This is a genomic window from Brevibacillus sp. HD3.3A, assembly GCF_013284375.2.
Classification (GTDB): domain Bacteria; phylum Bacillota; class Bacilli; order Brevibacillales; family Brevibacillaceae; genus Brevibacillus; species Brevibacillus parabrevis.
In genome coordinates this window covers 5,500,001-5,961,373 of the sequence record NZ_CP085874.1, presented here as the reverse complement: position 1 = coordinate 5,961,373, position 461,373 = coordinate 5,500,001, and the positions used below count along the sequence as shown (strand labels likewise).

Sequence of the window (461,373 nt, the reverse complement as noted above, 5' to 3'; positions counted from 1 at the left end):
TTGAGCTTTTTTCAACTGCCGCATCAGGAAATTCCGGAGATTGCCGTTAATCGCGCATCTGTCACGACCGCGCTGCCAGGCGCTTCGGCAGAGCGAATCGAGCAGACGGTGACGAAGGAAATCGAAGCCAAAATCAAGGAAATGCAGGGGCTAAAGGCTATCACCTCGCAATCGCAGCCGGGCCTTTCCATCATTACGGTCGAGGTGAACAACGGAGTAGACCAAAAAGAAACGTGGGAGGAGCTGCGCAAAAAGGTCAAGGACGCAGAAGCCTTTTTGCCGGCAGAGGCGAGACAGCCTGTCGTGAACGACGACATGGGGAGAATGTTCGCCCAGACGTTCATGATTTCGGTGGACACGGCTTCCCGGCTCGATGAGTTGCGAGAGCCGCTGACCATGTGGGAAAAGCAACTGAGCAAAATTCCGGGCATCTCCAGCGTGACGATTGAAGGGCTGCCGGAGCAGGAAATCCAGATTAGACTCGACCCGCAAAAGCTTGCATTCATGCATTTGACCTGGGCACAAGTGCAAGCTGCGATCAAAGCGGCGAACGAGACGGCTCCGCTCGGCAGCTATCAAATCGATCAGCGGACGTACGAGCTGAGAATGACGGAATGGAAAGACATCAAGCAGCTGGAGCAGGTAGTGGTCGGCTACGGAAAAACCGGGAGCGCGATCTATCTCGGACAGGTGGCCGATGTGCAATTTACAGCCAAAGCCCCTGCCTATCTCGCCTATCACAACAACAAGCCAGCCGTCTCGATCAGTTTGATGACCGAGTCAAAAGCAAACATCACCCGATTGCAACAGCAAATCGATGCAAAGGTAGACATGCTTCGCAGCACCTTGCCTGCCGGGGCGCAAGCAGAGTCTCTCTACACGCAAAATGAGCGGATTGACGAGATTTTCTCAGACTTGTGGCGCGAGCTGTTGATTGCGGTTGTCGCCGTTCTCCTTGTTTGTACGCTCGGCTTGAATTTTACGACTTCATTAATGGTCGCCCTGGCGATCCCGATTTCGCTTGCGACCGGAATGATTTTTTTGCCGTTTTTTGAAGTGACCTTGAACCAGATTACGATTGTCGGCTTGATTATCGTTTTGGGGATTCTCGTCGATGATGCGGTGGTCGTGAACGACAATATCGAGCGAAGACTCGTCAAGCATGGCGAGCAGCCGCAGCGGGCGGCAGTGATGGGGGCGAAGGAAGTAGCGGTCTCCATTTTGACGGCTACCTTGGCAACGGTTGCTTCGTTCGGTCCGTTGCTGTTTCTCAGCGGCGGCTCGGGTGCTTTTGTCCGCCCGATTCCGGTCGTGATCATTGTCTCGATGCTGGCTTCCATGGTCATGTCACTGACGATCGTTCCGATTTTTCGCAGATGGAGTGAAGAGCGCAGACGCAAGAAGCTGGACATGAGAAAACCTGCGGGGCTGTTGGGCAAACAATTGCTTCATCTGTCCAACTGGTACGCCAGAACGGTCTTGCCGCGCTTGTTGAAAAGGCCGCTGGCGACAGGCGTTGCTGCCGTTTTGATCAGTACAATGGCTTATCTTTTGATCCCGTTGACGCCGATTCAGCTGTTTCCGGTGTCTGATCGCGACGTCTTTCTGGTCAATGTCAAGTTGCCAAACGGAAGCAGCCTGGCAGAAACCGATCGGGTCGTCAAGCAGGTGTCGCAGGACTTTTCCGCTACGGATGGGGTTTGGATGGTCAGTTCCTTTGCCGGAGGAAGCGCACCGAAGATTTTTGGCAGCACTACGGGGGCGGGCAGCGGCGCAAATGTCGGGCAGTTGATTGTGCGCCTGGACAAACAGGCAACGTCTTTGCAAAAGCTGCAAAACGAGACGCTGGCTGAGATTCGCCAAAAGTTTCCGGAAGCTGTGATCGTCCCGCGCGATTTGCAAACAGGCCCGCCTGTGGGCAAGCCGGTGGTCATCCGGGTGTACGGCGAGAACATTACGACACTGCGTCAGTTGTCTTTGCAAATACAGGAGCAAGTCGCCAAGGTGAATGGCATAACCGAGGTGCAGGACGATTTGGGAGTGGACAGCTACGCCATCGCTTTTGAAACCAATCAAGCGATGATGGAGCAAAATCGCGTCACGGCGGCAGAACTGTCGCGGACGCTGCGGCTGGTGAGCGAAGGCATCAAAGTAAGCGAGTTTGACGACGGCAAGCAACTGACGGACATTACTTTATATGTGAAGCAGGATGGGGAAGCGGGCGTCAATGCTTTCCAGCGGCTGTTTGTCGCCAATGCAAAAGGCGAGCAAGTCCCGCTCGCTTCACTGGTGAGCGTTCAACCGTCTTTTAGCGTGCAAAACATCCCGCATCGCAACCTCGACCGGACGGTGACGATTACAGGCGAGGTAAAGGGACGGACAGCTACAGAGGTGATGAAGGAAATCAAGCCTGAACTCGCCAAAATGGCTTTGCCTGACGGCTATTTTTTGGAGTATGACGGAGAGACATCAGCGCAAGTCGAAGTCTTCCTCGATATGGGCAAGCTGTCGGTGATCGTCATCTTTTTGATTGTCATTTTGATCGCCATGCAGTTCTACTCGCTGCGGATTCCCGTTCTTGTCATGAGCACCGTCTACCTGGCGATTTCCGGCAGTCTCATCGGTTTGTTTGTCACGCGGACTCCGCTGGGCTTCATGTCCATGATGGGGATTGTGTCTTTGTCCGGCATTGTCGTTCGCAACGGGATTGTGCTGGTCGAGTTCATCGAGCAGGCTCGCAACAGGGGGCTGGCCTTGCAAAAGGCGGTGATTGAAGCGGGAGAGGCGAGATTCAGGCCGATCTTGCTGACGTCGATGACAGCGATTGCAGGTCTGCTTCCGCTGGCGATTTCCGGCGATGTGCTGTTCAAGCCGTTGGCTGTGACGATCATTTCGGGCCTGTTCTTTTCCACGGTACTCACGCTCGTGGTCGTCCCGGCGTTTTATACCGCGATGGAACTGAGGAGAAAGAAGAAGCAAGAAGCACGCAATCGCAAAAGAATGGAAAAGCTGGACATGTGACTGGTCTCTGATTTTCACACAATCGCAAACGAAGCTCAACAATTCCTTAACACTCGCTTGTTATACTCGTTACAGTATCAATAGAATAACGTCTGTAGTTGGGCCGAGACGTGGAGAAAGCCCTCATACAGCAACAGCTTAGGCAATACAGGCCGATTGGATCGGTTTGTTCATGCATGCTGTTGCCCGTATGAGGGCTTTTTGTGTTTCCCAAGGAAAGGAGCGGCAAGAGGCTTTGCTAGATACAGCTTTTTATGACGCGTATTTTTTTGATTTGGACGGGACGATCTTCATTGGAGATCAACTGTTGCCTGGCGTGGAAGAAATCCTCGCCACTTTGCGGCAAAAAGGGAAGAAGATCATGTTTTTGACCAACACGACGGTGCAGACGCGAGAGGGCTGTCGGCAGCGGCTGGAAAAGCTGGGGCTTGCCGTAGAACGCCATGAGATCATGACGGCAGCTTACGTGGCGGGCCTGTATTTCAAGCAGCTGGCAGACCATGAACAAGCGTGCGTGCTGGTGGTCGGCGAGCCTGCGCTTGAGCAGGAGCTGGCCGAGTTTCACATTCCGCAGACAGCCGATGCGATGAGCGCCACACATGTGCTGGTGGGAATGGACCGGGCTTTTACGTACGAAAAGTTGCAGCGGGCAGCCGATGCGGTGCGAAACGGGGCCAAGCTGATCGTGGCAAATCCCGATTCGGTATGTCCGGTGCCTGGCGGAGCGATCCCCGATACAGGGGCGCTGGCGCGAGCGATTGAAACGGCAGGCGGTGCGAGCACGTGGGCGATGACGGGGAAACCGTCCCGCTTTTACGCTGACCAAGTCTTTTTGCAGCTGGATGTCCTGCCTGAGCGCTGTTTGATGGTCGGCGATCGTCTGGAGACGGACATTTTGCTCGGGATCAACAGCGGGATGAAGACAGCGCTGGTGCTGACCGGAGTGACGACAAGCGCGGAACTCGGTCACGCCAAAATTCAGCCTGATTTGGTCTTGCCGACGATGGACGGCGGGCAAATGTAGATCAAAGCTTTACAGTTTCCAAATATTTGCTTATCACGCGGTTGGTATCATCGGATGATGAAGGGCAAACGCCATAGGTTTTAGGAGGGATGGTCGTGGCGGAAGTGGAATTGCGACGCATTTCCAAAATGTACGAGCGGCAACAGGTTGTCAACGAAGTGAGCGCGATCATTGCGCCCGGGGAGTTTTTCGTACTGGTCGGGCCTTCGGGATGCGGCAAGTCGACGACGTTGAGAATGATTGCCGGGCTGGAAGAGATCAGCGCCGGAGAGCTGTTGATCGGAGGCAAACGGGTAAACGAGGTTCCGCCGAGTGGCCGGAATATTTCCATGGTGTTTCAAAATTACGCCTTGTATCCGCATTTGACGGTCAAAGATAACATTTTGTTCGGCTTGCAGGTGCGAAAAGTGAGCAAACAGGATCAGGTCAAGCGGTTGGAGCACGCAGCCGAGATGCTGGGCATTGCAGCGCTTTTGAACCGAAAGCCAAAAGAGCTGTCGGGCGGACAACGGCAAAGGGTCGCGCTCGGGCGGGCGATCGTCAGCCAGCATCCGATCTGTCTGATGGACGAGCCGCTGTCCAATCTCGATGCCAAGCTGCGCGGGCACATGCGGACAGAGATTCGCCAGTTGCAGCAGGAGCTGGGAATTACGATGATATACGTCACCCACGATCAGGTAGAAGCGATGACGATGGGCGATCGAATGATGGTGCTGCGCGATGGCGAGGTGCAGCAAGTGGGCAGACCGCTTGACGTCTACAACCACCCTGCAAACTTGTTTGTCGCTGAATTTACGGGCGCGCCGCCGATGAATACGACGCAGGCGGTGTGGCGAAGCAATGGCGCGCAATCAGGCGTGGAGCTGAGCGATGATCCGAGCAGACGTTTTTTGCCGCTTGCGCTTGGTTTTGGCCCACAGGCAGGCATCAAGGACGGCACTCCTGTTGTCCTCGGCTTGCGTCCCGAAGCTTTGCAGCCGCTGGAACCGGGCGCGGTCGCGGATGAGAGCCGCTCGTTGCTCGTCAGTGTGCAAGGCGTGGAAATTCTCGGTTCCGAGACAATCGTGGAATTTAAGCTGGGAGACAAGCTGTGGAAGGCAAAATGGAACGGGCAGTGGCCATGCCGCCGGGGAGATCTTGTTCGCGTAGGCTTTGCCCTGGAGCATGTCAGTCTGTTTGATTCGCAATCCGGAAAAAATTTGGCCATCACGGCCGGAAGAGAAAAAGGAGAGATACTGCGATGCGTACAGTAGTCAAAAGTCTGTTTTCAGTCGCGATGAGTCTGGCTCTACTTACAGGATGCTCCAGCGGGACTTCCACCACAGGCAGCAGCCAACCAGGGCAACCAGCACAGCCGGGCACATCTGAAACGAAGCCTGCGGGCAATACAGAGCTGTCTTTCTTCTATCCGGTAGCTGTCGGCGGCCCCCTGACCAAAATCGTCGACGGGATGGCGGAAGAGTTCAACAAGGAAAATCCGGGCATTACAGTCAAGCCCGTCTATACAGGCAGCTATCAGGACACGACCACGAAAATCCAGGCTGCCGTGCAAGGAAAAACGCCGCCTGACGTAGCGGTCATGCTTTCCACCGAGCTGCACACGATGATGGACATGAATGCGATTTTGCCGCTGGACGAGTTTATTGCCAAAGACGGCGGCAACGAATACGTCAAAGATTTCTTCCCGGGCTTCCTGGCCAACTCCCAGGTAGACGGCAAAACGTACAGCATCCCGTTCCAGCGCAGCACGATCGTGCTTTACTACAATAAGGCAGCGTTCAAGGAAGTCGGCCTCGACCCGGAAAAACCGCCTACGACGTGGGATGAGATGGCTGAGTATGCCGCCAAGCTGACAAAAGACGGGCGTTGGGGCATTGAAATTCCTTCCTCGGGCTTTACGTACTGGATGTACCAGGCTTTGGCCCTGCAAAACGGCAAAAACTTGATGACAGAAGACGGCAAAAAAGTATTTTTCGATACGCCTGAAAATGTTGAGGCGCTGCAATATTGGGTCGACCTGGCGAAAAAGCATAAGGCGATGCCAGAAGGCGTAATTGAATGGGCGACGGTGCCATCCGATTTCCTCGAAGGCAAGACGGCGATGATGTTCCACACGACCGGAAACCTGACCAACGTGAAAAACAATGCGAAGTTTGACTTTGGCGTAGCGTTTTTGCCTGCGAAAAAGAACTACGGCAGCCCGACTGGCGGCGGCAACTTCTACATGTTCAAAGGCACGGATGAGAAGAAGCAGGAAGCGGCGTGGAAATTCATCCGGTTCATGACCGAGCCTAAGCGCGCGGCACAGTGGAGCATCGATACGGGCTATGTCGCGACGCGCAAGTCTGCTTACGAAGAAGAGATCATGAAGCAGTACGTCAAAGATTTTCCAGCGGCAGCAGTAGCGCGCGATCAGTTGGAGTACGGCCATGCCGAGTTTTCCACGCACAACAACGGCAAAGTGACAAAAGCGCTGAACGACAACCTGCAAGCTGTTCTTACCGGAAAGGCAGACGCTGCCGCAGCGCTGAAAAAAGCACAGGAAGAGGCAGACAAAGTGCTGGCGTCTTTCAACAAATAATCGAACGAGGCAAATGGAGGAGCGACGATGGGGGAACTACGAGCAAAATGGAAAGTGAACGTGTACGCCTGGCTGCTGCTCCTTCCCTCCCTCATCTTCCTGCTGCTGTTTACTTTCTATCCTGTTTGGCAAACGGTTATTCTCAGTTTTCATCAAGCGGATCTGGGTTCCCCAGAGCCGTTTTTTAACGGGATAGACAATTACAAACAAATGCTGGAAGATGACGTGTTTTGGAAGGTGCTGACCAACAACCTCTGGTTCGCGTTAGGAACCGTTCCGACAAGCGTGGCGTTGGCGCTCGGGATGGCGCTGTTTGCCAACAAAGCGTTGCGGGGCAAAGGCTTTATCCGTACCGCCTACTTTTACCCGACGGTTGTCCCGATGATTGCCGTCGCCAACATCTGGCTGTTCATTTACACGCCGGAGTACGGAGCGCTTAGCCATGTGATGGACTGGTTTGGAAAAGGAGATATGAACTGGCTCGGGGATCAATCGAACGTGATGTGGGCGATGATTTTCATGGTCATCTGGAAGGAAGCGGGCTACTTCATGATCTTTTACCTGGCTGGCCTGCAAAATATTTCGCAGGAGCTGTACGAATCTGCTGCCATGGAGGGCGCGTCGGCCTGGACGGTTTTTCGGCGGGTGACGTTCCCGCTGCTCATGCCGACGACCATGTTTGTCAGCATTATCGCTTTTACCAATTCGTTCAAGCTCGTGGATCACTTGGTCATCATGACGAAGGGCGGCCCGGACAACGCCAGCAATCTCTTGCTGTACTACATTTACGAAACGGCCTTTTCTTTCTGGGATCAAGGAATGGCATCCGCTTTGACGATTGTGATGGTCGTGCTGCTTCTGGCAGTGGCTGCTGTGCAGTTTTTTGGTCTGGATAAAAAAATTCACTACAACTAAGGGGGATGGCAGATGGTCCGGAAATTGACAAGCGCTGGCATGTACGGATTGGCTGTAGTCTGGCTGTTCCCTCTGCTTTGGGTGGTCTGGACATCCGTTCGGCCCAGGGAACTGGCGACATCATGGACGTTCAGCGCAGACTTTACGCTGGCAAACTTCGCGAAGGTGTGGGACGCAGCTCCTTTCGCCCAGTATTACTTCAATACTTTCTTGATTGTCACAGGAGTATTGGTTGCACAGATCGTTACGGCTACGCTGGCCGCGTACGCTTTTGCCAAGCTGCGTTTCTGGGGCAGGGACGTGCTGTTTGTCCTGTTTCTCGTGCAGCTCATGGTGCCTGCCGACATTTTGATTTTCCCGAACTACAACGTGCTTCGCGACCTGTCCTTGCTCGACACGAAGATCGGGATCATGCTGCCGTACTTTGCTTCCGCCTTTGGCGTGTTTCTTTTGCGGCAAACGTTCAAGACGATCCCCCACGAGCTGGAGGAAGCTGCGCGCATGGAGGGCTGCTCCTGGCTGCAAATTTTATGGCGGGTGTACGTTCCTTTGGCGAAGCCGACATACATCGCGTTCGGTCTGGTGTCAGTCAGCTACCATTGGAACAATTTCATGTGGCCGCTGATTATTACGAACTCGGTGGAGAATCGTCCGCTCACGGTAGGGCTGGCTATTTTTGCCCAGTCGTTTGAGACAGGAGCGCAGTGGGCAGAGGTCAGCGCGGCTACGGTGATGGTCATTTTTCCGTTGGTGCTTGCGTTCTTGCTGTTTCAACGGCAATTTATCAACAGCTTCATCCATTCCGGGGTGAAGTAGGCAAAAGGGGAACGAGAGATGAGGGACAAAAGCGGTTTTGCCGTATCCAGCTATGCCTTGTTCGAGCTGCCGTTGTCAGAAGCGATCGACAGGCTGATTGCCGATGGCTGGACAGCAATCGAAATCATGTGCGAGGACGGTCACGCCGAGCTGTTGGGCTGGTCGAAAGAGCGACTGACGCAGCTGCAACAAAAAGGCGTCGAGTATGGCATTAGCTGGTCTATTCACGCGCCGATTTCCGGCTGCAACCTGGCGGCGGAAGCGGGTGCAGTCCGGGAGCAAACGCTTGATACGATGAAGCGGTGTCTGGAGATCGCGAGCTTTTTGCACAGTACGCATGTGGTGATGCACGCGGGAGAAATCGCGGATCGGCTCGATCACACAGAACGGGCGAGAGGCGGGGAAAATGTCACCCGGGCGGTACAGTTGCTGCTGCCCGAGGTGAGTCATGGAAGCACCGTGCTGACTTTGGAAAATGTGCCGCCTTATTCAAAGCTGTTCGGCTGGGATGTTGGCGATTTGCTTGAGGTGTGCAAGGCAGTGGACTCCAGGCAGCATGGTCTTACTTATGATGTGGGACACGCCCATCTGATTCGCCACGGGTATGCGCTCGAAGCGTTGGAGCAGGCACTGCCGTACTTGTCTGCGCTGCATATTAGCGACAACCGGGGCGAGGCAGACGAGCACTTGGCGGTGGGCGAAGGAACGATTCCTTTTGCGGAGATATGGCCTTTGCTTGTCCGAAACGGGTTTGCCGGGAGCTGGGTAATCGAGACGCGGCAGTTGCCAAGTGCCGGAGTGAGCGTAGAGCGAATTGGATCGCAACGATGAGAACAGGAGGCGCTGACTATGGATCTGGGTACGATGTTGAAAACGAATCGGATTATCGCTGCGACTGAACAAGACCGTTTGGGAGAGGCGCTCGATTCCGCAGCTTGCGCCATTTTGCTCATGTACGGAAAGCTGACTCGCTTGATGGAGGAAGCAGAAGCCATCAGCCAGTCGGAAAAACCGATTTTTTTGCATACTGATCTGATGAACGGCTTGTCCAACGACAAAGAGTCATTTCGGTTCCTGTCTTCTTACATCAAGCCGACCGGAATTGTCACCACAAAAGGGCCGATGATTCGCGCAGCCAAAAAAGAAGGGATGCTGACGATCCAGCGCGTCTTCCTGATCGACACGACTTCGCTGACGACTACGATCAAAAACGTGCAGGAAAACCAGCCGGATGCGATCGAAATCATGCCGGGCATCGCGCCGTCGATCATCTCGTACATAAAAGATCATTTGTCGCAGCCGATTATTCTCGGCGGGCTGATCTGGAATTTGCAGCAGGTGGAAGAAGCGTTGGCGAGCGGTGCGGACGCGGTTTCGTTGAGCAGGCCGGAGATGTGGAATCATCTGACAGGCTGACGTTAGAAGAAAGCGGCTGTTGTTTCGTCTTATGCGGACGGGACGGCAGCCGCTTTTGCATGGTCATGCACGATATGCACATTTGAGCATGGACACTTTTCAGCAGATCAAGTAAACTTTTAATTGATAACAATTATCATTTTCAACAAATGACCAGTTATGGTTACTGTGCGTCATTCGCGGGGTGCTGCCTATGAATACACTGGAAAAAATGGAAACTTTCATCGTGCTTGCCGAATGCGGTTCTTTTACCGAGTCGGCGAAGCGGCTGTTTTGCTCTCAACCAACGATCAGTCACCATATTCAGCAGTTGGAAGAGCTGTTCGAATCGCCGCTTGTTCAACGCTCGGGGAAACAGGTGCAGTTGACGCAACAGGGGGAAATTTTGCTCAGCTATGCCAAGCGGATTTCCCATCTGGTCGAAGAGGCTGCGGTGGAGTTGAAGCGGGTGAGCGAGCAGGAGCGGGTATTGTCTGTCTACGTCAGCAATTATATTGCGGGCTACTTTTTCTCCGATGTTCTCAATGAACTGCATACGATTTTGCCGCAGAAGCCGCTGGAGATCAATACGTATTGCTACAGCGATCTCATTCGCTGCTTTCAGGAGGGCAGGACGCACTACGCCTTGATGCCAATCTACCCCGAAGATGACTATATACGCAAAAATTTCGAGACTTCTGTTTTGTTCGAGGAAGAGCTGTTGCTTGTGCTGCCTGTGGATCACCCTCTGGCCAAAAGAAGGCTGCTGTACGCACGCGACTTGCACAATGAATCGATCTTGCTGCCCAAAAGCGAGTATTTGCAACAATATGTCATCAATCATTTGAATAGTCGCCAGGTGAAGACGCGCTTTTTGCAGATGAGCAACTTCGAGACGATCAAACAGGCGATCAAGTCGCGCCATGGCATCGCTTTTCTCCCTTCCGGAGCGGTCAGGGAAGAGCTGAACAGAGGCGAGCTGGCGACTGTGCCTGTGTCGTCCATGCAAATCAGACGGCAAAACGGGTTTGTCTTCCGCAAAAACGCCGAGCTGAGCCAGGCGGATCGCGCCTTTTGCAAAAATGTGGAGCACTATTTGCGGACTGTTTGACTGTTTCCTTGTTGAATAGATACGTCCATAAAGCAAGCGGGCCAGTTCCCTGCACGGGTCAGTGTGGGGGCGGGCCTTTTTTCATGCCGGTTGTTTGCAGGTAAAGGGCTGGAAACATTTATGCTATCAAGAAAATGAATAGGTAGATTCAAAAATATTATGTGAGAATGGGCGCTGTTGAGGAGAGCGGGTTTTCGAAAAAGCGGGCGTTCAAGTGGGATTGATATTCATTATCAATCGGATTAAGATGTACCTAGTTTTCAGATACACACACATACAAGTCAACGATGGAGGGGTTTTTTCATGTCTGTGATCCGTGTTCGAGATCGCAACCAAGTATTGGAACTTAGCTTTCACGATGTGACCAAATACCATGGAAGTCTCGCCTTGATGGCCGTAGCGGTTGGGTTTCGGACGCTTCAGGCGGCTTTTGCCGAGCTGTTTGGCGAAGAGGCGCCAGAGAGAAAAGAATTGTCGATTCTTTCCGGTCACGCCGGGCCAGGATTTCGCGACGTCTTTGAATACGTGACTCGTGCAGTGACGCGGGGAGCCTATCAAGTCGATGTGGACTACCCTGTCGCTCAATTCGATCCTCATCGGCCGCAGTCGTATGCATATGTCATTACGGCCGCAGATGGACGGGCGGTTGAGGTCGCGCTGCTGGACAGCTTTTTGCCCGCTGAATTTTACGATTACTTGAAAAAAGGTCGGGAGCAAACCATGACCGAGCAGGATGTGCACGACTTCGAGAAGCTGAAGCTTGCGCTGTCGGAGCGAGCGTTGGCATTGCCGCAGCATGAGCTTTTGACGATCAAGCGAATCGCCTAAGAAAGCAACTGATAAATTGGAAAGCAGGAGGTTGTACACGTGTATACACGCAAGTCTTTCGGACTTTTTCTCAGTTATTTGTTAGTCCTGTCTGTCTTCGTGCTGGGCTGCCAGTCGAATCAAAATGCGGCACCTGGTCAAGCTGACGCACCCAAAAACGGCGAAGCTGCGGGTGCGGCTAATCAAACAGTGCCCGAGCTGAAAATCGGCTTGCCGTCGGACGCAGGCCCGCTGAACATCTACACCGGAAACATCGATTATTTGACAGAGCTTGTCTTCGATAAATTGTTCTCGCCTTCCCCCTATGTAGAAAAGCCGCAGCCTTGGCTGGCGGAATCCGCGCAGCAGCTCGATGACGTGACATGGGTGGTCAAAATCCGCTCCGGCATCAAGTGGCACGATGGCAAGCCGTTTACAGCTGAAGACGTCAAATTCACCTACGAATACTATCGCGACGGCCCAGCTAACCGCCACACCCACCACGTAAGCGAAGTGCCGCACATCTCCAAAATCGAGCTGGACGACCCTTCGACCGTACGCTTCACATGCGCTTATGCGTGCCCGACTTTGGAACGAATCACCTTTGCCGACCTGCCGATTTTGCCGAAACACATCTGGGAAAATGTGCAAAATCCGCGCAAATATACCGACCTGCCAATCGGAACCGGCCCTTACAAGCTGGTCGAATACAAGGCAGATCAATACTACAAGTTCGAAGCAAACAAAGACTATTTCATGGGCAGCCCGATTGTCGACAACCTGGTGATGCCTGTGATCAAAGACCCGACAGCGATCTTCAATGCGCTGCGTGCGGGTGAAATCGATATTTCTGCACGTCCGGTTCCCGCTGAGCTGGAGGCTTCTTTCCAAAATCAGGCCAACATGAAAGTCGTTCAGACCGCTCCGTTGTCGCTGATCGAGTTGAAGCTGAATTACGAAAAAGCGCCATTCAATCAGGAAGCGTTTCGCAATGCGATGTCGCTCGCCGTGGATCGCCAAGCGATTACAGATACCGTGCTGCTCGGAAAAGGACGACCTGGCTTGAAAGGCTATCCTCACCCGGATTCGCCGTGGACCAATCCAAACCTGAGCACGCCGTACGATGTGGAAAAAGCAAAAGCAGTGATGGATGAATTGAAGCTCACCGACCAAAACAATGACGGTGTCCGCGAGACAGCAGATGGAAAAGCACTCGCGTTTTCGCTGAAAGTACCGTCTACAGAGCCGGCGTGGATTCGCGCTGCCGAAATGCTGAAGGAGCAGTACGCCAAAGTCGGCATCAAAATCAACGTAGAAGTGCTCGATTCCGGAACGATGGCGACCGTTTCCCAGACGCGTGATTTTGACCTCGTCATCGGTACGATCGGCGCTCACGGCGTTGCCGACCCGGATCAATTTGTGATGTCCCACCGTTCGTCTTACTTGTGGAACAAAAAAATCCCGTATCCGGCCATGGACGAGCTGACCAAGCAATGGATGGCGGAAACGAGCGTAGACAAGCGCAAAGAGATCGCGTTCAAAATGCAGGAGCTGTTCAACAAGCAGCCGACCAGCATCGTCTTGTACTACCCGGAAGAGAAATTCGCGTACAATGCGCAAAAATTTGACCAATGGGTAGAGTCGCCAGGGTTTGGCGTCATCAACAAATTTTCCTTGCTGCCAGATGGCGTGAAAAAGGCAGTAGCGAAAGAGTAAGACGGGGGGAGCTGTCATGGGTGGGAGCTGGTTCTCCTCTGCATTCGGCAAAAAATGCATTCAATATGTGCTGGTGCTGGCCGTCGCGCTGACGATCAATTTTGCTCTGCCGCGGCTGGCGCCTGGCGACCCGCTGGAATTTTTCTTTGGCGAGTCGACCATCAACGAGCTGACTCCGCAGCAACGCCAGCAAGTCGAGCATGAACTTGGCTTGGATCGCTCGCTTTGGCAGCAATACGCTGATTTCATGACAGGTGTGTTCCGGTTCGATCTCGGCAGCTCCATCAAGTACGGAAAGCCAGTAACAGAAGTATTGGCAGACAGACTGCCGTGGACGTTTCTGCTGGTAGCTCCCTCTCTCATCGTGAGCGCAGTCATAGGCATCGCCATCGGTGCCTATGCTGCGTGGAACCGGGGGAAGCGCCGCGACCTGCTTTTTCTGACGGGGATGCTCACGATCGAATCGATTCCCGGCTTTTGGATCGGCATGCTGCTCATTGCGGTTTTCTCGGTCAGCCTGGGCTGGTTCCCTTCCTTTGGAGCCGTGCCAATCGCTTTTACCGGGGGCGGCATGGAGTATGTGCTCGCCGTTCTCAAACATATGACGCTTCCCGTCATCACGATTACGCTTGCGACTATCGGGGGTAATTTTTTGCTCACCCGTTCGTCGATGCTCGATACGCTGGGGCAAGATTACGTGCTGATGGCGGAGGCTAAAGGGGCGGTCAAGCGCAGCCTGATTTTCAATCATGCGCTGCGCAACGCTCTGTTGCCCGTGTACACGCACATCACGATGAGCCTGGGGATTTTGGTGAGTGGCGCTGTCGTCGTCGAGACGGTCTTTTCCTATCCGGGGGTTGGCAGGCTGCTCTACGAGAGCGTGATTGCGCGGGATTACCCGATGATGCAAGGCGTCTTTTTAATCATCACGCTAGGGGTCATCGCGGCGAATTTGCTGGCGGATTTGACATATCCGCTGTTTGACCCGCGTGCCCGTCAAAGAAAACAGGTGGAGGAGTCTCCATGAGTCGTATTGGTTCCAAAATGATTGGTTGGCTCGGCGCGTTTTTGCTGGCGATCGTTCTGCTGCTTGCCTTCGTGGGACCTTACCTGGTACCGTACGATGCCAGCGAGCAGTCTGGTGCCCCGTTCCAACCGCCTGGAAAAGAGCATTGGCTTGGAACGAATGACATGGGGCAGGACATTTTGGCCGAGCTGGTAGTGGGCGCGCGCACCTCGCTTACGGTAGGGATTGTCGCAGCTTTGCTCGCTACCTTGATCGGCACGGTTGTCGGCCTGGTTTCGGGATATTCAGGGGGCTTTTTGGACGCCTTCTTCATGCGAATAGTAGACATTTGCCTGACGTTGCCGTTTTTGCCGCTCATGATCGTGATCGGAGTGTACATCGGGCCGAGTCTGTTGACGCAGGTGCTCGTCATCACGCTCGTCATGTGGGCAGGAAAAGCGCGGAAAATTCGCGCCCAGACGCTGTCGTTTCGCACGCGAGGAGCGGTCTTGGCTGCGCGATCGATGGGCGCGGGTCACTTCTATATTTTGCGGAAGCACATTTTTCCCAGCATCCTGCCGCTGGTCATCCCGCAGTTCGTGCAGGCTGTCAATGTCTCGATCTTGATGGAATCTTCGCTCAGCTTTTTGGGGATGGGAGATCCGCTGTCCAAAAGCTGGGGAAGCATTTTGTTTTACGCCAACTCGCGCAGCGCCTTTTTGACTGAGGCGTGGATGTGGTGGGTGATTCCGCCTGGCTTGTGCATCGTGATGACCGTGCTCGCCTTTTCCTTGATCGGCTATTACCTGGAGGAGCGGGTAAATCCGCGCCTTCGCGCTTATCAGGCGCCTGCTGCGAAGAGAGATCGGCGACTGGCGCAAGAGAAGCTGTCCGCTGTGAAGTCTGCGGCGGCAGACGCTTTGCTGGACGTGCAAAATTTGACCGTACAGTATCCGAAAGACGGCGGTACGGTTCGCGCAGTGGATGCTGTCAGCTTTGCTTTGCGCAAAGGGGAAATGTTGGGGCTGGTTGGCGAATCGGGCAGCGGCAAAAGCACGATTGCGTCGGCTGTCATGCAGTTGTTGAAGCCGCCAGCGCTCGTTTCGCAGGGAGCGATCTATTTTGCAGGCCGCGACTTGACGCAGCTCTCGTCCGAAGAGGTGAGACGGCTGCGGGGAAATCGGATTGCCTGGATTCCGCAGGCGGCGATGAACGCGCTCAATCCTGTGATGAACGTGCGAGAGCAGTTGGCAGAAGCGCTTCGTTCCCATCAGTCCATGTCCAAAGACGAGATCGCGGAACGAATTGCCGAAGTGCTTGCACAAGTCGGACTTGCTTCCCGGTGGGCCGCTGCTTTTCCGCATGAGCTGAGCGGAGGCATGCGCCAGCGTGTCGTGATCGCCATGGCGCTTGTGAACAAGCCCGATTTGATCATAGCTGACGAGCCGACGACTGGTTTGGACGTCATGGTTCAGGTGGAGATTATCAAGCTGTTGAAAAACTTGCAGCGCACGCTCGGGCTGTCGATGGTGTTTATTTCGCACGATCTCCCTGTCGTACTCAGCCTGGCTGACCGCACCCTCATCATGAATCAGGGCAAAATCGTCGATCAGGGGAACACGCTCGCTTTGGCGAAGACGTCGACACATCCGTATACGCGCCGCTTGATCGATTCGATTCCAAGGCTGACGCCAGCCCTTGAGCAGCGTTCCTTGCAGGGGCAGGGACAACGATAATTTCACGGAGGCAAGAAGGATGGGAGTGCACAAACAAGAGCGGGATACGAGGCAGCAAAAGGTGTTGTTGCAAGTATCCGGGCTGTACAAAACTTACGGGAGCAAGGGCGCATCGAGGCAGGCTGCTCCGGTTATTGACGGCGCCAGCTTTTCCATTCGGCAAACGGAAACGGTCGGCCTGGTCGGTGCGAGCGGAGCGGGAAAAAGCACGATTGGGAGAATCATCGCCGGGATCGAGCAGGCGGACAAGGGGAAGCTGATCTACCAGGGCCAAGACTTGCTGGCGATGAAAGCCAAAGAGCGCAGAGCAGCCACGAGGTCGATTCAGATGGTTTTCCAGGACCCGTACGAGTCGCTTTCTTCGCGGATGACGATTGAACAGCTGGTCGCAGAGCCGCTGGTGATCGCCAGGCTGCACAAGAACGATCCGGCCAAAAGGACGGAGCTGGTCCGGGAAGCTTTGCGGGAAGTTGCGCTGTCACCGGAGCGTTACATGCACCGTTACGCTCATGAACTGTCAGGCGGGGAGCGCCAGCGGGTGGGCTTGGCTCGCGCGTTCATCACCCGGCCGCAGCTCATCGTGGCTGACGAGCCGACTTCCATGCTGGACACTTCCTTGCGTCTCGATTTGCTGGGGCTTATGCGAGAACTGAGCCAGCGGCATGAAATCGCTTATTTGTTCATTACGCATGATCTGGCGTTGACGCGAGGTTTTTGTGATCGGCTGCTCGTGCTCAATCAGGGGCAGATCGTGGAGACAGGCACGCCAGAAGAAGTGATGGAAAACCCGCAGCATCCTTTTACGTTGCGGCTGATCGAGGCGTTGCGGGAGCTTGACCAGTTTTGAGCGGGGATTACTCGATTGCTTGATGGAAAAAAGGAACGAGGAGGCATACATGGATCAACGAACCGATTTTTTGATGCTCGATTCGGGCTGCTGCTTTGGAGAGCCGCGTCTGAAAGACCCGAATTATCAAGATTTTTTTTCCTTCATCGATGTGTACGATTTGCCGGGGCACGATTTGTCGCCATACAAGTGCCTGGTGATTACCGGGCTGATCGACCAGGAGCTTTTGTACAAGCAAAAAGAGCAGATTCGTGATTTTCTCGACGGAGGGAAAGTGCTGGTGTTCAGCGGCAATCTGTTTTTGCCGTGGCTGCCGGGCGCGTCTGCTTTTGTGCCAAAAGAAATTCGCAATCATTCCGACTATGATGTGACGATCGCCAAGGAGCATCCGATTTTTGCCGGAGTGCAGACGTACGACATGACGTACAACAAAGGTGTTGCAGGCTTTTTCGCCAGAGGCCATCACCCGCTGCCGGACGGGGCTGAGGTGTTGTTGACCTTGCCGGGGGGAGAACCGATTACGTATATCGACCGGAACAGTACGAAGGGCACGATTCTCGTCCATTCGGGAAATGACTTGTTCGGCTACAATCACCCGGGAAAATCGACCGGACGAATTGCGCTGCAACTCACCGAGTGGGCGCGGAACGAATATCGGCAGCTTCAGGAGCCTCAGGAAAGGGGAGCGTACGCATGAGAAAGATCGCAGCTTTGTACGGCGGCAGCTCGCAGCATTTTCGCAGTTTGAACGAGCCGAAGTACCGCAAGTATTACGACAGGCTCATCTACTTGCCTGATCTTGAGAACACGTCGCTGGATGAGTTCGATGCGCTGGTGGTTCCCTCGCAGCTGCACATGGGACTGGTGATGAAATCGCGCGAGAAAATCAAACAGTTCGCGGAAAAGGGCGGGATTGTCGTCGCTTTCGGTCCGCAGCCGCGCGAATGGATTCCGGGGCAAAACTGGGAGCTTCGCCCGACGAACTTCTGGTGGTGGCTGGACAAAAACGCGAAGAGCGGGCTGGTGCTGCAAAAGCCGGACTACGATCTGTTTTCCTACATTACGCTGGCAGATGCGACCTGGCATCAGCATGGGGTGTACTGGCCGCCGGAGGGTGCCGAGGTGCTGATTTCGACCGAAGACGGGGGAGCCGTCCTGTATGTCGACAAGGTGAGCACAGCGGGTACGTGGATCGTCACTACGCTTGATCCGGACTTTCATTTTGGCTCGTACTTCATGCCTGCGACAGAACGCTTTCTCGACGGCTTCCTGCCGTGGCTGGCAGAGGGGAACGTCTGATGATCCGGCTGCAAAAGCTTTGCAAGAGCTACGGGGAGAGAGTCATTCTGCAAGACCTCGACCTGCATCTGGAAGCAGGGGAGTTCGCCTTTTTGCAGGGGCGGTCGGGTTCGGGAAAAAGCACGCTGCTCAAGCTTTTGTACCGGGAGCAAACCGAGTTTGCGGGACGCATCGATATTGATGCCGTCCCGATCGAACAAATCCGCAAATTCGAGTTAAGGCGAATGATGGGCGTCATTTTTCAATCGTTCGAGCTGCTTCCGCGAAAGACGGTCATGGAAAACGTGGCGCTCGCTGGCGAAGTCGTCGGAAAACGGTGGGGCGAAATCGAGCCGGAAGCGCAGCGGCTGCTTGCAAGAGTCGGGCTGCTGGATCGGAAGGATGTCTTTCCTGACCAGCTGTCAGGGGGCGAGCAGCAGCGCGTTGCGATCGTGCGTGCCCTGCTGAATCGCCCGCGCATTCTTTTGGCAGATGAGCCTACCGGGAATTTGGATAGCGAGACAGCGTTTGAAGTGATGCAATTGCTGAAAGAACTGCATGTGGAGGAAAACATGGCGATGTTGATTGTCACCCATTCGGAACGGCTGGTTGAACAATTTCCGGCAAAGACGTGGATGATGGAGCAGGGGCGGGTACGCGTCGTATGAACAGACAATCGTGCATGTACATGCTCAGGGATGCGCGCGAAGGCATTCAGCGAAACATAGGGGCTGCGGCGGCTGCGGCAGTCTTGATTTTTGTCGCAGTGCTCATCGCGGGCATCCTGTTGCTCGGAAGGTTCGGTGTCGGGGATTTGATGGGCTATCTGGAGTCACAGGTAGCCATGAAGCTGTATGTAGACCCTGCTGCGGATACGAAGGCTATCGCGGCCATTTTGCAGGAAAAAAGCTTCGTTCAATCCGTCGAAATCGAGACAAAGGCGCAAATGCTGGAGCGATTGGCCGGATTTTTTGCCGGGCGGGAGCACCTGCTTGTCTCTTTTCAGGAGAGTCAAATTCCGGACGCAATCCGCCTGGAGCTGCGCGACAAGACGCAGATCAAGCTCGTGGCGGAACAATTGCAGACGATGAACGGCATCACAAAAGTCGTCTATCCGCAGGAATTTGCCGAAACGATCTTGCGTTGGTCGGCCCAACTGAACAAGTACGGCTTGGGCTTGCTGGTCGGTCTGGGCGCGCTCGCTTTCGGGATGGTGTTTATCGCGATGAATCTGGCCTTGTATCAAAGGCAGCAGGAGATTCGCGTCCGGCTGTTGCTTGGTGCGAACCCGTGGCATGTCAGGGGGCAATTTTTGTTTGAAGGCTGGCTGATTGGCTTCGTTGGCAGCTTGCTTGCGGCCGTAGCGATTTATTGGCTCTTTTCGGGCATGCTGTTGCCTTTGCAAAAACAGTTCCCGCTGGTGTTTCACTTCTCGCAGCAGCTGGTGTACGAGATGATGGGAGGCATGGCGCTCGCAGGCTCTTTGCTAGGGCTGTCAGCCAGCTATGCTTCGACAAGGAAGCTGATCAATCATGCGTAAAAAGCTGATGCTGCTCGTGGCGGCAGGGCTGTTTTTGGGGGCGACAGGGGCGTATGCGCATTTGACAGGCGCATTTGCGAATTTTCTCGTGACCGTCAACGACGAGAGCACCACCGAACGGCTGAAAGCAGAAGTGGCTCAGACCAAAAAAGAGATCGCCAGGCTTGCGCCGCAGATTGCCAAGCTTGAGAAAAGCTATGTTGCGGATCAAAAGGTAGCAGTCGACAAGCTGCAATTTTACAGTGAGATGGGATTGGATACGTGGGTTAGCTTGTTGCAGCAGCAACAGGAGCCTGTCGATATTCTCGGAAGTCAATGGCTGATCGAGCGGAATCTGGACGCATACATGGAGGAGCTGGACAAGCTGTATCTGGCTTACAAGCAACTGGTCGCCACGAAAGAAACGCTGGAAGGACACGAGAAGCTGCTTGGCATGATTGAGCAAAATCTTCAAGCCAGAGGCGCATTTCTCGCCGACAACCCGGAACTGCCGATCGAGCAGCTCGCCAATTATTTGGATATCGACTGGATGGCCGAGGTGGAGCCGGCTTTGCTCGCCATTTTGGCAAAAGACCGCGCTTTGACGGAGCAGCAGGCAGCCACCTGGGCTTCCACTCAGACGGGCACCGCTTCTCAGCCATATCGTCTGGACGAAAGCTGGATCAACGAACGCAGCGAGCTGCGCTACTTTTTCCGTTCGGATCACGTGTACGTGGTGTTTCAAAAGCCTGACTTGCACGTGATTTTGATTGGACAAGTGTTGAAAGATGCTTCGGATGCGGCTGCCCTGGTTTTCGAGGCGGGATTTTTCAACGGCTTTTTGATGCCGGAAACATTGATTGAGGAATTGCAGGGCTTCCGCATTCCTTATGCACAGCTTTTGCAATTGCCTCGTGTACAGGCGCCCTTTTATCTCCAGCAAACAAGCGGAGGGCTGATCGTACGAACCGGAGATAGCCAAAACTAGCAGATCATCTGGATGGGAGAGAAAGACATGAGAAGGAGCTTGTGTTTGTTGGCGATGCTGGTATGGCTGTTGCCGAGCCTGGTATCGGCGCACATCGTCAACGAGCAAAACTTGTACGACGACCTGCAATATTCCAAGGCGACGTCGCAGATCGTGTATTTGAGCGGCCTGGGAGTGATTCCTTACGACCATCACGGCTCGACGCTGTTTTCCCCGCAGGAGAAGCTGACGCGTGAAGAGCTGGCGTATTGGGCGGGAACGTTCGGGAAGCTGCAAGAGAGCGGAGCGGCCCGTACAGAAGTGACAGCGGCAGCTTTGGCAAAAGGACTCGTGCCCTCTTTGGACGGCAATGCCACGTATGCGGACGTCAATCAGGCTTACTTTGCAGGCAAGTTGGCTGTGCAGGATGCCGGACGTGAGCTGACTCGCGAGCAATTTGCGTTGTTTGTGTTCGAGCACAGAAAAGATGAGGCCGAAGGGAAAAGCTTGTACGACCGGGGCGGCTTTCTCGCGGGGCCAACAGGCAAAGTGGACAAAGTGAGCGTTCGCGAGGAAAAAGATGCAGAGGGCAAGGCTGCAAAAGTGTATTCGCTTACTGTATCTGGCGCCGTGTATGACGTGTCGGCGCATCCGCGCGTGCTGCAAGCCGCCGTTGACCCGGCAGAGTGGGAAGGAAGGGCGATTCAGGAAGCGTGGCTGATGAATGTCGCAGGCAAACCGCAGCCGCAGCTCCAGCTGATTCAGTTTGAACAAAGCGCCAATGCTTCCGCACAACCGAAAAAAGCGACGAGTGCAGACCACGAGCATGAACACGCTGGTCATGAAGCGGCAGCCAGCAGTGACGAGTCGGGGTCATCGCTTGCTCCGCTGGTGATCGTAATCGTTCTGCTCGTGCTTGTCGGCGGCTTTTTGTTCACGCGAAAACGGAAATAAAGCCGCAGCCGCTATGGCGCTATGGATAGCTATAGGGAAAGCGAACGAAACAGGGCTTTGTCAAGGGCGGTCTGGCGAAGCCCCTGCTTTTTCTTGCGAACCGGACCGAACAGATCAAGCCAATCTAATCCATAAGTCGAAAATGGATTGACAGTGGTGCAGGCCGCGTCTTAGGATAGACAGTAACTCAGCATGTTTGGATGGAGGTTCTGTTATGTGGTATGTACGCATGCGCTAATCAGGCACGGACGACTCGCCCGTTTTTCGATGGGTTATTTGTCATGCCTGCATAGTCAGCTTGCGTATTCCTCCAAAGCTCCCTGCCTGATTCGTTGTTAGGCAGCTCTTTCAAGTGCTTTGATGCAGCAAGCTTTCGCACGGATGACACCCCCTCGGACGGGACGTTCTCCGTGCTTTTTTGCGTCCAAAAACGGATGCCGCACTTGAATGTCCACATGAGGAGGATGTATATGAATACGAAAAAAGACAGTTGGAAGAGAACTTTTTATACGATTTTTGCCGGGCAGGCTTTCTCGCTTCTGGGCAGTGCCGTTGTTCAATTCAGTATCATCTGGTGGCTGACAGAGGCGACAGGTTCAGCGGTGGTGTTGACCATCGCTTCGATGGCCGGCTTTTTGCCCCAGGCTTTGATCGGGCCTTTTGCCGGAACGATTGTGGATCGGCTGGATCGCAAAAAAATCATGATAGCCGCAGACATGTTCATTGCCTTTGTCAGTCTTGTCCTGGCTATGTTGTTTTTCGCCGGGATGGAGCCGCCTGTTTGGGCCTTTTACGTGATTCTTGGCTTGCGTTCGATCGGAAGCGCGTTTCACATGCCGTCCATGCAAGCTTCCATCCCGCTGATCGCGCCCGAAGATCAGCTGATGAAGGTGCAAGGCTGGATGCAGACGCTGACCTCTGCCGTACACATGGCGGGTCCGATGCTCGGTGCCTTTTTACTGGCCTATTTTTCGATGGAAGCAGTGCTCTTGCTCGATGTTTTGGGGGCGCTGCTGGCAAGTGCCGCTTTGCTGATGGTGCATATTCCGAATCCTGAGCGCAGCGCGCCGGAGGAAGGCGCGAGCGGCATGCGCAGCGAGATCAAGGCAGGGCTGCGCGAACTGATGAAGTCAAAAGGCTTGCTGGTGATCACAGCGGCAATCGGGTTCACGACGTTTGTGTATGTGCCTGTTGGGGCATTGTTTACTCTTATGGTACTGAATCATTTTGGCAAAGGGGCGTGGCATGCCGGAGTGGTCGAGTTTTCTTTTGCAGCAGGTATGCTCGTCGGCTCGCTGCTTTTGGGCAGCTGGGGTGCCAAGCGAAATCGCGTGTACTTGTTGACAGGCGGGATTGCGTTGCTGGGAGCGGGACTGTTCTTCGCGGGGCTGTTGCCTGTGTCCGGATTTGTCGGGTTTGTGCTGCTGTCGGGCTTGATGGGGGTATCGGGACCATTGTTTGGCGGGCCGTTTGCGGTGCTGTTGCAAACGACGATCGACCCGGCTGTTCAGGGACGAGTGATGTCTCTTGTGAACAGCCTGATGCTGATCGCAACGCCGATTGGTTTGTTGGTGGCAGGCCCGGTAGCTGAGGCAATCGGGGTGGACAGCTGGTTCTCGCTGTCCGGTATTGCCATTGTGCTCATCGGCTTGTGCCCCTTGCTCTTTCCGGCAGTGAGAGAGCTGAAGGCATCCGCAGCGAGCCAGTAATCACGTGCATACAAGCAGCCAAGGTCACGCATGGTGGCTTTGGCTGTGTTTGTGTCAACGGAGTGGATGGAGGTTTTACAGTTATGTGTCGAAATGCCTGTGAGATTGGTAATGCAAGCCTTGTAAATTTATAATGAAGGTGTACATGAACAGCGAGGAAGCGCCTTTCAGCGGGAAAGAGGGTACTATGGAACCAGATCAACGGATTGAAGCAGCTCAACACTTTATCCGCACCTGCTACAGCGAATTGAATAAAACGGAGGCCGAGACGGAGCGACGTTTGCAGCAAGTCCGGCAGCAGATGGAGTCACAAGGCTACTATGAGCATACAGAGGAGGAGTTGCGTCACGGGGCGAAAATGGCCTGGCGCAACAGCAATCGGTGCATTGGCCGCTTTTTCTGGGAGTCGCTGATTGTGTTGGACGAGCGCCATGTCCAGACAGAGGAAGAGATGGCGCAGGCGTTGCTGCGACACATCGAGTTCGCGACGAACGGCGGAAAAATCCGGCCGACGATCACCGTCTTTGCGGCGGAGACACCAGAGCGCCCAGCCATGCGCATCTGGAACCATCAGCTCATTCGCTATGCCGGATATGAAACCGAGTACGGCGTACTGGGCGATCCGATTTCGATTGAATTGACGAAGCTCTGTTTGAGCTTGGGCTGGCAGGGCGCTGGCACTCACTACGACATTTTGCCGCTCGTCGTACAGATCGGGGATCGCAAGCCGCAGTTTTTCGAGATTCCACCTGAACTGGTCATTGAAGTGCCGATTACTCATCCGGAAATAGCAGGCTTCGCGGACCTTGGCTTGCAATGGTACGGCGTGCCGATCGTGGCTGATATGCGAATGGAGATCGGCGGCATGAATTACTTGGCGGCGCCATTCAACGGCTGGTACATGGGAACGGAAATCGGCGCGCGCAATCTGGCAGACGAATATCGCTACAACATGCTGCCGAAAGTCGCAGAGGTCATGGGGCTGGACACGAGCCGGGAAGCGACGCTTTGGAGGGACAAGGCGTTGGTCGAACTGAATGTGGCCGTCCTGCATTCTTATAAGGAAAAAGGCGTGTCGATTGTCGACCACCATACAGCCAGTCAACAATTCAAACGTTTTGAGGAAAGAGAAGAAAAAAATGGCCGGGCCATTACAGGAGACTGGACATGGCTGATTCCGCCGATTTCTCCTGCGGCTACGCACATTTTTCACAGCGCGTACGACAACAAGCTGGAATCGCCGAATTTTCATTACCAGACCAAACCGGAATGGCCCCAAAATAAGTGATGGAAGATGTCGCGGACGACGGTTCGCGGCATTTTTTTGTAAAGAGGAAGCCTCCGCCAACAGATTGCCGAACCCAAAATCCAAAGGTTTTTACTGGATGTAAAGGCGCGATGCGGGCAGAAAAGCGCCGCCATGAAGCTTGCACAGCGTTAGAGCTGTAATGGATTTACAGTGATTTTCTTCGACAGAACAGTGGCGAAATCAGTAAGATGTGATAAAATCATAACGATAATGATTATCATTATTACAGAAGGTGAGGGAGATTCACTTTGCGCAAAACCGGGTTTTACAAATCAAGCTTGCTGGCGATCATGCTGGTTCTCGTAGGGATTTTGTCGGCTTGCGGACAAGCTCCAGCCAATAACGCCGCTCAACCAGCGCAGGAACAAAAGGCTGCTCCGGCGGCGACCGAAAGTAACAGTGAATTTATCACGTACCAGGCTCCGAATGGAGAGGTGAAAATTCCGAAGGACGTGAAACGATTAGTTGTGCTTGCCGATATTTACGCCGGAGATTTCCTGGCTTTGGGAATCAAGCCGATTGCCGTTACCGATCACGTCTTGCAAAACCCGTACATGAAAGGCAAACTGGACGGCGTGGAAAGCGTTGGCGACGGTACTTCCGTTGAGAAAGTGCTGAGCATGAGTCCAGATTTGATCATCGTGTTTGAAGGCGATGCCAATACGGCAGAGTTGTCCAAAATTGCTCCGACCGTTGCTGTTCCTTACGGCAAGAAAACGTTCCGCGAGCAGCTTCAAGAGTTCGGCAAAATGACAGGCAAAGAAGACAAAGCCAATGAATGGATTGCGGCTTGGGACAAGAAAATTGCTGATCTGAAACCGAAAGTACAGGCGGCGGTAGGAGACAAAACCGTTGCCATCCTTCAGCCTTACGCCAAAGGGATTTACGCCTTCGGACACAACTTCAGCAGGGGCGGCGAAATCATTTACGGCGAATTTCAGTTGAAGGCTCCGGCTGCTACGCAAAAAGTTGCCATCGACACTGGCACGGGCTGGGCAGATGTTTCGCTGGAAACACTTCCCGACTTTGCGGGTGATGTCATTTTCACCAGCGGATGGTCTGGAGATGATACCAATCCGGATGGCGTGTATGAGAACAACGTATGGAAAAACCTTCCTGCTGTGAAAAACAATAAAGTATTCCAGCTCGACCGCGTCGGCTCGTATTTTAACGACCCGATTTCGCTGGACGCGCAGCTCGATTTCTTTGTAGAAAAACTGACGCAAAACTAGGCCAATCCAATAGAAAACCCCCGAACCGGACAGCGGCAGAACGCTGATCCCGGCTCGGGGGTTTGTCTGTTTTTAACGGTTGTAGTAACTGCTGAGAGCTTGCAGCAGACCGAGCGGATTTTTGCGCAAATCTTTGGCGCTAAAGAAGATGCTGCCTTGCACTTCCGGAACGGATGCGTTGAAGTTCAACTGGTTAATAATTTCCTGCGAGCTTTGCCAGCCTGCCTCGGCTGTTCCCAGCTTGTAAGGAGAGTGGCCGATGAAAAGCTTGACGTTGGTTCCGCGCACCTCGTCTGCCCACCAAGTAACGAGCTTGTCGTACTGGGCTGGTGCAAAGGAAAGGCTCCAGTAAACTTGCGGCGTTACATAATCCATCCATCCTTGCTTGATCCATGTGCGCACGTCGGCATACATGTTGTCGTAGGCGGTGACCCCTGCTTTCGTGTCCGAGCCTGTCTGATCGACGGCGATGTTTCGCCATACGCCGAATGGGCTGATCCCGAACTGAACGCGTGGCTTGGCACTTTTGATCGACTGGTTCAGCTGTTGGACGAACTGATTGATGTTGTCGCGGCGCCAGTCGGCTTTGGTCGCGATTTTTTTGCTGTTATAGGCTTTGAAGGCCGCGTCGTCATTGAAAGTGCCGTTGGACGGATAGAAGTAGTCGTCCAGGTGGACACCATCGACGTCGTAACGCTGCACGACCTCCATGATTTCGGCAATGATTTGCTGACGGGCTTGCGGAATGCCCGGATTGATGTACAGCTTGTTGCTGGAATTGACAATCCATTCAGGATGCTTTTTTGCTACATGCGTAGCGGCCAGCTGGTCGGTTTTGGCATCTACATTGGCGCGGAACGGATTGAACCAGGCGTGGAACTGCATGCCGCGTCTGTGCGTTTCCTCGACCATAAAAGCAAGCGGGTCATAGCCCGGATTTTTCCCCTGGGTGCCAGTCAAGTATTTGGACCAAGGCACCAGTGAAGACGGGTACAAGGCGTCTGCGGAAGGACGCACCTGCACGAATACGGCATTCATGCCCATCGCTTGCAGCTCGTCCAAAAGCTGTATGTATTCCTGCTGCTGCTTGCTCTGGTTGCCGTAGGAGCCAGTCGACGGCCAGTCCAGATTGTAGACAGTAGATACCCACACACCGCGCAAAGAACCGTTCTGGACAGGCGGGGTTGTCGGTACAGGTACAGAACCAGAACCGTTATTGCCGCCGGAAATATCTGCGGGCGGCGGTGTAACGACAGCTGTGCTGCCCGTCAGCAGCGTAATCGTTCTTGTTTCCTGCGCCCAGTTCACTTGCAAGCCAAGCTGTTCGGAGACAAAACGGAGAGGAACCATAACCCGGCCCTGTCTGTTTTGAACCGAAGCATCCAGCGGGATCGTGCTGTCGTTTACGAGCGCGTAAGTCTGATTAATGGTCATGGACAGCACCGTGCTGTCTTTTAAAATCGTGGCTGTCTGGGAGTTTTGATCCCAGTATACTTCTGCGCCAAGACTTTCGCTGATGACCCGCAAAGGAACCATCGTGACGTTTACTTTCGGGATGATGTACGGAGCGACGTCGCTTCTGATTTGCTGCCCGTCCAAAAAGATGCTGATGCCAGGAGCTGCCTGCGCTGTATGCACAGATGTCCCCATCGCTGGAATACACAACACGAACATAAGCAAAAGCATGAACCACTTGCGTAACTTCATTTTGTGAATCCTCCGACACGTAATATTTGCGGCAAAACTCTCACTAAACGTTTGACGTCTTATTATATCGCTTTGTTACGGCGGAATGGGAGGAGAATTGAGTCGATTCGGTTCATTTCGACAAAAATAAGGTCGTTGGAACCATCCAAGCTGATGAGGAATAGGCAAAGACATAGCCATTTTTTAGGGAGAGGAATAACTGCATGAGTTTGTTTCTTTCACAAAAGGTGCCGATTGTGTTTGTTCCGGGGCTGTTTGGGTCGATGAACGATCAGATTATTCCGGGAACCGGAGACTGGAGCTTTGGACTTGCGCGAACTGCATATGAACCGTTTGTTCGTATGCTGGAAAATATGGGATACCGTTTAAACGAGCAGCTGTTTGTTGCCTTTTATGATTGGCGTCAACCTGTTGGCCTCTCCGCCGAGCAATTTCTTGTGCCTGTTATTCAATGGGCGAAGCAAAAGACAGGCTCGCCGTATGTCAATCTGGTTTGCCACAGCATGGGCGGGCTGGTAGCCAGGTCGTATGTACAAGGGGATGCGTATCAAAACGATGTGGATCAGCTGCTTGTTTTTGCCACGCCAAACGCAGGTTCTCCGATCAGTTATTGCTATTGGGCTGGCGGAAAGCTCCCGCGTTCGGTCCATGCCAAAAGAAATGTAGTCGAGATTTACATGAATGTATATCTGGCTTATTTGGAGCACGGAAGACCGTTCAAGCGGGTGCAGGCGATCCAGAAACATTTTCCGAGCCTGCTTGATTTGGTGCCTGCGGCTGACTATGGGGATTACTTGCTGGAGAAGAAAAACGGGGTCGAATCGTTCGTCCCGTACAGCAGCATGGTGGTCAGAAATGAGTATGTCGACCTGCTCAACCGTACGATGGGGATTATTTACGACCGCAACATTCGCGTCACGGTTGTAGCAGGGGTCGGGCACGAAACGATTCATTACTTGCGCACTGTCCCATCGCTGTCCCCGACAAAATGGGTCGATGGCAGAGTAGTAGGCTCGATCAACAGCAAAGCCGGGGATGGCAGCGTCATGGCAAAAAGCGTTTTTGCCTTGGAAGGTGACAAATATTACGTGGAAGCATCGCATCTGGATGTTTTGTATAAAAGCGAACCGCTTCTGTGGCAGCTTCTGGGATAGCAGCATGTACGGGGACGGGGGCAAGCAAGAAAAAGAGGACTGAGCCAGGAGAAGCTGGCCCAAGTCCTCTTTTTGAATTATACGGCGCTCTTTCTGCGATACAGCAGGATGGAAAGACCGATCAGCAGGGAGGAGATTCCGGCGAGCAAATAGCCCGTTGGTGCTTCCTCGCCAGTCTGTGGCAGCACATTTCCGCTTGGGAACGTTTCGTCCGCGTTGTTTTGTACGTTGGCGTTTTTCGAGCCTGCGGATTCGATTGGCTGGGCAGGAGTGCCGGGGCTTGCTGTCTGCCCGGCGTTGTTTGTCTGCTCAGGGTTGCCGGATTGTTCGGGTGTGGCAGGTTGCCCAGGGGTGCCCGGCTGTCCCGGAGTGCCTGGCTGTCCCGGAGTGCCCGGTTGTCCCGGAGTGCCCGGTTGCTCAGGAGTACCTGGCTGCTCAGGAGTATCTGGTTTGTCTGGTTTATCCGGTTTGTCCGGCTTATCCGGTTTGTCTGGTTTATCCGGCTTTTCGGGTTTTTCAGGTTTGGTCGGCTCTTCCGGATCTGGATCGGTACCGCCGCCTGTTTTTACCTTGTTCTCCACAACGACTTCCACGTGTTTGCCTTTGGTTTGCCCTTTTTGGACAACAAAGGCGATCGGCGTGCTGTCTTTCTCATAGCCAGCTGGCGCTTTTGTCTCGATGAACTCGTATTTGCCAGGGTTGAGGTTCTCGACGATCAGTTCGCCGTTCTCGTCAGTTGTGAGATTGTCCTGCACGGTCCGGCCATTCTCGTCCTCCAAGGTGAAGACCGCTCCTGCCAGCTTGCGATTCGCATTTCCAGCCTTGACCTTGATCAGTTTGACTGAACCTGGAATCAGCTTGTTGGTCAGAGTGAGGGAGAGCGGATCGCCAGCGGTCAAGTCGAAACGCAGAGGGTCTGCCAGCTGATAGTCGGCAAGCGCCTTGGTTTCAACGAATTTGTACGTTCCAGGCTGAAGGTTCTCAACGTGGATTTTGCCATTCGCATCCGTAATCAATCCGCTTTGTACCACTTTGCCGTCTGCATCAACCAGATCGAAGGTGACACCAGCGAGTGGTTCCTTCGTAAAGTGATCGATTTTCAGCAATTCCACGGAGCCTGCCTGCGGGATTCCTGTAATGACTTGGTTTTCCGCGATGACTTCCACGTGTTTGCCTTGGACCTGGTTTCTTTTGATCTCGAAGGCGATTGGCTTGCTTGTTCTCATGTAGCCAGCCGGAGCTTTCGTTTCGACAAACTGATACTTTCCGGGATTGAGGTTCTCCACAATCAGTTCGCCGTTGTCATCGGTCGTCAATTCTTTCAGTTCCAGCCCGTCTTTATCTTTGACGGTTTGCCCATTTTCGTCCTCCAGGGTGAAAACGGCTCCCTTCAGCTTGTGGTTGGGATAGCCTGCTCTTACTTTGGTCAGTTTGATCGAGCCTGGAATCAGTTTGTTGGTCAAAGTAAGCGTCAATGTGCCTTCGTCGACCAGATCGAATTTCAGCGGAGCCGCCAGCTGATAGTCCGGGAGTGTTGTCTTCTCCACGAACTGGTAGCTTCCGGCTTTGAGATTCGGAACGGTAATTTTGCCTTCCGCATTCGTTGCCAATCCGCTTTGCACCAGTTTGTCGTCTGCGTCAAGCAGGTCGAAGGTGACGCCAGCGAGAGGTTCCTGCGTGAAGTGGTCGATTTTTAGCAGTTCAACCGAACCGACGTTTTTCTCGTTTTTCATGGTGAGCTTCACGATTTCCGTCTGGTTGGCAACGATGGTGAATGTTTGCGGAGTGGTATCCAGTTTGTACCCTTTCGGCGCTGTTTTTTCTACCAGACGATAGTCGCCTGTTGGCAGATCACCTTTGAACAGCTTGCCGTCCGGTCCTGTCGTCAGTTCAGCGACGTCTTCGAATGTGCCGTTTTTATCGAACTGGAGCAGGAAAACGGCCCCGTCCAGTTGCTTCGCTGCATTTTCCGAGTCCACCTTGGTCAGCTCGAAACCTTGCCGCAGCAGTTTGTTTTCCACGGTGATTTCCAGCGTGTAAGGGACTGCGGGATCGGGCGTGCCGGAAGCTTTCAAGATAAGCTCTTTGCCGCTGCGGTACTCATCCGGGATGACGTAGACAGCTGGCGCGGAAATTTCTTTCAGCTTGTAAGTTTTGTATTTGTAATTTTTGAAAAGGGCAAGACCATCGGCATCTGTCACGATTTTTTCCAGCAGAGTCGCTCCCGATTTGTCGTACAGCCCGAACTCTGCCCCGGCCAGAGGCTCTTTCGTGTCAGCGTCTTTTTTAATGACTTGGATGTGGCCTTTGCCCGGTGTGTTTGCCCCGCCGCCTGCACCGGACAATTTCACCTTGATGCCTTCATTCCCTTTATCGTCGACCCCGACAACGGTTTTGCCTGCAAAAGAAGCTTCATTGTCGATCTTTTCGCCGTCGTCAGCGTTGATAAACGACTGGTATTCGAGGATGTAGGCTGTGTGCAGTTCATTTTTGAACGTGATGGAAAACGAATTGCCTTCTGTGTGCAGCGTGTATTCAGCCGCATCCAGTTCAGTCGACTTGAACAGCGCTCCGTTGGCAGAGACATCCGTTGTGTACAGCTTGAAGGAATCTTGCAGCAAAATTTGATTGGCAGACAAAGTATCCTTCAACTGGGCACCTGCCGCGATTTGCGACTGGCTCGGGTTGATCATGATGCTCCAGAATGCGTACTCAGATTCTGCTCCCGTACCTTGACGGCCTGTTTTCAGCAGGTAATCTCCGCCGTATTTCGGCTTCACAGTCGTTGATCCTGTGAAGAGCGGAGGGGTAGAGGTGTCACTGTCGTGCAACGTCGCTTTGTTTGTGTATTCGCTCTGGACGGGGAGATTTTCCAGGTTGGTTTTGTAGGTAATACGGACAGCGGATTTGATTTCGCCGAGGTGTATTTCAAAACCGTCGTTGCCGTTTTCCTTCAGCTTCTGGAAGTTGGAGAACGGGATTTCCTCGTCCACGACTTCTACACCGTTTGCTCCACCCGTCAGCTTCAGCTTGTAAACCTTCAGCGAGTTGTCCACGAAAGTTTGCTCGCCGCTGTAAAAGTCGCGCACAATCGCATTGGAAATCTGGTGAAGGTTGTAGTTCACATCGATTGTCCATGTAATTTCTTTCGTCTTGGCGTTGTATGTGCCCGTCTTGTTTCCGTTGTTCGTGGTGTAGCGGTCTGGAGTGACCGTAGCCGATTTGGTGATCGGTGTCTGTGGCGTACCGTTTTCGGTCCAGTTCAACGTAGCTTCGTTTTTGTAAGCGGTCGGACGGTCTTTGGACGTTGGATCGAATCTGGTTTCGTACGTGATCACATGGCTTTTGGTCAGTTTGTTCATGAACGTGATTTTAAAGCCTTTTGCGTAGTCGGGATTCGGTTCCAGCGTGTAGTCTGTGTCTTTTTGCAGCTCGTTCGTCCAGTCGCTGACTTTCACACTTTCCGGGATGAGTGTCAGCCCCTGGCCTGCGTAGTTGTCCGTGATGAACAGGCCCGCGTCCATTTCCCAGTTGTCGCCGTTGAGGTAGAGGGTCCATTCAATCGTTTTCTTGTCGTAATTGCCCCGTTCTTTTTTGGCCGATTTCCAGAAAATTTCCTGGTTGATGTCCCTTGGAGCTTCCGCTGTATCGCCTGCGCTGTTTTCCACTTTGTTGATCACCGTGTATTTGTCTTCATGGACCCGCTTTTTCGCTTTGGTTTGGTAGACGATCTCGTAAGCTGTTGTCACGTCTTCGGCAAACTGGAGCTTGAAGCCAGTCGGAGTGTCCGTTACGGTGTAGTTTGTAACAGCTGCTCCCGCCTTGGTTGCCTTTCCGTTATCGTCGATGCTCATTTGATAAACGGTGAAAGAGCCAGGCAAAAGCTCCTGATGATTCGTATCGAATGTGTCCGCGATCCAAGCGTTGGCCTGCGGGATCGTTTTCTCATTGTAGTTGTACTGGATCGACCATGTAATGGTTTGGGTTTCCGATTTGTAGTCAGGCGTACCTTTGGTCAAGGGCTTGCTGTACTTGACCGAGACGCTTGCCGAGTCTTTCAGGGCATCAGGAAGATTGCTTCCTGTGACAGTGGCCTGGTTGGTAAACGTTTGATCTTTGCTTTCCGTGATCTTGGTTTTGTACGTGACTCGATAAGCGCTGTTGATATCGCCGAAATTAATTGTAAATCCGTTGGCTGTCGTCAATTTTTCAGGGGTAAAGGAAGTGATTTCGCCCTTTTGATTGACGAGGCCGTTCAGATTTACTTCCAGCGCGTACACTTTGATGGACGTCATGTCGATTTCCAGACCGTTTGGAAGTTCATCTGTAAATACGGCGTCTTTTATCGGGTGCTCCCCTTGGTTAAAATCAACCGTCCAGTCGATTTCGCTGGCGTTCATCCCTTTGTTTGCTTTGGCTGCCTTTTTGATTTGAGTGTCGTTTTTGTTTTTGAAGTGAACCTGAATCAGGGCGACTCCGTCCAGTTTGAAGTCAATTTCCTGTCTGGTGCCCCCTTCAAACTTTAGTTCATCAAACTCGCGCCAAACAAAGAAGTAGCCGTTATCTACCTCTTGCCCATCGTTGATGGAATCGTTGAAGGTAAAAGTGACCTGTCCGTCTGTTGTCACCTCGTACGTTCCGTAGCCTCCGTCGAGGTCTCCGGTCAAGACGCGGTCTGTTTTGAATTTGTCCGGTAATGGAAAGGAGAAAGTAGAGCCTTCGGAATAAGCATGGCCTGCTTCCAGCTTCCATGTGAAGTCGATTTGAACGCGCGATCCCTGGTCCGGTCGGATTTCCTCGATGTTGTTCCCGTTTTTGTCCTTCATAACCACGCTGGTGATGATGTTCTCGGTTATGACGTCGCCTTGTGGGACAGGCACTTCAAGGACAGGCGGGGGAGCGCTTGGCGATGGCGGGACAGAGCCGTCGCCCGGGACGGGGCCCGTGCCTGTGCCGGGGTTGGTGCCGGAGCCGTCGCCGGGATTCGTGCCAGAACCGTCACCGGGGTTGGTGCCAGAGCCGTCGCCGGGGTTGGTGCCAGAACCATCGCCGGGATTCGTGCCAGAACCGTCACCGGGGTTGGTGCCAGAGCCGTCGCCCGGGTTCGTGCCGGAGCCATCACCTGGGGTTGGTGCCAGAGCCGTTGCCCGGATTCGTGCCAGAGCTGTCGCCGGGGTTGGTGCCGGAGCCATCACCTGGGTTGGTGCCAGAGCCGTCCCCCGGATTCGTGCCGGAGCCGTCGCCGGGATTCGTGCCGGAGCCATCACCTGGGTTGGTGCCAGAGCCGTCACCCGGATTCGTGCCAGAGCCGTCGCCTGGGTTGGTACCAGAGCCATCGCCTGGGTTGGTGCCAGAACCGTCACCGGGATTCGTACCGGAGCCATCCCCCGGATTCGTGCCCGTTCCATCATCTGCTGTGGTTGCAACTTGCCCATTTGATGCCGCATGAGCTGTTGTTGCCATGCCAAAAAGGCTTTGCACAATGAGCAAGAAGGCCACAACAACTATCCAAGATTTCCTTCGCATAAGCTCCTCCTGTCATTTAAAAAAGCACTGCCAGAAGAGAAAACCAATGCTGCCCGGCATGGATGGTTGGTTGCATCATCGTCAACTTTTCGCGGAAAGCTTCGCTTGCACGATCAATCGCTCCCGCGGGTTTTTCGCTCCGACAGGCGTGCAGGTGACCAAGGTGAGCAATGGCTCTGCCTGATCGTCCAGCACCTCTACTTGAGTGCGATCGACGACAAACGTTTTGACGATGACAAAACGGTAGTTGGCTGTTTTCGTTTGAATGTCGATTTCATCATTCGGCGCCAGCTCATCCAGCCGATTGAACTGCTTGCCGCGTGTTGCTCCGCGATGCCCTGCCAGCCCGACGTTGTTTTTTCCAAATTCCTTATCCGGCTCGATCATCCCGGCCCCTTTATTCAGAACCAGGGAATCTGCGCCTGCAAAAATCATCATTTCCAAGTCAATTTTAGGAATCCGGATCACGCCTTTGGCCCCTGCAAGCAAGGCAGCGGGCGCAGAAGTCTGAGCAGTTGGCGCAGTGGTTTTTTCTGCTGGTACATGCTCGCTTACGCTACCCATCTGCTCGAAAGCGTAGATGAGTTGTTTTTGTTTTTGATCGTGCCGTTCCAACTCCCATTGCGGGTAGAAAAGAAAAGCCAAGCCTGCGAGGATAAATCCAATGCCAACGAGTACCCGCACTTGTCTATCCCCCTTCGTTAGCCATGCCTGTGTGCATACTCACTCCTTTCCTGTCTCGTTTGCGAGCCCGTTCCAGCAATGGCATCTTTTCGTACAAAGTTGTCGGGTTCAAAAAAGCTGCCCGGTTTGCGCCATGCAAGGAAGTAGAAAAAAATGCCTGAACCCATAGTAAATTTCCGCCCTATACAAATTCTCTACAGCACAAAAAAGCCGGGCGGAGAAAGGCTCCAGCCCGACTTGGCAGTTGGTTTTGTTAGCAAAAAACATTCACTTTTACGGAGTAGCTTTAGCACGCAGCAAGTTCAGTCCCATCCCGATGAAGACAACTCCTGTGAGCTTGTTCAATACCACAGAAATCTTCGGATTGCTGCGCAATTTCGCGGTGGCAAATGACGCGAAAAGCGCGATGATGCTGCACCAGATTCCGCCTGTTACGGTAAAAGTCAGGCCAAGCAGGAGAAAAGGCAGCGCCCCGGCGTCTGACGTACTGACAAACTGCGGAAGGAAGGCAATGAAAAACAAAGCAACCTTCGGATTGGTCAGACTGGTGAGAACACCTTGCCAATACACTTTCTCGGTGTTGGCGTGCTGCGTGGCGGCACGATCCATCGACAGAGGCTCTTTGGTCAGGAACATGCGAACGCCGAGATAGACAAGATAGGCGACGCCGAGAATTTTAACGATGGTAAAAAGCAAAAGCGACTGCGCCAAAAGCATGGACAAACCAAAGGCTGCGAGCAGCGTGTGGATCAGCGAGCCCGTCAATATCCCGAACACAGACTGGATTCCCGCCCGTCGTCCCTGGGCAATGCTGCGCGAAATAATGTACATCGTGTCAGTGCCGGGGATCAGATTTAACATGATTGCTGTGAGCAAGAACGCTTCATAATGAACGATGCCAAACATGGTGGGTCTCCTCGCTGTTTCCAAAAGTGAACAAAGAACTAAGGAGCAATTATAGAATAATCTGATTGTGGATTCAACGGAAAAAATAGAAAGCTCCCACCGCATTACAGAGCGTGCGATGGAAGCTGTTTCTTTTTCGATAGGCGAGGCACTGGCACTTCCTTACGGAGAGGGAGCGGAGTCAGGCTTTCCGGCGGGAATCCACCCGTCTTTTCCGTCAAACTCAATCCGATACCAGCCGTTCATCTCCTCGACAGGCTGAGGCGGCGCGTCTTTTGCCACTTGACCGATGACCGGATACTCTTGGCCTGGCCCTGCATGCACCTGGATGATCTGGGACGAAGAGCTGTTATCCGTTTGTTCACCCTCACTCGCGCCCTGATCGACCGACGAAGCATCATCAGGCTCGCTAGTCCCGGAGTCCGGGCTGTCCGGGAGCATGTCTGCCAGCTTGGAAATATATTCGAGGCCATCCCTGGTCAATTTGAACAAGGCGTATTCTTTCTCGCCTTTGCCGACCGCATTTTTCAAAACGACATGCTCGCGATCTTCCACGCCGAAATCATCTGCCTCTGCGAAAAACACCCGTGTCAACTTTTCCGCGGACAACTCCGGCAGCAGTCCGACATAGGCAAATGGGCGTTCTTTTCCGGCCGATTGCACGAAAATCAACGGAGCTTTCTCCGCTCCAAGCTCACTCGCCAGCTTGGCGGTAGCCGATTTCATGTCGACTTCGAGCGGCTGCTCCAAATAGAGCAGGGAGTCATTTGGCATTTTCGCTGCCAGATAGAGACGCTGGTCTGCTTCCACGAGTCCGAAAGCGTAGAGCTTGGCTCCCCACAGCTCAGTGCCGGAGATGATTTTGGTAAAAAGCTTGTCCGGATATTTCGCTTCCAGCATGTGGCCGGGCTCGTAATCGAGCCAGCGATTCTCTACTTCGCTCACCAGCGTGCTGATATCCTGCAACGGATTCAGTTGCTGATACAGCTCAATCGCTTTTTGAAACTTGTGCGCTTTGACCAATTGCTCGGCCTGCTTGAAGTAGGCTTCCACTTGCTTGCTGATCGCTTCGAGCGTCGGCGAATCGGTGGGGAGGACATCCCCGATTTTGCGGTACGCCTCAGCCATGTCGACGAAGGCGGCAAGGTCTTGCTTGCGAATCGCTTCTCTCAATTCGTCCTTCGCGTATTTTTCCAACCGGGTAAGCAGCCAGCTTGCATCGACACCTTGCTGCGTGTAGTGGCGCAAGCTCGACGCTGTTCGCGTGATTACTTCGTCAAAAGAGGCATTGGCAATCAAAGCACGCAGCTTCGCTTTTTCATAGTCGGCAAAAAGCGCGAGCAGCTCGTCCTGTTTCGCCTGTTTTCCACCGTAATACTCGTCAGGAATGGCGATCAGCGTGTCGATAAAGGACTCGTCCCGATAGCTTTGCTTCTCCAGATTTTCCTTGGACTGCGCCTTCGCCTGTTGCAGCGCCTGCTGATAGTAGTCGGCCAACTTTTTCTCCAGGTTGATCTGCGCAGTGAACTGCTGAAAAAAGGCAGAGGCTGTGCCAGCCGTGCCGTTGTACTTTTCCCGCATCGTCTGGTAAATCCGATAGGCAGCAAGCACGTTCTCGTCCTGCTTACCCATTATGGCCGTCTGCAATTTTTGCTGAAGCTCCTCCAGCTCACGGCGCATGGCGCTCAACCGGGTCATGACAACAGTCCACTCTTCGTCTCCGTATGATAGCGTCGCCATGTCGCTGGCACGGGCAAAGCTTTCCTCGGCTTGAAGCAATTGATTGGCGTCATAAAACGACTTCGCCTGATCGTACAGCGCAATCTGCCTGTAGCCGAGCGCCAATTTGACGCAGACAGCGACAAGTGCGAGCGAAAACAGGACGAGCGCTGCATTTCGGACAAAGAGCGATTTTTGATAGGAGGATATTTTCATCAAAGGCTGCTCCCTCACAATACTCCTTTAAAGTCAGGGTCAAATGCAAAATGAGTATCCACCCTGTTTTTAGCAAAATGGTATAATTGTTCCCAGTTCTCGTTGCGATGGTCCCTGATCATTTTGACGAGTCGCAGCAGTCGCTCACGCGGCAAATAATCGATAAACTCGATGATCAAATCTTGATACTCTTCCACATACGCTCTCATCCGCAGCGCCGCACCAGCCACTTGTCCAATCAGTTGCTCGCCGTTTTCGAGCAGCAAAATTTGCGCTTTGTAGCGCCTGACATAATCGAGCACCGCTTTTTTGACGAGCGATGGCTGTACTTTGACTACTTCACGCAAATATTCCATAAAGTCTTTGTCATAAGTCGATGGGATGAGAGTTTCCAGCTCAAGCTCCATGTCTTTTCGCAGCACAAAATGGTTCAGAAACATGATTTTGCGAATTTTAATCGTATCAGAGTCAACGAAGTAGCCGATTTCCCGTGTTTTTTCGTAGGCTTCCTTGATCTGTCCTGCTTTGACGTCAGCGCCTACTTGTTCCAGGTGGTAGAGAAACGATTTTTTCAGAGCTTCTTCCTCCTGGCTGAAAAAGGTTTGCAGTTGAGCGTCCTTTTCATAAGAGCCGTACTTTTTTTGGATAACGAAAAACAGGCAGACAAAAAGCAGACCAACGCCTATGGCAATGGCGATCTCCGTCAGAGTCGTGGCACAGAGAATCGCGAGGCAGACGAACAAGCCCAGAAGCAAAAAGCGTGTCTGAACATACCGGCGAGTCACGGCAGCAGATACTTCCCGCACAGGAGTGTACGCTCGTCCGCATGTCTCGCAGTGCGTATCCCAAAGCACGTGGTAAGTATGGCATCGCTTGCAGGCCTGGATTCGTTCAAAAGCGTGCTTTGTTTTGCGGGTTTTCCGGAATTGGACACCGATTCGTTTTTTCATGGCTGATTCCTCTTCTCGTTTAACAAGCGATGCAGATGCTGGTCGATTTCGGCTGCCGAGAGATTGCGCCGTTTCAGTCGCAGCAGCTTGAAAAAGCGCACTGCCAGCAGCAAAAAAGCGGCAAAGAGAAGAAAGTAAGTTAACATAAAAATTCTCCCTCATGAAAGTGTCGAAATCTGTAACAAAGAATCACGTCGTATCGTATTACGAGTAGGAGGACAAGCAATTATCTACTACTTTTTCACTACTCTTCAATCTAGTGGTAATAGTGTCACAGTCTTTCTTCGTTTGCAATAGTGCTTAAATTCTGTATGCAAGAGGGGTTCCCATGAAAAAGTTACGTTTTGGCATGTGGTATCGATACGCGCTGTGTCTCATGTTTCTGTTTGTCACAGTCATCTGGAGCGCTCATCCCGGCTACGCGCAAACCGTCGGAAACAACATGGACGCTGTACTGGTCGTCGATGTCAGCAATTCGATGACACAAAGCGACAAAAACAAGGTAAGCAATGAAGCAATGAAAATGTTCGTCGACATGACGTCCATTCAGGCGAACAAAATCGGTGTCGTTTCGTATACCGACAAAATCGAGCGTGAAAAAGCGCTGATTCAAGTTAATTCCGAGGAAGACAAGAAGGACATCAAAGCGTTCATCGACAGTCTGCAAAAAGGAGCGTACACCGATATTTCCGTAGGAGTGACGGAGGCGGTGAAAATTCTCGATGCAGGGCATGATCCGGCAAATGCGCCGATCATTGTCTTGCTGGCGGACGGCAACAACTTTTTGAACAAGGCTTCTGGCAGGACGCAGTCCCAATCGGATCAGGAGCTGCAAGAGGCAGTGAAAGCGGCAAAAGCGAAGGGCTATCCGATTTACACCATCGGGCTGAATGCGGATGGACAGCTCAACCGGACGACCTTGCAGCAAATTGCTACAGAGACGAATGGTAAATTTTTCGAAACAAGCACAGCGGACAAGCTCCCGCAAATATTGAGTGAAATTTTTGCCAATCATTTGAAGCTGAAAGTCGTTCCGGTGAAAAGTTTCACGGCGAACGGCCAAACCCAGGAAGTCCCGATTTCCATTCCAAACGCAAGCGTCATGGAAGCAAACATTTCCATCATGTCTGGAAAAGCAGTAGAAGTGAAGCTGTTCGATCCAAGCGGCAAACAAGTGCCGATCCCGTCTAATGAAGTGCGTTTGTCCAAGTCGAACGCGTACACCATGCTCAAGCTGGTGAAGCCGCAGCAGGGAGACTGGAAGCTGCAAGTAAAAGGCGTGCCAAAGGAAAAAATCGACATCAACCTGATCTTCAACTACGACTTGCAGCTTGCGGCGGAGCCAATCAAGGCAACCAGCTTCAAGGCAGGGGATGTTGTTCCGATCAAGGCAGCACTGGAGTCCAACGGCCAAAAGCTTGCCAGCCCGGATTTGTACAAGCCGATGAAGGCTACGTTGATCGTGACGGACAAGACAGATAACAAGACGAGCGAGCAGGCTTTGCAGAACACGGGAAGCGGGTTTGAAGGAAGCTTCACCATTCCGGCCGACCATTCGTACGAACTGAAAATCAAGGCGGAAGACAGCAGTTTTTATCGCGAGACGAAGCCGATTGCGATTGATGCAGCAAAGACAGGCACGGGAGCAACGACACAGCAGCCGACTACGACCAGCCCAGCCGCAGAGTCGAAACCATTTCCGTGGCTGACCGTACTAGGAGGTGCAGGGGTTCTTCTCCTGCTGGTTGGCGGCGGCTTGTACGCCTGGGCAATCTGGCGCAAGGCCAACAAAGGCTTCGCGGGACAGATCGCGATCGAGATCGTGGACGAGGATACCGGAGAGAAATCCAGTCCGCAGTACAAAAAACTGAGCGCGTTCAAGGGAAAAGTGAAGCTGCACCAACTGCTGCAACTCGCACCGGAGTTTGCGGAGACTGACAAAGTCATCTTTTTGCCCGGAAAAAATGACACGCTGATCATCGAAAATCGCTCCACCTGCCGGATCGAAAAGGCAGGGCGCGTGCTCGACGTCAGCCGGGGCAAGGAACTGAAGAAGAACGACCGCATCAAAATTTCATTAACGAATGTCAACAAGTCCGTTTTTGTAGACTACATCGTCTAGGAGTGGATCAAACATGAAAGCAGTAGTGAGAGAGCATATCCAACAATTGGACGTATCGCTTGGCGGCGGTATCGTCAGTGACAAAATACGTGTAGACACCATCGACAACCCGATGCTCGTCATCGGTCTGGGTGGTACAGGCATCGATGCGCTGCTGCGCTTGAAGTACCAGGTGAACAGACGCTTCAAGCTGCCGGTAGACGCGCTTTCGAAAAAGCGCAAGGAGAAGCCGGACAATATCGAATTTATCGCGTTTGAGACGAACGAGCACGACCGCAACAAAAAGTACAAAGGCATCGGGCTCGATCCGGTGACCGAGTTTGTGCTTTTGTCCAACCCGGAAATCGGCGGCGTGCTGCAAAACCGCAGCATTTTGGAGCCGTACATCACGGACTGGCTCTCGCCGGAGCTGACGATTACGGACGGGATCAGCGGTGCGTCCGGTGTGCGCCAGGCAGGACGACTGCTGCTGTTCACGAAAATCACGCAAGTCGTGCAAACGATCGAGAAAAAAATCAAAATGCTTTGCGAGGGCACGAACAAAAAGCTGACGGTCTTCCTGTTGAGCGGTCTGTCCGGCGGAACGGGCAGCGGCTGTTTCCTCGATATCGCCTACATCGTGCGCGGGATTTTGGAGCGGGATTTCGGCAGTGCGGGAGTGGACAAGGTCAACACGCTCGGCTATCTGTTTACGCCGGACGTCAACCTGTCGAACAAAAGCCTTAGCTCGCACACGCGCGACTACATCATGAAAAACGGCTACGCGGCTCTGAAAGAGCTTGATTACTGGATGAATGCGGACGAGCGCCAGGAGCGTTTCCGTCAGCAATACGGCAGTGTCCTGACCGTCCAGTCGCCGATGCCGCCGTTCAACCTGTGCCACTTGATTTCGGCGACCAACCTTGAGGGCAAAGCGCTGGAAAACGCCTACGATTACTGCATGAACGTCACCGCCGAGAACATTACGAACTTCATGGCGAGCGAAGAAAAGCGCTCAGGCGAAGAATTTGCGATTCACGACTACATCAGCAACATCCGTACGAACATCAACCAGATGCCAAAATCGTACGCGGCCAACTACCAATACAACGTCATCGGCGCTTCCTCCGCTGTTTTGCCGATTGAGGAAATGACGACGTATCTCGCATACCGCCTGTTCAAAAAGATGGAGAAAATGTTCCAGGTCGCTCCGACGCAAGAGGATGCGGAGAAATTCGCCCGCAAGCTCGGCATTGATATCGATTCGATTTCCCGCAAATTCGAAGAGCGGGTGCCGGAGCCGTTGCCAGGCTATGAGAACAGCGAACGGCTGAACTACAGCAACGTCATTTCGCAGCAAGTCGTGAGCATCGATCATGAGCTGGAACAAGGCTACCTGGCAAAAGCGCGGGAAGCGTACATCAAATGCAAAAAGCAGACGCCTGGCGAAATGATCGGCGTGTTCGGAGAAATGATTACCCGTGTTTTCCTGCATCCGCAGCAAGGGCCGTTTTACGCGTCCCGCCTGATTCATTCGGACAAAGGCTTTTGCCTGATGAAAATGATCCTCTCTTACGTGGAGAGCCTGAAAGCGACGCTGGAAAGCTACCCGCGGGAGATTGAGGGGGCGCGCGAGAACGCCAACGAAAAGCTCGGCGATGCGAGAAGCGCCTTTATCTCCAAGGAGAAAAAGAAAAACAGCTACATCGAAGCGAAAATTAACGAGTACCAGCTTTTGGCCGATCAGGAGAAGCTGGAGCAAATGATCGAGTTTTACGAAGAGCTGCACCGTTTGCTGAATGCGGAAAACAATCGCATTTACAACGTGTTCACAGAGATTTTGAACGCGCTCAACCTGATTTTTGAGCAAAACGGAGACATTTTGATCAACGGCGGGGAAGAGAGTGACCGCACAGGCAACAAAACGTACTACTGGAACATCGTCAGTGTGCCGGACATTGCCAAAGTAGTCGGGAACATTTTGGAGCAAAAGGATGCGGAGGACCTGATCCGCGACTTCACGAGCGAGCTGCTCCGCCATTCCGACAAGTGGGTCAAAGAGCAGGAGCTGGATATCGTCAGCTCGATCTCGGAGTTCCTCTCGGAGAAATTCGGCGAGCTGATTACGAAGTCGATGGAAGAGTTCCTCGTGATCAAATACGGGCAGGACGAGACGCTTGACCGCATCGTGGAGCGCAAAATCGCCAGCAAGCTGGACGAAGAAGCGATTCCGGTCTTCCACCTGAGCAACAATCTCGGCAACATGCACTTCCCTTCCTGGGGCTTCGTCTCTGTTCCGTTAAAAGCGCCGTCGATCTTGAAAGGAATCCGCAACTACCAGGACACAGCCATCAGCGGTTCGCGGTTCACGGTAAAAGAAAGCGAAGTCAAAAACCGGATTTTCTGGCTGAATACGAAAAACGGAGTTCCGCTGTTTGCCTACACGCCGCTGAAAGTGTACGAAGAAAGCTATGAGCGCACGATTCTCGACCGGGAAGGCATTGGCCGCCACCTCGTGCAGACCGAAAAGAACAACTGGGCGTACCTCCCGTCGCCAATCCCGGAAAAATCGTGGGGAGACACTTATCAAAACGACCGGATCAGAGCCTACAACGCAAAAGTGCGGGAACTGTTTGACCGCGGACTGCGCTACGGCAGCATCCGGGAAAAAGGCGACGACAGCAAGACGAGCAACCGCTATGAGTGCGTCGTGACCAAACCGTTCTCCGTCGCCGCTTTTCTGGACAAGCATCAGGGAGGCAACGCCAAGCTGAGTCCCGGCGAGATCAAGCGAGCATTGGCTGAGCTGAAAGGCTTCATGAGAGACGGCCTTCCGGCAGAAACGGTGCGGGATATTTTCGGCAGCATCAACGAAGAGCTGGCGAAGGAAAACTTGATTCGCTCGCCGCAACTGATTCGCCTGTTGGAAGAAGAAGACCGCAAATACGCGGAAATCGAAGCGAAAATCCAGGAGCTGGAGCAAATCGTCAACGCCATCCAGGGCGAGGAAGAGATTTTGACCCGCTATATCGAGGCGCTCTACACAGGCACGATTTGCAAGCGCGGAGCCTTGTACGTCTACGACAAGGACGAAGAAGAGGAAGCGTGGGACCCGTTCGTCAACTTGATGAAGGTGAACAAGCACGTGGAATTTGCCATCTATGAAAAATTCCGCGCGCTCGACCACAAAAGCATGGCGACCCTCCAGCGCAAAGCGACAAAGCGCAGCGACGCGTTTGTGACGGCAGAAAATACCGAGCAGCTGCTGAATAAGCTGGACGAGATTGCAACGGCGTTCCAGGCTGTGAAAAACGATCTGGAGTACGACCGCGACGAGTATGTGAATGGCGAAGAGATGTACCAGTTCTACAAAAAAGTTTGGGCAAAAGTAAACGACATGCGCAAAACGCTGCAATAAGCAAGGAGGAAGCATGAGGGATTTGATTAACGAGTTCGCGACCCAATACGTGGAAGATTTGCAAAGACAGCTGGATAGCGGGTACGGACAGCGGAGCATTCAAAACCCCGTGCTGTTCCTCTTCGTCGGGGACAAGTGCGTGGAGGCGCTGCGAGCTGTCTGTGCGAGCAATGAGCGTGACTGGCAGAACAGCCGCGGCGTTCTCTACGTCCATGCTTATCAGGAGCAGACGTGGGAGCACCCGCAAGTGCTTGGTTGTCGTTTGCCCAAAGCCGATGTCGACAAAAAGACGATGCGTTCCTCCGTTCACGAACGCTTTTTGCAAGACGAAGCAGGGAAGGTAGAGCTGAACAAGCTCATGAAGCTGGCGAGCGTGCGCGTTGCCGAGATGGGCAAGCTGTTTTCGGCCTTTCAGCAAGTAAATATCGCTGTCGTGACCCGGGCCGATGATCCCGCTGCCATTCTTTTGCCCGAGCTGACATTGCTTCTGAAAAGCTACTTGAATGAGCTGTTCAAAAACGTGTCTGCTGATCTGTATGTTTTGTTGCAAGAGCGAAACAACGGGGAGGCATTCGGCTTTTCCTCGGCGCTCTCGGTCAGCTTTTTGGAAGAGCTGAACCATTATCAAAGCAGCGATTTCCGCTATCGGTCGCGTCTGCTTGTGACGGAAGATCTCGTCAAGCTGCCCGTCGAGCACGAGCGGGCGCCGTTGTTCTCGATTGCCTATCTGCTCAGTGACAAGACGGAGCAAGGCTTGTTTATCGAGGGCGGCATGCAGGAAAATTACGAGCTGGTCAGCAAGCTGGTGCTTTTGAACAACAAAAAGGCAGAACATGAGTTCAGCGAAGGCAACGAGGGCTACAGCAAGCTGCAATTCATTCGCAATATGGCAGGAGACGGCTCTGCGACCAGGTTTGCCACAGCAGGCTTGTCCAAAGTGAAGCGGCCGACGCATGCGATCGCGCTGACCGTGCTTGCGGCTGTGTTTGACCGCTATTGGGAGCAGTTGAGAGAGGGCGAGCTTGTTCCGAAAACAAAGGCGCGGGAAAAGCTGGGGCTGTCAGCGCATGAGCTGGAGCGCAAAATGGCGGCGATTTTGCCTGATCCACACGTGCTGGAGGAAATGTCGGGGCTGATGACGTCGGGGATCAGCTATGGGGAGCTGGCAGGCATGACGATGCGCGAAGCGGAGCTGGCGCTGTTCGACGGCAGCAGCCAAGCCTTTTTTGAAGCGAATATCGCTTCCGGCGCGAAGGCCAGGCTGGAGCGGATGCTTGCGCAAGAGCCTTTGGCGGATGTAATTCAGGATCAGGTCGTGGCAGATGAGCGCTTCGGCTTGTATGCCGCCTACCAGCTGACAGCGGAACTGGCCAACGGAGCGAATTTGCAGGACGAGCTGCGAACGGGAATCAGGGAAGCTGCCCGTCAGGTAGAGTTGATCCGTGCCGAGCTGAACGAGATTTATCAGCAGCGGGTCGATCGCCAGGACATTCGGTTAGGCGGTTTTTTCACCCGGGACAAGGAGCGCGTCCGTACGTTTACGCGCCATCTGCTGCAAGTCGTCTATGACAAGAAGCTGGAACTGCTGGAATGGGAGCTTTTGCTTGCCATGCTGGTTGACTACGAGCGACAGGCAGAGGCGATTCACAGGCAGATCGGGGAACAGGTCGAGCAACTGGAAGGGTTGCAAAGGCAACTGCGGGAGATCGCCCAGGCAAGCGTTCGGGAAGCGACCGATTACTTGGGGAAAAACGTGGACGAGTATTACGAGTCCGTCGTCCGCGACACGATGCGCTCGCTGGAAGCAGCAAAAGGCAGCGGATTTTACATGGAGCAGCGCTACATCGGCAGTGGCGCTCTTTTGTTCCAAAACCGGATAGCCGGTCTGGTGGAGCGTTTGTGCCAGTTTTGCCGCAACGAGATTTTGACCCGCTCGCCGTTTGCCCTGTCTTTTGAAGCAGAGCTGCTTGCGCGGGCCAATGTGGGAGCTGCTTACGATAACCGGACAGTCCTGACCCGTGACGATTTGTTTTTGGACTTGTCGCAAGTGCTGGAACAGCGGGCAGCGGTTCATATCGAAGTGTTTCATTTCTTGCAAAAGCACCGTTACGAGGAAAAGTATTTGTTCGCGGATATTCACAACGACTTCGTCCAGTACGTGCTGCGTCAGGATGAAGGCAACAGAACCTACAAGCAAGGTTGCATCCACGAAGAGCAAAAAAGCGGGATAGAAAAAATGAACCTGATGGGTGGATTCGGCGTGGAGGATTTGATGTTTTACCGCAACAACAAGAAGTACCACTCCTCCTATGAGGAGAGCGGCTTTGTATTTGGCCGCGTGGGAGAGGAGGGAACGTCATGAGTCAGAGGAAGCTGAGCCTGCTCATGGTTGTTTGCAGTCTGGTGGGCGGCGTCATCGGTTTTTTTGTAGGAGAAGTAATTCTGGAGCGTCTGGCTGGCGAGATGGCGCACTGGCTGTTAATTGGACTTTATTTTGGTCAATATGCTTTTTTCGTAGGGTTGATGTGCCTGCTCGCAGAAATGATCTCGCCGCGTTTGAACGGATTGGGCTGGAAGCAGCGCTATCTGGGCTTTTCCTGGAAAATGCTCGTGCCGAGCACCTTTGTCATGGTAGGTGTCGTGGCGATGCTGCTCCAATTGCTGTACGGCTCGTCTTTTCAAGTATCGAGCGGAGCGAACAACATCGTCATGCTGCTGGACACCTCTGGCAGCATGCAGCAGTCTGACCCGGACAACCAGCTGTTCAAGGCTGCTGCGGACATGGTGCAAAAAATGGACAGCGACATGAAGATTGCTGTCGTCACGTTTAACGATCAGACACAAGTGTTGCAGCCGCTCGTAGCACTGAGCAGCCAGGCAACCAAGGACGATGTCGTGCAAAAGCTGTTGAATTTTCCCCGCACAGATGGGGGAACGAGCATCGATCTGGCGTTGAAGGCGGGCCTTGACCAGCTTCTCGCGGCCCAGCAAGTCGAGAACAGCACGGTTGTGCTGATGTCGGACGGATACACCAGCCTGGATATTCCTGCTGCACTGGCGCCTTTCAAGCAGCATCAGGTGATCGTCCATACGGTCGGAATGAGCCAGATGGACGCGGACGGTACGCGTCTTTTGGAGCAAATTGCCGCTGAAACCGGGGGCCGTTATTTCAACGTCGAGCACGCTGACGAAATGACGGGCATCTTCGGCCAGATTTACGATATGAGCAGACAAGATCGCAATCTCGTTCTCGAACGGACGGGAGCAACCGCACAAAGCACGGTGTACGCGATTTTGCGCGTGGTCAGCTTGCTGATCATCGGCGGTTTGCTCGGCTTGGCTTTGGGACTGATTTTTGACAATCGTCATTTGGCGAAAAGCTTTATTATTGGCGGCGCGGTGTCCGGCCTGCTGGCGGGGCTTGTACTGGAAATGGGGCTGTCCTCGATTTACTTGCTGGATGTCGTGGTGCGCCTGATCGCCTGCGCCGTACTTGCCGTCATTTTGACGCTGTTTACGCTGTTCATACCGGCTGCGGCCAGTGGCGGCTCGTCTTTTCAACGGCGGAGAATGGCGACACAGCAAAGCCCGCGCGCTTTGGGAGCAAGAGGCGAGAGCAAGCGGTTTGATCTGTAAAGGGAGCATGATGAACGATGATCAATCGGGAGGAAACAACGGAAGCCTTGATCAAAAACGTCACGTGCCAGCAGCAGGGGAGTGACTTCGTGCTGAACTGGCATTGGGGGCAAGACGTCCCTTGCGTCTATGTGCACAAGTCTTTGTTCGGCGCGCCGTTTGATGTCAGCTTGATCGAAGCGCACGAATGGAAGCTGTACACGCGCGAGGAGTACAAGGTGCACAAAGGGCTGTGTGAAAAGGCGGATGGCATCGGCAGGTACACGTATCGCATCTTTCCTTGCCGCCTGGAAAACGGCAAGCCGATCCTGCTTGTTCCGCAAGGTGACGCTCATGTGATTCATGTCAGTACGGGGAAGGCAAAAATCTACTACTCATTCAAGCGCAGCGGTAGCTGGTTTCGCAAGCAGCAAGCCTTGCAAATCCGGATTTTTTCGGAGATACCGATTGCCAAAGACGTTTTGTGCTATGTGAAAAAGGAAGGCTCTCCACCTGCTCACAAGGATGACGGAATGCAGTACCCGTTTATTCGGGATTTGGCTCCAGGGGTTAATCTGCTGCCAGAAATCGAGGTCAGGAAAACGGACGTCATCCGCCTCTTTTTTACGGACGGGAAAAAATACGGGGAAATGTACGAACTGATTCCTGAATAGGAGGATGAAGCCATGCTGTCGTTTTTGAAAAACATGTTTGAGAAAAAGCCGCAAGTGAACGAGCGGTTGCCTTTTTACGATATCGTCTGCCCGTACTGCTTTGCCAAATACGGCCCTGAAGAGGTGGTGTTCCGGGCAACCCACTACCGTCAGGACGACGAGGACTACGCCCTGCAAGAGGACGAGATTCTCAATGCGTACCGGGACAAATTCGGGCTGGATGCCATCGACGAGCTGGAAGCGGTCATCGATCCGGAGTCGATTCCGCCGGAAAATCATCAGTATGTCGATCAGGTGCTTGTCGGTGTAACCGATCGGTACGGGATGGTTTCCAAGCGCAGACTGTGCCCCAAGTGCCACAATGAGCTGCCGATTACAGCGGGTAAAGCACCGAGCAACATCATCTCGATTGTCGGAGCTTCCCAGGTGGGCAAATCGGTTTATATGACGTCTCTGATCCATACGCTGCAAAACTCGACAGCGAACCGCTTCCAGGCTGCCTGCATGCCGCTCAATGCCCAAATCAGCCGGAAGTTCCGCGAAAACTACGAGGCACCGCTGTTCGAGCGCGGCCAGCTTCTCGATTCCACGCAAAAAGAGAAGCGGCAGGAGCCGTTCATTTTTCAGTTCATTTTCAAGGACAGCCAGAAGGCGCCGTTGATTCTCGTCTTTTTCGACGTTGCCGGTGAAGGAATGGTCGATCGCGAGTATTTGGAGCTGTATGCCGCCCACGTGAAAAATTCGTCCGGCATCCTGTTTCTCGTCGATCCGTTGCAAATCAGGACGATTCGTGACCGCGTCATGCTCAGAGCCGGGGATGAACCGGGCGAGTTCACCGCGCGATACGACGAGCCGCGCGAGGTTGTCATCACCTTGTTTGAGAACTTCATTGGCTACCAGGAGCAAAGCAAGACGGATATTCCGACAGCTGTGGTGCTGACGAAAAGCGATATGCTGCATCTGATCAAGGAAGAGGACGGCGAGTATATCAAGTCCAACAGCAACGTGTTCCGCAATTTCGTGCATGAGGAATATTTGAACACGGCTGAGTTTGAGAACATCAACGGGGAAATCAGCCGTTTTATCGAGAAAGTGGATCGGCCGTTCAAAGACGCGCTGGAGGTCTACTTTACCAATACGGCCTACTTCGCTGTATCAGCGCTGGGCAGCAATCCGGTCAATCAAAAGGTGAGCGGTGTCGTGACACCAATCCGTGTGGACGAGCCGTTTATCTGGTTGATGCATCAGCTTGATTACATCGAGGGGAGGGAGCGGTAGTGAACCGTCAGCCCATTTTGCAGCAATACTACACACGCGGGCGACAGGGTGTTTTCCGTTCAAACGAAGGCTACGATACCGTGGCCAGGACGCCGGGGCTGGACAACCAATTTATCAAGAAGACACTGCACCCTTTTTGCGTATACGATGCGCCCAGACAGCTTCAGGAGCGGGGGGAGGGCGAGCTGTCTTCCTACCCGGAAGCACTCGTTTGCTTTCACGCAGAGTCGGGAGAGATGGTTCTGGGCAGAAGCGTGTTTGTCGGAGCTGATTTTACCGGCCAGCGAAATACGTTTTTCAGCCACAACTACGTCATTCCTGCCGCGCGACGGGACGAGTTTATTGCGAAGCCGGAGAAAGTTTTCGGGGTGCGCTCGTTCGCGAGCAGCCACGATGACGCGCACGGCAAAGACTTGCCTGCTGTAGACGATCTTCCAGGGCAGCCAGACTTGACGGTTGACCGGAAGCGGCTGCTTGGGCAGCTCGGGATTGACGAGCGGCTTTTCAAACAGTTGCTCTATGCCGTCATGACCTCGCTCACAGCGAAGAAAAAGGTGTTCATCAGTCTCGATGTCGACATCAGCGAAGCCGCAACCAGGGCAAGCCAACTGCTGGAAGTATTGTACAACTGCTTGCCTTACGAGCTGCGCAGACATTTTGGCTTTCTCACATACAGCAGCGAGCCGCAAAGCAAGAAGCATATTCACGTCATGTTCGTGGAAAAAGGCAGCATTCGCCCGGGCGGCGGACATAGCGACAAGGACTTTTTGTTTGATTTGGCGCTTGGACGGGTGCAAAACGTCGACTTGCAGGATGGCGGACACGAATATCTCGATTTTGCCTGGGAAAATGTGAATGAGCCGCAGGCGCTTGCCCAATTCCATGCGTTTTGCGAGGAAGTGCTTGCGGGGGCTGATCAGTCGCTGGCTTTGCAGTTGCGCACGTATTACGAGCTGTGTGCGCTCTACTTGATCGAAAAAGGACGGACGGCTGTCTATGAAAAAAATCGGGCAGGGGTATGGCAGGCGCTGGTGAGTTATTTGCGCCACCCTGGTCTTATGAAAAACAAGCGGCTGCATGATTTGCAACTGTTGCTGTTTCGCATCGAGGTAGAAGCGCTTGCCGAGAAGAAGCTGCCCGACGGCGAGACGATCCGGCAGATGATCGAATCAAGTGATGCGAGCAAGCAGGATCGTCTGCGCGTGGACATGGTTCGCTACTTGCTGAATGTGCTGATGCGAGCGCAAGCAGCGGGACAGCGCGGGCTTTTGTCGGACGTGTTCAAGCATCTGGCTGCCAGCCCTGAGCTGTTTGGCATGACGATGAAGACGATTTTCCAATCCGAGCCATTGATCAAGTCGCTGTTCGAACGGTATTTCAGCGAGCGGCTTGCGGCTGTGACGACGATGGACAGCATGCTGGGAGAAATCCGCTTTTGGGCGCAGATGGCCCCGGAAGCGATGCGCCATGCCTTTTTCGCGGCAGAGACGACCGAGAAGTTGCTTCGCTTGTTCGCGCGTGAAAAAAACAAGCTGGATACCGCAATAGCCATTCACCAGTTTTTCGATAACCTGGACGGCGCGCGAAACCTTGCTGATTCGTTGCTGGACGAGCTGGACAAGTCGCTTTTGAAGCTGATTGACCTGGAGAAGCTGTCGAGAGACGACTTTCAGAAGATGATCGCGCTCCTGGAGGAAAAGCCGCAAAGCTTCTTCGGCACGCTGGACGTAGCGAGCAGGCAAAAGCAGGAGATGCTCATGAATGTAGCCCAACTGCGGGAAACGAAGGGGGTTCTGCACCCGACCGAGTTTTTCCGCAAGTGGGAGCGAGAAGAGGTGAGAATCCAGCAGCGAATCATTCAAAACATGCTGGCTTCGCCACTCGATACGGAAGACTTCGCGCACGTGCCGCTCGTCTTTTACCATGAAGACCGCTTTGGCCAGGACGGCTTTCAGTTCACCGAGATGCTCGACTTTGTCCAAAAACACGGCGGGGAAGAAACGCTGTTCTCGTTTGTGCAATGGACGTTGGCACAGCGCCTGTTTTTCGAAGGCAAGCAGCTGTTGCCAGCCTATCGTCTTGCTCTCAGGCAGCTTTTTCTGGAAAACAAGGCAGAAAGGCTGCGCAACAAAGAATGGCGCAAGCGCTGGTCCGCGTTACGTCATGCCGATTTTCGCAAACTGCTTGAAGAGGTGCGCAGCGAGACAGCCAATCCGTTAGCCAAGCTGTTTCGGCACAAAAAGCTGATGCTTTCCGCTGTCGTCGTCCTGATGGGGGCAGGCGCCGTGGCAGGGTACATGCTCTCGCAGCAGAAGCCGCTGACGGAGCCGGAGCTTCCGCAGGAAAAGCCGGTGACTGAGCAGCCCGTCCCGGATGTAGTCCAGGCCGAATACGTTCCCGCCTACCGACTCATGCTGGAGGAGCCGCATATTCAGCCCGTTCGACAAAAAACAGCAGAAAACGGAACGCAAGACCTAGAGAGTACGGATAAGCCGACGGCGCCATAGAGACATGCTGCCTGGCTGAACGTGCTTTCATTGGGAAACAGGACTGATTTCCCGGTTTGTTTAGCGAGAGCAAACTGGTAAATCAGTCCTAGAAAAAATTTGAAGCATTGGAAATAGGTACAGTGTTTTGCTATCATGGAGGTATCAAGGCAAATTCAATCACTGAACCGGTAGTGCTCGATGAGCTAGGAATGTGTGAAAAGAATCAACATTTGCAGACACCCTACTGGAATGAACAGTCAGGGTGTTTTTTGCAGCGGTTGCTCGGGCAGGGCGTCTTCGACAGTGCCAATGTAGTATTTTTCCAGCGACTTGTCGGCGCCTGTCCAATGCGCCAGCTTTGCCAGTAAACCGAACAGCGCTTTTTGCAGGAAAAGAGGCAGGTAGGGAACATAAAATTCCCCCATTTTGAACAGAGTGCCCAAGAGCAAAATGTTTTTAGGCAGGTACTGCTTCAAAAATGGCATGTAGAAGCTGCGACCGTCCGTATCCAGGCCGTATCCGCAACGGACAAACGACTCGAAAGTGCCGGCAGGACGGATTTCCGCGGTGAAGCTGATGAACTCTTTTGAAGGATTGTAAAAGCCGTGAATATGGTCGCGAGGGATGTCCAAAGTCTCTCCCGGCTTCAAAATGATTTTTTTTCCGTCAATTGTTACCTCTAAATTTCCGCTTATCCCTTCAAAGGTTTCCGTAAGTTCGGTATGATAATGTAGAAAAATTCCATTGTCAGGCGGCAGGTCTGTTCGGAAAAGCAAATATTCCCCCTTGGTTTCTTCTGTTGTTTTCAGAAAAGTGACTGTCTCATTGGTGTAAGGGTTACTTACGCTACGACTCAACTTTGCCATAGAGATACCTCCATAAGTATTAGTAGAAAAATAGCAGTTTATGACAGAATATATATTCAATATAGATTATTTGACCTGAAGCAACAACATAAATGATAGGATGTTCTACCTAGATGGAGTGGATAGTATGAGCGGCATGATCGTGATTCCAGGATACAGAGTGACAGAGTTTCTCTCGACGCATTCAAATATGGGATTTTATCGTGGGTTCAGAAACAGCGATAACCTGCCCGTCATCATTAAAAAGCCACGTGAGGGTCCCACGCACAAGGAGTCGCTTTGGAGACTGAAACACGAGTACCGCATCTTGCAATCTCTCGAATCATACGCGGTGGAGAATGCTGTCGAATTGATTGATCACAATCGGGAGACTGCGCTGATCACGGAAGACTTCGGGGGAGTGCCGCTCTCCTTGCTGAGCAAAATGAAAGAGCTGTCGCTAAAAGACATCCTGACCATTTCGATCCGCATCGCTACATGCATCGAGGAAATTCATCAGCAGCGAATTATCCACAAAGACATCAATCCCGCTCATATACTGATCCACCCGGATACGTACGAGGTCAAGCTGATCAACTTTGGCTTGGCGACGAGGCGATATCAGGAATATCAAGGCGTGATGAACCCGAAAGAATGGCGGGGAAATTTGCGCTACGTATCGCCTGAGCAAACCGGCAGGATGAATCGGACGGTGGACTACCGGACAGATATTTACTCGTTTGGCGTGACGATTTACGAGCTTTTGACCGGGAAGCCGCCTTTTCTTACGTCGGACATGCTTGAGCTGGTTCATGCCCACATGGCCCGAAAGCCGATGGCGCCTTCGCAAGTAAAGCCGTCCATTCCGCAAATTTTGTCGGATATCGTGATGAAGTGTTTGTCCAAAAATACGGAAGACCGTTATTTCAGTATGGCTGGACTGGTGGCTGACTTGCAGCAATGTCTCGACCAGCTTGCCAAAAACGAAACGATCGGTCACTTTCCACTGGCGCAGCATGACCGCGCTGACCGTTTGCACATACCGGAAAAGCTCTACGGCCGGGAACAGGAAATCCAGATGCTGATCGATACGTTTGAGGAAGTGTCGAACGGAGCATCGCGCATGGTCATGTTGAGCGGCAGCGCGGGCGTGGGGAAATCTGCTCTCGTGTTTGAGGCGCAAAAAGTTTTCCTCAAAGGCAGAGGACGGTTTATTTCCGGCAAGTTTGACCAGTATCGTCAAGGCGTGCCTTATTCCGCGATCATTCAAATCTTTCAGGACTTGATCAAGCAGCTTTTGGCAGGCAATGAGAGAGAGCTTGCGACGTGGCGGGCGACGATTCTCGAAGCGATGCAAGGGCTTGGTCAGGTCATCGTGGATGTCATTCCTCAACTGGTGGCTGTGATCGGCAAGCAGCCGCCTGTGCCGGAGCTGCCTGCGGCGGAGGCCAAAAACCGTTTTCAACTGGTCATGCAAAGATTTATTCGCATCTGGGCCAGACCGGAGCACCCGTTAGTGTTGTTTCTCGACGACCTGCAATGGGCCGATTCTTCTTCGCTGTTTTTGATCCGCGAGCTTGTCGCCGACTTGCCGCTCAGCTATTTTCTGCTCGTTTGCTCCTATCGCGAGCAGGATGGGGGAGCGATCAATCCTCTGGTCGCGATTTTGACAGAAGCTGGGGTCAAGAGCAGGATGTTGCGGCAAATTACACTGTTGCCGCTGCGGCTCACGCAAATTAATGCCATGCTGGCCGATGCACTGCATACAGAACTTGAAGTTACGAAGCCGCTTGCGATGATTTTGATGCGAAAAACGGCAGGCAACCCGTTTTACTCCAGACAATTTATCAAGTCTTTGTACGATCAAAAGCTGTTGCAGTATTCCCCGGAGGAGCGGAGCTGGAAGTGGGAGCTGGCGGAGATCGAGAAGCTCAACACAACGGAGAACGTAGCAGATTTTCTCGTGGAAAAAGTACGGCGTTTGCCTGCGGTGACACAGAAGCTGTTGGCTTATGCGGCGTGCCTGGGCAACTCTTTTTACTTGAGCATGCTGGCAAAAGCACAGGGCTTGAACGAGCCAGAAGCGATTCGGGACATTTTGCCCGCCATGGAAGAAGGGTTGATCTATCCGCTGGAAGGCGCGGAGTATTTGAGCTATGCGGCGATAGAGGAAGAGGAGAACCTGTCGCAAGTGACGATCCAGTTCAACTTTGTGCACGACCGCATCCAGCAGGCTGCCTACTCCTCGCTTTCGGAAGAGGAGCAGAAACAGGCACACGTCAAGCTCGGGAGAATGATATGGGACATGTCCGGTTCCTACGAGGCGGTGCTGCTGTTTGAAATATGCGAGCACATGTACCGGGGCGCGGACATGATCGAGGATGCGGCGGAAAGGATACAGGTCGCTCATTGCCACCTGCTTGCCGGTCAAAAAGCGATGGCTTCTACTGCCTTTGACGCCGCCCTCCAGTATTTTCAGCGCGGGACGATGTTCCTCGGGGAGTCTGCCTGGGACCAGCATCACAACCTGTCGATGGAGCTGTACACGCTCTACGCCGAGACAGCGTACTTGTGCAACCATATGGAAGATGCGAATCGGCTGTTTTCCCTTGCGCTATCGCACGCCAAGACCAACCGCGAGCGAGTGCGCGTCCTGGAGCTGCAAATTAACATGTACACCCGTCTGGCCGACTTTTCGCGTGTGGTGGATATCGCCAGTGAAGCGCTCGGACTGCTCAAGGTTCCCATTCCTTTCAAGCCCGGGAAGTTAGATATTATCAAGGAAATGTGGCAGATCAAGCGCAAGCTCAAAGGCCACAAAATCGATGAGCTGCTGTACTTGCCAGATGTGCCGGAAGAGAATTACCAGATGGCGATGAGCATCATCAGCAATGCAGGACCATCCTCGTATTTCGTCAATCCGAACTGGTTTGCCCTGACGATTTTACGGGTGCTCCATTTGTCGCTCGTGCACGGGAACGCGGTTGCATCTGCCAACGGATACACGGGCTACGGGATTGTGCTCGGTACGCAATTTGGCAATTACCGTGAGGCGTATGAGTTCGGACAACTGGCTTGCCGGGTAGCCGATGGCTTTGCCGACCCGATTGCCATGACCAAGGCGTACGGCGCGTTTGCCCTGTTGATCAACCATTGGTGCGATCACGCCCGAACGAACATCCCGCTGCTGAAAAAAGCCATTCAGCTCGGAATGGACGGCGGAGGAAACATCTATGCGGCGTATAACGCGCACGGTTTGCTGGAAGCCATGCTCTATTGCGGGCTGCCTTTGGAGGAATTGGAGCAGCAGATTGAAGAGTATGCCAATCTGATTTGTCAGATGAAAGTAGTCGATCATGACGATCGTCTTCTGTTGTTGCGCCAGGCGTTGAATACGTTTACGCACTGGACGGGAGCAGAGCAGACGGTATTTTGCCGGGACAGCTTCGATGAGACTCAATACGTAGACAGCTTGCAGGCGGAAGGCACCAGCTACAAGCGGTACATGTACCACTTTTACAAATCAATGGTCCACCTCATGTACGGCAACTACGAGGAGGCATCGAAGCTGCTGAGCGAAGCGGAGCAATGGATGGAGTCCGTCAGCGGCCAGGTGCTGGTCAGCCAGCATGTATTCATGCATGCCCTGGCATTGACGAAGCTGTACAAGCGCGTCAACCGCCGGGAGCAAATCCGCTATGCGAAAAAGATCAAGACTCATTTGAAAAAAATGAAGAGCTGGGCTGCCCATTGTCCGGAAAACTTCCAGCACAAATACTTGCTGATGAGCGCCGAATGGAAGCGAGTGAACGGCGAGCGCCAGGTGGCGGGCGAGCTTTACGACGAAGCGCTGCAACTCGCGAAAAAGGACGGCTTTTTGCAAAATGAGGCACTTGCCGGAGAGCTTGCCGCCCATCATTATTTGGATCTGGGGATGGAAACGATCGCCAGGGTGTACATGACCGAAGCTTACGAGGCGTACATGCAGTGGGGCGCTCTGGCGAAGTCGAGGGAGATTGAGGAGCGCTACCCGCACCTGTTGCAGCGCGGCAGAGGGCTGGAAGCATCGGCAGAGCTTGCTGCGACAGAGCAGTCGGCCGATCTCGTCGACCTGATGAGCGTAATCAAGGCATCGCAGACGATGGCGAGCGAGATCAGGTTGGAACTGCTTTTGGCTACGATGCTGCGGACGGTTATGAGCAACGCCGGAGCGGAGAAAGGGATTCTCATCCTGAAAAACGAGAGCGAATGGGTGATCGAAGCGGCGGGGTCAGTCGATCTCGATGTGGAAATCATGCAATCGGTGCCGTATGAACATAGCGGGATGTTGTCTGTCGCCGTAGTGAACTACACGATCCGCACCGAAGAAATGCTCGTTTTGCACAATGCTTCCGTAGAGGGCGTCTTTTTCCGGGACACGTACATCACGAAAAACAAGCCCAAGTCGATCTTGTGTTCGCCGCTGTGGCAGCAGGGCAAGATGATCGGCGTCATCTATCTGGAAAACAACGAGACGACGCACGTTTTCAACGAAAAGCGCTCAGAACCGCTGCGGCTGATCTTCTCGCAAATGGCGATCTTTATTGAAAATGCCCGCCTGTATCACCAGCTGGAACAATGGAACCAGTCGTTGGAGATGATCGTCGCTGAACGGACGACCGAGATTCAATCGCTGTTGCAGGCGAACAAAAACTTGCTGAACAATGCAGGCCAGGGCTTCCTGTCGTTTTCCAAAAACATGCTTGTCCATTCCGAGTACAGCCGGGAATGTTTGCGGATGTTCGGGAGAGAGCTGGCAGGGGAATCGGTAGCCAGTCTGCTGTATCCGAATCGACCGGAGGAGCAGGCGTTTGTCGAATCTCTTTTGGAAAAGTATTTCGATACAAAAGATCAGGGGCAAAAAGAGCTTTATTTAAGCCTCTTCCCTACGGAAATTTGCATCAACCAACTGCCGCTCAAGCTGGAGTGCAAACCGATTCACGAAGATCGGCGTGACTCGCCAGAAGGTTTGATGCTGATTTTGACTGACTTGAGCGAGCAAAGAGCGCTGGAAAGCAAGATGGAGCAGGAATGGCAAAAGCTGAACATGATTTTGACTGTGGCGACAAGCTTGCCGCTTTTCCAAAAAGCGTATCGCGCCTTCACGACTTTTTTTGCGGAAGGGTGGAAAATGCACTTCGCAGAAGGAATGGAGGAGTCGGAAAGCCTGATCAAGCTTGTGGAACAAATTCATCAGTTCAAAGGCGATTTCAGCCAGTTCCATCTGATTGAGACTCCGCAAAAGCTGCATGATTTGGAGACGTGGCTGTTAGAGCAAGGAAAGCATCAAGGGCTGCGAATGGACGACGCTTTCCACAATCAGTTGCCTGTTGAGCAAGTCAAGGCAGCCATGCAGCAAGACGTGGAAATCATTCGCAACAAGCTGGGCGATCACTTTTTGGATAGTGTCGAGGAAGGCATGACGATCGAAAGAGACAGATGGGAGCAGTTCATCAGCAAAGTCACAGACTTGTTGCCGGATGACTTGTCTGCCCGGGTGGATCAGCTTGTTCGTGAGCTGCGTCAGCAACCAGTCAAAGACATGTTCGAGCGCTATCACGATTATGTCGTCGAACTGGGCCAGCGTCTGAACAAAGCAGTTGCTCCGCTTCGACTGGAGGCGGAGGAGATCATGGTGGATCACGATCGCTTCGAGGCGTTTGCGAGCAGCCTGGTTCATGTTTTTACAAACGCGATCGATCACGGTTTGGAAACAGAAAGTGAGCGGCTTGCGGTCGGCAAGGCGAGTAAAGGCACGATCAGCTGCCGGATTTGGCAGGAGGATGCTTCGCTGTTGATCACCATAGCTGATGACGGCAAAGGCGTAGACCTTGAAAAGCTCAAACAGCATGGGCTGGAACAAGGCTTTGGAGCAGGATGGACAGAGGAAGAATGGCTACGCTCCTTGTTTGAAGAACAGATCAGTGTAAAAGAAGAAGCAGACATCTATTCGGGCAGAGGCTTGGGATTGCCGATTGTCAAACGAGAGGTAGAGCGATTGGGCGGAGAAGTGCAGGTCATTTCCGAACGGGGAAAAGGAACGTGCTTTTGCTTCCGGATTCCGCTCGACGCCGAGACTTTGCGAGGATAGAAAACATAAAAAAACTGAGGCGCCCGAGCAGCCCCTCAGTTTTTTTGTGTATCGGCCGCATGTTTAGAGGGTGTTCTGGATAGAATCCAAAAGGCGCTCTTCATCAATCGGCTTCGTAATATAGTGACGTGCTCCTGCGTTGATGGCTTCAAAAACCAAATGCTTTAAACCGTAGGTGCTGATCATGATGATGTTGGCATCGGGAAATGTGCTGATAATTTTTTTGACAGTCTCGATACCATTCATGCCTGGCATGTTGATATCCATCATGACTACGTCAGGTTGATGCGTTTTGTACTGCTGATAGGCGTCTAGTCCATTCGCCGCTTCTGCGATAACTTGATGTCCAGCCCGTTGTAGGATGAGTCTGATGTATTCCCGGACAACTATCGAGTCATCGGCAATTAGTATACGAGCCATAAAACCTCCTGTGTCGAAGCGGTATGATGTGTGTTTTCCTGTTTTACTTTGCCCCTACCTTTAACCATAACATTGGTAGGAAAATAGTCGCAATCCTATTATTAGAAAATTTCAGCGATCTTTGTGCAAAATTGTACAATTCACGAAAAAAAGCCCCCCTTTGTTATGGTCTTATCCCCGTCAAGTGGACAGTTCAAAACAAGCCCTTGCTTTACGCAGCCTCAGCTCGGTATTGAACTGGGCTGAGACTGCGTAAACGAGCTTGAATCCGTTCGTGATTGTAAAAATGAATGTAACGTTCGATTGCTTTATTCACCTCTTCTTCGGTTCCGAAGGAATCCAAATATATACATTCTGTTTTGAGGTGGCTGAAAAAGCTTTCGATACAAGCGTTGTCCAGGCAGTTTCCTTTTCTCGACATACTTGGAGTTATGTTATACGCTTGTAATAGATTCTGATATGCTCTGGACGTGTACTGGCTTCCCTGATCGCTATGTAGCAGGACGCCATTCACGTCTCTTTTTTGTGTCGCTGCCTTCACAGTATCTAAGACGAGGGATAAATCATTCTGTTTGCTGACTTTATAGGCAATTACCTCATTATTGAAAAGGTCGTAAATGACAGACAGATACAGCCGTCTCCCGTTAAAAATGATATAGGTAATATCTGTAGCCCATTTTTCAGTAGGTCGTGACGCAGCAAACTCACGGTTCAACTTGTTTTCTGTTATCACGATTGGCTCTTTGCGTCCATAATACTTTCGTTTCCTGCGAATACGTGATTGGATCCCCAACTCTTTCATCAGTCGGTACACACGCTTATGATTAATTCGAATGCCATGGACCCGGTATAGCCACATCTTAATTCGAGGATATCCGTATATTCCATTGACCCCTTGATGACAATGCAAAATCAGCTTTTTTAACTCTTGGTCTTCCGCGTATTTTCTCGTCGGGTTCTTCTGTAAGTGCAGCCACTTATAATAACCACTTTTTGATACTTGAGCAATTTTGCATAGTAACAGAACTGGATAACGATCCGCCATCTCAGCAATAATCCGAAAAATTACTGTTTTTCCCTGATCCTTCTTCTTTCCCCCTTTCTGGCTTCTAAGAGCTTTTTTAAGAATTCTACCTCCGCTTCAAGACGCCTAATTCTTTCATCTGAAGCCATGGGGTTTTTACGAGGCCTTCCCATGCTCATCCCTCCGGCTTTGCCTCTTTGGTCTACCAATCCTTGTACACCGTGATCTCTGTATTTTCTAACCCATCTACGGAACATCCGTAAATCCAAACCGTAGGTTTCTTGAATTTGTTTATACGTAGCTCCTTGTTCAAACCATTCCACTACTTGTGTCTTAAATTCAAGCGAGTATGTCATTTTCCCCATAAAGAATATCCCCTCCAAATAAACAGTAATGGTCTTTCTTTTTACTGTCTACTTAAAGGGGATAATATCATTAAAAGGGAGGTCAGTTGCCTTTTCATTCAGCAAAAGCATTGGGGAGAAGCAGGATCATCACGATAGGCGGCAAGCGCATTGACACCGTGGCTGAGAATGGCGCCGGCACGGGTTGTGGCGGCTACGAGCAACGCCTCCATGATTTCTTCCATGGTTCCGCCCAGTGCTTTGTACTTTGTTACGTGGACGTCGATGCAATACGGGCAGCCCGTAACATGAGCGACCGCAATCGCGATCAGCTCCTTTGTTTTCCGCTCGAGATGCTGAGAGTCCTGATAAACCAGCTTCTCGAACGCCAGATAGGAGGCGGCTGCTTCCGGGGCAAGCTTCATCAAGTCGGGAATGCGGGACAAGTTTGCTTTTTCGTAATACGACGGCGTGTTGGACACCTTCATCATCCTCTCGTAACGGGTAACTTCACGTTCATGTCCATTGTAGAGGAGAGAGGGCGTTGGCTTCTGTGACTTGCGCACATAACGGCTACAAATGTTTCAGGTGGTTTGCCAGGCTGGTCCGATCGATGTTGGTGATTCGCCCGCGGCCCAACTTGATCCAGCCTGCCGATTCGAACTCTTTGAGGGAACGGCTGACTACTTCTCTGGCTGTTCCCAGCTCAATCGCGATCGCCTCATGGGTAATGAGCAACTGATTGTCAGACTCAGTAGTGCAGCTGAGCAAAAATTCGGCCAGACGGTAATCAATCGGTTTGAAAGCGATATTTTCCATCAAAGTTGTCACGGAAGCCATTCGCTTGATCATCGTGCTGTAAATAAACTGGCGCACGTCCTTGTACTCGTCCAGCCACTGCTTGAACACTTTGACGGGCAGCAGCAACAGCTCGGTTTCTTCCTCCAGCTCGGCAGATGCCGCATATTCAAGCTCTCCGAGAATGCTTGCCATCATCAGGACGCATACGCCGCCACGGGTGACGCGATACAGCGTAATTTCACGCCCGGATTCACTGATCTTGTGGATGCGCACTTTGCCTTCCAGGACGAAGGCAGCATGGGCAAACAGATGGCCCTCGCCCATCACGAGCCGGGGAGAAAAGCGCTCCACGTAGATCTCGTTGTTCGACCAGGCGGGCAAAGGCACATGAGCGAAGCAAGGAAATGCCTGTATCACTTGTGGCAGGCGGGCTTTTTCCATCGTATGACCCCCTTTTCATAAAGATCTTGTAAAAAGTGTCGAGTTTTCTCCGCGCATTGCGGGTTACGGTGTAAAATGTCGCTATGCATAGAGAGAGGACCAGATGGGATAGGTGAAAGTATGGATATGACAGTAGCCGAGCGGCAAACAGGTCAACAAGATGGCAATGCGTACAATCTGTTCAAGCTGACTTGGCCGATCTTCTTAGAGCTGTTTCTGTTCATGCTGATCGGCATCACGGATACGTTCATGCTGAGCGGCGTTTCTGACGCGGCTGTATCGGCGGTTGGGGCAGCCAACCAATTTATTTTTATCGCCATTTTGATTTTGGAAGTAGCAGGACATGGCGCCTCGATTGTGGTCGCACAGTATATCGGCTCCAAAAAAATGGTCGATGCAGCGAGAGTCGGAGCGGTTGCGGTCACGTTGAATCTGCTGATCGGCATCGCAATCAGCGTAAGCTTCGTTTTGTTTGGGAATGCACTGCTCGAACGCATCAATCTGCAAGGGCAGATTTTGCAGATGGCCCAGTCGTATATGATCATCGTCGGGGGAAGCTTGTTTATTCAGGCGATTATCAATACATTGGCAAGTGTCATTCGTACGTATAGCTTTACAAAAGAGAGCATGTATATCTCGCTCGGCATCAATGTGCTGCACGTCATCGGGAACTACTTGCTGATCTTCGGGCACTTTGGTTTTCCGGCATTGGGGGTAGAGGGTGCTGCCATCTCTACGGTATTGAGCAGGGCGCTTGGGCTGCTCGTCTATTTTTGGGCGTTTTACCGTCTGATTGAAGTCAAAGTAGCATTCAAAGACTATGTTACCATCAAATGGACGTACGTCAGCAAAATTTGCAAGGTAGGCATTCCTTCCGCGGTTGAGCAAATCATGTATCATGGCTGTCAGGCCGTCTTTTTATACTATGTGACGTATTTGGGCGCGTCGTCGCTCGCTTCCCGGCAATACGTGCTCAATCTTTCCATGTTTATTTATTTGTTCAGCTTGGCAATCGGCATGGGCACGGCGATTATAACAGGCAGGCTTGTAGGTGCGGGCAGACGCGAAGAAGCGTATAGCCGCGTGTGGAAAAGCTTGCGCTGGGGCTTGCTTTACACCGTTGTAGTCAACACGGTTATCATCATTTTCCGCGAGCCGATCATGGGCTTGTTCACGACTGATCCGGAAATTTTGCGGATCAGCTCGCAAATTATTTTGCTCAGTATTTTGCTGGAAACCGGGCGGGTCTTCAACATTGTGTTGATCAACTCTTTGCGTGCGGCAGGAGACACGCAGTTTCCGGTGTATATGGGCCTGATTTCGATGGTCGGAATCAGTCTGCCGCTAGGTTATGTGCTAGTGTTTCACACCGAATTGGGCTTGGCGGGGGTATGGCTGGCCGTTGCGATCGATGAATGGATACGCGGAGTCATGATGTTTTTCCGCTGGAGGAGCAGGGTATGGGAGCAAAAAGCTCTAGTCGAACCGCTGGAAGGCAACGGCAGCAGGGTAAACGACAGCGCATCCGTCTAGGGACCGATGGAAAACAACTCCAGCGACTGATGCTATCTTGAGGCCGCTCTAGTACAATGATTTCAAGAACAAGCAAGCTTGGATGCATAGAGGGAGATAGAGATGAAACGTTGGATAGGAGTTGGATTTTTGGTTTTGGCTCTCGGGCTTGCGGGATGCAGCAGCAGTCTGGAGACGGTGGAGGAAAAGCGTCATCTGGATCTGCCAATCGAGTCGATAGAGGCGTTGGAGATCGTCAATCAATCCGGTAATTTGGTTGTAAAAGGAGACGACAAGGCAACTTCGATCCAGGTAGATGCCATCATCGCCAGGTCAGCCAATATCAAGCCGGAAGACATCATCGTGACGCTGACCAAAGACGGGAATGTCGCTCATTTGTCCTCCGATGTAGTTGGTCATTTCGGCGTAATGCGTCTGGAGCTGAACGTCGAGGTGACGGTTCCTTCCGCATTGAAGGTAGCGATCACGGACGACTCAGGGGATATTGATGTCTCCAAACTGGCGGGAGCGCTCACGATCAAGGATGATTCGGGTGATATCATCTTGAAAGATGTCACGGGCGAAGTGCAGATCAATGACCAGTCCGGCGATATCAAAATCAACAACGCGACTGCCCTCAAGCTGATCGAGGATGACTCCGGCGATATTTTGCTGGAAGATACCGGGGGCGACGTGGAGATCAAAGATCAGTCGGGTGACATGAAAATTGTGCGTCACAAAGGAAACGTGACGATATCCGATGACAGCGGCGACATCGACATTTACACAGTCAACGGAGACGTGAACATTGTCGAAGACGGCTCTGGCAAGCGCTCGGTGAAAAACGTAAGCGGATCGTATACGTCCAATTAAAAAAAGTGCTGTTGCTACCAGTGGCAACGGCGCTTTTTTGCGTTAGTGATGGACGGCGGAATATTCTCACTTTTTTCAATCCAGAGAAATTTAGTCGACTAATGAAAAAATGCTTTAAACCCGGATAAAGAAGTGCTAATATAACAAAGGAGATGCCAAGTGAGAATGAATCTCTTTATTATTGAGAATGAATCTCCTTCTTACTAAGCATGCTAAAAGCAACGCAGCACTCACGTGAACAAAGAGAAGAGTAGGGAAGCGATGAAAAAAAGATATTTGGTTGTAGCCCTGATTCTGCTTTCGATAGTATCCCTGTTTATTGGCGTAAAGGACATTTCGCCCCTGGAGTTGTTCAATCTCAGCGATGACAAAGTGCAAGTGATGTGGATTAGCCGGATTCCCCGATTGATCAGTATCATTATCGCGGGTATCAGCATGAGCGTGGTTGGTCTGATCATGCAGCAACTGACCCGGAACAAATTCGTGTCGCCGACAACGGCGGGCACCGAAGACTCTGTCCGGTTCGGGATTCTCGTTTCCTTGCTGGTGTTCGTAGATGCTTCGATTTGGGTGAAGCTGCTCGTCGCGTTTGTTTTTGCCTTGCTGGGGACGTTTATCTTCATGAAGATTCTCGACAGGGTGAAATACAAGGATTCGATTTTCATTCCACTGGTCGGATTGATGTTCGGGAATATCGTCGGTTCGATTACGATGTTTTTCGCTTACAAGCACGATCTCATCCAGAACATGTCGTCCTGGCTGCACGGCGACTTTTCCTCGATCATGAAGGGAAACTACGAATTGCTATACATAAGCATTCCGCTGGTCATTATCGCGTACTTGTTTGCCAACAAGTTTACGATTGCAGGAATGGGCGAAGAGTTCGCGATCAATCTCGGACTGAATTACAAGCAAGTGGTCAATATCGGTTTGGCGATTGTCGCCATGGTTTCATCTGTCGTCATCCTCACGGTAGGGACCATCCCGTTTTTGGGGCTTATTATTCCTAATATTGTGACGCTTTACCTCGGCGACAATCTGAAGAAAAGCCTGTCTCATACCGCTTTGCTGGGAGCAGTGTTTGTCTTGTGCTGTGACATTCTTGGACGCCTGATCATCTTCCCGTATGAAATCTCAATCGGCTTGATGGTCGGAGTAGTGGGCAGCGGTATATTCGTATACTTACTCATGAGAAGAAAGGCATATGAACGATGAAAGCTAAGATTGGTGTCATGGCGATAGTCGCCGTTGCTCTGATAGCCGTATTCATGCTGATTGATGCGGGCGGCAACTGGGATTACGTGCTTCCCCGAAGGGCCAAGAAAATTATTGCGATCCTGCTAACCGGGTGCATCATTGCGTTCTCGACGATGGTCTTCCAGACGATTACCAACAACCGCATTTTGACGCCCAGCATCATCGGTCTTGATTCCTTGTACATGTTCATTCAGACTCTCGTCATTTTCGTGTTTGGTTCCACGCACATGACGATCATGAATAAAAACGTGAACTTCCTGATCTCGACTGGCTTGATGGTTCTGTTCGCAGGCGTGCTGTACAAATTCCTGTTCAGGCGGGAAGGACAAAACATCTACTTCCTGCTGTTGATTGGCTTGATTTTCGGCACTTTGTTCGGCAGTTTGTCGACGTTCATGCAGGTGCTGATCGATCCGAACGAGTTTCAGGTGGTACAAGACAAAATGTTCGCGAGCTTCAACAACGTGAACACAGACCTGTTGATTCTCAGCTTTGTTCTGGTAATCGCAGTCGGCCTTTACTTTTGGCGCTACGTCAAGTATTTGGATGTGCTGGCACTGGGCCGGGATCAGGCAATCAATCTGGGGATTCCTTACGATTTTGTCGTCAAACGGTTTTTGGTCGTCATCGCGATTCTCGTGTCGATTGCGACAGCGTTGGTTGGGCCTATCACCTTCCTGGGGCTGTTGGTAGCGAATTTGGCTCATCAATATATGAAAACGTACCAGCACAAGTTTTTGCTGGCTGGCTCAGCATTGATCAGCGTAGTGGCTCTGGTAGGCGGTTTGTTGATTGTCGAACGCGTCTTTACGTTCTCGACAACGCTCAGTGTCATCGTCAACTTTATCGGCGGGGTTTACTTCATCTATCTTCTGCTAAAGGAGAATAAAGCGTGATAGAAGTCCGTAACGTCTCAAAACAGTATGGGAACAAAAATGTCGTGGAAAACGTCTCGGTGAAAATTGCCAAAGGGAAAATTACGTCCTTTATCGGTCCGAACGGGGCTGGCAAAAGCACATTGCTGTCCATGATCAGCCGTCTGCTGACGAAGGATCAAGGCGAGGTGCTGATTGAGGGGCAGGAGATTGGACAGTACAAAAGCAACGAGCTGGCCAAAAAAATCTCGATTCTCAAGCAGTCCAACCACATTACGGTGCGCCTGACGATTCGCGAGCTGGTCAGCTTCGGACGCTTTCCGTATTCACAAGGCAATTTGACAAAAGAAGACTGGAAGTACGTAGACGAAGCGATCCGTTATCTGGAGCTTGCGGACATACAGCACAAGTATCTCGACCAGCTGAGTGGCGGGCAGCGCCAGCGGGCGTACATCGCCATGGTTGTCGCGCAGAACACGGAGTATGTTCTCCTCGATGAGCCGTTGAACAACCTGGATATGAAGCATTCTGTCCAGATCATGAAGGTGCTGCGGCGTCTGGTCGATGAGATGGGCAAAACCGTCGTCATCGTCATTCACGATATCAATTTTGCGTCTGTTTACTCCGATTACATCGTCGCGCTCAAGGACGGAACAGTCGTGAAGGAAGGCAGCACAGACGAGATCATCCAGCCGCAAACCTTGAAAGATGTTTACGATATGGACATCCACATTGAAGACATCGACGAAAACAAAATCTGCGTGTACTACGCATAGCGCCGCTTTACTTCCTTTCGATAAAATTATTTTGATGGCATGCAGGGGGTCTTCAAAAACAAGCAAGCTATCAATAATTTTATATATATTAAAATACTTATAGAGGTGAGAAAAATGAACAAAAAAATCCTGATGCTGTTCATGGCCGTACTGTTGGCAGTATTTACAGCGGCATGCGGTTCCGGCTCCAATAGTGCAGCTCCTTCCCAAACGCCAGAGGCTTCTAACGGCGCTGCGAAGGAATCCGAAGAAATCACAATCAAACATAAATTGGGCGAGGCCAAACTGAAGAAAAACCCGCAAAACGTTGTCGTCTTTGACTATGGCGTGCTCGATTCCTTGGACAAACTGGGCATCGAAGTAAAAGGTGTGGCACAATCCAGCATTCCGCCTTATCTGGAGAAATTCAAAGACGCGAAATACACAAACATCGGCAGCCTGAAAGAGCCGGACTTTGAAAAGATCAACGCAATGAAGCCGGATGTCATCTTCATCTCCGGTCGTCAGCAAGACGCTTATGAAGAACTGAACAAAATTGCTCCAACGATCTTCCTCGGTGTAGACACTTCCAAGTACATGGACTCTTTCACAGAGAACATGAAAACGCTCGGAACCATTTTTGGCAAAGAAGCACAAGTAGATGAAGAACTGGCGAAAATCAACGAATCGATCAAGCAACTGAACGAAAAAGCAACAGCAAGCGGCAAAAACGCGCTGATCGTTCTCGTGAACGAAGGCAAGCTGAGCGCTTACGGTCCTGGCTCCCGCTTCGGTATTTTGCATGACGTGTTCGGGTTCGCTGCGGTAGACAAAAACATCGAAGTATCCACCCACGGACAAAGCGTATCCGCTGAGTACGTAGCAGAGAAAAACCCTGACTACCTGTTTGTTGTAGACCGCGGTGTGATTTCTGCGAATGAAGGTGTTTCCGCAGCTGCGAAAGAAGCGGTTGAAAACGACCTCACGAAAAACACCAAAGCATTCAAAAACGGCAACATCATTTACCTCGATGCGAACTACTGGTACTTGTCCGGTGGCGGATTGGTTTCGACTGCAAACATGGCAGACGAAATCTTGAAAGACATCAAGTGGTAACGAAAACAAGCTGATAACAGCAAAGGCAGCCTGGGGAGAAGATCCTTGGGCTGCCTTTTGCCTATATAAAAAAGCCATTCTCATTTACCGTCCATGAGAATGGCTTGATCGTTCGATGCAAGTGATGAGTTACTAGCGAGTGCCGACCAGCTTGCGTTCGTCTTCTTGCACAGCCTGTTGGCTGGATGCAGGCGCGGTACTGGAAGCGGCCTTGTTTTCTGCCGCGTGGCTCAGCTCGTAAGGGAGGCAGAGCGGCACTCCTGTGCGCGGGTCAGTCAAAATGTCAGCCTCGATGTTGAACACTTTGCGCAGCATGTCAGGTGTCATGACTTCGGCAGGAGAGCCCTCGGCGATGACCGTGCCGCGAGAGATGGCTACCATGTGCTGTGCGTAGCGAGTTGCATGGTTCAAATCGTGGACAACCATGACGATCGTACGTTTTTCTTCTTCGTTCAGCTTTTGCAGCAGCTTGAGAACTTCCAGCTGGTGCGCCATATCGAGGAAGGTTGTCGGCTCATCGAGGAACAGGATGTCGGTTCCTTGCGCCAGAGCCATGGCGATCCAGGCGCGTTGGCGTTGACCACCGGAGAGCTGGTCGACGGGACGGTCGTAAAAATCGATCATGCCCGTCATGGCAATCGCCCATTGCACGATTTCTTTGTCTTCCTTGGTCAGGGAGCCAAATCCTTTTTGATGAGGAAAGCGGCCATAGGTAACAAGCTCAGACACGGTCAGGCCATCGGGAGCGGTAGGGTTCTGCGGCAAAATTGCCAGCTGCTTGGCGACTTCCTTTGTTGACTGCTGATGAATAGACTTCCCATCGAGAAATACCTGTCCACCTGTCGGTTTCATAATTCGGGCCAACGTTTTGAGGATGGTCGATTTACCCGAACCGTTTGCGCCGACCAGTGCGGTAATTTTGCCAGAAGGGATGCTGATGTTCAGGTCTTTGACAATGGAAAGCTCGCCGTAACCGATGTCCAGTTTTTGCGTGTATAAGCGTTCCACAATGGGCCAACTCCTTTATAGAAAAGTATGTACATGTATAAGCAAAAAAGACAATGATAATCATTTTCATTAAAGTATATAACGTAACGAAGGCAATTTCAATACTTGATCAAGGGAAATGCACGCATGTAAAAAGCCAATCTGCCCACTGTGGTGAGCAAACTGGCTTGGGAAGTTCGAGCGGGTAAAGCAAGGGCGACTAGCTTTGGTACGTGACGTAGGCGATGATGCCTTCCTCGTCGTCCAATACCAGCTCAATGCCGGCGGAGTAAGGGTTGCGCTGCATTTGCGTTTCCAGATAAAAGCGAATGGCTTCGATCAGGTTGATCTCGATGAACACTTGTTTGCGTTCGTTCGCGTATACTTCAGCGGAGAAGCCGTATTCTTCGTCCCACATCAGTTCGACTTCTACGTTTTGCGGCTGAATCTGTTTTTTGCTCGCCACATGCAGGCAGATGGCGTTAATCAATACTTGTTCGGACAGTGTTATCTTTTCCATGTGTTCAGTTCCTGTTTTTTCGCGCGTTGCGTTTTAAAGTAGACGAAGATTTTGCGAATCAATACGATCACAGCGACAATCGCCAGCATGTTGATCAAGAAGCCAAAGATCGCTCCCAGTGCCCCCATGTCGCCAAACAGGCTGCCGAACAAAAGTCCAGCCAATCCCCCGACGAGAAGACCTTTCATGAATCCGCCGCTCTTGCTTGGAGCAGCAGTAGCTGGTGTATTGGTTGTCGTATTTTTATTGGTAGATGCATTTACATTGGAATCGGCTTTGTTTGGCGTCTGCGTGTTGGTTGGAGCCGTGTTGGAGTTGAACGATTTTTTGCCGGACTTATAACCTTTTGCGTCGGCATGATCTGTGAATCCTGCGGGAGCGAGTACGAGCATGACGGCGACTAGCATCATGATGAGTTTTTTCATGGTTATGGAGTAGCCCCTCTCTATTCGTGAAGTTACATATAAGTGTACATGAATATATGAGGCTTTTCCACCAAACATTCGGTGAACATTGCTGGATGGAAGAAGCTGTGAAGCGGCAAGACAGCAGCAAAGACCGAACGAATATATGACTGAAAAATGTAAAAATGATCTAAATACGAATGTTAGCTTGCTCTAGCCTGAAATCATATGTATAATGGGAAACAACAAATCAGATAACAGCTCTCGCGGGTGATGTCATGAGTTTAGTAGACACGAATGAAACGAGAAAGCAGCTGTCTGCCATTTATAATGAGATAGCAAAAGAGTTGTTCGGATTTGGAACGACTTTGCTGAGAGTGACGATTGAGAATCAGTTGATTACTTTCCACGCCAAGCATCGCCGCTCTCCGCGCTCAGATGCGCTGGAAGGCGAAGCCCCGACTCTGAAGCTGGAAGTCGATTTTCGCATGTCTCTTCTTTATAAGAGGAAGCTGAGAGAACGGCTGGAGGAAGAGATGGGCCTGAAGCTGGAAGCTGTGCTTAGAGACTACGACGCGCCTACGCAGTGGGCGATCACGAATGTAATTGTAAGTGACTCGGAAAATTAAATACCTGAGCCATTCGTTCGGATTTTCTCTTTTGATCTATCTCAAGGGAAGACCGTGAAAATGGTGTGAAACGGGTGTCGCTTCTCTTTGTTTACGAAGAAAAGTGCTCTTGTTTAGAATGTATCGTTCTATTCAAGGGTGCTTTTCTTTTTGTTTTTTGCGCTTCTTATTCGCCTTTTAAGGATGTGGTTGATGAATAATATCGCTTGTTAACGCCTCATTCTATCTATGAACTGCAATGCAATCATTCATTATTTGCAAGTTACAAGCTGAACTGGAGGAATCATACAATGAAAAAAATGCTGACAGGAATCCTTTCTGCTTCCATGCTGTCTTTGGTACTCGCAGGCTGTGGCGCAAGCGACAAACCGCAGGAGGGAGCAACTGGCGAAGCGCCAAAAGGCGAGCCGCAAAAACTGGTTATTTCCACGTGGGGCTTCTCGGAAGACTTTTTCCGCAAAGAAATTTACGAGCCGTTTGAAAAAGAACACAACGTCAAAATCGTGCTGGAAATCGGCAACAACGCCGAGCGTCTGAACAAAGTGCGTCAAGGAAGCTCTGACGTAGACTTGATTTACTTGTCCGATTACTACGCGCAACAAGGGATCGACAGCGGCGCCTTCGAAAAAATCGATCGCAGCCGTATTCCGAACCTGAACGAGATTTACGATATCGCCAAAGCGCCGCTCGGCGAGGAGTATGGCCCGGCGTACACGATCGGACAATTCGGGATTGCTTACAATCCTAAGCTGGTCAAAACCGAGGTCAAGGACTGGAAAGACCTGTGGAATCCAGATTTGGCGGGCAAGCTGACGCTGCCAAACATCACATCGACGACAGGCCCGATGATCCTCGACAGTGCCTCTGTAGTCGCAGGCAGCAAGGAGTTCAACGAAGATCAGGCGTTTGCGAAAATGAAAGAAGCTAACAAAGGCGTTGTGAAGTATTACGACAAAACTTCCGAGTATGTGAACATGTTTAGCCAGGAAGAAATTGCAGTTGGGCCGATCATGGAAATGTACTTCAAAGATATCCAGGCAGCTGTGCCAGAAGCGGTATTCGTCGCTCCTGAAAGCGGAGGATACGCTGTCATGAACACCGTCAACATCGTAAAAGGCAGCAAAAACAAGCAGCTGGCAGAAGACTTCATCAACTACCAGTTGAGCAAAGAAGTGCAGGAAAAATCAGCGAAAGCAAAAGTGGATTCTCCTGTTAACACCTCCGTGAAGCTGACAGATGAGGAAGCAAAAGGCGTTACTTATGGGGAAGCAACCGTCAACAAACTGCGCAAGCTGGACATGAAATTCGTCAATGAGCATTCCAAAGCGTGGATCGATCGCTGGAATCGCGAAATTACACAATAACGAGCAACCAAACAGGACAAGGGTATAGACGTCGGCGCGGATATACCCTTGTTTTTTTCAAACAGAGGAGGACCACTCGTGGAGCAAAAAATCATTCTTGATGTCGATACCGGAATTGATGACGCGCTGGGAATTATTTTGGCTATCAAGAGCGGTCAATGTGAATTGATCGGCATTACTACCGTGAACGGCAATGTATCTCTTGGCAAAGCTACAGAAAATACATGCAAAATCCTCGATTTGCTGCAAGCAGGCGACAAAATCCCGGTCGTCCGCGGAGCTTCCCAGCCGCTATTGCGTCCGCAGTTTTTCGAGCATCGCATCCATGGCGAGGATGGACTTGGCGGAGCGTTGCGGGATGTACAGGTGCATACGCAGCCAGCAGTTGGCTTTGCACCCGACTTCATTTGCGAGCAGGTGCTGGCTCAGTCCGGCCAGGTGACTCTCGTGATGACCGGGCCGCTGACCAATCTGGCTCTCGCTGTGAAAAAGTGCCCTGAGCTTGTGCAGCACGTCAAGGAAGTCATTTTCATGGGCGGAGTGGTGACTGAATACGGAAATGTGACCCCGGTGGCGGAGTACAACATGTACGTCGATCCGGAAGCAGCGAAAGTCGTCTTTCATGCCGGGTTTCCGCAATTGACATTGGTTGGGCTGGATGTAACACGCAGAGTCCTGCTGAACGAAGAGCATATCGCAGCGTTGGGAGATACGCCCATCGGCCGATATGTGAAGCAAAGCACGTCCGATTATTTGGATCGCTACTTTGAACGAAACGGCATTCGCGCATGCGCCATGCATGATCCGTTGGCGGTCGCGGTCGCGCTCGACCGTTCGCTGGTGCAGACGAAAAAGCTGTACGTCGACATCGAAACGAAAAGCGAGCTTTGCGACGGGCAGACGGTTTGCGACTTTCAAAACCGCCTGAAAAAAGAACCCAACATGAACGTCTGTCTGGACGTAGATGCAGATGCGTTCTTTGCGCGTTTTATCGGCGCATTGAAAGCCTGACGATACCGTGAACAGGAGTTAATTTGATGAGAAAAAAGGGTCTTTATTTATTGCTACTGCCTGGTGTGCTGTTTTTGACGCTGTTCATGGTCATTCCGATTGCAATGACGATTGCGTCGACGTTTTTCCATGAAGGAAGCTTTACGCTGCAAGGCTACATGCAGTTTTTGACGGACAAGTATTTCGTGAAAATTTTGCTGACCACGCTGCAAGTCAGTCTGGTGACGACGATTGCCTGCATTGTGCTCGGATTCCCTGCCGCGTACTACATTTCCAAGCTGGGACCGCGCAAAAAAGGGATTTTGCTGGCGCTGGCCATCTTCCCGCTGCTGACCAGCTCGGTTGTACGCTCGTTCTCCTGGATGATCATTCTCGGCAAAAAAGGCTTGCTGAACAGCTCGCTTCTGTCGATCGGGCTGATCGATAAGCCGCTGGAAATCTTGTATACCCCGACCGCCATGATGATTGGTCTGATTCATTTGTTCTTGCCGCTGATCATCATTACGCTTGTCGGCGTGATGGAAAACATCGATCCCGATTTGATCAAAGCGGCTGAAAGCCTGGGTGCTTCCAAATTTACGGCATTCCGTCAAGTAATTGTCCCACTCAGTGTGCCGGGTCTGATTATCGGAAGCATTCTCGTATTTGTCGGCAGCTTGACTGCTTACACGACTCCTGCGCTGCTCGGCGGGAAGCAACGCGTCATCTCGACGTTCCTTTACCAGAACGCGATTACTTTGAACGACTGGTACATGGCTTCGGTCATTGCCACGATCATGATCGTCATCACGTTTGTCGTCATTTTCTTCATGAACAAGCTGGCGACGAAACTAAATCCTAAGGGGTAGAAGCTATGCAGGAGAAAAATCGCGGGTTGGCCCTGTTTACCCTTCTTGTGTTTCTGTTTTTGCTGGGGCCGCTCATCATCATATCCTTTACATCGTTTGAACCGGGAAGCGTCCTGAAATTTCCGCCGGAAGGCTTCTCCCTTCGCTGGTATGAAAACATCTTCAACGTAGAGATGTTCATGACGACGTTCCAGACGTCGATGATCGTGTCCTTGCTGGGCAATCTGCTGGCGCTTTTGCTGGGGATTCCGGCGGCCTATGCGCTGAGCCGCTTCCAGTTTCGCGGCAAAGGGCTGTTGAACGGCATCTTCATTTCGCCTGTGTTGATTCCGGGCATTGTCATGGGTTTTGCCATGCTGAAGTACGTCATCGTCGTCTACCATCTGCCGATTTACGCCGGACTCCTTGTCGGCCACACGGTGCTGATGCTTCCTTTCATTATTCGCGTCATCGCGTCCAGCCTGTCCAATTTCGATTTTGCCATTGAAGAAGCGGCGCTCAGTCTTGGCGCGGGGCGGCTGGAGACATTTTTCAAAGTCGTTTTGCCTAACATTCGCTCCGGGATTATTGCGGCGATTTTGATTGCTTTTCTGGAGTCGTTCAACAACGTGGACATTTCCGTGTTCATGACCGGGCCGGGAGTAAGCACTTTGCCGATCCAGATGCTGACTTACGTCGAGAACAACTTCGACCCGACGATCGCGGCGATCTCGGTTGTGCTCATGATGATTACGGCTATTCTCATGTTCGTCATTGAACGATTGATGGGGCTTTCCTACTTTACAAAACGATAACGGAGGCATCAAACATATGGCATTGCTCGCATTGGAAAACGTATCGGTTGCCTATGACAATCAGTACATTTTGCAAAACTTCAACCTGAACATCGAAAAGGGGCAGCTTATCTCCCTGCTGGGGCCGAGCGGCTGCGGGAAAACAACGACGCTTCGCCTGATCGCGGGCTTTCTCGAAGCGAAGGACGGCCGCTTCTTGTTCGATGGCAAAGATTACACGCGCGTGCCGGTCAACAAGCGCAACTTCGGCTTTGTGTTCCAAAGCTACGCGTTGTTTCCGCACTTGTCTGTGTTCGATAACGTGGCGTTTGGACTCAGGCTGCGCAAGGTGAATGAAGCCGAGGTCAAGCAGCGCGTCTTGCGGATTTTGGAGGTAGTCAGCCTTGGCGGCTTTGAAAAGCGTTTCCCCAAGGAGCTGTCCGGCGGGCAAAGACAGCGTGTGGCGATTGCCCGTGCGCTGGTCATTTCGCCTGACCTGCTTTTGTTCGACGAACCGCTTAGCAACCTCGATGCGAATTTGCGGATCAACATGCGGGTAGAAATCCGCCGCATTCAACAAGAACTGGGCATCACGACGGTATACGTCTCGCATGACCAGGAAGAATGCTTTTCCATCTCGGATCAGGTAGCGATCATGAACAAAGGCATTATCGAGCAACTGGACGATCCGGCTACGATTTTCAAATATCCAAAAACCGAGTTTATTGCTCGCTTCATCGGCTTTACCAACTTTATCGACTTCGCCGAGCGCTCCGAAACAAACGGAGAGATCGGACTGCGTGTGGGCGGACACGAGTTTGTTGCGGCCAAAAACCCAGGAACAGCCAGCCCAATGAGCAAAAAATGCGCCATGCGTCCGGACGATCTGCTGGTGACAACCGAAGAGGCTGATCAGGCGGGGATGAATCGTCTGCATGGCAGTGTCAAAGTCAGCACGTTTTTGGGGCGCAGTTATCAGTATGTCGTGGAAACAGAGCTGGGCGATTTTACCGTCAACCAGGAGATGGAGACCCCTTATCGGAGCGGCCAAAAGGTCAATCTGCTGTTCCCGAAAGACAAAATGGTGCTCGTGGACTAAAGACAGGAGGGCTTTTCGTGAAGGTTGATTTATTGATCCAAAATGTTCAAGTGTTTAACAGCTACTTCAAAACGTTTCGCAAAGGCAATGTCGCTGTGTTGGACGGGCGTTTTCTCTACGTGGGCGAGCGCAACAGCGAAACGTTTGAAGCGGGCGAGACGATAGATGGTCAAGGCCGCTACATGATCCCCGGCCTGATTGACATTCATTTGCACATCGAGAGCACAATGGTGACGCCCGAGACATTTTCCTACGGCTTGATCCAAAACGGCGTGACGACGATTGTGCCGGAGCCGCACGAGATGGCGAATGTGTTCGGGATCGAAGGAATCAAAGAGATGATTCGCGTAAGCAAAGATTGCGTAGTCGACATGAAATACGCGATCCCCAGCTCCGTGCCGGCAACTTCGATGGAAACAACGGGAGGTTCCGTGGAAATTGCCGATATGGATGAGCTGCTTGCTTCCTGCGAGATCATTTGCATGGGCGAGATCATGAACTATGTCGATATCATCCGCGATGAGAACTGCAAGACCAACCAAATTTTGCAGCACATTCGCAAAATGTACCCGACTCTGGTGATTGAGGGACATGTGCCCAAGCTGCTCGATCTGGACCTGCATCGCGTCATTTACGCAGGGGTGGACTCCGACCATACGCATCAGACGCCGGAAGGCATGGAAGCGCGCATAGCAGCGGGCATGTTTTTGGAGATCCAGGAAAAATCGATGACAGAAGAAGTCATGGACTATTTGATCAAGGAAGATGTTTCCGAGCATTTTTGTTTTGTGACGGACGACGTCATGACCGACTCGTTGTTCAAGCGCGGCCACCTGAACCATCTTGTGAAAAAGGCGATCAGCATGGGGATGCAGCCTGAGCGAGCTATCTACGCCAGCACGTTCACCCCGGCAAGACGCATGAATATGACGGATCGCGGAGCCATTGCTCCGGGCAAGATCGCCGATTTTGTGCTCGTATCCGATTTGCGCGAACTGAACATCGAGCAGGTCTACAAAAACGGCAAGAAAGCGTACGACGTTCGCGAAGAGTACCGCCAGGTCGTGCATACGAAGCAGTTCCCAGCGCATTTTTACGAAAGCATCAAGCTTGCCCCGCTTTCGGAAAGCGACTTCCAGGTAGCTTCTACTGCACCAGACAATCGCTATCCGTGCCGGGTGATGCTCGTACAAAACGGCTCCACTTTTACAGAGGATCATCGCGGGATCGTCGAGGTGCGGGAAGGGCAAGTATGCTGGGAGGAAAGCCCGTACGGACTGATTGCGGTGTTTGAACGCTACGGCAAAAACGGCAACCGCGGCTACGGATTGATCAGCGGCGACACGATCAAGCGCGGGGCGATCGCAACCAGCTACTCGCACGATAACCACAATTTGCTCGTCGTTGGTCACAATCCGCACGACATGATGGTGGCTGCGAATGAAGTCATCCGCAATCAGGGCGGCTTCTGTGTGGTGGAGGACGGCAAGGTGCTGGCGAACCTGAACTTGCCGGTCGGCGGCATTTTGACCGAGGAACCGCTGGAAAAGACAGCAAAAGAAGTCGAGCAGCTTCGCCGCGCGATGGAATCGCTTGGCTACGACCATTACAACCCGATCATGTCGATCAGCACGCATTCGTTGCCAGTGAGTCCGGCTTTGAAGCTGACCGATCTGGGGTTGATTGATGTAAACGCCGGGAAGGTAGTGCCGTTGCTGTTGATGTAAAAGTAAATAACACTGCTCAAGTGCCGAACAAGCTACTTGCTGAGGAGATTAAACTTCAGCGAGTAGCTTGTTTTTAATAGCAATTAGCACGCTCAGTCTCCATCACCACCAGGAGTTCCGACATACACCGGAGAAGCCAACGAACTTGCCAATAACAAAGAGATAACGCGCTAGGTAGTAATGTTTTTCGGAAAATTCCTCCTGCTTTCGATTCCTTTTGTAAATTAATGTATACTATTGAAAAAATGGTTAATTGGGAGGGGGCTCGAAATGGAGGTCTTATTATTAACAGGAATCATGATAATTGGACTTGTTTTGGTATTTGCAAGTTTTTTCACAAAGGTTTTTAACAAAAACAACAATTCTAGTAATGATTTGCAGTCACAAATCAATCAACTAAAAAAGGAAATAGCCTATTTGAAGAAAGAAGAGAAATAATTTTTAAGAATCATCAACAAAGTATCCCCTAACGTTTTCCTTGAGAATGATCAAATATTCCTAACATGTAGATAAACAAAAGGAAGTACATAGGAACACACTCCTGAATCATCTCCATATTTTCTTGCTGGAATTAGTTTGGATTGGGTATTCAGAACCTGTGTTACTGGAAAAATTTTCTGTAACATGGTATTCGATCCTAATCCAGAAAAGAGGAGATAATACATGGATAACGTAGGGTTGAGAAACAATCTGTGCAGGAAAGGGCTGGCGCTTCTGTTCATGCTGGCAATGATGCTGGTGGCGGGCGCAGCTACTCTCGTGTTTGCTGAAAAAGCTTCGGCTCACGGGTACATCGAATCGCCAGCGAGTCGCTCTTACTTGTGCAAGACAGGGCAAAACAAAGGCTGCGGTCAAATCCAGTACGAACCGCAAAGCGTGGAGGGCATCGGCTCGTTCCCGCAGTCCGGTCCTGCCGATGGTGAATTTACTGGTGCAGGCCGCTATCCTGAGCTTTACGCACAAACAGCAGATCGTTGGAGCAAGGTTACCTTGCAGGGTGGACAAAATACATTTACTTGGAAGCTGACAGCCCCGCATAGCACGGCGGAGTGGAAATATTACATCACGAAAAAAGACTGGAATCCTGACAAGCCGCTTGCCAGAGCGGATCTGGAGCTGTTCTGCTCGTTCCAGGACGGAGGGAAAAGGCCGCCATTCACGGTAACGCATTCGTGCAATGTACCGACAGATCGCAGCGGCTACCACATTATTTTGGGTGTTTGGGAGATTGCCGATACGGGCATGGCGTTTTATCAGGCGATTGACGTGAATCTGATTAACGATGGAACGGGTGGCGAGCAACAGCCAACTGTTCCGGGCAATGTGACTTCCGTATCGCAGACAGCTACAAGCATTGAGCTTAGCTGGAGCAATTCTGTAGCCTCTAATGGAATCAAGCAGTACGATGTGTATCGCGATGGACAAAAAATCGCATCCACCAAGGAAACGGCATATACGGACAAAGGCTTGACGCCTGCTACCGCTTACACCTACACCGTCGTGGCAGTGGATACCAGAGGAAAAGAGTCCAAGCCAAGCAAGGCACTGACTGTTCGCACAAAAGCGGAAGATATCGTGGATAAGGAAGCACCGACCGCACCAACAGGTATCATGTCTCATCACCAGACAGAGACGGTGATTGATCTGATGTGGAGCCCTTCCCGAGACAATGTTGGAGTCGTGAAATATAAGGTTTACCGTGATGGCACACAAGTAGGGACAGTTGACCAGCCCTCCTTTGTCGATAAACAATTAACCCCGGGAACGTCGTATACGTATACGATCAAAGCCGTGGACGCGGCAGGAAATGTTTCCGAAGCGAGCGCACCATTTGCCGTCAGTACGAAGAAGAAGAGTCCGGAAGTACCGGGTGAAATTCCTGCGTGGGATTCCTCTGCTGTCTATGTACAGGGTGATCGTGTCATCTACAACGGATTGGAATACGTAGCGAAATGGTGGGTAACAGGCGAGCGGCCGGATCGTTCCGATGCATGGAAGCTGGTAAGCGATGCCGTACTGTCATGGGATGCAGGCAAAGCCTATGAGGGCGGGACAAAAGTGAGCTACGAAGACCAGGTTTACAAGGCAAAATGGTGGACAAAAGGCGAAGAGCCAGGAAAATCCGCTGTATGGGATCTCGCTGAATAATGTTGCAAAGCCCGGGTGAACAGCCTGGGCTTTGTTTTTTATGTACTGCCATTATTTTGCCGATTCCTGCTTGTTTTGTTATACTTATAATTTAAGAGATAAACAGTTCTCTGTTACATCGGTGCATGATTGTTTTCCCATCTTATAAGGTTAGAAGGAAACGAAAAAATGAATGAAACCTATTCGCTAAAAGAAAAATGGCGACAGTTTTTGACTGTATTGCTTCCTATCTTGATATCGCAACTGGCGCTGTTTTCCATGACGTTCGCCGATACGATTATGTCAGGGCATGCGAGTCCGACAGATTTGGCGGGTGTAGCGATTGGGGCGAGTCTGTGGACACCTGTTCAAGCAGGCTTGACCGGGATTTTGATGGCAGTCATGCCAATGGTTGCACAGATGGTTGGGGCAGGGAAACGAGATCAGGTGCCTTATACCGTGATGCAAGCCTTGTATTTGAGTGTGGCGATTGCTATTGGCGTCATGATCGTCGGCGGTTTGCTGCTTGATCCGATCCTGAACTGGATGCAACTGGAGCCGGAGGTAAGCACGATTGCGCGTGGCTTCCTGCATGCAATTGGCCTCGGAATTATTCCGATGTTCCTCTATACTGTACTCCGTTGCTTTATCGACGCATTGGGACAGACACGGGTAACGATGTTCATTACCTTGCTATCTTTACCCATTAACGTGTTATTGAACTACGCATTTATTTTTGGTCATTTTGGCTTGCCTCGACTGGGGGGAATCGGTGCCGGGTACGCTTCTGCCATTACGTATTGGTGTATCCTGCTCATTAGTCTGGTCGTCGTGAATCGCGTCCACCCTTTTGTCGAATTTGGCATGTTCTCTACATTTTATCGCATCTCCATGAAGGCATGGAAAGAGCTGCTGAAGCTCGGGCTGCCCATCGGATTTTCCATCTTCTGCGAGGTCAGCATTTTTGCTGCCGTCACGTTGTTCATGAGTGAATACAGCACGATTACGATTGCGGCGCATCAGGCAGCGATGAACTTCGCGTCATTCCTGTACATGGTGCCACTGAGCATATCCATGGCGTTGACGATCGTCGTCGGCTTTGAGGTCGGAGCCAAAAGGTTTCAGGACGCGAAGCAGTACAGTTATTTGGGCATAGGGATTGCGCTTGGCATCGCCCTGATGTTTGGGGTCAGCTTGCTGATGTTTAGCAAGCAAGTAGCCGGTTTCTACACGACGGACATAGAGGTGTTGGAGCTTGCCCAGCATTTCTTGATGTACTCGATCCTTTTCCTGATCTCTGATGCTGTCGCTGCCCCGATCCAAGGGGTACTGCGCGGGTACAAGGATGTGACCGTTCCCTTTATCGTAGCGCTGGTATCCTACTGGGTGATTGGCTTGCCTTTGGGATATATCCTGGCGAAGTTCACTTCGCTTGCCGCATTTGGCTACTGGATTGGTCTGATCACGGGATTGGCTGCCGGAGCCATCTTCCTTTTTGGACGTCTGCTGTCGTTACAAAAACGCATGATTCGCAGTCATTCATAAAGCAAAAGCGAAGCGGAAAATCCCTGGCGAGGGGGTTTTCCGCTTTTTGCATGAAGACAGAGGGGCCGGATTACAATAGGAGCAGCAGATGAAAAATTTCTCTCCTATTTTTCAGGGAGAGCGTATATACTTTCTAATAGAGTGATGGAAGAAAAGCTGACATTAAACGAGAGGGGAGGAGAAACGAATGGCTTATGATTTTTTGATGAAGCTGGGGATTGCGATGTTTCTGGGCTTGCTGATCGGGATGGACAGACAGTTGAAGCACAAGCCGCTTGGCGTGAAGACAAGCATGGTCATATCGGTGGCGAGCTGCTTGATTACGATTGTTTCGATTGAGTCTGTCCATCGGTTCTCCTTGCCTGGGCACACCAATATGGACCCGTTGCGACTTGCTGCACAAATTGTCAGCGGGGTCGGTTTTCTCGGCGCCGGCGTCATTTTGCGCAGAAGCAACGATGTGATTTCCGGGCTGACGACAGCTTCCATGGTCTGGGCGGCTTCCGGGCTGGGTATTGCGGTGGGAGCAGGTTTTTACTTTGAGGCTGTGACCGCGACAGTCCTGATCATTTTGGCGATCAACCTGTTTCCGCTCATCCTCAAATGGGTCGGACCCGAATCTTTGCGGCAACGAGATTTGTCGATCAAGATCGTGGTCGAGAGCGGCGGCGATCTGGATGGCATTTTCAAGCAGATTAAGCACATCGACCTGCAGGTGAAGCGGGTCAAGGTCAAGGACCTGGAGAACGGACTGCAAAAGCTGGAGATGATGATTACCGCTTCGGAGAATACATATACGACTGATATTTACAGCTTGCTGAAAGCTGTGGATCACGTGATGTCCGTCGAGGTAGAAAGCAGATAAGCACTTGGACAAGAACCGCAGTTTGCCACACAAGAGGCGCTGCGGTTTTTTATATACACTTCTCCTCTTGATAACAAGAATGAAAATCATTATCATTTTAATTGAATACGTCTGCCTTTATTCCAAAAGGGAAGAAGTGGACATGATAAAAGAGGCAATCATTCATAGAGGAGGATGCGAGATGGAATTTCGTATTGAAAAAGACACGTTGGGTGAAATGAAAGTGCCTGCCGACAAGCTGTGGGGGGCGCAAACGCAGCGCAGCTTCCAGAACTTCGAGATCGGTGAAGAAAAAATGCCGCTGGAAGTTGTCCGCATGTTTGCCATTCTGAAAAGAAGCGCAGCTTTGGCTAACCAAAAGCTGGGCAAGCTGGATGCGGAAAAGGCCGAAGCGATCGTGGCAGCAGCAGACGAAGTCATCGCAGGAAAATGGAACGAGCATTTCCCGTTGGTTGTCTGGCAAACGGGAAGCGGCACCCAGTCCAACATGAACGTCAACGAAGTCATCGCGCACCGCGCCAACCAACTGCTGGAGGCAAAAGGCAGCAGCGCGCGCATTCACGCCAACGACGATGTGAACAAATCGCAAAGCTCCAACGATACGTTCCCGACTGCCATGCACATGGCTGGACTGGTCGCAGTCGAGGATCAAGTTTTGCCTGCACTCGCCCTGCTGAAACAGACGCTGAAAGAAAAGAGCGAAGCATACATAGACATCATCAAAATCGGCCGGACTCACTTGCAGGATGCTACCCCGCTGACACTCGGTCAGGAAATCAGCGGCTGGGTGCGCATGCTGGAAAAAACGGAGAAAATGATCAAGGAAAGCAACGAGTATTTGCGCGAACTGGCGATTGGCGGTACCGCGGTTGGAACAGGCATCAACGCACATCCGCGCTTCGGTGAGATGGTCGCTGCGGAAATCAGTGAAGCGACCAGCAAAAAGTTTGTCACGGCGGAAAATAAATTCCACGCGCTGACCAGCCACGATGAGCTGGTGCACGTACATGGCGCGTTGAAGGCACTGGCAGCCGACTTGATGAAGATCGCCAATGACGTCAGATGGCTGGCGAGCGGCCCGCGCTGCGGCATCGGTGAAATCGTGATCCCTGCCAATGAGCCAGGCAGCTCCATCATGCCAGGAAAAGTGAATCCGACGCAAAGCGAAGCGATCACGATGGTAGCTTGCCAAGTCATGGGCAACGATGCCGCTATCGGTTTTGCCGCTAGTCAAGGCAACTTCGAGCTGAACGTGTTCAAGCCGGTTATCATCTACAATTTCCTGCAATCCGCACGTCTGCTTGCAGACTCGATCAAGTCGTTCAACGACCATTGCGCGGTAGGCATTGAGCCGAACCTTGCTGTTATCAAGGAGAACCTGAACAACTCGTTGATGCTGGTAACGGCGCTCAACCCGCATATCGGCTATGAAAATGCGGCAGCGGTAGCGAAACTGGCGCACAAGGAAGGCATTACGCTCAAGGAAGCAGCGATCAAGAGCAACCTTTTGACAGAGGAGCAATTCGACGCGGTAGTGCGTCCTGAGCAAATGATTCATCCAAAAGAATAAAAAGCAGTCGGAAGCTTTCGCACGCCAGTGTGTGAGTCGACTGATCCAGCCGATGGCGTGAGTGCCGTCGGCTTTTTTGTTTGGGAAGGCGTGTAGAAGCGGGCGAACTCGCTCCAGGACTTGCGATTTTCGCCGAGCATTTGGGCTGCCTGACGCAGCTTTAGCTTTTCTTTAAACATTTTTGCTATAGTGGTCAGTAACGACTCGGATTCGTGCGGAGGTGCGGACAATGAGAATTTTGATCGTAGATGACGACAAGGAAATTGTGGACTTGCTGGCGATTTATTTGGGCAACGAAGGCTACGAAATCGAAAAAGCCTACGACGGCTTGCAGGCGCTGGAAAAGCTGGCGCAAAAAAGCATGGATCTCGTCATTTTGGACGTGATGATGCCCAATATCGATGGGCTGGAAGTGACAAAACGCATACGCAAAAATTCCACCATCCCGATCTTGATGGCCAGCGCCAAGACGAACGACATGGATAAAATCATGGGACTGATGACGGGAGCCGACGACTATGTCGTCAAGCCGTTCAATCCGCTGGAGGTCATTGCGCGGGTGAAGTCGCTCCTGCGGCGGGCGAACTACGTGCAGCAGCAAAAACAAGACCATGTGATCGAGGCGGGGCCGCTCATTATCGACAAGCAAAGCCATGTCGTCCAGACGAAGGACGGCATCCCGATCAAGCTGACGGCGCTCGAATTTTCCGTGCTGTTTTTGCTGGCGAGCCACCCCAACCGGGTATTTTCTTCCGAAGAAATTTTCGACCGCTGCTGGAAAATGGAGAACTACGTGTCCTACAAAACCGTCATGGTACACATCAGCAACTTGCGGGAGAAGCTGGAGAAAGCGACGAAGGGCGAGAAGGTGATCCAAACGGTCTGGGGGGTGGGCTATAAAATTGAAGCTTAGTACCAAGTATTTTTTTCGCATTCTCGTCGATCTGTTGCTCAGCTTGCTGATTTTTTACGCCCTGTTCCAGACAGCCGCTTATTTCGCCAACAAATATTTGTACAGCATTCCCCAGATCAAAGAGTACGTCTGGATGCTGAGACGCACATTCGGGACAGATTCTTTCAAAATCCCGATCATTCTCTTGGCGACAGGCTTGTTTGCCGCCTGGACGATCGTCCGTATTCGCAAATACGTCGAGCAAAAGCAGATGGAGCAAATTATTTCCGAGCTGCACTACATTGCCAAAGGAAACTATGAGCACGTTATTTCCATACGCCCCGAAGGCAATTTGGGGAATGTCGTGGACAGCATTCATGCGCTGGTGAAAAGCACGCGCGATGCGATGGAGGAGGAGCGGCGGCTGGAGCAGTCCAAAGATGATCTGGTGACCAACGTTTCCCACGACCTGCGCACTCCGTTGACTTCGATTATTGGATATTTGGGGCTGATCGAGCAGAACAAGTACACGGACGAACAGCAGATCAAGCAGTACGCCCATATCGCTTATGAAAAGGCCAAACAGATGAACGTGCTGGTCAACGATCTGTTTGAATATACCAAGGTGCGAAACAGAGGAGCGCATGTGAGCCACACGCAATTTGATCTGGTCGAGCTGGTCGAGCAAGTATCGGTCGGTTTTCGCATCGACGCGCAGGAAGCGGGGCTGTCTCTGCACGTCGATACGCCGGATCAAAAAATCGAAATGACCGGAGACACCGACAAGCTCGTGCGCGTGTTGGAAAATCTCATTTCCAACGCGGTAAAATACGGGCGTGACGGTACGGACATTCTCGTGCGCGTATTTGTTGAGGGGCGGGGAGTGGCTATTACCGTTGCCAACAACGGGGCGCCCATCCCGGCTGAGTATTTGCCGAGCTTGTTTGAACGGTTTTTTCGCGTGGAAGGCTCGCGCTCCAAAGAAACAGGCGGATCAGGTCTTGGACTCGCCATCGCCAAAAGCATTATCGACTTGCACCAGGGCACGATTTCTGTGGAGAGCACGCCGGAGTGGACGACGTTCACCGTATGGCTTCCCCGCACTATAAGCGGAACGTTATAAATCCTTTACTCTTTCTTTACCATTGGTTGCGATTTTTTTTAATCTGAAAGCCTATCCTTATCAGCATGGATGTAGAACGTGTCATGTGGGCAAGGAGGGCTTTTTTTATGAGGAGAGGCAATTTGCTGCTGTTGTTGGTGGCTCTGGTGGTCGGAATTGCGTTTTTTCGCGATACGATTTCCGCAGAGGCTGACCTGCGGCTTAATCAAGTCTTGGGGAATTTGCGGGTGCTGGACGCCAATGTAGATGCGCGGGCAGCCATCCTGATCGATAGTCAGACAGGCGAAGTCCTGTATGCGCAAGACGCCGATACAGCATATCCGGTGGCGAGTATGTCCAAAATGATGACCGAGTACCTGCTGCTCGCAGCGATCCGGGAACAGCGGGTAACGTGGGAAGACGAGGTGCCTGTTTCCGTCAATGCTGCCAGCGCCGAGGGAGCGAGAGTCAGTCTTGAGCCGGGGCGCAGCTATCCGTTGAAAGACTTGTACGAAGCCATGGCAGTCGGCTCAGCGAACAATGCGGCAGTGGCGATTGGCGAATATTTGGCAGGCAGCACCCCGGCCTTTGCCGAGCAGATGAATTTGAAAGCGGCGGAGCTTGGTTTGACAGCCTCGTCATTTGTGAATGCGACCGGACTGGATTATGATTATGGACAAAACGAAATGACAGCGAGAGACGTGGGAATGCTCGCTTACTATTTGATCCGGGATTTTCCCGAGATTGTGGATTTGACCGCGCAGCCGTCTGTGCGGCTTACAACAGGAGAAAGAGTGAAAAACACCAATCTGATGGTGCAAGCAGACGACCATTCGATGAGCGTGCTCGGACTGGACGGGCTGAAAACGGGCTTCACCGATCAGGCAGGCTACTGTTTCACCGGAACCGCCAAACAAGGCGATAAACGCTTGATCTCCGTGGTGATGGGCGCAGAAAATGAGGCGATTCGTTTTACGGAGACGAAGAAGTTGTTGGAGAGGGGATTCGACCTTGAGTCAGACCGAAAAAAAGGGTAACCCGCTGGGACTGGTGACCATCGTTGGCTATATCGTGTTCGCCCTGTATTTGTTTTTGGTGGTCAAAATATTGCTGTTTAAATTCGGCAGCTTGGACAGAGAGCTGCTGGCAGCGCAATGGGAGATTGTGCGTAGCGACCCCGGAGCCATTTTGGAGCGTTTTCACACGCGAGCCAATTTGGTGCCTTTTCATGAAATCCAAAGCTATTTGCACGCGATTCAGCAACATCGCAGCGGGCACAGTCTGGTGAACTTTGCTGGGAACATAGTGGCTTTTATGCCGTTCGGCTTTTTGCTGCCGCTTTTGTTTGCCAAAAAGGCGAGCGGAATGGGAAAAGTCGTGTGGCTCTCGTTCTTGCTGAGCCTGCTGCTGGAGACAACTCAGCTGGTCATGAGTTGCGGGACATTTGACGTCGACGACCTTTTGCTGAACACGTCAGGAGGGTTTTTGGGTTATGTCATGTACAGACTGGTGCGGCTGGCCTTTTTTCCGCGTGTCCAAAACAGGAGAAGCTCCGTGGCTGTTCATTCCACAAGAAATTAACCGATCAGGCAAAAAGCCGTTGACCTTAGGTCTGACCTAAGGTGTAAGGTTAAGGTAATCCTGGCCGGGAGTGGTGTTGCATGAAAAATGAAATCACAATCAGCGAGCTGGCGCGCATTATGAATGTGTCTGTGCATCAAATTCGCTACTTTGAAGAGAAAGGCATTTTCCAGCCTGCCTATATCGATGACAACCAGTACAGAATGTACAGCATCGAGCAGATTTACGAGCTGTCTCACATCTTGCTGCTGCGCAGACTGGGGGTATCCGTATCTGCCATCAAGGATTGCCTGACAGCTTTCACCGCAGATCAATATCAGCAATTGCTCCGCCAGTCGTTGCTGGAAACGAACGCGCAAATTCGCAAGCTTTTGGAACTGCAAGCATTCATTCAAAAAGTATTGCGAGAGCAGCATGATTTTGCGAGTCGGCCCGATTCCTTTCAAATAAAGCGGTACGAACCTGTCCGTCTCATGCGTTGGCTGGAAATGGACGAACAGGCACACATTCAGGCGAGACAACTCGCTGAACAGGCCAGGCTGGTGCCAAACCTGTTCGAGACAGACGTCCACTATTTGTACGACGGTTCGGGAACGGTGTCCTTGTGTCTGGAAGCGCCGGAGTCTGGAAACATTACGTTGCCTGGCGGCTCATACCTGTCTTTTCAAGGGCTGGCGAATGGCGATGCGGCAACCGACCAGTTGATCGAGCGCTTTTACGAGTATCTGGCGGCTCAATCTCTCGTCGCGACCGGACCGCTTGTGCTGATTGAAAAATCGTATTTGTCTTTGTTCAGCGGCCAGCACTTGCATTACGAGCTGCGGGTACTGCTGGACGCTGCTGACTTGTAAAAAGGAGGTGCAGGCATCATGAATGTCTCACCGATCACGCTGGAACCGATGCAGGCGAAGTACAATCAACCAGTCAGCCGTCTGCTTGTTGAGAGCTTTCGCAACAAGTTTCAGCCATTAACCAAAATGAGCGACAGTGAGTTGGCGCGGTGCTTTGAAATTTTGCTCCATCATTTTCCCGATGAACCGGCAAGTCAGCGAGCCGTTGCCGTTCAAAACGGAGAGGTTGTCGGGACGCTCTCGCTCAAATGGAAGACCGCCGAGGAAGCGAAGCAAGAAAATCTGTTTCCTCCGTGGGATGAGTTCAAAACATTCGGGAAATGGCAGCTATTGAAGCTGACTATCGGCCTGTACTGTCTCACCCATCAGTTGAAAGTGGGCGAGTGCTATATTGCCGATGTGGCTGTCCACCCGCTGCATCAGGGGAAGGGAGTCGGCAAACTTTTGATGCAATGGGCGTTGAATGAATGGCAAGACCGCCCGCAACTGGATCAGCTCAGTTTGCATGTCTCCGGGAAAAACCAGCGTGCCAAGCAATTGTACGAACAGCTGTCTTTTCGCACCCAAACCAGGCAACAAAGCTTGACCAGCTTGCTTTTGTTCAAGGAATACGAATGGGAGTATATGGTGCGAACACGGAGAGCAGGGGAAAGTGCATGAAACGCAAATGGATGATCAGTATCATGAGCACCCGCCGAGGTGCTCTTTTTTATGCAGACAGTTCCCCTTGTTTTGTCCCAACGCCTATGTTTACACTAATAATTAGTTGAAAGCTACGACCTATTCTATCGAAAGAGAAGGTGATTCTCTTTGCTGCATAAAGCGCAAGAAGTTTTGCAAAAATACTTTGGCTACGAAACATTTCGCGAGGGACAAAAGAAAATTATCGAAAGCCTCCTGGAAGGACACGACACGGTAGGCATCATGCCGACGGGCGGGGGAAAATCAATCTGCTACCAGGTTCCGGCGATGCTTTTTGACGGGGTAACCATCGTCATCTCGCCGCTCATTTCCTTGATGAAGGATCAGGTTGACGTACTGGTCAGCATGGGGATTGCCGCTACGCAAATCAACAGCTCGCTCGATTACAGCGAGGTGCGGGAGCGACTGCGGATGGCTGCGCGCGGCGAATACAAGCTGCTCTACATTGCCCCGGAACGGCTCGAATCGGAATCTTTTCAACAACTGATTCGGAATATGCCGATTTCCTTCATCGCTGTCGATGAGGCGCACTGTGTCTCCCAGTGGGGGCATGATTTCCGCCCAAGCTATCTGGAAATCGCCCGTTTTTTGGACACGCTGCCAGAGCGTCCGATCGTCGCTGCCTTGACTGCGACAGCGACACCGGAAGTAACCGCTGATATCAAGCGCCAGCTGTCGCTTGCAGACGAGCGGCTTTTCATCACGGGCTTTGGCAGGGACAACCTCATCCTGTCCGTGCGCAAAGGGGAAAATCGCCGCGAGTTCATCCAATCTTATTTGAAGGCGAACAGACAGCAGGCCGGAATTATTTACGCTGCGACGAGAAAAGACGTCGATGCCCTTCATGCCGATCTGGCAAAGCGCGGCTTTCCGGTCACCAAATACCACGCCGGACTGTCAGAGGAAGAGCGTGCTGCCAATCAGGAAGCTTTCCTGTTCGACGACGTTCGCACGATGGTTGCCACCAATGCGTTCGGAATGGGAATCGACAAGTCCAACGTGCGCTATGTCATTCATTACAACATGCCGAAAAACCTGGAGGCGTACTATCAGGAGGCCGGGCGCGCCGGGCGTGACGGCGAGCCGAGCGAGTGCATTTTGCTGTACCAGCCGCAGGATATTCAGACCCAGTCGTTTTTCATTGAGCAAAACCAGCTGACGGACGAGCGCAAGGATCACGAGTACAAAAAGCTCTACGCCATGGTCGATTACTGCCGGACGCCGAGGTGTTTGCAGCAGTATATCGTGCAGTATTTCGGGGAAGCCGATGCCCCGGAGTGCGGCCGCTGCCACAACTGCACCGATGAGACAGAGCTGAGCGACATCACGCTCGAAGCGCAAAAAATCTTTTCCTGCGTGAAGCGCATGCGGGAACGCTTCGGCGCGGCACTGGTCGCACAGGTGCTCAAAGGCTCGAAAAACAAAAAGGTGACCCAGCTCCAATTTGATCAGCTTCCCACGTACGGTCTGATGAAGGAGTACAAGGAAAAAGAAATTGCCGACCTGATCCAGCTGCTGATCGCGGAAGGGTACTTGCAGGTGACAGAGAGCCAATACCCGATCGTCAAGCTGGGAGAGCGGGCATTGCCCGTTTTGATGGGCGAAGAGCGCGTCGTGCAAAAAATCTCGATCCGTCCGGTTGCTCTCACGGAAGATGACGAGCTGTTCGAACAGCTGCGAACGCTGCGCAAAGAAATCTCGCAAAAAGAAGGCGTGCCGCCGTACGTCATTTTCCACGACAGCACTTTGAAGGAAATGAGCAGCCTTTGCCCGACTGACAAACAGGCCATGCTCAAGATCAAAGGTGTGGGCGAATCCAAATTCGACAAGTACGGGCAGCTCTTCCTTGAGTGCTTGCAAAACTACGCTGCCGTCAAGCCGTGACTTCTTTTGTCGCGGCTTTTTTGTGGGGAGAATCAGCAAAAATCGTCCCATTCGCCGGCACTGCCTGCTATAGTTAGAGAGAAAGCCAAAATTTTCTTAGAATAGAGAACAGGAGGAGCGAAAAGCTTTACCAGCGCACGGGATCTGACAGAATGAGAGAAACAGAGGGGAAACTATGAAAAAGAAGGTAGCTTTACTGGCAAAAAGCTTGATGAGCGTAGCGATGACCACAATGGTGCTGGGCAGTGCCTTGGCGGGAATCGCTGCACCGACAAAAGCGGCGGAAGCGCCGACCAAAATCACGCTGTTGGGCACATCTGACATCCACGGCCGCTTCATGCCATGGGATTATGCGCTCGACGGCCCGAATACAAACGGCAGCCTGACGCAACTGTTCACCATGATCAAGGACATTCGCAAAGAAAATCCGAACACCGTACTGGTCGATGCAGGTGATTCGATACAAGACAACTCCGCTGAACTGTTCAACGACCAGCCGCAGTCGCCGATGATGGTCGCCATGAACGAAATGAACTACGACGCCTGGGCGTTTGGCAACCACGAGTTCAACTTCGGACTGGATGTACTGGACAAAATCAGCGGCCAGTATAAAGGGGCAGTTCTCGCGGGCAACATCTACAAAGAAAATGGCGAGCGTTTCTTGCCTGCTTATACGATCGTAGAGCGCGCAGGCGTAAAAATCGGTCTGATCGGCATGAACACGCCAATGATTACCGATTTTGAAAAAGGCACCGACCATCTGGATGGCCTCGTGGTCAAAAATCCGGTAGAAGAAACGAAGAAAGCCGTAAAAGAACTGCAAGGCAAGGTAGACGTCATGATCGGCGTCATGCATATGGGCATCGAGAACGAAAACGGCATTCCAGGCACAGGCGTAGCTGATATCGCCAACGCCGTACCGGAGCTGACCGCCATTTTTGCGGGCCACATGCACAAACTGGTGAAAAAAGAAGAAATCAACGGTGTGCTGATTTCCGAGCCGGACAAATACGGTACGCACCTGTCGCGCATTGATCTGACTTTTGAAAAGAAAGACGGCAAAGTTGTGCTGACCAGCAAGGAAGCGACTGCTTTGCCTGTAAAAGGCGCTGACGGCACTCCGGCTGTTTCCGATCCTGAGCTGGAAACGAAGCTCAAGCCGTTCCACGAGTTTGCCCGCGCAGATGCGAACATCGTTGTTGCCGAGCTGAAAGGCATGAACCTGGTGCCGAAAAACGAGGTGGAAGGCATCCCGACTGTGCAAATTCAGGAGACGCCACTGTCCGACTTCTTCCACGAAGTGATGCTCTACTACAGCAAGGCAGACGTCGTCGCTCACCAGATCGACAACGACAAGGCCAAGCTCGATGTCGGCCCGATCAAGAAAAAAGACATCGCCTACAACTATCAGTACACATTCGGCGAAATCACAGTATACAAAGTGACCGGAAAAGATTTGAAAGATTACATGGAGTGGGCAGTAGGCTACTTCAATTCCACTCGTCCTGGCGACGTAACTGTCAGCTTTGACCCGAAACGCCGCGCTTCCAAATACAGCACCAACGACTTCTTCGGCGGCGTGAAATACGAGATTGACCTGACCAAGCCATACGGCAGCCGCATCACCAACTTGCGCAAGCTCGACGGAACACCAATCAAGCCAGAGGACAGCTTGAAGCTCGGCATGAATGCGTACCGGATGGAAGCCCTGCAAGCAAAAGGCGGCGCGCTGGAAGGACGCAAGTTCGATCAGCTGTGGACGTCCAAAGCAAATGATGCTTTTGGAGAAACAGGCGGAACAATCCGCAACCGCGCTATCGCGTACTTGCAAGAAGTGAAAAAAGGCGTATATGAGCCAAAAGTGCAAAACAACTGGAAGATCATCGGCGTCGACACCTCTGCTCCTGAGCGCAAAGACGTAGTAGAGCTGATCAATGCTGGCGTCCTGAGCGTTCCGAAAACAGAAGACGGCAAATACACCAATATCGCTTCGATCAACATCAAAGATGCGGTGACCAAAGAAGAAATCGCGGAACTGACAGCGAAGGCAAAAGTCGACGCAGCGAAATTCGCGAACGTGAAAACAAAAGGCGAGTTTTATCGCCTGCTGAACGAAGCGAGAAAAGCAGCGGCGGTCAAGGAAGCGCAAGCAACCCCTGCTGCCCCTGCGACGACTACGCAACAGAAGAAATAACGCAGCTTGGTCTCGAACCGCACCAAAAAAGCCGTGACGCTTACAGTCACGGCTTTTTGCTGTTCAGGCGGTCTTCTTTTCGCAGCTTTTTCAGGAACTAATCGACTAACCGACGATTCGCTTGCGATGCTTCACCAGGTACAGCAGGAATACGAGCAGCAGCAAGCCTTGGCCGACAATCGCTGCGGAGATGGAAGCGCCGAGGTAAACAATCAGGTAGTAAATTCCCGAGCCGGCTGCCATCAGGAAATTCTCGATAAAATTTTGAATGGCGATGGTTTTCCCGGAGCCGACCATCTTTTTGCCTTCTTCTTGCAGGACGGTGTTCATCGGAATGATGAATACTCCTCCCATGAACCCGACCAAAAGCAGCAGGGAGATGGCGATGCCGATTACGTGAATCCACGGGAACAGCACGATGATGAGAAACATGCCGAAGCCGTAACCGACCGAGCGCGTGAAGCGGGACAGCGGAATCAGCTTCGGTGCGAGAAACGCGCCGATGATGATGCCGATGGAAGTCGTAGCCAAAATCAGCGAGACGGAGAAGCTTTGCGGATTGATCCCGAGAGCGACGGGAATCCAGGCCAGTACAGCTACCCGCAGGACAGCGGAACTCATCCAGAACGCCCCTGTGCCGATCAAAGAAAAGCTCGTTTCCGGGCGGTTCATCAAGTGCTGGAAGTCGATGAAAAAGCGGCGAGCTTCCGCACCGTATCGAATCAGGCTGTTTCCTTTGATGCGCGGGATGAAAAAGGTCATGCCCAGTGACAGCAAGTAGAGAGCGAGACAGATGCTCGACGACAAGAGCGGTGCGGTCGTGGAGGCAATCGCTCCGCCTCCGCCGATTCCGGTCAAAATGGCGACGATCGTATACGCTTCGATGCGCGCATTGGCCTGGAACAACTCATTTTCATTGCGCGTCAGCTCTGGCAAAATGCCGTACTTGGCAGGCGAGTATACGACGGCTCCCACGCCTACCGTAAAGTAACTGAGCATCAACAGCAAAATGCTCGAATGATCGATCACAAACAAGAGTACGACGCCGAGTGCTTTGATCAAGTTCCCGATCACCAGGACAAACGATTTGGCATGTTTGTCGGCAAAAGGTCCGACGAGCGGAGCCAGAAATACGTAAGGCAGAAAAAAGGAAATCGATACGAGTGCGAGCATCGCGGGAGAAAAACCGTTCTCCCGCAACAAGTTGGCGATGACAAACAAAATCATGTTGTCTGCAAAAGCCGAAAGGAATTGCGTGAAATACAGAGCTTGCAATGGTTGTAGTCGCGTTTTCACATCAGTTTCCTCCACTTTCTGCGAGTTGCTTCAGACTGACGTAATCGGTTTTCCCGCTCCCGAGCAGCGGCAATGTCTTGATGAACTGCATGGTGCCAGGGATGAGCAGTGGCGAGTATTGCTTTTCGGTCAAATACGAGCGCAGTTGACCGAGCGCCACATTTTCGTCTGTCGTAAACAGCAGGACGCGCTCGCCTTTTCGCTGATCATTGACGGTAATCGCAGCGAAGCCGGAATGTCCAAAGCATTGCATCGCCAATTCTTCAATCAGATTCAGCGAGACCATTTCGCCGCCGATCTTGGCGAAGCGTTTCAGTCTGGACTGGATGCTGAGAAAACCTTCCTGGTCGGCTGTCACCAAATCTCCGGTGTGATACCACTCTTCTGCCGGAACGAAGCCTTTTCCGTGGATCAGGTAGCCTTTCATGACGTTCGGGCCTTTGACGAGCAGTTCTCCGCCTGCGTCGATTCCGGCAACAGGGTCCAGGCGATACGACATGCCAGGCACCAAGCGTCCCACCGTACCGGGTTTGTTCGCCAGCGGCGTGTTCAGAGCGAGAATCGGTGCCGTTTCGGTTGCCCCGTACCCTTCAAAAATCCGCACGCCGAATTTCTCCATCCACAGCTTGCGAACATCGTCTTTCAGTTTTTCCGCTCCTGCGAACACATAGCGTAGCGAGTAAAAGTTATACGGGTGCGCCATTCGTCCGTAGCCTGCCATAAACGTCGAGGTGCCGAACAAAATCGTCGCGTTCTGGTCGTACACCAGCTCCGCAATCGCCTTGTAGTGCAGCGGGCTAGGGTACAAGTAGACGGGAATCCCTTTGACGACTGGCAAAAGCGTGCCGGCAGTCAAGCCGAAGCTGTGGAACATCGGCAATGCATTGAAAAACTTGTCGCGGCTCGTAATGTCGATCATGCTGGTCACCTGCTGGATATTCGCATACAGGTTGGTGTGCGTCAGCACGACGCCTTTTGGCTTGCTTTCGCTGCCGGAAGTGAACAGGATCAGCTCATTGGCGCCGTGCGCCGCTTTTTTGCCAGTCAGATAGGAGCCAAAGGCAGCCAGTTTGTCAAAAGCGGTCGCCGATGCTTTCAAATCTTCGAGATAAATCACTTGCATGCTCGGCGACAGGCCAGCGATGATGTGATCCAGCTTGCCTTTTTCGATGAAGGCGCGCGATGTCAGGATCGTGTCGATATGAGCCGTCTCGCAGCAGTCCAGAAGCGAGCGGATGCCGAGCGAAAAGTTCAGGATCGCAGGCGTTTTTCCGATCGAAAACAAGGACAGCAACGTAATCAGGTGACCGACCGAGTTCGGGAGGAACACGCCGACCACTGGTTTTCCCGTCAGCGGCTGCTGCAATTTTTTGCCGAGCAAGTAGCTTCCGATCAGCAACGTGCGATAGTTGATCGCTGTGGTCAAGTCTTTGGCGATTTCCATTTTTGATCCGTTAAGGCGCGCGGCTGCAATCGTTTCATCGAACAGGTTTACATTTTGCTTCATTCGGCTTTGAAAAATTTCATCTTGCAACGTACGGAGGATCAGGTCATTGGCTGCTGCTTTTTGCTCGCGCATCGAACGGTTTTCTTCGCGTGCGATGGTGAACGGGGTGCCTACGGTCATAGTGACGAGTGGAAACAGTTGGAGACGCAGCTTGCCTTTCAGATAGGAGAAGATCGAGCGCTCCAGTCCGTTGATCGCGATCGGATAAACAGTCGCGCCCGTTCTCATGGCGAGGTAGCCTACGCCGCTGTAAATTTTCATCAGGCCGCCAGTCGTCGTGATGCGGCCTTCCGGAAAGATCACCAGCGTCTCCCCTTTGCGGATCACCCGCAGCATATGGCGGATCGAGTAAGGGTTCAGCGGATCGATGGCGATGTGCTTGCGGAAGCGCAGGAAGAAGGCGAAGCGCTTGGCGATCTCCGTGTTGACGACGAAGGTCGCTCCTTTTGGCAAACAGAACGACAGGAGCACCGCGTCCAGCAGGGAGACGTGATTGGGAATGATCAGAGACGGCTGCGTCAGATCGATTTTGTTTAGTCCGTGAACGCGAGGTCGAAACCACAGCATTAAAATCATTTTCAGGAAGGAATGAATGAGGACCATGTGGACCACACCTTTACAAGGAATAATGGCGTTGCTTTATGTTTTCATTGTAAGGAGTGGGGGAAGTAAAAAAAGTACCAACATTCATTGGTACCTGGTAATAAGACCTAGAACAGCTTCTTTTGGCTGGCTTTGGAGGCCGCTTCCTTGCTCGTTTTCACGCCCATTTTTTTCAGGATGCGGTTGATGTGGTTTTTGATCGTGCGCTTGGTGATGTGCAAGGATTGTTCGATTTGCGTCTGGGTTTTTCCTTGGTGAATCAGTTGGAGGATGTCCTTTTCTGCCGGGGAAAGCAGCTTTTGGTTCTCCTCGTTTTTCAGGCGCAAAAACTCGTTGCGCAAAGCGGCTGCGGCGGTCGGGTGAATCGCCGACTGGCGGTTGTGGGCAGCGCGGATCGCTTCGGGAATTTCCTTGAAGCTGGATTTGCTGATGTAATTGACGGCACCAGCGGAAAAGGACTCGACGATGACGTCCTCGGCTGTCAATGACGTCAGCATGATGATTTTACAGTCCGCTTGCAGGGAAATCAGCTCCATGGCCGTTTCGATGCCATCGAGATTGTTTTCGGTCAGGTTGATATCCATGAGGACGATGTCAGCGCCTGCGTTCAAAAACCGCTCCACAGCTTCTGCTTTGGTCCCTGCCTCGCCGACCACGGCCAGACCCGGCTCTTTGTTCAAGTAATCGATCAGACCTTTTCGCCAGACGGGATCATCTTCTACGAGAAATACTTTGATGGCTTCCATGCCGATAGCCCCCTTCCTGCTTTCATCAATGTGTTATGACGCGTTTTTTCGGGAAGAACAGAAAGACGGTCGTGCCTTTTCCCTGCTCGCTGTATATTTCCAGCATTCCTTGATGTTTTTGCATGACATTGTAGCAATAAGACAGGCCAAGCCCGAAGTTTTGTCCGGTTCTTTTGGTAGAGAAAAACGGATCGAGGACATGCGGCAAATTTTCTTTGGAAATGCCTGTTCCCGTATCCGCAACGGCGATGACGAGATGCCGATTGGACAAAAAGAGCTGCACATGGAGCTTTCCGCCGGAGCGCATCGCTTCGATCGCGTTCATGCACAGATTGGTCAACACTTCCCGCAGCTGCACGGCATCGCAGCGCAGACGAAGGCTCTCATCCAGCTCGGCTTCCACTTGAACCTGATATTTTTCCGTGTACGGCTTCAAATTGTGGATGACTTGTGTGACGATTTCGCTCGGCGCAGTAGGGGACTCTTGCAGCTCCACGTCGCGCAGCTGGGTTTGGATGCGGTTCATCATGTCCAGCATGTGCTGGGACGATTGCAGGAGCACTACGGCATCTTCCTGTAAGCCTGGCTGGTTTGTTTCCTTTGCATACGTTTCGATGCGATCCGCGTACAAGGAGATTTTTCCTGCTTCGTTTTTGATCGTATGATTAATGATTTGCGCACCGGATGTGAGAGCACGCAGCGTGCTGTCCAGGCGTCTTTTTTCTACGCGCAGCCGGACGCCGAGGAACCCGTATTTCAGGCTGATGGCGACAATCAGAATGAACTGGATGGCGACGACGAGCATGTTGTACCGCCAGGCTTCGTAATCGTTTTGGATGCGCATGACGTAAATAAAAATAAAGACGAAAAAGAGCGGGACGATAATCAGCACGTTGGTGAAAAAGCTGTTCTTTTTGACCAGCGGGTCTTTCTCGCTCCGGTACTGTACGATGAGCAGCGTGCACGAAACCAGAAAAAAAGGAATGACCCAGGCGACCATGATCCAGTAGTTGAAGGCCAAAACCGGGTGGATCGGCGTAATGGCAAGCATCGAGACCGGGAAGCAGAGCGCAGCAAACTGCGTGATGAGTTTGGTTCTGCGCGCAAGAAACTCCGCCGAATGCACGGCGAACATGAGAAACGAATAAGGCAGTCCGACCTGACAAATAAAAGACGACAGGCGGCTGAGAAAAAGCAAGGTTTGTTCTGTACCAGGCGTCATGGTGAACATCTCCGCCCAAAGCGGCATGATCGTTTCATCGATGACCGCAGAGAGAAAGCCAGCCCCTCCGACAAAGGCAGTGGCACAGGCCCAGCGGATCGACGTCCGTTTCGGGTCGGTGAACAGAGCCAGCAGGCCCAATGCCCACATGGTGAACAAGGTGAAAACCATCATGGCAATCGTGATCTCCTGTCAGTCATGATAAAACCATTATATCGTACCTGCGGAGAATGAAACGAAAATTAATCAACTGTCCATGAAAAGCGAACAGAGACGATCTGCGGGGAAGAGTGAAAAAATTGTGACAGATATGGGTATTTTGAACTATATGCTCTGTTCCTGATTCCAAAAATCGCCTATGATGGTATTCATGCAGATAGTCATACAGAACTCATTTTTATTGATCATGAGACGCGGAGGAGAAGCAGACGAATGATGTCATTTATGAAAAAGCATCTGATTGTTCGTATTTTGTGTGTCATCATCTCCGTCTTGGTTCTGGTCGCTGCGGGAAACATTGCCACGCAGATTGTGCAGACGAGAGATGCGGTTGAAGAAGGAATCAACAATTACAACATGCGCATTGCAGAAAGCTATGCTGCTCAAATGAAGCCGGAGCAGTATGCTGATTTTCTGAAGCAGCCGAAGGAAACGGACCTGTACTGGGAGCTTAGACAGGAGCTGGATGTGTTCCGCACACAAATCGGAGCGATTTACGTCTACTTCGTACGATTTGATGAGAATCAAGTGCCGAAAATTATGATTGATGGACGTCCGCCCAACGATCCGGCTGCTTCTCCGATTGATGAAGTGACAGATATGCCCCCAGATGCTGTGAAGGCGATTATGGCGGGGAACAAGGCAAGCTCGCCCATTATCGAAAATCCGGAGTACGGGACTTACATATCGGCGTATGTTCCTGTCAAAGACAAAAGCGGTGCAGTGCTCGGGGCGTTGGGGATTGATACCGATGTAAAGGTGTACGAGCAGTTGGCGACCAACGTGCTGTGGAAAAGCGTTCCGATCTACATCCTGATGCTCGTTGTCATGTTCGCGGCTGTGCTCGCGATTGTCTGGTTTGTCCAGCGGGCATTGCGTCCGTTGCATGTCGTCAAGGAGAGCGCGGAGAAGCTGGCCGAGGGCGATCTGGCGGCAGCCGGAGTCATTTTGCGTTCCTCTCCGGTAAAGTCCGTGGATGAAATCGGCACCGTCTATCAGTCTATGCTGACGATGTCCGAACATCTGCACAGCCGGGTTCGCGGACTGGTAGTGAATATGGACAAGACGTCCGATCATTTGGTCCTCTCATCGAAAGAACTGGCAGTGAGTGCCGATGAGATGCTGGAGATGGGAGAGAGCATGAATGACAGCGTCAAAGTCATTTACGACGGAGCGCACGCGCAAAAGAAAAGCGCGGACGACAGTGCGAATGCGATTGAAGAGATTGCACTTGGCATAGCGCGGATCGCTGAATCTTCCGCTACGGTGTCCGATGCTTCCATTCACGCTTTGGAAATCGCCCAATCCGGTGACGCGGCAATGAAACGGATGAGCCAGCAGATGCAAGACATTTCGCTTTCGGCTGAGCAGACTTATGAGATCGCCAAAAAATTGAAAGCGTATTCGCAGGAAATCGAGCATGTGCTAGGCACGATCCAAGGCTTCACGGAGCAGACGAAAATTCTCGCGCTGAACGCCTCGATTGAAGCGGCGAGAGCGGGCGAACACGGACTTGGCTTTACGATTGTGGCGCAGGAGGTAGGCAAGCTGGCGAATGCCTCGGCCGCTTCTGTCCAGCAAATCACTGCTTTGTTGGGCAACATCGGAAAAGACTCGGAGAAAATCAGTGTCGAGATGGAGACGGTCACGACAGAGATCAAAGAGGGCGTAGAGTTGTCGACTGAAGCAGAGCGATCGTTTTTGCATGCGGTCAAGGCGTTCATGCTGGTCAGTGAGCAGGTGCAGGAAGTATCCGTCACGACAGAGCAGCTGTCTGCCGGGTCTGAGGAAGTAGCGGCTACGGTCAACAGCATTGCGCACATCGCTTCCGGTGTGAGCGAGCAGACGGAACAGATTCGGACGATGACGAACAGGCAGCTAGAGATGATGAAACAAGTCTACGATGCTTCTGCTGTCCTGAATGCCAACACGCTGGACATGAGAAAAGCGATTCAGCAAGTCAATGTATAGCGACTGTACACAGCCACCCTGTCTGTTTGGAAGGGTGGCTGTTTTTTCGTGATGAGGCATGTACATCCATCATATTCATGGGTAAGCAGGTTTTTCCAAAATGTTGTTGAAATGAAAACGGACAAGTTGTGAGGCAGGTGATCGCAATGAAACGAGTGGATTTCATTTACCAGAAGCTGCTTGATTCAGGTCCTGATACAAAGCTCAGTGCAAGCGAGCTGGCTGAGCTGCTGGGTCTTAGCCGCGCCAACGTAAGCAGTGATTTGAACCGTTTGTGGAAGGAAGGCCGCATCGAAAAGGAGGAGGGGCGTCCTACCCTGTTTTATGTCAAACAGGCGAAGGATTCGCTCTACCTGGCGCAAACCGCATTGGACAGGCTGGCGAAGAAAAACAAAAGCCTGATTACGCGCATCGAGCAGGCCAAAGCGGCTGTGCTGTATCCGCCGCGCGGCATGCATTGTCTGATTCTCGGGGAGACGGGAGTGGGCAAGTCGTGGTTTGCGGGCATGATTCACGAGTTTGCTGTAGATATCGGCCGTCTGGACAAGGGGGCGCCCTTCATCGTCTTTAACTGCGCTGACTACGCCAACAATCCGCAGCTTTTGATCAGCCAATTGTTCGGAGTCAAAAAGGGCGCGTACACCGGAGCGGAAATGGATCGCAAAGGCCTGGTAGAAAAAGCGGACGGCGGCATTCTGTTTCTCGATGAGGTTCATCGGCTGCCAGCGGAAGGCCAGGAAATCTTTTTTACCTTCATGGACAAAGGGACGTTCCGGCGGGTCGGCGAGACGGAAGTGGAACGTACGGCTCAGGTGCAAATCGTCATGGCGACGACCGAAAATCCGGAGTCGAGCTTGCTCAAGACGTTCATGCGCCGCATACCGATGGTGATCAAGCTCCCCTCATTGCTGGAGCGGGGGATGGAGGAGCGTCTCGGGCTCGTCATGGAAATTTTCCGTGAAGAAGCGTTTCGCTTGGGCCGGGAGATTCAAATATCAGCGAGCGTGTTGCAGGCGTTTCTTTGCTATCACTGCCCCAACAACATCGGACAACTGAAGACCGACATCCAGCTGACCTGCGCCAGCGCTTATGCCGAGTATATCTCCCTGAAAAAGCATGTTTTGCACATCTCCATTCAGGATGTGCCCCATCACGTCAAGCAGGGACTGCTCATGGCAAAAGACTACAGGCAGGAGCTGGACGAGCTGATTGGCACCGAGCACAAATGTTTTGTCGTGCAGCCCTCCGAGGAAAGCATCTGGTTTGGCGGCGAGCAGGAGGATGCTGCCAACAGCGTCTATGAAAAGATCGAGCAGAAAATATACGAGCTGCAAAATCAGGGCGTCAGCGAAGAAGAGCTGGAATTTGACATAGAAAACTACTTCACGACTTTTATCAAAGGGGTTCATCAGCGAATCAACAAAGGAGATATGGCACGTATCATTGATCCGATCATTATCCACCTGGTCGAAGACATCGTGCGCTATGCGGAAGCGAAGCTGGAGAAAATTTTGAGCCAAAAAGTAATCTTCGGGCTGGCGCTGCACATCCAGACGTCAAAGGAGCGATTGTCGCAAGGGAAGCAGATCGTCCATCCGCATATCAACAGCGTGCGGCTCAAGTACAAAAAAGAGTTCGCTGTAGCATTGGAATGCGTGCGGATGATCGAGGAAGCTTTGCTCATGGACTTGCCGATTGGCGAAGCGGGCTACCTCACCATGTTTTTCGTGCTGGATGACGAGAGCATGCAAGAGGAGCGGGAAACGGTGGGCGTGCTTGTCATTACACACGGCAGCGGAGGCGCGACAGCCATGGTCGATGTGACCAATCGGTTGCTTGTCACCCAATACGCGCGGGCAATTGACTTGCCGCTGGAAGAAGACTCCATGCTTGTGCTGGAGCAGGCGATCAAGACAGCGCGGGACATCGGCAGCGCATCCGGCCTGCTTTTGCTCGTCGATATGGGCTCGCTGCTCGGTTTTGGGGAAATGATCGAAAAGGAACTGGGAATCCCGGTAAAGGTAGTGCCGATGGTGAGCACCCCGCACGTCATCGAAGCGACGCGCAAGGCCATGCTCGGACATTCTTTGGAGGATGTGTACCGCGATGTCGTCAGCATATCGATGCTGCATCGCGAGGAGCTGCCCAAGGAGCCGCCAGCCAAGCTGTCGCCAGCTTTGACGATTGTAGCAGCCTGCCTGTCGGGCGAGGGCAGCGCGCTATTTTTAAAACAACTGCTGGAATCGCGGCTGCGCTATGACGAAAAGCTGTTGGAATTTGTGCCGCTGCAACTGCTGGACAAAGCACAGGCCAAAAGTCGGCTGAAAAAAATCAAGGAAGAACGGACCGTTTTGTGCGTCGTGAGCAATTACATGCTCGATCGCGGCTTGCGCTGCTACAGCATGGATGATGTGATGAACGGCGAGGCGCTGTCCGATATCCAGCAGCTGATCGACCTGGAAGAAGCGTACGTGAAAATGAAACAATCGCTCAAAGAACATCTGAAAATGGTAAAAGGGCAGGACATTCTCGATGACGTCAGGACGTGTGTGACCCGCATGGAAGAAAGACTGGGCAACACGCTTACTTTTGATACGAGAATCGGAGCCTATTTGCACATTTGTTGTCTCGTCGATCGGCTGAAAGCAGGAGAGCATTCCATCGCGTATACAGACAAAGCCGTATTTTTAGCGGGCAATCGCACGCTGCACAACCTGATCCGCCATGAGTTGCAGCCGTTGGCAGACAAATACGACGTGACTTTTAGTGAGGACGATGTCTGTTTCGTCATGAATTTCTTCATACACAATAAAACACTGGTGTAGCTAGTGTTTTATTTTTTGCCAAATTGTCCCTGTTTCCCAAACACTATAGCGCTTTCATTCAAACACTTTTGGCGCAAGCTGACTTTGCGACTCTTAAAATGCGACAACGGTGCCCTTTTTGGTGAAAGCGCATACAAACAAGGTGTTTTGGCACGCGACTTGCTATAGAAAAAGGACATAACCAACTGAGGGGAGGAAGTTATATTGAATATCTTGCTATGCTGCGCAGCTGGGATGTCAACGAGCTTGCTGGTACAAAAAATGGAGCAGGCTGCACGGGAAAAAGGGCTGGAAGTGAAAATCTGGGCGGTATCAGCAGATGACGTAAAAAGTCATATTGACCAAGCCGAGGTACTCCTGCTGGGGCCTCAGGTGCGCTACAAGCTGGCGGAAATGAAAAAAGTAGGGGAAGAAAGAGGGATTCCAGTCGATGTAATCCGTACGGTTGACTACGGTTCTCTGAACGGGAAGAACGTGCTGGAATTTGCTCTTCGTCTAAAACAGTAGAGGGGGATGCGTATGGCAGGGTTCAATTCTTTTCTGGAGGCCCGCGTGATGCCTGTGGCGGGCAGGATCGCGGAGCAGAAGCATTTGCAGGCAATTCGTGACGGGATCATTCTCACCATGCCTTTGCTGATTATCGGGTCTCTTTTTCTCATTATCGGCTTCATACCTATCCCTGGTTACAACGAGTTCATGGTTGGGCTGTTTGGCGACTTGTGGCGAACCAAGCTTTTGTATCCGGTGAATGCCACGTTTGACATCATGGCGCTCATCGTCAGCTTCGGAGTAGCGTACCGATTGGCTGAAAAGTACAAGGTTGATCCGCTGTCGGCAGGTGCGATTTCTGTCGCTGCCTTCTTGCTCGCGACCCCGTACAAGACGATGTTTACCCCTGAGGGAGCTACAGCAGCCCAAGAGGTAGGCGGAGTGATCCCGGTCGCCTTGATGGGAAGCCAGGGGCTGTTCGTGGCGATGCTGTTGGCGGTGCTGTCCACCGAGATTTACCGCAAGATCATTCAAAAGAAAATCGTCCTGTCGATGCCCGATGGTGTGCCTCCCGCTGTCTCCCGCTCCTTTGTCGCTTTGATCCCTGCTTCGGCCGTGCTTCTGGTCGTCTGGCTCTTGCGCATCCTCATTGAAAATACTTCGTTTGAAAGCATCCACAACATCGTGAAAGATTTGCTGGTCGGCCCGCTGAGTGCATTGGGCAGCAGCTTGATTGGAGCGATTGTCTGCGTGTTGCTCGTCCATCTGCTCTGGGCGCTCGGTCTGCATGGAGCGGCGATTGTCGGCGGAATCATGAGCCCGATCTGGCTCACTTTGATGGATCAAAACCGGGCGGCGTTCCAGGCGGACCCGAATGGAGATTTGCCGAACATCATCACCACCCAATTTTTTGATCTATGGGTGTACGCGGGCGGCTCAGGTGCGACCTTAGCGCTCGTGGTGCTCATGCTGTTCCGTGCGCGCAGCGAGCAAATGAAAAACATTAGCCGACTTTCCATCGGTCCAGGCTTGTTTAACATCAATGAGCCTGTCACTTTCGGGATGCCGATCGTCATGAATCCGATTCTGATTATTCCGTTTATTCTTGCGCCCGTTGTGCTGGTCATTGTCAGCTATGTGGCGATGTCACTGGGCTGGGTAGCAAAGCCAAGCGGCGTGGCAGTTCCCTGGACGACTCCTGTCATTATTAGCGGCTATTTGGCTTCCGGCGGGAAAATCTCGGGCAGCGTCCTCCAGCTTGTGAATTTCGTCATTGCGTTGGTGATTTACTATCCGTTCTTCCGCTTGTGGGATAAACAAAAGGTGAGCGAGGAGCAGGCGAATGCCGCTTCGAACCAAGCCGTAAACTTGTAATTTACCAGAGGAGAGGCGCTTTATGAAGCTGATTGTGAATGCGGACGATTTCGGTTATTCGAAAGGGGTGAATCTGGGGATCATCGAGGCGCACCGGGCGGGCGTCGTCACCTCTACAACGACCATGGTGAACATGGGCGGTTTCGAACACGCGGTACAATTGGCCAGGGAAACGCCGACACTCGGGGTGGGCATCCATCTGGTGCTCACCTGTGGCGCTCCAGTCAGCCACGATGTACCATCCCTGACAGATGAGCATGGGCGGTTTCACCGTGGATACGACTATTTGGGCACGACGTCGCCGGAGGATGTAGAAAGGGAGCTGCGCAGCCAAATCGAAAAGTATTTGGCGACGGGACTTACCCCGACGCACATCGACAGTCATCATCACGTCCATGCTCATGCAGCGATTTTGCCGATCGTTTTGCGCCTGGCACAAGAATATCGGCTTCCGGTGCGCAATCCGTGGGGGTTTCAAGCAGGGAAAAGGGAGAAGCAGCCGGATGTGCTGACCACGGAAGGCTTTTCCCACCGCTTTTACGGAGACGACCTGTCTGTTCAAACTTTCTTCGATATTGTCGAGGAGCTGGCGGACTGCTCTGTGGCCGAGATGATGACCCATCCCGCATATTTGGATGAAGCGATTTTGACAGGCAGTTCATACGCGCTGCCGCGTACACGGGAGCTGCAAATTTTAACGGCAAAAGAGATAAAAGAGTACGTGCAAACACGGCAGATACAGCTCGTGACATTTAAAGAACTCGGATAGGTGGAGATCTATTTGGACCATACAGACGTTATTTTTCAGCTGATTTTACACGGAGGGAACGCGAGAAGCCTGGCGATGGAAGCAATCGCACTGGCGAAAAACAAAGACATGGCGGGCGCACAAGATGCGCTGAAACGAGCTGGCGAAGAGCTGAGCCGGGCCCATCACCACCAAACGACTTTTATCCAAAAGGAGATTGCGGGTGAGAAACCGGAGATCAGCATGCTGTTGATCCATGCGCAGGATCATTTGATGAATGCGATGACGATCAAGGATTTGGCCAGCGAGTTTGTCGAGCTGTACAGCCATGTCCACGCGGCAAAGGAGGCGGGAGTGTGAGCGGAATCAAAATCGTAACGATCGGTGGGGGATCGAGCTATACGCCAGAGCTTGTGGAAGGTCTGATCAAACGATACGACGAGTTGCCTGTACGCGAACTGTGGCTCGTCGATATTCCCGAGGGTGAGAAGAAGCTGCAAATCGTCGGTGCTCTGGCGAAGCGGATGGTGGAAAAGGCCGGAGTACCTATGAAGGTGCATCTGACGCTGGATCGGCGCAAAGCGCTCGCGGGCGCGGATTTCGTCACAACGCAAATGCGCGTGGGGCTGCTGGACGCCCGAATCAAGGATGAGCGCATTCCGCTGAAGTACGGGGTCATCGGTCAGGAGACGAATGGGCCTGGCGGACTGTTCAAAGGGCTGCGCACGATTCCGGTCATCATGGACATTTGCCGCGATATGGAAGAGCTGTGCCCGGATGCCTGGCTGATTAATTTCACCAATCCGGCTGGCATGGTGACGGAAGCTGTTCTGCGATACACGAACCGGAAGAAAGTAATCGGGCTGTGCAATGTGCCCATCGGGATGAAAATGGGAGTCGCGACCATATTGGGGGTCGATCAGTCGCGGATACACATTGACTTTGCCGGGCTGAACCATATGGTGTTCGGGCTGGGAGTCTACCTGGACGGAAACAACGTCACTCCGCAGATCATCGACAAGCTGACTGGCGAACAATCGGGAATTACGATGCAAAACATTCTCGATCTTGGCTGGGACAAAGATTTCATCAAAGCGTTGGGGATTCTTCCTTGCCCGTATCACCGCTACTACTACCAGACTCGCACCATGCTGGAGCACGAGCAGGAGGAAGCGAGCAAAAACGGCACGCGGGCAGAAGTGGTCAAGCAGGTGGAAGCGGAGCTGTTCGCGCTGTATGAAGACCCTGACCTGAACATCAAGCCGCCGCAGCTGGAAAAGCGCGGGGGTGCCTATTACAGCGAAGCAGCCTGCAATCTGATTTACTCGATCTACAACGACAAACGGGATATTCAGCCAGTGAACGTCCGCAACAACGGGGCGATTGCGAGCATTCCTGACGACTCTGCTGTGGAAGTAAACTGCGTTATTACCCGGGAAGGGCCAGTCCCGCTTGCCGTAGGGGATTTGCCAGTGCCTGTGCGCGGGTTGGTGCAGCAGATCAAGTCGTTTGAACGAGTGGCGGCGGAAGCGGCTGTAACGGGTGACTATCACCAGGCTTTGCTCGCCATGACGATCAATCCTTTGGTGCCGTCCGATGTGGTAGCCAAGCAAATTCTCGACGAGATGCTGGAGGCGCACAAAGAGCATTTGCCACAGTTTTTCAAGCCAGTAACGTAAGGATGGAAAACCGTGGAACAAGCTGAGAGAAAAAACGAGAGCGCGAGATACAAGCTGCTCGCCCTGGATGTGGATGGGACCATTCTGATGTCGAATCATTCGATGGCAAAAGTCACGCAGCAAGCGATCAGCGGGCTTGCAGACAGAGGCGTGTTCGTAACGCTGGCTACCGGACGGGCGTATCCGTCAGCGAAAGCTTTGGCCCGACAGTTGAACATCAGCACTCCGCTCGTGTCGCATGACGGGGCGTATGTGGCTGATCCGCTGACAGACGAGGAACTGCACGTCAGTCGGATACCTGTTGAAACGACCGCTTCGGTGACAAACATTTTGGCGAAGTACGAGCTGGATGTCATGCTGCTGCACGAAGCTTATACGCTCACCAATCGGCGCTGGAAGTGGAAGGACTTGTATCCGTTGGTGAACACGCGCACCTTGCGCCAGCTTTGGCGGGAGCGCTATCCGGTCAAACTGATGACTTCCGCTGATTTGATCGGGCACGTCCAGGAGCATGCGGTGCGCGTACCGAAAATTTTCGTCATGGGCGAGGAAAGCGAGATTGCGGTAGCCAGAAAAGAGTTGGAGACAACCGACTTGCCGGAAATTCGGGTAACGACTTCCGGTGCACGCAATCTGGAGATATTGCCAGAGGGAATCTCCAAAGCGAGCGGGCTTGCGCTTTTGGCAAAAAGACTGGAAATCAGTCCGGAACAAATTGTGGCTGTCGGCGACAATTACAACGACTTGGAAATGTTGCAATTTGTCGGGATGGGCGTCGCCATGGGCAATGCTCCAGACGAAGTCAAGCGGCTGGCACGACATGTGACAGACACGAACGATCAACATGGGGTGGCGGCCGTCATCCAGAAATTTTTCGGCATACACGATGCAGAAAAGGAGGTGTGAAATGGTCCGATTTAATGTAGAAATCACCGTAAGCGGCGGCCTTCATGCCCGTCCGGCTTCTGTACTGGTCAACTTGCTCAATCAATACCGCTCGTCGGTCAAAATGATTTACAATGACAAGCAGGCCAACGGCAAAAGCATCTTGAGCGTCATGGCGCTGGGGGCGAAGACCGGCGATGAAATGACGTTTGAGGTGGAGGGCATCGACGAGCAGGAGACAGCGTCGGCTTTGCAGTCGCTGTTTCAGCGGAACTTTGCCGTATAAAAAATCGCAAAGCCAATGCCTGACAGTGCGGGCATTGGCTTTTTCATGTTCGGGCAACGGATTTTTATCGATCAGAGGCTTTTTCGAAACACGACCGTTACTTTGAAGTAATCGCCATCGATTTCCAGCAACAGCTTTCCGCCTTGCAGCTCCACGATGCTTTTGGCAATCGCCAGCCCCAGTCCGGAACCTTCCGTATGGCGGGACTGATCGGCGCGTTTGAATCGTTCAAACAGTTCCTGGGCATCGAAGTCGATTTCGTAGGCCGAGACGTTTTTGAAGGTCAGCACGACTTCATCCTGTTTTTCGATCAAATCAATCAAGACGCGCGTATTCGGCATGGAATACTTCAAGGCGTTGCCAATCAGATTCTCGAAAACGCGCCATGTTTTTTTGCCATCGAGCGGAGCCATGATTTTCGGCTGCTCGGTTTGGACGCGAAACTTGAGAGAGGATTGCTCGATCTTTTCGCTGAACTCTGCGATCGCCTGGTTGAGCAGTGCCGAGAGGTTTACTTGCTCAATGTGCAGCTCGACAGCTCCGCTGGACATTTTCGCGGCATCGAACAGGTCATCAATCAGCACTCGCAAACGGCCCGCTTTTCGGTCCAGCACATCGACGTAGCTCTTGATCTCTTCCGCCGACAGGTTATCCCGTTTCAACAGGTCCACGTAGTTGATAATCGAGGTGAGCGGCGTTTTCAAATCGTGCGAGACGTTGGTAATCAGCTCCGTCTTCATGCGCTCGCTCTTCATTTGTTCTTCCAGCGCGTGTTTTAAGCCCAGCTTGATGTTGTTGAGCGAGTGCGCGAGATCGGAGAGGCTCCCTTTATGGATTTTTTCAATCGTGGCCTGCATATTTCCCGCTGACATCTCGGAAGCTCCGCGCATGATGCGGTTCATGAGTGCCAAACGGCGAAAAATGTACGGAACGACGGTTGCCAGGTAGAACAAGCCGTACAGAAAACTGAGCACGAACAACTCTTCCGAGCCTTTCGCGATGGAGACGAGGCCGAGTGCTGCGCTCATGCCGAATCCGACAGTCAAAATGAACAACAGGGAAGACTTGAAGAACAAGCCTTTGTGCGCGTAGCTTTCACGCAGAACAAGTTTCAGTCGGGCAAACAGGCTTCTTTGCCACTGTTGCGAAAGAGACTCAGGTTGCTGATACATATGCCATGCTTCCAGAACTTGCAGCAGCCAATAGGCGGTAAACAAAGACATGAATCCGAGAGTGAAGAAATGCTCGACATCCACCGGCAAAAAGAAGAAGCGCAGACTGAAAATCATAGCCAGGTAAGTAGCGCCTAGCGGAAACAGCAAGAGGATGCGGATATCGAGCGGGATACGCCGGAACAGTCTCAGCGTTTTGCCGACAATCGGTTGCTCAATGCCTTTGTTCCGGTGCAAAAACCAGCAAAGGACAGCGGTAGAGAGCAATGTCACGATCAACAGGACGACTTCTCCGCGCAGCCGATCCCTTTTGGCATCGAAGTAGGCAGCATCTGCATGTACTTGGCTGTAGCCATCAGGAATTTTCGGAACAAAAAAAGTGCCGGACCATTGATTCAGTTGATACATGCGGTTAATGTCGGCAAAATCGCCGTACCTTTGATCTGAGTTTTCCGGAAAGCGGATTACGTAGCGGGCATTCTCGCTTAATTCTGCATCCGTTGGCGTGTGGCTATTGGAGTAAATTTTCCCTGTCTTGTAGTCGTTGACATAGTAGTGGAACGATGGGTTGCGAAGGGCAAGGCTGTTTTTCCGTTCTTCGTACTCCGCATCTTTTTCCGCGACCATTTGTTTGAATTTCGCATCCCATTCGGCTGTTGCTTCGTCAAGCTCGCGGATCATCTCGGACTTTTTCGCTGCAGCATCGTCGGGGTGCATGTCAGCATACCGCTGCCTGATCTCTTGATAAGCATTGTTGCGGTCTTGCTGGAACTGCTCTACGGCTGCTTTCCCCAGCTTTTGTTCTGGCGTCTTGCGTTCATAGTCGGCAAAGTCGACATGAACCGTTTTCACCAGACCTACAAACAGTCTGACTTCGCTATTGAAGCTTTCGCTCTGGAAGTAGTTGTCCCGTTGCAAATATTCGCGGTTGCGGTAAATATCCGCCATAATCAGTACGAGAAGCGCGACGCTGACAACCAGGGCGAGCAGCGCTGGCAGCGTGAAGCGGCTATTTTTCGATCTTGTATCCAATTCCCCATACCACCTTCAAATATTTCGGTTCTTTCGGGTTGATCTCGATTTTTTCCCGAATGCGCCTGACGTGAACAGCAACCGTGTTTTCTGCATTCAAATATGGCTCTCGCCAGACGCGTTCGTAAATTTCCTCAATGGAAAAGACCCGGCCCTTGTTTTCCATCAGCAGCTCCAAAATCTTGTATTCGGTAGCGGTCAAGCGGACTTCGGTGCCATCTACAGCGACGGACTTCGTACTTTTGTTCAGCGACAATCCACGCACCTGAATCTCGTCTTCGGTTGCCTTGTAATTGCCGAGATTGGTATAACGCCTGAGTTGGGACTTGACCCGCGCCACCAGCTCCAACGGATGAAAAGGCTTGGTCACATAGTCGTCGGCCCCGATGTTCAAGCCCAGAACTTTGTCGGTGTCCTCCGATTTGGCAGAAAGCATGATGATCGGGATATTTTTGTCCTGCCGGATTTTAAAAGTTGCCGTAATTCCGTCCATCTGAGGCATCATAATGTCCAAAAGAATGAGATGAATCTCTTCCCGTTCCAAAATATCCAATGCTTCTAGACCATTGCTCGCTTGATGCACAATCAGAGACTCGTTTTTGAGATAGATTTCGATCGCATCTCTGATCTCTGCCTCGTCGTCGACTACGAGGACATGATAGTTCGCCATTGTTTTCCCACCTTATGAATGCATTCATGTTTTTATCTTAACGAAAAGCTTTGACAAAACAGCATAGAAATCTCTTACAAATTTCTTAATAGTTGTCCGAGATAGGAACTGGACGAAAAATAGGGTAAGATGTGAGGAAGTAAAAACGAGGAAATGGTGATGACCTTGCTGGAATGGACCGGGGAGAGAATCATCCCCAAGCTGCTGAAGCCGACGAATGGCATGCTTCTGGAGCACATCGCCCGCTATTACTTTGCTACTCCTTATATTAAAGGAAGAGTGCTTGATATTGCATGCGGGACAGGATACGGCTGTCATATGGTTGCCAAGGATCGGAAGCGGGAATTGACCGAGTTGATCGCTGTCGATATTGATGACGACACGATTTTTTACGCGAATCGGGAATATCACCATCAAAAAATTACGTACCAGAAAGCCGACGCTCTCGATCCCGCCCTTCCCGAGAAGCTGGGCTTGTTTGATACGATTTTAAGCTTTGAAACGATTGAGCATGTAGCGGACGATCTGTTGTTCATGGACAACCTGTATCGCATGCTGAAACCGGGCGGAACACTGGTTTTGTCCAGTCCGTTTGGCCGAGGGAGAGGCAAGGAGACGAGCGAGCCTTTTCATGTGCATCAATTGACTCCCCAAGAGTTTGAGGAGCTGTTTGTCCGGTTTTCGCAGGTGGAGATTTACTATCAGCGAGGGCCGACGTTTGAAAAGCCGCGAGATGGCGTGCGCTACTTTATCGGTGTGGCTGTTTGTACGAAATGATCCTGCTCGGATACATGATGATTGGAGATGGCGAAACTGACGGATTTTTTTAGATTGGGCATACGAAAAGAATGGATAGATGCGCTGCAAGCAAATGGAATTACAGAGCCGACCCCGATCCAGGAAAAAGCGATTCCTGCGCTGTTGGCAGGCAAGGATGTGATTTCCCAGGCGCAGACAGGAACGGGGAAGACGCTTGCTTTTGTCCTGCCGATTTTGGAGAAAGCGGACCCGGACTCAAACGATGTGCAGGCGCTGGTGCTCACACCTACCCGCGAACTGGCTCTGCAAATTACGGCAGAGGTGAAAAAGCTGACGGCTGCCACAGATGATCTGCACGTGCTGGCCGTATATGGCGGACAAGACGTCGACCGGCAACTGCGCAAGCTGGCGGGCAAAAAGCAGGTGGTGATCGCTACTCCCGGCAGATTGCTGGATCATATGAGACGAGGAACGATCGATTTGTCGACCGTCTCCATGTTTGTTCTCGATGAGGCAGACCAGATGCTGCATATGGGCTTTTTGCCAGAGGTGGAAGACATCGCGGCGAGCCTGCCTGACAAGCGGCAGACGATGCTGTTTTCCGCGACGATGACGCCGCAGGTGCGCGCACTGGCGCAGCGCTTCATGCAAAATCCGGAAGATATCCGGGTGCAAGGCAAACGGATTACACTGGCGAATATCCGGCAAATCGCCGTGGAAACGACGGATCGTGCGAAGCAGTCTGCCTTGCGTACCTTGATTGATGAAGAACGCCCGTTTTTGGCAGTCATCTTTTGTCGCACGAAACGCCGGGCGAGCACGTTGAATGCCGCCCTGCAAGGCTTTGGCTATTTGTCGGACGAGCTGCACGGCGATTTGTCGCAGGCAAAACGCGAGGATGTAATGAAGCGTTTTCGGGAGGCGAGAATCCAGCTACTGGTGGCAACGGATGTAGCAGCGCGCGGGCTTGACGTCGAGGGAGTCACTCACGTGTTCAATTACGACATCCCGGAAGATGTCGACAGCTACATTCACCGGATCGGCAGAACGGGCCGGGCCAAAGAAAAGGGCATCGCTTATACGATGGTGGCGGCCAAGGATCGGGCACAGCTCGCAGAGATTGAAAAAGGAATCGCCATGACTTTGGAGCGGCGTGCGAGCGAGCGGGCGGCGGATTACGGGGAGAACGAGGAGCATAAGCAGCACAAGACAAAGCATAAGGGGCAGGAGCGCGCAGGCAGAGGCGGTCAGCGTGGAGGCAAACCAGCCAGAACAGAAGGCGAGCACCGTGGGAGCAAGCCAGCCAGAGCAGAAGGCGAGCACCGTGGAAGCAGGCCAGCCAGAGCAGAAGGCGAGCACCGTGGAGGTAAGCCAGCCAGAGCAGAAGGCGGTCAGCGTGGAGGTAAGCCAGCCAGAGCAGAAGGCGGTCAGCGTGGAGGTAAGCCAGCCAGAGCAGAAGGCGGTCAGCGTGGAGGTAAGCCAGCCAGAGCAGAAGGCGAGCACCGTGCGGGCAGGCCAGCCAGAGCTGAGGGCGGTCAACGTGGGGGCAAACCACCTAAAGCCGAGAGTAAGCAACAGGCTGGAAAAGGGAAGCGCGAGACGGGAAAACGCGGGCAGCACGGAGCCGATCGCCAGCAGCAAACCGCTCGCTTGACCCCCAAAAATGGGGATGACCAGCGAACCCAGGAACGGATGACGAAAACAGGGCAGAGCAGCGAGCGAGCGGCAGGCAGAAGCGATTTTGCGGGCAAATCCGCAAATGCTTCGCGCAAGCCGGGGGCTTTTTCCCATAAGCGAGCAGAGAAGCAGCATGGTGGCAGCGCTCGTTTTGATGGCCAAAAACAGACAGGCAAACGGCCAAGTCCGGCGCCAGCAAAACGCGGCAGCACCGCTCGAAGGACCAAGAAGCGCTGAATGAAATAAAGCGAGGAAAAAGAAAGACCGTTCCGCCGGGAAAAAGGCAGGAACGGTCTTTTGTGTATTCCGATCAGCTGTCTGGAAAGACGCGCGAACGTGTAAGGAAACGCACTCCTTCGGGCCCTTCGAGCGAGAACATTCCGCCACGACCCGTGACAACATCAATGATCAGCTGAGTATGCTTCCAATACTCGTACTGCGCTTTTCCCATGTAAAACGGGCAGCCGCCAATTTCGCCCAGCAGCACATCCTGTTCCCCGACGAGAAATTCACCTAGCGGGTAGCACATAGGCGAGCTTCCATCGCAGCAGCCCCCTGATTGATGAAACATCAAGTCGCCATGCTTGGCGCGCAGCCGTTCGATCAGCTCCAGGGCAGCGTCTGTAGCGAGCACTTTCTCAGGCTGGCTCATCGATCAAAAGAAGCCCAATGCCTGCTCGCTGTAGCTGACCAGCAGGTTTTTGGTTTGCTGGTAGTGGGCGAGCATCATTTTGTGATTTTCGCGGCCAATACCGGACATTTTGTATCCGCCGAATGCGGCGTGCGCCGGGTAAGCGTGGTAGCAGTTGGTCCATACGCGGCCAGCCTGGATTTCACGTCCTACGCGGTACGCGGTGTTCACATCGCGCGTCCACAAGCCGGAGCCGAGGCCGTACAGCGTGTCGTTGGCGATAGCCAGCGCTTCGTCCGTGTCTTTGAAGGTCGTCACGGAGACTACCGGGCCGAAGATTTCTTCCTGGAAGATGCGCATTTTGTTGTGTCCTTTGAAGACGGTAGGCTGGATGTAGTAGCCGCCTTCGAGGTCTCCTTCCAACTGCGCGCGGGAACCGCCGATCAGGCAATCTGCCCCTTCCTGTTTTCCGATATCGAGGTAGGAGAGAATTTTTTCAACTTGCTCCAGGGAAGCCTGGGCGCCAATCATGGTGTCGGTATCCAGCGGGTTGCCTTGCTTGATGCTGGCTACGCGTTTCAGAGCGCGCTCCATGAACTGGTCGTAAATGCTTTCGTGAATCAGGGCGCGGGACGGGCATGTGCAAACTTCGCCCTGGTTGAGTGCAAACAGCACGAAGCCTTCAATTGCTTTGTTCAAGAAAGCGTCGTCTTTGGCACACACGTCCGGGAAGAAGATGTTCGGAGATTTTCCGCCCAGCTCCAATGTGACCGGAATAATATTTTGGGAGGCGTACTGCATGATCAGTCGACCTGTAGTCGTCTCTCCGGTAAATGCGATTTTGGCGATGCGGTTGCTGGATGCGAGCGGTTTGCCAGCTTCCAGACCGAAGCCGTTTACGACGTTCACGACGCCCGGAGGCAGCAAGTCGCCGATCAGCTCCATCAGCACCATGATCGAAGCAGGAGTCTGCTCTGCGGGCTTGAGGACAACGCAGTTTCCTGCTGCCAGAGCGGGAGCGAGCTTCCATGTAGCCATCAGCAGCGGGAAGTTCCAAGGAATGATTTGTCCGACGACACCGAGCGGCTCGTGGAAATGGTAAGCGACTGTGTCGTTGTCGATTTCAGCCAGCGAGCTTTCTTGGGCGCGAATCGCTCCGGCAAAGTAACGGAAGTGATCGATCGCCAGCGGGATATCGGCAGCCAGCGTCTCGCGGACGGGCTTTCCGTTTTCCCACGTCTCAGCCGTTGCCAAAAGCTCCAGATTGGCTTCCATGCGGTCTGCGATCTTCAAGAGGATGTTGGATCGCTGTGTAACAGAGGTGCGTCCCCAAGCGTCTTTGGCTTCGTGGGCGGCATCCAGTGCAAGCTCGATATCTTCTGCAGTGGAGCGAGCTACTTCGCAAAATGCTTTGCCGTTTACAGGAGATAAGTTTTCAAAATATTCACCCTTCACCGGCGGTACCCAATTGCCCCCGATATAGTTTTCATAGCGATTTTTGAAAGTCACCTTGGAACCGGCTTGACCGGGTTGAGCGTAGATCATGCGAACGCCTCCTCTAATATCACCTTTTTCTTTACGGCTTTTTCTAAAAGCAAATCCTGTACCAACTGCCGGGAAGCTGGAAATGACAGCGTTTTCGCAAAAGTAAGACAGCAAAAATGCTCCATAATGGAGCAAAAGTTGTTCCGTTTTGGGACACCTCGTAAATATTTGGGAGCGTTAGACAAGGAACTGCTTTTTCCGCCAAGATTCGCATACTTACTCGTGCTATACTGGTAGTGAATGATTTTTGGGGGAGGGAAGAGTGTTGTCAACGATTGTCAAGCAATCTTGGAAGCGCTGCCAGGAATCGAACCTCAATGCTTGGGAGAAAGCCAATGACCAAATCATTTCCAGCAAAAGAATCAAAGAAATCATTCAGGAAAATCACCCTCTGATTCAGGAAAGCCTCCCGCTGTTCAACAAGCTCGCTCCCTTTTTGTTGTCGACAGAGCACATCGCTTTGTTGTCGGATCGGGATGGCAATATCATTCACACTGTCGGCGACCCCGTGTTTGCCAATCAGGCGCAAAAAGTGCAACTGCAAATCGGGGCGAATTGGACAGAAAATTCAAAAGGAACGAACGCGATCGGGACGGCGCTGATCGCGCAGCAGCCTGTTCAAATACAAGGAGAGCAGCACTACTTTTTGGAGAACCGCTTTCTCACGTGCTCGGCGGCGCCGATTTTTTCACCGACTGGCGAGTTGCTCGGCGTCATCGACATCAGTACGCGCAAGGAATACTCCCATCCGTTTGCTTTGACCATCGCTTGCATGATTGCGGAAACGCTGCAAAACCGCTTTTTGTACGCCGATGCACAGCGGGTCATCGCGCTTGGCGAGAGTCCGGTTGTGAAAGGCGAGCCGGGAAAAGTGCCACTGGTCGGTCTGGATCGGGACGGACGACTGATCGGCTTCAATGAGTCTGCCAAGCAGCAGCTGGGAACGGAAGCACTTGGGAAAAGGCTTCCGCAAGAGTACGAGCGCGCAGGACGAGAGGTGCAGGACAAACGCCCGCGCCTGTTCACGTCAGGCTCATGGACAGATGCTTCATCCAAGACGTCGGATGCGGATGCTTTGAAAAGTTTGAAAAAGCCAAAGACGCAGCTCAAGCCGTTTCCTCGTCTCGCAGGTTCTTGCCCGCTGTTTTTGCAGGCGAAAATGCTGGGACAAAAGGCGGCGCAGGTCGACTTTCCCGTGCTGATCCTGGGGGAGAGCGGCACGGGCAAAGAGCTGTTCGCGCAGATGGTTCACGAGACGGGACCACGGGCGCAGGAGCCTTTTATCGCCGTGAACTGCAGTGCGATATCAGAAAATTTGATCGAAAGCGAATTGTTCGGCTACGAAAGCGGGGCATTTACCGGGGCGAATCGCGAAGGAAGGATCGGCAAGTTTGAGGCGGCGAAAAAAGGCACGATCTTTTTGGATGAGATCGGCGATATGTCTTTGCGCGGACAAGCCGCTCTTCTGCGGGTGTTGCAGGAGAAGGTCGTCACGCCAGTAGGCAGCAACCAGTCTCGGCCGATTCAGGCGAGAATCATTGCGGCAACGCATCGCAATTTGCCGGAAGAAATCAAGGCGGGACGTTTCCGGGCTGACTTGTACTATCGGCTCAAAGGAGTCTCGATTCACTTGCCGCCGTTGCGAAAACGAAGCGATATCATCCAGGTGGCGGAGCATCTGATGCAGCAAATTGCCCCTGAGCAGCCAAGCGAATTGCTCCCGAGTGCGAAAGCGAAGCTCGTTGCCTATTCCTGGCCGGGAAATGTGCGCGAACTGCAAGGAGTGCTGGTGCAGGCCGCTTTTTTGTCCGATGGCGATGATATTGGCGAGGAGCACATCCAACTGGAGGGCTTGACGGAAGAAGCGGAGCATGAGCAAGGGATTCCGTCTTTGCGGGAGACCGAGCTTGTGGCGATCAGACGCGCGCTCCATTCGAGCGGCGGCAACGTCAGCAAAGCGGCAAAGCTGCTTCAGATCGGGCGGAATACGCTGTACCGCAAGATGGCGGAGTATCAGCTTGGGGCGCCTTTTTATATGGGGGAGTCATGACAAAGTGGTACAAGTTTGATAAAAACTCGATCAGATAGCATTTAGCAAATAACGTGAACTCTTCTGCATTAACTTGAAGCTGTAAAATCACAACTCATTGGAGTAGGGAAATGATAACCAAACAATACGATTTGCATTACAAAAAACGGCACCCGGTATTATCGGGTGCCGTTTTAGTATTGTATGGCGTCTTAACCAAGACTAATATTTTTTCTCCTGGTGCTTGAACACACTATTCGTTTTATCGGAGCCTAAATTAGCAGGTGTAGCATACTGTCTTACTTCGGGTTCATCGGCAAAAATCACCCTTGCTCCAAAGGATGGGAGTTTGCCATAGTGAGTGGTAATAGATATGATGTCGCTGCCTTTATATCCTTTCATTGTAAAAGATATTCTTCAACATCTCTTTTTAACTTATATTTATGGAGGTAACGGTTTTGAAGAAACTTAATGTTCTGATGTGCTCCATGTTTTTAGTCGGTTCAATTTTTGCCCCAAGCGTTATGGCTGCAACTAACAATAAGGGATCAGACGAGGAAATCAAAGCGATGGGTTCGGATGATCCCTATCAAAATATGCGATGGGCTTGGCCAACAACGAGTACAAAGATCACCGATGATTATGGTGATGTTGGTGACCGTTGGCATAAGGGAATTGACATTGGAGTTAAAAAGAAAGATGTATATTCAGTGGCCGAAGGTAAAGTCATTCAAAGCGGGCATTTTAAAGATAGGGTTACCTATGCTATTACCATTGAACATAACGATAGAGACCCAGATACCAATAAGAAGCTAATTACGAGATACCTTCACTTAGAACCTAAAGAGCTTTACTATACAACGAATGAAAAAGTAAAAAAAGGCACAACGATTGCTATGTCTGGAACCAGTGGAGCGACTGGATATCATTTGCACTTTGACGTAAATGCAAAAGGTTTGGAAAAACCGGGAGATCGGGATACTTTTTCTCCTTGGGTATTCTGGCCAGAAAATAGGCCAGACTCGTTAAGTCCTTTGGATGTACAAGGACATGGAGAACATGAACAGGAAAATGGGCATACTCATCCTGAAGATGAAGATTTCTTTGACTTCCTGGTTATTTCTTATGTCGGATCGGATGCGTTTTATAGTTGGTTCTATTCAGTCGAAGAGTCTGAAAGAACGACGGAAAATTTCAAAAAGCAATTTAATTTAAGCGATAATGACATTGAAGAAATTATGAACACGAAGTTGACACAAGAGGAAAAAGCAGAGGTTATTAACGCATCTGCAAATCAGTAAAAAATCTACACTCCCGTGATTTGAACATGGGAGTGTAGATTTTTCCAATATCAAGTAAGGAGGAATAACATGAAGAACAAAAAAGGGTACCTACTCATTTTCGGATTGCTGGTAGTTGTATTCGTTATTTTATATTCAACGGGCATTATTGGACGCTCCGTTAGCATACAAGAAACTCAGTCGATCAGTGCTAATGATGTGATTAATGAAGTTGAAAAAATAAAGAATGAAGTCAAGATCGGTCTAACGATGAATGAAATAAAACAGCTTTATGGTAGTAACTATACGTTAGTTAACGACAACGGCGATCTTGAGAATGGGAATGACGAACATTGGACGTATCGATTCCTTGGAGATGTCAATTACAAGCCTGCGGGCCCGGATCATATGATAGACGAAGAAGGTATGTTAAGTGGAAAAGCAGGAGTGGAGCTATTCATCGGTTGGAAAAATGAAAAGATAACGTTGTTTACGATCACTTATCTAGGTACCGACAAGCATATTCATTTTTACAGTAACGTAAATGGAAAAATTGAAGAGAGTGTTATCAAATAAGCTGAAAGTGGAATGTAGCTTAATTTATAGCCTACGTTTGAAGCGCAACGTTTTGAATGAGGGAACCCCTTGCAGGCTAAGTCGGCATTGTACGACGAATAGAGTGGGGTTTCATCGAAGTAAATCAACTCGGCGGAAATACTGACGAATTGCTTTTCTCTGCATGGGAGAAAAAGAGTTCGTCTTTTTTAGAATGAAAATCCAATGAAGGAGTGCTTCGCTTGAAAAACGACCTGCAAGTAAAATGTCAAATTATGGAATTTAGGAAAGGGCATGAACGGAGCTGCTTGACCAAATAAAAACTGCCGACAGTCTGAGTGTTGCAACATTTTGTTGCAACACTTTTTTAAAAAAGATAAGCATGACTTCCAAATTATGATATAAAAAATAAAAAGACTGAATGTTTCGGGTATTTCTGTGCAAAGATGAACGATTGGCATTAAAGGTGCATTAGATCAGTGCATCCGATTATTCTTTAAAATTGAATTAATTCAAGGAGGGAGACGATTGCTGCAATATTCGATCGCAGTCATACCAGGAGACGGCATTGGTCCAGAGGTGATGGACGAGGGATTGAAGGTGTTGACGGCCGTAGAGGAAGCGCATGGAGGGATTCGTTTTACCCGCGAGATCATGGACTGGAACTGCCAGTATTACCTCACGAACGGCAGGATGATGCCGGAAAATGGACTGGACATATTGAAAGACCACGATCTGATTTTGCTGGGAGCGATTGGAGCGCCAGAGGTGCCCGATCACGTATCGGTGTGGGAGCTGATTTTGCCGATTCGCCGCAGCTTTTCGCAATATGTGAACCTGCGGCCTGTAAAGCTGCTCAAAGGTCTGGAAAGCCCTCTGCGCTACAAAAGCCATGCCGATCTCGATTTTGTCGTCGTGCGGGAAAACACCGAGGGCGAGTATTCCAACATGGGAGGGCGGATGCACCAGGGGACGCCGTACGAGATGGCGGTGCAAAACAACGTCTTCACCCGGTACGGCACGGAGCGCATTCTCCGCTACGCGTACGCGCTGGCAGAGAAACGTCCGACAAAAAGCGTGACGGCAGCTACCAAATCGAACGGAATCAACCATTCCATGCCGTTCTGGGATGAGATCGTCAAGGAGATCAGCCTGGAGCACCCGGACGTTCGCACCAACTTATATCATATCGACGCATTGGCCGCCTATTTTATCACCAGACCGGAGACGTTTGAGGTGGTGGTTGCGAGCAACTTGTTTGGAGACATTTTGACAGACCTGGGGGCTGCCATAGTCGGCGGGCTTGGGCTGGCTCCGTCGGCCAACATCAATCCGGAGCGCCAATACCCGTCGATGTTCGAGCCGATCCACGGATCAGCCCCTGATATTGCCGGAAAAGGGATCGCCAATCCGATCGCGCAAGTGTGGAGCCTGAGCATGATGATGGATCATCTCGATTTGCCGGAAATCAGTGCTCTGATCATGAACGCAATCGAGCAAGTTGTCCAGGAGGGCAAGGTGCTGACGCCTGACCTGGGGGGCAAGGCGACCACGAGGGAGTTGGGGGACGAGATTGTCCGGCACATTTATTTGGGGACGAGATAAAGAGACAAGGGAGGAAGAGAGTATGGAAGCGAAAGCGTATGATTTGTACATCGGCGGAAAATGGATCAAAACGGGCAGCTATATCCCTGTTTTGCACAAATACACCGGCGAGTGCATCTCGCAGATTGCCCGCGCCGAACGGCACCATGTCCAGACAGCGGTAGAGGCAGCGTGGGAGACGTTTCGGAACGATCGGCTGACGCCGTTTCAGCGCTATAAAATTTTGCTGAAGGCGTCTGAGCTGATGGAAGCGCGCCGGGACGAGATGGAGCTTTCCCTCATCCGCGAAGTCGGGAAAACGCGCAAAGATGCGATGAACGAACTGGATCGTACGATTAATACGCTTCGCTTGTCTGCGGAAGAAGCCAAAAAAATTCATGGCGAGATGATCCCGCTGCAATCGACGGAAGGCTCGGAAAATCGCCTCGGGTTCACAATCCGCGTACCGAAAGGCGTCATTGGCGCGATTACGCCTTTCAACTATCCGCTGCTGCTCAGCACGCACAAGATCGCTCCGGCTCTGGCGGCAGGCAATACGCTGGTGGTCAAGCCGGCGACTGTCACGCCGCTCGCGACCTTTTTGCTGGTCGAAGTATTGGAGGAGGCAGGGCTGCCAAAAGGCTATGTGAACATCGTGACGGGGGCGGGCAGCGAAGTGGGCGAGTGGCTTTTGGATGAAGAGCGCATCGCCATGTACACCTTTACCGGGTCGGGCGAGGTTGGCCGCCATATCAAAGCGCGCAGCGGCATGCGGCCTGTCGCTCTGGAGCTTGGCAACAACTCGCCCAATATCGTTCACTACGATGCGGATGTGGAGCTGGCGGCTCGGCAGACGGCTGCGCGCAGCTTTCATAATGCAGGTCAGGCGTGCATTGCCGTCCAGCGCATTTACGTGCACGAAGATGTGTTTGCGGCATTCAGCGAGCAGTATATCGCGCACGTCAAGCAGTTGAAGGTAGGCGACCCGGAGGACCCGGCCACAGATGTCGGCCCGATGATCAGCGAAAAAGAGGCAAAGCGGACAGAAGAGTGGGTACGGGAAGCGATCAGCGAAGGAGCGACAGCGCTTTTGCCCATCAGGAGGGAGGGCGCTCTGTTTTATCCGGCGGTGCTTGTGAATACGAAACCGGATATGAAGGTAGTGTGCCGGGAAGTGTTCGCCCCGGTAGTGACGATTATTCCGTACAGCGATCTGGAGGATGCTTTTGCCCAGGCGAATGATTCGGAATACGGCTTGCAAGCGGGGATTTTTACCCGTGATCTGAATGTCGCGATGAAAGCGGCGCGCACGCTGGAGTACGGCGGAGTAGTCATCAATGACGTCTCTACGTACCGCAATGACGTGATGCCGTACGGAGGCGTGAAAAACAGCGGACTCGGCAAGGAAGGCCCGCGCTATGCCGTGGAAGAAATGACCGACGAGCGAATGGTGGTGATCAATCTATGAGCGGTCAACTGCTGCAAGGGAAAACGGCGATCGTCACAGGCGCTGCTTCCGGAATGGGAAAAGCGACTGCCAAGCTGTTCGCGGCGGAGGGAGCGAATGTCGTCCTGGCTGATTTGAACAAAGAGGCGGCTGTGCAGGTCGCTCTGGAATTGCCGGACGGGAGGGGCCATGCCGTGCAAGTCGACGTGGCCGATGACGAAAGTGTAGCCGCGCTGATTCAAGAGACAGTCGCCGTCTTCGGTGCGCCTGACGTGTTGGTCAATTGCGCCGGAGTTCCGCAAGCTTTTACTCCGATTGAGGAGCTGACATTGGAGCAGTGGGATCGGATCATGTCCGTCAACGCGAAGTCGCTCTACTTGACGGCCAGACATGCGGTTCCGCACATGAAGGCGAAAGCGAGGGGCAGCATCATCAACATCGCCTCCATCGCGGGCATCCGTGCGCGTCCCGGCCTGAATGCCTACTGCGCTTCCAAAGGCGCGGCGATCATGCTGAGCAAGGCTCTGGCAATCGAACTGGCTCCTTATCAAATCAGAGTCAATGTCATCAATCCTGGCCCGGCGGAGACTCCCATGCTGGGCAAGTTCATCAACGGAGACGAGCAAGAGGTAGAAGCCGGGAAAAAGGACATTTTCATCAGCAGCGTTCCATTGGGCATGCTGATTCAGCCGGAGGATATCGCGCAGGCCGCTCTGTACCTGGCTTCCGATCTGTCCAAGATCGTGACTGGGGAAGTCATGAACGTTGATGGCGGGAGGGGAATCTAGTCTATGGAGAAGCAGCAAAGGAGAGAGTGTGTGGATTATCGGCAGCAACTAGCAAGTTTGTTGGGAGAGGACAGAGTGACGACCAATCCGACTGTCCTCATGAATCATAGCCATGATGAATCGTACCATCCCCCTCATCTGCCGGATGTTGTCGTGTTTCCGCAGTCTGCGGATGAGGTCAGCGCCATTTTGCAGTTGGCTAATGAACAGCGTATTGCCGTGACACCGTTTGGTCTGGGCACCAGTCTGGAAGGCCATGCGATTCCGTACGCAGGGGGAATCAGTATGGACTTTTCGCTGATGAACCAAGTGCTGGAGGTGCGTCCGCAAGACTTTTTGGTCAGAGTACAGCCGGGGGTGACGCGCACTCAGCTCAATCGCGAGTTGAAAAAGCACGGTTTGTTCTTTTCCGTTGATCCGGGTGCTGACGCGACATTAGGCGGGATGGCGGCCACCAATGCGAGTGGCACCACTTCCGTCCGCTACGGTGTCATGCGCGACCAGGTCCGCGATTTGCAGGTCGTTCTCGCAGACGGGCGGATCATTCATACGGGCAGCATGACGGCCAAATCATCGTCCGGGTATCACCTGACAGGGCTGTTCATCGGATCAGAAGGGACATTGGGCGTGTTTACAGAACTGACGCTACGTGTGTACGGGATTCCCGAGGCGACGATGGCAGCGCGGGCCAGCTTCCCAACCGTTCAAGACGCGGTAGATACGGTCGTGGATATTATGGGAGCGGGGATTCCCGTTGCCCGTATCGAGCTGGTTGACGAGCGTTCCATTCAGCAGGTGAATTTGTACAAGGAAACGAGCTATCCGGAAAACCCGACGCTTTTTATTGAGTTTCACGGCAGCGAGCAAAGCCTTGCGCATGACATTGAGTTCGCCCAAAACATCAGTGCCGAGCACGGTTGCACGCAGTTTCTGTTCGAGACTGATTCCAAAGCCCGTGCCGCGCTTTGGGATGCGCGCCACAATCTGGCTTACGCTTTTCTGCACAAATCGCCCGGCAAAAAAATGATGGTGACCGATGTATGCGTGCCTTTTTCCGAACTGGCGAAGGCAGTCGTGGACGCCCGGCAGGCCATTGACCGCTCAGGTTTGGATGGAGCCGTGCTGGGACATGTCGGCGACGGAAACTACCACGCGATTTTGATGATCGACGTACATGATGCACAAGAGATGGCCCGAGCCGAGGAGTTGAACGCCCATCTGGTAGAGTACGCGCTGAGCCGCGGCGGGACGTGCACCGGAGAGCATGGCGTAGGAGTGGGCAAAGTCAAATATCAGCGCAAGGAGCACGGAGCGGCGCTGGACGTGATGCGGTCGATGAAGCAAGTTCTCGATCCGAACGCCATCCTGAACCCGGGGAAAATATTCGCAAACTAGCAATGGCCTGCATTCTGATCTGGCATGATCGAATGCAGGTTTTTCTTTTTGGCGAAATATGGCGAAAGGTAGAGGAGAAAGGGCGAGGATGTGGAATGTAGGAGATTGGTAAATAAACATTTCGCAAGGCAGGGAGGCAGGCATGCATGAAGTCGATTGTTGAGATTGCCCAGGCAGCAGGGATCGATGAGCAGGATCTGGAGCTTTACGGAAAGTTTAAGGCAAAAATATCTGATGAACTATGGAATAAGATAAAAGATCGACCTGATGGCAAGCTGATTCTCGTCACTGCGATGAATCCGAATCCAGCCGGAGCGGGTAAAACGCTGACGACGATCGGTCTGTCGCAGTCGCTTAATTTGCTTGGAAAGAAAACGATTGCCGCTCTCAGGGAGCCATCTCTGGGGCCGTGCATGGGCATCAAGGGAGGCGCTACCGGAAGCGGCAAGGCGCAAATTCTCCCCGCAGATGAAATCAACCTGCACTTTACCGGAGACATTCATGCGATTACAGCTGCGCACAATTTGCTCGCAGCGATGATTGACAATCATATTTTCCACGGCAATCCGCGCGGCATCAATCCGAAGAAGATTGTCTGGAAACGGGCGATGGACATGAATGACCGAGCGCTCAGAAATATTGTGGTCGGACTCGGCGAAGGCAACGGCATGACACGCGAGGACGGCTTCATGATTACGACTGCTTCGGAGATCATGGCTATTTTGTGCTTGAGCGAAAACCTCGCCGATTTGCGCGACCGACTGAATCACATCATCATCGGCTACGATTATCAGGATCAGCCGGTTCGTGCGGAGGAAATCAACGCGGTAGAAGCAATGTGCGTCCTGCTCAAGGAAGCGATCAAGCCGAACCTGGTGCAAACGATTGAAGGCACGCCTGTCATCGTCCACGGCGGTCCTTTTGCCAACATCGCCCATGGGTGCAGCAGCGTGATCGGAACCAAAACCGCTCTCAAGCTCGCAGATTACGTCGTAACCGAAGCGGGCTTCGGCGCTGATCTGGGCGCAGAAAAGTTTTTTGATATCAAGTGCCGAAAAGCGGGACTGACTCCAGCGGCGGCCGTAGTGGTGATTACCGTTCGTTCGCTGAAATACAACGGCGGGGTGAAAGTGCCTGATCTGGCGGAAGAAAACCTCGCTGCATTGGAGGCAGGCTTTGCCAACGTCCGTCGCCATCTGGAGAACCTCCAAAAGTTCGGCGTACCAGCGATTGTAGCCATCAACCATTTTGCCACAGATACGCCAAGAGAGATCGACGCAGTCGTGAAGCTGTGCCAGGAGGCCGGAGCAGAAGCCGCGCTATCCAAGGCTTGGGCAGAAGGCGGCGAAGGTGCGGTCGAACTGGCTGAAAAAGTAACGCGGGCGGCAGAGCGTCCTTCGCAGTTCCGCTTTTTGTACGAAGAAGACCGTAGCGTGAAAGAAAAAATCGAGACGGTCGTGAAGGAGATTTACCGCGGTTCTGGCGTAGTCTTTTCGCCATTGGCATTGAAGACGATGCAAAAGATCGAAGACATGGGGCTTGCCCATCTGCCTGTCTGCATGGCGAAGACACCATACTCGTTTACAGATCGCGCTGACCAGCTGGGAGCACCTGTAGACTTCACCATTCAGGTGAGCGAGGTGCGGATTTCGGCGGGGGCAGGCTTTATCGTGGCGCTCACCGGAAGCCTGGTGACGATGCCTGGACTTCCGAAAAAGCCGGCAGCCGAGTCGCTGTACGTGGATGAGCACGGCCATGTAGAGGGACTGAGCTAAGCAACACAAAGGCAAAAAGCTGACACGGGCAACAAAGTGTCAGCTTTTTTTCGCGCTTAGGCAGAGCTAAACAAGCCTGCAAACCCGGTTGTAGTTGATCATGGGAGCTTTCTTTCGTTATCATAGAAGAGAACACCTATCTGTTTTGGAGGTTTTGCTGGAAACCAAAATTCTACCAAAAACAGACGGTGTTTTTCTATTTTTTTCTCGAAAGTTGGGAAAATTGCCTCAGATTATCAGTTGCATAGCGGAAAGGAGGCTCACAGCTACTCATTCATCCATCTTTTCCATACTTCTAAGATGAAGAGGAAGGTGCCATGTGGATCAAAAAACATTGATTACCAAGCAGCGCAATAAAATTGTCATTTGCATTGGATGGCTTATGGTAGTACTGCAAGTAGCGATCGATATAACACGAGGTTTAAGCCTTGCTTTTGTCATTCAGTGGTTCGTGTTTGCCGGGATTTGTTTGCTGCTGATGTGGATGAACCGCGCAGCGAAAACCATTTTGCTCATTCCGTATGTCTTGGTTGGCGTCCTTTCTCTTATTTGTGTTATGCATTTGCTTACTTTTCCCCGGACAGCCGAGAGGAGTATGCTAAATTTGTTCGAGTACCTCGCTCTTGTATCTCTTTATCCCAACTATCGCCCTGTTATTGCGATGTCAGTTGTAGCCATCATTACTGCGAATCTAGGTCAATATCTGAATGTTTATGCAGATGCAAATAATGTTCCGCTCGTCGTGGTTGCCATCATCACGATCTATGTCGCAAAGCTTAACGAGAACGTGTATTTGCAAGCGGAAAGCCGGCATAAGGAAACGCTGTTTGCTAAACAGCAAATCGAGCAAATTTTTGGTAAGGTGTTACATTCGGTGGAGACGCTTAAACAATTCAGCTTGTCGCTAAAAGATAATGTCCTTTTTACGGAACGCGTCTCTCGGGAAGTATTGACGTCTTTTTCCGAGGTGGCTAAAGGCGTGCAACTGCAGGCAGCAAGTGTCGGCGATATCTCCAACTCCGTACAAGATTCAAATCATGGAGTTCAGCGAGTAGCCGCCAGTTCGCAGCGCATGAAAGATTTAACATTAGCGACTGTGAAGGTAACGGAAGAAGGAAATGAACAGGTGTCGACGCTAACGAAACAAATGGCTCATATCAGTACGATCATCGATAAAACCGTGACGTTGATGAACGAGCTTCATGAACGAAATCAGCAAATCGGTTCTGTTCTTTCCAAGATTAGCGAGATCTCCAACCAAACCAACCTGCTGGCCTTGAATGCTGCCATCGAAGCAGCGCGTGCGGGAGAGCACGGGCGGGGTTTTGCCGTGGTTTCTGATGAAGTGAGGAAGCTGGCTGTCCATTCACAGCAATCGACGGAAGAAATAGCAGGCATATTGGTGGATATCCAAAATAAAACAAGCGACCTTGCCAAGCAAATCATTACCGGACAAGCCGCTGTTGTAGACAGTCAAAACGCTGCGCAGCACACAGAATCCATATTAAAACAAATTACAAATAACGCGAATAGCGTTGTGATTCAAGCGGGCGAGGTTGAGACGCTCATTCATGCGTTGGAGAATGGTTCGCTGCGGATTGTGGATGAAATCACCCAGATTTATAGCGTAACGGAACAATCCAGTGCGTCTGTAGAGCAAGTATTGGCGAGTGTAGACGAACAAACAGAACGGATTGAACAAATTGTGGCAAGCTTTAGAGAGTTGGAGCTGCTTACCGATACGTTAAGCAGCTTGGCTGTGGAGTCTGGGAAGTAGCTATGATCTGATAGCATCCCCTTTAAGTAGACATGGCGTGAAAAGCGCACAATGGTTTACTTGGAGGGGCTTTTTTGTAATTTTATGCAAGAAAAGTAGTTTAGCTATCAAACAAATCGGGTAAAGATTTCGTGTGGAAAAAAATCCAAGGCATTATTTGAAAGTTAACCCACATTTTTACTTTCGTGTGCTATAGTAAATTTATAAACAAAATACGACAAAAAATGACAAAGGCAAACCTGTTGAAAGGCAGGGACGCAAAGCCACGGGTCTAAGGCAAGCAGATTGCATTTCTCTGCTGCTACGATAGCCGGGTTGCCATGCCGAACGCAAAAAGGCTGTCCGGGTGGCAGTCTTTTTTGTTGTGAAAAAAAGGATAGGAGGTACACCGTGTGATGGAATCAAGTCTAAAGAAAAAGTTAATTGTCGTTATGTGCCTGCTTTTGATCATCAGCTTGGGCACGGTATGCGGGGCCAGCTACTACAGCTCTTCGCAATTGCTATCATCGAGCCTGGACAAAGAAGCGGAACTGACAGCCAGCAATCTATCCATCCGTATCGACAGCTTCTTCCAGGAAAAAATCGGAATCGTGGAAACAGTCGGGGAGATGATGTCCTCAGACAACAATTTCGAGCATGACTTGAGGCTGATTCAGGAAGCGCAAAAGAAAAACCCTGAGTTTGAAACGTTTTTCTTTTCCTATGACTTGAGCGGCAAAAAGGTCATCAACTTCAAAGGAGAGGAAACCAATCCTTCCGACCGTCCGCATTTTCAGGAAGCAGGAAAAGGCGAAGGGAAAATCATCGTATCCGAGCCGGTTGTTTCCCAACGGACAGGCAATAACATTGTGACGGTCATTTTGCCATTGATGAAAGACAACCGCCAATACGGCTATGTCGGCTCTACTATCCCAATCAATGAGATTCAAAAAACGGTTTCCGAAGAGAAATTCGGGCACAGCGGCTATGCTTTTCTCGTCAGCAAAAAAGGAACGTATATCTGGCATCCGAATAGCGAGTTTATTTTGAAGCAATCCGTGCTGGAAAGCGACATTCCTGAGCTGAAAACGGCATTTGAAGCGACGCAGCAAGGCGGGCATGGAATTATTCAATACCAGCAGGAGCAAACGGCGCAGTTCTCCTCGTACGCATCGACGAAACTGAACTGGGGCGTATTCATCACGGCTCCGGTCAAAGATTTGCACGCTCCGGTAAATGAGCTGTCGATCAAGCTGCTTGCGATTTCACTGGTTGTGTTGGCGCTCGGGATCATTTTCGTATACTGGCTGTCTGTTCGCCTGGTGAAACCGATTCAGCGTCTGAACCAAGTGGTCAATGTGGTGGCGCAAGGGAATCTCACGCAGACCGTTACGGTAGACGGCAAGGATGAGCTTGCGGTGCTTTCCCGTGACTTCAACCAGACTGTTGCGCACTTGAAAGGTCTGATTGAGGGGGTATCGCAATCTTCCGAGCAGGTGCTGCGCTTTACTCAGGAAGTATCGGCAGGCATTGAGCATGCGACGGAAAACGTCAATCGCATCGGGCAATCGATCAATCAAATTGCAGGCGGAGCGGAAGCGCAGGCGACCAGCTCCAAAGATGTCGCGCTGTCCATGAATGATATGGCAGCAGGGATCGTGAAAATCGCCGAGACATCTGCGCATGTTTCCGAGGCGGCGCGCGAGGCTTCGGAACAGGCTGAGCAAGGAACGACTGTCGTGGAGCAGGCGGTGCGGCAAATGGGCAGCATCGGCGAAGGAACAACCAAAGCAACTGAGGCCATCGAACGTTTGAACAGCCGCTCCAAGGAAATCGAAGGGATTCTCGATACGATCAGCCAGTTGACGTCGCAAATCAACCTGCTCGCTCTCAATGCGTCGATTGAGGCTGCGCGGGCTGGCGAGCATGGACGAGGCTTTGCCGTCGTGGCCGGAGAAGTGAAAAATCTCGCTCACCAATCCGAGGAATCGGCTGCGAAAATAGCGACACTGATTCACGAAATCCAACAGGATACCCGTCATGCCGTCGAAGTGATGAACACAGGCAACCGCGAAGCGCACGAAGGAATCACGATGATTGAAGAAGTCCGGGAAATTTTTGCGCATATTTTGGAGTCTTCCCGCAATGTTGCTGCCCATATTTTGGAGGTGTCAGCAGCATCGGAAGAAATGTCCGCAGGCTCCGAGCAGGTGAGCGCCTCGGTGGATGAAATGCATCACATCGCGAAGCTCGCTACTTCTGATGCCCAAAAGGTTGTGGAGGCAACAGCCGAGCAGCTTCAGGCCATTCAAGATATCGCCCGTTCCGTCGAGCATTTGAACGCCGTGACGGAAGAACTGCAACAAGGGGTTGGCAAGTTTAGCCTGTAGGTCCCATCCCTGTTAAAGGGGGGATGCGATATAAGGGATGAGACAGTTTGAACAAAGCAAGACAAACAAAGAGAGCAACAACCAGGAGGAGAAGAAACCGATGAACAAGTGGACCAAAAGAATGGTGGCGAGCACACTCGCTGCAACATTGCTGATGACTGGAACCGGAGCGTTTGCCGCAACTGCGGGAACACCGAATGGACAAGCCGTGGCGGTAGAAGCGGCCAAAAAACAGGACAATAAAAAGTTTGAGTCCCGCCTCGACGAGATCATCGCACGAGGATATATTGTGGTGGGAACGCCTGGGGACTACAAGCCATTCACATATTTGAATCCGAAGACGAACGAGTTTGAAGGCTACGACATTGACGCCATGAAAGAGTTCGCCAAAAGCCTGGGCGTAGAGGCGCGCTTTGTGCAGACTTCATGGCCGACGATGATGGACGATCTGCTGGCAAACAAATTCGACATCGCGGTAGGCGGCGTGACACGCAACACGGATCGGCAGAAAAAAGCGCACATGGGCGATCCGTACATCGAATTTGGCAAAGCGCCGTTGATTCGCGCGCAAGACAAGGACAAGTACAAGAGCCTGGCCGACATTAACAAGAAAGAAGTGCGAATCGGGGTAAATCCGGGCGGCACCAATGAAAAGTTCGTGCGTGACTATTTGAAAAACGCGACCGTGACTGTCGTGCAAAACAATCTGGACATCCCGGGCCTTGTCGCAAACGGCACGTACGATGTCATGATCACCGATACGATTGAAGCGATGGTTTACTCCAAAGCAGACTCCCGCCTGTACGCTGCTTTGACCGACAAGCCGTTTACCCGCAGCGAAAAGGCGTACATGATTCCGCGTGGCGACTTTATTTTTGCCAGCTATCTCGATGTGTGGATGGACGAAATGAAGCTGCAAGGAAAATTCGATGAGCTGTTCCACAAATGGGTAAAATAAGCGTCGAGTCGAATAATCGATCGCAATGATGCAAAGCAGCAGCCCTGTCTGGAGTGTCCCGGCAGGGCTGTTTTGTTTTTTATGTGTTTCGCCGTATATTCTGACAAAAATCGGTTGATACTAAAAGGGAAATGGGCATAAATCCCGTTTGCAATTTTGCCAGATGCATGATACGATTACAGCTATGTTCTTTGTAGGGTGCTTATGTACAATCGGAGATAAAAGGGCATGTTCCGGCTGTAAGGAATAGTGCCCTTTTTTAGTGAGAATTTTATAGAAGAAGGTAAAGTAAAAGGAGACTGACGTTCATTGACTACTTTTTTTGATTTTGGATTGCATCATTCTATTGTGAGAGCTCTTGGCAACATGGGGTTTGAAGAGGCGACAGCCATTCAGGAGCAAACTGTTCCTGTAGCCTTGCAAGGCCGCGATTTGATTGGACAGGCGCAAACAGGTACAGGAAAAACCGCTGCTTTCGGTATTCCGCTGGTTGAGCGCCTGGATGAAAACAACGGCAATATTCAAGGGGTTGTACTGACGCCGACCCGTGAGCTGGCTGTGCAGGTAGCAGAGGAAATCAACAAAATTGCCCAGTTCAAAAACATTTCCGCTCTGCCAATTTACGGCGGTCAAGACATTACCCGCCAAATCAAGGCGCTGAAAAAGCGCCCGCAAATCATCGTAGCGACGCCTGGCCGTTTCATGGACCACATGAGAAGAAGAACGATCCGCCTCGATGCGATCGAGATCGTTGTTCTGGACGAAGCAGATGAAATGCTGAACATGGGCTTCATCGACGATATCAAGGAAATTTTGCAAGAAGTTCCTGACAATCGTCAAACCTTGCTGTTCTCTGCAACTATGCCGAGAGCGATTCAGGAAATTGCCCAGCAGTTCATGAGCGAGCCGACGCTGATTTCCGTCAAACCGAAAGAAGTAACGGTGCCAAACATTGAGCAGCAATACATGGAAGTTGCCGAGAAGCAAAAATTCGACGTTCTGTGTCGTCTACTTGACATTCATTCCCCTGAATTGGCGATCATTTTCGGTCGTACCAAGCGCAGAGTGGATGAACTGTCCGAGGCTCTGACCAAGCGCGGTTACGGCGCTGAAGGAATCCATGGCGATTTGAACCAGGCAAAACGCGACAGCGTGCTGCGCAAGTTCAAGGAAGGTACGATCGAAGTGCTGGTTGCGACAGACGTAGCTGCCCGCGGTCTGGATATCAGCGGCGTTACGCACGTTTTCAACTTCGACATTCCGCAAGACTCGGAAAGCTACGTTCACCGTATCGGCCGTACTGGTCGTGCCGGGAAGACTGGTCTTGCCATCACGTTTGTCACTTCCCGCGAGATCGACCACCTGCGTCTGATCGAGCGCGCGACAAACCGCCGTATGGAGCGTCGTTCTGTGCCTAGCATGAGCGAAGCGCTGGAAGGTCAACAACGTTTGACCGTGGAGAAAATTTTGGAGGCGTCAGGCCGCGATGACTTGAGCGCCTACAAAACATTGGCCGAGCAATTGCTGGAAGATATCGATTCCGTGACGCTCGTATCTGCTGCACTCAAGCTGCTGACCAAAGAGCCGGATCAAACTCCGGTTCGCCTGACAGAAGAAGCGCCTCTGCGTGTCGGCAAGAAAAAAGCGTTCCCGAAAGGCAAAGGCGGATACGGTTCTGGCTCCGGCTTTGGAAGCAAACGCCCACCTCGTCCACGCGGTGGAGAGTTCCGTCCTCGCAGCGGCGATTCCCGTCCGCGCAGTGGAGAATCTCGCCCACGCAGCACAGAGTCCAGCGGAAGACCATACAGCAACAAACAACGATAAGAATGCAAGAGCCGATGCGACGAAAAGCGCATCGGCTTTTTTTGCATACAAGCGGGGCGGCAGGGCAAACTACTGATTGATTTGGAGGAAGGAGTGAGTGCAATCATGAAAAAGTCGATTGGCTGGACCACAGCCGTTGCGCTGGCAAGTGTACTTGGAACAGCCATGCCAGCCCCGCTGCACGCTGAGAAAGCACAGGCAACAGACGTAAAGCCGATGCGAATTACAGAGGAGCAAGCGAAGCAAATCGCTTTGCAGCAAATAAAAGGACGCGTGCTGCACTCGGAGCTGGATACGGAAAATGGCGTGCTGGTCTATGAGTTTATTATTCTTACCGACCAGAACCAGGTGTACGAGGTAGAGGTCAATGCAGAAACGGGAAAGGTCATGAAGGTGGAGAGAGAAGATTTTTGAGGAAAAAGAGACTTCTGCTCGTCGGAGCGGGAGTCTCTTTTTTTGCTGCTATTAAGTTTTGGCAACAACGAGAACGACAAATGCGAGCTTTGATTTTGTTGTGGCGCGTATGTAAACGCTTTATATTTGAGGTGTGCACATTATCTGTTTAATCATGTCAACATTTTTATAGAAAAGGTAAAGGAGGGTCCAGTATGGAGAATTTGGCGACAAAGAACCAGTCTTCTGGTGGAGTGCGCGTCTCGGTACAAAAATTTGGACGGTTTCTCAGTGCGATGGTCATGCCAAACATCGGTGCGTTTATTGCCTGGGGATTGATTACGGCATTGTTCATCCCGACAGGATGGCTGCCTAACGAAAACCTGGCGAAACTGGTCGGGCCGATGATTACGTATTTGCTGCCGCTGTTGATCGGATACACGGGCGGGAAAATGGTTCACGATGTACGTGGTGGTGTCGTGGGGGCTGTCGCCACGATGGGGGTCGTAGTCGGGTCAGATATCCCGATGTTTTTAGGGGCAATGATCATGGGGCCTCTGGGCGGTTGGGTCATGAAAAAAGTCGACCGACTGTTCGAAGGCAAAATTCGCTCCGGTTTTGAAATGCTGGTCAACAACTTTTCCGCAGGGATTATCGGTGCATTGCTGACGCTGCTCGCTTTCCTGGCGATTGGTCCGGTCGTGACGGGTCTTAGCAAGGCGCTGGCATCAGGCGTGCAGGTCATCGTCAATGCAGGGTTGCTCCCGCTGGCGAGCATTTTGGTCGAACCGGCAAAAATGCTGTTCCTCAACAACGCGATCAATCACGGTATTTTCAGCCCGATTGGTCTGGATGAAGCGGCGCGCACAGGAAAATCGATCTTTTTCCTGCTGGAGACCAACCCTGGCCCAGGTTTGGGAATCCTACTGGCATACTGGCTGGCAGGTCGAGGCAATGCCAAGCAATCGGCGCCAGGTGCTGTTATCATTCACTTCTTCGGGGGGATTCACGAGATTTACTTCCCTTACATTTTGATGAATCCGCGTCTCGTTTTGGCGGTAATCGGCGGCGGGATGGCAGGGGTCTTCACCTTTACGCTGCTCGGCGCAGGGCTGGTGGCACCGCCATCGCCAGGCAGTATCTTCGCACTCAGCGCCATGGCTCCGCGCGGCGGATTGCTTCCGGTATGGGCAGGGGTCGTTGCCGCAACCGTTGTCTCGTTCCTCATCGCTTCGGCTTTGTTGAAAATGAGCAGCAAGACCGAAGAAGACGAGTTGGACAAGGCGACAGAGAAAATGCAGGAGCTGAAAGGCAACAAGCAGCCGGCAGCAGCAGGGCAAGAAGCTGCGGCAACAAAAGAAATCGCGGCAGCGGACGTGAAGAAAGTGGTGTTTTCTTGCGACGCCGGAATGGGTTCCAGCGCGATGGGAGCAGCTTCCTTGCGCAAAAAGTTCAAGGATGCCGGAATTAGCGAAATCACCGTCATCAACACAGCTATTAACGATATCCCCAATGATGCCGATATCGTGATTACACACAAGTCGCTGACAGAGCGGGCGAAGGCAAAAGCACCGACTGCCGAGCACATCTCGATCGATAACTTCTTGAATAGTCCGGAGTATGACAAGTTGGTCAAACGACTGGGGTAAAAGGGGATCAACGCTAGTGAAAGCTAGCGTTTTCCCTCTTTGGCGTTAAGGAGGGAACACGGCATGCAAGTATCCTCGCGACAGCGATCCATCATGGAGATTTTATTGCAGGAGGAAAAGGGCATCACCGTGGCGCAGATCGCCGAGCGAATCGGCGTAAGCACCCGGACCGTACACAGGGAGCTGGACGCATTGGCCCCGCTCTTTGCGAAAAACGAACTGGAGCTGGTGAGAAAGACGGGGGCCGGGGTGGAGGTCGCAGGGACAGCGGAGCAAAAGCTTGCTTTGAAAATGTCTGTTTTGCACCAAACGACGACCGAATTTACCGCAGAGGAACGCAAGGCGATTATTATGTGCTCCCTCTTGGCAGCCACGGAGCCAGTCAAGCTGATCTCGCTCGCCATTGATCTGAAAGTGACGACTGCTACGATCAGCCACGACCTGGACGACCTGGAAGAGCTTTTGGGACGGTACGACCTGACTCTTTTGCGAAAGCGGGGATACGGCGTCGAACTGCTGGGAAATGAAGCTTCCAAGCGAAGGGCGATCAGCCGTTTGATAGCCGAGCACCTCGATGACCATGAGCTGATCGGGGTGATCAAGGAGAACATTCAAAACAAGACGACACGGGACATGGATTCGATTTCCCGGCGTCTGCTCTCCCTGATCGATCGGGATAAGCTGATCAAGGTAGAAAATGCTCTCAGTCATCTCGAAGCCGAGCTGCCGTACCCGCTTGCAGACAGCGCCTACATCGGTCTGGTTGCCCATTTGGCCTTGGCGATCGAGCGGATTGAAAAAGGCGAGAAAATTCGCTTCGACGAGCATACGTGGAACGAGCTAATCGGAACGCCGGAGTTTGTGATTGCCGAAAACATCATGGAACGGCTGCGGCACATTTTTCAGATGGAGATTCCTCGGGATGAAATCGGGTATATTACGATGCATTTGCGAGGAGCGAAGCTGCGCCATTCCCACGACGATTACGTCTGGCCGGAAAATACGGAGCTTGCCGCTCTGACTGGGCGATTCATCGCTTTGTGCGAAGAACGGCTCGGGCTTTCGCTGCGAGACGACTCTTCCTTGTTTCACGGGCTGTTGACGCACTTGGAGCCAGCCTTGTACAGACTCAGGCGCAAGATGGAGATTCACAATCCGATTCTTGGGCAAATCAAACAAAACTACCCGGAGCTGTTTGCGGTTGCCAAGGAAGCGATGGCAGCGCTTTTGCCGGAACTGCCAGTGCCGGACGAAGAGATCGGTTACCTGGTCATGCACTTGGGAGCAGCGCTGGAACGAGGCAGGCAGGAGCAGCAGCGATACCGGGCACTGGTCGTCTGTTCAAGCGGAATCGGTTCCTCGAAAATATTGGCGACGCGCATCAAAAAAGAGATTCCCGAAATCGTCAGCTTGAAAAACTTGTCCATGTTCGATGTAGGAAGTGTGCCGCGAAGCGATTACGACTTGATTATTTCTACCTTGCCGCTGTCGTTTGATCCCGCGGAATACGTAGTCGTCAGCCCGCTTTTGCCGCAGGATGATATTCAAAAGATCAAGTTTCATTTGCATAACCGCCCTGTTCAAGTAGAGCCGATGAAAAAAAGCAAGGGAATGCCGCCACTAGGAAAGCAAGCGCAGGCGCAGTTGAAGTCGATGCAGCTGTATGCCGCTTTTGCCAACCAGATCATCGACGGTTTACGGCAAAGCACAGTGAGCAATGTAGCGCGCGATATGCCCAGCGTCCTGCACGATATTTGTTCGGAGCTGGAACAGCGAGGGGCGATATACGCTGTCGATCCGGTCGTGCAGCAGCTGATTGAACGCGAAAAGCTCGGCGGGCTGGGAATACCGGGAACCGCAATGGCCCTGTTTCACGGCAGGAATGAGGCGGTAACGACAGCCTCGTTCACGATTCATTTTCTGGAGCAGCCTGTGCGGCTAAGATCGATGGATGAAGAAGAGATGTCCGTTGATTTGCTGTTGCTTTTGCTCGGGCCAAAAGAAGTGCCCAAGGAAGGGCTGGAGGTGCTCAGCGAGGTCAGCTCGCTTTTGATTGAGGAAGAGATGCAGGAATTGTTGAAGACAGGAGAAATACAGCACATTGCTGATTATATAGCAGGCAAGTTGTATGCCTTTTGCCTGAAAAAGACTGGATGGGAGAGAGTGTAATGAAAAACATACTGACTACAGAAAAAATCATGCTGAATGCCAAAGTAGCAAACAAGGAAGAAGCGATCAGACTGACGGGCGAGCTGTTGGTGCGCGCTGGCCACGTCACGGCGTCTTACGTTGAAAAAATGCAGGAACGCGAAGGACTGGCAACTACTTATATCGGCAGCGGTGTAGCGATTCCGCACGGAACGAACGAAGCCAAGGCAGATATTCTATCCACAGGGATTTCTGTCGTGCAAGTGCCGGACGGCGTTGATTTTGGCGAAGGAAATGTGGCGTATTTGCTGGTGGGAATTGCGGCCGTAGGAGATGAGCATCTGGAGGTGCTGTCCAATATCGCTATTCTTTGCTCCGAGGAGGAAAACGTGAAACGGATCGTCCATGCTTCCTCTGCTGAAGAAATCATTGCGATGTTCACAGAGGAGGTGTAAGCGCTCATGCTGGCAGTCCATTTCGGAGCAGGGAATATCGGTCGGGGCTTTATCGGACAGTTGCTGAGCCAGGCTGGCTACGAAGTCGTGTTCGTCGACGTCAATACGGCATTGGTTGATGAGCTTAACCGCAGAAAAATGTATCAAGTGCAGCTGGCAACGGCAGGAAATCCGCAATCCGTCGTGGAAGGAGTGCGTGCGATTCACGGTCAGGATATGGAAGCGGTCGCTGCTGCCATCGCTTCCGCCGACTTGGTGACGACTGCTGTAGGGCCAAATGTCCTCGGCCCGATTTCCGGAGCGATTGCGGCGGGAATCGAGAAGCGGCTTGCCGACAATCCGCAGCCATTGAACGTGATTGCTTGCGAAAACATGATTGGCGGAAGCGCCAAGCTGAAAGAGCACGTTTTTGCCCGGCTTGCGGAACCGCTTCAGGCGAAGGCAGGGCAGTTGATCGGGTTTCCGAACGCGGCTGTAGACCGCATCGTGCCGATTCAGCAGCATGAAGACAAGCTGCTGGTTACTGTCGAACCGTTTTTTGAATGGGTCGTAGACCGTTCGCAAATGGTTGGAGAGGTGCCGCAGATTGAAGGAATCACTTATGTGGACGACTTGGCTCCGTACATCGAACGAAAGCTGTTTACCGTAAATACAGGCCACGCTGTGATTGCCTATATGGGCTACCAGTTGGGGATGACAACGATTGATCAGGCTATGCAAAACGAAAAGGTCGCCAAGGCTGCCAGAGGCGCTCTGCAGGAAACGGGTGCCCTGTTGACCGCCAAGTATGGTTTTGACGCACAGGCACACGGGCAGTACATCGAGAAAATATTGGGGCGCTTTGCCAATCCGCTGCTCTCGGACGACGTTGTCCGTGTGGGACGTTCGCCGCTTCGCAAGCTCTCACGGCATGACAGGCTGGTTGGCCCTGCTCTGGAATGCATGGACAGAGGAATCCGTCCCGAGCATTTGGGGATGGCGATTGCAGCGGCGCTGCTGTTTGATTATCCACAGGACGAAGAGGCGGCGCGCATTCAGTCAGATTTGAAGCTGTACGGTTGGGAATATGCATTGCACAATTGCACAGGCATTCCGGCAGGCCATCCGCTTGAGGAAGTCGTTCGCAAACAGGCGCGGTTGATGCAGGAGTGGACAAGTACCAAGTAAAGAAGGGTGGGTGCGGGGGATGTCCCAGAAAATCGTAGGTGTAAAAGCTTCTGTGGGGATTGCCATTGGCAAAGCGTTTTTGCTTGCGGCTCCTGACATGCAGATCAAGACGGTGGCAATTGAAGATGCTGCCGGCGAAATTCATCGCTTCGAGGCAGCGCTTGCGCGGGCAAAGGCAGATTTGCAGGAAATTGCCCAGCGTGTGGAGACAGAAATGGGCACAGAGCAAGCCGACATTTTCAGAGCCCATCTGCTCGTCCTGGAGGACCCGGAGCTTGTCGATACCGTCAAGGACAAGATTACGCAGGAGATGACAAACGCGGAGAGCGCGCTGCATGATGTGGCGCAAGCGTTTATCGGCCTGTTTGAACAAATGGACAACGACTACATGCGGGAACGTGCGGCGGACATTCGCGACGTCACGAAGCGTGTATTGGCATATTTGCTTGGAGTGAACTTTTTTCAACCCAGCTCATTGACGGAGGAAGTCATTATCGTGGCGGAAGATTTGACGCCGTCGGATACGGCTCAGCTTAACCGCCAATTTGTAAAAGGGTTCGTGACCGACATTGGCGGGCGCACCTCGCATTCGGCTATCATGGCGCGTTCCATGGAGATTCCGGCTGTAGTCGGGACGCAGAACATTACGAGTGCTGTCCAGGCTTCTACGCTTATGATTGTGGACGGGCATGAGGGCGTCGTCATCATCGATCCGAGCGAAGAAGAGGTCGCGCACTATACGCGCAAGCAAGCAGAAGACGCAGAGCAAAAGGCCGAGCTGGCAAAACTCGTTCACAACCAGACGGTTACGGCAGACCAGCATCACGTGGAGCTGGCAGCCAATATCGGAAGTCCGGCAGATGTGGCAGGAGCGCTGGCGAACGGCGCAGAAGGAGTCGGGCTGTTCCGCACCGAATTTTTGTACATGGGCCGGGATGATTTCCCGACCGAGGAAGAGCAGTATGTTGCGTACAAACAAGTGCTGACGAGCATGGGAGACAAGCCTGTTGTCATTCGCACGCTGGACATCGGCGGAGACAAGCATCTGTCCTATCTGGACATGCCGGAAGAGATGAATCCGTTTCTGGGCTATCGCGCGATCCGCCTGTGTCTGGACAGACAGGAGCTTTTCCGCACGCAACTGCGCGCCTTGCTTCGCGCCGGGGTGCATGGCAACCTGAAAATCATGTTTCCGATGATTGCGACACTGGAGGAGTTCCGTCAGGCGAAAGCGATCCTGGAAGAAGAAAAGCACGCCCTGCAAAATAGCGGTGTAGCTGTATCCGATCGCTTCGAAGTGGGTATCATGATTGAGATCCCTGCTGCTGCCATGATGGCAGATGTATTCGCGCGTGAAGTGGACTTTTTCAGCATCGGCACCAATGACCTGATTCAATATACGATGGCAGCCGATCGAATGAACGAGCGGGTTGCGTATTTGTACCAACCTTACCATCCGGCTGTCCTGCGGCTTTTGCGCAATGTGATTCAAGCCGGGCACAAGGAAGGAAAATGGGTAGGAATGTGCGGCGAGATGGCAGGCGATCCTGTTGCCGTACCGATTCTGTTGGGACTCGGCCTCGATGAGTTCAGCATGAGTGCGAGCAGCATTTTGCCCGCCCGCAAGCAGCTGAGTCTTCTTTCCCGAGAAGAAATGGAAAAGCACATCGACACCATCTTGCAAATGAGTACGTCCGCGCAAGTAGAGGCGTTCGTCAAAACAACGATCATGAAAGATGGCATCTAAGGAGGCAAGATCATTATGGTGGAGAAAAAAATCGTCGTTCAACTGGCGCACGGCTTGCACGCCAGACCAGCGGCCAACTTCGTGAAAACAGCCACGACGTTTTCCAGCGAGATCAAGATTGTCAAAAACGAGAAGACGGTCAACGGAAAGAGCATCATGGGCATCATGGCTTCGGCGATCGCCAAAGGCGAGGAAATTACGCTGATTGCTGATGGCGTAGACGAAAACGAAGCGATTGCTGCTTTGGAAGCGGTGCTGACTTCCCAGGAATAGTGTGAATAACGTGCAAAAGCTCCCTTATCCGGGGAGCTTTTTTGTTTGGTTATCTACTGTTGAAAAAGGGGTCAGGCGTTTGGCTTGTCGCTGCTCATCGAGCAAAAGCTCTAATTGGGTGCGGACTTGTTCGACATAGGGAGTGGACAGGGCAGGGAAGGCGAGGTTGTGCATTTCCCACGGGTCTGTCGTGAGATTGTACAATTCGTATTCCGGTTCGATCGGCGGGGGAGGCTGGCCCGGTGCAGAGGGTGCAGCAAAATAACGGGAGTATTTCCACAGCTCCCAATGCCCATCTGTGGGCAAGTAAGCTATTACGCTTTCCAACAAGTTAGGCTCGATCACAGAGTGGTAAGGCTGACCGAGCAGACTGACTTGATGCTGGCCTTTTGTCACATCATCCTCTGACATGAAGTAAAGCGGGCCGAAATCATATGGCTGTATCTCGCCGCCACTGACAATCAGCGATGAAAAATTATTTCCCACGAAAGGGCGGGTTTCGCTATGAGTAAGCTGCAATTGTTCGGCGAGTGCGGGCACGTCGGCTTGCACGCAGCCGAGCAAGGTCGGGAGGATATCCACATGGCTTGTCAGCATTTCAGTAGACAGCGACTGTGGAAAAAGCAACGGATTGTGGATAATGAGCGGAATGTGGATGGCTTCTTCGTAGGCGCAATACCATTTTTGATGGAGATTGCCATGGGCGCCGAGCAGTTCTCCGTGGTCCGCTGTGAAGACAACGAGCGTTTCCGGGTAAAACGATGTCGCCGTCAACGCCTGTAGCACGCGCATGACCTGCTGGTCGGCGTTGTTTTGCAATTGAAAGTACAGACGGCGGTAAAAGGCGTCGTCAGAGATGGGCTGGAATGCTTGTGGATAAACATCGCGGTAGCTCGCCTGGCAGCGAGGTTTCGTCAACAAAGATTCGTTTTGCGTCGGCGAAGGCGGAATGTCGGGGATGGAGTCATCCACATGAAAGCGAAAAAGCGGAACTTGAGCGGAGATATCCCCATAAAGAGCGATATCGTGTGGATTGACGAAAGAGGCGACGACAAACCATGGCTGATACTCATCAGGGTGCGCCAACTGTTGTTTCTCCTGTTCGAGCCAAAACAACAGATGGATCATCTCGCTGCCGTACACGACGTCTCGCCCGTTTACACCGATGGCAGCGGAGGAGCCGGAATTGTGTGGCGCTCTGCCGTGCGGTTCAGGGCCGATCCAGCCGGAAAAGCCGTATCCGTCCAGCCGATCCGCCAGCCAGTACAAGCTTTCTTTTTGCGGATCGGGAATCCCTGTGACGGAGTCGTAGCTCAGAACAGGGACATGCGTGCCCGGTATCCAAATATCGCCGTCGGAAATGTGCCATTTGCCTTTGTAAAACGTTCGATAGCCCGCCGCACGGAAGTAGTCGCCCATCGTCGGCACGGTGTTGGGATCGAGCCAAAACATGTCGCTGTCCGGGGAGCGTTTGGCGACGCCGCTCGTCTGCGTGACCCCGTGCAGAGAAGGGTATTGGCCTGTGAACAGCGTCGTTCTGCTAGGCGAGCAGGCTGTTGCGCCTGCATAGTGGCGCTTGAACTCCATGCCGTGCCTGCGCAAAAACGAGTGGGCAGGCAGAGCTTCCTCGCGCCATGTGCGCAAGCTGCTCTCCTCGTACGCTGGCGGAAACCGTTCCTGGTCGACGATGATCAACAGGATGTTCGGACGTGTCTTGAAAGCACAACTCGACATATCGACGCCTCCAGATGAGATGTACACACTGTTATCAACATATGGGGATAAGCTTTGTCCTTATCCACAAAAAAATCGCCTCGCTGTGCGCAAGGCGACATGATTGTTCCACAGTTAAATCAACACGTAAGAGAGCAGTGACAAAAGCACGGAGGTGATCGACATGGCAATCAGCGGTTTCGCTGCTTTCGTGCGCAGGGCACGCAGGTTGACGTTCAGCCCAAGGCCAACCATTGCCATCGTGAGGACGAAGGTGGTCACGTGGGCTACTCCGGCGTTGAAGGACTCGGAGACGGGAATTTGTTTTCCCAGCACATAGCTTCCAAACAGGCTCATGACGAGAAAGCCGATCAAAAACCAGGGGAACTCGACTTTTGCTTCTCCTTGCAGTTTGCCGCTGCGTTTCATCCAGAACATCAGGAGAAAACAGAGCGGAACCAGGAGGAGGACGCGGCCCAGCTTGGCTAAAAGCCCGATCGCCAGACCATCCTGCCCGGCGGGAGCGGCAGCGAGTGCAACGTGGGCGATTTCGTGCAAGCTGATGCCGGACCACATGCCGTAATCAAGGGCAGTCAGCGGCAAAAACGGGCGCAGTACCGTGTAGAGAATCGCAAAAATGGTTCCGACCAAGGCGATAATGCCTACGCCGATGGCGGTGTCTTCCTCTTTGGCCTGAATGATCGGGGAAACGGCGGCAATCGCTGCCGCTCCACAGACTCCTGTCCCGACGCCGAGCAAGAGGGAGAGGGAGGCGTCGGCTTTCAGCCATTTGGCGAGCAGCACAGTAAGCGCGATAGCGAATACGATGACTCCGGCGTCGTAGACGAGCAAGCCAAGACTTTGGTGCAAAACGACATCGACATTCAGCTTAAGACCGTACAAGATGATGGCGAGCCGCAGCAAGCGTTTTGCCGAGAACTGAATGCCAGCGCGCAACGCCTCCGGGTAGCCCCAAAACTGGCGATACGCCACCGCAATCAGGATGGCACAGGCGAGTGGCCCGACCCGGTCAAAGCCGGGAACTTGAGCCAAACCGTAGCCGAGCACGGCAACGAGAAACGTAAAGGCGACGCCCGCTATCCACAGCGGAAGCGAGGCGGGAGTGTTTGTATGCTTGCTTTTGGATTGAGCAGATGGATGATGGCTGTCGTTCAATGGCGCGCTTTCGTTAAGCGGGGAAGCCATTGCAATCACTCCTTGAAAAGTTTTGACAACCAAAGCATAAAACAACTGTTACAATAAGAAAAATAAATGATTGATATAATGACAATAAGTAATTTTGTATAGTAGAGACAATCGAGGGAGGGATGCTTGCGTGGATCAGCAATTGCGTGTGTTTGTCACGGTGGCAGACAGGCAAAACTTTTCGCGGGCCGCAGAGGAATTGCACATGACCCAGCCTGCGGTTAGCCAATACATTTTGTCGTTGGAGCGGACGATCGGAACCAAACTGTTGGAGCGCAACAACAAATACGTCCGGTTGAACAAGGCGGGCGAAATTGTTTACCACCATGCCCGGGAAATATTGGGGCTGTACACGCGCATGCAAAGCCTCGTCGATGACTTGATGAACACGCCGAGCGGGCATTTGACGATTGGCGCCAGCTATACGTATGGCGAGTACGTCCTGCCACATGTGATCGCCAAGCTGCGCAAGGACTATCCGCTGATCACTCCGACGATCACGATTCACAATTCAACCGTGATTGTGGATCTGGTGGCAACCCGGCAGCTTGATGTAGGGATCGTCGAAGGGGAGTACGTCAATGACAAAATGTGCATCGAGCCATTTGCCGACGATCGCATGTACGTGATTATCTCTCCCGGTCATCGGCTGGCGAGCAAACAAGAAGTCAGCATCCATGATTTGATGGAGGAAACCTGGATCGTGCGGGAGGAAGGCTCAGGAACGAGGGAAGCGGCGGAAAAAATGTTTCGTCAGCTCCAGTTTCAGCCACAGAAGCGAATGGAGTTTGGCAGTACCCAAGTCATTAAGGAATCGGTCGAGGCTGGCTTGGGGATCAGTCTGCTCTCGTATTGGGCGATTCGCAAAGAACGTCAGCTCGGCACGCTCTGTACGCTGAAAATAGCGGGAACGCCCGTGACGCGGGACTTTTCGCTGGTGACGAAATCGAACGAATTTCAGACGCGGGCGCTGGAAATTTTCATGGATCTCATTCGTTCCCATCTGCAAGAAGGATCGCACGTATAAAAAGGGAAGCAGCACCGTCGATCAGACGCGCTGCTTCCTTTTTCATATGTTCGATATATGCGCGACTTTCAGCGGGCGGGGGAGCTTTTCGGAGAGCAGATTGCTTTCACTCATGAGTTTCCGCCAGAGGGCAGAGCGAGCGTCAGGCGGAAGGTGGTGCCAACCGAGCCGCTCTGTACCAGCGTCCCGGAATTGTTTTTTGTATTTACTCCCAAAAATGGTAGACTGTAAAAATTGTGCTAATGACAAAACTTATGGCTACGTAAATGATAAAGTATCTTATGTTGAACAAAATCTTTAAATTATGTTGTTTCGTTAAGTATTCATAAAATGTAGTAACAAAGTGAACAAGCAAAGCGATTGACATAGCATAAAAAAAATTTTTCAAGAATACGCTTATCATGCTGAATCCTTTCTTGTCCCAGAATATTTATCCTATGTTATCATTTTATCCATTCTATCGGAAGAGCGGCGTGAGCTTTCAGTTTTCTCAGGTCTTTCTCTTTCTTTTTCCCTTCTTTCTTCTCTAAAAGATGTTTTATTATCGAGAGTTTCATTAGCATGAATTGGAGTAGTTATGATGGACTTATTGAGAAGCTCCAGTCCGACACCCTTTACGCCGTTTTGTTTGTAAGCATTCTCTAAATCTTTCACGAGAGGTTTTACAATGGTTTCTGCTCCTATGTAAACCCCTACTCCAACTAAGCCCCCTCTAATTCCTGATCCTACCGTATCAGGTTTTGGTACACGTGGACCAAGGTTCTGATTTATTTTAGATGCAGCCTGTGCAGTTTTTGACTTTTCATTATATATTTGCGTACTCTTGTAGATCTCTCTGCCAGCACCAACAGCAGCAGCTACACCAACCCCTTTATAATTCATGCCATAGGCTTCTTTATCTTTGTCGGCTTTAGAGTTTGACGAGGAGCTGTTTGTGTGTTGATTACCGCTTGGACTATATCCATGGGCTTCTTTATCGTTCGTAGGTTTTGACGAGCTACCACCGCCAGCAGATGTACTTTCAGCATTTACACGGGTTTGCACTGTAGGTTTTTCTAGTTCTTTCTTATAAGCTTGTTGAGCGGCTGGGCTAATTTGAACCGAGTCACTTTTCGGTTTTGCTGGCGTAGATGCTACATCATTTCGAGGTGGAGTACTAGTAGTAGGGCTAATAGCTTTAGAACTCTGAGGAGTACTATTCTTGCTTGGCGTTGGTGTGTAATCACGAATAGATATATTTTTCATGCGAATATTCACTTCTGTAATATTCAATTTAGATGTACACAAGGATTTTCTTATGAAAACCCAAAAATGTAAATATTTAGTTATCTACTAAATTCGACATTTTGTCCTATTTCATAGAATTTAACTAGCTTCCAGTAAGGTAAAATAGTATTGGTTTTGTCGAAGCTTGTCTAAGTTTTTTTGGTTTTTACAGTACTCAACTTTCGCAGTGCGAAAATCGGCTTAACTTTAGGTACAGCTTAGATTTAAGATCAATTGGATGTACTGCTTGAAAAATAGAAGGACACCGCTTCGTTTGGTAAAGTGATGCAGAAGTACGTGGACAGCCAACCGTTGTACAGACAGGAGCAGCAGTTTGTCCGCATGGGGCCGCCCATCTGCTCTACGATTACCGGACAACGCGCGGCGGTGAGCATCCCCGGAACTTTCTGGCGGGGTTTGGCGGCTATCTTCACGTGGACGGCTATGCCGGTTACCACAAGGTGAAGGATGTCACCCCTCGTTGGATGCTGGGCGCATGCGCGTCGCAAGTTTGACGAGGCGTTGAAGGCGCTGCCCGCCTCCCCAGACAAAGACGAAACAGCAGTTCAGCAAGGGCTTCAATTCTGCAACCAGCTCTTTGCCATTGAGCGGGAACTGAAGGACGTGACACCAGAGGAACGTTATACCGTCCGAATGGAGCGAAGCAAGCCCATTTTGGACGCTTATTTGGCATGGTTGCGTCAGTAACGCCCCCGAATGCTTCCCAAAAGTCTGCTGGGGCAGGCGATTGCCTACAGCCTGAATTAGTGGGACAAGCTGACGACGTTTTTGCAGGATGGGCGGCTCGAGATTGACAACAACCGCAGCGAGCGGTCGATGAAGCCGTTTGTGATCGGACGAAAGAACTAGCTGTTCGCCAATACGCCTCGCGGTGCAAAGGCGAGCGCAATCATCTACAGTGTCATCGAAACAGCCAAGGAGAATGGACTGAACCCGTTCAAGTACTTGACGTACCTATTCGAACAACTCCCGCAGCTTCCCGTTCTGAAAAATCCAGAAACCCTGGATAGTTTGCTGCCTTGGTCGCCGTCGTTACCGCTAACTTGCCGCGTGTTCAACTCTTGACCCCAGCATAGACCAGCAACAAGGTGGGGGCTATTTGACGCTTACGGCTTTCTGTCATTTTCCTGGCTCATGCATTTTGGGCCTTTTTCTCTATGCCTAAACAGATCATCTTCGTTCTTTTTGAAATTACGATTTAGGTAAAATGGGGCATTTGCATAATTTACATAATATGGTAATATTAAGTGATAATTCAAATTGTATGTTCATTTTCCATAAAAGTATGCATTTCCTTTTTTGTTGAGGGGATGCACTTATAAAGGAGATGTCACCCTTGAAAAAATTTTATATCCTTATTTTATCTCTCATCGGAATTATTGCACTCAGTAACCTCGTCTATTTTCCTGGATTGAAAGTCTGGGCATTTGATGAGCTAGCCTTATTTGATAAGCAAAAGATAACCTCGCTTACTATTCATAACCATGAAGAAAATGAAAAAGTAGAAATTACTGACCCAAAAGAGATTCAAAAAGTACTCAATGATTTTTCCAAAATGGAACTTCGCAGAATTAAAAGCGAATCTGATGCAAATAACTCTGGTGCAAAAGAAGTAAAAGAAAATGTTCATACGTATACCATTGATGTTTATGCAAATAAACAGGATATCGGGACAATTTATCTCTCTGGTACTACATACATGATATTTTACGGAAAATCATCATCTGACGATATCCCTGTTTATAAAATTGAAAATAATCCTGACTTAGAAATCCACGAAGTGTTCAATTCAGCAAAAAAAAAAATAATTTGACACCATGCAACTTATTACTCCCTGTAATATTAAGATCAAAAGGAGATATTCGGCTATTGAACCGAATATCTCCTTTTGTATTAATTACGGTTGTTCCCAACGACCATTTTTATCCTGTAGTCGAAGAATATTTCCTTTACCTGTGATTAGTCGAATGTCTTCATAGTCCATAAATGGGAATTCCAACTTAGCCTTTCTGTATCCATTTCGTTTCATGAAACGACGAGTATCATGCATATCGTCGATCGCAATCCGAATATTATCTTCTAATTGTTTCTTCAAATTCGGTGATAAGGATGCAACCAAACCAACAACACCTACCGCGATACTGAGAGGTCGGACAAGATTAAATACGATCCCAATTACAGACGCCGTAAGTGAAGCCATATTCGCCAGTTTATTATCATCCATTTGGATTACACCGTATTTGAGAACGTCCGACATAGCTTCGGCAAGATCATCAAGGTCGTCTTGGTCAACAGTAATCGTATCAACGTATTGTTTCAATTTTGTACGTGCCATAATTTATCTTCCTCCGAAAATTTATTCCAAGCAATTTTCCGCGCGGTGATTAACTTGGTATTCATTAAAGTGAATCGAAGGTAAAAAATAACAACCCGATCTCAAAATTTTTTCTTTGCTTATCATAAGCAATTTTTTGTGCTATAGGTTTTGACAGCTCTAATCATCCGAAAGACTATTTCTTGACGTATGTCCTCACGTACACCTATATCCGTGAATTTCAACGACTTGCGAATCTTTGGCTCAAATCTTTCTATGATCTCTACCATTGCACTTTCATCATTATTTTGCGCTCGCTTTACCAGCGTTAACAGGCTCATGTATTTTCGCCTCCCAATAGCTGTTTTCTAAGCTTCAGTAACGCTCGTTTCTTTGTTTTAGAAACTGCTTGCTGGCTTGTGCCTAACAGGGTCGCAGCCTCCACCTCTTTGAGATTCCTCAAATATAGAAGTGCAAGTATCTCCCTTTCCTTTTCTGTGAGAGTTTGAACAGCATCCAAAACTCGTTTGTCAGCTATTACATCCTCCCACTTAGCTTTGTTTTCCCACTCACTTTTGCCAGTGTCACTAACAAAGCTGTCTATCACCCTTTCAATTTCATCTGTAGGTTGGAATACCTTTCCTATCTTTTGAGTACGAACAGCTAACTCGATAGCTGTAAAACGGATGAGTGATGAAATATATTTGATTAGTTGAAGCTCAGCGTAAAACTCCTGAATCCTACTATTCAATTCATCATTTCTCTTCTGCGTATCGTCCGGTGAAGCAATCACTCTTTGGCATAGTTGCTGATTGTCTTCTTGAGCTAGAAATGCATCCAAAAACTTTTGATTTGATAAGTTAGTAGGCCTGAACAAAAAATCCCTCCCAAACAAGATCGTACGTTCTCTTTTTGAACAAAAAATAAAAGTGCCAGATTCTCACTGACACGTCCCGTTCTACAATATCCATTTTACTAAATAACTAAACCTTGCATTGGTTTATTCCTTAAATGTAAATTTTTGTAATTAAGTGTAAGCTTACGCACTCTCACCTTCCCCTTTACGCTGTAACAGATGATGAAAAGGTACGTTTCTTTGGTAATGGCAAACAAAATAAGTACATGAAGCGTAAGTTTCGTTCTGAACGCCAAGCATTAGGCAAAAAGAAAAAGGGAAATGCGATTCGTAGTTCAAGGTCATTTTATCGCCTGTCTCAGTTCATGAAAAATTCCTCCTTGGGTTTCGGTTGTATCGTGCTCATTGCGCCGGCTTGCAGGCTTGCCTGTCCCGGCTACACACCAAGAATAGTCAGGGCTTGTGTCCGCCAAATGACCGGAATATGGAAAAGTCGTGGAATACCGAAAACGCTTGCATTTTTTCCTGCCTTGTCATACATTAGAAGCAGGAATAAGATCGCAGAATTGGCGTGATTCTTATCCAAACAAGTGAATAGACAAAAGGCAAAGGTGCCCTTGAACACGAGTCTTGTTCTTTCGTGTTTAGGCACCTTTTTTTGCGTTTTGAAAAGGGAAGTTGTCTGAAAGGAGTGTGACACGCATGGAAAAACCAATTCGAGCGACGCCGCTTGCGATCCGAATGATTCCCAACGTCGATCCACAATTTGCGGAGAAGCTGAATCTGCCTTCCCATATTCGCAGTGTGGGGATGCTTACATCCACCATTGATGATGTGGGCTATACGGCCATTGATGAGGCGACGAAAAAGGCAGCTGTAGAAGTGATTTACGCCAAGTCGTTTTATGCAGGATCTGGAAATGCGTCTGGTCCGTTGTCCGGCGAGTTCATCGGGATGATCGGTGGAGCGACGCCATCGGAGGTAGAGAGCGGTATCGATGCAGCCGTTGCATTCATGGAGAGTGGAGCTTGCTTTTACTCGTTAAATGAAGAGGGGACGCATGCGTATTACGCACATGTCGTGTCGCGGACGGGCAGCTACTTGTCTGGGCTCGCCGGAATCAGGGAAGGGGAGCCGCTCGCCTATCTGATCGCTCCGCCGCTTGAGGCTATGTATGGCATTGACGCCGCCCTCAAAGCAGCAGATGTGCAGATGGTGCAGTTTTTTGGCCCGCCCACGGAAACGAACTTTGGGGGAGCGTTGCTTACTGGAAGCCAATCGGCATGCACTGCCGCAGCAGATGCTTTTGCCGACGCTGTAAGAAGCGTTGCCCGACAGCCAGTCAAACGATAAAAGGGATTTTCCCTCTTGAAGGGGAGGAAATGTAAATGCGCGCTCATGCATACTCACTGGGCATGATTGAAACACTTGGCTTGCCCGCTCTTATTGCGGCCGCTGATGCTGCTGCCAAAGCGGCAGACGTCAAGGTCGCCACATATGAAGGCGCGGACGGCGGGATCGTAACGGTCTACGTAATCGGAGATGTCTCTTCGGTTCAGGCGGCTGTTGACGCTGGCGCTGAGGCGGCAAAACGCGTTGGACGCTTGCTGCACTCCCACGTCATACCGCGTCCTGATGAAAATGTTCCGAAAATGATTAAAAATCTGATGCGTTCGGAAGCGCAGGAAGAAGCGAAGCCGCAGCCTGCACAGGCAAAGGCAGAGCCGACGCTGGCAGAGCAATCGATCAACGATCTGCGCAAGCTTGCTCGCTCGTTTGCTGATTTCCCGCTCTCGACCAATGACATCAATACGGCGAAGAAAGAAGACCTCATTCGCCTGATTGAAGAAAAGCAACAAGGCGGAGGTGACAAAGCATAATGACACTCGACGCTGATTTGTATTCCATTCAGGAAGTGCGTACGTACCTCGCCCAAGCGAAGGAAGCGCAGGCGAAGCTCGCTACTTACACGCAAGAGCAAATCGATCGGATCATCACTGCCATGTCCAAGGCTGGGGTGGAGAATGCCGAGCGTTTGGCGGCTCTTGCGGTTGAGGAGACAGGCTTCGGAAACGTCCCGGACAAACGGATGAAAAACTTGTTTGCTTCCCAAGATGTTTATGCTTCGATCAAAGACGTGAAAACCGTCGGCATCGTTCGCAAAGACGAGGAAAACAAAGTGTGGGAAGTGGCACAGCCGGTAGGAATCGTCGCCGGGATCGTACCATCCACCAACCCGACATCGACCGTTATTTTCAAGTCGATGATCGCGCTCAAAGCGAGAAACGCAATCGTCTTCAGTCCGCATCCGTCGGCAGCCAAGTGTACGCTGGAAGCAGCGCGACTGATGGCACAGGCGGCTGTGCAGGCTGGGGCGCCGGAAGGCTTGATCCACTGCGTCTCCAAGCCGACGCTTCCCGCGACGAATGAGCTGATGAAGCACAAGCTGACCAATGTGATCCTCGCGACTGGCGGTACGCCAATGGTGCGGGCTGCATACAGCTCCGGAAAGCCTGCTTACGGTGTCGGACCAGGAAACGTTCCGGTCTACATCCACCACAGCGCTGACCTCGCTGCTGCTGCCAAGCGCATTGTGCAGAGCAAAACCTTCGACTACGGCACCATTTGCGCCTCCGAGCAGGCACTGGTGATCGAGGAATCGGTCAAACACCAGATGATTGCTGCCTTGAAGCGCGAAGGAGCGTACTTCCTGGACGAAAACGAGAAGGCCAAAGTAGCCGCCATTATTATGGTGAACGGCTCGCTCAACGCCAAAATCGTTGGACGTTCCCCGCATGTGATCGCGCAAATGGCAGGCATCTCGATTCCTGCCGAAACACGAGTGCTGATCGCGGAAGAAACCGGAGTAGGCAAAGAGTATCCGATGTCGGTGGAAAAATTGGCACCGATCCTCGCTCTCTACACCGTTTCGGGAGACAACGAAGCGTTTGCCCGCTGCCGGGAGCTTTTGACGCATGGCGGATTGGGGCACACCGCTGGGATTCACGCGCAGGATGACAATGTGATTGCATCCTACGGTCAAGCGATGCCGGCTTCCCGCATCCCGGTCAATACCGGAACGACTTTCGGGGGAATCGGAGCAACGACTGGCGTGCAGCCATCCTTTACACTCGGATGCGGTTCTTTCGGGAACAACATCACATCCGACAACATCGGTCCGAAGCATCTCTTCAACATCAAGCGCGTCGCTTTTGGCGTGAGAGAAATGCCTGAGTCCACGCCAGTGCAAGCTGCTGCAACGACACAGGCGGAAGAAGCTGTGCTGCAAGCTGTCTCGTCCATGAATGTCGGCCTGAGCCGGGATGAGATCAAAAACATCATTAAATCTGTTTTAACTGAAATGACGTCCTAAAACGTTAAAAATTTGTCCATATAATTAAGGAGGAACGAAAACATGGCTGGAGAAATGTCCGCATTGGGAATGGTAGAAACAAAAGGTTTGGTAGGAGCAGTTGAAGCTGCTGACGCAATGGTAAAAGCAGCTAACGTTAAATTGATTGGCAAAGTACACGTAGGTGGCGGTCTCGTAACAGTCATGGTACGTGGTGACGTAGGTGCAGTAAAAGCTTCCACGGACGCAGGCGCCGCTGCTGCCGAAAAAGTAGGAGAGCTCGTATCTGTACACGTTATCCCACGTCCACACGGAGACATTGAATTGATCCTGCCTAAGCTCGAAGGGTAATCCCCTATGGCAGTTATTACAGAAGCATCTTTGAGAGCAATGCATAAGACAGGCATCCCAAACCCCTTTCTCATTGAGAAAGGGGATAAAATCACACCAGCAGCGGCAGATTTCTTGAAAGGAAGAGGGATTCAAGTGAAATCTTTTGAAGAACAACAACAGCAACCTTCCACCAATCAGACTGCCGAGGCAGTGCGGGAAATTCCCCTTGGTGTATCGAATCGCCACGTTCATTTGTCGCCAACCGATGTAGAAAAGCTTTTTGGAGCAGGACATCAGTTGACGCCAATGCGCGATCTGTCGCAGCCTGGTCAGTTTGCTTGCCAGGAAACCGTGACAATCGTCGGGCCAAAAGGCAGCATTCACGGAGTGCGGATTCTGGGACCAGCGCGTGGCGCGACACAAGTGGAAATCTCTCGTACTGACGGTTTTGCGCTCGGTGTGCACGCACCTGTGCGGATGTCCGGAGATATTGAAGGAACACCGGGTCTGGTACTCGTGACAGCAAAAGGCACAGTTGTACTCGACAAAGGTGTAATTGTAGCCAAGCGGCACGTTCATATGTCGCCTGCGGATGCCGAGCAATACGAAGTGAAGGATGGCGACACGCTGATCCTTGCGACGCAGAGTGACCGCCCTGTCATCTATCCGGATGTAGTTGTTCGCGTACATCCACAGTTCGCACTCGATTTCCACGTCGATTTGGATGAAGGGAATGCCGCCAATTTGAAAACGGGCGACCGGGTAAAAGTGATCGGCAAAAACGGCCAGTTTTACTCCGGCTAACGGAGGTAGAGCTTTGATGGACATCAGAGAAATGGTGGCATCGATTACAAAAGAAATTTTGCTGTCGATGAATACAGAAAAGAAACCTGAAGCACCTCGTGTCCTGTATGTCTTTTGCGACAGCCAGGCTCATGAGGCGTTTCAGGATCATTTTATCCAGTTGAAAAACCACGGCATCTGCCACGACATTCTCTTCCTGGACGGGGAAACCTCGTCCTGGCTGGGAATGCACAAGATCGAATGCGGGGGAGCAGGCAAAGTCCTGACTGCGGATGAGTACGCTCCTGCGCCATTGGAAGTGCCAAAAGATTACGCTGGTATCGTCATCCCGGAAATCGATCTGGACAATGCGGCAAGAATCGCATCCGGGTTGAAAGGCACGATCAAGGCAGAAATCGTCTTTTCCGCACTCGTGACAGGCAAGTTCGTCATTGCAGGCTCCGATGTGCCGGGCATCAAGCGTGCCGACCGTCGCACCCTGCAAACATTGACGCTGACGCCAGCCTATGAAAAGCTGTTCGAGCGCCACGTGGAAGCGATGAAAGAGCTGGGCGTAGAGTTTGCGGAACAAAAACGTTTGGCCGATCGCGTAGTCTCCAAGCTGAAAGCGCAGTTGCCAAAAGCGGAGGCAAAGCCTGAACAGCCGACATTGACTGCGTTGGACGAGGCAGAGGCGGTTTTTTCCGGCAAGCTGCTTACGGCTGACTGGATCAAATCCCAACCGGAACTTCGGGATACGACCTTGCATGTGAAAAAAGGAGCGATTGTCTCTCCTTTGGCTTACGACAGCATGAGGGAGCGCGGCATTACGGTCAGCTACTTAGGAAAAGGGTGATCGCATGTTTTTGGGAAAAGTGATCGGCAGCGTTTGGGCAACCCAAAAGGAAAACGGCATGGAAAATTTGAAGCTGATGGTTGTTCAGCCGATTGACTGGCGCGGCGAAGAGAGCGGGCAAACCGTGATCGCAGCAGACCGGATCGGGGCTGGGATCGGCGAGCAGGTCATCGTTTCACGAGGAACGCCTGCCCGGATTCTTTTCACGGGCAACAGCGTGCCGATCGATGCGATCATCGTAGGTATCGTGGATTCGTTTGAAGTGCCGGGGGCCGCAGGAGGAGAGGAATAGCGATGGAACAGGAACGTTCGCGAGTCATACAGGAATTTGTGCCAGGAAAACAGGTCACGTTGGCTCATGTGATCGCAAATCCTGACCCTATGCTTTACACCAAGCTGGGGATCAAGGAAGCCGGGGCAATCGGCATTTTGACCCTGACACCGACAGAAACAGCCATTATTGCTGCGGATATCGCGACAAAGGCTGCGGGTGTCGAGCTTGGATTTCTCGATCGCTTCACAGGCTCACTGATTGTCGTTGGGGATGTTTCTGCTGTGCAGATGGCAGTGGATGCGGTCAATCAGGTGTTGAGTGAAAAACTGCGGTTCACACCGGCGCTGGTGACGAAATCATGACAGGCCGTGTCATGATCATCGGTGCTATCGAAGCGGGCAAGTCTTCTCTGGTCAAAGCGCTGTTCAACGATGAACAGCCAGCCAGGAAGACTCAGGCGCTTGAATATCGGGACTGGGTGATTGACACGCCGGGCGAGTATAGCGAAAATCCGATGTTTTACCGCACGCTGATGGCTACCTCGCTGGAGGCGACCATCGTCGTGATGGTTCAGGATGCCACTCGCGACCGCAACTACTTTCCCCCAGGTTTCGCGCAAGGCTTTCCCCAAGCTTGCGTAGGGGTCATCACGAAAGTCGACCATCCCGATGCCGATGTACAACGAGCGGAGGGCTACTTGCGCCAGTCTCTGGGCGACGCGAGAATATTCCCGACGTCTTCCTACACGAGCGAGGGAGTGCCGGAATTGCGTGCGTATTTGCAAGAAATTGTCAGCGAATAAGCCTCTTTCCGCCGTAGCGAGTCTGTGAGAAAATGAAGTCAATATCAAACTCCTAGCAGGTGAAAAGAGGTTCGCATGCAATCCATACGGGAACTGTGCAAATCGTCTACGATATTGAGTGAGGACGACATCCAGATCGTGGAGGACCTTGCTTCCAAACTGCAAATTTTTGCCGATCTGTCGCAGGCAGACATGTTCATCGACTGCCCGACCGTAGATCGAAGTGCTGCTTTGGTTGTTGCGCAGGCCAAGCCGGGCACGGCGCGTTCCATGTACAGCGGTTCAGTCGTAGGCCATTTGGCGACTGCGATCAACGAGCCAGCCGTCATGTACTGCCTGACTACAGGCAAGCCGGTCATTGGCTCCAGAGGTGTATCGCAAGAGCAGGTCGTCATGCGTCAAAGCGTCGTACCGATCACAAACGCCGAGGGCAAGACGATTGGCACGCTGATTACCGAGCAAGACATTTCCAAGCAGGTAGAACAAGAAAAAAACGTCGAAATGCTCAAGGAAACGACCGAGCATCTCAGCGAGACACTGATTCAGTTTGCTGTGCCTGACATGCCGATTTCTTCGCTTCTGCATGAGGGCATGATTTTGTTTGATCAGAGCGGAATCATTACGTATGCCAACGGGCGTGCCCACAAGCTGCTCTCCATGATCGGCTTTGATCGGCCGGAAAAGGGAGAGAGCATCGAACGCATTTTTTCCTGGAGAGTTTCCCCGGAAAATTTCGTGCGCCATGGCGGCTACATTCAGGATGAGTTGTCAAAAGGGAAGCATTTTATCATGATGAAAGCGGTTTCGTCCGTTCGCAAGCTCGACATCATCGGGGGCATTATTTTGCTCCGGGACATTTCGGACATCCGCGAAAAAGAGAAGCAGCTGATGATCAAGTCGGCTGTCATCAAAGAGATTCACCATCGCGTGAAAAACAATTTGCAAACTATTTCAAGCCTGCTGCGCCTGCAAATGCGCCGGTCGCAGTCAAACGAGATTGAGAAAGTATACCGGGAGAGCATCAACCGGATTAACAGCATCGCCATTATTCACGAATATTTGGCGCAAGATGGTCTGGAACAGATCGATTTCAAAGAGATTCTCACCAAAATATCGAAAATTATCGTCTCCTCGATGAGACGTTCAGAGCAAGCCATACACGTCGTCGTGACGGGGGAATCCGTGTACCTTCCGTCCAACAAGGCGACATCTTTTGCTTTAATTGTCACGGAGCTGATTCAAAATTGCATGATTCACGGATTCCGCGAGCTTCATGAAGGGCGCATCTCGATTGCGCTCGTCTCGAAAGACGATTTCGTCAGCCTGTCTGTTACGGATGACGGAGTGGGAATCGAGGATATGGAGCATATTCATAAAAAGGGACACCTTGGCCTGAAAATCGTCGATACGCTCGTCAGGGAAGACCTGGAAGGAACCATGCATTTCCGCAACACAGGCAACGGAACGGAAGTTACCATTCTCTATCCGATCCAAAAGGAGGATGAAGATGACACAGCCGAAGATTATGGTGGTTGATGACGAGCCGATCATCCGCATGGACTTGCGCGAGATGCTCGAAAACGAAGGGTATCAGGTAGTGGCCGAGGCGAAAAACGGGGAAGAGGCAGTCGAACTCGCTCATCGCCACAAGCCCGACCTCATCATCATGGACGTCAAAATGCCGGGCCTGAATGGGATCAAGGCGAGTGGGATCATCCGCACCTTTTCGGACTGCTCCATCCTTCTTTTGACCGCGTACAGCCAGAAGGAACTTGTCCTGGATGCGCGCAAAGCCGGGGTAACGGCGTATCTGGTAAAGCCTGTATCCGAAGATGACCTGATTCCTGCGGTCGAGATTGCGCTCAGCCAAAAGGAAAAAGTGGTGTCGCTGAAGAAAGATATTAGTGATCTGAAACAAAAGATCGAGGATCGCAAAGCAGTGGAAAAAGCCAAAGGCAAGCTGATGAGCGCGCTCTCCCTAGAGGAGGAGGCCGCTTACAAATGGATGCAGCAAGTAAGCATGCAACGGCGCATGCCACTTGTGAAGCTGGCGGAAGAAATTCTTTCAGGCGAGCAAACGATTTTGACTCAGGGGTAATGTCTCTGAGCAGTTTTTTCATAAAAAGAAACGAACGCAACAAGTAGATAGCAAGAGAAGCAAAGGCGCTTGTATCAGACCGGAAGCGATTATTTCGGCTGTTCAAGCGTCTTTTTGCTTGCCTCGTCTGGCACGCCAATGGTTCAAGGAGGTTCATTATGGATGAACAGTGGATCCAAAGCGTCGGCATCGATGTCGGAACCAGCACAACGAAAATGATCGTCAGCCGATTGCGGTTGGGGCGCATGTCCAGCACGTTTTCGCTGCCGCGCTACCAGATCGTGGAGCGGCAGCTGCTGTATGCGAGTGAGGTGCATTCCACCCCGTTGATCGGGTTTGACGAGATTGACGCTGAAGGAATCGGTGCGATTTTGCAAGAGGAGTACAGAAAGGCCCAAATCAGTCTGTCGTCCATCAAGTCAGGCGCCGTGATCATTACCGGAGAGACGGCCAGCAAGAAAAACGCGCAGCACATCGTTCATCTGCTGGCGGAGCGATCCGGCGATTTCGTGGTAGCAACTGCGGGAGCGGACCTTGAAGGCGTGCTGGCAGGCAAAGGCGCGGGGGCGGAAAAACGCTCGCAAACGATCCAGGGAACGATCGTCAATGTCGATATTGGCGGCGGGACGGCGAATGCTGCTTACTTCCAGCGCGGCCGAGCGATTGCGACGGTGACTTTTCACGTCGGAGGCAGGCTGATTCGCCTGGACCAGCAAGATATGGTTACGTACGTGTCGCCGAACATCCAGGCATGGCTTTCTGCGAAAGGCTTGCGCATCACGGTCGGTCAAAGAATCAGTCTGGCCGAGATTTCGGAAGTGGCGCGGCAGATGGCGTGCAGCATGCTGGATTACTTGACGGGAAAAGAGCGGCAAATATCGGGCTTGCTGGTAGTAGGGCCTCAATTGCGCGGCGATTTCCCGGTGGAGGAGCTGACCGTTTCCGGCGGGGTCGGGAAGCTGATGGAAGGCGCTCCCGTAAGAAGCATGGCAGATGTGAGTCGCTACGGCGATTTTGGCCCGCTGCTCGGTTACGTGTTGCAGCAGGAGCGGGAAAAAGGGACGTACGCGGTTAACTGGCTCGATCCGGAACAGACGGTGCGGGCTACGGTTATCGGAGCAGGCATGCAAAGTACGGAGATCAGCGGATCGACTGTGCATATCAAGCCTGAGCTGCTCCCGATCAAAAACATTCCGATTCTCAAGCTGGAGCTTACCCAGGAGCAGTTGGCGAACCCGGCGCAGCTTCATCAGGAAGTGGCGGCGATTTACCAGCTGGGGGAACGGCTTTTTGATAAAACGACAGGAATCCCGTTCGCACTCGCGATCTCGGGCATCGGCTATTGCTCGTATGCGTTGCTGCAAACGATATCCCAGGAGCTGTCCGATCAGTATCGGCACTATTTTGCCGAGAGCCAGACGATGGTCGTGATCTGCGAGACAGATATGGCAAAAGCATTGGGGCAGGCGCTGGCGCTGCGTTGCAAGGGCGCACCGGAAATTATTTGCATCGATCAGGTGCGGGTAGAGTATGGCGATTATATCGACCTGGGCGAGCCGATTTCGGGAACGATTATCCCGGTCGTGGTAAAAACCCTCGCTTTTGACGAGAAGGCGTAACGTATAAAGGGGTGGACAAAATGAACACGAAAACGACTGTGCTTGGACAGACCTATCAATTTCGCGATTTGAAAGAAATTTTCGCGAAGGCAAACGAAGACAAATCAGGAGACCAGCTGGCTGGGATCGCTGCTTCCGATTCACGGGAACGCGTAGCTGCCAAGCAGGTTTTGGCTGACTTGACTTTGGCCGACATCCGCAACAACCCCATGCTTCCTCCAGAGGAAGACGAGGTCTCTCGTGTCATTGAAGAGGGGATTAACGAGAAAATTTACAACGAGATCAAAAACTGGAGCGTTGCCGAGTTGCGCGAGTACATTTTGAGCCACAATGCGGGCGAGAACGACATCAAGCGGATCAGCCGCGGCTTGTCCAGTGAAATGATCGCCGCAACAGCAAAGCTGATGAGCAACCTCGACCTGATCACAGCGGCGGCGAAAATTCGCAATGTGACCCACTGCAACACAGCGATTGGCCAGCCAGGCGTACTGGCCGCACGGGTACAGCCAAACCATCCGTCGGACAACGTGCAAGGGATCAAGGCAGCGCTGTACGAGGGGCTTAGCTACGGAATTGGCGACGCGGTTATCGGGATCAACCCGGTTATCGATACGGCAGACAGCGTCAAAGATATTCTCACGATGACCAAAGAAGTGATGAACAAGTGGGAGATTCCGACGCAAAACTGTGTTCTGGCGCACGTCACTACCCAAATGCGGGCAATCCGTCAAGGTGCGCCTGCCGACCTGATTTTCCAATCACTCGCAGGCAGCGAAAAAGGCAACAATGCTTTCGGTATCGACGTCAAACTGCTGGACGAAGCAGATGAGCTGATGCGCAAAGAAGGTACGTCCTACGGGCCGAACTTCTGGTATTTCGAGACGGGGCAAGGCTCCGAGCTTTCTTCCGAGGCGCACTTCGGCATCGACCAGGTGACGATGGAATCCCGCTGCTACGGATTGGCTCGCAAGTACAACCCGTTTATCGTCAATACGGTTGTCGGCTTCATCGGACCGGAATATTTGTACGACAGCCGCCAGGTCATCCGGGCAGGTTTGGAAGACCATTACATGGGCAAGCTGCACGGGCTGCCAATGGGTTGTGACGTATGCTATACGAACCATATGAAGGTTGACCAGAACGATATGGACAACTTGGGTATTTTGCTCTCGGCGGCAGGGGTCAACTTTGTCATCGGGGTAGCCATGGCGGACGACGTCATGCTGAACTATCAATCGACCAGCTTCCACGATATCGCTGCGTTCCGCGAAGTTCTCGGCCTGCGCCCGGCGCCTGCCTTTGAAAAATGGCTGGAGAAAATGGGGATCATGGAAAACGGCAAGCTGACGGCAAGAGCGGGCGATCCGACAATCTTCATGTAAGAAGAGGGGGTGTATGACGGATGGAACAACAATTGGATTTTTTAGTAGACAAAGTAGTGGCAGAACTGCAAAAGAAACTGTCTGAGCTGGGAGAAAAAGCTCCTGCGCAAGCGGTGGAACAGGCCGTGGATGAAGTGGTTGAAGCAAGCATGCAACCAGGCGCACAGCCAAGCGTGGAAGTGAATGGGGCAGCAGCTTTCCAGTCCGACGTATCGGAGGAGCCGGAGAGAACGGCACAAATCCCGAATCCGCAATGGAAAGAAGGACTCGATGAGCTGTTGACAAGTACGCCAGCCCGGATTGGCGTATGGCGTACAGGCGTCCGACCATTGACCAAAACGATGCTGCAATTGCGTCGCGATCACGCGGCAGCCGTTGATGCCGTATACGGCGAAGTCCGCCAGGAAGTGCTCGACCAATTCTCCCTGTTCACAGTGGAAACGCAGTACGACAACACCGAGAACTATTTGAAACGCCCGGACATGGGACGCATTCTCACAGATGAGGGAGTACGCCTGCTGCAAGAGCGTTGCCAAAAGAAACCGCAGGTGCAAATCGTCGTGTCTGACGGTCTGAGCGCCAGCGCGGTGGACGCCAACCTGAAAGATGTGCTGCCGTCCTTGCTGGACTCTTTGAAAAGCTACGGGCTTAGCTGCGGCACACCGTTCTTTGTCAAAGGCGGCCGCGTAGCAAGCATGGACCATATCGGCGAAGTTTTGGAGCCGGAAGTATTGGTCATGTTGATCGGCGAACGTCCCGGTCTGGTCACGGCGCACTCGATGAGTGCCTACATGTGCTATCGTCCGCGCAAAGGGATGGTAGAGTCCGAGCGTACCGTTATCTCCAACATTCACCGTCAAGGCACATCGCCCGTTGAGGCGGGAGCACATATCGGCACGATTCTCTCCAAAATGCTGGAGCAAAAAGCAAGCGGTGTGAAGCTGGTCTTGTAAGATACGTGGAAAATGACCCGAGGAGGAACTACCATGACATTCCGCAGAAAAAAAGTAGCCGTCATCGGAAGCGGCTTTACCGGAGCGACCACTGCGTTCATCATGGCGCAAAAAGAGTTGGCTGACATCGTGTTGGTGGATATCCCGCAGCTGGAGAATCCGACCAAAGGAAAAGCGCTGGATATGATGGAATCTTCGCCGGTTCTCGGTTTTGATTCCTCAATCACAGGCACATCCGATTACAAAGACATTCAAGGCTCCGATATCGTCATCATCACCGCAGGGATTGCCCGCAAGCCGGGCATGTCCCGCGACGACCTGGTGGCAACAAACGCTGCCATCATGCGTTCTGTAGCGGAGCAAGTGAAAATTTACGCGCCGAACTCCATCGTACTCATCTTGTCCAACCCGGTTGATGCGATGACGTACACGTTCTTCAAAACGTCCGGCTTCCCGAAACACCGCGTCATCGGTCAATCCGGTGTACTCGACACCGCCCGTTTCCGCACCTTCGTGGCCATGGAGCTGAACGTTTCTGTAGAAGACGTCACAGGCTTCGTACTGGGCGGACACGGTGACGACATGGTTCCGCTCTTGCGTTACTCTTACGCTGGCGGCATCCCGCTGGACAAATTGATCCCGCAAAATCGCCTCGATGCCATCGTCGAGCGCACGCGCAAAGGCGGCGGTGAGATCGTCGCCCTGCTCGGAAACGGCTCCGCCTACTACGCGCCTGCCGCTGCCCTGGTGGAAATGGCAGAAGCGATCCTGAAAGACAAGAAGCGCATTTTGCCATCCATCGCATATCTGGAAGGCGAGTACGGCTACCACGACCTGTACCTGGGCGTGCCTACTCTCCTGGGTGGAAACGGCATCGAAAAAGTCATCGAGCTGGATTTGACTGCCTCCGAGAAGGCGGCACTGGACAAATCGGCTGACTCTGTTCGCGCGGTTATGAAAGTAGCTGTGCAGTAAGCGCGCGTGCTAAAGAAGAAGGAAGCCCTGCCATCCGGATTTGGCGGGGCTTTTTTCGTGGGAATGCAAAGAAAAGCCGCCCCTACTGGCAGGGCGGTTTTTCGCGCTTTCGGTTCTTATTTGCTGATCAGTTTTGGCTCTTTTTCTCCCAGCTTGATCGTAGTTTCGCTCGGAATCCACATGCCTGTGTTTTCGTCACGGCCTTGCAGTACAACTGTTGGATTGGCTTTTCCAAGCTGTTCGGCTGCTTTCGCTGCTTGCTGACCGATTTTGCCGCCTTTGACGCGGTTTACGACCAGTGACAGTTGTACGCTGTCCAGCTCGGTCATCATTTCAAAATCGCCGTTGCTGTCGCCTGCGATCAGGATTGGGCCGTAGCCGTACTTTTTCGCGAGTACGCTTTGGATGACTTCTGTTTTGCCGTGACCGACAGTAATTGGATAGTTTGGCTGGTACACGTTCGTGATCAGGCCATTCTCTGTCTTCAAGCGCATACCGATAATGTTTTCAGTTGGCAGGTTGTATCCGTATTTTGGCAGAGTGGCAAATACGCGGACAACGTCCTCAAGCGATGCCGATACGACGTACACGTCGATACCGTTGGCGCGCAGAGTGTTCATCAGGTTTGCCACTTCCGAAGTCAGGCGCAGTCCTGTTGTGTGAGAAGCGGTGACCACGCCAGCTTTGCCAGCCAATGCTTTCGGGCTTGTCCAGGTCACTTTTTCAATCGCCATGCCCAGACTGACGTCATTGGAAGTCTCGGCAAGCTGATGAACTTCGTCGATCGTCATGTTGGTGAACAGGTAGAGCACCCATGGATAGCCGACGGAGTTGCTGTGTGTATCGTTGATCGCTTCGTACAGGAAAAACAGCTTTGTCTTGAAGTCAGCGAATTGCTCCGTTGCTTTCACTTCCTCCAATGTCTTCGTTCCTTTAAAGCCTTTGTAATTTTGGTACAGGTACGTGTAGTCGGCAACCAGATCGCTTGCGATCGCGTCGAGCGTCACTTGCTTGCCGTCCACGTTTTTGTACGAATCGGAAAAAGGTCCTTCTGGCACATTGGTGCGGATGACCTTGCCGAATTGTTCCGGCGTCATTTTGTAGGCGAGGTGGTTGATCTGGTAGACGAAGAGAGCTTCCTCTGTGTCGTGCATGATGCTTGTATTGTCCCAGTCAAAGACTGCGTACGGTTTTTTTGCAGCGTTGTAGGCAGGATTTTGCATGCCGTTTTTCTCAATCAATGCGTTGACAGCCTGATAAGTTGCAGGCGCCCATTTCCCCTTGTCGAGCGCTTGCGCGGCTGGTGTGGCAGCCTGTGCGGACACAGTAGTCGCGAGCAGAACAGCGATCATCAGCAGTGTCAGCCACCAAAAGCTGCGTTTTGCCAGTGTGTGAGACATAGTTGTCATCCCCTCTTCTTTCTGTAGTTTCGTCGATTTGTCAAATGAAAACGCTATCATTTTTTCGGGAAGTGAACCAAAGGCAAAAAAACAGGGCCCTTCCCGGCGCTTGACGCAAGCGCAGAAAAAGACCCCATTGTCTTTTGCGTTTTTATTTGTACATCCATCATACTAAATTCAGCCAAAAAATCAAGAAAATTTCGCCAGTTGTCTGCCAGGCAGGAGTGGGTGGAAAAGAACGCGAAGTCAAAAAGGTTTGCAGGTTCGTGATGGACATAATGAATAAAGAGATGTCAGGAAAAGGATGATGAACGGTGAAGCTGATCGAGACGAGCAAGGGCATTTTGACCAATTGCATGGCGTTAAAAGCAAACGAGTCTTTTCTGGTAGTCGCGGACGAACCGAAGCGGGAGCTTGGCGAGGCGCTATGGGAAGCCGGCAAGCAGCTTGGAGCAGAGTCGGTGCTGATGGTGATGACAGAGCGTGAAAAGTCCGGGCAGGAGCCGCCTGTGGCGGTAGCAGCGGCGATGAAGAGTGCCGACGTGGTCGTGTGTGTGACCGAGCATTCCTTGACGCACACCAAAGCGCGCAAAGAAGCAGCGGCAAACGGGACGAGACTTGCCACCATGCCAGGCATCACCGCAGACATGTTCCTCGAAGGGGCGATTTCTGCCGACTATGCGCAAGTGAAAGTGCTGACGGAAAAAGTGACCGAGCTGCTGACCGCAGCCAGCAGCGTGCGGATTGAAAAGGCAGGAAAATCGCTCACTTTTTCCATAGCCGGACGCAATGGCGTGCCGAGCACAGGCATGTATGTCAATCCGGGTGAATCGGGCAACCTGCCTTCCGGAGAAGCGTATGTGGCACCGCTGGAAGGAACGGCAGAGGGACAAATCCTCGTGGACGGCTCGATCGCCGGGATTGGCAAAATCGACTCGCCCCTTTTGTTGACGATTGAAAAAGGGCGGATCACGCAGGCAGAAGGCGCATCGGCTGAGCGACTGCTGCAAATTTTGGGCGATCAAGACGGCCGTCTGCTCGGCGAATTTGGGATAGGAACGAACGACAAGGCACGAATTACGGGAGTCGTGCTGGAAGACGAAAAAGTGTACGGAACGATTCACGTTGCGTTTGGCAGCAACAACACATTCGGCGGCACAATTGTGGCGGGAGTGCATATCGATCTGGTGGTCAAAGACCCGGATGTGTATTTGGACGACACATGCATCATGAAAAGCGGGAAGCTTTTGGGACAGTAGCCGACTTGACCCGGGAGCCAGGATGAATCCCGATCACAAATGGTGTATGATGGGAGCATATCCTTTGAGGCGGATGTGATGTGATGTTGTTGCTGGAGCAAATTGTGGCGGTCATTACGGCAGGGAACCTGGTTTTGGCCGCTGTTCTCATCTTCATGGAGAGGCGCAACATTGCGGCTACCTGGGCTTGGCTGATGGTTCTCCTGTTTTTGCCGGGTATCGGGTTTCTCTTCTATTTGATTTTTGGGCAAAGACTGAGCAAGAAAAAGCTGTATCGGCTCCGCCAGGGAGAGTTCTCGCATTTTCGGGCGGCTGTCGACAAGCAGAAAAAGCTTCTGGAACAAGGCGAGCTGCAAGTGAACGATCTGGCGATGGAACGGCATCGGGACATGATTTTCATGAACGTGGTGAGCGACGGTGCTTACTATACGCAGGATAACGCCATTCAGGTGTTTGCCGAAGGGCACAGCTTGTTCGACCTTATGTTCAAGCAGATCGCAGAGGCAAAAGAGCACGTTCATTTGCTCTATTATATTTTCAATGATGATGAACTCGGAACACAGCTCGTGCAGCTGCTGACGAAGAAAGCGCGCGAAGGCGTAGAAGTCAGGCTGCTGTACGATGCGGTAGGGTCGGCAGGCGTCCCTTCGCGGTTTTTCCGGCCGCTGGTGGAAGCGGGCGGGGAGGTCGTCTCCTTTTTCCCTTCGTCGATCCCGTTCCTTAATTTCCGGGTCAACTTCCGCAATCACCGCAAGCTGACGATCATCGACGGGAAAAGCGGCTATATCGGCGGCTTCAACATCGGGGATGAATATTTGGGCAAGGACAAAAAGCTGGGGTATTGGCGGGACACCCACCTGCTAATCGAGGGGAAAGCCGTCTACATGCTTCAGGCCCGCTTTTTCCTGGACTGGAATTTGTCCGCTCCCAAGCGAATACAGGAGTCGTTTGCCTATTTCCCGGAAATGAATGAGCCACAAGGGACGATTGGTTGCCAGATCGTGTCCAGCGGGCCAAATTCGGAGAAACAGCAAATCAAGCACGCGTTTCTGAAAATGATCTACAAGGCGCGGAAAAAGATTTACTTGCAAACACCGTACTTCATTCCGGACGACAGCATGCTGACAGCGCTGAAGATGGCGGCGATGTCAGGAGTGGACGTGCGCGTGATGGTGCCGGGCAGGCCCGACCACCTGATGGTTTTCTGGGCGACCCACTCTTATTTGGGGGAGCTGTTGAAAAGCGGTGTCCGCTGCTATTTGTATGAAAAAGGCTTCATGCACGCCAAGACGATGGTGGTGGACACGCAGCTTTCTTCTGTAGGGACAGCGAATGTGGATATTCGCAGCTTCAAGCTGAATTTTGAGACGAACGTGTTCCTGTACGATTCGCAGATGGCCAAGCAGCTGGAGGAGCTGTTCGAGGCTGATCTGGAGGATTGCCGGGAAATGACGATGGAAGAGTATTTGAACCGTCCGCTCCGTTCGCGGATGCAGGAATCATTGACACGGCTGTTGTCACCGATTTTATAACAAGAAAAAGGACCCGTCGGCCCTGTGAATCTTTATCACGGGTTGGGGGTCCTTTCGTTTTTGGCGCGTCCCGGGCGTCACACCCAGTTCAGCGAGGTACTTTAAGGCTTTTTCGCGCCTGTCAAATATTCCACAGCTTCATCCAGCTGTTTTTCAATCAAAATCGGATCGTAGCCAAGCCATCTGTCTACATCGACGATATACACATGATTGTTTTTCACAGCCGGGAGGTTTTTCCACAGGTTGCTGCTTTCGATTTCTTTCAAGTAGGAAGCGGCATCTTCGCCTGGGAACAGCATCAGGAAAATATGGTCGGCCGCATACTCTGGCAGCAGCTCCATGGAAATGTCTTTGGACCAGAAGTTAGGGTCTTTGTCCAGCTCGGCCTTGATCGGAGCGGGCGGCGTCAGTTGGAGCGAGTTGTACAGGACGTGCCCCATATTGCGCGCGCCGTACATTTTGATTACTTTTGCGCGGACGTTCAAGGCTGCGACTGTTTCGTTCTTGCCGATTTTGGCCTGCACCAGCTTGCGGGCTTCTTCGACTTTGGCGTTATGCTTGGCGATCCACTCTTCGCCCTCTTTTTGTCTTCCGAGGACGTCAGCAACTTGCTTCGTGTGGCCGATGAAGTCGGTTTTATCGAAATCGATTGCGACTACAGGAGCGATTTTTTGCAGCTTCTCAAAAACTTGCTGCTCTACCTCAGTGTCGGTCACAATCAGATCGGGCTGCATCTCCAAGATTTTTTCGAGATTGTAGGAATCGTAATCGCCTACCACTTCGATGCCTTTTACGAACGGGGCCATGTCAGCCCCTTCCATGTGACCTTGCACCGCGCCAATCGGTTTTATACCGAGGACGAGCATATTGCTCAAGTATTGCAAGGCAATGACGCGCTCTGGCTTGACTGGAATCGTTGCTTCGCCTTTTGCGTGCTTGATGACACGCGTCTCTTTTTTGGCAGGCTCAGAAGCAGGTGCTGGTGAAGCGGTTTGCTGCTCGGACTGGCTTGGAGCCGTTTGGGAGCATGCTGTCAAAAGAAGCAGGGCAAAGAGCATAATGCCGGACAGACACGCTTGTATGCGAGATCGTTTCATGAATACCCTCCTGAATGAAAATGATTCTCAACAACAAGCTTCATCTTACCGTGAACCGTTTGACTCATCCATGGAGGATATTCCGGTTTTCTTTGGACAATCCGGCGGTCAGGAAGTTTTCTGCTGCTCCAACAGCTGAATCGCTTCGTCCAATTGGGCGTCAAGCGACAGGGGATCATACGCGAACCAGACGGGGCCAAGCAGCACGACTTGTCCTTTTTGTACGGCAGGAATGCTTTGCCACTCTTTGCGCTGGGTCAGGGCTTGAAAATGAGCGCGCGACAGGTCGTCGTCAAAAATGTGGACGAACAGCCAATCGGCAGCGTAAGCGTTCAGTTGATGTTCCTGTACGGGAACGGCCCAAAAATTCGGATCGCGCTTGATGTTGTCTTGAATGATCGGGGGTGGCGCCAGCTTCAGCGATTTGTACAAGACGTGCCCGAGATTGCGAACGCCGTAAGCAAAGGTGTGCGCCGGACGGACATTCAGGATCGACACCGTCTCCTCTTTGCCGATGCGTGCGTCCACGTACCGCTTCGTTTTCTGCACTTTTTGCTCATGCTGCTTGAACCAGAGCAGCGCTTTGTCTTTTTGTCCGAACAGGTCGGCAATTTGCTGCAAATGACCAAAGACGTCGTCATCCGTCCAGGACAGTGCGCACGTAGGGGCAATCGAGGAGAAGGCCGCACAATCTTTTGGATAATCGGTCAAAATAAAGGACGGCTGCAGTGGCTTGATCAAATCCGGGCAAGCTTTGGACAGCGAAATGATATCTGACGCCTCTTGTAGCCGGAGCTGTTCCCGCATGTGAGAGACTTGGTCTTCCTGCGCCCCCACAGGCTTGATGCCGAGAGCCATCAAATACTCGGTGTACTGGAAAGTGACAGGGGCGATTTGCCGCTGACTCATTTTGACAAAGACAGTCGGAGAGACGCCAACCTGCTGCTTGAACCGTCTGCTGAAGTAAAATTCATCCTCGTATCCGACAAGCTGCGCTACCTCACGCAAACGCTTTTTCGAGTCCCACAACAGCTTTTTTGCCTGATCCATCCGATACCCGGTCAAGTATTCAATCGGGCTTTTTCCTACGTTCTTTTTGAATAGCTCCGTGTAGTAGCGAGGCGTAAGCCCGGCCTTGTTGGCCAGATCAGCCAGCGAGAGCGATTGTGCGTAATGTTCATGGATGTAGGAGAGGGTCTGGTCGATGGGGTGCGACGATTCCACGACTGCTTGCGCGGCAGGGGCCTCCCAGATCGTGAGCAACAGCTGCTGAAAACGAATCTGATTTTGCAACATATCCAGTGGATTCGCTACCTCGTGCTTGTGCTCATGGTCGGCAAGCAAGGCGCGGGCCAGCTCCAGGCAGACGTGCAGAGACTGGACGTGATAGCTGTCGGCCGGAGGGTGCCACAGGCCATCCGGTGCATAGCTGTTATGTTGCCTCATGTCTTGTTGCAGCGCGTCAAAAAAGAGGGCGAAAAAAGACAGGGAAGCACCACGCCCAGCTACGATGGAATCGGCAGCTTCCGGTGCGAAAAATCGTACACTCCCGGAAGACAGGGGCGGGGCACTAGCGGTGTCGTCGCCCTGCCAATATCCGCTGCCTTCCGTAATCATGAGCAAGGCGTGTTCCGGGCAGCCGGGAAGCGACCATGCTTGATTCGGAGGCAAAGCGATTTGCCGGATGCTTTTCAAGAGGAAAAAGGTTGTCGTCTCTGCGTGGTTGTCGCCCATGATGACCTCTCATTTCAAATGGAATAGCTTGGAGTTAGCGGATTACGGTACAAGTGGCACAAGTTCGAATGACTCGGTGACGACGATGCTGCCTTTTACTGACTGTACCATCGGGCAGTTTTTGCTGGCGGCATCGACGGCCTTTTGCACTTTTTCTGCCTTCAAGTTTTCTCCGGTAATGATGAAGTGAAGGTGAATTTTTTCAACGCGGTTTGCTTCTGCTTCATTGCGCGTGACATCTGCTGTGATTTGCATATCTGTGCAAGGCATGCGCATTTTGTCCAACACTTTGCGCAGGACGCCGCCACTGCAAACGGCAATGGAAGAAACGAGCAGCTGGTAAGGGCGAAAGCCGTACGCCTCATCGCCAGAGACGTGCAGATCGCCATATGATAAATGGGTGACGAACCCTTTTTCTTTTGCTTCAAAATTCATGTCCCGCTCTCCTTTGCGATAGCTTTTCTTCATTATAAAGAAAAAGTGGGGAGGTAGGCAGAAAAAAGCATTTTCCAATAAAAAACAAAGGCCCTTACGCGACAGCCATGCTTGGGACTGACCCCGTAATGTGAGACAAATCAAAACACCTTCAAGAGAACCTGACCATGTCGTAAGATATGGGGACAACCTTGGAGGTGTTTTTGCGTTGGCAACTAGAGTTAGTTATCCCGTAGAAATTAAAATGAAAGCAATTGAAATGCGTCTTGCAGGTGTCACCAAAAAGCAGATCATGCAGGAACTAAATATTAAAAATAAGACCCAAATTCAACAGTGGATGCGCTGGTATCAGAGCGGAGACATTCATCGTCTTCAACAGCCTGTAGGAAAGCAATATAGTTATGGAAAAGGGCCGATGTACGATTCTGAACTGGAACAAGTCAAAGCAGAGAATCGTTTTCTTAAACAACAACTGGACGTTCTAAAAAAGTTAGAGGAGTGGGAAAGGAGGTGTCACCAGAAGTAATCGTTCCTTGGATGGAGTCCATTCGTGGGCAAGTAAGCGTGAGCCAAGCTTGCGCGTGGCTTGGTATCCCTCGTTCTACCTACTACCGTTGGAAAGCTGCATACGCGAAAAGAAACGAGGATTTAGTTGTGGAAAAGATTCGGCAACTCTGTATTCAACATAAGTTCCGTTATGGGTACAGAAAGATTACAGCACTGATGCGAGCTGAGATGTCAATTAATCATAAACGAATACAACGTATCATGCAGCGTGAACAACTACAATGCCGAGTGAGGATGAAGAAACGAAAGACAACAGGACAACCTTCTTATGTAGCAGATCATCTCCTGCTGCGACAATTTCAAGCAAGTACCCCCATGCAGAAATTAGTGACCGACATTACTTATTTACCTTACGGAAGTAAACTTTTATATTTATCGAGCATCATGGACTTGTACAACGGTGAGATTGTGGCATACAGTATTTCTGACAAACAAGACACATCGCTTGTCCTCGATACGCTATATCAACTGCCAGACCAACCTGGAATGATGCTACATAGCGATCAGGGCAGCGTGTATACGTCTCAGGCGTATCAAGCAGCAGTTAAGGGAAAAGGCATTACCATGAGCATGTCCCGTAAGGGTACGCCCGCTGATAATGCCCCCATCGAGTCGTTTCATTCCACACTAAAGTCTGAAACGTTCTATCTCGATAATTTTATCTGTACGACGACGGCCATCGTTGTACAGATTATCCAAAGCTACATTCATTACTATAACTCAATTCGCATTCAAACGAAACTAAACAACCAGTCACCGATTCAATTTCGGCAACTGGCTGCTTAAATAGCTAAGGTGTTTTGATCCCTGTCCTACGGACGGGGGTCAGTCCCCTTCATGCCTCGCCGTAAGAGCCTTTTTTCTATTGATGTGTTAGTTACTCGCTTGCCCGCCCATTCCGCAACAAGGACTGAATGCATTTCGGCAGCATGTCTTTCAATGTATCAAACGCATAATCAACGTCCAGGCGCTCCGTCCATTGGTGCGCGTCGCGGCCGACGGGGCCGAGGTTCATGACAGGGACGTCGAAGGCTTCCAGCTCCTGGAGCGGAATCGAGTAGCCGTTGTCCCACAGCGGCATGTTGGCGACCAGCGGCTGCATCGACGCGGCCGGGTATTGCAGGCCGACGTAGCTGAGGTCGGAGATTCCGCCGAAGTAGTTTTGCTTGAGCAAGGTCACTTGATGCTGTTCGCGCGCGTATGCTTCCATCTCTGCGACCGTTTGCTGGATCAACGGATGGTTGCGCGAGCTGACGGCCGGGTAGAAAGGTGGGGCAAAGAACAAAATCATCATCGGGGACAGCTCTTTGCACAAAATCGCCAGCTGATCGACCAGCTCGATTGTCGTGTCGCGGTCGTCCTTGTCTTGGCGGTTAGCGATGACATCTGCCTCCAGCTGGCGCAGCTTGTCTTCTCCGTGCGTTTTCAAGGCGTAGGCGTACAGCTCCTCATAGGTCATCACAGAGATCGTCAGGTCGCGCGGGCTGAACGGAGCGAAATTGGCGAACTGGCTGGCGTGGCGAAGGTAGTTTTCGCGGATGCGTTCCGCTACATTGCGGGCTGCGCCAAGCAGCGGCTCCACGACTTCCTCCATTTGTTTTTCCAGCAGGAACAGGTTGAAGAGCGTCACGGCACGATGCGGGATTTGCACCGAGTATTCTTTTTTCAAATCTTTCTGGATCAGGTTGGTAGGCGGCGGAGAAGCTTCGCCGTCCACGACTTCGCAAAAAGAAGTGTTCAGCTCCAGCTCGCACGTAATTTGCGATGCCATGTAGTTCCCGTTCAACCCGGCAAAAGGCTCGCCTACATGCGTTTCTTTTCCGTAGCAGAGGAAGCCTGGCAGGACCTTTCCGATGGAGCCTGTGTACACGTAGGTGTTCTGGTCGCCCGGATAGCGGGTGAACATCGGCTCGGAGTTAAGCACGGTCGTGTAGTGCAAATCAAACTGTTGGGCAATTTCCAAAAGACGAGGAACAGCTGCCCGCATGCCGACGGAGTTTACTTCTTCGTCCGGAACCGTCAGCAAGAGGATGTTGCCGTCAAACTCGCCCGCGCAAGCTTGCTCGATCATGGACATGTGCAGGGTCAAGCCGCATTTCATGTCCATCGTCCCGCGTCCGAACAGCCAGTTGCCGGAACGCAAGTCTTGCTGCACATCGGCAGGCATGTCCGCCTGGTTTTGCTGAAACAGCGGAGTGAGCGTCTTCGGATCAAAGGCATGCTTCATCCAGCCGCCGTAATCCTCCACATCGACTACATCGAAGTGGCTTACCAAAATGACGGTGTCGCGAACGCCCGGTTTTTTGACGAGCGCCGTGACAAAATGACGTCCATCCTCGGTCGGATTGGCCTGAACGTGGTCGGGATTCGCCTGGTAGTAAGGCAATAAACGCAGCTGCTCGACGATGTAGCCAGGCAATTCTTTCTCAGCAGGCGATCCGGTAATGCTCGGGATGTTCACCAAATTGCACAGAAGATCGACGAGTTGCTCTTTTGTTTGCCATTTTTGCATGGGGTATGCCTCCGTTTTCCGTATAGTGAAAACCATTTCCGTTTAGTGGGCAAAAAAATTACGGAGTTGCTCCGATTCTTTTGGAAATTTCCTTGGCGCTTTGCTTGGCGCGATCGATCAAGGTAGCCAATAGCTCCTCTGTGATCCGATAAGTGGGAACACCGATGCTCAGGGCGCCGACCACTCGCTGGTTATAGCCGATGATGGGCGCGGCGATGGAGGCGGTTCCTTCCGTTTTCTCCCCGTAGCTGACAGCGTAACCATTTTCGCGGATGGCGGGGAGCTGCTTCATAAATTCACGCTGCTGCTCAGGATCAGGAATCAGTGCCATGACGGTTCGTTCCGCTTCCCGAGGCTCCATGTTCGCCAAAATCGTTTTGTTGGCCGCGCCGATGTGCAGCGGGATGCGCTCTCCCAGATTGTCGATGCTTCTGACAGTCATGGAGCTTTCCACCCGTTCAAGCACGATGGCGTCATGCCCATCCGGAATATTCAGGTAGACCGACTCGCGCACATCTGCCGCCAACTGCTCCATAACGGTTCGGGAGACTGCCCGCATGTCGATTTTGTCCAGGATGCGCAGACCGATTTCCATCCAGGTGATGCCAAGCTTGTACTGCTTGGTTTCCGGGATCTGCTGAATCAGCCCGTACTTCATGAGACTGCTGATCAGGCGGTGGACTGTACTGATGGGGAGAGATGTCTTCTCTGCGATTTCTGAGATAGACCAGTGCGTCTTGCTTTCGTCAGATGTCAGGACCAAAATGATGCTCATCGCCCGGTCAATCGATTGTACCAAGTTGTTTCCCTCCTGGCTTTCATTTTGCGAATGACGATTTGTCAGATGCTTCGCCAGCTTTTTATGAGATCAATCTATCAGAATTATTCGGACGAATCAACATCATTTCATGCAGACAAAAATTCATTGACAAAAAATTTAAAACTATTTTACATTAGGAGTGTAATTTTGTATTGTAGAAGTCGTTCCACAATACGGAATAATCGACAGTAAAACGAAGCGATGCATCATCGCCGCTGAAACATTTGTTCCACTGACGAGATTTCAAAACAGAAGGGAGATTTTATCATGAAATTTTCTCGTGCGATTGTAAGAAAACCGGGGCAGAGCTACGTGAACGGTCTGACGACTTCCGATCTGGGCAAGCCGGATTTCGCTCTTGCTTTGGAGCAGCATGCTGCTTATGTAGAGGCGCTGAAGCAAGCGGGTCTGGAAGTGACCGTTTTGGAAGCGGACGAGCGTTTCCCGGATTCCACTTTCGTAGAAGATACAGCGGTTCTGACCGAAAAGTGCGCGGTCATCACCAACCCTGGCGCGGACAGCCGCAACGGTGAGATTGAGGACATGAAACAAGTGCTCCCGCGTTTCTATGACACGATTGAATACATTCAGGCTCCGGGCTTCCTTGACGGCGGAGATGTCATGCAGGTAGAAAATCATTTCTATGTGGGCCTGTCCACGCGTACGAACGAGGAAGGCGCGATTCAGTTCCGGGAAATCCTTTCCAAATACGGCTATGAGGTTACGATCGTTCCGCTGAAGGAGTTTTTCCACCTGAAAACGGGCATTGCTTACCTGGGTAACGACACGCTCGTACTCGCAGGCGAATTTATCGACTCCGAAGTGTTCAAAGACTACAAGCATCTGGTAGTGGAAAAAGAAGTGGAGTATTCCGCCAACTGCATCCACATCAATGACCATGTAATCATTCCAAAAGGCTTCGACAGCACGAAAAAACAGATCACGGATGCTGGCTACCAAGTAATCGAGCTGGATATGTCCGAGTTCCGCAAGCAAGATGGAGGATTGAGCTGCCTGTCCCTGCGCTTCTAACGCAGGCAGTTCCTTCCCGGCTTACTTTTTACACATCTATTTTCCACTCACGAGCTGGGGAAAGAGAGGGATTATATGAACGCTGGGAATGACAAGGACAAACAACTGCAACGCTCGATGAAAAGCCGCCATCTTTTTATGCTGTCGCTTGGCGGAGTAATCGGAACGGGGCTTTTTCTGAATGCCGGGTATACGATCAATCAGGCGGGGCCGGGCGGAGCGCTCGTCGCGTTTGTCGTCGGGGGCATTCTGCTGTACCTGGTGATGACCTGCCTGGGTGAGCTTTCCGTGAAAATGCCCGTAACAGGTTCTTTTCAAACGTATGCGACGAAGTACATTGGCCCGGCAAGCGGCTTTACACTCGGATGGATGTACTGGCTCGGTTCAGCGACGACGGCTGGCGTGGAGTTTACTGCGGCCGGCATGGTCATGCAGCGATGGTTCCCGGATACGCCGATCTGGATTTGGTGCGCGCTCTTTATCCTTTTGCTCTTTACCTTCAACGCTCTGACGACCAAAGGATTCGCGGAAACGGAATACTGGTTTGCGGGCATCAAAGTGTTGGCCGTTCTTATCTTCATTATTGTCGGACTAGGTGCTATTTTCGGTATAGTCAGTATAGAGGGGAGGGAAGCTCCGTTCTTCTCCAACTTTTCCGCGGATGGCGGGCTGTTTCCGTTCGGGTTTGCGATTGTCTTCGTCACGATGATGAACGTCGTGTTTTCGTATCAAGGCTCGGAACTGATCGGGATCGCTGCCGGAGAAACGGAAAATCCGCACAAAAACATCCCGCGGGCCATCCGCAATGTCGTTTTCCGGATTCTTGTGTTTTACGTGGCTTCGGTCATGATTTTGTCCGCTCTTTTCCCATCCAGCGAGCTGGGGTTGCTGGAAAGCCCGTTCGTGACCGTATTCGATTCGGTAGGCATTCCGTTTGCGGCGGATATTATGAACTTCGTCATTTTGACAGCGCTTTTATCTGTCGGAAACTCTTGCCTGTACGCAGCTACCCGTTTGCTCTGGGCATTGTCGCACAGCGGGATGGCGCATCCGGCATTCGGCAAGCTGACCAAGCGGAGCGTTCCACTGAACAGCTTGCTTGCGACTCTGGCCTTCTCGCTTTTGTCGCTTCTGACCAGCGTGATCGCGGCTGATACCGTGTACGTTTTGCTGATGTCTGTTTCCGGGATCGCGGTCACGTTTACCTGGATGGGCATTGCCCTGTCCCAATTCAACTTCCGCCGGAAATATTTGCAGGAAGGCGGCAAGCTTGAAGACTTGCAGTTCGTGGCGCCGTTTTACCCGGTGATGCCGCTGTTGTGTCTGGCTTTGTGCACGTTCATCCTCATCTTCCCGGCGTTTGATCCGACGCAGCGGGTAGGGTTGTTTTACGGGATCGGCGCTTTGGCGCTGTTCTATCTCTACTACTATTTGCGCTATGGCCGCAACAAGAAAATCAAGCCGGATATTCCGACCCAAGGCTAGACGATCGGTCAAAATGAAATGCCCCTGCCAGTTGCCGTGGCGGGGCATTTTTGCGTGTCGTGTCAGGTATGGCTGGTTGTTTGGGTCAGATTCAGGTCAGCCCAAACAGTTCAGACAAATACGGATTGACGAACATGCCGTCAGGATCAAGCTGAGCGCGGATCGCGAGGAAGTCGGGCAGGCGCGGGTACAACTGATGCAGATGTTCTGCCGTCATGTTGTGCATTTTTCCCCAATGCGGGCGACCGCCAAAGCGGCGGAAAATTTGCTCCATGCGCGAAAAGTACGCTTCATATGGCATGCCTTTGTACATGTGCACGGCGATAAAGGCGCTGTCTCGTTCGTAAGCGGGACTGAGCCAAATATCGTCCTGTTTCACGTAGCGGCATTCCAGCGGAAAGTGCACGGCAAAGCGTTCTTGCTCGATGGCTTGCCGCATTTCCTTGATGGCTTCGCCCATATGCTCGGCGGGAATGCAATACTCCATCTCGTAAAAACGGACCAGACGCGGCGTGGCAAACAGCTCGTGGCTATAGCCGCTTTCGTTGACGTTCGGGACGCTTTGCGCCGACAGCTTGCTCACGGATTGGGTAAGTGTCGGGCGCAGACGGCAGCTCTCCGAAAGCAGCCAGAACAGACCGTTTTCCACCACCATTTTTTTCATGTAGCTCCATTGCTGATTCGCACTGGATGGCTCAGAGGTTTCATTCATGAATTTGACCTGGACGGTATCGGAGTACGGGAAGGTGTAAAATTCGAAATGACGGTGCGATTGCTTGAATGTATCGAGGGAAGACAAGCATTCATCAAGCGGCATGCGATGGCTTTGGTAGCGAAGGCGGTAAGCAGGCAGGACGCGAAGTTTGACTCGAACGATGATGCCGAGCAATCCAAGGGAGACTTGCATCGCTTTGAACAGATCGGGATGTGACTGCTCTGACACCTCCAGCACTTCGCCTGATGCGGTAACGACCGTCAATCCGACGACTTGTGTCGAGACGCTTCCGAATTGAATGCCCGTGCCATGCGTTCCGGTGCTGACGGCACCTGCGATGGACTGGGCGTTGATATCGCCGAGATTTTCCTGGGAATAGCCCGCCTGATGGAGCAGCGCGCCAAGCGTCTTGAGCTTCGTTCCCGCCCAGACTTCCACGGTTTGCTGCTCTTGGTCGACGTGGACGATTCCTTGCAAGCGATCCAGGGAAAGCAGGCATTCCTCGGTCTGCACGAGTCTGGTAAAAGAATGCCCGGAACCAACGACGCGGATGCGCGTTCCGTCAGCTTTGCAGGCGCGGACGACGGAGATGACCTCATCCAAAGATTGCGGCATGGCAATGTGCCGCGGCTGGCTCTGAACGTTTCCTGTCCAGTTGCTCCAGCGGTTTGTTTTTTTGCTTACAGTGAGCATAGTCCATCCCCCCGGTATGTCGTCACTTCATCAACAACGTTTCCTCCTGAGACACAATAGAGCCGCGAAAAGCGCTCGCACAGCTCGCCCGCTTTGGCATGGCGAAAGAAGACGGGGTCACCCAATTCCAATGTTTCCAACCCGCGATACTGGATGGGGGTTTGCACTTCTCCGGCGCCTTCGTTGGAAATGAGCCGGACACCTTGCGGCAAATACGGTTTGGGCAATCGGTCCGCTCCGGCCGAACCGGAAGCGATATAGCCGCCGCCTGCGCAAGTGTAAATATGCTCGGTCGGCTTGCGGATGATTTCCAGGGCAAAGCCGGCTGCTGGCTGGAAATGAAAGTCTTGATAGTAATCAAAAAGTCCGGGAGAAAAGAAGCCGGAGCCAGCCGTGAGTTCTGTAACGGCGTCTTCTTTTCCCGTATGGTGCAAGCTTCCTGTCCCTCCGCCGTTGACGAAGCGCAGCGAGATTCCCATTGCCGTAAGTGCCTTCATCAGTTCCGCTCTGCGATGTGCCACCTCCTTTACCGATCGTTGCTTCAGCAGTCGAATCAGGCTGTTCTTCATAAATCGCCGGGGATAGCGGTCGCCGACGCCTGCAATTTGCGCTTCGTAGCCCATGATTCCGTCCAGGCGGAGATGCTTGGAGGAAGCAACGCGGGAAGCAAGCGCAACGGCCGACTCCAGAGAACGCAGAGGAGAGCGCCAAACGCCGAAATGCAGGCCCAACATATCGGACGACATGTCTATATCCAGGCAGACGGGAAAAATCACGTCTTGCTCGCGGGCGATTTGTTCCAGATGTTCCACATGGGAGACGGAATCGATCATCAAAGTGATGGTACGGCCTTGCCTGATCTGTTCGCCAAGGGCGAGCAGCCAGCTTTTTTCCCAGACGGGATACCCCAGCAGCAAATCGTCAAAGCCTGCCGCGCACAAATGGAGCGCTTCGGGAGCCGAGAAGCACATAAGCCCGGAAAAGCAGTCATCGAACTGCAACAGATGCTTGAGAAGGGCGACACTGCGGATTGACTTGCTGGCAATCCGAATCGGCTTTCCATTGCTTTGCAAAGCGATCTGCTCGGCATTTTGCTCCAAAAGGTCCAGGTCGACGAAAGCGAATGGCTTTGGAATCCCTGCAAAGGCAGACTGGTAATAACGATAATCCCGCATGGGCAAGCCCCATCCTTTTTGTATGAGTGTAGTAATACGAAAATATTTCTTAAAATTCTACATATTCTATCTTTTTATGTCGTTTCCTTCCAACTTTTTTGGGGGAGTTCCTTGGAAATTACGAACGTTCGGATATAATGTTCGGTTTTTGCTGAATGTAACCGTTTCAAACAAGCTGTTTTCATGTTAAAAAAATGTAAACACGAATAAATGGATGGTCGTATATTGACTTGATTCAGATTATGCGCTACTATACATATGGTTGTTAGCAAGATGAACTGGCTTGATGAATCCTTAATAAATTCGTATATCCTCGAAAATATGGTTTGAGGGTCTCTACAGGGAACCGTAAATTCCCGGCTACGAATGAGGTTGTTTTTTGACATACCTTATTCGTCGGCCGGGAATTTTTTGTGTTGTCGTCCATACAACAACTCAGGGGAGACTGCGCAAGAGTGACTCATGCTTGATAAAAACCAAGTATTCAAACGTGTTTACAGGGAGGAATTGCAGATGAAAAAATACGATGCCATTGTAGTAGGAGCAGGACCAGCCGGAATTTTTACATGCTATGAACTGACGCGAAAAGCGCCGAATGCGAAGGTGCTGCTCATAGATAAAGGCCACGATATTTACAGCAGACGCTGCCCGATTTTGGAAGAGAAAATCAAGCTCTGCCCGCCTCCTGCCGGGAAAAAGGATTACGCAGGCTGTCTTCCGGCCTGTTCGATCACCAGCGGGTTTGGTGGAGCAGGCGCTTACAGTGACGGCAAATTCAACATTACGACGGAGTTCGGCGGATGGATGACGGATTACCTCAATCCTTCGACTGTGCTCGGCTTGATCAAATACGTAGACGAAATCAATCTGGAGCACGGCGCGACCGAGACGATTACCGATCCGACGACAGAGACGATCAAAAGCATTGAACAGCGCGGATACGCGGCAGGGCTGAAGCTGTTGCGCGCCCAGGTTCGCCATTTGGGCACAGAGCAAAACCTGGAGATTTTGCAGTCGATTTTTGAATACTTGAAGGAACGGATCGACATGATGTTCAAGACAGAGGTCGAGGATATTTTGACGGTCAAGGAAGACGGAGGTCATCGGGTCAAAGGGGTTGTCCTGAAAAACGGGGAAGAATACGAAAGCGATTTTGTCGTGATCGGCCCTGGACGGGACGGTTCCGCCTGGCTGACCAGCATTTTGAAAAAACGCCGCCTGAAAATGTACAACAATCAGGTGGACGTCGGGGTGCGCGTAGAGACATCAGATGTCGTGATGCGCGAGATCAACGAGCATCTGTACGAGGGCAAGTTCATTTTCAACACGTCTGTCGGCACACGGGTTCGCACGTTTTGCAGCAATCCGTCCGGGCACGTGGTCGTGGAAAACCACAGCGGGGTGATGGCGGCAAATGGTCACTCCTACAAGGACCCGGCTCTCGGCTCGCCGAATACGAACTTCGCGCTGCTCGTATCCCACACGTTTACAGAGCCTTTTGACAAGCCGAATGAATACGCGCGGGAAATATGCAAACGGGCAAACGATTTGTCCAACGGCGGCGTCATCGTGCAAAAGTACGGCGATATTTTGCGGGCGCGCCGCTCGACTGAAGCGCGGATCAGGGAAGGCTTCCTGGAGCCGACCTTGAAGGAAGCGGTACCGGGCGACCTGGGACTGGTCTTGCCGTACAACACGATGAAAAGCTTGATAGAAATGGTAGAGGCGCTCGACAAGGTTACGCCGGGAATCGCCTCGGAGCACACGCTGTTTTACGGGGTGGAGGCGAAATTTTACTCGGCTCGTCCGAAGCTTACAGAGGAGTTTGAAACAGAGATCAAAGGATTGTTCTGCGGTGGCGACGGCGCGGGAATCACACGCGGCTTGGCGCAGGCGGGAGCGGCAGGCGTCTGGATGGCGCGCAGCATGGTCAAACGGATGAGCTAATAAAAGAAGAAGGGCTTCTACCTGAACAGCGATGTGTTTAGGTAGAGGCCCTTTTATGCAATCGTATTCAAGTTTTCCGTCATCTTTTTCAGCACCCGATTAAAGACAGCCAACTCGCTCTCATCCAAATCGCGCAGGGCGACGTCTTCCAGGTCGCGGGCAGCTTGCAGCCACTCGGGGAAGCGCTCGATAGCGGCTGGCGAGAGCGAGACGTACCGTTCGCGCTTGTCGTCACCCTCGGAGCGGATGATCCAGCCCATTTCCTCCAGCCGGGTCAATGTCCGGGTAATGGTAGGGGCCTCCACGTTCAAGTAATTGCTCAACTGCACCTGTGTCAGCGAGCTGCGATAGTGCAGGCAGAGAATGATGCTCCATTGCGAGCTATATAATCCCATGGGCGACATGATTCCATTCAAGGTTTTACTGAAAACTCTGGCAGTTTGGCCGATCTTGTGACCGTAGTGTTGCATGAATATCAGACCTCCAGAAAAAACTGGTTCGATACGATGCGCTTGATTGCTTAAGTAAATATGTACAAATAAAATAGTAGCAGGTAATGACATATAAGTAAATGTTTATTCGAATGTAAAAAAGGCATTTTTCCGAACAAAAAACAAAGCTGATGACAGTCGTTCCCCGTCGCTCAGCTTTGTGCACACACGATTTTGCGTTCAGTTGTTCACTACTTTTAACTGGCGGACAAAATGCCGAGCGGGCCAGATTCGTCTATAATCGACTGCAAGTCGTAGACGGAGATCGGGAACATCGGAAACCCGACGTAATAAGGCGTGATTTCATACAATTGGAAATAAATAACAAGCGATTTGTCTGCGAGATAGAAGTCCTGATCTGGCTTGATTGTGGTAAAATTACCTAAAGTAGGAATATCGCGCTCTTTGATTTGTCGCTTGATATTTTCCGACAGGACCGTGACGTAGTCGCTGCCCGGCTTGAACAGATCGCGCAAGGTGTAGAGCTTGCCTGTCTGGGTATTGGCTGTTACAGACCCGAGAAAAGTCATTCCGTGAGCCATTTGCGGGGTGTACGCGTAGTTGCTGAGTGTCACGCTGAAAATGCCGCGTTCATTCGTCTTGATTTCAAAGCTGCCTTGCATCTGTGTATTTCCCGGCACCTGCACTCGTTGCTGCTCGTGGATCAAGCCTTGCACCGTTTGCAAAATGGCCCGGTTGATGTCTTTTTCCGCCTGCTGGTTGGCCAGTCCTGCCAGCTGCGGGTAGTAAATCGTGGTGTTTGGACGGTTGATGGTCCGCGTCAGCACAGTGGCTGGCAACAGATTGAGTTGTTCTTCCACAGTTCCAGTTCCTTTCCAAATAGCTTAAAATAAGGGGAGATGATAGTAGCCTATTCTCCAATCGTTTTGGCTGTTCTCACTTTTTTCACAAATTAGTCAATCTGCACGCGATATAATGGTTAAAGAATCCGATACATAAGTAACAGGAAAAGGGGGGCACTTATGATTCAATTGGTTCGTAACACCTTGACGGACAAAGAAGGCTTTATGATTTTTATCCTATGGAACCACCTGTGGATGGCGGGACTGATTGCTTATCAGGTCGATGCAAACTTCTGGAAAGTGACGTCCCTCGGATTGCTGGTCACCCTCATTGTGTCACCGTTTTACTTCATCAAAAGGGACAGTCATGTCATTCGTTACCTGGTAGCGATTGGACTCATGTTTTACGCGATCTCATTCGATCACTTTACTACCTATCCAGAGGTAACTTTTCTCGCATTCATTGTCATGGGATTTTTGGCAGCCTACCTCGACTGGAAGTTGGTAGTGTCGGCGGGAATCGCGCAGATTGTTGTGACTCTGGTCGGCTTTTATACAGGCTCCTACGAAATTTTTAGCGGCGACTTCACGGAACTGAATCTGGTGCTGCGGATTGTAGCGATCCTCATGATGATGGGGGCTGTAACGTACCTCTGTCTGGCTGGACAAGCTTCTCTCAGCAAGGCGAATATCGCCCGACAGGAAGCAGAGGAAAAAGAACGCCGTCTGGGAGAAATGCTCGTACATATTCAACAGATGACGGGGCAGATTGACCGCACGACAGAGCATGTGCACGAGCATGCCGAAGGAACGAAACGCAATACGGACGAGATGATGATTGCGTTTCGCGAAGTTGCGACTGGCATGGAATCGCAGGCCAATTCGACTGTGAAGATCGAAGAAGAGGTGCAGTCGATCGACCAGGAGATCGTGGCGGTAACGACGCAGACGAATGCGATGAAGAGCGAGTCCGATCAAAACAACCAGCGCCTGAAAGACAGTGTGGGCATGATGAACGAGCTTTCGCAGCAAATGGAACAGATCGTGTCTGCGGTCAATGTGGCTGCTGCGACGATTCACCAGCTCAATCGCCAGGCGAACCGGGTAGAAGAAATCGTGGGAGCGATCAACCAGATTGCTACGCAAACGAATCTTTTGGCGCTCAACGCCGCCATCGAGTCAGCGCGGGCTGGCGAGCATGGACGCGGTTTCGCTGTAGTAGCTGACGAAGTGCGCAAGCTGGCTGAGCAAAGCGCGACCGCTACCCAGGAGATTACGGAAATTCTCAAATCGCTCCATCAGGAGAGCGAGAACGCTGTGCAGCAAATCAGCAACGGAGAGGCGTCTGTAGCCAAAGGACAGGAGCTGGCTGTAAAAACGGTGGCTTCGATCGAGGCAGTGCGCTCCGGCATGGTGGCATTCCTGCAAGCGGCCGAGCATGTCGGTTCCAGCATGAACCGGGTCAAAATGCGTTCAGGCGAAGTGGCGATGGAGATGTCGACGATTACGGCCGTCACCGAACAATCGGTTGCCAACCTGGAAGAGCTTTTTGCCACCGCAGAAAATCAGCATCAAAAGGTGCGGGAAATTACCGAAGAGCTGGGTGAGCTTAGCAACCTGTCGCATCGACTCCAGCAAACCTTTCAAACGAAATAAACAAACTGGCGGAAACAATCTGAAAAAACAATTGCTTTTTCAGAGCGTTCTGCTAGAATAAGTTCATTGTAACTCAATAGATGATCTACCTTATCGAGAGCGGCGGAGGGACTGGCCCTATGAAGCCCGGCAACCACTGGACATGCGAGACATGTACAGAAAGGTGCCAATTCCTGCAAAACCTGTACCGGGGTTTTGACAGATGAGGAAGAGGACGGCTTCGGACGCAAACTCTTCCTTCGGGAAGAGTTTTTTTTCGTTAGAAGGGGAGGATGGATAGAGGAGGAATAACGAACGATAAAATAATTTTAATGTGAAATATTCGTGTTTAGTATTGATCTTTTTGTCGAAAAACCGTACATTATGGTTAGGATAGAGAAAACGGAGAACGTTCAGATAGGGGAGAGAGACACCATGAAGAAGTTGTTGTTGGCATTGACTACTTTTGCTGTTTTGGCTGCGGGTTGTTCAGCAGGCGGGAATGCACCTGCCGGGAACGCATCGACTGATAAGCCGAAAGAGCAAGCGGCAGGACAAGAAGGTGCAGCGAAGAAACGCGTTGCCTTGATTTTGCCGGAAAAAATCGGCGTGAACCCATTCTTCCAGCAAATGGACGAGGGCGCGAAAAAAGCAGGACAAGAATTTGGCGCGGAAGTAAAAAGCATCGAGTCGACTGACCATGGTGCGATCGAAGAGAACTTGCGCGTAGCCGTAGCGGAAAACTACGACCTGATCATCACTTCTTCTTTTGAAGCAGAAGACGCACTGAAAAAAGTAGCCGCAGAAAACCCTGATCGCAACTTCGCGATTATTGATACAGTAGTCGATTTGCCAAATGTGCGCAGCGTTACTTTCCGCGAGCAGGAAGCAGCTTACCTGATGGGGGCGGCGGCAGGTCTTGCCACGAAAACAAACAAAGTCGGCATGGTTGTCGCAATGGACATTCCGCTTCTGAAAAAATGGACAGGCGGATTCCAGGAAGGCTTGAAATCGACCAATCCGAATGCAGAATTTCTGGTAAACTACGTGGGCAGCTTCACTGACCCGGCAAAAGCGAAAGAGCTGGCTCTGCTGCAAGCATCCAAAGGCGCTGACTTCATCAACGGAGCAGCTGCGGTAGGCGATCTCGGCGTATTCGAAGCCGCGAAGGAAAAAGGCTTCTTTACAGCAGGACAAGACGTTGACCGCACGACGATTGACCCTGAGCACATCGTATTGTCCCAACTGAAAGGGACAGACGCAGCAGCGTATGAAACTGTGAAATCGTTTGTGGAAGGTTCTTTCAAACCAGGTGTCGTCAACTACGGATTGAAAGAAAAAGGCGTAGGCGTAACGTATGTGACTCACGAAAGCAAAACACCGCTGAACGCTTTCATCGGCCAGGAAGTTGTGGACAAAGTAAAAGCGATCAGTGAAGAGATCATTGCTGGTACCCGCAAAGTGCCGGATCGTTCTAAAAGCTAGTGCACAGAGCTTGATTGTGACCGACTACGGCTGTGTAGTCGGTCTTCCTTATATGCGAAAGGAAAGCGTAAAGAAGGGGGAGCAAGGATGACCTATCGTTTGGAAATGCGCGCCATGACCAAGAAATACGGAGATTTTATTGCAAACGACAAGGTCTCGTTCTCGCTTGCTGCCGGAGAAGTGCACGCGATCGTCGGTGAGAACGGAGCGGGCAAGACGACGTTGATGAGGATGTTGTACGGCATGGAGCAGCCTACGTCCGGCGATATCGTGCTAAACGGCAAGCCGGTCGCTTTTCGCGGGCCACAGGACGCCATTGGCAACGGAATCGGGATGGTGCACCAGCACTTCATGCTGTTCGGCGAGTTCAGCGTGGCCGAAAACATCGTGATTGGCTACGAACCGCAGCAGGCCGGGTTTTTCCGCCGCCATGACGCTGTGCAAAAAGTGCGCGAGCTAAGCGAAAAGTTCCGTATTCCGATTGATCCACAGGCAAAAGTGTCCAATTGCTCGGTGGGAGAACAGCAGCGGGTCGAGATTTTGAAAGTGCTGTACCAGGGCGCAGACATCATCGTGCTGGACGAACCGACCGCTGTGTTGACTCCGCTGGAGGTTCGCGACTTGCTGCAAACGATTCGCAATCTGGCGGAGAGCGGGAAAAGCGTGATTTTGATTACGCACAAGCTCCAGGAAGTAATGGAGGTAGCGGACCGCATCACGGTGCTGCGCGGCGGCAAGGTGACGGGTACGGTTGCGCGCGAGCAGACAAATGTGGACGATTTGGCCCGGTTGATGGTCGGCCGCGAGTTGCAAGAGCTGAGTGAGCGCGTCGCTTTGGAGCAGGGGCCGCTTTTGCAGGTGGAAAATTTGTCGGTGCGCGAAAAGCAGACGTTGCTCGACCGGGTCAGCTTTACCGTCCATCACGGCGAGATCGTGGGAATTGCCGGAGTGTCTGGCAACGGACAGTCCGAGTTGCTGCAAGCCGTGAGCGGTTTGCGGGCGGCACAGGAGGGAACAGTGCGGCTGGGCGGCAAGGATGTCACCAACAAATCTGTGGCGACAATCCGGGAAGCGGGTCTGGCCCATATTCCCGAGGATCGTTATATGTGGGGAACCGCCAAGCTGGAAAGTGTCGAAGAGAACGCGTTGATGGGCTATCAGCGCAAGCCTGCATTCAATCGGCGCGGCATCGTACTGCGGGAAGCTTTTCGCCAGGTTGTGACTGGCTGGGTGGAGCGATTCGCGATCAAGACTGGTTCGCGGCAGCTTCAGGAGCTTGCCGGGAATTTGTCGGGCGGAAATTTGCAGAAGCTGATCGTCGCGCGGGAGCTGGGGCATGAAACCCCGTTTTTGATCGCGGCTGAGCCGACGCGCGGTGTCGATATCGGAGCGATGGAGTACATCCATCAGGCGCTGATCGACAAGCGCAACGCAGGAGACGGAATTTTGCTGGTGTCATCCGAGCTGTCGGAAATTTTGGCGCTGTCGGATCGCATTTTGGTGATGTACAAAGGGCGGATCGCCGGAGAGCTTTCGCGCAAAGAGGCAACCGAGGAAAAAATCAGCGTGTTAATGGCGGGAGGAAGCGTTCATGGCAGCAATCAAAGAGCTGTGTAAATCACTGGTTCAGCCGCTTTTGGCGATTGTCATCGGCCTGTTGATCGGGGCGCTCGTCATCGCATCGGTAGGGGAATCGATCTTGGGCACCTATCAGGAAATGTGGAAGGGAGCATTCGGAAGCTTTTACTTCTTCGTTTCCACGTTGGCGAGAGCAACACCGATCATGCTGATCGCCCTGGGGCTGTCGCTTGCTTTTCGGGCGGGAGTATTCAACCTGGGGGCAGAAGGCCAAATGGTGCTTGGCGCCATCAGTGCTACGCTGGTAGCCATTTACTTGCCTGCGCCGGGAATCGTGAAGCTGGTGGCTGCGATTGTGACGGGAATGGCCGTTGGCGGGCTTTGGGGGCTACTGCCGGGCATCATGGAAGCGCGGTTTCGGATTCCGCTGCTGATTTCTTCCTTGCTGTTCAACTACATTGCCGTCTTGTTTGCCAGCTATCTGGTCACGGAGCCGTTTCGGGACAGGACTGGTTCGGCAGCTTTGGCGCAAACGGTCATGCTGGACAAGAGCGTCTGGCTTCCCAAGCTGTTCGCAGGGATGAGCGTGCACGCCGGGTTTTTGTTTGCCATTGTCGGCGCTTTGATCCTGTTCTGGGTCATCCGCTTTACGCCGTTCGGCTATGAAGTGAAAATGCTCGGGCAAAACCCGTTGTTCGCTCAATACGGCGGGATCAACCGCATCCGCGTCATGCTGACAGGCATGTTTGCCAGCGGTGGTCTGGCGGGCCTGGCAGGGACGGTCGAGGTGCTGGGGGCGCACTACCGTTTTGTCGATGGCGCTTTGACTGTACCGAACTTCGCCTGGACGGGCCTGATGGCGACGCTCTTGGCAAACTCCCATCCGGTCGGGATTATTTTTACCTCGATCCTGCTGGCTGCTTTTCAGACTGGAGCGATGGGCGTGGAGCGGAACACAGACGTGCCGTTGGAGCTGGCAAGCGTCATCTCGGCAGTGCTGATCCTGTTTATTTCGGCAAAATTCAGCTACGACTGGTGGAAACAGCGGAAAGCAAAAGGGGGAGAATCGCATGGAGCTGCTTGATTGGTCCCTCGTCAGTTCTACCATTCGCATGGTGACACCGATATTGCTGGCTGCTTTGGGCGGAGCGCTGTGCTCGCGTGTAGGCATTTTTAATGTGGGGCTGGAAGGCATGGTGCTGGCCGGAGCCTTTTCCGCGATTGTTGGCAACCACTTTACCGGGAATTTGTTTCTGGCGATCTTGATTGCGGCGTTGACGAGTGTTTTGTTCGCTCTGTTGTTTGCCTATATGACGATCAAGCTCAAAGCAAACGAGATCGTCGTCGGGGTAGCGATCAATTTCCTCGCGCTCGGTCTGACGACGTTTGCGCTGCGGGCGATTTTTGGCGTCAAAGGGGCTTTTTACGATAAAGATATGGCGGGCTTGCCGAAGTGGGACATCCCTGTGATCAAAGATATTCCGGGTGTCGGCGAGGTATTTTCCGGGCATTCTCCGCTTGTTTATTTCGCGTTTTTGGCTGCGATTGCGCTTTATGTGTTCTTTTACAAGACTGTCACTGGTTTTCGGGTTCTTGCCGTCGGATCGAATCCGGTTGCGGCTCGCAGCCTCGGGTTGAAAGTAACGGGCTTGCAGGTGCTGGCTATCGTCATCTGCGGCGCTTTGTGCGGACTCGCAGGGGCACAGCTTTCGTTGGGCCAGGTGACGATGTTCTCCGAGGGCATGACCGCCGGACGCGGCTTTATCGCTTTGGTGGCGATGATGATGGGGCAGTCCCATCCAGTCGGAATACTGGCGTCGAGCTTTTTGTTTGGCTTGATGGATGCGCTGAGCATTCGTCTGCAAGGCTTCTCGCTGCCAACGCAATTCACTTCCATGCTGCCGTATTTGCTCACGGTTGCCGCGATGTTCTTCCTGAAAGAGCGCATGCAGGCGGCGAGCAACAATCAGCAGAGCACCCGTTAACAAAGAACAGTCAGCGAAGAAAAGGGGGTACGCAACATGAACAAGGCAGATCGGATCAAACGGATGAAAGTGCCCGCAGTCGACCCGGCACTGGCAAAAAGGCTTCCGCCAGGACAAATTTTGACCGAGCGCTTTCCGATTTTGCATGAGGGAGAAGTCCCGGTTTACGACATGAAGGAATGGACATTGCGCGTGTTTGGCGAGGTAGATCGCGAAGTTACACTGAGCTACGAGCAAATCATGGAGATGCCGCAAGTCACCGTGACCAGCGATATTCACTGCGTGACGCGCTGGTCGCGTTTTGACAATGCGTTTACAGGCGTGCGGTTCCGCGACTTTTTGCAGGCAATCGGGGTAGTGCCGCAGGCATCGTACGTCATGCTGCACGGCGATCACGACTATACGGCGAACGTGCCGCTCGCTGACTTGATGCGCCCTGACGTGCTGTTGGCCCACTCCTTCGACGGAGAGCCGCTGACGGACAAGCATGGCTGGCCCTTGCGCCTGACTGTGCCGCACCTGTACTTCTGGAAAAGCGTGAAGTGGCTACGAGGCATTGAGTTTATTTCGGAAAACACCCCCGGATTTTGGGAGCAAAACGGCTTTCACCTGATCGCAGACCCGTTCCGCGAAGAGCGGTTCTCCGGTGAAGCGCTGCCGATTCCCGAAGACGAATGGGAGAAAAAGGAGTTTGATTGAGATGCTTACGAACCTGAAAGTAGATCCGGAACAGTTGCCGAAGCGCGTCATCGTATGTGGAGATCCAAAACGGGCTGCCTTGATTGCCGCCAAGCTGGACAACCATCGGTCCATCGGAGAAAATCGCGAGTATCACAGCTATGCCGGGACGTGGAAAGGCACGGAGGTTGCCGTAGTCAGCCACGGCGTCGGTTCGCCGGGTGCTGCCGTATGTTTTGAGGAGTTGGCAAAAGGTGGCGTGCAGGTCATCATTCGCGTAGGTACGGCAGGATCGTACCAAAAAGAAATCGAGCCTGGCAGCCTCGTCATCAGCTCGGCTGTCGTGCGTCAGGACGGACTGACCAGCCAGCTCGTTCCTCCGGGTTTCCCGGCAGTCGCCAATCGCCGCGTGGCGGATGCACTGGTGGCAGCAGCAGAAGCAAACGAGGCCGGACTTCCCGTAGCAGAGGGAATTACGCTGACGCTGGATGTGTTCTACAGTGGCGTTCTGGAGTTTCCGCACAAGCTGTACCAAAAAGCCGGGGTACTCGCGGTCGAGATGGAAAATTCCGCCCTGTTCGTCATCGCGGCATTGCGCGGAATGAAGGCCGGAGCGATTTTGGCGATTGACGGCTATGCGGATGCCGATTTGCTTGCTTCGTACAACCCGCATACCGATGCGATGGCAAAAGCGATTGAGGCGGAAGCGTTGATTGCGCTGGATGCTTTGGTGGCTGTTTCCTAATCTAATCACATAAACATGCCCAGGACTGTGAATGGTCCTGGGCTTTTTTTCTGGAGCTTTTCCGGAGTGAAAAGCTATTCTTCGTTGAAGCGATCCAGCATCGAGATCGTATCGATCAGGTGGTTGTTGAAAATTTGCCGGGCGACGCCCAAAAGCTCGATAATCATCGGGTCGCGCAAAGAATAAGTGACTTTGTTGCCGTCTTTTGTTCCGTACACGATATTGTTGTTGCGCAAAATGGCCAGCTGCTGGGAAACGGCCGAGCCTTCACTGCCGATCAGCGTTTGCAGCTCGTTCACGTTTTTGTCTCCCTCCGCCAAAAGCTCCAGAATCCGAATCCGCAGGGGATGACCCAGCGCTTTGAAGAAGTTCGCTTTAAATTGCTGTAGCTCCAAATTCAATAGCAGGTTCCTCCGATCTTTTCGTCATGTGGACGTAGTGGATGTTTGTTGTTGGGCGCAGCTCTGTTGTATGCGGGTGTCGGACAGGCTCGTGCATTCCCGGAACGCAAAGTGCTTGCAGCCCAGGCATTTGTTCGTATCCAGCCGATGAAGCGCATATTCGATTGCCTCTCCGGTGTGGTCGAAAAAGTGCGTTTCCCCGATGCTTGCATACAGACCCGTGCGCTGCAAAATTTGTTTGGGAGCAGGTTGAATGCCCGAGATCAGCACGGTCGTTCCCTGACTCATGGCTTGCTTTACCGTCCGGGACAAATTGGCTTCGCCTGTCATGTCCAAAAATGGCACTTTGCCCATGCGCAGCAACAAGACCTTGGGGCGGTGCTGCAACGTGTTCGCAAGCGAGCTTTCAAACAAGTCGGCGTCCCCGAAAAACAGCGGCCCTTCAATCGTGTAGATGTTGATTTGCGGGCAATCGTGCTGGGACGACACCATATGCGGCATGACTTTTTCGTGCTTCAAAGAAGGGTCGGGCAGCACTTTGGCGACTTGCAGGCTGTCGCGCATCCTTTTGATAAACAGCAGCACAGCAAGCACCAGTCCTACCTCGACAGCGGTAGTCAGATTGGTGAAGACGGTCAAAACAAACGTGATCACAAGCACGAGCGAATCGCTTGTTTTTGCTTTGAGGATGTGGGCAAATTCCTTGCGCTCACTCATGTTCCAGGCGACCAGCATCAAGATCGGAGCCATGCTCGCCAGTGGAATGTGCGAGGCGTAAGGCGCCAGCAGCACGAGGATGAGCAGTACGACCATCCCGTGGATGATGCCGGACATGGGCGAGGCAGCGCCGCTGCGAATATTGGTCGCGGTCCGGGCAATCGCGCCCGTAGCGGGAATCCCGCCGAAAAGCGGCGTCACGATGTTGGCAATGCCTTGCCCGATCAATTCCTTGTTGCTGTTGTGGCGACTGCGGGTCATGCCATCAGCTACGACAGCAGACAGTAAAGACTCTATTGCTCCTAGTATAGCAATGATTAGGGCAGGACTCAGTAATTTTTGGACGCGCTCCAGCGTGATTTCGGGAAAATGGAAGCCAGGCAGTGTGCTCGGAATTTCGCCGAAGGTCGAGCCGATCGTCGCGACCTTTCCTTCGAAAAAGAAAAAGGCAATGACGCTGGAGATGACCAGACCGACGAGCGAGCCAGGCACATTGCGCACAAAACGCGGTGTAATCAATATAATCGCCAGACTGAGGCAGGCGGTTGCCAGGCTGTAGAAGCTGGTTGTATGCAGGTGGACGACGACTTCTTTCATGTTGGACAAAAAGTCCTCGTGCCGTTGTATGTCCGATAGACCGAGGAAATTGGCGAGCTGCCCGGTAAAAATAATGACGGCAATCCCTGCTGTAAACCCGATCGTGACCGGGCGAGGAATGAATTTGATCAGTCCGCCCAGCCGCAAAACGCCCATCAGGACGAGCATAATCCCCGCCATCAAGCCCGCGAGCAGCAAATCCGCGTAGCCGTACTGCATGACGATGGCGAACAGGATCGGGATAAAGGCGCCAGTCGGCCCGCCAATCTGATAGCGGGAACCGCCGAACAGCGAGATGAGCGTCCCTGCGATGATGGTGGTGTAAATCCCGTACTCCGGCTTGACACCGGAAGCGATGGCGAACGCCATGCCGAGCGGAATAGCGATAATGCCTACGATTAATCCTGACACGCAGTCTTTTCTGAATGCTTGCGTATTGTAGCCCTCAAATCTAGCGGCCCACTTCATGGTAGCAACCCTTCTTTTCGTATATTCGAATATTTGATTATTTGAATATAGATGGATCATACTCCCGTTTCATGATTCTCGTCAATTGCATCCTTACACGATCTTTGCCCTTTTTTAACAATTGCTTCAAGTTGTCTTAACGCTGAAGGAGTACCATTCAAAATGACAAGTGAACATTCCCCTTCGGTTGGAGTCATGGAGAAACCCCCGACAGCCTTTCCAAGCACTTTCCTCAAGTATGCTTGTGCAATTGTCATGTCGTTGGGTTTTTTTGTCGTTCGCAAAGGAGGCTTACGAATGAATCAGGAGCAGTTTCACGGCAGGTTGGAAGAGTACAAGCTGATTGCTTCCGTAAAAGAGGCGAAGTACCTGGAAAAAGCGGCAGAGGCCAATGTGAGCGCCGCCGTGCTCTCCATCGGCAACATCGGGGTCATCAAAGGCTATGTAGACTTTTTCAAAAACAGAAAGATTCCGGTGTTCCTTCACCTCGAAAGAATCGGGGGAATCAGCTACGACCGGGAAGGCATCGCCTTTTTGGCGCATTACGTGAAGCCGGACGGGATTGTGACCACGCGCAACACGCTGGTCAAGCTGGCGAAAAAGCAAGGCTTGCTGACAATCCAGCGCCTGTTCCTCGTAGACAGCGACTCGCTCAAATCCGGGCTGTCGTCTCTCGCTGAAACCCAGCCTGACGCCGTCGAACTGATGCCGGCACTGCTGCCAGAGTATATCGAAGAGTACAAGCGCGTGATTGATATTCCAATCATCGCTGGTGGTTTGATCCGCAAGCGGGAGCAGATGGAGGAAGTATTGCAGCATGGAGCGACTGCTGTGTCAGTCGGTAACCCCCTTTTGTGGAAGGAGAGTTTTTTGCATGATTCAAGCGTTGCTGTTTGATCTGGATGGGACCTTGCTGGACAGCCGGGATGCAGTCATCGACGCAGTCGCCTATACAGCAGAAGAGTACGCACCGGGTCACTTCAGCCGGGAAGAGCTGCTCGCGCGTTTTGGCGAGTCGTTCGACGATTTTTTGGCAGCTGTCGCACAAGCGGCAGGCGTGCCCGACAAGCAAGAGGTGCTGGAAAAGTATTTTGCCTACGTGCGTGAGAACCACGCCCGACATGTTCGGCTGTTTCCTTATGTGAAAGAAGGGCTGGAAAAATTAAAGCAGGCAGGCTATCAGCTGGCGGTGGTCACCAACAAGCAGCGGGAATTTGCGCTGGCCGGACTGAAGCAGGCGGGGATCGACAAGCTGTTCGAAGTCGTAGTGGCCGTGGACGATGTCGCCAAAGGAAAACCGTCAGCCGAGCCTGTATGCAAAGCGCTCGCCAGTATGGGCAGTCGTCCCGAGCAGGCGATGATGGTCGGCGATAGCCGCTACGATGTGCTCGCGGCAGTCGCGGGTGGCGTCTCGTCCGTGGTGCTGGAGTGGTACGGGCAGGAAGAGTGGCTCTATGCCACGCCTGATTACCGCTACGCCGATTTCGAATCGTTTGTCACCGACATGATGGCTGCCAAGGCGCAAGGAGGAAGATGAAAAAGATGGCAAGAGTGGTGCTGCAACAGATAACGAAAACGTTTCAGAACCAGAAAGTGGTCAAGGGGCTTAATCTCGTGATTCCCGACGGCTCCTTTACGGTGCTGGTTGGCCCGTCCGGGTGCGGGAAATCGACGACCTTGCGGATGATTGCCGGTCTGGAAACGGCTACAGACGGGGAAATTTTCATCGGGAGCCAGTCTGTGAACGCTCTGCCTCCGGGAAAGCGCGATGTTGCCATGGTGTTCCAAAACTACGCGCTCTATCCGACGATGAACGTCTACGACAACATCGCCTACGGCTTGAGAAACCGGGGAACGTCGAAAAAAGACTGCGACGTGCTGGTGAAGGAAATTGCCGAGATTGTCGGCTTGGCGGACTTTCTTAAAAGAAAGCCTTCCCAGCTCTCCGGCGGCCAACGTCAGCGTGTCGCCCTAGCGCGGGCCATGGTGAAAAAGCCAAAGGTGTTCCTCATGGACGAGCCGCTCTCCAACCTGGACGCGAAGCTGCGGAACCAGATGCGCGTGGAGCTGACGAGTTTGCACAAGCAACTGGGCAGCACATTTATTTACGTGACGCACGACCAGGTGGAAGCGATGACGATGGGCGATCAGATCGTCGTGATGAGCGACGGCAACATCATGCAGGTCGCGGCACCGATGGACTTGTACCAGGAGCCGGAAAATCTGTTCGTCGCCCAGTTTATCGGTTCTCCCCCGATGAACATTGTGCCGGCAGAGGGCAGAAGTGACCAGTTGTGGGGATTCCGCCCGGAAAAGGCCGTGTTGTTGCCAGCCTCCGTCTCTCCGGTTTCTGCGGAAGAGATGTGGACGACAAAAGGGCAAATCGTCTCCCGGGAAATACTCGGCTCGGACACGCTGTTCCACGTGGAGACGGAAAAAGGCAGAGTCATCGTCAAAACGGAAACCGAGGAAATCGGACAGTATGGTTCAAACGTTACCGTAACGGTTGCAAAGCCGCATGTGTACATCTTTGATCGCGTGAGCGGAAAAAAAGTGGGGCGACTGGCTGAACGAGGTCAAGTATCCGCACTTGCAGGAGGGGTGAACTGATGCGAAAGGCGGCAACTGCCCACGAGCTGCCGGATACCGGCCAGGTGCGGGCACAAGCAGCTTCCAGGCCAACATCTCGCCCGGATATGATGACGCGTCTTCGCCCGTACTTGTATTTGACACCTGCCATGATCTGCTTCATTTTGTTCTTTTTTTACCCGATTGGCTCGATCATTTATTTGAGCTTTCAAGACTGGTCGCTGATTAATCTGGAAGCGATGGAATGGGTCGGGCTGCAAAATTACACGGAGCTGGTTGCTGACCAGGAATTTCAGCAAGTGCTGACAAATACGCTTGTTTTCACTTTTGCAACCGTGGGCATCAGTTTGGGAATCTCCTTTTTGCTCGCTCTCTGGCTCAACAAAAAGGCGAAAATGTACGGGATCATCCAAGCTACCGTATTCAGTCCGCACATTATTTCGTTTGTTTCTGTCTCCATGTTGTGGATGTGGCTGATGGACCCGCAATTCGGGCTATTGAACGCTGTACTCGAAGCGGTCGGGCTGCCAGGCTACACGTGGCTGACAGACCCGAGCAGCGCGCTGTTGTCGCTGATCCTCGTGAACGTCTGGAAAGGCGTGGGCTACAACACGCTGATTTTCATTGCCGGGCTGCAAAGCATTCCGGGGGATATTTACGAAGCGGCCGCCCTCGATCGTTCGCCGTGGTGGCGGACTTTGACTCGCATTACCATACCGATGCTGTCGCCCACCATGTTCTTTTTGTTCATCATCAACATGATTTCGTCGTCCCATGCTTTCGATACGATTGCCATCATGACCCAAGGCGGGCCGATCAACAGCAGCAATATGCTGGTCTACTACATTTATGAGCAAGGAATGGACTACTACAACGGGGGATTTGCTGCTGCCGCTTCTGTCATTCTTTTGCTTATCGTAGGAGTTTTGACTGCCTTGTACTTCCTGTTCATGTCCAAACGCGTCCACTACCGATGACGATTCCCGAAAGAAAGGAGGAGCAACATGAAACGAGTGGGTGCAATTTCTTTGAAAACAGTGGAATGGGCCGGGCTGTTGGTTGTGGCGCTGCTGTTCGTCTTTCCTTTTTTGTGGATGGCTTCCACAGCGTTCAAGGACATGTCGGAAGTCAGACAGTTTCCGCCGACCTTGTTGCCTGAGATGTGGGAGTGGGGCAATTTTGTCCAAGCCTGGGAGTCAGGGCCGTTCCTGATGTTTACGGTGAACAGCATTGTGGTTGCCGTGGCGATCTTGATCTTGCAGTTTTTGACCGCCGTACCTGCGGCGTACGCTTTTGCCCGCTACCAGTTTCCCGGCCGCAACCTGCTGTTTGGGCTTGTGCTGGTTGCCTTGATGATTCCGGGATACATTATCTTTTTGCCGATCTACGTGCAGCTGAGCGGCTGGGGGCTGGTCAATACGCTCTGGTCGCTGATTCTGCCGTACGCGGCCAGCGCATTCGGGATATTCCTGCTTCGCCAGGCGTTCATGCAGGTGCCGGACGAAGTCATTGAAGCAGCGCGACTGGATAATGCGTCAGAGTGGAAAATCATGTGGACGATCATGGTACCGATGGCGAAGCCAGTGCTGGTCACATTTGGACTTTTCAGCTTTATTTATCACTGGAATGACTACTTTTGGCCGCTGATCATGACCAACAGCGACGAAGTACGCACATTGCCTGTCGGGATTTCCAGCTTGCGCATGTCGGACGGAGGCACTCTCTGGAACGTCATGATGGCGGGGAACATGATCCTCATCCTGCCGATTCTCGTTATTTTCTTCGTGGCCCAGCGCCACATTATCAAAGCGTTTGTCTATCAATCCAAATAATAGATAACCATGTGGGAGGAAACCAAATCATGAAGGCGATGAAAAAGACAGGAACGATTCTATGTGCACTAGCTCTAGGTTTGTCAGGAGTGCTTGCCGGGTGCGGTTCTACAGGCAAGGAACAGGCTGCAAGCACAGGAAACACAACGAAGCCGGCAACGGAAACAGCAGCAAGCAACGGGCCTGTCGAGATCGATTTCTGGTATGCGCTCGGCGGTGTTCGCGGCAAGACGATTGAGGATATGGTCAAAAAGTTCAACGAGTCACATAAAGATATTAAGGTAAAAGCGGCGTACCAGGGCGCGTATCAGGATAATCACTCCAAAGTTCTGGCTTCCGTTGCCGCCGGAAACAACCCGGATGTGACGATGGTAGAGATCGCTTCGATCGCTGCGTTCGCTGATGCGAAAGTGCTCGAAGATTTGACTCCGTACTCGCAAGGCGATGAGAAAAAGTACATTCCCGGCCTGATGAAAAACTCTTACTGGAAAGACAAACTGTACGCCGTGCCGTTCAATCGCTCCACGCCGCTTCTGTACATCAACCGCGACATGCTGAAGGCAGCGGGTCTCGATCCGAACGGGCCGAAATCTTGGGATGAGCTGATCAGCTACTCGCAAAAGCTGGTGAAAAAAGAAGGCGACAAAGTCACGCGCTACGGCTTCTCGACCCCTGTTGATATTTGGTTCTACGAAGCGCTCGTCTTCCAGAGCGGAGGCAACATTTTGAGCGAAGACGGCAAGGAGCTGACCTTGAACAACGAGTCAGGCAAAGCGCCGCTTGAACTTTGGACGAAAATGGTCAAGGAAGGCTTGATGAAAAACCCTCCAGGCGAAAACTACAATGCGTGGGATGTCGCCGAGCAAGATTTCCTCAATCAAAAAGTGGGCATGATTTTCACGACGACAGGTTCCTTGACGGAATTGAAGAAAAATGCCAAATTTGACATGGGAGCAGCCTTCCTGCCAGCAAACAAAAACTTCGGTACGCCAACGGGCGGAGCAAACCTGGTCATGCTGGCGAAGTCTTCTGATGCCGAAAAGAAAGCGGCATGGGAATTTATGAAGTGGATGACCGATACAGAGCAAACCGTACCATGGTCCATCGCATCCGGCTACATGCCTGTGACGACCGCTGCCGTAGATTCACCTGAGATGAAGGCATTCTATGAAAAAGATCCGAACTTCAAAGTAGCAGTAGACCAGCTGCAATACGGTTACCCGCGCCCAATGGCACCTGGTTACAAAGAATTGCAGGATGTCATTCAAAAAGAGCTGCAACGTGCGATGCTTGGACAGGCGACCATTGATGAAGCGCTGCAAAATGCGACGGACAAAGGCAGCAAGCTGCTGAAAAAATAAAGGCGGCACAAACAAGAGAGGAGTTTGCGACATGAATATATGTATGGCGCATCGAGGATGGTCAGGCAAAGCCCCGGAAAATACGATGACGGCAATTCGACTGGCGTTGGCAGAGCCGGCTATACAGGCAATGGAGATTGACGTACAGCTGTCTTCCGATGGCGTTCCCGTGCTGATCCACGACTTTACGCTGGAGCGCACGACGAACGGAAGCGGTCTGGTCAAGGACCACACATTGGAGGAGCTTCGCCAGCTCGATGCGGGCAAATGGCTCGACGAAAAGTTTGCAGGCGAAAAAATCCCGACGCTGGAGGAAGCGCTGATTGCGGTCAAGGGCCGTTGCAGGCTGAATATCGAGTTGAAGGCGACGAGCGACATGTACCCCGGCATTGCCGAAAAAGTGCTCGCGCTGCTCGAACAGTACGGGATGAAGCAGGAAGTTTGCTTGACGTCGTTTGACCATGAGCTGATTCGTCATGTTCGCACTCTCGATCAGCAAATCGAGACGGGACTGATCGTCTACGGCCGTCCTGTGCTCATGCTGGAGCAACTGGAGGAGGCAGGTGCCAGCATTTTGTCCATGGGTTACCCTTTCCTGAACAAAGAGCTTGCCGTAGCCGCCATCGAAAAAGGCTTCAAGGTGATTGCCTGGACGCTGGATGAGCCTGCGCACATTCGCGAGGTCATGTCCTGGCATCCTGATGTACAAATTTGCACCAACCATCCTGACCGGATGCTGGAATTTGTGTAAGCTAGGCAAAAGGAAAAGCCGTCGGAGACATACATGTCCGGCGGCTTTTGGCATGAGAAAAGGGGATTAGCGCGTTTGCTGCAGCTGCTGCGCCTGTTGCACCAAATGCAAGACGCTGCGTTCATACAGGGCGGGTACGGCCCAATCTGCATAGTCGGCGGGAATATCCGGGACTTTTATGGCGTCCGGTTCTGTTGAAATCGCACTTATCTCGCCAGCAGTGGTCAGCAACTGTTTCAAGTATTCCTGTAATACAAGTACAGCCTGCTTGTCTGCTACCGGGCCATGTCCGGGTACAATCAGCGCTGGGCAGTCTTGCAGGAGAGCATCCAAAATGCTGATCCACTCCGGAACATTCCCGGTCATGATGCTTGGATGTGCGCCTGTGAACAGCAAATCTCCGGCAAACAGGATGTCGTCATCGGGAAGGAAAAGGGCGGAATCACAGGGACTGTGACCGTTTCCCAGCGAGCGCAGGACAGCAGAGCGCTTGCTGCCGTGCAATGTAATCGAATCGTGAAAGGTCAAGGTAGCGAGAGTGGGAACCAGTATCGGAAGGGCAGCGTCCATCGCGAGCAGCTCGCCCAGCTCATATTCTTTTTCTTGCCGCTTTTTAGCGTCCGTTTCTTGTTCCAAAGCTTGTTTGACCGTCAGCGGGTAATCAGGGTGCGCTTTGGCAAAGGTCAAAAATTGGTCGTGCGCTCATAGGTGAGCGAACGCGTTTTGGCGGTGGAGAGAATCGGAACACCTGGAAATGCCTGATTGCCGCCAGTGTGGTCCAGATGAAAATGAGAGTTGATCAGAAGCGTGACGGGTTTTCCGAATAGCTGGACAGCCGCATCGTGCAATGCTTGGCCTGCCTGTGGCGTGTACATGGAGTCAAAGACGACTACCTGATCGCCTAAATCAATGATTCCGGCATTAGCCATTGCTCCGGTGCCACGGACAGCAATAGCGGCGTACACGCCTTCTGCAACAGGCTGCAAAGAAAAGTAAGGAGTAGAGATAGGACCGGAAGAACTCATCGTTTCCCCGCCTTTCGCGATAAGAATAGCTTTCTGCTATCATCATTGCAGGAATAAAGTGGAAGCGCAAGCGCGAGTGTGCTTTTATTAGCTTGCTCCGCTATCGCTACCAGTGGCAGCTCATAGATTTTGTTGATCGCTTTGAAGCAAGAAAAACCGCCGGATGCTGCTGCCCGGCGGTTTTTTGATTGCCTCGCTATATTTTGAAGCGGCTTACGTGAGATTGCAGTTCTTCGGCGATGCGGGCCAGGGAAGCAGCGGAGGAGTTCACTTCTTCCATGGCAGCCAGCTGTTCTTCTGTGGCGGCAGAAACGCTTTGCGTTCCGTCTGCCGAATTTTCGGCGACTTCCTCAATGCCGCTGACCAACTCTACTACCTTCTGGGTTCCAGCCGACATTTGCTCGGAATATGTCTTCACTTCCTGGATTTGGCTGGCGACTTGTGCGACAGCATCCTGGATTTGCTCGAAAGACTTGCCAGCATTGTTCACTACTGTCAGTCCGATCGCAACTTCGTTTGTTCCTTGTTCCATCGACAAGACGGCTTGATTCGATTCAACCTGAATCGCCGTAATCAGTTCTTTGATTTGCTGGGCAGATTGGGCAGACTGCTCGGCCAATTTGCGTACTTCGTCTGCCACAACAGCAAACCCGCGTCCTTGCTCGCCTGCTCTGGCGGCTTCGATTGCAGCGTTCAAGGCAAGCAGATTGGTTTGCTCGGCAATAGCGGTAATGACCTGGACGATTTGTCCGATTTCCTGCGAGCTGTTCCCCAAGCGCTTCACGATGTCTGCGATGTTGCTGACCGTATTTTCGATCGATTGCATCTGGCTGATCACGACTTGCAAAGCTTGATTGCCTTCCACGGCGATGCGGGAGGCGCTCAATGCGGATTCGTCCGCGTGCTGTGCGTTGGTGGCGACTTTTTCCGCGCCCTGTGATACTACCTGCATGGCGTTCACGCTGTCTTCCACGCTTCTTACCTGCTTCTCGGCGCCGTACGCGACTTCCTGGATCGTAATGGCGATCTGCTCCGTTGCCTTGCTGGTATGCTCGGCGTTGACCGACAACTCCTCTGCGGAAGAGGCCAGATCAGTAGCCGTATCATTGACCTGCTGAATGATCGTGCGCAGGTTGTGGACCATGGCATTGACCGATTGAGACAGTTGACCGACTTCATCCTGCGAGCGAATTTGCAAGGCGGATACGGTCAGCTCCCCCTCGGAAATCCGGTTTGCCACAGCGGCAACCTCGACGATCGGGCGGGTGATTTGCCGGGAGATCGCATAGGCGATGGCGATGACCGCTGCGACTACGGCAAAGACGATCAGCATGACGTTGTTGCTGACAGCAGAGACGCCAGCGGTGATCGATTCAACAGGAATATGCAAGTACAGGCCAAAGTTGGTTTTGGGGATCGGAGAGTAAGTGACGACATACTCCTTGCCTTGATCCGTGTAGCTGTATGAGCCTTTTTCCGCAGCGCCTGTTTTCAGGATGTCCTGCAAAGGCTGGGGCAGGGCCGATTCCTCAAGCGGCTTTCCGATCAGCTCCTGGTTGGGGTGGTACTGCACCTGATGCTTGTTGTCCACCAGAATCGGATAGCCGTCATTGCCTACATTCAAATTTGCGAGAAACGTGGCTGCGAAATGATCCACGTTGACAAGTCCGGTCAATACGCCGAGCGCTTCATTGTTTTTTCCTTTGACAGGGGAAGCGACAATGATCGAGCGATTGCCCGTAGTTTTGGCGACGAGGACATCGGAGTAGCTGGGCTTGCCCTGCATGCCGTCTTTGAAAAATTGCCGCTCGCCGAGGTCGATCCCGACGCTTTTCGGGAAGGTGTCAGCGGTTACTTTTCCGTCGCTTGAAATAAACGTATTGCCATCGTACAGCTTCATTTCTTCGGTAAACTTGCGGATAAACTCATTTTTGGCTGCCGCGTCGACAGATTGAATATCAGAGGTGCGGGCCAGCACCTGAATTTCCGTCATGCGCCGATCGAGATACTGGTCCATAGCCATAGCTGTACTTGAAGTCAGGTCCACATAAGACGATTTTTGCTTATCGATCAAAATGGTTGAAAAGCTGTTTGTAATAAAAAAGGAAACGGCAGCAAGCGGGATGACCGCTACGGCAAGAAACCACAGGATCATTTTATTTCTGAGTTTGTTGAAAAAAGACATAGGCTCTCCACTCCTAATTGGTGGTTGATTCAACTGCGCGAGGCAAGGAACGCTGCCCGCACAGAGTAGACACAGCCAGACTGCTGAGAAGATTCAGCAGCCTGACCATCGGTTAATATCCCATTGCTGCGCCTTCCCCGCGAGGGTCTGCGCCGCCGAACTTCACGTTCGTTTGCGGATCGATCAAAATGGCGCCGGATTGTCCCATCGCATCTGTATAGGCTGCTTCCAGCTTTTCAACCGGATGTCCGCGCTTCACGAGTTCGTCCAACACTTCCTGTGGAATCCGGCTTTCGACTTTCAAATTGTTGGAGGCGGAGCCCCAGTTGCGTCCGTGCAGCCATCTTGGAGCCTCGATCGCATCCTGTACGCTAAAGCCGAAGTCGACAATACGCGTTACGAGAGCCGCTTGCGTTTGTGGCTGTCCTTCGCCGCCTTGTGTTCCGTAAAGCAGGTAAGGCTTGTCCCCTTTGAAGAGCATGGCAGGGTTAATCGTATGGAAGGTGCGCTTTCCAGGCTCCAGGTGGTTAATGTGTTTCGGATCGAGAGAGAAGTAGCTTCCACGGTTTTGCAACAGGACGCCAGTATCTTTTGCTACGATACCGGAACCCCAGTCAAAATAGTGGCTCTGGATGATCGAAACGGCGTTGCCGTCCTTGTCCACGACGCCAAACCAAGTAGTGTCCCCTTTTGGATCGAGCGGCTCTACTGCTTTTGCCGCTTGCTTCATATCGATGCGTGCAGCCAAATCTTTGCCGTGTTGCTTGGACAACAGCTCGTCCACCGGAATGTCGACGAAAGCAGGGTCTGTCAGCCATTTGTCACGGTCGGCAAAAGCTTGCTTGGTGGCTTCTACAATCGTGTGGTAGTAGTCCGGCGTCCCTTCGCCCATGCTCTTGAGGTCGAAGTTGTTCAACACGTTCAAGATCGAGAGCGAAGCCATGCCCTGGGAGTTGGGCGGTACGTTGTAAGCCTTGTAGCCGCGGTAGTCGACTGTAATCGGTTCTGCCCATGTGGAGGTGTGCTTTTCAAAGTCTTTCAAGGTGAGCAGCCCGCCGTTTTTCTGCATATCCGCTACGATTTTTTTGGCGACTTCGCCTTTGTAAAATCCGTCTGCTCCTTTTTTCGCAATGATTTGCAAAGTTTTGGCAAGGTCCTTTTGCTTGAGGATTTCGCCAGGCGCATACGGCTCTCCGTTCGGCTTCAGGAAGGTTTTGCGGAACCCTTCAAAGCGCTGGAGGTTTTTCAAATCGTTATCGTTCGGATCGATGGCGTATTTTGTCCAATAAACCTGGTTTGGTGAGACGGGATATCCATTTTCAGCGTATCCGATCGCCGGTTCAAGCAGCCTGTGCCACGGAAGCTTGCTGTTGCCCATGCTTTTGTGCGCGTAGTTGTACGCTTCCCACCAGCCAGAAACAACGCCTGGCACCGTATTGGCAGACTCGTAGCCGCGGGAAGGAATTTTTTCGTAGCCTTTGCCTTTGTAGTAGTCGATCGTTGCTTTTTCGCCAGCTCGTCCGCTGCCGTTCAGCGCTTTCAGTTCCTTGGTCTTGGCGTTGTAGATGAGCCAGAAGTTATCTCCGCCGATCGTTGTGTAATGCGGGTAGACGACGGCGAGAGTAGAAGCGGCGGTGATGGCGGCATCTACAGCGTTGCCGCCGTCTTCCAATGTTTTCAGGGCTGCTGCTGTAGCCAGATAGTGTGGTGTTGTTACCATTGCGTTTGGCGACATTGATGTTGGCCGATTAGCTGCTTGAACCGGAGACAGGGTTGCCAGGCCGATTGCAGTAGTCAATGCGACAGTAGAAAGTTTCTTCCAGAATGACATCGTATGAAGCCTCCTTGTATGTTTGATGAACGATTCCAACAATCCGACAGCTTTTCGCAGCCTCACCTCCTTAACTGAAAATGAATATTTTTACACATAAATACATAAATGGACAAAAATAGACAATTGTTGCGCAAAAAAAGACCAATGATATAGGATCATTGGTCTTGTCCTACACCAATACTTCGGTAGCTGGCTGGCATGCCCGCTTGTGCGGAGGTAGCCCCTCTAGCTTTGCGTCGCCGGATTTCCCCGGGTTTGCCGTTTCGATATCAATGGGTAACGCATCCAGTTGATAATAGAAAACTGATTCAATTGTTACAGGAAAATTTTCCTAATCATCCGTTTGTCAATAATATAGACTATTTGTCGATTGGGGTAAATAAGAAAAATTTTTTTAATCTAGAAAAAAAGGGAGGAACAGGGAGTTGTGCGTTTTTCCCGACATTCACACACCACTATTGGCCGAACTGCTTATGATGGTAAAAACGCACATTTGCCAAGGAGTGAATCAAGGCCATGATGCATCCCGATACGGAGCTTCGCTATATCAACGATGAAATCGGGTACGGTGTTTTTGCGACAAAATTGATCCCGAAAGGCACGATTGTCTGGGCACAGGATGACCTGGATCAGGTATTGGACCCGACATATGTGGAAAAACTGGACCCATTGAGAAAGCAGGATGTGCAGAAGTATTCCTTCAAAAATCAGTTTGGAAAATACATCTTGTGCTGGGATAAGGCCCGATTTGTGAACCACAGCTTCCATGCGACCTGCGTGGCGACGATGTACGACTTGGAGCTGGCTGCCAGAGACATTTTGCCGGGGGAAGAGCTGACCGATGATTACGGTACGCTGAATCTGGATGAACCGTTTGATTGCTTGCCGGAGCCGGGGACGAATCGATCGCGGGTGATGCCTGATGACTTGCTGCGCTATTACCGGCAGTGGGATGAGGTTGCAGCTGAAGCTTTCGCCCGGTTCAATCATGTTGAACAGCCGCTGCTCCACCTGGTTCGACCCAAGCATTTGAAAATTATTCGCGGCATAACCGAGCAGCGTCGCTCCCTCGACTCTATCATTTCGTTGTACTGCCAGCCGCAATCCCAATGGCAAAAAGAGCAGGAATGGTAGAGACAGCGGGCCGGACAACGGCCCGATTTTGTTGAACTCTGGGAAGAGAATCAGTATTATGGAATGTAAAGGTGAAGTGAAAGGTTGATTTCATTGGAAAACAAGGTAGCGTCATCCAATTTTATCCGCAATATCGTGATTGACGACTTGCAAGAAGGCAAGGTCAAGGAAGTCATTACCCGCTTTCCGCCGGAACCGAACGGGTATCTTCATATTGGACATGCAAAAGCCATCTGCCTCAACTTTGAGCTGGCAAGCGAGTTCAAAGGAAAGGCCCACCTCCGTTTTGACGATACCAATCCGGTGAAAGAAGACACAGAGTACGTGGAAGCAATCAAAACAGATGTACAGTGGCTCGGCTTTGAATGGGACGGGCTGTTTTTTGCATCGGATTACTTTGAAGAAATGTACAAGCGTGCGGTGTTGTTGATCCAAAAGGGCAAAGCCTACGTGGATGATTTGCCTGCCGAAGAAATGCGCAAGCTGCGCGGAACTTTGACAGAACCAGGGGTAGACAGCCCGTTCCGCAACCGCTCTGTGGAGGAAAACCTCGACCTGTTTGCTCGCATGCGCAATGGCGAGTTCAAGGACGGGGAAAAAGTGTTGCGTGCGAAAATCGATATGAGCTCTCCGAACATCAACATGCGCGATCCGGTGATTTATCGTATTTCTCATGCGACCCATCACAACACAGGCGACAAATGGTGCATCTACCCGATGTACGACTACGCCCATCCGCTGGAAGATGCGATTGAAGGCGTTACCCACTCGCTCTGTTCACTTGAATTTGAAGACCATCGTCCACTGTACGATTGGGTCATCAGCGAGTGCGAGATGGAAAATACTCCGCGCCAGTACGAGTTTGCCCGTTTGAACCTGACCAACACCGTCATGAGCAAACGCAAGCTGAAACAGCTCGTGGACGAGAAAGTGGTAGATGGCTGGGACGATCCGCGCATGCCGACCATTGCCGGCTTCCGTCGCCGCGGTTTTACCCCTGAAGCGATTCGCACGTTTGCCCGCGAGATCGGGGTAGCGCGCAGCAACAGCACGGTAGACGCGAAAATGCTGGAGCATTTCATTCGCGAAGACTTGAAGCTCAAGGCGCCGCGCACCATGGCTGTCTTGAATCCGCTCAAAGTCGTCATTACGAACTACCCGGAAGGCCAGGTAGAAATGCTCGAAGCCGAGATCAACCCGGAGAACCCGGAGATGGGCAATCGCCAAATTCCGTTCTCCCGCGAAATCTACATCGAGCAGGACGATTTCATGGAAAACCCGCCGAGCAAGTATTTCCGCCTGTTCCCGGGAAATGAGGTTCGCCTGAAGCACGCGTACTTCATCAAATGCAACGATGTGGTGAAAGACGCCGACGGAAACGTCATCGAGCTGCACTGCACCTACGATCCTGAAACCAAGAGCGGCAGCGGCTTTACTGGCCGCAAGGTAAAAGGAACAATCCACTGGGTAGAAGCTTCTCAGGCAGTTCCGGCTGAATTTCGCCTGTACGAGCCACTGATTATGGATGACGAAGATTCGGAAGGAAGCTTCCTGGACAACATCAATCCAAATTCGCTGGAAGTGCTGAACGGATTCGTCGAGCCGAACATGAAAGAAACGCAGCCGCAGGACAAATACCAATTTTTCCGTCACGGATACTTCAATGTCGATCCGAAGCATACGACGGCGGACAAACTGGTCTTCAACCGGATCGTTTCGCTGAAAAGCTCGTTTGAACTGCCAAAAGCGTAAGCATATCAAGCCTGAAAACCAAACGCTGTTGCGGCATGGGGAACCGTGTGCAACAGCGTTTTTTGGTGCGCAAACGGTGGAACTTTTCCCATTCGCGTGTATAATTATTCGTGTCGTGTAACAGAAGGAGGACAGACAGTGAATGGGAGTGCAGAGCTTACACGCAGCTTGAAGTTGTGGCATATCGTCGTCATTGGCCTTGGCTATATGGCTCCAATGGCCGTTTTTGATACGTTTGGCATCGTTGCCGAAGAAACAGGGGGGCATGTTCCTGCCGCTTACGCAGTGACCTTGCTGGCGATCCTGTTTACCGCGGCGAGCTACGGGAAAATGGTCCGCGTCTTCCCGTCGGCCGGGACAGCGTATACGTACACGCAGCAAACGATTCATCCGTATGCCGGGTTTTTGGTAGGGTGGGCCTCGCTGCTTGATTATTTGTTCTTGCCGATGATCAACGCTTTGCTGACGGGTGTGTATCTTTCGTCTGTATTTCCCGATGTGCCGACCACGTGGTGGATTATCGGGTTTATTGCCCTGATTACTTTATTAAACGTATTTCGCGTGACAGTAACGGCATCCGTCAACTCGTTTCTGGTGCTTTTTCAGATCGCCGTCGTTATTTTGTTCGCCGGACTGGCTATCCGTGGCTTGATCAATGGAGATGGGCTGGGCCAGGTGCTGAACGTCCGTCCGTTCCTTTCTGCTGATTTGTCGGTAGTCGCTCTGCTGTCGGGGGCATCGATCCTCTGCTTTTCCTTTTTAGGCTTTGATGCCGTCACTACGCTGACAGAGGAGACGGTAGATGCGAAAAAGACGATTCCCCGGGGAATTTTGCTGGTTGCACTGGCCGGGGGAGCGTTGTTCATTACCGCTTCGTATTTCATGCAATCGCTGTTTCCCGATGTTTCCGTATTGTCTGACCCGGAAGCAGCTTCCGCAGAAATCGCCCTGTTTATCGGAGGCTCCGTCTTTCAGCTGATTTTTTTGGCGGCTGCTTTGTCTTCGACGCTCGCCTCCGGTCTGGTGTCGGTGACGAGTGTAACGCGGCTGTTGTACGCGATGGGCCGGGATGGTTATTTGCCGAAAAAGTGGTTTGGCTACATACACCCGAGACTGAAGACGCCGCTGCTTAACGTGCTGCTGGTCGGAACGCTGATGCTGGCTGCCTTGTATCTCGATTTGCTGACGGCTACGTCCTTTATTAATTTTGGAGCGTTGATCGCGTTCAGCTTCGTCAATCTGAGCGTCATTGCCTACTTCCTGAGACAAAAACAAGAAAAGCGTGCGACGGATTGGTGGGGGTATTTTCTGGCTCCGCTGATCGGGACAGCCTTTCTCGCATTTTTGTGGGGCAGTCTCCATGCGAAATCGATGATATTGGGACTTTTGTGGACGTTTGTCGGGCTTGTGTATTTGCTTTATTTGGTCAAAATCAAAGGCGCCAAACTGGAACTGATGAAGTTTGAGGAATAGGACGATACTTGCTTGAAGAAAGCCTTCCTGTGCTGCGAGTGCGCATGGGGAGGCTTTTGTTTATTCAACTTTTCTATAACAAGTGCGGGAGCGGGTTTTTTGGTAGACGCCAAAAAAGGTGTGGAGTAAACTGGCATCAGGCAATATTCCAAACGTTAGCAATTGACATAAAGGAGGTACATTTTGATGCAGACTTCATTGTTTCGCCGCCAATGGACGACAGTCGATTACGTGCTGATTGTCGTTACAGCGGCATTATATGCAGTTGCCATTATCATGCTGGCTAATATCAAGCTCATTCCTTCCGTACCGATTCGTCCGGCGAATGCCTTGCAGCCTGTTTTCGGCATGCTGTTCGGCTTGCCAGGTTGCATTGGCCTTGCTTTTGGCAATATGGTCAGCGACCTGTTGACCGGAGGAGCACCGCCACATGCAGTTGCGGTCGGGTTTTTCTCCAACTTTTTGGGAGGTTTCATCGGCTTTCTCACGGTGAGTCACCCGGCGCTGAAAACCAAACGCAGCTTCCTGCAATATTTTGTGTTCGTCGTTCTGATCAGCTCTGCTGTCGTGGCGTGCGCGATTTTGGTCAATGTGGCGCTCGGTCTGACGCCGATGGCGATTGCCTCTCTGTTTATTCCTACTGTGTTTTTGAACCAGGCGATCTCGACGGCGATTCTCGGCCCGATCCTGTTGAAGCTGCTGTACCCGTTTGTGAAGCGCTCCGGTCTGTATCGCGGACGACCGTTGCAGGAATACAGCTATCTCGGGCCTGAAAGCAGGATCGCCCAGTGATTCAGGAACCGCTGTTGCAACTGCAAGAGGTACATTGGCACTACGAAGATTCTCCGACCCCGGCGCTTACGGATGTGAGTCTTTGCTTGTATCCGGGCGAAGTAGTCGGGGTGGTTGGCCCGGCGGCAGCGGGAAAGACGACGCTTTTGCTGGCGCTTGCGGGGTTGATCCCGGCCAATTACGCAGGCCAGTTTGCGGGAAAACGCCAGGCGCAAGGGCAGCAGGGCGTTGTCTTCCAAGACCCGGAGACACAGTTTATCGGGCTGACGATTGAAGAAGAGCTTGCGTTTTCGCTGGAAAATGTCGGCTGCTCCGATGAGCAAATCGAGCAAAGAATCACAGAAGTGCTGCAACTGGTCGGCCTTCCCGGGTTTGCCGATCGCTCTCCTTTTGAATTGTCAGGGGGAGAAAAGCAACGTGTAGCAATCGCGTCTGCCCTGACGAATGGCCCGCAAGTATTGCTTCTGGACGAACCGACATCTGAGCTTGATCCATTGGGAGCGCGAGAAGTATTCGCGCTCTTGCAACGGTTGAAGCAGGAAAGTCAGATGACCATCGTCGTATCCTCTCATGCGACAGAGGAGCTGGCTACTTTTTGCGACCGTCTGGTGCTGCTGGCAAAAGGGCAGATTGTGCTCAACTTGCCTGTAAGAGACTTTTTTGCCCGGACAGATGTGCTTGATCAGCACGGCATTTTTGTCCCTGATGTCATCCGCCTCTACCATCTGCTCTGCCGCGAAGGCGTGCTTGCCGAAACGGCAGGCCCGTTGCCGCTTACGGTTGAGGAACTGGCTGCGCGATACAGAGAGGCACAGCTTGTTCGGGAGGGAAGCGTGTGAGCAGTGTAATTGAACTGGACGAGGTTTGGTACGGATACGACCGGGAAAAGCCGGTATTGAACGGAGTATCCTTGCAGATTCGGCAAGGAGAGTTCGTCGCGATCATCGGGGGAAACGGCTCGGGAAAAACTACGCTCGCCAAGCATTGCAACGGTTTGTACAAACCGAGCAAAGGCAGCGTAAAAGTGAACGGCTGCGACACGAAAACGATGTCGACCGCCGAACTGGCCCGCACGGTAGCCTATTGCTATCAAAACCCTGACCATCAAATTTTCCACTCTACGATAGCGGCAGAGGTGTCTTTTGGTCCGAAAAATATGGGCTGGCCTGCGGAAAAGATCGAGCAAGCGGTGAACGAGGCGCTTGAAGCCGTCGGATTAGGCGGAATGGGCGAGGCAGAGCCTTACTTTTCCAGCAAAGGCACGCGGCAAAAGATTGCCGTTGCTTCGATTTTGGCGATGAAGCCTCAGGTCATCGTGCTGGACGAGCCTACTACGGGACTCGATTATCGGGGGATGCTGGAAATGATGGAGCTTGTCCGCCGCTTGCATGCAGCTGGTCACACGATCATCGTCATTACACACGACATGCGTCTGGTGGCGGAATACGCCGAGCGTGTGCTGGTCATGCATCGGGGAAGTCTGGTGTGTGACGGCGATCCGCAAAGCGTGTTTGCTGCGCCTGACATTTTGGCATCCGCGCAGGTGGAGGCACCCGCTGTTTATCGGTTTGGCGAAGCGGCGGGGATGAAAGGACCGCTTCCGCTCACTTTGCAGCAAATGACTCAAAAAATCGCGGGAGGTGGGCAATGGCGATGAAGCATGCCCATCCGAGCTTCGTTTTGCTGATGTTTCTTCTGCTTGGCCTGCTGCCGTTTCTGTTTCAAGACCCGAGAGCGCTGGCTGTGGTCTGGCTGTGCAATCTGGTGCTGATCGCCAGGCTGGGGTGGAAACGCTCGATGGTCAAAGCGTACGCGCTGGTGGGCGGAGTAGGCGCGGTTTTCGCGACGATTACATGGCTGCCGTTCACGAACGTAGGCGTAGCGTACTGGAGCGGCAGCGTTCCATTGATCAATTACCCGCTGCAAGTAACCGATATCGGCGTGCTCTGGGCGTTGGGAATGGGGCTGCGCCTGGCGAATGTGGCGCTTTTGTCGATGTACTATTTGCTCTCCACTTCGCCGAGAGAGATTGCGATGGGCCTGCGCGGGCTTGGCGTCCCGTTTTCCGTCAGTTACTTGCTGTCGCTTATTTTCCGCTTTATTCCGCTGGTGAAAAATGATCTGGCGACGATCCGCGAAGCACAGATGGTGCGAGGGATGTCGACGGTGGAAGGCAATGTTTTTGAGCGCATCAAAAAATACGGGTTTTTGCTAGTTCCGCTCATTTTCAGTTCGCTGAAGCGCGTGCAGCTGATCGCCAATGCGCTCGATGCCAAAGGCTTTCAGATCAGGAACAGCCAGCATCGGTTTTACCGCAGCAAGCGCTGGAAAAAGACGGAGGTCGTCATGCTGTTGGCAGGTGTCTGTGCGGTTGCCTCGCTGTTTTACATCGCCCGTGTGCATCCCGAGCATATTGGCGTCCTCATTCCGGGACGAATTTGACAGGGGAGGAAGCCATGAAAGTTGAGCAGGTCAAACATGTAGAGGTCGAAGCCGGGCGACTAGAGTACAGTGTGTCAGGCCATGCAGATGCTCCGGCGCTTTTGCTGCTGCATGCGATTCGCAATACGCGGCACCTGTTTGCTTGGCTGTTACCCGAGCTGGCAAAGCATTACCGGGTGGTGGCGGTCGATTTGCGCGGTCATGGCAACTCTACGGATCGCGGCCCGTTTGCTTTTGAGCGGATCGTCGATGACTTGGCCTGTCTGCTGGAGCAGGAAGGGCTGAGCCAAGTGGCGATTGTGGCGGCTTCGTTTTCGGCCGTGCCTGCGCAAATGCTCGCGGTCCGCGAACCGCAGCGGATTGCCTCGCTGGTGTTGCTCGATGGCGGTTACTACTCCCTGGGAGCGATGCCGGGCTTTGAGCATGATCCTACAGTTGAGCGCTTGTCATCAACCCGGTTTCAAACGGTAGAGGAAGCGGAAAGGCAATTTGCCAAAAGGTATGGTGGGAGGAAGCTTCCGGCAGGCTGGATGAGCACAGAGCTTGTGCGCAAGGAGGACGGCGGCTTTGGCTACCGTTTGCCGCGGGAGGCGTTTGACAGCTACTTTCATCAGTACGCGACATATGATCTGGATGAGCTGTTTCGGCAGCTGACGTGTCCGGTGCTGTTGCTTCTGGCAGATGAAAATCACTTGCCGGATGAAGCGCAGCGGTCTTTCTTCCGGGAAGCGGTCGCCAAATACCGGAGCGCTGTGCCGCAAGCGCAGGTGAGGACGATCGCCAATTCCTTGCATTTGTTGATGGTGACGCATCCGGATGAAACCGTGAATGAAATCAACCTGTTTTTGCATCGCTAAAAGGGACAAGCATCTGCTTGCCCCTTTTCTTTTTGTACTTTTGTCTATCGTTTTGCCTCGCGGAACAGCTTGTCCAGCTCGTCCGCCATTTTGTTGTCCCCTTTTTTGTCCCGCAAATGCTTTTTGACTTTTTCCAATGCGTCTATGCCTTTTTTCGAGCTGACTGTCCAGACTTGCGCGTCCGTTCCATACGAACGTTCTACTACGGTGCGCGCCTGGGCAAACAAGGCAGAGCGATCGCTGGTGCCAAGCACGCCTGTCGTGTTGTTTCTTGCCTGCTGTCCAGCCAGCCCGCTCGGCGTGTCGTTTCCTCGGCTGCTGCTGCCCGCATAGCTGCCGAGCAAGTGGGCTTGCATCGGGTCGATGGAGTTGATGGAGGCTTGGTTGGCAGTGGTTGGGGCGAGGAAAACCCAATCGCCGACGATTAACGCTTGTACACCGTGGACGCCTGCCGCGCCGAGTTGCGCCTCCAGCTTGGTCGAAGGGCCGCCGCTGTGCAAATGCGAGCTTCCGATCGAACTGTACAGATCGTGGCCCATACCGCTAAATGTCGTGCCATGAGAGTTGGTTGTCAGCTTTTTGTCCCGGTCTACGCTGGGAATGACCGTCTCGCCCATTCCAGCAGGGTGTACAGTTTGGGTTCTGGCTGGCTCTTGCGGGGCGGCCTGGTTGTTACAGGCGGTGAGCAGCAGGGCAATGCCTACTCCGGCTCTGCCTGCCCATGTTCCAAAGCGCTTCATCAGTATCCCTCCAAATTATGCTTGCTGTATTGGTAACCATATCCTTTGAATGTGTTTTGGAAATTATGTGTGGTGCATGCTGGGAAAATTTCCGCGAAATGCGTTTAGCCTGTCGCGAAAATGCGCAAACCATGGGATAGAGACAACTGGAGGTGGTAGATTTGGCAGAATCCAACAACAAACATGAGCAGCCAGTGTCACGGAGACATTTTCTGAAAAACACAGGGCTTGTGCTCGGTGGTCTGGTCGTGGGCGGAGTGGCAGGCAGTCTGCTACGCAAGCCGGAAGCACCGCCACAACCGGGAGCGACACCGGCTCCTGCTGCCGATTACAATCAGGCGTTGATGTATTTCAGCCCGGAACAGTTCAAGGTGGTGGATGCCGCCTGTGAGCGGATTTTCCCGGAAGACGAGCTTGGACCGGGCGCAAAGGCACTTGGTGCAGCCTACTTCATCGATCACCAGCTTGCGGGCGATTGGGGCTTCAACTCTCGTGAGTACATGCAAGGTCCGTTTTATTCGGGAGAGGTGACCCAAGGCTACCAGGGAAGGTTGAAGCGGCGGGAGATTTTCGACATCGGCATTCAGGAGCTGAACAACTACAGCCAAGCTACGCATGGCAAGCGCTTTTACGAGATTACGGCTGAGCAGCAGGATGCCGTGTTGAAGGCTTTTGAAAAGGACGATGTCAAACTGACGACGATTTCGGCCAGCGCCTTCTTCAAAATGCTGCGAGCCAGCACCATCGAAGGCATATACTCAGACCCGCTGTACGGCGGCAATAAAAATATGGATGGCTGGCGATTGAAAAATTACCCAGGCAATCAAATGGCCTACACACAAATCATCGAACAAGACAAATTCGTGAAGATGGAGCCGCTCAGCTTGCGGGATCATCAACACTGACAGACGGGGTGAAGCATATGGCCAGAAAACTGCCCAAAGTGGATGTGGTAATCGTCGGTGTGGGCTGGGGCGGGGGCGTGATCGCTTCGGAGCTGACGAGGCAAGGGCTGACGGTCGTCGGACTGGAGCGCGGCAAAGAGCGGAAAACAGAAGACTATTTCATGGTGCACGATGAACTGCGCTACGCGCTTCGCTATGAAATGATGCAGGATTTGTCCAAGGAAACGATCACCTTCCGCAGCAATCCGAACGTGCGGGCGCTGCCGATGCGCTCATACGGTTCTTTTTTGCTGGGAACAGGGCTTGGCGGCTCGGGCGTTCACTGGAATGGCCACACGTTCCGGTTTTTGCCGTATGATTTCGAGATTCACAGCAAGACAGTCGAGCGCTACGGGCAAAAGAAAATTCCCGAGGGCATGACGATTCAGGATTGGGGAATCACTTACGACCAGCTGGAGCCTTACTTTGACAAGTTCGAGCGGATGGCGGGCATATCGGGTTCGGAAAATCCGCTTGGCGGCAAACGTTCCCAGCCTTATCCGACGCCGCCGATGAAAAGCACGCCCAGCATGAAGATGTTCGAGGAAGCGGCGAAAAAGCTGAACTTGCATCCTTATCCGCTCCCGTCCGCGAATTTGTCAGAGGCGTACACGAATCCGGACGGAATTTCCCGGGCTGCTTGTCAATATTGCGGCTACTGCGAGCGTTTTGGGTGTGAGTACGGGGCAAAAGCAGACCCGGTTGTCACGGTTATCCCTGTGGCGAAGAAGACAGGGAAGTTCGAAATCCGCACCCATTCCCACGTGCGCCGCATTTTACATACGGGCAACAAAGCTACAGGTGTGCTGTACACGGACGTGACGACTGGAGAAGAAATTGAACAGCCTGCTGACATCGTCGTGTTGACGAGCTACGTGTTCAACAATTCGCGTTTGCTGCTGATGTCCAAGCTGGGGCGACCGTACGATCCGACTACGGGCAAAGGCGTGATTGGAAAAAACTACTGCTACCAGGTTATGAAAGGCGGAGCCACGGGCTTTTTCGAGGAAAAGGAGTTCAACAATTACGCTGGTGCCGGCTCGCTCGGCATGGTGCTCGATGACTACAACGGCGACAACTTTGACCACTCCAGCCTGAATTTCATTCATGGCGCCAACATCAGCGTCTCCCAGTACGGGCAACGTCCGATCGCCAACAATACGGTTCCGGAAGGCACGCCAAGCTGGGGCAAGGAATTTAAGGCAGCCTCGCTCAAATACGCCAACCGCACGATCAATGTCGGGGCGCAAGGGGCCTCCATGCCGTTCCGTTACCATTTTCTCGATCTCGATCCGACGTACAAAGACGCGTTCGGAGATCCGCTGATCCGCATTACGTTCGACTTCGAGGAGCAGGACAGGCAGTTGGCTGCCTTTTTGTCCGACAAATGCGGGGACATTCTCAAGGAAATGGGCGCCAACAAAATCGAGGTGCGCGGCAAGCTTGGCCCTTACGACATTACCCCGTACCAATCCACGCATAATACAGGCGGAGTGATCATGGGGGCATCGCCGGAAACTTCGGCGGTCAACAACTACTTGCAAATGTGGGACGCGGAAAATGTGTTTGTCGTCGGCGCATCGTCTTTTGCTCACAACAGCGGCTACAATCCGACGGGCACGATGGGGGCGCTGTCGTACCGGGCGGCCGAGGGCATTTTGAAGTATCGGCAGAGCGGTGGCGGCATGCTGGTGTAGCTGTATTTTGTTACGATTGCAAAATGGATTTAGCGAATTTGCGAAAAGCCGTCGGTTTATATGACGGCTTTTTTTCGTATAGAAGCAAAAGCTTTTCGCGAAAATGAGAAAATGCGTGAGCCGTAAAAGCGAGAATATCGCGGTTTCATGCGGTTTTTTCGTTGGCACGCTCCTTGCTATTACGATTTGCCAGTGATGAGCGAGAGGATCGCCAAAAGGAGAGACAATGATGAAAACGAACAACTGGAAGCTGGACACTGCTATTATTCATACGGCTCAAGAGCCTTGCCCGAAAACGGGGGCGGTCACGGCAGCTGTCGTGCCTGCGGTCGCATATGCGTTTCCCGATGCGGATTCCGCTGCTGCCTGCGTGGCCGGGGAGCGGGGCGGAACGTATTACGGCAGGTACGGCAATCCGACGATCGAGACGTTGGAGCAAAAAATCGCAGCGTTGGAAAACGGGGAAGCCGCTTTGGGCGTATCCAGCGGAATGGCAGCGATCTCCGGGGCGCTGCTTGCCTTTTTGCAGCAAGGCGACCATGTGGTGTGTACGCGGGATGTATACGGAGGCAGCTACAAGTTTCTTGCTACAATGGCGCCGCGTTACGGCATTGCGACCGATTTCGTCGATTGTACCGATTTGCAGGCAGTGGAGCGGGCTTTCCGGGCCAACACCCGCGTGCTTTACATCGAGACGCCTTCCAACCCGTGCCTGACAGTCCTCGATATCGCCGCATTGTCCCGTTTGGCGCACGCACGAGGTATCGTCGTGATTGTCGACAATACGTTCATGACGCCTTATCTCCAGCGGCCGTTGGAGCTGGGAGCCGATGTGGTTGTCCATAGCGCGACCAAATATTTGAACGGGCATGGGGACGTTATCGCCGGGTTTATTGTCGCGAACAAAGAGCAAATACAGTTCATGCGCAAAAACATCATGGGCGATCTGGGGCAAAACTTGAACGCATGGGACGCCTTCCTGATTTTGCGCGGATTGAAGACGTTGGGCCTGCGCGTCCGCCAACATTGCCAAAATGCGCAAGCTGTAGCGGAATACTTGGAAAAGCACCCGGCGATCGCGCACGTCTACTACCCTGGACTGGAATCCCATCCGCAGCATGAGCTGGCGAAGCGGCAAATGGCGGGGATGGGCGGAATCGTTTCCTTCGAGGTCAAGGGAGGGTATGACGCCGCCAAATCTTTCATTAACGCGCTGCGTCTCGCTATGATATCGTTTAGCTTAGGAGACCCGGAAACACTCGTGCAGCATCCCGCGTCGATGACTCATGCTTCCATTCCGGTGGAGGATCGTCTGAAGTTCAACATTACAGACGGTTTGATTCGCCTTTCAACCGGGCTGGAGGATGCGACGGACATCATTGCTGATCTGGAGCAGGCGCTACGCTGCGTCCCTGTGGCGGAGGCTGCTGCGAGAGGGTAAGGAACGTGACAGGCAGGAGGATCGACCATGACCGAATTTTCCCGGATAGAGAAATTCATCCAATCATACGCAGACAATATTTCCAAGGTGCTGGGGCTGGATGTCACCATCCTGGATGAACAAGGGATTCGGGTGAGCGGCACAGGCTACTATTCGGATTTGATCGGGCTGCCTGCGCCGGAAGGATCGTTTTTCCGGATGATTTTGCAGACTGGACAGCCAGGCATGATTTTTGACATGAAAAAGAACGACTCCCAGTGCATGAACTGCAAATTTTTGCAGCAATGCAGGGAGCTTGCAACAATCGGCTTCCCGGTACACAAGCGGGAAAAGACGGTCGGGGTCATCGGCATCATCGGCTTTTCGCCTGAGCAAAAGGAAAAGATGCTGCACCACTCGGAAAAGTGGATGCCGTTTTTGCAGCACACGAGTTCGCTGATCGAACACAAGCTGCTGGAACTGGATGCCGAACGGGAAAAAGGCTGCAACATCCAGGAGGAAATGCCGCAGGCAGTCGTCAAGCCCGTGTACTTCGCCCAACTGATCGGGGCAGATACAGGCTTGCGGGACGTGATCGCCAAGGCGAAGAAGGTGGCGGGCAGCATCTCTACTGTTTTGTTGCGCGGAGAGAGCGGTACGGGCAAAGAATTGCTGGCAAAAGCGATTCACAGCGAGGGGCCGCGCAGCAGACAGCCGTTCGTCGCAATCAATTGCGCGGCGATTCCCGAAACGCTGCTGGAGAGCGAGCTGTTCGGCTATGAGGGCGGAGCGTTTACAGGCTCTCGCCGCGAAGGAAAGCCGGGAAAATTCGAGCTGGCGCACAAAGGCACGATCTTCCTCGACGAGGTCGGGGATATCCCGCTGTCTTTGCAGCCCAAGCTTTTGCGTGTTCTCCAGGAAAAAACGGTAGAGCGGGTCGGAGGCGTGAAGACGCTGGAGATCGACGTCAGGGTCATCGCGGCGACTCACAAAGATTTGGAGAACATGGTCAAGGAAGGGACGTTCCGCGAAGATTTATACTATCGGCTGAATGTCATCCCGCTTCGCCTGAAGCCGTTGCGCGAGCGCCGGGAAGATATCCCGCTGTACTTGCAGCATTTTTTGCATCGGTACGGGACACTTTTGCAAAAGGGCAGGCTGGAGCTTGACGCTTCGCTCGTTCACAGGCTTGCCGCATACGATTGGCCGGGAAACATCCGGCAATTGGAAAACGCCGTGGAATATATGGTCAACATGGCGGATGGATCGCTGATTGACCATGAGAGTTTGCCGGAATATTTGCTTGCGGAGGAAGCGACGGGGCGAGCAGATGAGGCGGGGGCGGGGCTGGAACAGCTTTTGGCTGATTATGAGCGCTCTGTTCTGAAAAAATATTTGGCGAGCAGCGCGTACCGTCAGGACAAAGCGGCGATTGCCAGCGAGCTGCAAATCAGTCTTTCTACCTTGTACCGGAAGATGGAAAAGTACAACCTTGATATATAAAACAAGCCTCTGTTTCGAGATGTTTTCTGCGAAACGAGGCTTGTTTATGTCGGGCAGGCAGTTAGACTTGCTGCTGCTCCGGGTGTTTGATCGCTTTCAGTTCGTAATGGCCGCTTTTGGAGCTGATGATGAACTCGGGACGCTTTTGCTCGCGCGCTTTGCGGTGTCCTTCGAGATGCGGCTCGCTCAATTCCCACTGTTTCCAAGCTTCTTTCGACTCCCAGCGAATCATGACTACGACTTCTTCTTCGTCTTTGCGCGGCTTTTGCACGAAAATGCTCAAGTCCACAAAGCCCGGAGCTTTTTCTACCACGCCTGGTTCGCTGAAGCTTTTGACGATTTCATCGGAGAAGCCTTCCTGTACCACGTATGTTTTGATTTCGACCATCATGAGCCAAACACCCTTCCACTGATTGATTGCTGTCTTTACTCATCGTATGGAGAGTGATTTTCAAAGTCAATCGAAAGTTGTCCAGTTACTGGAAAGCAAAAAGACAGCGGCTCCCCTACAGGCCGCTGTCCTTCGTTGTTTATATAAAAGAATAAGTGCATGCTTACAGCAACGACTTCACTTCTCCGGTATTCGGGTTCACGACGAACCATCCGTACGTGCTGGTGTAGCTGTCTCCGGACTGGAAATTGTTTACTACAGTTTGGTACACTTGAATGACATAGTGCCCTTTTTCGTCATCGTGGTCATATTCGACTACGTGTGTAGGTGTAAGGCTGCCTGCATATTTCTTTTTGACCAGTTCAACCGCTTCCATTTTCGAGTACATTTTGGCAACTGGCAGTTTACCGATAAAAATCGATTTCGTTTTGGCATCGTAAATGACTGGCTTGTTCAAGTTTTCTGCCACGAAACGAATCGGTACGTACACAGAGTTTTTGTACATGATACCTTGGACGTCGCTGCTCGGAGACTTTGGCACGCCTTCGAAGTAGTAAGTAAAAGGCGTATTTGTGCCTTCAGCCACATCCGGATAAGCTGGAGCCGCGATTGCGATTCCGGAAAAGAGTGCCGAGCCGACGATAATTCCCCCAAAAAATGATTTCAAGTCCCATTTCATGTCGAAAAACCTCTCCCTTTGTCTAAATCTTCCCAGAAAACATTATGTCAAAGATCATGGGAGAAAAGCTATCAAACGAGGGTAATAGGAAACATAGACTACGAATGGGAGAAAAGGTAGGACTAGCCGCGCCTGGTCCCAGACGGACAAACAGGTTGAAACGATGATTCAGTGAAAGGTCACTTTGTGGTAAGGTAATAGAAAGATTAGCGGATAAGGTGAGGAAAATGGCTATTTTGCAAAATGACTGGGCTCCCGTATTGGCTGGGGAGTTCGAGAAACCGTATTACTTGAAGCTCCGTCAGACTTTGAAGGAAGAATATCAGACACAGACCATTTACCCGGATATGTATCACATTTTTACAGCGCTTCATCTGACCAGCTACGAACAGGCCAAAGTAGTAATTTTGGGACAAGACCCTTATCACGGGCCGGGACAAGCCCATGGCTTGAGCTTCTCGGTCAAGCCGGGAATCAAACCGCCGCCATCTCTCGTGAATATTTACAAAGAGTTGCAAAGCGATTTGAATTGCGCCATTCCTGAGCATGGCTACTTGAGCCATTGGGCCAAGCAGGGAGTCATGATGTTGAACACGGTGCTGACGGTGCGGGCGAGCAATCCAAATTCGCACAAAGGCATCGGCTGGGAGACGTTTACCGACCAAATCATTCATTTGCTGAATGAGCGCGAAAAGCCGCTTGTGTTCATCCTGTGGGGAAAACACGCGCAAGAGAAGGCTGCCTTCATCGACAAAAAGAAACATTGCATCATCGCTTCGCCGCATCCAAGTCCGTTTTCGGCCAATCGCGGATTTTTCGGAAGCCGACCGTTTTCCCGAGCCAATGCGTTTCTGCGTTCGCAGGGAATGGAAGAGATCGATTGGCAATTGCCGATGCATGTAGAGGAAGAAGAATAAATGGGAAAAGGATCTGTGCCGCTCGCTTGCAACGAACGGCGCAGATCCTTTTTGCTATGGCTCAGTCTTTGCTTTTGATCACGAGCAGTTGGCCTGTGCGTACATCAATCGTCCCGGTTTGTTCTACCAGTATGTTGCTGATGCCCAGCGTGTCGCCGATTCGCAGCGTGGCGTCTTCCAGCGGGTACATGAATCCGCGCAGCGTAATTCCGGTGACTTCCATCGTCAAAGGCAGCAGGGAAACGTGGGTAAATTGGTCCTGCGAAAGCTGGCAGTGGCTGTTGATCAGGCGGATTTCATTGCGTTCATCGACAATGCGGCAGGAAACTCCTGCCTGTAAGCTTTTGCCAAGCAGATGGACATTGGCGAGAGTGTGGTCGAAGCGGGAGCCGAGCACTCCGAGCAAGACAATTTCCCGGGGCTTTTGCCCGATGGCCCAGGTCAGCGCCATTTCGGTGTCCGTCAAATCTTTCATGACGGGATCGCAAGCGGAGACATCCAGACTGTGGCGTTCGATTTCCGCCATCTCTTCCGCGGTGACCGAATCGAAGTCGCCGATTGACAAGCGTGGCGACAGGCCGTTGCGAACGAGAAACAGCGCGCCGCGATCCACGCCTACGAGCCAGTCGCCTTCGCGTATGTAACGGATGGCCCAGTCACCCAGATTTCCGCCTGCGAAAAGTAGGATGCGTGTAGTGTTCATGCAGTCAGTGGCCACCTTTTAATCTGAAATAGTAGAGTGAAATGCACTTTGACAAGCGAGCCGATAGCCTGCCGCGAGCTTTTTGTCCAGCTTCTCGTGTTCCTGCCGGGTCGGAGCGGTGAGCAAGTCGTTGCCTGATACGACCAGGACGCTGCATTTTCCGCAATACCCTTGCTGGCATTTGTAAGAGAGCGATTGTCCCTGCGTCTGTGCGGCTTGTAGCAGCGTCTGACAGGGAGCTTGCCCGATTGTGAATGTTCGAGAGTTTTGCTTGATCTGCACCTGCTTGTGTCGTGCTTTTGCCGTCGGGATTGGTCTGTTTTGCTTGTTTGGCTTGGCAAAAACCCGGCTGTCTGCTTGTTTGCCCAACTCAGGCAAGTTGGTGTGAACAGGAGTGTAGACAGGTTGCTGTACGGGAGAGCGTCCGGCGATCAAAGAACCGACAGTAAGCTGTTTGCGCATAGGAACCTCCCCGGTAAGTGATTTTTTCCATCTTACCATGTGCGAAGCGGGAGTGACAAAAAGAGATGTTGTGTTGTGTGTAAAAGATTGAATTTTTAGGCATTTTCGATTAAAATAATTTTATCGAAAAAATCATGGAAGGTGATGGCATGATTACCATCAAGCGAATGAGCGACTGTACGTTTGCCGAGGTGACAAAAGCTTGGAACAGAGGTTTTGAAGGTTATTTCGTTTCGATTGTGATGACGGAAGAGATGCTGGTGCAGCGATTGGGGAACGAAGGGTATGTCATGGGCTTGTCTGTCGTCGCGTTTGATGGAGAAGAGCCGATTGGCCTGGTGGCAAGCGGACTGAGAACGATCGGCGGGAAAAAAGTCGCCTGGAACGGCGGGACAGGCGTCGCTACCGAATATCGCCGTCAAGGAGTGGGGCGGCAGTTGATTGATGCGACGCTTGAGCTGTACAAGGAAGCTGGCGTGCAGGTGGCTACCTTGGAGGCGATGAGCCAAAACAGCAAGGCGATAGCCCTGTATGAGCAAAAAGGGTACGAGGTGGTTGACCGCCTCTTGTTCTGGCAACGAATCGGCCCGCTGCCTGAGCATGCATTCGGTGGGGCGACCAAGCCAGAGTATCGGATCAGGCCGATTGTCACTCAGGAAGTGACTGCGCTGCCGTTCTACGACGGAGATGTCGCCTGGCAAAATCAATGGCAAAGCTTGCGGGACGCACAGGCAGTAATGGTCGAAGACGGAGCGGGGCAGGCGGTCGGGTACGCCTTGTACAAAAGCATGGTAAATGAAGCGGGACAAGTGAGCAACGTCGTTTTGCGCCAATGTGTGGCTCAGCCGGGCCACAGCGATGCCCGCAACATTTTGAGCGCCGCTCTCGCCCACGTGTACGCGCCATACGCATCGGACTGCAAGTGGTCGACCTTCAACTTGCGCGCCTCTGAAGGCTTGCTGCTGGAAATTTTGGAGTCAGCAGGCTTCGGGCCATCGGAAACCGAGCAGGTGTACATGGTCAAGCAGATGGAGACGGCGCAAGAATAACAGCTTGATCGGATTCCGCAATCGCTGATTGGCTTATTGCTGGCAATGAGTGCAGAAAAAAACTTTTCGCGAGGATAGCTCGTCTTTTACGATAGGCTGTCCGCAACGCAGGCATGGCTCTCCGCCGCGATCGTACACTTGGCAACGCTCGTCGAACCCGCCTGTCAACTCGTCGGTGCGATACAACGGCTGTTTCATGTAACCGCCAAAACGAATCGCTTCTGCAAGCACTTCCTGCATGGAATGATAGAGAGTGGCTCGCTCTGGCGCAGTCAGTTCGGGGATGCGGCGCGTAGGCAGTATGCGCGCGTGAAAGCAAATTTCGTCGGAATAGCAGTTGCCGATGCCTGCGATCCAGTGTTGGTCGACCATGGCTGTTTTTAAAACTCCGCGCTTTTCTTCCAGCAGCTTTTCAAAGTGGGTCAGCGTGAACTCCGGGTTGAGCGGTTCTGGGCCGAGCGGGGCCAGCTTTTCGTCGATCTGATCGGGAGTGAGCAGGTGCAAGTAACCGAGCCGCAATCCGTGAAAATACAGCACTCGTTCTCCCAAAAAGACAGTTACCTGGGCAGTCCGAGCGAGCTTGTCCTCGGCTGTACCCAAGTAGAGAAAACCGCCCAGCATCAGGTGAAGCAGCAGGACGTGGCCGCTTTGCAAGTGAAACAAGAGGTGCTTGCCGCGCCGCTCGATAAGCGTCAGGCGATTGTTTTGCAAAAGCTGTCCGAACTGTGCCGGGGGCAGATTGATGGTTTTTTCCCGCTGGACGGCTGTTGAGGTGATGACCGCACCGCAGATTTGCTCATGGAGCAGCCTGCGGTACGTTTCCATTTCAGGCAATTCCGGCATGACGATTTCTCCTTTCTCTATAAAGCTGCATTCTATTATGATTTCCAGATCGGATAGCTGGCATGCCCAGCCCGTTGTTTTTATGGCGACGGGTCTTTTCGTATTGTTTTTGCACAAGATTACCAACGATATTGCCAAATCGGGTAATATAGTATAAGGGTAAGCCCCAAAGCAATATGGACGGACAGGAGATTACATATGCAAAAAGTAGAATTGATCGCTACGGCGACTTTTGGATTGGAATCGGTAGTAGCAGAGGAAGTAAAAGCGCTCGGCTATGGCCCGGTTCAGGTAGAAAACGGGAAGGTGACGTTTACCGCAGACATTTCTGCGATTCCCCGCACAAATTTGTGGTTACGAACTGCCGACCGGGTGCGTCTAAAAATCGGGGAGTTCAAGGCGACTACATTTGACGAGCTGTTTGAACAAACAAAAGCTTTGCCATGGGCGGATTGGATCACGGAGGATGCAACGTTTCCCGTAGAAGGAAAGTCAGTCAAATCGACTTTGTTCAGTGTTCCCGACTGCCAGGCCATCGTGAAAAAAGCGGTGGTGGAAAGTCTGAAAAAGACGTACAAGTGCGAGTGGTTTGAGGAAAAAGGGCCGCTGTACAAAATCGAAGTGGCTCTGCTCAAAGACGTGGCGACGCTGACTATCGACACATCAGGCCCGGGTTTGCACAAGCGTGGCTATCGCGAATTGATCGGTACAGCCCCGTTGAAGGAAACGATGGCGGCAGCGATGATCATGCTGTCTCGCTGGAAGCCGGATCGCGTCTTCATGGACCCGTTTTGCGGCTCAGGGACGATTCCGATCGAAGCAGCGCTCATCGGACAAAACATCGCGCCGGGAATGAACCGGGAATTTGTCTCGGAAGCGTGGCCGATCATTCCGAAAACAGCCTGGAGAGAGGCGCGGGCTGAGACGCATGACTTGGCCAGATACGATCAGAAGCTGGAGATTATCGGCACCGACATGGACGATGAGATCCTGAAGGTGGCACGCCGCAATGCAGCAGAGGCGGGCGTGGATGAATCGATCCATTTTCAGCGCATGGATGTTCGCGATGTACGGACGAAGCGGAAATACGGCTATCTGATTTGCAATCCGCCGTACGGGGAGCGCTTGGGAGAGTGGAAACAGGTCAGCAAGATGTACGGGGAAATGGGGAAAACTTTTGCCGCCATGGATACATGGTCTTTTTACGTCATCACTTCCGATGAGCTGTTTGAGGAGCACTTCGGGCGCAAGGCGAGCAAAAAGCGCAAGCTCTACAACGGAAACATCAAGGTGGACTACTATCAGTTCTTTGGCCCCAAGCCGCCGCGCCAGCCGATGATTTCCCCGACAGAGTAGACAGAGCAAGCCGTGTAAAAGGGGCATATTGGAGGAGAACGTTGTAATGAGAAAGAGAAAATTCGGGAGCAAAGTGCTCTCCGCCTGTTTGTTGCTGTCGACCTTGCTCGTGCAGGCTGTTCCGCCGCTGTATGCGAAAAGCGAGCCGGAGCAGGCGGCACAGCCTGGGAAAACAGCGCAAGAAACTGTGGAATTTACCGATTTGGGCAACAGCTATGCGAAAAAAGCCGTCACGCGACTGGCAGGGCTACAGCTGATCAACGGGCAGGGAGACGGGCGCTTTTATCCGCAAAATACGATGTCGCGCCAAGATATCGCCGTATTGCTGACAAAAGTGGTGGGCCTTCAGCCAGCGGAGATTGAGCAGGCTGTTTTTGCCGACGTGCCAAAAGAAAGTCCGTATGCCTCATTTGTTTACGGGCTCGCTGACCTCGGCGTGATCAACGGCAGAAGCGATCAGACGCTTGGCGGAGCTGACCCGCTGACCCGGCAAGACCTGGCCGTAATTTTGGCGAGACTGATGAAGGTCAGCGGTCTCCCCAAAGCCGCGTCGCAAAATATCGTGTACAGCGACGCCGCCCAGATCGCCGACTACGCCAAGGCGGCAGTCGAGGAAGTAAGCAATCAACGCTGGATGCAAGGGGCACAAGGCAAGTTCAATCCTGCTGGCACTGTTACGCGTGCGGAGGCGGCAGTCATTGCGGAGCGCGTGCTCGATGCGCGCTATCAGCAGGCTGAGCAGGTTGATTTCACGCTGGGCAAGAGCCAACTGAGCTTGCTAGCGGGGACGAGCGAGCAGTTGGAGGTCAAGCAGGCAAAAGGAGACAAGCTGCCTTTTACTCCGATCTTTGCTTTTGACCGCCCTGAGCTGGGCACGGTACTGGCAGATGGAACATTCGTTGCCGGGCCGACTCCCGGAAAAGGGAATCTGACGGTAACAGTCGGCTATAAGACCGTAACCGTTCCGGTGGAAATCAAGGACGCAGGCAAGCCGCCTGTCACAACAGAAGAGCCGCCAAAAGGAACGGAGCCTGCGACTTCTGCGGCAGACAGCAACAGCGCGAAAACAGAAGAGGGCAAGGATGCAACAACCGATCCGAAAACATCTGCATCTACAGAGACGACTTCGCCAGCGACTGGTGCCGATGCAGCACAGTCAACGGGGGAAGAGGAGGCAGCCGACAAGCCGGCTGAGCAGGACGACCTCGTCAATGTCGCTCCGGGCAGCTTCACATCTGTAGCTACTTTCGGAACGCCAGACTCGTATTTTCAGCAGGTGGAAAAGCAATATCCGGGGCCTGTAGGCGGATTGGTCGCCCCTTCCGAAGAGTGGACAGGGTACAATCGCCAGTTCGGACGCAAGGTGACGGTCGCGCTTCAGGAAGCAAAGCCGTTGGAACGCGTATCTTTGACATTCAAACAGCAAAAAACATCTGGCATCTTGATGCCGGAATACATGGAAGTAGAAGTATCCCGTGACGGCAAAGCGTGGTCGTACGCCGGAAGGGCTGTCCACGATGTGCCTGCTGCGGAAACTCAGCTTGTCTTGCGCACGCTGTCCGTGAGCTTGCCTGATGTGAACGCGCGTTATGTCCGGGTATCGTTCCCGGTATCCGTGTTCGTTTTTGCCCGCCAACTGGAAGTATGGGCGAGTGGCGCAAGCGATTGGCAAGGGGGAGCGGTCCTGTTGCCACCGCCAAGCCCGGCAAAAGGAACAGGCGAACAAAACACAAGACGCCGTGTAGAAAACATGCTGCTCGCTTATTCCGGGGGATACGGAGAGCTTGGAACGTGGACGAAGGAAGATTTTCTGCCAATGGTAGGTTATCGTACGGCTGACGGCTACATGCGTGACCAGATGTTCGACACGATCCTTTTCCTGCCGTATCAGGACATGCCTGTCACGAAAGACGGATGGCGCGGCTATATGAACGACCTGTTCGGCACAGGCAAGCAGCTCGACGCACTGAACCAGGCGATGCGGGAGTACAATCGCCTGCGCGGCACGCTGTACACGACGCCGACCCAGGAAAACGTCGTGCTCGCCCTGCCGTATCCGAACGCGAATCAAAAGGACTTTGGCAAAATCGCCGACAACAAGCCGTCGCTTTCGTTCAATCCTGTGGGCATCGGGGAAGAACAGGCGTATTTGAACCGCAAAGCGGCGTTGGAATGGTACTTCCAGGAGCTGCAAAAGCGCTGGAATAAGGAAGGCTACGCTTACTTGAAGCTGGAGGGCATCTACTGGTTCCACGAGTTGATCGAGGATAGTGCTCCAAAAGAGCGCGCGCTTATTCGCGACATGGCGAGCATGGTTCACAACGAAGCTCTGCGCTTCTACTGGATTCCTTACTTCGGGGCGCCAGGCGTGGCAGAGTGGAAGTCGCTGGCTTTCGACTACGCATTTTTGCAGCCGAATTTCTACAGTGACAAACCAGTGCCGCTCGACCGGATCGAAAGCGTGCTGGATGTGGTCAACAAGTATGGCATGGGCGTAGAGATCGAAGGGGATCGGAAAATGTACAACGATCCGAAATTTTATCAGACCTACTACAACCAGCTCGTCGCTGCCCACAAGCTGGGGATGGACAAAAACAACATCCACGCCTATTACTACGGCTCCAAAACATTGCTTGATTCCGTAAAAAGCACAGACCCAGTCAAGCGCGCCATCTATGATGACACGTACAAGTGGATGCGCGGACGTTTTGACCGGGAAGAGTATTTTGAAGCCAACGAGTTGCCATAGCCGTCCAGAAAAAAAGAGTCTGTTTCCCTGCGAGAACGGGAGACAGACTCTTTTTCCATAAGGCAAAGCTTGCTACACGAAAGAGGAAGGCAAAGCGTGTACATTTTGCTGGTAGAGCGCAACCAGGTCGCGCAATAGCGGCTCTCTCATGGCATACAGCCTCGGACACGGATGATAGTAGTCCTGGCCGTTGGAACAGCGTTTTCCAAAAGCAGGCACGCTGGCCGAGGCGATTTGCTTTTGCCACATGGCTTTGAGTGCGGAAAAATGAGGCCGCGATTTTCTTTGCAAGCAGCCCCATCCGAGCATGATCCACGGCTGCTTTCGCAGTTCTTCTCTGGAAGCGAGCTGTGCTTCCAATGTAGTTTCGCCATTCTCCACGAGCTGCTCGAAGCAGGCGATAGCGTCAGAAGCGGACGGGTTTTGCAAGGAAAACAAGTTGAATATATAAAATCTCCCTTCCAGCGGGCGGTTCTGGTAAATCGCTTCCGTAAAGCGAACCAACTGCTGCATGGTTGGGTCGAGAGTGACCTGACCCATGATGCTTCGGTCAGCGGCGGGCCTTGCCTGGAAAAGAGCCGCCGACCCCGGATTGAGCAACAGAGCACTGCCCAGCGAGCGGGTGACGGAGGCGGGCCCCCATTGAATATAAGTCGAAGTGCGGTAGTTTCGGCCGCGCTCTTCCCGGAAAGTGGCGAATGCTTTAGGCTTAGGCTGATTCATGCTTGCTCCCTCCTCGCAAAGCGTTTCTACTAATCACTATATGCGAGAGAGGGGCTTCTATTACGGCTAGTTCGTCTCTTTGGACGGGATCATGCGGAACAGGACGACGTACAAGTAGGCACTGACCAACGTAAACGCCAAGATCACGCTGAACACGCTGAGTGGCGAGAGCCATTGTGACAGTCCGATTGTAAGCGGGGCAATAAAGCGCCCGATCGAAAATTGGAGCGAAGAAGCGCCCATGTACTGTCCGCGCGCGTCCTCCGGCGAATATTTGCTGATGAAGCTTTGTGCCACCGGGGTGCGGATCAGCTCTCCCAGGGTGAGCACGCCCATACAGACGAACAAGAGCCAGATGTTTGTTGTAAACGCCATGAAAAACATGCCGAAGCCGTACAGGATCGAGGAGACAACGAGACTGTTGCGGTCGCTCCAGTGCGCGAACCAGCGTGTGACTGGCAGTGTGAACAGGACGACGAGCAGACCGTTTAACCCCATCAGCCAGCCAAAAGCGCTCGTGCCGCCGACAGTCAGCTTCCAGTCTTTCCAGGCAAACAGCGTTTGGTCAAAGACGTGTTCTTTGATGTACAGCGCCATGTACATGTCGAGCTGCATAAAGGAGATGGCGACCAAAATCCCGGCACCGATGTACAGGGCAAAGACTTTATCCCGGAAAATGACCGCGTAGCTTTTGAATTGCTGGGCCAGCGAGAAGCGTTCCTTGGCTTTTTCCTGGCGAATGTGATCAGGCAGCGTCTCTTTGATCAGGAAAAAGATCGCGAGCCCGAACAGCAGCTCGATGACCGTACAGGCGAGCAGCAGCTCATGACGGTAATGCACGAAAAAGAAGGAGCCGAGGACAGGGCCGGCTACTACCCCGATGTTCATGGCTGTGTAAAAGGTGGCGAAGACAATTCGCCTGTTTTCTTCTGTCGTCAGGTCGGCAACCATGGCAGAGCTGGCGGGCCAGTAAAGCGCGCCTGCAATCCCGATGCCGATAAAAGCGATGTAGTCCACCCAAGGCGAAGGCGAGAAGGCAAACAGGGCAAACATCGACGTCGAGGCAAAGATGGAGAGCAGCATGGTAAATCGCCGCCCGACGCGGTCAGCCAAATAGCCGCCGAACAGATTGGACAGCATCCCGAGCAGCGGGGGCACCATCAACAGCAGCCCGGCTACGTCTTTGCCGAATGTGTCACTGAAGTACAAAGCCATAAACGGAAAGTACATCCAGAAAAAAGTATGAGTGATCAGTTCGCCAAACAGGCGGACTTTCAAGTTCAAATCCCACGCACGCCATTGCATGACACAAATTCCTCCATTCATTGTTCCGTTCAAATTGCAGGCAGGTGCCGTGACCGCGCTTTTTTTCCGAAAAAGAAAAGCGGCTGCTCTTTTTGGCTAAACCTCCCGATGCACGGCTTTTTCACGACTTGGCACACGCGTACGAACAGCGAGGGATAGGATGTTTTCCACAACAAAAAGCGCAAACGGAGCCAGAGCCAGTGCTCTTTTCCGCTTGCGCTTGATCGAACGATACAAGGGTGGTAGGTAAGCCGAAAAACCGGGGAACCAAATAGGCTTTGCACCTGTAAAGAAGGGTACAAAAAACCAAAGGCTCGCACCATATATCGGCACCCGCCAATCTGATCGGGAAAAAGACGGAAGCGGTTCAGGCATCCTGCAGTTTCTAACGATAGGTAGGGTCGGTAAGAGGCAGCAGCCTCTTATCAAAAGGCCCCACCTAAGCGAGAAAAACTACATAAGACACCATGAACTCAACTCCCGTCTTTCAAAATATTTGAACAGGTAAACTCTTGTTGACTAGGATACTCTACGAAAATGATTTTAGGCAAGAGAAATTTTCGCTTTTTTTGGAATTGTACCAAACGGGTCGTTTTTTGACCCGCTTGAGCTGTTCCGATGATATGATAAGCACGAAGCTGAAAACGAAGTCGGCGCGTAATTGAAAAAGTTTCGCCCATTCGGTAAAATATTTTTTATAGGAATCGCGATAAGGGGGAGATTGCATGTTGGATACTCGAATTGTCAAGCTGGCGGAGAACTTGCTCAGCCATTCCGTGCGATTGGAGGAGAAGGAGACGCTGTTGATTGAAGTGCGCGGCGAGGGGCACGCTTTGGCCAAAGAACTGGTCAAGCAAGCGTACGCCAAGGGAGCCTATCCGTTTGTTCGGGTATTGGACCCGCAAATCCAGCGCGAGTTGATGATGGGAGCAAGTGCGGACCGTGCCGCTCATTTGGCAAAATGGGAAGAGCCGATGTTCAAAGATCTCGATACGTACATCGTGATCAATGGCCCGTCCAATGACAGCGAAATGGCAGATGTTCCGGTTGAGCGCCGCCGTGCCCACCAAAGCGTCATGCAAGAGTTGAACGATTACCTCGTAACGAACGTTCGCTGGACGCTGCTCAACTACCCGACGACAGCGATGGCCCAAAGCGCCAATATGTCGACGGAAGCTTTCGAGGATTTTTATTTCGATGTGTGCTCCCTTGACTATAAAAAGATGCACGAAGCGTTTCTCCCACTGAAGGAATTGATGGATCGCACAGACAAGGTACGCTTGGTCGGACCGGGAACGGACTTGCGTTTCTCCATCAAGGATATCCCGAACGTCATTTGCTCTGGACTGCGCAACATCCCGGACGGTGAAATCTTCACCGCGCCTGTGCGCGATTCTGTAAACGGCAAAATCACATTCAACACTGCCACAAGCTATATGGGCACGAAGTTTGAAAATGTGAGCCTGACATTCGAGAACGGGAAAATCGTCGAGGCGATCTCCAACAACACGGAGAAGCTCAACCAAATTTTTGACACCGATGAAGGCGCGCGGTATATCGGCGAGTTCGCGATCGGGGTGCATCCGTACATTTTGAATCCGATGAACGACATTTTGTTCGACGAGAAGATTGCGGGCAGCTTCCACTTCACGCCTGGCCGTGCCTACGAAAATGCGGATAACGGCAACCGCAGCCAAATCCACTGGGATATGGTGAACATCCAGCGTCCTGAGTACGGCGGCGGCGAAATCTGGTTTGATGACGTTCTGATCCGCAAAGACGGCCTGTTTGTCCTGCCAGAGCTGCAAGGGCTCAACCCGGAAAATTTGAAAGGCTAACAGCGAGTGGGAAAACCATCGTGCAATCGCATGGTGGTTTTTTTATGCGCGGATTTGGAGTCGCCGTCAGCAGGGAGGAGGGGAATGGGGCGCTGCAGGCGTCCTTTTGTTACAATAGGAAAAAAAGCATGGAACAGAGGGATTAGCCGTGAGTCGCAAAGACTGGATGGAATACATCGTCAAAGAAGAAGACAGCGGAATGAACGTCGAACAAATTGTCCGGCAAAAACTGAGCGTATCGGGACGAATGATGCAACGGCTGACGAGAAGCAAGGGGATTTTGCTCAACCGTAAACAGCCCTTTTTGCAGCGTCAGGTGAAGGTCGGGGATGTGGTCGCTGTTCGTGTAGTCGATCGGCAGGAGCAGGCAGAGCGGTCCTCGCAGCTTTCTGCACAGCCGTTGCCACCTGCCAGCCACGTAGTTCCGGTCGGAATTTTGTATGAAGACGATCATTTGTTGATTGCCAACAAACCCGCGGGTTTGCTGGTGCACCCAACCAAGCCGGAGCATACCGAAACATTGTTGCATTCGCTGGCTGAGCGGTTTGCGAAAAACGGGGAGAGTGCGAGCATTCATCCGGTGCACCGTTTGGATAAAGACACATCTGGAGCGATTCTGGTGGCAAAAAGCAGCTACGGTCACCAGCTGGCTGATCGGGTGCTGCGCGAAGGGGGCTTGCACCGCGAATACTTGGCGGTGGTTAGCGGGCAACTGCCGCAGAAAACTGGGACGATTGACGCGCCCATTGGCCGCGATCCGCGCCACCCGAGCAAACGGCGCGTGACGAATGACGGAGACCATGCGGTTACCCATTACGAAGTCAAGCAGGCGTCTGAGGGGATGACGCTTGTCCGGGTCTGGCTGGAGACAGGGCGAACACATCAGATTCGGGTTCATTTTGCCCACCTCGGTCACCCGCTGGCAGGCGACACGATGTACGGCGGAGCGAGAGGGCTGTTGCGAAGACAGGCTCTGCACGCGGCAAGCCTGCGCTTTTTCCATCCTTTGCTCGAAAAAGAGCTGGTTGTGGAAGCGCCAGTGCCCGCAGATATGAAGCGGCTGATTCAGGCGGAATTTGTCTAGCGAGCGGGTGTATCTCCTGGCAGTTGTCGGCGGCATTCAAATGGCAAAGCGCAAAAGCAAGTTGGAACATAGGTGAAAACGAAGCTGGCAGGACTCGCCCTGCCGGTTTTTTTGTCGTACAGAAGAATAGGCAGTTGAATAACGTAACAGTGTTATGTTACATTGATTTTGGAGGTGCTTCACATGGACCCTAATCTCATCTCGAAAAAGGAGCTGCTGGAGCTGACAGGAATATCGTACGGGCAACTGTACCGCTGGAAACGGAAAAACCTGATTCCAGAGGACTGGTTCATCCGGCGCGCCACTTTTACGGGGCAGGAAACTTTTTTCCCGCGTGAGCAGATCATGTCCAGGATCGCCAAAATCATTCACATGAAAGACGATCTGTCTCTGGATGAGCTGGCAGACATGTTCTCTCCTCATTTGGCGGGGACGAAGCTCACTTATGACGAGCTAGTGGAGCGAAACATTGTTTCTGCTAACACATTGGAGCTGTATACGAAGTATCAGGGCAAGCCGGAAGTGTTCTCTTTTGAACAAGTGTTATACGTCTACGTGCTGAATCGGCTGCTGATTACAGGCGAAATGAGTCTGGATGAGAGCGGCGGGCTTTTGCAAGTGCTGTGCGATCACTATCCGAGCTTTGAGGGCAAGCCTTGCGAATTGATTTTTGTGCGAAAAATGGGGATTTCGACGTTTGTGCTGGTGCCTGGTGCTACAGAGGTACACTTTGACAGCGGCGTGAAAATCGTGTCCCGACTGAATTTGGCTGCATGTATCGAAGAGTTGAAAGCAAAAATGTAGCAGAATAGGGGATGAAGACGATGAACGAAAACAAACCGGATCTCGTCATTCACGGTTCCGTGAATGCATCGGGTGGCGTATATAACAAAGTGGATGTCCAAGGCTTTGGCAAAATCAAAGGGGATGTGGAGTGCGAGACACTGCATTGTGCAGGGCATCTCAGCATTACAGGGAATGTCCGGGGAGCTTCGGCAAAGGTGGAGGGAAACGCGTCGATCAGCGGCAAGGCTGAGCTGGACACGATCGAAGTATACGGTCAGCTCGACGTGAATGGAGACTTGGCTTTTACCAGACTCAAGGTCGATGGAAACACGAAAATCCACGGCAGCATGACGGGAGAAGAAGTGAAAGTGCGCGGGATGCTGAAGACGACGGGTGACTGCGAAGCGGAGGTATTTTCCGCAAAAGGCGCTTTTACAGTCGGAGGCTTGCTGAATGCCGGACGAATTGAAGTTCACTTGCACGGCGGTTGTGAGGCCAAAGAAATGGGCGGGGAGTACATCGAGGTTCGCAAGGCAGGAAGCAGTACGCTCAACAAGCTGTTGAAACACATTTTTAACAGTGCGCTGGCCTTGTCTGTAGATAGCGTGGAGGGCGACGAGATTTATTTGGAGTACACGCGTGCCAAGGTCGTTCGCGGAAAAAATGTGGAGATCGGACCGGGCTGCGAAATCGATCTGGTCGAGAGCTCCGAAGACTTTCGTCTCGATCCAGGCTCTCTGGTGAAACAGCATGTAAAACGGTAATGCCGGAAGCGGCCACTCCCACTTTCCCGGAATGCATCGGGACGTTTTTCCCCCAAAAAAACAAGCTTGCGGAGAGCTTGTTTTTTGTTTGGATGATGCGGCAGCAAATTGTTTTTCAAACAGCGCATGCAAGTATTTACATGCATGCATGATCGGGATATAATGTGCGTGGAAAAATAGGAAAATGAAAGCAATTGCTTGCATGGCTTTGGAGGTGCGTTATGGATCAGCCCCATATCGAATACGTTTCTGGAGGGAGGGGTGAGGAGCAAGAGACACGAGAACGGATTTTGTCTGCCGCCCGCCAGTTAATGGCGCAAAAAGGTTATAAAGGAGCAACGACCCGCAAAATTTCTGAGTTGGCCGGAGTCAACGAAGTGACGATTTTTCGCCATTTCAAAACAAAGGTGGCGATACTGGAGGAGCTTCTTAAAGACATTCTCGAAGTGCGGGAGCAACTGGAGCAAGGCTTGCAGGGCGAGTTTGCCAACGTCAAGGAGATGCTCATTACTTATGCCAGGACGTACTATCATTTGCTGGTGGAGCGAAAAGAAATATTGATGATTTGCATCGTCGAAGCGGATAATCACCCGGAGGTCGTCAAGCTGTTCAGCAGCCTGCCGATGACGGCTGTGGAAGTGCTTGGCAACAAGCTCACCGAGTTTCAGGAGCAGGGACATTTGCCCAAGTCTGATCCGTGCACGGCAGCCTTGATGTTCATCTCGACGTTCTTTTATGCGTTCATGGCTAAATATCGGGTCGGTCTCGATGTGCCCATCATCGACGACGAAGAGCAATTGTATGAACATGCGTCAGAAATTTTGCTGCAAGGAATCAGAAGGGTCTAAACATACAAAATCGTGTGATGGTACATAGGAGCGGGGGAAGTCATGATGAGAAAATGGCTTGTATCTGTAATGATGATTGGATTGCTCGCAACGACGGCATGCAGTGAGCAGCAGCCTGCGGCAGCACCGGAAAAGGAAGTCAAACAAGTCGTAGTGGCGGCTGTCAAAAAGGAGCAAGCAGTAACCGTGACCGAGCTGTCCGGAACATTGGAGCCTTTGGAAGAAGCGGTCGTGTCTTTTGAGGTAGGCGGGCGGCTTGTCGAGATGGCCAGAAACGAAGGCGACAAGGTCAAGGCCGGAGAGGTGTTGGCCCGCGTAAATGCCCAGGATTATTCGCTCCAGGTCGCTTCCTCCAACGCCGCGGTACAACAGAGTGCGGCCACTTTGAGCAAAGTGAACAACGGAGCCAGAGAGCAGGAAGTGACTCAAGCGCGCTTGCTGGTGGAAAAAGCAACGGTCGCCTTGCAAAAAATGCAGGATGATTTCAAGCGGATTGAACAGCTCTATCAGCAAAAAGCAATCTCGCAAAGCGAGTTTGAGACGGCTCAAAACGGACTGACGATCGCGCAAAAAGATTTGCAAAATGCCCAGCAGGCGTACTCGCTGGTCACACAGGGCGCTCGTTCGGAAGACAAGGAACTGAGCCGCGCTACATACAACCAGGCTGTGATTGCCAAGGAAGCAGCCGCCAGCACACTGGCCAAAACACAGCTTCGTTCCCCGATCAATGGAACGATCATCGCCAAGCTCACCTCCGCCGGAAACCTGGTCGGCTCCGGCACCCCGGTTTATAAAGTGGGCAATATCGATACGTTAAAAGTCGTGCTGCCCGTACCGGACCGCGAGATAGCTACCTGGAAGGAAGGCGAGGTCGTTTCGCTGGACTTGTACGACCAGAAACGGGACGGCAAAGTCACGAAAATTTTCCCCGCTACGAATCAGAGCACGGGAACAATCGGTGTAGAAGTGCAAATTGCCAACCCTGCGCATGACTGGTTTGCCGGGCAAGTGGTGAAGGCGACCAAGACGATCAAAGGACAGGTCGGCATCTATGTTCCGGTAGAGTCAGTCATCAGCAGAGGAAAAGACGACGCCCATGTGTTTGTCGATGCTGCTGGGAAGGCACTGAAAACAAAAGTGGAAATCGGACAGATTGCAAGCGACAAACTGGAAATCAAGAGCGGGCTGAAAGAGGGGGACCAACTGATCGTCAAAGGTGTCGACCGTTTGTTTGACGGAGACCCGATTGAGGCGACAGGAGGGAAGCAGCCGTGATCAAGTACATCGTTGCGAAGCGCAAGATCACCCTGCTGTTTTTCATTATGGTGGTGCTGGTTGGCTTCCTCAGCTTTTTCCAGCTTCCCAAGCAAGAGTCACCTGATATTATCGTCAATCTTGCTACAGTGACGACGATTTACCCGGGAGCTTCGCCGGAAAAGGTGGAGCAGACCGTCACCAAAAAGCTGGAAGAAAAAATCAACGAGCTTCAAGGCTTGAACTACGTATCCTCGACTTCTTCGCTTGGCGTTTCTTTTATCATCGTGGAAGCGAAAAGCGACGTTGACCCGAAGCAAAAATGGGATGAGCTGCGCAAAAAGGTAAAGGACGCTGAGGCGGACCTTCCAGCGGACGCCAAACAGCCGATCATCAACGACGACTTGAATCGCACATTTGTCCAGACGTTTGCCGTTACAGCGGATACGCAGGAGCAGCTGTACAGCATGCGTGACATGTTCAAATCGTGGAAAGAACAACTGCGGACCATTCCGAACGTGGCAGATGTCCAGGTGGAAGGCTTGCCGAAGCAAGAGGTTCGCATCGAGGTCGATACGCAAAAGCTCAGCCAGTTCGGAATTACGTGGGGCCAGGTAATGATGGCCGTCAAACAGGAAAATGAAAAAATTCCGCTCGGCGATTTGACCACAGACAAACGTACGTATCAGTTGAAACTGGCCGAAAATGCAAATGTCGATGAGCTGAACAAAGTATTGATTGCCCGCACACCGGAAGGCTTTCCGATTTATTTGAAGGACATCGGCCAGGCCAAAATGACGACAGAGACGGTCAAAACGACGTCTTACTACAACGGCAAGCCATCTATCTCCGTAAGCATCAACGCGGAGACAGGAAGCGACGTGCCATCGCTGCAAAAGCGCGTGGACGAAATGATGCTGACTTTGGACAAATCACTTCCGGCTGGGGCGGAAAGACATTCGATCTACAGCCAAAATGAGCGCGTAGATGAGCTGTTCAGCGATCTTACCCGGGAAATGATTATCGCCGTGATTGCCGTCTTGCTGGTCTGCACATTGGGACTGAATCTGATCACTTCGTTCGTCGTGGCATTGGCGATCCCGATCTCGCTGGCAGTAGGGCTTTTGTTCCTGCCGTCGCTGGGAATCACGATGAACATGATTTCGATTGTCTCACTCATCATCGTGCTCGGGATTTTGGTCGATGATGCTGTGGTGGTCAATGACAACATCGAACGCCGCCTGTCCGTGTTGGGCGAAAAGCCGCTGGCAGCAGCGGTCAACGGCGCCAAGGAAGTGTCCATTTCCATCGTAACGGCGACTTTGGCGACGATTGCTTCCTTTGCTCCGCTGATGTTTTTGAATGGGAACGCAGGTCAATTCATTCGCCCTGTACCCGCGATTATTTCATTGACGATGCTCGCGTCCATGGTGATGTCTTTGACCATTATCCCGATTTTCCGTCAGTGGTACGAGACGCGGCGAAAATCAGGTGTCGAAGGATACCGCAAACCGGCTGGACTGTTGGGCAAGCAACTGACACAGCTGACAGGCTGGTACGCCGGCAAGCTTATGCCCAAAATTCTCAAGCGTCCGCTTATGGCCGGGATGATTGGCGTTTTGATCGGGACGGCTGCTTACGGTTTGGTTCCGCTTACGCCTGTCCAGTTGTTCCCGAACGATGACCGTCCGCAATTTTTAATCGATATTCGCATGCCAGTGGGAAGCAGTCTGGAAGAGACAGACCGAGTCGTGCGCGGCGTATCCGATTGGGCTATGAAGCAGCATGGCATTGAATCTGTCGCTTCCTATGCCGGGAGCAGCGCACCGAAGATGTTTGGTGGAGATACCGATGCGGGAAGCGGTATCACTGTCGGTCAGCTCGTCGTGCATTTCAATGAGAAAGAAACGAAGGTTGAAACCATATTGGAGCCTTGGACAGAAGAGTTCAAGAAGCTGTACCCGGAAGCGACTGTCTTGCCTAAGCAGTTGGAGGCGGGGCCGCCTGTCGGCAAGCCGGTAGTCATCCGCGTCTACGGCGAAGATATTGAAACGCTCCGTTCCCTGTCTGCGCAAATCAAAGACAAGGTCGCGGGGATTTCCGGAACTTTTGACGTGCAGGATAATTTCGGCGTAGAGCGCTACACGCTCGAATTTGTCGTCAACAAAGAGCTGATGGAGCAAAAGCTGGTCAATTACACCGATTTGTCCACGACGCTGCGACTGGTCAGCGAAGGCATTACCGTCAGCGAGTTTGACACGGGCGATGAGCTTGTCGACATCAAGATGTTCCTGCAAAAAGGCAACGAAGACCCGGCGCTGTTGTTCCAACGACTCAGCATCGCCAATGCGCGCGGCGAGCTGATTCCGCTGTCGCAGCTTGCAGAAGTTAAGCCTACGTTCAGCACACAGGCGATCCCGCACCGCGATTTGTCGCGCAGCGTTACGATCTCGGCCGATGTGAAAAATCGCACGGCTACAGAAGTGATGACGGAAATCCAGCCTTTGCTCAACAGCATGTCTTTGCCAGAAGGCTATCGCATCGACATCGGCGGAGAAACTTCCGAGCAGACGGACATCTTTATCGATATGGGCAAACTCTCCATTATCGTAGTATTCCTGATCCTGATTTTGATTGCGATGCAGTTTTACTCGCTGACGATTCCGGTGCTGGTGATGAGTACCGTCTACTTGGCGGTCGCAGGCAGTCTGATTGGATTGTTCGTGACGCAAACGCCGCTCGGCTTCATGACGATGATGGGCGTGATTTCGCTGTCGGGAATCGTCGTGCGCAACGGCATCGTGTTCATCGAGTTCATCGAAGAGGCGCGCCACGCGGGGGTAGAGTTGAAGCAAGCGGTCATTTCAGCAGGCGAGGCACGATTGAGACCGATTTTGTTGACCTCGTTTACCGCCGTAGCTGGCCTCATGCCACTGGCTATTTCCGGTGACGTCCTGTTCAAGCCGCTCGCGGTGACGATTATTTCCGGCCTGTTGTTCTCAACGCTTTTGACACTGATTGTCGTGCCGTCCTTCTACACGGTATTGACTCAGCGCAAATTGAAAAAGCAGGCGAAAAAAGCGGCAAAACGTCCGGACTTGTACGGTCCGGAGGCAGAAATGATGTAAGGAAATAACAGCAGCGGCAGTCTCTCGCGCGATTGGGCGAAGAGCGTGCCGCTGCTTTTTTTATGAAGCGTGCAAAAGCAAAAGCAAGCGGGGCAGGAGGGCATCGGTTATAGCTCAGATGCCTGTGTCCTTTTCGCTCTGCGCCAACCGCTGAACAAAAGCATTGGAATCGACACGGCCAGCAAGAGTGCGCAAAGAGCGGAAAGCGACTGGAACAGCCAGCCGTACTCTACTAGCCAGGGAATTTCATGCAACGGCATGTTTTTCATCAGTGGCAACGTCGGGACTAGCATGGCATCTGCAAAAATGTGCAGGACGATCGGCGCGCCTAACCCCCAGCGCAAGGCGGCAAAGGCCCAAAGGACTCCGATCAGAAAAGATTCAAACAGGGTGCCGAGTCCATGCCCGGGCACGTGATAACAAGCGAACAGGAGCGACGGAACGATGAGGTAAAGCCATTTGGCATACCCGGGCCACTCTTTTCGGGAATAGAGGAGGGCGAGCAACAGCAACGGGATGCCGCGAAAGACCAGCTCTTCCCACAGAGGATTGTGCCAGGTGGCAAACACGAGCAGGTTTGCTTTGCCTGCCAGCTCCTGTGAGCCGATTGGCTGTAGTTTCGACCAACCGCTGATTGCCTGAAATGTCGCACCGCCCGCTTTTGCCAGCAAAAATCCGGCCAGAATGAACAGAAACGCTTCGACCAGGCTGCGTTTTTGTGCCAGACGAATCATGCTCAGCGTGTATACGAGCGTAAAGACAGCAAAAATAAACCAGCCAGGGAGTGGAACAGCCAGCTTCCACGCTGATTTTGGCCAGAACAGGAGCGTTACGGATACGGTTTCTTGCCAAAAGCCTGACTCGATGAATTGCCCCCAGGAGACGATCAACGGCAGCAAAAGTACAATCAGCAGCAAACTGCCAGGTAACGGATTGGCGGACATCAAGCGAAAAGCGTTTTTCATCATGTTGCGACCCTCACATTGTTCAAGATTATTTTCTTTAATCCTCCTATTTATCCAATGATTGGTCTATACTAAAGGCACATTCTTCAGATTCTTTTAAGAGTTTGCTTGTGACAAGAAACACGTCCAGACGTGTGATATGATAGAGTGAGACGATACTGTACGCAGAGAAATATAGAGAGAGAACGCAAACAGGAAGGGAGTGTCCAGGATGCAACAGCCCCAGCTTCTTCATGAAGAAAAGGTATTCAAAGACCCTGTCCACCGCTATGTCCATGTGCGGGACAAATTCATATGGGACTTGATCAACTCGCCAGAATTTCAACGTCTGCGCCGGGTCAAGCAACTGGGCACCAGCTTTTTTACCTTTCACGGTGGAGAGCACAGCCGGTTTAACCATTCGCTTGGCGTGTACGAGCTGATGCGGCGAATTTTGGAGACGTTTGAAGGCCGGATTCAACTGACGTACGAGGAAAAGCTGCTCTGCTTGTGTGCTGCTTTGCTCCACGATGTCGGACATGGGCCGTTTTCGCATTCCTTTGAAAAGGTGTTCAAGTACCACCACGAGGACTGGACGCGGGCAATCTTGCTCGGCGATACGCAAATCAACCGGATTTTGCGCCGTTTCGATGAGGAGTTTCCGAAAAAGCTGGCAGAAGTGATCAACAAAACGTACGACAACAAGCTGATTGTCAGCCTCATTTCCAGCCAGCTGGACGCAGATCGCATGGACTATTTGCTGCGAGATGCCTACTACACGGGTGTGAATTACGGAAACTTTGAGATCGAGCGCATTTTGCGAGTCATGCGACCGCAGGAGGACGGCATTGTTTTCAAGTTCAGCGGCATGCACGCGGTTGAGGACTACATCATGTCGCGCTACCAAATGTATTGGCAAGTATATTTCCATCCGGTGACGCGCAGCGCGGAAGTTGTGCTTTGCAAAATTTTCCAGCGGGCCAAATGGCTGTTTGCCACAGGGTACAAGTTTTCCCAGGAGCCTGTCATGCTGCTTCCTTTTTTGACGGAAAAGGTGGAGGTGGCCGATTATTTGGCGCTGGATGAATCGGTGATTTTGTTCTACATGCAGCTTTGGCGCAAGGAAGAAGACACTATTTTGAAAGATTTGTGCGCCCGTTTTTTGGACAGGAATCTCTTCAAATACGTCGAATATAATCCAAGAGATTTTCGCTTGCTGGCAGAACTGAAAGAACAGTTCATTGAGGCAGGGATCGACCCGATGTATTATTTGGAGGTAGACACGACCTCCGATCTTCCGTATGATTTTTACCGTGCCGGAGAAGAAGAGGAGCGGATTCCGATCATGCTCCAGATGCCTTCCGGCGAGCTGGTAGAACTGTCGCAGAAGTCTGAGATTGTACAGGCCATTAGCGGAAAGCGCCGATTTGACTACAAATTGTACTTTCCATTGGATAAAGTCATGGCTTTGCCGGGGGAGCTATCCCGGAAGATTCGAGAACGTCTGGGAGTGATGGAGGATGCTTAATCGTCACGCCAAGATCATTCGTCTGATCGAAATTGTCGGCGAAGTGAGCGGGCGAAAAAAATTGCAGAAAATGGTGTACATAGGAAAACATCTGGAGATGGATTTCGATGAGCGCTACGAGTTTCACATGTACGGTCCGTATTCGGAAGAGCTGACACTCAGGGTAGATGAGTTGTGCAACATGGGGCTTCTGGATGAGCAGGTGGAGAGCAAGGGCGCCATTCACATGTACCGCTACTCGCTTAACGAAACGGGGCGAGATTTCCTCCGGTTTCACGAGGTCGACTTTGGCTTGGGAGAGCGAGCCATCTTGCGCATGAACGAAGAGAACTCCCGTTTTCTTGAACTGGTATCCACTATCTTGTACTTCAACCATTTGCCCTACGAAGAAATGAAGGGCAAAATTTTTACTTTTAAGAGCAAACAGCGCTATTCCGAGGAAGAAATCCGGAAGGGACAGGCTTTTATCGAGGAACTGCGTTCTTTGATGCACGGAGACGGCACGGAATTGAACTGATGTAAAATGTTTTGCATAAACGAACCAGCACGGCGTACGAACTTCCAACAGTTGTGGTACGTCATTTTTTTTGTCTTTTTTCGCGGGTTTTTAAATCAGGGAACTGTCTGTCAAGTCGACCACAAAGCGGGTCGGCTTTTTTTTGTCTCACAATGACGCCGCATAATACGGGCATCGTTCTTTGACAAAAACATAGTCAGTCCGTTTTCAATTTAGCCCGTGTGGAAGGAGCGAAGAAAATGAAGAGAGTTCGGCACGGATGGTGGTGGAGTGTGCTTGGCGGCGCTATTTTGCTTGGCGCGTTGATTTTATGGAGTGGTGGGCTAGGTACGAAGGAGGCGAAGATCGTCTACGTTTTCAGCAACAGTTGTGGATATTGCACAACGTTTACGCCCACGTTTGAAAAGGTGGCAAAAGATTATCCACAGGAATGGGTGGCACGACTGGACATCCAGAGGGACCGGGAGCTGGATGAAGCCATGCGTTTGGGAGCGCAGGCGACGCCCACGGTTTTTATCGTAGACGGGGAGCGGGTCATCGACAAGCTGGAGGGGGATGTGCCGGAGGCGTTGCTGCGAAGCTTTTTGCAAAGAAACCTGGAGCGGGATCTTTCGATAAATGGATAAAATAGGTAAAATGTCTGGTAATAGGGAGGGGATAGGCGTGAAGCTGATTGGAAAAACGGTGTGGACAAGTTTGTTGTTAGTGGGGATCGCGGTGGTGCAAAACGGTGGCAGCGAAAGCGAAGTTCTTCGTCTACATGTAGCGGAAGCAGCGGCAAAATCCGCTCCTGCCTCTGATTATGCCAATCATCCCGCCAAAGATGCCATTTCGCACGGCCTGCAAAAAGGCTACCTCTGGAAGTATCCCGACGGCAAATTTCACCCTGAGCAAACCGTGACCCAGTCGCAATTTGTAGCCAGTCTGGTAGCGATCCGGCAAGTAAGCGAAAAAGAGTCTGTACCAGCCCTTCCAGCGGGCCATTGGGCCAAAGACATCTACGAGCGCGCACAAAAGGCAGGCATTTTGGCGAATGTGCCCGTCAATCCGAACAAGCTGTTGACGAAGGAAGAGGCGGCGCTGCTGGTGTTTAATGCGTGGAAGCCGTTTCGGGGGGAGAAAAATCCGAATTTGTCCAATACTGGTGCATTGATTACTTGGGGCTGGATGAAGGCGGCACCAAGCGGACAGCCCAAGTTCAGGGAGGACTTGCCCCTATTGCGGGGGGATGCGGCGGAGATTTTGCGGTATTTGTGGACGGATAAGTGGCAACTGGAGCAGGGGGCGAAGTATGCTGAGGAGTTTCATAGGAGTTTGAAGATTGTTAATGGCAATATTGTGGGGAAGGTGCCGAAAGGGGATGGGGATTTTATGATAATCGCAATGTTTGTAACTAATTCTAATGGTCGGAAAGGGTTTTTAAATAACCAAAATTTCAATGTCCCGATGAGTCAAGTGAAGTATATGACTTTCTTCGTAACAAATAAAAACAATTCTTCTGATGCAGGAGCGTTCCAATACACCAATTTTCCAAGCTTCGATCGAATAGATAAAGGTCAATTATTTCACACACCACGAGGCGAAAATAAATGATCAGAATTTTAGAACGGCTAAGGATAATAATATTCATTTTGCTTTCCTTAGGTCTTTTACTTGGCATAACTATTATACAGTCAAAAGTGGTGAAGGCTTCCCCGAACATTCACAGTATAGCCCTAGCTGTAGTTGATTCAAATAAGGAACTTGCACCAAAAGGGCAATTTGATGTTCTGAGAATAGCAGGGATAAATGGACAATTAGGTGCGGCGATATCACAAATTAAAATTAATGGTATGAATGATGCAACTAGGGTCTTGGGTTTTGCAGATAAAGATGAGAGAGCTGATAGGGGGTGGTACTTTGTTGACAATAGTGAAACCCCTTACTGGATTAATCGATTTGGGGGGAATCCAAATTTTATACTGGGTGGGTCGGCTAATGTTTATAGCAAGACAGTTTCCAATCTGACTAATCGTGATTTTGTAGACTACCAAGCCTACAACCTAGCCGAACTAGCCACAGCCTCCGGCGGAGCTGGCTACACCATTGGAGACAATCTCGAACCAAACGGGAATGGCTACATATCCGTAGGCCATTTCCGCACCACCCCTCAACCGACTGGACAAGTCAGCACTAACAAAACCAAATACGAGGTCAACGAACAGGTGACCATTTCGGCGAATGCCACGGACTATTCTTACTATGACCGTGGCATTCTTGTTTGGAGTTTGTCCGTTGTCAACAAAACTACCGGGCGAGGCTACCACTCCTTTGTGAGCAACGAAGAAATTCGCGATCAGAGCGGGTACGTGCCTGTTGTAAGCGAAACTAGCACCCCGAAGCCATTTGTATGGACAAACAGCTACCAATACAAGCCAGTGGAAGTGGGTCTCTACGAGGTAACACTGACGATAACCGACAGGCACCACCGCTCCCGTCAAGGCTCGCCCAGCATCAACGTATCGACTCCTTACACGTACCAATTCACAGTAGGAGACGCGTCGCCGATCGACCCGAAGCCTCCCGTTGACCCGGAGCCCTCCGGCTGCAAACGCACGACGATGGACTTACGCATTGAAGAAGAGAAGACAGTCAGAGAGCTGCTGCGGGTAGCCGATCAGGGAGAGACTATCACTGTCGAGAAGTATGCCACGATTATCGCCACGGCGAAAAAGCCTGGTTCGTTTACGAAAAATGGTGTCGCTATGCAAACGGGAAGTGGCGACAATCGCAAAGTTGGCATCACGGAAGCGCCTGAATCTGGCACATTCAAAATTGCCTATACGAGCGAAGACAAAACAGAATGTTGGGAAAAAAGCATTGCCGTCAAAAGAGGGGGCCAGGGAGTCGATCAATGCCCAATCGTTATGGTGAACGGCAAAGCGCTGTCAAGCGGTGCAACCATTGAATTGTCTCCGGGAGAGGAGATCAGGTTCAAGTCCACTTATCGGGACGCAGCCGGAGAAGTCAACCCGGCGTCCATTTTATGGGATGTGACAAAGCCTGACGGGACTGTTGAGACATTGCCCAGGCGAGACAAGGGTGACCGCGCAGGATGGGTTACTTATAATTCCGATACATTTCAGCTTCCCTATACAGATGAGGTTGGCGAGGGTGTGACTTTGGACAAGGGAAAAACATACCGCGTGAAACTGAACTATAATCAGGCACTCTGGAGAGACAGGCCGGAGTGCGACTGGCAAATTACGATCAAAATTCGCGACATCAGCTGCTCAATCGCAGAACAGGAACGAATACGTTTCAAAAGATACGGGGAGCAACCTTCGCAGTTCCCGCCGGGCGGGGAGAGCTTTTCTGATTTCAAATTCATTCCGTTTTACAAGGAAAACTTTACGCTGACGCCAGAAGGATACCAGACTCACATGCGAGTGGCTGCCAGCAGCTCGGGAACCTGGTATGTGGAGAGAAACAATGAGAGAAAGCCGCTCGGTCAAAAACTAGGGGCGAGTGAGCAGCAAGCCGTTGTGCTGCCCGAAGACATCGAAGTGGGAGAGCAAATCAAACTGGTTTTCATTTCCGAAACCGGATGCATCCGTGAATTTGTCTTTACTGTTCAAGGCTATGGCAGATGTTACAAAATGCTGATCAGTATGGAAACGCTCTCTGGTCAAGAGGCATGGACAAGGCCGATACAGCGTGGGGAAACCATTCGGCTTCAAGCGTCTGATTTTCCTGACAAGCGGTACGATCTGATGTTGTTTACATCCGAGGACACGAAAATGAACACGCAATGGCTGGACCCGGTTTCTTTGGAGTGGAAGTTTTCGCGGGACGGCCGGAGCTTGCCTTCTGATAAGCTTCCGGTTGAAAGTCACTGGATACGTCTCCCGGATGATGATGGGACAGACGAAGTGTTGCCAGGTTTGTACATGGTGGCGTTTTATGGCGAGTCCAACGAGACGTGTGACGGTTATATTTTCATTGAGATTGAAGGAGCGGATACGACCGACAAGGAAAATTTGCTCATTCTCAAAGAGAGTTTTGCGATTGCTCCCAAACAGCCGCAAGCAGCTGGGACAACAGGCGTCATTACGTTTCAAATTAAAAATGCAGGCAAACTCAAGCATGATACAAAGCTGGCAGTGAGATGGGACAGCTCGGCAAAAGAAACGATGCTCGATGTAGACGGATTTAAGCCGGGCGAGGTGCGTACGATCAAGGTTCCAACGCAATACCCGCAAAAATCCGAGGATTTTATTGCCCATTTGAACCCGGCCCAAAATCAGCCGGAAAATGAAATGAACTGGGCAGACAACCGGGCAAAATGGCCTGTAAAAATCGTCGGCGGAAACATTCCGCAGCCCCCGGGAGGCGGAGAGGATTACGAAGGCGGGGAGATTGGACTGGAGATTTACGACAGCGATGGACGCCAATTGCAAAAGCTTCCGGTACATGCAGATGGCGTATGGGAGAGAGAGCCAGCCAAAATTCGCGTCGTGATTGATCAAACGAAAATCAATGAAGGCTATCAAAAGACACAGCAGCAAATCAATCAAAAAATAACGGATTACGCGCAACAGCTTGAACAGTCGGTCAGTGGAGAGGAAATCAAGAACGTCAAAGTGACAGCAAATCCGGGCTGGATCGCCGATGCAAAAAGTTTGGCTGTCTACACACCAGCCACGTTGGACTTGCAAGTAACGGGACCCGGCGTACCTGAACAATGGCAGGTTGCCAGCACTTCCATGGGTGGGGAGTTTGTTTATACAGGGACGATCGTTCCGACTCAAACGACATGGAGACAAGTATTGCAAAATCAGAAATACAAAGCGGAAATTAACGGTTTTGTCATCACGATGAACTACAAAATTGACTTTGCCTTGAGCTATGACGTGTGCACCAAAGACGAGGATGACAACGAGACGTGCGAGGCACAACAAGCCGGCAGCACCATGACAGGCCGTTATACGATCACGGTCAAAGGCGGAGAGCGGCTTTTTGAAGTGTTTGAACCGAATGCGACAAGCTCTGTCCTTCATACAGCCGAATGGGCTGAGTACCACGGGCGTGACCGCTATCCGGACAGTACACCTCTCGATTTTTACGCTGGGGAGCGGATCTTGGCGCGCGTGGAGCTGCAGGATCGACATCGTCACCCGGTCAGCGGACAGTTTCCCCTCATCGCCTCGGCCAAGGCGTGGATATCTGAGACTGGACGGAGGCAGACGTCATTGCAGTCTTTGCTCGATTTGCGCGCTATTTCCAGCCAGCGATGGGGCGGTCCTTCCTATGCGGTTGCCAAGTTGGGGCAGCGTGAGACAGGGGTAGATACTCCTTTGATGGGAGACAAGCAGTACGGATTTGAAAAAGGGGCTTCTTATGAGGTTTACTACCAGGTTCAGTTCCGGTTTGGTGTGAACAAAGGTTTTTCCTACTGGAACAAAACGACAGGACAAGGTCATGAGCATGCAGATTACCGGGTGCCTTTCCGAATCATTGCCAACGCTTGGGAACGCCAAGGTATCCGCAACCACAGCACTCAGTAAATATATTTGCAGCCCTTATCTGTCTTTTTTTACTGTTTGAAGTAGAAAGAAGACAAGGGGGATCACGATGATGACAACGGCCAAGCGCCTGTTCTATTTGTTGATTATGCTTGCGATATGCTGGGTGAATGCTGGCGGAACCGGGTGGGCAAAAGAGCATCGTTTATTCGTTGAAACGGCGTGGGCTTGGGTGGAAGAGGGAGAGATACACTTTCAGGCGCAATTGTCAGCAGCTTCAGAGCAGGTCGAGCTGGCTGTCGTTCAGGAAGGGGAGCGAAAAAGCCGGGCCTTCCGCAACGATGATCGCATTTCCGCTGTTGTTAAGCCTGCTGGCAATCGCCCGCTGATCATCAGTCTGACAGATCGGGACGACGAAGAGTTGTTGGCAAGCTGGCAACTGGATTTGGCTGATCTAGATGTATCTTATGAGGCTGCGTTGGATCTCAGGCGTGCACCTTGGGACAGGTACGTTGAGGACGGGAAAGACCTGCTGGAGTTAATCCCCGCGTCAGAAGAAGCTGAGATGCACCAGACTGGAGAACCGGATGAGTCAGAGATAGAGGAGCCGGACACAGACGTTTCTGATAGGTCACTGGATGAGTTGGCACAAGCGTTTTACAAAGATTTTGCCGAAAGCGACAAGCCACAAGAAGCCGAATTGCGCAGCAGAGAAGTGATTTTTGAACTGGAGCCTAACAATACCAAGGAAAAAGCGGATTGGCTGTTTGACGCCAAGGATGGCAGAGGGAAAATTGGCACAGCAGGCGACGTCGATTACTGGAAAGTAAAAGGCACGAAGCATGGACGAATGAATGTTTCCTTGCGTGAGGTTCCTCCGGGCCAGGACTATCACGTATACGTATTTGACAATGAGCATAACGAGCTGGGGCGTTCTGAACTTGCGGGAGAGCACGATGAAAGTGTGGAAGGAATCGGCCTGGAAAAAGACCAGTGGTACTATGTCATGGTAAAAGGACAGATGGAGTCTCACCATAAAGATTTTTACTATCGACTGCGGGTGGATTTTCTGGCTGATCAGACAGAAGCAAAAGTGGACGAGTACGAGCCGAACAATACGCTCGAAGAAGCGTACGAGCTGCCAGCCAATTTTACAGCTTCTGTGGACGGAAATTTGCACGCCAGTACGGACGTCGATTATTATCGCTACTCGTTCTCGCTTGCCTCGACTTTTACCATTGATCTCAAAGAAATTCCGGCCGGGATGGACATCGACTTGTATGTACAGGACGAGCAGGGGAAGGTACTGTCCCGATCAGAGAAGCCGAGGAATGCCAACGAACAAATCATCATGAACGTCGATCCGGGCAACTACATCATTAAAGTCATGGCGAGCAAGCGATCCGGTTTCACGCCTAATTCTTACAAGCTGGAGATAGCAGCAAAGACCATTCCTGTCATATTGATTCCGGGAATTGGCGGGTCACGCCTCATGGCCGAGGAGGGCGGTCAAGCTTCGGAAATATGGCTTGGTCTTGGAGACAGTTTGGTCGGAATCAATGACCCCAGACATCGGCGCTTGCTGTCGTTGGAGCCGACGACAACAAACAGCGTAGAAGTGCGCCCACGGCAGGCGGGAGCATCTATCTATCCAGAACCTGACGATGAGGGATTCAGCGCCATTGAGTATCTCTCTTACTCTCCGCTGAGCCCTGTGCGTGACATGACCGAACAGTATTACAGCATGGTCAAAGAATTGGAGAGAGCTGGCTACAAAAAGCACAAGACTATCTTTGCGATGCCGTATGACTGGCGATACAGCAGCACGAAAAACGCAGCTTTCCTCAAACAAAAAATAGATACTGCGCTGGAACGATCGGGGGCGAGGCAAGTTCAGCTGGTCGCGCACAGCATGGGTGGTTTGCTTACGAGGGAAACGTTGCTCTCAAATGTGTCGTACCAGTCAAAAGTCAAGCGCATTGTCTACATGGGAACGCCATTTCTCGGATCTCCGCGAGCGTATCAGGCAATCAAATACGGGTACAACTTTTCCATCCCATGGCTGGATGAAGAGACAGGAAAAATCATCTCGGAATACGCACCGGCTGTTTACGAGCTGCTGCCTTCCAAAAAGTACTTTGAAACGGTAGGTTTCTTGAAGAAAAATCGCAATGAACCTTACAGCTATCAAGACTTTTTGCAAGATAAAAAAATTCGTCTCGACTACACTCCGCTGGTCAAGCAAGGAGGAGCACTCCATGAAAAGTGGAACAAAAAGACGATCAATGTACCCCAGTATGCGATTGTTGGTACGGGTCAAACTACGTTTCTCGGCTACTACTTTGATGCGTACCACAATGAATGGGTCCCTTATTACGACAATGGTCTTGGAGATGGCACCGTTCCGTACATCAGCGCGAACTATGCTCAAAAGGATATGAAAAAAAGGTACTATGTAGCTGGCGAACATGCCAAGCTGCCTGCCAATCTGGAAGTCATGAAACAAGTGACGCAATTGCTGAAGGGCAACGAGGAAGTTCAGCCTGGTCTACGCAACCAGCTCGGAGGCAAGAGCGCCAAGTATTTGTACTACATTATTTCCAAGGAAGACGGGACTTTTCCAGAGTTGACGTTGCTGAAAAATGGAAAGTCGATCAAGCTCGATGCGAATGCAAAAGAAGTGGTGGAAGATTTGTCGATTGAATACCATGGCAACATCGTAGTAATCCATGTGCTCGATCAAGAAGAACTGGAATTTGAACCTCCAACGCCAGCTTCAAACGAGCCAGCGACGAAGCTTTTCATCAAGCGCTTTTCGTCCGAAGATTCACAAGAAGATGGGGAAAGCGGCAGGCGGTATCGCCTGGACGGAAATGGCTTAAACGAAGCGCCGGAGGAAAGCTGAAAATGGGATACATGAATAGATGAATGAATAAATAGGCGGAAGTCTGGATTTGTGAATCCATAAAATCGCTTGATCAAGACTTCCAATAGAGCGCCCAAAGCACCTAAGGCAGGAAGGACGAAAATATGGACAATCTGTTTATCTGGCTGTTCCTCGGCCCGTTTATGTACTCGATTGAGTTGGGCGGACCGATTATCGGGTTGCTTGTAACAGGCTACCTGCGGGCGGTTTACGGATTTCGGGGATGGTTGACGTTCGGCGCAGCGTTTCTTGGCTGTTTTTTGTACTACATGATTGCCGTGCCTTCCGATACGATGCTGGGATCGCTCCTGATCATCAAGGCAGCGATGGCGATTCACTCTGCGTTGCTGCTGACTTTGATCATGTGGCTGTTCGACAAGCTCATGAAGCGATATCGTAAAAAGCCGACCGAGGACGGGGAGCCGCTTGACGAAGAAGCAGAGGGGCACGAAGCAAAAAAATAACCGGGCACATGGGCAAATTGCGTCACTGTAGGTTTCCGAGTAGAATAAAGAAAGGAGAATATGTGTCTGGAGGGCGTGTAAATGGATATTTTCGATAACAAAAAAGGCGGCTTTACCATCATGAGCGGCAAAACGGACGTTCACGGCGGATTCGGCCAAGGGGTACTCGATCTGGGGGCTGTATCGTCCGTTATCATCGATGGGGATGAAGCCTACATCGACATGGGTGCGCTGCATGCAAAAAGCTCGATTGAAAAAGGCATCAAATGGACGATGAACAAAGAAGAAGTACCGAACGGCAAGCCGTACTGGGTGGTGTGGGTAACCGTTGACCGCAATGAAAATGGCCCGTATTACGCAGGGGCGACTGCTTGTTACATGGAAATCGATCGGGAAGCGCGCCGTGGCTACAAAATTTTGGCGGATCATGTGAATCGTATGGACTATTCCATGAAGCGCCGGATCATGTTGACCGAGCTTGGCGACAAAGAAAAAGCTGCTTTGAAAAAATTGCTGATCGAAAATAATGCGGCCATGTTCGATAATTCCACGGAGGAATTAAAACAAAATTTGTCCTAAAGCTGGAAATCGTGAACGGTCTGTGAACAAATTGTGAAATCAATTGTTACCAGAATTGAAGTCAGGTAAACTTATTTCCATATCTGTGTACATGTACACTGGGTCAACAAACAGGGAAAGAGCCGTCACTCTTTCCCTGTTTGCGTTCAGGCAAATTGTGAACATGATGATCCGGTGATTGCCGATAGAAGATTTTTTTACTGGTCATGGTTTGCGCTGATAGCGGCACACTAAAGAGGCTCGACCCAAACTGTCTGACGGAAGGGGCGGTACTCATGAATGAAGATCCGCGTGAACAGGAGCAATCCCAGGATCATTTTGTGAAACACGGCGGGGTTCATTTTCGGACGCATGTGGAACCTGCTGAAATCAACAACTTTATCCGCAAGCTCCCGGCAGGCAAGCGGGAAAGCTTGTTTGAAGTATTGGAACAGCTCGATCAGGCCGGGATGATTAGTATCGTCAACGACCATGTCTTCACCGACGGAGATGGCATCGTAGGCGGCGGAGACAGCCAATCATTAAAGTGATGAGCCAGGCATTGAAATGATGAAACAAAAAAAGGACGTACTCTTTGCGAGCGCGTCCTTTTTTCGTTATCGGTTATTGATCCGGCTTCCACCAGCTGCCCATCCGTTGCCAGAACGTCGAAGAGTCGGGCGCAGGCAGCGGCGTAGGTGTTTGGTTGGGAGGCAGATGATCTGTGCAGTAATCTTGTGGCTCCGTGCCACTGGCAAAGTAAAACAGCTGTGGAGTCGGGCAATGTTCGGTAGCCAACTTTCCTGACGCTGGATCGATGTAGACGGAAACCACTCCGGCGGGCATATCAAAGAGGGCGGGAGGCTGGCCTTTCAGTGCGCTCTCCATAAAGCTCGCCCACACTTTTTTGGACAAATACCCTTCCTTTACATCGTCCACCTTTTGATTTTTGTCGTAGCCTACCCACACCGTGGAGACTAACTGAGGGGTAAAACCGCTTAGCCAAGCGTCATAGTCGGTCGACCCCGTCTTTCCGGCAACTGGCCGATTCAATTCATTGGCGACGCGGAATCCGGTTCCGCCGCGTTCAAACACGCCTTGCATCATATTCACCAACAGAGCAGAGGCGACAGGATCGGCCACCCGTGTTTTCTGCGTAGTTTCTTGCACCAAAACGTTTCCTTCGCTGTCTTCAATCGATGTAATCGCGATTGGCTCAACCGCTTCTCCTTTGTTGACGATGGCCGCGTAGGCTGCATTCAACTCCAGAGGTGAGACGGGGGAAGTGCCGAGGGCGAGAGAAGGAACAGCTTGCAAAGGACTGCTGATTCCCAAGCTTTTCGCCTGCTCGACGACTTTTTGCGGGCTGAGAAAATCAATCGTTTTGACCGCGTAAATGTTGTCAGAAGTCTTGATCGCATCGCGCATGTTGATCATCGCGTTCGCATATCGTCCGCCGAAATTGCTCGGGATATATTGTTTGTTATGGTCATAGGTGAAGACCGTCGGCTCGCTTTTCATCATCGTCAGCGGCGTGTAGCCGTTTTGCAAGGCCGCCAAATACATGATCGGCTTGAAGGAGGAGCCGGGCTGTCTTTTGCCCAGCACGCGATTGTACTGGCTTGTTTTATAGTCGCGTCCGCCCACCATCGCTTTGATGTACCCGGTAGCAGGGTCCATGGCGACCAATGCGACCTGCAAATTCGGATTGTCTTTCGGCAGTGTGGATGCGATGATTTCCTCTGCCTTTTTTTGCATCACCGGATCAAGCGTGGTGTGGATTTTCAAACCGCCATGGATGAATTTTTCTTCATCGATGCCGTACTTGTTTTTGACCAGACTTGCGATGTAATCACGGAAGTAAGGCGCTTGTTCGGTTACGTTTTCCGTAGCGCGCTCCTTTAGTTTGATTGGTTCCGCATAAGCCGTTTCTACTTCTTTTGCCGTGAGCGTGCCATCGCGCTCCATAGCTTCGAGAATCAGCTTCTGCCGCGATTTTGCCCGCTCAAAATCAACGAAAGGAGAGTAATAGGTCGGTCCTTTGGGAATCCCGGCCAGCATGGCGCTTTCCGCCAGAGACAAGTTTTTGGCGTCCTTGCCGAAATACGTTTGGGCGGCAGCCTGAACTCCGTAGGCAGAATGACCATAGTAAATCTGGTTCATGTACATTTCCAAAATTTCATCTTTGCTGTAATTCAGCTCCAGTTGAATCGCGAGCAAGGCTTCCTTGATTTTTCGCTCCCATGTTTTATCCAGGCTTAAATACAGATTTCGTGCCAGCTGTTGGGTAATCGTACTGGCTCCCTGGCGCATGTCCATGTTGATCACATCGACGTAGGCAGCCATGGCCAGCCGTTTCCAGTCAAAGCCATAATGCTCCCGAAATGAACGATCCTCGATCGCGATCGTTGCGTTGATGAGGGCAGGCGATATTTCCTGAATGGGCACGGAAATGCGATTTTCCCCCCGGTGCATCGTGTCCAGCACGTCTCCGGTAGCTGCGTAAATCGTTGTCGTCTGCTTGACGAATGTTTCAGGAAGCGGTTGCGAGCGCAAGTACAAGATCAAGAGCAAGATGGCAAAAGATAAGCATAAAAGGCTGAGTATGGAAAATTTTACAAATTTCTTGGCCCAGCGAAGATAACGCAACAGGGAAGGCTCACGAATGACTTCCATTTTGCCTCTCCTCCTTTCTATTGTTTGAACGAACAAAATAGTCGTGACAGTCTCCCCGCTCTTTGGAGGAGAAAAGCGTTGGTCGCAAGCGTTTTACGTCCCAAAAGACGTTTTTCGCAGAAACGGGGACGGTTGTTTGACAAGCGAAAGCGCCACATCTGCCGTCAAGCCCCCATCGCGTCTTTTCACAGAAACGAGATAGCTGTTTGACAAGCGAAAGCGCCACATCTGCCGTCAAGCCCCCGCCGCGTCTTTTCACAGAAACGAGATAGCTGTTTGACAAGCGAAAGCGCCACATCTGCCGTCAAGCCCCCGTCGCGTCTTTTCACAGAAACGAAATAGCTGTTTGACAAGCGAAAACGACACCTCCACCGCCATAACCCTTGCCGAGTTTTTTCGCAAAATCCGCTCTGAGCAGCAAAAGCAGCCACGTCCTCTGACATAAAAAAACAGCGCGACGTTTCCACAAAAAACGGGACATACTAAGGGACACAAATGATACTTCTAGTATGGGTCAGCTGTGTACTGGATAAACTTGCCTGTCGCATGAAAAACGAGCGCGAGGACGGGTTTTTGGCCTGTCCAGAAAAAAAACTTGCTTTTTGATTGGCAGCTACTATAATTTTCTTGTTATATTGTATTTTCATGCGGTTAATTGAAGGAGGTTACATAACCATGAATATGGAATTGTGGTACACCGAAAAACAAACGGAAAATCACGGGATAACAACGAAAATTACTGATACCCTATACAGTGAGAAATCCGAGTTTCAACAAATCGATGTCATTACTACCAAGCAGTTTGGTCGCATGTTAGTACTCGATGGCATGGTTATGACCACCGATGTCGATGAGTTTGTATACCACGAAATGATTTCTCACATCGCTCTCAATACGCATCCAAACCCGAAAAAGGTTCTGGTTGTCGGTGGCGGCGACGGTGGGGCAATCCGTGAGATCGTGAAGCATGCAGCTGTGGAAAAAGCAGTTCTGGCTGAAATCGACGGTGGCGTAATTGAATCCTGCAAAAAATATTTCCCGGAAATTGCGAGCGCACTGACAGGCAACCCGCGTGTCGATGTGCAAGTAATCGATGGCATCAAACATATTCATGACCACAAAGGCGAATACGATGTGATCATGGTTGACTCTACAGAGCCAGTTGGCCCAGCGGTAGGTCTGTTTGAAAAAGGCTTTTACCAAGGCATTCACGATGCGTTGAAACCAGACGGCATCATGGTTGCGCAAACAGAATCTCCATGGTTCAACCGCGATCTGATCAAGCGCGTGTTCAAAGACCTGAAATCGATCTTCCCGGTAACCCGTCTGTACACTTGCAGCATCCCTACTTATCCATCCGGTCTGTGGAGCTTCACCATCGCTTCCAAACAACATGATCCGCTGGAAGTAGATCCTGCAAAAATCAAAGACCTGGGCACCAAATACTACAATGCGGAAGTTCACCACGCTGCTTTCAAACTGCCTAACTTTGTGGCTGAGCTGACCCGCGACTAATCGGAGGAGGACAACCTTTATGCGTTTTGACGAAGCATATTCCGGCAATGTCTTCATCCGCAGCCACGGAAGCTATGAAGAAAGCCAAGCAGTCATTTACGGCATGCCGATGGACTGGACGGTCAGCTTCCGCCCAGGTTCCCGTTTCGGCCCTGCCCGCATTCGCGAAGTATCGATCGGTCTGGAAGAGTACAGCCCGTATTTGGACAGACTGCTCGAAGACATCAAGTATTTTGATGCTGGCGATATTCCGCTTCCTTTTGGCAACGTGGAAGGCAGCCTTGATGCGATTCGCACCTTCGTGGCAAAAGTGTTGGAAGACGGCAAATTCCCTCTGGGACTGGGCGGCGAGCATCTCGTTTCCTGGCCGGTATTCCAAGCTGTATACGAAAAGTACAAGGACATGGTGGTATTCCACTTTGACGCGCATACCGACCTGCGCGACAACTACGAAGGATACCAGTATTCCCACTCCACGCCAATCAAAAAGGTGTGCAACCTGATTGGCGGCAAAAACGTCTACTCGTTCGGGATTCGCAGCGGAATGAGAGAAGAGTTTGAGTGGGCAAAAGAAAACATGCACCTGTACAAGTACGATGTTTTGGAGCCTGTGAAGCAAGTGCTGCCGACGATCGGCAACCGTCCGATCTATCTGAGCATCGACATCGATGTTCTCGACCCTGCGCACGCACCTGGCACAGGCACAACAGAAGCAGGCGGCATCACTTCCCGCGAGCTGCTGGACACGATTCACTTCATGGCGCAAAATGGCGCCAATGTGATTGGCTGCGACCTGGTGGAAGTGGCTCCTGTGTACGACCACAGCGAGATGACGCAAATCGTGGCATCCAAAATCGTGCGCGAATTGCTGCTCAGCTTTGTAAAATAATCGATACAACGACAAGCCTCCGGAACTCACAAAGTACCGGAGGCTTTTTTATGGCGTTGCTCGCACCTTTTCTTATCTGAACCTGAATGGATGCAGAAAATTTTCGCGCGTCGCGTAACGTAACGTGTAAGACACTCCCTGAGCAGGAGCAGGAGCAGGAGCAGGAGCAGGAGCAGGAGCAGGAGCAGGAGCAGGAGCAGGACATTCATTTGCACTTTAAAAACATTTTTATTTACTAAGTTTATAAAATTAGATAAAATTGGCATAGAGAATAAAAAGTTGCCGAAGCATTATCGAGGGAGTTGTTATCCATGAGAGAAGTTTTTGCGCATGCTGAGTTTCGCAAGCTGTTTTTCTCCAATCTTTTTTCCGGCTTCGGTCAAGGCATGACGATGATCGGGATTGCCTGGTATCTAGTGGAAACCACAGGTTCGGCCCAGCTGTTGGGTTCGACCATGTTCGTCTCGGCTGTGTTGATGTTTTTTATCGGGCCTTATATCGGGACGCTGATTGATCGTTATTCCCGCAAAAAAATGCTGCTCGTAGAAAACTTGATCGGTTTTGGCGTGTTGGGAGTTTTGGCTGTCTGGGGCTTTTTCGGAGAGTATCAGGAATGGATGCTGATCACGATTTACCTGGTTACGACCTTCATGTACCAGATTCATTATCCGGCCCAATCGGCCTTGGTTCAGGAGACGTTCAAACCGAAACATTACAACGACATCAACAGTTTGCTGGAAATCGAGGGACAGACGGCGTCCGTTCTCGCAGGTGCGTTTTCCGGGCTGTTGCTGGGCAAATTCGGACTTTCCACTGTCGTTTTGTTCAATGCTCTGACGTACCTGTTTGCATTTTGTCTGCTTTCCACGATGAAATATACGTTTACATTGGAAGGCGAGGCCAAGCTGAGCCAGGGCGTATCGTGGATCAGCCAGTTCGGGCAAAGCTGGAGCTACATCAAGGAGAAAAAGGGCTTTCTCGTCTTCGGTATATGTGCCTTGATGCCATTTATCGCTGTGATGGCGAGCAATTTGCTGAAGCCTGTTTACGTCAGCCAAACTTTGCAAGCAGATGTCTCGGTCTTCTCGTTCGGGGAGATGGCCTATGCTTTGGGAGCGGTAGCGGCAGGTATACTCGTCTCTGTGGTCGTACGCAAAATGGGGCAGCTGGCTGCGATGGTGGCAAACACGCTGCTGTTCGCTGTCGTGATCGTCGTCATGGTGGCTTTGCCGTACGGCTGGGCTTTGATCGGAGCTTATATGTTTTACGGCTGGAGCAATGCCTCTGTTCGCCTCATCCGCCAATCTCTCTACATGACCGTGATCCCGAAACAGTTTATGGGGCGGGTAATGAGCTTTTTCAACTCGCTCGGCATGATGATGCGTTTGGTGCTGATCGGCGTGTTTACAGTCATGATTGACTACACAGGAGCAGGCATGGGCTACCTTGTCCTGGCGGGATTGCTTTTGCTTGCGGCGGTTGGTGTTGCCGCGACCATGCGCTTCCTTTTGGCGGACGCAAAGGACCAGGCAGCGGTTGCAAGTCAAGAAGGATGATCGTAAAATGAATGGATGATTGTCCGACAAGCAAGCAGAAATCGTGGAGTGTGGAGAGTGTCATGGAAGAAGTACAATTGAAGCTGTCAGCCAGACATCGCGTCGACGGAGAATGGGATGAAACGACGCATGAGTACAAAGGAAAGCTTGTGCAAAAAGCATCTGCCTGGTATTTGACATATAAGGAACAGCTGGAAGGCGCGGGAGAAGTCAGTACAACCCTCAAACTGACGGACAGCGCTGTTACGCTGGTGCGCCAGGGTGGCGTTTCGACGAGACAGCACTTTGAAAAAGGGGCAAGCACGCATTCCACTTACCAGAGTCCGTACGGGCCGTTCGCCATGGAGACACATACGAGCAAGCTGCGTATCCGCTATGCGGAAGACGCCCCGGTACAGGTGGAAATTTTTTACCAAACGTGGATGAACGAGCAGTACGCTGGCGAGCACGAACTGAAAATGGAGTTAGGAAAATAAGCCGCTCTTTGCAAGGGCGGTTTTTTGCACGTACAATAGAAGGAACTCGCGGCAGGAGTTGGAAGGAGGGTTCAAGCATGTTCGTACTCGTGAATGGCCTTATTGCCGGTCTGGGTTTGGCAGCTTTTCTCGCGCTGGGAGACGGCTTGTTCGACACCAGTACGTTTCCTGTACTGATCGACGTCAGTTATGTCCCGGGCATGGAAAACTTGCCGTCAATCGCGGAGCTTTTGCTCCATCTTTTGATCAGTGTGATCATTGCTTTTTTTCTGATGTATTTTTACCCTCGTGAAGATCGCGGCAAAAGGACCCGTTATTTGCTGTACTGGATGCTTGGATTTGCAGTCGCCTTCTTGCCGTTTAGTCTCTTAAGCAAAGTTCCGATAACGTGGACAGCATTTTGCATATGGATATGTGGACATTTGCTTTACACCGTCATGCTCTCGGTACAAGTAGCGCGAAATCGATAGGATGATGTTGATTTTGCCGAATTTTCGGCATAGTGATGGTTTTTTGGCAGCAAGGTTGAAAGGGGTGGAGGCCAGCATGCCGTTGTCTGATACGGTAGAAATGTTGCAGGCAATACTGGGGGCCATTGATGAAGGGATTCATGTGGTCGATGCGGAAGGAATCACGATTTTCTACAACCACGTCGCGGCAAGACTGGACGGGTTGACGCCAGAAGAGGTGCTGGGGAAGCCTTTATTGGAGGTGTTTCCTTCGCTCGACCGGCATTCGAGCACGCTGCTGCGTGTCATTGAGAACGGAGAAGCCATCTACGATCAGACACAGACGTATAAAAACTGGAAAGGAATGCGCGTAGAGACGATTAACACGACGCTCCCGGTCCGAGTAGGCAAAAGGCTGGTCGGAGCGGTTGAGGTCGCAAAAGATATCGGCAAGCTGAAAGAGCTGTCGGAGCGGTTGGTTGACTTGCAGGCGAAAATCAGCAAGCCAAAGCGCGCCAAACGGGGGGCGGATGAGGTTGCTTTCCACTTCGAAGACATTTTGACCAAGAGCGAGCAGATGAATCACTTGAAGGAACGGGCGAAAAAGGCCGCGCGCACGACTTCACCCGTGCTGATTTACGGCGAGACGGGAACTGGCAAGGAGCTGTTTGTGCAATCGATTCACCACGCGTCACTGCGCAGCAGCAAGCCGTTTATCGCGCAAAACTGTGCGGCGCTGCCAGCGTCATTGCTGGAAAGCCTGCTGTTTGGCACGGTGAAAGGCAGCTTCACAGGGGCAGACGATCGGCCGGGACTGTTTGAGCTGGCGGATGGCGGAACGCTGTTTTTGGATGAACTGAACAGCATGCCGCTCGATTTGCAGGCAAAAATGCTGCGCGTGCTACAGGATGGGCAAATCAGGCGGATCGGCGGCAGTCAGTCGGTCAAAGTGGATGTGCGGGTGATCGCTGCTGTCAACGAAGCTCCGCAACTGCTTGTCGAGCGAGGTTTGATGCGAACCGACCTGTATTACCGGATCAACGTCGTCTCCTTTTCCTTGCCGCCGTTGCGCGAGCGCAGAGAAGATGTCGACTTGCTGGTCGAGCATTTTTTGGCCAAGTTCAACCGGGTGTTCGGCATGAACGTGCGCGGCATTAGCCCGGAAGTAGCCCAGCTTTTCGCGCGCTACGACTGGCCGGGGAACGTCAGGGAACTGGAGCATGTGGTGGAGGCAGCGATGAACATGGTGGAGGATGACATGATCATGATGGAGCATTTGCCAGCGCATATGCTGGAGCGAGTGCAGCCGGATATGCTGCAAAGCCCTTCAACGCCTGAACCAATCCCAATCTCGTTGCTTGCGGACAGAGAAGGCTGTACGCTGCCCGAGATTCTGCGGGAACTGGAAGAGCGGATCATCGGGGACGCGCTGAAACAGACGGATGGCAATGTACTGCGGGCAGCGAAGCTTTTGGGCATCCCAAGGCAAACGCTGCAATACAAGCTTTCGCAACGAATGATCCCGCCCTGTTGAATGCCGAAATTTCGGCAGCGCTTTCATTGGTTTAAAGGGAAAGAAACGCTTACAAAACGCTCTATTTCCTATTTTCTAAATTTTTCGATTTGATTGGCACGACCCTTGCATCTTTACTTGGTCGAGTGAAACGCATGATGGTTCACTACAGACGAGAGGAGATGTGACACAGATGACAGTAGCGACAAGACGTGACTGGCGTTCGATTGAACTTTGGAAGGATGTTCCGGAAGAAAAATGGAATGACTGGATGTGGCAGCTGACCCACACCATTAAAACGGTAGATGATTTGAAGCAAGTAATCAACCTGACGCCGGAAGAGGAAGAGGGCGTGCGTATTTCCACGCAAACCATTCCTTTGAATATTACGCCGTACTACGCTTCGTTGATGGACGTCGATGATCCAAAAGATCCGGTGCGCATGCAATCCGTTCCGCTGTCTTCCGAAATGGTTCGCACAAAGTACGACATGGAAGACCCGTTGCATGAGGATACCGATTCTCCTGTTCCCGGTTTGACTCACCGTTATCCAGACCGCGTGCTCTTCCTTGTGACGAACCAGTGCTCCATGTATTGCCGCTATTGCACGCGTCGCCGCTTCTCCGGCCAGATCGGCATGGGCGTGCCGAAGAAACAGCTCGACGCCTGTATCGATTACATCCGCAGCAGACCGGAAGTGCGTGACGTGCTTCTCTCTGGCGGAGACGGCCTGTTGATCAACGACCGCGTTCTGGAATACATCATCAGCAGCTTGCGCGACATTCCGCACGTAGAAATCATCCGTATCGGAACCCGCGCGCCAGTCGTATTCCCGCAGCGCATTACGGAAAACCTGTGCAACATCCTGAAAAAGTATCATCCGGTATGGCTGAATACGCACTTCAACCATCCAAAAGAAATTACACCGGAAGCGAAGCAAGCTTGCGAAATGCTGGCAAATGCGGGCGTTCCGCTGGGCAACCAGGCTGTGATTCTCGCGGGAATCAACGACTGTGCCAACACGATGAAAAAGCTGGTGCAAGACCTGGTCAAAATTCGCGTCCGTCCGTACTACATCTATCAGTGCGACCTGTCTGAAGGAATCGGCCACTTCCGCGCTCCTGTCAGCAAAGGGATTGAAATTATTGAACACCTGCGCGGCCATACCTCCGGCTATGCTGTCCCTACCTTTGTGGTGGACGCTCCGCACGGTGGCGGAAAAATCCCGGTCAGCCCGAACTACATTATTTCGCAAGCGTCCGATAAAGTGGTGCTGCGCAACTTCGAAGGCGTAATCACATCGTATCCGGAGCCTAAGACCTACCATGAGCATGACGAGGAAAATTGCGAATACTGCACAGCGGCAAAAGGCAAAGCTGTCGGTATCGCGGCCCTCATGCAGGATGAAGTCGACAACCTGGAGCCGACCGATCTGCCGCGCAACAAGCGCATCAAGGCCACCAAAGTCAAGTCGCTGGCAGATGTGCGTCTGGAGCAAAAAGCGAAAAAAGAACAGACGCCTGCAGAAGCAAAAGAAGCGTCCGGCAAATAAACGTGAAAAACAAAGTGTTAGCAGCTGCCTGATTGAACGGGCAGCTGTTTCTTTTTCGTGAGCGTGAGGGTGAGAATATTGCCAATTTTATTTGCAGGATGGTTCATTTCCCGCTTCTGTGATAAGATCGGATTACAGTAATATGAGCGAACGTTCAGTCAGTATTATTGCATTGTTTGAAAAAATCAAACTTACAGACTGAATAGTCATTCATTTTTCTTTTCGATTCTGATAAGATAGAAAGTAAAGACAACTCGTGAAAGTGGGGGAGTAGAAACATGCTGGCACTTATCAATCTGATCGCTTTTTTCCTGGTGCTCGCTTACGGGCTGTATCTGGCCGGACATGTTGTGTACAGCAGATATTTGTTCATCAAGCTGGGCAAAAAGCCGGATGTGAAAAATGACTTTGGCGCACGCATCAACCTGATGCTGGACAACGTCATTTTCCACAAGAAGCTGTTGAAGGACAAGAAAAGCGGGATTATGCACGTCGTGATGTTCTACGGATTCATCACGCTGCAATTCGGCGCGATCGAGCTGGTGATCAAAGGGCTATCGACAGGCTTCGAGCTACCTTTTGGCAGCGCTCACAAATACTTTTCGCTCATGCAGGAAATCACCACTTTTCTGATTTTGGCTGCTGTCGGATACGCTTTTTACCGTCGCTATATCGAGAAGTTGAAACGGCTGAAGCGCGGCTTCAAGTCAGGGATTGTCCTGCTGCTGATCTCCTCTCTGATGGCGACTGTATTGCTCTCCCTGGCTTTTGAGCAAATTTGGCTCGGGCATGAAGCATCTGGCTTTGCTCCGATCTCCTCCGTCTTGGCAATGGCCTTTTCCGCCATCGGAGTAGGAAGTACGGGCGGAGCGGTTCTCTTTTATATTTTCTGGTGGGCGCATCTGATCATTTTGTTGGGCTTTGCCGTCTACGTGCCGCAGTCCAAACACGCTCACTTGCTGTTTGCTCCGGTTAACGTCTGGTTCAAAAAGCTCGATCCGCCAGGAAAGCTGTCGAGCATCAACTTCGAGGACGAGACACAGGAAGTATTCGGCGTGGGCAAGATCGAAGACTTCACGCAAACACAGCTGATCGACTTGTACGCCTGTGTAGAGTGCGGGCGCTGTACGAATATGTGCCCGGCAGCGGGAACTGGAAAAATGCTCTCGCCGATGGACTTGATTACGAAAATGCGCGACCATCTGACGGAAAAGGGAGCCGCTGTGACATCCCGTACGCCGTGGATGCCAAGCTTTGCTTTTTCGCAAACGACTGCCAACCAGATCGCTGTGCAAGCTTCGGAAGTGGCAGCCACAGCCGAGGGCGCGACGTCCATTTACGAGAAAAACCTGATTGGCGATGTCATTACCGAGCAGGAGCTGTGGGCTTGTACAACCTGTCGCAACTGTGAAGACCAATGTCCGGTGATGAACGAGCACGTGGATAAAATCATCGACATGCGCCGCTATCTCGTGATGACCGAGGGAAGCATGCCAGCCGAAGCGCAACGTGCCCTGAACAATATCGAGCGCCAGGGCAACCCTTGGGGAATCAACCGCAAGGACCGGATGAAATGGATTGAAGGTCTGAATGGTCAATACGAGGTGCCGACCGTCAAGCAGGTCGAGGAATTTGAATATTTGTTCTGGGTCGGCTCCATGGGCTCGTTTGATCTGCGCAGCCAAAAAATCTCGCATGCTTTTGTGAAGCTCATGCACGAAGCGGGCGTCAAGTTCGCCATCCTGGGGAATGAGGAAAAGAACTCGGGAGATACGGCGCGCCGCATCGGAAACGAATTTTTGTTCCAGCAACTGGCACAAGAAAACATCGCGTTGTTCGAAGGCTACGAAGTGAAGAAGATCGTCACCTGCGACCCGCACGCGTACAATACGTTCAAAAACGAATATCCGGAGTTTGGATTGACCGCGGAAGTGTACCACCATTCCGAGTTGCTCGCCCAGTGGGTGAACGAAGGCCGCTTGAAACCGACGAAGGAAGTCAAGGAGCGGATTACGTATCACGATTCCTGCTATTTGGGTCGCTACAACGAGATTTACGACAAGCCGCGTGTCATCTTGGAAGCAATCCCTGGCGTCGAAGTGGTGGAAATGAAGCGCAGCGGCTGTGACAGCATGTGCTGTGGAGCAGGCGGCGGCCTGATGTGGATGGAGGAGCATGAAGGCTCGCGTGTCAACGTGGCGCGTACCGAGCAAGCATTGGAGGTCAACCCGACCGCGATTGCCAGCGCCTGCCCGTACTGCCTGACCATGATGAACGACGGAATCAAAACCAAGGAAAAAGAAGACGACGTCAAAACGCGCGATGTGGCGGAGATTTTGGCGGACGCGATCTGACAAGCGACGAAGACGAGAAGTGTTCTTTTGGGAACCCCGAACAGCCTGATTAGGAAAAGAAGTCAGGCTGTTCTTTTTTCGTCGGGATAAGGGTAGCAAACACGGGCGTCAGAAGCTTTAACATAGCCCAACTTTTCTAATAATTCATTGACTAATCGGGTTGAAGACGGCAAAATGAAGATAGCAGAAAATGAACGAACGCTCGGTCATAAGAATGGAGGGCATGCGATGAAAACGGTGATAGTTGGGGCGGCACGTACCCCGTTTGGCAAGTTTGGCGGTTCCCTGAAAGCGTTGTCTGCGGTAGACCTCGGTGCAATCGTGATCAAGGAAGCTTTGGAGCGCTCCGGCATTTCCGGCGATCAAGTCGACGAAGTGATCATGGGCATGGTCATTCAGGCGGGAGCAGGACAGGTTCCTTCCCGGCAGGCAGCACGCAAGGCCGGACTGCCATGGGACGTGGCGAGCGAGACGATCAACAAGGTGTGCGCCTCCGGGATGCGGGCTGTCACGATGGGCGACCAAATCATTCGCGCAGGCGACGGGGAGATTATCGTTGCTGGCGGCATGGAGAGCATGAGCAATGCGCCTTATGCGCTTCCGGCGGCGCGTGATGGCATGAGAATGGGAGATGCGACTGTACGCGATCTCATGATGTACGATGGCCTCACTTGTCCGTTTGATCAGGTGCCGATGGCTGTTCACGGCAGCAACGTGGCTGAAGAGTACGGAATATCGCGTGAAGCGCAGGACGATTGGGCGCTGCGCAGCCAGCAGAGAACGGCGAGAGCGGTCGAGAACGGACTTTTTGACGAGGAGATCGTAGCCGTCTCCATTCCTCAGAAAAAAGGGGAGCCGCTGCAAGTGACAAAAGACGAAGGACCACGCCCGGATACGACCAGGGAAGGTCTGGCGAAACTGCCGCCAGTCTACAAAAAGGACGGAACGATTACGGCAGGCAACGCGCCTGGCATTAATGACGGAGCAGCAGCGATGGTGCTGATGTCCGATGCCAAGGCCGAGGAGCTGGGCATCAAGCCGCTCGCTACGATTCTCGGACATGCGCACGTAGGAGCAGAAGCGCCTTACATTGCAACGACACCAGGGCTGGCCATCAACAAGCTGCTCGAAAAAACAGGGGTTTCGCTGGACGAAATCGCTTTGTTTGAAGTGAACGAAGCGTTTGCAGCCGTGACCTTGACCAGCGGCAAAATCGTCGGTTGGGACGACGAGAAAGTAAATGTAAACGGGGGAGCGATCGCGCTCGGTCACCCGATTGGAGCGAGTGGAGCACGAATTATCATGCACCTCGCATACGAGTTAAAAAGACGCGGTGGCGGACTAGGGATTGCGGCGATTTGCAGCGGTGCCGCACAGGGAGACGCTATCCTGATTAAAGTGGAGTAGGGGGCCTTTTACATGAACGTACAAACGATAATGGTCATCGGAGCAGGGCAGATGGGCAGCGGCATTGCCCAGGTAGCAGCACAGGCAGGCTTTCGCGTTTATTTGAACGACGTGCAGCAGCCGTTTGTGGAGCGCGGTCTGGCGACGATCACGAAAAACTTGTCGCGCAACGTGGAAAAAGGCAAACTGAGCGAAGACGACAAACAGGCGATCTTATCCCGGCTCGTCCTGTCGACCGATTTGGCAGACGCGGCGAATGCTGATTTTGTTATAGAAGCTGTCACCGAAAATATGGCGGTGAAAACAGCGATCTTTTCCAAACTGGATGAGGTATGTCCGCCGCATGCGATTTTGGCGAGCAACACGTCCTCTCTTCCCATCACCGAAATTGCCGCAGTGACGAAGCGGCCGGAAAAAGTGATCGGGATGCATTTCATGAATCCTGTACCTGTGATGAAGCTGGTCGAAATTATTCGCGGGCTGCAAACAGCAGACGAGGTATACCAGCTGACCGAAGATTTGTCGAAGCAAATGGGCAAGGTGCCAGTAAGCGTAAATGATTTCCCGGGCTTCGTGTCCAATCGGGTGCTGATGCCGATGCTCAACGAAGCGATCTATTGCGTGTATGAGGGCGTGGCAACGCCAGAAGCGATCGACGAAGTGATGAAGCTGGGCATGAACCATCCGATGGGTCCGCTCCAGTTGGCTGACTTTATCGGTCTTGATACGTGCCTCTACATCATGGAGGTGCTGCACGAAGGCTTCGGCGATTCCAAATATCGTCCTTGCCCGCTGCTTCGCAAATACGTAAAAGCGGGATGGCTAGGCAAAAAATCCGGTCGAGGATTCTACGTGTACAACTAACTGAAGGATTCGGCAGAAAGGTAGGACGGACATGGATTTTCGATTGAACGATGAGCAAGAGATGATGCGCCGCATGGTACGCGACTTTGCGCAAAAAGAAATTGCGCCGTTTGTTCCGGTTATGGAGGAAAAGGATGAGTTTCCCCGCCAGATTCTCAAAAAGATGGGCGAGATGGGGCTGATGGGAATACCGATCGCTGAAGAATGGGGAGGCGCCGGAGCCGATTTTGTCTCCTACATTTTGGCGATTCACGAGATTTCCAAAGTGAGCGCGACAGTGGGAGTCATTTTGTCCGTGCACACCTCTGTAGGAACGAATCCGATTCTTTACTTCGGAACGGAGGAGCAGAAGCGCAAGTACGTGGCAAAGCTGGCTCGTGGCGAATATCTCGGCGCTTTTGCCCTGACCGAGCCGCATGCCGGGTCCGATGCCAGTAGCATCAGAACGACAGCGGTGCGAAGCGGGGATGAATACATCCTGAACGGCAACAAAGTGTTCATTACAAACGGCGGCGAAGCGGATACGTACATCACTTTTGCGGTCACGGATGCCAGCAAGGGAAGCAAAGGAATTTCCGCTTTCATCGTGGAGAAAGATACGCCGGGCTTTATCGTCGGCAAAAAGGAAAAGAAAATGGGGCTGCACGGCTCCTACACGACTGAACTGGTGCTTGACAACGCTCGCGTACCTGCTGCCAACCTGTTGGGGCAAGAGGGAGACGGCTTCTGTATTGCGATGGCGAACCTGGACACGGGCAGAATCGGAATCGCTGCGCAAGCGTTGGGGATCGCCGAGGCTGCTGTCCATTACGCGACAGAGTACGCAAAAGAACGCAAGCAGTTCGGACAACCGATCGCCAAGCAACAAGCTATCGGGTTCAAGCTCGCGGACATGGCGACAAAAGCGGAAGCAGCGAGACTGTTGGTGTATCGCGCAGCATCACTGCGCAGCCAGGGAATCGCCTGCGGCATGGAAGCGTCGATGGCAAAACGGTTCGCTACGGATACGGCGATGGAGCTGGCGACAGAAGCGGTACAAGTGTTTGGCGGGTACGGCTACACCAGAGAATATCCGGTTGAGCGTCTGTTCCGGGATGCCAAAGTTACGCAGATTTATGAGGGTACCAACGAAATTCAACGAATCGTAATCGCCAAGCATTTGCTTGCTGACTAAATAAAAGCCTTTTGTGCCGCCCGGTTACTGGGCTGACTAAAACAGGCGAAAACACATGGGGGAGTGAAAAAAATGAATTTCCAGCTCACGGAAGAACATGACATGATGCGTAAAATGATCCGCGATTTCGCAGAAAACCAGGTGGCTCCGACAGCAGCCGAGCGCGATGAGGAAGAGCGCTTCGACAGATCCATTTTTGAACAGATGGCAGAGCTTGGCTTGACGGGCATCCCTTGGCCGGAAGAATACGGAGGCGCTGGCGCGGACTACTTGAGCTACGTCATTGCAGTCGAAGAACTCTCCCGTGTGGATGCGTCGATCGGCGTAACTTTGTCCGCACAAGTATCGCTGGCAAGCTGGCCGATTTACAAGTTTGGCACAGAAGAGCAGAAACAAAAGTTTTTGCGTCCATTGGCAGAAGGCAAAAAAATGGGAGCTTACTGTTTGACTGAGCCAGGCTCAGGCTCCGACTCCGCAGGAATGCGTACAACTGCTGTGCGCGATGGCGACCACTACATTTTGAACGGCAGCAAAATTTTCATCACCAATGCGGGTGAAGCAGAGATTTACATCGTTTTTGCCGTAACCAGCCCTGAGCTGAAACACAAGGGAGTTACCGCCTTCATCGTGGAAAAAGGCATGGACGGCTTCACGATGGGCAAAAAGGAGAAAAAGCTGGGCATTCGTTCCTCGCCAACTTTGGCGGTGAATTTTGAAGATGTACGAGTTCCTGTAGAGAATAGGCTCGGCGAGGAAGGTCAAGGCTTCAAAATCGCCATGATGACGCTGGACGGCGGACGAAACGGAATCGCTGCCCAAGCGGTTGGCATCGCGCAGGGAGCTTTCGAGCACGCCCTTGCTTATGCCAAAGAACGCAACCAGTTCGGGAAGCCGATCGCGTCCTTGCAAGCCATCCAGTTCAAGCTGGCTGACATGGCAACCAAAATCGAAGCCGCTCGCTTGCTCACGTATCAGGCTGCATGGCTGGAAGACCAGGGCCTGCCTTACGGAAAAGCATCTGCCATGTCCAAAGTATTCGCGGGCGATATCGCGATGGAGGTTACGATCGAAGCGGTGCAAGTATTTGGCGGGTACGGCTACACCCGTGAGTACCCTGTCGAGCGCTTCATGAGGGATGCGAAAATCACGCAAATTTATGAGGGCACTAATGAAATCCAGCGCGTAGTAATCAGCAACTACCTGCTAAAAGAATAGAGAAATCATTACCGACAACCACGATTGTTCCAACTAGCTGAACGCAAAAAGATTTTTTGATAAGGCCTGTGGAAAAGAAAGGTTTGGCTTTGCGCTCTTACTCGCGTATAATTGTTTGCGAAAAGATCGTCAATGAGCGTTTGCGCCTTTCTTTTCCTGAAAGTGTCTGACTAAACGCTCAGTCGGTTGGAAGGGTGGATTTGTTGTGTCCGAAAGAAGAAAAACCATACCGTCCTTGGTAAAGGACCCGAAGTTGATTGAAAAACGCCGGGAGCAGATTATTGAAGCTGCCGTTCATCTCTTCATTAATAAAGGTTTTCACAAAACGACGACGAGGGAGATCGCCCGGGCTTCCGGGTTCAGTATCGGCACCTTGTACGAGTACATCGAATCGAAGGAAGACGTGCTTTATCTCGTTTGCGATGCGATTCATGCCGAGATGGAGACGCGTTTGCGCGAAGCGATCAATTTTAACGGCACAGGCTTGAAAATTTTGAAGCTCGCACTCAAAAGCTTGATCCGCGTGATGGATCAGATGAGCGACCGCGTCCTGCTCATTTATCAGGAGTCGAAGTCGCTGCCGAAAGAAACGCTTCGTTACGTTCTGGGACGTGAAGAAGAGATTGCCCAAATTTTTGTGGAGATCCTGCAAAAAGGGATTGCCGACGGTTCGCTGCGCATTGATGAGAAGCATGTCAAGCTGATGGCTGACAATATCATGGTGCTGGGCGAAATGTGGGTGTTCCGTCGCTGGGCTCTGCACAAGCACTATACGTTGGAGGAGTTCACCGAAAAGCAGATTACGCTGTTGCTTCGTGAAATCAGTGTCTCCGACTAAGTCATTTACTTGAATCTCGGGGAGAGTGGAACGATGGAAACCGAAGTGTATCGTCCGCAAAACAAGGTGCGTTTTGTGACCGCTGCCAGCTTGTATGACGGTCACGACGCCTCGATCAATATCATGCGCCGTATTTTGCAGTCATCGGGAGTGGAAGTGATCCATCTTGGTCACAATCGCTCGGTCGATGACATCGTGACTGCTGCCATCCAGGAGGATGTGCAGGGCATTGCCATCAGCTCTTATCAGGGCGGCCATGTGGAATATTTCAAATACGTGATTGATCTTTTGCGCGAGCGGGGAGCGGAGCATATCCGTGTCTTCGGGGGCGGCGGTGGAGTAATCGTTCCACGCGAGATTCGCGAGCTGGAGGAATACGGCGTCTGTAAAATTTACTCGCCGGATGACGGCAGGCGTTTGGGCTTGCAAGGCATGATCAACGACATGATCAGAAACAGCGATTTTCCGACCGTCAAACAGTTGGAAGACGAAGTAAAGGGCTTGCGCGAGCAGAATCACAAGGCTGTCGCCCGACTGATCTCTGTCGCGGAGTATGCGGTGGATCAGCCGGAGTGGAAGGAACCGTTGCAAGCAAGCGTGCTGGAAGCCCCAGAGTCGATTCCGGTGCTCGGGATCACAGGTACAGGTGGAGCCGGAAAAAGCTCGCTGACGGATGAGCTTGTTCGCCGCTTTATCCGTACGTATCCGGAAAAAACAGTCGCGATTCTGTCTGTCGATCCATCCAAGCAAAAATCGGGTGGAGCGTTGTTGGGCGACCGGATACGGATGAATGCCAACAACACGCCACGCGTCTACATGCGCAGTTTGGCGACGCGAAAGTCAGGCATGGAGCTGTCGGCGGCGTTGAAAGATGCCATTCAAGTAACGCGTGCCGCACAATTTGACTTGATCATCGTGGAGACGAGCGGGATCGGTCAGGGCGATGCGCAGGTGACGGAAGTGTGCGATGTTTCCATGTACGTCATGACCAGTGAATTTGGTGCGCCATCGCAGTTGGAAAAGATCGACATGCTCGATTTTGCGGACGTGATCGCGATCAACAAGTTCGAACGCAAAGGCTCGGAAGATGCTTTGCGGGAAGTGCGGAAGCAGTATCGTCGCAATCATCAGCTATTCGATTTGCCTGACGAGCAGGTCCCGGTTTACGGTACGATTGCCAGCCAGTTCAACGACCCGGGCACAAATGTGCTGTTTGCTGCTCTGATGCATAAAATTGTGCAAAAGACGAATGTGGACTGGTCTGTTGAGAATTTGGATACTACTCCTGTAAAAATTCACAAAACTTCGTTGATTCCGACAGAAAGAATCAACTATTTGCAAGAGATTGCGAATACGGTCCGCCAATACCAGGCGTACACCGATGAGCAGTCCGCTATCGCCCGCAAGCTGTATCAGCTGCACGGCGCCAAGGAAACGCTGCTTGCAGCGAAGGACGAAGCAGTAACCGAATTGATCGCGGTACTCGACAAGCAAATCAAGCTGTTCGAGGAAAAGCTTCATCCCGAATGCCGCAAAGTGCTCGACAACTGGCCCAAGCTCAAGGAAGCGTACAGACAGGACCAGTTTGTCACTCGCATTCGCGACAAGGAAATCGTCACGAAGCTGTTCAGCGAATCGCTGTCAGGTACGCGCATTTCGAAAGTAGCCGTGCCGGACTTCCATGACTGGGGCGAGATTTTGAAATGGTCGCTGAAGGAAAACGTACCAGGCGAGTTCCCTTATACAGCTGGGGTATTTCCGTTCAAACGCGAGGGAGAAGATCCAAAGCGGCAATTTGCGGGCGAAGGCACGCCTGAGCGCACGAACCGCCGTTTTCACTTCTTGTCCCAAAATGACGAAGCGAAGCGGCTGAGTACGGCTTTTGACTCGGTGACCTTGTATGGGGAAGATCCGGATTATCGTCCGGATATTTACGGGAAAATCGGAACGAGCGGCGTGAGCATCTGCACGCTCGACGACATGAAAAAGCTGTATGCCGGCTTCGACTTGTGTGCGCCGAGCACATCGGTTTCGATGACGATCAACGGTCCTGCTCCGATGATTTTGGCGATGTTCATGAATACGGCCATCGAGCAGCAGATCGAGAAGTTTGTCCAAAAGGAAGGGCGCCAGCCTACCGAGGAAGAAGCCAAACAAATCAAGGCGTATACGCTGTCGACGGTTCGCGGCACGGTCCAAGCGGATATTTTGAAAGAAGATCAGGGACAAAACACATGTATCTTCTCGACTGAATTTGCGCTGCGAATGATGGGCGACATCCAGCAGTATTTCATCGATCAAAAGGTGCGCAACTACTACTCCGTGTCGATTTCCGGCTACCATATCGCGGAGGCGGGGGCGAATCCGATTACCCAGCTGGCGTTTACGCTGGCGAACGGGTTTACGTATGTGGAGTATTACTTGAGCAGAGGCATGCACATTGATGACTTTGCGCCGAATCTGTCGTTCTTCTTTTCCAATGGACTGGACCCCGAGTATACGGTCATCGGCCGGGTCGCTCGCCGCATCTGGGCAACCGTGATGAAAAACCGCTACGGCGGGAATGAACGCAGCCAAAAGCTGAAATATCACATTCAAACATCCGGACGCTCCTTGCACGCGCAGGAGATGGATTTCAACGATATCAGAACGACGCTGCAAGCGCTGATTGCGATTTACGACAACTGCAATTCGCTGCATACCAATGCCTACGACGAGGCGATTACGACCCCGACAGAGAACTCTGTACGCCGGGCTATGGCGATCCAGATGATCATCAACAAGGAAATGGGCCTCGCGAAAAATGAAAACCCGTTGCAAGGCGCGTTTATTATTGAGGAGCTGACGGATCTGGTCGAAGAGTCCGTGATGCAGGAATTTGAACGGATCAGTTCTCGCGGCGGCGTGCTGGGAGCGATGGAGACGCAGTACCAGCGCGGCAAAATCCAGGATGAATCGATGTATTACGAGATGAAAAAGCACACAGGCGAGCTGCCGATTATTGGCGTGAATACTTTCATCAATCCGAACGCTTCCGAGGACGACTACGAGATCGAACTGGCGCGGGCGACCGAGGAAGAAAAAGAACAGCAAATCATCAACCTGAGAGCGTTCCAGGAGCGCCATCGCGATGTAGCTCCACAGGCGTTGCGCCGTTTGCAGGAAGTAGCGATGGCGGGCGAAAACATCTTCGCCGAACTGATGGAAACGGTGAAGGTCGCTTCGCTCGGACAGATCAGCGCCGCTTTGTATGAAGTCGGCGGTCAGTATCGGAGAAACATGTAGCGGCAAGTTTGGAGCGCAAAACGAAACAAGGGCCACCTTTGTATAGAGGCGGTCCTTGTTTTGGTTGTTATGGTCTACCCCTCACTAGAATGCCGCCGAAAAACTTCTTGGTTATACTCAACCGATCTCCCGCGGGGAATACTCAAACTCACCCAATGCTCGTTTTGCAACTGTTTCCCGATGTAAACGATTTGTCCGACGTGGTAGGAGTAGTGAGAGAGCTGACGCTGGATGGCTTTCATGACGGAGTGAGGCTCGTTTCGGATCGTGACTGTTTTCATCAGGTCGTCATGCGAAAGCGCGGCCAGAGCGGCAAACAGAACTTGCCAGCCTGTCTCCCAACAGGCGATCAGGTCCTCTTTCGTAGCGAAGCCGCCTTCAAATTCCTGGTCGCGATTGCGGCCGGGTTTTTCGCCATCGCTTCCGAACAGATCGGTCCATCTGGCTACCATGTTGCCTGACAGATGTTTGACGATGATTGCAATGCTGTTGGACTCGCTGGAAGGTGCTTGCTGAAGCTGCTCCAGGGAGAGCTGTTCGATCGTCTTTTCCCCGAGTTTTTTCACATCGAAAAACTTGTCTGTCGTACATGAAAGAAACTCCTGTGCCCATTCCATTCGCTTCACTCCTTTCTTTATCTATTTGATCTTACATGAAAATGGTTACACCTTGTTTGAAAGCCTTGCATTTTCGGCTAAAATAAGGAATACTGTATGTTAGCCTTCGTATGTTGAACGACATGCGAAAAAGGAAATGGACTTCATTTATGTATTGCCTATGCAAAGCCTGCGTCCACCAGAAAAGGGCGAGGTCGGTATTGAACCCAATAGTTTTCTAATGGAAAGGACGTGCCCTGGGTGAGTCAATTGTTTGCTCATATTGATCCCGAGAAACTGAGCGAGATGGCGTTGGTTGATATTGCGTATGAAATTTTGCGTGAAACCAACCGCACTTACAACTTCCGCGAGCTGATGGATGAACTGGTTACCGTTCGTAACATGACAAACGAACAACTCATGGCAATCATCGCGCAAGTATACACAGAAATTAACATTGACGGCCGTTTTGTATGCCTTGGCGACAACGTGTGGGGATTGAAGCGCTGGTACCCGACTGACACAGTTGAAGAGACGCAAGAAGGCGGCGGAACCAAAAAGAAAAAAATTATCCTCGAGGACGACTTCGACGATTACGACACCGAAGACGAAGTGGTTGAGGATTACGAAGACGACGATGTTGTCATTTTCGAAGACGAAGAAGAATTTGTTGATGAGGATGCAGAGATCGAGGATGAAGAGATCGATGCTGAAATCGACGAAGAGGAGCTCGAAGAAGAGGAAGACGAGCTGTTCGACGAGGAGCTTGAAGAAGAGGAAGCTGACGAAGAGTTGGAAGATGAAGAGGATAAGTGATAAGTCCTTGACTTCCGCTTGAGGGACAGATAAAATACTCCTTGGGCTTCACATGAAGAAGGATTAAATAAGGGAAACTATAAAACAAAAGTGCCCCTACCCCATTGCATGAAGGGATAGGACTCGCTTTTGTTTTTCTTTTTTTGGGAGCCGTCTTCATACGTTTTTTACTACTACTAAAGGGTTAGGGAAAGAGGGGACGTTAACGATGACGAAGTATATTTTTGTGACAGGCGGGGTCGTATCCTCGTTGGGAAAAGGAATTACAGCGGCTTCTCTGGGCCGACTCCTGAAAAATAGGGGCTTGAAGGTAACGATCCAGAAGTGCGATCCGTACATCAACGTTGACCCAGGGACAATGAGCCCGTATCAACATGGTGAAGTGTTCGTAACGGATGATGGAGCGGAAACCGACCTGGACCTGGGACACTATGAGCGCTTTATCGACATCAACCTGAGCGCGAACTCCAACGTAACGACTGGAAAAATCTACTCAACCGTCATCGCCAAAGAACGTCGTGGAGACTATCTGGGTGGAACTGTTCAAGTGATTCCGCACATCACCAACGAGATCAAAGACCGCATTTTCCGCGCTGGCCGTGAAACAGGAGCCGATGTGGTCATTACCGAGATCGGTGGAACTGTAGGGGATATCGAGAGCTTGCCGTTCCTGGAAGCGATTCGTCAAATCAAGAGCGACATTGGCCGTGAAAACGTCATGTACATTCACGTGACTCTTGTTCCTTACATCAAGGCCGCTGGCGAAATGAAAACAAAGCCAACCCAACACAGCGTGAAAGAACTGCGCAGCCTGGGCATCCAGCCAACCGTTATCGTAACTCGTACCGAACAGCCTATGACACAAGAAATGAAGGACAAGCTGGCGCTGTTCTGTGACATCGACAAAAATGCGGTTGTGGAGTGCGTAGACGCCGAGACACTGTACGATGTTCCGCTGCAACTGCAAGCCCAAGGTCTGGATGACTACGTGTGCCGCCATCTCGGTCTGGCTTGCCAGGAAGCAGACATGACGGAGTGGAAATCGCTGGTTGGCAAAATCAAAAACTTGTCCAAGACCACCACTATTGCGATCGTCGGGAAATACGTAGAGCTGCACGACGCTTATTTGTCTGTAGCAGAAGCGCTGTACCACGGCGGTTATGCGAATGATTCCAAAGTGGAAATCAAATGGGTGCACGCAGAAGAAGTTACGCCAGAAAACGTAGCCGAGATGCTGGGCGATGTGAACGGCGTGCTGGTGCCAGGCGGCTTCGGCGATCGCGGTATCGAAGGAAAAATCATCGCTACCCGTTACGCTCGCGAAAACAAGGTGCCGTTCCTCGGAATTTGCCTCGGTATGCAAATCGCGGTTATCGAGTTTGCCCGTCACGTGGCAGGCATGGATGGTGCCAACAGCTCCGAGATCAACCCGGAAACAGCTTATCCAGTTATCGACCTTTTGCCAGAACAAAAGGAAATCGAGGACAAAGGCGGAACTATGCGTCTTGGCATCGGACCTTCCAAAGTGGAAGAAGGCACGCTGACTGAAGCTGCTTACGGCAGCACATTGGTGTATGAGCGCCACCGTCACCGTTATGAAGTCAACAACGAATATCGCGAGCAACTGGCTCAATTGGGCCTGCGCTTTGCAGGTACGTCGCCGGATGGCCGCCTGGTGGAAATCGTGGAAGTTCCAGACCATCCTTGGTATGTGGCTACCCAGTTCCATCCGGAGTTCACTTCCCGTCCGAACCGTCCGCAACCATTGTTCCGCGACTTCGTCAAAGCTTCCCTGAACCTGAATCGATAAATGTTTGCATAAAAAAGACGCCCCGGCGAAATCAATCGTCGGCGCGTCTTTTCTGTTTTCAATGAAAGAGCGGCGATAGCCAGGCTACCCAATAAGCGGCGGGAACAAGCAGAAGCTGCGCCAGAACGGTTCCGAAAAAGCGGGAAATCATCAGCCACAAATACATGTCGCGAATGGACTCCTGCGTCGCTTTTCCCTGCATGGCCTTCTCGGTCAAAAGGGCAACCTGCGGGTCGACCAGAATGGTCATGAAGATCGTCGCAAAGCCGTTGATCATGCCGGAAGACATCAGTACGGTTGCTTTGTAGTCAGGCGTCAAAAGGGTTGCATACAGCACGGAGAGCACGCTGCTGGTATAGATGGCTGTCCCCAGGCAGTTGAGCAGCAAAAGGCGTTTGGGGATGCCTTTGATGCGAAAGCGGGAGATGCCTTGCCAACTCGGGATTCGCACGTGGTGCCGGACGCGGCGGATGCTGTCTACCGTGACGGCTGTGCGCAGCATTTGCGGGATCGAGCCGGCCAATTCCAGATGGGAAATCACCCGCTTGGAAATTTGGACAAACGTAGGAAACAGCACGATGGCTGCCAGCGTCCCTACTGAGGAGGCGACGATAATCAAATGCAGCTGCCAGCTCGGATCGGTGTGCAGCATGGCAGCCTGATCCATCAATCCGCCAGTGAACGGACCTTGGATCAGGTTGGAGGTGCGGGAGAGAAGCAGCGTAATGCCGACAAGCGACAGGGCGACCGCGATTCTCCCTGTTTGTACGCCTGCGAAGCGAATGGCGTAGGAAAGTGTCTCTGTCATATGGATAACAAACGTTAACAGGCAAATCAACCAGAGCGCATCCATCTTGTTTTTCGGCTCCTTGCGTGGTGCAAAAATGGTATTCCTAATTATACTCGAAATGGACACTGCGGGAAATTTTCAATAGACGAAGCGCAAAACGGGCAGGAGTTTCCTGATTTTAGGCGAAACCATAATTAATTAAGGAAATGGATTCGTCAGGGGGGAGTAACCGTGTTCGACAAACATGATAAAAAGGTACTGGTTGTCGATGACCAGTATGGGATTCGCATTTTGTTGTACGAGGTACTGGGCAAAGAGGGATACAAAACATTCCAGGCTGCAAACGGGAAGATGGCCCTGGAGATTGTGGAAAAAGAATCGCCTGATCTGGTCATTCTCGACATGAAGATTCCAGGCATGGACGGGATTGAGATTTTGAAGCATATCAAGAAAATCAATCAGGAAATCAAGGTAATCATGATGACCGCTTATGGCGAACTGGACATGATCAAGGAAGCGACGCAACTGGGAGCGCTTACCCATTTCACCAAACCGTTTGATATCGACGAATTGCGAATGGCTGTTCAGCAGCAGCTTGCCTGCTAGTGCTTTGGACAAGTCTTCGTGGGGACAAGCGTACCTGTTAACATACGCCTGTCTGTGATATAATAAGCCACGTGATTGAAGTTAGCAGAGGAGGATTTCCCAAATGCCACTGGTACCTATGACCGCTTTTACCGAAGACGTCAAATTGCATAAATACGCCGTCGGACAATTTAACCTGAACAATCTCGAGTTTACTCAAGCGATTACGGAAGCTGCGATGGAAGAAAAATCGCCTGTGATTTTTGGTGTTTCCGAGGGAGCGCTTAAATACATGGGTCTTGATTACACGGTAGCCATTGCAAAAGTGGCGGCAGAACGCGCAGGAGTACCTGTTGCGCTGCACCTGGATCACGGCAGCAACTTTGACATTGTCATGAAGTGCATTCGCGCAGGATTTTCTTCGGTTATGTTCGATGGTTCCCACCATTCGTTTGAAGATAACCTTCGCTTGACCAAACAGGTTGTTGAGGCTGCTCACGCTGTAGGCGTTTCTGTAGAAGGTGAACTCGGTACCATCGGCGGGGTAGAGGACGACCTGTCTGTTGACGAGGAAGACGCTACTCTGGCGAATCCGGAAGAAGCGATCCGCTTCTGGGAAGAAACAAAAGTAGACTACGTAGCCATTGCAGTGGGAACAGCTCACGGCATGTACAAAGGCGTGCCAAAAATTCGCTACGACATTATCGAAAAAGTAGCAAGCAACATCGGAGCGCCAATCGTGCTGCACGGTGGTTCCGGCGTACCAGACGATGCGATTGTGGAATCGATCAGACTGGGCGTAGGAAAAATCAACGTAAATACAGAAAGCCAAGTCGCATGCACCGAAACGGTTCGCAAAGCGTTGGCTGCGAAACCTAACGAAATCGATCCGCGCAAATACCTGGGTCCTGCTCGCGATGCGATCAAGGAAGTCGTAAAAGGAAAAATGCGCCTGTTCGGAAGTAGCAACCGCGCGTAACTAGGAGGATAATCATGCGTTTTTTGATTGATACGGCAAATGTAGATGAAATTCGCGAGATTCACGAATGGGGCGTTTTGGCTGGAGTAACGACGAACCCTTCTCTTGTTGCAAAAGAAGGCCGTGACTTTGTCGAAACCCTCAAAGAGATCATCGATATCGTAGATGGACCGATCAGTGCGGAAGTCATCAGCACCGATGCCAAAGGGATGATTGAAGAAGGCGAAAAGCTGGCTTCTCTCTCCAAAAACATCGTGATCAAGCTGCCGATGACGGCTGAAGGTCTGAAGGCAACCAAGTATTTTGCCAAGCGCAAGATCAGAACGAACGTAACGCTGGTGTTTTCCGCTAACCAGGCGCTGCTTGCTGCTCGCGCAGGTGCAAGCTTCGTGTCTCCGTTCCTGGGACGTCTGGACGATATCGGCCAAGACGGCATGCAGCTGATCGAAGACATCGCAGAGATTTTCTCTGTGCATGGCATCGATACGGAAATCATCGCAGCATCTGTTCGTCACCCTGTTCATGTGACAGAAGCCGCTCGCCGTGGTTCGCACTTCGCTACCATTCCGGCAAAAGTATTCAAGCAACTGATTGCTCACCCATTGACAGACAGCGGTTTGGAGAAGTTCCTCGCTGACTGGGCAAGCATGCAAAAATAAGGACACGTACCGAAAGTTCAAGCACCTTTCTCATTGGGGAAGGTGCTTCTTTCCCGATTACACCTGAGGAGAGCGATGCATGGATAAGCTGATCATCAATGGTGGAAAACCGCTAGCGGGAACGGTGACCATCAGCGGAGCAAAAAACAGCGCAGTCGCACTGATTCCTGCCGCATTGTTGGCGGATGGACCTGTTGTTATTGAAAATCTGCCCCGTATTCAGGATGTAGATATCTATCACGAGCTCCTGCGGGAAATGGGAGCTGACGTGCTGTTCGAAGAAGACTGGATGGAAATCGACGGGCGCTTGATGAAGCTGATGCTCATGCCTAACGGCAGAATCAAAAAGCTGCGCGCCTCTTACTATTTGTGGGGAGCCTTGCTTGCCAAATTCGGAGAGGCACAGGTAGGATTGCCTGGCGGATGCGATTTGGGGCCAAGACCTGTCGATTTGCATATCAAAGGCTTTGAAGCGATGGGCGCCGAGGTCGAGAACAAAAACGGCGTGATGACCATCCGGGCCAAGCGCGGTCGTCTGCAAGGCGCGAGAATATACCTTGATCTCGTCAGCGTAGGAGCTACGATCAACATCATGCTTGCTGCCTCCAAGGCAGATGGCGTGACCATTATTGAAAACGCTGCCCGTGAGCCGGAGATCGTCGATGTGGCGACTCTGCTCAACAATATGGGAGCAAACATCAAAGGCGCGGGTACGGACGTCATTCGCGTCCAGGGTGTGGAGCGTCTGCGGGGTTGCCGTCATACGATTATTCCGGACCGGATTGAAGCCGGCACCTACATGATCGCGGCAGCGGCTACGAATGGCAACGTGCTGGTGGAAAACGTGATTCCGAAGCATTTGGAGTCGCTGACCGCCAAGTTGCGTGAGATTGGCGCACAAGTGATGGAAATGGACGATTGCATTCAGGTGATGGGCCGGGATTCTTACCGTTCTATCGATGTGAAGACAAGTCCGTATCCGGGTTTTCCTACAGACTTGCAGCAGCCGATCACGACGCTTCTGACTCTTGCCAAAGGATCGAGCATCGTCACAGACAATATTTACAGCTCGCGTTTTCGCCATGTGGATGAATTGCGGCGCATGGGGGCGACACTGAAGGTAGAAGGACGCTCGGCTGTGATCGAAGGCGGCAGCAAGCTGAACGGAGCGAAAGTCGTGGCTTCTGATCTGCGGGCAGGAGCGGCGCTGTTTATCGCCGGGTTGGCAACGAGCGGCACGACCGAGCTGGAAGGTCTTGAGCATATCGACCGTGGTTATGAAAATTTGGTGGGCAAGCTGCAAACGCTCGGTGCCGACGTGATTCGGGTAGGCTTGCAGCACACGGAAAGCCCACAACGTTAACCAATCATCAGGAGAGGAGTCTTCCAGAATGGAGCGCAGTTTGACACTGGAACTGGTGCGTGTAACCGAAGCGGCTGCTTTGGCTTCCGCCAGTTGGATGGGGTTAGGACGAAAAGATGAGGCTGACGATGCGGCAACGACTGCCATGCGCAAGGAATTTGAAAAAGTTCCGATGGATGGCGTAGTTGTAATCGGGGAAGGCGAAATGGACGAAGCTCCGATGCTTTATATCGGCGAGCGTCTCGGTCAAGGAGTAGCGCCAGCGGTAGATGTGGCTGTCGACCCGTTGGAAGGAACCAATATTCTCGCAAAAGGGACATGGGGCGCTATTTCTGTCATTGCCATTGCCGATCGCGGAAATTTGCTGCATGCTCCTGACATGTATATGGAGAAAATGGCAGTAGGGCCAAAAGCGGTCGGGAAAGTAGACATCAACGCTCCGATCCGCGACAACCTGAAAGCAGTAGCCGCGGCACAAGGCAAAGATATCAGCGACCTGGTCGCGATTGTCCTCGACCGTGACCGCCATTCCCGCATCATTCACGAAATTCGCGAGGCTGGCGCGCGCATCCGCCTCATTTCGGACGGGGATGTGGCTGCGGCGATCAATACGGCATTCCCTGATACGGGTGTAGACATTTTGTTCGGTTCTGGCGGAGCGCCAGAGGGCGTGCTGGCTGCCGTTGCCTTGAAATGCCTCGGAGGAGAAATCCAGGGCAAGCTGCTGCCGCAAAGCGAAGAAGAAATTCAACGTTGTGTCAAAATGGGGCTGACCAACCCGCACCAAGTATTGTTCATGGATGATTTGGTCAAGGGTGACGACGCCATTTTTGCAGCAACTGGCGTAACAGATGGCGAATTGCTGAAAGGGGTTCGTTTTCAAGGAACCCGTGCCACGACGCATTCTGTTGTTATGCGTGCAAAAACGGGAACGGTACGCTTCATCGAAGGGAACCACCGCCTGGAACGCAAGCCTTCGCTCGGCTTGTAAGAAACGAGTTTAGACAGATGAACTTTCAAGAGTAAATAAAGAGTGGTGGATGTATGTTACTTTCTGAACTAGAAGAGAAGAAACTGACCGATCTCTATAAACTGGCCAAAGAGTACCACATCCCGTATTACTCCCAACTGAAGAAGAAGGAATTGATCTTCGCGATACTTCGGGCACGGGCAGAGCGGGATGGCCTGATGTTTATGGAGGGCGTGCTGGAAATCTTGCCGGAGGGCTACGGCTTCCTCCGTCCGATCAACTATCTCCCAAGCTCGGAAGACATCTACATCTCCCAGTCGCAGATTCGCCGTTTTGATCTGCGCATGGGGGATGTGGTGTCGGGCAAGGCGAGGCCGCCAAAAGAAAACGAGCGTTACTTTGGGTTGTTGCAAGTAGAGGCAGTGAACGGAGAAGACCCTGAGACTGCTTCGGAGCGTCTGCATTTCCCCGCTTTAACACCGCTGTATCCTCAAACCAAGCTAGTGCTGGAAACTGCGCCCGAGCGAGTTTCCACCCGCCTGATGGATCTTCTTGCCCCTGTTGGACTCGGACAGCGTGGATTGATCGTCGCCCCGCCGAAAGCGGGTAAAACCATGCTGCTGAAAGAGATTGCCAACAGTATCACGGAAAGCCGGCCGGATATTCATCTGTTTGTTTTGCTCATCGACGAGCGTCCGGAAGAGGTAACCGATATGCAACGTTCCGTCAAGGGAGAAGTGGTAGCTTCGACTTTTGACGAGCTGCCGGAAAATCACATCAAAGTGGCAGAGCTTGTGCTGGAGCGGGCCAAACGTTTGGTCGAACACAAAAAAGATGTTGTGATCCTGCTGGATTCCATTACCCGGCTCGCACGCGCCTACAACTTGGTGATTCCGCCAAGCGGCCGTACATTGTCCGGCGGTATCGATCCGGCTGCGTTCCACCGTCCCAAGCGCTTTTTCGGTTCGGCACGCAATATCGAAGAGGGCGGCAGCCTGACGATTTTGGCTACAGCTTTGGTCGAGACAGGCTCGCGCATGGACGATGTGATCTATGAGGAGTTCAAAGGAACGGGCAACATGGAGCTTCATCTGGATCGCAAGCTGGCTGAACGCCGCATTTTCCCGGCGATCGACATTCGCCGTTCGGGAACGCGTCGCGAGGAACTGCTGCTGACCAAAGAAGAGCTGGATAAGCTGTGGATGATCCGCAAGAACATGAACGAAACGAACGAATTTGTCGACTCGTTCATCAAGAAGCTTGCGGACACGAAGACAAACGAAGAATTTTTGCAGACCCTGGAAACGAAGCAACAAGGACGGGGAAAAGCTGCTGGCACGACGGTGAGTTCATGACTCGCCGTCATTTTTTTTGCCTGTTTTGCATACCGTAAGAGAGTTGGAGGAAAAAGGAGGAGAGAATCTGTGGAGTATGTGCATGTTCCTGCGCCCATTGAGAGCCAGGTTGAAGCGAAAAAGGTTGTCGTGGAGCAAGCGCTGTTTCAAGCGTTCAATCCTTACGCAGGTTTGACCAAGCAAGCGCCTTCGGCTAAAAGCAATGCGATGGTGTACTCTGTCCGCGAAGGAGACACTCTGTCTGGAATTGCCGAGCGGTATGGCCTTACGCTGAAAAAGCTGGTAGAGACGAATCAAATCAGCAACCCGGGCTTGCTTTCGGTCGGGATGAAACTGGTTATTGCCAAAGATGAAGTGACCCATATGGTGAAGCAAGGAGAGACGATCGATTACATAGCAAGAAGGTATGGAGTCAGCAAGGAATTGTTGCTGGATCGCAATCCGCTATTAAAATGGCTGTCGGACAACCTGTATGTGGGACAGGTTGTGTACATTCCTGTTGCCGGAGGGCCGCCGATGCAGGCAGAAGAGCTGCAGCAAAAGCGGAACACCACCCAGGCGGCAAGCAGGCAAGTAGTGGCGCGGATTCGCGGCCGAATGGATTGGCCTGTAGAGGGAGCGACGATTACAAGCGGCTTCGGAACACGCTGGGGCAAGGTGCACAAAGGCGTGGATTTGTGGAACGAGCAGGAGGCCAAAACGCCGATTTTGGCAGCGAAAGCAGGGAAGGTGGTCGAGGCGGGCGCCAATCGATCCGGGTACGGTCGGATGGTCGTACTGGACCACGGAGACGGTTTGCAAACTTTTTACGCCCATATGCGGACGATTTTGGTCACGTCCGGCCAAAGCGTAGAAGCGGGCGATGTCCTCGGCTACATGGGTCAGACGGGCGATTCGACCGGGTATCACCTGCACTTTGAAGTCAGACAGGACGATGTGCCGATCAACCCGCTCCCGTATCTCGGCAGGTAACCCTTCACAATTTACATTGCTTTTTCAATGCGTTACAATGGGCAAAGCAAAGAAGCGAGGCGATTTTCCCATGTATTTAGTATACGCAGATGAAAACGGCAATGTTTACGACCACCCGGGATTGTTCTCGGTGGCGCGCAACGGCGATATATTGACAGAAATTCTGGAAGAAGAACTGATTCCGCTGCCGGAAGGAGCGACGTTGGTCAGTTTGCCAGATACGGTGCCGATCGGGATGGACCCCGATACGGGCGAAATGATCAAGCTCGACGGCTGTACAGCGGTTGGAGCGCTTGTTCCACAAGGAATTACCCGTCTTTTGCTGCCTGGCTATGTGAAAACAAACCGGGAGAGCAAGCTGCCGCTGTTCGGCTATTCGGCAGTGGTGTGGAAAGACAATCGGTTTTGGGTGGCAGGCAGAGCGAGTGACGATATTTACAAATGGGACCCGCTCAATTTCCCGATGGATGAGTTGAGACAGCGTGTGGAAAAGACGTTGGAGCTGTTTCCGCAAAACCGGATTTTGAATCACCTGTCTCACTGTGCGCTGGAGTACGAGTGCTTGACCGCCTCCAATAACTTTTTCAACCGCTGGGAAGGCAGTCTGCCTGTCTCCTACACCTGTAATGCGGGTTGCTATGGCTGTATTTCCGAGCAACCTGACGACAGCGGCTTCCCGTCTCCACAGACACGGATGAACTTCAAGCCGACAGAGGACGAGCTGGTCGAAGTGATGCTGCACCACCTGCAAACACCGGAAAGCATCATCAGCTTCGGTCAAGGCTGCGAGGGCGAGCCGTCCACCATGGCAGGAATTATCGTGCCAGCCATGCGTCGTGTGCGGGAGACGACAGACATGGGCTTCATCAACATCAATACCAATGCGGGCTTGACCGATCACATCAAAGGGATTGTGGACGCCGGACTGGACTTGATGCGTGTCAGCATTATCAGTGCGATTGACGAGCATTACAACGCTTACTATCGTCCGCGCAACTACACGCTGGAAAATGTAGCCCGATCGGCCGAATACGCTGCTTCCAAGGGCGTGTACACCTCGATCAACTACTTGTGCTTCCCGGGCGTGTTCGACCGCGAAGAAGAGATGGAAGCTATGATCAACTTCATTCGCCGGACGGGAATCAAGCTGATTCAAATGCGCAACCTGAACATCGATCCGGAAAGCTACCTGGCGATGATTCCAAAAGCGCAGGGCGAAGTCTTCGGAATGAAGCAGGCGATTGAGATTTATCAGGAAGAACTGCCGGATGTCGTAATCGGATCGTTTACGCACATTCCGCCGGCAGAACTGCGCCGCAGGAAAAACATGGCCTGATCGGTCAACCTGTTGCATTTCAGCTGACAGCATGCTACTATCTTTTATGTGTTTATATAACTCTGTTTCGGCAAACGATTCAGGGCGGAAAGAGGTGTAGTGAGATGAAACAAGGTATTCATCCTAAGTACAACGTAGTAACTGTTACATGTGCATGCGGTAACGAATTTGAATCCGGTTCCGTGAAACAAGCGTTGAAAGTGGAGATCTGCTCCAACTGCCATCCTTTCTTCACTGGAAAACAAAAATTCGTGGATGCTGGCGGCCGTGTAGACCGTTTCAAACGCAAATACAATCTGTCCTAATCAGACGGGATTGGAGCAACCAGGTAGAGCAATCTGCCTGGTTTTGTCTTTTTCCGGAACAAAATTATCGCGGACAGCAAGGGGGGCAATCGATGACAGCCATCATCTGGTTTCGGCGCGATCTGCGTTTGCACGACCACGCGGCTTTACATACGGCAGCGCTTACGGGCGAACCGGTTGTCCCGTTGTTCATTATGGACGATGCCTTTTGCCAGCCTGACGCTGTTGCAGACAAGCGATCGCATGCGTTTTTATCGGCTGTGGACAACCTGGCGGGCAGCTTGCAAGAAGTTGGCGGGAGGCTCCTGATTCGCCGGGGGAATCCGGCTGACGTGCTTTGTGAGGTCGCTCGCGAGACGGGGGCAGACAAAGTCTTTTACAATCGCGCATACACTCCCGAAGCGCGAAAACGCGATGCGACTGTAACGGAAGCTTTGGAGCGGCAAGGCATGCGCGTTCATGCTTGCAAAGATTTGCTCATGCATGAGCCAGGCGACATTTTAACCAGGCAGCGGACGCCGTATGCGTTGTTTACCCCTTATAAACGGGTGTGGCTCACCCTTCCGAAAGACCGCCCTTTTCCACAGCCGACATCATGGCGAATGTGTGAAGGACTGGCCGAGATGCCAGGGGAATCGGCTCCTTTGGCCGAAGCTTTTGGGCGCAAACGTCCCGTTGGCAGTGAATGGGCGACGGCTCTGTTTGGAGAGCGGACAGCTCGCGAGCGATTGCAGCAATTTATGCACGAAGCTGTGCATCGATATAAAGAACGGCGCGATTTCCCCGGACTGGATGCGACTTCGCACTTGTCTTTTGCCTTGAATGCAGGCACGTTGTCGATTCGTACGGTGTATCACCAGGCGCTGGAGGCCATGGAGGAAGCCAGGGGAGAAGAGGTCGCCTCCGTGGAAGCGTTTGTCACGGAGCTTGTCTGGAGAGAGTTTTATCAGCAAGTGCTGTATCATCACCCGCACACGACCGATCACGCGTTTTTGCCGCAGTTTGAAGCGGTCGCCTGGGAAAATGACGAAGCGCTGTTTTCGGCTTGGTGCAACGGGGAGACGGGCTATCCGATCGTCGATGCAGCGATGAAGCAACTGAACGAAACAGGCTGGATGCACAATCGGCTGCGCATGATTGCGGCTTCTTTTTTGACCAAGGATTTGCTGGTGGATTGGCGGTGGGGGATGCGCTATTTTGCGAAGCAGCTTGTCGACTTCGACGAGGCGGCCAATATCGGCGGCTGGCAATGGAGCGCTTCTACCGGGACGGACCCGCAGCCGTACTTCCGCATTTTCAATCCGGTTGCGCAAGGCGAGAAATTCGATCAGGACGGGACTTTTGTCAAAAAATATCTTCCCGTTCTGAGGGAAGTCCCTCTACAATATATCCATAAGCCTTGGGAGATGCCTGAGCATGTGCAGGAGCAGGCGGGATGCAGGCTCGGCCTGGATTATCCTGATCCTTGCGTCGATCATGCGAGCAGACGGAAGCTGGCGATGTCGTTGTTTCAAGAGGCGAAAGACAGCTACGCCAGGACGCAAAAATGAATCAGTTCTAGGCAAAAGGGAGATAGAGACGTGGCACAATTATATTTTCGTTACGGGGCAATGAATGCCTCCAAATCTATTCAGTTGCTGACGGTCGCTCACAACTACGAGCAATCCGGCAAAAAAGTAGTCGTGTTCACGCCGGCGGTCGATGATCGGTACGGCGTGGGGAAAGTAGCATCGCGGGTAGGGATCAGCAGAGAAGCGATTCCGATTGGCGAGGAAACCAATTTGTATGAGATTGTCGCGGCCGAAACGGTAAAACCGCACTGTGTACTGGTGGACGAGGCGCAGTTCATCAGCCGCCATCATGTGGACCAGCTGGTGGCGATTGTCGATCAGCTCGGAATCCCCGTCATCGTCTACGGCTTGCTGAAAAACTTCAAGAACGAGCTTTTCCCGGGAAGTGCCGCGTTGTTGTGTGAAGCGGACAAGGTGGAAGAGATCAAAACAGTGTGCGTTTACTGCAACAAAAAAGCGACGCATATCCTCAAATTCAAAAATGGACAACCTGTATACTCCGGAGAGACGATTGAGATCGCTGGCAACGACACGTACAGCAGCGTCTGTCGCAAGCATTATTACAACCCTCCGGCAGCTCGCTAGAAGCCGAACAGGAAAAGCCACCCTTGTTTTTCGCTGTGCATGAGCCGAAAAGGCACTGCGCAGACTAAGCAAAACAGGAGGTGGCTTTTTCGTGCGAATCACGTCTTTTGGGAAAAGCTCACTGACAGTGCTGGGCATTCTCGTCCTCTCTTCTGCCTTGACTGTCGGGTGCGGCGGCCGCAATACTACTCAAGAAAAAGGTTCCAACACGCAAGCGATGGACGGTCAGTACCCTGCTTCGATCAAAGGGGAGCGGAGCGGGGAAGTTTTGCACCATCCTGCGCCGCCTGCCGCCGATCGTGACACTTTGATGGGGCGCAATCAAAACCCGAACTTGATCATCGGCCAGTCCAACGTGCGCAATACGCAAATCGACATGAACAACATGGAAATGATGGCGAAGTCGGTAAAAGGCGTCGAGAACGCCCGTATCACACTGAATGGCGGCAATGCATATGTTACTCTTGACCTTGTGCATAACATTACGGCGAGCCAGGCGCGATCGGTGGAGCAGCAAGTTATTGCGCTTTTGCAGCAAAAAATCCCGCGCTATGACTTCCACGTCACCTCCAATGAGGGCTTTCACCGTTGATCGTGTGACTGGAACTGGTATGGCAAGGCTCGGCATCGCCGGGCCTGTTTTGCATCGCAAAAAGCAGAAATTTCCAGCCAAATAATGCGCTTTGACTTATTTTCGCTTTCCTCCTATAATTTATCTGTTATAATCGATTTTTAGTATTCTTTGCGATGGGGTGAAGTACAATGTTTACACGCTTATCCGCAGTTGAAGAGCGTTTTGAAGAGGTAACGAATCTCCTATGTGACCCCGACGTCATCAGCGATACAAAACGCTTGCGTGAACTGTCCAAGGAACAGTCTTCGTTGGAAGAGACAGTGACGACCTACCGTGAATATAAATCAGTTGTGAGTCAAATGGATGATGCCAAAGCCATGCTGGAAGAAAAGCTGGACGATGAAATGCGCGAAATGGTCAAGCTTGAAATCAGCGAATTGTCTGCCCGCAAGGAACAGCTGGAAGAACGCCTGAAAATTCTCCTGCTGCCAAAAGATCCAAATGACGAGAAAAACGTGATCGTGGAAGTGCGCGGCGCAGCAGGCGGCGATGAGGCAGCTCTGTTTGCGGCTGTTTTGTTCCGCATGTACACACGCTTTGCAGAGCGTCACGGCTTTAAAATCGAAGTGCTGGAAGCAAGTCCGACAGACATCGGCGGCTACAAGGAAATCGTCTTTTCGCTGTCCGGTCGCGGCGCATACAGCAAAATGAAGTTCGAAAGCGGCGCACACCGCGTGCAACGCATTCCGGCGACAGAATCCGGCGGACGTATTCACACTTCTACCGCTACTGTACTGGTATTGCCTGAGGCGGAAGATGTGGAAGTGGAAGTACACGAAAAAGACATTCGCATCGATACGTTCTGCTCCAGCGGCGCTGGCGGCCAGAGCGTCAACACGACCAAATCGGCTGTTCGCGTTACGCACATTCCGACGGGGATCATGGTTTCCTGTCAGGATGAAAAATCGCAGCACTCCAATAAAGACAAGGCGCTTCGCGTTTTGCGCGCGCGCTTGTACGACTTTTATATGCAGCAGCAAAATGCGGAAGCTGACGCTACGCGCAAAAGCCTGGTGGGAACCGGGGATCGCAGCGAGCGCATCCGCACGTACAACTATCCACAAAGCCGCGTGACCGACCACCGCATCGGTCTGACTTTGCACCGTTTGGAATCGGTGCTGGAAGGCGAACTGGATGAAGTGATCGACAACCTGATTTTGCATGAACAAACGGAGCTTTTGAAGAGCCATGCACACTCAGCTTGATTGGTCTGATGTCACGACGATTCGAGAAGCCCTGACACGGGCTTCTTCCTTTTTGCGGGAAAAAGGGGCAAAAGACCCTGTATTCGAAGCGGAACTGATGATTCGCCACTGTTTGGGCTGGGATCGCACGAAGTATTTGATTTCGATGATGGAGCCGATTGCCAAAGAGACGCTTGCGCAGCTGGATGAGTTGTGCCAGCGCAGAAGTGCGAACGAGCCGTTGCAGTACATGTTTGGTGAGCAAGAGTTTTACGGGCGCTCTTTTGCCGTTCGTCCTGGCGTTCTCATCCCTCGTCCCGAGACGGAGATACTCGTCGAGCAAGTGTTGGCGGCCGCCACGGCGGTTTGGCCTGGGCAGGATGCGCTGACGGTTGCCGATATCGGGACAGGCAGTGGCGCCATCTGCATCACGCTCGCGCTGGAAAAGCCGGATTGGCAAGTGACGACAGTAGATTTATCCCCGGATGCTACCGCAGTTGCTACAGAAAACGCGGAACGCCTGGGAGCTGCCGTGCGCTTTTTGCAAGGGGATTTGGTGCAACCGCTTCTGGCAGCTGGCGAAAAGGTGGACATCCTCGTCTCCAATCCGCCGTATATACCGAGTCGGGATGTGGACGAGCTGGACGAAGAAGTCCGCTTGCATGAGCCGCGTTTGGCGCTGGACGGGGGCGATGACGGGTTGGATTGCTATCGCCGACTGTGCGAGGCGCTGCCTGAACTGCTCAAGGACAAAGCGGTTGTCGCCTTCGAGGTAGGGATTTATCAGGCAAAAGATGTGGCTGCCTTGATGCGGGAATCAGGGGTAATAGATAAGGTGCGGATCGTGCCGGATTTGGCGGGAATCGAGCGGGTTGTTATCGGTGTCAGGCGGTAACGGCAAGCTCCTCTCGCCGTTTTGCTAAAATTGTATGAATGTTTGTGATTCGACAGTTTGAAACCGGGGCTCCCTGTCCATACTGAGGCTATACAGAGAAAAGGTTTGGAAGACTCAGTCGAGAGGGAGACGGTTAAAATGAAACGGATGTTGTTGATCGTATTTAGCCTGTTTATGTTGATGATGTGCTGGGAGGGACAGCTTACGTCGGCCAATGTTCTGGATAATGGTCCGATCCCTCAAGAATCGATTCGCCTGCGCATTATTGCCAACAGTGACTCGGTTGCTGACCAGTGGCTGAAGCGGGAAGTGCGCGATGCGCTGATTGCGCAAATGAACACGTGGGCGGAAGATATCAAATCGTTTGAGCAAGCACAGGACATGGTGGCATCCCAGTTGCCTGTCCTTCAGGAAGTAGTGGACAAAACGATTCGTGAACGCGGCTTTTCCTATAAAGCGGTAGTCGATTTCGGTCAGGTTCCGTTCCCGACGAAGCTGTACGGCTCGTACGTCTATCCCGCTGGCAACTACGAAGCGCTCCGCGTGCAGATCGGCGAGGCAAAAGGGCAAAATTGGTGGTGCGTACTTTTCCCTCCGCTCTGCTTTATCGATATGGCCAACGGCGATGCTGTACAAGCTGCTGCGGCAACGACAGAAGCGGGAAAAGAAACAGAGCAGAGCGTGGCTAAGTCAGAACCGGCTTTGGTGTTCAAGCTTGATCAAAAAGAAATCGAGCGCACAGACTGGCGGCAGGAGCGTTTGGAAAGACGTTTGGACAGCAAAGAAGTTTTGCACAGCGCTGACACTGGCGCAGTTTCGCAAATGCCCGGCGCACAAAATGCTGTAGCCGTAGAGAATAACAGTAAAGACGAAGCGCTGGAGCAAGCCCAAGCCGAGGGACAAGCGGACAAGACGCCAGAAATGAGCGAGCAAAATCCGGCTCCGCAAGTACAAGTACGGTTCTACCTCCTGGAAAAGCTGGAAAGCTGGTTCTCCTGAGCTTTCCCTAAAAAACGACACCCCGCTTATAGCGAAGGTGTCGTTTTGACTGGCGAGCTGCTTACTTTTGCGTCAGGGCTGCGAGGATTTCCGGTTTCAGCAAGTTTTGATAGCGGTGGGCCGGGATGGCGAAAGAAGGCATTCCCGCTGCATACGGAGCAATTTCGTACTGTCCGAAATGAATGACGAGATTTCCGTTTTCAAAAGAGAAGCCCTGGTCATCCGTAATGCTCTCGAAGCTGTACGGATTGAAGCCGTCGCGATCTGTCTGTGTTTTGATTTGCTGGCTGATCAGTTGGTTGATCACGCTGCGGTAGTTGTAGCTGGACTGGAACAAATCGCCGAGCTTGAGCGTTTTGGCTTTAGGCTGGTTGTCGATTGTGTAGTAAGTCACGTCAGTCATGCCATGCGCTCCGCCTGTGTACAGATAGGTTTGAACAGAGAAGGATACGAGCTTGCCAGCCTGATGCACTTCATAGGAAATGTCGAGTGCATGCGGGCGAGGTTCCCAGCCGTATTTTTTGGCATCTGCGGCATCTTCCTTGCCAGCTTGTTGTCCGTCAGCGAGGCCAGTTTGTGCTTGCTTGAGCAGGGTCGCATTCAATTGGGCTTCGAACGCTTTATCTTTCAAACCGCTAATGACCGGGATGGTCACTTTGCCTTCAAATTCTTTTGTTTTCACCGTGATGGTTTTCGGTGTGAATACGACACCGGAAGCTTGAGGTTGTTTGGTTTGAACGACAGGAGCAGCTTTCGCTGGCGCGGCAGGAGCAGCTGCCAAAACAGGCGCAGCAACTGCTGTCAGCAGAACAGCGGTGCCGAGCAGGCTGGAAGTAACGGATTTAAGCAATGTCATATTCATTCACAATCCTTTCGAGGTAAGGGAAGAGTTCTGCGTTTCTATGAGTTCATTCTACTACATCATTTTGACGGTTGAGGTTAAAAAATGGTAACAAACACGTTTTCCACGGCTTTTCCCGAAGTTATTCACAAGTTACCCACAGGCTGTTGAAAACTTTTCGAGGCACAACTATACTAAAGGCACTCATTACAAAGAAACGAGCAAGAGAAAGGATTTTTTTACGATGGAAATCAATTTAGTGACGAAAGTCTGGTCTGTGGATAACGATGTGGAAAACATCCAGAGTTGTACACAGATTGTGGATGCAGCCCGGTTGCTGCACGCTGGGGAAGCTGTCGCTTTTCCAACAGAGACGGTCTATGGCCTGGGAGCCAATGCATTGTCTAATGAAGCAGTGGAGAAAATATTTGCAGCGAAAGGCCGACCGAGTGACAATCCGCTGATCGTGCATATTGGCGAACGGCAGCAGTTGTCCACAGTTGCCGGGGAAGTGCCGGAAAAAGGACAGAAGCTGATGGATGCCTTCTGGCCTGGGCCACTCACCGTCATTGTTCCGAAAAACGAGCACGTTGCTTCCCTGGTGACAGCGGGTCTGGATTCTGTCGGTGTGCGCATGCCTGCTCATCCGGTTGCCCTTGCTTTGATCAAACAAGCGGGCGTACCGATTGCTGCGCCGAGTGCGAACCGTTCCGGTCGTCCAAGCCCGACTACAGCCGCGCATGTGTTAGCAGACCTGGACGGGAGAGTGGCAGGGATCGTCGATGGCGGAGCGACGGGAGTAGGCGTCGAGTCTACTGTCATTGATGTGACCGTGGAGCCGCCTGTTATCCTTCGTCCCGGCGGCATTACCCGTGAACAGCTGGAAAGCGTAATCGGCCCGGTCGAGCTTGATCCTTCTTTTGAAGTGGGAGCAGTAGAAACTCCGCGCGCTCCCGGGATGAAATATACGCATTATGCTCCGGAGGGCGAACTGTGGCTGGTGGCGGGAAGCGAAGAGCAGGCTCGCATAAAAATGGCGGAGCTGCTGTCGCAAGCCAAAATCGATGGCCAAAAAACAGGGGTGCTGGCAACGGAAGAGTCGGCTGGCTATTGGCGTGATCACGAGGCAGCCGATGTCGTTCTGACGGTAGGTGCCCAAGCTGATTTGGAACAAGTCGCCCAGCAGCTGTACGCTGTTTTGCGGGAATTTGACAATCAGCAGGTTCAGTTCATCGTGGGAGAAACCTTTTCGCGGGAAGGCCTGGGAATGGCTGTCATGAACCGTCTGGAAAAAGCGGCGGGCGGTCGCATCTTGTCCGTTTAAAACAGTATAAACTCCTCCTTGTCCGCATAGAGTGAAGGGACGGGGGGGAGGCGGCTTGGACCTGGTTTTGTTTCAATGGGGGCAATTTTTGACGTTGCTCATTATAGCTTTTGCTTTGAGCATGGATGCCTTTTCGCTGGGGATCGGCGTGGGCATGGTGGGCATTCGCTTGCGGGAAATTGTAAAGGTCAGCATTACGATCGGACTTTTTCATATTATGATGCCTGTCGTCGGAATAGTTGTCGGAGCTTACTTGTCCGATTTGGTTGGGGATATCGCCGTTTTTATCGGTGGCGGAGTCCTGATGCTGATCGGTTTGCATATGCTGTGGAACGGATTGGTTCACAGTGATCAAAAAAGCATGTTAAAAACAAAAGGGTTCGGGCTGTTGCTGTTTGCTTTCAGCGTCAGTCTCGACGCGTTGACGGTCGGTTTTTCGTTCGGTCTAATCGAAGTGAACAAAGTCCTGGCGATTTCCCTGTTCGGTATCATGGGAGCAGCCATGTCCTATTTCGGCCTTTTGCTTGGCAGAAGCGTGGGAGGATGGTTGGGCGATTATAGCGAATTAGTAGGGGGATTGATCTTGTTTTGCTTCGGATTGAAATTTGTCATCTAGAAAAGGATGCTGACATAAAGGAGGGGCGATCATTGAAACGGATACTCTTCGTCTGTACGGGAAACACTTGCCGCAGCCCGATGGCAGAGGCGATGTTTCGCGCAAAGACAGCCGGACAACCATTTGAAGTGCGCTCGGCCGGAGTGGCGGCGTATGCCGGACAACCAGCTTCCCCGCATGCCCAGTCGGTGCTTGCTGAACGCGGGATTGCTCACAACCACGCATCAAGCCAGCTAAACGAAGAGCTTTTGGCGTGGTCCGATCTTATTTTGACGATGACGGGCAGTCACAAGCGTGCCATTCTGACCTACTTCCCGGAAGCGGCGGACAAAGTCCATACTTTGCAAGAGTTTGCGGGAATAGAAGGCATAAGAGATATCGCTGATCCTTTTGGCGGGGCGCTTGAGGACTATCGCAGGTGCGCAGAAGAGATTGAGGAGTCGCTGGACAGGCTTTTGGAGCGATTGGCGGAAGTCCGTTTTCGTGAATAACAAGATTGAAGAGGTGCTGGTAACTAGCCAGGACCTTGTTTCGTGTGAGAGTACGAACGTTTTTTGATCAACCAACCAAAATGTTCACTTTTTACTTGTGGAATTTTGATGTATAATGAGTGAGATCATGAAACAAGCGAGGGATGACAGATGAAAGTGGCGATTGCTGCTGATCACGGTGGATACAAGCTGAAAGAGGAAATCAAGACTCTGCTCTCCTCCATGAACATCCAGACGGAAGACTTCGGTTGCTCTTGCGAGGATTCGGTAGATTATCCTGATTACGCCTTGCCGGTAGCAGAAAAAGTGGCAGCGGGCGAGTTCGACCGGGGAATTTTGGTGTGCGGTACGGGCATCGGCATGTCGATTGCAGCCAACAAAGTGCCTGGCATTCGCTGTGCGCTGGTGCACGACACGTTTTCTGCACGTGCGACCCGTGAGCATAACAACACCAATGTTTTGGCTATGGGTGAGCGGGTAATTGGCCCTGGTCTGGCGTTGGATATCGTGAAAATTTGGCTGGAGACAGAGTTCCAGGGCGGTCGTCATGAGCGCCGTGTGGAAAAGATCGCACAAATCGAAGCGAAACACGCGGGAGTGAAGTAAGTGGAACTGGCCGCTATCGAACAACAGGCTCGTCAATTGGTTGAGGAGGTTGCCGGGTTGGCCGAGCTTAGAGCCGGACAAATTTTGGTGATCGGGTGCAGTACCAGTGAAGTGCTGGGCAAGCACATCGGCAAAGCTGGCAGCCGGGATGCTGCGGCTGCTATTTATCGCGGCATTCGCAGTGTGCAGGAGCAGCGCGGCTTTGCTGTCGCCTTTCAATGCTGTGAACATCTGAACCGCGCACTGGTTGTGGAGCGCGAGGTTATGGAGCGATATGGACTGGAAGAGGTTTCGGTCGTTCCCGTTCCTACCGCTGGCGGTTCCATGGCGGCACATGCTTTTGCGCAGCTTGCCGATGCTGTAGTCGTGGAAAATATTCGCGCACATGCAGGTATCGATATCGGCGATACGTTCATTGGCATGCACCTGAAACAGGTAGCTGTGCCTGTACGCCCTTCTCAACGGACTGTGGGAGAGGCGCATGTCACGGCAGCGCGGACACGTCCCAAGCTGATTGGCGGTGCTCGCGCGGTCTACGAAGTGGCGCCTCAAAATGAAAGCTGTACCTAAAAAGAATGTGGGACAAGCCCATTTTCAAGGAGGAGAACATACATCATGCTAGATTTTTTGCGTAAACAGGACCCGCAAGTATTGGAAGGCATTCAACTGGAATTGGGAAGACAGCGTGACAAAATTGAGTTGATCGCATCCGAGAACTTTGTTAGCCGCGCCGTAATGGAAGCGATGGGTACTGTTCTGACCAACAAATACGCAGAAGGCTATCCAGGACGCCGCTACTATGGCGGTTGCGAATACGTGGACATCGTGGAAAACATTGCGCGCGATCGCGTAAAAGAAATCTTCGGTGCCGAGCATGCAAACGTACAGCCGCACTCCGGCGCACAAGCAAACATGGCCGTGTACTTCACCATCTTGCAGCCGGGCGACACCGTACTTGGCATGAACCTCTCCCATGGCGGACACTTGACGCACGGAAGCCCTGTTAACTTCTCCGGTACACTGTACAACTTCGTAGAATACGGCGTGGATCAAGAATCCCACCTGATCAATTATGAAGACGTTCGCGCCAAAGCTTTGGAGCACAAGCCGAAGCTGATCGTAGCGGGAGCAAGTGCTTATCCGCGCACAATCGACTTCGCCAAATTCCGTGAAATCGCGGATGAAGTCGGCGCTTATTTCATGGTAGACATGGCGCACATCGCTGGTCTGGTTGCGGCTGGCCTGCATCCAAACCCGGTTCCATACGCTCATTTCGTTACTTCTACCACTCACAAAACATTGCGCGGTCCTCGCGGCGGGCTGATTTTGTGCAAAGAAGAATTTGCAAAAGCGATCGACAAGTCTGTGTTCCCTGGCGTACAAGGCGGACCGTTGATGCACGTGATTGCGGCAAAAGCGGTTTCCTTCGGCGAAGCGCTGCAACCGGACTTCAAAGATTACGCAGCCCGCATCGTGAGCAATGCGCGCGCATTTGCTGAAGCGCTGCAAGCAGAAGGTCTGACACTCGTTTCTGGCGGAACCGACAACCACCTCGTGCTGATTGACGTGAGCAAAATCGGCCTGACTGGTAAAGTAGCCGAGCACCTGCTGGACGAAGTAAGCATCACCACTAACAAAAACACCATCCCTTACGATACACAAAGCCCATTCGTCACAAGCGGTATCCGCATGGGTACACCAGCGGTAACAAGCCGTGGCTTCGACGAAGAAGCAATGAAAGAAGTAGCAGCGATTATCGCCCTGACTTTGAAAAACCCGGAAGACGCTGCCAAACACGAAGAAGCTCGCCAACGCGTAGCAGCGCTGTGCCAACGCTTCCCGATGTATGAAGGTTTGACGATTTAAGGTTTTGATAAAATGGCTTCAATCAAACAGACCCTGTGATTGCTCGCGCGGGTCTGTTTTTCTTTTACATCCTAAACGATTTTTTCCTGACAACAGCCATAGCTGGTCACCAGGCAAAAGAAAAAAGTACGAAGATTAGGCAAATTGACGGCGACCCGCTCCTTCGCTATGATGGAAAAGATGCATTGATAGGGAAACGGAGGAACGTACATGAGCCGTGTATATGTGTTTGACCACCCGCTGATTCAGCATAAAGTGACGTTTATTCGTGACAAGAATACAGGAACCAAGGAATTTCGCGAACTGGTAGATGAAGTAGCGACCCTGATGGGCTACGAAATCACACGCGACATGCCGCTGGAAGAAACCACGATCGAGACCCCGGTAGCTACCTGTCAGTCTAATGTGATTGCCGGTAAAAAAGTAGGTCTGGTTCCGATCCTGCGTGCAGGACTCGGCATGGTAGACGGGCTGTTGAAGCTGATTCCGGCCGCAAAAGTAGGCCATGTGGGGCTGTACCGTGATCCGGAAACCCTGCAACCGGTAGAGTATTACGTAAAGCTGCCTTCCGATGTAGCGGAGCGCGAACTGATCGTCATCGACCCGATGCTGGCGACTGGCGGTTCTGCCGTGGCAGCCATCCAGGCTTTAAAAAAACGCGGAGCGAGAAACCTCAAGCTGATGTGCCTGATTGCTGCTCCAGAAGGCATCAAAATGGTGCAGGACGAGCATCCTGACGTAGATATTTACGTAGCTGCTATTGACGAATATTTAAATGACCATGGATACATTGTGCCTGGCTTGGGCGATGCGGGTGACCGCTTGTACGGCACAAAGTAGGCGGAGAGGGAATCCAAGATGAAAACAGTAAAAGTAATGACGGTTTTCGGCACGCGCCCGGAAGCGATCAAGATGGCACCTCTCGTACATGAATTGAAAAAGTACGAAGGGCAAATCGAGTCGATCGTATGCGTGACCGCACAGCATCGCCAAATGCTCGACCAGGTGTTGGGTATTTTCGATATTTCGCCGGACATTGACTTGAACATCATGAAAGACCGTCAAACATTGGTAGACGTGACGACACGCGCCTTGCAAAGTCTCGATGCCGCGATCAAGGATGTAAAGCCGGATATTGTGCTCGTGCACGGCGATACGACGACCACATTCGTGGCAAGTCTGGCTGCTTTTTACAACCAGGTAGCGATCGGCCATGTGGAAGCCGGCCTGCGCACGTGGGACAAATACTCGCCGTTCCCGGAGGAGATGAACCGCCAACTGACAGGCGTGATGGCCGATCTGCACTTCTCTCCAACCGAAGGATCGGCTGACAACCTCAGACGGGAAGCCAAACCGGAAGAGAGCATTTACGTCACAGGCAACACAGCGATCGACGCATTGAAAACGACGGTGCGTGAAGATTATACGCATCCGGTTCTCGATCAGGTGGGCGACCACAAGCTGGTACTGATGACGGCTCATCGCCGCGAAAACTTGGGTGAGCCAATGCGCCGAATTTTCCGCGCTGTCAGAAGACTGGTGGACGAGCATCCCGAGATTTTCGTCGTGTATCCAGTCCATCTCAACCCGGCTGTTCAAGAGGTGGCTCAGGAGATTTTGGGAGATCACGAGCGCATTACATTGACCGAACCGCTCGATGCACTCGACTTCCATAACTTTGCCCGCCGCGCTCATCTGATTCTGACCGATTCTGGCGGTGTTCAGGAAGAAGCGCCGTCTCTTGGCGTGCCTGTGCTCGTGCTCCGGGACACAACCGAGCGTCCGGAAGGAATCGAAGCTGGCACTCTCAAGCTGGCGGGAACAGACGAAGAACAAGTATACGCGATGGCAAACGAGCTTTTGACCAATCAGGCAGCCTACGATGCGATGGCTCATGCTGCGAATCCGTACGGAGACGGAGAAGCATCCCGCCGGATTGTAGAAGCGATCCTGCATCATTTCGGAATCCGTTCCGATCGCCCGGAACCGTTCCAACCGGGGCAATAAGCATCTGGATAGTGCGCTTGAACAAAAGCGGCATACAGCTAGAATCGACCCGTCCGGTATGGATTGTAAATCCGGGCGGGTTTTCGTGCTTTTGGCAGACTGACGATTTGGTATGTTTTGCTAAGAGAGAATCTGCAAAATTGGCGAAACTATCCACTACTTGGGAGCGTCTAACGATTAGTTACCGACTTACATAGCGAACAGACAGAGTTTGGAAAATGGAGAGGAGTTACTAACATGAGAGCGCAAAGGATGGTGACGCTGCTCACGGCCACGACTATGGCCTGGGGAGCTTTTGTTCCGTTTGTGCCGCTTGCGACCAATGTCGCGCACGCCCGGGCGGAAACCAGTGCATTGAATATCATGTGGCAAACCCCGATTGGTGAGGGAACCACTTTGCTTAAATATACGAAATCGTTCGCCAACCAGCTCGTGACCATCATGGTGACGAAAGTGGATTTGAACAATCCGTATGTTGAGGTCAAGCCCGTATACGGAACGGCTGGCAAACTGACAGACAGACAAACCGTGACGCAGATGGCCAGGGAGACAGGGGCAGTCGCTGCGATCAACGCTGACTTTTTCGACATGTCCAAGCGGGGAGCGCCGTTTGGCATCGTTCAGAAAGACGAGCAGCTGATTTCCTCGATGGGACTGATTTCGTACTGGTACAGCCTCGGAATCACGGGCGACAAGATGGCCATCATCGACAAGTTCGGATTCGGGGGAAAAGTCACCGCGCCGAACGGGGCTGTCTATTCGATCCAGGGCGTCAATAAAGAAGTGTACAATCCGAGCGACGGCCGTAAAAGCCACCAAAATCAGTTGAACGTCTACACGCCTTCTTTTGGCAAAACGAGCCTCGGTGCGATCTCAGGCTACAAAGATGTCGTCGAGATTTTGTTCGTCGACAACGTCGCCAAGGAAGTGCGCATCAATCAGCCGGGAGTATACATACCTTACAACGGATACGTGCTGTGGGGACACGGAGAGGCAGCCGCTTTCCTCAAGCAAAATTTCCCGGTGGGCGCCACAGCTGCGGTTGAATACCAAACCACACCGCAAACCCTCGATTTGAAGCAAGCCGTGGGCGGAAACGTGCTGCTGGTCAATCAAGGCAAAGCACTGACCTCCTTTCAGGCGGACAAGTCTATTGTCGCGGCCAATGCCCGCACGGCAGTAGGGGTTTCCCAGGATGGCAAAACTTTGTACATGGTGACGATTGATGCGGCCAGCAAGGTTAGTTTGGACGAGCTGGCAAAAATCATGGCGGAGCTTGGCTCCTACCGTGCCGTGAATTTTGACGGCGGCGGCTCCACGACACTCGCAGCCCGCATGCTCGGGGAGACACACGCCAATCTGTCCAACAAGCCAAGTGGCGGTTCCGAGCGTCGGGTGCCGACAGGGCTTGCTGTTTACAACACCGCTCCGCCAGGAGAATTGCGAGGATTCCAAATTGATGTGCCGTCCGATATTCTGATCGGGCAAACGGTAGCGCTCACTGCTTCCAAAGGATACGACACGCATTACCAGCCTTACGCGATCAATCCGGCAAACGTCACCTGGGATATCCCGCAATCGGACGCCGGAACAGTGGACGGCCAGCGCTTTACTCCAGCCCGCTCAGGAAAAATTACGCTGACGGGCCGACTGGGCAACGTCACGCAAAACAAAGATGTTCAGGTCGTTGCAGGCAGTGAAGTTCAGCAAATCGTTGTTTCCCCAAGCCCAGTTTCAATTGCGCCTGGACAAGCCTTGACGCTTGATGTCAAAATCAAGACGAAAAAAGGCGCGACGATTCAGGCGACTCCGCTTAGCGTGAAAGCAAGCGTGGACTCCGCTGTCGCTACTGTCAACGACAAGCTGCAACTGATTGCCGGCAATGAGCCGGGCAATGGAAACTTGACGATTACTTACGACGGCGTATCGACGACCGTTCCGTTTGCTGTCGGTCAATTCGAACAGCCTTGGCTGACGTTTGACAATCAGGTAGGAATGTACCATGCGGCGAATCCGAGCAGCATCAGCTCCGCCGGATCGTTTTCGCTCGTATCAGATCAAGTATTCCGCACGAAAAAAGCGGCGAAGCTCGTCTATAACTTCTCAGGTGCGCCAGCGGGCAACATGCGCATCTCCTACGGCATACTGGGTGCCCAGCCTGTGGCGATTCCAGGCAAACCGCTCGGTCTCGGCCTGTGGGTGAACGGAGACAACAGCAGACACTGGCTGCGCGCAGAAGTGCTGGACGCCAACGGCAAGACGGTCTACGTCGATCTGGCAAAAGAAATCGACTGGTCCGGCTGGAAGCAAGTGAAGGGGTACTTCCCGAGCAATGTCGCCTATCCATTGCAGCTGCGAAGCATCTATGTAGTCGATCAGGCAAACGACGGCATTACACAAGACAAGGGAACCCTTTACTTCGACGAGTTCTCCCTGCTGTTGCCGAACCAGACAGGCAAACCAGGCAATGCGACGGTTGTGCCTGAACTGCCAGGCAGCATGTCTTTGGGAGCGGAACTGGATCTCGGTTACTCGTTTGAGAAAACAACACCGTTTTTGGACACGGCACTGGTGGAAGTCGACTCCATCGTCGGCCAACAGCTTCCGGGATATGTACCTGCCGACTATTCGTTCACGATCAAGCCTGGCGAGCGCAAAGCAGGCGCAGAAGACGCGATTTCGACATCTTCGATCAAGCTGACACTTGTGCCGAAGAAGTGGATTGCCGGAAAAGGCGTCGGATTGCTGTACGTCAATGAAGCCAACCAAACGCTCGACCCGCTGCTGGGCACAAGAAACGCTCAGGGACAATGGGTTTACGAAGTGAACAGCTACGGCAAATACGTTCCGTACTATTCGGACGACGTCGGAACTCTCAGTCCATCATTCACGGATATCGCCAACCACCCTGCCAAAGCGGAAATCATGTACATGGCGGAAAACGGGTACGTGAAAGGCTTGACGGACACGACATTCGGGCCGGAAGCTTCGCTCACCAGGGCACAGTTCGTCACTTTGCTGGCGCGCACGTTCAACTGGGAGCTGCCAGCTTCGCCTAAGCTCAGCTTCAAGGACAAGGTGCCTGACTATGCGCAAGGGGCTGTGCAGGTTGCCGTTTCCAAAGGGCTGGTGAAAGGCTACGAGGACAAAACGTTCCGTCCCGACAAACCTGTGACAAGAGCCGAGGCTGCCGTCATTCTGGATCGTTTGGTGAACAAAAAAGGAGCGGCTAAAACCGTTTCCGACAAAGGAACGTGGCCATCCTGGGCATCCGGTTCGATCACTAACATGGTCGGATTGGGCCTGATTGATCCGATCAGCGGAAAATACCAACCGAACAAGTCTACGACTCGCGCAGTGTGCGTGGTAGCGCTCTATCGGATTTTGCACCAAACCAAATAAGTAGAGGCAAGTAAAAATGCGAAGACCAGTCTTCTCCCGCTGTTGGAGAGACTGGTCTTTTTCGTTTGCCCATGCGTGGGAAAAAGTCATTGCCGAAATAAGTTAACTGTTTTATTATTTTGGTTAACAAATATATGTTAACTAAGGATGTGATCTGGTTGTTACATATGTATGACTATGCCGAACTGGCAGAAAAGAACAGGCGATTTTTATGGCATCCTTTTACCCAAATGAAGGACTACAACGCCCAGGAGCCAGTGATTATCGCCAGGGGCGAAGGGGTCAAGCTGATCGACGTGAACGGCAAAGCGTACTATGACGGATTTTCGTCTGTATGGCTGAACGTGCACGGCCACAATGTCCCGGAACTGAATCAGGCGATTACGGAACAACTGGAGCAGATCGCGCATTCGACGCTCTTGGGGATGGCGAATGTGCCGTCCATTTTGCTGGCTGAGCAATTGATTCGTATAGCACCGCCGGGGCTGAGCAAAGTGTTTTATTCGGACAATGGTGCGACAGCGGTGGAAATCTCGTTGAAAATGGCGTTCCAGTATTGGCAGAACCGGGGGCGGACGGGGAAGCACGGATTTATTACGATGAACAACGCCTACCACGGGGATACGATTGGAGCTACCAGTGTGGGCGCGATCCCGCTGTACCATCAGGTTTACAAGCCGCTGCTCTTCTCGCCGCACATCGTTCCGTACCCATATCCGTACCGTGATGGGGGCGAGGAAGCGTCTGTGGAAGCGACCTTGCGCCAGTTGGAGAGCTTGTTACAGCAGAAGGCAGATGAGATTGCAGCGATGATCGTCGAGCCTGTCGTACAGGGAGCCAGCGGGATGATTGTCATGCCTGACGGTTGTTTGAAGCAAATTGCCGAGCTGCTGCGGGCGCATGACGTACTGCTGATTGCAGACGAGGTGGCGACAGGCTTCGGCAGGACGGGAAAAATGTTCGCCTGTGAGCATGACGGTGTGGTCCCGGATATTATGGCGGTTGCCAAAGGTTTGACAGGGGGCTACTTGCCTGTCGCCGCCACTTTGGTTACGGAAGAGATTTACGCTGCATTTTACGCGGACTACGAGGAACAAAAGACGTTTTTCCACGGTCATTCTTTCACAGGAAATCCGCTAGGCTGTGCGGTGGCTTTGGCGAATTTGCGGTTGATGGAGGAACGCAGACTGGTCGATCAAGTGGTGGAAAAAGCGGCGGGACTTGAGGAGCTTTTGCAGCCGCTAAAAGGAGAGCCACATGTCGGTGATATCCGGCAAAAAGGGCTGATGGCAGGGATTGAGCTAGTCAGAGACAAGCAAACAAAGGAGCCGTACCACTGGAATGAACGGATCGGCGTGCGCGTCTGTCAGCGAGCCAGAGAAAAAGGGCTGTTGACCCGACCGCTGGGCAATGTGATCGTCTTCATCCCCCCGCTCGCTTCCACAATGGCCGAGATTGCGGACATGGTGCGAATTTTGGCCGAATCGATTCGCGAGGTCACGATTGAGCAAAAGGAGCAGGCGGCACGATGAGCAAGGAGTTTGCAGGACTGTTCATTGCCGGGACGGACACGGAGGTGGGCAAAACGGTCGTGACGGCGGGGATTGCAGCGGCATTGCGCGAGGCAGGCTGCGATGTCGGGGTATGGAAGCCCGTCCAGTCCGGGGCGCTTGCGCACGAGAAAATGAGCGATGCGTTTCGCTTGCGGGCATGGAGCGGTGTGGCAGACAGGTGCGAGGAGATTGCGCCGCTTGCCTTTTCGGCGCCCTTGACGCCGTGGCTGGCTGCGCAGGCAGAGGGCAAGACACTCACGATGGAGGAAATAACGGCGCATGGTTACCCGTTGCTGGCGAAACACGACTGGCTGCTGGTCGAGGGGGCAGGGGGCCTGGCAGTTCCGTTGACCGAGACAGACATGATGGTCGATCTCGCGGTGCGCTTGAAACTGCCGCTTTTGCTGGTTGCCCGGGCAGGTCTGGGAACGATCAACCACACGCTTTTATCGGTCTGGTACGCTCGTTCGCGCGGGCTTGTGGTGGCAGGAGTGATTTTGAATGAGGGGGCTTCTGCTGCCGATCAAAGCGTTGCTACCAACGCCAAAATGATCGAGTGCTACGGAAACGTTCCGGTTTGGGGTACGCTGCCGCACACGCCTGACGAGCTGACAAGCGAGCAGGTGGTTGCGTTGGTGAAGCAGCATGTCCACGTGGAATGGATTATGGGGTTGCTAAAACAGCAAATATGCAAAGGAGAGGTTCGATAGATGAGCAGAACCGTTGTCGCCAATTGGAACGAGTATGCAGGAAAGGCTGTGCAAAAGGAAGCACTGACGCTGCAAGAAGCGCTTTGCGTGCTGCGAGCGCCTGACGATGAGCTGTTGCCGTTGTTGCACGCCGCTTTTCAGGTCAGGAAACATTTTTTCGGGAAAAAGGTCAAGCTGAACATGATCTTAAACGCCAAAAGCGGCCTGTGCCCGGAAGATTGCGGCTACTGTTCGCAATCGATCGTCTCTACCGCGCCTGTAGCCAAGTACACCATGCTCGACAAAGAGACGTTACTGGCAGGCGCAAAAGAAGCGATGAACCGCAAGGCTGGTACATACTGCATTGTCGCTTCCGGGCGAGGGCCGACGGAAAAGGAGCTGGGCCAGGTCATTGAAGCGGTGCAAGAAATTCGCGACACCATGCCGCTGAAAATATGCGCTTGTCTGGGCATCCTCAGCGACGAGCAAGCCAAGCGGCTGAAGGAAGCGGGGGTGCACCGATACAACCACAATTTGAACACAAGCCGGAATCATTACGCGGCGATCACCACCACGCATACGTACGAGCAGCGCGTGGGAACGGTCGATACGGTGAAAAAAGCGGGAATGTCGCCATGCTCCGGCGTCATCATCGGCATGGGGGAGAGCGACGAAGAAATCGCGGAGATGGCTTTTGCCTTGCGGAGCCTGGATGCGGATTCGATTCCGGTCAACTTTTTGAACGCGATCCCGGGAACGCCCTTGGAGCATCAGGGACGCACGCTGGCGCAAAAGGCACTGAAAGTATTGGCGCTGTTCCGCTTTGTCTGCCCGGACAAAGAAATTCGCGTGGCTGGCGGGCGCGAGGTAAATTTGCGCAGCTTGCAGCCGTTGTCGCTCTACGCCGCCAACTCGCTGTTTGTGGGCGATTATTTGACGACACCGGGGCAGGAAATCACCAGCGATCATCAGATGATTGAAGACCTCGGGTTTGAAATCGAGCTATGCGCGCTGTAAGCGAAGAGGTGCGGCAAATGAGGCAAAGGTACGAATGGCTGGAGACGGAATGGAGCAAGATGCGGGAGCAGTCGCTTTGCCGAGAGTGGCAGACGGTAGAGTCTTTGGCGGAGCATGGAGGAACGTGGATTGTCGTTGGCGGAAAAAAGTTGCTGAACATGTCCTCCAACAACTATTTGGGGCTTGCCCACGATCCGCAAATCATGGCTGCGGGTGAAAAGGCAGCGCGGCAATGGGGCGCAGGAGGAACTGCGTCCCGCCTCGTCCTCGGCAATTACCCGTTGTACGACGAGTTGGAGCAGCGGCTGGCCCGGTGGAAGCAGCGTGAGGAAGCGCTCGTTTTCGCAAATGGCTATCAGGCGAATACGGGGGTGCTTGCTGCGTTGGCTGGTCGGGGCGACGTAGTATTCAGCGATCGGCTGAACCACGCCAGCATTGTGGACGGAATCGTCCTGAGCCGTGCCGAGCACGTCCGGTATCGGCATAACGATTGGGAGCATCTGGCGTTTCTAATGGAAAAACATCAGGGAACGAAACGGAAATGGATTGTGACGGACAGCGTATTTTCCATGGATGGCGACAAGGCGCCATTGCTGGAGTTGATCAAGCTGCGAGAACGGTATGGTGCTTTTCTCATGGTCGATGAAGCGCATGCGGGCGGGGTGCGGGGCGAGCGGGGACAAGGTCTGTGCCACGAACTGGGGATCGCGTCGCAGGTGGATGTATTGATGGGAACGTTCAGCAAAGCTTTTGGCGTATACGGCGCTTATGTTTGTGCCGATCAGGTCGTCATTCGCCATCTGCGTTCGAAAGCGCGCTCGCTCATCTATTCCACAGCGCTGCCTCCTGGTGTCGTCGGGTCGACGATTGCCGCCCTGACGCAGATTGAGGCGGACGAGTGGCGGCGACAAGCGTTGCAGCACAACGCGCAGCTTTTTCGGCGGTTGCTTGCGGAAAAAGGCTTTGCCGTAACTTCAGACGACACGCAGATTGTTCCGATCACGCTGGGAGAAAACGAGCGGGCGCTGCAATTCAGCCAGAAGCTGTGGGAACGGGGAGTTGCAGCTGTCGCGATTCGCCCGCCGACCGTCCCGGATGGAACAGCGCGCATCCGCTTTACGGTAATGGCTACACATCAGCCAGAAGAGCTGGTCTGGGCGGTCGAGCAATTGACTGCTGTCCGGGATGAATGCGCAGGAGGGATGTGAAGTGGCGCCAGTCATTGTTTGGCTGACAGGCTGGGGAATGGCGGATTCATGCTGGGACAAAGTCCGCGAGCGATTGCCCGATGTACGTCATGTGGTCCCTGACTATTCGCAAGTTTCCCGGCCGGACGAATTTTACGAAGTGGTTGCGCAATCCATTCAAAGCTTGAGTGGAAAAGAACTGCTTGTCGTTGGCTGGTCGCTGGGCGGAATGCTGGCCCTTAGGCTGGCAACTGAAAAGCGCGTAGCCGGACTGGTGCTGATTGGGACGACATTGCGGTTTGTCCGCGACCCGGCGGAACGGGAACGCGGCATTGGCGCAGCAATGCTTCAGCGGATGAAGCGGCAGCTGGCAAAAGACCGCGAGCGGATCATGGCCCAATTCGTAGAGCAGATGTTCACAGGGCAAGAACGCGGGCAAAACTGCGTCGATGTGGGGATTGCAGAGGGCCGCTGGAGCCAGCAGGCGCTGTCCGCAGGGCTGGATTACCTGGCGAGCGAGGACTGCCGGTTTGCCCCTGATCGCTTGTCTTGTCCGGCGGTGGTCATTCATGGCGAAGGCGACGTCATCTGTCCGCTCGGCGCGGGAAAAGAGCTTGCGGGCAAGCTGGCGGCAGCCGATTTTTTGCAACTGAAAGACTGCGGGCATGCCCCACACCTGGTTCATCCTGAGCAAGTCAGCGAAGCGATCATGAGGATGGTGAAGCGCATTGCACACAGAACAGATCAAGCGTCGATTCAGCAGCCAGGCGACATCTTATGAACAGTATGCGATTGTGCAAAAAGAGATGGCGCAGCGTCTCGGCGCAATCGTGTCCGCGACGTTGGCGGATAAAAGTGTCGAGAGCATACTGGAAATCGGCTGCGGCACAGGCGGACTGACGCGTCTGATCAGGGGGCAGTACCCGAAAGCCGCATACGAAGCGATTGACATCGCGCCCGGAATGATTGCGCAGGCGAGGTCGAACCTTGAGCAGCACGGATTGGCAGTGAGCTTTCGCCAGGCTGATACGGAAGAATGGGTCTGGACACAGCCAGAGGCAACCAGGGATTTGATCGTGTCGGGAGCGTGCTTTCAATGGCTGCTTCGCCCTGAGTCGACGATCCGCCGTCTGTGCAAGCTGCTCAAGCCGGGTTCGCCGCTTTTGTTTTCGACGTTTGGCCCCAACACCTTCTGCGAATTGCACGACTCCTTTGCCCGTGCCCATGCCAGTCTGGGAGAGCAGGGCGTTCGGCACGGACTGTCGTATTTGACGACAGAGCAGTGGCTTGCCTTGCTGGATTCGGCGGGAATGGAATCGTTGCAGGCGACTGTACACAAGGTGGTTTTGACTTACCCGGGCGTGCTGGATTTTTTGCGTGCCGTAAAAGCGGTAGGAGCAAGCGCCAGCGAAGACAAAACGGCGGGCTTGGGCAGAAAAAGGCTGCTGTTTGCCATGGCTGACTATTATCAGCGGACGTACGGAGATGAGAAGGGAGTGCGTGTAACCTACGAGATGCTTTTTGTCAGCGGCTTTCGCAGCCAATGACGTTTTCTTTTGAGAGAATGGGCAGCTTTTTCTTCATGAAAGCGATTTCGCAGCAGGAATCTGCATGAAGAAATGGAATTTTAAGAAGGTTGGCTATCCTGTTCATTCAAGGAGTGTATGGAAGATGAGTCAAAAGGAAATCGTTATCGCAAGCGCAGTGCGCACAGCTATAGGCAGTTTTCAAGGATCGCTCGCGGGAATCTCCGCAACGAAACTGGGCGGCATCGTCCTGGAAGCGGCTTTGGAGCGCGCTGGCGTGTCCAAAGACTCGGTTGATGAAGTGATTATGGGCAATGTACTTTCCGCAGGACTGGGCCAGAATCCTGCCCGTCAGGCTGCCATTCAAGCAGGATTGGCGCACGAGGTGCCGTCCTTGACGATTAACAAAGTATGCGGCTCCGGATTGAAAGCCGTTCATTTGGCTGTACAGGCGATTTTGAGCGGAGATGCCGAAGTCGTGCTGGCGGGTGGCATGGAAAACATGAGCCAGGCTCCGTACTTGCTGGATGGAGCGCGCTCGGGATATCGCATGGGCGATCAAAAGGCGGTCGACTCGATGATCCGCGATGGTCTTTGGTGTGCATTCAACGACTACCACATGGGAATCACAGCCGAAAATCTGTGCGCCAAATACGAGATCGGACGGGAAGAGCAGGACGAGTTTGCGGCATGGAGCCAGGAAAAAGCGCAGAAAGCTTTGGAAAGCGGCCGTTTTCAGGAGGAGATCGTGCCTGTTCCGATTCCGCAGCGCAAAGGCGACCCTGTGCTGTTTGCTGTCGACGAATTTCCGCGCGCTGGCGTAACCGCCGAGATGCTCTCCAAGCTGAAGCCAGCCTTTAAAAAGGATGGCACTGTAACCGCAGGAAACGCTTCGGGCATCAACGATGGCGCGGCTGCGCTTTTAATCATGACCAAGGAAAAGGCGGAGGAGCTGGGCGTAAAACCGCTCGCGCGCATCGTCGCCAATGCCAGTGCGGGCGTCGATCCGAGCATCATGGGCTACGGTCCGGTGCCAGCGACCAAGCGAGTTTTGGAAAAAGCGGGCATGTCTTTGTCCGACATCGATTTGATCGAAGCGAACGAGGCATTCGCCGTTCAATCGCTGTCTGTCGGCAAAGCGCTCGGCTTCGATCGGGAAAAGCTGAACGTTAACGGCGGAGCGATTGCTCTGGGTCATCCAATTGGCGCAAGCGGGGCGAGAATATTAGTTACGCTTGTTCACGAATTGCAAAAGCGCGAAGGGGTAAAATATGGTCTAGCAACCTTGTGCATTGGCGGCGGACAAGGGGTTTCGACAATTGTTGAAAAAATGTAGATTTTCAATTGTGAACGCTTTGTGTACAGAACAAGACGAACGTTGACAAAGGGAATAATTCTTCGTTAATATGGATGAGGGCAAAGGGGCACTTGACACCAGCCCTCTCCTTATGTATGAAAGGAGAATGTTGTTCCGTGTCGAAAATTGATAATCCTTGGCGAGCCATCACGTTGGTCACTTTAATTGGTGTCGATATGGCCGTTTGCGTGGTTGCGGGAGTCTTTCTGGGAAAATACTTGGATGGCCTTTTCGCCACCAATCCGTTGTTTTTGATGGTTGGACTGCTCGCGGGATTAGGAATAGGCGTGTACAGCGTCTACCGCATCATTCGCGGTTACCTCTAGGGAGATGGGACATGCAAACGTTTTCTTCGGCAATGCGATCCACGTTTCGCTATGCCTTTTTCTGTATGGCAATCGCCGCGATACTCTGGGCGCTGTTGCCATCATCGCGTTTCTTTTTGCAAAGCCTCCTGCTCGGGATGGCTGGCAGTCTAGTGAATGGCACGGTCCTCTTCAGCAAAACATGGCGAATTGGCCAGATGGCTGTCGATCCGGGCGTGCGTCCGAAAGGGACAGGTATGCTGCAACGCTTGGTCGTGGCAGGTTTTGCTGTCTTTTTGACTATGCGTTTTCCTCACTTGTTTGGGCTTGCCGGAGTGTTGATCGGCTTGTTCCTTTTCCAGGTTCTCAGTTTCCTTTTTGTGTATCGCTCCTTTAAATAGATAGCAGAATACTTTTTTTCATGTACGTAAGTAACATACTCGCGCGGAAGAAAGGGGTGAAATACATGCATTATTCTCTGCGATTTGAATGGTTGGGCATGGTATTTGACATCTCCACTGTTCTCATGATTTTGGTAACCTCTCTGGTGGTGCTTTTGCTCTGTATCGGGATGACCCGCAACTTGACCTCCGCTACACCAAGCGGCGCGCAAAACGTGATGGAATGGATTGTGGATTTCGTTACTGGCATTACAAAAAGCTATATCTCACCGAAAAAAGCTGCGGGTTTTGTCTCGCTGGCGCTGACTTTGTTCCTCTACATTTTCCTTGGAAACCAACTGGGTCTCGTATTTAACGTAAATACAGCACACCACAACGGTCCTGACCATCAAGTAAGCGAAAAGGTTAAAGACCTGTTGACGGCTTCCACGACTCCTGAGGCAAAACAACAAAAGATGGCCAAGCTTGAGGAAGAGCTTAACTCAAACGATCCGCATTCTCACGGTGTTGTCATCGGCTGGTGGAAATCTCCAACCGCGACACCGAGCGTAACTTTCGCTCTCGCGTTCATCGTTTTGCTGTACGCTCACTACCTGGGCATTAAGAAGAGTTTCGGTGGATGGTTGAAACATACATTCCTGAATCCGATTCACATTCTGGAGGAGTTCATCATCAAACCATTGACGCTTCCTCTGCGTCTATTCGGTAACATCTTTGCGGGTGAGGTTTTGATCGCCTTCCTGTTGGGTGTAGGGATCTTCGGAAGTATTCCGTTGTTCCTGTGGCTGGGCTACTCGGTGTTTGTCGGCTCTGTACAGGCATTCATTTTCACTACGCTGGCGATGGTTTACCTGTCTCAGCAGGTGAATGAAGATCACTAATCAGCATTTCCCCGATTTTATACTCGCTTTTACAAACTAAGGAGGTTTTTAAACAATGGAAGGTTTGGCTCTTGCAATTGGTATCGTATTTGGTCTCGCTGCTCTTGGCGCAGCAATCGGTAACTCCCTGGTAATCTCCCGTACAATTGAAGGCGTAGCTCGTCAACCAGAAGCACGTGGTAACCTGATGGGTCTCATGTTCCTGGGTCTCGGTCTGGTAGAGGCGGTTCCGATCATCGCTGTAGCGATCGGTTTCATTCTCTTCGGTCGTATGTAGTCAGCGAGCAATTGGTAACAATAGGCGGGCGCTTGATACCCGCCTCTATTTTTGATCGAGTGGAAGTCTATGAAGCTGCCATTCGACGCAAGCAAGAAAACTTCGTCATAGTACGAAGCCAGAGTGTCTGAAACAAACGGTATATACCGTGATGATACATCTTTCTTTTCGCAGGAAGGAGTGAAACGAATGCTCGACTTTGGAGCGGTGTCCCTGGAGTGGGGAACGCTTTTAACCCAAGCAATTGTGTTCTTGTTGTTGCTGCTCTTGGTTCGTAAATTGGCTATGGGCCCGATCGTTGGGATCATGGAGAAACGTCGTCAGCATATCGAAACCCAAATTTCATCTGCTGAGCGCAACCGCGCAGAAGCGGAAAAACTCTTGGCTGAACAACGTCGCGTACTGGATGAAGCTCGCGCTGAATCCAAAGCAATCATCGACCGCGCTAGCAAGCAAGCGTCTGATGAAGCGGCGAAAATCGTGGCAGAAGCTCAAGCTGCATCCGAGCGTATGAAAGCGGACGCAAGCGCTGAACTGGCACGTGAAGTAGAAAAAGCAAAATCCGAGCTGCGTGAACAAATGACCAGCCTCTCCGTACTCTTGGCTTCCAAGATTATCGAGAAAGAACTGGACGAAGCAGCTCAAAAGTCCACTGTTGACAAATTCCTGGCTCAAGTAGGAGATCGCCTATGAGTAGCGCAGTAGGAAAGCGTTATGCTCGCGCTCTGTTTGAGGTAGCGAGCGAGCGTGGCAAGATCGATCAGGTGGAAGCTGACCTTGGTGCGATCGTGCAGGCTGTGGAAGGCAACGAAGATCTGCAAAAGATCATGCAGCACCCGCACATCGCTGCAGATGCAAAGGGCAAACTGGTTGATGAGCTTTTCAAAAGCCATGTAGGGGAAGAGAGCTTCAACTTCCTGAACGTCCTGATTGAAAACGGACGGGAAGTTCAACTGTCTGACATCTACAGCTCCTTTGTGCAACTGGCAAATGAAGCGCGTGGCTACGCAGATGCTGTCGTCACGAGCGCAAAGCCGCTTTCTGATGAAGAACAGGCAGAGTTGGCTGAGAAGTTCGGTCAAACTTTGAATAAAAAGCTGCGGTTGACAGCGGTCGTAGACCCTGCAATCCTCGGCGGCATCGTTATCAAAATTGGCGACCGTCTGTACGATGGCAGCCTGAAAACAAAGTTGGAAACCTTTGCGCAAAAAGCGTAAAGCTCGGTCTTAACGAAGTTGGATGAATGGGGTGAATTAAGTGAGTGCAATCAGACCAGAAGAAATTAGCTCCCTCATCAAAGAGCGGATCGCTAATTTTAAATCTGAAATCGAAGTTGTAGACGTAGGCACAGTCATCCAGGTTGGTGACGGTATTGCTCGCGTTCACGGTTTGGAAAAGGCCATGCAAGGGGAGCTTCTTGAGTTCCAAAATGGCGTAATGGGTATGGTACTCAACTTGGAAGAAGATAACGTGGGTGTCGTTATTATGGGACCTTTCCGCGACATTAAGGAAGGCGATACTGTAAAACGTACCGGCCGCGTTATGGAAGTTCCAGTAGGGGAAGCGCTGCTCGGCCGCGTAGTAAACCCACTGGGTCAACCACTCGATGGTCAAGGACCTATCGCAAATGACGGCTACCGTCCGATCGAGAGCCCGGCTCCTGGCGTAATGGCGCGTAAATCCGTACACGAACCGCTCCAAACAGGTATCAAAGCGATTGACGCGATGATCCCGGTTGGCCGCGGACAGCGTGAGTTGATCATTGGTGACCGCCAAACTGGTAAAACAGCAGTGGCGCTCGACACCATCATCAACCAAAAAGGCAAAGACATGATTTGTATCTACGTGGCGATCGGTCAGAAGCAATCGACCGTTGCGAACATCGTAGAAACCCTGCGTAAAGCAGGCGCTCTGGATTACACCATCATCGTTTCCGCTACAGCTTCCGACCCAGCGCCAATGCTGTACCTGGCTCCTTATGCTGGTGTTACTATGGCTGAGTACTTCATGTACAAAGGCGGACACGTTCTGTGCGTATACGATGACCTGTCCAAACAGGCTGCTGCATACCGCGAAATGTCCCTGTTGCTCCGTCGTCCTCCAGGCCGCGAAGCATATCCTGGTGACGTATTCTACTTGCACTCCCGCTTGCTGGAGCGCGCTGCGAAACTGTCTGATGAACTGGGCGCAGGTTCCATTACTGCTCTGCCATTCATCGAAACCCAAGCGGGTGACATTTCCGCATACATTCCTACTAACGTGATCTCCATCACGGATGGTCAGATCTTCCTGGAGACAGACTTGTTCAACGCAGGTCAACGTCCAGCGGTTAACACCGGTCTTTCCGTATCTCGTGTAGGTGGTTCCGCGCAAATCAAGGCGATGAAAAAGGTAGCAGGTCCGCTCAAGCTTGAGTTGGCTCAATACCGTGAGCTTGCAGCGTTTGCTCAGTTCGGTTCCGACCTGGACAAAGCTACCCAAGCACGTCTGACCCGCGGTGAGCGCTTGATGGAAATCATGAAACAAGGCCAGTTCGATCCAATGCCTGTTGAGAAGCAAGTTGCTTCTATCTACAGCGCTACACGCGGCTACCTGGATGACATTCCAGTAGCAGATGTACGCCGCTTTGAGAAAGAGCTGCTGTCTTTCCTGGATTCCAACAAACCACAACTGTTGGAGCACATCCGCACTACGAAAGACCTTCCAGATGAAAAAGAACTGAACGCAGCGATCGAAGAGTTCAAAAAAGGCTTTTCGGTAACTCGCTAATCGTTAACCTGATAGACATCAGATGCATGCCGGGCAAGAAAGCCCGGGCATGCGTTCTCAAGGTGGTGAAAACGAGTGGCAAAAGGAATACGTGAGATTCGACGCAGTATTAAAAGTACCAAAAATACGCGCCAAATCACGAAAGCGATGAAAATGGTGGCGGCAGCGAAACTCCGCCGCAACCAGGAGAAGGCTGAGGCAGCACGTCCTTACGCTGACAAAATCCAGGAAGTGATTGCAAGCATTGCGAGCGGAACAACTGGTTCCAAACATCCGATGCTGCAAAATCGTCCGGTGAAAAAGACTGGTTACATTGTCATCACTTCCGACCGTGGACTTGCTGGCGGATACAACGCCAACATGCTTCGCAAAGTGGTTACCACCATCAGCGAAAAGCACAAATCCAAGGATGAGTACGGTATTTTTGTGATCGGTCGCAAAGGTCGTGACTTCTTCAGCAAACGGAACTATCCGCTTCTGGAAGAGGTAACAGGTCTGCCAGCCAGCCCGGCCTTTGCTGATATCAAGAAAATTGCCGGTGCGGCAGTCCAGATGTTCGCGAACGAACAAATTGACGAACTGTACCTGTGCTACAACAAGTTCCAAAGTGCAATTTCGCAAATACCTACCGTAAAACAATTGCTGCCACTGGAAGCTCCCGAGAGCAACACGGTGCGCACAATCAATTACGAGTATGAGCCGTCCTCGGAAGAAGTTCTGGCCGATCTGTTGCCTAAATACGCGGAAACACTGGTGTACAGTGCGCTTCTCGAAGCGAAGGCTTCCGAAGAAGGTTCCCGTATGACAGCGATGGGCAACGCGACAGACAACGCAACGGATATGATTAACCGTTACACGTTGATCTACAACCGTGCCCGTCAGGCAGCCATTACTCAAGAGATTTCCGAGATCGTTGCAGGTGCAAACGCACAGGCTTAGTGGCAGCGAATAGCTCCCAATTTAGCTTTACAGGAGGGAAGAAGTAAGATGGCGAATGGACGCGTGGTTCAGGTAATGGGTCCGGTTGTTGACGTCGAGTTCGACCGCGGACACCTGCCTGCCATTTACAATGCGATCAAGATTCAACATAAAGCACAAAGCGCTGGCGAGCGCGACATCGACTTGACAGTTGAGGTTGCAACTCACCTGGGTGATAACCTGGTTCGTACCGTTGCGATGTCTTCCACTGACGGTTTGGTTCGCGGTATGGAAGCCGTTGATACAGGTGCAGCTATCTCCGTTCCAGTGGGTGCAGTTACCCTCGGACGCGTATTTAACGTATTGGGAGAGCCGATCGACCTGCAAGAGCTGGGTCAAGTAGATCGTCGCGACCCAATTCACCGTAAAGCTCCTGAGTTCGTAGACCAAGCAACTACTGTTGAAATCCTGGAAACAGGTATCAAAGTAATTGACCTCTTGGCTCCGTACATCAAGGGTGGTAAGATCGGTCTGTTTGGTGGTGCGGGTGTAGGTAAAACCGTTACGATCCAAGAGCTGATCAACAACATCGCGCAAGAGCACGGTGGTATTTCCGTATTCGCTGGTGTAGGTGAGCGTACCCGTGAAGGTAACGACCTGTACCACGAGATGAAAGATGCAGGCGTTCTGCCGAAAACCGCGATGGTATTCGGTCAAATGAACGAACCGCCTGGTGCGCGTCTTCGCGTAGCGTTGACCGGTCTGACAATGGCGGAGTATTTCCGTGATGAAGAAGGCCGCGACGTTCTTCTGTTTATCGACAACATCTTCCGCTTTACCCAAGCGGGTTCCGAGGTATCCGCTCTCTTGGGCCGTATGCCATCCGCGGTAGGTTACCAGCCAACACTGGCTACCGAAATGGGTCAGCTGCAAGAGCGCATTACTTCTACGAAAAAAGGTTCCGTAACGTCTATTCAAGCGATCTACGTACCAGCGGATGACTATACTGACCCGGCGCCTGCGACTACGTTTGCTCACTTGGACGCTACTACCAACCTGGAGCGCTCCATCGCTGAGTTGGGTATCTTCCCTGCGGTAGACCCACTCGCATCCACTTCCCGTGCTCTGACTCCTGACGTAGTTGGTCAAGAACACTACGATGTGGCTCGTGGCGTGCAAAAAATCCTGCAACGTTACAAAGAATTGCAAGATATCATCGCGATCCTTGGTATGGACGAGCTGAGCGACGATGACAAACAAGTGGTTGGCCGCGCGCGCCGCATCCAACGCTTCCTGTCCCAGTCCTTCCACGTTGCCGAGCAATTTACTGGTAACCCAGGCCAATACGTGCCATTGAAAGAAACGGTTCGCAGCTTTAAAGAAATCCTCGAAGGCAAGCACGACCACCTGCCAGAGGGCGCGTTCCTGTATGTAGGAACGATTGAAGAAGCGGTAGAAAAAGCGAAGAAAATGGCGTAAGACACCCTGGAAAGGGGAGACGATTAAATGAGTAAGATGACAGTTGAAGTCGTAACTCCTGAACGGGTTGTCTATAGCGGTCAGGCTGAAATGGTCATTGCTCGCGGTGTTCAAGGGGATCTCGGTATTTTGCCGAACCATATGCCACTGGTGAGCCCGCTGAAAATAGCGCCTGTTCGGATCAAGACAGAAGGCGAGAAAGAAGTAAAGATGGCTGTAAGCGGCGGCTTCATGGAAGTGCGCGGCGATAAAGTAACCATCCTTGCTGAAACGGCTGAATTGCCGGGAGACATCGATGTTGAACGCGCGAAGGCAGCGAAAGCTCGCGCCGAGAAGCGTTTGGCTGAGAAATATGCCGAGCTCGACGTCCAGCGTGCTGAGCGTGCGCTGCAACGTGCGATGGCACGTCTCGACGTAACGAAGTAAGCGTAAGCTTGATATCCCCGCGCCCATGTGGCTGCGGGGATTTTTCGGTTACGAGCGCGTATGGCGATACATGCATGCTGGGCATGATATTTCCAGTTGGTAATCGCCTATCGTTTCTGTGTATAATAGACCTAATGCCCTGCCGTCTGACATGATTTTTTGCGACAGCATAATGCGCGGCACTGGCTAGTGGAATTAAAGGAGAGTGTACTGATGCAAACCATTCGCGATATTCGCCACAATCAGGATGGCGTAGTGATTCCGAGCGGCTTCGCGGCCAATGGCTGGTCGAACGTGCTGTCTCATGAGATGAATGTCCTGTTTCAGGCTCTGTGTTTTGTCGTAACAGAGTACGAGACAAAAGCGGAGATGGAAAAAGGACTGGATGAAATCGAAGCGTTGAAAGGCGCCTTTTCTGTACCTGCCAAGGAAGCATTTAAATCGGAAGAAGACTATGAAGGCTATGTAGACCTGCTGAACCGCTTCAAGGCATTCCTGAAGCGTTCCGATTACGCTTATCCTGCATCCCGTGTGGAAGCGATTGAGCTTTTCGTAAAATGGGGTCTTGTGATCGACAACGAAGACGCGTGGGATATTCCTGTCCACCCGTTCCCGGATGTACCTCAGTTGTTTAATCTGAGTGAAGCGGAATCGCTCGCCCTGGCGCATGTAAAGCTGGAAGCGCTGGTACACCCTATTTTCAGCCGTCTGGTCATGATGCTGCATGAACGCGATGAAAACACGTTTAGCATCTCCAAGGCAGAAATGAAAGAAATGCTGAATACGAATGACCAGATGCTTACTGAAGTTTTGATCAAGCTGACTCCGTATATGGAAGAGGCGATCGAGAACGTACTGGAACTTCCGGATGATGAGAAACTGAATTTCACCATTGTATGGGAGCGCATTTACGAAGACTTCCTCGGTCAGCAGTTTTCAAGCAATGTTCAATAATGCACAAAATAAATACGCCTGACGGACATATTCGTTTGGCTATTATATGATGCTGGAAAAACTTAGGGAAAAATCTCTAAGTTTTTCCCTTTATATGGGACTACAGGAAGGCTTTCGTTAGACACCCAATTGGCAATTTGATATAATGATAAAGGTATTTTTTTCTAGCAGTATCGGTCTGCGACTACGTTCATACCTTCATCTGCGATGCTGCAAGGAGTACCCTTTTGATGATGTTCATACTTCATCTGGAGGGCAGCGCAAGACAGATTCATATCTTTCTTACGAGCGGAGGGAACGTGGGTGATTGACATCTATACCAACAATTATGTTATTGTCGCGATCTTTTTGTTTCTCGGTGTGTTGTTGCCCGTAGCTACTGTCAGCTTCGTTGGTCCACTACTGCGTCCAAAGAAACCGACACGGGAGAAGCAAACCACTTATGAAAGCGGTAACATTCCTGTTGGTGACAGCTGGGTACGTTTCAACGTGAAGTATTACATCTTTGCCCTTATGTTTGTCATTTTCGATGTAGAAACACTCTTTCTGTACCCGTGGGCCGTCGCTTACAAAGAGTTGGGGCTGTTCGCCCTGGTCGAGATGGTCATCTTTATATCCTTGCTTGTGGTAGGGCTGATTTACGCGTGGAGAAAGAAGGTGCTGGAATGGAACTAGATCTGACAAGCATTGCGCCTGAATTGCAAGAAGAACTGAATCGAAACGTCATGTTTACGACTTTGGAAACGGTAAAAGGATGGGTGCGAAGCAATTCGCTCTGGCCTTTGACTTTTGGCCTTGCCTGTTGCGCGATTGAGATGATGGGAACCGGGGGAGCGCGATACGATCTGGACAGGTTCGGGGTAATTTTCCGGGCTTCGCCGCGCCAATCCGATGTCATGATCGTAGCCGGAACGGTTACGAAAAAAATGGCTCCATTGCTGCGCCGCTTGTACGACCAGATGCCTGAACCGAAGTGGGTGATTGCGATGGGGTCCTGTGCGACGGCGGGCGGACCATATGTGCGCTCGTACAGTGTCGTAAAAGGTGTCGATCAGATCGTTCCCGTCGATGTATACATTCCGGGGTGTCCACCTAACCCTGCCGCCCTGATTTACGGAATCAACAAACTTCAGGAAAAAATCCGCTATGAAGCGAAGACTGGGAAGCGGGTGACCAGTCCATGAGCGAAGAAAAACGCAGGCCAACGCCGGAAGAAAAGGCGCAGGCAGCAGCCGAGGCGCGCGCCAAAGCTGAAGCTTTGCGAAAATTAAGAGAACAGGAAGAGCAGGGCGCAGAGGCATTGCCATCAGCTCAAGAAAAAGCTCAGGCACAAGCCGCAGATTCGCAAGAGGAAGCACCAGCAGCGAAGCCAGTCTCGGAAATGACGCCGGAAGAAAAGGCAGCAGCGAAAAAGGCGGCGGCCGCAGAAGCGATTGCCAAAGCTGCGAAGGAAGCCGGAGCAGATACGCCAAGCGAAGCAGCCGCACCAGCGCCTAAGCCAGTCTCAGAAATGACGCCGGAAGAAAAAGCAGCAGCGAAAAAGGCTGCCGCCGCAGAAGCGATTGCCAAAGCCAAAGCTGCGAAGGAAGCCGGAGCAGATACGCCAAGCGAAGCAGCAGCACCAGCGCCTAAGCCAGTCTCAGAAATGACCCCGGAAGAAAAAGCAGCGGCGAAAAAAGCGGCAGCGGCAGAAGCGATTGCCAAAGCCAAAGCTGCAAAGGAAGCCGGAGCAGATGCGCCAAGCGAGGCAGCAGCACCAGCAACGAAGCCAGTTTCGGAAATGACGCCGGAAGAAAAAGCAGCGGCGAAAAAGGCTGCCGCCGCAGAAGCGCTGGCAAAAGCGAAAGCTGCCAAGGAAGCAAAAGAATCTGCCCAGCAGGGAGATGGCGCTTCGTCAGCAGAGGGGGCAGATGCGGAAGCGAAGGCAAAAGCCGCCGCAGCGGCCAAAGCAAAAGCAGCTGCCGCCGCTGCAGCTAAGGCGAAGGCCGAGAGAGAAGCGGGTGGCTCGCCAGCAGATGGCGGGGATGATGACGCCAAAGCGAAAGCCGCCGCAGCAGCAAAAGCCAAGGCTGCCGCCGCAGCCGCTGCAAAGGCAAAAGCTGCTCAAGCGACTGGCGATGGAGCGGAAGCAGCAGAAACGCCAAAAGCTCCTTCCAAAAATCAACCGTATCTCGACAAGTACGTGCTGCGTATTACAGAGAAGTTCGGCAAAGAAGTGCTGGAAGCCAGTTATATTAACGAATTGGCCAAGGAAGTCCCGACATTGGTTATTCAGAACGAACGGTGGCACGAGATTGCCCAGTTTCTGAAAGAAGACGGGCAATTGGCCTTTGAATATTTGTCAGATTTGCATGGCGTCGATTATGAGGACAGGATGGAAGTTTATTACCATCTGTACTCCTACAAAAATCGGCAAAGCCTGGCGGTAAAAGTCAAAACCAGTCGGGAACAGTCGTCTGTGCCGTCTGTCATGGACGTATGGAACGGCGCCAATTGGAATGAAAGAGAGACTTTTGACTTGTTGGGGATTCATTTCCCGGGACATAAGGATTTGCGTCGAATTTTGCTGCCGGATGATTGGGTAGGCTATCCGCTGCGAAAAGATTATGTGCAATACGACGAGGAGGTTTAACTGATGAACCAGAACATCCTCACAACAAATGTCGATACCTCTTCAGAAAACGGCATTCGCACGGAAGAGATGCTTCTGAATGTCGGCCCGCAGCATCCAAGTACACACGGAGTATTTCGCTTGGTCGTCAAAATTGATGGCGAAACGATCAAGGAAGCCATTCCGGTCATGGGCTATCTCCATCGCGGCACCGAAAAGCTGGCGGAAAACCTGAACTATACGCAGATTATTCCTTACACCGACAGGATGGACTACGTGTCTGCCATGACCAACAACTACGTGCTCTGTCACGCGGTAGAGACGATGATGGGTCTGGAAATACCCGAGCGTGCCCAGTTCTTGCGCCTGATTGCCATGGAATTGAACAGGGTGGCAAGTCACCTGGTCTGGTGGGGAACTTATTTGCTCGACATCGGTGCAATGGGACCGTTTCTGTATGCGTTCCGCGATCGGGAAATGATCCTTGACCTGTTTAACGAGCTGTGTGGAGCGCGAATGACTTTCAACTACATGCGGATCGGCGGCGTGAAGTGGGATGCGCCTCCAGGCTGGGTAGACAAGGCAAAGGAATTTGTCCAATACATGAAGAAGGAACTGAACAACTACCACCAGCTCGTATCCGGAAACGAAATTTTTATCAGCAGGATCAAAGGCATCGGAAAATTCGACACCAGTACGGCATTGGATTACTCGCTGTCTGGCGTTATGCTGCGAGCCACTGGCGTGAAGTGGGATTTGCGCAAAGATGAGCCATATTGCATCTATGATCGCTTCGATTTTGATGTTCCGACTGCGACAGAGGGCGATTGCATGGCGCGCTATCAAGTGCGCATGGCAGAGATTGAACAGTCGTTGCGCATTTTGGAGCAAGCCCTGGAGCAGTTCCCGAGCGAAGGGGAAGTGATCGGCAAAGTGCCTCGTGTCATTCGGCCACCAGCTGGCGAGACTTATGTGCGGATCGAGTCTCCGCGTGGGGAAATCGGTTGCTACATCGCAAGCCAGGGTAAGGATAAGCCTTGGAGATTGAAATTCAGACGGCCGTCCTTTACCAATCTGCAAATTCTGCCCACATTGTTGCAGGGAGAAAGCCTTGCCAACATGATCGTCATCCTGGGCAGCATCGACATCGTGCTCGGGGAGGTTGACTGTTGATGAATGCGCTTTTGCAGCAAGCCCCCTCATGGGGAAACACTCTCTGGTTTATTTTGGCGGCGGTGATCCTGCTGGCCGTTTTGCTGGGATTCGTCACATACGCTATCTACTTCGAGCGCAAAGTCATCGGTTGGATGCAGCTGCGCATTGGGCCCAATCGCGTCGGGCCTTTGGGACTTTTGCAAACCGTTGCTGACGTTACCAAGCTGCTGTTGAAAGAAGATACGCGTCCCAAGCACGCTGACAAAGCTTTGTTCACATTGGCGCCGATTTTGGCTTATGCGCCCGCCTTCGCTGTCCTGGCAGTCATGCCGTTTACGGAAAGCATCCAGTTTGCCGATTTGGGAATCGGCCTGCTGTACTATATCGCGCTTTCCGGCATTACGGTGCTCGGGGTGATTACGGCTGGCTGGGCTTCGAACAACAAGTATTCGCTGATCGGGGGTCTCCGCTCTGCTGCGCAGATGATCAGCTATGAAGTGCCGCTGGTCATGTCCGTGGTTGGTGTCGTTCTGTTGACGGGCAGCATGAATCTCAGGGAAATTGTCGAGGCGCAGCGGGATGTCTGGAATATTGTTCCGCAGTTTATCGGATTTGCCGTATTTATCATTGCTGCTCAGGCAGAGCTGAACCGTACGCCGTTTGACCTGCCTGAAGCCGAATCGGAGCTGGTAGCCGGATATCACGTCGAATACTCCGGATTCCGTTTTGCCATGTTCATGCTGGCAGAGTACGTGTACATGTTCGGGATGGGGACGCTGATTACGATTTTGTTCCTTGGTGGATGGCTGCCGATTCATCCGGCTTTGGGCTTTATTCCGGGAATCGTCTGGTTTGTGCTCAAGTTCTCGCTGTACATCTTCCTTCAGTTTTGGATTCGGGCTACCATGCCGCGCTTGCGAGTAGACCAACTGATGTCGTTTGCCTGGAAAGTGCTTCTGCCAATCGCGCTGTTCAACATACTGCTTACCGCTGTCGTCGTCTCCTATCAAAACGGGATGTTCTGATTTTGGCGGCAGAAAGCAACTGCTAGGCGTTACGGGTTTCTACGCGCAGGCTTCGCCATTGGCAAGGCGATAGTCAAGTAACTCAAATTCTGAGGGGTGACACACATGCTTGGACTGGCTAAAGGCCTTGGGTATACCTTTAAAAAACTCACGGAGAAAAAAGTTACCCATTTTTATCCGGATGTGCCCTTTCCCATGCCGCCACGCTTTCGCGGCATCCAACACTTTTCCCCGGAAAAATGCATCGTTTGCAACCAATGCGCCCGCATTTGTCCGACCGAGTGCATTCAATTGACAGGGAAGCCCCATCCTGATCCGGATAAAAAGGGAAAGATCATCGATACGTACGATATCAACTTCGAGCTGTGCATCTTGTGCGATCTCTGTACGGAGGTTTGCCCTACCGAAGCGATTGTGATGACCAACAACTTCGAGCTGGCAGCTTACAGCAGGGACGAACTGTACAAAAACTTGAAATGGCTGGATGACAACAATACAAACGTCAGGGAGGAGAACTAGCATGACTGGCGAATTTGCAGCCTTTTTTATCCTGTCTCTCCTGACGATTGGCGGCGCAGTCTTCATGATCAGTTTTACTCGTGTTGTACACATGGTAATCTCGCTCGGGGTCACATTTATCAGCATCGCAGGACTGTTTGTTTTGCTCGGAGCAGAGTTTGTAGGCGTGGCGCAAGTGCTGGTCTACTCTGGTGCGATTTCTATTCTGATGCTGTTTGGAATCATGCTCACCAAGCACGATGCCCAGGACGAAGGAACAGGGCGCAAGTGGAAAAACCGCTTCATTCTGTTGTTTGTCGCTGGTTTGTTCGGCCTGTTGTTCTGGGGAATCCAAAACACACCGTGGCCTGCACCACCGCCGCCAGTGGCTTCTCCTGTGAGCAACGCCAAAGAAATCGGACTGGAAGTATTCACGAAGTACGTCATTCCATTTGAACTGTTGTCCGTACTGCTCTTGGTCGCGTTGGTCGGTGCGATCATCATGGCAAAAAAGGAGGGGGATAACGAATGACAGTGAGCATTACCTCCTACTTAATGGTCGCATTGATTTTGTTCTGTGTCGGTTTGTACGGAGCACTGACAAAGCGAAATGCGGTTGTCGTTTTAATCTCGATCGAATTGATGCTGAATGCGGTGAATATCAATCTGGTCGCGTTTTCCAAATACGGCTTGTACCCCGCTGTAGCCGGGCAAATTTTCACCTTGTTCACCATGACGGTTGCTGCTGCCGAGGTCGCAGTGGGTCTGGCGATCTTGATCGCGCTCTACCGCAACAAGGAAACAGTCAATGTAGATGAAATAGACCAAATGAAACGATAGATGGAGAACTGATAAGGAGGACAAAGATGGATACTTTTTTGCACTACGCCTGGCTCATCCCTCTGTTTCCGCTTCTTGCTTTCATCGTGATCGTTTCGTTTGGTCGCCAGTTGAAAGAAGGAGCGGCCATAGTCGGCATCGGGCTGACAGCTGTTTCTTTCGGAATCGCCGTCCTCGCTTTTTGGCAGAGATTCCGGGATGGGGGAGTAGACTACAACTATGTGGTAGATTGGCTTCATGTCGGTGACATCGTGATCAATATGGGCTTTGAGGTAACTCCGCTCAATGCGATGATGCTGGTTATCGTCACGCTGGTCAGCTTGCTCGTTCAGATTTATTCCAAAGGCTACATGCATGGCGACGAGCGCTTTCCGGTGTTTTACCAATATCTCGCCCTGTTCACGTTTTCCATGCTCGGGCTGGTCATTTCTCCGAACCTTTTGCAAGTGTACATTTTCTGGGAGCTGGTTGGCGTCTGTTCCTTCCTGCTCGTCGGTTATTACTATTTCAAACCGGAAGCCAAAGCGGCTGCGAAAAAGGCATTTATCGTTACGCGGATTGGCGACCTGGGATTGTTCATTGGGATATGCTTGCTGTTCTGGTGGACCGGAAGTTTTGAGTACGGGCCGATCTTCGAAAGCGTAGCTCTCGGACGACTGGAGCCGTGGATGATTACAGTCGCAGCGATTTTGATTTTTATCGGTGCGATGGGGAAATCAGGCCAATTCCCGCTGCATACGTGGTTGCCTGATGCGATGGAAGGTCCTACGCCTGTATCTGCCTTGATTCACGCAGCGACGATGGTTGCTGCCGGTGTGTACCTGGTGGCTGCGACTTATCCGCTGTTCATCGCTTCTGATACGGCTTTGACTGTAGTGGCTTATGTAGGTGGCATCACGGCGATTTTTGCCGCTTCCATCGGTTTGACACAGCGCGACATCAAACGTGTGCTTGCGTATTCCACAGTCAGTCAGCTCGGGTACATGATGATGGCGCTGGGGGTTGCCGGTGCTGCCGGCTATGTGGCGGGATCGTTTCACCTGATGACGCACGCCTTTTTCAAAGCGTTGCTCTTTCTCGGAGCGGGCAGCGTAATCCACGCCGTACATACGCAAGATGTGTTTGAAATGGGCGGCCTGTGGAAAAAGATGCCTGTCACAGCACTAACGTTTTTGATCGGCTGTCTGGCTATTGCGGGAATCTTTCCTTTCGCCGGATTCTGGTCGAAAGAAGCGATTTTGGGCGCTGTATATGGAGCGCATCGCTACGATCTGCTGGTTATTGCGCTGGTTGCGGCTTTCTTTACCGCATTCTATATGTTCCGATTGTTTTTCCTCACGTTCACGGGAAAAGCTCGGGGCAAGCACGAAGCACACGAGTCACCTGGAGTCATGACTGGGCCTTTGCTAATTTTGGCGCTGCTTGCTGTAGTCGCCGGATTTGTGAACACGCCTTACGCACCTTTGCTGACTGACTGGCTTTTGTCAACAGGAACAGGTACGGCAATTGTCAACGTGTTTGGCGAAGGAACAGAGCATGCCGCTTCCTGGCTGCAAATCGTCGCGTTGCTCATCTCGGTGCTGGGCGTCATTTTGGCCTACCTGATGTACGGCAAAAAGTCGGTATCGCCAAACAGCATTCCCGAAGCGATGCCGTGGCTCTATCGACTCTCTTACCGAAAATACTATGTGGATGAACTGTACCAGAATGTGATTGTGCGGCCACTTGGCTGGCTGGGAATCATTTTGAACGGGTTTGACAAATACGTGGTGGATGGCCTGGTTGGGCTGACAGCCAAGATTACGCAGGGAATTGGCGCTTTACATGCACGTGTGCAAAGCGGCCAGATCCAGTCTTACGGGGCAATGGTTCTGTTTGGCCTGCTGCTGTTGATCCTTGCCATCAGTTTGACGGTCGAGGGAGGTGGACTCTTTGGTTTCGGGCGCTAATATCCTTTTGTCGTCGCTGGTGTTCTCTCCACTTCTGGCGATTCTCGTGATCGCTTGCATCCCTGGTCGTCGATTCGCGGCAATCAAGCAGGTCGGGATACTGGGGACCTTGTTGCCGTTGATCCTGGCATTTTGGATGTTCGGTTTGTTCAATTACGATACATCCAATCTGCAGTTTGTCGAGCGTCATGACTGGATTTCCATTCCGATCGGACTTGCTCAGACAGGTACGGTATTCGCTTTTGAAATCAACTATGAGCTTGGTGTGGACGGGATTTCCATGCCGTTGATTTTGCTGACAGCGATCATCGGAACTCTCGCTGCGGTCGCTTCCTGGCAGATCAAAAAGCGGCTGAAGGAATTTTTCATCTTGTTCCATCTGCTGCTGATCGGGATGCTCGGAGTTTTCGCAGCCGACAACCTGTTCCTGTTCTTCATTTTCTTCGAGCTGACACTGGTGCCGATGTACTTCCTGATCGGAATATGGGGCTATGGCGAACGCGAGCATGCGGCCAACAAGTTCCTGTTGTACAACGGAATCGGTTCCGGCATCATGCTGCTGGCCTTCATCGCTATTTTCGTCGTCATGCGGACACTGAATATCGATCAGATTGCCGCGATTTTGACGACACCGGACCATCCGGTCACAGCAGCGCTGACGCCAACAGTCCGCTTCGCCTTGTTCATGGCCCTGTTCGTTGCCTTCGCGATCAAGCTTCCGGTGTTTCCGTTCCATACGTGGATGCTGAAAGTGCACGTACAGGCTCCGCCGTCCATCGTCATGATCCACTCCGGCATTTTGCTGAAGATGGGGGCATACGGACTTTTGCGGATGGGCATCGGATTTTTCCCGGAACAGGCGTACCAGTTCTCTACATGGCTGGCGATCCTGGGAATCATCAACGTGCTGTATGGCGCGGTGCTCGCTTTTGTGCAAAAAGATTTGAAAATGGTTCTGGCGTACTCCAGTATCAGCCATATGGGGATCGTTCTCCTTGGTTTTGCGGCCATGAACTCGATCGGCTTTCAAGGAGCGATGTTCCAGGTTGTCTCTCACGGTTTTATTTCGGCGCTGTTGTTCTTCCTGATTGGCGTCATTTGGGACCGGACGCAAACTTCGATGATCGACGACCTTGGCGGCTTGTCCAAATCCATGCCATTTGTCAGCGGCGTCTTTTTGGCTGGCGGTATGGCATCGCTCGGACTGCCTGGCATGTCCGGATTTATCAGTGAGTTCTTTGCTTTCCTGGGACTGTTCGGTCGAATGCCTGTACTGGCTGCGATCGGGGCGCTTGGGATCGTGCTTACAGCCGTCTATTTGTTGCGAGCGATCATGCGAACGACATTTGGGCCGACACCAAGCCGCTTCACAGGTCTTGCGGATGCACAGCCGATGGAAGTGATTCCGATGGTCGTGCTTCTCGGGTTTATTATCCTCATCGGCGTATATCCAGCTGTCCTGGGAAATCCGATGCAGCAGGCTCTGAAGACGATCGTACCGATTGTAACGGGAATAGGAGGGTAATCCATGGACGTAAAAGATATATTCTCATATGACTGGAGCTACCTTCTGCCCGAATTTATCATTCTCGGATTTGCGACGTTTCTGTCGCTGCTGGATTTGTTTGCGGGCAAGCGTCTCGGTAGACAGGTGATCGGTTGGCTGTCGCTTGCAGGGGTAGTGTTGGCAGCGGTCTTTGTCTTCGTCAATGTGAATGTGCTCGACAAGCCGTACAGCTACATGGCGGACATGATCCGCATCGATGACTACGGCAATGCTTTCAAGCTGCTATTCCTGGCCGGGACGGCATTTGCGATTTTGCTCTCTCTTTCGTATCTGAAAAAGGGGGAGGTCACCCACACAGGAGAGTATTACTATTTGATGCTGACAGGACTTTTGGGGGCCATGGTCATGGCGTCTTCGGCAGACCTGATCACGCTGTTTGTCGGACTTGAGCTGTTGTCCCTGTCCTCCTACGTACTTGTGGGATTGAGAAAAAAGTCGCTGCAATCGAATGAATCAGCTTTTAAATACGTGGTATCGGGCGGAATCGCCACGGCCGTCATCTTGTTTGGGATGTCGTACGTGTACGGCTTGACGGGTACGACACATATTTACGAGATTTCGTTCCGTCTCGCAGAAGCGGGAATGGCGGGCTATCAGTTCCTCGTGTACATGGCATTTGCGTTTCTGGCGGTCGGGCTTGCTTTTAAAATATCCGCGGCGCCTAACCACATGTGGGCTCCGGATGTATACCAGGGCGCTCCGACTCCCGTAACGGCTTTTCTGGCCGTCGTATCAAAAGCGGCAGGCTTCTCGCTCGTATTCAGAGTCTTGCTGATCTCGTTTTTCAACGTTTCGAACGGAACGGATCGCTTCTTTTTCCAGGAGGCGAGTCTCTATCTCGGCATCATGGCGGCTGCTTCCATGATTATCGGGAACACGATGGCGCTCAGGCAAACAAACGTCAAGCGCATGATGGCCTACTCGGGAATTGCGCAGGCGGGGTATATACTCGTTCCGTTTGTGCCGCCGACGACTTTGTTTTTCGGTGAAGTGATCTTCTACCTGTTCGGGTACATGCTCGTCAGCTTTGGTGCTTTTGCCGTCATCATGGTGGTGACACGTGAGCAGGGAACAGAAGATCTGAAAGGTTTTGCCGGTTTGTATCACCGTTCTCCTGTCATGGCGATTGCGATGAGCATTTTCCTTCTGTCGCTGGCAGGGATTCCTGTCACCGCAGGATTCTTCGGGAAATTCTATCTGTTCATGGGTGCGCTGGCCCAGGAAAATTACTGGCTGGCGGCAATCATGATCGTCACAAGCGTCATTTCCTACTATTATTACTTCGGGATTATCAGACAGATGTACATGCGTCAGGGAACGAGCGAAGCTCCGCTTGCCGTGCCAAAAGGCATTTGGACTCTGGTCCTCGTGCTGGCCATCCTGACAGTCGTGTTCGGGGCATTCCCTGGTCTGGTCACCGATTATGTGCAAGTTCATTTCAATCCGTCTTTTGACTTTGGGAATATGCTTCCTCCCAACTTTCAGTGACACTCGTAACGAATGGCTACATCATGTACAATAGAAGGGATAGCTCGCTTTTCGGGCTGTCCCTTTTTCTTTTGACGAAGATGGCTGACTGATTTGCATGAGGAGGAACAAGCATGCCGCAAGAAGTATACGGCGTATTGAGCATCGTCTTGTCGATTGTATTCATTGCACTCGCATGGTGGGCTCTGCAATCATTTCGTTTTGAAAAAATCTTGAAGCATCCGGCGGGAGCGCAAGCGAAGCTGCTGCAAATTTTACTGTCGATCGTAATCGGCTACGAAGTATCGCGATTTTTCCTCGATTATCTCGGCTGGTCCATGACATTCGGCAATCTGTTTTCCTAATCGCCCAAACTTCATTCAGTTTGCTGGTATATCCACCCAGTTTCATGTGCAAAATGGGAAGTACAAAGAGATGTACGTGAAACATGGGGAGAGGATATAAAATGGGGAAATGGTCTGGCCTTCTTGTACTTGCTTTGTTGCTGGTCACTGGCGCTGTTTATTGGATGCCTGCGCAGGCGTCGGAAGCAAAACCTGTTGCGAGCAAGCTCTTGCAAACGCTTGAGGATTCGGGAGCGACGGGCGTGTCCATTCAGGTTCGTGCGAGAGTGGCGCTGGGGGAAGTACAGCGGCAGGAAGAAGTCACTGAGTTGGCAAAGATGTGGGCAAAACAGCTAGAGATTCCGCTTTCGCTCATCGAAGAATCGCGGAACCACGATGTTCTTATGTATCGAACGACATACAAGCAAAACGGCGTCTCCGTGCGCTACGAGATGACAAGTGTTCCTGAAAATGGTTCATTTGACACATATCTAGTGCTGCAGTTATCGGGAAGCCGTGAATCCCTACTATATATAGAGCAGATACAGGAAACCTTCGCGAAAGCCCTGAAAAATGCCGACTTTATTCCGCAAATTAGCACTTGTATTCGCGGATTGTACAATGTTAAGATGAGTGTTGACCAACAGGGGGGTAAAATTATGTCGATTTTTGCTACCCTCCAGGCAACAGAATTGGAACGTTTACAAGATGAGACGGTCGTCAGTATTTCTGGACATACCCCTATGTGGGAACCATTCATTGCGTTAAACGGGCAAAAGATGAATCTGCAGGTAGCGACTCACCGTGACAGCGGCAATGCTGGCACATGGGTTACTGTAGGTACACCAATCATCACAGTGGAATATTAGCACGCGGAGGGGTACACATTGGATAAAATTATTGTCCGTGGTGGTAAGGCATTGGCGGGTAATGTGAAAGTATCTGGCGCCAAAAATGCCGTACTCCCTATTATTGCAGCATCTATCCTGGCAGAAGAAGGCACATGCGTTATTTCGGATGTACCTGCTCTTGACGATGTCAGGACGATATGCGACCTCTTGAAATCGATGGGAATCTCCCTTACATATGATCATGAAGTGCTGACAATCAATGCTTCTGAGCTTACCAGCGTCGAAGCATCTTATGAACTGGTCCGCAAAATGCGTGCTTCTTTCCTGGTAATGGGGCCGCTTTTGGCTAGAAAAGGACAGGCTCGTGTCGCTCTTCCAGGTGGTTGTGCCATTGGTACCCGCCCGATCGACCAACACCTTAAAGGGTTTGAGGCTATGGGAGCCAAAATCGAGATCGGACAAGGGTTTATTGAAGCAAAAGCAGACGGGCGATTGAAAGGGGCAAAGATTTACCTCGATATCGCAAGCGTCGGCGCAACGGAAAATATCATGATGGCCGCCGCTTTGGCAGAAGGCACGACCGTGATTGAAAACGCAGCGGAGGAGCCGGAGATTGTCGATCTGGCCAACTTCCTGAACCGGATGGGAGCAAAAATCCGCGGTGCGGGAACAGGCTCTATCCGCATCGAAGGCGTGGAAAAGATGAAGGGCTGCACGCATTGCGTCATTCCTGACCGGATTGAAGCTGGAACCTTCATGGTGGCAGCAGCGATCACGGGTGGAGATGTATTCGTAGAAGGCGCGATTTGCGATCACCTGAAATCCGTAACAGCCAAGCTGCGTGAAATGGGCGTAGAGGTAGACGAGCAGGAAAACGGCATCCGCGTTCGCCGCACAGGTGCTCTGAAAGCTGTCGATCTCAAGACGTTGCCGTATCCGGGCTTCCCGACTGACATGCAGTCGCAAATGATGGCGCTTTTGCTTGTTTCCGAAGGCACGAGCATCGTGACTGAGACGGTTTTTGAAAATCGTTTTATGCACGTGGAAGAGTTCCGCCGCATGAATGCCAATATCAAAATCGAAGGACGCAGTGCCATTGTAGAAGGCGGCTCCAAGCTGACCGGAAGCAAAGTGGCGGCAACCGATCTGCGCGCAGGTGCAGCTCTGGTGCTGGCTGGGTTGGTATCGGAAGGAGAGACAGAGGTAACGGCTCTTCACCATATCGACCGCGGGTATGTGAACTTCACGGAAAAGCTGTTGGCACTCGGAGCGGATGTGGAGCGCGTAACTCCTGAGGAGAAAAAGCGGGAAGCGGTTTTGCCAGATACGATCAAGGTAAGCTTCTCTCCTAATTTTGCGTAACGAATGTGTCAGCTATATGACAAACACGAAGATTCTCTGTGAAAGCAGGGGATCTTTTTTTCGTTTGTGAAATGGTCAGCGCGAAGACCCAAGCCAAGCTGCTTCCCCTTCCGCTACGGCTCCGGCAGAGGTCTGCTTGCAGCTGTTGTCGCCCTCGCTACTCTCTTACTCTCTCGTTCTATCGGTCTTTTGCCATACATAGACTGAAAGTGTCTAGCACTTAACGGGGAGGATCACTTGGATGAAACGCTACTTGCTCATAGGGTTTATCACTTTGCCGATCTTGCTCGTCCTGATGCCGGCTGCTCTGGTTTATCTGTTTGCACCTTCGCACGAGTCCGCAGCATCCCCACATGAAGCCGTTCAGCAGCAGAACAAACCGGCGACAGCAGGAGCTGCCCAATCGCTTCCCATCAAGGTGTACCGTACCGAAAAAAAGGTTGTGGAAACATTGCCGCTGGAGACGTACATCGAAGGGGTAGTAGCGGCTGAGATGCCGGCCGAGTTCGAACTGGAAGCGTTGAAGGCCCAGGCGATGGCAGCGAGGACGTATATCGTACGCAGACTGAAGCAAGGGAAGTTCGATGATGTGCCCGCGGGAGGGCAGGTGCTGGATACGGTCGCTCATCAGGTGTATATGGATGAAGCGCAGCGCCGTGCACGCTGGGGAGACCAGTACGAATGGAAAAGCAAGCGCATCGAGCAGGCTGTGCAAGCAACAGCGGGCGTCGTGCTGACTTATCAGGGAGAGCCGATTGACGCCACGTTCTTTTCCACCAGCAACGGCTTTACCGAGAACTCGAACGAATATTGGGAAAAGCCGATTCCGTACCTGAAAAGTGTGGCAAGTCCATGGGATATCGAATCCCCGCGCTACGAGGAAACAGTGGTCAAGTCCACGGCTGAGCTGGAAAAGGAATTGGGCGTGAAGCTTGTGCAGGAGGCTTCCTCCAACGGAGCCTGGTATCGGATTGAGTCGCGCACGACGGGAAATCGCGTGGGGAAAATCAGCATTGGCGGCAAGGAGTTTAGCGGGCGGGAATTTCGCGAAAAGCTGAACTTGAACTCGTCTTCTTTTACGCTGGAGCTGAGAGGCAACCAGGTGTTTATTACAACCAAAGGATACGGCCACGGAGTCGGCATGAGCCAATGGGGAGCAAACGGCATGGCCAAGAGCGGAAAAAATGCCGAGCAGATCGTGAAGCACTTCTACCAGGGAATCAACCTCCAGGATTACTCTCAAATCGTGCGCGCCTAGCGAAAAAGAACGCAAATTTTTACTTTTCCCTACTCTCTCAGGTTTATACGCCAAAATTCTGGCGATACTGAGGGATGAGGTGATGAATAAAATGGAAGATCAAAAGAATCAAAATCAACCGATTCCATTCAAGAAGGCAAGCTCCTGGAAAAAAGTTTTGGGTAAGAAGTGGGCGTTCCCCGCAATCTACATCGGAACCGCAGCAATCATTCTCGCTTTTGTGATGTGGTATCAGGGCAGCGTCATGGACACGGTATCCAAAGTGGCAAATGTCGGGGATAACGTGGCAGTGACAACTCCAGCGACTCCTGAGACACCGAAGCAAAACGATGAAGCGGTACCTGTGACAAGTGGCGTTCAACCGTTGGCATGGCCTGTAGGAAAAAATGTCCAGTATGAAATGGGAATGAGCTACTACGACGAACAAGCGTCCAAAGACGAGCAGCAAAAGGCGCTGGTCAAGTACAGCAACTCTTTTTACCCGCACACCGGAATTGATTTGAAAGCAACTGATGGCAAGAGCTTTGATGTCGTGGCTGCCCTCGCCGGAAAAGTCGTGAAGGTGGAAAACGATCCGCTCGTCGGCAAAACCGTTGAAGTGGAGCACGCTGACAAAATGGTGACGGTCTATCAAAGCCTGGAAAACACGACAGTCAAACCAGGTGATGAAGTGACCCAGGGCCAAGTGATCGGTTCAGCAGGCCGCAACGAGTTCGAGAAAGATTTCGGAGTGCATCTCCACTTCGAAGTACGTGTCGACGACAAGCCAGTGAATCCACAACAATATTTGATTCAAGCGGAAGCGAAAAATCAATAATCAGCGAAATGATGGAAAACACCCGTAAAATCAAGCGATTTGCGGGTGTTTTTTTGCTGTTGGTACAAACTGTTGAAAAAAGATGCGGCCGTGCTGGCTTGTCAGGCTTGGAAACGTAGAATATGTGTCCCTGCCCACCCATATATTGTATCAGACAATGTAGATACAAGGAGGCGAGTAATGTGCACGACTACATCAAAGAGCGGACCATCAAGATTGGCCGATATATTGTAGAGACGCGAAATACGGTTCGGATGATCGCCAAAGAGTTCGGAGTTTCCAAAAGTACAGTGCACAAGGACTTGACGGAAAGGCTGCCTGAAATAAATCCGGAGTTGGCTAACCAAGTTAAGGAAATTTTGGAATATCACAAAGCTATCAGACATCTGCGGGGAGGCGAAGCGACTAAAATCAAATACAAGCGGCGTAGTAAAAAAGTCCGAGTTGAACAGGAGGAGAGCGTGCAATAAAGAATTTCCTTGTCCTCTCACGTAGAAGAGCCTATGATATTAGGTAGAAATGTAACTGGTAACAGGGAGGACCTTTCATGTTTGGCAAAGATATCGGAATCGACTTGGGGACGGCCAATGTCTTGGTGTATGTAAAAGGCAAGGGTGTTGTCCTAGACGAACCATCTGTCGTGGCAATAGATAGCAATTCTAGAAAAGTATTGGCCGTGGGGCACGAAGCGCATCGCATGGTGGGCCGAACCCCAGGAAATATCGTGGCGATCCGACCTTTGCGCGAAGGTGTTATTGCCGATTTTGAGATTACAGAAGCGATGCTGAAGCACTTTTTGAACAAAATCGGTGGAAAAAGCATGTTTGCACGTCCACGCATCCTGATTTGCTGCCCAACCAACATTACCTCGGTAGAGCAAAAGGCGATTCGCGAAGCAGCCGAGCGCAGTGGAGGCGCAAGACAGGTGTTTATCGAAGAAGAACCGAAAGTTGCCGCAGTTGGGGCAGGTATGGACATTTTTCAGCCGTCCGGCAATATGGTAGTGGATATCGGTGGGGGTACGACCGATGTAGCGGTGCTGTCGATGGGCGATATTGTCACGTCTTCCTCCATCAAAATAGCTGGGGACACATTCGATGTGGCTATTATGCGGTACATAAAAAATAAATACAAACTGCTGATCGGAGAGCGTACAGCTGAAGATATCAAGGTTCAAATCGGAACCGTATCCGGCGGGCGCCAGGACGAAATGGACATTCGTGGTCGGGACATGGTAAGCGGATTGCCGCAAACCATTACCATTCAATCCGGCGAAGTCCAAGAAGCCCTGGCCGAGTCGGTGAGTGCGATTGTACAAGCCTCGAAATCTGTTTTGGAACGAACACCTCCCGAGCTTTCTGCCGATATAATTGATAAGGGTGTTTTCCTGACTGGCGGCGGCGCACTTTTGCATGGCATCGACGAGATTTTGGCAGAGGAGCTGAAGGTTCCTGTGCTGGTAGCGGACGAGCCGATGATGTGTGTAGCCAAAGGAACCGGAATGATGCTGGACTATCTGGACAAGGTGCCGGCTCACTCGAATAAGCGATTATTCAGGGGGTAAGATTACGTGATCAGAGGCTTGTATACGTCTGCATCTGGCATGCTTGCCTTGCAAAACAGGCAAGATTCGCTGGCGAACAACCTGGCTAACATCAACACGCCTGGATACAAACAGGATGTTGGTGTCATGCGCGCTTTCCCGGAGCAGCTCCTTTCGCGCATGCGCGATTCCGAAGGACCTGATTTCCCGGGCGTTCCGACCATGCCTGGCCAGCCTGCGATCATCGGACGGCTGAACTCAGGGGTGTACATGTCGGAAGCGATCCCTGCCTTTACGCAAGGAGATATTGAAGAGACGCGCAATCCGTACGATGTGGCGCTTTTGGACAACCTCCAGCCTGATCAGGACGGAAATGAGCGCCGTCTGTTTTACAGCGTGGCACGGATTGAAGATTTGACCCAGCCAGCCCAGGAAGAAGATATTCGCTACACGCGGAACGGAAACTGGAGCGTCAATGCGGAAGGGTACCTGGTGACGCCAGACGGATATTACGTTCTCGACAATCAAAATCAGGCGATTCGGCTGAACAATGATCCGCTTACAGGGGTCAATGTTGGGCAGGACTTGAAGATCAATCAGGCTGGCGAGCTGTTGTACCGGGATTCGGTCAGCAAGGACTACCAGGTGTTGGCCAACCACCAGAGGCTCGGCCTGAGCGTCGTGACAGACCCTCAGAAGCTGGTTCGTGAGGGAACGAACATTTTCCGCTATGAAGGAGACGCAGAGGTAAAAGCGATCGACATCGCGGAAGCGGAAGACCAGGCTGCATTGGCTGCCGGAGAGTACGATACGCCGACTGTTGCAGGCAGATACGGTACGCAGCAAGGATGGAGAGAGCGGTCCAATGTTGACCCGGCTCAAACTATGACAAGCATGATGAGCGTACTGCGTGCATACGAGGCAAACCAGCGAGTCATTACGACGATTGACGGTACGCTGGACAAGGCTGCTAATGAAATCGGACGAGTGAACGGATAATAGGGGGTAGGAAGGATGCAGTCGCTTAATATTTCCACATCGGCCATGCGCGGTATTCAACAGGCGTTGGACAATACGGCCAACAATCTGGCGAATATCGATACAAACGGATACAAGCGCAGGGTGGCATCGTTTTCCGAGCTTCTCTCCGATTCGATGACCGAGCAGCCGGCAGCGGATAATCAAAACCGCAATACGCCAGTAGGCTTGCGTGTTGGCAGTGGTGCACGTCTCGGCTTGTCGAAGCTGGATCTCGGACAAGGCAACGTCAAGATGACAGATGTGCCGACAGACGTAGCCATTGAAGGGCAAGGTTATTTTTTGGTCACGCATAAAATCAAAGATGCGAACGGTGCGGTTATCCAGGAAGAAAGCCGGCTGACACGAGATGGCTCCTTCAAGGTGCAGTTTGACGATGACGAAGGCGGCTACGTGCTGCACACGCCGTCGGGACACATTCTCACGGACAACAACGGAGTAAACATCGTGTTGCCTGAGCCAGTGCAAAATATCGAGATTACGCCAGAGGGCGCGCTGACAGCAAACGGAGTCGCCTATGGCAACATCGGCATCTGGAAAGTGGACAATCCCGATCAACTGAAACAGGTGGGGCAAAACTTGTTCGACGCAGAGCTTGCTTCCGGAGAAAATCCTGCGACCAAGTATGCTAACGCGATTGATGAAGGAATTGCCACGTTGCGTCAAGGAGCGCTCGAAGGCTCCAATGTAACGATGACAGAAGAGATGTCGCAACTGGTGAACATTCAGCGTGCCTATCAGTTGAACTCACGGGCGATTGGCATCAGCGACCAAATGATGGGCATTGCCAACTCGTTGCGCAGCAGATAATCAGTGATGACGGAGGAGAGGAGCATGGAACAAGGGAAGGGCAGAAGGTTCCCGCGTGATACCGAAGAGGTTAGGACGAAGCCGAGAGAGCGGGAACGGAGCGGCAGAAACTGGCGAGTGACGATTGCCAAAATTGTGCTGGTCCCGATCCTGTTGTTTTTCTCTCTCGTCATCGGTTTGACAATCGGGTACGGAGTTGTGGGACACAAGCCGACAGCGGAAGTATTTGATCTTGGCACGTACAAACACATGTGGGACTTGCTGTTTGCAAACACGTAAGCATCCAAGAGAAAAAGCAAGGTGGACAAGCCCGAACCTGATGGTTGGGGCTGCCTGTTTTTTAGAGGGACTTGTTGCACAGTTTGTCCACAGAGTATAATAGATCGAGTGGTTGAAAAAGGAAGCGACGATTCTTACTACGGAGGGATGTCCGTGAATCTTCCTAATTTGCTTACGATCTTTCGCATCGTGCTCATCCCTTTGTACCTGTATGTCTTTTTTTCCGGGATTCCGTACCACGTTGAAATCGCTCTGGCTATCCTGATTTTGGCGGGAGTCACGGACATTGCAGATGGGTACATCGCGCGGAAACATAAGCTTGTAACCACAATCGGTATGATGTTGGATCCTCTGGCAGACAAGTTAATGATGTTGGCGGTGATCGCCTCATTGTTTTTGACAGAGCGGATCAGCGTTTGGGCCGCCCTGTTTTTCTTTTTGCGTGATTTGGCTATGATTATTACAGGAGCTGTTTATCACTTCCGGGGCAAAAAAACGGTGCCGGCAAACGCGTTTGGCAAGTTGACAACGGTTCTTTTGTATGTGGTCATCCCGCTTGCTATGTACCGATTCCCATACAGCGAAGCGATTTTGTGGACGGTAATCGCGTTCTCGTTCATTACGAGCGCGATCTACTTGGGGAAGTTTCGTCTGTTAAACCGCACGTAAGGGATGGATAAAAGAGCACTTCCCGTTTGGGGAGGAAGTGCCCTTGTTATTTTAACCCCGCTGTGCCGACATGTCGGAGGCGGGAGTTATGTTTATTCTCAGTTTGCCAACTGGTCTTCATGCACGGACAAGTCTAGATAAGTATGGAAATGGAGCGATTACATATGGAAATCAAAGCACCGCTTGATATCATGCAAATTCAGGAAATCATTCCTCATCGCTATCCTTTTTTGCTGGTGGACAAGATTGAAGAGCTGGAGCAAGGAAAACGGGCAGTCGGAATCAAAAACGTCACTGTCAACGAGCCGTTTTTCCAAGGACATTTCCCTGGTTATCCAGTCATGCCTGGCGTCCTGATTGTGGAAGCACTGGCGCAAGTTGGGGCTGTAGCGATGCTCAGCATGGAAGAACATCAAGGCAAAATCGGACTTTTTGCCGGGATTGACGGGTTCCGTTTCAAAGATCAGGTGAAGCCTGGCGACACGCTGACACTCGACGTTGAGCTTACACGCGTGCGCGGTACGGTAGGCAAAGGATACGGGAAAGCGATCGTTAATGGGAAAGTAGTCGCAGAAGGCGAATTGATGTTTGCGCTGACTGCAGGAAATAAAGCACATTCATGATCATCTTGAATGTGCTTTTCTTTTCGGGTAAAATGGCTAGTGGGCAACTTATATAATGAAGGTGAAAACATTGGCCAAACAGGTCGCAACCATATTAGGTGTGCCATTTTCAACTCGTGGCTTCCACGAGACAGTCACATATATCGCAGAGCGTATTGAAAACGGCCAAAAGACCCATGTCGTAACCGCCAATCCCGAGATCGTCATGTTGGCGCGGGAAAATCGCGCGTTTCAGTCGATTGTGGAACAAGCCTATGTCGTTCCGGATGGAATCGGGATCGTCTACGCTGCAAAATGGACGAATCAACCCATTCGTGAGCGCGTTACGGGCGTGGAGCTGCTGGAAGCATTGATGACGGAAGCGAACAAGCACCAGTGGGGCGTCTACCTGCTGGGAGCCAAGCCGGATGTCATCAGTCTGGCTGCGGAAAAGCTGGCTGCTCGCTACCCGAACGCACGCCTCGTTGGGTATCGGGACGGATTTTTCCGGGCAGAGGACGAGGAAAAGATTGTACAGGAGATCGCAGAAGCCAAGCCGGAGTTGCTGTTTGTTGCGCTCGGCGCGCCACGACAGGACGAGTGGATGGTAAAATATCGCGATCGGCTGAATGCCTCGATGATGATGGGGGTAGGCGGCAGCTTTGATGTCATCTCCGGAAAAGTAAAACGAGCGCCAGAAATTTGGCAAAAATTGCATTTGGAATGGTTTTACCGACTAGCTTCGCAGCCTTCTCGCTGGAAGCGTCAGCTGGCTATTCCCCGGTTTGTTTTGACCGTACTAAAAGAAAAATGGAGTAGCCGTTCCTAGATGCATCCGTAGAGAGGAGAACAGTCGATGTCTACATTAATCCTCGGATTTCTGACTTCGCTGATCATATCGTTTATTGCAACACCGTATGTAAAGAAATTGGCTGAAAAGGTCGGGGCAGTAGATGCTCCCAACCAGCGCAAGGTACATACGCGAATCATGCCGCGCATGGGTGGACTTGCTATTTACCTGGGTTATCTCGTCGCCTTTTTCTTGTTCGTGCCCTACTCCAGCATGTCGGAAATGCTTGGAATATTCATTGGAAGCACGATCGTCATGACCGTAGGCATGCTGGACGACAAGTACCAGCTCTCGCCAAAATGGAAGCTGCTCGGTCAACTGGTGGCAACCGCAATCGTCGTCATTCCGTTCGGTCTCAAGATCGGAGTCGTCAACCTGCCCTACTCGGGCAGTATCGACTTTAGCAGTGGCTGGCTTTTCTGGCTGGCTGTTCCGATCACCATGTTCTGGATCGTCGGTGTGACAAATGCGGTCAATCTGATTGACGGCCTGGACGGTCTGTCTGCCGGCGTATCGGCAATTGCAGCAGCGACGATGGGCGTCATGGCTCTTCTGATGGGCGATTACAAAGTTTCTGCCTACTGTTTCGTGCTTCTCGGAGCTATTCTTGGATTTCTTTACTTCAACTTTCACCCGGCCCGCCTGTTCATGGGCGACACCGGCTCGCTATTCCTCGGTTTTAACCTGGCCGCGCTGTCGATTATGGGCTTTAAGGAAGCGCTCTTCGTTTCCTTCATCATCCCGATCGTCGTGCTCGGCGTTCCGCTTTGGGACACGTTCTTCGCTATCGTGCGCCGAATCGTCAACAAAAAGCCGATTTCCAGTCCGGACAAAGGACACTTGCATCACTGTTTGTTGAACATGGGCCTGTCCCACCGCTCAACCGTGCTCACCATCTACTCGATCAGCATCTTCTTCGGTACGATGGCGATCCTACTCACCAAGACGACGAAGTGGACGACCATCATCGTCATGGTCGTACTCCTGATTGCCATCCACCTGGGAACGGAAATCGTCGGCCTCGTCAGCCGCCGCCACCGTCCGCTGATCAATGCGTACAGACGGTTGAAGATCAAGCAGACGGAGCAGGAGAGACGGACGAATTAGGATATGAGTTAAACGGAACCACTGCATGGTTTATGCAGTGGTCTTTTTTCGCCAATTTTTAGGGGGAAGCACTTAACTGAGGGAGGAAATTAGCCGATAAAGGAAAGGGGAAGGTCCGAGCCCATCTCAACTTCAACAGAGAATGGGACAAATATTAGATTATGAATAAAATGGAGAGGTGAAAAAATGAATAAGCCAATTCAACAATTTCGTCGCTGGCTGGTAATGTGCTTGACGATGATGCTTGTTGTTACGGGAGTGTTGCCGGCATTGCCTGCGTCTGCGGCACTGGGTTCTAATTGGAATACGACGACGGGTGTTGTTGTGCCGGCAGCATATAGCGCATCAGGCAGTGGTAATGGGCAAACATATGCTGCGCCTTTCAAGACGATTTCAAAACTGGTATATGGAATCCAACTGGCCTATAAGGATACCTCCAAAAATGGGCAAGGTGTTGACATCACGGTAGATGGGGTTCCGCTCATCAATAATACAGTGTTTGCTAACGACATCATCACCTTGCCAGATTTTAATCTAAACAGCAGTGGAGCAGTTACAAGGGTTACAGTTAGACCTAAAGTAACGACAGATCCAACGAATGATACAGCTGAGTTTTACATCCAGTATGCCCCCAATCCAGCTGCATCTGGAACAGGGCCCCTGAAGATTGATAACAGTTCTGGTCAAGGTAAGTATGCTAGTGATCCATTAAAAGTAACGAACCGAACCGTATCTGGTCTGAAATACACATACGGGGTTGCAGCGACCGTTGATAAAACACAGGCTGTTGAAGTACAAGTAAACGGCACTACAGTTCGAACTGTATATGGGGGCGCAGGAACACTGCCAGATTTTGATTTGTCCCCTGGTCTAAACGCAGTTCAACTGTTTGCTTCCAATACAGGCGAGCGAGATGTTATTTATTACGAGTACAACTCGCTGAACAGTCCGATCACGATCACGAACTTCTCTGGCGGAACAACCGCCTACAATCCGGTTGTTTACGGTGATTCTACGATTAATATCGTAGGTACGTTTGGAAGCGGTGTGACAGGCAGCAGCCTGCGCTTGAAAATTTTAACCAACAATGGGCAGACCATTCAAGATTTGAGCAATACAGCACCATCTGTTAGCGGCAGTACATTTACATTCAGCAATATCGGCCTGAAGCCAGGGCTGAATCAGATTTCTTTTTACGAAAAAGTAGGCAATGTTACGAAAGAGCACTATCAATTTTTCGTGCAATACAACAATACACCGCTCGTGAGTGACTTGAGAGTTAACGATACGGTGCTGAACGATCCGAATGTTACAAGCAACCCAACTTATATCACGGTACCATCTTTAAATCGTCTGAACCTGAACATGGACGGGAAAGCGCTCAATGCTGATACCGTTGAAGTGAAAAACGTTCGCACAGGAGACGTAGTAAAGACTCAGGTCAACCGAACAGGTTCATTTGGACTGAGCATCCCATCGCAGATTGGTGAAAACACACTGGAAATTCGCGTGTTTAACCAAAACAAAGAAGTAGGAACGTTTGTGCGGAAATTGCTCGTCACGACTACTTCAGCAGGAAGCTCCGATCAATTTTACAAGGTAAGCTTGGGTGGAGTGGCATTGCAGCCAAATCAGCAGGCGGTGCTTAAAGGAGCTTCTACATCTACTGCGATGAACTTGAATGGTTCGGCATTGTTGAAGTACGTGGACATTGCAGGACAGCAGTTGTTCCAGGAATTTAAGGTGACGATTTACGAAGGAACAAATAAAACAGAATACAAAACAGCTGAAGGAGTAACGTTCACTCCTATCGGCAATCCACAAAGCGGATTTACAGAATATGCGATTAACCTTAATGTACCAGCAGGAGCATTCCAGGACGGGAAAACTTATAAAGTTGCACTGAGCTATCAGTATTTGTCCAAAGACTCCAGCGGTTCGGTTACATCCCCGTCGGGCTATATCGGGATTGCAAACTACGAGTATGAGTTTAAATATCTGGACAGCACAAAACCAAGCTTTGAACGAGTAACAAACCTGGCGAATGGTCAAGTCCTGTCCCAAACAGCAGCAAACACCATTGTGTCCTCGCCTTTGGAATTGAAGGTAGAGACGCAAAATATTACTGGCAACATTACAATCAAGTATAACAATCAAACATTAACAGCGAGCGAAGACTATGTGATTACAACAGGTTCTAATCAATTTACACTTACCTTGAAAAAGCTTCCACAAGGTATTGGGAAGTTGACCATTGACTATACGGGAGGTACACCGACGTCAACGGCCTATACACTTGATATTCGAATTACACCGTATGCACAACTGACTTATGTTGACGCATCTGGACAAGTTCGAAGCTTTGAAGATGGATATCAAGTGAAAAGTGAAAATGATATCCGGAACTTGGATGGAAAAGTATACAATTATGTGTTGAAATCCGCGAATATTGAAGCCACTCTGAATGGCACTCCCGTTACTATTTCTGACGTGAATACGAATAAGGGAACGTTTTCGATCCTTAAAGATCAATTGCCTTACAAAAAAGGGAACAACGTCTTGAAAATCACTTTGACGGACGATCCTAAAACCGTGTTTACTTACAATGTTTCTTATAACACATCCAAGACACCATCTATTGAGGATGTGAAGCTGGAGATTATCTCCAACGGTGATACAGAAGAATTGACGAAGAAAGCTGCTGATCCGTCTTACCGTACGGGAGCAAACTTCTTGAGCAACTTGAGCTTTACCGTTAACGACGCTACGCATGTTTACATCGAGAAAAACGGTAAACGCATCAACGACTTCCGTTACAAGAGCGGAGACTGGGATCAGGATGCAACGAACCAGGAGTATGTGAATACTCGCTTGGAAGCAGCCCTGAACAATGATTTGAGAGATCTGTTCGATGACCACAATATCGACTCTTTGTCTCGCTCCAAGTTCGAAGGGAAGATGAGCTCGAAGAAGTACGGGGATTTGGTTGAGGAAGTTCAGGATGCGGTGACGGATGCAAAAGAACAGGAAAAAAAACTGGCACTCTTCCCGCTGACCCTGAAAAAAGGCGGAACGACAGTTTACACGATCGTCGCAGAAGATGACAACGGTACTGTGATCCGTTACGACATCAATATCGAGCAAAAATATTCCAGCTGGGAAGTTCTTTCCCCAGTCAAGGCAAAAGAAACAGACCAGTACATCATTGTAAACAGCAACAGCGCTGTTGTAAAAGTCTTCGCTGAGAATGCAAACAAAGTATTGTTTGGCAAAACAGAAGCGAAAGTAACGAATACAACAAACCCTGACTTCTACTACGATGATGAACAAGGAAAAACCATTCCAGAGACATACTATGTATTTACATCCACTGTCCCGCTGAAAAAGGGTCTGAATACGGTGAAGTTTTCCGTAGTGGTGGGAGACAGTACGTACAATGACGAGATCAAGATTTACAACGCAAACTCGTCTGTAAACGGTGCTGAGTATCGCGATGTGTTAGGCAAGAAAGTAGCATTCAGCGTGTTTGAAAAGCAGTTTGAATTGAAGTTCCCGGCAGGTACTGTTCTCTTGTCGCCAGATGATGGACGAGCAGGTCAAGAGGTCAAGAACCCGAATGGAGATATCTTCGTTGATATCCCGCTGTACTTCGGTATTGCCGACCGTACTACCGGCCAAGTAAACATTGCTGATGACAACATGGAAGATAGGCTCGTACTTGAATCCAACTTCAACTACGCAAGCCCACTCTACTATGTAGACGCAGGGGATACGGAAGCGCCATTCGGTCGAGATCCTTATTATGACGAAGGCGATGCGGAAGATTTCAAGAGCCGTTGGCAAGACAATTTGGTTCCAAGCCGCAGAGGAACGCTTACGATTAAGTACGATTCTTCTATCGTAAATGCAGCAAACAACATCCTCACGATTTACTACCATAACGGGAATGAATGGAAAAACATCGGTGGAGTTGTGAATACTGGCTCCAAAACAGTACAAGTGCCATTTGCCGGATTTGGTTTCTACATGGTCATGAAAACTAGAGAGTCCTATGATGACGTAGTGAGCCATGACTTTGCCCGAGATGCCATCGAAACACTGTATGCAAAAGGAATCATGCCGGCATACAGCGGCAGCAGCTTCGGAGCAAATCGGGACATGACTCGTGGTGAGTTTGCAACGATGCTTGTAAAAGCTCTGGCTTTGCCAATCAATGCTGGTCCTTATCGCGATAGCAATGAACGTGATCCATCTGAGCCGACATTCTCGGATGTACGTCCAAATCGTGATACATGGGATTATCAGTACAAGTACATCGAGACTGCTGCGAGAGCAGGTATTATTCGTGGAAAGCAGCCAGGCTACTTCCGACCAGATGACTCACTGACTCGCGAAGAGGCTGCTATCATGATTGCACGTGCTTTGAACTTGAAAGTAGGAACGCTTGATGCTTCCAAAGTTGCTCTGAACAAATTGTTTACAGATGCAAAAGATATTGGTTACTACGCAGCACCTTCTGTTCTCGTTGTGAACAAAGCCAAGTTGATGAACGGCGAGCCGAATGAAGCCAATGTGAAAAAGCCAACTTACAGTTTCAAACCTACAAATAACCTGACTCGTGCCGAGATGGCCGTTATCACTGTTCGTGTGATGGTCCAACTCAAAAAACTGCCTAAGCAGTAGTTCCAAACTTACGCATATATAATAGAAGAAAAGCTGAAGACGGCGTCTGCCCCTTCAGCTTTTCTTTGTTATCTCCCTCAATAAAATCAGGCTTCTCCCTGCTCATCTCCCACAGCTTCTACAGGAACCTCGACATACTCTTTTTCACCCAAAGAAATTTGAGCCTGTCCATTCGTCAAATCGGTAAAGCGAGCCACAAACGCATCTTGCTCACCTTCAGGTATGAGGACATGCGCGGTAACTTTGTCTGTAAAGTCAGTACCACTCACCCGATACTCGCCAACGCGCAGTTCGTTTTCGACTTTTCCCCACCACGTATAGTCCACGCTCACAGAGATCGTTTGGTGCAAAGTATGGATGACGATTTTGGCGGCCTTCAAAGCAGTGACGGTTCCTGCTGTATAAGCCCGAACCAATCCGCCAGCTCCCAGCTTGATTCCGCCGAAGTAACGAGTGACGACCACAGCCGTGTCCTTTACGCCATTTTTCTTGATGCATTCCAGGATCGGTTTGCCAGCGGTACCGCTCGGTTCGCCGTCATCGCTCGAACGTTGAATTTGATCGTTTTCGCCGATGACAAAAGCCGAGCAGTTATGCGTTGCATCCCAGTGTTTCTTTTTGATCATGGCGATAAAGGCAACGGCTTCTTCTTCCGTCGTAACCCTTTGCGCATAGCCGATGAAGCGGGAGCGTTCGATGACGATATAGTTCTCTCCATAACCAGCGACAGTTTTGTATTCCGTTAACATCGTACAATCACCTCAAGAAAAGGATATCATGTCAAAATAATGTTGGCGAATCCTGAAATGTTTTTGACACATAATCGTAGTAATCTATGTGGAAATGAAGGACTAAATCAGAAAGGGATGATCTATACATGGTAGAGTGCGTATAATCCCTTATGAAAATGCTGGTACGACACTAATTTTTCGTGTACGAAACATTACTCTGTGATATAGTGATCTTGGGACAAACTGTAATATTTCAAGTGATGAAAAATTTTATGATCAATACAAAATAAAGGAGTGGAATTACGTGAATTTTCCATACTCAAGCAAAAAATGGATGAGCATCAGTTTGGCAGCTGTACTCACAACGACACTGGGAGCAGGGGCTTTGACAGCGTCTGCGAATACAGCAACAGATGCGGCGACACAAGCACCTGTGGCTGCTCAGGCTTCCACTGACAAAGTAGCGGCGGAAACAGGAACTACAACTGCACCTGCAACGGCCGAAGAAGAGTTGACTTTGGAAAAAGCAGTACAGCAAGCATTGCAAACAAATGTTACTTTGAACAACGCTCGCCTGGATGCCAAAAATGCAGATATTAACGAGTCGCTTTCTTATAAAACATCTGCAGATATGCCAGCCGAGATGATCGAATCGCTTGAGCTTGCTAAAGCGAAACACGTCGGAAATGCCCAAGGTGAAATGAACAAGAAGCTGAATGCCCTTGCGGTAACAGCTACAGAAAGCAAAATTAAGCTGGGTGCGCAACAAGCTTATTACAACATGATTTTTGCTCAGGATGACTACGACTTGAAAAAACAAAGTCTGTCCCGCGCCGAAACTCAACTGAAAGTTGCCAAGGCTGCTTTTGATGTCGGAACCAAAGCAAAAACAGATGTTTTGCAGGCAGAAATGGGCTTGTCTGGGGCACAGGCAGCTTTGACAAGTGCCGCAAACAGCGTGGAAGTAGCACGTATGGATTTGAATGATTTCCTTGGTGTCGATTTGCAGAAAAAGTGGAAGATTGTAGCTGCAAATAAACAGACAGCTCCGATTACATTGACAATGGAAGAAGCACAAAAACAAGCACTCTCCAAACGAATTGAAATGACAAGAGTTCAGGAAGAGCTGAAGCTTGCCGAGCTGAATGTGAAGCTGATCGAGGAATATTCCGCGCTTTCCACATTGCCAGGCCGACAAGCTCGCAATAACGTGGAAAAGGCAAAATTGGCGATCGAAGAGCAAAAACGCACGATTTCCAAGGAAGTTGCTCAAGCCTATCTGAACCTGAACGCAGCCAAGCAGGCTATTGAATTCCAGAAAAAAGCGAAGGATTCCGCTGCTGAAAGCTATCGTTTGACGAATCTGCGCTTTGAAAATGGACTTGCAACCACGCTCGAAGTGATTCAGGCAGAAGAAGAATTGTCCGATCGTGAGAACCAGTACCAAAAGGCAATTCTCAACTACAATCTGGCGGTTGTGAACTTTGAAACAGCGCTTGGAAACTAAGTTGAGTTAGGGAAGAAAGATTTGTAAGGTTTTGAATGGAATTGGAAAAAGGTTCAGTCGTGACAGTCCGCCCTGCGTACCCTATAATACGAATTGTGGCGGATGTCACTTCGTACATAATTGACAGGTGAATAAGAACCCACGAAAAAATCTTTAAATTTTTTTCGAAGGCGCCGCAACTTTTGATTAGCTCAGGCGTTTAATAGGATGTCACACGAAATACGGGGAATTGTGTAAAAAAGATTCACGAATACTAGCAGTTATGTTACACTAGTGATTGTTGCATTTTACACAATACTGAATATACTAGAGATTTTTAACGCAAAAAAGCGAAGCTGACCTGCGAAAGGAGGTGACACGCGCTTGCAGGATTCGGGCTTTAAAAAGAAAGATAGATTGACAACAAATATTCCCCAAGAACAATTTGTTTATACTAGAGGAGGAGAACACAAGGTTATGAAAAAGGTCGTTAACAGTGTATTGGCTAGTGCACTCGCACTTTCCGTTGCTCCAATGGCTTTCGCAGCAGAAGATGCAACTACTACAGCAGCTCCAAAAATGGATGCAGCTATGGAAAAAACCGTTAAGCGCTTGGAAGCTCTTGGCCTGGTAGCAGGTTATGGCAACGGCGAATACGGTGTAGACAAAACTATCACTCGTGCAGAGTTCGCTACTCTGATCGTTCGCGCTCGCGGACTGGAGCAAGGTGCGAAACTGGCACAGTTCAACACTACTTACACAGACGTTCGTTCTACTGACTGGTTCGCTGGTTTCGTAAACGTAGCATCCGGTGAAGAAATCGTAAAAGGTTTCCCGGACAAAACTTTCAAACCACAAAACCAAGTTACTTACGCTGAAGCAGTAACTATGATCGTTCGCGCTCTGGGATATGGTCCAGCTGTTAACTCCAGCGGATGGCCTAACAACATGATCTCCAAAGCTTCCGAGCTGAACATTGCTAAGAGCATCACTACTCCTAACAATGCAGCAACTCGCGGCGACATCTTCAAAATGCTCGACAACGCTCTTCGCGTAGACCTGATGGAGCAAGTTGAATTCGGAACGGACATTCGTTACGAAGTAACTGACAAAACTCTCCTGACGAAATACCTGAAAGTTAACGTTGTTGACATGGAGTGGGCTCACAAGAAAGATCGTGATTCCGAAGATCTGCCACTCGTGACTAACGTACCAGCTATCGGTCTGGGCAAATTGAAAGCTAACGAAGTTACTTTGAACGGTAAAGATGCTGGTCTGGGCAACACTACTTACAAAGTAGCTGATGGCATCAACCCTAACGATTTCGATGGTCAACGCGTACAAGTGTGGATCAAAGAAGACCGTGAAAACGTAATCGTTTGGATGGAAGGTTCCGAAGACGAAGAAGTAGTATTGGATCGTCTGAGCGACTTCATCCTGAAAGGCAAATCCATTTCCGACGGTAAAGACCTGAGCACTTCTTCCCTGTCCGATCTGAAAATCGAACTGGATGCTAGTGGCAAAACTTACCGCGTAAACAAAAACACAAAAATCACTTACAACTTCACTCGTTACAACGATCCAGTTGATGCTCTGAAAGACATCATCGCTGCTAACGATTCTTTCGGTGTGAAAGTTGTATTGGATGACAACAACGAAATTTCTTACATGCACGTAATCGATGACACTCAAATGGACCAGAATTCCAAAGTGAAATACGGTTCTGAAGTTATCGGTAAAATCGATGTTGAGAAAAAGAAAATCACCAACCTCGATACTGGTAAATACAACGAGCTGGATGACAAAGAAGAAGGTAAAGACTTCTTGGTATTCCTCGATGGCAAACCAGCTAAATTGAGCGACCTGAAAGAAGGAGACGTATACTCCGTTTACTATGCGGATGGCGATGATGACAAACTGTTGGTATTCGCTAACCGCCAAGTAGTAGAAGGTAAAGTTGACAAAGTTGTTACACGTAGCAGCACAGACGTACGTCTGACTGTTGGTGACAAAACTTACCGTATCTACAAAGGAGCTACTTACTCCGACAACGGTAACAAAGACGTTAAGAAACTCGACGATTCCAACTGGGATCTGATCACCAACCTGGATAGCGAAACAGTGAAATTGGTCCTGGATGCTTCCGGTCGCGTTCGTCACGTTGAAACAAAAGATCCAATCGACGATCGCAAACAAAAAGCAATCATCACAAAAGGTGTAGTTTACAACTCTTCCAAAGACACTTATGACTTCACTGTGATGACTCAAAAAGGCAAATCCAAAGCTATTTCTTTGGAGAAAAAAGACATCTATGATGAGTTTGGCAAAAGCTATAACAAGAATGACAAAGATGCAGACGAACTCGAAGGAATCCTTCAACCAAGCAAAGACGATTCTATCGTATTGTTGGAAGTAACTTTCGATTCCAAGGGTGAAGTTGACAAAGTTAAAATCACTGGCTCTAAACTGATTGCTTCTTCCGGCACTGCTTGGGATAAGCTTGCAGATGAGAAGGATGACGTTGTCGGCGACTACGAAGTAACTGACAAAACTGCCATCTTCAAAATGACTGGCAAACTGGATGATTCCGGAAAACGCGCTGAACTGAAAAATGCTGGTATCGCGAAGTTCAAAGACGTTGCGGATGAAAGCGACCTGAAAGTTTACTACTCCATCGATGAAGACAAAGATGAAGTAGAAGCGATCTTCGTAGTAGAAGGTGAAGGTTTTGAAGGCGACACTATCTATGGTGTAGTTCAAGACTACAACACTTCCAACAAGCAAGATACTGTCAAAGTGCTGACTAAAGACAAAGACAGCGGCAACGTTGTTTCCAAAGAGTTCAAACTCAACGATGATCGTGAAGATATGCAAGATGCAGGCATCGTTCGTGGCGATTTCATCGCGTTCCAACTGAACTCCGATGATGAAGTGATTGTTGAGGATGTTGTTGAAGTAGTAAACAACAAAGCTCTCAGCAACAAAGACGACAAAACAGTAAAATTGCTGAAACAATCTCAATGGTCCGAAGCAAACATCGAGAAAATGACAGTTGCTCGCGTTGACAAAGTAGATGGCAACACCATCACTTACGAATTCAAAGATGAAGATGGAAAAGATCGCGTACAAAAACTGTACACGAAAGCTTCCACTGCATTCATCGACACTTACGATGACATGGCAGGTGAAGATGGTGTAGAAGAAGGCGACTACATCGTTCTGATGGACAGCAAAGACATCGATGGCGATCGTTATGACTATGTCCTGATCGTAGGTAGCGAAGATTGGGCAGATAAGAACGACATCAACGAAGATGCTATCAAGAAGTTCTTGGCTCAAGGAATTGGTGGTATTGATACAGGTACGCCTGAGTGGGATGCTCTTCCTTCCACAGTAACTGGCAAATTCGTTTCCATCGGTGGTGGCGTTAACGGTTACCAAGTAGTTGCTGACCTGAACAAAGATGTTAAATCCGCTGATGTTGACAAAGTTGAATTCTACATCAATGGCAACAAAGTTGCAGCTAGCGAATACGTTCTCGAAGTAAAAGACAATCAAGTAAAAGTACTTGAGTACACTACTGACGAGAAAGTAACTTCCAGCGAAATCGTAGTATTCAACAAAGATGGTAAATCTGACAAAGCTAAAGTAACTTTCAAAGAAGCTGAATAAGATTACCTCTAACAATCATGTAGGGATTTTTGCTGGGCATAGAGGGGGCTAATCCCCTCTATGCTCTACATACCCTATATACAGAGAACTTCCTATCAAAAATACGGAGGGGTAGTACGTGAATAAAAAAGTTGTTCTTTCTGTTCTCGCGACCGCTGTAGTAGCTAGCATGGCTGCTTCCGCATTTGCCGCACCAAAACAAGGTCTGTACATCGGTGGAAATGTTAAGAAGTTCTACTCTACTAGCACTTTGCTGAACATGACCAAAGATGCTCGCACTGCTTACAAAAACGAGCTGAAAACTGCAGGTTTCCAAAACCTCGTTTTCGTAAACATCAAAGGTCAAGGCGCTACCATCAAAGAAATGATCGACCTGGGCACTAAAGTAGCTCTGGCTGATCCTTTGAAACAAAGCGATTTCCTTGATTCCTACGGTGTAGTACAAAACGACGGTACTGTTTCTGGTACTGAAGAGCCAGGTAAACATGTAGATCCTACGACTCCAACTGGAGATCTGAAAGTTGAGTCTGTGAGTGCTATTAACGCAAGCCAAATCGAAGTTAAATTTGGCAAACCAGTATCTGATAGTGCAACTGGATTTGGTGCAAAAAACCCAGCTAACTACCAGTTGACTGGTGCTAACCTTACAAGCATTGATCTTTCTGAAGACGGTAAAACTGCAACATTGAACATTACACCATTGACTTCTAAAACTTCTGTTGCTGTCACTGTGAAACAAATTGCTGATGCGTCCGATTCTACTAAGAAAACAGAACTTTATACAACTACTGTAGTAGTAGAAGACAAGACACCTCCAACAGTAACTGAAGTTGTATCTAAAACAAATGGTTCTACAGCTTCTACAGTAACAGTTAACTTCTCTGAGCCTGTAAAAGTTGGTGCAACTTTCAAAATTGATGGAGTTGTAGTTCCTAACCCTTCCATTCAATACACCAATGGAAACAAGACAGCTACATTTAGCGGGCTGACTCTTGACGCAACTAAGTCGCACACATTGGAAATTATCGGCTTGTTGGATACAGCTGATAACAACACCAATCCAAATCCATACACTAAATCGTTCACAGTTTCTGTAGATGCTACATTGCCTGCAGTTTCTACTGTAGAAGCATTGGGCGATAAAGCGATCTTGTTGACTTTCAGCAAGAAGATGGATGCTACCACTGTTAATATTACTAACATCAAGCTCAAAGATGAATTGCTTGCTGACGTTCAAACAACTGCAATTGGTGCATTGCCAGGTGACACTACTGGTACAAAATTTGTTCTTCCAATCGCTCCAACTGAAACACTTTACTCTGCATCTAAAACTAGCCGTAACCTGACTGTCTTGGTAACTGATGCTGTTGCGGATGCATTGGGTAACAAGCTTGCAACTACAACTAAACCTGTTACTCTGAACAAAGATGTTACAGCACCTTCAGTTTCTGCAGTTAGCTTCCTGAATGATGCTTCTGGAAACCTCGCTTCTTTGACTGTAGAATTTAATGAGGCATTGAAGGCTGGTACCTATACGTTGGCCGCTGCTAATTTGTCCGTAATTGACAAAGATGGCGTAGATGTAACTAGCACCTTTGTTGCTTACCTGGACCCTGCAACTGTAACTGCTGGTGGCAAAAAACTTGTGTTTAACATGAAAGCTGCTGCTACCCCTGCAAAATTCTTTAATCAGTACACATTCACATTCAAAGCAGGTCTTGTGAAAGATGCTGCTGAAACTGGTAACGATAGTGCTGCTTACACTAAAGTGATTGACTTTGGTGCGCAACCGGCTGGTGACTTCGTATTGACTGGTACTCCAGCTAGCTATAATGCTGCAACGGGTGTAATTACCATTCAATATGGTCGTGCAGTTAAAGGTGGCGCAGTTGCTGGTTCTGCCACAGACGGCAACAACTACACCTTGAATGGTGTGGCATTGAACAATGCTACAATTACATTGAAGGCTGACAAAACAGAAGCCTACATCACACTTCCAGCTGGTTCTATCCCTACTAGTGATACAGCTGCTGTTCTCCGCATCGCTGGCGTTCAAGATACTAGTGGTGTAACAATCACTCCATTCGTACAAACATTGAACGTAATTGATAATGCTGCTCCTGTGTTGGAGTCTGCTCGTGTTCTTGATAACAAGACAATTGAGCTTACTTTCAACGAAGCGTTGGCAACTGTAACCAATGCTCAAGTTGGAGATGAGTTTGTTATCTACGAAGGTACAACAGCTAAGGTTTTGGCAACTGGTGAATTGCAAGCCAACAATGTAAGCGGCTTTGCTAAAAAACTTAATGTTACTATTAACAAAACTTCTGGTGCTACCGGAGCGAACATCGGCAATGTATCTCCATCTGGCTCAGGAACTGGTGCTACTAGTGGAACCTTTAACGGAGGTACGGATACAAACTTTGTTGTTAGAGTTGCTACTGTAGATGGGGCTGGAGCTCCACTTACTGTAGAAGTATCTACTGATGGTGGAACTAATTACGGTGCTCCTGTAGCTTACACTCCAGGAATGTCAGTTGGTAATGGTGTAACGTTCACTATTACTGGTACCAACGCAGCAACGGATACATTTAGCTTTACTGCAACTGCAGCGGTTCCTGGAACTCCTGTGGTTCTGGATCTCTCAAAAGACCTCAGCATTAAAACTGTAGCTCCATCTACTGGAGTGGACGTTAAAGATTTGGCCACCAACGGCCAAAAAGGCGATGTAACTGTAACTGTTGCGAAGTAATCGAAGCGTTACTTTATAAGCTCTTTATACTAGAGTGAAAGAAGTGGAAAAAACCCCCTAATACAAAAGTGTATATAGGGGGTTTTTCTAACTATCTCATCAATTTGATAGGTGAAACTCCTATTCATGCTAACAGCTCAGTAATCATGTACCTAATCCTCCTGCATCCAGTGAGGCTCTACCATAGCTGAAGGGATGAAGTCAGGTGAAGTCGTACTCGAAAGAGGCGGGGTTCCATAAAAGATGACTATGGCTAGGAGACGAACCCATGGCGAGAGATTAGAAGGAGAACATGGCTGTCAATAAGCTAGCAGTTCGGCTCTGTTCCCTGCATCTGTAATAATGCAGTGGCAATCGGAATAATTCGGGCTGTTAAACCGATTGAACTTTCTAATATGTAGTGGGGGCCTAAGGTCATTAAAAATAGGGATAGATGAGATGGAACGCTTGAAGTTTCATATGGGGAGATGAGGTAGCATCAGTGAGCCATATGGGATGGCGGCGGGTTCGTAGTAGTGTTGATGGCTTGCCGGTTGAACTCGTAGTGGTAACACAAGCGAGGAGGATAAAACTAGCCGGAGCGAAGGAACTCAGTCGGTTATAAGTGGTAAGAACACCTAAGTCAGTGTAGACAGAGCAAAGAGTTGTTTCTACATTCTGCTCTGTCTGCCTTTTCATCATGTTTCTCTTGTAATCGATGGAACGCCGTGTGCGATGAAAGTCGCCCGCACGGTGTAGGCCTAGCCGAAAACCACATTTTTGAAAGTGGTTAGGTAGGAATAGCGTTACTGGTACAGGTGGCGGAGGTACGATGCCTCCAATAAACGTTCCACCAGTCGCGACTAACGTCTTTGTTTCAGGCATTACAGAGGTTGGTAAGACACTCTTTGGAAATTACGAATATTCTGATGCGAACAATGATCCTGAGGGAACTTCTATTTTCAAATGGTATGCGGATGGTGCAGCAATTCCCAGTGCAGATGGGAAAAGTATTGTTTTAACTTCAAGTGAGTTAGGTAAAACAATACAATTTGAGGTAACACCAGTAGCATTGACTGGAATTCGCAATGGAACACCTGTGAATAGTACATCAAGCTCTGTTATCGTCAATCCAAATAATGCACCTACAGTGACTGATGTAAAGATTACAGGCACCCCACAAGTTGGTCAAACTTTGACAGGCGGCTACACATACAATGATGTCAACGCTGACCCTGAAGGTGTATCTACCTTCAAATGGTACGCAGATGATGTTGTAATTCCAGGTGCTACAGCAATTGCTTACACATTGACTCCTGGCGAGCTAAACAAAAAAATTCGCTTTGAAGTCACTCCAGTAGCACTGACAGGCACGCTAACTGGTCAAGCAGTAAAAAGTGCAGAAACACTTGCAGTAACCCCTTAAAAAAATTACGAAACGTTACTTCATAAGCTCTCAAATGAGAGTGAAAGAAGTGGATTGGCTCTCGTTTGACGGCGAGAACAACTCTAACTGCCTTATTCAATTGATTGGTGCAATTCCAATCCATGAGAAACAGCCAAAACTCTCATGTGCCTAATCCTCCTGCAAAGGTAATTAACCTAACCCGTTAATACCTATGAAGTCAGGTGAAGTCGTACTTGCGATAACTGCGCAAGGCGGGGCTCCTTAAAAGTTGGCTATGGTCAGGTGACGAATCCATGGTGACCCAATACGAGATAGCTGTTGCTAGGTAAAACAAGCGCTAGGGGTTTGGCAACAGTCGCTGTACGTGTGATCGTGCAGACGAGACAGGAACAATTTGGGCTGTTAAACCTGTTTTTCTCGGATTGTATAGTGGAGACCTAAGGTCAGCAAAACAAGGGATAGACAAGGTGGAACGTTTGAAGTCTTATCAGAAGAGGTGGGTTAGCACCAGTGAGGCTGATAAGATGGCAGCGGGTTCGTAGTAGTGTGGATGGCTTGCCGTTTGTACCCGTAGTGGTAACACAGGCGGGGAGGAGAAAACTGGCCGGAGCGAAGGAACCCAGTCAGCGGATAAGAAGGTAAGAAGGATGGAAAACTTACAACGGGCATTGTAATGTTTTTCGCAAAACCGATGACAATTGAAAACCAACTAAAGGGATTGCGGGTAGAGATATAGCTGCAGTCCTATTTGTGTTTTTCAGGGGCTTAATTGACTGGTAGAATTGTCGCAATTTTATTGAAAATCATCGAGTTTTATGCAACAATTTAAATTGCCCATTGTAAACCAGTACATACCCTTACCGTTGATAGTACGCCGTGTGCGATGAAAGTCGCTTGCACGGTGTAGGCTTGACGAAATCCTTGATCTGAAAGGATAGTCAAGAATAGCTCGAGCTTAAACATTGTTAATGGTTCTTTTCATGTTGAAGTTAATACGGTTAAGTCTGACAACACGGATTTGGTTGTATTGAGAGACTCGAACAATAATCCAAGCAGCTCAGGAACTGGAAAAAATGTTAGCAATCTCATCACCGTTACAAACAACTCCAATGCTGTACAATATGAATATGACCCTGTAACCGATAGCTTCAAAGTAAAACAATCCGGAACAGAAGTTGGCAGTGTCACATTCACCAAAGTAGATGGGATGTTTGACTTCAGCGAAGGTGCTCTCATTGACCCTCAGGCATCGATGACTAATGGTTCAGTTGGTCATCTCAAAGCAACACTGAAAGATGCTCAAGATGTAGAAGTAGGAAATGTCACTGTAGACGTTAATTGCTTTTTGATACCTTAAAATCCAATGGCCAGACTGGAAGTAGTCTGGCTCTTTCTTATGATTTAATGAGGCAGCTTGAAATGGAGGGCGTGGATGAAATTTATCCTGGACGACATAAGAAACGATTTGGAGCTGTACGGGAGATTGATGCGGCCGGAGCATGTATACCTGGTAAGCCAAACGCAAGGTGAACACATTGGCATAGGTGTCCGGGAGTCATCCACACCCATTGCGTATATGGTGGTTCGAATATCGCGTGAACAGTCTCAGGCTTCGATTATCGCTCTAGAGGTAGAGAAAAGTTACAGTGGGTACGGGCTTGAGACAATTTTGCTGCAATTTCTGGAGGGCAAGCTTAAAGAGCAAAGCTACCATTATCTCACTTACGACATCGTTGTACAGGAATCAGAGAATGCTGCCAGGGAGTTTTTGCAGCCGGAGGATGGCTGGGATAGCGGGCAAGTTTTATCTACCGTGTATATCGCAGACATGGAGGAATTGAAATCTGCCAAATGGATGAATACGATACGTGCTCCCCTGCATTTTCGTACATTCAGTTGGGCGGAACTGACTGAAGAAAAGCTGGTTTCCATTCAAGAAGGGTGTAATCGGTGGTATCCGGAGAAATTCTCCCCTTGGCAGGAAGGCTACGACATTGACCATCAACTTAGTGTCGCTCTCCAATACAAAGGAGAGATAATCGGTTGGCTGATGGTCAAGCGGGCAGCCAGCAACATGGCTCTCTTTAAAAGTCTGTTTGTTCGAGAGGAATTTACCAGACTGGGCCGAGCTGGCGTGGTTCTCGTCGAAGGCTTGAAAAAAGTATTGGAGAATCAGGAGATACGATACGCGATGTTTGTTGTGGAAAAAGACAATGCGGCGATGCTGCAGATGGTCAGAAAGCATTTTACTCCTTATATCATTCGGCGAAAGAAGCTCATTTCGTTTAAGAAGAGCATTTTGTAGGCTGGATTTTTCAATCACATGTTCAAGTTTGTTTCGTCTGTTATGTAAATCAGGAACGAAAGTGGAAGTAAAACAGGATGGTTTAAAGAAGGTTGTAAAAATCAAAAACGGTGGCAGCACCAAATCTAGCTCTGTCTCTCTATCGGAGATGCAGGGCTTTTTGTTATGTAAAAAGCGAGTGCAGCAGTTAGTGGCCGAGCCGCTGAAAGACACTCGATATGGGGATTTTTCGTTAGGAGGGACTGTATAGGCGATTTGTTCAGTGTTTGTTCAGTGCAAATAAATATACTGAACATGCCCGTTGTATATGTTTGCCTTCTTTATTTGTTGATGACACGCCGTATGCGATGAAAGTCGCCTGTGCGGTGTAGGCTCGCTATAATCCGAAGAGTTGCAGGGATAAGGCGAGAATAGCGTGAAAGAAATGGAGTGGAATGCAAGACAAGTGGTGGCAGGTGAGGCTAAGGCTGGTGGCAGGACTGAAATGAACAAGCTGGATTTTGCCAAAACGAGTGCGATGAACGACGGAAGCGTTACGGTTATTTTTGATGATGGCAGCATTCAGCAAAGCAAGAAATGGGCTCGGCAAGCATTTTCCGGCATGGGTTTCACGAAGAGTGAGTTTGGTTCTTCTAGCGGCAAAAGCGCGTTAATGCTCACCGTTTCGGACGAACTGTATGTTAGTGAGCGGTTGAATGCCAAGGCCGATGGAAGACGAGCAACAGATGGATCAAATTATAGACTCACACACAAAGCAGAAGACCGTTCGTTTTATAGAACGGTTTTTTTGTATGGCGTTACATTTTAGGCAAAAGGCAGATGCCTGTTTAGAATTTGTTCAGTTGCCCCTGATACAATAAAAAAGCCGTACCTGCCACAGGACATGTCCAAAGTTCTGGGAGGTGAGTGTGATGAAACCTGTATGGAATTTCTTTATTATCCCTGTTATCAAATGCAATGGGTGCGGACATGAAAAGCTGCATAAAACCGATCATAAAGACCAGATGTTCAAAGACATGATTGATGGTCAGGTTATCGAGATCGAAGTGAGGCGACAACGATATCGATGTCCGATGTGTGGAAGCAAGGAATGGGACAAAGTCGTCGGGGCATCCTCTTATTCGAAAAAAAGCAAGCGGCTGATCGACTGGGAGAAACAGCTCGTGAAGGCGCAACAGAAGCGAGAGTAATGGCTGCTCACGCTCAATAGGCAAGTCTGTCGGAAAGCTGACAGGCTTTTTTTTCGTGAAAAAACGTTTCGAGGGTGTTCATGAGCAGGGATGTGACTGCTTTTGACCAATCAAATGGCCATGATTATTGCAAATGGAAACATCTTCTATATTACTTTTTACAATATAAATAGACGGCCAAAAACCAATATACTATACTGAATAACAAATAACATAATTAGTAAATAAAAGTAAATTAAACGAAATAATCCTTTCTATTGGACAGGAATGATGCCAGCTTGCACAATGCTTTGCTTACGAACAAGAAAAAGCTGTTAGTTACCGGCTTGTCCATTCTGACGGTGTCTTCCCTTACTTATTTGGCCGTGTTTGCAGAGCGGCTTTCGCCTGTTTCCCCGACAGAGACGTTTATCCGGCAATACATGACGAATCCGAATGGCACGTTGGCTACTTATTTGCAGGAAGCCCGTTCCACGAATGAAGACATAGCGGCAGGCAGAGAAGCGCTGTCTGAGTCCCTCGGCATATGGATGCAATATGCGTGGGTGAAAGGTGACCGGCAATTGTTTGCCGACAGTTTTCGGTTGTTACGGACCTTTTTTCTGACTCCACAAAACCGAATTTACTGGAAGCTGTCGCCGGACGGGCAGCCGCATGTGACGACAAATGCTCTCGGGGATGATCTGCGAATTGTCGATGCGCTCTGGAAGGCGGCTGACAGTTGGGAAAATGAGGAATACGCAAAAGCGGCAGAAGCGGTAACACAATCGTTATTCGCTTCGTCCATACACCATGGATATCTCGTCGACTTTTATGACTTCGCGAAAAAGGAGTCTCCGCAGACACTCAGCCTCGTTTACGTCGACATGTCCGCCCTGAAAAGGATGGCGGATCACAACAAAATAGACGCAGATGTGTACCAGCGCTACCGTGATCTGTTAATGAACATGCCGAACGACGGAATATTTTACCCTAAAATATTCCACATCGAGAATCAAATGTACAGCTATGCTAACTCGGTGAATCTCATTGATCAACTGATTGTAGCGATAAATCTGGCAGAGGCCGGGCGTACGCCTCGGGAGCTGGTTGTTTTTTTGAAAAAGGAGTTCGCGCAGCAGCACCAATTGCCGGGGCGCTACGACCGGGCTAGTCGCACAGCAGCTGTGTCCTATGAATCTCCTGCCGTTTACGGATTGGCAATCTTGCTGGCTCTGAAGCTGGATGATCCGCAATGGGCAAATCAACTGCAAGCCAGAATGGTGCAGCTGCGCAGTAATGACTCCCGCTTTTTGGGCGGCTATGTTTTTCAGGAAGATACGCATGCCTTCGATAATTTGGTGCCGCTTTTGGCCGAGGAGGCGCTGCGAACGTATAAGGACTGATGAGAAAACCGAATAAGCAATGAGAGGAGCTGAATTATGAACAACAATTCTCCGACACGCAAGATGGAGATAGGGTACGGCATCTTGCTCCTGCTTACGGTGCTTCAGGAAGCGCTGGTTTATGTCCATGTCTACATAGATCAGTCGTTTGCGATGGTTGAGTTTGTTTTGAGCATGGCTATTTTGCTGGCGCTCCTGCTCGGTTATGTGCTGCCGATGGGGGTATCGGTCGTTTTGGTGTTTGTTTACTTGGTCAGCTATGTTGTTTGGCTGGCTACGTATGCCAATACGAGTGTTATTGTGTACGCCTGGTTGCTGGTCATGCCCGCGAACGTGCTGATTGCAGGGTTTATCAAAACGTACTTGCTGCGCAGCAAGCGACTCGTGGAACGGTTGGAAGAACTGAAAGAAATCAACCCGGTCATTGATCTTGATACGACACTGGGCAACAAAATGGCCTTTGCGGAAACGATGCTCAGACAGTCTAATCTGGCAAAACGTTATGAGGGAAAATACAGCTTTTGCCTGGCGATGTTCAAAATCGAGTTTTTGCCGTTCGTACAAGAATCTCTTGGCTCAGAGGGGTATTCGCGGCTTTTGCTGGAATTGTCCCAGACGATTCAAAAGCAACTCCGCTTCGAAGATTACAAGTTTTCGCTCGATGAAGGACGGTTTGTCGTGCTGCTGCCGATGACGGACAAGGATTATTTGCGGCAACTGACGGAACGAATTAAACACGCCATGATGGACAAGGATTTTCCGGACAAAAAAGGACGACAGTTGAAGCTGGTCATTCGCTCGGGAGCGCTTGTTTTTCAAAAGGAACAATTCAATCAATATGAGCAAATCGACAGCGTCATAGCGGCGCTTGAACGAAATGCGGAACTTGATCTGATCGGAGAGTACGTGTAAGCCGATCTGGTCTGGAAAAGGGAGGGGGCTTCTTATGTCATACACCAGCTGGTTTATCCCCTTGTGCATTGCGATCAGTATGATCTTCGCCGTTACGATTGTTTTTCTGACGATCGCCACGTTGGTTTTTCGTGACAGAGTGAGCAAAAAATACGATCGGAGGAAAATCAGTGGCTGAGTGGCTCTTGTTGCTCGCAATTATCAGTATTTGGGTCGCGGTGTTTGAATCTGCGTTGATTATGGCTGGAGCCATACGCTTTGTGTCCAGACAGAGCAAAGAGGAATTGGTGATTCCGACGGAGATGGACGCTTTTCCAGCCGTGACGATACTCGTTCCGGCCCACAATGAGGAGCTGGTCATCGCCGCGACAGTCGAGCACATTTTACGGCTGAACTATCCGGCGGACAAGCTGCAAGTGATCGTCATTGCCGACAATTGCACAGACCAAACGGCGCAAATCGTGCGGGCGGTACATGGCAAGCCAGAGTTCTCGCAGCGCAACCTGACTGTTCTGGAACGAACCGGGAAGGGAGGGAAATCGGGAGCGTTGAATGACGCTTTCAAACTCGCTACCGGGGAATGGATTTGCGTGTATGATGCCGACGCCGCACCAGAGAAAAACGCGCTTGCTTTTCTGATCCAAAAAGCGCTGGAGCAACCGGAGCGGTACGGGGCGGTTTTTGGGCGGAACAAGGCACGGAATCGCGACCAAACTCTACTCACCCAATTCATCAATCTGGAACTGGTGACCATGCATCGTGTTTATCATACGGGGCTATGGGAGCTGTTTCAGTTGGGGTCTATTCCGGGAACGAACTTTATCGTCAAAAGCTCGCTGATCGCGGAGTTGGGCGGATGGGACGAGCAGTCCCTTACGGAGGATACGGCGATTTCTTTTGAAATATTAAAGCGGGGCCAGCTGATTGCTCTCGCACCGCAGGCAGAGGCGTACCAGCAGGAGCCGGAAAAGCTTGACGTCTACATGAAGCAGCGTCAACGCTGGGCGATGGGGAACTACCGCACAGTTATCGGGAACATCTCGCATTTATTTGACAGCACGAGCTGGCGCATCAAGCTGAAGGTGTTGTATTATGCAGCGAGCTACTTTTGGTTTATGGTGGCGATTGTTGTTTCCGATATCATTTTTGTGACGAACCTCGTATACAAGGTGATCTCCTGGTTTCATCCCGAGGTCGTGTCTCCCTTCCAGTTTTCCGAGGATATCTACGTCTACTTGGTCGTGGCTTGGGCGCTGATGTACTCCATGTATGTGCTGCAAATCAATCTGGCTCTGGCTACCGATATCGGTCAAAGCACGACGAGAAACTTCGTCTTGTCTTGCCTCTCGTATTTTACGTATGCGCAGCTGTTCATCGTCATCTCGGTGCAAGCATTTTGGGGACTGCTGGCTGATAAAGTGACAAAAAGAAAGAGAAGATGGTACAAGACGCAACGCTTTACCTGATGGGCTGTGCAAGAGGAGACTCTTTTACTTTTCTTCCGTACTCTTCCAGATGATAGGCAGTTCCTTTTGTCAAATCTGTTATAATAAGATGATAGATTGATTGATGAAAAAAGAAACGACTGGTGCCGAGCCGGAAGAGACGGGTGGAGAGAACTGTGAAATACGAAGTGATTTTCTTTGATGTGGACGATACGTTGATCGATTTTGGCATTTCGGAAAAAAATGCGATGGATAAAGCTTTCCACCGTTTTGGAATGCCCGAAGGCTGGCTTGCCTACCAAGCAACGTACAGTGAAATCAACAAAAGACTGTGGCTGGAGCTGGAACAAGGAATCGTGTCACTGGACGAGCTTGGAGTGGAGCGGTTCAGCCGTCTGTTTTCAGCGCATGAGCTGTCCTATGATGCTGTTGCTTTCAACGAAGAGTTTTTGGCCAATCTGGCACAGGAAACGCCGCTGATTCAAGGAGCGCAGGAAGTATGCAGCAGTTTGGCGAGATGTCGCCTGGCTATCATTTCAAACGGCTTTGCCGAAGTGCAGAAAGCGAGAATCGCAGCATCGCCTCTTCGCCATGCTTTCGAACATTTGATTATTTCCCAAGAGGCCGGGTTTCAGAAACCGGATGCACGAATTTTTGACTATGCATTTTCCAAGCTGCAAGTGACAGACAAGTCGAAAGCTTTGATCGTAGGAGATTCGCTTACTTCCGATATTCGAGGCGGACACAACTACGGGATCGATACATGCTGGTTCAATCCGCAAGGCAAGGAAAATCGGTTGGACATCGAGCCTACGTACGAGATTCGCGATCTGACTCATTTGCTTGAGCTTGTCAGACTGACAGCGGATGAGCGGCTGCCTATATAAGAATATATAATTTCCCTTATATTTCCTGTCTATCGAATGATATAATAATCCTAGGACTTATGATCTAACTGTTTCTGGAGGAATTAGCATGGATCAACCAACTGATCTGTTGCATCGTATCGAGAGCATGCGTAAAGAGTTATCCGAGCTTGTTTTGGAAAAAGGAAGCTTTCTGCATCCGACTGTGATCGATATGTCGCAAAAATTGGATGAGTATATCGTCAAATACCAAAAATGCCTCCAGTTACACACATAAATGAGCAAAAAATTATCCACAACCTGTGGATAAACCTGTTATTAATTGACTGAATAATAAAACTATACAAACCGAGCCGCATAACCTGAGGCTGGCTTTTGCTCAAAGTCGCGCTCTGTTGTTATGCGGCTGACTTCATTCGTTGCGGCTTGTTTCGCAGTTTGGCAATCAGCAAGAGAAGCAGCGGCAACAGAATTTGCATGAAAAAGCCGTAGTAAGGAAGCGAAGTTTCGTCGAGATAGTTAAAAACAATCATGTTGGGGATGCCCCAAAAACTGAACAGCACGATCAAAAAGCCGATTGGCCATACGAGCGGCCGGTAGTCGGTTACTTCCATCAGTTGTGCACTGCCGAGGACGATGACGTAGAAAAATACCGATATTTTGACAAAAGCGCCCAGCACCCAGACCGCCATCACCACAGACTCCAGATTCTCGAAAAAATCGGCAATACTGACGTAGCGCGAAGCAATCATTAAAGGGTAGAGCATGCTGGAAACATCGCTGCCAAACAAGAACAGAGAAAACAAATTGGTGGCAATCATCGTGATGGTTACAGCCAGCACGGAAAGCATTCCCCACTTTCGGCCTTTGCTACTGTCGGCTAACAACGGAAAGAGAAAAGCCGTCAGCCAAAACTCGCCAAGCCAGATGTGCGGAACAACAGCTCCTTTCAGCGAAGGGACAATGCCGTTTTCCAGTACCGGAAAAAAGTTTTGCCAATCCAGATCAGGCAGCAGCAAAAGGACCATGAGGCATAAGGGAAGTACGAACAGCGGCATGAACAACAGGGCTGCCCGGCCAATTACTTCAATGCCGCCGCGAACAGCAAAGACACAGACCAGAATCATGCTTGCGATGACGACGACGATCGGAGTGTTGAACAGAAAAGCGCCGACGACAAACTCGGCGTAGTTTCTGACGATTTGCCCCGTCCACATCAAGTAGAGGAAGCAGTAGAGAAAGCCGATCAGTTTTCCGGGAATCAACCCGACGATTTGGCAGCTGTACTCGATCAGCGTTTGCTGCGGGTAATACTGATGAAGCCGATGGGAGACGTAAACCGTCAGAAAACCGGCGAATGATGCCCAAATGGGAGACAGCCACAGGTCGTTATGGGCATAGGTAGCCATCGTTGCCGGCAAGGACAGGATAGCTGTGGCGATAATCGTGGGGTACATCATGACGCCCATCTGAAAAGCCGATATTTTGCCTTTTTCAAGCATAGATGATCACCTCTGGCAGATCACACGCGCCGCCGTTTATTTTTTCATCAAATTTCCCCAAGGCTTGAACAGTTCATTCAGCCAAGTGACAGGCCCGGCCATATTGGGCAAATCGAATTGGGCCAATACCCACCCACACAACAAGAGAGAGAAAAAAGCGATTTTGTCTCGAAGCGGCTTCTGCCGCAAAGCTGGAAGCTCAAAGAGAATGATGAGCAGGACAAGCAATGTAACGCCTAGCGTAACGCCCCATCTCACTTTTCTCTCACCTCCTCCTCGGGTATGCCGCCAGGAAGCGTAACCAGGCCAGGTCGGCGAACGTACGCATGAATATCCGTGATTACTTTTACGTTGGGGAAAATGTCGTCCCAGTTGTTTTTGGCTGCCTTCCACTCTTGAGGATATTCCCGATAAAAGTCCGTGGCAAAGTCGAAGATGTCTGCCTTCATTTCGTGCTGTACCTGTTTGAGGGCAAGCTCAATGCGGTCTTCGATGTCCTGTTGAAATGCTTTTTCCACAAGCTTGATCATCTCGGGATTGCTCATGTCCAGGTTCGTGCCGTTTTGCACAACGTCTCCTTCCGTTTTCGCCTTTATCGTCATTTGCCATTGTCCATTGCGGATCGAAGGGATGAATTTGATATCCGAGTGGATGGGGTTGAGAGAGACTGTGCCCTGCACATTTTTAAGCTTGGCGGTGACGGTGTAGCGCTCTACTTCTCCGCGTATCCACATGACGCCGCGCGTCGCTTTTTCGTTGATCTCTCCGACCATTTTGCCTTTTCGAAAAACGGCGGTTCCCATGATGTATGGCGCTGTCTCCAACCCTTTGGCCTCGTTTGGCGGCGGCATGACATCGATCAGGGGGAGAGCGGCAGCATTTGATTTGCCGCGCAGCATTTCTTTTAACTGAATGATCGTGACCAGCATTCCGATATGCATATTTGACATTTCGCGTATGACTTCGGACGAGTAGCGTTCAAGCTCGGGACGAAGCTCCAGGGTCTTCGCTGCCTTGCCTTTGCTGACAAACATGTAAGCTCTTTCGCGCGGTTGCGGGTGGCGAACGAGAAAGTCCATTTCTTCGGCAATTCCCCGTTTTGCCATGTCCTCTCCAAAAATGAATACTTCGCAGTGGCCCCAAAAAATTTTTCGCGGAATCTTCGTTTGCAGCAGAGCGATGGCATCGGCAATACTGGCACCTTTCGCCGACTTTACAAGCGTGAGATTTCCGCCGCTGCTTGTGCTGCCTCTGCCCGCACTAAGGGCGCGGGGGATGAATACTTGGACAGACAGCTCGATCTGATTGTCATCTGCTGTATCAATCGCAGCTCCAGTAATAATCGCCAGATCATTGATCTCGGTTCGGTCCCAGCACCCGCCGAGAAACAACAGCGACATCATGAGAAGCGTCAGCAAAATCCGCTTCATGACGATTTTCCCTCCTGTCTGGCAGGACGCACGAAGGACAACAAGAGGAGCAGCAGAGGCAAAAGAGTCAGAACGAGCGGGCCGAGAAACGGGAAGACGGCCACATCAAACTTGCTGGTTTCCATCAGACTGGGGATACTCCAAAAACTGAATAGTGTAATGAGAAAACCTAGCGGGAGAACGATCGGGCGATAATCTGACAAGTTGAGCAATTGCGCACTCCCAAGGGCAGTGGCGTAATAAAAGACGGAAATTTTGATGAAGGCGCCCATAATCCAGATCGCCATGACAAGCGATTCCAGATTTTCGAAAAAGTCGGCAAAGCTGACATAGCGAGCGGCTGCCATCAATGGATAAAGCATCGTTGCCACATCGGTTCCGAACAAAAAGAGCACGATCAGGTTGGAGATGAGCAATGTCAGCATGACAGCAAAAACAGAGAGGACACCCCATTTTCTGCCCTTTTCCCGATCGGTCAAAAAGGGGAGCAAAAAGGCAAGCAGCATGTACTCCGTAAACCAGCCTTGCGGAATGAGCGCTCCTTTTAGCGATGGTCCTACGCCGTCTGCCATGATCGGGAAAATCCGGTCGAGCTGAAAGTCCGTGAACAGCAAGACAATCAGGAGCAGCAGCGGCAGGACAAAAAAGGGCGAGAATGCCGTTGCCGCTCTCGCGATTACTTCGACGCCTCCGCGGACGGCAAAAGCGCAAAGCAGCAGCATGGTAGAGATGACGACTACGATTGGCGTTTGGGTGAGAAAACTGCCTACGAGAAACTCCGCGTAGATTCTGACTACCAGAGCGGTCAGCAGTACATATAACAGCATCAAAAATGCGCCGAATGCTTTTCCGAGCAGCTTCCCGAGAATATGCTCGCTGTACTGGATGATCGTCTTTTGCGGATAACGTCTGTGCAAGGCGTCTACGACCAGCACCGTGACAAAACCGATCAAGGAAGCCCAGATGGGGGAGAGCCACAGATCATTGTCGGCGTAGGCGGCAGTAATGCTTGGGACCGTCAGCAAAGCCGTAGCGACGATGGTCGGGTACATGAGAACGGCCATTTGAAAGGCGGATATTTTTCCTTTTTCCAGCATTGCTTCCTACACCTCGCTTTCCCTTGTCTGTTTATGGATCTTCCGAGCGTTCGGGGCCAGGCTTTTGGTCGGGAGCCTGACGGTACTGATTAAATTCTCCGGTGAAGTGGGGGCGCGTCTTCATGGCCCACCATGGAGAGCGGTACAAAATGTCTTTCCATTCTTTTGGTTTGAGCGGGGAAATCCCGGACAAATACGGCACGCCGAACGAACGCAAGGTGCACAGGTGAACCACGATCGCAATGAGTCCGAGCATGACTCCCAACAGTCCGAGTGTGCCCGCGAGAAACATGATCGGAAAGCGCAGCAGTCTGACGGCCGTACCGACGCTGTACCGCGGCACCATGAAGTTGGCGATTCCGGTAATGGCTACGACAATGACCATCGGAGCGGATACGAGTCCGGCGTCAACGGCAGCCTGTCCGATGACGAGCGCCCCTACGATACTGACGGCAGCCCCGATTTGCTTGGGCAATCTTACTCCGGCTTCGCGCAAAGCTTCGAAGGTGATTTCCATCAAGAGCGCCTCGACCAGGCCGGGAAAAGGCACAGCTTCCCGGGAAGCCGCCATGCTGATCAGAAGAGACGTCGGCACCATCTCCTGATGAAACGTAATGATGGCTACGTACAAGGAAGGGAGCAATAAAGAGATCCCGAGAAACAGATAGCGCAGCCAGCGAATCGCCGTGCTGATGATATAACGCTGGTAATAATCTTCCGCAGCCTGAAAGAGAGCAAAAAACGTCACGGGAGCAATCAGGGCAAAAGGCGTGCCGTCAACGAGAATGACGACTCTGCCTTCCAGTAATGCGGAGCAAGCTGTATCCGGTCGTTCCGTATCTTTTAACTGCGGAAAAGGCGAGGCAGGATTGTCCTCAATCATTTCTTCTATATATCCGCTCTCCAAAATCCCGTCGATCTGGATGCGATTCAGTCGCGCTTTTGCCTCTTCGACCAAGGTCTGGTCGACAATTCCCTCCATATAGGCCACGATCACTTCCGTTTGCGTGTATCCCCCGATTTTCATGCGTTCCATTTTCAAAGCCGGATCTTTGATTCTGCGGCGGATTTGGGAGGTATTCACGTCCAGTGTTTCCGTGAAGCCTTCTCGCGGTCCACGTATCCCCACCTCTGCTGAAGGCTCCTCGATGTTTCGCTTTTCCCATTTGGCCAGACCAAGCGACAGCGCCCGTTCTTCTCCTTCCCACAGCAAGACGGGATTGCCGCTGCCGATTTCTTCAATACAGTCGGCAATCGTAGCAAGATTTTTGATGCGAGAGACAGCCAAAACCTGCTCAGCCATTTGCTCCATGTCAGGAAATTCGTTTTCATTTGCTTGCATGAGCGGCGTCAACACGTACTGATCTACGTCTTGAACGGTACACAGACCGCTAATAAACACGACATGCGCCTTGATTGTTTTCCCGATATAAAAAGGCCGAAAAATGACGTCCGAGCATTTGGAGTAGATGTCTTGCAACGTTTGGAGGTTTTCCTTCGTCTCTTTTGATAAGGTCAAATGAGCGTAGGGACTTGGGCTGTTTTGCCTGGCAGGTTCGAGTTTATGCTTGTTTGTTCTCCACCATTTTCGTCCGTTGCGATTCAAGCGAGGTCCTCCTTTCCGACACAGTGAGGCCAATTTTTGTTACTAGACAGTTTGTCCAATTATGAATTTTTATAATCCAACGCTGGCAGCTTTGTCGGCATTTTCACTGTTTTGCCCAAAAAAAGAACCAGCTGAATCGGTCAGCTGGCGCAAAAGGTATTCCCCAAGTTATTTGTTTAGACACTTCCATTTTATCAATAATGAATAATATTGTAAACTTTCTCATCAAATGGAATTGACCTCGTTCTGGTGACATCTTTCCATTCCTTGACATCACTGATTCGTACAGGTATCCTAACAAATATTACTCGCCGCTTTCCCCTGGCAAGGCGGGTGGTTTGTTGCCGGACCAAAGACGCGGGAACCGCGCTTGCAGCAGGCGGGTTAATGCCAAGTTTTCTATGTTGCAAAAGGATGTCACTATGCTATAGTGAATGACGAACGCAAACACTATATAGATGTAGAGAAAAGTTGGGAGCGGTGCTATGTTATCCTTCTTGAAGAGTTTAATGGGGAAGACGCCTACCACAAAAGAGGTGCGAGAACAGGTTCAGGAGGAATCCATTCTGTCCGCTTCTGATACCGAACAGTCTCATCAGGAAAAGCAAGGTCTACACAAAACATCTGCCGGCGTCATTACCACGCTGTCCCTGCATGAATCGTGGGAAGCGAATCTGGGTGCGCAGGAGAAATACGCGCTTTCCTTTATGGCACAGGAGCTGGAGCCGCTGCAGGAAGGGAACATTTCCCTCGCTGGAACAGCGCTCGTTCCGCATGATGATGGAATCGAAATCACGGCGTTTATTCGCAACAGTTCGGACCATCCAATCAACCTAAAGGAAATGACGCTGGTGGTATTGTTCGGGGATCAGCAGCTATTTACCCGCCAGACGTTTGACTTTAGCGAGATAGGGGAAATTCCGCCGCGATCTGCAAGACCGTGGTCGTTTGTATTTGCGCGTGAACACTTCCTGCAAGTGAACGTGCTGCTGGCGAACTGGAAGATTGCATTCGAGATGGCACAAAAGAAAATGGTGTTGCCACAGCAGCTGGAACTGGAAGAGTCCTGGATCAAGGCGCTGTCGAATGAACAAAAAAATTCCTTGATCGAGCTGGCGAAAACACTTCCTGCGCTCAATGAGGGAGAAGTAAATATCCAGGGTGTGCAAATTCGTCGCTCCGAGGAAGGCGCACTTCACGTCATGCTTTTGATTCGCAACGGCTCGCCGCAGTCTCTTTCCTTTGAAACGTTGCCGCTTGCTCTCTATGATGCGACAGGAGAAAAGGTGGCTGAAGGAGTGTTTGAACTGGGAAGCTTGACGGTGAATGCCAATACGAGCAAGCCATGGCTGTTTATTTATCCTCCGGAAAGCATTTTGCTGGAGCAGCCGGATCTTTCTCGCTGGCGAGTGAATGTTCCACAGCAAGCCTAGATTTGCATGAGCCGTATAGAAATGTTTATGATGAAGAGAGAGAAATTGCGTTCGGGTTCGGACGTGTGTGAGGAGGTAACACATGTTTTCTTTTATGAAGAATTTGTTTGGCAAGGAACAGGGCGAGAAAGCTCTGGATGAATTGAAGAAAGAAATTCAGGAAGAGTCGGCATTCGACATTGACGAACTGAAAGAAACCGAAGTGGAAGTGGAAAAGGAACAGGCGAAGACCAGCGCTCCGGCTAAACGCGAGAAAATCAAGACAGAGCTGTCGCTGCATCCTTTGTGGGAGCAAGAGCTGGATTCCGAGAAAAAGTACACGCTGCGCTTTTTGCAGGAGGAGCTTCCAGAAATCGCGCGCGGTTTGATCAGCGTGACGGGCTTCAGTATGATTCCCCAACCGAACGGCATGATCGTGACGATGTTCTTCCGCAATGCGACAGATAAGCCAGTTCGTTTTAAAACGATTGGTTTGGCGATCTATCTGGACGACAAGCCGTTTGCGCGGATCAGAATCGATCTGTCCGAGATGGGCTCGATTCCGCCGCATACGAGCCGTCCGTGGGAAGTGCTGTTCCCGGAAGAGTCCTATCTGCACGACAACTTCCAGTTCAGTCGCTGGAAAGTCGTGATGAAGGCAGGGAACCGCGCGCATATTTGGCCACGCACGCTTGAACTGGACCCGGAGATGGAGAACCGCATGACCGATCGGCAAAAGGATCGTCTGGAGAAGCTCGCCAATTCTTTGCCGCCAATCCCGGTGAATACCGTACAAGTTACGGGTTTTGATATCGGCAAAACGAAAGAAGGGCAACTGGTCGCTGCGATGCTGTTCCGCAATGGTCTGTCGACGGAGTATCGCCCTGAGCAACTGAAAGTAACGATTTCCGATACAGACGGGGATGTCGTTGCGCGAGGCGTTCTTGACGCCAGAAAGATCTGTGTCCAGCCTGGCAACAGTCGTCCGTGGCTGATCGTGTTCCCGCCGGAATTTGTGAAAAAGCCTGATGCCAATCTGCGTAGATGGATTCTTGACGTAGAGTAGACGCGTGATTTTTCTAAAGTGGGAAAGAGGAGGTTGACATATGAGTTGGTTATTGGAAAACTGGTTTGGTTCCAAAGAAAGCTTGGAGCAGGTACGAGAGGACATTCATGAGTATTTGCACAATGAATTTTACTTGGGCGTATCCGGTATTGAAAATCCGCAGCAGTCTGCAAACCGCGTGGAGTCGAAAGAGCTGTTCCTGTCGATGAACGGTCCGTGGGACGCGCAGCTGGACGAGGCCGAGCAGGAATTGCTGCAATATGTGCACGATGAGTTGCCGCCTGTAGTACGTGATGAGGTCGGTGTCATTCCGTTCTTCACACAGGCGACCGTAGAAGGCTATTTGGTGCTTGCCTACATTCGCAATGCGACAGACCGCAACGTACTGTTGCAAAAACTGCCGCTCTCTCTCGTAACAGCAGAAGGCGAAGAGGTGGCGAAAAAGACGTTCGACTTGATGACAAGCGGACCAGTCGATTCCATGTCCAGTCGTCCGGCGGAGTTTATGTTCCGTTGGGAAGAGTTTGACCGCATTCCGGAGCAAGAAGTACCGCTGACGATTGTGTATAAAAAGCCGCAAAAACAGCGACTCGAAGGAAGCCACGAGCTGAACATGGGGCTGAGTGCCAGTGAGCAAGAGCAGTATTTGCAAAAAGCAGCGGCAGAAGCTCCGGTAGAAGCTGGGCAGGTGGACTTGCAAGTTCTCGCAATCAAGCCGAACGAGGATAACGGTCTGAAAGTCGTTGTTGTATTCCGCAACGGTTTGGAGAAGCGTCTGGAGTTTACCGAGGTGCCGATCCTGGTGCACGACAAGGATGGCGAAGCGGTTGCCCGCGTCAACTACACCTTGCAAAACATGAAGGTGGAAGCGAACAGCCAGCGTGTCTGGGCATTTGACATCCCGTCCTCTTCGATTAAAAAAGCAGGAGTAGACGTGACAGAGTTGACTGCTTTCATTCCGCAAGCGCGCCAAAGAAAAAAACAGGAAACATACGTAGCGCCTGAAACCGAAGACAATAAAGGTCTGCTGCAGTAATGAACGAAACCCTTTTTGCCACTGGTGAAAAGGGTTTTTCTACTGCCAAAACGTTCCAAATATTGGGGAATTAGGGTTGCAATTCGCCCTTTTTATCCGCTATGCTAGGACGAGGAATATCATACTCGAATACCTTTTTGAACGTATTGGGATTGATTGCAAAAGTTTGCGGGTATTCATACGTTAAGAAAACCTTCCGCTAAAGCGCGGCCTTATGACGGAAACGGCTTCGACAGAGGTTTTCTTGCTGCATGATTTGCAGGGAGAGAGGGAAGGACTGTTTTTTATGAAAAAATCAATTCAAGTGACCGTCGCACTGGCGCTGCTGCTCACCGTCGCTCCTTTGGAAGCCAGGCAGGCACTCGCTGCTGCTCCTGCCTCCAATGACAGCTACCTGAGCAACCAGACGCACCTGAGTCAAATCAAAGCGGACAAGGCATGGTCAGTGGTGAACAGCAATCAGGCGATCACGATTGCTGTACTCGATACAGGGGCCGATTACAATCACCCTGATTTGAAGGGGAATTTGCTCCCTGGTGTTAACCTGGTCAATCCGGGGAAAAGTGCGCAGGATGACAATGGGCATGGAACAGAAGTCATCGGGGTCCTCGGGGCAAAAGGGAACAACGGGATCGGCGTAGCCGGGGTGGTCTGGAACGCCAAAATTTTGCCCGTCAAAGTCTTGAACAAAAACGCATCTACTACGGATGTTGACATGATCGCCAAAGGAATCAACGCCGCCCTCGATCGGGGGGCAAAGGTCATTTTGATGTCTTTTAGCAGCATGGCTTACTCCCGGGCTATGAAAAATGCGGTCGACCGCGCGGAACGAAACGGAGCGGTTCTGGTGGCGGCGAGCGGAAATGAGGCAAGCCGTGTCGCGTATCCGGCAGCGTACCCGACCGTAATTGCGGTGGGGGCGATAAACGGAAGAAACCAGGTCCTTTACCAGTCGAATACAGGGCCGGAGATGAATCTGGTGGCACCGGGGCTTAATGTGTATACAACCAAGCTCGGCGGCAAATACGGTTCGGTTTCCGGAACATCTGTAGCGGCGCCTCAGGTAGCAGGCGCAGCTGCTCTCATTCTGGCTCGTCATCCCAAGCTGTCTGCCCTCGACGTCAGGCAGATGCTTTATCAGACGGCGACAGATATTGGCGAAGGCGGCTGGGATCGGCAAGCGGGCTACGGTCTTCTGGACGTAAACAAGGCAGTGCGCAGTGCGCTGTCCAGCGACTTTTTGGAGCCGAACAACGTTTTGGAGAGAGCCAAGGCGTTTCCGATCGAAGCGCAAGTCCGCGGCAATCTGGGGCCAAACGATACGGTTGACTGGTTCAAGATGGACGTTCCTTACGATGGAAAAGTAAGTCTCACCGCATCGATCAACTCAGGCGTATCGTCAGCCATGTCAGCGACTTTTTATCCGGCAAATCGTCAGCCGGTCACTTACTATATCGGGAACGGGGATACGATAACGGTTCCTGCAAAAGCTGGGCGAATGAACATCAAGCTGGTGAGAAACGGTGGAGTTAATGCGTTTACTTATGTGCTGACGAGCAAATTCACCATCAACCCAGATCGGAATGAACCGAACAATACGATGGCTACGGCAAGGCCGCTGGTGGGCAACCAGATCAGCGTGACGGGCAATTTCCATGAGGAAGGGGATCAGGATTGGTTCTCCTACTATGTCCGCGAGTACGGGCATATGGACGTGACGGTCACACCTGATAACAAGCGGGTGGACTTGGTACTTGCCATCGGAAAGCAAGAGCCGGGAAAAAATACGGTCTGGGACCCGGTATACGATAACAGCGACAGGGATAATCCTTCCGAACGTGCAAGCAAGGACGTCTCGCCAGGAAAATACTACATTCGCGTCAGCGAGTATCAGCAAAATGCAATGAACGGCGAATATCGCCTCGATCTCGCCTTTACCCCGTTGAAAAAAGATGGGAACGAGCCGAATAATACGTATAGCAAAGCTGCTCCGCTTGCCAGTGGAGGAGTCATGTCAGGAACCATTCCGGCGTCGACAGATTCAGACTGGTTTCAATTTACATTGGATGCGGAATCGTACGTCACAGTTCGCGCTCCGTTCATCCCGGTAGCAAGCGGGTTTCACATTGCCCTTTACAATGAGAAAAACATGAACGTGGCGCTTGCTTCGACAACCGAAGTGGCAGAGCGGTCAGACCAAGGCAGTGAAATTTTCGGCATACGGCTGCCTAAAGGGAAGTATTTCGTGCGCATGAGCAGCATCGTGCCTTTCAAGTACGATTCCTACAAATTGACGCTCAGCCCGCAGCCGCTCATTTCCGGCTATCGGGATATTTCTAACCACTGGGCGCGTGCGCAAATCGCCAAGCTCAGCGACAAAGGCATCATCAAAGGCTTCGACGACGCAACATTCAAGCCGGATCAGGCAGTGACCCGCGCCCAATTTGCGACCATGCTCGTTTCGACGATGCGTGTCACCGGCTCGAAAGTAGCCAGTATGTACACGGGCAAGGACGTCTTTTCCGATTTGCCAAAAAAGCACTGGGCGTACAACACCCTTGGGGTAGCTTATCAGCTCGGAGTCTTGAAGGGGTATCCAAACAGTCAACTCAAGCCTGATCAGGCGGTAACGCGGGCCGAGATGGCCTCCATGATCGCCAGGGCGAAAGGGGTAGCTGTGAATAGCCGCAGCGTGTCCTCTTATCGCGATGTTCCGGTCAACTATTGGGCATCGCCGGCGATCGAGGCGTTGACGCAAAAAAAGTGGCTGAACGGATATGGCAAGACCTTCAAGCCTCAGGGAACCGCTACGCGGGCCGAGGTTGTTGTATTGATCGCCAAATCGTACCAAGTATAAAGAGGCTTGACCAGCTTGTGCAAAAGGCGCTGTCCATGCGCTACAGTCATCATCGCTCGCTTCCCGCAGGCGATTTCATCAACGTTTTGTACAGGCTGGCCTGCTTCGAACCGGAGTTGTGGGAAAAGTCTATTGACACCACCCCGAAAAACAATTATTCTATAATCCGTAATGGATACTCTTATCCAGAGCAGGCGGAGGGACTGGCCCTATGAAGCCCGGCAACCGACTAGAGCGGTGCTAACCAGCAGGACGGAAATCTGTTCTGGCCGATAAGAGGATGAAGGAAGCTAAAAGCGCTCAAACCTTTTCCTCCGAAAGATGGAAAAGGTTTTTTATTTGCGTTTACGTCGATAAAATCCTGACTCGGCTACCAAACTATTTGTATGAGGTCAAAGGAGGTATTTTCTCATGGCTTTGCAAAAAGGTCGTCGTCTGTTCACATCTGAGTCTGTAACCGAAGGACATCCGGATAAAATTTGTGACCAAATTTCCGACTCTATCCTGGACGCCATCCTGTCCAAAGATCCAAACGCTCGCGTAGCGTGCGAAACTTCTGTAACGACAGGTCTGGTTCTCGTAGCGGGTGAGATCACAACCAACACTTATGTAGACATTCAAAAGCTGGTTCGCGAAACCATTCGTGAAATCGGCTATGATCGCGCTAAGTTCGGCTTTGACGCTGACACTTGCGGTGTTATCACAGCAATCGGCGAGCAATCCGCTGACATTGCACTGGGTGTAGACCAAGCACTGGAAGCGCGCGAAGGCAAAATGACTGACGCTGAGATCGAAGCGATTGGTGCAGGTGACCAAGGTCTGATGTTCGGCTTTGCTTGCAACGAAACACCTGAGTTGATGCCATTGCCGATCAGCATGTCCCACCAACTGGCTCGTCGTTTGACCGAAGTTCGCAAAAACGGCACACTCGCTTACCTGCGTCCTGACGGTAAAACACAAGTAACGGTTGAGTACGATGGAGACAAGCCTGTTCGCATCGACACGATCGTTATCTCTACTCAACACGCTCCTGAAACAACTTTGGAGCAAATCAAACAAGACCTGGTTGAGCATGTAATCAAACCAGTAGTTCCAGCTGAACTTCTGGATGCTGAAACCAAATACTTCATCAACCCAACTGGCCGTTTCGTTATCGGCGGACCACAAGGGGATGCTGGCTTGACTGGCCGCAAAATCATCGTAGACACTTACGGCGGATACGCTCGTCACGGCGGCGGCGCGTTCTCCGGTAAAGATCCGACAAAAGTAGACCGCTCCGGTGCTTATGCTGCTCGCTATGTTGCGAAAAACATCGTGGCAGCTGGCTTGGCTGACAAGTGCGAAGTACAAGTAGCGTATGCGATTGGTGTAGCACAACCAGTATCCATCGCAGTTGATACTTTTGGTACAGGAACTGTTTCCGAAGAAGATCTCGTGAAACTCGTTCGCAAACATTTCGACCTGCGTCCAGCTGGTATCATCAAACAGCTCGACCTGCGTCGTCCTATCTACAAACAAACAGCGGCTTACGGCCACTTCGGACGCAATGACCTGAATGTTCCTTGGGAGCAAACAGACAAAGCAGAAGTCCTGAAGCAAGAGGCTGCTCAACTGGCAAAATAAGCACGGCAAAGAAAGAGCCTGGTAAAAGCTACTGGGCTCTTTTTGTTATGGGAAGAAATTTCCAATTATTGGTGAATCCTGATCAAAGGGAAAATGTAGGACTGTGTCGAATCTCCTAGTGAGGAAGTGAAGGAGGGGTTTCTTTGCCGAACAAAAGGCTCTTCCTGACAGTGTTTATCAGTTGTTTACTGTTGGTTGTGACGATATTGGGGCTTGGTGATTTGTACCAGTCAAAAAAGAATGCGCAAAAAGTGCAACCTTTTCCCCAAGTCGATACGTCTATAAGCATAAGCGAGACGGAAAACGCTGAGCCAAACGTCACGCGAAACGAAAAAGCAACGGTAAAGCCGCAAAAGTGGTATAACAATCAAGTCGTCGTCCTGACGTATCATCATGTGACAGATGCTGCAGGCCAACGTTACGTGATTGCGCCCGAACAATTCGCAGAACATATGGCATTTTTGCACGAAAATGACCTGCATCCCATTACGCTGGATGAGTTTTTGCGCTTTGTCGATACCGGGAGCTTGCCGACAGAAAATGCTGTCCTGATTACGTTTGATGATGGCTACGAAAGTTATTATACGAAGGCTTTTCCGATATTGCGTACATACGGCTACCCGTCAGTGAACTTCGTGATTGCAGGACGCTTGCGAGATGTAGCCGAACGAAAACGGGAGAACATGACGACGCCACTCACGCGTCAACAAGTCATGGAAATGCTTCACTCTGGCTTGGCTGATATTGGTTCTCATACCTACAGCCTGCATGAAGAGGAAGCGCGGAATGAATGGGGAGAGATGGGACCAGAGACTGCTCCCGTCTACTTGCAGGATGTAAAGCGATTAGAAAATGAAAAGGAATACAGGGATCGGCTCTATGTTGATTTCAGTATGTCTCGCGCAGGTTTGCACGGTTGGATGAGCAAGGACATTAAGGCGATTTCACTGCCTTTTGGCTACACGAATCCGATCGTTTTGGAAACAGCCCGACAAGCAGGGTATGAGTATGTGTTTACTTCTACGCCCGGTTTCGCCAAACGAGGGGTAGATCCTTTTGCCATCCCACGCAATGATGTGGGTCTGCGAGACGTAGATGAGGTCAAACTCCAACAGCTGTTCACGAAAGCGAAAAAAGAGTTCGAAGGAGAGCAATCATGAACAAAGCGATCGACATCAGCGTGCTGGATGGGGTGATCAAGAGAACCATTGAAACAGTAGAAACAAGTAAAACGCAAATTTTTGATATAGCCGAAGATGCAAGACAACAAGGCAACTCGCTAAAGTTTGATTTGCATGAGCTGAGGCAAGAAATTTCCAAAGTAATCCAAAAGGTCGATGCGTTGGAATTGGCCTATCGAAAGTCGCGCAACAGGCTTGTGCAGGTCAGCCGCAACTTTCACATGTACACGGAGGATGACATCCGTATCGCCTATGAAGAGGCAAGCCGCATCCAGGTGGAGCTTTCCATCTATCGCGAGCGGGAAAACAACTTGAAGCGCCGGCGCAATGATCTGGAGCGGCAATTGCGTACATTGGAAGAAACGATTGTACGCGCCGAGAAGCTTGTATCCCAGATGGGCGTGGTGCTTGGCTACCTGACTGGCGACCTGAGCAAGATCGGGGAAGCGCTGGAATCGGCCAAGCAGCATCAACTGATGGGGTTGAAGATCATTCAGGCGCAGGAAGAAGAGCGCAAACGTGTCGCGCGCGAGATTCACGACGGTCCGGCTCAATCGATGGCAAACGTCGTCTTGCGCTCCGAAATCGTCGAGCGCATGTTGAAAAACGAACGTATTCTGGAAGCGCAAATGGAGCTTCACGAGCTGAAAGAAATGGTTCGGTTAAGTTTGGCTGATGTAAGACGGATCATTTTTGACCTTCGTCCGATGGCTTTGGACGACCTCGGCTTGGTTCCCACTTTGCAAAAATACATTCAGACGTGCGAAGAACGTATCCGGGCTTCGATTGATCTGGTAGTATTTGGTGTGGAGCCACCGCTGCGCAGTTCCGTCAAGGCTGCAATCTTCCGGCTTGTTCAGGAGTGCCTGAACAACGTGGAGAAGCATGCAGGAGCTTCTTCGGTACAAGTGAAGCTTGAGTTTCTTCAGGAGTCGCTGAGTCTCGTCGTCAAAGACGATGGCGTTGGATTCGATCTGGAGAAGCGCATGGCAAACGGAAATTCCTTTGGACTGTTGGGAATGCGCGAGCGTGTGCAGCTGCTGGAAGGCAATGTGGACCTGCAATCAGCTCCGGGTGAGGGAACAAAGGTTATTTTCCAAATACCGTTAAAAATATGAACCGATACAGAATTATGTACACAGGGGGATGAAACATGGATAAAAGACAGCAAGAGCTCCGCATCGTGATTGTGGACGACCACCAATTGTTCCGTGAAGGAGTCAAGCGCATTTTGGAAATGGAAGATGACTTCAAGGTCGTCGGAGAAGGAGCGGACGGCGGAGAGGCTGCTTTGCTCGCCGAAGAGCACAAGCCGGATGTTTTGTTGATGGATATCAATATGCCAAACATCAATGGCGTCTCTGCTGCGGAAAATGTAATTTCTGTGAGTCCCTCTACGCGAGTGATCATGCTTTCTATTCACGATGATGAAGGATACGTTTACCGCACGTTGCGTTCCGGTGCATCGGGCTATTTGCTCAAAGAAATGGGCACCAGCGATCTGGTGGATGCCGTGCGCGTCGTAGCAAGCGGCGGCGCTTACATCCATCCGAAGGTAACGGGCAAGCTGATCGAGGAGTTCCGTCGTCTCAGCGAGCATGAAGGCAGCACAGAGCGAAGCTTCTCCGTGGATGATTCGCAAACGATCGATCCAAAAGTGATCGAGTCCCTGACTCGCCGCGAGCGGGAAGTGCTTCAACTGATGGCTGAAGGAAAGAGCAACAGGGCGATCGGAGAATTTTTGTTCATCAGTGAGAAAACTGTGAAAAATCACGTCAGCAGCATTTTGCAAAAGCTGAACGTTCAAGACCGCACGCAAGCGGTTGTCATCTCGATCAAAAACGGATGGGTAAAACTGTAGAATCCGTATGAGCGTCCAGTTGGCACCCTGTTCAAGCTGTTCGGCATACCTTTGTATAGGAGGGGGTATGACCGTGATGGAAGAACTGGTTGTATGGCTACTGGCGGCATTTGGCTTCTCCTCATTGCTGGTGATGATCGCTGATCGATGGGCCAGTCGAATGGACAGCGTGACAGAGCTTTCGCACGAGCATTACCGCTTGTTGGTGCACAATTCGGAGCAGGTGCTGGAGCGGGCGGTCAGAAGTTTGCTGTTTCGCTCCGAATGGAGTGGCAAGCCTGTCCGGATTACTTTGATAGATGAAGGATCTACCGATGATACATCCCGGATGCTATCGATTTTGACTCGCGAGCCGTACTGCTGTGGGGTGCCTGTAGCTGACAGCCAAGCCGAGCTGGTGGGAGCTATTGTAGTTGATCTGCGGAACAAGCAAGAAGGAGCCTGATGTTTTGTTTTCAGGCATATGGATGAACGAAAAGGACTGTCGAGGACATCGGCAGTCTTTTTTTGTGTTTGTGTGAAAAATGTCTCGGTCCTTTTCCTGACAGTCGATGGGGCTGCTTGCGGTCAGCGAGACGGTGATGCTGCGTTTTTGCTCGTGAAAAAGATTTGCTGACCCGTCTTGTCTTTTTGCAAACTGATGGTAAGAGGACAGGTGGAGAGCGGGGGAAGGCACATGCGCGAGTTTTTGCTGTACATCAAATCGGGCACAGAAGCAGTGTCGTCGGTTCAGACGTACGTGACACCGAGCTTTGCTGTCGACCAATCTTTTTGGCAGGAGCGAGAGAGCTGCATTCTGCACGTCATCGGCAAGACGTCATCGCTCGCTTTGGCCTTTTCCTTGCGGGAGCAAATAAACGAATACATACGCAAGCGGCTGGCAGAGCGGCAAAAGCTGACGGATGGAGTGGTCGCTGAGCTGCGGCATTTGGCTGTGGGGAAGGTTCGGGAGGCGAGTGTGCTGTATGGGCGGGAAGTGACCGACAGGGAGCGGGATGACAATCAAGTTTTCTGGCCCAGTGCGTTCGCTTGCATGAGGCAGCCGCCAAAAGACTGGTTTGCATGGAAGGTTGTAGAGTTCAGATGCGAAGTGCATGCTTGTCAAAAGGATGCTGAATCAGCAGGAGGGTACAAGATTTTCTCGCGCCATTCATTGCTTCGAAGAACTTCGCTCACAGCGGATGGAGCGAGCGCAAGCGTTCTCGGCAAACTGCTGGATGGACGAGCGCTTCTCTGGGAAGAGATCGAGACGCTTTTGTGCAAGCGAGGGGTAGAAGTTGGCGATTTGGCAGCTGTGCTGCATGAAGGAGTCCTCGCTGGCAAAGTGCAGTGGCTTCCAGGAGTGCGCATGGGAGTCGTCAGCAATTGGCGGCGCAAGCGACTGGTGCTTTTCTGTGAGCGATGCGGCAGCGAGGACAGAGCGTTGCAGCTGATATACTGCCATTCGTGTGAGCAAGGCTGCGCCTACTGTACGATATGCCTGGGAATGGGCAGGAGCAAGTGCTGCACGCCGTATATGTTGATTGCGTCAAGTGCCTCAGCCGACATTGGGAGAGAAAAAGGAATGGGGCAGCCAGCCAGGCTGGAGTGGACAGGGCGCTACTCGCAAGATCAGGCGAGAGCTGCCGAACGCGCTCGGCGGTTCGTAGCGGGCTCACATCCGGGGCGGTCGGAGTTTTTGATTTGGGCAGTGTGCGGGGCTGGGAAAACCGAGCTGCTCTTTCCTTCTGTCGCTGAGGCACTTTCGTCGGGAGGGCGTGTATTGATCGCTACTCCGCGAAAAGACGTAGTGCTGGAGCTGGCTCCGCGTATTCAGCGAGTGTTTCCCGAAGCGCGTGTAATTGCTGTCCATGGCGCCAGTGCCGAGAAATGGGAAGAGAGCGATATCACGATTGCAACGACCCATCAAGTCATGCGCTATCATCGCCGCTTCCTGCTGGTTGTACTTGACGAGGCCGATGCTTTTCCTTATCACAACAATCCTGTGCTTTATCGGGCGCTGGCGAGAGCAGCACACGAGACGGGCAAGCTGCTCTATTTGAGCGCGACTCCCCCGCTCTATTTGCAAAAACGGCTCGTTTCAAACGATCGTTCAAAATCAGCAAGTTCCGCGGCATTGCCGCTTGCTTCAGCCACTCATGTGCTTTTACCCGGTCGCTACCACGGCAAGCCATTGCCTGTGCCTGAGATTCTCACGATCAAAGGGTTGCACAAGCGCGTTCGGACGAAGCGAGCAGTGCCGCAGATGACGAATGCAGTCAAGCGTTCACTGGATGCCGAGCGGCAAGTTTTCGTCTTCGTTCCCCGCATTGATGACGTGGACGTGGTGCTTGCCTATTTGCAAAAGGCGATGCCGGATCGGTCGGAACAGATGGCGGGCGTTCACGCTTCCGACCCGTTGCGCGAGGAAAAGGTGCTCGCTTTTCGCAACAGACGCTACACGCTCATGGTGACAACCACGATTCTGGAACGCGGGGTCACCATTCCGAAGAGCGATGTGCTTGTCGTAGGAGCGGAGGCGCCCGTCTTCGATGAAGCCTCTCTGGTGCAAATTGCGGGGCGCGTGGGCAGATCGTTCGATGACACGGCAGGCTCTGTGCTTTTTTTGCAGGCTGAGCGCGCTGCGACCACGAAGCTGGCAGTCAGGCAAATCAGCCGAATGAACCAATTGGCGAAAAAGCTTGCGGAAGCTGGGGGGGATAATGCGTGACAATCCAGTCATGTGTGGCTTGTGGCGGACATTTGAATGCCCTGCAAAGAGAAGGGATTGTCCGCAAACGTGCACGATCTCTTTCCAGTTCAGCCGCCACTTACCCGGTCGTATATCGTTTGCTGCAAAAGCTCCAGGTGTGTGCAGGCTGCTTGGAAGCCCTGCCGTTCATCGGAGAGCAGATTTGTCGTCAGTGCGGGCGAGACATGTGCGGCGAGGTCATTTGTCGCGATGGATTGTGCCGCGATTGCGTAGATCGAGCGAGCGTGCCGTTGTCTAACAACCGCAGCCTGCTCCAATATGACGAGAAAGGAAAAAGTCTGGTCAGCCTGTTCAAATACCGTGGGGATGAGCGATTGGCTAGTTTTTTCAGTGCGCTTTTAACCATCGCGATTTACCGCTACCATACGCCTCCGCGTTTTACTTGCATCACGACTGTTCCGCTTCATCCAACAAGGCTTCGGGAAAGAGGCTTCAATCAGGTGGAGTTGCTTGCCAAAGCTTTGGGACACGCCATAGGAGTTCCGGTCAAAACGTTGCTGGAGCGAACGAAAGCGACAGAGAAGCTGAGCAAGCAAGGCGGGCGCGTGCATCGTGAGGAGAGCATGAGAGATGCTTTTGCGTGGGCGCAAGGGGCTGTGCTTGCAGACCTATCCTCTGCTTGCTCTGGCGGGGTCGCGCGAGTCAAGGTCAAGGGCGGGGCGAATAGTCCTGTAATGTCCGGCACTCCTCTGCGGGTTCTTCTGATCGACGATATATATACGACAGGCTCGACTCTTCGTTCTTGTGCCAGCACTTTGCGAGCACACTTGGGAACAGTTTGTGAAATTTATTCCTTGACAATATACAGATAGCCAGTTTGGTAAAATTACGTTATCATGGAAGCAATCAGCAGTTGCGAACCAAATGAACTTTCTGGATGTTGAAGGGGTTGTTTCTATGTCTCTGGGCAAACTGGCAAACTGCTCGCGGTGTGATGCTTTATTTGTACAAACAGTCCGTGACATTTGCCCCAAATGCTATCAACAAGTGGAGCAGGAATATGAAAAATGCGCCCGGTTTCTGCGCAAGCGCGAGAATCGCGGAGCTAATATTCATCAGGTGAGCGAAGCTACTGGTGTGAGCGTGAAGCAAATTACGAAGTTTATCAAGGAAGGGCGCATTTCTGTAGAAGGCAACCCGGAACTTGGTTACCCATGCGAAATTTGTGGAATTTTGATCCGTACCGGAAACATGTGCGACTCGTGCATGAAAGACTTGAAACACGAGATTTCGCAGCAGCTTGAAGTGGATCGGCGCCTTGCAGAAGATGCTCGCGCACGTCAGGCGGAAGCAGCCGCTTATCGAAGAAGGAAGAATACTGACGAATAGTTTTGCGCAAAAAAACTAATCGTCAATCAGGAAATTGCCGATGATACTACTAAGAGGTATCATCGGTTTTTCTTTTGATAAAGGGACGTGTTCCCATGAAAATGTCCGGTGGATTGAGAGGATGGTAATCAGATGCGGATTAATGAACCGAACCGTGTCGGGATGATCAACGCCTACAACAAGACGAGCAACAACCAGGTAGGCAAAAGTGGGAAAATCCCGATGGGCAAGGATGAAGTAAACATTTCTACGGAAGCGTTGGAAATGCAGCGCCAGGTGGAAGACACGAACGCGCCACAGCGTCGTGAAAAGGTGGAGCAATTGAAGAAGCAAGTGGAGGAAGGCACGTATCGTGTCTCCAGCGAGCGAATTGCAGAGAAGCTCCTGTCCTTTTGGAAAAAGCTATAAACCAGTTCTCTAGGGAAGACGAGGAGAAGCGCGAACATGGATAGACTCTACGATCTGCTCGACAACTTGATCCGGTTGCACAAAGCCTTGTACACTTTGGCCGCACACAAAAAAGACGTGCTGGTAAAAGGAGATGTCGATGAGCTGGTGGCGATTACCCGCCAGGAACAAAAGCTGATCAAGGGCGTCACTGCTGCTGAAGCAGCCCGCCAAACCTTGGTGCAAGAACTGACCGAAAAGAAAGGCTTTGCGCTTCAGGAAGGCACACTGGCTGAATTGATCAAGTTGACGACCAGTGCGGAAGAGAAGACGCGGCTTGCATCCTATCGAGACGAGCTTGTCCGGATTGTCGCCGAACTGCGTGAGGCAAACGAGCTGAATCAGCAGTTGCTGGAGCAATCCCTTTCTTTTGTAAACATGACACTCGACCTGATCACGGACACGCCGGAGGACGACTTCATTTACGGCAATCCGAGCACGGACACCTACCGTCAGGCGAGCCGAACTTTTTTCAATAAAAAAGCGTAAAGAGGTGCTGACATGCGCTCGACTTTTCACGGAATTGAAGTAAGCAAACGCGGCCTGTTCGCACAGCAGTCTGCGCTGAATACGACGGGGCATAACATTGCGAATGCGAATACGGAAGGATACAGCCGTCAGCGGGTCAACATGCAGGCTACTACCGGGTTGCCTTATGTGGGAATGCAGGCAAATATCGAGCCAGGTTTGCTTGGTACGGGTGTGCAAGCAGACAGTATTCAGCGGCTGAGAGAAGAGTTTCTGGATATCCAATACCGAAATGAGCATAAGCGGCAGGGGTATTGGGACGGCCGCTTGGAAACGCTTGAAAAGCTGGAAGGGATAATGAACGAACCTTCTGATACTGGGCTGCAAAAAGTCATGGACCAGATGTGGCAAGCTTGGCAGGACTTGGCTAAAGATCCGACAGATACATCAGCGCGCGCTGTTGTTCGCGAACGGAGCAAGGCGGTCGCAGATACATTTAACACATTGACGAACCATATCAAAGAAGTGCAACTTGATCTAGACAATGTAGTGAATGTGAAGGCGATGGAAATCAACTCTTTGGGACAGCAAATAGCCAGCTTGAACAATCAGATTTCCAATATCGTGCCGCATGGCTACCAGCCAAACGATTTGTATGATCAACGTGATGTTCTCTTGGATAAGCTCTCTAAGCTGGTAGATATCCGAGTGACGCAAACCACTGCAGGTATGGTGAACGTAACGATTGAAGGACGCGAATTTGTTAACGGCATTGCTGCCCAACCAGTGGCTACCCAGCAGAATGTCGCTACAGGTTTGAGCGACCTTACGCTGGGGGGAGCAGCTTTCGTTCCGACATCCGGTTACATGGCAGGTACTCTTCAGTCCCGTGATCAAATCGTTCCTAATATGTTAAAACGTCTTGATGTATTGGCAGTGAATTTGACCAAAGAAATTAACGATTTGCATCGAGCTGGCCGAAGTTTAAACGACATCAACAACGGTACAGCACAAGACATGCCCTTCTTCTTAGATGCTAATTCTTTGGCTGCCGATCCTGCGACGAAAGACTATCCAAAAGGTGCTTCGACTCTAGTCATTAATCCGGAGATTATGAAAAGTTTGGATGCAATCGCTGCGGCAAAACCGGAAGCAGTCTCTACACCGGTTGGCAACAACGAAAACGCGCTGGCAATTGCTTCGATCAAGTTCAAGGTCCTGGCTGCCGGAACAGGTCCAAACGATCTGGCTGAAAGCTCAACCCTCGATAACTACTATCGTTATACGATCAGCCAATTGGGTGTGGATTCACAAGAAGCTACCCGTAATCAGTTGAACTCGGAAATGCTGGTCGGAACTGTAGACAGCCAGCGGCAATCCGTATCAGGAGTATCCATCGACGATGAAATGGCTGAAATGGTGAAATACCAGCATGCGTACAGCGCATCTGCGCGTGTCATGACAAGCATGGACGAAATTTTGGACAAAGTCATCAATGGCATGGGCCGAGTCGGCCTCTAGTTAGGAGGAATTAGATCATGGCGGTACGTGTAACGCAGAACATGTTGAATAGCAATATGCTGCGGAATCTGCATAATTCCATGCGCAGCATGGACAAGCTACAGCAACAGCTGTCGTCGGGGAGCAAAATTGCCAAACCATCCGATGACCCGGTAGTGGCAGCACGCGGGATGTTTTATCGTTCCTCATTGATGGAGAATGATCAGTATAAGCGGAACGTGGATGAAGCGAAGTCCTGGATGGATATGACGGATACCACTATGGACGAGATGGGCAACATCATGAAACGGGTGAAGGAATTGCTGGTTTACTCGGGAGATGGGGCAGTCTCTCCTGATGACTTGCGGGCAATGGCTTCAGAAGTAGAAGAGTTAAAGAAGCATATGGGAACCCTTGCGAACCAACAAATTAACGGGAAGTATATTTTTGGGGGAACGGACACGAATAAGCCTCCTTATGATGCAACAGCTAAAGCAGGGGCAGGGGACTTTGTAAGCACAAATAACTCTCCTATCAATTTGGAAGTAAGCCAAAATGTGTTTGTGACCTCTAATATTAACGCACAAAACATTTTTAACTACCCAGACAATGCTAACAACATGTTCACTGTTTTAAACAATATTATTACTGAGTTGAAAAGCGGGAACACTGCTACGCAATATCAGACAGCAATGAGCGAGCAATACGATAAGTTGCTGGCAGAACGTGCTTCACTGGGAGCAAATGTGAATAGGGTTGAGCTGATCGCAGAACGCCTTAATTCACAAGAAGTAAGCATTACCGGATTGATGTCAAAGAACGAAGATGCTGATATGGCCAAAGTTATGACTGATCTGAAAACACAGGAAAGCGTGCATTCCGCTGCCCTAGGATCAGGTGCACGGATTATTCAGCCAACGCTGCTGGACTTCTTGCGGTAGACAATAGAAGGGAGGGAGCCAAATGCAAATCCCGCAACTTCAGATGCAAAGCACTTTTGCTCAACTAGGTCTTAACATCAAAAAGCCAGTTCAAGAAATTAAACAGCCGCAAGCGGAACTGAACTTGAAGCAAGTACCCGCTACTTTAAATATAGAACAGGCACGTACGGTCTTACAGATCGATTCCAGTCAAGCTAGAGAGAATATTGGAATTATGACTTCGGTGCAATTTACCGACAGTTTAGCAGCTTATGGCAAGCAAAAAGCTCTCCAAGCCATAGCTGAAAAGAGTCAGGAAGGCGATCGGCTAATGAGAATTTATACGAAAGAAAATGTCATTGCCGCGCTTGGAAGAGAAAAAGGGCTGCGAGTTCTGGAGGGAGGCTATACCCCTCCGTCAACTTCTTTGGATGAAGGAGTAGAAATTAGCATTCAGTTAAAGCCTGTCCAAATTCAAGTACAGCGAAATGGGATGAGCATAAATCCCGAGACTCGCGCGCCAGAATTGTCATATGTGCCCGGCAAAGTGGAGCCGTATATGATACAATACAATAGCTTGAAAATTGATGTAGTAGGTAGTCAACTGGATCAAATGATGTGAGCGGGGGGAAATCATGAGCACAAGCCAGCAAGCAGAATTGGGCAACCTATTTTTTGAGGATGGCATCCCGGGATTCTCCCATTTGCAGTTTTTTCAGTTGATGCAGGAAGAAGAGAGTCCCTTTTTTTTGATTCAGTCAATTGAAGAAAAGGATGTAGGCTTTTGGGTCATTGACCCGTTCTCCTTTTTCCAAGAGTATAAGTTTGAATTGCCCGTTGTAGCAAAAGAGGCGCTGCGGGTGGAAGACCAATCGCAAATGGTGATATTCTCGATCGTCACGATTCGTGGAAATGATCAGATCACAGTAAACTTGAAGGCTCCTATCGTAGTCAATCTGTCCAATCGGATGGCCAGACAGATTATCTTGCAGGATGATACATACTCCATTCGCCAGCCGTTGTTCAAACAACCTGCTGTCGATCGAAAGTAGGTGGTGTTGACATGCTGGTCCTTTCACGCAAGAAAAAGGAATCGATCATGATAGGAGACACCATTGAAATTAAAATTATCTCCGTAGAGGGAGATCAGGTGCGAATCGGCATCGAGGCACCGCGAAATTTGGATGTGTATCGAAAAGAGATTTTTGATGCGATTCAGGAAGAAAATCGTTTGGCGACCCAGCGTCAGGGAGATTGGAAGGCATTAAAGCAATTACTTAAACTGAACGTTGAATCGGAGGATGGTCACTAGACCATCTTTTTTTGTTTTTTGGAGAAAAAAGCAGAAAAAATACTAAACACTTAAATCCTGGGAGCCGATAATACTAGTGTAGGGACAAAGTCACAAGCGCGCGATTGTGGTTCGTCTCAAATATATGTAGCAGTCACAGGGACGTGACTGTCGACAATTCAAGGAGGAACTTTACATGATTATCCAACACAATATGTCCGCTCAAAATACTCATCGCCAACTGGGTGTTAACGGTGCAAACCTGGCGAAAAACGTTGAGAAGCTGTCTTCCGGCTACCGCATCAACCGTGCTGCTGACGACGCTGCTGGTCTCTCTATTTCCGAGCGTATGCGCGCACAAATCCGTGGTATGGAACAAGCTTCCCGCAACTCTCAAGATGGTATCTCCCTGATCCAAACTGCTGAGGGTGCACTGCAAACTGTAAACAACATGCTGGTTCGTATTAAAGAATTGGCAACTCAATCTGCAAACGGAACTTACGATGACACAAATGACCGTGCTCGTCTGCAAGAAGAGTTGACTGAGCTGACTAGCGAAATCAACAACATCAAAGACAACACCAAATTCAACGGAATCAAATTGCTGGATGGCAGCACTGCATCCGTAAACATCCAAATCGGTCAAGAAGCTGCACAAAAATTGACTTTGGATAGCAGCAAATTCTCTATCGGTGTTGTTTACTCAGCAGTAGCCGCTTGGAGCCTTGGTAGTGCTACTGGTGCATCTACAGTTCTGGGTAGCATTGACGATGTAATCAACCTGGTATCCAAAGCTCGTTCTTACCTGGGTGCAAACCAAAACCGTTTGGAAAACACTATCAACAACCTGAACATCACTTCTGAGAACCTGACTGCTGCTGAATCCCGTATCCGCGATGTTGATATGGCGAAAGAGCAAATGCAGTTCACTAAAAACAACATCTTGAGCCAAGCTTCTCAAGCAATGTTGGCTCAGGCTAACCAATTGCCACAAGGTGTTCTCCAATTGCTCCGTTAATTTTCTCTTAAACAGGCATGGATTTCTGTTTCGACAGAAGTCCATGTTTTTTTTATCCAAATTTATCCGGTAATTGTAAAGGGAAAATTAGCCGATAAATTAAGTAGACGTTTTTAACAGGAGGATCTGGATTATGCAAGTTATCATTGGTGACAATACATTTCAATTTGAGAATTCAAAGCAAGGAATTGCCTCTTTGTTAAATCAAATCGAAGCAATTAAAACGGAGAGCAACCTGATTTTTAACCATGTAACTGTTGACGGTACAGATATTTACGACAATATTGAAGAGTATCTGTTTGCTAATTTCAATAGTATTCATGCCATAACCGTTCACCTGTTTACAAAAGAAATGCTCAAAAATGATATTATAAATTCTATTCATGAGTATGTAGTTCGAGCGATGCCTGAGATTGAAAAGCTGAGCAACGACATGTATACAGGACTATCTACTGAACTATGGGGACGATTTGGCCAATTGGTAGAAGGGATTCAATGGTTAAGCCAAACGGGCTCCTTTTTTAGTGATGAAGCTGGCTTTCAGGAAGGGGCAGTAGTAGACCATTCCCTGTTTATCTTTGACAGAGAAATGGAGCAGTTTGAGGAAGCGCTGGAGCAACAGGACAATGTATTGCTGGCTGATATTATGCAATATGAAGTGATTCCACGATTTGAGAAGATAGCAGAGCATCTCCATGATTTTGTAAACAAAGAGGTAACAACAAATGATCTCAATTGAAAATATTACGCGAATAAAGAAGCGATTCCCGAAGGCTTGGGAGACTGTTAAGGAAAGCGGAGAGCAACTGTATCACGATAAGGTGCGAATTGAGAGCGCTAAAAGTGGTCTTCCAACTTTAAAGGTGAGCAACGAGTCTGGATGGGGATATCTTCACAGTAAATACGATCCCGTAGCAGAAGCGGAAAGGATTATCGAGAATCAAACGGGAATAGGCGCAAACAAACATGTGTTTTTCTACGGTGTAGGGCTGGGCTACCATGTTGAAGCGTTTGTGAAAAAATTTCCTGATGTGTCTTTTAGCATATATGAGCCGAAAGTGGAGATTTTCAATCAATATTTGTCTGTAAAATCATTCGAAAATATTGATACAAAATTTCTAGAAACCGTCTATGTAGTAAACGATCCAAATGAGAACAAGTCAAACCTGACTCATTTTGTTAGGTCTGTAGATAAAGAAGTGCTAATTATTGTACTTCCGAGTTATGAACGGGTGTTTTCTGAGGAAGTAAAGTTATTTACGGCTCAATTCCTTGATACGGTATTTCTTCAAAAAATGACGATTCAAGCTTCGCTTGATTTTTCTAAACTTATGACCGTCAATAGTATCATAAACTTGCCAAAGGTAAGCGAAACTGCAAATATTTTGCATATTAAAAACAAAGAGCAAATTTTTGGCGGAAAACCGGCGATTCTTGTGGCAGCTGGCCCTTCATTGGATGACGAAATTGAAAATATTCGCCAGATCAAAGAGAATGGACTAGCATATGTATTCTCTGTAGGCTCCGCCATTAATTCATTATTAAAGCACGAAATATACCCTGATGCAGCATTTACCTATGATGGTAGTCGTGAGAATAAACAAGTCTTCTCTAAGATTATTGACGAGAAGATTCAGGGTATTCCCTTAGTGTATGGCAGCACCGTAGGTTTCGAGACTATTCAGGATTATCCAGGTCAGATGCTACATTTTTTGGTTTCTAGGGATCCAATAACCCCTTACTATTTATCGAGAAGAGATGGCATTGCTAATGAGATGGTACAAGGACATAAAACCATTTCAACTGTAACGCTGGAGGTTTTATACAAATTAGGCTTCAACCCAATTGTGATGGTTGGCCAAAACTTCGCTTATGGCAAGGTAAGAGGCTATGCATCAGGGATCGACTATGTAGGAGAAATCACTGACAGCCAGTTGAAGAGTTCGATTAAAATCAAGGATGTTGAAGGTAATGACGTTCTGACGAATCCGGGCTGGAAAACAATGAAGAGCGAAATGGAAGAAGCTCTCCAATCGCTTTACAATGTTGAAGTTATTAATACTACCAAGCATGGAGCAAACATCGAAGGGGCCCGCTATATTCCATTAGAGCAAGTCATGAAGGAGAAACTTACGGAAGCTCGGATCGTTACGGATGAGTGGTTAAAACCGGAATGGGAAGAGTATGATTATGAATTAATGCATAAAAGAATGGATGACATCTCTACGAGCATTGAAGATTTACAGAAGATATTCAAAACATTTCAGGATATTTTAAGTGAAATGGAACAATCTGTGAAAAGAATGAACTTTAAGCAACTGGAAAAATGCTATATTAAATTTGACAAGGCATTTGATCGCTTGCAATCAAATAAATTTTACAGATTGTTTATTCAACCTATGAATGGAATTAAATTTGAACTGCTCATGAGAATGTTTGGAGAGGTGCGTTTTGAAACGAACACGACTATGAAGGCAAATCGAGTCATGAAAGAGTTTCAAAGCTATCTGGATTGTTGCAACGACGATATACAGGTAGTGGTACCTTTACTGCGAACTATGCATGATCAAATAGCGCCTTCAACTCATGCTAGATAGAAGAGCAGAAGCGGGAGAAGATACTATGAAGCTTAAAGGAAAGAGAATTCTGGTTACAGGTGCTGATGGATTCATCGGTTCACATTTGACAGAGGAATTAATCCGGCAAGGGCATGATGTCAAAGCATTTGTATACTATAATTCGTTTAATTCATGGGGATGGCTGGATCGTTCCCCAAAAGAAATTTTGAATCAGCTTGAAGTCTTTTCAGGAGACATACGTGACCCTTATGGGGTAAAAAAAGCGATGGAGGATTGCCAAGTTGTCCTCCATTTGGCAGCGCTTATTGCCATACCGTATTCTTATCACTCGCCTGACACGTATGTAGACACGAATATTAAAGGAACTCTCAATATATTGCAGGCAGCAAAAGAATTAGGCATTGAGAAGGTAGTTCACACCTCTACCAGTGAAGTTTACGGAACGGCTCAATTTGTGCCCATTACAGAAGGGCATCCTTTGCAGGGACAGTCACCTTATTCGGCCAGTAAAATTGGGGCAGATCAAATGGCTATCGCGTACTATAACTCGTTTGGATTGCCTGTATCAATTATAAGGCCCTTTAACACATACGGTCCTAGACAATCAGCACGAGCGGTAATTCCCACGATTATCACGCAAATTGCCAACGGGCATAAATCTATTCGATTAGGTTCTCTTCATCCAACTCGCGATTTTAATTATGTGGAAGACACAGTTCGAGGGTTCTTGGCGGTAGCTAAATCAGATAGATCAATTGGCGAAGTTATTAATATTGGAAGTAACTACGAGGTATCGATCGGACAGACTGTAGAGATGATTGCCGAACTAATGGGGAGTCAAATAGAAGTATTTTCTGATGATCAACGAATACGCCCTGTAAAGAGTGAGGTAGAACGACTTTGGGCAGACAACACGAAAGCGAGAGAATTAATAGGTTGGGAGCCGAAGTATGCTGGTATGGAAGGGTTCAGGAGAGGTTTATCTCAAACGATTGAATGGTTTTGCAATCCCGATAACCTAAAACAATACAAAGCAGGTTTATATAATCTATGAAAAACTATGTAGATATCCAAACGCTGATTAAAAAACTTAAAAGTGTAGTGAATGCGGATAATGAGTTCATTGCACTGCATGAGCCGTCTTTTCAGGGGAATGAATGGGCATATGTGAAGGAGTGCCTTGATACAGGATGGGTATCTTCTGTAGGAAAATACGTAGACCAATTTGAAGGTATGTTGCGGGACTACACTGGAGTTAAACACGCGGTAGCTGTAGTGAATGGAACGGCTGCATTACATATAAGTCTAATTCTGGCAGGAGTAAAACAAGGCGATGAAGTCCTAGTTCCTACTTTAACCTTTATTGCAACTGCAAATGCCGTATCTTATTGTGGTGCAACTCCTCACTTTGTCGATAGCTCCGAACAAACACTTGGAATGGATCCGATTAAGTTACAGCAATACTTACATGAGATTGCAGTAGTGCGTGATGGCTATTGTTATAACAAGTTTTCTGGTCGACGAATTAAAGCTGCTATTCCCATGCACACATTTGGCCATCCAGTAGATTTGGATCCCTTGTACGAAGTTTGCGAACGATATCATATTGATTTGATAGAAGATGCAGCTGAATCGCTTGGATCATATTATAAAGGTAAACATACAGGAAACTGGGGAAAATTGTCGACTCTTAGTTTTAATGGCAATAAGATTGTAACTACGGGTGGTGGTGGAGCAATCTTAACAAATGATGATGAATTAGCAAGATTAGCTAAGCACATAACTACCACTGCAAAAGTTAAACACGCGTGGGCATTTTTACACGATCAAGTAGGATATAATTATCGCCTACCTAACATTAATGCAGCACTAGGCTGTGCTCAATTGGAAAAATTGCCAGAATTTCTTCGGAGCAAACGTTCTTTGACAGCCAAATATCAGACAGCGTTATCCACAACCGAAGGTGTAAAACTTTTTCTTGAACCATCTTTTGCTGATAGTAATTATTGGTTGCAAACGCTCGTTCTTGAGGGAGAATATATGGATGCTCGAGATGATATTTTAAACTTGACGAATGAACAGGGGTTTATGACGAGACCCGCGTGGACTTTAATGCATAAGTTAGCAATGTATGAGAATTGTCCTCAAATGGATTTGTCTGTCGCTGAAGGTTTAGAAAGGAAAATAATAAACATACCAAGTAGTCCATTCCTTGGGGGAAACCATGAATAAACGAAAAATTTGCGTCGTGACGGGAACACGTGCAGAGTATGGCCTTTTATATTGGCTGATGAAAGAAATTGAAGATGACGAAAGTTTTGAGTTGCAAGTTGCAGTTACAGGAATGCATCTGTCCCCAGAATTTGGGCTAACATATAAAATGATTGAACAAGACGGTTTTAAAATTGATGAGAAAATAGAAATGTTGCTTTCTAGCGACACACCAGTTGGCATAGCGACATCATTGGGATTAGGAACTATCGGCTTCGCTTCAGCTTTCGAGCGGCTTAAGCCGGATATTCTGGTCGTTTTGGGAGATCGATTTGAGACAATGGCAGCAGCACAAGCTGCTATGATTGCTAGGATTCCTATTGCTCATTTATATGGTGGCGAAGTTACTGAAGGAGCTATAGATGAGGCAATTCGACATTCAATTACAAAGATGGCTCATTATCATTTTGTTTCAACTGATTCCTACCGCCGAAGAGTAATTCAATTAGGAGAACATCCAGACCGTGTCTTTAATGTAGGGGCAATTGGATTAGAGAATATTTGTCGAATGCAACTACTTACTAAAACAGAATTTGAGGAGAGTATTGACTTCTCTTTAGGAGAAGTAAATTTTCTTGTTACATATCATCCTGTAACTTTAGATAGAATTGGCCCAAAAGAGACGATGATGGAACTATTTGCTGCTCTTGATTATTTTCCGGATGCAAAAATCATATTTACAAAACCCAATTCTGATACAGATGGACGAATTATATCTCAGATGATAGACGAGTATGTTTCCAAAAACCCAAGCAGAAGTATTGCCTTTACTTCGTTAGGGCAGTTGCGTTACTTAAGTGCCATTCAACATGTAGATCTCGTGCTTGGAAACTCTTCAAGCGGAATTATTGAAGTTCCTTCCTTTAAAAAGCCAACGATTAATTTAGGAAATCGTCAAAGGGGACGTTTGCGAACGGACTCTATCATTGATTGTGAAGAGCAGAGGAGTTCAATAATAAACGCAATTCAATTGGGTATTTCAAAAGAGTTCCAAAGAAAATTGCAGACATTTCGATCGCCTTATGGCGAAGGGGATGTTTCGTTGAAAATAATAGAGATTTTAAGAAAAGTAGATTATAAGGATTCTTTAATGAAATCATTTTTTGATCTCAAGTAGAATTATTGCAGCATTTTTTGTGGACATTGGTCTGATCTTAACTTGAAGACGGCAGTGGGGTGTGTAAGGCGCCGAAAGCAATTATGTTATTAAAGGAGGTTCGATTCGTAATGGATAAAACTTTTATTATTGCTGAGGCTGGAGTGAACCACAATGGCTCTATTGAAATTGCCAAAAGGCTGATAGATATCGCCGCCGAAGCAGGAGCAGATGCTGTTAAATTCCAGACGTTTAAAGCAAATAAAGTAATAAGTAAATTTGCTGAGAAAGCGGATTATCAAAAGCAAACAACGGGTTCTAACGAATCCCAACTTGAGATGGTACGCAAACTAGAGCTTGATACAGAGGCTCATTACGAGCTTAGAGAATACTGCATTCAACAAAATATCAAATTTTTATCTACACCTTTCGATCTGGACAGCGCTGATTTTTTGATTAACCAAATGAAAGTAGAATTGATAAAAATTCCATCGGGTGAGATCACAAATGCACCTCTCTTGCTGAGAATTGCACAATCTGGATTACCTGTAATCCTATCTTCAGGAATGGCTACATTGGCCGAAATTGAGCAGGCTCTTGGTGTTCTGGCTTTTGGATATACTGCGGTTGATGCAAAGCCGTCTAGAAAAATGTTTCAAGATGCATTTTACAGCAAAGAAGGACGAGCGACTCTTCAAGCTAAAGTATCTTTACTACACTGCACCACTGAATATCCAACCCCATATAATGATGTCAATCTTAGGGCTATTGACACAATGGCTCAAGCGTTTGGGCTTAGTGTTGGTTTATCTGACCATACGGAAGGGATAGCGGTTCCTATAGCGGCAGTTGCTCGTGGTGCAAAGATAATTGAAAAGCATTTTACATTGGACAAAACCTTGCCAGGTCCAGATCACAAAGCGTCGTTAGATCCGAAGGAATTAAAAGATATGGTGAGCTCTATTCGACAGGTGGAAATGGCTCTCGGTTCTCCCATCAAAACACCAGCCCCATCAGAGCTGAAAAATCAGGATATTGCTAGGAAGAGCTTGGTGGCATCTACCCATATTGCCGCAGGAGAAATTTTTACTGTTGAAAACTTAACAAGCAAGCGCCCAGGTACTGGTATTTCCCCCATGTATTTTTGGGATGTGTTAGGTACAGTAGCCGATAAAGATTACCAAGAAGATGAGGTTATTACTTATTATGCAAGTCGAGTATGAAAAAGCGAAAGCCGTTTTTAATAGGATAGAAAGTTATCGGAAATGTCCCTCGCAGGATCCAAATTATGTTGTAATAGATGCAAATCGTGAAAAAGATTTGGTACCTACTTTTTTTGTATATGAAGACGGGGGAGAAATTTACTACCACTCATTTCATGTATCTCCCATTCCTAATTCTCTTTATTACGATGTACAGACACCGTATGGCTATGGTGGCCCAATCTCTACCACTGAAGATCCTCTTTTTTTAAAGCGTGCATGGAACGCCTATTCTGATTGGAGTCGCGAGAAGAAAATAGTTGTTGAGTTTGTGAGATTTCATCCTATTTTGGAGAACTGGCGTTTCTACCAAGGTGAAGTCTTCTATGACAGGGACACTGTCTGGATAGATCTAACAACTGAAAATCTCATGAATGAATATCAAACTCGTGCCAAAAGAAAGGTTCGGAAAGCAATAAAGAATGATCTAGTTGTACAATGGGTTACTTACGAAGAGTTTTTTAATCATTTTCCTAAGGTGTACGATGAGGTAATGAATAGTTTGCAAGCAGATTCTTTTTATTATTTTTCTGATGCTTATTATAAGGCTTGGCAAACTGAAAAAAATGTACATTTTGCCTTGTGTAAGCATGAGGAAGAAGTAGTGGCAACTGTATTTTTCTACCATAACGGTAGTACTATGGAATATCATTTATCTGCTGCAACGGATCTGGGAAAAGAGTTGGCTGCAACATCCTTGGTCATTCACGAGGCGGCATTGCTTGGGAAACAATTGGGGTATAAACAATTGCATTTGGGCGGTGGAACTAACAGTCATACTGACAATCCATTATTCTTCTTCAAATCGGGCTTTTCAAATCGAAGAGGAAATTTCAAGATCGGGAAAGTAATCCATCTCCAAGCAATATATGACCAGATGAAAGATGAGTGGTTGGAAAAAAATGGTGAAATAACGAACCGTGTTTTGTTTTACAGATCGTAACAGGGGGAATTTAGATGTCTTGGGATCCCGTATGGGAAGAAGTTTTTCGACAACAGGCTTGGGGAAAGTATCCGGGCGAAGACCTCATTAGGTTTATCGCTCGTAATTTTTATAATGCTGAATCAAGACAAGATGTAAAAATTCTTGAGGTAGGTTGTGGACCAGGAGCTAATCTATGGTACATGGCAAAAGAAGGTTTTACAATTTATGGCGTAGATGGTTCGGAAACGGCAATAAAACAAGCGAAGTTACGTTTAGATTCGGAGTGCCCTGGATGGACAGGAGAATTAATAGTTGGAGATATCAGTAATCTCCCCTTTCCAGATGAAACGTTTGATGCAGTGATTGATAGTGAAGCATTGTCTTGCAATTTGTTTGACAACTCAGCACTGATTTACACGGAAATGGCTCGTGTCACGAAGCAGAACGGAAAATTTTTCTCCCGCACATTTGCAAAAGGAAGCTGGGGAGACGAGACGGGCGAGAAAGTAGGTTATAATACGTTTCTTGTAAGTGAAGGTCCTTTATTGGGAAAAGGGTATGCACGTTTCACTCATTATGATGATATCCAAAAACTTATTCAACATTTCACCTTACTAGAAATACAATTGCTCAGCAGAGAATATTTAAAGGAAAATAAGAAAGTGAAAGAATGGGTCATTGTTGGAGAGAAGTAAACACTACCATAATTAGATTTGGAGGTATTACAAAATGGCATGGGATCCAGTATGGGAAGAAGTTTTTCAAAAGCAAGCATGGGGAAAGTATCCAGGAGAGGATCTAATTCGCTTTGTTGCTCGTAATTTTTACAGTGTAGAGTCTCGGAAAGACATAAAAATCTTAGAAGTAGGATGTGGACCAGGAGCTAATCTATGGTACATGGCAAATGAGGGATTCGAAGTATATGGGATAGATGGTTCTAGCACAGCTATTGAACAGGCTCGGGCACGCTTAGATTCCGAATGTCCAAATTGGAGTGGGCAGCTTTTAGTCGGCGATATCAGTGTATTACCGTTTCCAGATGAGTTTTTCGATGCAGTTATTGATAATGGTGCGGTTACTTGCAATTCGTATGAAAATTCCATTTCAATATATAGTGAGATGGCTCGAGTTGCAAAAAAGCAAGGAAAGTTATTTTCACGTACACTGGCTAAAGGCAGTTGGGGAGATGAGACTGGAGAGCAAATTGGCTATAATGCTTACATTGTAGATGAGGGGCCGTTGCTAGGGAAGGGATACATACGATTTACAAAATATGAAGATATCGAGACTCTAATGAGGGATTTTTCGATTCAAGAGGTACAATTGCTCAATAGAGAATTCCTGGACGTAAGAAAGGCAGTAAAAGAATGGGTCATTGTTGGAGAGAAAAAGTAAGCTCCTTGGTGAAAGGTGTGAAGCAGCTATGAAGGATTGGACTAGTATATTAGCTAAGCCTACGACCCCTATTCTAGAAGTATTAGAGATAATTGATGCTGGAGCGAGACAGTTAGCCTTAATTGTTGATGAAAATCATAAATTGCTTGGAACAGTAACTGATGGTGATATTCGACGGGGATTGTTAAAAGGTAGACAGTTACATGATCCAGTGTCGACAATTATGAATGCGTACCCAACAGTAGCATCTCCGTATGACTCGCGAGAGAATATTTTTGCACTAATGAAAATTAAACAATTGCATCAGATACCTGTCGTCGACGAAGATGGACGTGTAATCAGTGTAGAAATATTAAATCAGTTGATTGACCCAATTAAAAAAGATAATTGGGTCATTCTGATGGCTGGAGGATTAGGTACTCGCTTGCAGCCGCTGACCTTTGATTGTCCAAAGCCTCTCCTAAACGTTGGGAATAAGCCAATTCTGGAAACTATTTTGCTTAGCTTTATCGAACAAGGGTTTCATCGCTTTTATATTTCAGTAAACTATAAAGCCGAGATGATCAAAAACCATTTTGGGGACGGTAGTCGCTGGAATGTAGAAATAAAGTATTTACAAGAAGAGCAGTCTCTTGGGACAGCAGGAGCTTTGAGTCTTATTCCTGAAAAGCCTATATTGCCTTTCTTTGTAATGAATGGGGATCTCTTAACGAAAGTAAACTTCAGTCACCTGTTGGATTTTCATACTTCACATCGGGCAAAGGGAACCATGTGCATTAGGGAGTATGAGCATCAGATTCCTTATGGAGTTGTGAAGTTGGCAAAACATCAATTGCTAGAAATAGAAGAGAAGCCGATTCAACGTTTCTTTGTAAACGCAGGAATCTATACTTTGGATCCAAGTGTGCTTGATCTGATCCCGAAAAATACGTTTTACGATATGACTAGTCTTTTTGGTGTTCTAGGTGAACAGGAAGGTCAGACAATTGCCTTTCCGATACGTGAATACTGGATGGATATTGGACGGTTGGCTGATTTTGAAAGAGCAAATGTTGAGTTTGCGGAGGTATTTGGATGATTCAAGGGAAATCTGTTTTAGCAATTATTCCTGCTAGAGGTGGATCAAAAGGAATACCACGAAAAAATATTAGAGAAGTTGGCGGGAAGCCATTATTGTCATGGACTATTGATGAGGCTAAAAAATCAGATTTTATTGATCGCTTAATTGTATCAACAGATGATGAAGAGATTGCTGATGTGGCGCGTCATAATGGGGTAGAAGTTCCGTTTTTGCGTCCCGAAAACTTAGCTATGGATGACACTCCCGGTATTGCACCGGTTTTGCATGCACTGGAGGTACTTCCGGGGTATGACTATGTTGTGCTCCTACAACCAACTTCACCACTAAGACAAGTGGAAGATATTGACGGGTGTATTGAGAAGTGTGTAATTGAGCAAGCGAAAGCATGTGTCTCAGTTACATTGGCAGAGAAAACACCTTACTGGATGTATCATTTATCGGAGCATGGTCTCCTTAAATCAGTAATTAATATAGAGAAGCAATTTTTTAGAAGGCAGGACATACCGCCGGTTTTTTCTTTGAATGGAGCAGTGTACATGGCAGATAGCAATTGGCTGCAAAAAACTCAGTCTTTTTTGGAGCAGGAAACAGTAGGATATGTAATGCCTAAGGAGCGCTCTATTGATATTGACAATGAAATGGACATAGTCTTTTTCGAAGCATTAATAAGTCAAATGAAAAATAGACTTGAAAGATAAGTAAATCCTCGCCCTCATTTTTCCGATAAAGGTATTAAAGGAAGAATGGAGAATGGGGGAGGAAAAATGGATATTAGCGGAAAAGGTATAGCGGGGAACGGTATATCCAGCTATGCAGATAAGGCGCTAAAAGTATACGGGAGTAATCAGGTAAAAGAAGACGGTGATGGACAAACAGGGCCTAACGGGCAAATATTAACTTCAAAAGAATTAGTACGGGAAGTAGACAATCTAAATAAGTTTATGCAATCAAGCACTACTCATATCAAATTTACCCTTCATGAAAAGCTTAATGAATACTACGTCCAGGTAGTAAACGACCAAACTAACGAAGTAATTCGGGAAATTCCCTCCAAGAAAGTCATGGATATGGTTGCAAAAATGCATGAGATGATTGGTTTGCTGGTGGATGAAAAAAGATAAGGAGGGATAATCATGGGAATTCGCATCAGTGGTATGGCTTCAGGTATGGATACAGAAAAAATGATTAAAGACTTGATGAAAGCACAAAGAGAGCCAGTAAATCGCCTCCAACGAAGCAAGTATTCAGTAGAATGGAAACGCGATGCATATCGTGAAATGAATAGCTTACTTGTAGATTTACAAAACTCTATGAAAAACCTGCGCTTATCTAGTAGCTTCAATAAAAAGACAGCTACTTCGGAAAACGAGAGTATTGTTTCAGCAAAAGTTGTTGGAAAACCAAATTTGTCTTCATACACTGTTGAGGTTATTAGTCTAGCAAAAGCGGGCTCTCCTCCAAGTGCAGAATTTAATACTGGGATTACAGACATAAAAAGTCCCATTGGCGGTTCGGATTTTACGATAACGATTGGCAAGGACTCCAATGGTGATGGAACAATAGATAGTGGTGACGCGGCTATTCCAATCCCATTGTCCGCTACTGATACTATGGAAGGTGTAATAAATAAGATCAATAACGCAAAGGCTGGTGTAAAGGCTAGCTTTTTTAACAATAAATTAGTGCTGACTTCTGAAGATGGAAAGCAATTTGAGGTTAAGGCATCAGGTAGTAATAACCTTAATATGGGAAGCGTTAATCAATCAACCGCAGGTAATACAGGGACTCCGGCTACTTTTAAAATTAATGGAGTAGAGTATTCTTCTGCAACGAATTCAATATCGTTCGATGGAATTGATATTACCTTAAAACAGTCTAATAGTGGGGCACCTGTAGTTATTAGTACCAAAACGGACGAAGATGCTGTTTTTGAGATGATTAAAGGTTTTGTAGACAAATATAATGCTGTCATAGAAACGATTAATAAGAAAATTTCCGAACCCAAGTATAAAGGATATCAACCTTTGCTGGACGAGGAGAAAGAAGCATTACCTGAGAAAACAGTCGAAAAAATGGAAAACATGGCACGTAGTGGGCTGCTTTTACGTGACCCTATTTTGACAAGTGGTTTAAATGAACTTCGACGAGCTATTAGTACACCTTTAAAAGGAGCTAGTGTCAATACTTCTTTTGATACTCTCTCTGAGATAGGTATTGGCGGTGCGCCAAGTGGAAAATATGCCTATCAGGAGAATGGGAAACTTTATATTAACGAGTCTAAGTTACGAGAATCCATCAGAAATAACGGTGAGGATGTTCTTAAGTTATTTACAAACTATAGTGATGAAACTGTAGATTTGAAGAAGAAATATAATGAATCAGGGGTAGCAGAGCGGTTATTCGGTCAATTGAAAAACGTTATGGATAAAATAACCGCAGAGGCTGGATCGGCTGGTAGTATATATGACGACAGCAGCTTGAGTAAGAAAATAAAGCAGACCGATGAAGAAATAGATCGGTGGGAAGACCGCTTAAAATTAATTGAAGACCGCTACTGGAAGCAATTCACCGCGATGGAACAGGCAATGTCCAAAGCCCAGTCTCAAGGCTCATGGTTTGCACAAATGTTAGGGCAACAATGATAGGGGAGTGATGCAGATGTTACAAAATGCTGCTCAGACATACCAATCCAATCAGGTAACGACCGCTACTCCTGCTGATTTAACCTTAATGCTTTACAATGGCGCACTCAAATTCATTAAACAGGCTAAGCTAGCGCTAGAAGAGAAAGACATCATAAAAGCACACGAAGCTTCATTGAAAATACAGGACATTCTATACGAGCTTATGTCCACCTTGAATAGCGACTATGAAATATCTAAAGAATTTTCCAGACTTTACGAGTATATGCTTCAGCGTACAATTGAAGCAAACATGAGCAAAGATTTGGATATTCTTCTAGAAGTCGAAGATCTGTTTATTCAATTCCGGGACACTTGGAAAGAGGCCATGGTACTGGCTAAAAGACAAGGTTAAGGAGCTCAAAATGGAAAAGACAGTAGATGATCTCTTAGAAGGTCTATTAAATGCAACACTAAGATTGGAAGAAGTAGTAAGTCTAAAGGAATCGGAACCAGAAGAGTGGTTGTCTTTGTTGGATAAGCGAGAAAGCTTGATTTCGCAAATGCAAAAGCACGAGGCAGCAAATGAATCCCTGTCATTTTCTCAGAAGCAACAATTAGAGCAGATATATGAGATTAACCAGCGGCTTACTCCATTAATGGATGCTCGTAAACAAGGCGTACAACAACAGTTAAACAACCTCCACCGCAGCAAGCTCGCCATGAATTCTTACAACGAGGCAGGTCCAAACGGTTACGGGGCTTTTTTCGATCGAAAAAAATAAAAAAAGGCCGGGTAATGGTCATAACCCCGTCAAGTAGACAACAATGAAAAGTCTGTTTATGCAGCGACTGCTTTCCGGTATTCAATCGGAGAGCGGTCGCTAAATTTTTTCTGAAAACGATCATAGTTGTAATAGGAAATGTACTCAGCGATAGCTTGCAGAAGTTCTTCTTGACTTGTCGGTGGGTGCAGATAGATTTTTTCCGTTTTTAGATGGGAAAAGAACGACTCGATGCAGGCATTATCTAAGCAGTTTCCTCTTCTAGAATGGCTGCCTAACAGACCATACTGCTCGAGTTTCTGATTGTATACTTTTCCGGTATATTGGAAGCCCTGATCGGAGTGCAGAATCGTTCCTTTAAGCTTAGTTAAGGGAAGTTGTTCTAAAGTTTGCATAACCAACGCCAGATCATTGCGGTGTGAGATCTGCCAGGCTACAATCTCATTGTTAAACAAATCCTGAACAGCAGAAAGATAATAATATTTCTCGCCTACAGACAGATAAGTAATGTCTGTTACTAACTTTGTTTTAGGGGTGTCAGCATGGAAATCACGTTCTAAACGATTTGGCTGGACAACCGATGCCTGCTTGCCAAAGAACCGCCTTTTTTTACGGATCAATGAGCGTATGTTTAGTTCTTTCATCAATCGGTAAACCCGTTTATGGTTTACATGCATGCCTTCTTTACGAAGAGCAGTTGTCATACGCAGATAGCCATAATAAGGATGAAGCCGATGGATGGCCATCATGTGTTCTTTCACGTGTTGTTCTGACTCGGTGCGTTTTTGTGAATTCGCCCGAGATATACGCCACTTATAGTATCCCGCACGGGATACCTGTGCTAGTTGTAACAGCCAAGAAAGTGGATGAATGGAGCGAAGCTCATCTATGATGGAAAAACGTGCTGCTTTCAGTGTCACTCCCCGTGTAGATTTGGATACCGCTTTTTTAGATAATCGTTCTCCGCTTTGATGTAAGCTAATTCTTCCTCGATGCTCGAAAATTTAGTTTTTGTTCTTCCTTTTCGCCAAGCTGTCTTTCCTCGTTGGTCCTCTTTCAACTCTCCTCGTTCTTTCTGTTGATGCTTCTTTATCCATTCCTGAACTTGAGTTTTGCTACGTACTCCTAACTGTGCTGCAATCCGATACGGGCTCCATCCGTCCTCCACGTACAATTTAACTGCTTCAGCTTTAAATTCATCCGTATACCTTTTATTGCTACGTCTTGCTTCAGGCACGAAAAATCCCCTCCGGTCAACAATGGTAAGCCTATCTTATCAGACAGACTTTTTTCATTGTCAACCACGAGGGGATAATACCAGTAACCGGCCTTTTTCTTTTCCGAATCTTATACGCGAATATCGATGGCTTTCCCAAGAGTAGGATGACTTGCCTGAGCCACTTGAACGTTGTTCTGGGTCTGGGCCAATCCCTCCAGCATGATAGAAGCTTGTGCTTGCATCGTCTCTTGTACTTGATTGGTTACACTAATGCTAACTGCTTGTTGCAGTTGGATAGCATTCACAGATGGTCACCTCTTTTCAAAAATTTCCTTACCTTTTAATTATCGACATTTTTTAACGTTACTTTCATTACAATCATTTGTCTGTCTTTTGAGCATTCTCTATCTGCTATAATTTAAAGTGATCTGTTTTAAAACTAGGAAGGTGACACCATTGTCCACAAAACGCCGCTCACTCGTCTTGATCGGAGCCGTCCTCCTCATTTTCATACACGCGGTTTACTTGAACGGCAACCTCGGTGATTTGCTGAACGTGACAGCGATTGAACTGGTCGCGCTCTCCGTGGTTGTGTCGTACGCGATCAAGCGCAAGCATCTTGATGTAAAAAAAATCGTCCGCCTTTTGATTCACGGAAGGGACAGCAACGTAGAGGAAACGATCAAGCGCTTCTACTATTACGCGCTCGTTCAAAAAGAACAGGGATATATCGCGCTCGAACGCGAGCTGCACCAGGAGAAAGATTCGTTCGTGCAGCGCGGCAGCCTGCTGGCGGTAGAGGGTGTGCCAGAAGAAGAGCTGCGAATGATTCTGGAAAACGAGCTGAAGGGCGAGCAGTATCGCTATCAGCAGGCAGCGGGCTTTTTCCGGCTGATCAGTTTGCTGGCGCCAGGGATGGGGCTGGTAGGGACGCTGCTCGGGATGACAGGGGTATTGAAGTCGCTCGAAGACATGGCGCTCACTGGGCACAGTCTGAGCGCAGCGGTGGTCGCCACGCTCTATGGCGCGCTCCTTGCGAATTTGTTCGCTCTGCCGTGTTACTACCGGATGATGGACTTGTATGACCGGGAAATGTTTGAAAAACGGCTCTACATCGAAGGCTGTGTTGGATTGCAGCGGATGGAGACGCCGCGCCTGTTGTTTGAGAAGCTCAATTCGTTTTTGCCTGGCGACCAGAAGCTGGTGCTCGTCAAGGAGCCTGGCAGCATGAAGGGCACGATTGAAAGGCAGGATCGCTATGCATGACGATCGGTTGTACGACGAGAAGGAGCTGGAGAAAAGCTGGCTGATCAGCTACAGTGACTTGATTACGCTGTTGTTTGTCATCGTGATCATCATCGCGGCGACGCAGTTAACCAGGATTCAGACCGAGCGCGAGGCTGCCAAAAAGGAGCAGGTGGAGCACGAGGCCAATCTCAAGCAGGTGCATCAAAGCCTTGATCTGTTGAATTTGCAAAAGCTCGAGCTGGAGCGCGAGATTCATCAGCTGGAGGGGCAAAAGAAGGTGCTCACAGGCACGATTGACGAGAAAGGCTCGCAGGAGCAAGAAATGGCGAACTTGCCTAAGCCGCCTGTTGGCATGCCAGACTCGGGTGAACGCGATATGGAGACGGTGCACAACCAGCTCTCCTCTGCTCTGGCGGAACTGAATCTGGACTATGAGGAGACCGAAGAGGGATTGCGTATCCGGCTTCCGGAGAAAATTTTGTTCGGCAGCGGCTCTGCTGATCTTCAGGAGCAGGGGAAAGAGGTCGTAGGCACCGTAGCCCAGGTGTTGCAGCGCTATGAGCACAAAGTGCGGATTGAGGGCTACACGGACGATGTGCCGATCTCGCGCAGTTCATTCAAATCTAACTGGGAGCTGTCCTCTGCCCGCGCCATTGCAGTAATGCGGGAAATGGTTGATGCATATTCCTTGCCGGCATCGCGCTTTACGGTCGCGGGATTGGGAGAATACAAGCCGCTCGTGGATAATTCCAACGATGAGAACCGCGCGCGCAACCGGCGAGTGGAGATTATTATTTTGGCGGAAAAAGAATAATTCGTATTTTTCTGATAAATTAATGTTTTTAGGCAGGATTTTTATATACAGGATAGAAGTATATCCGGTGTATACGAATCCTGTTTTTTCTTGTGAAAAACGTCTCGGCGGTTTTCATGAAAGCGGATATGTCGCTTTGCGGCCAACAAAACGGTCTTGACCATTTGTTGCCAGCTCCGGTTCTATCTCTCCTATCGCTTCCGTAACCATAGTACCAGGGCCGCAGAACAAGCAGGAAAATAGTTATACCCAGCTTGTGCACAACGCTATGTGGATAATGTGGATAACTTTGTGGAGAACGCAAAAAACACACGATTTCCATGTGGACAGTGCTGGGGAAAAGTATGCTATACAGAGAGAAACAAGGGGGATTTCGAATGGGTTTCGGGAAAAAGTGGTTCAAGTCTCTTGTGCTGGTAGCAGGTGTGGGGCTTTTGGTCTCTGCCTGTGGTTCGGGAGGCCAGCAGTCTTCGGGAAGCGGTACGAGCGGTGGCGGTTCCCAGGACAAAGTATACGTGGTCGGAACGGATGCGGCTTACCCGCCATTCCAAATGCTTGAGGCTGACAAGATCAGCGGGCATGACATCGATGTGATGAATGCGATTGCGGAAGCGGGAGGATTCAAGATCGAGTGGAAAAACACAGGCTGGGACCCGCTGTTTGACGGCCTGGACAAAGGCACGGTGGACATCGGGATATCGTCCATCACGATCACGGACAAGCGCAAGGAGAAATACGACTTCTCGGATTCGTACTTCGAGGCGAATCAATTGATTTTGGTCGCAGAAGACTCCCCTGTCAGCAAGCTGGCTGATCTGAAAGGCAAAAAGATCGGGGTACAAGCTGCCACTACAGGGGAAGAGGTGGTCAAAAAGGCGTTTGGCGATACGTATGAAGGCTTGAAAGGCTATGACGACATGCCTTCGTCTGTGGACGACTTCTTCAATGGCCGTGTCGATGCAGTTGTAGGTGATAATGGCGTACTGCAATATTACGTAAATAAAATCAAAGACAAGAAATTCAAACTGATCAAGGACGACTCTTTTGAAAAAGAATTTTACGGCATCATGGTCAAAAAAGGAAACACAGACGCTCTGAACAAAATCAACGACGGATTGAAGAAAATCAAGGAAAATGGCAAGCTCCAAGAAATTTATACCCAGTATTTCGGCAGCAAGTAGTCAGCGACAACAAGCCGGGTGCGCCGCGAGGACGCGCCCGGTGTTTGTGAACTCCAGTGCTGACACACAGGAAGGGAGGACTTGCCATTGGACTGGAGCGTCATCTATGAGTACAGGGAACTGTTTATCCGCGGCATTATCAATACGATTTTACTGACGGCAGTAGCTACCGTTTGCGGGACTTTCCTCGGGCTGTTTATCAGCTTGGGTAAAATGTCGGCCAACCGCTTTTGGCGGTGGACATGCTCTATTTATGTAGAGTTGTTTCGGGGAACGCCGATGCTGGTGCAAATTTTGCTAATCCACTTCGCCGTCATTCCGTCGATATGGGCGGTGTTTTTTCCGGGAGAGAACAGTCCTGAAGCGATTTATTCCGGTTTTGTAGCGTTGTCGCTCAATGCTGCTGCGTACATCGCCGAGATTTTTCGGGCGGGGATTCAATCGATCGATCCAGGGCAGATGGAAGCGGCGCGCTCGCTGGGGATGACAAAGGGGCTGGCGATGCGCCTGATTGTATTGCCACAGGCGTTTACCCGCATGCTGCCGGCGATCGGGAACGAATTTATTGCCCTTTTGAAGGATTCGTCCCTCTGTGCGGTAATTGCGACCCCAGAGTTGAACTACGCCGCCATGAACGTGGCGAAGAGCACATTTGAGCGTTACCCTCCTTACTTGACGGAGGCAGCCGTCTATCTGGTGCTAACACTGTTTTTGTCACGGGTCGTCGTGCGCGGCCTGGAGAAAAAATATTCTACGAGATAGAAGAATGCGTTTCCTCGAATTGGGGAGACTATGGTTGTACACAAAGGATTTTTATCCAAATTTTTACAAAAGAAAGGGTTGTGCTGTTTCATGCAAGGCAAAGTTAAATGGTTTAACGCAGAAAAAGGATTCGGTTTTATCGAGCGGGAAAATGGCGATGATGTATTCGTCCACTTCTCGGCCATTCAAACGGATGGATTTCGCACACTGGAAGAAGGACAAGCTGTGGAATTTGATATCGTGGAGGGCGACCGCGGGCCACAGGCAGCGAACGTCGTCAAACTGTAAAACATATCGATGACAGCAAATCCCCCTGGCCGCGCTACCGGCTCAGGGGGATTTTTAGTAAGGCAGCTGTAGTTCAGCTGATCATTCTCGTAATGAATAGCTCCCGATAATCGCGCAAATCCACAAATTCGTCTCCTCTGCGAACGAGTGGACGCATGGGTTCATCCGTATGAATCATGATGATTTCGACGTGGTCGCCATTGTTGAGCAAAGCCTGGGAGCCGACATACAGCAAAATGATGTACTGGATAAAGCGGGAGACGATCAGCGGATTCAACTTGCCCTGGCATGCCAGTTCCCACAGGACGTTGGCAGCCTGAAAAGGAGAGGTGCCGCGACGATAGACGCGATCCGTACATATGGCATCAAAAACGTCTGCCACGCTGATGATCTGGCACTCAAAGGGGATGTCTTTCTTTTTGCGGCCGAGTGGATAGCCGCTGCCATCGAGACGCTCATGGTGCATCAAGGCGCATCTGGCAATCCATTCGTCAGCGTCTTCCATCGATAGGAGCAGCTCATTGCCGTAGATGGTGTGGCGTTTCATGATCTCATACTCTTCATCGGTCAAGCGGTCTGGCTTGGCTAAAATCTCATCCGGGATCATCATTTTCCCGACGTCGTGCAAAAGACCTGCTTGTCCCAGGCGATAGATTTCCTCCTGGGGTCGTCCTAAAATTTTTCCTATCAGGGCAGCCACGATTCCTACATGAAGAGAATGGCGGTACGTGTAGTCTTCCGTCCCTTCTTTGATGTAGATGAACCGAAGAAAGCCCATTTGCTGGAGAACCTGATCCAGCAGCGGATAAAACGTGCTGTTGAACTGCTGCAAGGGAGGAACAGAACCTGTAGCGATCTGTTTGAATAAATGCTCGGTTTGCTTGACTGCTGCAATGTACTCACGGGCAGCCTCTGCCTCGTTCCAATGCAGCATGGGCAACGGCACCTCAGGAGTTTCCTGTTCAGAAGCGACATGCACCGACTGGATTTGATGTGCTTCCAAAAGGCGAATGTCACTCATGTGAAGGACAGCTCCGGCGGGCAAAAGAAGCAGGCCGTACTCATTGTAGACGTCTTGCGCGAGCGTTGTGCCAATAATGGAATGAGAAGGTTTCACCTCTGCCATGAGGATTCCTCCAGTGCGATGACGACCGCGATATATAGGATAGAGTGATTACCCTTCTATTATAGCATAGGGCATCTAGTAAGTATTGGTAAAATTCTGTCGACTGTTGCCGGATTGTAAAATTTTCACTAAGATTTTTTTGAGATTGGAGCAGGATTATTTACAGGGGTGCCGAATACCTATATATAGACGGAAGGAGGTTGGAACCATGAAATTTAACATTCGTGGAGAAAACATTCAAGTCACCGCAGCACTGAGAGAGTATGTGGAAAAGAAAGTCGGCCGTCTCGAAAAATATTTCGAAACAACGCCTGCCGATGTACAAGTTACCATGCATGTACATCGCGGAGAAGGCACGATCGAGGTAACTATCCCGCTTGCCGGGGTCATTATCCGAGCAGAAGAAACACACGAGGATATGTATGCCGCTATTGATCTGGTGGCAGAAAAGCTCGAGCGTCAAGTTCGCAAGCACAAAACGAAATTGATGCGCAAGCTGCGAGTTGATTCCGCTGCGAAAGTAGGCCAGCGCGACAGTCAATCCGTAGCTGTGATAATACCAGATGTCGATGAGGAAGATGTTGATATCGATATTGTCAGAACAAAACGTTTCGACTTAAAACCGATGGATGCGCAGGAAGCCGTCATGCAGATGGATATGCTGGGACACAGCTTCTTCGTTTTCCAAAATAGCGACACCAACGATGTCAGCGTGGTGTACCGCCGCAACGACGGGCGCTATGGATTAATTGAACCGAAATAACGAAACTTTACACCTTGTTACTCGTATAAGACTAGGGAGTTGCTTTTGGCAACTCCCTTTACTTGTGTATATGAGCTTCTATTTGTTAAAATAGCTTTTTAGAAAGTCTTATTTTCGTAGAATCGATCTTATTTTATTTCAGGCTTAGGCCAAATCATACGATATGTTTGTTCGGAAGCATATGGAAGGGGTGTCCTCATGTTAGGACTCGTTAAAAAGATATTTGGCGACAGCAACGAACGTGAAGTAAAAAAAATGTTCAAGCGCGTGGAAGCAATCAATGCGCTGGAATCAACTGTATCTGCGCTTTCCGATGACCAGCTGCGGGAAAAAACAGCGGAATTTAAAGCGAGACTTGCTCAGGGAGAGCCGCTCGACAAAATTTTGAATGAAGCATTTGCTGTTGTCCGCGAAGCGTCCAAGCGGGTTTTGGGCATGCGTCACTTCGATGTTCAGCTGATTGGTGGTATGGTGCTGCAAGAAGGCCGTATCTCCGAGATGAAAACCGGTGAGGGGAAAACATTGGTTGCCACCCTGGCAACGTACCTCAATGCTTTGCTCGGCAAAGGCGTTCACGTCGTAACTGTGAACGAATACTTGGCAGAGCGCGACTCGCGGATCATGGGTCAGCTCTACAACTTCCTGGGGCTGACAGTCGGTCTGAACAAAAACGGACTGAGCCCGGAAGAAAAGCGGGAAGCTTACGCTTGTGATATTACGTACGGTACGAACAACGAGTTCGGTTTTGACTATTTGCGGGACAACATGGTTCTGTACAAAGAACAGATGGTGCAACGTCCGCTCTTTTTTGCCATCATTGACGAGGTGGACAGCATCCTGATCGACGAGGCGCGTACTCCGTTGATTATTTCCGGATCGGCCAACAAATCGACTGAGCTGTACTACATCTGCTCGCATTTTGTGAAGCGGCTGGAGCCGGAAAAAGACTTTACCATTGATGAAAAGCTGAAAATCGTCAACCTCACGGACGAAGGGGTAGGCAAGGTTGAGCAAGCTTTCAATATCGACAACCTGTACGACACGGCGCACATCACGTTGAACCACCATATTACCGCGGCGCTGAAAGCACAAGTGCTGTTCAAGCTTGACGTGGACTATGTGGTGCAGGAAGGCGAGGTTGTAATCGTCGACGAGTTCACAGGACGTCTGATGGTCGGCCGCCGCTACAGCGATGGCTTGCACCAGGCGATCGAAGCCAAGGAAGGGCTGCGCGTGCAAAGCGAGAGCATGACACTCGCGACGATTACGCTGCAAAACTACTTCCGTATGTACGAGAAGCTGGCAGGTATGACGGGTACGGCCAAAACCGAGGAAGAAGAGTTCAAAAAGATTTACGGCCTCGATGTCGTGGTCATTCCGACGAACAAGCCAGTCATTCGTCAAGACATGCCTGACCTGGTGTTCAAGACAGAAGCAGCCAAGTATCGTGCGGTTGTAAACGATATCGTCGAGCGTCATAAAAAAGGCCAGCCGATTCTCGTTGGTACGATTTCCATTGAGAACTCTGAGCGCCTGTCGCATATGTTGAAGCAAAAAGGCGTTCCGCACAGCGTATTGAATGCGAAGCACCATGAGCGCGAGGCGGAAATCGTCGCTCGTGCCGGTCAGTACGGGGCAGTGACGATTGCTACCAACATGGCCGGTCGCGGTACCGACATCCAGTTGGGTGAAGGCGTAGCGGACTTGGGCGGTCTGCACATCATCGGTACAGAGCGTCACGAGAGCCGCCGGATCGACAACCAGCTGCGCGGACGTGCCGGACGTCAAGGGGACCCAGGTTCTTCCCAGTTCTTCTTGTCGATGCAGGATGAGCTGATGCGTCGCTTTGGCGCGGACAACATCATGAACATGATGGATCGCTTGGGCATGGAAGAAGACATGCCGATCGAGAGCCGTCTGGTGACTCGCGCGGTTGAATCCGCCCAGAAACGTGTCGAAGGCTCCAACTTCGATGCACGTAAAGGCGTACTCCAGTACGACGACGTGATGAACCAGCAGCGTCTCGTTGTTTACAAGCAGCGCAAAGACATCCTGGAGCAAGCTAACTTGAGCGATGTCGCGTTGAATATGATCTACAGCGTGCTGGAGCGTGCCGTCGAACAGCATTGTCCAAAAGAAGAGGTTCCAGAGGATTGGGATCTGCAAGCATTGGCAGATGCGGCGAACAACGGCTTCCTGCACGAAGAGAACATTACCGTTTCCATGCTGAAAGGCAAAGAAGCAGAAGAAATTCTCGAGCTTTTGAAAGCCGAAGTCAACAAACAGTACAAAGAGCGCGAAGCTCAAATCGGCGAGATGATGCGCGAGTTCGAAAAAGTGGTCATTCTGCGCGCTGTCGACAGCAAGTGGATGGATCATATCGATGCGATGGATCAGCTGCGCCAAGGGATTCACCTGCGCGCCTATGCGCAAAACGATCCGTTGCGCGAATACCAGTTTGAAGGCTACGAGATGTATCAAGCCATGCTTGCTTCCGTACAGGAAGAGGTGGCAATGTACATCATGAAGGCTGAAGTGAGCCAAAACCTGGAGCGCCAGGACGTTATCCGCGGCCAAGGCATTGATCCAAGCCAGCTGCAAACTTCCGGCCCTTCGGAAAATCCGGAAGCGGAAGAGTCCAACGATGCGGACCCGAAAAACCGCGCACAGCGCCGTGCCCAGGAACAGGAACGCCGCCGTCAAAACAAAAAACAGTAGGTCAATCGAGCACTCCTCTTTGCAGCCGCATTTTGCTGCGAGAGGGGTGCTTTTTTCATTTCTTTGCTCAAAAGAAGTGGCATCTCGACACAATGAGAGCATGTAGTCGCCAAAAAGCTCGAACAAGCCGAATTTGCAAATTGTTTCCTGACGCATAGACACTATTCGTCCTGATCTTTTCCTCGCCGCCTGTTATGGTCGGTCTATTTGTCTAACACTGGTAAAAGTCATCGAACGATTCAGGTGGAAATGTTCGGAAAAATCAATAGAATCATAAGTACAACACTTTTACCAAATACACGGGGACGGGGGAATGGGACATGAAAGCGACAGTCAACGTGATGGGCATACAGACGAAAAACATGATGGAGAGAATCGGGGTTACACTCAAAGCGGTATTGAAAACAGCGGGAGAACATAAAAAAGTCAAATGGATCGCGAAGGAAGAGCGCGGGGAGGAGCCGGCCGTCTTTACCGCAGAAGACCCTGTCTTCTATGAAGAACGGCTGACAGCAGAGATCCCGGAGCCGAACTGGACGCAAGGAGTGCTCATTCCGCCAAAAGGCATGCTGGATCAACGCCAGCGAAGTCCGGTGGCTGCGGGGCAGAGAAAGCGCAGAGTAGAACGAAGCAAACAAATGATACGCAAACGAGCGGTACAGGTGCGCAAGGATCATCTCTCATTGGTGGTGGCGCCGCAGGCGGATAATAAACAACCACATGAAATCCGAGACTTGAGATCCTCGCCATCACCGCCGATGGCCACATAGCAGAGCACACGCCAGACAAAAGGCGAATCACACTTTTTACGCACGGCAGGTTGCCAGGTTTGCGGATCTAGCGAATTACGTTACAATAAACTTAGCTTACGTAAAGAGAAGGTGACTCGCAAAAATGGCATTGATCGATATTGCGGACATCAAACAAGAGATGTCCAGTATGGCTAAGCGTTTAGCGGATATCAGGGGGTCTCTTTGACCTCCCTGTAAAGGAAGAGCGGATCGGCGAATTGGAAGAGCGCATGCTTGCTCCAGACTTCTGGGACGACAACGAGGCTGCGCAAAAAACAATCAGCGAGCTGAACGCTATCAAAAGTCTTGTCGAGACGATGGGCAAGCTGGATTCCCAATACGAAGACCTCCAGTTGATGCTGGAACTCGTCATCGAAGAAGGCGAAACTTCCCTCATCCAGGATTTGTACGACAGTACCCAGGAGCTGAGAAAGTCGTTTGAAAGCTTTGAGCTGGAGCTGCTTTTAAGCGATCAATACGACAAAAACAACGCGATCCTGGAGCTGCATCCTGGTGCCGGGGGAACGGAGTCGCAAGATTGGGCATCCATGCTCTTGCGAATGTATACACGTTGGGGGGATGCCAAAGGCTTTAAGGTCGAGACACTCGACTATCTGCCAGGGGATGAAGCAGGTGTCAAAAGCGTTACCCTCCTGATCAAAGGGTACAACGCTTATGGATATTTGAAATCGGAAAAAGGCGTGCACCGTCTCGTGCGCATTTCCCCATTTGATGCCTCCGGGCGTCGCCATACATCATTTGTTTCCTGCAACGTTCTCCCGGAAATCGAGGACGACAATGCAGTCGACATCCGCACGGAAGACCTCAAGATCGACACCTATCGTTCCAGTGGTGCGGGTGGTCAGCACATCAACACGACTGACTCCGCTGTCCGGATTACCCACTTGCCGTCAGGCATTGTGGTTACGTGCCAAACCGAGCGCTCACAAATCAAAAACAGGGAGCGGGCGATGAAAATGCTGACGGCTCGCCTGTTTGAAAAAAAGAGGGAGGAGCAGGAAAAGACGCTGGCTGCGATTCAGGGCGAGCAGAAGGATATCGCCTGGGGAAGCCAGATTCGTTCCTACGTTTTCCATCCGTACAGCTTGGTAAAAGACCACCGGACGAACATGGAGGTAGGAAACGTTCAGGCTGTCATGGACGGCGAGATCGACGCTTTTATCGACGCGTATCTGCGCGCGCAGATCAATCGATAGAGAGTCGCTTATGACTGCACGACTTTCGGCAAAGTAATCATGACGGTGGTTCCTTTGCCGAGTTTGCTCGTGATTTCAAGCGTACCACCATGATCGCGAATGATTTTGGAGCTTACGAGAAGCCCCAGACCCGTTCCGGTTTCTTTTGTAGTGTAAAATAGCTCTCCCAATCGCGGAAGCAGCTCCTCGGGTATGCCGTGGCCTTGATCGGTTACCCGAACCAGGACGTTCTGATCGTCCTCGACGACTGCAATGGAGAGGATTCCTCCTGACGGCATGGCTTCCATGCCGTTTTTTATGATGTTGATAAACACTTGTTTGATTTGATACTCCTCACAAGGAATCAGCGAAGTAGCTGACGGAAAATGTGTCACGATATTCACGTTTTTTAACAGCGCTTGTGGCGCAAGCAGCTTGATGACAGAGTGAAGCAGCGGCAGCAGACCGTTTGGCGCGTACCGCTGAGTCTGTGGCTTGGCCATCAGCAAAAGCTCGCTCGTGATGGAAGAGATGCGCTCGATTTCGGAAAGCATGATTTGCACATATTGATGGTTTGTTGCCGGTTCGCTTTCCATCAATTGCAGGAATCCTTTCAATGAAGTGAGCGGATTGCGGATTTCGTGCGCGATGCCTGCGGCAAGCTCGCCGAGGGCGGAGAGCTTGTCCGAGTAACGCAGCAGCTCCTCCGAATGCCGCCGCTCTGTAATATCGCGGGCAACGATCACGGTATTTTTCACGTGGCCGTCTGCTCCGATGTCCGGCGTTCCTTTGAACTCAAAAATAAGCATCCGGCCATCGGGATGACGATACGAATACTCGGCTTCCAGTGGTATCTTGTCCACGATCATCTTTTGAAAATCAAGGCTGGCGGCTTGACGCTGCTCAGGCTGTATCAAAACGGAAAAGTGCCGGAGCAAAATGTGTGAGGCAGACAGACCAAGAACGGATTGAATCGATGGCGATGCATATGTAATGTGCCCGTTCAAGTCGACAATCAAAATCAGATCCATGATGTTTTCCGAAATCAGCCGAAAATTTTCTTGCATGAAAAGTAACGCTTCTTCTGTCTGCTTTTGGCGTGTAACATCCTTGGCAATCGAATAGCGGCAAACGATTTCTCCGTTATGAAAGATTGGGAAGCTGGAGATGCTGATCTCCAAATAACGTCCGTCCCGATGTCGGAGACGGTACGGTATATTTTTGCGAACGCCTTCTTTAAGCAGGCTAACCAGTCTTTCCTTGTCCGGCTGAGGAACAGGGGCAATCAGCTCCCACATTTTCATCCGCAGCAGTTCAGGAGCGGAGTAGCCCAACAGTTCTTCTCCTGCGGCGTTGACGCCAGTAAGGTTGCCATGCATGTCGATAATGTAAACAGCATCGGGATTGTTATGGAAGAGCGAATTGTACAACTGCAACTGCGTACCCATACCTGACCGCCTTTCTGTCGCTTCTTGCTCCATTTCAAAACGTTCGCTGTAGAGTGAAAAAATCCTACCCGGGCTAAAGTCCTGATTGTCAAATATGGTATACTGCAAACAAACGCACGAACTGATAAGGAGAGGGTTCACGCATGTTGTATGTCGCTTTTTTGCCGATTGTTGATCAGGAATTGAATGCCAAAATCAGGCCAGCGCATTTGGAGTATATTAACGATCTGTACCGTCAGGACAAGGTGTTTATGGCAGGACCATTCACGGACAAGCAGGGCGGTCTGGTCATCTACAAGGCAGAGTCCTTGGAAGAAGCGCGCAAACTGGCCGAAGCCGATCCGGTCGTAGTAGAAGGGGCGCGGACTTTGGAGCTGCGCGAGTGGAGCCCGCTTGAACTGCCTTTGACCTAAATTCGGCAGGGAGAGGAATGAAGAAGTCGTCGTCGAGGCATACTTAGCGAAGAATTTCTACTTAAATAAGGAGGGAACAGCCTTGAAACGCATCCCGTTCACCCTGCTTGCGGCTGTACTCACATTCTCGCTAGGCGCCTGTGGCGGCGGCAATCAGCAGACGCAACCCCCTGCTGAGAAGCCGGCTACTGAATCGCCTTCCACCACGGCTCCATCCGGCAGCTACGATGCTGCAACGGCAGAAACGCTGTTTAAAAACACCTGTGCCGGGTGCCACGGCCAATCGCTGGAGGGCGCAGTTGGTCCCAACCTGCAAAAGATTGGCTCGGAACTGACAAAAGATCAAATCTTGGAAGTGTTGAACAAAGGCAAGGGCGCGATGCCGCCTGGACTGGTAAAAGGGACAGACGCGGAAAACATCGCAGCTTGGCTTGCTGACAAAAAGTAAATAACGGCAAGAACGAAGCGCTCGGAGAATATCCGGGCGTTTTTTTATTGCTAGGGACTTATAAAAATTCATGCTGGCGAAGAACCAATTAAGGCTGAGCACCAGCAGAAAAATTAGCGCATACAGATTTGCCAGTTGTATTTCATCTGAATTTTTATTATCATTCATGTATAAAAATACAAAAACGGATATAAAGAAAGGGAGAGGTTCATGGTTCGGGTCGGAATCGTTGGGGCAACTGGTTACGGCGGAGCGGAATTGATTCGTCTGCTGGCTGGCCACCCTCAAGTTGAAATAGCAAATGTATATTCAAGCTCGGCGGATGGAGAGGGACTGGAAAAAACGTTTCCGCATGTAAGCGGGCTGGGGTTGCCAAAGCTTTTGCCTATTGATGCGGACAGCATGAGCAAAGCGAATGATTTGATTTTTCTGGCCACGCCTGCGGGGATCAGCGCCGGATTGTCTCCACAACTGGTCGAGAGCGGCGTGAAGGTGATCGATCTGTCCGGCGATTTTCGGTTGGAGAAGGGCGATGTATACAAAGCCTGGTATAAAAAAGAGCCAGCGCCAGCCAGCTTTGTCGAGCAGGCGGCATACGGACTGACGGAATGGAATCAGGAGCAGGTCGCAGGTGCCAGCCTCATTGCCAATCCGGGATGCTATCCGACAGCGGCACTCCTCGCTTTGATTCCTTTGATGAAAAGCGGGTGGGTCAAGCCGAACAGTTGGATCGTTGACGCCAAGTCAGGTGTTTCCGGGGCGGGCCGAGGTGTTTCGCTCGGCGTTCACTACAGCGAAATCAACGAAAGCATCCATGCTTACAAAGTAGGCAGCCATCAGCATACGCCAGAGATTGAGCAGGAGCTGCACAAGCAGAGCGGCGTGGAGACGATCGTGCAGTTTACTCCTCACCTCGTGCCGATGACGCGCGGGATTTTGGTCACGGCTTACGGTCAACTGAGCCAGGAGGTAAGCCAGGCACAAATACAGGAGCTGTACGAAGCGACTTATGCTGACAAACCGTTTGTCCGTGTACGTCCAGCGGGAAGCTATCCGCATACGAAGGAAGTGTATGGCTCCAATTACTGCGACATCGCCATTCATGTAGATCAGCGTACGGGTCGGGTCGTTTTGCTGTCCGTGATCGACAACATGATGAAGGGGGCAGCAGGCCAAGCGGTGCAAAATATGAACGTCATGTTCGGAATGCCAGAAAAAACGGGTTTGCCGCTCGTTCCGGTATTCCCGTAGAGGAGGAAAAGCGATGCAGGGGATAGTCGTTATCAAATGCGGCGGCAGCACGATGGATCAGTTGCCGGACTCTTTTTTTCAGGCGATTGCGAAGCTGCAACAGGAAGGCAAGCAGATCGTTATCGTGCATGGCGGGGGGCCTGCGATTAACAGCATGCTGGACCGCGTGCAAATCACGCCGCAGTTTGTCGACGGGTTGCGTGTGACTTGCGAAGATACATTGCGCGTCGTGGAAATGATTTTGTGCGGAAGCATCAACAAGCTACTCGTGCGGCGCTTGACCCAAGCGGGCGCCAAGGCATGGGGCGTGAGCGGAATCGACGGACAGACACTCGTGGCGCAAAAAACGTCCAAACCGCTGGGGTGGGTAGGAGAGATTACGAAAGCCGATACGGCCATTCCGGCTGCGATTCTGGAAAAAGGCTACGTTCCGGTCATTGCTCCGCTGTCCGTGAGCGATAGCGGGGTGGATACGTACAACGTCAACGCGGATGTAGCAGCGGGCGCAATCGCGGCAGCACTTTCTGCGGAAAAGCTGATCATGGTAACAGATGTGCCAGGGATCATGCGGCCGCAAGCAGACGGCACCAAAGAAGTTGTCGCGCAAACAAGCACAGAAGAGATTCAAGCGATGATCCAGGCCCAAATCATTACCGGCGGAATGATTCCGAAGGTTCAGGCAGCACTGGATGCACTCGGTCAAGGCGTCAATCAGGTCGTCATTTGCAGGGGAACAGCGGAAGACTTGCTCGGCGTCTGCACAGGGGAGACAGTCGGTACAACGGTCAGAATGAATGTAAATCACGCCAATTAAGGAGGGCAAAGACATGAGTACAGTGACAGCGCCATTGCATGTTATGAATAACTATGCAAGATGGCCAATCAGCCTGGTAAAAGGCAAAGGAAATCAAGTGTGGGATGATCAGGGGAAAGCCTATCTCGATTTTACCTCAGGCATCGCGGTCACTTCGTTGGGGCACGTCCCGCCAAAAGTGACAGCCAAGCTGCACGAACAACTGGATACGCTGTGGCACTGCTCCAATCTGGTGCACATTCCGCAGCAACAAATTTTGGCGGAAAAGCTGAGCCGCCTGTCAGGGCTGGATCAGGCGTTTTTTTGCAACAGCGGGGCCGAGGCGAATGAGGGCTTGATCAAGCTTGCTCGCCGCTATGCGCAAAAAGTGAAAGGCGAGGATCGCTACGAGGTCATTACGTTTGCGCAGTCTTTTCACGGACGTACCTTGGCGACTTTGACAGCGACAGGCCAGGACAAGGTCAAGGATGGTTTCCTGCCTTTGCCTGCGGGCTTCGTCACAGTACCGTACAACGATCTCGCGGCGGTTCAATCCGCGATTAACGACAAGACGTGCGCGATCATGCTGGAACTGGTTCAGGGCGAAGGCGGCGTGCACCCGGCAGAGGAAGCCTGGGTGAAATCACTGCGTGACTTGTGCGATGAGCACGGATTGTTGCTCTTGGTCGACGAAATTCAGACGGGCATTGGCCGAACCGGCACATGGTTCGCTTTTCAACAATATGGAGTCAAGCCGGATGCGGTTTCTTTGGCAAAAGGCTTGGGCAGCGGCTTCCCGATCGGCGCAGTCGTTGCTACAAAAGAAGTGGCAGAAGCATTTTCGCCAGGGACGCACGGAACGACATTCGGCGGAAACCCGTTGGCAGCGACAGCAGGAATCGCTACGCTTGCGACGATGGAAGAAGAACAAATCCTCGATCAGGTAGCGCATATCCATCAAGTGTTGACGCAAGAGCTGGAAAAATTGAAGGCCGAGCATCCAGACAAGATCGTCACCGTGCGTGGAAAAGGGCTGCTTTTGGGCGTAGAGCTGACCATCCCGGCGGGCGATATCGTGACGTATGCACGGGAAAAAGGAGTCATCTTCCTGACGGCAGGGCCGCAAGTTTTGCGTCTGCTCCCTTCCTTCGTTACGACGGACGAGGAAGTAAAGCAGGCAATGGCTGTATTCGGAGAGGCTTTGGAGCAAGCCTAACAGCAAAGATTGCATGTTCTGCCAAAATGCAACGAGTTGCGGAAGTCAAAAAACTCGTTGCATTTTTATAATGTTGAATGTATATTAATACAAAGAGTTGCATAAATTCTCGGTATGAACGGTATACAAGTGAATGAATTATTCACCTGATCATATGCGCCAGTTGGCGTCTAGACGTGCCTATTGGAGAGGAGTGGCTTCACGGATGAACAGAGAGAATCAATCACTGGGAACGGGATACCTCACGTTGGAGAGCGGCGAGGTATTCGCAGGACAGCTTTACGGTGCTCCCATTAACGGATTCGGAGAAGTGGTTTTTCATACAGGGATGACGGGCTATCAGGAAGTCATGACTGACCCTTCCTTTGCGGGACAGATCGTCACCTTCACATATCCATTGATCGGGAACTACGGGATCAATGAAAAAGATTATGAAGCAGCCAAGCCGGCATTGACGGGAATGATCGTCAGCGAGCTGTGCACAGAGCCTAGCCATTACGAGTCGACCAAGACACTGGCCCAGGCGGCGGAAGACTTCGGCTTTCCGATCCTGGCCGGAATCGATACCCGAACCATTACGAAGCGCGTGCGGCAAAATGGTCCGGTCTTCGGTGTGATTTCCGATCAGCCTATGCAAGCGGCTGAAGTGGCGTCACTGCGCTACAAGCATGCGAAAAAATCATTGGTAGCGAACGTTTCCACGAATCAAATCGAGCGTTACACGGGTACAGGCGAGCATGTCGTGCTGGTCGATCTCGGAATGAAAAAATCGATTCTCGATTCGCTGCTGGAACTGGGATGCCGTGTCACGGTGGTGCCGTTTGATACGACATTTGCCCAAATCAACGCGCTTGCGCCAGACGGACTGCTGTTTTCCAACGGCCCTGGAGATCCGGAGCATCTGCTCGCGTATTGCAGCGAATGGCGAAAAGCGGTTGAGCAGTACCCGACACTGGGCATCTGTCTGGGCCATCAAGTGCTGGCGCTGATGTACGGCGGCAAAACAGAGAAGCTTGCTTACGGCCACCGCGGAAGCAACCATCCGGTGAAGGACATGATGACGGGCAAGGTATACATGACCTCGCAAAACCACGGATACGTCGTCAAGGAAGAAGCTTTGGACAAACGCCAGTTGGCCGTGTCGTACCGAAATGTAAATGACGGCTCGGTAGAAGGGCTGCGCCATGTGAGTCTGCCCGTGTTCAGCGTGCAGTACCATCCGGAGGCGCATCCCGGACCGAGCGATACTTCCCATATATTCCACCAATTCTTGCAATCGATGCGTGTAGTAGGAGCGAAGAGATATGCCTAAATTGCCACACATTCACAAAGTTTTGGTTATCGGTTCTGGCCCGATCGTTATCGGTCAGGCGGCCGAATTTGATTACGCCGGAGCACAAGCCTGCCTTTCGTTGAAAGAAGCGGGCGTGCAGGTCGTGCTGGTGAACAACAACCCGGCGACGATCATGACAGATGAGCAAGTAGCAGACAAAGTGTATCTGGAGCCGCTCACCGTGGAATCGGTGACCGAGATTATCGCCAAGGAGCGCCCGGACGGCCTTTTGCCTACACTGGGCGGACAGACCGGACTGAATCTCGCCGTTTCCCTGGCGGAAGCGGGAGTCCTGGAAAAGTATCAGGTACAGCTGCTGGGAACGCCGCTTGCCGCCATTCAAAACGGGGAAGACCGTGAACTGTTCAAGCAGTTGATGCAACAAATCGGAGAGCCGGTTCCCGAGAGCGACACAGTGGAATCCGTAGAAGCGGCCATTCGATTTGCCAACTCCATCGGCTATCCCGTCATCGTCCGTCCTGCCTATACATTGGGTGGAGCAGGGGGCGGCATCGCCGAGGACGAAGCTGCTCTGCGCAAAGTTGCGGCGGGCGGCATCGCAGCCAGCCCGATCGGGCAAGTGCTGATCGAGCGGAGCGTAAAAGGCTGGAAAGAGATTGAATACGAGGTCATGCGGGATGCCAACGACACCTGCATCATCGTCTGCAATATGGAAAATTTGGACCCGGTGGGCATCCACACGGGAGACAGCATCGTCGTGGCGCCATCGCAAACTTTGACAGACCGCCAGTATCAAATGTTGCGCAGCGCTTCGACAAAAGTGATCCGCTCGCTGGGCGTAGTAGGCGGCTGCAATATCCAGTTTGCCCTCGATCCCGATTCTGACCGCTACGTGCTGATCGAAGTCAACCCGCGGGTGAGCCGTTCGAGTGCGTTGGCTTCCAAGGCGACAGGCTATCCGATTGCGCGGATCGCTGCCAAGCTGGCATTGGGCTATGGGCTGGACGAAGTGATCAACCCGATTACGGGTTACACGTATGCCAGCTTTGAGCCTGCTTTGGACTACATCGTGGTAAAAATCCCGCGCTTTCCGTTTGACAAGTTCCCGCACGCTGACCGCAAGCTGGGTACGCAGATGAAGGCAACGGGCGAAGTCATGTCCATCGCCCGCAATCTGGAGGCTGGCTTGTTGAAGGCCGTTCGCTCGCTGGAGCAAGGCTGCACACACCTGTCTCGCCCGGAGCTTGCTTCCTGGACGAATGAAGAGCTGGCTCAAGCTTTGCAGGATGCGACTGATATCCGTTTGTTCGTTTTCGCCGAAGCGATCCGCAAAGGGTTCACAGAAGAACAGTTGCACGGCCTGACAGGGGTAGATCCGTTTTTCCTGCGGAGCTTGCGCAAAATCGTCGACATGGAAGTCGAGCTGTCGGCTCACGACAGCAGCACGCTCTCCACAGAGCTGCTGTTGGCTGCCAAACGTCTCGGTTTTGCGGATGAAACAATCGCTTCGCTGACCGGAGCAACGCCTTTGCAAATCAAACAACAGCGCGAGACAGCGAACATTACGCCTACTTATAAAATTGTGGATACGTGCGCGGCAGAGTTCGACGCACAGACACCGTACTACTATTCGGATTGGCAAGGAGTAGATGAAGTCGAGACATTGACCGGACGAAAAGTTCTGGTGCTCGGCTCCGGCCCGATCCGCATCGGGCAAGGCATCGAGTTCGACTACTGCTCTGTCCACGCCGCGAAAGCTTTGCAAGCAAGCGGAATTTCCGCTGTCGTCGTAAACAACAACCCGGAAACTGTGAGTACGGATTATGAAACGGCTGACCACCTTTACTTTGAGCCGCTGCATGTGGAAGATGTGCTGCACGTTGCCGAACGTGAACAGGTGGAAGGAGTCATGGTTCAGTTTGGCGGGCAAACAGCGATCAACCTGGCGGCAAAGCTGGAACAGGCCGGGCTGAAGGTAATGGGCACGTCACTGGCTGCCATTGAACGGGCAGAGGATCGCGAGCTGTTCTACGCCATGCTGCGCAAGCTCGACATTCCGCACATCCCGGGCAAAGGGGTGTCGTCTCTGGAAGATGCGACCGCGATCGCAGAAGAGATTGGCTTCCCTGTTTTGATGCGGCCTTCGTACGTCATCGGCGGACAAGGAATGGTGGTTGTACACGACATCGCAGAGCTGGAAGCGACGATCAGTGAATGGCTGAATCATCCGCAAAGCAGCGCGTTTTTCCCGCTTTTGGTCGATAAATACGTACCAGGTCGGGAAGCCGAAGTTGATGCGGTTTGCGATGGGCAGTCTGTCGTGATCCCGGGAATTTTTCAACACGTGGAGAAAGCGGGGATTCACTCTGGTGACAGTGTGGCGCTTTTCCCGGCTCCAGCCCTATCTGCTGAAATCAAGAGCAAAATCGCCAGCTATACAGAAGCGATCGCCCGTGAAATGGGAGCGGTCGGTCTGATCAACATCCAGTTCGTCATCGACACGGATACCGTGTATGTGCTGGAGGTAAACCCGCGTGCATCGCGTACCGTGCCAATCACGAGCAAGGTGACAGGCATCCCGATGGTCCAGTTGGCTGTAAAGGCTCAATTGGGTGAAAAGCTGGCGGATATGGGATACGGAACAGGCTTGCTGCCGGACATTCCATTTGCCGTCGTCAAAGCACCTGTCTTTTCCACGATCAAACTGAATGGCGTGGACCCGGTTCTCGGTCCTGAGATGAAGTCTACCGGAGAGGTGTTGGGACTGGGACGGACGTTTGAGGAAGCGGCTGGAAAAGCGTTTGCCTTCAAGGACAATCTGTACGGCGACTGGCAAACAGGCAAGCTGGTCATGGTCTCGCTAACTGACGCGGACAAAAAGGAAGAAGTCGGCAAGCTGATCGGACAGCTGCAAGCAGAAGGAGCGGCTCTAGCGGCAACGGCTGGTACGGCCGAATGGCTGGCAGCGTCGGGCGTTTCGGTCAAACATGTCGTGGAAGACGAAGCGGCCTGGAATCAATTGCTGCAAAAAGAGCAGGCAGCCTTTGCGCTGATTACCGCTACAAAAGGAAACCAACAGGGCAGAAGAGGGTTTGCCTTGCGCAGCCGCATGGTGCAGCAAGGAGTTCCGCTGTTCTGTGCAACAGATACATTCTCGTTATATGTGAAGTCCATTATGATGAAAAGAGGTGGCTCTCATGCAGCCAGTGAAGATATTGGAACACTTTCAAAACTTGCCCCTGCAAAAGCATAAAGGAAAAGACTTTTTGCGTGTCGATGAGTTCAGCGGTGAAGAATTGATGGAGCTGCTCCATCTTGCGGCGCACATCAAGCAGCTGCAAAAGCTGGGACAGCCGTTTACGCCTTTGCAAGGCAAGACGTTGGGCATGATTTTTGACAAGGCTTCGACTCGTACGCGCGTTTCCTTTGAAGTGGGGATGCACCAGCTTGGCGGGCTCGGAATGTTCATGAGCGGCAAGGAATTGCAACTGGGACGCGGAGAGCCAATCAGCGATACGGCAAAAGTATTGTCGCGCTACGTCGATGCGATCATGATTCGCACGTTCTCGCACTCTTACGTGGAAGAGTTGGCGGAACACGCCTCTATTCCGATCATCAACGGTTTGACGGATTTGTACCATCCATGCCAGGCACTGGCTGACATGCTGACGATCTGGGAGCACAAAGGCAAGCTCAAAGGCGTCAAGCTCGCCTATGTGGGCGACGGGAACAACGTAGCCAACTCGCTCGTTCTGGCAGCCGTTTTGCTCGGACTCGAAGTGCGCGTGGCAACGCCGGTTGGCTATGAGATGGATGCTGCCATCGTAGCAAAAGCGGTCGAATACGCGAAAAAGAGCGGCGGAAAAATGATCGTGACGCATGACCCGGTAGAGGCAGTCGCGGGGGCAGACGCTGTTTACACAGACGTATGGACCAGCATGGGCTTTGAAGAAGAAAACGAAGTGCGCCTGAAGGCATTCGCCGAGTACCAGGTGAACGAGCAACTGGTAGCACACGCGGATCGCCATTACTTGTTCCTGCACTGCTTGCCAGCGCACCGTGGCGAAGAAGTGAGCGCGGGAGTCATTGACGGCGCAAGCTCGGTTATTTTCGATCAGGCTGAAAACCGCTTGCACGCGCAAAAAGCCGTTTTGGCAGCGCTCGTGTAGAGATACGCGTAATGAAGCCGAACAGGCCGTGAATTTATGATTTGCGCTTGCCGAAGAAGCGGCAAACTAAAAAAACAGTTACAAGAGGCACAGTGTTTTGAACCTGGCCCTTGTAACTGTTTTTTGTTTGGACGCACGCTCAGCTACAGCTCGATCCTGGTTAGCTGCCATTTTTCCCGGCTTTGTGTGAGGTGAAATACGTCTGGATTGCGAAGCTGCTCCCAGTCGGAAAAGCCAATCCGCTCGTCGAAAGCTTTCAGGACGAGGGCGAGCAGACAGCCGTGTGTGACAAGCACAAAAGTCTGGTCGCTTTCGCTTTGCAACAGTTCGTGGATGACTGCGCAGGCCCGATCCATTGCCTCCTGGCTGGACTCGCCACCCTCCAGCTTGAGAGAAAGGTCAGCGAACGTATCGCGCAACCGCTCATACCAGTCAGGGCGAGGCACGCTGGAAAGCACGAGTTCTTCCAGGCGCTCGTCCGTTTCTATCAGGATGCCTTGCTTGCGAGCAAATGGCTCGATCGTAGCCAGCGCCCGCCGATACGGACTGGAGATAATGCGGTCGATCGGGTAAGCGGCAAAAAAAGATGCCAACTGCTCGGCTTGGGCCGCTCCACGTTCAGTGAGCGCCGCTTCTGGTTCTTGGCCTGTAGCCTGGCAGTGGCGCACCAGAAAAATTTGCTTCATCTGTTCCTCCCATCCGGCTTTGAAAGTCCCAAAGCGTATAACTATATGGATTCTCCCTGAATGGGAGTCATTCCTATCGGCGCCGCAGCTTCATTTCGCATGAATACACTTTTCTATGCATAAATACAGTTTTATGCACGCCAAAAAGCGGGCGAGAAGCGAGCGGGAGGCAACACAGAGTCGGTTTTGAATAAACAGAATTTTTCGCCTATACAAAAGGCACAAGCGGCAAGTCTGGATCGGCTCAGACCGCGATAAAATGGCGAAAAACGCCTATGCGGTGGGAACTGGCGAATGGCACATGTAGAAAAAGCGGGTAGCTTGCCGCTTTTTCGGGTAAAAAACGGCTGACTAATTTTGTCTGTGAAAATCTCGCGAATAAATGCGAAAAGTGGTTGTATTTTTATTAGTTCATTTGTATAATTACTCACATAAGAGATCACTTGAAACGGGGAGAGAGAATAATGGCAAAAGATAAAATTGTTTTGGCCTACTCTGGCGGTTTAGATACATCGGTAGCAATTAAATGGTTGCAAGACACGTACAATTTTGACGTCATCGCGGTTGCTTTGGATGTAGGGGAAGGCAAAGACCTCGATTTCGTTCAGAAAAAAGCACTTCAAGTAGGAGCGCTCAAATCCATCGTTGTTGATGCGAAGGAAGCATTCGCAGAAGAATTTGTCCTGCCTGCCCTGAAAGCAAATGCGATGTACGAAGGCAAATACCCGCTCGTGTCGGCTTTGTCGCGTTACCTTATTTCTCGCGTGCTGGTTGAGATCGCAGAAAAAGAAGGCGCTGTAGCGGTAGCGCACGGTTGCACAGGAAAAGGAAACGACCAGGTGCGTTTCGACGTATCCTTCACTGCCTTGAATCCGGATATCAAAATCGTGGCGCCTGTTCGCGAATGGGGCTGGACTCGCGACGAAGAGATTGAATATGCGAAAAAGAACAATATCCCGATCCCGATTGATCTGGACAATCCATACAGCATTGACCAAAACCTGTGGGGCAGAAGCTGCGAGTGCGGCGTCCTGGAAGATCCGTGGGCAGCGCCGCCAGAAGGTGCGTACGATCTGACGAAATCAATCGCAGACGCTCCAGAAGAAGCGGAAGAAATCGAGATCACGTTTGTCCAAGGCAAGCCAACTGCGCTGAACGGCGAGGAGCTGCCATTGTCCGAACTGATCCTGAAGCTGAACAAAATTGCCGGAAACCACGGCGTAGGCCGCATCGACCACGTAGAAAACCGCCTGGTGGGCATCAAATCTCGCGAGGTGTACGAAACACCTGCTGCGACTACCCTGATTCTCGCGCACCGCGAGCTGGAATTTTTGACGCAGCCTCGTGAAGTAGCGCAATTCAAGCCGATTGTGGAGCAAAAAATGGCGCAAGTGATCTATGAAGGTCTGTGGTATTCGCCAATCCGCAATGCCGTTCAGGCGTTCATCGAAGAAACGCAAAAGCACGTAACAGGTGTCGTTCGCGTGAAGCTGCACAAAGGACATGCGATTGTAGTGGGCCGCAAATCTGCTTCGACACTCTACAGCCACGAGCTGGCTACTTACAATGCAGGCGATCAGTTCGATCACAAAGCAGCGCTTGGTTTCATCAAGCTGTGGGGATTGCCGACAAAAGTATACGCGCAAGTGAACGAAGGCGTATTGCATGAGAACAAAAATACGGCGATCAAGATTTTGGATGAAAAGGATGCGATCACGCAATGAAACTGTGGGGAGGACGCTTCACGAAGCCGACGAATCAGCTCGTAGAAGAGTATACAGCTTCTATCTCTTTTGACCAGAAGATGTGGCGTCAGGACATCGTCGGCAGCCTGGCTCATGTTGCCATGCTGGGCAAGTGCGGCATCCTGCCGATGGAGGAAGTACGTCAAATCATCGCGGGCTTGAAAAAAGTAAAAGACAAAATCGAGCGTGGGCAGGCCGAGTTTTTGGTCGCGCACGAAGATGTTCATATGAATATCGAGAAAATGCTGATTGAGGAAATCGGTCCGGTGGGGGGCAAGCTTCACACCGGACGCAGCCGCAACGATCAGGTTGCCCTGGATATGCACCTGTACCTCAGAGAGAAGCTGATGGAGATCATCCAGTTGGCGATGTACCTGCAGGAAGCGATGCTTGCGCAAGCCAGTCAGCACCTTGATACCGTCATGCCGGGCTATACGCATTTGCAACGTGCGCAGCCTGTCCTGTTCGGCTACCACCTGATGGCGTATGTTTCGATGCTTCAGCGTGACATCGAGCGGATGACCGAGACGTGGAATCGCGTGAATGTGCTGCCGCTTGGCGCCGGTGCCCTGGCAGGCACGACGTTCCCGATCGACCGTACGTTTGTGGCTGAGATGCTGCAATTTGACGGCATTTATCAAAATAGCATGGACGCGGTTAGCGATCGCGATTTCATCGTCGAGTTTTTGGCTGACGCTTCGCTTTTGATGACGCATTTGTCCCGTCTGTGTGAAGAGCTCGTCATCTGGAGCAGCCAGGAGTTCTCGTTTGTCGAGCTGGATGATGCCTTTTGCACAGGTTCCAGCATCATGCCGCAGAAGAAAAATCCGGATGTCGCCGAGCTTGTGCGCGGAAAAACGGGCCGTGTGTACGGCAATCTGTTTGGTTTGTTGACTGTGCTCAAAGGCTTGCCGCTGGCGTACAACAAAGACATGCAGGAAGACAAGGAAGGCATGTTCGATACCGTGGCGACGATTCATGGCGCTCTTGCTCTGCTCACGCCGATGATCCAGACCATGCAGGTGAGAACAGAACGCATGCGTCAGGCTGTCACCAACGATTTCTCCAATGCGACTGATTTGGCGGATTACTTGGTGCGCAAAAACATGCCGTTCCGCCAGGCGCATGAAGTCGTGGGCAGAACCGTTCTGTACTGCATCGAGCAGCAAAAATATTTGCTCGACTTGACTCTGGAGGAGTTCCAAAGCTTCTCGGGCGTGATCGGGGCAGACGTGTACGATGCGCTGGCAGTAGAGACGGTCGTAAATGCCCGCAACGTGCTGGGCGGTACAGCGCGCAATCAGGTAGAAGCACAGATTGCCTGGTTCCAGAACAAGCTGAAAGAGACACACGTCTGGGTAGATAAAAACAGTCAAAAAGTGATGATTGAATCGTTGATCGATGTCGGATCACCCGCATAATCGAGCAGTTTGACTAAAGCATGAGGACGGATAGGCAGCGAGCCTGTCCGTTTTTTTCATGCAAAAATGAATTTGAGGGGAGCGGAGGCGGGGCTTGGCGTTTAGCGGGGGGCGTATGGGGAAATAATTGTGAAAAGGTCATAAGGTCGAAAGCGGGCAAAATCATCATGCTGGACAATTACAAAATCAGTCCCCGACAATTTATGATGCTGGTTACCCTCGTAACGATTGGAGATTCTGTACTTGTCCTGCCGGCTATCTCAGCCGATCTCGCGAAACAGGACGCCTGGATTGCAGTCATGATCGGGCTTGTCATCGGACTGGGCAATGTGCTGCTGCTGATCGCAGTGGGCAAGCGCTATCCGAATGTAAGCTTTTTTTCGTTTATCGATCGATTATTCGGGCGTGTCCTGGGCACCATGATTACGCTCTCCTTCGTCTGGTACACGTTTTTTTCAGCCTCAGCTCACGTCTTGGAAACAGGAGATTTTGTCGGGACGTATCTTTTGAATGACACGCCGAGCATCGCGATTCAGCTGTTGCTCGTTATTCTCATCATGTTCGGAGTGCGGCTCGGGCTGCAAACGGTGGCCTACTCTGCGCAAATTTATTTTTACACCTTCTTTTTCCTGTTCGTGCTGCTGATCCTTTCCCTGATTCCGCAAGCTGATCTTTCCCGGCTGCAGCCCGTGATGGAAAATGGCTGGAAGCCGATTGTGGCAGGTGCCATCCCTTCCGTTACGTTTCCTTTTTCAGAGTTGGTTATATTTTTGGCGATTCTGCCGTACGTCTCACCCATCCAAAAGCGGATGCGGCATTTTTTGAAGGGGGCTTTTTTGGGCGGGATGGTGCTTGCGATCGTTATTTTTATGTGTATCCTCGTACTGGGCGCTGACCAGACAGCGCGGCATATGTACCCGTCGTACGTCCTGGCGAAGCAAATAAAGATCGGGACGTTCATTCAGCGGCTGGAAGTCATTCTGGCCGTGGTCTGGTTCATCGCTGTAAACGCCAAGATCACGATTTACAGTGTGTTTTTTCAATTGGGGCTTCGCCATGTTTTCCGCATTCAAGAGATGTCTGTGCTTACGTTGCCGTATATGGTCATGCTGTTGGTCATGGCGAATATTTTTACGCCAAACATGGTTGTGTATGGAAGCATTATCTCGCAATACTGGCCGTACTATGACTTTACTTACTCGATCGGGCTTCCGGTGCTGATGCTGATCGTGTACAAGTGGAGAAGCAAATTGGACGGGCCGCAAGTCCATGAAACGAAACAATAACGCCGCGACTCTTGCGAGAGCGCGGCGTTTTCTTTGATACAGCTATGATTTTTACAGAGACATGCGCAAAATTTCGTGGACGTCTGCACTGGTTAATGTTTTGAACTGACCAATCGGGCCAAAAGGAGTGGCTTTCTGGGCCATAAGTTCCAGATGCTCGTCCGTAATTTGATAGTCAGCGAGACGGGTAGGGGCTCCGATTCGGGCAAAGAACGCTTCAACCGCCGCGATTCCTTCGAGCGCCACTTCCTCATCCGTTTTTCCGATGGGATCGACATTCCATACTTCCACGGCAAAACGGACGAATCGCGCCACGTTCTCCTTATACACATACCGCATCCACTTCGGGAAAATGATCGCCAGGCCGCCGCCGTGAGGAATATCGTACACGGCACTTACGGCGTGCTCGATGGAGTGCGTAGCCCAGTCAGTCGTCACGCCGACAGGCAACGTTCCGTTCAAAGCCATCGTCCCACTGTACAGGATGTTGGCGCGCGCGTCGTAATCTTGCGGATTGTCCAGAACGCGCTCGGCGTTTTCGATGACGGTTTTCATGATCGCCTCGGCAAAACGGGTTTGGAGCGGAATTTCGCTCGTGTGCGTGAAGTATTGCTCAAAAACGTGTGACAAAATATCGCTGATTCCGTAAATGGTCTGATCGCGCGGGACGCTGAACGTATTTTCCGGATCGAGAATGGAGAAGGTCGGGAAAGTAGTTCCAGCCCCGTGCTTTTCTTGTGTGTCCCAGTTGGTTACGACGCTGCCGCGATTCATTTCCGAGCCGGTCGCAGCGAGCGTCAGGACGGTGCCGAGCGGCAAAGCTTTTTCGGCTACTGCTTTGCGCGTATAGAAATCCCACACGTTGCCTTCGTAAGGAACGCCGACCGCAACTGCTTTTGCTGCGTCAATCACGCTGCCGCCGCCCACTGCCAAAATCCAGTCGACGCCTTCAGCGCGGCACAGGTCGATCCCTTTTTGCACAGTGCCAAGACGCGGGTTTGGCTCTACGCCTGGAAGCTCCAGCACGCGATTGCCAGCAGCTTGAAGCAGCGAGACAACCTTGTCATACAGGCCGGAGCGCTTGATGCTGCCACCGCCGTACACGAGCAGAACCGTGCTGCCAAGCTGCTTCGCTTTATCTTCCAGCTGGGCCAGTTGGCCTCGGCCGAAAATGAGTTGAGTCGGGTTATAGTAAACGAAGTTTTCCATCATGTCAGCTCCTTCATCGTCTTGCATAGCTACATTTTAACGAACTGCCCGGATGCATGCCAGCCAGCGATGTGCTGAGGCTTCGCCAAAAAAGTTTGGCTTGGTGGCGTTTCGTAAACTTTTCGGTAACAAATCGTGTCGGATGGAAGAGAAAACGCGACGCTTTCGACAAGAAATAAGAGATTTAGTGGATACCATCCGCGAAACAGGGTGGTATAATAAATAAGATGGGTAATCTCGCTGTTTTTCAACATCGAACAACAGAGGTTGCCAGAGGGAAGAGGGGTTTTGTCGATTTTGCCTGAATCAGCAGCATTTCGGCAGAGAAATAAAAATCAGGATCAAGAGAATATAGAAGGATCTGACTATGTAGGATGTGATTTGCTTGATCGAGATGTTTGATGTTTGGAAAACGTACCCGAACGGCACGAATGCACTAAAGGGTATCAACATTCGGATTGAAAAAGGCGAATTTGTGTATGTGGTTGGGCCGAGTGGAGCAGGGAAGTCCACGTTTATCAAGCTCATGTACCGCGAAGAGAAACCGACCAAAGGCCAAATTTTTCTGGGCGGCTTCAACGTAAGCCGGATCAAGGAGCGGCAAATTCCGCTCGTTCGCCGCAGCATCGGGGTTGTCTTCCAGGATTTCAAACTGTTGCCGACACTCACTGTATTCGAAAATGTCGCATTTGCGATGGAAGTAATTGAAAGCAATCCAAAACAGATCAAGCCGCGTGTCATGGATGTGCTGGGTCTGGTCAAATTGAAGCACAAGGCGAAAATGTTGCCAAGCGAGCTGTCCGGTGGCGAACAGCAGCGGGTGGCACTGGCACGGGCGCTGGTGAACAGCCCTGGCATCATCATTGCCGACGAGCCGACAGGGAACCTCGATCCCGAGACGTCGTGGGAGATCATGAAGCTGTTTGAGGAAATCAATCAGCGCGGCACAACAGTCGTCATGGCTACGCACAACCGGGAGATTGTGAACACCATGAGAAAACGGGTCATTGCCATCGAAGCAGGACAAATTGCCCGTGATGAGCAGAGAGGGGATTACGGTTATGAAGATTAGAACGCTGGGACGCCACGTCCGTGAAGGGGTCAAAAACCTCAACCGGAACGGCTGGATGTCGTTCGCGTCAGTCAGTGCCGTTACGTTTACTCTGTTCATTCTTGGCGTCTTCCTGATTTTGGCGATGAACGTCAACTATTTTGCGAAATCAGTCGAAAAACAAGTGGAAATCAGGGTCTTCATGGCGGATCTTACCTCCAAGGAAGACTTGCAAAAATTTGAACAAAGCGTGCGCAACATGCCGACAGTGGAGTCTGTCGAGTTTATTTCCAAGGACGAAGGCTTGAAGCAGTTCAAGGAGAGTATGGGGGACAAGGCGTACCTTTTTGACGGCTTGGAAAAAGGGAACCCGCTTCCCGACTCGTTTGTCGTCAAGACGAAGCTGCCGCAGGACACGCCTGCTGTCGCCAATCAAATCAAGCAAATGAAATCGGTCAGAAGCTTGAACTACGGGGAAGGAACAGTCGAAAAGCTGTTTGCTGCCACTGACACGGTAAGAAACGTAGGGATCGCCTTCATTATCGGTCTGGGCTTCACCGCCATGTTCCTGATCGCCAACACAATCAAGCTGACCATTGTAGCAAGGCGCAGAGAAATCGAGATCATGAAGCTTGTTGGCGCCACGAACTGGTTTATTCGCTGGCCGTTCTTTGTAGAAGGATTGCTCATGGGTGTAACCGGGGCATTAATCCCGATCATTTTGCTGGCAGTTGGCTACTACTACCTGCTGGATGCCATTCATTCCAGCTTTGAAGCTTCCCAACTGTTCAATCTATTGCCATTGTTCCCATTGGTGTATCAGGTAGCCCTCGCTTTGCTGGCGATTGGCGCGTTTATCGGAATCTGGGGAAGCCTGGTGTCAGTTCGCCGCTTCCTGCGAGTTTAACATTGGAAAACGTGGGAGGAGTATCATGAGAAAGAGGATGATCCTAGCAACACTCTTGATCACTGGCCTTTTGGCCGGTTCAGCGATCCCGACTAACGTGAGCTGGGCAGCCAGCAAAGCATCTTTGGACAAGATCAATCGAGAGTTGAAGGAAATACAAAAGAAGAAAAAGCAGCAGCAACAGCAAATGAAGCAAGCTGAGCAGCAAATCGGTGCCGTGCAAAAGGAGCAGCAAGATTTGCAAACACAGCTCATGACGATCGACTTGCGCCGCAATGAAACACAAAGCAAGTTGGACAAGCTGGAGCAGCAAATGAATGAAACGAAGGAAAAGGCTGCCAATGCGCAAGATGAACTGGATGAAGCAAAAGATCGGGTGGCAAAACGGGAAACCTTGTTGAAAACCCGGGTAAAATCCATGTACGAGCGCGGAAATGTCTCCTATCTGGACGTTCTTCTCGGATCGTCCGATTTCGGCGACTTCCTGACCCGCATGGAGGGTTTGCAGTTGATTCTTGAGCAGGATACGCGTATTCTAGAAGACAATATTCGCGACAAAGAAACAGTCGAGACAAAAAAGAAAGAGATCGAGCACCAGCTGACTGTTTATGCAGGGATGCTTGACGAGGCGGAAGCACTCAAAGCCGAACTGGACAAGCAGTACAAGCACAGTCTCGTGGTCAAGGCTGAACTGAAGAAGAAAGAAGCTGCTCTGGAAGAAGACCTGGAGCAGTATGGACAGCAGTTGATCGAGTTCACGAAGCAAGAATCCGCCAAGTACGCGGAGCGGGTGCGGGCGATGAGCGCGTCGAGCACAGGCTACAAGGGCGGCAAGCTGGCCTTGCCGGTTGCAGACGGACAATTTCGCTTCAGCTCGGGCTTCGGGGTGCGAACCGACCCGTTTACAGGACGTTCAGCTGGGCATAATGGTGTAGACATGGCAGCTCATAAAGGAACGACGATCATGGCTGCGGCTGACGGTGTCGTAATTTATGCCGGGTATTACAATGGTTTTGGCAATACGGTCATGATCAGGCACAGCGCTGATCTGGTCACTCTCTACGGACACATTCGCGAGGGCGGAATCAAAGTGTCTACGGGACAGTCTGTATCGAGAGGCCAGAAGATCGCAGAAGTCGGCTCCACAGGCCGATCTACCGGAAATCACGTTCATTTTACCGTCTACAAAAATGACGTTGCTGTCAACCCAATGCCGTACCTGAAATAGTCATGCAGCGGGCAGCCAGACAAATATTGCTAACGGGGAATGCATACACTAGCAGCATATCTTTTTGCCGGTAGCACAAAGGATGGTGACGTGAGTAGTGAGATGGAAAGGACGTACTGTATTAGCGCTTGTGCTCATTTCGATGGTAGCCAGCAGCTTTTTGACCATAGCGCTGATGAAGACTTCAGCCAGCGCGAACGCAACACAGAGTGGCGCCTTGACGGCTTCTACCAGCACAGTGTTTTCGGGAAGCTCGGAATATCCGCAGGAGTTCAAAAAGCTGTACGAAGCTTTTACAGCGATTAAAAAAGATTACATTCAAACCGTCACCAACGATCAGTTGGTAGAAGGCGCAATCGGCGGCATGGTTGGGGCTTTGGAAGATCCGTACAGCGATTACATGGACCCGAAATCGGCAGAAGAGTTTACCTCTACACTGCATTCGACCTTCCAGGGAATCGGGACAGAGGTAACGATGCAAAATGGACGGGTTACCGTCGTCTCGCCATTCAAAGGCTCTCCGGCTGAACGGGCAGGTCTCAGACCAAACGACCAGATTTTGAGCGTCAACGGAGAATCGCTGGAAGGTCTCGATTTGCACCAGGCCGTGACGAAAATTCGCGGGCCAAAAGGTACGAAGGCCGTACTGAAAGTCGTTCGGGCAGGCGTAGCGGAACCGCTGAACATCGTGTGCATCCGTGACGATATTCCGATCGAGACAGTGAACAGCCAAATCCTTGAGAAAAACGGCGTGAAGGTTGGCGTGATCGCCATTACCCAATTCTCGACGGAGACAGCGAAACACTTCAAAGATCAATTGGCTTCCCTGGAGAAAAAGGGGATTGGCGGACTCGTCATTGACGTGCGCGGCAATCCGGGCGGTTACTTGCTCGCAGTCAAGGAAATCGGCGAAGTGCTCGTGCCGAAAAAAGGAGTCATCGTCGCCATTGAGTACGGTACTGGCGGACAGCAAAAAGAAGAGTATCGTTCTATGACAGATGCGGCCAAACCGTATCCAATCACCGTCCTGATCAACGGGGGCAGCGCAAGCGCCTCGGAGATTTTGGCGGGCGCGATGCGCGACAGCGGACACTACAAGCTGGTCGGTGAAAAGAGCTTCGGCAAAGGAACTGTCCAAAGCACGATGGAAATGACAGACAAGAGCCAGTTGAAGCTGACTATCGCCAAATGGGTTACGCCAAGCGGCGAATGGATTCACAAAAAAGGGATCGAGCCGGACTTCAAAGTCGCGCAGCCTGAGTATTTCAATGCGACGCAACTGCCAGCGGACAAGGAGCTTGCCAAGGACATGGCGGGCAACGACGTGAAGAATCTGCAACTGATCCTGACCGGACTGAATTTGTCGCCAGGTCGTGATGACGGCTACTTCGATGAGAAGACGGAGCAGGCAATCAAGCAGTTCCAAACCGCGAAGAAGCTTCCTGTAACCGGAAAAGTGGACGCTGCCACGCGCAGTCAACTGGAAGACAGCTTGCGCGAGACCATGCGCAAACCGGAGAATGACCTGCAATTGCAAAAGGCTCTGGACGTTGTCAGCGGCAAGTAATGAAAATAACAAGAATATGGAAGCAGGGAATCCCCTTGTTTCCGTAGAAATGATAACCACGGCAAATCACATGTCGTGGTTTTCTTTTTTCTATTTGAGGTGAGGCATTTGGCGATTCAGGCAGATATGCTTTCCATTGCATATGGCTTTGCCGCGTTTTTTCTCAACCCCGTCTTTTACCTGTTTCTCGGCTTCATTTACTTGCACTATCGCAGGCAAATGAACCTGGAAAGGCAGCTGTTTGCCGCACGCATGCAAACACCGCTCCTCTCGACAATCCGGGCGGCAGGCATGGGCGTAGTAGGGGGACTTTGCATCTCTCTTCTCGCCGCAGGACTGGGAGTAGTTGTACAGGCGCAAGATTTATGGATTTTATGGGGATTGGCTCTGCTGTTGGCGCTGATTCGTTTACGTTTTCTTTGCTTCGCGTATGCCGCAGGCTTGCTCGCGATTTTGCACACAATTGCCCAAGTAGCTCCGGGGCTGAAAGACGTCGAGGTAATCGGTCCTGTCTGGACAATGTTGCTGCAAGCCAAGCCAGTGCCGCTGCTTGCCTTGGTGGCGATCATGCATTTGATTGAAGCGATGCTCGTCCGCTGGAACGGAGGCAGAGATGCTTCGCCGCTGTTTGTCGAAGGGCAGCGCGGGCGCATTGTCGGTGCGTATTTGTTGCATTCTTTCTGGCTGACTCCGCTTGCCCTGTTTGTTCAGGTCGAGCCGGGAACGATCAGCGGCACTTTGTATCCGGGCTGGCCGTTTTTTTCGGGTGAGCTTGCTTCCTTTGGCTTGTTGCTGTTGCCTACGGTCACCGGTTTTTCCGATATGACCCAAACGATGACACCACGCAGCAAGGCAAAGCAAATTTCCAAAAGCCTTATCTGGTACGCTATCGGGCTTTTGGCGCTTTGCGCCTTGTCGGTGTTGTTCATGCCGCTTGTTCTGCTCGCCGCTTTGTTCGCGTTATTCGGACACGAAGCGTTGTTTTTCTGGAGTCAGCTAAAAGAGCGGCAGCGGTCACCGTATTTCATCCAATCCTCGCGCGGCATCAAGGTGATGGGAGTCATTCCGGGCACGCGGGCGGAAGAAATCGGGATTGCTCCAGGGGAGATCATCGTCAAAGTGAACGGCATTCCAGTGCGGGATAAGACGGATTTGTATCCGGCCTTGCAAGCCAACTCGGCTTTTTGCAAAATGGAAGTGCTCACGCGCGATGGAGAGCTGAAGTTCGTGCAGTGTGCAGTCTACGCTGGCAACCATCATCAGTTGGGCATTATCGTAGTGCCGGATGCAACCACTCGCGTATTTGTCGATTTGAAACGCTCCAGCGTAGTTGAGCTGATCAAGCAAAAGCTTGAAAAACTGAATGTAGGCGCTTGAGCAAAGGGGAAGAGAAGGTGTGCGACAGATGTTGCACGCCTTTTTTTCATAAAAGGGACGGATTCGATAAAAATTTTTTTCTTGATATGTTTGTCTATTCAGAAACTTATGCGGAACTGGAACGTCTTAATGTATGAGGAAAAAAGGGGAGTGAGACATTTGTCCGAAATCAAAAAAACGGTCCTGTGTGTCTTGACTGGAGCATTAGCCGCGACAAGTCTGATCGTGGTGCCACTTGCGGGAGCCAGCACTAGCCCTGACAAGGCGGCTGCGTCAGGAGCAGTAGCGCGTGCCCAGGAAGTTGTTGCTGTCCCTGTTCCTGTAACAAAAGGGATTCAAACACTGGTTCGCCTTTTGCCTGAACTGTCTGCACGGCACGTTGTGTACGTTGGGGATGTGGATGGTCCCGGAGTCAGTGGAGCAAAGGTTTCTTTTGCGCTTTCCGCTGCTGAGGCAAACAAGGCAGTAGACGGAGCCATTTTTGATTCGGCCACAGGTAATTTGCTCAAACTCGAACTTGCTCCCAAAGCGGCTACGAAGCCGGCTTTTCCTACCGAGCAGCAGGCGAAGGCTCGGGCGCAGGCGTTTGTCGCGGGCTTGGCTGCATCAGGCAGCACGTATCAGGCCAGAGAAGTGACGAACGCAGGCGGCAAACTCACGGTCAGACTCGTCCGCAAAGTAAACAATGTAGCGTTGGACGACGCCTACGACAACTTTGTCAGCTTTGACGCAGCGGGACGGATCATCGCGTTTGAAACATTTGACGGACGCTTGTACGAAAAAATAAATCCTGCGACGCTTCCTTCCGCGCAACGCGTCTTGTCTCCTGCACAAGCTCTGACGCAATGGAAGGCGAGCCGACCGCTGGAGCTGGTCTATTTGTTGCCGGAGCAGGACCAGCCAAACCGGACGGAAGCGAAGCTTGCCTATATCGTTAAAGGCGGCATCATTGCGAATGAACATACAGGAAGCGCAGTGGATGCCGCGAGCGGTAAAAAGTTGGCCGCACCTGACAAATTGCCGCAAATTTTAAATGTAACCGGTACAGGAGAAAAATGGACGGCCCAAACGGAGAAAGAGGCACGCAACTTGCTGCGCATCCTGTTCAAACTGGAAACGGCAAGATTGCCGATGACCATTTTGGAGGAGAAACACGACAACGGTGAGGCTGTGCGCTATTTTATCTGGGGCCACTTCCAAAAGGACGCAACTGACCAGGACAAGAAATACCAAATCGGCCAGTTCCCAGAGGGCGTCAGTAAGGCTGAGGGGCAGCACATCATGCTCGTAACAGATGCCAAGACGGGACAGATGCAGCAGTTTATTTACAGACAGGCGAATGAACCAGGGGCTGCTGCCAAAACCGACAAAAACCGCGATCGCAAAACAGTGGAAATGCTGTTGAAGCGGCTTGTTCTTTCCGGCAGCAACCAGCTGCGAGTGACGGATATCGGCGACGAGAAGTACACCTCGCTGGCTCTTGATCCACTGCTGGGAAATGTCCCGGTCTACCGAATCGGACAGAGTGAAGAAGCTGGCATGTATACGGTCAAAGTAAATTCATGGACGGGCAAAATCGAAGAAGTCAGCATAAACCGTCCGGAAAACGTGGTGTACCCTGCAAGCTCCAAGGCGATCAAGGAGCAGGCTGCCATGGATCGGTTGCTCGGCGTATTGCCGCTTGAACTGAACTACATTCACCAGCGGGATGCGCAGACGAATGCGATTACCTTTAAACTGGGCTACGACCTGTCTTTCCGGCAAACTCGCTCGCACTGCTTCTGCGGAGCAAATGCCAAGATTGACACGACGGTGTATGTTGATGCTTTGACGGGGCAGACCATTATCAAAGAATAAGCAAAAATAAGAAGCCGCCTTCTTTCTGCGTTACAGAAGAGGCGGCTTTTGTGTGTAACTAGACTAGGCGCTCGCTTCAAATCCGGTGATTTGATTCAGCGCAATTTTTTTGTCATCAGCCAAGACGAACTCTACGATGCCGTTTTTCATGCTGACAGCCTTGATGACGCCATTCAGGCTGTTGTTTGAGCTTGAACCGTCCGTGTTGGTTTGGCTTTCTGTGTAAGTGACGTTGAAACCGATCATTTGCGCATATTGCAACGAGTTGCTCATGGCATTGTTTTCCGGCTTCACGCTCATGCCGACGACCTGATCGAGCTTGACCGTCTGACCGTTGTTCAGCGAGAACTGAGTGATTCCGTCTTTTGTTGTGAACCCGGTGATGACGGCGTTGGCGATTTCGTCGACTTTTGTGATGTCGTCCGTAGTAGCCGGGTTTCCGTCTTTGTCTATTTCTTTGGTCGTTTTGTACGAAACGTCTTTGCCGATCATATTCATGAACTTGAGACTGCTGTCCAGCGCATTCCCCGTCATGCCTTGCGACTCCAGTCCTTTGATGTCTGCAAGCGGAATCGGGTTAGTCTCTCCAGTAATGCGGAAGTATATTTTGCCCTTGTCCATGTAGACGGCTTCCAGCACGCCTTCTTTTGTTTGAGTCGCAGTTTCACCCGTCACTTCGTCTTTGGTCGTGAGGGAGTAGGTTGCGGTGCGACCGGTCAGCGCTTCGTATTTTTCCAGCGTCAGCATGCTGTTGTTGGATTGCTCCATCAAGGTGGACATCTTTTTCATTTGCTCCACCATGGTCATCATGCTCGTTTGCTGAATGAACTGCGAGTTATCCATCGGGGATGTAGGGTCCTGATGCTTCAACTGTTCCAGCAAAAGTTTCATGAACGCATTGTTATCCAGCTCTGCCGAGAACTCTTTTTTGCCCTGGTAGCTCATGTGTGGCTGTATATAAGGATTATTTTTAACGGTGGTTCCGATATCTGACATGTCGATCCTCCCTGAAGGTGGCGAGTCTAACCGTACATACTTGTGCACTACTACTTATTATCGGTATAATCTGTCGAAGGATGAAGACAAACATTTGTTCGAATTTCTGGCTTATCAGAGCTTAAATTGTGTTATAATGGAAATAGAACAGTCTTGCAACGAGGAGATGAACGAGGGAATGGAGCGTTTTGAATTGGTATCGGAGTATCAACCGTCCGGTGACCAGCCGACCGCTATCGCCGAACTGGTGGCAGGCATCCAGGCAGGCAAGCGGCACCAGACACTGCTCGGTGCAACAGGTACGGGAAAGACGTTTACGGCTGCCCAAGTAATTGCCCAGGTGAACAAGCCGACGCTGGTGATGGCGCACAACAAGACACTGGCTGCCCAGCTTTGCGCAGAGTTCAAGGAGTTTTTCCCGAATAACGCGGTGGAATACTTCGTCAGCTACTACGACTACTATCAGCCAGAAGCATACATTCCCCAATCGGATACATTTATTGAAAAAGACTCCAGCATCAACGACGAGATCGACAAGCTGCGTCACTCGGCGACCAGTGCGTTGTTTGAGCGGAGGGACGTCATCATTGTCGCTTCTGTCTCTTGTATTTACGGTTTGGGTTCGCCTGAAGAGTACAAGGAACTGTTGCTGTCGCTGCGAGTGGGGATGGAAAAAGGCCGAGACGAGATTTTGCATCGCCTGGTCGACATTCAGTACACGCGCAATGATATCAACTTCACACGCGGGACCTTCCGGGTTCGTGGAGACGTCGTGGAGATTTTTCCCGCGTCGCAGAGCGAACAGGCTATTCGTGTGGAGTTTTTCGGGGACGAAATTGAGCGGATTACCTCTATCGATGTGTTGACCGGAGAGATTTTGGGACAGCGCGACCACGTAGCCATTTTCCCTGCTTCTCACTATGTCACCCGCGAAGAAAAAATGAAGCTGGCCGTTCAAAGCATCGAAGTGGAGCTGGAAGAGCGATTGGCCGAGCTTAAAGCGGCGGGAAAGCTGCTGGAAGCGCAGCGACTGGAACAGCGCACGCGCTACGATGTCGAAATGATGTTGGAGATGGGCTTTTGCTCCGGGATTGAAAACTACTCGCGACATTTGACAGGGCTGCCAGCAGGGCACGCTCCGTACACTTTGATGGACTACTTTCCGGAGGACTACCTTTTGCTGATCGACGAGTCGCACATGACTTTGCCGCAAGTGCGGGGGATGTACAACGGCGACCAGGCGCGCAAAAACGTCCTGGTTGAGCACGGATTCCGCCTGCCGTCTGCGAAGGACAACCGGCCGCTGCAATTCCAGGAGTTTGAGGAAAAGGTCAACCAGGCTATCTACATTTCTGCAACACCCGGCCCGTACGAGCTGGAGCATTGCCCGGAAGTGGTGCAGCAAGTCATCCGTCCAACAGGGCTGATCGATCCGACGATCTCGGTTCGCCCGATCAAAGGACAGATTGACGATCTCATCGGGGAAATCCAGGCGACGATTGCCAAAAACGAGCGCGTACTGGTCACGACTCTGACGAAAAAAATGTCCGAGGACTTGACGGACTACCTCAAGGAAATCGGGATCAAGGTACGCTATCTGCACTCCGACATCAAGACGATCGAACGGATGCAAATTTTGCGCTCCTTGCGTTTGGGCGAATTTGACGTGCTGATCGGGATCAACCTGCTGCGGGAAGGCTTGGACTTGCCTGAAGTATCGCTTGTGGCGATTTTGGATGCCGATAAAGAAGGTTTTCTGCGCAACGAGCGTTCGCTGATTCAGACGATCGGCCGGGCAGCCCGTAACGCTGAGGGGCGTGTCATCATGTACGCCGACAAAATGACAGATTCGATGAACTCCGCGATTCGCGAGACAGAACGCAGGCGAGCTATTCAGATCGCTTACAACGAGAAGCACGGAATTACGCCGCAAACGGTGAAAAAGGCCGTGCGCGAAGTGATCGAGGCGACCAAGGTGGCAGAGGAAAAAGCAGACTATTTGCCACACGCGGACTTCAAGAAGATGCCGAAGAAGGATCGACTGGCTGTTATCGAGCGTATGGAAGAAGAAATGAAGGAAGCGGCGCGCAACCTGATGTTCGAACGTGCGGCCGAACTGCGTGATTTGATTTTGGAACTGAAGGCGGAACTCTAAGGAGAGGTATTTTCATGCCATTGGAACATATTGTCGTCAAGGGCGCTCGTGCCCACAATCTGAAAAACATTGATGTAGTGATCCCGCGGGACAAATTCGTCGTTTTGACGGGTTTGTCCGGTTCGGGGAAGTCCTCGCTTGCTTTTGACACGATTTATGCAGAGGGACAACGCCGTTATGTCGAGTCCCTGTCTGCTTATGCCCGCCAGTTTCTCGGGCAGATGGACAAGCCGGATGTCGATTCGATCGAAGGGCTGTCTCCTGCGATCTCCATCGATCAGAAGACAACGAGCCGCAACCCGCGCTCTACGGTTGGTACGGTCACGGAGATTTACGACTACTTGCGCTTGTTGTATGCGCGTGTCGGCCGGGCGATTTGTCCCGAACACGGCATCGAGATTCAATCCCAGACGATTGAACAGATGGTCGATCGCCTGATGGAGTATCCGGAGCGCACCAAAATGCAAATTCTCGCTCCGATGGTTCAGGGGCGCAAAGGCGAGCACGTCAAGCTGTTGGAAGATATCCGCAAGCAAGGCTTTGTTCGCGTGCGCGTAAATGGCGAGATTACCGATTTGTCCGAGGACATCAAGCTGGAGAAAAACAAGAAGCACAACATTGAGGTTGTGGTGGACCGCGTTGTCGTGAAGCCGGATGTGCAGTCTCGCCTGGCGGATTCCCTGGAAACGGCCTTGCGTCTGGCAGATGGCAAAGTCATCGTCGACGTGATGGAACAAGAGGAGCTGTTGTTCAGCGAGAAGCACGCTTGCCCGATTTGCGGATTTTCCATTGGCGAGCTGGAGCCGCGGATTTTCTCCTTTAACAGCCCGTTCGGTGCGTGCTCGGAGTGCGACGGGTTGGGAGTAAAGCTGGAAGTAGACCCGGATATGGTTGTTCCAGATGCCACCAAGACGTTGCACGAAGGGGCGATCGGCGCATGGGAGCCGAAGTCGTCGACGTATTACCAGCAGTTGTTGGAATCGGCTTGCCGCCACTTCCATATTCGCATGGATATCCCGTACGAGGAGCTGACTCCTGAGCAGGTGCAGATTTTGATGTACGGCAGCGAAGGAGAGAAAATCCAGTTCCGCTATGAAAATGAGTTCGGGCAAGTGCGGGAAGCAGTCGTGCCCTTCGAGGGCGTCGTGCCCAACCTGCAAAGGCGTCATCTGGAGACCAGCTCCGACTACATTCGCGAGCAAATCGAAGGCTTCATGAGCCAAAAGCCTTGTCCTGTCTGCAAAGGGCATCGTTTGCGCCAGGAGAGCCTCGCTGTGAAGATCGGCGAGCGCAGCATTTCGGAGCTGACGACTTTGTCTATTCTCGATGCCCATCAGTTCGTTGACGGACTGGAGCTGACGGAGCGGGAAGCGAAGATCGCCAATCTGATCGTCAAAGAAATCAAGGCACGGCTTAACTTTTTGATTGATGTCGGACTGGATTATCTCACCTTGAGCCGTGCGGCAGGGACGTTGTCGGGGGGAGAGGCGCAGCGGATCAGGCTGGCTACCCAGATCGGCTCCAGCTTGATGGGCGTCCTCTACATTCTCGATGAGCCGAGCATTGGTCTGCATCAGCGGGACAACGCCCGTCTGATCAAAACGTTGGAGCATATGACCAAGCTGGGGAATACGCTGATCGTCGTCGAGCACGACGAAGATACGATGATGGCTTGCGATTATATTATCGATATCGGTCCGGGAGCAGGCATCCACGGCGGTCAAGTAGTGTCTGCCGGCACGCCGGAAGAAGTGATGAAAGATGAAAACTCGCTGACAGGCGCTTATTTGAGCGGCAGAAAGTTCATTCCTGTTCCGCTGGAGCGCAGAAAGCCATCTGACAAATGGGTGAAGATCGAAGGCGCGAAGGAAAACAACCTGAAAAACGTTACGGCCAAATTTCCACTGGGGCTGTTCGTTGCTGTGACAGGGGTATCAGGCTCCGGGAAAAGTACGCTCATCAATGAGATTTTGCAAAAGGTGCTGTCGCGCGATCTGAACGGCGCCAAAGTAAAACCGGGCGAACACCGCCGAATCGTCGGGCTGGAGCATTTGGACAAAGTAATCGACATCGACCAATCGCCGATTGGCCGGACGCCGCGTTCTAATCCGGCGACGTATACGGGTGTTTTTGATGACATTCGCGATTTGTTTGCCTCGACGAACGAAGCCAAGGTGCGCGGTTACAAAAAGGGCCGTTTCAGCTTCAACGTCAAAGGCGGCCGTTGCGAGGCGTGCAGCGGTGACGGGATTATCAAAATCGAGATGCACTTTTTGCCGGACGTGTACGTGCCTTGCGAAGTGTGCCACGGCAAGCGCTACAATCGGGAGACTCTCGATGTGAAATACAAAGGCAAGAGCATCGCAGACGTCTTGGAGATGACGATTGAGGATGCGGTTGAGTTTTTCCGCAACCTGCCGAAGATCGAGCGCAAGCTGCAAACGATCGTGGATGTAGGTCTTGGCTACATGAAGCTTGGACAGCCTGCGACGACTCTCTCCGGTGGCGAAGCGCAGCGTGTCAAGCTCGCATCCGAGCTGTATCGCCGCAGCACAGGGCGTACGTTGTACATCTTGGACGAACCGACGACAGGGTTGCACACAGACGATATTGATCGTCTGTTGAAGGTGTTGCAGCGTCTGGTGGAAAATGGCGATACGGTACTGGTCATCGAGCACAACCTGGACGTCATCAAGACAGTTGACTACATCGTCGATTTGGGGCCAGAGGGCGGTACGCGCGGCGGTCAGATCGTCGGATCGGGTACTCCGGAAGAAGTGGCGAAGCTGGAAGGCTCGTATACCGGAACATACCTCAAGCCGATTTTGGAAAGAGACAAAGCGAGAACGATTGCCAAGCTGGAACAGCTGGTGTCGAAGTAAACCAAAGACTGCCTCTCTGATTGTTCAGGGGGGCGTCTTTTGCTGTTTAAAAAAGAAAACGAGTGACTGGCAACTGGCACATGGTCGTGCGGTGATGCAAGGGCGAGACGGAGGAGGAGAAGCTATGGATTACGCAAAGCAAGCGATAGCTGCGCTTCCGGCCGATTTGGTTCAGGAGGCCGAGCGCTGTTTTGACGGGCAGGACCCGGCTCATGACTGGCAGCATAATCTGCGCGTCATGGCGATGTGCGAGCGGATTGGCTGCGAGGAAGGGGCGGACATGCAGGTATTGCGGCTGGCAGCGTTGCTGCACGATGTCGGAAGGGCACAAGAGCGCGCAACCGGGGAATGCCATGCCGAGATCAGCGCGAGGGCAGCAGGAACATGGCTGCAAGAGCGGGGAATGGAGCAAGCTGAGATCAAAAGGGTGCAGTCGGCTATATTGGCTCATCGCTTTCGCAAAGACCGTCCTCCAGCATCGTTGGAGGAGAAAATTTTGTTTGATGCAGATAAACTCGATTCAATAGGCGCTATTGGAGTCGCCAGAGTTTTTGCTTATACTGGTGTTATTGGAGGTCCTATCCAATCTGACGACGAGGAGCAGCATACTCCGGCAAAAGAATACGAATGGAAGCTGAGACGCATCAAAGACAGGCTGTACACGCAAACAGCCCGGCAAATTGCCGAGGAGCGTCACGAGTTCATGGTTCGATTTTTTGAGCGCTGGGACTTGGAAGGAAAAGGGCTCTTGTAGACACTGGTGACGCCAGCCAAAGGAGGAATGAGAATGATCCGTTGGATAATCAAAATGCTGCTGAACGGCGCGGCCTTGCTTCTGATCAGCAAATGGTTTACGTCTATCTATGTTGCCAATTTCACCGTGGCCTTGTGGGCCATTCTGATTTTGGGTGTCGTGAACACGTTGATCCGCCCCGTTTTGACGTTTTTCACCTTGCCGCTGACGATCTTGACGATGGGGCTGTTCTGGTTCGTCATCAACGCCCTGACGTTTGCTTTGACAGCCTACTTCATCGACGGTTTCGAGGTAGGACCGTGGCCAGACAACATCGGCATCGTGATGGTAGCCGCTGCGCTGATGAGTATTTTCGGCTGGCTGATTGAAATGGTCGTCGGCATGAAAAAAGAGAAAAGGTAGCAAGCATCAAAAAACCCGCGTGCTCGTTGAGGAGTGCGCGGGTTTGTTAGTGATAGGGGATCATGCTTGAACTTTTGATTTTTCTTCTTCTCTCATGTGTGGCGGAAGAGGTTCATGGAATATGGCAGCTTTTAAAGCGCCTGAGGAATTCAAATTAGACAGACCGCCAAAGAACTTGCAAACAGTCGAAAGCACTTTCTTCATGAGTATCATCCTCTCGAAAAAGTTTTTTCCAGAACAGATACGAGCCGAAACGAAGCAGGCGTAAGAAATAAAGATTGATAGAAAACTGCTAGGATGTAAGTCATAGAGTGCTTATAGGAATATTCTACCAACAATAGTGAAAGAATGCAACCGACTGTGATTAGTAATATTGCGATCTTCCGGTGTCTTTTTTGAATTGCAGGATTGTCAGGCATGTACGTATGTTTTGCTGGACCGTATAAGTAATTGATCAGAGCGCCTGCCCCTGCAGTAATAAGTGTCAGGAGTGACAAGGCAGGGGGAGAAGGCATGGGAACATATTTGATAATGGCGCCACCGACTAACAGGAGTAGGAGTGTTGCTCCCAGGCATGACCACGGGTTTTTCAAATGAACGCCGCCCGTCAACGTTCGGAGTATAAAGAGACTGCATAGAAGAGGAACAACTTCCACAAGTAATCCTAATGCAGCAGATACGAGCAGAATGATGAAAAGATTAAGAGCATTAAGCAAGAAAAGTTCGATTCCGTGTGCGAGTTGTCCCACAGTATACGGCGTATCGTCTGTCTTGATGCGTTGGGCAATTTTCCCTGACATTTTCCCTGTCCAGGTCATATTGGGGGCCTCCCTGCTATCGATTTACAAACGAAATGCGAAAACTGGTGATGCCATCAGCAGATTTAACCTGAATTTTGCCATTGTGTCGTTCTATTACGTTTTTGACAATCGCGAGTCCAAGTCCGCCTTCTCCATTCTTTTTGGTGGTATAGCCCATTTGGAAGATTCCATTCAGCTTGTTCTCGGGAATTGTTGGGCCACTGTTTTCGATATAGAGGTAATGCTCGCTGTCTGTTTGGCCCCATTCCAAGCGTATGTAACGATTTTCCTCCAGTTCAAAGGAGGTTGCGCGAATGGCGTTGTCGAGTAAGTTGCCTAACATTTTGATCAGATCATATGTCTTATATTGTGAGAACTGGCTGATTTCTTTTATTTCCATCGTGAGCGAGATCCGCTCAGCCAGGCAGACTACCATTTTGGATTGCAACAAAGAGGCGATTGCAGGATTTTTGATTTGCTCCAATATTTGCGAGCTTGAATCCGCAGATTTTTCGATCAAAACGGTTTCCTTCAGCAGTTGTTCCACGTATTCTTTCGCATGACTATGCAATTCTTTTTTCAAAAGGCCGTTGATGGCAGTGTAATGGTTCAAGGAGTCATGCTTGATAGAGCGAACAGCCGTATATAAATCTTGAATGCTGCTCAAATAAGGTGTGCCTGTTTCTTCTTCTACCCGATTGATAGTCAGGTTTAAATAAATACGGAACAAAATTACAATGGCAATAAATAGCCCCAAAATGGCCAGTTGAAAAAACAATTGAAACTGTGGAGTATAAAGAGCGAATATGGATGAATTGTTTCCTCGTAGAAAAAACGATGTGTTCATGAACAAGATAAGGAAAAATTCAATACTGCCCAATAAGATCAGCAGGAACAGATATCGATTTAACCGATTCAAATTGTTGTACTGGAACATCTGGCGAATATCGAACTTATTTGCTCGTAACAGTATGCAAACGGCCAGAAAGACGCCGAGGTACAAAATACGTGCTACGACAGCCAGAGTGGTAGAGGACATGATCTCCTCTAAAAATAATTGCTGACTGTTAAAAATGGCAATGATAATTGACTCGGTTAGAAGCATAATACCGATTGCAACTGTTCCCATAAAAACCGCTTTGAGAAGATTGAAGTGGTAGAAAAGAACAAGGAGAACAACTGTACATACAAACATCAGCATCACTTTCGGCTGATACAATACCTCCAACACAGTGAGCAGTTCACCAGTCACGGCAAACAACAGGCTAAAGAGAATAGCTTGTTTTTTCTTCTCAAACACCGACAGGTTGAAAAAAGCTAAACTAATCGTCAGTAGCAAGAAGGCTTCGGGTAGGTCTACGAGTAAGAAACGGAGTAAAAAGTCCAAGTTGTTGCCTCCTCTTTTTGTCCGACATTCGGAAAAACAGTCTATATATGAACTGTAACTCGGATTTTGCCTGATACCAACCTCATTTTCTATCTTATGAAATAACAAGAAAAATGTAAATGATACGACAAATTGATCCGATAGACACGAGGACTTGCCTGGCAAAGGTTGTCGGAGGCAAGACGGTTTCGATACAATAGAAGAACTACCGGGGACGGTTATCCCAGACAAGGGGGAAGCTTTGATGCGAAGGACAAATGTAAGCCACATTGTGGATCATTTCAATATGACGATTTTGAGTGGCGAGGAAGGGCTGGGACGCGAGATTACAGTGACGGATTTGAGCCGTCCCGGATTGCAGTTGGCTGGCTACTACTCCTATTACGCGGAAGAGCGGATTCAGCTGTTTGGCTTGACGGAAATCAACTTTTTCCAAACGTTGAACCGAGATGAACGACTGGAGCGGATGAACTTTTTGATGCAAGGGCAGACGCCATGTTTTTGCGTCACCCGCAACCAGCCTGTACCTGAGGAAATGATCGAGGCGTCGAACAACTGGGGCGTGCCTGTACTTCAATCCCCTCTGGCTACGACTACGCTTGTCGGCAAAATGACCAACTTTCTGGAGAATCGCCTCGCGCCTACTACCACGATTCACGGGGTGCTCACAGACATTTACGGCGTCGGGGTTCTGATTATGGGATCGAGCGGAATCGGGAAAAGCGAAGCGGCTCTGGAGCTGGTCAAGCGCGGGCATCGCCTGGTTGCAGACGACGCTGTCGAGATTCGCCAGACGCAAGGTGGTCAGCTTAGCGGCAGCGCCCCCGAACTGATTCAGCATCTGCTTGAAATTCGCGGGGTGGGGATCATCAACGTGATGACCATGTTCGGAGCAGGTGCGGTCCGCAATGTGAAAAATATTGAAATGGTGGTTCAACTGGAGCTGTGGGAGCCACACAAAATGTACGAACGTCTGGGGCTGGACGAAGAAACGTTGAAGATCATGGACACGGAAATTCCGATCATTACCGTTCCAGTGCGCCCAGGACGAAATCTGGCTGTCATTATCGAAGTGGCGGCGATGAACTTCCGCTTGAAGCGGATGGGCTACAATGCGGCGATGCACTTCTCGCGCAAGCAGTCCAACGCGATTTTGGAAGATGCCGATTCGGACTTGTAGGACGAGGAGCAGCGCATGAGAAAGACAACACGTTATCCGGTCCAGGGAGCGAACCCTCTCTGGCAAATGTATCGCACGGTCAGCTTTTGGAAAGTCATGAAAAACTTCATTGTCATCCAGCTTGCCCGCTATACGCCTTTTCCGGCCTGGAAAAACTGGATGTACCGTACTTTTTTGCGCATGGAGGTCGGGCATGAGACTGCCGTGGCGTTGATGGTCATGATGGATACGATGTTTCCGGAGTTGATCAAAATCGGCAAGAACAGTGTGATTGGCTACAATACGACCATCCTCGCTCATGAGTATCTGGTCGAGGAATACCGCTTGGGCGAAGTAATCATCGGCGACAGAGTGTTGATTGGAGCCAATACGACTATCTTGCCAGGCGTGACGATTGGGGACGGAGCGATCGTAGCAGCAGGAACCGTGGTACATAAAGACGTAGCGCCGGGGGCTTTTGTCGGCGGCAATCCGATGCAAGTGATCCGCGCCGGAGGGCTTGCGGACCATTAGGGAGTAGGGCTGTTCGTCAGCGAGTAGAAGAATTAGGTAGAAAAGGGAGTCCGTTGATTGGCGGGCTTCTTTTCTATATTTTATGTAGCGCAAGATCATGGTAAAGAATTTTTCGACTATTCTTATCTCTGTTGACCTTAAACGGAGCTTCGTGGTAATCTTCTTCATAACACTTTAGTTTGTTACCATATTAGCAGAGTAAAGCGAATGGGTGGAGGGAATGACGATGGCGAAGCCGTTGGGATTTGAAAAACCGCTGGGGATGCGGGACATATTACCGGAATCACTGGCGAAACAACGGCATTTGGAGCGGTCGTTGCGACATTGTATCGAGCGTTGGGGATACGAGGAAATCTCCACGCCTTCTCTGGAGTATTACGATACGGTCGGGACGGCGAGCGCAACATTGACGGACCGAATGTTCCGGCTTTTGGATAAACAGGGGCATACCGTTGTGCTTCGGCCGGATATGACTACGCCAATCGCTCGCGTTGTTTCTTCTTTATATAAGGATGTGCCGCTGCCGATCCGGCTGTTTTACCAGGCCAATGTATTTCGGGCGCAGGAAAAGGAAGCTGGCCGGAATGCGGAGTTTTTTCAAACGGGAATTGAGCTGATCGGGGATGGCTCAGTTGATGCGGATGCCGAGGCCATCGCGCTTGCTGTATTTTGTCTGCGTGCGGCAGGGGTAGAGACGTTCCGCATTGCCATCGGACACGTTGATTTTGTTGACGGGCTTTTGGAGGATGTGATTGCCGATGAGGACACGCGCCAGCAATTCCGCCAGTTTTTGTACGAACGCGATTTTGTTGGTTTTCGCCAATTGCTGGAGACGATCGGGATCGATTTCGAAGCGAAGAAACGGCTGGATGCCTTGCTTCGTTTGCGCGGCGGAAAAGGCAAGATTGCCGAGGCGAGAGCCTTAGCAGGGGATGGAAAAGCGGGGCAAGCGGTAGAAACGATTGCTTCGCTGTGGGACTCACTGGAAGCTTACGGCGTCACCGAAGATTTGCTGTTGGACTTCAATTTGATTATCAATCTGAATTACTACACGGGTGTCGTGTTTGAAGGATACGCAGCCGATCTCGGCTCTCCGCTGTTGGGTGGCGGCCGTTATGATCAGCTTTTGGCGCAATTCGGACGTTCCGCTCCTGCCACCGGGTTTGCGATTAAAATGGATCGGCTTTTGACCGTTACTCCCTCTGTAAAAGGGGAAACTACCGAACGAATTTTGCTGCTGTATACGGAAAAACGGCGTCAGGAAGCGCTGGCAAAGGCACAGCAGCTGAGGGCGGAGGGAGTCGTGGTTATCACGAGACTCGTTGGCGGCAGGGCAGAGATCGCGGCAGAAAATGGTCAAGGATACAGCAGGGTGATTTGCATGACGGAACAGGAGGATTAGCAGATGGCGTTTTTCGCAAATGAGCAAAAGCTGACGATTGCCATGCCCAAGGGGCGGATTTTTGAAGAGGCTGTGCACTTTTTGCAGCAAGCTGGCCTGGAAGTAACGGCTGAGTTGCAGGACTCGCGCAAGCTGGTCATTCCGGTGGAAAATGCCAGTCTTGAGTTCATCCTGGCAAAGCCTGCCGATGTCCCGACATATGTGGAGTACGGAGTTGCTGATGTGGGTGTAGTCGGCAAGGATGTTTTGCTCGAAGAAGAACGGGATGTGTACGAGCTGCTGGATTTGCAGATTGGCTACTGCCGCATGATGGTGGCAGGATTGCCCGATTGGAAGCCGACCGACTCGCCGCGAGTAGCGACGAAATACCCGAAGATTGCTTCCCGTTATTTTCGCGAGCAAGGGCAGCAGGTCGAAGTTATCAAGCTGAATGGCTCGGTTGAGCTGGCTCCGATGATCGGACTGGCTGACCGCATCGTGGATATTGTCTCTACGGGGCGGACGCTCAAGGAAAATGGCTTGGTGGAGCTGGAGCATATTTGCGAGATTACGACTCGGCTGATTGCCAATCGAGCGAGCTATCGGATGAAAAGCGAAGCGGTCGATGACATCGCCGGAAAATTTCTTGAGGTCATTCCAGGCAGAAAATAGAGACGGGGAGAGGAGAGCGACCATGCGGATTATGGCAGCCAGCGAGTTTGACGGGAAGCGGTCAGTGGAGTCGGGTACGAGAGAACAGCAAGAAGCTGTCAGAGCCATTTTGACGGATGTTCGGGAGCGCAAAGATGAAGCATTGCGGGAGTATACAGAGAGGTTTGACCGCGTGCGACTGGAGCAGTTTCGGGTGACGGAGGCGGAATTTGCCGAGGCGAACGGGCAAGTATCTGCACAGGTCAAAGCTGCACTGGAGGAAGCGGCAGAGAACATCCGCGATTATCATAGTCGTCAGGTGCGCCAGTCGTGGTTTGTGACAAAAGAAAGCGGCACGATGCTGGGGCAGCTGGTTCGTCCTTTGCAGCGGGCGGGACTGTATGTGCCAGGGGGCACGGCAGCCTATCCTTCTAGTGTGTTGATGAATGCGATTCCGGCAAAAATTGCGGGCGTTCCAGAAGTAGTGATTACAACGCCTCCCGGAGCGGACGGCAAAGTAAACCCGGCGATTCTCGTCGCAGCGCAAATTGCGGGGGTAACGGAGATATACAAAGTGGGCGGAGCGCAAGCCATTGCGGCACTCACCTATGGAACGGAGCAAATCAGGGCGGTAGACAAGATCGTCGGACCGGGAAATATTTTTGTCGCTCTGGCAAAGCGGGAAGTGTTTGGGCTGGTCAGTATCGACATGGTGGCAGGACCGAGCGAGATTGCCGTATTGGCTGACGAAACGGCCAATCCGCGTTATGTAGCTGCGGATTTGCTGTCGCAGGCTGAGCACGATCCGATGTCTGCTGCCATCCTGGTCACTGCGTCGCAGGAGTTGGCCGAGCAGGTAGCTGTTGAGGTAGAACGGCAGTTGGCGGATTTGCCCCGCCATGCGATCGCCGCGGCAGCCATTCGCGACTACGGAGCCATTTTGCTTGTCAAGGATTTGGACGAAGGGTTTGCGGTCATCAACCAGATCGCTCCCGAACATTTGGAGATCATGATTGCCGAGCCATTCGCACAGCTTGGGAAGGTACAAAATGCCGGGGCTATTTTTCTCGGCCCGTACAGCTCGGAGCCTGTCGGGGATTATTTTGCCGGAACGAATCACGTCATTCCGACCAATGGCACTGCGCGTTTTTCCTCTCCTCTGTCAGTGGATGACTTTATTAAAAAGTCCAGTGTCATTTCCTACAGCAAGCATGATTTGCGAAAAAACGGACAAAAGATCGTTACCCTGGCTGAACAGGAAGGGTTGGCAGGACATGGGCGCGCCATAGCGGAAAGGCTGCGCGACTTTGAACGCGAAGAGCAGGAGTGTGGCAAACGATGAGTGAACGTACGCTGCGTACAGCAGAAATAGAGCGCAACACAAATGAGACGCAAATCGCCCTTTCCTTTGGGGTGGATGGTTCCGGGGAAAGCAGTCAGGCTTCAGGCGTACCCTTTTTGGATCACATGCTTGACTTGTTCACGCGTCACGGGCATTTCGATCTGGCGGTAAAAGCAAAAGGGGATATCGAGATCGACTATCACCACACGGTGGAGGATATCGGCATTTGTCTCGGACATTGTATCCGCGAGGCGTTGGGGGACAAAAAAGGAATCAAACGGTACGGCAACGCTTTTGTTCCGATGGATGACGCGCTGGCCCAAGTGGTGATCGACATTAGCAATCGGCCGCATCTGGAGTATCGGGCTGCCTATCCGACGAACATGGTTGGGCAATTTCCGACTGAGCTTGTGCACGAGTTTTTATGGAAGCTGGCGCTTGAAGCGCGGATCAACTTGCACGTGATTTTGCATTACGGCCACAATACGCACCATATGATCGAAGCCATTTTCAAAGCGCTCGGCCGCGCTCTGGACGAAGCGACGACGATTGATCCGCGTGTCAAAGGGGTCCCGTCTACCAAAGGGGTTTTGTAGCATGATTGGCATCATCGACTATGGCATGGGCAACTTGTACAGCTTGAGCAAGGCTCTGGAGCGGCTCGGTTATTCGTACGAATTTGTGTCCGCCCCTGAGCGGTTGCAGGAGTATAGCGGGTTGATTTTGCCCGGAGTAGGGGCTTTTGGCGACGCTATTGCGAACATCAGAGAGCTGGGGCTGGATCAAGCCATCCGTTCGTACGCGGCTACAAACAGGCCGATTTTGGGCATCTGTCTGGGGATGCAGCTCTTGTTCGACAAAAGCGAGGAGCATGGGGAAAATACCGGGCTTGGCTTGATTGGCGGAGAAGCAGTCCGCTTCCAAGGGGATTACAAGGTGCCGCACATGGGCTGGAATCAGTTGCGTCTGCACCGCGAGCATCCGCTTTTGGCGGGAGTTGCAGAAGGCGATTATGTCTACTTTGTCCACTCTTATCATGTGAAGTGCAAACCAGAGGTGCTGCTTTCGACGAGCGACTACTATCAGGATGTGACAGCGATTGTGGCGCAGGGCGAAGTGTACGGGATGCAGTTCCACCCGGAAAAAAGCGGCGAGACCGGAATGCGGCTGCTGCGCAATTTTGCCGTTCAATGCGAGGGGGTTTTGGCGTGAGTTTTATCATTTATCCAGCTATTGATATTCGCGGTGGAAAATGCGTGCGGTTGTTTCAAGGAGATTATGCAAAGGAAACGGTGTACGCCGATTCTCCGCTTGCCATGGCAAAGCGTTGGGTGGAACAGGGAGCATCCTGGGTACATCTCGTTGATCTGGACGGCGCCAAGGAAGGGAAGCCGGTCAACGCTGCGATCATCAAGGAAATTGCCCGCACGATTTCCGTACCTGTGCAAGTCGGCGGCGGCATCCGCACGGAAGAGCAGATCAAGGACTATCTTGAAGCAGGTGTGGCGAGGGTGATCGTCGGTACGGCGGCGATTGAAGACGAGCCTTTTACCAAGCGGATTTTGCAAGCTTATGGCGACCAAATCGCCATCGGGCTGGACTGCCGCAACGGCATGGTGGCGACGCGGGGGTGGCTGGAGACGACTGACGTGTCAGCGACTGAGCTGGCCAAGCGGCTCGTCACGTATGGTGCGGAAACGTTCATTTATACAGATATCGCCCGTGACGGTACGATGACAGGGCCGAATGTCGCGGAAATTGCTGCACTTGCGCAAGCGACAGGCAAGTCGGTTATCGCATCGGGAGGAGTAAGCCAGCTTGACGATCTTCTGGTGTTGGCCCAGCACGCAGCCGACGGCGTTTCCGGGGCGATTGTCGGAAAAGCGCTCTACACGGACGCTTTTACATTGGAAGAAGCGCTTGGTCGGATGGAGGGACGTGAAAGCAATGTTGGCTAAACGAATCATCCCTTGCCTCGACGTAAAAGACGGTCGTGTCGTAAAAGGAGTTCAGTTTGTAGGATTGCGCGACGCCGGAGATCCGGTCGAGCTGGCGAAAAAATACAGCGAGGAGCGGGCGGACGAGCTTGTTTTTCTCGATATTTCCGCTTCCCACGAAGGGCGCAAGACAATGGTGGACGTCATCGAGCGGACGGCAGCGAATATTACGATTCCTTTTACCGTTGGCGGCGGGATCAACAGCGTGGAGGACATGAAGCGGATTTTGCGGGCGGGTGCGGATAAAATCTCGTTGAATACGGCTGCGGTGCTTCGACCGGAGCTGGTTCGCGAAGGGGCGAGTGTGTTCGGCTCCCAGTGCATCGTGGTTGCGATCGACGCCAGAGCAGTGGGAGAAGGGCGTTGGGACGTGTATACGCACGGCGGGCGCAATTCTGCGGGAAAAGATGTCATCAGCTGGGCGCAGGAAGCAGAAGCGTTGGGAGCTGGCGAAATTCTTTTGACCAGTATGGATGATGATGGCGAGAAGAAGGGCTTTGGAATTGAATTGACCAAGCAAGTCTCGGAAGCGGTAAACATTCCGGTGATTGCCTCTGGGGGAGCGGGGTCGAAGGAACATTTTTACGATGTGCTGACAGCGGGGAAGGCCGATGCTGCTTTGGCAGCTTCGATTTTCCACTATGATGAGACATCGATCCAATCGGTGAAAG

General features: G+C 51.2%; 405 protein-coding genes, 2 pseudogenes and 5 riboswitches (2 of these 412 only partly in view). Of the genes and pseudogenes, 332 read left to right on the top strand and 75 right to left on the bottom strand.

The genetic code is table 11. The annotated features are described in order from the left end of the window. From HP435_RS27780 to HP435_RS27670, 23 genes are all read left to right on the top strand, one after another. On the top strand, positions 1–3,021 hold the 3' portion of the coding sequence (locus HP435_RS27780) for an efflux RND transporter permease subunit (protein ID WP_173598975.1). It extends 72 nt beyond the left edge of the window; 3,021 of the gene's 3,093 nt are visible here — the last part of the coding sequence; its start codon lies beyond the left edge, outside the window; the stop codon is at positions 3,019–3,021. Positions 3,022–3,256: 235 nt separating this feature from the next. After that, entirely contained in the window at positions 3,257–4,045 is a 789-nt protein-coding gene (locus tag HP435_RS27775) for an HAD-IIA family hydrolase (protein WP_173598976.1), read from the top strand. Between the two features lie 95 nt (positions 4,046–4,140). Continuing rightward, positions 4,141–5,298 (top strand): ABC transporter ATP-binding protein, encoded by a 1,158-nt coding sequence (locus HP435_RS27770; RefSeq protein WP_122962373.1) that lies wholly within the window; start codon positions 4,141–4,143, stop codon positions 5,296–5,298. Further along, positions 5,286–6,626 carry an ABC transporter substrate-binding protein gene (locus HP435_RS27765; protein ID WP_173598977.1) on the top strand — a complete coding sequence of 447 codons (1,341 nt, stop codon included), beginning with the start codon at positions 5,286–5,288 and terminating at the stop codon, positions 6,624–6,626. Before HP435_RS27770 ends, HP435_RS27765 begins: the two co-directional genes overlap by 13 nt. A 27-nt stretch (positions 6,627–6,653) precedes the next feature. Further along, on the top strand, positions 6,654–7,541 hold the full coding sequence (locus HP435_RS27760) for a carbohydrate ABC transporter permease (RefSeq protein ID WP_122962375.1): 888 nt from the start codon (positions 6,654–6,656) through the stop codon (positions 7,539–7,541). Positions 7,542–7,553: 12 nt separating this feature from the next. After that, complete coding sequence (locus tag HP435_RS27755; RefSeq protein ID WP_173598978.1) at positions 7,554–8,357, top strand: carbohydrate ABC transporter permease; 804 nt, start codon at positions 7,554–7,556, stop codon at positions 8,355–8,357. An 18-nt stretch (positions 8,358–8,375) separates the two neighbouring features. Further along, positions 8,376–9,188 carry a sugar phosphate isomerase/epimerase family protein gene (locus HP435_RS27750; RefSeq protein WP_173598979.1) on the top strand — a complete coding sequence of 271 codons (813 nt, stop codon included), beginning with the start codon at positions 8,376–8,378 and terminating at the stop codon, positions 9,186–9,188. Positions 9,189–9,206: 18 nt separating this feature from the next. Further along, positions 9,207–9,773, top strand: a complete 567-nt coding sequence (locus HP435_RS27745; protein WP_122962378.1) for a glycerol-3-phosphate responsive antiterminator — start codon at positions 9,207–9,209, stop codon at positions 9,771–9,773. Positions 9,774–9,966: 193 nt separating this feature from the next. After that, entirely contained in the window at positions 9,967–10,863 is an 897-nt protein-coding gene (locus HP435_RS27740) for a LysR family transcriptional regulator (protein WP_229049773.1), read from the top strand. 303 nt (positions 10,864–11,166) lie between these two features. Continuing rightward, complete coding sequence (locus tag HP435_RS27735) at positions 11,167–11,691, top strand: hypothetical protein (RefSeq protein WP_122962380.1); 525 nt, start codon at positions 11,167–11,169, stop codon at positions 11,689–11,691. Positions 11,692–11,730: 39 nt separating this feature from the next. Further along, positions 11,731–13,386 (top strand): ABC transporter substrate-binding protein, encoded by a 1,656-nt coding sequence (locus HP435_RS27730; protein ID WP_122962381.1) that lies wholly within the window; start codon positions 11,731–11,733, stop codon positions 13,384–13,386. Positions 13,387–13,402: 16 nt separating this feature from the next. Continuing rightward, positions 13,403–14,413 (top strand): ABC transporter permease, encoded by a 1,011-nt coding sequence (locus HP435_RS27725; RefSeq protein ID WP_173598980.1) that lies wholly within the window; start codon positions 13,403–13,405, stop codon positions 14,411–14,413. After that, the gene (locus HP435_RS27720) at positions 14,410–16,128 is read left to right on the top strand and encodes a dipeptide/oligopeptide/nickel ABC transporter permease/ATP-binding protein (RefSeq protein WP_173598981.1); all 1,719 of its coding nucleotides are present in this window, start codon (positions 14,410–14,412) and stop codon (positions 16,126–16,128) included. The genes HP435_RS27725 and HP435_RS27720 overlap by 4 nt, the downstream gene beginning before the upstream one ends. Before the next feature lie 19 nt (positions 16,129–16,147). Continuing rightward, positions 16,148–16,975 (top strand): ABC transporter ATP-binding protein, encoded by an 828-nt coding sequence (locus HP435_RS27715; protein WP_173598982.1) that lies wholly within the window; start codon positions 16,148–16,150, stop codon positions 16,973–16,975. 49 nt (positions 16,976–17,024) lie between these two features. After that, complete coding sequence (locus HP435_RS27710; protein WP_173597275.1) at positions 17,025–17,672, top strand: phosphate starvation-inducible protein PhoH; 648 nt, start codon at positions 17,025–17,027, stop codon at positions 17,670–17,672. Next, positions 17,669–18,274 carry a hypothetical protein gene (locus tag HP435_RS27705; RefSeq protein WP_122962386.1) on the top strand — a complete coding sequence of 202 codons (606 nt, stop codon included), beginning with the start codon at positions 17,669–17,671 and terminating at the stop codon, positions 18,272–18,274. The genes HP435_RS27710 and HP435_RS27705 overlap by 4 nt, the downstream gene beginning before the upstream one ends. Further along, a complete protein-coding gene (locus tag HP435_RS27700) occupies positions 18,274–18,921 on the top strand; it encodes a cell division ATP-binding protein FtsE (protein ID WP_122962387.1) in 648 nt (215 codons plus the stop codon). The genes HP435_RS27705 and HP435_RS27700 overlap by 1 nt, the downstream gene beginning before the upstream one ends. Continuing rightward, on the top strand, positions 18,918–19,793 hold the full coding sequence (locus HP435_RS27695; protein WP_173598983.1) for a cell division protein FtsX: 876 nt from the start codon (positions 18,918–18,920) through the stop codon (positions 19,791–19,793). The genes HP435_RS27700 and HP435_RS27695 overlap by 4 nt, the downstream gene beginning before the upstream one ends. After that, positions 19,786–20,760 (top strand): hypothetical protein, encoded by a 975-nt coding sequence (locus tag HP435_RS27690; protein ID WP_173598984.1) that lies wholly within the window; start codon positions 19,786–19,788, stop codon positions 20,758–20,760. The genes HP435_RS27695 and HP435_RS27690 overlap by 8 nt, the downstream gene beginning before the upstream one ends. A gap of 27 nt (positions 20,761–20,787) precedes the next feature. Further along, entirely contained in the window at positions 20,788–21,693 is a 906-nt protein-coding gene (locus tag HP435_RS27685; protein WP_229049772.1) for a hypothetical protein, read from the top strand. Between the two features lie 470 nt (positions 21,694–22,163). Continuing rightward, positions 22,164–23,402 carry an MFS transporter gene (locus tag HP435_RS27680; RefSeq protein ID WP_173597279.1) on the top strand — a complete coding sequence of 413 codons (1,239 nt, stop codon included), beginning with the start codon at positions 22,164–22,166 and terminating at the stop codon, positions 23,400–23,402. A 187-nt stretch (positions 23,403–23,589) separates the two neighbouring features. Next, positions 23,590–24,690 (top strand): nitric oxide synthase oxygenase, encoded by a 1,101-nt coding sequence (locus HP435_RS27675; protein ID WP_173598985.1) that lies wholly within the window; start codon positions 23,590–23,592, stop codon positions 24,688–24,690. A gap of 269 nt (positions 24,691–24,959) precedes the next feature. Next, positions 24,960–25,943, top strand: a complete 984-nt coding sequence (locus HP435_RS27670) for an iron-hydroxamate ABC transporter substrate-binding protein (protein ID WP_173598986.1) — start codon at positions 24,960–24,962, stop codon at positions 25,941–25,943. A 72-nt stretch (positions 25,944–26,015) separates the two neighbouring features. Here HP435_RS27670 and HP435_RS27665 read toward each other — a convergent pair whose 3' ends face one another. Next, entirely contained in the window at positions 26,016–27,650 is a 1,635-nt protein-coding gene (locus HP435_RS27665; RefSeq protein ID WP_173598987.1) for a family 10 glycosylhydrolase, read from the bottom strand. A 203-nt stretch (positions 27,651–27,853) separates the two neighbouring features. Here HP435_RS27665 and HP435_RS27660 point away from each other — a divergent pair, with 203 nt between their 5' ends. Continuing rightward, positions 27,854–28,804, top strand: coding sequence for an esterase/lipase family protein (locus tag HP435_RS27660; RefSeq protein ID WP_122962394.1), 951 nt, complete (start codon positions 27,854–27,856; stop codon positions 28,802–28,804). Positions 28,805–28,881: 77 nt separating this feature from the next. Here HP435_RS27660 and HP435_RS27655 read toward each other — a convergent pair whose 3' ends face one another. The 6 genes from HP435_RS27655 to HP435_RS27620 form a co-directional block, all read right to left on the bottom strand. After that, positions 28,882–34,239: a SpaA isopeptide-forming pilin-related protein gene (locus HP435_RS27655; RefSeq protein ID WP_255679193.1), complete on the bottom strand. Its 5,358-nt coding sequence runs from the start codon at positions 34,237–34,239 to the stop codon at positions 28,882–28,884. 172 nt (positions 34,240–34,411) lie between these two features. Continuing rightward, positions 34,412–35,014, bottom strand: coding sequence for a class D sortase (locus HP435_RS27640; RefSeq protein ID WP_173597282.1), 603 nt, complete (start codon positions 35,012–35,014; stop codon positions 34,412–34,414). A gap of 273 nt (positions 35,015–35,287) precedes the next feature. Then, entirely contained in the window at positions 35,288–35,920 is a 633-nt protein-coding gene (locus HP435_RS27635; protein ID WP_122962408.1) for a LysE family translocator, read from the bottom strand. A 162-nt stretch (positions 35,921–36,082) separates the two neighbouring features. Continuing rightward, positions 36,083–37,855: an SH3 domain-containing protein gene (locus tag HP435_RS27630; RefSeq protein ID WP_173600081.1), complete on the bottom strand. Its 1,773-nt coding sequence runs from the start codon at positions 37,853–37,855 to the stop codon at positions 36,083–36,085. Between the two features lie 14 nt (positions 37,856–37,869). After that, the gene (locus HP435_RS27625) at positions 37,870–38,805 is read right to left on the bottom strand and encodes a hypothetical protein (RefSeq protein WP_173600082.1); all 936 of its coding nucleotides are present in this window, start codon (positions 38,803–38,805) and stop codon (positions 37,870–37,872) included. Then, a complete protein-coding gene (locus tag HP435_RS27620; RefSeq protein WP_007778284.1) occupies positions 38,802–38,951 on the bottom strand; it encodes a hypothetical protein in 150 nt (49 codons plus the stop codon). The genes HP435_RS27625 and HP435_RS27620 overlap by 4 nt, the downstream gene beginning before the upstream one ends. Positions 38,952–39,133: 182 nt before the next feature. On the opposite strand from HP435_RS27620, the gene HP435_RS27615 reads away from it, so the two are divergent. From HP435_RS27615 to HP435_RS27585, 7 genes are read left to right on the top strand one after another with little or no spacing between them, the layout of a single operon-like run. Beyond that, on the top strand, positions 39,134–40,927 hold the full coding sequence (locus HP435_RS27615; RefSeq protein WP_122962410.1) for a vWA domain-containing protein: 1,794 nt from the start codon (positions 39,134–39,136) through the stop codon (positions 40,925–40,927). A 13-nt stretch (positions 40,928–40,940) separates the two neighbouring features. Continuing rightward, entirely contained in the window at positions 40,941–44,324 is a 3,384-nt protein-coding gene (locus tag HP435_RS27610) for a tubulin-like doman-containing protein (protein WP_173600083.1), read from the top strand. A gap of 13 nt (positions 44,325–44,337) precedes the next feature. Further along, positions 44,338–46,686, top strand: coding sequence for a hypothetical protein (locus HP435_RS27605; protein WP_173600084.1), 2,349 nt, complete (start codon positions 44,338–44,340; stop codon positions 46,684–46,686). Continuing rightward, positions 46,683–47,960, top strand: a complete 1,278-nt coding sequence (locus HP435_RS27600) for a vWA domain-containing protein (RefSeq protein WP_122962413.1) — start codon at positions 46,683–46,685, stop codon at positions 47,958–47,960. The genes HP435_RS27605 and HP435_RS27600 overlap by 4 nt, the downstream gene beginning before the upstream one ends. A 17-nt stretch (positions 47,961–47,977) precedes the next feature. Beyond that, positions 47,978–48,613, top strand: a complete 636-nt coding sequence (locus tag HP435_RS27595; RefSeq protein ID WP_122962414.1) for a beta-mannanase — start codon at positions 47,978–47,980, stop codon at positions 48,611–48,613. A gap of 12 nt (positions 48,614–48,625) precedes the next feature. Continuing rightward, positions 48,626–49,891, top strand: a complete 1,266-nt coding sequence (locus tag HP435_RS27590; RefSeq protein WP_173600085.1) for a TRAFAC clade GTPase domain-containing protein — start codon at positions 48,626–48,628, stop codon at positions 49,889–49,891. Beyond that, the gene (locus HP435_RS27585) at positions 49,891–52,398 is read left to right on the top strand and encodes a GAP1-N2 domain-containing protein (protein ID WP_173600086.1); all 2,508 of its coding nucleotides are present in this window, start codon (positions 49,891–49,893) and stop codon (positions 52,396–52,398) included. Before HP435_RS27590 ends, HP435_RS27585 begins: the two co-directional genes overlap by 1 nt. Positions 52,399–52,637: 239 nt before the next feature. Here HP435_RS27585 and HP435_RS27580 read toward each other — a convergent pair whose 3' ends face one another. Next, the gene (locus HP435_RS27580) at positions 52,638–53,306 is read right to left on the bottom strand and encodes a cupin domain-containing protein (protein WP_229049770.1); all 669 of its coding nucleotides are present in this window, start codon (positions 53,304–53,306) and stop codon (positions 52,638–52,640) included. Positions 53,307–53,373: 67 nt separating this feature from the next. Here HP435_RS27580 and HP435_RS27575 point away from each other — a divergent pair, with 67 nt between their 5' ends. Continuing rightward, complete coding sequence (locus HP435_RS27575) at positions 53,374–59,355, top strand: AAA family ATPase (protein ID WP_173600087.1); 5,982 nt, start codon at positions 53,374–53,376, stop codon at positions 59,353–59,355. 63 nt (positions 59,356–59,418) lie between these two features. On the opposite strand, the gene HP435_RS27570 is transcribed toward HP435_RS27575, so the two are convergent. The 5 genes from HP435_RS27570 to HP435_RS27550 all read right to left on the bottom strand — a co-directional run bounded on the left by HP435_RS27570 (position 59,419) and on the right by HP435_RS27550 (position 62,385). Beyond that, positions 59,419–59,775, bottom strand: a complete 357-nt coding sequence (locus HP435_RS27570) for a response regulator (protein ID WP_122962419.1) — start codon at positions 59,773–59,775, stop codon at positions 59,419–59,421. A gap of 211 nt (positions 59,776–59,986) precedes the next feature. Further along, complete coding sequence (locus tag HP435_RS27565; RefSeq protein ID WP_173600267.1) at positions 59,987–60,904, bottom strand: IS3 family transposase; 918 nt, start codon at positions 60,902–60,904, stop codon at positions 59,987–59,989. After that, the gene (locus HP435_RS27560) at positions 60,841–61,164 is read right to left on the bottom strand and encodes a helix-turn-helix domain-containing protein (protein ID WP_173600266.1); all 324 of its coding nucleotides are present in this window, start codon (positions 61,162–61,164) and stop codon (positions 60,841–60,843) included. Before HP435_RS27560 ends, HP435_RS27565 begins: the two co-directional genes overlap by 64 nt. A 98-nt stretch (positions 61,165–61,262) precedes the next feature. Beyond that, complete coding sequence (locus HP435_RS27555; protein WP_122962420.1) at positions 61,263–61,625, bottom strand: carboxymuconolactone decarboxylase family protein; 363 nt, start codon at positions 61,623–61,625, stop codon at positions 61,263–61,265. Positions 61,626–61,716: 91 nt separating this feature from the next. Next, complete coding sequence (locus HP435_RS27550) at positions 61,717–62,385, bottom strand: Crp/Fnr family transcriptional regulator (RefSeq protein WP_122962421.1); 669 nt, start codon at positions 62,383–62,385, stop codon at positions 61,717–61,719. 120 nt (positions 62,386–62,505) lie between these two features. Here HP435_RS27550 and HP435_RS27545 point away from each other — a divergent pair, with 120 nt between their 5' ends. From HP435_RS27545 to HP435_RS27520, 6 genes are all read left to right on the top strand, one after another. Continuing rightward, complete coding sequence (locus HP435_RS27545; RefSeq protein ID WP_173597290.1) at positions 62,506–63,918, top strand: MATE family efflux transporter; 1,413 nt, start codon at positions 62,506–62,508, stop codon at positions 63,916–63,918. A gap of 102 nt (positions 63,919–64,020) precedes the next feature. After that, a complete protein-coding gene (locus HP435_RS27540; protein ID WP_122962423.1) occupies positions 64,021–64,770 on the top strand; it encodes a DUF4097 family beta strand repeat-containing protein in 750 nt (249 codons plus the stop codon). Between the two features lie 261 nt (positions 64,771–65,031). Then, complete coding sequence (locus tag HP435_RS27535) at positions 65,032–65,985, top strand: ABC transporter permease (RefSeq protein WP_122962424.1); 954 nt, start codon at positions 65,032–65,034, stop codon at positions 65,983–65,985. Beyond that, a complete protein-coding gene (locus HP435_RS27530) occupies positions 65,982–66,923 on the top strand; it encodes an iron chelate uptake ABC transporter family permease subunit (protein ID WP_063228791.1) in 942 nt (313 codons plus the stop codon). The genes HP435_RS27535 and HP435_RS27530 overlap by 4 nt, the downstream gene beginning before the upstream one ends. Then, positions 66,920–67,678 carry an iron ABC transporter ATP-binding protein gene (locus HP435_RS27525; protein WP_173599560.1) on the top strand — a complete coding sequence of 253 codons (759 nt, stop codon included), beginning with the start codon at positions 66,920–66,922 and terminating at the stop codon, positions 67,676–67,678. Before HP435_RS27530 ends, HP435_RS27525 begins: the two co-directional genes overlap by 4 nt. Before the next feature lie 114 nt (positions 67,679–67,792). Beyond that, positions 67,793–68,773, top strand: coding sequence for a siderophore ABC transporter substrate-binding protein (locus HP435_RS27520; RefSeq protein WP_122962426.1), 981 nt, complete (start codon positions 67,793–67,795; stop codon positions 68,771–68,773). Between the two features lie 132 nt (positions 68,774–68,905). On the opposite strand, the gene HP435_RS27515 is transcribed toward HP435_RS27520, so the two are convergent. The 3 genes from HP435_RS27515 to HP435_RS27505 all read right to left on the bottom strand — a co-directional run bounded on the left by HP435_RS27515 (position 68,906) and on the right by HP435_RS27505 (position 70,705). Next, positions 68,906–69,781, bottom strand: coding sequence for an ABC transporter ATP-binding protein (locus HP435_RS27515; RefSeq protein WP_122962427.1), 876 nt, complete (start codon positions 69,779–69,781; stop codon positions 68,906–68,908). Positions 69,782–69,980: 199 nt separating this feature from the next. Continuing rightward, complete coding sequence (locus HP435_RS27510; protein ID WP_063228795.1) at positions 69,981–70,280, bottom strand: YxcD family protein; 300 nt, start codon at positions 70,278–70,280, stop codon at positions 69,981–69,983. Beyond that, on the bottom strand, positions 70,268–70,705 hold the full coding sequence (locus tag HP435_RS27505) for a hypothetical protein (protein WP_063228796.1): 438 nt from the start codon (positions 70,703–70,705) through the stop codon (positions 70,268–70,270). Before HP435_RS27505 ends, HP435_RS27510 begins: the two co-directional genes overlap by 13 nt. Positions 70,706–70,962: 257 nt before the next feature. Between HP435_RS27505 and HP435_RS27500 the strand changes: the two genes are divergently transcribed. From HP435_RS27500 to HP435_RS27405, 20 genes are all read left to right on the top strand, one after another. Beyond that, positions 70,963–71,313: a hypothetical protein gene (locus tag HP435_RS27500; RefSeq protein WP_063228797.1), complete on the top strand. Its 351-nt coding sequence runs from the start codon at positions 70,963–70,965 to the stop codon at positions 71,311–71,313. A 290-nt stretch (positions 71,314–71,603) separates the two neighbouring features. Then, the gene (locus HP435_RS27495; protein WP_173599559.1) at positions 71,604–72,677 is read left to right on the top strand and encodes an ABC transporter substrate-binding protein; all 1,074 of its coding nucleotides are present in this window, start codon (positions 71,604–71,606) and stop codon (positions 72,675–72,677) included. 78 nt (positions 72,678–72,755) lie between these two features. Beyond that, a complete protein-coding gene (locus tag HP435_RS27490) occupies positions 72,756–73,688 on the top strand; it encodes a nucleoside hydrolase (protein WP_122962431.1) in 933 nt (310 codons plus the stop codon). A gap of 26 nt (positions 73,689–73,714) precedes the next feature. Further along, positions 73,715–74,536: an ABC transporter permease gene (locus tag HP435_RS27485; RefSeq protein ID WP_122962432.1), complete on the top strand. Its 822-nt coding sequence runs from the start codon at positions 73,715–73,717 to the stop codon at positions 74,534–74,536. A gap of 5 nt (positions 74,537–74,541) precedes the next feature. Then, entirely contained in the window at positions 74,542–75,330 is a 789-nt protein-coding gene (locus HP435_RS27480) for an ABC transporter permease (RefSeq protein WP_063228801.1), read from the top strand. A gap of 16 nt (positions 75,331–75,346) precedes the next feature. Continuing rightward, positions 75,347–76,408, top strand: a complete 1,062-nt coding sequence (locus tag HP435_RS27475) for an ABC transporter ATP-binding protein (RefSeq protein WP_122962433.1) — start codon at positions 75,347–75,349, stop codon at positions 76,406–76,408. Between the two features lie 17 nt (positions 76,409–76,425). After that, positions 76,426–78,135 (top strand): adenine deaminase, encoded by a 1,710-nt coding sequence (locus HP435_RS27470; protein ID WP_122962434.1) that lies wholly within the window; start codon positions 76,426–76,428, stop codon positions 78,133–78,135. 270 nt (positions 78,136–78,405) lie between these two features. Continuing rightward, complete coding sequence (locus HP435_RS27465; protein WP_122962435.1) at positions 78,406–78,573, top strand: DUF1049 domain-containing protein; 168 nt, start codon at positions 78,406–78,408, stop codon at positions 78,571–78,573. Positions 78,574–78,798: 225 nt separating this feature from the next. Continuing rightward, complete coding sequence (locus HP435_RS27460; RefSeq protein WP_173599558.1) at positions 78,799–80,283, top strand: lytic polysaccharide monooxygenase; 1,485 nt, start codon at positions 78,799–78,801, stop codon at positions 80,281–80,283. A gap of 168 nt (positions 80,284–80,451) precedes the next feature. Then, on the top strand, positions 80,452–81,807 hold the full coding sequence (locus HP435_RS27455) for an MATE family efflux transporter (RefSeq protein WP_173599557.1): 1,356 nt from the start codon (positions 80,452–80,454) through the stop codon (positions 81,805–81,807). 187 nt (positions 81,808–81,994) lie between these two features. Then, entirely contained in the window at positions 81,995–82,672 is a 678-nt protein-coding gene (locus HP435_RS27450) for an MgtC/SapB family protein (RefSeq protein WP_063228806.1), read from the top strand. A 181-nt stretch (positions 82,673–82,853) separates the two neighbouring features. Further along, complete coding sequence (gene fumC / locus HP435_RS27445) at positions 82,854–84,242, top strand: class II fumarate hydratase (RefSeq protein WP_173596288.1); 1,389 nt, start codon at positions 82,854–82,856, stop codon at positions 84,240–84,242. Positions 84,243–84,462: 220 nt separating this feature from the next. Further along, positions 84,463–85,155, top strand: coding sequence for a response regulator transcription factor (locus HP435_RS27440; RefSeq protein WP_370641088.1), 693 nt, complete (start codon positions 84,463–84,465; stop codon positions 85,153–85,155). Continuing rightward, the gene (locus tag HP435_RS27435; RefSeq protein WP_122962440.1) at positions 85,145–86,257 is read left to right on the top strand and encodes a sensor histidine kinase; all 1,113 of its coding nucleotides are present in this window, start codon (positions 85,145–85,147) and stop codon (positions 86,255–86,257) included. The genes HP435_RS27440 and HP435_RS27435 overlap by 11 nt, the downstream gene beginning before the upstream one ends. 107 nt (positions 86,258–86,364) lie before the next feature. Continuing rightward, a complete protein-coding gene (locus tag HP435_RS27430; RefSeq protein ID WP_173599556.1) occupies positions 86,365–87,273 on the top strand; it encodes a D-alanyl-D-alanine carboxypeptidase family protein in 909 nt (302 codons plus the stop codon). Further along, complete coding sequence (locus tag HP435_RS27425; protein WP_229049769.1) at positions 87,248–87,817, top strand: VanZ family protein; 570 nt, start codon at positions 87,248–87,250, stop codon at positions 87,815–87,817. Before HP435_RS27430 ends, HP435_RS27425 begins: the two co-directional genes overlap by 26 nt. Before the next feature lie 80 nt (positions 87,818–87,897). Then, complete coding sequence (locus HP435_RS27420; RefSeq protein ID WP_122962443.1) at positions 87,898–88,668, top strand: MerR family transcriptional regulator; 771 nt, start codon at positions 87,898–87,900, stop codon at positions 88,666–88,668. A gap of 18 nt (positions 88,669–88,686) precedes the next feature. Further along, positions 88,687–89,328, top strand: a complete 642-nt coding sequence (locus tag HP435_RS27415) for a GNAT family N-acetyltransferase (RefSeq protein WP_122962444.1) — start codon at positions 88,687–88,689, stop codon at positions 89,326–89,328. Positions 89,329–89,478: 150 nt separating this feature from the next. Continuing rightward, positions 89,479–91,254 (top strand): DNA helicase RecQ, encoded by a 1,776-nt coding sequence (recQ, locus tag HP435_RS27410; protein ID WP_122962445.1) that lies wholly within the window; start codon positions 89,479–89,481, stop codon positions 91,252–91,254. A gap of 232 nt (positions 91,255–91,486) precedes the next feature. Continuing rightward, positions 91,487–93,448 (top strand): bifunctional metallophosphatase/5'-nucleotidase, encoded by a 1,962-nt coding sequence (locus HP435_RS27405; RefSeq protein WP_370641113.1) that lies wholly within the window; start codon positions 91,487–91,489, stop codon positions 93,446–93,448. Positions 93,449–93,553: 105 nt separating this feature from the next. Here HP435_RS27405 and lplT read toward each other — a convergent pair whose 3' ends face one another. The 4 genes from lplT to HP435_RS27385 all read right to left on the bottom strand — a co-directional run bounded on the left by lplT (position 93,554) and on the right by HP435_RS27385 (position 98,996). Beyond that, positions 93,554–94,744: a lysophospholipid transporter LplT gene (gene lplT / locus HP435_RS27400; RefSeq protein WP_122962447.1), complete on the bottom strand. Its 1,191-nt coding sequence runs from the start codon at positions 94,742–94,744 to the stop codon at positions 93,554–93,556. Between the two features lies 1 nt (position 94,745). Further along, entirely contained in the window at positions 94,746–96,854 is a 2,109-nt protein-coding gene (locus tag HP435_RS27395) for an AMP-binding protein (RefSeq protein WP_173599553.1), read from the bottom strand. 107 nt (positions 96,855–96,961) lie between these two features. Beyond that, positions 96,962–97,600: a response regulator gene (locus HP435_RS27390; RefSeq protein WP_122962449.1), complete on the bottom strand. Its 639-nt coding sequence runs from the start codon at positions 97,598–97,600 to the stop codon at positions 96,962–96,964. Between the two features lie 25 nt (positions 97,601–97,625). Beyond that, positions 97,626–98,996 carry a sensor histidine kinase gene (locus HP435_RS27385; protein WP_122962450.1) on the bottom strand — a complete coding sequence of 457 codons (1,371 nt, stop codon included), beginning with the start codon at positions 98,994–98,996 and terminating at the stop codon, positions 97,626–97,628. A gap of 258 nt (positions 98,997–99,254) precedes the next feature. Here HP435_RS27385 and HP435_RS27380 point away from each other — a divergent pair, with 258 nt between their 5' ends. The 9 genes from HP435_RS27380 to HP435_RS27340 all read left to right on the top strand — a co-directional run bounded on the left by HP435_RS27380 (position 99,255) and on the right by HP435_RS27340 (position 109,298). Next, on the top strand, positions 99,255–101,012 hold the full coding sequence (locus HP435_RS27380) for a methyl-accepting chemotaxis protein (protein WP_122962451.1): 1,758 nt from the start codon (positions 99,255–99,257) through the stop codon (positions 101,010–101,012). Between the two features lie 146 nt (positions 101,013–101,158). After that, a complete protein-coding gene (locus HP435_RS27375) occupies positions 101,159–103,837 on the top strand; it encodes a sigma-54-dependent transcriptional regulator (RefSeq protein WP_122962452.1) in 2,679 nt (892 codons plus the stop codon). A 204-nt stretch (positions 103,838–104,041) separates the two neighbouring features. Continuing rightward, positions 104,042–104,344, top strand: coding sequence for a PTS sugar transporter subunit IIB (locus HP435_RS27370; protein ID WP_063228821.1), 303 nt, complete (start codon positions 104,042–104,044; stop codon positions 104,342–104,344). A gap of 12 nt (positions 104,345–104,356) precedes the next feature. Further along, a complete protein-coding gene (gene celB / locus HP435_RS27365) occupies positions 104,357–105,700 on the top strand; it encodes a PTS cellobiose transporter subunit IIC (protein WP_370641087.1) in 1,344 nt (447 codons plus the stop codon). 22 nt (positions 105,701–105,722) lie between these two features. Further along, positions 105,723–106,469, top strand: a complete 747-nt coding sequence (gene chbG, locus HP435_RS27360) for a chitin disaccharide deacetylase (RefSeq protein WP_173599552.1) — start codon at positions 105,723–105,725, stop codon at positions 106,467–106,469. Positions 106,470–106,481: 12 nt separating this feature from the next. Then, positions 106,482–106,808 (top strand): PTS sugar transporter subunit IIA, encoded by a 327-nt coding sequence (locus HP435_RS27355; protein ID WP_122962455.1) that lies wholly within the window; start codon positions 106,482–106,484, stop codon positions 106,806–106,808. Then, positions 106,805–108,127, top strand: coding sequence for a 6-phospho-beta-glucosidase (locus tag HP435_RS27350; RefSeq protein ID WP_173596299.1), 1,323 nt, complete (start codon positions 106,805–106,807; stop codon positions 108,125–108,127). Before HP435_RS27355 ends, HP435_RS27350 begins: the two co-directional genes overlap by 4 nt. Positions 108,128–108,139: 12 nt before the next feature. Continuing rightward, positions 108,140–109,033 (top strand): Cof-type HAD-IIB family hydrolase, encoded by an 894-nt coding sequence (locus HP435_RS27345; protein WP_229049768.1) that lies wholly within the window; start codon positions 108,140–108,142, stop codon positions 109,031–109,033. Between the two features lies 1 nt (position 109,034). Continuing rightward, a complete protein-coding gene (locus tag HP435_RS27340) occupies positions 109,035–109,298 on the top strand; it encodes an HPr family phosphocarrier protein (RefSeq protein WP_122962457.1) in 264 nt (87 codons plus the stop codon). A 71-nt stretch (positions 109,299–109,369) separates the two neighbouring features. Here the strand turns inward: HP435_RS27340 and HP435_RS27335 are convergent, their stop codons facing one another. Continuing rightward, positions 109,370–111,502 (bottom strand): sensor histidine kinase, encoded by a 2,133-nt coding sequence (locus tag HP435_RS27335; protein WP_173596300.1) that lies wholly within the window; start codon positions 111,500–111,502, stop codon positions 109,370–109,372. Then, a complete protein-coding gene (locus HP435_RS27330) occupies positions 111,480–112,172 on the bottom strand; it encodes a response regulator transcription factor (protein WP_122962459.1) in 693 nt (230 codons plus the stop codon). The genes HP435_RS27335 and HP435_RS27330 overlap by 23 nt, the downstream gene beginning before the upstream one ends. 153 nt (positions 112,173–112,325) lie before the next feature. Between HP435_RS27330 and HP435_RS27325 the strand changes: the two genes are divergently transcribed. Both HP435_RS27325 and HP435_RS27320 read left to right on the top strand, forming a co-directional pair. After that, positions 112,326–112,949, top strand: a complete 624-nt coding sequence (locus HP435_RS27325; RefSeq protein WP_122962460.1) for a class I SAM-dependent methyltransferase — start codon at positions 112,326–112,328, stop codon at positions 112,947–112,949. Positions 112,950–112,970: 21 nt separating this feature from the next. Beyond that, the gene (locus HP435_RS27320) at positions 112,971–114,845 is read left to right on the top strand and encodes a DEAD/DEAH box helicase (protein ID WP_370641086.1); all 1,875 of its coding nucleotides are present in this window, start codon (positions 112,971–112,973) and stop codon (positions 114,843–114,845) included. 73 nt (positions 114,846–114,918) lie between these two features. On the opposite strand, the gene HP435_RS27315 is transcribed toward HP435_RS27320, so the two are convergent. Next, entirely contained in the window at positions 114,919–115,260 is a 342-nt protein-coding gene (locus HP435_RS27315; RefSeq protein ID WP_063228830.1) for a DUF779 domain-containing protein, read from the bottom strand. Between the two features lie 3 nt (positions 115,261–115,263). Beyond that, entirely contained in the window at positions 115,264–116,784 is a 1,521-nt protein-coding gene (gene adh / locus HP435_RS27310) for an aldehyde dehydrogenase (RefSeq protein ID WP_122962462.1), read from the bottom strand. Between the two features lie 265 nt (positions 116,785–117,049). On the opposite strand from adh, the gene HP435_RS27305 reads away from it, so the two are divergent. The 19 genes from HP435_RS27305 (at position 117,050) to HP435_RS27215 (ending at position 142,397) form a co-directional block, all read left to right on the top strand. After that, a complete protein-coding gene (locus HP435_RS27305; protein ID WP_173599550.1) occupies positions 117,050–118,834 on the top strand; it encodes a sigma-54-dependent Fis family transcriptional regulator in 1,785 nt (594 codons plus the stop codon). Between the two features lie 437 nt (positions 118,835–119,271). Further along, complete coding sequence (locus HP435_RS27300) at positions 119,272–120,114, top strand: M23 family metallopeptidase (protein ID WP_173599549.1); 843 nt, start codon at positions 119,272–119,274, stop codon at positions 120,112–120,114. 69 nt (positions 120,115–120,183) lie between these two features. Beyond that, on the top strand, positions 120,184–120,669 hold the full coding sequence (locus tag HP435_RS27295) for a hypothetical protein (protein WP_122962465.1): 486 nt from the start codon (positions 120,184–120,186) through the stop codon (positions 120,667–120,669). A 507-nt stretch (positions 120,670–121,176) separates the two neighbouring features. Next, entirely contained in the window at positions 121,177–122,253 is a 1,077-nt protein-coding gene (locus HP435_RS27290; protein WP_122962466.1) for a tartrate dehydrogenase, read from the top strand. Between the two features lie 22 nt (positions 122,254–122,275). Next, on the top strand, positions 122,276–123,700 hold the full coding sequence (locus HP435_RS27285; RefSeq protein WP_173599548.1) for an aldehyde dehydrogenase family protein: 1,425 nt from the start codon (positions 122,276–122,278) through the stop codon (positions 123,698–123,700). Continuing rightward, positions 123,697–124,467, top strand: a complete 771-nt coding sequence (locus tag HP435_RS27280; RefSeq protein ID WP_122962468.1) for an SDR family oxidoreductase — start codon at positions 123,697–123,699, stop codon at positions 124,465–124,467. Before HP435_RS27285 ends, HP435_RS27280 begins: the two co-directional genes overlap by 4 nt. Before the next feature lie 3 nt (positions 124,468–124,470). Continuing rightward, positions 124,471–125,862, top strand: a complete 1,392-nt coding sequence (locus HP435_RS27275) for an FAD-binding oxidoreductase (protein ID WP_173599547.1) — start codon at positions 124,471–124,473, stop codon at positions 125,860–125,862. A 146-nt stretch (positions 125,863–126,008) separates the two neighbouring features. Next, complete coding sequence (locus HP435_RS27270; RefSeq protein WP_173599546.1) at positions 126,009–127,637, top strand: formate--tetrahydrofolate ligase; 1,629 nt, start codon at positions 126,009–126,011, stop codon at positions 127,635–127,637. A gap of 319 nt (positions 127,638–127,956) precedes the next feature. Then, positions 127,957–129,414 carry a methyl-accepting chemotaxis protein gene (locus HP435_RS27265; protein ID WP_122962471.1) on the top strand — a complete coding sequence of 486 codons (1,458 nt, stop codon included), beginning with the start codon at positions 127,957–127,959 and terminating at the stop codon, positions 129,412–129,414. Between the two features lie 222 nt (positions 129,415–129,636). Continuing rightward, positions 129,637–129,737: riboswitch (cyclic di-GMP riboswitch) on the top strand. Between the two features lie 72 nt (positions 129,738–129,809). Next, positions 129,810–131,783 (top strand): methyl-accepting chemotaxis protein, encoded by a 1,974-nt coding sequence (locus tag HP435_RS27260; RefSeq protein WP_122962472.1) that lies wholly within the window; start codon positions 129,810–129,812, stop codon positions 131,781–131,783. A gap of 100 nt (positions 131,784–131,883) precedes the next feature. After that, positions 131,884–132,741 carry a transporter substrate-binding domain-containing protein gene (locus HP435_RS27255; protein WP_173596448.1) on the top strand — a complete coding sequence of 286 codons (858 nt, stop codon included), beginning with the start codon at positions 131,884–131,886 and terminating at the stop codon, positions 132,739–132,741. Positions 132,742–133,050: 309 nt separating this feature from the next. Continuing rightward, complete coding sequence (locus tag HP435_RS27250) at positions 133,051–134,565, top strand: degradosome RNA helicase CshA (protein WP_122962473.1); 1,515 nt, start codon at positions 133,051–133,053, stop codon at positions 134,563–134,565. Between the two features lie 105 nt (positions 134,566–134,670). Beyond that, positions 134,671–134,979, top strand: a complete 309-nt coding sequence (locus tag HP435_RS27245; RefSeq protein WP_229049766.1) for a PepSY domain-containing protein — start codon at positions 134,671–134,673, stop codon at positions 134,977–134,979. Between the two features lie 194 nt (positions 134,980–135,173). Next, a complete protein-coding gene (locus HP435_RS27240; RefSeq protein ID WP_173596309.1) occupies positions 135,174–136,607 on the top strand; it encodes a PTS mannitol transporter subunit IIBC in 1,434 nt (477 codons plus the stop codon). A 63-nt stretch (positions 136,608–136,670) separates the two neighbouring features. After that, entirely contained in the window at positions 136,671–138,776 is a 2,106-nt protein-coding gene (locus tag HP435_RS27235; RefSeq protein WP_173599545.1) for a BglG family transcription antiterminator, read from the top strand. After that, on the top strand, positions 138,776–139,210 hold the full coding sequence (locus tag HP435_RS27230) for a PTS mannitol transporter subunit IIA (RefSeq protein ID WP_122962476.1): 435 nt from the start codon (positions 138,776–138,778) through the stop codon (positions 139,208–139,210). The genes HP435_RS27235 and HP435_RS27230 overlap by 1 nt, the downstream gene beginning before the upstream one ends. A gap of 6 nt (positions 139,211–139,216) precedes the next feature. Further along, entirely contained in the window at positions 139,217–140,377 is a 1,161-nt protein-coding gene (locus tag HP435_RS27225; RefSeq protein WP_173599544.1) for a mannitol-1-phosphate 5-dehydrogenase, read from the top strand. 19 nt (positions 140,378–140,396) lie between these two features. Beyond that, positions 140,397–142,124, top strand: coding sequence for a phosphoenolpyruvate--protein phosphotransferase (gene ptsP, locus HP435_RS27220; protein WP_173599543.1), 1,728 nt, complete (start codon positions 140,397–140,399; stop codon positions 142,122–142,124). A 15-nt stretch (positions 142,125–142,139) separates the two neighbouring features. Then, on the top strand, positions 142,140–142,397 hold the full coding sequence (locus HP435_RS27215) for an HPr family phosphocarrier protein (RefSeq protein ID WP_122962479.1): 258 nt from the start codon (positions 142,140–142,142) through the stop codon (positions 142,395–142,397). 24 nt (positions 142,398–142,421) lie between these two features. Here the strand turns inward: HP435_RS27215 and HP435_RS27210 are convergent, their stop codons facing one another. Next, positions 142,422–144,131 carry a sulfatase family protein gene (locus tag HP435_RS27210; RefSeq protein WP_173596313.1) on the bottom strand — a complete coding sequence of 570 codons (1,710 nt, stop codon included), beginning with the start codon at positions 144,129–144,131 and terminating at the stop codon, positions 142,422–142,424. A gap of 114 nt (positions 144,132–144,245) precedes the next feature. Further along, positions 144,246–145,316: a YeiH family protein gene (locus tag HP435_RS27205; RefSeq protein WP_173596314.1), complete on the bottom strand. Its 1,071-nt coding sequence runs from the start codon at positions 145,314–145,316 to the stop codon at positions 144,246–144,248. Positions 145,317–145,446: 130 nt separating this feature from the next. On the opposite strand from HP435_RS27205, the gene HP435_RS27200 reads away from it, so the two are divergent. Continuing rightward, complete coding sequence (locus HP435_RS27200; protein WP_173596315.1) at positions 145,447–146,343, top strand: LysR family transcriptional regulator; 897 nt, start codon at positions 145,447–145,449, stop codon at positions 146,341–146,343. Positions 146,344–146,778: 435 nt separating this feature from the next. Here HP435_RS27200 and HP435_RS27195 read toward each other — a convergent pair whose 3' ends face one another. After that, the gene (locus tag HP435_RS27195; RefSeq protein ID WP_141254108.1) at positions 146,779–147,588 is read right to left on the bottom strand and encodes a hypothetical protein; all 810 of its coding nucleotides are present in this window, start codon (positions 147,586–147,588) and stop codon (positions 146,779–146,781) included. A gap of 377 nt (positions 147,589–147,965) precedes the next feature. Between HP435_RS27195 and HP435_RS27190 the strand changes: the two are divergent. From HP435_RS27190 to HP435_RS27185, 3 genes and pseudogenes are all read left to right on the top strand, one after another. Beyond that, positions 147,966–148,479: pseudogene (locus tag HP435_RS27190) on the top strand (IS66 family transposase). 96 nt (positions 148,480–148,575) lie between these two features. Next, positions 148,576–148,695: a hypothetical protein gene (locus HP435_RS29360; protein WP_370641085.1), complete on the top strand. Its 120-nt coding sequence runs from the start codon at positions 148,576–148,578 to the stop codon at positions 148,693–148,695. Positions 148,696–148,966: 271 nt separating this feature from the next. Next, a complete protein-coding gene (locus tag HP435_RS27185) occupies positions 148,967–149,443 on the top strand; it encodes a hypothetical protein (protein WP_122962483.1) in 477 nt (158 codons plus the stop codon). 84 nt (positions 149,444–149,527) lie between these two features. Here HP435_RS27185 and HP435_RS27180 read toward each other — a convergent pair whose 3' ends face one another. The 3 genes from HP435_RS27180 to HP435_RS27170 form a co-directional block, all read right to left on the bottom strand. Beyond that, on the bottom strand, positions 149,528–149,965 hold the full coding sequence (locus tag HP435_RS27180; RefSeq protein ID WP_122962484.1) for a hypothetical protein: 438 nt from the start codon (positions 149,963–149,965) through the stop codon (positions 149,528–149,530). A 122-nt stretch (positions 149,966–150,087) separates the two neighbouring features. Beyond that, positions 150,088–150,285: a helix-turn-helix domain-containing protein gene (locus HP435_RS27175; protein WP_122962485.1), complete on the bottom strand. Its 198-nt coding sequence runs from the start codon at positions 150,283–150,285 to the stop codon at positions 150,088–150,090. Then, a complete protein-coding gene (locus HP435_RS27170; protein WP_167470229.1) occupies positions 150,282–150,821 on the bottom strand; it encodes a sigma-70 family RNA polymerase sigma factor in 540 nt (179 codons plus the stop codon). Before HP435_RS27170 ends, HP435_RS27175 begins: the two co-directional genes overlap by 4 nt. A 176-nt stretch (positions 150,822–150,997) precedes the next feature. Here HP435_RS27170 and HP435_RS27165 point away from each other — a divergent pair. The 16 genes and pseudogenes from HP435_RS27165 to mdh form a co-directional block, all read left to right on the top strand. Further along, positions 150,998–151,132, top strand: a pseudogene (locus HP435_RS27165) (RNA-guided endonuclease TnpB family protein); the annotation flags it as partial. Between the two features lie 370 nt (positions 151,133–151,502). Further along, positions 151,503–152,153, top strand: a complete 651-nt coding sequence (gene eutL, locus HP435_RS27160) for an ethanolamine utilization microcompartment protein EutL (RefSeq protein WP_063228860.1) — start codon at positions 151,503–151,505, stop codon at positions 152,151–152,153. 35 nt (positions 152,154–152,188) lie between these two features. Further along, entirely contained in the window at positions 152,189–152,680 is a 492-nt protein-coding gene (locus tag HP435_RS27155) for a BMC domain-containing protein (protein WP_063228861.1), read from the top strand. After that, positions 152,680–154,173, top strand: a complete 1,494-nt coding sequence (locus HP435_RS27150) for an acetaldehyde dehydrogenase (acetylating) (protein ID WP_173596317.1) — start codon at positions 152,680–152,682, stop codon at positions 154,171–154,173. The genes HP435_RS27155 and HP435_RS27150 overlap by 1 nt, the downstream gene beginning before the upstream one ends. A 42-nt stretch (positions 154,174–154,215) precedes the next feature. Next, positions 154,216–154,503, top strand: a complete 288-nt coding sequence (gene eutM / locus HP435_RS27145) for an ethanolamine utilization microcompartment protein EutM (RefSeq protein WP_005827515.1) — start codon at positions 154,216–154,218, stop codon at positions 154,501–154,503. A gap of 6 nt (positions 154,504–154,509) precedes the next feature. Then, a complete protein-coding gene (gene pduL, locus HP435_RS27140) occupies positions 154,510–155,289 on the top strand; it encodes a phosphate propanoyltransferase (protein WP_063228863.1) in 780 nt (259 codons plus the stop codon). 16 nt (positions 155,290–155,305) lie between these two features. Next, positions 155,306–156,124 carry a hypothetical protein gene (locus HP435_RS27135; RefSeq protein WP_173596318.1) on the top strand — a complete coding sequence of 273 codons (819 nt, stop codon included), beginning with the start codon at positions 155,306–155,308 and terminating at the stop codon, positions 156,122–156,124. Positions 156,125–156,128: 4 nt separating this feature from the next. Beyond that, positions 156,129–156,416 carry a EutN/CcmL family microcompartment protein gene (locus HP435_RS27130; protein WP_063228865.1) on the top strand — a complete coding sequence of 96 codons (288 nt, stop codon included), beginning with the start codon at positions 156,129–156,131 and terminating at the stop codon, positions 156,414–156,416. Positions 156,417–156,418: 2 nt separating this feature from the next. Further along, complete coding sequence (gene eutS / locus HP435_RS27125; protein WP_063228866.1) at positions 156,419–156,760, top strand: ethanolamine utilization microcompartment protein EutS; 342 nt, start codon at positions 156,419–156,421, stop codon at positions 156,758–156,760. Beyond that, the gene (locus HP435_RS27120) at positions 156,757–157,200 is read left to right on the top strand and encodes a EutP/PduV family microcompartment system protein (protein WP_063228867.1); all 444 of its coding nucleotides are present in this window, start codon (positions 156,757–156,759) and stop codon (positions 157,198–157,200) included. The genes eutS and HP435_RS27120 overlap by 4 nt, the downstream gene beginning before the upstream one ends. A 75-nt stretch (positions 157,201–157,275) precedes the next feature. Beyond that, positions 157,276–158,736, top strand: a complete 1,461-nt coding sequence (locus HP435_RS27115) for a sensor histidine kinase (RefSeq protein WP_063228868.1) — start codon at positions 157,276–157,278, stop codon at positions 158,734–158,736. Continuing rightward, the gene (locus tag HP435_RS27110) at positions 158,708–159,298 is read left to right on the top strand and encodes an ANTAR domain-containing response regulator (RefSeq protein ID WP_063228869.1); all 591 of its coding nucleotides are present in this window, start codon (positions 158,708–158,710) and stop codon (positions 159,296–159,298) included. Before HP435_RS27115 ends, HP435_RS27110 begins: the two co-directional genes overlap by 29 nt. Positions 159,299–159,456: 158 nt before the next feature. Continuing rightward, positions 159,457–160,917 (top strand): ethanolamine ammonia-lyase reactivating factor EutA, encoded by a 1,461-nt coding sequence (locus HP435_RS27105; RefSeq protein WP_122962490.1) that lies wholly within the window; start codon positions 159,457–159,459, stop codon positions 160,915–160,917. A gap of 20 nt (positions 160,918–160,937) precedes the next feature. Continuing rightward, complete coding sequence (locus HP435_RS27100; protein ID WP_122962491.1) at positions 160,938–162,299, top strand: ethanolamine ammonia-lyase subunit EutB; 1,362 nt, start codon at positions 160,938–160,940, stop codon at positions 162,297–162,299. A gap of 20 nt (positions 162,300–162,319) precedes the next feature. Continuing rightward, positions 162,320–163,252, top strand: a complete 933-nt coding sequence (gene eutC, locus HP435_RS27095; protein ID WP_173599541.1) for an ethanolamine ammonia-lyase subunit EutC — start codon at positions 162,320–162,322, stop codon at positions 163,250–163,252. A gap of 33 nt (positions 163,253–163,285) precedes the next feature. Next, positions 163,286–164,227, top strand: a complete 942-nt coding sequence (gene mdh / locus HP435_RS27090; RefSeq protein ID WP_122962493.1) for a malate dehydrogenase — start codon at positions 163,286–163,288, stop codon at positions 164,225–164,227. A gap of 116 nt (positions 164,228–164,343) precedes the next feature. Here mdh and HP435_RS27085 read toward each other — a convergent pair whose 3' ends face one another. Beyond that, a complete protein-coding gene (locus tag HP435_RS27085) occupies positions 164,344–165,627 on the bottom strand; it encodes a haloacid dehalogenase-like hydrolase (protein WP_063228874.1) in 1,284 nt (427 codons plus the stop codon). 314 nt (positions 165,628–165,941) lie between these two features. On the opposite strand from HP435_RS27085, the gene HP435_RS27080 reads away from it, so the two are divergent. Both HP435_RS27080 and cls read left to right on the top strand, forming a co-directional pair. Beyond that, a complete protein-coding gene (locus HP435_RS27080; protein ID WP_173599540.1) occupies positions 165,942–166,886 on the top strand; it encodes an aminopeptidase in 945 nt (314 codons plus the stop codon). Positions 166,887–166,969: 83 nt separating this feature from the next. Continuing rightward, positions 166,970–168,418, top strand: coding sequence for a cardiolipin synthase (gene cls, locus HP435_RS27075; RefSeq protein ID WP_122962495.1), 1,449 nt, complete (start codon positions 166,970–166,972; stop codon positions 168,416–168,418). 101 nt (positions 168,419–168,519) lie between these two features. Here the strand turns inward: cls and HP435_RS27070 are convergent, their stop codons facing one another. From HP435_RS27070 to HP435_RS27060, 3 genes are all read right to left on the bottom strand, one after another. After that, entirely contained in the window at positions 168,520–169,515 is a 996-nt protein-coding gene (locus HP435_RS27070) for an ABC transporter substrate-binding protein (protein ID WP_173599539.1), read from the bottom strand. Positions 169,516–169,623: 108 nt separating this feature from the next. Then, a complete protein-coding gene (locus tag HP435_RS27065; protein WP_173599538.1) occupies positions 169,624–171,249 on the bottom strand; it encodes an AraC family transcriptional regulator in 1,626 nt (541 codons plus the stop codon). A 42-nt stretch (positions 171,250–171,291) separates the two neighbouring features. Continuing rightward, on the bottom strand, positions 171,292–171,684 hold the full coding sequence (locus HP435_RS27060) for an OsmC family protein (RefSeq protein ID WP_063228878.1): 393 nt from the start codon (positions 171,682–171,684) through the stop codon (positions 171,292–171,294). A gap of 208 nt (positions 171,685–171,892) precedes the next feature. Here HP435_RS27060 and HP435_RS27055 point away from each other — a divergent pair. Beyond that, a protein-coding gene (locus tag HP435_RS27055) for an IS3 family transposase (RefSeq protein ID WP_122966905.1) occupies positions 171,893–173,037 on the top strand; the annotation gives its coding sequence in 2 pieces (ribosomal slippage) (positions 171,893–172,166 and positions 172,166–173,037; 1,146 coding nt in all). 91 nt (positions 173,038–173,128) lie between these two features. On the opposite strand, the gene HP435_RS27050 is transcribed toward HP435_RS27055, so the two are convergent. Together HP435_RS27050 and HP435_RS27045 are read right to left on the bottom strand one after the other, a co-directional pair. Next, positions 173,129–174,763, bottom strand: a complete 1,635-nt coding sequence (locus tag HP435_RS27050; RefSeq protein WP_122962498.1) for a M20/M25/M40 family metallo-hydrolase — start codon at positions 174,761–174,763, stop codon at positions 173,129–173,131. A 58-nt stretch (positions 174,764–174,821) separates the two neighbouring features. Next, entirely contained in the window at positions 174,822–175,562 is a 741-nt protein-coding gene (locus HP435_RS27045; protein WP_173599075.1) for an IclR family transcriptional regulator, read from the bottom strand. Between the two features lie 288 nt (positions 175,563–175,850). Here HP435_RS27045 and HP435_RS27040 point away from each other — a divergent pair, with 288 nt between their 5' ends. Both HP435_RS27040 and HP435_RS27035 read left to right on the top strand, forming a co-directional pair. Beyond that, complete coding sequence (locus HP435_RS27040; RefSeq protein ID WP_063228884.1) at positions 175,851–176,615, top strand: dimethylarginine dimethylaminohydrolase family protein; 765 nt, start codon at positions 175,851–175,853, stop codon at positions 176,613–176,615. Between the two features lie 75 nt (positions 176,616–176,690). Continuing rightward, positions 176,691–178,100 (top strand): amino acid permease, encoded by a 1,410-nt coding sequence (locus HP435_RS27035; RefSeq protein WP_173599074.1) that lies wholly within the window; start codon positions 176,691–176,693, stop codon positions 178,098–178,100. Between the two features lie 91 nt (positions 178,101–178,191). On the opposite strand, the gene HP435_RS27030 is transcribed toward HP435_RS27035, so the two are convergent. Together HP435_RS27030 and HP435_RS27025 are read right to left on the bottom strand one after the other, a co-directional pair. Next, positions 178,192–179,508: a D-arabinono-1,4-lactone oxidase gene (locus tag HP435_RS27030; RefSeq protein ID WP_173599073.1), complete on the bottom strand. Its 1,317-nt coding sequence runs from the start codon at positions 179,506–179,508 to the stop codon at positions 178,192–178,194. Then, entirely contained in the window at positions 179,496–180,683 is a 1,188-nt protein-coding gene (locus HP435_RS27025) for an amino acid deaminase/aldolase (RefSeq protein WP_173599072.1), read from the bottom strand. Before HP435_RS27025 ends, HP435_RS27030 begins: the two co-directional genes overlap by 13 nt. 283 nt (positions 180,684–180,966) lie before the next feature. Continuing rightward, a riboswitch (purine riboswitch) is annotated at positions 180,967–181,066 on the top strand. A 130-nt stretch (positions 181,067–181,196) separates the two neighbouring features. Between HP435_RS27025 and HP435_RS27020 the strand changes: the two genes are divergently transcribed. Next, positions 181,197–182,630, top strand: a complete 1,434-nt coding sequence (locus HP435_RS27020) for an NAD(P)/FAD-dependent oxidoreductase (RefSeq protein ID WP_173599071.1) — start codon at positions 181,197–181,199, stop codon at positions 182,628–182,630. 53 nt (positions 182,631–182,683) lie between these two features. Here HP435_RS27020 and HP435_RS27015 read toward each other — a convergent pair whose 3' ends face one another. Both HP435_RS27015 and HP435_RS27010 read right to left on the bottom strand, forming a co-directional pair. Continuing rightward, positions 182,684–183,100: a MarR family winged helix-turn-helix transcriptional regulator gene (locus HP435_RS27015; RefSeq protein WP_063228891.1), complete on the bottom strand. Its 417-nt coding sequence runs from the start codon at positions 183,098–183,100 to the stop codon at positions 182,684–182,686. Between the two features lie 218 nt (positions 183,101–183,318). Beyond that, positions 183,319–183,942, bottom strand: a complete 624-nt coding sequence (locus tag HP435_RS27010; protein WP_122962504.1) for a DUF3298 and DUF4163 domain-containing protein — start codon at positions 183,940–183,942, stop codon at positions 183,319–183,321. 162 nt (positions 183,943–184,104) lie between these two features. Here HP435_RS27010 and HP435_RS27005 point away from each other — a divergent pair, with 162 nt between their 5' ends. The 7 genes from HP435_RS27005 (at position 184,105) to HP435_RS26975 (ending at position 192,030) form a co-directional block, all read left to right on the top strand. Then, positions 184,105–185,580 (top strand): methyl-accepting chemotaxis protein, encoded by a 1,476-nt coding sequence (locus HP435_RS27005; protein ID WP_122962505.1) that lies wholly within the window; start codon positions 184,105–184,107, stop codon positions 185,578–185,580. 87 nt (positions 185,581–185,667) lie between these two features. After that, positions 185,668–185,789: riboswitch (SAM riboswitch) on the top strand. 205 nt (positions 185,790–185,994) lie between these two features. Then, positions 185,995–187,044: a BMP family lipoprotein gene (locus HP435_RS27000; RefSeq protein ID WP_173599070.1), complete on the top strand. Its 1,050-nt coding sequence runs from the start codon at positions 185,995–185,997 to the stop codon at positions 187,042–187,044. A gap of 87 nt (positions 187,045–187,131) precedes the next feature. Next, positions 187,132–188,661, top strand: coding sequence for an ABC transporter ATP-binding protein (locus HP435_RS26995; protein WP_173596326.1), 1,530 nt, complete (start codon positions 187,132–187,134; stop codon positions 188,659–188,661). After that, on the top strand, positions 188,636–189,706 hold the full coding sequence (locus tag HP435_RS26990) for an ABC transporter permease (protein ID WP_122962508.1): 1,071 nt from the start codon (positions 188,636–188,638) through the stop codon (positions 189,704–189,706). Before HP435_RS26995 ends, HP435_RS26990 begins: the two co-directional genes overlap by 26 nt. Next, positions 189,693–190,607, top strand: a complete 915-nt coding sequence (locus HP435_RS26985; protein ID WP_173596327.1) for an ABC transporter permease — start codon at positions 189,693–189,695, stop codon at positions 190,605–190,607. The genes HP435_RS26990 and HP435_RS26985 overlap by 14 nt, the downstream gene beginning before the upstream one ends. Positions 190,608–190,643: 36 nt before the next feature. Next, positions 190,644–191,306 (top strand): sulfite oxidase-like oxidoreductase, encoded by a 663-nt coding sequence (locus HP435_RS26980; protein WP_122962510.1) that lies wholly within the window; start codon positions 190,644–190,646, stop codon positions 191,304–191,306. Between the two features lies 1 nt (position 191,307). Continuing rightward, positions 191,308–192,030, top strand: a complete 723-nt coding sequence (locus tag HP435_RS26975; protein ID WP_122962511.1) for a nucleoside phosphorylase — start codon at positions 191,308–191,310, stop codon at positions 192,028–192,030. A gap of 74 nt (positions 192,031–192,104) precedes the next feature. Here HP435_RS26975 and HP435_RS26970 read toward each other — a convergent pair whose 3' ends face one another. Beyond that, the gene (locus HP435_RS26970) at positions 192,105–192,431 is read right to left on the bottom strand and encodes an ArsR/SmtB family transcription factor (protein WP_122962512.1); all 327 of its coding nucleotides are present in this window, start codon (positions 192,429–192,431) and stop codon (positions 192,105–192,107) included. Positions 192,432–192,455: 24 nt separating this feature from the next. Further along, positions 192,456–194,213, bottom strand: coding sequence for a SulP family inorganic anion transporter (locus HP435_RS26965; RefSeq protein WP_173599069.1), 1,758 nt, complete (start codon positions 194,211–194,213; stop codon positions 192,456–192,458). Positions 194,214–194,510: 297 nt separating this feature from the next. Here HP435_RS26965 and HP435_RS26960 point away from each other — a divergent pair, with 297 nt between their 5' ends. Genes HP435_RS26960 through HP435_RS26930 form a run of 7 tightly spaced genes read left to right on the top strand, consistent with a single transcriptional unit; the run spans position 194,511 to position 200,746 of the window. Beyond that, the gene (locus HP435_RS26960) at positions 194,511–195,110 is read left to right on the top strand and encodes a glycerol-3-phosphate responsive antiterminator (RefSeq protein ID WP_122962514.1); all 600 of its coding nucleotides are present in this window, start codon (positions 194,511–194,513) and stop codon (positions 195,108–195,110) included. Beyond that, the gene (locus tag HP435_RS26955) at positions 195,088–195,750 is read left to right on the top strand and encodes an HAD family hydrolase (RefSeq protein ID WP_173596331.1); all 663 of its coding nucleotides are present in this window, start codon (positions 195,088–195,090) and stop codon (positions 195,748–195,750) included. The genes HP435_RS26960 and HP435_RS26955 overlap by 23 nt, the downstream gene beginning before the upstream one ends. A gap of 5 nt (positions 195,751–195,755) precedes the next feature. Next, positions 195,756–196,823: an ABC transporter ATP-binding protein gene (locus tag HP435_RS26950; RefSeq protein ID WP_173599068.1), complete on the top strand. Its 1,068-nt coding sequence runs from the start codon at positions 195,756–195,758 to the stop codon at positions 196,821–196,823. Then, on the top strand, positions 196,823–197,779 hold the full coding sequence (locus tag HP435_RS26945) for a carbohydrate ABC transporter permease (RefSeq protein WP_173596333.1): 957 nt from the start codon (positions 196,823–196,825) through the stop codon (positions 197,777–197,779). The genes HP435_RS26950 and HP435_RS26945 overlap by 1 nt, the downstream gene beginning before the upstream one ends. A gap of 27 nt (positions 197,780–197,806) precedes the next feature. Beyond that, entirely contained in the window at positions 197,807–198,634 is an 828-nt protein-coding gene (locus HP435_RS26940) for a carbohydrate ABC transporter permease (RefSeq protein ID WP_173599067.1), read from the top strand. 29 nt (positions 198,635–198,663) lie between these two features. After that, positions 198,664–199,995, top strand: a complete 1,332-nt coding sequence (locus tag HP435_RS26935; RefSeq protein WP_122962518.1) for an ABC transporter substrate-binding protein — start codon at positions 198,664–198,666, stop codon at positions 199,993–199,995. A 31-nt stretch (positions 199,996–200,026) separates the two neighbouring features. Beyond that, positions 200,027–200,746, top strand: a complete 720-nt coding sequence (locus HP435_RS26930) for a glycerophosphodiester phosphodiesterase (RefSeq protein WP_173596334.1) — start codon at positions 200,027–200,029, stop codon at positions 200,744–200,746. A gap of 66 nt (positions 200,747–200,812) precedes the next feature. Here the strand turns inward: HP435_RS26930 and HP435_RS26925 are convergent, their stop codons facing one another. The 4 genes from HP435_RS26925 to ggt all read right to left on the bottom strand — a co-directional run bounded on the left by HP435_RS26925 (position 200,813) and on the right by ggt (position 205,787). Further along, complete coding sequence (locus HP435_RS26925; protein WP_173599066.1) at positions 200,813–201,433, bottom strand: MBL fold metallo-hydrolase; 621 nt, start codon at positions 201,431–201,433, stop codon at positions 200,813–200,815. Further along, positions 201,430–201,771, bottom strand: coding sequence for an MBL fold metallo-hydrolase (locus tag HP435_RS26920; protein ID WP_173599065.1), 342 nt, complete (start codon positions 201,769–201,771; stop codon positions 201,430–201,432). Before HP435_RS26920 ends, HP435_RS26925 begins: the two co-directional genes overlap by 4 nt. Before the next feature lie 196 nt (positions 201,772–201,967). After that, positions 201,968–203,956 carry a methyl-accepting chemotaxis protein gene (locus HP435_RS26915; RefSeq protein ID WP_173599064.1) on the bottom strand — a complete coding sequence of 663 codons (1,989 nt, stop codon included), beginning with the start codon at positions 203,954–203,956 and terminating at the stop codon, positions 201,968–201,970. Between the two features lie 112 nt (positions 203,957–204,068). Next, positions 204,069–205,787 carry a gamma-glutamyltransferase gene (gene ggt, locus HP435_RS26910; RefSeq protein ID WP_063228909.1) on the bottom strand — a complete coding sequence of 573 codons (1,719 nt, stop codon included), beginning with the start codon at positions 205,785–205,787 and terminating at the stop codon, positions 204,069–204,071. Between the two features lie 184 nt (positions 205,788–205,971). After that, a riboswitch (cyclic di-GMP riboswitch) is annotated at positions 205,972–206,060 on the bottom strand. 246 nt (positions 206,061–206,306) lie between these two features. On the opposite strand from ggt, the gene HP435_RS26905 reads away from it, so the two are divergent. The 8 genes from HP435_RS26905 (at position 206,307) to HP435_RS26870 (ending at position 214,240) form a co-directional block, all read left to right on the top strand. Then, entirely contained in the window at positions 206,307–206,924 is a 618-nt protein-coding gene (locus tag HP435_RS26905) for an SET domain-containing protein (protein WP_063228910.1), read from the top strand. Positions 206,925–207,008: 84 nt separating this feature from the next. Then, the gene (locus HP435_RS26900) at positions 207,009–208,676 is read left to right on the top strand and encodes a glutamine--tRNA ligase/YqeY domain fusion protein (protein WP_063228911.1); all 1,668 of its coding nucleotides are present in this window, start codon (positions 207,009–207,011) and stop codon (positions 208,674–208,676) included. 138 nt (positions 208,677–208,814) lie between these two features. Further along, the gene (locus HP435_RS26895; RefSeq protein ID WP_173599063.1) at positions 208,815–210,149 is read left to right on the top strand and encodes an APC family permease; all 1,335 of its coding nucleotides are present in this window, start codon (positions 208,815–208,817) and stop codon (positions 210,147–210,149) included. A gap of 186 nt (positions 210,150–210,335) precedes the next feature. Continuing rightward, complete coding sequence (locus HP435_RS26890; protein WP_122962525.1) at positions 210,336–210,941, top strand: QueT transporter family protein; 606 nt, start codon at positions 210,336–210,338, stop codon at positions 210,939–210,941. Continuing rightward, positions 210,938–211,780, top strand: a complete 843-nt coding sequence (locus HP435_RS26885) for an energy-coupling factor ABC transporter ATP-binding protein (RefSeq protein WP_173599062.1) — start codon at positions 210,938–210,940, stop codon at positions 211,778–211,780. Before HP435_RS26890 ends, HP435_RS26885 begins: the two co-directional genes overlap by 4 nt. Next, positions 211,777–212,598, top strand: a complete 822-nt coding sequence (locus tag HP435_RS26880; RefSeq protein WP_173599061.1) for an energy-coupling factor ABC transporter ATP-binding protein — start codon at positions 211,777–211,779, stop codon at positions 212,596–212,598. Before HP435_RS26885 ends, HP435_RS26880 begins: the two co-directional genes overlap by 4 nt. Further along, positions 212,589–213,383, top strand: a complete 795-nt coding sequence (locus HP435_RS26875) for an energy-coupling factor transporter transmembrane component T (protein WP_229049765.1) — start codon at positions 212,589–212,591, stop codon at positions 213,381–213,383. The genes HP435_RS26880 and HP435_RS26875 overlap by 10 nt, the downstream gene beginning before the upstream one ends. 14 nt (positions 213,384–213,397) lie before the next feature. Further along, on the top strand, positions 213,398–214,240 hold the full coding sequence (locus tag HP435_RS26870; protein ID WP_173599060.1) for an alpha/beta fold hydrolase: 843 nt from the start codon (positions 213,398–213,400) through the stop codon (positions 214,238–214,240). A 44-nt stretch (positions 214,241–214,284) separates the two neighbouring features. On the opposite strand, the gene HP435_RS26865 is transcribed toward HP435_RS26870, so the two are convergent. Further along, positions 214,285–214,980 (bottom strand): hypothetical protein, encoded by a 696-nt coding sequence (locus HP435_RS26865; protein WP_173599059.1) that lies wholly within the window; start codon positions 214,978–214,980, stop codon positions 214,285–214,287. A 152-nt stretch (positions 214,981–215,132) separates the two neighbouring features. On the opposite strand from HP435_RS26865, the gene HP435_RS26860 reads away from it, so the two are divergent. From HP435_RS26860 to HP435_RS26845, 4 genes are all read left to right on the top strand, one after another. Further along, entirely contained in the window at positions 215,133–215,885 is a 753-nt protein-coding gene (locus HP435_RS26860) for a gluconate 2-dehydrogenase subunit 3 family protein (RefSeq protein ID WP_345742698.1), read from the top strand. 17 nt (positions 215,886–215,902) lie between these two features. Then, positions 215,903–217,621 (top strand): GMC family oxidoreductase, encoded by a 1,719-nt coding sequence (locus HP435_RS26855; RefSeq protein WP_122962531.1) that lies wholly within the window; start codon positions 215,903–215,905, stop codon positions 217,619–217,621. A gap of 229 nt (positions 217,622–217,850) precedes the next feature. Beyond that, positions 217,851–219,062, top strand: a complete 1,212-nt coding sequence (locus HP435_RS26850; RefSeq protein ID WP_173599057.1) for a trans-sulfuration enzyme family protein — start codon at positions 217,851–217,853, stop codon at positions 219,060–219,062. A gap of 27 nt (positions 219,063–219,089) precedes the next feature. Then, entirely contained in the window at positions 219,090–220,544 is a 1,455-nt protein-coding gene (locus HP435_RS26845; RefSeq protein ID WP_173596336.1) for a sigma-54 interaction domain-containing protein, read from the top strand. Positions 220,545–220,605: 61 nt separating this feature from the next. Here HP435_RS26845 and HP435_RS26840 read toward each other — a convergent pair whose 3' ends face one another. Together HP435_RS26840 and HP435_RS26835 are read right to left on the bottom strand one after the other, a co-directional pair. After that, a complete protein-coding gene (locus tag HP435_RS26840) occupies positions 220,606–220,935 on the bottom strand; it encodes an antibiotic biosynthesis monooxygenase family protein (RefSeq protein ID WP_173599056.1) in 330 nt (109 codons plus the stop codon). A gap of 163 nt (positions 220,936–221,098) precedes the next feature. Next, positions 221,099–221,614 carry a stalk domain-containing protein gene (locus HP435_RS26835; protein ID WP_122962535.1) on the bottom strand — a complete coding sequence of 172 codons (516 nt, stop codon included), beginning with the start codon at positions 221,612–221,614 and terminating at the stop codon, positions 221,099–221,101. A gap of 227 nt (positions 221,615–221,841) precedes the next feature. Here HP435_RS26835 and HP435_RS26830 point away from each other — a divergent pair, with 227 nt between their 5' ends. After that, a complete protein-coding gene (locus HP435_RS26830) occupies positions 221,842–222,531 on the top strand; it encodes a uracil-DNA glycosylase (RefSeq protein WP_122962536.1) in 690 nt (229 codons plus the stop codon). Between the two features lie 61 nt (positions 222,532–222,592). Here HP435_RS26830 and HP435_RS26825 read toward each other — a convergent pair whose 3' ends face one another. Both HP435_RS26825 and HP435_RS26820 read right to left on the bottom strand, forming a co-directional pair. After that, positions 222,593–223,234, bottom strand: coding sequence for a thiamine diphosphokinase (locus tag HP435_RS26825; RefSeq protein WP_173599055.1), 642 nt, complete (start codon positions 223,232–223,234; stop codon positions 222,593–222,595). A gap of 18 nt (positions 223,235–223,252) precedes the next feature. Next, positions 223,253–223,696 (bottom strand): 2Fe-2S iron-sulfur cluster-binding protein, encoded by a 444-nt coding sequence (locus HP435_RS26820; protein WP_173599054.1) that lies wholly within the window; start codon positions 223,694–223,696, stop codon positions 223,253–223,255. Between the two features lie 149 nt (positions 223,697–223,845). On the opposite strand from HP435_RS26820, the gene HP435_RS26815 reads away from it, so the two are divergent. Continuing rightward, positions 223,846–224,745 carry a GNAT family N-acetyltransferase gene (locus HP435_RS26815; protein WP_173599053.1) on the top strand — a complete coding sequence of 300 codons (900 nt, stop codon included), beginning with the start codon at positions 223,846–223,848 and terminating at the stop codon, positions 224,743–224,745. A gap of 33 nt (positions 224,746–224,778) precedes the next feature. On the opposite strand, the gene HP435_RS26810 is transcribed toward HP435_RS26815, so the two are convergent. Beyond that, positions 224,779–225,588, bottom strand: coding sequence for an Fpg/Nei family DNA glycosylase (locus HP435_RS26810; protein ID WP_173599052.1), 810 nt, complete (start codon positions 225,586–225,588; stop codon positions 224,779–224,781). A gap of 198 nt (positions 225,589–225,786) precedes the next feature. Here HP435_RS26810 and HP435_RS26805 point away from each other — a divergent pair, with 198 nt between their 5' ends. Both HP435_RS26805 and HP435_RS26800 read left to right on the top strand, forming a co-directional pair. Beyond that, entirely contained in the window at positions 225,787–226,944 is a 1,158-nt protein-coding gene (locus HP435_RS26805) for a THUMP domain-containing class I SAM-dependent RNA methyltransferase (protein WP_173599051.1), read from the top strand. A gap of 46 nt (positions 226,945–226,990) precedes the next feature. Further along, positions 226,991–229,693, top strand: coding sequence for a DUF4855 domain-containing protein (locus tag HP435_RS26800; RefSeq protein ID WP_173599050.1), 2,703 nt, complete (start codon positions 226,991–226,993; stop codon positions 229,691–229,693). A gap of 72 nt (positions 229,694–229,765) precedes the next feature. On the opposite strand, the gene HP435_RS26795 is transcribed toward HP435_RS26800, so the two are convergent. Next, positions 229,766–230,416, bottom strand: a complete 651-nt coding sequence (locus HP435_RS26795; RefSeq protein WP_173599049.1) for a DUF1643 domain-containing protein — start codon at positions 230,414–230,416, stop codon at positions 229,766–229,768. A 66-nt stretch (positions 230,417–230,482) separates the two neighbouring features. Continuing rightward, the gene (locus HP435_RS26790) at positions 230,483–231,721 is read right to left on the bottom strand and encodes an MDR family MFS transporter (RefSeq protein WP_173596341.1); all 1,239 of its coding nucleotides are present in this window, start codon (positions 231,719–231,721) and stop codon (positions 230,483–230,485) included. Positions 231,722–232,446: 725 nt separating this feature from the next. Between HP435_RS26790 and HP435_RS26785 the strand changes: the two genes are divergently transcribed. The 7 genes from HP435_RS26785 (at position 232,447) to HP435_RS26755 (ending at position 241,423) form a co-directional block, all read left to right on the top strand. Beyond that, the gene (locus HP435_RS26785) at positions 232,447–233,559 is read left to right on the top strand and encodes an aminopeptidase (protein ID WP_173599048.1); all 1,113 of its coding nucleotides are present in this window, start codon (positions 232,447–232,449) and stop codon (positions 233,557–233,559) included. A gap of 148 nt (positions 233,560–233,707) precedes the next feature. Further along, complete coding sequence (locus HP435_RS26780) at positions 233,708–234,643, top strand: RluA family pseudouridine synthase (RefSeq protein ID WP_173599047.1); 936 nt, start codon at positions 233,708–233,710, stop codon at positions 234,641–234,643. Positions 234,644–234,826: 183 nt separating this feature from the next. Further along, on the top strand, positions 234,827–235,447 hold the full coding sequence (locus tag HP435_RS26775; protein WP_173599046.1) for a YhbD family protein: 621 nt from the start codon (positions 234,827–234,829) through the stop codon (positions 235,445–235,447). 20 nt (positions 235,448–235,467) lie between these two features. Next, positions 235,468–236,193, top strand: a complete 726-nt coding sequence (locus tag HP435_RS26770) for a polymer-forming cytoskeletal protein (RefSeq protein WP_229049764.1) — start codon at positions 235,468–235,470, stop codon at positions 236,191–236,193. Between the two features lie 221 nt (positions 236,194–236,414). Next, positions 236,415–237,041: a TetR/AcrR family transcriptional regulator gene (locus HP435_RS26765; protein WP_063228934.1), complete on the top strand. Its 627-nt coding sequence runs from the start codon at positions 236,415–236,417 to the stop codon at positions 237,039–237,041. 42 nt (positions 237,042–237,083) lie between these two features. After that, the gene (locus HP435_RS26760; protein ID WP_122962548.1) at positions 237,084–238,316 is read left to right on the top strand and encodes an efflux RND transporter periplasmic adaptor subunit; all 1,233 of its coding nucleotides are present in this window, start codon (positions 237,084–237,086) and stop codon (positions 238,314–238,316) included. Next, complete coding sequence (locus HP435_RS26755) at positions 238,313–241,423, top strand: efflux RND transporter permease subunit (protein ID WP_173599045.1); 3,111 nt, start codon at positions 238,313–238,315, stop codon at positions 241,421–241,423. The genes HP435_RS26760 and HP435_RS26755 overlap by 4 nt, the downstream gene beginning before the upstream one ends. A gap of 107 nt (positions 241,424–241,530) precedes the next feature. Here HP435_RS26755 and HP435_RS26750 read toward each other — a convergent pair whose 3' ends face one another. After that, positions 241,531–242,391, bottom strand: coding sequence for a CPBP family intramembrane glutamic endopeptidase (locus HP435_RS26750; protein ID WP_173599044.1), 861 nt, complete (start codon positions 242,389–242,391; stop codon positions 241,531–241,533). A gap of 208 nt (positions 242,392–242,599) precedes the next feature. Between HP435_RS26750 and HP435_RS26745 the strand changes: the two genes are divergently transcribed. From HP435_RS26745 to HP435_RS26705, 9 genes are all read left to right on the top strand, one after another. After that, on the top strand, positions 242,600–243,895 hold the full coding sequence (locus HP435_RS26745; RefSeq protein WP_173599043.1) for an HD domain-containing protein: 1,296 nt from the start codon (positions 242,600–242,602) through the stop codon (positions 243,893–243,895). Next, the gene (locus tag HP435_RS26740; RefSeq protein ID WP_063228939.1) at positions 243,888–244,412 is read left to right on the top strand and encodes a YwgA family protein; all 525 of its coding nucleotides are present in this window, start codon (positions 243,888–243,890) and stop codon (positions 244,410–244,412) included. Before HP435_RS26745 ends, HP435_RS26740 begins: the two co-directional genes overlap by 8 nt. Positions 244,413–244,651: 239 nt before the next feature. Further along, positions 244,652–245,038: a thioredoxin family protein gene (locus HP435_RS26735; protein ID WP_173599042.1), complete on the top strand. Its 387-nt coding sequence runs from the start codon at positions 244,652–244,654 to the stop codon at positions 245,036–245,038. 37 nt (positions 245,039–245,075) lie between these two features. Further along, positions 245,076–246,005, top strand: a complete 930-nt coding sequence (locus tag HP435_RS26730; RefSeq protein ID WP_370641084.1) for an S-layer homology domain-containing protein — start codon at positions 245,076–245,078, stop codon at positions 246,003–246,005. 611 nt (positions 246,006–246,616) lie between these two features. After that, entirely contained in the window at positions 246,617–249,958 is a 3,342-nt protein-coding gene (locus HP435_RS26725) for an ABC transporter permease (protein ID WP_229049763.1), read from the top strand. Between the two features lie 67 nt (positions 249,959–250,025). Further along, positions 250,026–252,821 (top strand): lipase/acyltransferase domain-containing protein, encoded by a 2,796-nt coding sequence (locus HP435_RS26720; protein WP_229049762.1) that lies wholly within the window; start codon positions 250,026–250,028, stop codon positions 252,819–252,821. Between the two features lie 125 nt (positions 252,822–252,946). Beyond that, entirely contained in the window at positions 252,947–253,306 is a 360-nt protein-coding gene (locus HP435_RS26715) for a hypothetical protein (RefSeq protein ID WP_173596351.1), read from the top strand. An 81-nt stretch (positions 253,307–253,387) separates the two neighbouring features. After that, on the top strand, positions 253,388–253,885 hold the full coding sequence (locus HP435_RS26710; RefSeq protein ID WP_122962554.1) for a YwhD family protein: 498 nt from the start codon (positions 253,388–253,390) through the stop codon (positions 253,883–253,885). A 275-nt stretch (positions 253,886–254,160) separates the two neighbouring features. Then, positions 254,161–254,415: a hypothetical protein gene (locus HP435_RS26705; protein ID WP_122962555.1), complete on the top strand. Its 255-nt coding sequence runs from the start codon at positions 254,161–254,163 to the stop codon at positions 254,413–254,415. A 73-nt stretch (positions 254,416–254,488) separates the two neighbouring features. Here HP435_RS26705 and HP435_RS26700 read toward each other — a convergent pair whose 3' ends face one another. Then, complete coding sequence (locus HP435_RS26700; protein ID WP_173599040.1) at positions 254,489–256,540, bottom strand: transglycosylase domain-containing protein; 2,052 nt, start codon at positions 256,538–256,540, stop codon at positions 254,489–254,491. A 681-nt stretch (positions 256,541–257,221) separates the two neighbouring features. Here HP435_RS26700 and speE point away from each other — a divergent pair. The 15 genes from speE to icmF all read left to right on the top strand — a co-directional run bounded on the left by speE (position 257,222) and on the right by icmF (position 275,627). Then, complete coding sequence (speE, locus tag HP435_RS26695; RefSeq protein ID WP_063229042.1) at positions 257,222–258,055, top strand: polyamine aminopropyltransferase; 834 nt, start codon at positions 257,222–257,224, stop codon at positions 258,053–258,055. Between the two features lie 19 nt (positions 258,056–258,074). Next, a complete protein-coding gene (speB, locus tag HP435_RS26690) occupies positions 258,075–258,944 on the top strand; it encodes an agmatinase (protein ID WP_122962557.1) in 870 nt (289 codons plus the stop codon). 86 nt (positions 258,945–259,030) lie between these two features. Beyond that, complete coding sequence (locus HP435_RS26685; RefSeq protein WP_173599039.1) at positions 259,031–259,183, top strand: hypothetical protein; 153 nt, start codon at positions 259,031–259,033, stop codon at positions 259,181–259,183. A gap of 72 nt (positions 259,184–259,255) precedes the next feature. Then, positions 259,256–260,500 carry an MFS transporter gene (locus HP435_RS26680; protein ID WP_173599038.1) on the top strand — a complete coding sequence of 415 codons (1,245 nt, stop codon included), beginning with the start codon at positions 259,256–259,258 and terminating at the stop codon, positions 260,498–260,500. 62 nt (positions 260,501–260,562) lie between these two features. Then, the gene (locus HP435_RS26675) at positions 260,563–260,976 is read left to right on the top strand and encodes a YwiB family protein (RefSeq protein ID WP_122962559.1); all 414 of its coding nucleotides are present in this window, start codon (positions 260,563–260,565) and stop codon (positions 260,974–260,976) included. Between the two features lie 77 nt (positions 260,977–261,053). Next, complete coding sequence (locus tag HP435_RS26670; protein ID WP_122962560.1) at positions 261,054–261,446, top strand: hypothetical protein; 393 nt, start codon at positions 261,054–261,056, stop codon at positions 261,444–261,446. Positions 261,447–261,522: 76 nt separating this feature from the next. Beyond that, positions 261,523–262,959, top strand: a complete 1,437-nt coding sequence (locus HP435_RS26665; RefSeq protein WP_122962660.1) for a sigma-54 interaction domain-containing protein — start codon at positions 261,523–261,525, stop codon at positions 262,957–262,959. A gap of 172 nt (positions 262,960–263,131) precedes the next feature. Next, a complete protein-coding gene (ablA, locus tag HP435_RS26660) occupies positions 263,132–264,490 on the top strand; it encodes a lysine 2,3-aminomutase (protein ID WP_122962561.1) in 1,359 nt (452 codons plus the stop codon). Between the two features lie 278 nt (positions 264,491–264,768). Then, positions 264,769–266,844 (top strand): (Fe-S)-binding protein, encoded by a 2,076-nt coding sequence (locus HP435_RS26655; protein WP_122962562.1) that lies wholly within the window; start codon positions 264,769–264,771, stop codon positions 266,842–266,844. 228 nt (positions 266,845–267,072) lie between these two features. Beyond that, the gene (locus HP435_RS26650; protein ID WP_173596355.1) at positions 267,073–268,251 is read left to right on the top strand and encodes an acetyl-CoA C-acetyltransferase; all 1,179 of its coding nucleotides are present in this window, start codon (positions 267,073–267,075) and stop codon (positions 268,249–268,251) included. A gap of 12 nt (positions 268,252–268,263) precedes the next feature. Continuing rightward, the gene (locus tag HP435_RS26645; protein ID WP_063228954.1) at positions 268,264–269,115 is read left to right on the top strand and encodes a 3-hydroxybutyryl-CoA dehydrogenase; all 852 of its coding nucleotides are present in this window, start codon (positions 268,264–268,266) and stop codon (positions 269,113–269,115) included. Between the two features lie 31 nt (positions 269,116–269,146). Continuing rightward, a complete protein-coding gene (locus tag HP435_RS26640) occupies positions 269,147–270,289 on the top strand; it encodes an acyl-CoA dehydrogenase (protein WP_173596356.1) in 1,143 nt (380 codons plus the stop codon). A gap of 72 nt (positions 270,290–270,361) precedes the next feature. Continuing rightward, the gene (locus HP435_RS26635) at positions 270,362–271,504 is read left to right on the top strand and encodes an acyl-CoA dehydrogenase (protein WP_173599037.1); all 1,143 of its coding nucleotides are present in this window, start codon (positions 270,362–270,364) and stop codon (positions 271,502–271,504) included. 205 nt (positions 271,505–271,709) lie between these two features. Further along, on the top strand, positions 271,710–272,342 hold the full coding sequence (locus HP435_RS26630) for a TetR/AcrR family transcriptional regulator (protein ID WP_063228957.1): 633 nt from the start codon (positions 271,710–271,712) through the stop codon (positions 272,340–272,342). Between the two features lie 33 nt (positions 272,343–272,375). Beyond that, positions 272,376–275,627, top strand: a complete 3,252-nt coding sequence (icmF, locus tag HP435_RS26625; protein WP_122962566.1) for a fused isobutyryl-CoA mutase/GTPase IcmF — start codon at positions 272,376–272,378, stop codon at positions 275,625–275,627. A 74-nt stretch (positions 275,628–275,701) separates the two neighbouring features. Here icmF and HP435_RS26620 read toward each other — a convergent pair whose 3' ends face one another. After that, the gene (locus HP435_RS26620; protein WP_122962569.1) at positions 275,702–276,244 is read right to left on the bottom strand and encodes a DUF1572 family protein; all 543 of its coding nucleotides are present in this window, start codon (positions 276,242–276,244) and stop codon (positions 275,702–275,704) included. 240 nt (positions 276,245–276,484) lie between these two features. Between HP435_RS26620 and rpoE the strand changes: the two genes are divergently transcribed. Both rpoE and HP435_RS26610 read left to right on the top strand, forming a co-directional pair. Continuing rightward, a complete protein-coding gene (rpoE, locus tag HP435_RS26615; protein ID WP_122962570.1) occupies positions 276,485–277,039 on the top strand; it encodes a DNA-directed RNA polymerase subunit delta in 555 nt (184 codons plus the stop codon). A 208-nt stretch (positions 277,040–277,247) separates the two neighbouring features. Further along, positions 277,248–278,849: a CTP synthase gene (locus HP435_RS26610; RefSeq protein ID WP_122962571.1), complete on the top strand. Its 1,602-nt coding sequence runs from the start codon at positions 277,248–277,250 to the stop codon at positions 278,847–278,849. Positions 278,850–278,907: 58 nt separating this feature from the next. Here the strand turns inward: HP435_RS26610 and HP435_RS26605 are convergent, their stop codons facing one another. After that, on the bottom strand, positions 278,908–279,702 hold the full coding sequence (locus HP435_RS26605) for a lipid II flippase Amj family protein (protein ID WP_173599036.1): 795 nt from the start codon (positions 279,700–279,702) through the stop codon (positions 278,908–278,910). 168 nt (positions 279,703–279,870) lie between these two features. Between HP435_RS26605 and HP435_RS26600 the strand changes: the two genes are divergently transcribed. From HP435_RS26600 to spoIIR, 15 genes are all read left to right on the top strand, one after another. Beyond that, entirely contained in the window at positions 279,871–280,245 is a 375-nt protein-coding gene (locus HP435_RS26600; RefSeq protein WP_023555166.1) for a response regulator, read from the top strand. 103 nt (positions 280,246–280,348) lie between these two features. Further along, complete coding sequence (fba, locus tag HP435_RS26595) at positions 280,349–281,203, top strand: class II fructose-1,6-bisphosphate aldolase (RefSeq protein ID WP_063228965.1); 855 nt, start codon at positions 280,349–280,351, stop codon at positions 281,201–281,203. A 14-nt stretch (positions 281,204–281,217) separates the two neighbouring features. Then, positions 281,218–281,862: a fructose-6-phosphate aldolase gene (fsa, locus tag HP435_RS26590; RefSeq protein ID WP_122962572.1), complete on the top strand. Its 645-nt coding sequence runs from the start codon at positions 281,218–281,220 to the stop codon at positions 281,860–281,862. Between the two features lie 79 nt (positions 281,863–281,941). Further along, on the top strand, positions 281,942–283,225 hold the full coding sequence (locus HP435_RS26585) for a UDP-N-acetylglucosamine 1-carboxyvinyltransferase (protein ID WP_122962573.1): 1,284 nt from the start codon (positions 281,942–281,944) through the stop codon (positions 283,223–283,225). A gap of 28 nt (positions 283,226–283,253) precedes the next feature. After that, positions 283,254–284,216 (top strand): class II fructose-bisphosphatase, encoded by a 963-nt coding sequence (gene glpX, locus HP435_RS26580; protein ID WP_063228968.1) that lies wholly within the window; start codon positions 283,254–283,256, stop codon positions 284,214–284,216. Positions 284,217–284,269: 53 nt separating this feature from the next. Next, entirely contained in the window at positions 284,270–285,550 is a 1,281-nt protein-coding gene (gene rho / locus HP435_RS26575) for a transcription termination factor Rho (RefSeq protein ID WP_063228969.1), read from the top strand. 69 nt (positions 285,551–285,619) lie between these two features. Beyond that, entirely contained in the window at positions 285,620–286,522 is a 903-nt protein-coding gene (locus tag HP435_RS26570) for a LysM peptidoglycan-binding domain-containing M23 family metallopeptidase (protein WP_122962574.1), read from the top strand. 70 nt (positions 286,523–286,592) lie between these two features. Then, positions 286,593–287,858, top strand: a complete 1,266-nt coding sequence (locus HP435_RS26565; protein WP_173596359.1) for a radical SAM family protein — start codon at positions 286,593–286,595, stop codon at positions 287,856–287,858. A gap of 104 nt (positions 287,859–287,962) precedes the next feature. Next, positions 287,963–288,163, top strand: coding sequence for a 50S ribosomal protein L31 (gene rpmE, locus HP435_RS26560; RefSeq protein ID WP_005827805.1), 201 nt, complete (start codon positions 287,963–287,965; stop codon positions 288,161–288,163). Between the two features lie 92 nt (positions 288,164–288,255). Next, positions 288,256–289,713: a cryptochrome/photolyase family protein gene (locus HP435_RS26555; RefSeq protein ID WP_173599035.1), complete on the top strand. Its 1,458-nt coding sequence runs from the start codon at positions 288,256–288,258 to the stop codon at positions 289,711–289,713. 30 nt (positions 289,714–289,743) lie between these two features. After that, positions 289,744–290,319 carry a thymidine kinase gene (locus HP435_RS26550; protein WP_122962577.1) on the top strand — a complete coding sequence of 192 codons (576 nt, stop codon included), beginning with the start codon at positions 289,744–289,746 and terminating at the stop codon, positions 290,317–290,319. A gap of 91 nt (positions 290,320–290,410) precedes the next feature. Then, complete coding sequence (locus HP435_RS26545) at positions 290,411–290,911, top strand: sporulation protein (RefSeq protein ID WP_173599034.1); 501 nt, start codon at positions 290,411–290,413, stop codon at positions 290,909–290,911. Positions 290,912–291,081: 170 nt separating this feature from the next. Further along, the gene (gene prfA / locus HP435_RS26540) at positions 291,082–292,158 is read left to right on the top strand and encodes a peptide chain release factor 1 (protein ID WP_063228973.1); all 1,077 of its coding nucleotides are present in this window, start codon (positions 291,082–291,084) and stop codon (positions 292,156–292,158) included. Further along, a complete protein-coding gene (gene prmC, locus HP435_RS26535; RefSeq protein WP_173599033.1) occupies positions 292,142–293,032 on the top strand; it encodes a peptide chain release factor N(5)-glutamine methyltransferase in 891 nt (296 codons plus the stop codon). Before prfA ends, prmC begins: the two co-directional genes overlap by 17 nt. Before the next feature lie 138 nt (positions 293,033–293,170). Further along, on the top strand, positions 293,171–294,031 hold the full coding sequence (gene spoIIR, locus HP435_RS26530; protein ID WP_173599032.1) for a stage II sporulation protein R: 861 nt from the start codon (positions 293,171–293,173) through the stop codon (positions 294,029–294,031). A 61-nt stretch (positions 294,032–294,092) separates the two neighbouring features. Here the strand turns inward: spoIIR and HP435_RS26525 are convergent, their stop codons facing one another. Continuing rightward, positions 294,093–294,887 (bottom strand): DUF3298 and DUF4163 domain-containing protein, encoded by a 795-nt coding sequence (locus HP435_RS26525; RefSeq protein WP_122962581.1) that lies wholly within the window; start codon positions 294,885–294,887, stop codon positions 294,093–294,095. Positions 294,888–295,116: 229 nt separating this feature from the next. On the opposite strand from HP435_RS26525, the gene HP435_RS26520 reads away from it, so the two are divergent. From HP435_RS26520 to HP435_RS26260, 53 genes are all read left to right on the top strand, one after another. Next, a complete protein-coding gene (locus HP435_RS26520) occupies positions 295,117–296,196 on the top strand; it encodes an L-threonylcarbamoyladenylate synthase (RefSeq protein ID WP_173599031.1) in 1,080 nt (359 codons plus the stop codon). A 55-nt stretch (positions 296,197–296,251) separates the two neighbouring features. Next, the gene (locus HP435_RS26515) at positions 296,252–296,812 is read left to right on the top strand and encodes a manganese efflux pump MntP (protein ID WP_063228978.1); all 561 of its coding nucleotides are present in this window, start codon (positions 296,252–296,254) and stop codon (positions 296,810–296,812) included. Positions 296,813–296,844: 32 nt separating this feature from the next. Then, entirely contained in the window at positions 296,845–297,303 is a 459-nt protein-coding gene (locus tag HP435_RS26510; protein ID WP_122962583.1) for a low molecular weight protein arginine phosphatase, read from the top strand. Positions 297,304–297,453: 150 nt separating this feature from the next. After that, entirely contained in the window at positions 297,454–297,909 is a 456-nt protein-coding gene (gene rpiB / locus HP435_RS26505) for a ribose 5-phosphate isomerase B (RefSeq protein ID WP_063228980.1), read from the top strand. After that, the gene (locus HP435_RS26500; RefSeq protein ID WP_122962584.1) at positions 297,910–298,479 is read left to right on the top strand and encodes a TIGR01440 family protein; all 570 of its coding nucleotides are present in this window, start codon (positions 297,910–297,912) and stop codon (positions 298,477–298,479) included. A gap of 45 nt (positions 298,480–298,524) precedes the next feature. Then, positions 298,525–299,775, top strand: coding sequence for a serine hydroxymethyltransferase (glyA, locus tag HP435_RS26495; RefSeq protein ID WP_122962585.1), 1,251 nt, complete (start codon positions 298,525–298,527; stop codon positions 299,773–299,775). Between the two features lie 210 nt (positions 299,776–299,985). Next, positions 299,986–300,615, top strand: coding sequence for a uracil phosphoribosyltransferase (gene upp, locus HP435_RS26490; RefSeq protein ID WP_122962586.1), 630 nt, complete (start codon positions 299,986–299,988; stop codon positions 300,613–300,615). Between the two features lie 18 nt (positions 300,616–300,633). Further along, on the top strand, positions 300,634–301,782 hold the full coding sequence (wecB, locus tag HP435_RS26485) for a non-hydrolyzing UDP-N-acetylglucosamine 2-epimerase (protein ID WP_173599030.1): 1,149 nt from the start codon (positions 300,634–300,636) through the stop codon (positions 301,780–301,782). A 237-nt stretch (positions 301,783–302,019) separates the two neighbouring features. Next, positions 302,020–305,184: a phosphodiester glycosidase family protein gene (locus HP435_RS26480; protein ID WP_173599029.1), complete on the top strand. Its 3,165-nt coding sequence runs from the start codon at positions 302,020–302,022 to the stop codon at positions 305,182–305,184. Positions 305,185–305,318: 134 nt separating this feature from the next. Continuing rightward, positions 305,319–306,716: an adenosylmethionine--8-amino-7-oxononanoate transaminase gene (gene bioA, locus HP435_RS26475; RefSeq protein ID WP_173599028.1), complete on the top strand. Its 1,398-nt coding sequence runs from the start codon at positions 305,319–305,321 to the stop codon at positions 306,714–306,716. After that, positions 306,713–307,447, top strand: a complete 735-nt coding sequence (gene bioD, locus HP435_RS26470) for a dethiobiotin synthase (protein ID WP_173599027.1) — start codon at positions 306,713–306,715, stop codon at positions 307,445–307,447. Before bioA ends, bioD begins: the two co-directional genes overlap by 4 nt. Next, complete coding sequence (gene bioB, locus HP435_RS26465) at positions 307,448–308,443, top strand: biotin synthase BioB (RefSeq protein WP_122962590.1); 996 nt, start codon at positions 307,448–307,450, stop codon at positions 308,441–308,443. A gap of 17 nt (positions 308,444–308,460) precedes the next feature. Continuing rightward, complete coding sequence (bioF, locus tag HP435_RS26460) at positions 308,461–309,651, top strand: 8-amino-7-oxononanoate synthase (protein WP_122962591.1); 1,191 nt, start codon at positions 308,461–308,463, stop codon at positions 309,649–309,651. Between the two features lies 1 nt (position 309,652). Further along, on the top strand, positions 309,653–310,411 hold the full coding sequence (locus HP435_RS26455; RefSeq protein ID WP_173599026.1) for an alpha/beta fold hydrolase: 759 nt from the start codon (positions 309,653–309,655) through the stop codon (positions 310,409–310,411). Beyond that, positions 310,359–311,177 (top strand): malonyl-ACP O-methyltransferase BioC, encoded by an 819-nt coding sequence (gene bioC, locus HP435_RS26450; protein ID WP_173599025.1) that lies wholly within the window; start codon positions 310,359–310,361, stop codon positions 311,175–311,177. Before HP435_RS26455 ends, bioC begins: the two co-directional genes overlap by 53 nt. A gap of 124 nt (positions 311,178–311,301) precedes the next feature. After that, positions 311,302–312,492, top strand: coding sequence for an acetyl-CoA C-acetyltransferase (locus tag HP435_RS26445; RefSeq protein ID WP_063228992.1), 1,191 nt, complete (start codon positions 311,302–311,304; stop codon positions 312,490–312,492). Between the two features lie 137 nt (positions 312,493–312,629). Further along, positions 312,630–312,839 carry an AtpZ/AtpI family protein gene (locus HP435_RS26440; RefSeq protein WP_005827760.1) on the top strand — a complete coding sequence of 70 codons (210 nt, stop codon included), beginning with the start codon at positions 312,630–312,632 and terminating at the stop codon, positions 312,837–312,839. Between the two features lie 11 nt (positions 312,840–312,850). Beyond that, positions 312,851–313,219, top strand: coding sequence for an ATP synthase subunit I (locus HP435_RS26435; RefSeq protein ID WP_063228993.1), 369 nt, complete (start codon positions 312,851–312,853; stop codon positions 313,217–313,219). 65 nt (positions 313,220–313,284) lie between these two features. Further along, the gene (atpB, locus tag HP435_RS26430) at positions 313,285–314,100 is read left to right on the top strand and encodes a F0F1 ATP synthase subunit A (RefSeq protein ID WP_063228994.1); all 816 of its coding nucleotides are present in this window, start codon (positions 313,285–313,287) and stop codon (positions 314,098–314,100) included. Positions 314,101–314,155: 55 nt separating this feature from the next. After that, the gene (gene atpE, locus HP435_RS26425; RefSeq protein ID WP_005831752.1) at positions 314,156–314,377 is read left to right on the top strand and encodes a F0F1 ATP synthase subunit C; all 222 of its coding nucleotides are present in this window, start codon (positions 314,156–314,158) and stop codon (positions 314,375–314,377) included. A gap of 189 nt (positions 314,378–314,566) precedes the next feature. Continuing rightward, positions 314,567–315,070, top strand: a complete 504-nt coding sequence (gene atpF, locus HP435_RS26420; protein WP_122962594.1) for a F0F1 ATP synthase subunit B — start codon at positions 314,567–314,569, stop codon at positions 315,068–315,070. Continuing rightward, positions 315,067–315,594: a F0F1 ATP synthase subunit delta gene (locus HP435_RS26415; RefSeq protein WP_122962595.1), complete on the top strand. Its 528-nt coding sequence runs from the start codon at positions 315,067–315,069 to the stop codon at positions 315,592–315,594. Before atpF ends, HP435_RS26415 begins: the two co-directional genes overlap by 4 nt. A 40-nt stretch (positions 315,595–315,634) precedes the next feature. Further along, complete coding sequence (gene atpA, locus HP435_RS26410; RefSeq protein WP_063228998.1) at positions 315,635–317,146, top strand: F0F1 ATP synthase subunit alpha; 1,512 nt, start codon at positions 315,635–315,637, stop codon at positions 317,144–317,146. Positions 317,147–317,221: 75 nt separating this feature from the next. Further along, the gene (atpG, locus tag HP435_RS26405; RefSeq protein WP_063228999.1) at positions 317,222–318,085 is read left to right on the top strand and encodes an ATP synthase F1 subunit gamma; all 864 of its coding nucleotides are present in this window, start codon (positions 317,222–317,224) and stop codon (positions 318,083–318,085) included. A 48-nt stretch (positions 318,086–318,133) separates the two neighbouring features. Next, on the top strand, positions 318,134–319,543 hold the full coding sequence (atpD, locus tag HP435_RS26400) for a F0F1 ATP synthase subunit beta (RefSeq protein WP_122962596.1): 1,410 nt from the start codon (positions 318,134–318,136) through the stop codon (positions 319,541–319,543). A gap of 27 nt (positions 319,544–319,570) precedes the next feature. Beyond that, on the top strand, positions 319,571–319,969 hold the full coding sequence (locus HP435_RS26395; RefSeq protein ID WP_122962597.1) for a F0F1 ATP synthase subunit epsilon: 399 nt from the start codon (positions 319,571–319,573) through the stop codon (positions 319,967–319,969). Between the two features lie 213 nt (positions 319,970–320,182). Beyond that, positions 320,183–320,923 carry a DUF6042 family protein gene (locus tag HP435_RS26390; protein WP_122962598.1) on the top strand — a complete coding sequence of 247 codons (741 nt, stop codon included), beginning with the start codon at positions 320,183–320,185 and terminating at the stop codon, positions 320,921–320,923. 303 nt (positions 320,924–321,226) lie between these two features. Continuing rightward, complete coding sequence (locus HP435_RS26385; RefSeq protein ID WP_063229003.1) at positions 321,227–321,598, top strand: NADH-quinone oxidoreductase subunit A; 372 nt, start codon at positions 321,227–321,229, stop codon at positions 321,596–321,598. After that, a complete protein-coding gene (locus HP435_RS26380; RefSeq protein ID WP_063229004.1) occupies positions 321,589–322,107 on the top strand; it encodes a NuoB/complex I 20 kDa subunit family protein in 519 nt (172 codons plus the stop codon). Before HP435_RS26385 ends, HP435_RS26380 begins: the two co-directional genes overlap by 10 nt. Then, positions 322,104–323,555, top strand: coding sequence for an NADH-quinone oxidoreductase subunit C (locus HP435_RS26375; RefSeq protein ID WP_173599024.1), 1,452 nt, complete (start codon positions 322,104–322,106; stop codon positions 323,553–323,555). Before HP435_RS26380 ends, HP435_RS26375 begins: the two co-directional genes overlap by 4 nt. Positions 323,556–323,558: 3 nt before the next feature. Continuing rightward, on the top strand, positions 323,559–324,707 hold the full coding sequence (locus HP435_RS26370; protein ID WP_173599023.1) for an NADH-quinone oxidoreductase subunit D: 1,149 nt from the start codon (positions 323,559–323,561) through the stop codon (positions 324,705–324,707). Further along, complete coding sequence (gene nuoH / locus HP435_RS26365; RefSeq protein ID WP_173596373.1) at positions 324,704–325,714, top strand: NADH-quinone oxidoreductase subunit NuoH; 1,011 nt, start codon at positions 324,704–324,706, stop codon at positions 325,712–325,714. The genes HP435_RS26370 and nuoH overlap by 4 nt, the downstream gene beginning before the upstream one ends. Positions 325,715–325,819: 105 nt before the next feature. Then, complete coding sequence (gene nuoI, locus HP435_RS26360) at positions 325,820–326,233, top strand: NADH-quinone oxidoreductase subunit NuoI (RefSeq protein WP_063229008.1); 414 nt, start codon at positions 325,820–325,822, stop codon at positions 326,231–326,233. A 1-nt stretch (position 326,234) separates the two neighbouring features. Then, on the top strand, positions 326,235–326,744 hold the full coding sequence (locus HP435_RS26355; protein WP_063229009.1) for an NADH-quinone oxidoreductase subunit J: 510 nt from the start codon (positions 326,235–326,237) through the stop codon (positions 326,742–326,744). Then, entirely contained in the window at positions 326,741–327,052 is a 312-nt protein-coding gene (gene nuoK / locus HP435_RS26350) for an NADH-quinone oxidoreductase subunit NuoK (protein WP_122962601.1), read from the top strand. Before HP435_RS26355 ends, nuoK begins: the two co-directional genes overlap by 4 nt. Before the next feature lie 26 nt (positions 327,053–327,078). After that, entirely contained in the window at positions 327,079–329,001 is a 1,923-nt protein-coding gene (gene nuoL, locus HP435_RS26345; protein WP_122962602.1) for an NADH-quinone oxidoreductase subunit L, read from the top strand. Further along, positions 328,985–330,526, top strand: coding sequence for a complex I subunit 4 family protein (locus HP435_RS26340; protein ID WP_173596375.1), 1,542 nt, complete (start codon positions 328,985–328,987; stop codon positions 330,524–330,526). The genes nuoL and HP435_RS26340 overlap by 17 nt, the downstream gene beginning before the upstream one ends. A gap of 3 nt (positions 330,527–330,529) precedes the next feature. Continuing rightward, positions 330,530–332,056, top strand: a complete 1,527-nt coding sequence (nuoN, locus tag HP435_RS26335; RefSeq protein WP_122962604.1) for an NADH-quinone oxidoreductase subunit NuoN — start codon at positions 330,530–330,532, stop codon at positions 332,054–332,056. Positions 332,057–332,169: 113 nt separating this feature from the next. Then, on the top strand, positions 332,170–332,400 hold the full coding sequence (locus tag HP435_RS26330; protein ID WP_063229014.1) for a DUF1146 family protein: 231 nt from the start codon (positions 332,170–332,172) through the stop codon (positions 332,398–332,400). Positions 332,401–332,501: 101 nt separating this feature from the next. Then, on the top strand, positions 332,502–333,248 hold the full coding sequence (locus tag HP435_RS26325; RefSeq protein ID WP_122962605.1) for a YwmB family TATA-box binding protein: 747 nt from the start codon (positions 332,502–332,504) through the stop codon (positions 333,246–333,248). An 18-nt stretch (positions 333,249–333,266) separates the two neighbouring features. Beyond that, positions 333,267–334,592, top strand: a complete 1,326-nt coding sequence (gene murA, locus HP435_RS26320) for a UDP-N-acetylglucosamine 1-carboxyvinyltransferase (protein WP_122962606.1) — start codon at positions 333,267–333,269, stop codon at positions 334,590–334,592. A gap of 241 nt (positions 334,593–334,833) precedes the next feature. Next, on the top strand, positions 334,834–335,850 hold the full coding sequence (gene spoIID / locus HP435_RS26315; RefSeq protein WP_122962607.1) for a stage II sporulation protein D: 1,017 nt from the start codon (positions 334,834–334,836) through the stop codon (positions 335,848–335,850). Between the two features lie 91 nt (positions 335,851–335,941). Continuing rightward, positions 335,942–336,667: a M23 family metallopeptidase gene (locus tag HP435_RS26310; protein WP_063229018.1), complete on the top strand. Its 726-nt coding sequence runs from the start codon at positions 335,942–335,944 to the stop codon at positions 336,665–336,667. Between the two features lie 182 nt (positions 336,668–336,849). Beyond that, complete coding sequence (gene spoIIID / locus HP435_RS26305; protein WP_005831806.1) at positions 336,850–337,137, top strand: sporulation transcriptional regulator SpoIIID; 288 nt, start codon at positions 336,850–336,852, stop codon at positions 337,135–337,137. 77 nt (positions 337,138–337,214) lie between these two features. Continuing rightward, positions 337,215–338,231, top strand: coding sequence for a rod shape-determining protein (locus HP435_RS26300; protein ID WP_122962608.1), 1,017 nt, complete (start codon positions 337,215–337,217; stop codon positions 338,229–338,231). A gap of 6 nt (positions 338,232–338,237) precedes the next feature. Beyond that, the gene (locus HP435_RS26295) at positions 338,238–339,209 is read left to right on the top strand and encodes a flagellar hook-basal body protein (protein ID WP_173599022.1); all 972 of its coding nucleotides are present in this window, start codon (positions 338,238–338,240) and stop codon (positions 339,207–339,209) included. A gap of 15 nt (positions 339,210–339,224) precedes the next feature. Continuing rightward, entirely contained in the window at positions 339,225–340,058 is an 834-nt protein-coding gene (locus HP435_RS26290; protein WP_122962610.1) for a flagellar hook-basal body protein, read from the top strand. 24 nt (positions 340,059–340,082) lie between these two features. Continuing rightward, positions 340,083–340,337, top strand: coding sequence for a DNA-directed RNA polymerase subunit beta (locus tag HP435_RS26285; RefSeq protein WP_122962611.1), 255 nt, complete (start codon positions 340,083–340,085; stop codon positions 340,335–340,337). Between the two features lie 147 nt (positions 340,338–340,484). Next, a complete protein-coding gene (locus HP435_RS26280; RefSeq protein WP_063229043.1) occupies positions 340,485–341,006 on the top strand; it encodes a CDP-alcohol phosphatidyltransferase family protein in 522 nt (173 codons plus the stop codon). Positions 341,007–341,170: 164 nt separating this feature from the next. Continuing rightward, positions 341,171–341,629: a 3-hydroxyacyl-ACP dehydratase FabZ gene (gene fabZ / locus HP435_RS26275; RefSeq protein WP_063229023.1), complete on the top strand. Its 459-nt coding sequence runs from the start codon at positions 341,171–341,173 to the stop codon at positions 341,627–341,629. A 55-nt stretch (positions 341,630–341,684) separates the two neighbouring features. Further along, positions 341,685–342,437 carry a WecB/TagA/CpsF family glycosyltransferase gene (locus HP435_RS26270; protein ID WP_122962612.1) on the top strand — a complete coding sequence of 251 codons (753 nt, stop codon included), beginning with the start codon at positions 341,685–341,687 and terminating at the stop codon, positions 342,435–342,437. A gap of 27 nt (positions 342,438–342,464) precedes the next feature. Next, on the top strand, positions 342,465–343,565 hold the full coding sequence (locus HP435_RS26265; protein ID WP_063229025.1) for a glycosyltransferase family 4 protein: 1,101 nt from the start codon (positions 342,465–342,467) through the stop codon (positions 343,563–343,565). Between the two features lie 186 nt (positions 343,566–343,751). After that, positions 343,752–348,248 carry an S-layer homology domain-containing protein gene (locus HP435_RS26260; RefSeq protein ID WP_122962613.1) on the top strand — a complete coding sequence of 1,499 codons (4,497 nt, stop codon included), beginning with the start codon at positions 343,752–343,754 and terminating at the stop codon, positions 348,246–348,248. Positions 348,249–348,334: 86 nt separating this feature from the next. On the opposite strand, the gene HP435_RS26255 is transcribed toward HP435_RS26260, so the two are convergent. Beyond that, entirely contained in the window at positions 348,335–348,997 is a 663-nt protein-coding gene (locus HP435_RS26255; protein WP_173599021.1) for a YigZ family protein, read from the bottom strand. A gap of 286 nt (positions 348,998–349,283) precedes the next feature. Here HP435_RS26255 and HP435_RS26250 point away from each other — a divergent pair, with 286 nt between their 5' ends. The 13 genes from HP435_RS26250 (at position 349,284) to HP435_RS26190 (ending at position 366,656) form a co-directional block, all read left to right on the top strand. Then, positions 349,284–350,486: a TolC family protein gene (locus HP435_RS26250; protein ID WP_173599020.1), complete on the top strand. Its 1,203-nt coding sequence runs from the start codon at positions 349,284–349,286 to the stop codon at positions 350,484–350,486. 456 nt (positions 350,487–350,942) lie between these two features. Then, a complete protein-coding gene (locus tag HP435_RS26245) occupies positions 350,943–354,137 on the top strand; it encodes an S-layer homology domain-containing protein (protein WP_173596454.1) in 3,195 nt (1,064 codons plus the stop codon). Positions 354,138–354,255: 118 nt separating this feature from the next. Beyond that, positions 354,256–356,889: an Ig-like domain-containing domain gene (locus HP435_RS26240; protein ID WP_173599019.1), complete on the top strand. Its 2,634-nt coding sequence runs from the start codon at positions 354,256–354,258 to the stop codon at positions 356,887–356,889. A gap of 811 nt (positions 356,890–357,700) precedes the next feature. Continuing rightward, on the top strand, positions 357,701–358,294 hold the full coding sequence (locus HP435_RS26235; RefSeq protein WP_173599018.1) for a hypothetical protein: 594 nt from the start codon (positions 357,701–357,703) through the stop codon (positions 358,292–358,294). Positions 358,295–359,303: 1,009 nt separating this feature from the next. Beyond that, positions 359,304–359,633, top strand: a complete 330-nt coding sequence (locus HP435_RS26230) for a hypothetical protein (RefSeq protein ID WP_173599017.1) — start codon at positions 359,304–359,306, stop codon at positions 359,631–359,633. 129 nt (positions 359,634–359,762) lie between these two features. After that, entirely contained in the window at positions 359,763–360,581 is an 819-nt protein-coding gene (locus HP435_RS26225) for a GNAT family N-acetyltransferase (RefSeq protein WP_229049984.1), read from the top strand. A 415-nt stretch (positions 360,582–360,996) separates the two neighbouring features. Continuing rightward, positions 360,997–361,389: a hypothetical protein gene (locus HP435_RS26220; RefSeq protein WP_173599015.1), complete on the top strand. Its 393-nt coding sequence runs from the start codon at positions 360,997–360,999 to the stop codon at positions 361,387–361,389. A 103-nt stretch (positions 361,390–361,492) separates the two neighbouring features. Continuing rightward, positions 361,493–361,771 (top strand): transposase family protein, encoded by a 279-nt coding sequence (locus HP435_RS26215; protein ID WP_122962621.1) that lies wholly within the window; start codon positions 361,493–361,495, stop codon positions 361,769–361,771. Between the two features lie 278 nt (positions 361,772–362,049). Continuing rightward, on the top strand, positions 362,050–363,156 hold the full coding sequence (locus tag HP435_RS26210; protein ID WP_122962622.1) for a glycosyl hydrolase family 8: 1,107 nt from the start codon (positions 362,050–362,052) through the stop codon (positions 363,154–363,156). Positions 363,157–363,192: 36 nt separating this feature from the next. Then, positions 363,193–364,068: a GGDEF domain-containing protein gene (locus HP435_RS26205; protein WP_122962623.1), complete on the top strand. Its 876-nt coding sequence runs from the start codon at positions 363,193–363,195 to the stop codon at positions 364,066–364,068. Positions 364,069–364,238: 170 nt separating this feature from the next. Beyond that, the gene (locus tag HP435_RS26200) at positions 364,239–365,534 is read left to right on the top strand and encodes a glycosyltransferase family 2 protein (protein ID WP_122962624.1); all 1,296 of its coding nucleotides are present in this window, start codon (positions 364,239–364,241) and stop codon (positions 365,532–365,534) included. Between the two features lie 155 nt (positions 365,535–365,689). Next, entirely contained in the window at positions 365,690–366,400 is a 711-nt protein-coding gene (locus tag HP435_RS26195) for a YjjG family noncanonical pyrimidine nucleotidase (protein WP_122962625.1), read from the top strand. Positions 366,401–366,488: 88 nt separating this feature from the next. Beyond that, positions 366,489–366,656, top strand: coding sequence for an aspartyl-phosphate phosphatase Spo0E family protein (locus HP435_RS26190; protein WP_063230709.1), 168 nt, complete (start codon positions 366,489–366,491; stop codon positions 366,654–366,656). Positions 366,657–366,777: 121 nt separating this feature from the next. Here HP435_RS26190 and HP435_RS26185 read toward each other — a convergent pair whose 3' ends face one another. The 5 genes from HP435_RS26185 to HP435_RS26165 are packed head-to-tail and all read right to left on the bottom strand — an operon-like array spanning position 366,778 to position 372,014. After that, positions 366,778–367,881, bottom strand: coding sequence for a GerAB/ArcD/ProY family transporter (locus HP435_RS26185; RefSeq protein ID WP_122962626.1), 1,104 nt, complete (start codon positions 367,879–367,881; stop codon positions 366,778–366,780). Positions 367,882–367,917: 36 nt separating this feature from the next. After that, positions 367,918–368,139 (bottom strand): hypothetical protein, encoded by a 222-nt coding sequence (locus HP435_RS26180; protein ID WP_122962627.1) that lies wholly within the window; start codon positions 368,137–368,139, stop codon positions 367,918–367,920. Beyond that, complete coding sequence (locus HP435_RS26175; protein WP_173596391.1) at positions 368,136–369,311, bottom strand: Ger(x)C family spore germination protein; 1,176 nt, start codon at positions 369,309–369,311, stop codon at positions 368,136–368,138. Before HP435_RS26175 ends, HP435_RS26180 begins: the two co-directional genes overlap by 4 nt. Continuing rightward, positions 369,308–370,408 carry a GerAB/ArcD/ProY family transporter gene (locus HP435_RS26170; RefSeq protein ID WP_122962629.1) on the bottom strand — a complete coding sequence of 367 codons (1,101 nt, stop codon included), beginning with the start codon at positions 370,406–370,408 and terminating at the stop codon, positions 369,308–369,310. Before HP435_RS26170 ends, HP435_RS26175 begins: the two co-directional genes overlap by 4 nt. A 31-nt stretch (positions 370,409–370,439) precedes the next feature. Then, positions 370,440–372,014, bottom strand: a complete 1,575-nt coding sequence (locus HP435_RS26165) for a spore germination protein (RefSeq protein ID WP_122962630.1) — start codon at positions 372,012–372,014, stop codon at positions 370,440–370,442. Between the two features lie 485 nt (positions 372,015–372,499). Between HP435_RS26165 and HP435_RS26160 the strand changes: the two genes are divergently transcribed. The 35 genes from HP435_RS26160 to HP435_RS25990 all read left to right on the top strand — a co-directional run bounded on the left by HP435_RS26160 (position 372,500) and on the right by HP435_RS25990 (position 406,790). After that, positions 372,500–373,447 (top strand): accessory Sec system S-layer assembly protein, encoded by a 948-nt coding sequence (locus HP435_RS26160; RefSeq protein ID WP_122962631.1) that lies wholly within the window; start codon positions 372,500–372,502, stop codon positions 373,445–373,447. 82 nt (positions 373,448–373,529) lie between these two features. Continuing rightward, a complete protein-coding gene (locus tag HP435_RS26155) occupies positions 373,530–374,492 on the top strand; it encodes an SLAP domain-containing protein (protein WP_122962632.1) in 963 nt (320 codons plus the stop codon). Between the two features lie 40 nt (positions 374,493–374,532). Continuing rightward, entirely contained in the window at positions 374,533–375,528 is a 996-nt protein-coding gene (locus HP435_RS26150; RefSeq protein WP_122962633.1) for an SLAP domain-containing protein, read from the top strand. Positions 375,529–375,814: 286 nt separating this feature from the next. Beyond that, positions 375,815–378,385: a S8 family peptidase gene (locus HP435_RS26145; RefSeq protein ID WP_173599014.1), complete on the top strand. Its 2,571-nt coding sequence runs from the start codon at positions 375,815–375,817 to the stop codon at positions 378,383–378,385. Between the two features lie 178 nt (positions 378,386–378,563). Continuing rightward, a riboswitch (SAM riboswitch) is annotated at positions 378,564–378,664 on the top strand. Between the two features lie 132 nt (positions 378,665–378,796). Continuing rightward, positions 378,797–380,008, top strand: a complete 1,212-nt coding sequence (gene metK, locus HP435_RS26140; protein WP_122962634.1) for a methionine adenosyltransferase — start codon at positions 378,797–378,799, stop codon at positions 380,006–380,008. 143 nt (positions 380,009–380,151) lie between these two features. Continuing rightward, positions 380,152–381,168: a polysaccharide deacetylase family protein gene (locus HP435_RS26135; protein ID WP_122962635.1), complete on the top strand. Its 1,017-nt coding sequence runs from the start codon at positions 380,152–380,154 to the stop codon at positions 381,166–381,168. After that, positions 381,165–382,307 carry a sensor histidine kinase gene (locus tag HP435_RS26130; RefSeq protein WP_122962636.1) on the top strand — a complete coding sequence of 381 codons (1,143 nt, stop codon included), beginning with the start codon at positions 381,165–381,167 and terminating at the stop codon, positions 382,305–382,307. Before HP435_RS26135 ends, HP435_RS26130 begins: the two co-directional genes overlap by 4 nt. Before the next feature lie 35 nt (positions 382,308–382,342). Beyond that, positions 382,343–383,050 (top strand): response regulator, encoded by a 708-nt coding sequence (locus HP435_RS26125; RefSeq protein ID WP_063230720.1) that lies wholly within the window; start codon positions 382,343–382,345, stop codon positions 383,048–383,050. A 67-nt stretch (positions 383,051–383,117) separates the two neighbouring features. Beyond that, positions 383,118–383,495: a glycosyltransferase gene (locus HP435_RS26120; RefSeq protein ID WP_229049761.1), complete on the top strand. Its 378-nt coding sequence runs from the start codon at positions 383,118–383,120 to the stop codon at positions 383,493–383,495. Between the two features lie 231 nt (positions 383,496–383,726). Then, positions 383,727–385,760, top strand: a complete 2,034-nt coding sequence (locus HP435_RS26115) for an ATP-dependent helicase ComFA (RefSeq protein ID WP_173599013.1) — start codon at positions 383,727–383,729, stop codon at positions 385,758–385,760. Beyond that, the gene (locus tag HP435_RS26110; RefSeq protein ID WP_173599012.1) at positions 385,757–386,614 is read left to right on the top strand and encodes a ComF family protein; all 858 of its coding nucleotides are present in this window, start codon (positions 385,757–385,759) and stop codon (positions 386,612–386,614) included. Before HP435_RS26115 ends, HP435_RS26110 begins: the two co-directional genes overlap by 4 nt. 85 nt (positions 386,615–386,699) lie before the next feature. Further along, positions 386,700–387,131, top strand: coding sequence for a TIGR03826 family flagellar region protein (locus tag HP435_RS26105; RefSeq protein ID WP_122962640.1), 432 nt, complete (start codon positions 386,700–386,702; stop codon positions 387,129–387,131). Positions 387,132–387,263: 132 nt separating this feature from the next. Further along, on the top strand, positions 387,264–387,539 hold the full coding sequence (gene flgM, locus HP435_RS26100) for a flagellar biosynthesis anti-sigma factor FlgM (protein ID WP_063230724.1): 276 nt from the start codon (positions 387,264–387,266) through the stop codon (positions 387,537–387,539). A 36-nt stretch (positions 387,540–387,575) separates the two neighbouring features. Then, on the top strand, positions 387,576–388,067 hold the full coding sequence (locus HP435_RS26095; RefSeq protein WP_063230725.1) for a flagellar protein FlgN: 492 nt from the start codon (positions 387,576–387,578) through the stop codon (positions 388,065–388,067). A gap of 12 nt (positions 388,068–388,079) precedes the next feature. After that, positions 388,080–389,567 carry a flagellar hook-associated protein FlgK gene (gene flgK, locus HP435_RS26090; RefSeq protein ID WP_173599011.1) on the top strand — a complete coding sequence of 496 codons (1,488 nt, stop codon included), beginning with the start codon at positions 388,080–388,082 and terminating at the stop codon, positions 389,565–389,567. A gap of 17 nt (positions 389,568–389,584) precedes the next feature. Beyond that, positions 389,585–390,487, top strand: a complete 903-nt coding sequence (flgL, locus tag HP435_RS26085; protein WP_063230727.1) for a flagellar hook-associated protein FlgL — start codon at positions 389,585–389,587, stop codon at positions 390,485–390,487. A 22-nt stretch (positions 390,488–390,509) separates the two neighbouring features. After that, positions 390,510–391,088 (top strand): DUF6470 family protein, encoded by a 579-nt coding sequence (locus HP435_RS26080; protein ID WP_063230728.1) that lies wholly within the window; start codon positions 390,510–390,512, stop codon positions 391,086–391,088. Positions 391,089–391,101: 13 nt separating this feature from the next. Beyond that, entirely contained in the window at positions 391,102–391,518 is a 417-nt protein-coding gene (fliW, locus tag HP435_RS26075; RefSeq protein ID WP_173599010.1) for a flagellar assembly protein FliW, read from the top strand. Positions 391,519–391,529: 11 nt separating this feature from the next. After that, a complete protein-coding gene (gene csrA / locus HP435_RS26070; RefSeq protein WP_173599009.1) occupies positions 391,530–391,778 on the top strand; it encodes a carbon storage regulator CsrA in 249 nt (82 codons plus the stop codon). A gap of 175 nt (positions 391,779–391,953) precedes the next feature. After that, a complete protein-coding gene (locus HP435_RS26065; protein WP_173599008.1) occupies positions 391,954–392,775 on the top strand; it encodes a flagellin N-terminal helical domain-containing protein in 822 nt (273 codons plus the stop codon). Between the two features lie 133 nt (positions 392,776–392,908). After that, a complete protein-coding gene (locus HP435_RS26060) occupies positions 392,909–393,514 on the top strand; it encodes a DUF8042 domain-containing protein (RefSeq protein WP_173599007.1) in 606 nt (201 codons plus the stop codon). Continuing rightward, positions 393,501–395,372 carry a motility associated factor glycosyltransferase family protein gene (locus tag HP435_RS26055; protein ID WP_173599006.1) on the top strand — a complete coding sequence of 624 codons (1,872 nt, stop codon included), beginning with the start codon at positions 393,501–393,503 and terminating at the stop codon, positions 395,370–395,372. The genes HP435_RS26060 and HP435_RS26055 overlap by 14 nt, the downstream gene beginning before the upstream one ends. A 25-nt stretch (positions 395,373–395,397) precedes the next feature. Further along, positions 395,398–396,408, top strand: a complete 1,011-nt coding sequence (locus HP435_RS26050; protein WP_173599005.1) for an NAD-dependent 4,6-dehydratase LegB — start codon at positions 395,398–395,400, stop codon at positions 396,406–396,408. Beyond that, positions 396,405–397,586, top strand: a complete 1,182-nt coding sequence (locus tag HP435_RS26045) for a LegC family aminotransferase (protein WP_173599004.1) — start codon at positions 396,405–396,407, stop codon at positions 397,584–397,586. The genes HP435_RS26050 and HP435_RS26045 overlap by 4 nt, the downstream gene beginning before the upstream one ends. Next, positions 397,579–398,742, top strand: coding sequence for a UDP-N-acetylglucosamine 2-epimerase (neuC, locus tag HP435_RS26040; protein ID WP_173599003.1), 1,164 nt, complete (start codon positions 397,579–397,581; stop codon positions 398,740–398,742). The genes HP435_RS26045 and neuC overlap by 8 nt, the downstream gene beginning before the upstream one ends. 110 nt (positions 398,743–398,852) lie before the next feature. Next, the gene (gene neuB / locus HP435_RS26035; RefSeq protein WP_173599002.1) at positions 398,853–399,944 is read left to right on the top strand and encodes an N-acetylneuraminate synthase; all 1,092 of its coding nucleotides are present in this window, start codon (positions 398,853–398,855) and stop codon (positions 399,942–399,944) included. After that, positions 399,928–400,926, top strand: coding sequence for a GNAT family N-acetyltransferase (locus tag HP435_RS26030; RefSeq protein ID WP_173599001.1), 999 nt, complete (start codon positions 399,928–399,930; stop codon positions 400,924–400,926). The genes neuB and HP435_RS26030 overlap by 17 nt, the downstream gene beginning before the upstream one ends. Before the next feature lie 14 nt (positions 400,927–400,940). After that, the gene (locus tag HP435_RS26025; protein WP_173599000.1) at positions 400,941–401,603 is read left to right on the top strand and encodes a class I SAM-dependent methyltransferase; all 663 of its coding nucleotides are present in this window, start codon (positions 400,941–400,943) and stop codon (positions 401,601–401,603) included. Between the two features lie 34 nt (positions 401,604–401,637). Beyond that, complete coding sequence (locus tag HP435_RS26020) at positions 401,638–402,303, top strand: class I SAM-dependent methyltransferase (RefSeq protein WP_173598999.1); 666 nt, start codon at positions 401,638–401,640, stop codon at positions 402,301–402,303. A gap of 28 nt (positions 402,304–402,331) precedes the next feature. After that, positions 402,332–403,381 (top strand): nucleotidyltransferase family protein, encoded by a 1,050-nt coding sequence (locus HP435_RS26015; protein WP_173598998.1) that lies wholly within the window; start codon positions 402,332–402,334, stop codon positions 403,379–403,381. Beyond that, positions 403,378–404,082 carry an acylneuraminate cytidylyltransferase family protein gene (locus HP435_RS26010; RefSeq protein WP_173598997.1) on the top strand — a complete coding sequence of 235 codons (705 nt, stop codon included), beginning with the start codon at positions 403,378–403,380 and terminating at the stop codon, positions 404,080–404,082. The genes HP435_RS26015 and HP435_RS26010 overlap by 4 nt, the downstream gene beginning before the upstream one ends. 66 nt (positions 404,083–404,148) lie before the next feature. After that, the gene (gene flaG, locus HP435_RS26005; protein WP_173598996.1) at positions 404,149–404,505 is read left to right on the top strand and encodes a flagellar protein FlaG; all 357 of its coding nucleotides are present in this window, start codon (positions 404,149–404,151) and stop codon (positions 404,503–404,505) included. 12 nt (positions 404,506–404,517) lie between these two features. Continuing rightward, positions 404,518–406,026, top strand: a complete 1,509-nt coding sequence (fliD, locus tag HP435_RS26000) for a flagellar filament capping protein FliD (protein ID WP_173598995.1) — start codon at positions 404,518–404,520, stop codon at positions 406,024–406,026. Positions 406,027–406,042: 16 nt separating this feature from the next. Continuing rightward, entirely contained in the window at positions 406,043–406,420 is a 378-nt protein-coding gene (gene fliS, locus HP435_RS25995) for a flagellar export chaperone FliS (protein WP_173598994.1), read from the top strand. A 10-nt stretch (positions 406,421–406,430) separates the two neighbouring features. Further along, positions 406,431–406,790, top strand: coding sequence for a flagellar protein FliT (locus HP435_RS25990; RefSeq protein ID WP_173598993.1), 360 nt, complete (start codon positions 406,431–406,433; stop codon positions 406,788–406,790). 56 nt (positions 406,791–406,846) lie between these two features. Here HP435_RS25990 and HP435_RS25985 read toward each other — a convergent pair. Further along, positions 406,847–408,027 (bottom strand): IS3 family transposase gene (locus HP435_RS25985; protein WP_173600263.1). Its coding sequence is split into 2 segments (ribosomal slippage): positions 406,847–407,730 and positions 407,730–408,027, totalling 1,182 coding nucleotides; the frame shifts between segments, so codons are not numbered across the junction. Between the two features lie 110 nt (positions 408,028–408,137). Then, positions 408,138–408,314, bottom strand: coding sequence for a putative motility protein (locus HP435_RS25980; RefSeq protein ID WP_173599936.1), 177 nt, complete (start codon positions 408,312–408,314; stop codon positions 408,138–408,140). A gap of 151 nt (positions 408,315–408,465) precedes the next feature. Between HP435_RS25980 and HP435_RS25975 the strand changes: the two genes are divergently transcribed. From HP435_RS25975 to HP435_RS25955, 5 genes are all read left to right on the top strand, one after another. Continuing rightward, positions 408,466–409,275, top strand: a complete 810-nt coding sequence (locus HP435_RS25975; protein WP_122966083.1) for a motility protein A — start codon at positions 408,466–408,468, stop codon at positions 409,273–409,275. Beyond that, positions 409,268–410,071, top strand: coding sequence for an OmpA family protein (locus HP435_RS25970; RefSeq protein WP_173599937.1), 804 nt, complete (start codon positions 409,268–409,270; stop codon positions 410,069–410,071). Before HP435_RS25975 ends, HP435_RS25970 begins: the two co-directional genes overlap by 8 nt. A 377-nt stretch (positions 410,072–410,448) precedes the next feature. Continuing rightward, on the top strand, positions 410,449–411,252 hold the full coding sequence (locus HP435_RS25965; protein WP_063229276.1) for a basic amino acid ABC transporter substrate-binding protein: 804 nt from the start codon (positions 410,449–410,451) through the stop codon (positions 411,250–411,252). A gap of 87 nt (positions 411,253–411,339) precedes the next feature. After that, the gene (locus HP435_RS25960; RefSeq protein WP_173596424.1) at positions 411,340–412,014 is read left to right on the top strand and encodes an amino acid ABC transporter permease; all 675 of its coding nucleotides are present in this window, start codon (positions 411,340–411,342) and stop codon (positions 412,012–412,014) included. Positions 412,015–412,104: 90 nt separating this feature from the next. Beyond that, complete coding sequence (locus HP435_RS25955) at positions 412,105–412,302, top strand: cold shock domain-containing protein (RefSeq protein WP_063229318.1); 198 nt, start codon at positions 412,105–412,107, stop codon at positions 412,300–412,302. A gap of 73 nt (positions 412,303–412,375) precedes the next feature. On the opposite strand, the gene HP435_RS25950 is transcribed toward HP435_RS25955, so the two are convergent. After that, positions 412,376–413,428, bottom strand: coding sequence for an HD-GYP domain-containing protein (locus HP435_RS25950; RefSeq protein WP_173596425.1), 1,053 nt, complete (start codon positions 413,426–413,428; stop codon positions 412,376–412,378). 208 nt (positions 413,429–413,636) lie between these two features. On the opposite strand from HP435_RS25950, the gene hpf reads away from it, so the two are divergent. The 4 genes from hpf to prfB all read left to right on the top strand — a co-directional run bounded on the left by hpf (position 413,637) and on the right by prfB (position 418,917). Continuing rightward, entirely contained in the window at positions 413,637–414,191 is a 555-nt protein-coding gene (hpf, locus tag HP435_RS25945; protein ID WP_122966087.1) for a ribosome hibernation-promoting factor, HPF/YfiA family, read from the top strand. 198 nt (positions 414,192–414,389) lie between these two features. Next, positions 414,390–416,909 (top strand): preprotein translocase subunit SecA, encoded by a 2,520-nt coding sequence (secA, locus tag HP435_RS25940; RefSeq protein ID WP_122966088.1) that lies wholly within the window; start codon positions 414,390–414,392, stop codon positions 416,907–416,909. Between the two features lie 320 nt (positions 416,910–417,229). Then, entirely contained in the window at positions 417,230–417,679 is a 450-nt protein-coding gene (locus tag HP435_RS25935) for a hypothetical protein (protein WP_063229281.1), read from the top strand. 124 nt (positions 417,680–417,803) lie between these two features. Continuing rightward, positions 417,804–418,917, top strand: a protein-coding gene (gene prfB / locus HP435_RS25930; RefSeq protein WP_122966089.1) for a peptide chain release factor 2 whose coding sequence is annotated in 2 segments (ribosomal slippage) — positions 417,804–417,884 and positions 417,886–418,917 — 1,113 coding nt in all. Because the reading frame shifts where the segments join, the coding sequence is not laid out codon by codon here. Positions 418,918–418,925: 8 nt separating this feature from the next. Here the strand turns inward: prfB and HP435_RS25925 are convergent. Then, entirely contained in the window at positions 418,926–420,344 is a 1,419-nt protein-coding gene (locus tag HP435_RS25925) for a PAS domain-containing sensor histidine kinase (RefSeq protein WP_173596427.1), read from the bottom strand. A gap of 143 nt (positions 420,345–420,487) precedes the next feature. Between HP435_RS25925 and HP435_RS25920 the strand changes: the two genes are divergently transcribed. The 8 genes from HP435_RS25920 (at position 420,488) to argF (ending at position 429,928) form a co-directional block, all read left to right on the top strand. Then, entirely contained in the window at positions 420,488–420,757 is a 270-nt protein-coding gene (locus HP435_RS25920; protein WP_122966091.1) for a YciI family protein, read from the top strand. Positions 420,758–420,839: 82 nt separating this feature from the next. Beyond that, entirely contained in the window at positions 420,840–421,205 is a 366-nt protein-coding gene (gene cccB / locus HP435_RS25915; protein ID WP_063229284.1) for a cytochrome c551, read from the top strand. 210 nt (positions 421,206–421,415) lie between these two features. After that, positions 421,416–422,456, top strand: coding sequence for an N-acetyl-gamma-glutamyl-phosphate reductase (argC, locus tag HP435_RS25910; RefSeq protein ID WP_173596428.1), 1,041 nt, complete (start codon positions 421,416–421,418; stop codon positions 422,454–422,456). 13 nt (positions 422,457–422,469) lie between these two features. Then, positions 422,470–423,270, top strand: coding sequence for an acetylglutamate kinase (gene argB / locus HP435_RS25905; protein WP_173596429.1), 801 nt, complete (start codon positions 422,470–422,472; stop codon positions 423,268–423,270). Positions 423,271–423,283: 13 nt separating this feature from the next. Further along, a complete protein-coding gene (locus HP435_RS25900; protein ID WP_173596430.1) occupies positions 423,284–424,465 on the top strand; it encodes an aspartate aminotransferase family protein in 1,182 nt (393 codons plus the stop codon). A gap of 205 nt (positions 424,466–424,670) precedes the next feature. Further along, positions 424,671–425,777: a carbamoyl phosphate synthase small subunit gene (locus tag HP435_RS25895; RefSeq protein WP_173596431.1), complete on the top strand. Its 1,107-nt coding sequence runs from the start codon at positions 424,671–424,673 to the stop codon at positions 425,775–425,777. Further along, positions 425,770–429,012 carry a carbamoyl-phosphate synthase (glutamine-hydrolyzing) large subunit gene (carB, locus tag HP435_RS25890; RefSeq protein ID WP_173596432.1) on the top strand — a complete coding sequence of 1,081 codons (3,243 nt, stop codon included), beginning with the start codon at positions 425,770–425,772 and terminating at the stop codon, positions 429,010–429,012. The genes HP435_RS25895 and carB overlap by 8 nt, the downstream gene beginning before the upstream one ends. Then, a complete protein-coding gene (gene argF / locus HP435_RS25885; RefSeq protein WP_122966120.1) occupies positions 428,957–429,928 on the top strand; it encodes an ornithine carbamoyltransferase in 972 nt (323 codons plus the stop codon). The genes carB and argF overlap by 56 nt, the downstream gene beginning before the upstream one ends. Positions 429,929–430,071: 143 nt before the next feature. On the opposite strand, the gene HP435_RS25880 is transcribed toward argF, so the two are convergent. Further along, positions 430,072–430,614, bottom strand: coding sequence for a histidine phosphatase family protein (locus HP435_RS25880; RefSeq protein WP_173596433.1), 543 nt, complete (start codon positions 430,612–430,614; stop codon positions 430,072–430,074). 464 nt (positions 430,615–431,078) lie between these two features. Between HP435_RS25880 and HP435_RS25875 the strand changes: the two genes are divergently transcribed. From HP435_RS25875 to HP435_RS25865, 3 genes are all read left to right on the top strand, one after another. Continuing rightward, positions 431,079–432,338, top strand: a complete 1,260-nt coding sequence (locus HP435_RS25875; RefSeq protein WP_063229292.1) for an argininosuccinate synthase — start codon at positions 431,079–431,081, stop codon at positions 432,336–432,338. After that, complete coding sequence (gene argH / locus HP435_RS25870; RefSeq protein ID WP_122966098.1) at positions 432,335–433,780, top strand: argininosuccinate lyase; 1,446 nt, start codon at positions 432,335–432,337, stop codon at positions 433,778–433,780. Before HP435_RS25875 ends, argH begins: the two co-directional genes overlap by 4 nt. 167 nt (positions 433,781–433,947) lie before the next feature. Further along, the gene (locus HP435_RS25865) at positions 433,948–435,066 is read left to right on the top strand and encodes a GerAB/ArcD/ProY family transporter (protein WP_173599938.1); all 1,119 of its coding nucleotides are present in this window, start codon (positions 433,948–433,950) and stop codon (positions 435,064–435,066) included. A 51-nt stretch (positions 435,067–435,117) separates the two neighbouring features. Here the strand turns inward: HP435_RS25865 and HP435_RS25860 are convergent, their stop codons facing one another. After that, entirely contained in the window at positions 435,118–436,275 is a 1,158-nt protein-coding gene (locus tag HP435_RS25860; protein WP_173599939.1) for an iron-containing alcohol dehydrogenase, read from the bottom strand. A gap of 385 nt (positions 436,276–436,660) precedes the next feature. Here HP435_RS25860 and ftsE point away from each other — a divergent pair, with 385 nt between their 5' ends. The 6 genes from ftsE (at position 436,661) to HP435_RS25830 (ending at position 444,262) form a co-directional block, all read left to right on the top strand. Next, entirely contained in the window at positions 436,661–437,347 is a 687-nt protein-coding gene (gene ftsE, locus HP435_RS25855; protein ID WP_063229295.1) for a cell division ATP-binding protein FtsE, read from the top strand. Continuing rightward, positions 437,337–438,233 (top strand): permease-like cell division protein FtsX, encoded by an 897-nt coding sequence (gene ftsX / locus HP435_RS25850; RefSeq protein ID WP_122966101.1) that lies wholly within the window; start codon positions 437,337–437,339, stop codon positions 438,231–438,233. Before ftsE ends, ftsX begins: the two co-directional genes overlap by 11 nt. Before the next feature lie 25 nt (positions 438,234–438,258). Next, positions 438,259–439,461 (top strand): murein hydrolase activator EnvC family protein, encoded by a 1,203-nt coding sequence (locus tag HP435_RS25845; RefSeq protein ID WP_122966102.1) that lies wholly within the window; start codon positions 438,259–438,261, stop codon positions 439,459–439,461. Between the two features lie 97 nt (positions 439,462–439,558). Beyond that, complete coding sequence (locus HP435_RS25840; RefSeq protein ID WP_122966103.1) at positions 439,559–441,028, top strand: S41 family peptidase; 1,470 nt, start codon at positions 439,559–439,561, stop codon at positions 441,026–441,028. A 108-nt stretch (positions 441,029–441,136) separates the two neighbouring features. Next, entirely contained in the window at positions 441,137–442,405 is a 1,269-nt protein-coding gene (locus HP435_RS25835) for a PDZ domain-containing protein (RefSeq protein WP_122966104.1), read from the top strand. Positions 442,406–442,555: 150 nt separating this feature from the next. Next, complete coding sequence (locus HP435_RS25830) at positions 442,556–444,262, top strand: hypothetical protein (protein ID WP_173599940.1); 1,707 nt, start codon at positions 442,556–442,558, stop codon at positions 444,260–444,262. A gap of 63 nt (positions 444,263–444,325) precedes the next feature. Here HP435_RS25830 and HP435_RS25825 read toward each other — a convergent pair whose 3' ends face one another. Then, on the bottom strand, positions 444,326–445,258 hold the full coding sequence (locus HP435_RS25825) for a flagellar hook assembly protein FlgD (RefSeq protein WP_122966106.1): 933 nt from the start codon (positions 445,256–445,258) through the stop codon (positions 444,326–444,328). Between the two features lie 178 nt (positions 445,259–445,436). On the opposite strand from HP435_RS25825, the gene uvrB reads away from it, so the two are divergent. From uvrB to HP435_RS25805, 4 genes are all read left to right on the top strand, one after another. Beyond that, on the top strand, positions 445,437–447,413 hold the full coding sequence (uvrB, locus tag HP435_RS25820; RefSeq protein ID WP_122966107.1) for an excinuclease ABC subunit UvrB: 1,977 nt from the start codon (positions 445,437–445,439) through the stop codon (positions 447,411–447,413). A 14-nt stretch (positions 447,414–447,427) separates the two neighbouring features. Then, entirely contained in the window at positions 447,428–450,295 is a 2,868-nt protein-coding gene (uvrA, locus tag HP435_RS25815) for an excinuclease ABC subunit UvrA (protein ID WP_063229303.1), read from the top strand. A gap of 124 nt (positions 450,296–450,419) precedes the next feature. Continuing rightward, complete coding sequence (locus HP435_RS25810) at positions 450,420–451,049, top strand: HD domain-containing protein (protein ID WP_122966108.1); 630 nt, start codon at positions 450,420–450,422, stop codon at positions 451,047–451,049. 33 nt (positions 451,050–451,082) lie between these two features. After that, positions 451,083–451,451: a phage holin family protein gene (locus HP435_RS25805; protein WP_063229305.1), complete on the top strand. Its 369-nt coding sequence runs from the start codon at positions 451,083–451,085 to the stop codon at positions 451,449–451,451. 60 nt (positions 451,452–451,511) lie between these two features. On the opposite strand, the gene HP435_RS25800 is transcribed toward HP435_RS25805, so the two are convergent. From HP435_RS25800 to HP435_RS25790, 3 genes are read right to left on the bottom strand one after another with little or no spacing between them, the layout of a single operon-like run. Next, positions 451,512–451,655, bottom strand: coding sequence for a hypothetical protein (locus HP435_RS25800; RefSeq protein ID WP_173596439.1), 144 nt, complete (start codon positions 451,653–451,655; stop codon positions 451,512–451,514). Between the two features lie 5 nt (positions 451,656–451,660). Then, the gene (locus tag HP435_RS25795; protein WP_173596440.1) at positions 451,661–452,269 is read right to left on the bottom strand and encodes an accessory gene regulator ArgB-like protein; all 609 of its coding nucleotides are present in this window, start codon (positions 452,267–452,269) and stop codon (positions 451,661–451,663) included. 16 nt (positions 452,270–452,285) lie between these two features. Then, positions 452,286–453,638 (bottom strand): sensor histidine kinase, encoded by a 1,353-nt coding sequence (locus HP435_RS25790; RefSeq protein ID WP_173596441.1) that lies wholly within the window; start codon positions 453,636–453,638, stop codon positions 452,286–452,288. A gap of 244 nt (positions 453,639–453,882) precedes the next feature. Between HP435_RS25790 and hprK the strand changes: the two genes are divergently transcribed. From hprK to hisF, 9 genes are all read left to right on the top strand, one after another. Beyond that, positions 453,883–454,818 (top strand): HPr(Ser) kinase/phosphatase, encoded by a 936-nt coding sequence (hprK, locus tag HP435_RS25785; RefSeq protein WP_063229308.1) that lies wholly within the window; start codon positions 453,883–453,885, stop codon positions 454,816–454,818. A 15-nt stretch (positions 454,819–454,833) separates the two neighbouring features. Then, positions 454,834–455,331 carry an acyltransferase gene (locus HP435_RS25780; RefSeq protein WP_122966111.1) on the top strand — a complete coding sequence of 166 codons (498 nt, stop codon included), beginning with the start codon at positions 454,834–454,836 and terminating at the stop codon, positions 455,329–455,331. 226 nt (positions 455,332–455,557) lie between these two features. Beyond that, the gene (locus tag HP435_RS25775; protein WP_122966112.1) at positions 455,558–456,733 is read left to right on the top strand and encodes an ATP phosphoribosyltransferase regulatory subunit; all 1,176 of its coding nucleotides are present in this window, start codon (positions 455,558–455,560) and stop codon (positions 456,731–456,733) included. Positions 456,734–456,736: 3 nt separating this feature from the next. Further along, a complete protein-coding gene (gene hisG / locus HP435_RS25770; protein WP_063229311.1) occupies positions 456,737–457,384 on the top strand; it encodes an ATP phosphoribosyltransferase in 648 nt (215 codons plus the stop codon). A gap of 22 nt (positions 457,385–457,406) precedes the next feature. Further along, positions 457,407–458,705 (top strand): histidinol dehydrogenase, encoded by a 1,299-nt coding sequence (hisD, locus tag HP435_RS25765; protein ID WP_122966113.1) that lies wholly within the window; start codon positions 457,407–457,409, stop codon positions 458,703–458,705. Continuing rightward, a complete protein-coding gene (gene hisB, locus HP435_RS25760) occupies positions 458,702–459,301 on the top strand; it encodes an imidazoleglycerol-phosphate dehydratase HisB (RefSeq protein ID WP_122966114.1) in 600 nt (199 codons plus the stop codon). The genes hisD and hisB overlap by 4 nt, the downstream gene beginning before the upstream one ends. Position 459,302: 1 nt before the next feature. Then, a complete protein-coding gene (gene hisH, locus HP435_RS25755) occupies positions 459,303–459,917 on the top strand; it encodes an imidazole glycerol phosphate synthase subunit HisH (RefSeq protein ID WP_173599941.1) in 615 nt (204 codons plus the stop codon). Further along, entirely contained in the window at positions 459,914–460,663 is a 750-nt protein-coding gene (gene hisA, locus HP435_RS25750) for a 1-(5-phosphoribosyl)-5-[(5-phosphoribosylamino)methylideneamino]imidazole-4-carboxamide isomerase (RefSeq protein WP_173599942.1), read from the top strand. Before hisH ends, hisA begins: the two co-directional genes overlap by 4 nt. After that, positions 460,653–461,373: the 5' portion of an imidazole glycerol phosphate synthase subunit HisF gene (gene hisF / locus HP435_RS25745; RefSeq protein WP_173599943.1), read on the top strand. 38 nt of this gene lie beyond the right edge of the window; only the first 721 of its 759 coding nucleotides appear in the window; its start codon is at positions 460,653–460,655; the stop codon falls past the right edge of the window. The genes hisA and hisF overlap by 11 nt, the downstream gene beginning before the upstream one ends.

What these genes read in the sequence shown, in the direction of transcription:
- HP435_RS27070 (WP_173599539.1), bottom strand. Translation starts at nt 169,515, where the DNA reads ATGAAACGATCTCGCATACAAGCGTGTCTGTCCGGCATTATGCTCTTT.
- HP435_RS27570 (WP_122962419.1), bottom strand. Translation starts at nt 59,775, where the DNA reads ATGGCTCGTATACTAATTGCCGATGACTCGATAGTTGTCCGGGAATAC.
- HP435_RS27480 (WP_063228801.1), top strand. Translation starts at nt 74,542, where the DNA reads ATGCAGGAGAAAAATCGCGGGTTGGCCCTGTTTACCCTTCTTGTGTTT.
- HP435_RS26605 (WP_173599036.1), bottom strand. Translation starts at nt 279,702, where the DNA reads ATGGATGCGCTCTGGTTGATTTGCCTGTTAACGTTTGTTATCCATATG.
- celB (WP_370641087.1), top strand. Translation starts at nt 104,357, where the DNA reads ATGGCAGGGTTCAATTCTTTTCTGGAGGCCCGCGTGATGCCTGTGGCG.
- HP435_RS26380 (WP_063229004.1), top strand. Translation starts at nt 321,589, where the DNA reads ATGGAACTAGATCTGACAAGCATTGCGCCTGAATTGCAAGAAGAACTG.
- HP435_RS25780 (WP_122966111.1), top strand. Translation starts at nt 454,834, where the DNA reads ATGAGAAAGACAACACGTTATCCGGTCCAGGGAGCGAACCCTCTCTGG.
- HP435_RS26940 (WP_173599067.1), top strand. Translation starts at nt 197,807, where the DNA reads ATGAAACGAGTGGGTGCAATTTCTTTGAAAACAGTGGAATGGGCCGGG.
- HP435_RS27750 (WP_173598979.1), top strand. Translation starts at nt 8,376, where the DNA reads ATGAGGGACAAAAGCGGTTTTGCCGTATCCAGCTATGCCTTGTTCGAG.
- HP435_RS27000 (WP_173599070.1), top strand. Translation starts at nt 185,995, where the DNA reads ATGAAGAAGTTGTTGTTGGCATTGACTACTTTTGCTGTTTTGGCTGCG.
- HP435_RS27195 (WP_141254108.1), bottom strand. Translation starts at nt 147,588, where the DNA reads ATGAAAAATATATCTATTCGTGATTACACACCAACGCCAAGCAAGAAT.
- HP435_RS26095 (WP_063230725.1), top strand. Translation starts at nt 387,576, where the DNA reads ATGGATAGACTCTACGATCTGCTCGACAACTTGATCCGGTTGCACAAA.
- HP435_RS26015 (WP_173598998.1), top strand. Translation starts at nt 402,332, where the DNA reads ATGAAGGATTGGACTAGTATATTAGCTAAGCCTACGACCCCTATTCTA.
- prmC (WP_173599033.1), top strand. Translation starts at nt 292,142, where the DNA reads ATGCACACTCAGCTTGATTGGTCTGATGTCACGACGATTCGAGAAGCC.
- HP435_RS26130 (WP_122962636.1), top strand. Translation starts at nt 381,165, where the DNA reads ATGAACAAAGCGATCGACATCAGCGTGCTGGATGGGGTGATCAAGAGA.
- HP435_RS26115 (WP_173599013.1), top strand. Translation starts at nt 383,727, where the DNA reads ATGCGCGAGTTTTTGCTGTACATCAAATCGGGCACAGAAGCAGTGTCG.
- HP435_RS26960 (WP_122962514.1), top strand. Translation starts at nt 194,511, where the DNA reads ATGAATCAGGAGCAGTTTCACGGCAGGTTGGAAGAGTACAAGCTGATT.
- HP435_RS26915 (WP_173599064.1), bottom strand. Translation starts at nt 203,956, where the DNA reads ATGTCTTTTTTCAACAAACTCAGAAATAAAATGATCCTGTGGTTTCTT.
- HP435_RS27230 (WP_122962476.1), top strand. Translation starts at nt 138,776, where the DNA reads ATGAAAAACATACTGACTACAGAAAAAATCATGCTGAATGCCAAAGTA.
- HP435_RS26185 (WP_122962626.1), bottom strand. Translation starts at nt 367,881, where the DNA reads ATGCTTGAAAAAGGCAAAATATCGGCTTTTCAGATGGGCGTCATGATG.
- HP435_RS27530 (WP_063228791.1), top strand. Translation starts at nt 65,982, where the DNA reads ATGAAAGCTAAGATTGGTGTCATGGCGATAGTCGCCGTTGCTCTGATA.
- neuC (WP_173599003.1), top strand. Translation starts at nt 397,579, where the DNA reads ATGAATAAACGAAAAATTTGCGTCGTGACGGGAACACGTGCAGAGTAT.
- HP435_RS25965 (WP_063229276.1), top strand. Translation starts at nt 410,449, where the DNA reads ATGGGTTTCGGGAAAAAGTGGTTCAAGTCTCTTGTGCTGGTAGCAGGT.
- fabZ (WP_063229023.1), top strand. Translation starts at nt 341,171, where the DNA reads ATGGAAATCAAAGCACCGCTTGATATCATGCAAATTCAGGAAATCATT.
- HP435_RS26665 (WP_122962660.1), top strand. Translation starts at nt 261,523, where the DNA reads ATGCCGTTGTCTGATACGGTAGAAATGTTGCAGGCAATACTGGGGGCC.
- HP435_RS27605 (WP_173600084.1), top strand. Translation starts at nt 44,338, where the DNA reads ATGAGGGATTTGATTAACGAGTTCGCGACCCAATACGTGGAAGATTTG.
- HP435_RS27690 (WP_173598984.1), top strand. Translation starts at nt 19,786, where the DNA reads ATGCGTAAAAAGCTGATGCTGCTCGTGGCGGCAGGGCTGTTTTTGGGG.
- eutM (WP_005827515.1), top strand. Translation starts at nt 154,216, where the DNA reads ATGGCTGGAGAAATGTCCGCATTGGGAATGGTAGAAACAAAAGGTTTG.
- HP435_RS26670 (WP_122962560.1), top strand. Translation starts at nt 261,054, where the DNA reads ATGTTCGTACTCGTGAATGGCCTTATTGCCGGTCTGGGTTTGGCAGCT.
- adh (WP_122962462.1), bottom strand. Translation starts at nt 116,784, where the DNA reads ATGATCTACGCTCAACCCGGTCAAGCCGGTTCCAAGGTGACTTTCAAA.
- HP435_RS25925 (WP_173596427.1), bottom strand. Translation starts at nt 420,344, where the DNA reads ATGGGTACGCAGTTGCAGTTGTACAATTCGCTCTTCCATAACAATCCC.
- HP435_RS26855 (WP_122962531.1), top strand. Translation starts at nt 215,903, where the DNA reads ATGGCCAGAAAACTGCCCAAAGTGGATGTGGTAATCGTCGGTGTGGGC.
- HP435_RS26745 (WP_173599043.1), top strand. Translation starts at nt 242,600, where the DNA reads ATGCAACAGCCCCAGCTTCTTCATGAAGAAAAGGTATTCAAAGACCCT.
- HP435_RS26065 (WP_173599008.1), top strand. Translation starts at nt 391,954, where the DNA reads ATGATTATCCAACACAATATGTCCGCTCAAAATACTCATCGCCAACTG.
- HP435_RS27340 (WP_122962457.1), top strand. Translation starts at nt 109,035, where the DNA reads ATGGTCCGATTTAATGTAGAAATCACCGTAAGCGGCGGCCTTCATGCC.
- bioF (WP_122962591.1), top strand. Translation starts at nt 308,461, where the DNA reads ATGAGGCAAAGGTACGAATGGCTGGAGACGGAATGGAGCAAGATGCGG.
- HP435_RS26950 (WP_173599068.1), top strand. Translation starts at nt 195,756, where the DNA reads ATGGCAAGAGTGGTGCTGCAACAGATAACGAAAACGTTTCAGAACCAG.
- HP435_RS26060 (WP_173599007.1), top strand. Translation starts at nt 392,909, where the DNA reads ATGCAAGTTATCATTGGTGACAATACATTTCAATTTGAGAATTCAAAG.
- HP435_RS26995 (WP_173596326.1), top strand. Translation starts at nt 187,132, where the DNA reads ATGACCTATCGTTTGGAAATGCGCGCCATGACCAAGAAATACGGAGAT.
- HP435_RS26990 (WP_122962508.1), top strand. Translation starts at nt 188,636, where the DNA reads ATGGCAGCAATCAAAGAGCTGTGTAAATCACTGGTTCAGCCGCTTTTG.
- nuoL (WP_122962602.1), top strand. Translation starts at nt 327,079, where the DNA reads ATGGATACTTTTTTGCACTACGCCTGGCTCATCCCTCTGTTTCCGCTT.
- HP435_RS27760 (WP_122962375.1), top strand. Translation starts at nt 6,654, where the DNA reads ATGGGGGAACTACGAGCAAAATGGAAAGTGAACGTGTACGCCTGGCTG.
- HP435_RS25880 (WP_173596433.1), bottom strand. Translation starts at nt 430,614, where the DNA reads ATGAAGCAAATTTTTCTGGTGCGCCACTGCCAGGCTACAGGCCAAGAA.
- hisG (WP_063229311.1), top strand. Translation starts at nt 456,737, where the DNA reads ATGGCGTTTTTCGCAAATGAGCAAAAGCTGACGATTGCCATGCCCAAG.
- HP435_RS27235 (WP_173599545.1), top strand. Translation starts at nt 136,671, where the DNA reads ATGCAAGTATCCTCGCGACAGCGATCCATCATGGAGATTTTATTGCAG.
- HP435_RS26390 (WP_122962598.1), top strand. Translation starts at nt 320,183, where the DNA reads ATGCAAACCATTCGCGATATTCGCCACAATCAGGATGGCGTAGTGATT.
- HP435_RS26810 (WP_173599052.1), bottom strand. Translation starts at nt 225,588, where the DNA reads ATGCCGGAATTGCCTGAAATGGAAACGTACCGCAGGCTGCTCCATGAG.
- HP435_RS26260 (WP_122962613.1), top strand. Translation starts at nt 343,752, where the DNA reads ATGAATAAGCCAATTCAACAATTTCGTCGCTGGCTGGTAATGTGCTTG.
- HP435_RS26870 (WP_173599060.1), top strand. Translation starts at nt 213,398, where the DNA reads ATGAAAGTTGAGCAGGTCAAACATGTAGAGGTCGAAGCCGGGCGACTA.
- HP435_RS26445 (WP_063228992.1), top strand. Translation starts at nt 311,302, where the DNA reads ATGAGTCAAAAGGAAATCGTTATCGCAAGCGCAGTGCGCACAGCTATA.
- HP435_RS27270 (WP_173599546.1), top strand. Translation starts at nt 126,009, where the DNA reads ATGAAGTCGATTGTTGAGATTGCCCAGGCAGCAGGGATCGATGAGCAG.
- HP435_RS26890 (WP_122962525.1), top strand. Translation starts at nt 210,336, where the DNA reads ATGCAGACTTCATTGTTTCGCCGCCAATGGACGACAGTCGATTACGTG.
- HP435_RS26325 (WP_122962605.1), top strand. Translation starts at nt 332,502, where the DNA reads ATGGGGAAATGGTCTGGCCTTCTTGTACTTGCTTTGTTGCTGGTCACT.
- HP435_RS27655 (WP_255679193.1), bottom strand. Translation starts at nt 34,239, where the DNA reads ATGGGCAAGTTGCAACCACAGCAGATGATGGAACGGGCACGAATCCGG.
- HP435_RS25955 (WP_063229318.1), top strand. Translation starts at nt 412,105, where the DNA reads ATGCAAGGCAAAGTTAAATGGTTTAACGCAGAAAAAGGATTCGGTTTT.
- rho (WP_063228969.1), top strand. Translation starts at nt 284,270, where the DNA reads ATGTTACTTTCTGAACTAGAAGAGAAGAAACTGACCGATCTCTATAAA.
- fsa (WP_122962572.1), top strand. Translation starts at nt 281,218, where the DNA reads ATGCGTTTTTTGATTGATACGGCAAATGTAGATGAAATTCGCGAGATT.
- ggt (WP_063228909.1), bottom strand. Translation starts at nt 205,787, where the DNA reads ATGTCATTCTGGAAGAAACTTTCTACTGTCGCATTGACTACTGCAATC.
- HP435_RS26865 (WP_173599059.1), bottom strand. Translation starts at nt 214,980, where the DNA reads ATGAAGCGCTTTGGAACATGGGCAGGCAGAGCCGGAGTAGGCATTGCC.
- HP435_RS26905 (WP_063228910.1), top strand. Translation starts at nt 206,307, where the DNA reads ATGATGCATCCCGATACGGAGCTTCGCTATATCAACGATGAAATCGGG.
- fba (WP_063228965.1), top strand. Translation starts at nt 280,349, where the DNA reads ATGCCACTGGTACCTATGACCGCTTTTACCGAAGACGTCAAATTGCAT.
- HP435_RS27745 (WP_122962378.1), top strand. Translation starts at nt 9,207, where the DNA reads ATGGATCTGGGTACGATGTTGAAAACGAATCGGATTATCGCTGCGACT.
- HP435_RS27020 (WP_173599071.1), top strand. Translation starts at nt 181,197, where the DNA reads ATGAAAAAATACGATGCCATTGTAGTAGGAGCAGGACCAGCCGGAATT.
- HP435_RS26640 (WP_173596356.1), top strand. Translation starts at nt 269,147, where the DNA reads ATGGATTTTCGATTGAACGATGAGCAAGAGATGATGCGCCGCATGGTA.
- HP435_RS26655 (WP_122962562.1), top strand. Translation starts at nt 264,769, where the DNA reads ATGCTGGCACTTATCAATCTGATCGCTTTTTTCCTGGTGCTCGCTTAC.
- HP435_RS26985 (WP_173596327.1), top strand. Translation starts at nt 189,693, where the DNA reads ATGGAGCTGCTTGATTGGTCCCTCGTCAGTTCTACCATTCGCATGGTG.
- HP435_RS27130 (WP_063228865.1), top strand. Translation starts at nt 156,129, where the DNA reads ATGTTTTTGGGAAAAGTGATCGGCAGCGTTTGGGCAACCCAAAAGGAA.
- HP435_RS26805 (WP_173599051.1), top strand. Translation starts at nt 225,787, where the DNA reads ATGCAAAAAGTAGAATTGATCGCTACGGCGACTTTTGGATTGGAATCG.
- HP435_RS27590 (WP_173600085.1), top strand. Translation starts at nt 48,626, where the DNA reads ATGCTGTCGTTTTTGAAAAACATGTTTGAGAAAAAGCCGCAAGTGAAC.
- HP435_RS26150 (WP_122962633.1), top strand. Translation starts at nt 374,533, where the DNA reads ATGAGTTGGTTATTGGAAAACTGGTTTGGTTCCAAAGAAAGCTTGGAG.
- HP435_RS26520 (WP_173599031.1), top strand. Translation starts at nt 295,117, where the DNA reads ATGGAAATCAATTTAGTGACGAAAGTCTGGTCTGTGGATAACGATGTG.
- HP435_RS25920 (WP_122966091.1), top strand. Translation starts at nt 420,488, where the DNA reads ATGTTGTATGTCGCTTTTTTGCCGATTGTTGATCAGGAATTGAATGCC.
- HP435_RS26790 (WP_173596341.1), bottom strand. Translation starts at nt 231,721, where the DNA reads ATGCAATGGCGTGCGTGGGATTTGAACTTGAAAGTCCGCCTGTTTGGC.
- HP435_RS27175 (WP_122962485.1), bottom strand. Translation starts at nt 150,285, where the DNA reads ATGAGCCTGTTAACGCTGGTAAAGCGAGCGCAAAATAATGATGAAAGT.
- HP435_RS26480 (WP_173599029.1), top strand. Translation starts at nt 302,020, where the DNA reads ATGAGAGCGCAAAGGATGGTGACGCTGCTCACGGCCACGACTATGGCC.
- HP435_RS27255 (WP_173596448.1), top strand. Translation starts at nt 131,884, where the DNA reads ATGAACAAGTGGACCAAAAGAATGGTGGCGAGCACACTCGCTGCAACA.
- HP435_RS25825 (WP_122966106.1), bottom strand. Translation starts at nt 445,258, where the DNA reads ATGTCAGATATCGGAACCACCGTTAAAAATAATCCTTATATACAGCCA.
- HP435_RS25860 (WP_173599939.1), bottom strand. Translation starts at nt 436,275, where the DNA reads ATGGAAAACTTCGTTTACTATAACCCGACTCAACTCATTTTCGGCCGA.
- HP435_RS25895 (WP_173596431.1), top strand. Translation starts at nt 424,671, where the DNA reads ATGAACAGAGAGAATCAATCACTGGGAACGGGATACCTCACGTTGGAG.
- HP435_RS26525 (WP_122962581.1), bottom strand. Translation starts at nt 294,887, where the DNA reads ATGACATTGCTTAAATCCGTTACTTCCAGCCTGCTCGGCACCGCTGTT.
- HP435_RS26795 (WP_173599049.1), bottom strand. Translation starts at nt 230,416, where the DNA reads ATGAATCAGCCTAAGCCTAAAGCATTCGCCACTTTCCGGGAAGAGCGC.
- HP435_RS27465 (WP_122962435.1), top strand. Translation starts at nt 78,406, where the DNA reads ATGGAGGTCTTATTATTAACAGGAATCATGATAATTGGACTTGTTTTG.
- HP435_RS27035 (WP_173599074.1), top strand. Translation starts at nt 176,691, where the DNA reads ATGAACGCTGGGAATGACAAGGACAAACAACTGCAACGCTCGATGAAA.
- HP435_RS27245 (WP_229049766.1), top strand. Translation starts at nt 134,671, where the DNA reads ATGAAAAAGTCGATTGGCTGGACCACAGCCGTTGCGCTGGCAAGTGTA.
- HP435_RS27450 (WP_063228806.1), top strand. Translation starts at nt 81,995, where the DNA reads ATGGCTTATGATTTTTTGATGAAGCTGGGGATTGCGATGTTTCTGGGC.
- HP435_RS27215 (WP_122962479.1), top strand. Translation starts at nt 142,140, where the DNA reads ATGGTGGAGAAAAAAATCGTCGTTCAACTGGCGCACGGCTTGCACGCC.
- HP435_RS27475 (WP_122962433.1), top strand. Translation starts at nt 75,347, where the DNA reads ATGGCATTGCTCGCATTGGAAAACGTATCGGTTGCCTATGACAATCAG.
- HP435_RS26020 (WP_173598999.1), top strand. Translation starts at nt 401,638, where the DNA reads ATGGCATGGGATCCAGTATGGGAAGAAGTTTTTCAAAAGCAAGCATGG.
- flgK (WP_173599011.1), top strand. Translation starts at nt 388,080, where the DNA reads ATGCGCTCGACTTTTCACGGAATTGAAGTAAGCAAACGCGGCCTGTTC.
- HP435_RS26825 (WP_173599055.1), bottom strand. Translation starts at nt 223,234, where the DNA reads ATGAACACTACACGCATCCTACTTTTCGCAGGCGGAAATCTGGGTGAC.
- uvrB (WP_122966107.1), top strand. Translation starts at nt 445,437, where the DNA reads ATGGAGCGTTTTGAATTGGTATCGGAGTATCAACCGTCCGGTGACCAG.
- HP435_RS27500 (WP_063228797.1), top strand. Translation starts at nt 70,963, where the DNA reads ATGAGTTTAGTAGACACGAATGAAACGAGAAAGCAGCTGTCTGCCATT.
- HP435_RS27205 (WP_173596314.1), bottom strand. Translation starts at nt 145,316, where the DNA reads ATGGCTTCCCCGCTTAACGAAAGCGCGCCATTGAACGACAGCCATCAT.
- HP435_RS25795 (WP_173596440.1), bottom strand. Translation starts at nt 452,269, where the DNA reads ATGACCTGGACAGGGAAAATGTCAGGGAAAATTGCCCAACGCATCAAG.
- HP435_RS27665 (WP_173598987.1), bottom strand. Translation starts at nt 27,650, where the DNA reads ATGAAGTTACGCAAGTGGTTCATGCTTTTGCTTATGTTCGTGTTGTGT.
- HP435_RS26680 (WP_173599038.1), top strand. Translation starts at nt 259,256, where the DNA reads ATGAGAGAAGTTTTTGCGCATGCTGAGTTTCGCAAGCTGTTTTTCTCC.
- HP435_RS25805 (WP_063229305.1), top strand. Translation starts at nt 451,083, where the DNA reads ATGATCCGTTGGATAATCAAAATGCTGCTGAACGGCGCGGCCTTGCTT.
- HP435_RS26770 (WP_229049764.1), top strand. Translation starts at nt 235,468, where the DNA reads ATGAACGAAAACAAACCGGATCTCGTCATTCACGGTTCCGTGAATGCA.
- HP435_RS25775 (WP_122966112.1), top strand. Translation starts at nt 455,558, where the DNA reads ATGGCGAAGCCGTTGGGATTTGAAAAACCGCTGGGGATGCGGGACATA.
- flgM (WP_063230724.1), top strand. Translation starts at nt 387,264, where the DNA reads ATGCGGATTAATGAACCGAACCGTGTCGGGATGATCAACGCCTACAAC.
- HP435_RS27065 (WP_173599538.1), bottom strand. Translation starts at nt 171,249, where the DNA reads ATGGGCGACAACCACGCAGAGACGACAACCTTTTTCCTCTTGAAAAGC.
- HP435_RS26585 (WP_122962573.1), top strand. Translation starts at nt 281,942, where the DNA reads ATGGATAAGCTGATCATCAATGGTGGAAAACCGCTAGCGGGAACGGTG.
- HP435_RS26830 (WP_122962536.1), top strand. Translation starts at nt 221,842, where the DNA reads ATGGCTATTTTGCAAAATGACTGGGCTCCCGTATTGGCTGGGGAGTTC.
- HP435_RS27415 (WP_122962444.1), top strand. Translation starts at nt 88,687, where the DNA reads ATGAATGTCTCACCGATCACGCTGGAACCGATGCAGGCGAAGTACAAT.
- argF (WP_122966120.1), top strand. Translation starts at nt 428,957, where the DNA reads ATGCAGCCAGTGAAGATATTGGAACACTTTCAAAACTTGCCCCTGCAA.
- HP435_RS27135 (WP_173596318.1), top strand. Translation starts at nt 155,306, where the DNA reads ATGGACATCAGAGAAATGGTGGCATCGATTACAAAAGAAATTTTGCTG.
- nuoK (WP_122962601.1), top strand. Translation starts at nt 326,741, where the DNA reads ATGACAGTGAGCATTACCTCCTACTTAATGGTCGCATTGATTTTGTTC.
- HP435_RS27005 (WP_122962505.1), top strand. Translation starts at nt 184,105, where the DNA reads ATGATTCAATTGGTTCGTAACACCTTGACGGACAAAGAAGGCTTTATG.
- argH (WP_122966098.1), top strand. Translation starts at nt 432,335, where the DNA reads ATGAAACTGTGGGGAGGACGCTTCACGAAGCCGACGAATCAGCTCGTA.
- HP435_RS26235 (WP_173599018.1), top strand. Translation starts at nt 357,701, where the DNA reads ATGCCTCCAATAAACGTTCCACCAGTCGCGACTAACGTCTTTGTTTCA.
- HP435_RS27280 (WP_122962468.1), top strand. Translation starts at nt 123,697, where the DNA reads ATGAGCGGTCAACTGCTGCAAGGGAAAACGGCGATCGTCACAGGCGCT.
- HP435_RS27240 (WP_173596309.1), top strand. Translation starts at nt 135,174, where the DNA reads ATGGAGAATTTGGCGACAAAGAACCAGTCTTCTGGTGGAGTGCGCGTC.
- HP435_RS26030 (WP_173599001.1), top strand. Translation starts at nt 399,928, where the DNA reads ATGCAAGTCGAGTATGAAAAAGCGAAAGCCGTTTTTAATAGGATAGAA.
- HP435_RS27455 (WP_173599557.1), top strand. Translation starts at nt 80,452, where the DNA reads ATGAATGAAACCTATTCGCTAAAAGAAAAATGGCGACAGTTTTTGACT.
- atpF (WP_122962594.1), top strand. Translation starts at nt 314,567, where the DNA reads ATGCTCGACTTTGGAGCGGTGTCCCTGGAGTGGGGAACGCTTTTAACC.
- HP435_RS25845 (WP_122966102.1), top strand. Translation starts at nt 438,259, where the DNA reads ATGAGAAAGAGGATGATCCTAGCAACACTCTTGATCACTGGCCTTTTG.
- spoIID (WP_122962607.1), top strand. Translation starts at nt 334,834, where the DNA reads ATGAAACGCTACTTGCTCATAGGGTTTATCACTTTGCCGATCTTGCTC.
- eutS (WP_063228866.1), top strand. Translation starts at nt 156,419, where the DNA reads ATGGAACAGGAACGTTCGCGAGTCATACAGGAATTTGTGCCAGGAAAA.
- eutC (WP_173599541.1), top strand. Translation starts at nt 162,320, where the DNA reads ATGGAACAACAATTGGATTTTTTAGTAGACAAAGTAGTGGCAGAACTG.
- HP435_RS27680 (WP_173597279.1), top strand. Translation starts at nt 22,164, where the DNA reads ATGAATACGAAAAAAGACAGTTGGAAGAGAACTTTTTATACGATTTTT.
- chbG (WP_173599552.1), top strand. Translation starts at nt 105,723, where the DNA reads ATGAAGCTGATTGTGAATGCGGACGATTTCGGTTATTCGAAAGGGGTG.
- HP435_RS27015 (WP_063228891.1), bottom strand. Translation starts at nt 183,100, where the DNA reads ATGCAACACTACGGTCACAAGATCGGCCAAACTGCCAGAGTTTTCAGT.
- HP435_RS26190 (WP_063230709.1), top strand. Translation starts at nt 366,489, where the DNA reads ATGGATCAACCAACTGATCTGTTGCATCGTATCGAGAGCATGCGTAAA.
- HP435_RS26845 (WP_173596336.1), top strand. Translation starts at nt 219,090, where the DNA reads ATGACCGAATTTTCCCGGATAGAGAAATTCATCCAATCATACGCAGAC.
- HP435_RS27025 (WP_173599072.1), bottom strand. Translation starts at nt 180,683, where the DNA reads ATGCGGGATTATCGTTATTACCAGTCTGCCTTTGCAGGGATTCCAAAG.
- HP435_RS27295 (WP_122962465.1), top strand. Translation starts at nt 120,184, where the DNA reads ATGAAGAACAAAAAAGGGTACCTACTCATTTTCGGATTGCTGGTAGTT.
- HP435_RS26370 (WP_173599023.1), top strand. Translation starts at nt 323,559, where the DNA reads ATGAACCAGAACATCCTCACAACAAATGTCGATACCTCTTCAGAAAAC.
- HP435_RS26965 (WP_173599069.1), bottom strand. Translation starts at nt 194,213, where the DNA reads ATGAAGTGGGCCGCTAGATTTGAGGGCTACAATACGCAAGCATTCAGA.
- HP435_RS27325 (WP_122962460.1), top strand. Translation starts at nt 112,326, where the DNA reads ATGGTGATGACCTTGCTGGAATGGACCGGGGAGAGAATCATCCCCAAG.
- HP435_RS27550 (WP_122962421.1), bottom strand. Translation starts at nt 62,385, where the DNA reads ATGGAAAAAGCCCGCCTGCCACAAGTGATACAGGCATTTCCTTGCTTC.
- HP435_RS26935 (WP_122962518.1), top strand. Translation starts at nt 198,664, where the DNA reads ATGAAGGCGATGAAAAAGACAGGAACGATTCTATGTGCACTAGCTCTA.
- HP435_RS27720 (WP_173598981.1), top strand. Translation starts at nt 14,410, where the DNA reads ATGAGTCGTATTGGTTCCAAAATGATTGGTTGGCTCGGCGCGTTTTTG.
- atpB (WP_063228994.1), top strand. Translation starts at nt 313,285, where the DNA reads ATGCATTATTCTCTGCGATTTGAATGGTTGGGCATGGTATTTGACATC.
- speE (WP_063229042.1), top strand. Translation starts at nt 257,222, where the DNA reads ATGGAATTGTGGTACACCGAAAAACAAACGGAAAATCACGGGATAACA.
- HP435_RS27735 (WP_122962380.1), top strand. Translation starts at nt 11,167, where the DNA reads ATGTCTGTGATCCGTGTTCGAGATCGCAACCAAGTATTGGAACTTAGC.
- HP435_RS25900 (WP_173596430.1), top strand. Translation starts at nt 423,284, where the DNA reads ATGAGTACAGTGACAGCGCCATTGCATGTTATGAATAACTATGCAAGA.
- icmF (WP_122962566.1), top strand. Translation starts at nt 272,376, where the DNA reads ATGGAAACCGAAGTGTATCGTCCGCAAAACAAGGTGCGTTTTGTGACC.
- hpf (WP_122966087.1), top strand. Translation starts at nt 413,637, where the DNA reads ATGAAATTTAACATTCGTGGAGAAAACATTCAAGTCACCGCAGCACTG.
- HP435_RS25865 (WP_173599938.1), top strand. Translation starts at nt 433,948, where the DNA reads ATGCTGGACAATTACAAAATCAGTCCCCGACAATTTATGATGCTGGTT.
- bioD (WP_173599027.1), top strand. Translation starts at nt 306,713, where the DNA reads ATGAGCAAGGAGTTTGCAGGACTGTTCATTGCCGGGACGGACACGGAG.
- HP435_RS27395 (WP_173599553.1), bottom strand. Translation starts at nt 96,854, where the DNA reads ATGGTCCTCATTCATTCCTTCCTGAAAATGATTTTAATGCTGTGGTTT.
- HP435_RS26705 (WP_122962555.1), top strand. Translation starts at nt 254,161, where the DNA reads ATGAATGAAGATCCGCGTGAACAGGAGCAATCCCAGGATCATTTTGTG.
- HP435_RS26050 (WP_173599005.1), top strand. Translation starts at nt 395,398, where the DNA reads ATGAAGCTTAAAGGAAAGAGAATTCTGGTTACAGGTGCTGATGGATTC.
- upp (WP_122962586.1), top strand. Translation starts at nt 299,986, where the DNA reads ATGAGCCGTGTATATGTGTTTGACCACCCGCTGATTCAGCATAAAGTG.
- HP435_RS26280 (WP_063229043.1), top strand. Translation starts at nt 340,485, where the DNA reads ATGTCCGTGAATCTTCCTAATTTGCTTACGATCTTTCGCATCGTGCTC.
- HP435_RS26290 (WP_122962610.1), top strand. Translation starts at nt 339,225, where the DNA reads ATGCAGTCGCTTAATATTTCCACATCGGCCATGCGCGGTATTCAACAG.
- HP435_RS27380 (WP_122962451.1), top strand. Translation starts at nt 99,255, where the DNA reads ATGATGTCATTTATGAAAAAGCATCTGATTGTTCGTATTTTGTGTGTC.
- HP435_RS27460 (WP_173599558.1), top strand. Translation starts at nt 78,799, where the DNA reads ATGGATAACGTAGGGTTGAGAAACAATCTGTGCAGGAAAGGGCTGGCG.
- HP435_RS25935 (WP_063229281.1), top strand. Translation starts at nt 417,230, where the DNA reads ATGAAAGCGACAGTCAACGTGATGGGCATACAGACGAAAAACATGATG.
- HP435_RS26750 (WP_173599044.1), bottom strand. Translation starts at nt 242,391, where the DNA reads ATGATGAAAAACGCTTTTCGCTTGATGTCCGCCAATCCGTTACCTGGC.
- nuoN (WP_122962604.1), top strand. Translation starts at nt 330,530, where the DNA reads ATGGACGTAAAAGATATATTCTCATATGACTGGAGCTACCTTCTGCCC.
- nuoI (WP_063229008.1), top strand. Translation starts at nt 325,820, where the DNA reads ATGCTTGGACTGGCTAAAGGCCTTGGGTATACCTTTAAAAAACTCACG.
- HP435_RS26710 (WP_122962554.1), top strand. Translation starts at nt 253,388, where the DNA reads ATGGATATTTTCGATAACAAAAAAGGCGGCTTTACCATCATGAGCGGC.
- HP435_RS27595 (WP_122962414.1), top strand. Translation starts at nt 47,978, where the DNA reads ATGATCAATCGGGAGGAAACAACGGAAGCCTTGATCAAAAACGTCACG.
- HP435_RS27085 (WP_063228874.1), bottom strand. Translation starts at nt 165,627, where the DNA reads ATGTCTCACACACTGGCAAAACGCAGCTTTTGGTGGCTGACACTGCTG.
- HP435_RS27540 (WP_122962423.1), top strand. Translation starts at nt 64,021, where the DNA reads ATGAAACGTTGGATAGGAGTTGGATTTTTGGTTTTGGCTCTCGGGCTT.
- HP435_RS26715 (WP_173596351.1), top strand. Translation starts at nt 252,947, where the DNA reads ATGGACAATCTGTTTATCTGGCTGTTCCTCGGCCCGTTTATGTACTCG.
- metK (WP_122962634.1), top strand. Translation starts at nt 378,797, where the DNA reads ATGGCTTTGCAAAAAGGTCGTCGTCTGTTCACATCTGAGTCTGTAACC.
- fumC (WP_173596288.1), top strand. Translation starts at nt 82,854, where the DNA reads ATGGAATTTCGTATTGAAAAAGACACGTTGGGTGAAATGAAAGTGCCT.
- HP435_RS27180 (WP_122962484.1), bottom strand. Translation starts at nt 149,965, where the DNA reads ATGGCACGTACAAAATTGAAACAATACGTTGATACGATTACTGTTGAC.
- HP435_RS27110 (WP_063228869.1), top strand. Translation starts at nt 158,708, where the DNA reads ATGACACAGCCGAAGATTATGGTGGTTGATGACGAGCCGATCATCCGC.
- flaG (WP_173598996.1), top strand. Translation starts at nt 404,149, where the DNA reads ATGGATATTAGCGGAAAAGGTATAGCGGGGAACGGTATATCCAGCTAT.
- HP435_RS26265 (WP_063229025.1), top strand. Translation starts at nt 342,465, where the DNA reads ATGTCTACATTAATCCTCGGATTTCTGACTTCGCTGATCATATCGTTT.
- atpD (WP_122962596.1), top strand. Translation starts at nt 318,134, where the DNA reads ATGGCGAATGGACGCGTGGTTCAGGTAATGGGTCCGGTTGTTGACGTC.
- HP435_RS26760 (WP_122962548.1), top strand. Translation starts at nt 237,084, where the DNA reads ATGATGAGAAAATGGCTTGTATCTGTAATGATGATTGGATTGCTCGCA.
- HP435_RS25875 (WP_063229292.1), top strand. Translation starts at nt 431,079, where the DNA reads ATGGCAAAAGATAAAATTGTTTTGGCCTACTCTGGCGGTTTAGATACA.
- HP435_RS26395 (WP_122962597.1), top strand. Translation starts at nt 319,571, where the DNA reads ATGAGTAAGATGACAGTTGAAGTCGTAACTCCTGAACGGGTTGTCTAT.
- cls (WP_122962495.1), top strand. Translation starts at nt 166,970, where the DNA reads ATGTTGTTGCTGGAGCAAATTGTGGCGGTCATTACGGCAGGGAACCTG.
- wecB (WP_173599030.1), top strand. Translation starts at nt 300,634, where the DNA reads ATGAAAACAGTAAAAGTAATGACGGTTTTCGGCACGCGCCCGGAAGCG.
- HP435_RS26650 (WP_173596355.1), top strand. Translation starts at nt 267,073, where the DNA reads ATGAAAACGGTGATAGTTGGGGCGGCACGTACCCCGTTTGGCAAGTTT.
- HP435_RS27405 (WP_370641113.1), top strand. Translation starts at nt 91,487, where the DNA reads ATGGTGCTGGGCAGTGCCTTGGCGGGAATCGCTGCACCGACAAAAGCG.
- HP435_RS26685 (WP_173599039.1), top strand. Translation starts at nt 259,031, where the DNA reads ATGGATGCAGAAAATTTTCGCGCGTCGCGTAACGTAACGTGTAAGACA.
- HP435_RS27105 (WP_122962490.1), top strand. Translation starts at nt 159,457, where the DNA reads ATGGATGAACAGTGGATCCAAAGCGTCGGCATCGATGTCGGAACCAGC.
- HP435_RS26415 (WP_122962595.1), top strand. Translation starts at nt 315,067, where the DNA reads ATGAGTAGCGCAGTAGGAAAGCGTTATGCTCGCGCTCTGTTTGAGGTA.
- HP435_RS26800 (WP_173599050.1), top strand. Translation starts at nt 226,991, where the DNA reads ATGAGAAAGAGAAAATTCGGGAGCAAAGTGCTCTCCGCCTGTTTGTTG.
- hisB (WP_122966114.1), top strand. Translation starts at nt 458,702, where the DNA reads ATGAGTGAACGTACGCTGCGTACAGCAGAAATAGAGCGCAACACAAAT.
- HP435_RS26170 (WP_122962629.1), bottom strand. Translation starts at nt 370,408, where the DNA reads ATGCTGGAAAAAGGAAAAATATCCGCCTTTCAAATGGCCGTTCTCATG.
- HP435_RS26785 (WP_173599048.1), top strand. Translation starts at nt 232,447, where the DNA reads ATGTTGGATACTCGAATTGTCAAGCTGGCGGAGAACTTGCTCAGCCAT.
- HP435_RS27660 (WP_122962394.1), top strand. Translation starts at nt 27,854, where the DNA reads ATGAGTTTGTTTCTTTCACAAAAGGTGCCGATTGTGTTTGTTCCGGGG.
- HP435_RS27600 (WP_122962413.1), top strand. Translation starts at nt 46,683, where the DNA reads ATGAGTCAGAGGAAGCTGAGCCTGCTCATGGTTGTTTGCAGTCTGGTG.
- HP435_RS26145 (WP_173599014.1), top strand. Translation starts at nt 375,815, where the DNA reads ATGAAAAAATCAATTCAAGTGACCGTCGCACTGGCGCTGCTGCTCACC.
- HP435_RS26120 (WP_229049761.1), top strand. Translation starts at nt 383,118, where the DNA reads ATGACCGTGATGGAAGAACTGGTTGTATGGCTACTGGCGGCATTTGGC.
- speB (WP_122962557.1), top strand. Translation starts at nt 258,075, where the DNA reads ATGCGTTTTGACGAAGCATATTCCGGCAATGTCTTCATCCGCAGCCAC.
- HP435_RS26045 (WP_173599004.1), top strand. Translation starts at nt 396,405, where the DNA reads ATGAAAAACTATGTAGATATCCAAACGCTGATTAAAAAACTTAAAAGT.
- HP435_RS27575 (WP_173600087.1), top strand. Translation starts at nt 53,374, where the DNA reads ATGAGCGGCATGATCGTGATTCCAGGATACAGAGTGACAGAGTTTCTC.
- HP435_RS27040 (WP_063228884.1), top strand. Translation starts at nt 175,851, where the DNA reads ATGAAATTTTCTCGTGCGATTGTAAGAAAACCGGGGCAGAGCTACGTG.
- HP435_RS26675 (WP_122962559.1), top strand. Translation starts at nt 260,563, where the DNA reads ATGGAAGAAGTACAATTGAAGCTGTCAGCCAGACATCGCGTCGACGGA.
- HP435_RS26245 (WP_173596454.1), top strand. Translation starts at nt 350,943, where the DNA reads ATGAAAAAGGTCGTTAACAGTGTATTGGCTAGTGCACTCGCACTTTCC.
- HP435_RS26610 (WP_122962571.1), top strand. Translation starts at nt 277,248, where the DNA reads ATGACGAAGTATATTTTTGTGACAGGCGGGGTCGTATCCTCGTTGGGA.
- atpE (WP_005831752.1), top strand. Translation starts at nt 314,156, where the DNA reads ATGGAAGGTTTGGCTCTTGCAATTGGTATCGTATTTGGTCTCGCTGCT.
- HP435_RS27495 (WP_173599559.1), top strand. Translation starts at nt 71,604, where the DNA reads ATGAAAAAAATGCTGACAGGAATCCTTTCTGCTTCCATGCTGTCTTTG.
- glpX (WP_063228968.1), top strand. Translation starts at nt 283,254, where the DNA reads ATGGAGCGCAGTTTGACACTGGAACTGGTGCGTGTAACCGAAGCGGCT.
- HP435_RS27100 (WP_122962491.1), top strand. Translation starts at nt 160,938, where the DNA reads ATGAACACGAAAACGACTGTGCTTGGACAGACCTATCAATTTCGCGAT.
- HP435_RS27385 (WP_122962450.1), bottom strand. Translation starts at nt 98,996, where the DNA reads ATGATGGTTTTCACCTTGTTCACCATGTGGGCATTGGGCCTGCTGGCT.
- csrA (WP_173599009.1), top strand. Translation starts at nt 391,530, where the DNA reads ATGCTGGTCCTTTCACGCAAGAAAAAGGAATCGATCATGATAGGAGAC.
- HP435_RS27390 (WP_122962449.1), bottom strand. Translation starts at nt 97,600, where the DNA reads ATGGAAGCCATCAAAGTATTTCTCGTAGAAGATGATCCCGTCTGGCGA.
- HP435_RS27120 (WP_063228867.1), top strand. Translation starts at nt 156,757, where the DNA reads ATGACAGGCCGTGTCATGATCATCGGTGCTATCGAAGCGGGCAAGTCT.
- eutL (WP_063228860.1), top strand. Translation starts at nt 151,503, where the DNA reads ATGGAAAAACCAATTCGAGCGACGCCGCTTGCGATCCGAATGATTCCC.
- HP435_RS26920 (WP_173599065.1), bottom strand. Translation starts at nt 201,771, where the DNA reads ATGAGTTCTTCCGGTCCTATCTCTACTCCTTACTTTTCTTTGCAGCCT.
- HP435_RS26775 (WP_173599046.1), top strand. Translation starts at nt 234,827, where the DNA reads ATGGACCCTAATCTCATCTCGAAAAAGGAGCTGCTGGAGCTGACAGGA.
- HP435_RS27115 (WP_063228868.1), top strand. Translation starts at nt 157,276, where the DNA reads ATGCAATCCATACGGGAACTGTGCAAATCGTCTACGATATTGAGTGAG.
- HP435_RS26010 (WP_173598997.1), top strand. Translation starts at nt 403,378, where the DNA reads ATGATTCAAGGGAAATCTGTTTTAGCAATTATTCCTGCTAGAGGTGGA.
- HP435_RS25990 (WP_173598993.1), top strand. Translation starts at nt 406,431, where the DNA reads ATGGAAAAGACAGTAGATGATCTCTTAGAAGGTCTATTAAATGCAACA.
- HP435_RS27505 (WP_063228796.1), bottom strand. Translation starts at nt 70,705, where the DNA reads ATGAAAAAACTCATCATGATGCTAGTCGCCGTCATGCTCGTACTCGCT.
- HP435_RS26375 (WP_173599024.1), top strand. Translation starts at nt 322,104, where the DNA reads ATGAGCGAAGAAAAACGCAGGCCAACGCCGGAAGAAAAGGCGCAGGCA.
- HP435_RS26160 (WP_122962631.1), top strand. Translation starts at nt 372,500, where the DNA reads ATGTTATCCTTCTTGAAGAGTTTAATGGGGAAGACGCCTACCACAAAA.
- HP435_RS26645 (WP_063228954.1), top strand. Translation starts at nt 268,264, where the DNA reads ATGAACGTACAAACGATAATGGTCATCGGAGCAGGGCAGATGGGCAGC.
- HP435_RS27705 (WP_122962386.1), top strand. Translation starts at nt 17,669, where the DNA reads ATGAGAAAGATCGCAGCTTTGTACGGCGGCAGCTCGCAGCATTTTCGC.
- HP435_RS27695 (WP_173598983.1), top strand. Translation starts at nt 18,918, where the DNA reads ATGAACAGACAATCGTGCATGTACATGCTCAGGGATGCGCGCGAAGGC.
- HP435_RS26735 (WP_173599042.1), top strand. Translation starts at nt 244,652, where the DNA reads ATGAAGAGAGTTCGGCACGGATGGTGGTGGAGTGTGCTTGGCGGCGCT.
- HP435_RS27675 (WP_173598985.1), top strand. Translation starts at nt 23,590, where the DNA reads ATGGAACCAGATCAACGGATTGAAGCAGCTCAACACTTTATCCGCACC.
- HP435_RS27740 (WP_229049773.1), top strand. Translation starts at nt 9,967, where the DNA reads ATGAATACACTGGAAAAAATGGAAACTTTCATCGTGCTTGCCGAATGC.
- bioA (WP_173599028.1), top strand. Translation starts at nt 305,319, where the DNA reads ATGTTAACTAAGGATGTGATCTGGTTGTTACATATGTATGACTATGCC.
- HP435_RS27755 (WP_173598978.1), top strand. Translation starts at nt 7,554, where the DNA reads ATGGTCCGGAAATTGACAAGCGCTGGCATGTACGGATTGGCTGTAGTC.
- HP435_RS27315 (WP_063228830.1), bottom strand. Translation starts at nt 115,260, where the DNA reads ATGAGCCAGCCTGAGAAAGTGCTCGCTACAGACGCTGCCCTGGAGCTG.
- HP435_RS26980 (WP_122962510.1), top strand. Translation starts at nt 190,644, where the DNA reads ATGAACAAGGCAGATCGGATCAAACGGATGAAAGTGCCCGCAGTCGAC.
- HP435_RS26700 (WP_173599040.1), bottom strand. Translation starts at nt 256,540, where the DNA reads ATGGAAGTCATTCGTGAGCCTTCCCTGTTGCGTTATCTTCGCTGGGCC.
- HP435_RS27710 (WP_173597275.1), top strand. Translation starts at nt 17,025, where the DNA reads ATGGATCAACGAACCGATTTTTTGATGCTCGATTCGGGCTGCTGCTTT.
- HP435_RS27030 (WP_173599073.1), bottom strand. Translation starts at nt 179,508, where the DNA reads ATGCTCACTGTAAGCAAAAAAACAAACCGCTGGAGCAACTGGACAGGA.
- fliS (WP_173598994.1), top strand. Translation starts at nt 406,043, where the DNA reads ATGTTACAAAATGCTGCTCAGACATACCAATCCAATCAGGTAACGACC.
- HP435_RS26330 (WP_063229014.1), top strand. Translation starts at nt 332,170, where the DNA reads ATGCCGCAAGAAGTATACGGCGTATTGAGCATCGTCTTGTCGATTGTA.
- HP435_RS27725 (WP_173598980.1), top strand. Translation starts at nt 13,403, where the DNA reads ATGGGTGGGAGCTGGTTCTCCTCTGCATTCGGCAAAAAATGCATTCAA.
- HP435_RS27625 (WP_173600082.1), bottom strand. Translation starts at nt 38,805, where the DNA reads ATGAAAAAACGAATCGGTGTCCAATTCCGGAAAACCCGCAAAACAAAG.
- HP435_RS27630 (WP_173600081.1), bottom strand. Translation starts at nt 37,855, where the DNA reads ATGAAAATATCCTCCTATCAAAAATCGCTCTTTGTCCGAAATGCAGCG.
- HP435_RS27520 (WP_122962426.1), top strand. Translation starts at nt 67,793, where the DNA reads ATGAACAAAAAAATCCTGATGCTGTTCATGGCCGTACTGTTGGCAGTA.
- HP435_RS25950 (WP_173596425.1), bottom strand. Translation starts at nt 413,428, where the DNA reads ATGGCAGAGGTGAAACCTTCTCATTCCATTATTGGCACAACGCTCGCG.
- HP435_RS27715 (WP_173598982.1), top strand. Translation starts at nt 16,148, where the DNA reads ATGGGAGTGCACAAACAAGAGCGGGATACGAGGCAGCAAAAGGTGTTG.
- HP435_RS26555 (WP_173599035.1), top strand. Translation starts at nt 288,256, where the DNA reads ATGACAGCCATCATCTGGTTTCGGCGCGATCTGCGTTTGCACGACCAC.
- HP435_RS27560 (WP_173600266.1), bottom strand. Translation starts at nt 61,164, where the DNA reads ATGGGGAAAATGACATACTCGCTTGAATTTAAGACACAAGTAGTGGAA.
- HP435_RS27330 (WP_122962459.1), bottom strand. Translation starts at nt 112,172, where the DNA reads ATGGCGAACTATCATGTCCTCGTAGTCGACGACGAGGCAGAGATCAGA.
- HP435_RS26820 (WP_173599054.1), bottom strand. Translation starts at nt 223,696, where the DNA reads ATGCGCAAACAGCTTACTGTCGGTTCTTTGATCGCCGGACGCTCTCCC.
- ablA (WP_122962561.1), top strand. Translation starts at nt 263,132, where the DNA reads ATGACAGTAGCGACAAGACGTGACTGGCGTTCGATTGAACTTTGGAAG.
- HP435_RS26225 (WP_229049984.1), top strand. Translation starts at nt 359,763, where the DNA reads ATGCGGCCGGAGCATGTATACCTGGTAAGCCAAACGCAAGGTGAACAC.
- HP435_RS27210 (WP_173596313.1), bottom strand. Translation starts at nt 144,131, where the DNA reads ATGTCGAGTTGTGCTTTCAAGACACGTCCGAACATCCTGTTGATCATC.
- secA (WP_122966088.1), top strand. Translation starts at nt 414,390, where the DNA reads ATGTTAGGACTCGTTAAAAAGATATTTGGCGACAGCAACGAACGTGAA.
- hisH (WP_173599941.1), top strand. Translation starts at nt 459,303, where the DNA reads ATGATTGGCATCATCGACTATGGCATGGGCAACTTGTACAGCTTGAGC.
- HP435_RS27510 (WP_063228795.1), bottom strand. Translation starts at nt 70,280, where the DNA reads ATGGAAAAGATAACACTGTCCGAACAAGTATTGATTAACGCCATCTGC.
- HP435_RS27545 (WP_173597290.1), top strand. Translation starts at nt 62,506, where the DNA reads ATGGATATGACAGTAGCCGAGCGGCAAACAGGTCAACAAGATGGCAAT.
- HP435_RS25800 (WP_173596439.1), bottom strand. Translation starts at nt 451,655, where the DNA reads ATGAAGAAAGTGCTTTCGACTGTTTGCAAGTTCTTTGGCGGTCTGTCT.
- HP435_RS25970 (WP_173599937.1), top strand. Translation starts at nt 409,268, where the DNA reads ATGCATGACGATCGGTTGTACGACGAGAAGGAGCTGGAGAAAAGCTGG.
- HP435_RS26815 (WP_173599053.1), top strand. Translation starts at nt 223,846, where the DNA reads ATGATTACCATCAAGCGAATGAGCGACTGTACGTTTGCCGAGGTGACA.
- flgL (WP_063230727.1), top strand. Translation starts at nt 389,585, where the DNA reads ATGGCGGTACGTGTAACGCAGAACATGTTGAATAGCAATATGCTGCGG.
- HP435_RS27375 (WP_122962452.1), top strand. Translation starts at nt 101,159, where the DNA reads ATGAAACGAGTGGATTTCATTTACCAGAAGCTGCTTGATTCAGGTCCT.
- HP435_RS27050 (WP_122962498.1), bottom strand. Translation starts at nt 174,763, where the DNA reads ATGCAAAAATGGCAAACAAAAGAGCAACTCGTCGATCTTCTGTGCAAT.
- HP435_RS26270 (WP_122962612.1), top strand. Translation starts at nt 341,685, where the DNA reads ATGAAGGTGAAAACATTGGCCAAACAGGTCGCAACCATATTAGGTGTG.
- HP435_RS27610 (WP_173600083.1), top strand. Translation starts at nt 40,941, where the DNA reads ATGAAAGCAGTAGTGAGAGAGCATATCCAACAATTGGACGTATCGCTT.
- HP435_RS27535 (WP_122962424.1), top strand. Translation starts at nt 65,032, where the DNA reads ATGAAAAAAAGATATTTGGTTGTAGCCCTGATTCTGCTTTCGATAGTA.
- HP435_RS27635 (WP_122962408.1), bottom strand. Translation starts at nt 35,920, where the DNA reads ATGTTTGGCATCGTTCATTATGAAGCGTTCTTGCTCACAGCAATCATG.
- HP435_RS26565 (WP_173596359.1), top strand. Translation starts at nt 286,593, where the DNA reads ATGTATTTAGTATACGCAGATGAAAACGGCAATGTTTACGACCACCCG.
- HP435_RS27700 (WP_122962387.1), top strand. Translation starts at nt 18,274, where the DNA reads ATGATCCGGCTGCAAAAGCTTTGCAAGAGCTACGGGGAGAGAGTCATT.
- HP435_RS27155 (WP_063228861.1), top strand. Translation starts at nt 152,189, where the DNA reads ATGCGCGCTCATGCATACTCACTGGGCATGATTGAAACACTTGGCTTG.
- rpiB (WP_063228980.1), top strand. Translation starts at nt 297,454, where the DNA reads ATGAAAGTGGCGATTGCTGCTGATCACGGTGGATACAAGCTGAAAGAG.
- HP435_RS26175 (WP_173596391.1), bottom strand. Translation starts at nt 369,311, where the DNA reads ATGAAGCGGATTTTGCTGACGCTTCTCATGATGTCGCTGTTGTTTCTC.
- HP435_RS27685 (WP_229049772.1), top strand. Translation starts at nt 20,788, where the DNA reads ATGAGAAGGAGCTTGTGTTTGTTGGCGATGCTGGTATGGCTGTTGCCG.
- HP435_RS27620 (WP_007778284.1), bottom strand. Translation starts at nt 38,951, where the DNA reads ATGTTAACTTACTTTCTTCTCTTTGCCGCTTTTTTGCTGCTGGCAGTG.
- argC (WP_173596428.1), top strand. Translation starts at nt 421,416, where the DNA reads ATGGTTCGGGTCGGAATCGTTGGGGCAACTGGTTACGGCGGAGCGGAA.
- HP435_RS26300 (WP_122962608.1), top strand. Translation starts at nt 337,215, where the DNA reads ATGTTTGGCAAAGATATCGGAATCGACTTGGGGACGGCCAATGTCTTG.
- prfA (WP_063228973.1), top strand. Translation starts at nt 291,082, where the DNA reads ATGTTTACACGCTTATCCGCAGTTGAAGAGCGTTTTGAAGAGGTAACG.
- HP435_RS26765 (WP_063228934.1), top strand. Translation starts at nt 236,415, where the DNA reads ATGGATCAGCCCCATATCGAATACGTTTCTGGAGGGAGGGGTGAGGAG.
- HP435_RS26285 (WP_122962611.1), top strand. Translation starts at nt 340,083, where the DNA reads ATGGAACAAGGGAAGGGCAGAAGGTTCCCGCGTGATACCGAAGAGGTT.
- HP435_RS26740 (WP_063228939.1), top strand. Translation starts at nt 243,888, where the DNA reads ATGCTTAATCGTCACGCCAAGATCATTCGTCTGATCGAAATTGTCGGC.
- HP435_RS26125 (WP_063230720.1), top strand. Translation starts at nt 382,343, where the DNA reads ATGGATAAAAGACAGCAAGAGCTCCGCATCGTGATTGTGGACGACCAC.
- HP435_RS26055 (WP_173599006.1), top strand. Translation starts at nt 393,501, where the DNA reads ATGATCTCAATTGAAAATATTACGCGAATAAAGAAGCGATTCCCGAAG.
- glyA (WP_122962585.1), top strand. Translation starts at nt 298,525, where the DNA reads ATGCTAGATTTTTTGCGTAAACAGGACCCGCAAGTATTGGAAGGCATT.
- HP435_RS26875 (WP_229049765.1), top strand. Translation starts at nt 212,589, where the DNA reads ATGGCGATGAAGCATGCCCATCCGAGCTTCGTTTTGCTGATGTTTCTT.
- HP435_RS26435 (WP_063228993.1), top strand. Translation starts at nt 312,851, where the DNA reads ATGCAAACGTTTTCTTCGGCAATGCGATCCACGTTTCGCTATGCCTTT.
- HP435_RS26105 (WP_122962640.1), top strand. Translation starts at nt 386,700, where the DNA reads ATGTCTCTGGGCAAACTGGCAAACTGCTCGCGGTGTGATGCTTTATTT.
- HP435_RS26835 (WP_122962535.1), bottom strand. Translation starts at nt 221,614, where the DNA reads ATGAAATGGGACTTGAAATCATTTTTTGGGGGAATTATCGTCGGCTCG.
- spoIIR (WP_173599032.1), top strand. Translation starts at nt 293,171, where the DNA reads ATGAAACGGATGTTGTTGATCGTATTTAGCCTGTTTATGTTGATGATG.
- argB (WP_173596429.1), top strand. Translation starts at nt 422,470, where the DNA reads ATGCAGGGGATAGTCGTTATCAAATGCGGCGGCAGCACGATGGATCAG.
- HP435_RS26975 (WP_122962511.1), top strand. Translation starts at nt 191,308, where the DNA reads ATGCTTACGAACCTGAAAGTAGATCCGGAACAGTTGCCGAAGCGCGTC.
- HP435_RS26080 (WP_063230728.1), top strand. Translation starts at nt 390,510, where the DNA reads ATGCAAATCCCGCAACTTCAGATGCAAAGCACTTTTGCTCAACTAGGT.
- rpmE (WP_005827805.1), top strand. Translation starts at nt 287,963, where the DNA reads ATGAAACAAGGTATTCATCCTAAGTACAACGTAGTAACTGTTACATGT.
- bioB (WP_122962590.1), top strand. Translation starts at nt 307,448, where the DNA reads ATGAGCAGAACCGTTGTCGCCAATTGGAACGAGTATGCAGGAAAGGCT.
- fliD (WP_173598995.1), top strand. Translation starts at nt 404,518, where the DNA reads ATGGGAATTCGCATCAGTGGTATGGCTTCAGGTATGGATACAGAAAAA.
- HP435_RS27430 (WP_173599556.1), top strand. Translation starts at nt 86,365, where the DNA reads ATGAGGAGAGGCAATTTGCTGCTGTTGTTGGTGGCTCTGGTGGTCGGA.
- HP435_RS26635 (WP_173599037.1), top strand. Translation starts at nt 270,362, where the DNA reads ATGAATTTCCAGCTCACGGAAGAACATGACATGATGCGTAAAATGATC.
- pduL (WP_063228863.1), top strand. Translation starts at nt 154,510, where the DNA reads ATGGCAGTTATTACAGAAGCATCTTTGAGAGCAATGCATAAGACAGGC.
- hprK (WP_063229308.1), top strand. Translation starts at nt 453,883, where the DNA reads ATGCGAAGGACAAATGTAAGCCACATTGTGGATCATTTCAATATGACG.
- HP435_RS26310 (WP_063229018.1), top strand. Translation starts at nt 335,942, where the DNA reads ATGGAAGATCAAAAGAATCAAAATCAACCGATTCCATTCAAGAAGGCA.
- HP435_RS27420 (WP_122962443.1), top strand. Translation starts at nt 87,898, where the DNA reads ATGAAAAATGAAATCACAATCAGCGAGCTGGCGCGCATTATGAATGTG.
- HP435_RS26620 (WP_122962569.1), bottom strand. Translation starts at nt 276,244, where the DNA reads ATGGAATGGGCACAGGAGTTTCTTTCATGTACGACAGACAAGTTTTTC.
- HP435_RS26355 (WP_063229009.1), top strand. Translation starts at nt 326,235, where the DNA reads ATGACTGGCGAATTTGCAGCCTTTTTTATCCTGTCTCTCCTGACGATT.
- HP435_RS27150 (WP_173596317.1), top strand. Translation starts at nt 152,680, where the DNA reads ATGACACTCGACGCTGATTTGTATTCCATTCAGGAAGTGCGTACGTAC.
- HP435_RS26255 (WP_173599021.1), bottom strand. Translation starts at nt 348,997, where the DNA reads ATGTTAACGGAATACAAAACTGTCGCTGGTTATGGAGAGAACTATATC.
- HP435_RS26215 (WP_122962621.1), top strand. Translation starts at nt 361,493, where the DNA reads ATGAAACCTGTATGGAATTTCTTTATTATCCCTGTTATCAAATGCAAT.
- HP435_RS26025 (WP_173599000.1), top strand. Translation starts at nt 400,941, where the DNA reads ATGTCTTGGGATCCCGTATGGGAAGAAGTTTTTCGACAACAGGCTTGG.
- HP435_RS26720 (WP_229049762.1), top strand. Translation starts at nt 250,026, where the DNA reads ATGATGACAACGGCCAAGCGCCTGTTCTATTTGTTGATTATGCTTGCG.
- HP435_RS27260 (WP_122962472.1), top strand. Translation starts at nt 129,810, where the DNA reads ATGGAATCAAGTCTAAAGAAAAAGTTAATTGTCGTTATGTGCCTGCTT.
- fliW (WP_173599010.1), top strand. Translation starts at nt 391,102, where the DNA reads ATGAGCACAAGCCAGCAAGCAGAATTGGGCAACCTATTTTTTGAGGAT.
- ptsP (WP_173599543.1), top strand. Translation starts at nt 140,397, where the DNA reads ATGTCCCAGAAAATCGTAGGTGTAAAAGCTTCTGTGGGGATTGCCATT.
- HP435_RS27765 (WP_173598977.1), top strand. Translation starts at nt 5,286, where the DNA reads ATGCGTACAGTAGTCAAAAGTCTGTTTTCAGTCGCGATGAGTCTGGCT.
- HP435_RS27615 (WP_122962410.1), top strand. Translation starts at nt 39,134, where the DNA reads ATGAAAAAGTTACGTTTTGGCATGTGGTATCGATACGCGCTGTGTCTC.
- HP435_RS25810 (WP_122966108.1), top strand. Translation starts at nt 450,420, where the DNA reads ATGGATTACGCAAAGCAAGCGATAGCTGCGCTTCCGGCCGATTTGGTT.
- HP435_RS27485 (WP_122962432.1), top strand. Translation starts at nt 73,715, where the DNA reads ATGAGAAAAAAGGGTCTTTATTTATTGCTACTGCCTGGTGTGCTGTTT.
- HP435_RS26840 (WP_173599056.1), bottom strand. Translation starts at nt 220,935, where the DNA reads ATGATGGTCGAAATCAAAACATACGTGGTACAGGAAGGCTTCTCCGAT.
- carB (WP_173596432.1), top strand. Translation starts at nt 425,770, where the DNA reads ATGCCTAAATTGCCACACATTCACAAAGTTTTGGTTATCGGTTCTGGC.
- uvrA (WP_063229303.1), top strand. Translation starts at nt 447,428, where the DNA reads ATGCCATTGGAACATATTGTCGTCAAGGGCGCTCGTGCCCACAATCTG.
- neuB (WP_173599002.1), top strand. Translation starts at nt 398,853, where the DNA reads ATGGATAAAACTTTTATTATTGCTGAGGCTGGAGTGAACCACAATGGC.
- HP435_RS27225 (WP_173599544.1), top strand. Translation starts at nt 139,217, where the DNA reads ATGCTGGCAGTCCATTTCGGAGCAGGGAATATCGGTCGGGGCTTTATC.
- HP435_RS26850 (WP_173599057.1), top strand. Translation starts at nt 217,851, where the DNA reads ATGAAAACGAACAACTGGAAGCTGGACACTGCTATTATTCATACGGCT.
- HP435_RS26155 (WP_122962632.1), top strand. Translation starts at nt 373,530, where the DNA reads ATGTTTTCTTTTATGAAGAATTTGTTTGGCAAGGAACAGGGCGAGAAA.
- HP435_RS26955 (WP_173596331.1), top strand. Translation starts at nt 195,088, where the DNA reads ATGATTCAAGCGTTGCTGTTTGATCTGGATGGGACCTTGCTGGACAGC.
- ftsX (WP_122966101.1), top strand. Translation starts at nt 437,337, where the DNA reads ATGAAGATTAGAACGCTGGGACGCCACGTCCGTGAAGGGGTCAAAAAC.
- mdh (WP_122962493.1), top strand. Translation starts at nt 163,286, where the DNA reads ATGACATTCCGCAGAAAAAAAGTAGCCGTCATCGGAAGCGGCTTTACC.
- HP435_RS26930 (WP_173596334.1), top strand. Translation starts at nt 200,027, where the DNA reads ATGAATATATGTATGGCGCATCGAGGATGGTCAGGCAAAGCCCCGGAA.
- HP435_RS27060 (WP_063228878.1), bottom strand. Translation starts at nt 171,684, where the DNA reads ATGAATTTTGAAGCAAAAGAAAAAGGGTTCGTCACCCATTTATCATAT.
- HP435_RS26945 (WP_173596333.1), top strand. Translation starts at nt 196,823, where the DNA reads ATGCGAAAGGCGGCAACTGCCCACGAGCTGCCGGATACCGGCCAGGTG.
- HP435_RS27285 (WP_173599548.1), top strand. Translation starts at nt 122,276, where the DNA reads ATGGAAGCGAAAGCGTATGATTTGTACATCGGCGGAAAATGGATCAAA.
- HP435_RS26205 (WP_122962623.1), top strand. Translation starts at nt 363,193, where the DNA reads ATGAACAACAATTCTCCGACACGCAAGATGGAGATAGGGTACGGCATC.
- HP435_RS27275 (WP_173599547.1), top strand. Translation starts at nt 124,471, where the DNA reads ATGGAGAAGCAGCAAAGGAGAGAGTGTGTGGATTATCGGCAGCAACTA.
- hisD (WP_122966113.1), top strand. Translation starts at nt 457,407, where the DNA reads ATGCGGATTATGGCAGCCAGCGAGTTTGACGGGAAGCGGTCAGTGGAG.